This window comes from Nocardioides sp. GCM10023255 (assembly GCF_042653125.1).
Lineage (GTDB): Bacteria > Actinomycetota > Actinomycetes > Propionibacteriales > Nocardioidaceae > Nocardioides.
This window is the reverse complement of the sequence record NZ_JBHSHU010000005.1, coordinates 230,723-622,927: the sequence shown is the minus strand read 5'-3', so window position 1 is coordinate 622,927 and position 392,205 is coordinate 230,723. Positions and strand designations below refer to the sequence as shown.

The window sequence follows — 392,205 nt, the reverse complement described above, 5'->3', positions numbered from 1 at the left end:
CGGACAAACATTGAAGGTAGGGCCACCCCGCACGGGGTGGCCCTACCTGCATTTACGCATCAATTCAGGCGTCGCAGGCGTCAGCCGGACAGACCGGCCGCGTTCCTTCCACAGCGTGACGTGCCGCTGTCGTGGTGCACAGGGACCGCCGGCGAACAGCCGGAACGTCCCAGCCAGGCACTGGGATGTGCGTGGAGGTGATGTGCGATGTCCGCACCGGCAACGAAGAAGAAGCAGGAGCCCGGCGGCTCCGGGGTTGAGGCCGTCAACGAGGTACGCCTCGTAGGACGCGTCTCGGCCGCGCCCGAGGAGCGCATCCTGCCCAGTGGCGATGCGCTGTGGACGTTCCGGGTCGTGGTGCCTCGGCAGAGCGTCCGGGCAGGGTCACGTCAGACGGTCGACGTGCTCGAGTGCGTGGTCTGGGGTGGCCGCGTGCGCAGGTCGGTGGTGACCTGGCAGGAGGGGGACCAGGTCGAGATCACCGGCTCGGTGCGGCGGCGGTTCTTCCGCGCCGGCGGGTCGGCGGCGTCGCGGGTGGAGATCGAGGTCTACGGCGGCAGGGTCATGCGTCGCGCAGCGAACGGATGAGCACGCCCATGTTGGGCTTGGGCTGGAACGAGGTGGCCTTCTCGGGCAGCAGCCGGTCCGCGGCGACGATGCGGAGCACCAGGTCGAAGTCGGGGGCGGGCAGCAGGATCGCGATCCCCGAGACCTCTGCCAGGTGCGCCATTGCGTCCTCCACCGAGTGATGGCGGCCGACCGTGCCCGGGTCGTGGGCCAGGGCCGGCACCAGGTCCTCGTGGAGGATCTCTACGGCGGCCCGCGTGCGCGGCACCGTGAGCTGGAGCGTGGCCCAGCGGCTTCCGTCGGTGGCGACCAGGGTCTCGGGCCCGAGCAGGGCCACGGCCTCCGTCTCGGTGCACGTCCGGAACCCGACGCCCCGGGAAGCGGCGGCGAGCTCGAGGTCATCGAGTCCCACGCCGGGGAACACCCGATGGATGGCGCCGAGGAAGAGAGGGGTGTCGTCCTGGTCGACCAGCATGGCCAGCCCGAGGTCGTAGGCTCCCCCGGGGTGCTGCTGCTGGAGACGGATGTAGGCGGCGTACCGGTGGTGGCCGTCGGCGATGAGCGCGCGGGACTCGGCAAGGGCTTCGTCGAGAGCCTCGAGCTGGGCCGGGTCCCGGATCGCCCAGATCCGGTGCTGCTGGTCGCCGCGGTCGGTGAAGGCGTGGTCCGGCGGGGTGGCGAGCAGACCCTGGATGATGTGCCGGGCCTCGGCGTGCCCGCGGTGCACCAGCAGGATCGGAGCCGGGTTCATCTGCATCTCGACCATGCGTTCGGCCAGCTCGGCCACCTGGAGAGGGTGGATGCCCTCGTGGGGGTAGACCGCTCGGTCGGCGCGGTCGTGCGCGCGGTGCGAGATGTCCAGGGCGCCGACCAGGCCCCGGACCGTGATCCCGCGGGAGGTGTACTCGTGGAGGTAGACCGCGGGCTCGCTGTCGTGGTGCACCTGCCCCTGCTGCTCCCAGCGGCCCAGTCGCCGGGTGACGTCCCGGTAGGGTCGGGCGAAGGCCCGGGCTGCGCCGGGGTCGCCGATCCGGCGGGGCGCCAGCATCAGTCCGCGGAACGGCAGCAGGCGCAGCGGCCCGGCCAGGTACGGCGGGGTGACCACCAGGCTGTCGTCCATCGGAGCATCGTAGGGTGCCCCGAGGTCCGAACCCCTGAGGAGGTCTCCATGCTCGGCTCGTCCGACCGGCCGCTCTGCGACACCTACGACCTGGCGATGCTGGATCTCGACGGCGTGGTCTACGTCGGTGGCGACGCCGTACCCGGTGCTCCTGATCACCTCGCGGCGGCCCGCGAGGCCGGCCTCCGGCTCGCCTTCATCACCAACAACGCCGCCCGGCCGCCGCAGCGGGTGGCCGAGCACCTGCGCGAGCTCGGGATCGAGGCGGAGGACTCCGACGTCGTCACCTCCGCCCAGGCCGCCGCGCGGCTGCTCGTGGACCGGTTCGGCCAGGGCGCGCACGTCGCGCTGCTGGGCGGCGCCGGGCTCGAGGACGCACTGGTCGCCGAGGGGCTGAAGCCGGTGTCCGTGCACGACGAGGCCCAGGCGGTCGTGAGCGGCTACGGGCCGGACGTCGTGTGGCGCGACATCATGCAGGCCGCCGTCCGGATCCGGGACGGCCTGCCCTGGGTCGCCTCCAACACCGACCTGACCTTCCCCACGGAGTACGGGGTCGCGCCGGGGCACGGGGTGCTGGTCCGGACCTTGAGCTCGTTCAGCGGGGTCGAGCCCGTGGTCGCCGGCAAGCCGCAGCGCCCCCTCCTCGACGAAACGGTGCGCCGCGTGGGCGGAGACCGCCCGCTCATGGTGGGGGACCGGCTCGACACCGACATCGCCGGCGCCGTCAACGCGGGCCTGGACTCGCTGCTCGTGATGACCGGGGTGACCGGCCTCGCCGAGCTGGTCGCGGCCACCCCTGAGGAGCGTCCGACGTACGTCGCCGCGGACCTGGCCGGCCTGCTGGAGGCACACACGGCGCCCGGCTCGGACGGCGAGGACCCGGCTCTGGGCGGATGGACGGCCTCGGTCGAGGACGGCCGGCTCGTCGTCACGGGCGCCGGCGACGTCTCGGACTGGTGGCGGGTGGTCGCGGCCACGGCCTGGCGCCACCTCGACGACTCCGGGGAGTCCGTCCGCGTCGACGACGTACGTGCGCCGCTGCCGTGAGCCGGCGCGACGCGGGATAGTCTCGGCGCCATGAGTGAGGACCCGCAGGTGGCCGGCCCCGCCGAGCCGGAGCCCGACAGCGCCCGGCCGGAGCAGGTCCGGACCGGCGTGGACAGCGTCGACGCCGTCATCGCCGCTGTGGAGGAGCTCGAGGAGCGGCCGATCGAGGAGCACGTGGGCGTGTTCGAGACCGCCCACGAGCAGCTCCGCAAGGCACTGGACGCCCAGCCCGGGCCCGAGCGGCCGGCCCCGGGTCGGCCCGCACCGCCGGCCGACCGGCCCTCCTGACCGCCCGTGCCACCCCGTCGTCTCCGTCTGGACGCCGAGCTGGTCCGGCGCGGCCTGGCCCGGTCCCGGGAGCACGCCAGCGAGCTGATCGCGGCCCGGCGTGTGAAGGTCTCCGGCGCCGTCGCGTCCAAGCCCGCGACCGGTGTGACCACCGACGTCGCCATCGTGGTCGCCGACGACCCGGACCGTCCCGACTACGTCTCGCGCGGTGGGCATAAGCTGGCCGGCGCGCTGGCGGCCTTCGAGCCGGCGGGCCTGGTCGTGCAGGGGCGCCGCTGCCTGGACGCCGGCGCCTCCACGGGAGGCTTCACCGACGTGCTGCTGCGGCACGGCGCCGCCCAGGTCGTGGCGGTCGACGTCGGCTACGGCCAGCTCGCCTGGCGGCTCCGGCAGGACGAGCGCGTCGTGGTGCACGACCGGATGAACGTCCGTGAGCTCACCCTCGACAGCATCGGTGGCCCCGTCGACCTGGTGGTCGGCGACCTGTCGTTCATCTCGCTGGAGCTGGTGCTGGACGCACTCCTCGGGGTGACGGCGGAGTCGGGTGACCTGGCGTTGATGGTCAAGCCGCAGTTCGAGGTCGGGAAGGAGCGCGTCGGCAAGGGCGGCGTGGTCCGCGACCCGGCGCTGCGCGCCGAGGCGGTCGTCTCGGTGGCCGACGCGGCAGCCCGCCGCGGGTGGGGAGCCCGGATGGTGACGACCAGTCCGCTGCCCGGGCCGTCGGGGAACGTCGAGTTCTTCCTGTGGCTGCGCCGCGGCCCGGCCGAGATCGGCGCCGACCGGATCACGGAGGTCGTGCAGGCTGCCGCACCGCTGGGGGTGCCGGGTGAGAAGGTGGAGCCGTGAGCGACCACCGACCAGCCGACGAGACGGCCGACGACGGCACGGGCCGCCGGGTCCTGCTGCTGGCCCACACCGGACGTGACGAGGCCCGCGAGGTCGCGCGCGCCTTCTGCAAGGCCCTGACCGGTCACGGAATCACGGTCCGGCTGCTGGCCGCCGAGGCGCAGGACCTCGAGGTCGAGGCCGGGCAGTTCGACCCGCCGCTGGAGGTCGTGGCCGACGAGGACCGTGCCGGCGTCGACTGCGAGCTGGCCCTGGTCATCGGGGGTGACGGGACCATCCTGCGGGCCGCCGAGCTCACCCACGCCAGCGGCACCCCGGTGCTCGGCGTCAACCTCGGGCACGTGGGCTTCCTCGCCGAGGCGGAGCACGACGACGTCGAGTCCACGATCGACGCGATCGTGCACCGGCGCTACACCACCGAGGAGCGGCTCACGCTCGACGTCACCGTGCACCGCGACGGAGAGGTCGTGTTCAGCACGTTCGCTCTCAACGAGGCGAGTGTCGAGAAGGCGGCCCGCGAGCGAATGCTCGAGGTCGTCGTCGAGATCGACGGAAGGCCGCTGTCGCGGTGGGGCTGCGACGGTGTCGTCTGCGCGACCCCCACCGGCTCCACGGCGTACAACTTCAGTGCCGGTGGCCCCGTGGTGTGGCCCGGGGTCGAGGCACTGCTCATGGTGCCGATCAGCGCCCACGCGCTGTTCGCCCGACCGATGGTGGTCGCGCCGACGTCGGTGCTGGCCGTCGAGCTGCTCGCGCGCACCGAGGGCGCAGGGGTGCTCTGGTGCGACGGCCGCCGCGCGGTGGACCTGCCGCCCGGCGCCCGGATCGAGGTCCGTCGCGGGCACAGCCCGGTGCGGCTGATCCGCCTCCACGAGGCGCCGTTCACGGACCGGCTCGTCGCCAAGTTCGGCCTGCCGGTCGAGGGATGGCGCGGCTCGAGCGAACGACGTCGCCGACTGGCCGAGGGGCACGATGCTTGAGGAGATCCGGATCGGCTCGCTGGGCATCATCGAGTCCTCGACGCTCGAGCTCGGTCCCGGCCTGACCGTCATCACCGGTGAGACGGGCGCCGGCAAGACCATGATCGTCACGGCTCTCGGCCTGCTGCTGGGCGGTCGGGCGGACAGCGGCGCCGTGCGGTCGGGCGCCCGGTCGGCCAGGGTCGAAGGAGTGGTCCGGGTCGACGGCCTCGCCCCCTTCGCCGCCGCGGTCGAGGACGCCGGCGGCGAGGTCGAGGACGACCGGGTCGTGCTGGCGCGCAACGTGGCCGCCGAGGGGCGGTCTCGGGCCTTCGTCGGCGGGGCAGCGGTACCGGTGTCGGTGCTCCAGGAGGTGGCCGAGCCGCTGGTCGCCGTCCACGGGCAGTCCGACCAGCACCGCCTGCTGCGGGCCAGAGCCCAGCGGGAGGCTCTCGACCGCTTCGGTGGGCAGGCCACCGCCGACCTGCTGGCCACCTACACCGACCTCCACCAGCGCCTGGGCGCGACCGAGCGCGAGCTCGACGAGGTCGTCACGACCGCACGCGACCGGGCCCGGGAGGCCGACCTGCTCCGGTTCGGCCTCGGCGAGATCGAGGCGGTCTCGCCCGAGCCCGGCGAGGACGCCACCCTGGCGGCGGAGGAGTCCCGGCTCGGCTTCGCCGACACGCTGCGCACCGCCGCCGAGCAGGCACGTGAGGCGTTGTCGAGCGAGCAGGACCAGCCGGACGCCCTCGCGACCACCGCGGCCGCGCGCACCCAGCTCGAGGGCGTGCGGGAGCACGACCCGGAAGCCGGAGAGCTCGCCGACCGGCTCGCCGAGATCACCTACCTGCTCTCCGACGTCGCTGCCGACGTGGCGTCGTACGCCTCCAGGGTGGAGACCGACCCGGCCCGCCTGGCCGCCGTGTCCGAGCGCCGGGCCGCGCTGACCGCGCTGACCCGGAAGTACGGCGACACGGTGGACGAGGTCCTGGCCTGGGCGCAGACCTCGGCGACCCGGCTGCTCGAGCTCGACCACACCGACGAGCGGATCGAGGAGCTGCGCGCCGAGCAGGAGCGACTGCGTCTCGAGCTCGGAGCGGCCGCGGCCGCGCTCTCCGAGGCGCGGCAGGCCTCCGCGACGAGCCTCGCCGAGGAGGTGACCGCCGAGCTGACGCTGCTGGCCATGCCGCACGCCCGAATCGAGATCGCGGTGCGCCAGAACGAGGTCGACGAGACCGAGCAGGACGGTCGGTCCCCGCTGCGGGTGGGGGACCGGTGGCTGCGCTTCGGGCCGTCCGGCGTGGACGAGGTGGAGTTCCTCCTCGCCGCCAACACCGGATCGGAACCACGACCGCTGCACAAGGGCGCCTCCGGCGGTGAGCTGTCGCGGGTGATGCTGGCCCTCGAGGTCTCCCTCGCCGGCACGAGCCCGGTCCCGACGTTCGTCTTCGACGAGGTGGACGCCGGGGTGGGCGGCACCGCCGCGGTCGAGGTGGGACGTCGGCTGGCCCGGCTGGCCCGCGACGCGCAGGTGCTGGTGGTGACCCACCTGCCGCAGGTCGCGGCGTACGCCGACCGGCACGTCGTGGTCGCCAAGTCCAACGACGGGACCGTCACGAGCTCCGGACTCAGCGTCCTCGACGCGGGGGAGCGCGAGCGCGAGCTCTCCCGGATGCTCGCCGGGCTCACCGACTCCGACACGGCGCTGGCGCACGCGCGCGAGCTGCTCGAGGTCGCCCAGCCGGCGCGCGCCCTGGGCTGACCGGCGACGCCGACTCGCCCGGCTGCGGGGGTTCCCCGATCGTCCCCCGCCCGGCTGGGAGGATGAGGCGGTCATGAAGCTCCCCGCACGACAACGCCCCGCCCCTGCTCCCCCCGGCATCGTCGGCACGGCCCGCGTCGAGCGACGCACTCGCAGCCTGTTGCCCCGGCTCCGCGCGGGCGACATCGCCGTCCTCGACCAGCTCGACATGGACCGCGCGACCGCGCAGGCCCTGGTCGACACCGGCGTGGTGGCCGTGGTCAACGCCTCGCCCATGATCTCCGGGCGGTACGCCAATCTCGGGCCCGAGCTGCTCGCGGACGCTGGCGTGCTGCTCGTGGACGGGATCGGCCTCGAGGGCCTCGGCGCCGTCAAGGACGGCTCCCGGGTCCGGCTCCACGAGGGCACGGTCCTCGTCGAGGACGAGCCGGTCGCGTCCGGCCGCGAGGTCGACGGCGATGCGGTCCGCGCCGAGATGGCGCAGGCGCGGACCGGGCTGGCCACGCAGCTGGAGACGTTCACCCACAACACGACCGAGTTCCTCCGCCGCGAGGAGGACCTCCTCCTGCACGGGCGCGGCCTGCCGCGGGTCTCGACCTCGATCGAGGGACGGCCCGTGGTCGTGGTCGTGGCCGGCCCCGACCACGCTGCCCAGCTGCGTGCTGTCCGGGCGTACGTCCGTGAGCAGCAGCCGGTCCTGATCGGCGTCGAGCGCGGCGCCGAGATCCTGCGCGAGGCGGGTCACCGACCCGACATCGTCGTGCTGGACGCCCGCACCGACGAAGCGGACCGGCCCTCGGCGCGCACGCTCCGCGGAGCCCGCGACGTCGTGGTGCGGGTCGACCGTGGCGGTGACAGGTCGGCGACCGAGCAGCTGGAGCGGCTCGGCGTACGTCCCCTCCGGCTGGAGACCGGGGCGACCGCGGAGGACGCTGCGTTGGTGCTCGCGGACAGCGCGGCCCCCTCGGTCATCGTCGGTGTCGGGCTGCACGCCACGCTCGACGAGTTCCTCGACCGGCAGCGACCCGGCCTGGCCAGCACCTACCTCACCCGGCTCAAGCTCGGTCCCCGCCTCGTCGACGCCGACGCCGTCCCGCGTCTCTACAGCGGCCGCGTCCGTCCCCGCCACCTCTATCTCGTGATGCTCGCGGGCCTGCTCGCCCTCGCAGTCGCCATCTCGGTGACTCCGGTCGGTGGGGAGTGGTTCGACTCCCTGGGAGCCCAGCTCTCCGACCTCCTCAACACCCTCGTCGTCAACGCCCAAGGACCTCTCTCGTGATCTCCTACCGACACCACGTCGTCTCGCTGGTGGCCGTGTTCCTCGCCCTCGCGGTCGGGGTCGCCCTGGGCGGGGGACCGCTCAGCGAGCTGGGCCGCGACGACACCCCGGCCTCGGCGCAGACCAGGGCCCAGGCTCAGGACGCCCAGCGCGAGGCGAGCTTCGGCGACGACTTCGCGACCGCCGCCGCGGCGGCTCTCTACGGCGAGCGGCTGCAGGGGCAGACGGTGTCGGTCCTGACCATGCCCGGCGCCGACGGTGACGTGGTGAGCGGCCTGGCGGCGCAGGTCGAGGCCGCCGGCGGCAAGGTCGCAGGCACATACGCCGCCGAGCCCGCGCTGGTCGCCGCCTCGGAGAAGTCGCTCGTCGACACCTTGGGCAGCCAATTGATGACCCAGCTCGACGACGGGACCGTGCCGGCTGACGTCTCGACGTACGACCGCATCGGCCAGCTCCTCGGCGTCGCCGTGTCGGGGGACGCCGTCTCGTCGGCCGAGGCCACCTCGATCCGGCAGAGCCTGGCGGGTGCGGACCTGGTCACCTCGCCCGAGGACGCCGGCCGGGCGCCCCTGCTGCTGGTGGTGCTGGGCGACGACAGCGCGGACGACGCGATCCTGTCCGGACTGCTGTCCGGCCTCGCCGCGACCACGACCGGCGTCGTGGTGGCGGGGGACGCCGCCTCGGGCGTCGACGGCGACCTGCGCGGCCTGCGGGGCGAGCCCGTGGCCGACGAGGTCACGACCGTCGACAGCGCCGACAGCGCCGTGGGTCAGGTGACCACCGTGCTCGCACTGGCCCGCTCGCTGAAGATTCCGGGTGGTTCCTTCGGTGCGTCGGGTTCGGACGGAGCGGTTCCCCTCGGGTAGGATGGAACTCCGTGAAGCAGCCGACGCCCACCAAGCACGTATTCGTCACCGGAGGCGTCGCCTCCTCTCTGGGCAAGGGGCTGACAGCCTCCAGTCTGGGCAACCTCCTCAAGGCACGCGGCCTCCGCGTGACCATGCAGAAGCTCGACCCCTATCTCAACGTCGACCCGGGGACGATGAACCCGTTCCAGCACGGCGAGGTGTTCGTCACCAACGACGGCGCCGAGACCGACCTGGACATCGGGCACTACGAGCGGTTCCTGGACACCGACCTGGGCCAGATCGCCAACGTCACCACCGGGCAGGTCTACTCCTCGGTGATCGCCAAGGAGCGCCGCGGCGACTACCTCGGTGACACCGTGCAGGTGATCCCGCACATCACCAACGAGATCAAGGACCGGATCCGCGCCATGGGGGGCGACGACGTCGACGTCGTGATCACCGAGATCGGCGGCACCGTCGGCGACATCGAGTCGCTGCCCTTCCTCGAGGCCGCCCGCCAGGTCCGCCACGACATCGGCCGGGACAACTGCTTCTTCATCCACGTCTCGCTGGTGCCCTTCATCGGCCCCTCCGGCGAGCTGAAGACCAAGCCCACCCAGCACTCCGTGGCCGCCCTCCGCTCCATCGGCATCCAGCCTGATGCGGTGGTGTGCCGCGCCGACCGCGAGCTGCCGGAGAGCATCAAGCGGAAGATCTCGCTGATGTGCGACGTCGACGAGGAGGCCGTGGTCACCGCCGCGGACGCCCCGTCCATCTACGACATCCCGAAGGTGCTGCACCGCGAGGGGCTCGACGCCTACGTCGTACGCCGCCTGGACCTGCCGTTCCGCGACGTCGACTGGACCACGTGGGACGACCTGCTGCGCCGGGTGCACCACCCCCAGGAGGAGGTCACCGTCGCGCTGGTCGGCAAGTACATCGACCTTCCCGACGCCTACCTCTCGGTCAGCGAGGCGCTGCGCGCCGGCGGCTTCGCGCACGAGGCGAAGGTGAACCTGCGCTGGATCCCGTCCGACGAGTGCGAGACGCCCGCGGGGGCCGCCCGCCAGCTCGCCGACGTCGACGCCGTCTGCGTGCCGGGTGGGTTCGGCATCCGGGGCATCGAGGGCAAGCTCGGTGCGCTCACCTACGCGCGGACCCACAAGATCCCCACGCTGGGGCTGTGCCTCGGCCTGCAGTGCATGGTCATCGAGTACGCCCGCAACATGGCCGGGCTGGAGAAGGCCGCGTCCACCGAGTTCGACCCGGACTGCCCCGAGCCGGTCATCGCCACCATGGAGGAGCAGAAGAGCTTCGTCGAGGGTGCTGGCGACCTGGGCGGAACCATGCGGCTCGGCCTCTACCCGGCCGTCCTCGCCGAGGGCTCCGTGGTGCGCGAGGCGTACGGCGAGACCGACATCGAGGAGCGCCACCGCCACCGGTACGAGGTCAACAACCAGTACCGCGAGCAGCTGGAGTCGGCCGGCCTGGTCTTCTCCGGGACGAACCCCGAGCTGGGCCTCGTCGAGTTCGTCGAGCTGCCTCGTGAGGTGCACCCGTACTACGTGTCCACGCAGGCGCACCCGGAGCTCCGCTCGCGCCCGACCCGGCCGCACCCGCTGTTCGCGGGCCTGGTCGGGGCTGCGATCGAGCGACAGAGGGAGCTGCGGTTCCCGATCGACGAGAGCGGCCTGCGCCGCAAGGACGACGAGGACTGACGCAGAACGTCGAGTCGGCGCACGCGCGTTGCACCTGCGCCGACTCGACGTGTTCTCGTGACGAGTTTGCGCCGACTCGAGGTGTTTTCCGGCGAGCTTGCGCCGACTCGAGGTCAGCCGCGGGCGCGCAGCACCCGGGCGAGCGTGTCGCTCCCGACGAGCAGGGTGGACCGGACGGTGGGGTTCTGGCCGGGCTCGTCGGCGATCGCCCGGGCACGGTCGATGAAGGCCTGGTCGGCCGTCGTCGGCATCGTCGCCCGCATCAGTGACCCGAGGGCCAGCATCCCGCCGCCGTCGAGGGCGCTCAGCTCGTCGAGGTAGCGGTGCGCCCAGGGCACGAGCAGGTCGTGCTGCACGGGCCGCCAGAAGCACTGCGCGAGCCCGGACAGGGGGGCGCCGGCCGGGATCGAGCGCTTTTCCCAGATCTCCGCCCAGACCTCGGCCTTCGCCTCCTCCTCCGGACGGGCCGCGGTGACGCCCAGCGCGCGCACCCGGGCGTCCGGGTCGGGGTCCCGCTCGAGCAGCACCGCGACCGCGCCGGGGTCGTGCTCGCCCAGCGCCGCCCGGCGCACCTGGACCCGCCACGCGAGGTCGATGTCGTCGGCGGCCGCGTCCTCGAGCAGCGCGACGTGGTCCTCGCGGGTGGCCGCGGCCGCGAGGGTGCGCAGTGCCGGCGCCCGCAGCTCGGGGTCCTCGGCGAGCGCGGCCGCGGACTCGGCGACCCGGGCCAGCTGGGTCGGCACCGAGACCGCCGGGGTCCACTGCTCGGCGGCACGCAGGGCCAGGGTGAGGAACGGCTCGACGACACCGGGGCTGCGCTCGGTGCTCAGCACCCCCAGCACGCAGGTCAGCAGCTCGTCGGTGGACAGCTCCCCCTTGAGGAGCATGTCCCAGGCCGTCGAGACCGCGAGAGCACGCGCGAGCGGGTCCGGCAGCTGCCCGGCCGCGTCGAGCATCGTCCGCAGCGACCGCTCGTCGGCGCGCACGGCCGCGAAGGTGAGGTCCTCGTCGTTGAGGAGGTACAGGTCGGCGTCCTCGGGCAGGTCCGCCACGGGGGTGCGCGAGCCGGTCGTCTCGACGTACGCCGCGCCGACCTTGTCGAGCCGGGCACCGTCCTCGCCACGGCGGTAGGCGCCGATCTGGAGGTGGTGCGGCCGCGGCTCCTCACCGTCGGGGCCGTTGGCCACGACCTGGGTGCCGCTGAGGACCAGCGTGTCGGTGCCCGCCCGGTCGAACCACGCCTCGGTCCACACGGTCAGGTCCCGGCCCGCGGCATCGCCCACGGCGTCCATCAGGTCAGCGAGCCGGGTGTTGCCCCAGGCGTGCTCGCGGAAGTAGGCGCGCAGGCCGTCGACGAAGGCGTCCTCGCCGACGTAGGCGACCAGCTGCTTGAGGACGCTCTCGCCCTTGACGTAGGTGATCGCGTCGAAGTTGGCCATCGCCTGGGCGACGTCCGGGACGTCGCCGCGGATCGGGTGCGTCGCCGGGCTCATGTCCGTCCGGTAGCCGATGAGCTTCTCCCCGGCCAGGAAGGTCGCCCAACCGTCGGCGTACGGCGTCGCCTCGACGGCCGCCCACGTGGCGGCCCAGGACGCGAACGCCTCGTTGAGCCACAGGTCGTCCCACCACTGCATCGTCACCAGGTCGCCGAACCACATGTGCGCCATCTCGTGCAGCAGCACCGAGGCGACCAGGGCCCGCTGGCCGTAGGTCGGGGTGCTGCGGTGGAGGACCGAGTCGGTCCAGGTCACGCAGCCCCAGTTCTCCATGGCGCCGCCCATGTTGGGCACGAACACCTGGTCGTAGCGCTGCTGGGGGAACGGCTGCCCGAACCGCTCGCCGAAGAAGGCCAGGCCGGCGGCGGTGAGGTCGAGGAGCTCCGGGGCGTCGCGCTCGAGGAACTGTTTCAGGGACTGCCGGCAGAAGAGGCCCAGGCTGTGGCCGCCGCGCTCCTCGCGGATCTCGTGGAAGGGGCCGGCGTTGACCACCACGACGTACGTCGCGAGCGGCGGGGTGTCGGGGAAGGTCCAGAGCCGGCCGCCGTCGGCGTGGTCCGTCACGGAGTCGGCGGCGCCGTTGCTGGTCACCGTCCAGGAGTCGGGAGCCAGCACGGTGAACCGGTGGGGAGCCTTGAGGTCGGGCTGGTCGAAGCAGGCCCAGGCCCGTCGGGCGTCGTCGGCCTCGAACGACGTCCACACGTAGACGAGCCCGTCGGACGGGTCGACGGTACGCAGGATGCCGGCGCCGCTGCCGGTGTCGGTCTGGGCCGAGGAGACCACCAGCACGTTCTCGCTGGCCAGGTCGGTCAGCGGGATGCGCCCGCCGGACACCGTGGACAGGTCGAGCTCGCGGCCGTTCAGGGTCGCCTGCCGGACCTCTGCCACGCAGTCCACGAACGTGGTCGCGCCCGTCTCGAGGCAGCGGAACGTGACGGTGGAGGTCGCCGCGAGGACGTCGCCCTCGAGGAGCCCGCGCAGGTCCACCTCGATGTCGTAGCGGTCGACCTGGATCAGGGCGCTCCGCTGCTCCGCCTCCTCCCTGGTCAGGCTGCGGACACCGGACGTGGTGTGGCCGAGGGCCATGGACATGCCGTCTCCTCCGTGATGGTTCCGGGCGGTCCAGCCCGACGGTCTGCACGGTAGCGTCACGATCATGCCGACCCCGTCACTGACCGACGAGCCGGAGGCCTGGCCCGTCGCCTCGAGCACCGACCTGCACCGCGACGACTGGGTGATGGCCCTGCGGTCCGACCGCATCAACCGACCCGGACACCTCGAGGAGGAGCCGTTCCGGCGTCTCGTGCTCGAGCACCCGGGCGCGGTGATCATCCTCGCGGTCGACGACCGCGAGCGGGTGCTGTGCCTGCGGCAGTACCGGCACGCCGCCCAGCGCCGCTTCGTCGAGCTCCCGGCGGGCCTGTGCGACGTCGACGGGGAGGACCCGCTCGAGGTCGCCCGGCGCGAGCTGCTCGAGGAGGCCTCGCTCGAGGCGGGGGAGTGGACCCACCTGACCTCGACGTACTCCTCGCCCGGGATCTCCAACGAGCTCATGCACTTCTACCTCGCGCGCGACCTGAGCACCGCCGACCGCGGGGACTTCGAGCTCGAGCACGAGGAGGCCGACATGGAGACCTTCTGGGTGCCGTTCGAGGAGCTGTCCACCGCCGTCGTGGACGGGCGGATCAGCGATGCGCCGGTGGTCGTCGCCGTGTTGATGGCCCGGGCCCGGGGTCTGGCAGGATCGGGGATGACCGGGGGGTAGTCTCGCGCCGTCGCCACAAGGGTGTGGCGGGCATCACGCAAGGGAGTGTGAACAGGTGAAGGTCGGCGTCCCGAAGGAAGTCAAGAACCACGAGTACCGGGTGGCCATCACGCCGATCGGCGTGCACGAGCTGACGGCTCACGGTCACGAGGTCTACATCCAGCAGGGCGCCGGTGAGGGCTCCTCGATCCACGACGAGGAGTACGTCGCCGCGGGCGCGCGGATCGTCCCCGACGCCGACGCCGCCTGGGGCGAGGCCGAGATGGTGCTCAAGGTCAAGGAGCCGGTCGCCGAGGAGTACCACCGGATGCAGGAGGGGCAGACCCTCTTCACCTACCTGCACCTGGCCGCGGACAAGCCGCTGACCGAGGAGCTGATCAACCGCAAGGTCACCGGGATCGCCTACGAGACGGTGCAGCTGCCCTCGGGCGGGCTGCCGCTGCTCTACCCGATGTCGGAGGTGGCCGGCTGCCTGGCCCCGCAGGTCGGTGCCTACTCGCTGCTCAAGGCCCAGGGTGGCCGGGGCGTGCTGATGGGCGGCGTCGGTGGTGTCGCGAACGCCAAGGTCGTGATCATCGGTGCCGGGGTGTCGGGGCAGAACGCCGCGAACATCGCGTTGGGCATGGGCGCGGACGTGACGCTGCTCGACACCGACCTGGACAAGCTGCGGATGTCGTTCTGGCGCTACAACAACCGGGTGCACGGTCTGGCGTCGTCCAAGCTGGCGATCGAGCAGCAGGTGACCGAGGCCGACATGGTCATCGGTGCGGTGCTGATCCCGGGTGCCAAGGCGCCCAAGCTGGTCACCAACGACCTGGTCGCGGCGATGAAGCCGGGCTCGGTGCTCGTCGACATCGCGGTCGACCAGGGTGGTTGCTTCGAGGACACCCACGCGACCACGCACGCCGACCCGACGTACCAGGTGCACAACTCGACGTTCTACTGCGTGGCGAACATGCCCGGCGCGGTGCCGAACACCTCGACGTACGCGTTGACCAACGCGACGCTGCCCTACGCCGTGGCGCTGGCGAACAAGGGCTGGACCCAGGCCTGCCGCGACGACCGGTCGCTGGCGCTCGGCCTGAACACCCACGCCGGGCAGCTGACCAACGCCCCGGTCGGCGAGGCCGTCGGCATCGACGCGGTGTCGCTGGACAGCGTGCTGGGCTGACCTGGCCTTGACGAGTGCCCCGTCGAGCAACGGTGCGGACGCGCCCGCTCCCGCTGCCACCGGCAGCGTGGCGCGGGCCGTCCGGACCTACCTCGACCACCTCTCGGTCGAGCGGGGGCTGGCGGCCAACACGCTGACCTCCTACCGCCGTGACCTGCGGCGCTACCAGCACTACCTCGCCGAGCGCGGTGTCGACGACCTCGCGGCCGTGACGGAGACGACGGTGACCGACTTCCTCGTGCGGCTGCGCGAGGGGGACGCCGACCATCCGCCGCTGAGCTCGACCTCGGCCGCCCGGACCGTGGTCGCGGTGCGCGGCTTCCACCGGTTCGCGGTCCGCGACGGGCTCGCCGAGCTCGACCCGGCCGGCTCGGTCAAGCCGCCCACGCCCGCCAAGCGGCTGCCCAAGGCGCTGCCCCTCTCCGACGTCGAGGCGATCCTGGAGGCGGCCGGCGCGGCCGGCACGACGCTGGCCCTGCGCGACCGGGCGCTGCTGGAGCTGCTGTACGGCACCGGTGCCCGCATCTCCGAGGCGGTCGGCCTCGACGTCGACGACCTCGACCCGGTCGAGGGCACGGTCCTGCTGCGCGGCAAGGGCGGCAAGCAGCGGCTGGTGCCGGTCGGCTCCTACGCCCGGGAGGCGGTCGAGGCCTACCTGGTCCGCGGCCGGTCCGAGCTGGTCGCGGCGTCGACCCCCGGGGGAGCACTGTTCCTCAACGCCCGCGGTGGCCGGCTCTCGCGGCAGTCGGCGTGGGCCGTGCTGGTCAAGGCGGCGGACCGCGCCGGGGTGACCCGGGACGTCTCGCCGCACACCCTGCGCCACTCCTTCGCGACCCACCTGCTCGACGGCGGCGCCGACGTACGCGTCGTCCAGGAGCTCCTCGGGCACGCGTCGGTCACCACGACCCAGGTCTACACGCTGGTGACCGTCGACAACCTCCGCGAGGTCTTCGCCACCGCGCACCCGCGGGCGAGGGACTGATGAGCTGGGTGCCGAAGGTCGGGGCCAGCCCCGACGAGGTGTACGACGCCGTCGTCGGCTTCGTCGCCGACCGCGGGCTCGAGCTCTACCCCCACCAGGACGAGGCGGTCTTCGAGCTGCTGGCCGGCAACAACGTCGTGCTCGCGACCCCGACGGGCTCCGGGAAGTCGCTGGTCGCCCTGGCCGCGCACGCCGCCGCGCTGGCCGACGACCGTGTGTCCTTCTACACCGCGCCGATCAAGGCGCTGGTGAGCGAGAAGTTCTTCGCCCTGTGCGAGGACCTCGGCCCCGAGAACGTCGGCATGCTCACCGGCGACGCGTCGGTCAACGCCGACGCGCCGGTCATCTGCTGCACCGCCGAGGTGCTCGCCAACATCGCCCTGCGCGAGGGTGCCCGCGCCGACGTGGGCCTGGTCGTCATGGACGAGTTCCACTTCTACGCCGAGCCCGACCGCGGCTGGGCCTGGCAGGTGCCGCTGCTGGAGCTCCCGCAGGCGCAGTTCCTGCTGATGTCGGCCACGCTCGGCGACGTGACGACGCTGGCGGAGGACCTGAGCCGGCGCAACGGCCGGGAGACCTCAGTGGTCGCCGACGCCGAACGACCCGTGCCCCTCTCGTTCTCGTGGGCGCTCACCCCGCTGGCGGAGACGCTGGAGGAGCTGGTCGCGACCAAGCAGGCGCCGGTCTACGTCGTGCACTTCACGCAGGCTGCGGCCGTCGAGCACGCGACGTCACTGCTCTCACCCAGCGCCGGGGTCCCCAAGCCCCCCGCCGAGCAGCGGGACGCGATCGCGGAACGGCTCGCGGGCTTCCGGTTCGGTGCGGGCTTCGGCAAGACGCTGTCCCGCCTCCTGCGCCAGGGCATCGGCGTCCACCACGCGGGGATGCTGCCGCGCTACCGGCGCCTGGTCGAGCAGCTGGCGCAGGCCGGTCTGCTCACGGTCATCTGCGGCACCGACACGCTCGGAGTCGGCATCAACGTGCCCATCCGCACCGTGCTGTTCACCGGCCTCGCCAAGTTCGACGGCAGCCGGCAGCGCATCCTGCGGGCCCGGGAGTTCCTGCAGATCGCCGGCCGCGCCGGACGGGCCGGCTTCGACACCGCCGGTTACGTCGTGGTCCAGGCGCCCGAGCACGTCATCGAGAACGAGCGCGCCAAGGCCAAGGCGGAGGCGAAGAACGCCGCCATGAGCCCCGAGAAGCGCGCGAAGCGGAAGAGCAAGGCCCAGCTGCGCAAGCCGCCCGAGGGCACGGTCGTGTGGACCGAGCAGACCTTCGACAAGCTGGTCTCCGGGGTGCCCGAGCCGCTGGTGTCGCGGATGAAGGTCGACAACGCGATGGTCATCAACGTCGTGGCCCGCGAGGAGGACGCGTTCCCCGTGCTGCGCCGGCTGCTGACCGACAACCACGAGGACCGCCGCCGCCAGCTGCGGCTGGCGCGGCGCGCCGTACGTCTTGCCCGCAGCCTGGTGCGCTCCGGGGTGCTGACCCGCCTCGAGGAGCCCGACGAGCACGGGCGTCGCTACGTCCTGACCGTGGACCTGCCGGTGGACTTCGCGCTCAACCAGCCGCTCGCGCACTTCGCGCTCGCGGCGCTCGACGTGCTCGATCCGGACGCGGAGACCTACACGCTCGACATCGTGTCGGTGGTCGAAGCGGTGCTCGAGGCGCCCCGGCAGATCCTGATGGCCCAGCAGCACGCCGCCCGCGGTGAGGCGGTCGCGGAGATGAAGGCCGACGGAATCGAGTACGAGGAGCGGATGCAGCTGCTCGAGAGCATCACCTGGCCCCAGCCGCTGGCGGAGATGCTCGCCGCGACGTACGAGATCTACCGGGGCAGCCACCCGTGGCTGCCCGAGGACGCCCTGTCGCCGAAGTCGGTCGTGCGCGAGATGTTCGAGCAGGGGATGAGCTTCACCGACTTCGTACGCCGCTACGAGCTGAACCGCTCGGAGGGGCTCGTGCTGCGCTACCTCACCGACGCCTACCGCACGCTCCGGCAGACCGTGCCCGAGCAGCACCGGACCCCCGAGCTCGACGACCTGGTCGAGTGGCTGGGGGAGACGGTGCGGCAGACCGACTCGTCGCTGCTCGACGAGTGGGAGGCGCTCAACGACCCGGGTCATGTCCGGGCCGACGTCGCGCACCACGAGCCGCCTCCGCCGCCGCGGCCGATCTCCCAGCAGGAGCGCGTGTTCCGGGTGATGGTGCGCAACGCGATGTTCCGTCGGGTCGAGCTGGTGGCCCGCGACGACCTCGACGGCCTGATGGCGCTCGAGCGGGCCGCGGCCGACCGGACCGAGCCGGCGCGGGAGGTGGAGATGACCCGGTCCGCCTGGGACGCGGCCATCGAGGACTACTACGCCGAGCACGACCGCGTCGGGACCGGGGCGGACGCCCGCGGACCCGCTCTGCTGTCGGTCGAGCCGGCGTCCGGTCGGCCGGTGGGCGTCGACGAGGACGAGCGCGCCCGGCTGTGGCGGGTCCGCCAGACGATCGACGACCCCGAGGGCCACCACGACTGGGTGATCGACGCCGTGGCCGACCTCGACGCGTCGGACGCCACCGGCGAGCTGGTGCTGGCGACGGTCGCCATGCACAGGCTCTGATCCGGCGCGAGCAGCCGACCCGTAGGGTGGCGCCATGTCCGACGTGAAGACCGTCCACAACGCAGAGGCGCACCGCTACGAGGGCTGGTGCGACGACGAGCTCGCCGGCTTCGCGGAGTACCAGCTGACCGACGAGCTCATCGTCTTCACCCACACCGAGGTCGAGGACCGCTTCGAGGGACGCGGCGTCGGGTCGGCGATCGCCCGGTTCGCGCTCGAGGACGTCCGCGAGACCGGCACCCGCAAGGTGCTGCCGCTGTGCCCCTTCATCAAGGGCTGGATCCAGAAGCACCCCGAGTTCGTGCCGCTGGTCTACGGCGCGCCGAGGAGCACCGCGCGCGACTGACCTGTTCCGCGTGGCGGGGCCGTCGGCTGTCCACAGGACTGTGCACAGTCGACGTGCCGCCTGTGCATCCAGCGTTGGCCGAGTGCACACGTCATCAACAGATTTCGCCCGGATCCGGGCGGTTCGGGGGACCGCCTTGTTGGTGTTCCGGACGCAGGCCTAGAGTCGCCCGCGAGTCGCCCACATGTCGCCGTGTCGACAAAGCAGGATGTAGGGGACCAACCACCACGGTGTCCGGGCCACGAGCCCGGGCGGGCAGTCGAGGAGCGGCAGATGAGCGATGGCGTGAGGTTCTCAGGGTCCTTCGGCAGCAGCGCGTCCGAGATGCCCCCGCTGGTCCGTCAGCCAGTCCCACCCGCCACCCCTTCCCACACCTCCGGAGATGAGCACCGCGTGTCCGACCCCCTCCCGTTCGAGCGACCGGTGCAGCCCGCGCAGGTCCTGACCGCCGAGCCCGTGATGGGCCCGACCGGACGACCCATGCCGGAGATGCCCGAGCCGCGGCCGGTCTCCCAGCACGGCCACGCCCGGGTCATCTCGATGTGCAACCAGAAGGGCGGCGTCGGCAAGACCACGACGACCATCAACCTGGGCGCGTCGCTGGCGGAGTACGGCCGCAAGGTGCTGCTGGTCGACTTCGACCCCCAGGGCTCGCTCTCGGTCGGCCTGGGCCTGAACCCCCACGAGATGGACCTGACGGTCTACAACCTGCTGATGGAGCGCGACGTCTCCGTCGACGAGGTCATCGTGCCCTCGGGCGTCCCGGGCATGGACCTGCTGCCGTCGAACATCGACCTCTCGGCCGCCGAGGTGCAGCTGGTGCACGAGGTCGCCCGAGAGCAGACCCTGCAGCGGGTGCTGGCGCCGGCGATCGAGCACTACGACGTCATCCTCATCGACTGCCAGCCCTCGCTGGGCCTGCTGACCGTGAACGCGCTGACCGCCTCCGACGGCGTCATCGTGCCGCTGGAGTGCGAGTACTTCGCGCTGCGCGGCGTGGCGCTGCTCAAGACCACCATCGACAAGGTGCAGGAGCGGCTCAACCCGCGCCTGGAGATCGACGGCGTGCTCGGCACCATGTACGACGGCCGCACGCTGCACAGCCGCGAGGTCATGGAGCGTCTGGTCCAGGCGTGGGGCGACAAGGTCTTCCACACCGTCATCCGGCGCACGATCAAGTTCTCCGACTCCACCGTGGCCGGTGAGCCGATCACGACGTACGCCTCCAGCTCCACCGGTGCGGACTCCTACCGCCAGCTGGCGAGGGAGGTGCTGGCCCGTTGCCTCGACGGGTGAGCCTCCCGGCGGCTGACGACCTCTTCCGCCCGACGGTCAAGAACCCCGACCCGTCGGCGGCCCCGGCGTCCCCGCCCGCGGCCGGCCAGCCGCCCACGGAGTCGGCGGTGCGTGCCGTCCCGGACCAGCCCGAGCCGACGGAGCACGCCCCGAGCACCCGCAACCGGGGCCGGGCGCCACGCAAGCCGAGCGGCCGCGTCCGCCACGACGAGAAGATGACGGTCTACGTGACCTCCGACGAGCTGCTCGACCTCGAGCACGCCCGGCTCTCGCTGCGCCGCTCGCACGGCCTGGCCGTCGACCGGGGCCGGCTGGTCCGGGAGGCCGTCGCGCTGGTGCTGGCCGACTTCGAGGCCAACGGGGACGACAGCGTGCTGGTGCGGCGGCTGACCCAGGAATGACCCGCCGATGACGCAGCCCGCGCCGGACGTGGCCGAGGCCCCGGCCTCCGAGGCCACCCCGGGGTTCGAGGTCCGGCTCGACAACTTCGAGGGCCCGTTCGACCTCCTGCTGAGCCTGATCAGCAAGCACAAGCTCGACATCACCGAGGTGGCGCTGTCCCAGGTGACCGACGAGTTCATCGCGCACGTGCGCGCCGCCGGTCCGACCTGGGACCTCGAGCAGACGACGTCGTTCCTGCTCGTCGCCTCGACGCTGCTCGACCTCAAGGCGGCACGGCTGCTGCCGCAGGGGGACGTCGAGGACGAGGAGGACCTCGCGCTGCTGGAGGCCCGGGACCTGCTCTTCGCGCGGCTGCTGCAGTACAAGGCCTTCAAGCAGGTGGCGGCGGTCCTCGACGGGCGGCTGTCGGTCGAGTCGCGACGCCACGCCCGCGCCGTGGGTCTCGAGGAGCGGTTCGCCACGCTGCTGCCCGAGGTGCTGATCGGCATCGGGCTCGAGCAGTTCGCGGCGCTCGCGGCCAAGGCGATGGAGCCCAAGCCGGTCCTCGAGGTGTCGCTGCACCACATCCACGCCCCGCAGGTGAGCGTCCGCGAGCAGGCGGCGCTGGTGGTCGAACGGCTGCGCCGGTCCGGCACCATGACGTTCCGGTCCCTGTGCGGGGACTCCCCGGACACCCTGACCACCGTCGCGCGCTTCCTGTCCCTGCTCGAGCTGTTCCGCGAGGGGGCGGTCGCGTTCGACCAGGTGACGCCGCTCGGCGAGCTCACGGTGCGGTGGACGGGCAGCGAGGACGTCGAGTTCGAGATCGACGAGTTCGAGGGCGCGCCCCCCGAGCCGGCCCCGGCCGGCGCGGGCGAGGACGCCGCCCCCGACCAGGAGGAGACGACGTGAGCGAGACCGGCCAGGTGGCCGAACCGGCCCAGCAGGAGACCCCTGACGAGATCCCCGCGGAGGAGACGCTGGAGGTGCCGCTGGCGGCGCTCCGGCCGGCGCTCGAGGCGGTGCTGATGGTGGCCGACCAGCCGCTCGACGCGCTCGCGCTGGCGAGCGCGGTGGGCTACCCCGTGACCGAGGTCGTGGCCGCCCTGGAGGGGCTCGCCGAGGAGTACACCGCGCAGGGACGTGGCTTCGAGCTGCGCAACGTCGCGGGGGGTTGGCGGTTCTACACCCGCGAGGAGTACGCGGGCGTCGTCGAGGCGTTCGTCCTCGAGGGGCAGCAGGCGCGGTTGACCCAGGCGGCGCTGGAGACCCTGGCGGTCGTGGCCTACAAGCAGCCGGTGTCCCGGGCACGGGTCTCGGCGATCCGGGGCGTGAACGTCGACGGTGTCATGCGCACGCTGCTGACCCGCGGCCTGGTCGAGGAGGCCGGCCAGGACGGCGAGACCGGCGCGAACCTCTACCGCACCACCGGCTACTTCCTGGAGCGGATCGGCATCGGCTCGCTCGACGAGCTGCCCGAGCTGGCGCCGTACCTCCCCGACATGGACGACCTCGAGGACGACCTGGAGGCGCTCGCCGGCGGCGGGCCGGCCGACGAGCCGATCCCGCACCCCGCCCCCGAAACCGGTCCCGGCACCGAGCCCGACGGCGGGACGGAGCCGTCGTGACCCTGCAGACCGACGACGACGGGCTGATCCGCCTGCAGAAGCTGCTGGCGCAGTCGGGGGTGGCCTCGCGACGCAAGTGCGAGGAGCTGATGCTGGAGGGCCAGGTCGAGGTGGACGGCGAGATCGTCACCCGGCTCGGCACGAAGGTGGACCCGACGACCGCGGTGATCCGGGTCGCCGGCAAGCGGTTGCCGCCGGTGTCTCCCCACGTCTACCTGGTGCTGAACAAGCCGCGCGGGGTCGTCTCGACCATGTCGGACCCGGAGGGTCGCCGCACGCTCTCGGACCTCGTCGCGGACCGCCCGGAGCGGCTGTTCCACGTCGGCCGGCTCGACACGGACACCTCGGGGCTGATCCTGCTCACGAACGACGGCGACTTCGCGCACCGGATGGCGCACCCGTCGTACGAGGTCGACAAGACGTACGTCGCCGAGGTGACCGGTGAGGTCACGAAGGCGACCATCAGGACGCTGCGCGAGGGCGTGACGCTCGAGGACGGGACGGTGACGGTCTCCGCGGCGCGCATCGTCAGCGTCTCCGGCCGCGGCGACGGTGCGCGCTCGATCGTCGAGCTGGTTATCCACGAGGGGCGCAACCGCATCGTGCGCCGGCTCCTGGACCACCTCGGGCATCCCGTACGCCGGCTCACCCGCACCGCCATCGGGCCGGTGCAGCTGCAGGGGCTCGGCTCGGGGGAGATGCGCGAGCTCACCCTCGACGAGCTGGGCGTCCTGCTCGACAGCGCCCAGCTCTGACCCTCGACCCGGGTGGTCGAGTCGGCGCAAACGCGGTCCGAAAAAGGCTCGAGTCGGCGCAAAGTCGGCGAGCTTGCGCCGACTCGACGTACTTCTGCGGCGAGCTTGCGCCGACTCGACGTAGTTCTGGGGCGAGCTTGCGCCGACTCGACGTACTTCTGCGGCGAGCTTGCGCCGACTCGACGTACTTGCGGGCTCAGGGGGTGGCCGGCGCGGGGGAGGGGCGGGGCGCCTCGTTAGCCTTGGTGCCCGCAGTGGATCCGAGACTTGGAGGAGACGTGGCAGTGCGAGCGGTCCGGGGCGCGACCCAGCTCGAGGAGGACTCGCGCGACCACATGCTCGAGCGGGTCGCCGAGATGGTGACCGACGTGATGGAGTCCAACGGTCTCGAGGTCGACGACTTCATCTCGGTCATCTTCACCGCCACGTCCGACCTGGTTGCCGAGTTCCCGGCGTACGCCGCCCGCCGTCTCGGCTTCGGTGACGTGCCGCTGCTGTGCGCCCGCGAGCTCGAGATCGAGGGCTCGATGCCCCGGGTGGTGCGGATGATGGCGCACGTGGAGACCGACCTGCCGCGCGCCGACGTCACGCACGTCTACCTGCACGGGGCCGCGGCGCTGCGCCGGGACCTGACCCGCGTGCGCGCGGTGCCCGACGATGAGTGAGCCGGGAGCCGCGCTGAGCGGGCCGGTGCTCGTGGTGGGCGCAGGGCTGCTGGGCACCTCCATCGGGCTGGCACTGCGCAGGCACGGGATCGAGGTCTGGCTCGACGACGTCAGCGGTGAGCACGTCCGCACGGCGTCCGGGCTCGGCGCGGGCGTGGCCGAGCCGGAGGGCGCCGAGCCCGCGCTGGTCGTGGTCTGCGTGCCGCCCGACCTGCTCGGGGAGCAGATCGCCCGGGCCCTGGCCGAGCATCCCGGCGCGGTGGTGACCGACGTGGGCAGCGTCAAGGGCGAGCCGCTGGCCCGGCTGCAGGAAACCGGCGCGGACGGGCTCGAGAGGTACGTCGGATCGCACCCGATGGCCGGCTCCGAGCGCTCCGGCCCGCTGGCGGCATCGGCCTCGCTCTTCGACGGACGCCCGTGGGCGGTCACCCCGCACGCCGGTGCCGACCCCGCGGCCACCGCCATGGTGGTCGCCCTGGCGGAGCGCTGCGGTGCCACCGCGCTGACGATGCCCCCCGACGAGCACGACCTCGCCGTGGCCAGGACCTCGCACGTCCCCCACCTGCTGGCGGTCCTCGTCGCCGGCCGGCTCGCCGACGCCCCCGCCGACCACCTCGCGCTCTCCGGCCAGGGCGTCCGTGACGTGACCCGCATCGCGGCCGGCGACCCGGCCCTGTGGCAGCAGATCGTCACCGGCAACGCCGAGGCGGTCCTCGGGCTGCTGGGCGAGGTGCGCGGCCAGCTGGAGCTGCTTATCGACGCGGTGACGCGCCGTTCGCGGCAGGACCTCGCGGCGCTGCTGGACCGCGGGGTCGCGGGCACGCAGGCCATCCCGGGCAAGCACGGTGGTCCCACGAGGCCGATGCGCTCGGTGTTCGTGTCGGTGCCCGACCACCCCGGCGAGCTCGCGCGGCTCTTCGCGGACGCGGGCGCGAGCGAGGTCAACATCGAGGACATCCACATCGACCACGACCCCGGACGACCCGTCGGCCTCGTGGAGCTGCTGGTCGAGGAGGCGAGCGCCGAGCACCTGCTGGCCTCTCTGGAATCCCGCGGATGGGTGACCCACCGGTAGGCTGCGGGCTGCACTTTCCGCAGTCGTCGACCCGAAGGCAGGCTCTCCGTGTCCAGCAGCGCCCCCACTCCCGGGCACCCCACCGCGGGCCCGGTCGTCGCCATCGACGGACCGTCGGGGTCGGGCAAGTCGAGCACCTCGCGCGGGGTCGCCAGCCGGCTGGGCCTGCGCTACCTCGACACGGGCGCGATGTTCCGGGCGATGACCTGGTGGATGCTGCACGCCGGCGTGGACGTCCACGACCCGGCCGCCGTGGCGTCTCGCGTGGCCGAGCCGGAGATCGTGTCCGGCACCGACCCGCTGGCCCCGACCATCACCGTCGACGGCACCGACGTCGCGACCGCGATCCGGGGCGAGGACGTGACCGGGGCAGTCTCGCCGGTGAGCGCCGTGCCCGAGGTCCGCGCGCGGCTGCTCCAGCTGCAGCGTGACGTGATCGCCGCAGCACCGGGCGGCATCGTCGTCGAGGGCCGTGACATCGGCTCCGTGGTCGCCCCCGACGCGCCGGTCAAGGTCTACCTCACCGCCGACCCCGCGGCCCGGGCCGCCCGTCGCGCGGCCGAGGAGGGCGGCTCGGACGTGACGGCCACCCAGGAGTCCCTGCTGGCGCGGGACAAGATCGACTCCGGCCGGGCCACGGCCCCGCTGGTGATGGCCGACGGTGCGGTGCACATCGACACCACGCCGTACACGCTCGACGAGGTGATCGGTCTCGTGGTCGCGCTCGTGGAGGCGGTGGAGGCACCCGCGTGACGCCCGCGTCGCTCCGGACCCCCCACCTCGACCCGCCGCGCAGCGACCGGTCGCGCCACCCGGTCCGCCTGTTCCTCTACTCCCCGCTGCGGCCGCTGGCGCGCGCGGTGATCCGGCGCCGGTTCACCGTGCGGCTGCACGGCGTCGAGGAGGTGCCGCGCACGGGGCCGGTGATCTTCGCCAGCAACCACATCGGGGTGGCGGACGGACCGCTGCTCGCGATCTTCGCGCCGCGTCCGGTGCACGCCCTGACCAAGGTCGAGATGTTCCGGGGACGGCTGGGCCGCTTCCTGCACGCCTCGGGCCAGATCCCGCTGGACCGCTTCCACGCCGACCCGGCCGCGGTGCGGACCTGCCTGCGAGTGCTGCGCGACGGGAGGGCCGTCGGGATCTTCCCGGAGGGGCGCCGGGGCGGGGGTGACCTCGAGCGCTTCCACCGGGGCGCGGCGTACTTCGCGCTCACGTCGGGGGCTCCGGTCGTGCCGGTCACCATGCTCGGCACCCGCGAGCCAGGCGGGCACACCGACTCGTTGCCGGCGCGCGGGGGAGCGGTCGACATCGTCTTCGGGTCGCCGTACCACCTCGCGGCGGCCGCCTGGCCGCGCACGAAGGAACAAGTCGAGCGCACCTCGGTGTTGCTACGGGAGCACATGCTGGTCCACCTGGACCGTGCGCGCGCGTCGACCGGCCGTGAGCTGCCCGGTCCGCTGCCCGCCGAAGAAGTCGAACCCGACCCCGCCACCGGGGTCGCTGAGCAAGGAGCACCATGACCGACGGTCCCGACCTGTCCACCGCCGCTGAGGCGTCCTCCGACACGGAGACACAGCCCGAAGCGCTGGGCCCGGTCCCCGTGCTCGCTGTCGTCGGCCGCCCCAACGTGGGCAAGTCGACGCTGGTCAACCGGATCATCGGCCGCCGCGAGGCGGTCGTGGAGGACGTCCCGGGCGTCACCCGTGACCGGGTGTCGTACGACGCCAACTGGAACGGGCGAGCCTTCACGGTCGTGGACACCGGCGGCTGGGACCCCGACGCCCGCGGTCTGGCGGAGCGGATCAAGGCGCAGGCCGAGATCGCCGTCGGGCTCGCCGATGCGGTGCTGTTCGTCGTCGACGCCACGGTCGGCATCACCGACGCCGACGAGGCCGTCGTGAAGATCCTGCGCGCCTCGAAGAAGCCCGTCGTGCTGGCCGCCAACAAGGTCGACGACCAGCGCACCGAAGCCGAGGCCTGGGGCCTGTGGAACCTGGGCCTGGGCGAGCCGTACCCGGTCTCCGGCCTGCACGGCAGGGGCTCGGGCGACATGCTCGACGCTGTCCTGGCCGCGCTGCCCGAGCCGCCGCCGGAGCGGGAGGCCGAGGTCGGTGGGCCGCGCCGGATCGCGATCGTGGGCAAGCCGAACGTCGGCAAGTCCTCGCTGCTCAACAAGCTCGCGCGCGAGGACCGCGTGGTCGTCGACAACGTCGCCGGAACCACGGTCGACCCGGTCGACGAGCTGATCGAGCTCGGGGGCCGGACCTGGCGGTTCATCGACACCGCGGGCATCCGCAAGCGGGTCAAGGAGGCCTCCGGCCACGAGTACTACGCCTCGCTGCGGACCTCCACCGCGATCGACCGCGCCGAGGTGGCCGTCCTGGTCATCGACGGCGGCCAGTCGATCTCCGAGCAGGACCAGCGGATCATCCAGACCATCCGCGAGGCCGGCCGGGCGCTGGTGATCGCGTTCAACAAGTGGGACCTGGTGGACGAGGAACGCCGCTACTACCTCGAGCGCGAGATCGAGCGCGAGCTCGTGCAGGTGCAGTGGGCGCCCAGGATCAACATCACCGCCCGCACCGGCTGGCACATCGACCGGCTGGTCCCGGCGCTCGAGAAGGCGCTGGAGGGCTGGGAGACGCGCATCTCCACCGGCTCGCTGAACGCCTTCCTCGGACGCCTCGTGGCCGAGCACCCGCACCCGGTGCGCGGAGGCAAGCAGCCCAAGATCATGTTCGGCACCCAGACCTCGGTCGCGCCGCCGACGTTCGTGCTCTTCACCAGCGGCAAGCTCGACGCGTCGTACGAACGCTTCATCGAGCGCCGCCTGCGCGAGGAGTTCGGCTTCGTGGGAACGCCCATCGTGCTGAACCAGCGGCCCCGCGAGAAGCGCAAGCGCTGACCTCCCCAACGCTGGGGAGGACGGCGGGCCCCCGACGGAGGATCGTGCAGGGGCAGGGGCGACGCGCACCGTCGCGGAGCGCCTGTTCTGGTGGTCTCGACCGGGGGGACGAGGGGATGCGCGCAAGACTGACGGCGTTGCTCATCACGGCAGCAGGAGCCGTGGGGGCGGCAGCGGGGTTCCTGTGGTTCGGCAGCGATCCGCTGGCCGGGCTCAGCGTGGCGCTGTTCGGCGCCGTGGCGCTCGGGTGGGGAGCACACCGGCTGGTCTTCGACCGCTGATCGTGGCGTGCGCCGCTAGGGTGAGCCCGTGCGACTGCTCGGAGTCCTCGCCGCGGCCCTGCTCGTCCCGGCCTCGCTCACCGCGTCGGCGGCGACGACGGATGGCGTGGGCCGGCCGGTCGCAGGCACCGACTGCCGGGTGTTCCCGGCCGACAGCTACTGGCACGCCGACGTCAGCCGGTTGCCGGTCCACGCGCGGAGCAGGCAGTGGCTCTCGCACATGTCGACCGAGCGCGACCTGCACCCGGACTTCGGTCCGTCGTACGGCGACGGGCCGGGCTACGGCATCCCCGTGACGGTCGTCGGGCACGGCCACCGCCGCGTGCACGTGAGGTTCCGGTACGCCGCGGAGAGCGACCGGGTCCGCTACCCGCTGGGCCACGACACCCGGATCGAGGGGGGCCGGCGCTCGGCGGGGGACAGGCACGCGGTGGTCGTCGACAAGGGGACCTGCCAGCTCTACGAGACCTGGGACACCCACGTCCGGGACGGCCGGTGGCGGGCCGGGTCAGGCGCCGTGTGGTCGCTGACGAGCAACGACCTGCGCCCCGACGGCTGGACGTCGGCGGACGCCGCCGGCCTGCCGATCCTGCCGGGGCTGCTGCGCTGGAGCGAGGTGAAGGCGCGCGACGTCGACCATGCCATCCGGTTCACCACCGACGTCACCAGCCGGCACCACCTGTGGCCGGCCCGGCACGACGCCGGCTCGACGGACAGCCGGGCCTACCCGCCCATGGGTGCGCGCTTCCGGTTGAAGCCGGGCTTCTCCGCCCACGGCCTCTCGGCCGGGGCGCGGGCCGTGATCCGCGCGATGAAGACCTACGGACTCGTCCTGGCCGACAACGGTTCGCCGTGGTACTTCCAGGGCGAACGGAACCGGCACTGGCCGGACCGGCTCGTCGCCGACCTCAAGCGGATCCCGGCGTCGGCGTTCGTGGCCGTGGACACCTCGGGGCTGAGGGTGGAGCGCGACAGCGCGCAGGTGCGCTGAGGATGCTGGTCGGAGGCCGTCATCAGTAATGGGTACGTGGCGGTCGACCGGCCTGTCACAGGCTTCCGGCGGCGCCACCGTTGTCGGCGGACAGGGAGCTCGTCGAGCTCCGCTCCAGGCGGGCGTCCGTGGTCGCGACGTCCCGCCCCGTCGAGCAGATGTTGTGGGGGACGCATGAGTCGAAACCGGGTGCAGTGGCAAGGTCTGGACCTGGAGCGAGTGTGTCTCGTCCCGGTGCTGGTACTGCTGCTCCTGGTCAGCGTCAGCGACCTGCGGCACCAATGGCTGTCCGGGGAGCTCCGTGGGGCTTCCGGCCTGACCGCGGTCCACGAGGTGCTCGAAGTCTGCTTCTACGTGCTGCTGGTGACCCTGTTGCTCGTCCGACGGCCCTCGCAGGCAGCGTCCGGCTCCCGACGGGCATCGTGGGCCGCCTACATCGGCACGTTCACGCCGTTCCTGCTCCTGCTGACCGGCGATCCAGTGGCGACCGGCGCGCCGCTGACGGCGGTCTCCGTGGTCCTGATGACCCTGGGGCTCGCCTTCTCGGTGTACTCGTTGGCCTACCTGGGTCGGAGCTTCGGCGTCGTGCCGAAGGCTCGCAAGCTCGTGCGCAGCGGTCCCTACCGGTTCGTTCGCCATCCTCTGTACGTGGGCGAGTTCATCACGTTCGCCGGAGTGGTCATCGCTGTGCTCAACCCGTACACCGCGCTGGTCTTCGCGTTCTCCGTGCTGGTTCAGACGTATCGCGCAGCTCAGGAGGAGCGGGTGCTCAAGGAGGCGTTCCCCGAGTACGAGTCCTACATGACACAGGCCGGCAGGTTCACCCCCCGGGTGACGACGTCGGTGCGCGCGCCGAGGCCGCCGAGATCCAGGACGCCGATCGCCGCGGCTCGGGGAGCCCGACGAGGCACTGCCTGATCAACGCAGCCGGGGGAGCGGCGACGCCTCGGCGTCGTCACCGGTGAACGCTGTCCCGCCCCCGAGCGCGCTGCTGACCTGCCCATCGTCGAGCACTCGGTACGGTGCGACCGAGGACCCGGCTCGCTGCCGGAGCGCGGTGAGCGGCACGTGCGCGCGGCCGGCGACGATCAGGAGGTTGCCGAACCGACGACCCCGAAGCGTGGCCGGCTCTGCGCTCGCCATCAGCTCCGGGAACACCGTCCGGAGCCCGGCGACCACGCGCCGGGTCCAGGCGAACGGGGCGCGATCGGTGAGGTTGAGCAGGAACCAGCCGCTGTCGGTCAGAGCCCGAGACACCGACTCGAAGTACTCCAGCGTGACCAGCTCCGCCGGGACGCGGGCACCGTCGAACGCATCAAGGATCACCACGTCCGTGGAGTCAGCCCGGAGCTGGGCGGTGCCCACGCGCCCGTCGACAGGACGGACCTTGATCCCGCTGCGTCGGGGGAGCGGGAGCTCGCTGCGAACCAGCTCGGTCAGCGCGGCCGCGGGTTCGAGCACGATCTGGGGCGAACGGGGTCGAGTCGCGGCGACGTACCGAGGAAGCGTCATCGCCGCACCGCCCACGTGGAGCATCCGCAGCGGCTCACCGGCCGGCCACCACGCGTCCAGAACGTCTCCCATCCTGCGCACGTAGTCGAACTCGAGCCTGGTCGGGTCGTCGAGGTCGACGTGGGACTGGTCGGCACCGTCGACGCGCAGCACGAAGGCGTTCGGCCGTTCGGTCGGCACGATCTCCATGACGAGGAGGGTCTCACGCTCCTTGCCCCGGGCTGGAGCCACCGATGCGCCGAACGACGTGCGGCAGGCGCGAAGGTGCCGGCGTTCTCACTGGGTGTGTCCTTGTCGAGACCGAAAGGATCTGGTCTGACGATGGGCGAACCGCCCGGTCGGACTCACTCCGGGAGGTTGTCTCCCGTTCGAGCCACGTGCTCGCGGCTCAGGTGGCGAACCGGCTTGCCGAGCGACTCCGCGAAGGCAATCTCCCGTCGGGTGGACTCACCCACGTATCCCCGGGATCCACGATGAACACCTCGTCAGCCATGCGAATCTTTTGGAGGTGCACGTCCCCGAGCCGCCCCTTCAGGTCCGACCTGTCGACTGTCCAGTCGTAGTCCGGCAGATCGGGGAGGTTGAACATTCCGAGGCTGATCACCACGCAACCTTCCATCGTGAGCCGCTGGTTCACCTCCGCGAACTCGGCCTCGAACCTGGTCGAGCCACAGAGAGTGATGACCTTCGCCTCACGCGCGGCCGAGTGCAGACTGTGCTCCATGAGGTTCATCATCGGTGAACGGCAGGACGGTTCCGTCGCTGCCCCTTGACCGTCCGCTCTCGCGGCCCCTCGAGGGGGCCTGGAGTCAACGCAACAGCCAGCCGCGTTCTGCGCGATTCGCGTGTGCGTCCAGGTTGCGAGCGCGACTGGGCGCCAGCCCGGTCGAGGTCATGCTGGCGGCCCAGATCGTGGGTGGCTGCCGTGGTGACGGCGTGATCCACGAGGACCATCGTGGCTTGGGCGTCACGGGAACAGGGCGACTCCGGTGTCGAACATGCGCAGGACGACCGCGCCGAGAGCAGCCACGGCGACGACGATCACTGCCGCGATGAAGGCCGTCATCAGCGCATGCTCAACGGCTGTCGCACCCACCTCATCGGGTCGGCGATCGCGCTGGTGCCGCCGGGCGAGGAATTCGATCCCTGGCCTATCGATCATTGCTTACTCCTCAGGGCGAGGGCGGTGGTTGTCGGGCCCGGCTGCCGGGCCGTGACGAGGGCGAGCAGCTGTGGGTTCCTCGAGCGGTCAAATGCGCCCGAGGCCGGCGCCCACCTGTGTGCGACGCCGGCCCCGGACCCCCAGCATCACGGCATGGCGCCTGCGACCTGTCGGAAGACGGCGTCAATTTGCTGGCCGAGCAGTGTGACGGCCCCGATGATGAAGGCGGCGATGAGGGCCACCATCAGGCCGTACTCGACGGCGGTCGCGCCGCGGTCGTCGCGCTTGGCCTCGAGGTCGCTGATGAACATCAGGGTCATGAACTGGATCTTCTCGAGCATCGGAATTCCCCTCCGGAACATGTGTTGAGCTGCTGGTGCGGCTTGTCGAACCCCCGTCAACCCGCTTGGCTCCGATTCTGCTCCGCGGATTCGGGGTGGAGATCGGGTCATGGTCTTGGACCTTTTAGTCATTTCGAACCATGTTGCGGCTGCCAAATGGCTATGCGGGCAATGAGCTGTGCGGCGGGTGGGCGCGAATAGGAAATTGGAGATCTGGTGAGATCGACGACGTTGTCGAGGTGCCGTCTCCCGACGACGAGCCAGGCGCTCCACCGTCACCCGCAACAATCGGGGCCGGTGCCGCAGGAGTGCGGCACCGGCCCCGATTCAGAGCTGGCAGGTCACGGCATGGCGCCGGCGACCTGGCGGAAGACGGCGTCCACGCGCTGGCCGAGCAGCGTGACGGCGCCGATGATGAAGGCGGCGATGAGGGCCACCATCAGGCCGTACTCGACGGCGGTCGCGCCGCGGTCGTCGCGCTTGGCCTTGAGGTCGCTGATGAACATCAGGGTCATGAACTGGATCTTCTCGAGCATTGGAAATCCCCTCCGGAATGTCTGTCAAATGTCTGGTTACTGGCCATCCCGAGCCCCCCATAGGACCCGTCTGAAGACAATTCTGTTCTGTGTGACGACACGGTGGATCGGGTTGTCGTACCGGACGCCCTAGTCATTTCGGGCCATGCGGACATCTCACCTGGACCACGCTTCAGGACCCTGCGTCCCGGTGCCGGAGCTCATCTGTCGGCACGAAAGGGCAGCTGTCGAGAAATGCATCGGGGCCGGTGCCGCAGGAGTGCGGCACCGGCCCCGATTCAGAGCTGGCAGGTCACGGCATGGCGCCGGCGACCTGGCGGAAGACGGCGTCCACGCGCTGGCCGAGCAGCGTGACGGCGCCGATGATGAAGGCGGCGATGAGGGCCACCATCAGGCCGTACTCGACGGCGGTCGCGCCGCGCTCGTCGCGCTTGGCCTTGAGGTCGCTGATGAACATCAGGGTCATGAACTGGATCTTCTCGAGCATTGGATTTCCTCCGGAAAGTATTCGGGACGTTTCGTCCCTGGTTTCCGAGCCCCCCCATTTGTCGGAACTCGTCTGGGGACAACTCTGCTGCTTTCGACCTCGGGATGAATCCGCTCCCCGTCTCGGCATGAATAGTCCGTTCGGACCATCTGTCCGCACCTGCCCGGGTGGTGAGCCGGACTTTCGTCAGACTGCGGCTGTGGTCGCGTGACTACGGGAAGAGCATGGCGTCGTCACCCTCGGTCCGAAGTCGGGCTGGGGTGACTCAGGGCGAGGAGGACGGTCCGCACCGCTGCAGGGTGCGGTGCCCAGCGGGTCGCCGCGAGTCACGCAGGACCGCCTCCAGCTGGGTGCCGGTGTGTGAGATGTGAGTGCACAGGGCCGGCCCCAGGGCCTGCCTCGGACCGCCTCACGGCGAGACCTTGGCTGGGACCAGGACCGGGGGAGAGCCGGATCGACATGTTTCGTGGTCAGGTGTGCGCGCATTCGCGCCGATGGCCCTCGCGCCTGCTGGCCGCGGGCCCGGGCCAGGGCGCCTTCGGTGTGTGGCGGTCCCGGAAACCGGGCGGTCAACAGCACGGTGGGCGCAGGCCGTGCGCGCCTGGGTGGTGCGGAGCCTCGCTGAAAGGTCGCTCAGCCGGTGGCGGCGATACTGTCCATCAACAGGCCGCGTCGCATGGCGGTGACCAGGGCCTGCGCCCGGTTGGCAGCGCCCAGCTTCTCGTAGAGGTGCGTGATGTGTGTCTTGACCGTCGACTCGCCGAGGTAGAGGCGTCTGGCGATCTCACCTGCTCTGAGTCCGTCGGCCAGGAGCTCGAGGATCTCCTGCTCGCGCGGGGACAATCGTGCGGCCGCCGTGGTGGAGCGCCGCAGCACGGCGCCTGTGAGTCCGGTGCACAGGAAGCTGCGCGGTGCCTTGACAGCATGGGCGGCTGCGCTGACCACCTCGTCGCCACGAGACGCCTTGTTGAGGAACGCGGACGCGCCGGCCTCCATGGCCGCGAAGATCTGGGCGTCCCCTGCGTGCATGGTCAGCATCACCAGACCCACCTGCGCGCTGTCGGCCCGCAAGGCACGGACAATGTCCAGCCCGGTGCCGTCCGGCAGCTGGAGGTCGGTGACGACGACCTCAGGGCGCAGGGTCCTCCAGGCCGCCAGTGCTTCGGCGACGCTGCCGGCCTGCCCCACCACGGTCATCGAGCTGTCCCGTTCGAAGGCGCGGGCCAGGCCCTGCCGGATCAGCTCGTGGTCATCGACGAGCAAGACGCTGGTCATGCTGTGCTCCCCTCGTGGTGGTGCCTGAGGGCCGTGACCGGAGAGTCACGACCGTGCCGCCGTCACGGCGGGTGCCGACCTGGAGCTCGGCGTCGATCCGTGTCGCGCGCTCGCACATGGTGTGCAGGCCGAAGTGCCCGACCCTCGGGGTGGCCCCACCGATTCCGTCGTCCTCGACCACCAGCCGGACGCCGGTGTCGTTCACCGTGAGACTCACCCAGACGTTGATGGCCCGGGCGTGCTTCTGCACGTTCCCGAGTGCCTCCTTGGCGATCCTGAGCACCTCGGAGGCCGTGCGTGAGGACAGTTGCTCGCCGCGCTCGTCGAGAGTCAGGTGGACCCGCAACCCGCTGTGCGTGCTCAGCTCGCGCACGTACTCCGACAGAGCGGCCGACAGGCTGCTTGCATCGCCGATGTCGTGCCGCAGGTCGAAGACCGAGAACCGGAGCTCGTCGATCAGACCGGTGATCTCGGCCCGCAGGTTCTGGACGCCGGAACGGGCCAGGGGGTCGGCACTGAGAGCCGCGACGTCGTCGGCGAGGTAACCCAGGGCGACGATGCGCTGGGCCACACCGTCGTGGATCTCGCGAGCGAGACGGTTTCGTTCCTCCGTCGTGGCGACTGCACGAACGTCATCGATGAGCAGGGCGGTCTCGAGCCGGATCGCGTGCTCGTCGAGCTGTGCCTGGACTGCGTCGGACTGTGACGGGGCCAGAGGTGTCCAGCGCTCCAGCACGAGGGCGCCGAACACGTGCTGACCGACTCGGAGAGGAAAGGCGACCACTCCTGACCGGTGCACAGCATGCCCGTCGAGGTGACAGAGCCGTGCTGCCTCCTCCGTGCCCTCGGGCAGCGGTTCCGGACTGGCGACGGGTTCGAGACGACCAGTCCGGGTGCTGACCAGGATCGCCGAGCGATCGGCGCACGCGATGCTGCGCGCTGAGTCCTGCATCGAGCGGGCGTGCGCCTCGACGTCGAGGGTCATCGGCAGGTCGCCCACCAAGGTGTGCAGCTGCCCCACCAGTCGATGTGCGGCGGCGTACGGGGCCTGAGCTTCCTCGAGCCTGCGCAGCGAGCTCGTCTGGGTCGCGGCCAGGAGTCCGGCTCCGAGGCCGATCACGAGCCACGGCAGCGCGCCGGCCACCCCGGCGACGAGCTCGTCCCGCGGCTGACCCTCGGTCCAGGCCGCCGCGAGCGTCAGCACGCCGGCGAGCGAGGTGTTCACGGTGGCCAGGCGGCCGTGGTTGATACCCGCCACCACGGCCGGGATAGCCAGGTACACGAGGACGGGTTCGGCGGCATCTCCGGCCACGCCGATCAGCAGGGCTGTCATGACGCCCTCGGCGATCGACACCCAGAGGGTCCGGCCTCGGGCGCTGTTCAGCTCGGCGCCGCAACAGGCTGTGCCGACGATCGCCAGCCCGATCAGGAACACGCCGGACGCCCCCATCGTGTGGGCGTTGAGTGCCTGCCCGGTGGCGAGCGCGAGGGCGAAGACCCTCACGGCCGTCGTGACACGCCACCGCGGCGGGGCCGGCCGAGTCGGCAGGGCAGCCCTACGTCGCTCCGAAGGCGGCCTTGCCGCTGACTCTGGGTTCATCACGAGAAGATGCCCGCGATCTTGATCGCCCCCGGTCCGATGACGACGAGGAAGAGGCACGGCAGGATGAACAGCACCAGCGGCACCATGATCTTGACCGGGACCTTCTGGGCCTGTTCCTCGGCACGCTGACGACGCTTGACGCGCATCTCCTGGCTCTGGATCCGCAGCACACGGCCGATCGGGATACCGAGCTGGTCGGCCTGGACCATCGCGAGGCAGAAGGACTTGAGGTCGCTGAGGGTGCTGCGTTCGGCCATCGCGCGCATGGCCTCCATGCGACCGACGCCGATCTGCATCTCCTGCAGAAGCCGGGAGAACTCTTGGGCCAGCGGCCCGGTGGTGTTCCTGGCCACCCGCATCACGGCCGCGTCGAAGCCGAGGCCGGCCTCGACCGAGATGGTCAGCAGGTCGAGTGCGTCCGGCAGCGCGCGCTGCATGAGCGTCTCGCGCTTCTGGCCGGCGTTGTAGAGCAGGATGTTCGGCAGCACGTAGCCGAACGAGCCGACGGCGACCGGCACGACCACCATCTTGAGCAGCGATCCGCTGCCCAGAGCCCACAGGAGCGAGAGCCCGCCGAGCACCAGCAGACCCAGCACCTTGAGCCCGATGATCCGGTTCACGTCCCACGCCGGCGGGTTGCCGGCGATGTCGAGCCGGTGCTGGATGCGTTCGTGGGTGCCGGCCCGGACCATGCGCCGGCCGATCCCGACCAGCCGCTCTCCGAGCGGGGCGATGACACGCTCCGAGAACGGACGCTCCAGCTCGCTCCTGAGGGCCTCCGGCGCGGAGTCGATGGCGTGGATGGCGGCCAGTGACCGTGCCACCCCGCGTCGCTCAGCGGTGACGACGCCCACCAGGGAGAGGCTGAGCGTGACCCCGGCGACGAGCAGCAGGCCACCGCCGAACAGGACGATCGTGGGAGACATCTCAGACCTCCACCTTCACGAGTCGGGACATGAACCAGCTACCGAGGGCGAGGAGCACCGCAGCCAGGGCGAGCATGGAGATGCCGATCGGCTGGGTGTACAGCGGCTCGACGTACTCCCGGTTGGCCACGAGCATGTAGAGGAACATCAGCACGGGCAGGCACCCGAGCATCCACGCGGAGAGGCGACCCTCAGCGCTCAAGGTCCTGACCTGGCGACGGAGGTACTGACGCTCGCGCAGCGTGTCGGCCACGGTGTTGAGGATCTCGGCCAGGTTGCCACCGACCTCCCGCTGGATCCTGATCGCCATCACCACCCATCCGAAGTCCTCGCTCGCCATCCGTTCGGCGACGCCCTCGAGGGTCTCCTCGAGTCCGATGCCGAGCCGGTGCTCGACCAGCGCACGTCGGAGCTCGCCGGCCATCGGCTCGTGCCCTTCCTGGACGACCGTGTCCACGGCCTGGGCCATCGACAGGCCGGCGGAGAGGCCCCCCGACATGAGGGTCAACGTCTCCGGCAGCTGCGCTGCGAACGCCGCGATGCGACGGCTGTGCTTGAGCTTCAGGTAGACCAGAGGGAGCACCGCACCGGCGACCAGGGCGATCACCAGGAGGACGCCGCCTCCGAGCACGAACCCGAGGAGCCCGGAAGCCACGGCGATCCCGGCGGTCAGCAGGATCCACTCGGCAGCGGTGAACGTGATGCCAGCGGCGTTGAGACGCTGGGTCAGTCGCGCCTCGAAGTCGCCCTTGACGAAGTTCCCGGTGAGGGCGACGGCCGAGTCCTTCAGGCTCGCCGCCCCGGCGCCGGGCGCGGTCTCGCCAAGGTAGGCGCCGATCCGCTTCTGCGACTCGGACTGTCCTCGGGAGCCGGCCAGGACCATGGCCAGGATGACGGCGAGCCCGACCCCCAGGGCTGCGGCGCCCGCGAGGAAGGCAGCCTTCCCCACGAGGGCTCGGCCCGGCTCCACGACGGCGGGACCCCCGGCGTCGACCCGGCCCAGGGACACGAACGCCGAGTCGTCGTACGTCGTGCCGCCGGCACCCAGCGACACCGCGAGCTCGACGTCGTCGGCGGCACCCTCGGGCCTCGGGAAGCGGACCAGCAGCTGGCTGGCCAGGGCGTCGGCCTCGGCGGTGAAGACCGAGCGCAGTGCGTCAGGGTCGGCCGCGTCGATGACGTCGCCACCGCTGGCCGAGGAGAGCCTCGCCACGAGCGCCCGGTCCTGCTTGCTCTGGTCGAGAGCGACCACGTCCACGGACGTGTCGTGACCCTTGGCGGCGGCCGCGGCCTGCTGGAGCGAGCTGGCGCTCCCGGTGTCCCGGCCGTCGCTGAGCAGGAGGACGCTGCGTGCGCCCTCGTCCCCGGCCAGGTTCACGGCCTGCGCGACGGCGTCGTACATGTGCGTGCCGTGGGTGAGCCGGATGCCGTCGATCGCCGAGGCGACGGCCTTGCGGTCGGTGGTGGGGGCGATGACGTCGTGGACCTTGTCGGAGAAGGTCAGCAGACCGATCCTGACGTCGGGCGGAGCCGACTCGAGGAAGGCCTTGGCCGCGGCCCTGGCGGCAGCGATGCGCGCACCGCGCATGCTGTCGCTCGCGTCGAGGGTCAGGACGGTGGTCCGGGTGACCTGGCCGGCCTTCACGCTCTCGGCCGTGGCGTCGACCGACTTCCCGTCCACCTGGACGTCGATGCTCGCGAGGTCGGGGGTGGTGCCGGCAGGCAGGTCGACGTCGAGGAGCACCGAGACGGAACCGTCGTCGGCGGTCTCGGTGTGCCCGACCGCGATCCCCGGGTCGGCCTGGGCCGGGGCCGTGACCAGCCCCAGGGTCAGCACAGCGGCCGCGGCGGCTCCACGGAGGAGGACTCGTGCGGTCATCGCAACGCTCCTGACGGTGCGAACAGGCCCGGGTCGACCCGCACGTTGTGGTCGGCCAGCCGTTCCAGGAAGCGGGGACGCAGGCCGGTGGCCCGCAGGTGACCCAGCGCGCGCCCGTTCTCGTCGTACCCGGCCTGGTAATCGAAGAGGAAGACGTCCTGCAGGGTGACGATGTCGCCCTCCATGCCGACCACCTCGGTGATCGCGGTCAGGCGGCGGGTGCCGTCCTTGAGCCGGGTCTGCTGGATGATCAGGTCGATCGCGCTGGAGGACTGCTCCCGGATCGCACGGACCGGCAGGTCCATCCCGGCCATCATCACCATGGTCTCGACACGGGCGAGCGCGTCGCGCGGGGTGTTGGCATGCACCGTCGAGAGCGAGCCGTCGTGGCCGGTGTTCATCGCCTGCAGCATGTCGAGGGCCGCCGCGTCACGGATCTCGCCGACGACGATGCGGTCGGGCCGCATGCGCAGCGAGTTCCGCACCAGGTCACGGATGGTGACCGCGCCCTTGCCCTCGATGTTGGCCGGGCGCGACTCGAGGCGGAGCACGTGCTCCTGGTGGAGCCGGAGCTCGGCGGCGTCCTCGATGGTGACGATCCGCTCGTCGGCCGGGATGAACGACGACAGCACGTTGAGCGTCGTGGTCTTGCCGGCGCCGGTGCCGCCCGAGACCAGGATGTTGAGCCGGCCACGCACGCACGCTGCCAGCAGGTCGGCTGCCGGACGGGTGAGGGTGTCGAAGGAGATCAGGTCCTCGACGGTGTAGGGGTCCTCGGAGAACTTGCGGATGGTGAGCTTCGACCCGTCGAGGGCCAGCGGCGGGATGATCGCGTTGACGCGGCTGCCGTCGGGGAGCCGCGCGTCCACCATCGGGCTGGTCTCGTCCACCCGGCGACCGATCTTCCCGACGATCTTGTCGATCGTGCGGCGCAGGTGGGCCTCGTCCGCGAAGGCGACGTCCACACGGGAGAGTCGCCCGCCTCGCTCGACGAAGATGTCCTGGGCGCTGTTGACCATCACCTCGTTGAGGTCGGGGTCGCGCAGCAGCGGCTCCAGCGGCCCGTAGCCGAGGATGTCGTCGGAGATCTCCTGGATGACGCGGGTGCGGTCCGAGCCGGACATCGGCTGACTGGTGCCGGCGACGGCGGTCAGCAGCGCCGTCCGGACCTGCTGCTCGAGCTCCGCCTGGGCCATGTTGACGTCGTACAGCTGCGGCCCGAGGGTGCTCACCAGCTGGGCGTGGACGGCCCGCTTCAGGTCGGCGAAGGGGTCCTTGGTGACCACCCTCGCGCGTGGGGCGACACCCGACGACCGGTGCTCGGGCTCACCGCCCGTGGGCACGGCGGCGAGGGTGCGATCACGCTGCGCGGCGATCAGGCGTTCGGAGAGAGACATCTCAAGCCACCTTCCGGATGCGGAGGCCACGGCGCGGTGCGCCCCGGCGGGAGTGGGAGCCGGCATCGGCAGCCGCCGGCTCGGTGGGCGACGCCGAGAGGGCCTCGGCGAGCGACTCGGCGAACGCGGTGATGGCCTTGCTCACCTGGTGGCCACGGTTGGCCCGGACGATCGCCTCGCCCCTGTTGACCGCCGCGAGCACGTCGCGGCTGGACGGGAGCGTGAGGTCTGCCTTGAGACCGAGCGTCTCCTCGAACTCGCCGGCGGAGAGGCCGACCTTGGCATCGGCCCGGTTGATGACCAGGCGCCACCTCTCCCGAGGCAGGTTCAGCAGGTCGAGAGTGCCGGCCGCGAGCTTGAGGCTCTTCAGCGACGGGATGTCGAGCGTCCCCACCAGGACGACCACCTCGCTGAGGTCCAGGGCCGGCAACACGTAGTCGTCGAACATCCCGGACGTGTCCACGACGACGACGTCGAAGAGCTGCTTGAGGATGTCCAGGAGGCTGCCCATGGGCTCAGCGGGGACAGGGGATCCCAGCTGGACCGGTGCGGCGAGGACGGAGAGGCGCTCGGAGTGCTCGGTCAGCAGGGACTCGACCCCGCTGACGTCGATGCTGTCGCTGAGCCGCTCCAGGTCGGCCAGGGTGTGCAGCGGCGTGAGCTGGAGCATGATCGCCACGTCGCCGCAGTGGATGTCGAGGTCCACGACGCACACCCGCTGACCGGCGTCGGCCAGGGCGACGGCGACGTTGGTGGCCACCAGGCTCTTGCCGACGCCACCCTTGGTCGAGAAGACGGTGACCAACGACCCGCGTCGCTGCGGCTCCGCCGACTGGTCGAGCCCCTCGGAGACCGCCCGGCCGACCTCGGTGGCGCGGTGGACCGCGTCCCTCAGACCGGTCGCGTCCCCGGTCTCGACCACCTCGCTCATCCCGGAGCGCAGCGCGTCGGCCAGCACCGTGCTGTCGACGGCGGGGCGGACGAGGATCACACCCAGCGCCGGGCGCGCGATGCGGTGGTGGCCGGCGAACGTGGCCGCGGCCTCGTCGCTGATCGAGGGGCCCAGCACGGCGGCGTACTCCGCGGGGTGGCTGCGCAGGTGCGCCTCGAGCGCCTCCACGGACCGCAGCAGCGTGACCGAGTCGCCGAGGGTCGCCGAGAGCACCTCCGCCAGGACCGGGTCCTTCTCCACCAGCGCGGTCATCGCACGGTCCCGCGGAAGATCTCGGGCATGATCTGGTTGGCGGTGACGCCCGGCTGGTCGGCGGCCTTGGACTTGTCGGTCCGCAACGCGAAGGACAGGTCACCGTTGCGGGCGGCGTAGATGACCTTCTCCGCCTGGTCCTGGTCCACGGCGATCGTCAGGATCGTGCGCGGGATCTGCTCGGTGGTCTGCTTGCCGTCGCCGTCCGTGGTGGTGCGGGAGGACACCGACGTGTCGCCGACCCCGATGACCTGCACCTTGGGCAGCAGGATCCGGGTGTACTGCGGCAGCTTCTGGGTGGTCCCGTCGGGCTTGTAGATCTCCGGGTCCGCAGACGCGAATACCGCGACCCAGGAGCCCGGGTTCACGAAGCCGGCGACCCGGGCCGGGTCGGTGAGCTCGACGCTGACGGCCAGCTTGTCGTCGGGGATGGTGAGGGTCTCCTCGGAGCCCGGCTCGCCGAACTGCTGGCCGATGATCTGCTGGCCGGGGTAGATGGGCCCGAGGGCCACCTTGTCGTCGATGGAGGTGGTGGAGCTGAGTGCCCCCTCGACCATGTCCTCGCGGACCACCTCGGTCTTCTCCAGCTTGCCGGCGGCCTGGGCGTCGGCGACCGACTCCCCGGTGTCGATCACGTCGGTGGCGGTCAGGACCGACACCCGTGCCTGTCCCTCGGTGGCCCGGGCGTCGATGCCCTGGACGTAGAGGATGATCATCGCGGTGCCCAACGCCGCGATGGCGAAGGCAACGGTCAGGAGGATGGATCGTCGTGCCATGGGTCTGTCCTTAGCTGCTGGTGTGACGGTGGATGGTGGTCGTGCTGGGCGTCTGCGTGGCGGTCATTCGACGAGGACCAGGGCCTTGGGGCCGGAGCCGGTGTAGTCCTGCTCGCCGCCGACGGTCGGCGCGAACTCGGGCAGCGCCTTCTCGTCGAAGAGGACGACCTTGAGCTCTGTGATGCCCTGGGAGTCCGCGACGAGACCGTTGAGCGGGCTGATGGTCCCGGGGCCGTCGTGGGTGGCGCCCATGCTCTGGTCGGTGATGAACCCGGGCCGGAAGTCCTTGATCCACCACGACTTCTTGCCGGTGGACGGGTCTGTGTCGAGCACCGGGACCCAGAAGAAGCGCGGTGAGTTGTAGATGTCCGACGACAGCGCCTGGGTGGCGACCGAGTCGCCGTTGACGAGGTTCTGGATGCTGGCCCCGTTGGTGATGAAGCACGTCAGCACGTCGTCGTTGATGCGGAAGCCCTTGATGGTGGCGGTCGTGCGGCTGCTGTCGTGGGTCCGGCTGCAGCCGCTCGTCGAGTCGGCGTCGAGTCGCCCCTTGAGTCCGCCCTTGCCGGTGATCATGCCCTCGTTGGTCTCGGCGATCTTCAGGCCGGGCTCGGTGGCCAGGCAGTTGGTGCCGTTGACGGGCGAGTTCTTGGACTCGACGGCGCCGGGCTCGCCGCTGCACTGGCCGGTCTTGCCGCTGACCTTGGCCAGGGTGGGCTCGACCCCCTTGATCATGTTCCACTGCAGCGAGAACGAGTTCGTGTCCGTGCGCGGGATGTCGATGGTGCCGAAGTTGCCCTCGTTGGAGTTGTCGCAGTAGAGCTTCGGGGGGCCGACCGTGAGCCGCTGCGCGTTGGCCTGCTTGGACCACTTGGTGCCCGAGAGCGTGCGGACGTACCACGTGTCGTCCACGGCCAGCACCGCGCTGGGCACGGCGACGGTGAACGAGGCGGTCGCGTTGGTGGAGGGTGCCGTCACCGGCACGGTGTAGTGGTACGGCGGGCCGGCCGCACCGGTGAAGCCGACCTGCGTGACGTCCTTGAGCTGGGTGCCCGTGATCGTGATGGTCAGCGAGGTCGTGGCCGACGGGGTGTTGTCCGGCGAGATCGTGAACGAGGCGTTGCTGTTCTGCGCCGAGTCCGGGTTCAGCGGGGGGATCGTCAGCTGGGGCCCGCTGTCGTTGCGGATGCTCTGCTGTCCGAAGTCGCAGCCCTGGACCGCGAAGAACGGGAGGGTGGCCTGTGCGCGGGCCGCCTTGATCTGCGCTGCGGCGTGTGCGTCGACATCCACGCCCGACGGGGCCCCCGGAAGGGCTCCGGCCAGGGCGAAGTCGACCCGGCTGGCCGGTGCCCAGAGGTCGACCCGCCAGTTCTTGCACGAGATGTAGCCGTCCTGGTCGCCAGGAGCACCGCCGAGATCGATGGGGTACTGCGACGGCACCGCGTTGTCGGCCTTCGTCAGGTACTCGGTGGCCTTGGCGACGACCTCGGGGTTGCAGCCGCCGGAGCTGTCCAGCTCCGCCGCCGCGGCCATCACGGCCACGTCGACGTCGGTCTGCTCGAGCGAACGCTTGGCGTAGGCGTGGCCGATGTCGACCGCGAAGGCGCCGATGCCGAAGAGGACGGTCGCGAGCAGCGCGAACAGGAGGGCGGCAGCGCCATGCTCGTCGCGGGTGAGGCGTCGTGCGCGCATCTCAGCAGCCCCCCGCCGGCACGTTCTCCACCCGAGAGGTCGCGCTCTTGTCGATCGAGCCCGTGAAGCCCGGGAAGAAGCCGAGGTCCAGGGTGGTGAACTGCACCCGGACGGTGATCCCGTCGCCGACCTTCACCGGCGACGTCTTCGTGACCGTGACCGTGGGTGTGTTCGTGACGGGAGCTCCATCGAGGGGCTGCTTGCCCGCGGTCTGGATCTTGGCGCCGTCGCAGGGGGTCACGGCGGCGACGCGGGCGGCCTCACGGGCAGCGTGCCCACCGGCCTGCCAGGCCCAGAACCACAGCCCGAACTGGATGATCCCGAACAGCAGCGTGAACAGGATGATGGCGATCAGCCCGAACTCGACTGCCGCGGCTCCTCGTTCGCCGCGCTGGTTGCGCCGCGCCTGGATGTTCCGCATCCGACCCCTCCGTGCCTGGCTGGGCCCGAGACTGGGCGAGTCGTCGCCCCCCGCGGACGAGATTGCTGGCGGGGCGCAGGAGGTGCCGGGCAAATGCGGGACGTCTACCCAATGTGGGTGAGAGAGGCGGTCGCAGCGCAAGCCGCCACGCCTACGCGGCGGCGTCGATCTCCCCAAGTCGGAGGACGCGTCGCCGGTGGGGGAGGAGGAGAGTCGGGAGCGTCAGGCGAGCTGCACGAGCGAAACAGGAGACAGTCGATGCCCGAGTTCATGGACGTCCACACGGGGATGGTCGGGGTGACCCCCGAGGGGCTGCTCGAGGCCCACAACGCTGACCTGGCGATCCAGGCCGAGGAGAAGGTCAACTTCAAGCACGCCTGGGCCGACCCGAAGACCGGCATGGTGTTCTGCCTCTCGGACGCCCCCAGCGCCGAGGCGGTGCAGCGCATCCACGAGCGTGCGGGACACCCGGCCGACAGCGTCTACGAGGTGCCGGTCCAGGCGTGACCGGATGCGGGCTGCGGCACCGCCCGCGATGATGCGGTACGGCGCCGCCACCCGCTTCTCAGCGCGTCATGATGCTCACAGGACGTACTCGAACGTGATGAAGGTGCGCCCGTGGCTGGCCTCGCGCCCGGACACGCTCCCCTTGATGCCGGCGTAGGTGCCGGTGCCGCCCAGGATCTTGCCCGTGAACTGCGGACCGTCACCGACGAGGTGTGCCTTGACGAGCACGATGCCGCCCTTGAGGGCGAAGGCGGCCTGGATGATCACCCGGTTCTGCTTGGGATAGAAGTGCCCCGTGATGCTGTCGAAGCCGACCACGTCGCGGGTGCCTGCGGACTTGACCTTGTCGGTCCCGGCGAAGTCGTTCTTGCCGATGCGGTGGGTGTCGGTCTCCTTGAGCACGTAGTGCTTCGTGTGCGTGGTCATCCCCGCGGTAGCAGGGTCCTGGAGAACCGCAGCTCCGGCGAGCGTGGGCACCGTGATGAGCAGCAGGGCTGCCGCCGTGTTCTTCATTCCCGTCCTCGATTCTGGTCGGAGCCCACCGGTGACGGACGGTGCGTGCCACCAGCGGTCTCGCGTGGCGAAGGGGGGAGATGGCCCCTCCACCCGTCCTACGCCGGATCCCGCCCGGTGGCATGGCCGGTTGTGGGTAACCGATGGTCTAGACCTACGGAATCCGTGGTTCGGCCTGGAGACCCCGCGGGTATACGTCACGCCATGCCGACCGGACGCAACATCTTCGTCCTCTCTGGCGGCGGTTCTCGTGGCGCTGGTCAGGTGGGGATGCTTCGGACCCTGTGGGACGCGGGGATCGTCCCGGACCTGCTCATCGGTGGCTCCGTCGGAGCCGTCAACGCGTGCTTCGTGGGGTCGCACCCCGACGCCGCGGGGCTCGACGAGCTCGGCGAGCTGTGGCGGGGCATGAGCGAGGAGACCCTCTGCGGCCGCCGGCGTGGCGTCGTCGTCAACGTGGCACGGCGCCGCCCGTACCTCTTCTCGTCCGACAGGTTCCGACGAATGGTCGCCGAGTGGGTGCCGACGTACCACCTCGAGAACCTCGCGATCCCGGTCCGGGTCGCCACCGCCGACATCGCCACCGGTCGTGCCGTCCACCACGACCGTGGCTACATCCCCGACCTGCTCGCGGCCTCGGCGGCGCTGCCGGGCATCTTCCCGCCGGTGGTCCTCAACGGCCCGAGCGGGCCCACCACGCACGTGGACGCAGGCGTCGCCGAGAACGTCCCGCTCTCCGGGGCCGTGGGCGTGGCCCGGCCCGGTGACCGGGTGTGGGTCCTGGACGTGACCCGGGCGCCCTCGACGATCCGTCGGCTGCGCAGCCCGCTCGACGTCCTGATCGCGTCGCTGTCGGCGTCGGTGCGCAACCGCGAGGAGCCGGTCCTTCCTGACGGCACGCAGGTCGTGCGCTGCAAGCTCGACGAGCGCTACGACTGCGGTCCGGTCTTCGACTTCTCGCACACGACCGAGCTGTTCCGCCTCGGTGACCGCGCTGCCGCCGAGGCGCTGGGCCGTCTCGAGTCGCCCCGGACCGTCCGCCCGATCGCGGCGTAACCCGGGACCGGAACGGGGCACGGCCCCCGCTCCGGGGAGCAGGGGCCGCGCCGGGTGATGGATCTGGTGGTCAGTCCTGCTGCGAGATCCGATCGGTGGGCGTAGGGCTCACCGGGTCGTTCGCCTCGAGGTACTTGCGCAGCGAGTCGATGTCGAGGCCACCGACCAGCTTGTTCGTGCCCTCCTTGAAGACGGTGAAGTTGTCGCCACCGTCGGAGAGGAAGTTGTTCGCGACGACGCGGTAGGTCGTGGCGTCCTCCAGGGGCACCATGGCCGTCGACGGGTCTCCGTCGGCGTCGACCAGCACGTCGCCCACCAGGGCGGGAGTGTCGGCCAGTGCGGCGTCGGACTTGTCCCAGGTGTAGGACAGGCCGGAGACCTGCAGGATCTTCTGGCCGGTGCCTTCGTTGGCGCCGTTCCACTGCTGGTTGAGCAGCGCCTTGATCTGGGCGCCGGTCAGGTCCATGGAGACCACGAAGTTGTTGAACGGCTGCACCGAGAACGCCGCGCCGTACGTGACGTCACCGTTGGCGTTCTCGACCAGGTCGGCGCGGATGCCGCCGGGGTTCATCAGTGCGATCACCGGCGCCTTGCCGTCGGACACCACCGAGTCGTCGGCCTTCTGGCCGTCGGCGATCAGGTTGCCGAGCGCCGAGTCACCGCCGTTGGCGTCCGGGGTCTTCGAGACCTGGGTGCCGGGGTCGATGTGGCCGATGACCTTGTCGGCGATCGGCTGGACCAGCGTCTTGTAGGTGCTGATCAGGTCGAGGAGGTCCTGGGCCGGCGTCACCGACGCGTCGTTCTCGACGATCATGTTCCGCGCGTACGCCGCCGGACGCACGATGTCGCGGGTCTTCGGGTCGATCAGGAGGTGCAGCTTGGTCACCATCCGGCCGAACGACGCCGCGCTGGTCAGCAGGCGCGGGTTGCCCTTGGGGTCCTGGACCACGCAGTTGTAGGGCTGGTGGGTGTGGCCGGAGACGACCGCGTCGATGGCGGGCTTGAGCTTCTGGGCGATCTCCAGGGCCGGGCCGGCGACGCCGGTGCAGTCGTTGTACGCCGTCGCGTCGGCCGGGGTGACGCCCTCGTGCAGCAGCACGACGATCGACTTCACGCCCTTCGCGCGGAGCTTGGGCACCAGCGCGTTGGCGGTCTCGACCTCGTCGGTGAAGTCGAGACCCTGGATGCCGGCCTGGCTGACGATCGAGGGCGTGCCCTCGAGGGTCATGCCGATGAAGGCCACCTTGACGCCCTTGACCTTGAAGATCTTGGTCGCCGGGAAGACGGTGTCGCGGTTGTGCGTCGAGGGGTCCGCCCACTTGACGTTGGCGCCGAGGTACTGGAAGTCGGCGCCCTCGAAGTCCTGCCCGCCGGGGCAGGAGTCCTGGCCGTTGGCACCGTCACCGTCGTCGAGGCAGCCACCGCGCTGCATTCGGCGCAGCTCCTGGTAGCCCTCGTCGAACTCGTGGTTTCCGACGGAGGCCACGTCGAGGCCGATCTCGTTCATCGCCTTGATCGTGGGCTCGTCGTGGAATGCCGCCGAGAGCAGCGGGGAGGCGCCGATCAGGTCGCCGGCCGCCACGGTCAGCGGCTTGGCGCCGTTGGCGCGCGAGGTCTTGCGCTCGTGCCGGATCAGGGACGCGAGGTACGCCGCGCCGCCGGCCGGGGTGTTGTTGATGCGCCCGCTGGAGCTCGTGGACGGAACCGTCTCGAGGTTCCCGTGGAAGTCGTTGAGGGCGAGCAGGTCGAGCTTGATGTAGTCCTTCGCCTTGGCCTGCGACAGGTGGGTGTAGACGCTCTTCGCGTCCGGTCCGGACGGCCTGGCTGCCGTGGCGCTCGATCCGGCGGTGGAGCCGATCCCGAGAGCCAGCGACGTGAGCGCGACGACCGAGAGCGCGCTGGCACGGCGACCATGAAGTTGCATGTGATCTCCTAGTGGATGGGAAACCCGGGCACCGTATCCCGGCCACGCCCTCGTGGGGCGTCACCGAGGCAAAGAATCTGCAACGAAGCAGGGAACCCTTCCGGCCTGCCGGTGCGACAGTGAAGGCATGGGCCAGGAGAGCCGGGGGACCAGCACCGAGCAGCGCAGCGATGCCGCGCTGGTGCGGGACACCGCCGCCGGCGACAGCACCGCTCTCCGCGAGCTCTACGACCGGCACGCCCCCTGGTTGATGGCACGGCTGACCCGCCGGTGCAACGACCGCGAGGTCGTGCTCGACGTCCTGCAGGACACGTTCGTCGCGGTCTGGAAGGACGCCCGGAAGTGGCGCGGTGACGGCGAGGTGGCGGGCTGGCTGTGGGGCATCGCGTTCCGACGCATGGTGTCGCGGCTGCGTGGCCGCAAGGACGTGCTGCTGCTCCCCGACTGGGACCGGTCGAGCACCGGCAGCGTGCCGGCCGCCGAGGACCAGGTCCTGCTGGGCGTGGAGTACGGCCACCTGGCCGGCGCCATGCGCAGCCTGTCGCCCGAGTTCCGCGCGGTCGTTCAGGCCGTCGTCCTGGACGGGCTGACGGCCCGCGAGGCCGGCCAGCTGCTCGGCGTGCGGCAGAACACCGTCAAGACCCGCCTGCACCGGGCGAAGGCGCAGCTGCGCCGCGCCCTGGCACAGGAACCGATGGAGGGGTGGGGATGAGCACGCACACGTGGCACCTCGGTGAGGACCGGTTGGAGGCCTACGTCGCCGGAGGTCTCGACGCGGTCGAGGGCACCTCGGTCGAGCAGCACCTGGTGGCGTGCGTCGACTGTCGCGCTCGGGTCGGTGCGCTGGTCGACGCACCTGCGCTGACGATGGCCTGGGACGGCGTCCGCTCAGCGGTGGAGCGCCCGGCCCAGCCCGTGTTCATCCGGGCGGCCCGCCGGCTCGGCCTCTCCGAGCCGGCGGCGGTCCTGCTGACCGCGTCCGCCTCGTTGCGTACCGCCTGGCTGACCAGCAGCCTGGTCGCGCTGGCGTTCGCCTTCCTCGCCGCTCGGGTCGCCGGTGACCGGATCTGGCCGTTCCTGCTGGTCGCCCCCCTCGTCCCGGTGCTCGGGGTCGCGGCGTCGTACGGCCCCTCCACCGACGCCCTCGAGACGCTCATCGTGACCTCGCCGTACGGCCGGACCCGCCTGATCCTGGTCCGCGCCGCCGCGGTGCTCACGACGTGCCTGCCGTTCTCGATGCTGCTCAGCCTCTTGCTGCCCGGCCCACTGTGGGTGGCGGCCGCGTGGCTGGGGCCCGCCCTGGCGATGATCCCGGTGCTGCTCGCCATCGCCTCCTTCGTCGGTCCGCGCGCGGCTGCCAGCGTGGTGGCCATGGGCTGGTCCGCGGTCGTCCTCGCCTCGACCCGGCACCTGGCCCCCACGTGGCCGGTCGATCCCGACCGTCAGCTCGTCCTCCTGGCGCTGGCGGCGGTGTCGGTGGCCGTGCTCGTCCTGCGCTCGCGGCAGACCCGTCAGCTCGGAGCTGCGCTGTGAACGCCGTCGACCTGCGCGGGGTGACCAAGAAGTACGGCGGCACGGTGGCCGTCAAGGGCGTCGACCTCGCCTTCGACCGTGGCGTGACGGGGCTGCTGGGGCCCAACGGGGCAGGGAAGACGACGCTGCTGCGCATCGTCGCCACCTCGATCGCCCCCGATCACGGCGAGGTCCGCCTGCTCGGCCGGGACCCGCTGGCGTCGCAGTCCGAGCTCACCGAGATCCGGCGCGGGCTCGGCTACCTGCCCCAGGAGCTCGGCTTCCCCAGCGACATGACCACGTTCGGCTTCGTCGACTACGTGGCCGTCCTGAAGGAGTGGAACGACCAGGCGCGCCGGACCCGGGAGGTCCGTCGGGTGATCGAGCTGGTCGGTCTGGCCGACTGCGCGACCAAGCGGGTCGCCCGGCTCTCCGGTGGCCAGCGTCGCCGGGTCGCCCTGGCCCAGGCGCTGCTGGGGGAGCCCCGGATGCTCGTCCTGGACGAGCCGACGACCGGCCTGGACCCCAGCCAGCGGGCCCAGCTGCGGCACACGCTGTCGGTCATCGGCACCGACTCGACGGTGCTGCTGTCCACGCACCAGACCGAGGACGTCGCCGCTCTGTGCGAGCGGGTCGTGGTGCTGGCCAGCGGGGAGGTCCGGTTCGACGGGTCCGTGGTCGACCTGGTCGCCAGGGCCGACGGCCAGGTGTGGCTCTGCGACGACGCCGCCGACACCGGTGTGGCCACCTGGCGCACCGGCACCGGACGGCACCGGGTCGTGGGGGGACCACGCCCGCCGGGCTCGGAGCCGGCCGAGCCGACGCTGGAGGACGCCTACCTGCTGATGCTCGGCGACCAGGCCGCCGCCGCGCTGTCATGACACACCCCACCGAGGAGCTCAACCATGTCCGCCACCCGTGCATCCCTGCAGACCGGGAGCCCCAGCCTCTCCGCCATGGCCGGGATCGAGGCCCGGCGGGTTGCCCGCAACCCGTTCTTCCTGCTTGCCACCCTCGTGGCCTTCGCCCTGCTCCTCTGGACCGTCCTGAACGCGAGCGACGCCGAGCCCGCGGGCGACCTGCTCTCCTGGCCGGTGATCCCCGCCTTCTTCGTCGGACTGACCAGCCTGGTCGTGCTGGCTCGGCAGACCCGCTCGACCGAGGCCGCCGCCGAGGCGATGAACGCCGCCCCGGGCACCGAGGCGCGACGCACCCTCGCACTCGCGCTGGCCTGCCTGGTGCCGGGCGCCGTCGGCCTGCTGTGGGTGCTCGCCGAGGTGGCGCTCACGACCTGGCGCGAACCCGCACCGCAGGAGTGGTGGTTCGGCACCATGCCTGACGCGCAGGTGTGGGCGATGCTGCTGGCCAACGGACCCGTCGCCTGCCTCGGCGGTGGCCTGCTCGGTGTCCTCACCGGGCGGTGGTTGCGCTTCCCGGGGGCCGCCGCGGTCGCCGTGGTCGTCGTGCTGGTCATCGACATGCTCGGGCAGTTCCCGTCCGAGGAGACCAGCCACCCCGCCTGGCGGCTCTGGACCCCGTGGGCGACGTTCCAGTCGGGGACCGACGCGGACGGCACTGCCGTCCAGTACGGCGGCAACGCGGTCTTCTACCTCGTCTACGTGCTCTGCCTGTGTGTCGCAGCCGTGATCGCGGCGGTCTGGCACGACCGCGTCGCCCGCACCGGGAGGCTCAAGGGGCTCTTCGCCGGCGTCGTCGTGGTGGGCCTGGTCGCGCTGGCCCTGTCGATGACGACCGGCACCACCGAGAACCGCACGTCCGACCCCGTGCCGTCGCGGATCTCGTAGCTACGTGAGGCTCTGGTACGCCCGCCGCGGGGTCACGTGGACCCCGCTGCTGGCGTGCTGCGCGCTCGCCGTCGGTGCGGCCCTGGTGGGGCACCGCTGGCCGGCCTCTCTCGCGGTGCTGCTGCCGGCCGCCCTCGCAGGTTGCGCCGCTGGGGCCGGGTTCGTCTTCGACGAGGCCGCGACCCAGGTCGTCTCGGTCACGCCCCGGGGTGCGGGCTGGCGGCGCACCACGCGGCTCGCCGTGGTCGTCGTACCACTGGCGGTGTGGCTCGTCGTCGTGGCCACGCTGCCGCGGACCGTGGTCCCGGACCGCTCCGGCTGGGTGACGGTGGGGGTCGCCTGCCTGCTGCTGTCGGCGGGCGCCTCCGGACTGTGCGCGCGCCGGGCGGTGTCGGCTCCGGGGAGCACCGTCGCCGCCGGGGTGGCGGGGCTGGTGCTGATGCCGCTGGTCGTCGGCCCCCTCGTCGGGTGGGAACCCGTGCTGCCGCTGGGGGAGTTCTCCTCCGGGCTCACCGCGTTCTGGTCCGCTGCGATCGCGCTCGGGACGCTGCTCGCGAGCTGGGGGCCGCGGCCCGGGCTTCGTTGAGGCGCCGGCGGACGCGGCCGCTAGAGCCGGGACATCTTCTCGAACGGGCTGGTGACGCGGACGGTGCGCGTGCCGAAGTCCACCGTCACTGCGTGCGCCTCCGTCCCGATCACGCGACCCATGCCGTGCACGTCGTGCGAGACCAGGTCGTCGAGCGCGAACTCCTCGATCGGCAGGACGGGGTCGGGCTTGAAGGGGCTGCTCGCGAGGTGTCGCTTCCGGGCGCCCGGTGAAGTTGTCATCACTCTCCAGTATGCGCCCCGTGCGGCTGCTCCGACGAACCTCGGCGGCCTCCACTCGTCCCGCCCCATCAGTGGTCAGCCGTCCGCGGCCCCACGAACGCAGTCGAGGCCGCTCCCGCACTACGCGGAAACGGCCTCTGACCTGCAACTTCTTCGGTCGGGCTGACAGGATTTGAACCTGCGACCCCTTGACCCCCAGTCAAGTGCGCTACCAAGCTGCGCCACAGCCCGAAGGCCTTCGGTGGAAGGCCGCGTGAACACTATCGCAGCATGGCCGGTCTTCAGAATCCGGCTCCCGACACGGCCGGGAACGGAGCTGCGTCGGGGCCGCCGGGCGGGCCCGGGGGAGTGGCCCAGGCGACGTCCGACGATGACCAACGACCCTGTCCGACCCGTCGCGCGCGTGCCGACACTGGCGCATGACCAGCCCCGTCCTCACCTTCCTCGGAGCCGCCGGCACGGTGACCGGCAGCCGCTTCCTCCTGGAGCACGACGGCAGACGGGTGCTGGTCGACTGCGGGCTCTACCAGGGCCTGAAGGACCTGCGCCAGCGCAACTGGGAGACGCTGCCCGTGGACGCCGCGAGCATCGACGCGGTCGTGGTCACACACGCCCACCTCGACCACTGCGGCTACCTGCCCAAGCTCGTGCGGGACGGCTTCGGTGGGCGCATCGTTTGCACCGACGACACGGCCGAGCTCGCCTCCATCGTGCTGCGCGACAGCGCCCGCCTGCAGGAGGAGGACGCGGCGTACGCGAACGACGTCGGATACTCCAGGCACCACCCGGCACTGCCCCTCTACGACGCGGGCGACGTCGAGAAGACGCTGCCGCTCCTCGACCCCGTGGACTTCCTGACCCCGACCGAGGTCACGCCCGGCGTGCGGGTGACCCTGCAGCCGGCTGGGCACATCCTCGGCTCGGCCACCGCCCTGGTCGAGCTGGGCGGGACCAGCGTCCTGTTCAGCGGAGATCTCGGCCGCTCGGGGCACCCGCTGCTGCGGCCACCCACCGACCCGCCCGCCGCGGACGTCGTGGTCGTCGAGTCGACGTACGGCGACCGTCGGCATCCGCCGCGCGACCCGGACGTGCTCGCCTCGGCGGTCCGCCGCACGATCGGCCGCGGCGGCTGCGTGCTGGTCCCGGCGTTCGCGGTCGACCGCACCGAGCTGGTCATCCTCGAGCTCGCCCGGCTGGTCCGGGAGAACCGCATCCCGAAGGTCCCGGTCTTCGTGGACAGCCCCATGGCGCTCGCCGCCCTCGCCGTCTACCGGCGGGCCCTCGGCCAGGGGTCGGTGCAGCTGCGCGAGGAGGTGCGGGGCAGCCACGGCCTCCTCGAGGACACCGACCTGCACGCCATCCACGACTCGACCGCCTCGCGACGGCTGAACCGCCCGTCCGCGCCCTGCATCGTCATCTCCGCCTCGGGCATGGCGACCGGCGGCCGGGTCGTCCACCACCTCGCCGAGCAGCTTCCGGACCGGCGCAACTGTGTGGTCCTCACCGGCTACCAGGCGGTGGGGACCCGCGGTCGCCAGCTCCAGGAGGGCGCCCGGCAGGTGAAGATGCACGGCCGCTACGTCCCCGTGCGCGCCGAGATCGTCGACGTGCAGGACTTCTCGGTGCACGCGGACGCCGACGAGATGCTGCGCTGGCTCAGCCGGATGCCGACGCCGCCGCAGGACGTGTACGTCGTGCACGGCGAGCCGCACGCCGCCGCCCGGCTGGCCGAGCGGATCGGCAGCGAGCTCGGCTGGTGCGCGGTCGTGCCGACGTACGCCGAGCGGGTGCGCATCGGCCCCGTCGCCGACTGAGCGGACGGACGAACCGAACCGGTGCAGACCGGCGCGACACGCCGCGGTCGTTCGTGAGAGGTTCCCGGCCGGGGAGGCGAGCAGGACCGATGATGGGTGCCAGGGAGACCGGCATCACACGTCCTGTGGGGGGAACGGATGCGGGAGATCATGCACGTCCTGGCCGCTGCACTCGTGCTGGTGGTCGCCAGCGCCTGCGTGCTGGTGCAGCTGGCGCAGGTGGACCAGGCCTACGAGCGGGTGCACCAGCGCGCGGTGCTCACGTCCTACGTCGACCACTCGCCGTCCGTCCACCGGCACGGGGAGCGGCGCTGACCGGCGCCGCCGGTCACTCCTCGAGGACGAACGCCCGTCCGCTGATGGCGGTCGGCTGGATCTCGACGACGTTGTACTTCAGGGTGCCGATCCAGGGCTTGAGGCCAATGTCGTCGGCCCGTCGCTCCTCGTCCTCCTCCAGCTTCCGAGCCCGGCCCCGCACGATCACGCTGTGGGCCGAGCCCCCGTCGTGGTCGTCGATCTCGAAGACCACGTCCGGGTGCATCACCACGCCCAGCAGCTTGTCGCCCTCCGCGGTCCGGAAGAGCAGCCGGTCGCCGTCGACGGCGAAGTTGACCGGCACCAGGTTGATCTCGCTCCCGAGCACGTAGGCGAGCCGACCGAAGACGGCCGCGCGCAGCAACTCCCAGCACTCCTCGTGGTCGAGCACCCTCACCACGTCGTCGTCGAAGGTCATCGGCTCTCCTCGTCACAGCGGGGTGCAGGGCGCCCGGGCGGGGTGTCAGCGACTCACCCTGCCCGGTGCTGGAGCCCCGCGGAAGGGCACCTCGTCCCGGACCTCGCAGCCGTTGGACCCGGTGCTGGATCGGCGACGTAGGTTCGGCAGGAGCGACCACCGCCCACGGGAGGACCCCCATGACCGACCAGCCCACCGTCGCACTCCTCGGCACCGGCACCATGGGCGCCGCGATGGCGCGCAACATCGCCGGGGCCGGCATCCCGCTGCGGGTGTGGAACCGGACCCGGGAGCGGGCCGAAACCCTCAGCGACGTCGCCACCGTCCACGACAGCGTCGCGGCCGCCGTCGCCGGGGCCGACGTGGTGCTCACGATGCTGTTCGACGCCGACAGCGTCGCGGACACGATGGAGGAAGCCAGGGCCGCCCTCGGCGACGACGTGGTCTGGCTGCAGCAGAGCACGGTGGGCGTCGCCGGCACCGCACGCCTGGCGAAGCTGGCCGAGGAGCTGGGCGTGGTGCTCGTCGACGCGCCAGTCCTCGGCACCAGGAAGCCGGCGGAGGACGGCGCGCTCGTGGTCCTGGGCTCCGGCCCGGAGACGGCGCGCGACCGGGTGGCCCCGGTCCTCGACGCGATCGGCAGCAGGACGATGTGGGTCGGCGAGGCGGGCGCCGGCACGCGCCTCAAGCTGGCCGCCAACGCCTGGGTCTTCACGGTCGTCGAGGGCGTGGCCGAGTCCCTCGCCCTGACCCGCGAGCTCGGCCTGGACCCCCGCCTCTTCCTCGAGGCGGTCGGCGGCGGCGCGCTGGACGCGCCGTACGTCCAGCTCAAGGGTGCGGCGATGCTCGACGGCACGCTCGACCCGGCCTTCGCGCTCGAGGGAGCCCTCAAGGACGCCGGGCTCATCCTCGACGCCGCGCAGTCGGTCGGCCTGGAGCTCGGCGTGCTGCCGGGCGTGCGGGACCACTTCGCCCGGGCGGTGCGGGCAGGGCACGGCGACCGCGACATGGCGGCGACCTGGCTCGAGCACTGAAGGCCTGCTGCCGGCCGGCCTACTGCCCGGCCATCACGCCCACCCGCTCCCGCTGGAAGCCCGGGAAGACGCTGCCGGTGGACGCGCCGAAGCGGGAGGCGACGACCTCCGCGAGGACGCTGCGGTAGTCGGTCGTGACCAGGAGGTCGGAGTCGACCTCGCCCTGGAGCCCGGGCCAGGTGCCGTAGTAGCTGCCACCCCGGACCCCGGCCCCGGCCAGGAACATCACGTTGCCGTAGCCGTGGTCGAGTCCCAGGTTGGCGTTCTCCGCGACCCGCCGGCCGAACTCGCTGAGCGTGACCAGCGTGACCCTGTCCGCGAGCGGCCCGAGGTCGGTGAAGAACGCGCTCACCGCCGAGGCCAGCTCGCCGGCGTTGCGCACCATCCGCCCCTGCTCCACGGTGCCCAGGCCGGTGTGCATGTCCCAGTCGCCGTGGTCGACGGTGACGACCCGGACGCCGACGTCGCCACGCACCACCCGGGCGACCGCGGCCATCGCGCGGCCCAGGTCGCCGTCGGGGTACGCCGCGCCGTGCGCCGGCGCGGCGCTGGACTCGCGCACCGGCGCGAACGACTCGACCGACGCGAAGGCGGACCGCATCGCCCGGCCCAGGGGAGAGGGGTCGGCGTCCCAGAGGGTGCGCAGCGACCGCCGGCGCTCGCCGTGGTCCCACTGGTCCTCGCCGGCGATCCGGACGTCGTCGAGGTTGCCGCCGCCCATGACCGGCTCCGGTCCGTAGAGCGAGGCGGGTGGCGCGCCGTCTCCGACGTTGAACCCCTGGATGGGTGAGCTGTCGGTGTCGGTGCCGATCAGGCGGTTGAGCCAGCCGACCCGGGTGGTGGACCCGGGGTTGGCGTCCTCGACCTCCTCCATCGCAGCGAAGTGGGAGCGGTTGGGTGCCGGGAGCCCGGTCGCGTGCACCGCCGCCAGCCGGCCGGACTCCCACAGGGGCACCAGGGGTGCGAGCTCGGGGTGCAGGCCGAACTGCCCGTCCTTGACGAGCAGCCGGTCGGCGGGGACGGCCAGCCGCGGGCGGGCGCTGTAGTAGACGGGGTCGGCGTGCGGGACCACGAGCGAGAGGCCGTCGGCCGCGCCGCGCAACGACAGCACGACGAGCACCGACGAGGCGGGCGTCGCGGCCGCCGCCGCGGCGCGCACGACCGCGGATCCGAAGACCGTGCTGCTGCCGGCCACGGCGAGGGCTCCGGTGATGAGGCCGCGGCGCGAGAGCCTGGCGAACTCGCGGCAGCAGGGTGCGGTGGTCGTCGTCATGGTGCTCACCTGGTCAGGAACGCGGGGGAGTCGAGGAAGGTCGTGAGCAGCCGCGGCATCGACCACTTCACCAGTGCGTGGTCGCGGGTGATCACCTCGTCGGGGCCGAGCCCGGTCGCCTGGCAGCAGGCGCGCAGCAGCCGAGCGGTCGACCGCCGGTGCAGCAGCCGCTGCGAGAGGTGGTCCACCAGCACGTCGAAGCGGACCCGCTTCTCGGGCAGCCAGGACCGGGCGGGGCGGTAGTCGATGCCCTCCTTGGGCCACCAGGTGCCGCACATGGAGTAGTGGACGCTCATGGAGGCGAGCAGCCGTGCCGGGGACGACCACGAGTCGTTGTCGATCGGCTGGCCGTCGGGTCGCGGCCAGCCGAACGGCGTCGCACCCATGTCGGAGACCTGCCAGAGCAGTTGGTTGGCGGCATTCCCCTCGGCGGTGGGTCGTCGCACCGAGACACCGAGCGCGCGGTAGGTGGCGACGAGGTCCTCGCCGGGGTCGCGCACCTTGGCTCCGACGGCCTCCGCGAACGCCGCGGACCCGACCAGGGCGCGGAGCACCGGGACGATCTCGGTGTCGTGGTCGAGGTAGACGCGGGCGAGCCGGTCCACCAGGGCCTGCGGCGGGTCGTCGCTGACCAGCTTGACGGCGAGCTTGCGCGCCAGCCGGGCCGCCGTCGCGGGGTGGCGCGCCAGGTAGGACAGGTAGCGCCGGGTCAGGTCCCGCCCGTCCGGCTCCGCGTTGGCGTCGGAGAAGCCCATCACGCTCACGGTGCCGCGCGCGTGGCGCTTCGGGTCGTACGACGGCGTCCACGTGTTCCACATGTCGACCGTCCAGCCGGTGAGGATGCGGGCGCTGTCCTTGACGTCGTCCTCGTCGTACTGGCCGCGCCCGACCGTGTGGAGCTCCAGCAGCTCGCGCCCGAGGTTCTCGTTGGGGTGCTTGGCCGTCGAGACGGCGTTGTCGAGGTAGATCAGCATCGCCGGGTGCGTGATCGCCGCGTGGAGGAGGTCCTCGAAGCGGCCGAGGGCGTGGGTGCGGATCGTGTCGCCGTAGTCGACGCGGTGGACGAACTGGGCGTCACCCACGGCCGGGACGTTGAGGTGGTTCTCCCACAGCTCCGTCACCAGCTCGTGCAGCTGGCGCTTGGACCGCATCCGCCGCAGCAGCACCCATCGCGCGTAGTCGGCCATCACCTCCCAGCCACCCTCGGTGCCGTCGACCTGGCGGCGCCACAGGGCCCCTGGCGAGCGGTCGAGGCTGGGCCACCAGGAGCGCAGCTCGTCGGCGCCGGGGTCGGCGATGCTCGCGGGCGAGAGCTGGCGGTCGAACCACGCCTCGGCGCCCCCCTGCCTGCGGACCTGTCGGGCCAGGGCAGGCGTGATGCCGTAGGAGAACCGGCCGACCAGGTGCCGCCCGCGCCGGGACAGCAGCGGATCGCCACGGTGGTGGGCGGGGGTGTAGCGGGACATGGGCCGGCTCCCGGGCAGCGAGGCAGGTGCGTGTCGACGCGGGTGTGGACGTCGTGATCATCGGCGGTGCGGGGGTCGTACTTGAGGCAACCCGCCGAGGCACGGCTCGCGGGATGCGGGCGGAGCCGGGGTCGGCCGGTAGAGTTCTGGGACCGAACGACCTCTACGGCAAAGGATCACGAGCTCCTCCGATGGACGGCTCCCAAAGTCGCCCGCCCTCGCACCGTGCGGCGCCCCGCGCCCCGGGAGGGCAACGATGACCGCCTGGATCCTGCTGGCCGCAGCCCTGCTGCTGATCGCTGCCTGCGGCGTCTTCGTCGCGGCCGAGTTCTCGTTCGTCACCGTCGACCGCAGCAAGGTCGAGCAGGCGGCGAGCGAGGGCGACAGCGGCGCGCAGGGGCTCCAGCAGGCGCTCCGCTCCCTCTCGACCCAGCTGTCCGGCGCGCAGGTCGGGATCACGATCACCAACCTCGCCATCGGGTTCCTCGCCGAGCCGGCGATCGCGGCCCTGATCGAGGGACCCCTCGAGACGCTGGGGACGCCCCCGGGTGCGGTGGCCCCGGTGGCGGTCGGGATCGGGCTGACGCTCAGCACCGTCCTGACCATGATCTTCGGCGAGCTGGTCCCGAAGAACCTCGCCCTGGCCCGGCCGATGGAGGTCGCCCGCGCGACCCAGCGCTTCCAGCGCACCTTCACCGCGGTCAACCGGCTGCCGATCCGGCTGCTCAACGGGTCGGCCAACGCCTTCGTACGCAGGCTCGGGATCGAGCCCCAGGAGGAGCTGCGCTCCGCGCGCAGCTCGACCGAGCTGGCCTCGCTGATCCAGCGCTCGGCCGACCAGGGCACCCTCGACGCCGACACCGCCGAGCTCATGGAGCGCTCGGTGGAGTTCGGCTCGAGGACCGCCGGCGAGATCATGACCCCCCGGGTGCGCACCGTCAGCCTCGAGGTCAACGACCGCGCCAGCGACGTCATCGAGCTGGCCCGCCAGACCGGTCACTCACGCTTCCCCGTGCTGGACGCGGAGGAGAGCGTCGTCGGCACCGTCCACGTGAAGAACGCCGTGGCGCTGCCGGTCCACGAGCGGGCCACCACCAAGGTCAAGCACCTGATGGCCAAGCCGATCGTGGTGCCGGACTCGCTGCGTCTCGACCCGCTGCTCGCCCTGCTGCGTGAGGACGGCTTCCAGATGGCGGTGGTCCTGGACGAGTACGGCGGCCACGCGGGCATCGTCACGCTCGAGGACGTGGTCGAGGAGATCGTCGGTGACATCGCCGACGAGCACGACCGGCTCGGCGCCCGCGCCCGTCAGCGTCGGGACGGCGGCTGGACGCTGTCCGGGCTGCTGCGTCCCGACGAGGTCGAGGACCTGACCGGGATCGCCCTGCCCGAGAACGAGGACTACGACACGATCGCGGGACTCGTGCTGCGCGTGCTCGGCCGGGTGCCCGAGCCCGGTGACCTGGCCGAGGTCCCCGTCCCCGACAACTCCGACCCCGAGGAGCCGCGGGAGCAGCTGGCGATCCTGACCGTGGAGCGGATGGACGGCCTGCGGATCGACCGGGTCGGGCTGCGGGTGCTCCAGGGTGAGCCGCAGCGGCCCGAGGACGCGTCATGAGTGCCCCCGCCGCCCTCGCCGTCGCGCTCCTGCTGCTGCTCGGCAACGCCTTCTTCGTCGCCGCCGAGTTCGCCCTCGTGTCCGCCCGGCGCACCCAGATCGAGCCGCGCGCCGAGGCCGGCTCGCGACTGGCCCGCACGACGCTCAAGGCGATGGAGAACATCTCCCTGGTCATCGGGGTCAACCAGCTCGGCATCACGGTCTGCTCGCTCGTGCTCGGTGCCGTCGGCGAGCCGGCGGTCTCGCACCTGATCGAGCCCGTGCTCCACGCCGCCCACGTGCCGGCGTCGTTCCTCCACCCGATCTCGTTCGTGGTCGGCCTGGCGATCGTCGTGTACCTCCACGTGGTGATGGGGGAGATGATCCCCAAGAACCTCGCCCTGGCCGGCCCGGACCGCGCCGCCCTGGCGCTGGGCCCGCCGATCTGGTTCATCGTCAAGCTGCTGCGCCCGGTGATCGTGGTCATCAACGCCGTGGCCTCGGCGGTGCTGCGGCTGGCCGGCGTACGCCTCATGGACGAGGTGAGCTCGACCTACACCCGTGAGGAGGTCGCTGCGCTGGTGGAGGAGTCGCGGGGCGAGGGGCTGCTGGAGGCCGACGAGTACGACCGGCTCGCGGGCGCGCTCGGCTTCACCGAGAAGACCGTCGGGTCCGTGCTCATGCCCTCCGCGACCCTGACCACGGTGCAGCGGGGGTCGACGGCCGCGGACGTCGAGTCGTTGTGCGCCGCCACCGGGTTCAGCCGGTTCCCGGTCGTGGGGGCGGAGGCCGAGCTGCTCGGCTACCTGCACATCAAGGACGTCCTCGAGCCCGACGAGGCCCGGCGCGAGCGCCCGGTCGACGACAAGTGGATCCGGCCCTTCGCGACGGTGACCGTCGAGGACAGCCTGCACGACACGCTCGAGACCCTGCAGCGCCGCGGCGCCCACATGGCCCGGGTCGTCGACGCCGAGGGCACCACGCTCGGCCTCGCGACCCTCGAGGACGTGATCGAGGAGCTGGTCGGCGAGATCCGGGACGCCGCGCACCTCGACGAGCCCTCCACCACCCTGCCGGGCACGCACGGTGCGCCGCGCGTCGTCCGCCGACGGACCGATGGCTAAGGTGTCCTCGGCGGGGCGACGGGGCCCCTGCCCGAGCTCCTCCGAAATGCGGCGAAATGCAGGTCCCTGTGGCAGATGAACCGACGCGCGAGAACCGCGTGTGGACTCTGCCCAACCTGCTCAGCCTGATCCGGCTGGCGGGCGTCCCCGTCTTCCTGTGGCTGGTGCTCGGCCCCGAGGCCGACGGCTGGGCGCTGGGCCTCCTGGTGCTGTCCGGCATCACCGACTTCCTCGACGGCTGGCTGGCCCGTCGGCTCAACCAGACCTCGGTGGTGGGCCAGATCCTCGACCCCGTCGCCGACCGGCTCTACATCCTGGCCGTGGTCGTGGGCCTGGCCCTGCGCGACATCATCCCGTGGTGGATCGCGGTGCTGCTCCCGCTGCGCGACCTCCTGATGTGGGGCCTGGTCCCGCTGCTGCGCACCCGCGGCTACAGCGCGCTGCCCGTGCACTTCCTCGGGAAGGCCGCCACCTTCAACCTGCTCTACGCCTTCCCGCTGCTGCTGCTCGGTGACGGCGTCGGCGTGGTGGCGACGCTGGCCAAGGTGTTCGGCTGGGCCTTCGCAGTCTGGGGCATCGGGCTCTACTGGTGGGCGGGGCTCCTCTACGCCTGGCAGGTCCGCAAGCTGCTGGCGACGACGGAGCGGCGTACGGCGGTCCGCGATGCCTGACCACGCCGCCCGTGACGAGCCGCGTCTCCCGGCGCGGGTGACCATGCCGCTGCTGACCCTGATCACCCAGCAGTCGCTGGACGAGGACTACCTCCACGTCGCCGAGCGGCGCGCGGCCGGGGCCCCGCGCCCACCCCGGGCGCGACCGCACCGCACCGCCGCGGTGGTCATCGCGGTCTTCGGGATCCTCGTCACCACCGCCGCCGTCCAGACCTCGCGCAACGCCGGCGTCAACGACGCCAGTCGGGCGAGCCTGATCTCGCAGATCGACAGCAAGCGCGCCGCGGTCTCCGACCGGCAGGACCGGATCGTGTGGCTGCGCGAGCGCAACGTCGCGCTCGAGCAGCAGCTCAACGCCGTCACCGGCACCGAGCAGGACGCGCTCTCCCGGATGCGTCGGCTCGAGGCGGTCTCCGGGTTCGGCCCGGTCCGCGGCGAGGGCGTGCGGATCGTCGTCGACGACGCGCCCAACGGCGACCCGACCCAGCAGGTGCGCGACGAGGACCTGGCCAAGCTGGTCGACGGGCTGTGGGCGGCCGGGGCCGAGGCGATCTCCATCAACGGCTACCGGCTCACCGTGCTGAGCGCGATCCGCAACGTCGGTGTCGCCATCCACGTCAACAGCCGCGCGCTGACGCCGCCGTACACTGTGCTGGCGATCGGGGACACCCGGACCCTCCAGGCGGACCTGCTGGACAGCACGCTCGGCAGCGAGTTCTTCAGCCTGGCCCAGCAGCTCGGTTTCGACTACTCGATGCGCAACGAGGACGAGCTCACGTTGCCCGCGGCCCGGTTCCCCCGGCTGCGCGCGGTGCGCGAGGGCTCCGCCGGGGACCAGCAACGTCACAACGAGGAGACCATTCCGTGATCGCCGCCCTCGGGCTCCTGGTGGGCATCCTGCTGGGACTGTTGTTCCGCCCCGACGTACCCCTCGGCCTGGAGCCCTACCTCCCCATCGCCGTCGTCGCCTCGCTCGACGCCGTGTTCGGAGGCCTGCGCGCCTACCTCGACGGGATCTTCGACGACAAGGTCTTCGTGGTCTCGTTCTTCAGCAACGTGGTGATCGCGGCCGCGATCGTCTACCTCGGGGACAAGCTGGGGGTCGGCGGTCAGCTGTCCACCGGCGTGATCGTCGTCCTCGGGATCCGCATCTTCTCCAACGTCGCGGCGATCCGACGTCACCTCTTCCATGCCTGACACCGAGCCCCGCACCCAGGCCGAGCCGGACACCGGCCGGCAGCGGCTGCTGACCGCGCTGATGCGCCCCTCCCGCGCGCAGGCCGTGGTCGCGGTGCTGCTGGCGGTCGTGGGCTTCGCGGCGGTCACCCAGGTGCGCGCCAACGAGGTCGACGACACCTACGCGGGGCTGCGCGAGCAGGACCTGATCGACGTGCTCAACGGCCTCGCGGGCACCACGCAGCGGGCGGAGTCCGAGATCGCCCGCCTCGAGAGCACCCGCCGCGACCTGCAGAGCAGCACGCAGTCGCGGCAGGCGGCCCTCGCCCAGGCGCAGGACCGGGCCGACACCCTGGCGATCATGGCCGGGCTGGTGCCGGTGACGGGTCCGGGGATCCGGGTGACCGTCACCGAGGACACCGCGCCCGTGGACGTCGACACCATGCTCGACACCATCCAGGAGTTGCGTGCCGCCGGCGCCGAGGCGATGCAGTTCAACGGCAAGGTCCGCGTCGTCGCCCAGACCGCGGTCGAGTCGGCCGTCGGCGGCATCACCGTCGACGGGACGCTGCTCAGCCCGCCGTACGTCATCGACGTGATCGGCGAGCCGCACACCCTCACCGGGGGCATGACGTTCCCCGAGGGCCCGCGGGCCCAGTTCGAGAGCGACGGCCAGAGCGTGCAGATCGACGAGCTCCAGTCGCTCGACATCGAGAGCGTCGTCGAGCCCAGCCAGCCGCAGTACGCCGAGCCGGACGGCTCCCAGTAACCTGCGTCCGACGCCACACCGCCCGTCACCTGAGACCACCCAGCGACAGGAGCCACCGTGTACCCCGACGACCTGAAGTACACCACCGAGCACGAGTGGGTGCGCAGCCCCGGCGAGCACGAGGGCTCGGTCCGCATCGGCATCACCCACTACGCCCAGGACGCCCTCGGCGACATCGTCTACGTCTCGCTGCCCGAGGTGGGGGACAGCGTCGATGCCGGCAGCACCTGCGGCGAGCTCGAGTCGACCAAGTCCGTCAGCGACATCTACGCCCCGATCTCCGGCGAGGTCGTGGCGCGCAACGACTCCCTCGACGCCACGCCGGAGCTGGTGAACAACGACCCGTACGCCGCCGGCTGGCTCTTCGAGGTCGTCCCGGCCGACCCGTCGCAGCTCGACGAGCTCCTCGACTCCGACGCCTACCAGGCCACGCTCGAGGGCTGAGCCAGCCGCTCCACCGCCGCACCCGCTGCCACCGCGCCGCGTGCCCGCCTTGCACCCGCCGGTCGGACTGATAGGTTCGGGACAACCGTCAACCTCAACCCGGCCCTGAGGGTTGGACCGTGGCTGGGTGTCGGCGGACGACCCCGATCCGGAGGAAGACCGATGCCGTTCTGCACAGCGTGTGGCAAGCAGAACCCCGACGACGCCCGCTTCTGCTCGCAGTGCGGCAACCGTCTGGTGACCGCTGACGCCCCCGCTCCCGCGCCGGACACGGCGGGGGAGTCGACCGCGACCATCGCGATCGGCCTGGGCGGTGACAAGGTCGAGACCTCCGACCGCCAGCTCAACGCTGTCGATGCCGCCGCCGTCGACGCGCTGCCCTCGGGCCACGCGTTGCTGGTGGTGCAGCGCGGACCCGGCTCCGGCAGCAGGTTCCTGCTGGACTCCGACGTGGTCAACGCCGGTCGGCACCCCGACAGCGAGATCTTCCTCGACGACGTGACGGTCTCGCGCCGGCACGCCGAGTTCCACCGCACCGGCGACACGTTCACGGTCAGCGACGTGGGCAGCCTGAACGGCACCTACGTCAACCGTGACCGGATCGACCGGGTCCAGCTCAAGGACGGCGACGAGGTCCAGATCGGCAAGTACCGCCTGGTCTTCTTCTCCGGGCACGCGAGCGGCTGACCGCCGGATGGGTACGCCGTCGGCCGCCGCGCCGTCAGGGGCCTCCCGGGCGCGGATGAACATCGGGGAGGTCCTGGACCGGCTTCGCCCGGACTTCCCGGGGATCACGATCCCCAAGATCCGCTTCCTCGAGGACAAGGGCCTGATCAAGCCCGAGCGCACCCCGGCGGGCTACCGCAAGTTCTCCCACGAGGACGTCGACCGGCTGCGCTACGTGCTGCGGATGCAGCGCGACCACTACCTGCCGCTCAAGGTCATCGGCGAGCACCTCGACGCGATCGACCGCGGCCTCGAGCCGCCGCCGATCGAGGGCGTCGTGCCCACCGTTCCCCGGGTGGCGCTGGCGGCCGACGGGCTGCCGAGCGCCGAGTCGTTCTCGCGCCGCGACGACGTACGCCTCTCGCGCCGTGAGCTGGTGAAGATCGCGGAGATCTCCGAGGACCTGCTCGACCAGCTCGAGCAGTTCGGTCTGATCAGCGCCCGTCCCGGGACGGGCCACTACGACACCGACGCGCTGGTGATCGCCAAGACCGCGCGTGACCTCGCCGACTTCGGGTTCGAGCCGCGCCACCTGCGGGCCTTCAAGACCGCGGCCGACCGTGAGGTGGGGCTGGTGGAGCAGGTCGTGGCCCCCCACAAGCGGGGTCGGGACGCCGCCGCCAAGGCGCGCGCCGAGGAGGCGGTCAGCGAGATCGCTGCGTTGTCCGTGCGGCTGCACGCCACCTTGGTCAAGGCGGGCCTGAGGTCCTCCTGAGCCGGTCCAAGGACACCTCCTGGGCTCACCCACACCGGGAGTAGGGTGAGCGTGTGCGCGAAGTCGATGTCATGGGAGTCCGGGTCGAGATGCCCTCCAACACACCGATCGTGCTGCTGCGCGAGGTGACGGGGGAGCGCTACCTCCCCATCTGGATCGGGGCGGTCGAGGCCACCGCGATCGCGTTCGCCCAGCAGGGCGTGGTCCCGCCCAGACCGCTCACGCACGACCTGATGAAGGACGTGCTCGAGGCCACCGGCAACGAGCTCACCGAGGTCCGCATCACCGAGGTCAAGGACGGCGTCTTCTTCGCGACCCTGGTCTTCAGCTCCGGCGCCGAGGTCAGCGCCCGGCCCTCGGACTCGATCGCCCTGGCGCTGCGTACCGGCTCGAAGATCCTGTGCTCCGAGGAGGTCCTCGACGAGGCCGGGCTCGCCGTGCCCGCCGAGCAGGAGGACGAGGTCGAGAAGTTCCGGGAGTTCCTCGACCAGGTCACCCCCGAGGACTTCGACGCCCACTGACGCACCGCCCACAGGAGCCCGTGGATCGGCGCGGCAGCCCACGTGCCTGAGCTGGATGAGTCACCGGTTCACCGGCGACTCCTGACGTTCTCAGCCGTTGCAACGCCCCAGAAGTGCTGAGTCACCGGCCCACTGATGACTCCGGCACCCTCACCCTCAGGTAGAGGTTGAGGGTTGCGACACGCCGCCCCTGTCGTTGACCACCCTCATCGTCGGGCATACCTTGAACTGTCTCTGTTGTAACTCCACCGTTGTGGTCACACCGGGCTCTCCGGCAGGTCACACTTCCCCCGAGGGTTACGCACAACGGAGTAGACCCGCGGAGGACCGTGTGAACGAGAACGAGCAGAACGTGGCGAGCAGTCCCGAGGCGACCCTCGCCGCGGAGGCGGCGGAGGAGCAGGGGCTCCTGTTCTCCGACGACGTGTCCCCGCTGCCCAGCGACACCGGCTACCGCGGCCCCACCGCGTGCAACGCGGCCGGCATCACCTACCGCCAGCTCGACTACTGGGCCCGCACCGGCCTGGTCGAGCCGTCCGTGCGCGGTGCCGCCGGCTCCGGCTCGCAGCGGCTCTACTCCTTCCGCGACATCCTGATCCTCAAGGTCATCAAGCGGCTGCTCGACGCCGGCATCTCGCTCCAGCAGATCCGCACGGCCGTCCAGCACCTGCGCAAGCGCGGCACCGACGACCTGACCCGCGTCACGCTGATGAGCGACGGCGCCTCGGTCTACGAGTGCACCAGCAACGACGAGATCATCGACCTGCTCCAGGGTGGGCAGGGCGTCTTCGGCATCGCCATCGGCGGTGTCTGGCAGGAGATCGAGGGCACCCTCGCCGAGCTGCCGAGCGAGCGCACCGCCGAGGACCAGGAGCCCGGCGCGAGCGACGAGCTCGCCGCCCGGCGCGCTGCCCGCAAGATCGGCTGACCCGATCGGCTAGGCTGGGCGCGCCGACTATCCCGCACGGGAGAGTCTCCGTCCGGGGGCAGTGCCCGCGGAGCGGAGCGCCGAAGGGGCAATTCCTCCCCGGAACCTCTCAGGCGCCAGGACCGTGCGGATGAGGCAACTCTGAAGCCCGTGAGCATCGGGTGACAGAGGGGGAGGGAGCCCGATCGACCCCGATCCGAGGAGCCCTTCCGTGCCCGACGCGTCCGCCCCGAACACCCCGCACGACATCGAGCGCCACTCCGGCCTCGACGCCGTCCTGCCGTTCTCCGAGCGCCACATCGGCCCCCGGCCCGCCGAGGTCGCCGCGATGCTGGATCGGCTCGGCTTCAGCTCGCTCGACGAGCTCATGGACGCCGCCGTCCCGGGCGGCATCCGGGCGACGGCGGAGCTCGACCTGCCCGAGCCCCTGACCGAGGAGGCCACCGCCCGAGAGCTGCGGGCGCTGGCCGCGGCCAACAACCCGATGGAGCCGATGATCGGGCTGGGCTACCACGCCACGGTCACCCCGCCGGTGATCCGGCGCAACGTGCTCGAGGACCCGAGCTGGTACACCGCCTACACGCCGTACCAGCCCGAGATCTCCCAGGGCCGGCTCGAGGCCCTGCTGAACTTCCAGACCGTGGTCGGTGACCTGACCGGCCTGCCCACCGCGAACGCGTCGCTGCTCGACGAGGGCACCGCGGTCGCCGAGGCGATGACGTTGGTACGCCGCGGCAACCGCAAGGCGTCCGGCCCCTTCGTGGTCGACGCGGACGCGCTGCCGCAGACCATCGAGGTGGTCCGCACCCGCGCCGAGGCGATGGGCATCGAGGTCGTCGTCGCCGACCTGTCGACGGGTGTGCCCGAGGGGGAGCTGTGCGGCGTGCTCGTGCAGTACCCCGGTGCGTCGGGCCGGATCCTCGACCCCCGCGCGGTCATCGAGACCGCCCACGAGCGCAACGCCCTCGCGGTCGTCGCCGCCGACCTGCTGGCCCTCACCCTGCTCGAGGCCCCCGGGACGCTCGGTGCCGACGTGGTCGTCGGCTCCACCCAGCGTTTCGGCGTCCCGCTCTTCTACGGCGGTCCGCACGCCGGCTACATGGCCGTCGGTCCGGGCCTCGAGCGGCACCTGCCCGGTCGCCTGGTCGGCGTCTCGGTCGACGCCGAGGGCCGCCCGGCGTACCGCCTCGCCCTGCAGACCCGGGAGCAGCACATCCGCCGGGACAAGGCGACCTCCAACATCTGCACCGCGCAGGTGCTGCTCGCCGTGGTCGCGTCGATGTACGCCGTCTACCACGGGCCGCGGGGCCTGCGCGGCATCGCGCAGCGCACCCACACCCTGGCCGCGCGCGCGGCTGCGTCACTGGCCGCCGCCGGCTACACCGTGCCGACGAGCAGCTTCTTCGACACCTTCACGGTGCAGGCGCCCGGCCGGGCCGAGAAGATCGTCGACGCCGCCCGGGCCGAGGGTCTCCAGCTGCGGCTGGTCGACGAGGACACCGTCGGGCTGTCCTTCTCCGAGGCCAGCGGCCCGCACACGCTCCGGGCGCTGCACGCGGCGTTCGGCGTGGTGCCCGCTGCCACCGAGCCGGCGGCGGCACTGCCGGAGTCGCTGGCGCGCACCACGCCGTACCTCGAGCACGAGGTCTTCAACAGCCACCACAGCGAGACCGCGATGCTGCGCTACCTGCGCCGGCTGTCCGCCCGCGACTTCGCCCTCGACCGCGGCATGATCCCGCTCGGCTCGTGCACCATGAAGCTGAACGCGACCACCGAGATGGAGCCGGTGTCGCTGCCGGGCTTCGCCGACCTGCACCCGTTCGCGCCGGCCGAGGACGCCGCGGGCTACCGCCGGCTGGTCGCCGAGCTGGAGGGCTGGCTGGCCGAGGTGACCGGCTACGACAAGGTCTCCATCCAGCCGAACGCCGGCTCCCAGGGCGAGCTCGCCGGCCTGCTCGCCATCCGCGGCTACCACCGCGCCAACGGCGAGGGTGAGCGCAACGTCTGCCTGATCCCCTCCTCGGCGCACGGCACCAACGCCGCCTCCGCGGTGATGGCGGGCATGAAGGTGGTCGTGGTCAAGTCCGGCGAGGACGGCTCGGTCGACCTCGACGACCTGCGTCGCCAGTGCGACGCGCACGCCCAGGACCTCGCGGCCATCATGGTCACCTACCCCTCGACGCACGGCGCCTACGAGGACTCCATCACCGAGCTCTGCGAGATCGTCCACGCGCACGGCGGACAGGTCTACGTCGACGGGGCCAACCTCAACGCGCTGCTGGGCTACGCCCGCCCCGGCGAGTTCGGCGGCGACGTCTCCCACCTGAACCTGCACAAGACCTTCTGCATCCCGCACGGTGGCGGCGGCCCCGGCGTCGGGCCGGTCGCGGTGCGCGCCCACCTCGCGCCGTACCTCCCCTCGCACGCCACGCACCCCGAGGCCGAGAAGCGGCAGGGCATCGGCCCGATCAGCGCCGCGCCGTACGGCTCCGCAGGGATCCTGCCGATCTCGTGGGCCTACATCCGGCTGATGGGTGCCGCGGGCCTGACCCGCGCGACCGCGGTGGCGGTGCTGTCCGCCAACTACGTGGCGGCGCGGCTAGGCGAGCACTTCCCGGTGCTGTACCGCGGCCACGGCGGGCTCGTCGCGCACGAGTGCATCCTCGACCTGCGCGGCCTGACCAAGGAGACCGGCGTGACCGTCGATGACGTCGCCAAGAGGCTCATCGACTACGGCTTCCACGCGCCCACGATGTCGTTCCCGGTCGCCGGCACGCTGATGGTCGAGCCGACCGAGTCCGAGGACCTCGCCGAGATCGACCGCTTCTGCGAGGCGATGATCGCGATCCGCGGCGAGATCGAGCGCGTCCGGGCGGGGGAGTGGACCCCCGAGGACTCGCCGCTGCGCGGTGCCCCGCACACCTCGCGCGCGCTGGTCGGCGGGTGGGAGCGGCCCTACAGCCGCGAGCTGGCGGTCTTCCCGGGCGGCATCGCCGGACCCAACGGGGTGGCGGACAAGTACTGGCCGCCGGTGGCCCGTATCGACCAGGCGTACGGCGACCGCAACCTGGTCTGCGCCTGCCCGCCCCTGGAGGCCTTCGCCGAATGAGCACGGTCGCCCCCGTCACCGCGCGCCGGCTGCTCGCGCGGCTCGCTGCCGCCCAGTCCGGTGGCCGGCTGCCCTCGGTGGTCGCCGGAGTCCTCCGCGACGGTGAGCTCGTGTGGACGGGAGCGTACGGCGACGCCGCCGTGCCCGGCCACGACCCGTACGACGTGCAGTACCGCATCGGGTCGATCACCAAGACCATGACGGCCGTGCTCGTCCTGCAGCTGGTGCGCGACGGCCGGCTCGGCCTCGACGAGCCCGCGGCCACGTGGCTGGGGGACGTGGCCTACGCCGACCGCACCATCCGCAGCCTGCTGGCCCACAACTCCGGCATGCGCTCGGAGCCGATCGGCTCGTGGTGGGAGCGCTCGGCCGGCCTGACCTGGGAGGAGCTGGCCGACGGCCACGACGGGGCCGGCGAGATCTTCCCGGCGCTGCAGCAGTTCCACTACTCCAACCTCGGCTTCGCCCTGCTCGGTGAGGTCGTGGCCCGCGAGCACGGGGTCGGCTGGTGGGAGTGCGTGCGGTCGCGGATCCTCGACCCGCTCGGCATGTCCCGGACCTCCTACCTTCCGGAGGGTGCGGCCGCGCAGGGGCAGAGCGTGCACCCCTACGCCTCGACGCTGGTCGACGAGCCGGCCACCGACACCGGTGCGATGGCGCCGGCCGGGCAGGTCTGGGCGACCCTGGCCGACCTCGCGACGTACAACGCCTTCCTGCTCGGGGGGCACCCCGACGTGCTCGGGCTCGACGCGCTGCTCGTCGCGTCGCACCCGCAGTCGGGTGACCGTGACGACGAGCTCGGCTACGCGCACGGCCTCGGCTTCCAGCTGCAGGCCGGCGGGTCGGGGATGCTGGTGGGCCACACGGGTTCGATGCCCGGCTTCCTGGCCGGCTGCTTCGTGGACCGTCGGCGTGGCACGGGCGCGGTGGTGCTCACCAACGCCACCACCGGTCTGGTGCCCGCCGACCTGGTCGTGGGCCTGCTCGACGAGCTGGAGCGCAACGAGCCGACGATCCCGTCCCCGTGGCGCCCCACGGCCTTGGTGCCCACCGAGCTGGCGGACGTCCTCGGCGTGTGGCACTGGGGCAACACGCCGTTCGTCTTCGCGATGGACGGGGACCGCCTGGTCGCCGCCCGGGCCGGTGAGGAGAAGTACACCTTCGCGGTCGTCGACGGCCGGATCATCGGCACGTCGGGCTACCACGCGGGTGAGGAGCTGCAGGTCGTACGCCGACCCGACGGGACGGTCAGCCACCTCGACGTGGCCACGTTCGTCTACACCCGGACGCCGTACGACCCGGACGCCCCCATCCCTGGGGGACATCCGGGTCGCTGACGGGGGAGATCAGCCGGTGATGTCCTCCTTGGTCACCTGCAGGTCGTAGTGGAACGCCGTGTCGCAGGTGAGCGGCCGCGTCCGGTGCCGCCAGGTCAGGGTGAGGTCGGTGCTCAGCCTGCGGTGGAAACCGTCGACGGTGACGAGCTGGCCGGCGTCGTCGTACTCCTCGTGGACCTGCTCGCGCGAGCCGACCCGCACGGCGCGGCCCTCGATGACGGCGCGCTTGCCGTCCACCTTGAGGGCGCCGAGCACCTGCCGGTGGTCGATGAAGCCGTCCGCGTCCTCGCGCGAGTTGCCGACCTGGTCGCCGTCGTCCCCGATGACGACCTGGATGACGTTCGCGTAGGTGTTGTTCTCGTAGACGCTGGCCCACACCGAGCGGCCACGGATGGTGCCGGTGCACTCGATGACGTTGCCCACCTCGTGCGTCGTGGTGGTCTCGGCCTGAGCGGCGAAGGAGGTGGGGGCGGGGGCGGCCGTGGCCGGAGTCGCGATGCCCAGCCCGGTGAGGGCGGAGGTCGCGGCCGCGGCCAGGGCGCCGAGGGTGAGCTGGGTGCTGCGCATGGTGGTGCTCCTGTGTTGTCGTGCCTGACTGGACGGCGGGGATACGCCCCGGAGCGACTCGCGGTTGCGTGGGCGGCACTGGTCCAGACCTGTCGACGGGCGCGTACTCGGACGGGGGTACGCCGACGCCCGGGGAGCGTGCGAACGGGCGGGGTCGGGTACGTCTGAGCCATGGAGGAGCACCGGGAGGTCGAGAACACCTACGCGCCCGGTCCCGGCACCGACCTCCCCGACCTGGCCGCGCTCCCCGGGGTCGCGAGGGTCGGTGACGCCGTGGTCGAGCAGCTCGACGCGACCTACTTCGACACGGTCGACCTCACGCTGCTGTCCGCGGGCGTGACGCTGCGCCGCCGGGAGGGCGGCAGCGACGAGGGCTGGCACCTGAAGCTGCCTGTCGGCCAGGGACGTGACGAGATCAGGCTGCCGCTGAGCGCGGCGCGGAAGGCACCCCCACGTCGACTGCTCGACATCGTCCGCGGCCGCACCCGTGGGGCGCCGGTCGTGGCGGTCGCGACCGTCGTCACCCGGCGCACCGAGCGGCCGCTGCAGGACGAGAGCGGCACCGTGCTCGCCGAGCTGGCGGACGACGAGGTGGTCGGCACCGACCTCGAACGTGGCTCGGAGGTGAGCTGGCGCGAGTGGGAGGTGGAGCTCGTCGAGGGCGACGTGACCCTCCTCGACGCCGTCGATCAGCTCATGCAGGCCGCGGACGTCCCGGCGAGCGGCCGCCCCCGCAAGATCCTGCACGTCCTCGGCGACCGCCTCGAGGAGCTGGAGCCCGTCCCCGCGCCGCGACCCGGCAGCCCCGCGGGGGACGTGCTGCGCCTGCGCCTGGCCGAGCAGGTGGAGGCGCTCCTGGTCCACGACACCGAGGTGCGGCGCGGGCGGGCCGAGGGCGTCCACCAGGCCCGGATCGCCTGTCGCCGGCTGCGGGTCGCGCTGGCGACGTTCCGGCCCCTCGTGGACCGCGGTGTCACCGATCCACTGCGTGACGAGCTCCGGTGGTTCGGCCGCCAGCTCGCCGAGCCGCGGGACGTCACGGTGGTGCGGCAGCGTCTGCAGGAACTGCTCGACCAGGAACCGCGGGCGCTGGTGCGCGGCCCGGCTCGTCGTCGGCTGCGCACGACGTACGACGTCCGTGGCCGGGCTGCGCGTGACCGGGTGGAGGAGCTGCTGGTGTCCGACCGTTATCTCGCCCTCCTCGACAACCTCGAGGCGCTGGTGCGGGAGCCGCCGTTGACTGCGTCGGCCCGGCGCCCGGCCAGCAAGGAGTTGCGGGCGCGCGTCCTGCGGGACTGGGAACGGCTGGATCGTCAGGTCGAGGACATCCTCGGTGGCCACGACGACGACGTCGCCTGGCACCAGGCCCGCAAGGACGCCAAGCGGTTCCGCTACGCGGCGGAGACGCTGCGCCCGGTCTGGCCGAAGGACGCCCGGCGGTTGGTGAAGTCCGCCAAGACGCTCACCACCCATCTCGGCGAGCGCCAGGACACCGTGGTCAGCCGGGTTCACCTGGTGGAGATCGGCCGGGAGGCCGACGCCACGGGTGAGAGCTCGTTCGTCTGGGGCCGCCTCCACGCGCGCGAGCAGGCGCGCTGCGCCGAGCTCGACGGCGAGTTCGAGGCGATCTGGCGGCGCGCGGCCCGCCCCAGGCGCCGGTCGTGGTTGACGTGACCCTCGGACGTCCGGCCGCGGGGGGCCCTTGGTCCCTGCCGGGACGGACCGCGTCGGAGGCAGCATGCGGGGATGGGCGAGATGGCCGCACAACACGTCGGTGAGCACCCCCAGGGGCGTCGGGACTACCACCGGGCCTGGTGGTCGTTGCTGCTCTTCGTCGTGTCGGGCGTCGCGGCGATCGCGGTCGGAGAGGGCCTCGCGAGCGCCTACGGGTACGACTCGTTCGAGCAGGAGAAGGCACCCACCTGGCTCGCCCTGGCGGTGGGCTACCCCGCGTTGCTCGTCTTCGCGATCCCGGCCCTCGTCACGACGCACTACGCGCGGCGCGCGGTGCGCGAGGGCGTGCCCATGGGGCGGGTGCCGATGGTCCTCGCCTGGGTCGGGGTGGGCGTCTTCGCGCTCCAGAACGCGCTCGCCTGGTTCTTCAGCTGAGCCTCGACGTTGGGGCCCCGCCGGCGTTCACATCGCCTGGGAGACGCTCGACATGTTGAAGTCGGGGACCCGCAGCGCCGGGGTCGCGGTGCGGGAGAAGTAGTCGTCGCCCCACTCGCGGCTGAAGCTCGGCACGGTCGCGGACGCGTGGGTGAACCGGCGCAGCAGGTCCACCGGGCTCTCGTTGAAGCGGAAGTTGTTGACCGCTCCGGTGATCTCGCCGTTCTCGACCAGGTAGACGCCGTCGCGGGTCAGCCCGGTGAGCAGCAGGCTCTGCGGGTCGACGACCCGGATGTACCACAGGCAGGTCAGCAGCAGCCCGCGCTCGGTGCCGGCGACCAGGTCGTCGATGCTGCCCGTGGCGCCGTCGACGGTCAGCGCGAGGTTGTCGATGGCCGGGGTGACCGGCTGGCCGGTCATCGCGGCGGAGTGGCGGGTCTGGAGCAGCGCGGTGAGCTCGCCGTCGCGGATCCAGTCGGTGTGCGTGAGCGGCAGGCCGTTGTCGAAGACCGACTGCTCGTTGTCCGAGGTCGTGGCGACCGTGAACGGCGCGCACTGCAGGCCGTCGTACGCCGGGTCGGAGAAGAGGTTCACGCCTCGGTTGACGATCCGGTCGCCGATCCGCGTCCCGGCGCCGCGCTTGCTGTAGACCGACTGGCCCTCCCAGGCGACCCGGGCGCCGGCGTACCAGTAGGCGTCGATCATCAGGTCCGCCATCGCGGTGGGCGGCAGGATCGTGTCGAAGCGTCCGGCCGGCAGGTCGACGCGCCGCTTCCCCCAGGCCAGGCGCTGGGCGACGGCCGCGTCCATCGCCAGCGCGTCGACGTCGGAGAAGTCGCGCGTGGCCCCGCCCACCCAGGCGCTCTGGGAGAGGTCGGCGGTCTTGCCCGTGCAGCCGTAGTGCCCCGTCGGCTGCACGTGCCGCAGCCGCAGGCCCGTCGTCGAGCCGAGGTAGGTCGTGGTGAGCTCGTGGTTGACGAACCCGTAGAGCACCCGGCCCTCGGACGACGCCCGGCCGAACGCCTCGCCCAGCGCGGGAGCGAAGGCGTCGTAGACGTGGATGTCGGTGTGGACGGGCGCGTCGTCCCAGTCGGCCGCGGCCTCGCCCACGACCAGGTCGTTGGCATCCTCCGCCGGCGCTCCCGCACGCGCGGCCGCGTCGGCCGCCTCGACGAGGGCGGTCACCTGCGCCTGCGAGCTGGCGCTGCCGGTGACCGACCCGGTGGCCGTGCCGCCGTCCTTGCGCACGAACGAGACCACGGTGACGGTCACACCGTGCATCACGCCGTTGGTGGTGAGGGTGTTGTTGGCCCAGCGGAGGTTGGCGCTGGTGGCGTCGCGGACGATGCAGACGCAGTGGTCGGCCATCGTCGTGGCCAGCGCGTGCTCGACCAGCGACTGCGGGGTCATGACGTTCGGGGTGCTCATCAGTGGCCTGCCTCGTCGGTGGTGTTGAGGATGCGGACGCAGCGGAAGAGCGAGGTGGGGCAGCCGTGGCTGACGGCTGCGACCTGCCCGGGCTGGGCCTTGCCGCAGTTGAAGGCGCCGCCGAGGACCCACGTCTGCGGGCCGCCGACGGCCTCCATCGAGTTCCAGAAGTCGGTCGTGGTCGCCTGGTAGGCGACGTCACGCACCTGGCCGACCAGCTCGCCGTCGACGATGCGGTAGAACCGCTGACCGGTGAACTGGAAGTTGAAGCGCTGCATGTCGATCGACCAGCTCTTGTCACCGACGACGTAGAGGCCGCGCTCGACGCGCCCGATGAGCTCCTCGGTGCTGGGGCCGTCCTCGGCCGGCTGGAGCGAGACGTTGGCCATCCGCTGGATGGGGATGTGGCCGGGGGAGTCGGCGTACGCGCAGCCGTTCGACCGGCCGCCGTTGAGCTCGGGCAGCATCCGGCCCATCGGCCGGTCGAGCTGGTAGCCCACCAGGACGCCGTCGCGGACGATGTCCCACGACTGCGTCTGCACGCCCTCGTCGTCGTAGCCGACGGTCGCCAGGCCGTGCTCGACCGTGCGGTCACCCGTCACGTTCATCACCGGGGAGCCGTACTGCAGGGTGTTGAGCTTGTCGATGGTGGCGAAGGACGTGCCGGCGTAGTTGGCCTCGTAGCCCAGCGCCCGGTCGAGCTCGGTCGCGTGACCGATCGACTCGTGGATGGTCAGCCACAGGTTGGACGGGTGGATGACCAGGTCGTAGGTGCCGGCCTCGATGCTGGGCGCCTTCAGCTTCTCGGCGAGCAGCTCGGGCACCTGCTCGATCTCGCCGTCCCAGTCGTAGCTGCCGTCGGTGAGGTACTCCCAGCCGCGGCCGACGGGCGGCGCGATGCTGGCCATCGAGTCGAAGGTGTCGGCACCCGCACCCATGGCCTCGAACCCCGGCTGCATGCGTACCCGCTGCTGCGTGGTCCGGGTGCCGGCGAGGTCGGCGTAGTACTTGTTCTCCTGGACCTGCTGCAGGTCCGCGCTGGCGTGGTCGACCGCGGCCCCGGTCCGCAGCCGGTTGGTCCAGTCGATGAGCAGCGCGGCCTTGTCGGCCACCGGCACCTCGAGCGGGTTGAGCTCGTACGACGACACCCAGGTGACGTCGTCGTGGACGGGCTCGGGCGCGATCTCCACCGGCTGGCTCGTCATCTCCGCAGCGACCACCGCGACCGCCACGGCCGTCTCGGCGACGCGGACCGCCTCGTCGGTGGTCAGCACGACGCCGGAGGCGAAGCCCCAGGCCCCGCGGTGGATCACCCGGACCGCGAAGCCGAGGTCCTCGTGGTCGCTCGCACCCTGCAGCACGCCGTCACGCACCCCGAGGTGCTGGTAGCGCACCCGCTCGAAGCGGAAGTCCGCGTGGCTCACGCCGAGCTCGCGGGCCCGCGCCAGCGCGGCATCCCCCAGGCTGCGGTAGGGGAGTGCGGTGAAGGTCGGGTCGAGTCCCGGTGCGCTCATGGGAGGGAACCTATCGCGCAACGCCACCGGATCCGCACGAGCGACAGGCCGGTGTCTGTCGGAGGTCGCTGGTCTGGCCCATCGGGGCGAGCGGTCCCCCGAATCGAGGAACCCGGGCATGCGGGACCCCACGCGGACCTGGTTCCTGCCTACCGTCCGGTGAGCGGGGGGACCGCCTTCCCCCGGCACGAGATGGAGGTAGAGCATGAAACGTGTTGTTGCAGCACTGACGCTCGGGCTGGTCGCGGCCCTGTGCGGCGTCGTGAGCCCGGCGTCGGCCACGAACATCGGCAACGAGGGCTGCACGCCCGGCTACTGGAAGAACCACACCGACAGCTGGGAGGAAGCCAGGCCCGACGGCTACTTCAGCGACAAGTTCTCCGCCGGCACCTCGGGCGTGCTCAACGGCAAGACGTTGCTCGCTGCGCTCGACGGCGGCGGCGGTCCCGGTGTGGCCGGTGCCGAGCTGATCCTGGCCCGGGCGGCGACCGCGGCCTACCTCAACGCGGCGAACGAGGGTCTCGGCTACCCCTGGCGCCGTACGAGCGAGGGCCTGGACGGCCGCCCGCCGCTGGTGCCGACCGTGAAGGCCGCGCTGGCGTCGAAGGACCGGGCCACGATCCTCGCGCTCGCCACCCGGCTGGACAACGACAACAACCTCGGCTGCCCGCTGAGCTGATCCACGCGCCGCGCCGCCGTCCCGCACCCCCTCCGGTCGGGCGGCGGCGCGGTTGCGTCCGGGGTGGGACCTTCTGCCGTACCCCGGCACCCCGGGCCGGAGCAGGATGAGGCCATGGACGACCCGGTCGTGGCCCAGCTGGCGGCGTACAACGCCCACGACGTCGACGCGTTCGTGGCCTGCTACGCGACCGACGCCGAGATCGTCGACGGCGCCGGCGTGACCCTGATGGCGGGGCACGCCGAGATGCGGGAGAAGTACGCCGAGCTCTTCGCCCACCACCCCGACGTGCACGCGGACGTCGGCGAGCGACTGCGGGAGCGGGACTGGGTCGTGGACCACGAGGTGGTGCACACCGGAACGGGTGCCCGGGGATACCTGGTGGCGTACCGCGTGCACGAGGCGGTCATCGACCGTGTGGTGATCCTGGGCGGCTGAGCCAGGATCCGGGCCGGGCCTCGGCGGTCAGCGGGTCACGGACAGGGTCGAGCCCCGGCGCGCCTTGGTGACCTCGAGCTGGGTGGGGATCCGGTCCCGCATCTCGGCGACGTGGCTGACCACGCCGACGACACGTCCGCCGTCGCGCAGCGAGTCGAGCGTGTCCATGACGTCGTCGAGCGTGTCGGCGTCCAGCGAGCCGAAGCCCTCGTCGACGAAGAGCGTGTCGAGGTCGGCGCCACCCGCCTCCTGGGTGATGACGTCGGCGAGACCGAGGGCCAGGGCGAGGGACGCCACGAAGGTCTCGCCGCCCGAGAGCGTGGCCGGGTCGCGTGCCTCGCCGGACCAGTCGTCGCGCACCAGCAGGCTCAGGCCGCCGCGCGTCTCACCGGCGCCCCGCCGACCGGTGTGCTCCAGCGAGTAGCGTCGGTCGCTCATCGACGCCAGCCGCTCGTTGGCCGCGGCCACGACCTGGGAGAGCCGGTAGGCGAGGACGTACGCCGAGAGCCGCATCTGCAGCCGGTTGTCGGCAGCCTTGCCCTCCGCGAAGCTCGACACCCGGGTGACCAGGTCGAGCTCGTCGCGGATCGGGGCCCACGCGTCGAGCGCGGCGGCCAGGTCGCAGACCAGCACGTGGAGTCGCTCGTGGCCGGCGGCGGCGCGGGTGGCCCGGGCCCGCGCGTGGCCGAGCGCCTCGAGTGCCTCGGTGTGCGTCGAGACGAGGACGGGCACCTCGGGCAGCTCGGCGGCCGCCAGCTCGGCGGCGCCGGGCTCCTCGAGGACGGCGGCGAGGGCGGCCAGCCGCTGGTCGTGGTCGCGGACGAGGCGCTCGAGGTCGCGCAGCTCGTCCATGCCGAGCTGCGCCGCAGCGGCCTCCCGGGACGAGGCGAAACCGGACTCCGCGGCCGCGGTCTCCAGCTGCGACCGGGACTCGCCCAGTGCTCGTTCCGCGGTGGCCTTCTCGGCCAGGGCCGCGAGGGCGTCGCGCCCGGCAGCCGCCTGGCGCTGGGTGAGGTCGAGCAGCTCGGCCAGGTCGCGGGCACCGGTGCCGCGGAGCAGCCCCTCCACCTCGGCCCGGACCCGTTCCAGCTCGGCGGTCAGCGTGGCCGTCGAGGCGGCGAGGGTGCCCAGCTCGAGCTCGAGCGCGCGGATCGCGCCGTCCAGACGCTCGTGGTCGGCCTCAGCGCGACCCAGGTCGGCGCGCACCGTGGCCTCCCGCGCCGAGAGCGCCTGCAGCTCGGCCAGCTGCGCGCCCGCCTCCTCCAGCAGCGCGGCCTGCTCGTCGACAGGGAGGTCGCCGGCCTGGTCGCGCGCCACGGCGAGCAGGGTCGTCAGCTCGCGCACCCGCTCCTGGTGGAGCAGCTCGGTGGCCTTGCCGTCGTCGAGCTCCTTGAGGGCCTGCTTCTCGGCGGCGGAGTCGGGGGTGCCCGGCACGGGCACTGCGCGGTGCGGGTGGTCGGCGGAGCCGCAGACCGGGCAGCAGGCGCCGACGGCCAGGGCACCCGCGATCTCGGCGGCCATGCCCTCCAGCCGGGCCTCCCGCACGTCGAGCCACACCTCGCGCAGACGACTGGCCTCGTGGACCGCGACGGCGAGGGCCTCGCGGGCGGCCGCGAGGTCCGCGTCGAGCCGCGCGGCTCGACGGTGCGCATCGATGCGCCCACGGAGGTCCTGGACGCGCCCCTCCGCCAGCGGGACCGCGCCGGTGGCGCGCGTCGCCTCGACCAGGTCCGCGCGCAGCGCGGCGATGCGGGCGGGGAGCGACCGCCGCTCGGCGGCCAGCTCGTCGAGCTCGGCCTGCGCGGCGACGTGGCGCCGGCGGGCGGCTGCCAGCCCGGCCTCGACCTCGTGACAGCGTGCCTCACGGGGCAGCGCCGAGCGCACCAGGGCGACGTGGTCGGTCGCCTCGGAGACCGCGGAGGCGAGCGTCTCGGCATCCACCACGAGCACACCGAGCTGCTCGGCGGCCCGAGAGCTCGCGGCCGAGGCGCGTGCGGAGGCGCGGTCGAAGGCGATCTCGGCGGCACGAGCCAGCCGGTGCAGCGGGGCGACGGCGGCGGCGCGGCGGGCCGCGTCGAGCGCGGCGCGGGCTGTTTCCTGCTCGTCGGAGTCGTCGAGCATCTGCGCGTGCTCGGCGGCGGCGGCATCGAGGCGCCGACGCCGGGCGACCAGGGCGCGACCCTCCTCGAGTGCCACGCGCGCGGTGGTCTCGGCCGTGGCTGCCGACGCGAGCGCGTCGTCGGCCGCCGACCGCTCGGCGACAGCGCGCTGGGACAGCTCGGTGGACCACGCGGTCAGGTCGCCGGTCGCGGCCGGGACCCGGAGGTCGCGGACGTCCCAGCCGTCGGGGAGCGCGACGCCCGCGGTCTCGCTGATCCTGCTCACCAGGTCGGCCACGTCCTGGTGGGCGGCGTCGGACTGCCGGCGCAGCGCGACCCGGCGGTCGCGCAGCCAGCGCTCGACCTCCTCGAACCGACCGGTGCGGAACAGTCGCTGCAGGAGCTGGTGGCGTTCCTCCGAGCGGGCCCGGAGGAAGGCCTGGAAGCGGCCCTGCGGCAGCAGCGCCACCTGGGTGAACTGGGTGAGGTTCATGCCGACCAGCCGGGTCACCAGGTGGCCGGTCTCGTCGAGACGGGTGGAGAGGGGCTGCCACACGCCGTCGACGCGCTCGCTGATCGTGACCGATGCCTGCTGGGTGGTGACGCCCGTGCCCCGCTTCTTCGGCCGCTCCCAGGAGGGGGAACGCACGATGCGGAACCGGCGACCGGACAGGGTCGCCTCGAGCACCACGCGAGGGGCCGCGCCGGGAGCCGCCTGGTCGCAGCGGAGCCGGCGGGCCGCGCCGCGGTCACCGGGCACGTCGCCGTAGAGGGCGAAGCAGACCGCGTCGAGCACGCTGGTCTTGCCGGCGCCGGTCGCGCCGGAGAGCAGGAACAGGCCGGCGTCGGAGAGGTGGTCGAAGTCGACGCTGACGTCGCCGGCGAACGGGCCGAACGCGGAGATCTCGAGGTGGTGGAGGCGCATCAGCCGCCTGCCCCGGACACGAGGACGTCGCGGTCGGGGTCCTCGCAGCAGGAGTCGAAGGCGGTGCGCAGCAGCGCAGCCTCGTCCTCGGTCGCCGCGGACCCCCGCATCTCCGCCACGAAGTCGAGCGCGATGTCGTGGTCGCTGCGGCCCCGCAGCCGCGCTGTCGGGACCGGGCTCCGGTCGCCGGACGCGGGCTCGAAGCCCAGGACCAGCGTGTGGGGGAACCGCGACCGCAGCCGGTCCATCGCCTGCTGGGGGCGCACGTCGTCGGTGAGGGTCGCCTGCACCCACGAGGCCTCGTGGGTGGTCAGGGCGGGGTCGGCCAGGAGCTCCTCGAGCGTGCCCCGGAGCCGGGCCAGCGGCCGCGGCACCGGAGCGTCGACGAACTCGGCGCCGGTGACGCCGTCCCGACCCAGGTCGACCAGCCACGCGCCCTTGCGGTGGGTGGCCTCGGAGAACGAGTAGGCCAGCGGGGAACCGCTGTAGCGCACGGTGTCGCTGAGGGTGTGGCGACCGTGCAGGTGGCCGAGCGCCGCGTAGTCGACCCCGTCGAAGACCGACGTCGGCACGATCGACACCCCGCCGACGCTGATGTCCCGCTCGGAGTCGCTGGCCTGCACGTTGTCCGCGCCACCGGCGACGAAGGCGTGCGCGAGGACGACCGAGCGGGCGCCCGGGCGGCCTTCGAGGTCGGTCCGGACGCGCCGCATGGCCTCGGTGAGCGCTGCCTGGTGCGACCGCGCGCCCAGTCCCCAGGGCTCGCGCACGGAGTCCGGGTCGAGGTAGGGGATGCCGTGCACGGCCACCGGGCCGTGCTCGTCCTCGAGGAGCACCGGGGTCCCGACGCTGCCGGCGTCGGTGCGGATGAAGACGCCTGCGGCGTCGATCAGCCGGGAGCTGAAACCGAGCCGCTGGGCCGAGTCGTGGTTGCCGCTGGTGATGACGACCGTCGCCCGCGACGCGGCCAGCCGGGCCAGCGCCTCGTCGGCGAGCCGCACCGCGTCGACGTGGGGGAGCGCCCGGTCGTAGACGTCACCGGCCACGACCACGAGGTCGACCCGCTCGGTGGCGACGACCTCCAGCAGGTGGTCGACGTACGCCGCCTGGTGGGTGAGCATCCCCTCGCGGTGGAACGACCGGCCCAGGTGCCAGTCGGAGGTGTGCAGGATGCGCATGCGACCAACCTAGGAACCCCCACCGACAGTCCGGTGCACCCCACGCCGCCGGACGGTTGGATGTGACCTGGAGCGCGCTCGCGACGCGGCGTCGGCGGGGTCGCTCGCGCCTGCCGGGCCGGGTGCACGAGGCTGGTGCCATGACATCGCAGGACGGCGGGTCCGACGACCCGCGGACGATCGAGCTCGGCGCACGGCTGGCCACCTGGCTGGAGGAGCTCGGCCTCGACTCGCACCTGGCCGAGAGCGGCCTGCCCTCGTTCACCCGCGACCCGCAGGGTCGCCCGGTGTGGAGCGAGCCCGGCTCCGGGGAGCCGCTGGCGCTCGCCCGGCTCGAGGAGCTCGACCGGGTGCTGCACAGTGAGGGTTCCGACCCCCGGCACGCCGTCCCCGTGCCCCTGCTGCTCCTCGCCCGGCAGGCACGTCTGCGGGACGAGCTGCTCGCCAGCCCCTGGTTCACCTACGAGACCTTGGCCGAGCTGCGCGGTGCCTCCCTCGAGTCCACCCGCTTCGCGGTGCACAAGGCCGGCGGGACGCACCGGCTGCTGGTCGTGCCCGCAGACGGGCGGGTGCTCGTGCCGGCCTTCCAGCTCGACGACCGGGGCGAGCTGCGGCCCGAGCTCGGACCGGTGCTCGAGCCGCTGTTGGCTGCCGGCATGGACCCCTGGCGGGCCTGGGCCTGGCTGACCCAGCCGGCCGGGCTGCTCGGTGGCCTGGTGCCCGAGCGGGCAGCGGCCGACCCGGAGCACGCCGTCGTCGTGGCTCGTGCCGCGGAGCGGCTGGCGGAGCGGGTGGCCGCCGACCGCTGACCCCGCAGGCTGCGCCCGGACGGGTCGTCCGGGTCAGCCTCGGGCCCCGGCCAGGGCGCCCGCGCCGGTGAGCGCGAGCTCGGCGAAGCGCTCGCCCATGAGGCGATGCGTGGCCGCGTCGGGGTGGAGGTCGTCCGGGAGCGGCAGGGCTGCGGCGTCCGCCTCGCCGTACAGCGCACGACCGTCCAGGTGGTGCAGGTGAGGGTCGTCCGCCGACCGCTCGGCGACGATCCGCGCCAGCTCGTCGCGGATCACGGAGAGCGTGAGCCTCCCCGAGGCGGTGTCCTGCGGGTCGCCGAGCGCCCGGAAGCGCATCCGACCTTCCCCGAGCTCGGCCAGGTCGGGGCCGCTGGGCCCGGGCGTGTGCTCGTGGATGGGGCACAGGATCGGTGAGACGACCACCAGGGGTGTCTCCGGGTGGCCCTCCCGGATGGTGTCGAGGAAGCCGTGCACCGCCGGTGTGAAGGCCCGGAGCCGCATCAGGTCGTGGTTGACCACGTTGATGCCGAGCTTGCAGCTGATCAGGTCGGCCGGCGTGTCCCGCATGACCCGCGCGGTGAACGGATCGAGCAGGGCCCCGCCACCGAGGCCGAGGTTGACCAGGTCCACGCCCGCGATCGAGGCCGCGGTCGCGGGCCAGGTCGTGGTGGGGCTGGCGGCGTCCGAGCCGTGGCTGATCGAGCTGCCGTGGTGCAGCCAGACCCGGCGGCCGCTCGCCGGCGCGGGCGCCACCGGGGCATCGGCGCGCAGCGCGATGAGCTCGGTGGTCTCGTTGTGCGGCAACCAGATCTCGACGACCTTGTCGTGCACGGGAAGGTGCTCGAAGCGCAGGGTGGCGGTCGGGCCGGGCTCGAGCCGGCTGCTGCCGTTGGTCGGGTCTATCACGAGGGTCGCGCCGCCCCCGGCCGTGCGCTGCGCCACGAGCGTGCCGTCGACGGTCAGGTCGTAGATCCCGTCGGGGCGGGGTGGCGCCCCCACGTACGCGCGCCGGGTCGGCAGGGTGTCCAGCTCGATCGCGGACGCCGTCGTGCGCAGTGCCAGGCGTACGCCGGAGGGCTGCGCCGCCGCCAGCGAGAGCTGGGCGTCCCGTGCCTGGGCGCGTGCCCAGCCGGGCAGGCGGTGCGGGAGGAGGCCGGTGTCGGTGCGCTCGACCTCGATCGCACCGCGCAGGAGGTCGGCGGTCAGGGGCATGGTCGTGCAGGTGGAGGTCATGGGAGCTCTCAGGTCGTCGGTCTCAGGTCGTCGGCCAGTGGCGGAGCAGCGCGTCGAGGGCGTCGAGGGCGCGTCGCCACGACTCCTCGCTGCCAGGGGCGCTGTGGTCGAAGCCGCCGCCGAGCTCGAGGTCCACGTAGCCGCGGAAGACGCTGCCCAGCAGTCGAACGGCGTGGGTCTGGTCGGGCTCGTCGAGGTCGTAGCCGCGCAGGACGGCGCGCGTCATCTGCGCGAGCCGGACGCCCGCGCTGGCGGCCGCGGTCTCGTGGTCCAGCCGCAGCTGCGCGGCGGCGTACCGCCCCGGGTGCTCGCGGGCGTAGTCACGGTAGACGTTGCCGAGGGCCGCCAGGGCGTCCTTCCCGGCGCGGCCGGCCAGGGCGTCCGCGGCCCGGTCGGCGAGCTCCTCCAGCGACAGGAGCGCGATCCGTGTCCGCAGGTCCCCGGAGCTCTTCACGTGTGAGTAGAGGCTCGCGACCTTGACGTCGAAGTGGCGCGCGAGGGCCGACACGGTCACCTGGTCGAACCCCACCTCGTCGGCGAGCTCGGCGCCGGCGCGGACCACCCGCTCGCTGCTCAGCCCCGCGCGTGCCACGACCGCACCTCCCCGGGGCTCACAGCCGTCCCACGAACGTGAGCAGGTTGCGCCGAAGCCGCTCGGTGCGCTGCTCGACCGAGAGCGTCTCGTGCACGCGGGTGAGCGAGGGAGCGGGGAGGAGCCCCCGGACGTACCGCGAGCACTCGAGGTCGGCGCAGACGTCGACGCCGACGGAGTTGCCGTCCCGACCGGCCCGGCCGGCACGGGCCGCCACCATCAGGGTCACGCCGGTGCCCGGGTGGGTCGTCACGCACAGCGAGCACATCCGCGACCGGGTGGGGCCTTCACCGCTGGCGTTGCGCCGCAGCGCCACCCCGACCGGGCGCCCGTCGGGCACCGGCACGACCACGTAGGCCTGGAGCGGGGACCGCGGGTCCACCCAACCGAGGAAGTCGAGCTGCTCCCACGGCCTGGTCTCGAGGTCCGGGGGCAGTCGCATCCGGGACACCTCGCCCCGGGTGCAGTTGACGAACGACGCGCGGATGTCGCGCTCCGAGATGCTGTCCACCAGATCATCGTAAGGAGCCGATGGGGATTAGCCAAAAACCTAAGGGCTTTAGTCAACGCCCGGGTCGTCGGTGGATGCCGCGGCAGGCGACCGCCTCCGCCGTGCCTGCCGGCCCGCCCTCGTCCGGGCCGTAGGGATGCGGAGCCGCTCCGTCCCTCGACTGTGATGGGATGGCAGCCGATCGCCGGCGACAGGAGATGCAGTGGCGGACGCCCCGTTCGGCCGCTACTGGGCGGCGGCGACGATCAGCTCGTTCGGCACTGCGGTCACGACGGTGGCGATGCCGGTGCTGGTCATCCAGGAACTGGACGCCTCGTCGATGTCGGTCGGGATCGTCAACGCCGCGCAGTACTTCCCCTACGCGGTTCTCGGACTGGTCGCCGGGGTGTACGTCGATCGGTGGCGGCGCCAGCGCATCCTGGTGTGGAGCAGCCTGGGGCGAGCCGCGACGCTCGGAGCGCTGCCGGTGCTGTGGACCTTCGACGCGTTGGAGGTGTGGACGCTGGTGGTGCTGCTGTTGGCGTTCGGCGCGTTCTCGGTGTTCGCGTTCGCCGCCACGCAGTCACTGCTCCCGCGCTTGGTTCCGCGCGACCGGCTGGTCCCGGCGAACGCCAGGCTCGACCAGAGCGACGCTGCCGCGCAGACGCTCGGTCCGGCGCTCGGTGGCGGCCTGGTCGGTCTGCTCGGTGCGCCTGTCGCCATTGCGGTCGATGCGGTCAGCTATCTCCTCGACGCCGTGCTCAATGCCGGACTCCGGGTTGATGAGTCAACTGCCCGACACCCCGTGCAGCGGCACCTGGTTCGGGAGATCCGCGAGGGGTTGAGCTGGACCTACCGTCACCCCACTCTGGCTCCACTGGCGGTGTCGACCCATGTCTGGTTCGTCGCCAACGCGGCAGGGTTCACGGCACTGACGGTCGTCGTGCTGCGCGTGATGGGCCTGTCGGCGCTGGCCTTCGGGATGCTGGTCGCCGCGAGTGGCCTCGCCAGTCTCGTCGGCGCCACGATCGCGCCGGTCGTGGGACGCCGGCTCGGCACGGGATCTGCGATCTTCGCGACGCGATCGGTCCACCCGCTTGGCTGGATCCTCGTCGCCACGGCGCCGGCTGTTCCCGCTGGCGTGGTGCTGCTCGGCGGGGCGCTGGTGCTCCAGCGCCTTGCCATGGGCGTCGAGAACGCCAACGACACCGGATACTGGCAGACCGTGACCCCCGACAGGTTGCTCGGGCGGGCGAATGCCACGAGACGCTCGGTGAACCGCTCGGCCGGTGCACTCGGCGCGGTCCTCGGCGGGGCGGCTCTGACGGTGTTCGACGAGCGACTGGCCCTGCTCGGCGTCGCCGCCTTGTCCGTGGTGTCGGCGGTCATCGTCGGTCGTTCCCGTGTTCGGGCCGTGCGCATCGCCTGACCCGCAGACCGCGCGACGACCCGCCCTGTCCGTGCACCGGCCCGTCGACGCGCGGTCGTCGCGAGCAACAGGGACACACAGTCAGCCCTGTGCGGTCAGGTGTAGCGGACGCAGCGGCGGGGCGAGGTGAAGCCGTAGAGGACGAGCCCCGCCTCGCCGGCCAGCTGCGCGGCCAGGCTCGTGGGAGCGCCGACCGCCACCAGCGCGCCCACGCCTGCGGCCACCGCCTTCTGGACGAGCTCGAACCCGGCCCGGCCGCTGACGACCAGGCAGGACTCCGCCGGCGCCGCCCCGGTCAGCAGCCGCGCCCCGGTGACCTTGTCGACGGCGTTGTGGCGCCCCACGTCCTCGCGCACCACCAGGGGCGACCCCGACGCCGTGAAGAGTCCGGCGGCGTGGACGCCGCCGGTGCGGGCGAAGACGGTCTGGCGCTCACGCAGCAGCTCCGGGAGGCGGCGTACGACGTCCGGCTCGGGCAGCTCGCCGGACCACGGCTCGGCGCGGGGGACGTCGAGCGCCGAGGAGATGCTGTCCTTCCCGCACACCCCGCAGGCCGACGAGCCGGTCGACAGCGTGCTGTGCCGGTGGCCGGGGTCGGCCGCTGGGGTCGCCTGCAGGGTCACCGTGACCACGTTGAACTCCTGCTCCGGGGCGAGGTCCTCGTCGGTGCAGTACGCCACCTCGCGCAGGTCGCCGGGCCGGACCAGCCCCTCGTGCAGCAGCCAGCCCGCGGCGAGCTCGAAGTCGTGGCCGGGCGTGCGCATCGTGACCCACACCCGGCGCGCCGCCGCGCCCGGCCAGGCCAGCCGGATCTCGAGCGGCTCCTCGGTGGCGAGCCGGTCCTCGTGGCGACGCTCGCCGTCCTCGGTGAGCTCACGCACGCGCGTCCGGACCGTCGGCCCCGGCCGGCGCGGACGCTCGCTCACGGCACTCATCGCCCCGGGTAGGCCCGACGGATGGCCAGCCGGCGCTCGAGCTCGTCGGTGAGGTCCACCGCCCGGCGCTGGATCGACGGGTCGAGTCCCTCCAGGGCGATCAGGGCCCGGGCCTTCTCCACGGTCTCCTCGGTCAGCGAGGTCGTCGGGAAGAAGAACTGGGCGGCCTCGGCGAGCACCCACCCGCTGCGCACGTCGACGGTGCGGGGCAGGTCGGTGAAGTAGCGGTCGACGTACTGCTCGGTGAGGTGCTCCTGGCCGGTGCGCCACATGCCGGTGCCCGCGGCCTCGAGCTCGTAGTTCGGGACGTCGACCTCGCCGGTGAAGCGCGCCCAGGCCCAGGCCTTGGCGTCGGCGTCCGGCAGCGAGGCCGTCGCCCGGGTGTGCTCGACCCGCGAGCGCGCGGTCGGCTCGGCCTCGAGCGCGGCGTCCAGCTCGGCCCGGTCGGTCTCGCCGAGCACGGCGAGCTGGACCAGGACCCGCCACCGCAGGTCGAGGTCGAGCTCGATCCCGTCGGGAAGGGTGCGGCCGGCGAGCCAGGCCCGCAGCTGCCCGGAGTCCGTGGCGCTGCTGACGGCAGCCTGGAAGGCGGAGAGCTGCAGCGTGGATCCCGCGGGGGAGGTCGCGACCTTGGCCAGCGCCGCCGCGTTGATGCGGCGCAGCGCGTCCTGCGGGTCGGCGGCCAGGGAGACCACCTTGGTGAGGGCCCACGGCATCGTGTAGAAGACGGCGTCGTCGCTGTCCTCCACGGGCAGGCCCAGCTCGAGGAGGTCCAGCACGTCGGCCGGGTCGATCGCGGCGTTGTGGAAGGCGCTGCGCACGTTGTTCCAGATCCCAGCGCGCAGCCGGGTGTCGTCGGTGGCCGGGAGCAGCGTCTTGAGGGCGGCCACGGTCGTGGCGTCCGGCTGGACCAGCGCCCAGGTGTCCTCGTAGGGGTCGAGCACGACCGCGGCACCGGCCGGCACGTCGTACGCCGTCTCGTCGCCGGTCACGCTGAGCGAGGCGATGTCCCACGTGCTGTCGCGCCGGGCGTCGCCGGGCTGGGCGGTGGCGACGCGGAACGTGTGCGGGCGGTCGGCCGGGTGGCCGGCCGGGGGAGTGCGGCGGACGACGCCGGCCTCGCGGTCGAGGACGATCGTGTCCGGCCCTGCGGTGCGCAGCCAGCCGCTCGTGAACGCGCCCAGGTCACCGGCGCCGGCGGCCTCCCAGCTGGCGAACAGGTCGTGCATGGTGGCGTTGCCGAAACGGTGTCGGGTGAAGTGGTCGATCGCGCCGGCGAAGAACACCTCGTCGCCGAGCGTGGCGTTGAGCTGCTTGAGGATGCTCGAGCCCTTGGCGTAGGAGATGCCGTCGAAGTCCTGCAGCGCGGCACTCGCGTCGGCGGCGCCGTTGCCGGCGACGGGGTGGGTGCTCGGCCGCTGGTCGGCGACCAGGCCCCACTGGCGACGGGCGTAGGCGTTGTGGGTCCAGGCGTCGTCGTACTCCGTGACGTCGGCGGTGACCCGGTTGCCCATGTACTCCGCGAAGGACTCGTTGAGCCAGAGGTCGTCCCACCACTTCGGGGTGACGATGTTGCCGAACCACTGGTGGGCCATCTCGTGCGCGACGGTCGTGGCGCGCTGGATGCGGACACCGCGGGTCACCCGGGAGGAGAAGATCAACGGGTCCCGGAAGGTCACGCAGCCGGGGTTCTCCATGGCGCCGGCGTTGAACTCCGGCACGAACGCCTGGTGGTAGTCGCCGAACGGGTAGCGGATGCCGAAGAGCCGGTGGAACTCGTCGAAGCACTGCTTGGTCATCGTGAACAGCTCGTCGGCGTCGGCCTCGAGGTCCTTGGCGATGCTCGCCCTGACGGAGAGGCCGAGCGGGATGCCGTCGTGCTCGTCGCGGATCAGGTGGTAGGGGCCGGCGACCAGGGTGACGAAGTACGTCGACAGCGGCTGGGTCTGCTCGAGCTCCCACGTCCCGGGCTCGACCTGGTTGCCGGGGGCGTTGCCGATGACGACCCAGTCGGTCGGCGCGGTGACGTGGAAGGTGTAGGGAGCCTTCAGGTCGGGCTGGTCGAAGCAGGCGAACACGCTGGGCGCCGCGTCCATGAACGACATGCCGTAGACGTAGTGCCTGCCGTCCGCGGGGTCGACGCTGCGGTGCAGGCCCTCGCCGTCGTTGCGGAAGCGCATCACCGCGTCGACCACGAGCTCGTTCTCGCCCGCGACGGTCTCGAGGGGGAGCCGACCCCGCGTGAGGAGATCGACGTCGAGCGCCGTCCCGTTGAACCGGATCTCGTTGACGCGCAGCGGCTTGAGGTCGACGAAGGTCCGGCCGCCCTGCGAGGTGAAGCGGATCGTCGTGACCGAGCCGAACGTCTCCTCCTCGGACGCGAGGTCCAGGCGGACGTCGTACGAGTCGACGGCGAGCAGGTCGAAGCGGGCACGGGCCTCGGTGTGCTGGAGGCTCTGGAACGGGCTCTGGCTGGCAGTCACGCGGCACACCCTATGCCCGGGTGGCGAACGGCCGTCGAGACCGGCGGGGACCGTCCTGAGGAAAAGGCAACCTTGCCGGCGCCCTGCGCGTCATAGTGGTCACTGGGGGCGTCAGTCACGCCCAGTTTCGGGATATCGAGGGAGTGGCTAGATGAAGCCAGTCGTTGTCAACCGCCGGGGCCGTGCCCTGGCATCACTCACCGCCACGCTGGGCCTGGCGTTGGCCGGCACGGCGATCGGCACCGGCCCGGCCGGCTCCGCCGCGCCCGCCGGCGACTGCGCGACGCCCGCGCCGGTCTCGGGGGTCGCCCAGGGCGACCTGGTCCACGGTCTGACCGTCAGCTCGGGCACGACGCCGGAGCCCTTCTCCGGCACGGTCCTGGGTGTGCTGGACGACGGCATCGCGCCGGACGTCGACATGCTGATGGTCCGGCTCTCGTCGGACGAGATCAACCGGGTGGGTGGCATCTGGCAGGGCATGTCCGGCTCGCCGGTCTACGACGCCGACGGCGACCTCCTCGGTGCGGTGGCCTACGGGCTGTCCTGGGGCCCCTCGCCGGTCGCCGGCGTGACGCCGTTCGAGGACATGGACGACTACCTGGCAGCGGCGCCGGCCGCCAAGCGCGTCGCGGTCGACTCCGCCACCGCGCGGATGATCGCGCGCAGCACCGACGTGACCCGGGCGCAGGCCGCGGACGGCTTCAGCCAGCTCCCGATGCCCATGGGCGTCTCCGGCGTCAGCGACCGCCACCTCGCCAAGGCGGAGAAGCGCGTCACGAAGCACGAGTGGCTCCCGCGGAGCACCTACCGGATGGGCCGGGCCGCGGCGGTCGGCGCCCCGACCGCGGCCGGACCGGACACCGTGGTGGCCGGCGGCAACCTCGCCGCCTCGCTGTCCTACGGCGACGTCACCCAGGCCGGGGTCGGCACCGCCACCTCGGTCTGCGACGGCCGGGTCGTCGGCTTCGGTCACCCCATGGCGTTCCTCGGCACGACCAGCATGTCGTTGCACCCCGCCGACGCGATCTACGTGCAGGAGGACTCCCTGGGCGCGCCGTTCAAGGTCGCCAACCTCGGGGCGCCCGCGGGCACGATCTCCGACGACCACCTCACCGGCATCACGGGTGCGCTCGGGTCGCTGCCGGCGACCTCCGACGTGTCGTCCTCGGTGTCGTACCACGCCCGGTCGCGCGACGGTGCCAGCCACGTGACCGTGCCGCAGGCGATGGCCAGCACGGTGTTCTACCAGCTCGTCGCCAACCACGACCGGGTCGTGGACGGCATCATCCCGGGGTCCGAGCTGCTCTCGTGGCAGATCACCGGGCACGACCGGGACGGCTCGGCGTTCGACCTGTCGGTCACCGACCGGTTCGTGTCGAACTACGACATCACCTTCGACTCGGCGTTCGAGCTGGCCGACTTCGTCTACTCCCTCAGCACGCTCCCGGGGGTGACCATCGACGACGTGACCATGGACTCCGAGGTCGTCGACGACAACTCCACGTGGCAGGTCGCCCGGCTCGAGCAGAAGGTCGGCGGCAGCTGGGTCAAGGTCGGCAAGGGTTCGCCCGTCGTCGCCGAGGCCGGCTCCACGCCGAGGCTGCGGGCCGTGCTGAAGAGCGACTCCGACACCCGGACCGTGCCCGTGCAGGTCAAGCTGCCCGCCAAGGCCGCCGGCTCGCAGGGACGCCTCCAGGTGATCGGTGGCAACGACGTGTGGTCGCGGCACGCCTACCCGCGCTCGGTCGCCGAGGCCGAGAAGTACGCCGACACGCTGGTCCGCAACGACCAGGTCCAGGTCGAGCTCTTCATCTTCTCCGAGAAGCGTGGCACCAGCCGCTCCGCGACGACCGACCCGCTGGACAAGGTGGTCACCGGCGAGTCCCACGTCAAGGTGATCGTCAGGTGACGTCCTGACGCATCCGCAGCAGATGGCAACGGGCCGGGAGCGCACGCTCCCGGCCCGTTGCCGTTGCCGGATCCGGGACGTTGGGCCCTCGCGCCGAAGGGTGTGGGCGCAGCAGGCTGCAACCAGCCGGACACGGGGGATGCCCATGAGGAGCGCGCCACGCCTGGCGCCCCGCGAGGGACGCCATGGCACCAGGGGCACTGCGGTGGCGTGGCGTGCCTGGGCGGCGGGTTGGGGCGGTGCCCTCGCCGCGGCCTTCCTCAACGCGACGCTTCGCGCGGGCTACGGGACGCTCGTGGGAGACCTGACGGCCGACCAGATCGCGTGCGTCGTGCTGCTCGTGCTGATCCTTCCCTGGACCGTCCGGGTGGAGCGCCGGCATCCGTTGGAGAGCACGCGCGACGCCGTGACCGTCGGCGCCGCCTGGGCGGGCGCCACCGTCTGTTTCGAGTTCACCTTCGGACACTGGGTCAACCACGACAGCTGGTCCGAGCTCGTCGAGGCCTACGACGTCATGAGCGGTCGCTGGTGGACCTTGGACGTCGTGGGGATCGCCCTCGCCCCGGCGGCGGCACGTGCGTGGAACCGCCGAGCCCGACGCCAGAGCTAGAGGCGGACCAGCATCTTCCCGGTGTTGCCGCCCCGCAGCAGGTCGAGGAAGGCGTCCACGGCGTGGTCGAGGCCGTCGACGACGGTCTCGCGGGCGGTCAGGCGGCCCTCGGCGACCCAGGCACCGGCCCGCTCGTAGAACTCCCCGGCCGCCTCGGCGTGGTCGGAGACGATGAAGCCGCGCATCGTGAGCCGCTTGCTGACGAACATCATCATGTTCCGCGGACCCGGCGCGGGCTCGGTGTCGTTGTACTGCGCGATCGCGCCGCAGGCCGCGACCCGGCCGAAGTCGTTCAGCTGCGAGATGGCGGCCTCGAGGTGGTCGCCGCCGACGTTGTCGAAGTAGACGTCGAACGGGCCGTGCTCGCGCAGCTGCCGGGCGATGGGCGCGTCCTTGTAGTTGACGGCCGCGTCGAAGCCGAGCTCGCCGGTGAGCCAGTCGACCTTGTCCTGCGAGCCGGCCGAGCCGACGACCTTCGAGGCGCCCAGCAGGCGCGCCAGCTGGCCCGCGAGGGAGCCGACCGCGCCGGCCGCGCCGGAGACGAGCACGGAGTCACCCTCGCGGAGCTGGGCGATCCGGGTGAGCCCGACGTACGCCGTCAGGCCGGGCATGCCGAGCACGCCGAGGTAGGCCGACGCGGGGACCCGGTCGACGTCCACCACGCGCACGGCGCGGGCCGGCAGCAGCGCGTGCTCGCGCCAACCGGCCTGGTGCAGGACCGTCGCGCCCACCGGCACGCTCTCCTCGCCGGACGCGACGACCTCGCCGACGGCGCCACCGTCGAGGGCCGCGCCGATCTGGAAGGGCGGCACGTAGGACTTCACGTCGTTCATCCGGCCCCGCATGTAGGGATCGACCGACATGAAGGTGTTGCGGACGAGGACCTCGCCGGGCCCCGGGGCCGGCAGCTCCACGTCGACAAGCCGGAAGTTCTCGTCGGTGGGCCAGCCGGACGGGCGGGAGGCGAGCTGGATCTCACGGGTCTTCGTAGCCATGTCCTCGATGGTGCCAGCGCCCGCTGCGGGGCCGGGTCGGGGTGCTCGCAGTGGTGGGCGAGATCACCCCGTCGGGAAGTTCGAGCGACACCGCCGTCGCAGTAGGATGTAAGAGCCGAACAGGCGCACTTACTTATTACACAAACGTTGGCCCCGGACGGGCCGTGAAGGGGATGAGCGCACCATGAGCACGCCGCTGCAGCTGGCCTACGGGATCGTCACGGGACGGGCCCACACGGACCGGGATGCCGCACTCCTGCGCGACATGGAGCTCGCCCGCAAGAGCGAGCGGGGGATGCGTCGTACCGGTCGTCGACGCGGTCACTGACCGCTCGACCCGAACGACACGAGACCCCCGGAGCCCACAGGCTCCGGGGGTCTCGCGTCGCGTGGGGGAGATCAGGCCTGGATGCCCAGGGCGAACTCCACCTTGCCGGCCGGGTCGACCGCTGCGTCGAGGATCTTGTCGTCGAGCAGCGCCGCGGCGGACTGGTCGAGGTAGACGGTGGCACCGTCCTGCTCGACGGTCTGGTCGCCGGGCTCCGGGGCCTCGGCCGCGCTGACCGCGAATGTCGGCTCGGGCGCGTCCTCGGAGGTGATGCGCAGCCCCGCTGTCTCGGCGAGGCCGGGCTGGCTGGTGATGTCCTTGACGATGGTGCTGGCGTTCTCGGTGAGGGTGAGCATGACTCGCCTTCCGATTGGCGTGCAGGTCCCGTCCACCCTGACCCCGTGCCGGTGCGCGACGCAAGCCCGGGGCGCGGCCCGGGCGTGTTCGTCGGACTGTCAGACGATCCTGCCGCTCAACGGCGCGCGATGTCGTCGGGCCGGTCGGGCCGGGTGACCGACACGACGCGGGGTGGCAGCCCCCACTCGTCCCGGCCTAGCCGGGAGACGGGCCGCAGGTGCTCCATGGCCGGGTGCCCGTCGACGAGGGCCTCCTCGAGCACCGTGATGGCCACGACGTCACCCAGCACCAGGGTCGAGTCGCCGAGCTCGAGGGTCGAGTGGAGCGTGCACTCCAGCGAGGCGGGGGAGTCGGCGACCCGCGGCGGCGCCACGAGCTCGCTCGCCTCCCGGGCGATCCCCAGGGCGGCCGCCTCGTCGACGCCGGGGTCGAACCGGGCGCTGCTGTCGTTGACCAGTGCCATCAGCGGCTCGGTGGCCAGGTTGACCACGAACTCGCCGGTGGCGACCACGTTGGCCAGCGTGTCCTTGTCGCCCACGGAGGTGAAGGAGACGATCGGCGGCCGGGCGCACGCCACGTTGAAGAACGAGTGCGGGGCCAGGTTGCCGACGCCGTCGGCGTCCACCGTCGAGATCCAGGCGATCGGGCGGGGGACGACCAGGGCGGTGAGCAGCTTGTAGGGATTGACCTCGGGGTCATCACAACGGAACACGGTGCGCATGCGCCGACGGTACGACGTGCCCGCGAACCGGCTCGCCCGGGTCTGGCAGGCTGGAGACATGACCGACCAGACCCCCGATCCCACGTTGCGCCGGATCGACCTGACCAAGATCGGCGAGGGTCGCTACAAGGCGACCAACAGACGCGGGGGAGTGCTCCCGATCGGGTCCGGTGACGATCCCGACTTCACCCCCGTCGAGCTGCTGCTGGCGGCGCTGGCCGGCTGCGGGGCCATCGACCTCGACCTGGTCACCGGCAAGCGGGCTGCCGCGGAGACGTTCGACGCGACGGCCGTCGGCCACAAGGTGCGCGACGAGAACGGCACCCACCTGGTCGACCTGACCGTCAGCTTCGACGTGACCTTCCCGGAGGGGGAGGCCGGCGACCGGGCCCGCGAGGTGGTGCCCCGCACCCTCCTGCAGATCCGTGACCGGCTGTGCACCGTCGGCCGCACCGTGGCCCTCGGGGAGCCGGTCGAGTACGTCGAGGGGTAGCCCGCGCGTCGGGGCGCGGTCCCGCACCGACCCGCAACGGCTCAGCAGCAGCCGGGCTCGGGCCCCTGCCCGGCGGAGATGCGGGTGAGGGTCGCGCCGGGGGGCGCCGCGTCCGGGTGCTCGTAGTCCCACTGGCCCGACAGTCGCCAGGTCGCGACGCCGTCGAAGATCCCGTCCCACGGGGTGTCGTGGACCGCGAGGGTGTTCCCCTCGCCGCCGCCGACGGTCGTGGACGGGTAGGCCGCGTGCAGCTTCCGCCACGGGTCCCCGAGCCGGATCCCGGTGCCCGCGAGGGTCGCGTCGGGTGTCGCGGGGTCGGTCCTGGTGCCGTCGCCCCAGCGGTTGACCGTGGCCAGCTCCCAGCCGCGGAGCGCGAGGTCCTCCTCGGTGTCGCCCCCGAAGACCAGGCAGAGTGCCTGCCAGCAGCTGACGGACAGCACGGGGTGGTCCCAGGCCGGCGAGAGCGGGTCGCCGGCGTCCTCGAACCACGTGTCCTGCCCGGCCTGACGGTGGTAGCGCTGCGGGCCCACGATGACGTCCGGACTCCCGAACCGCTCGCTCACGCCGGCGACCACGTCGTCGACGTCGCTCCCGAAGTCGAACGACCCGGCCGCCGACCCCGACAGCTCGAGGCGTCGGGTGCCGGACGGGTCCGGGGTCGGGCTGCCGGACGTGGTGACGGCCGCGTTGCTGGCCGTGTTGCTGGCCGTCGTGCCGGCGTCGCCGGCGGGGCGCCCGGACGACGAGTCGCCGCAACCCGCGACGAGCAGGAGCGAGGCCAGGACGGCGGTGACTGCGATGTGCCCGTGCTTGCGCATGGCGACTCCTCTGGATGGGACGGCCGGGTGCCGTTGCCCCAGAGGACGCGGCCGGACGCGGTTTGGTTGCAGCGCCGGGCGGTCAGGCGCCGGTCACTCGGCGGTGACCGAGTCGATCGTCACCTTCTCCTTGGGAGCGCCGTCGGGTCCGCCGTCGACGGTGCCCTTGTCGGCGATGTCCTTCACGACCTGCAGCGAGGCGTCGTCGATCGTGCCGAACACGGTGTAGTCAGGGTCCAGCGGGCTGTCGCCGTACACGATGAAGAACTGCGAGCCGTTGGTGTCGGCGCCCGCGTTGGCCATGGCCAGGGTGCCTGGCCCGTAGGTCTCCTTGCCGGAGAGCTCGTCCGGGAACGAGTAGCCGGGCGTGCCCGCACCCGTCGCGGTCGGGTCACCGCACTGCAGGACGTAGATGCCCTGGGTGGTGAGCCGGTGGCAGCTGGTGTTGTCGAAGTACCCCTGGTCGGCCAGCGACACGAACGAGTTGACCGTGCACGGCGTCGTGTCCGCGTCGAGGGTCGCCTCGATGTCGCCCGCACTGGTCTTGATCGTCACGCCCTCGTCACCGCTGACCGCCGCGTGGTCGGGAGGCAGGTCGACGTCCTTGGCGGGCTGCTGGCCGTCGGACTTGTAGGTGCACGCCTTCCCGGTGGCCTCCCGCGTCGGAGCGCTGCTCTCGTCCTGCGAGGAGTCGTCCGAGCAGCCGGCGAGGGCCAGCACGGCCGTGAGGGCGGCCAGGGCGGTGAGGGGTCGCATGAGCATGGGGTCGATGGTAGGGGGACGGGTCAGGAGTTCAGGCCCCGGGCGGCGACCGGCCAGGGGCGCAGCTCACCGGACTCCTCGGCGTACACCGTGCCCACCAGGTTGACCGCGTTGCACACGTGGTTGGGCACCACGTCGACCTCGCTGCCGAGCGGGGGGAGGGACGCTCCGGCGAGGTCCACGACCGCGTGGTGCTCCGACAGCAGCACGACCCGGGCGTCGGGGTGGTCGGGCAGCCGGCCGAACCCCGAGGCGTACGCCGGCCGGTCGGCGCCGAGCACCTTGCTGCCCGCGTCGAGCACGAGCCGGCCGCCGGCGTGGCTCACCACCGTCGCGCGGCAGGTCAGCGCGATGGCCTCCGGCGGCATGGCGCCGAGCTCCCACTGCTGGGCGTCGCCGAAGACGTAGACCCCCGGCCGCAGCTCGGTGAGCGTCTCCGTGTCGGAGTACGCCAGGCTCGGCGTGGAGCCGCCGCTGACGACCTGCGGCTCGATCCCCGCGGCACGCAGCGCATCGGCGGCCTCGCGCAGGGCGGTGGCCTCGTCCGCCGCGGCGCGGGCCAGGGCCCCGGGCGCGTAGCTGTGGCCGGGGAAGGTGAAGACGCCACGCACCTGCAGCCCGGTACGAGCGGCCGCCGCAGCCACCCGCCCGGCGTCCCGGGGGAGGACTCCGCTGCGGTGGTGACCGCAGTCGACCTCCACCAGGGCCTCGACCACGGAGGCACCGAGGAGCCGACCGGCATTGGCCGCGCCCTCGACCGAGTCCACGCCGATGGCGACCCGGGCGTCACCGGTGAGGTCCGCGAGCCGGCCGGCGGAGCCCGCGTCGAGCCACAGCGGGTAGGCCACGAACACGTCGTCCACCCCGTGCCGGACGAACGTCTCGGCCTCGCCGACGGTCGCCACCGAGATCCCGACCGCTCCCGCGGTCAGCTGCAGGCGGGCGATCTCGACGCACTTGTGGGTCTTGACGTGGGGGCGGAGCGCGACTCCGGCGCCCTGCGCGAGGTCCGCGGCCGCGGCGACGTTGCGGCGCAGCCGGGCCAGGTCGACGCGGAGGTACGGCGTCGCGGGCATCACTGCTCCTCGTGGGTGTCGGGGTCACCCCCGAAGAGGCGCCCGTCGGCCCGTCCGAGTGCCGTGATCGCCGCGACCTCCGCGTCGTCGAGCTCGAAGCCGAACACGTCGAGGTTCTCCCGCTGCCGCGCGGAGGTCGCCGACTTCGGGATGGGGATCGAGCCGAGCTGGACCTGCCAGCGCAGGATCACCTGCCCCGGCGAGACACCGTGCCGCTCCGCGGCCGCCGCCACCGGGGGCTCGGTGAACGGGGCCTGGCGCTTGCCGAGCGGGCTCCACGACTCCGTGCGGATGCCGAGCCGCTCGTGGACCGCGCGCATCTGCTCCTGCGGGAAGTAGGGGTGCAGCTCCACCTGGTTGACCGAGGGGGTGACCCCGGTGTCCTCGATGATGCGGGCGAGGTGCGCCTCGGTGAAGTTCGAGACCCCGATCGAGCGGACCAGCCCCTCCTTGCGCAGGTCGACCAGCGCCCGCCAGGCCTCCGGGTAGCGACCCACGCTCGGGTTCGGCCAGTGGATGAGGCCGAGGTCGAGGTGGTCGAGCCCCAGCCGCTCCAGGGACCCGCGCACGCTGGCGACCGCGTCGTCGTACGCGTGGTCGCGCCCCGGGATCTTGCTGGCGACCAGGATCTCCTCGCGGGGCAGGCCGGAGCGGCGGATGGCCTCGCCGACCTCGCGCTCGTTCTCGTAGTTGACCGCGGTGTCGAGGAGCCGGTAGCCGTTCTCCAGCGCCGTCGTGATGGCGGCGGTGCCGTCCTCGCCCTTGAGCGGGTAGGTGCCGAAGCCGATCGCGGGGAGCGTGCTGCCGTCGTTCAGGGTGTACGTCGGGATGCCCATGGGGCCAACGTAGCGGCCGGCCCACCGGTGGGGGACCGGGCGGTCAGGCGGTGACGATGGTGCCGTTGCCCTGCCACCACCGGGCGGCCTGGCTCAGGGGGTGCTCACGGTCGCCCGCGATGACGTCCAGCAGGCGGTGGCCGGTCATCCCGGCGTAGTAGAGCGCCCGCCGGTCGACCGGCTCCGGGGTGGTGAGCAGGCCCGCGAGCGTCCGGTGGGGGACGGGGGCGTCGGCGTGCGCGAGTGCCACCAGGGCCGGAGCCACCAGGTCCGGGACGCCGGTGTCGAGCAGGCCGGTGGCGTAGCGGGTCGACTCGGCGTGCCCGAGGCCCATCAGCAGCCGCGCGCACGCCTCCCGGACCACGGCGTCCTCGTGATCGTGCGTGGTCGCGGCGAGCCGGGTGGCGAGGTCGGCGCGGACCGGGGAGGCCATCAGCAGCAGCATCGAGGTCCAGTTGCGGGTGTTGCGGTGGTCGAAGAGCCCCTCGAAGAGCAGGCGCGCCAGCAGGGGCTGGGGGCGCAGGTCCGCGGCGTCGCAGACCTCGTCCGCCAGCGCCGCGCAGAAGGCCAGCTCCTGGTCGTGCCGGTCGACGTCCCAGGGGCGTGGGGTGGGGACCGGTGCCATGCGACGAGCCAGCCGCGGGGCGATGTCGGCCCGCAGCGCTGCCGGCAGGCTGCCCCACAGCACCGAGAGCTGGAGCTGCCGGGTCGGGTCGTCGAGGTGCTCGTTGACGGCCGACACGAAGGGCTCGACCAACCGGCTCCAGGCGCGCGCAGGCACCCCACCCACGGTCGCGAACGTCTGGAGCCCGAGCGCCGCCCCGCGCGAGCGGACCGGGTCGTCGCTGGTGAGGTAGCCGGCGAGCAGCGTCAGGCAGGCGGCGTCGGCGCGCTCGGCCACCGCCGTGAGGCAGTCGGCGACGACCTGGGTGCCCGGCTCGTCGACGTACCGGCGGATCGCGTCCAGCACCATGGTGGCGTACTGGCTGCAGCGCAGCAGCGCGAGCGCTTCGTACCTCGTGACGTACGCCGTGAAGACCGACCTCCCGAGCTCGCTGACCAGCCGGTCGAGCATCGGGCGAAGCATCCTGGTGGGCAGGCCCGGGCTCACGGCCACCGCGGCCTCGGCGAAGTGGAGCCAGTCCATGCCGGTGGTCGTGCGCGCTCCGAGCACGCGCTCGGTGACCCGGTCGAGCCCGGCCAGGTCGACGTGGGTGGGCGCGGTGCGCGGGCGGTCGCGGCTGTAGGTGCGGCGGATCACGTCGACCGCACCCCGCAGCGTGCCCGGCTCCCGACCGAGGACCGCTTCGTACGCCTCGAGCACCCCGACGCCGGGGGACACCCGACCGGTCTCCCAACCCGAGACCGAGGGCGCCGACGCCGGGATGCCGTGGGCCTTGAGCCGTTGAGCCATCTCGGTCACCGAGACCCTGGTGCCGTCGATCCCTGCAGCCCGGCTGACGCGCAGCAGCCAGGCGACGCGCACGCGCACGTCGACGTCCCTGGAGTCCAGGGGCGTGGGATCGTCGAGGACGTCCGGCGTCCTGGCCATCCACGCACCTCCCCCGTGTCCCTGCGTGTCCTGCACCTTCCCCGACCAGCCGGGAGGTCACACCCTAGGGCCGGGAGCGGCGTCAGGAACCCTGTTTTGCCCCTTGGGTGCCGGAGTCGTCCGGCGTCGCGGTGTGGTGGGGCGCCCCGTGGGTGCGGCGGTCCTCCTTCATCTCGGCCTCGAACAGGTGCCTGCGCCCGCCCACCAGCTCGTCGCGGGCCGCCTTCTCCAGCGACCGGAACGTCGCGTAGTAGGTGTCGTCGTACTCCTCGACGAGCTGGAAGCTCCAGCGCCCGTGGACGATGTTGCGCCCGACGAGGTCGCGGTCGATCCGGTCGGCGAGGTCGTTGTGGCCCGCCTCGCGCAGCTGGTCCACCGCCTCGCCGAGGGTCAGGTCCGCCGTCCCGCACAGGCGGTGGAAGCCGTAGAGGTGGCCGCGCGCGTGCTCGACCACCTCCAGCGCTTCGGAGAGCTTGCCGAGCGCCTCCACGGTGGCGTCGGAGACACCGTCGGGGCGGCGGTGCTCCGGCAGGGGGCGGTCGGTGTCGGGTCGGCTGTCGGTCATCGGTCCTCCAGGGCGGCGATCAGGCCGGTCGGGTCGGCGACGGTGAAGGTGGCGCCGGGGTGGCGGATCAGGCCGGTCGGGTCGATGGCCCGGACCGGACGGTGGAAGCGCACGCAGGCGGCGCGCTCGCCGTTGGTGGCGAACGACACTCCGCGGTCGGCGAAGGAGAGGTGTGCCGGACCGGCGGTCTTGAGGAAGCGGAAGCCGCCGGTCAGGGTGGCGCCGGCGACGTTGCTGCGCGGCGTGCGCGGGCGCCAGGGTCCGAAGCGGGCGCGGAGCTCGGTGTCGTCGACCTCGACCCAGGCGGTCGCGGGCACGATGCCGAACAGCAACGCGGGCGCCCGGTAGGCCGGGTCGAACCTGAACGAGAACCGCTCCATCCGCGCAGGCTAGCCGTGGGTGGCAAGGGTGCGGGTCCTCCCCGCGGGTGAGCAGGTCCCCCCGACGGCTCTGGGGTGGCCTGCCTACGGTGGGCGGCATGAGCCACGAGAATCTCGAAGCCGTCCAGGCCGTCGTCGACCGCGTGTCGTCCTACCAGGAGAGCGCCCCCGAGGGCACCGTGGAGAAGGAGCTGAGGGAGGGCTTGGGCGAGGTGGGCGTCACGCTCGACGACGCGGACGTCACCCGGCTCGTCGAGGCGATCGAGTCCGACGGCGGCGCCGTCGACGCGGGGGCCGTGCTCAGCTGAGCCGGGACCGGGCCCGCCCCGCGGGCCGGGCCGTCGGTGCGGCAGGCTTGCGGGCGTGCAGCCCGTCCTGACCCGCGTCTGGGACGCGGTCGTGGGGACCCAGCCGAGCCCGGAGCTGCCGGTCGTGGTCGCGACCGCGCTCGTCGCGCTCTGCCTGGTGGCGCTGCCGGCGGCATGGCGGCTGGCGCGGCACGTGGTGACCATCGCCCACGAGGGCTCGCACGGCGTCGCGGCGCTGCTCAGCGGGCGCCGGCTGGCCGGGATCCGGCTGCACTCCGACACCTCGGGGCTCACCCTGTCGCGGGGGAGGCGCACCGGTCCCGGCATGGTGGCCACCGCCTTCGCCGGGTACGTCGGCCCCGGACTTCTCGGTCTGGGGGCGGCCCTCCTGCTCCGCGAGCGGCACGCCCTCGCGGTGCTGTGGCTGGCGGTGCTGCTCCTCGGGCTCCTGCTCCTGCAGATCCGCAACTTCTACGGGCTGTACGCCGTGCTCGTGGCCGGCCTCGCCGTCCTGGCCGTGTCGTGGTGGGGGAGCGAGCCGCTGCAGACCGCGGCTGCCTACACCGGCACGTGGTTCCTCCTGCTCGCGGCGCCCCGGCCGGTGCTGGAGCTGCAGCAGCAGCGACGGCGGGGCCGGGCCCGGGACTCCGACGCCGACCTGCTGGCCCGGCTCACGCCCCTGCCGGGGCTGGCCTGGGTGGGGGTGTTCCTGCTGGTCACCGGGGCCACGCTGGTCATCGGCGCAGGCTGGCTGCTGGCCCCGCTGCGGAACGGGTGACCGCTCGGCTCAGGAGAAGCCGCCCATCCCACGGGCGAAGGCGGCGAGCGAGGCGTCCGAGCTGTCGATCTGCCAGTCCGTCTCCTTGTCGAAGTCGAACCAGGTGACGCCGCGGATCTCGGGGTGGGCGGCCAGGGTCGACCACATGTCGGCGATCCAGGCGGCCTTGTCGCCGCCGACCTCGGGCGAGGCGGTCTCGGCGATGTAGACGGGCTTCGACGTGAGGGCTGCGAGCTGGGCCAGGCCCGGGCCGAACACGTCGGCGAAGGACTGCCAGGTCGACCAGGGCTGCAGCGTCGACCAGTTGTAGCCGTCCAGGCCGACCCGGGTGACGTACGCGTCCCCGGGGTAGAGCCGGGAGAGGGGGGTGGAGCCGTCGTATGGCACGTTCGGGGCCCAGCTCCAGGTGACGTTGCCGACCCGGTTGGCCTTGAACACGCCCACGACGTGGCGCCACGCGGCCACGAAGTCACCGGGGCCGTTGCCGTTGACCCCCTCGGCCCACGGGTACCAGTTGCCGTTCATCTCGTGGGCGAGACGGATGACCACGGGCTTGCCGTAGCTCCGGATCTGGCGAGCCCAGCGTGAGACGTAACCGTCGAGGGCGCCACTGGCGATCCGGTCGAGCGTGTAGGCGGGTTGGGTGGTCCCGGCCGCGGGGTCCCACGGCTCCCACGTGACCTCGGGCACCGCGCCCGTCGCCGCGATCCGTGCGGCGCCGGTCGCGTCGAAGCCCGGCGTCGTCGCCCACGCGGCGTACCACGTCACCTGCGCGGGAGCGCGGCCCAGCTTCGTGGTCAGGTCCGCGAGGGCGCCGAGGTCGGTGGGGGGCGCCCGGCACGGCCACCCCGACGATGCGGGCCGGGGGAGGGGCGGACCGGGGGCGCCCGGTGCGGGCGGCGTCGGCCGGCCCCGGGAGGCAGACCGCGGCCAGCGCCAGGCCCCCGACCAGCGCGACGACGGCGCGGGCGTGGAACGAGGGTCGTCGCACGGTGCCCTCCTGCGGGCCGGGGGTCGGTGCTCCAGCATGCAACGACATCGGGGACGGCGTGGCCGGTTCACGAGAGGCCGCTCTCGGTGATGGACTTCGGCAGGGACTGTCCCTGACTTGAGGAACGACAGTGCCCTCTGCCCGACAGGCCGCCGACGAGCCGCAGGACGTCGTCGACACCCGGACCTCGTTCGACGCCTTCGCGACCGAGTACACCGAGCACGTCCGGCACGAGCTGGACCTCTTCGCACTCGGGAGGGCACCGCTCGCGCACTTCGCCGAGCTGGTGTCCGCCGGCGGCGGGGGACCGGTGCTCGAGGTGGGCTGCGGTCCCGGGCGCATCACGGCCCACCTGCGTGGCCTCGGGCTCGACGTCTCCGGGCTCGACCTGTCGCCGGCGATGGTCGGGATCGCGCGCCGGGAGCATTCGGGGCTCCGGTTCGAGGTCGGCACGATGGCGGCGCTCAGGGCTTCGTCCTCGCCCGCCGCCCCCGGTCCTGACGGCCGGTTCAGAACGCGCCGGCGCCGTCAACCACGAGCAGCAGGCCGAAGGCCGCGAAGGCGGCGGCCGCGGCGTACTTGATCACCCGCTCCGGCAGGTGCCTGCCGAGCAGGGCGCCGACGGCGATGGCCAGCGCGTCCGCCAGCACCATGCCGAGGGTGCTGCCCAGCCAGGTCCCGAACCAGCCTTCCTGCGTGGCGAGGGTGATGGTGGCCAGCATGGTCTTGTCGCCGAGCTCGGCGAGGAAGAACGCGACGCCCACCGCGACGAGGGCGGCGCCGCTGCTGCGGCGGGCCTTGTCGGCCTCGTCGTCGGTGAGCTCGTCGCCCCGCAGGGTCCAGGCGGCGAAGGCCAGGAAGGCCACCCCGGCGGCGATCGAGATCGCGTCCTGGTGGTCGGCGAACCGGTCGCCGACGAACGCGCCGATGCCGACCGACGCCAGGTGGACGACGGCCGTGGCGACCGTGATGCCGAGCAGCACGTAGCGGGCCCGGTAGCGCGCGGCGAAGGTCATCGCCATCAGCTGGCTCTCGTCACCGAGCTCGGCGACGAAGATGACGGCGGTGCTGAGGAGGAAGGCGTACATCGGGTGTGTCTCCATCTCGGCCCGGCCGAAGGAGACCCGGTGTCCGGACGCGCCTTCGACCAGGCGCGTTCCGTTGGTGGGTCGCGTTTCTGGTCGAAAGTCTCGTCCGCCGCCTTGACCGGCGGCCTGTCGCACCGGACCCGCGAGGGATCAGTGTGTCGATGCGACCGTTGGGGACTACTCCCTTTCGCGGGCAAGGGTAACGAGCCGGCAGCCGAGCCGACGGAGCGGTGCCGCAAACCCGGGTGCGCACGCCGGCCCGGGGCCCTAGGGTCGCTCGCGATGGCGATGCACGAGAACGAGGTCGTGGCCACGGTCGAGCAGGTCGAGACGCTGGTCTCGTCGCAGTTCCCGCACTGGAAGGACCTTCCGGTCCGCCCCCTCCCGATAGGCGGCACCGACCACGCGCTGTTCCGGCTCGGTGACGAGCTGGTGGCCCGCATGCCGCGCGTCGACTGGGCGGTCGACCAGGCCGAGAACGACGGGCGCTGGCTGCCCTACCTCGCCCCGCACCTCCCGTTGCCGGTTCCGGTGCCGGTGGCTCTGGGGGAGCCGGGCGCGGGGTTCCCGCACCCGTGGTCGGTGGTTCCCTGGCTGCCGGGCGAGACCCCCACCCCGGAGAACCTGGAGCTGGAGCAGGCGGCGGTCGACCTGGCCGGGTTCGTGCGAGCCCTCCGTGCGGTGCCGCCTGGTGGCGGGCCGCCCAAGACCGGGACCTCGCGCGGGACGCCGCTCGCGGGGCTCGACGGGTACGTCCGCGAGTCCGTCGTCGCGCTCGGCGACCGGGTGGACGCGGCGGGCGTCACCCGGGTGTGGGAGGACGCTCTCGACGCGGCGGCGTACGACGGCCCGCCGACGTGGATGCACGGCGACCTGCTCGCTGGCAACCTGCTCTGCGGCAACCGGAGGCTGTCGGGCGTGATCGACTTCGGAGGCCTCGGGCTGGGCGACCCGGCGCCTGACGTGACACCCGCCTGGATCCTCTTCGAGGGGAGGTCGCGCGAGGCGTACCGCCGCGAGCTGGGTTGCGGCGACGACGAGTGGCGGCGCGGCCGCGGCTGGGCGCTCGCGCCCGCGTTGGGCGGGCTTGTCCTACTACCGGGACACCTTCCCGCTCTTCTGCGACCGGGCCCGGCTCACCATCGCCGCGGTGCTGCAGGAGTTCCGGGGCTGAGGGCTCTCATTCGTCCTCGGCGGCGAGCAGCTGCTCGCGCAGGATGTCGGCGTGCCCGCAGTGCTGGGCGAGCTCGCGCAGCATGTGGAGGTAGACCCAGCGCAGCGTGATGGGACCGCGGCGGTTGCCGTGCACCAGGTCGTCGAGGTCCAGGGCTGCCGCGGCCACACGCGACGCCTCGCACGCCTCGCGATGGGCCTGCTGGACCGAGGCGATCGTGTCCGCATCCTCGAGGACGAACGACTCGTCCGGCGTGGCCGGGATGCCGATCTCGTCGCGCGAGCGGCACGTGACCGCCTCGTCGAACCAGACCTTCTCCACGAACGTCGCGTGCTTGACCAGGCCGAGCAGCGTCGTCCGGGACGCCACCAGCGAGCGGCGGGCCTGCTCCTCGGTCAGTCCGTCGAGGCACGCGCGGATGTCGGCGCGGTGCTCGTCGAGGAAGACGTCGAGCTGCTGTCGGATCGGCTCGTTCAGGACGTCCATCGTGGAGCGCATGCGCGGAAGACTAGGGGAGTGGAGTCGGCGGTGTCAGACGGCCGCGCGGACCAGCCGGCGTTCGAGACTGCCCCCCAGGTCCTGACGTCCGTCGTGCGCTGCCACCCGGACCTCTCGGGCACCTCGATGGCGCGGGCGATCTCGGCGATCACCCAGCGATCCGATCGCCTCGTTTATGTACCATTGCAGGTACGTACCCGTTGGGGTACATTGCCTGTCATGGACGCAGTGCTCCAGGCGTTGGCCGACCCGAGTCGCCGCACGGTTCTCGAGATCCTGCGGGACCACCCGGCGACCGCGGGGGAGCTGGCCGACGCGCTGCCGATCGCACGGCCCGGCGTGTCCCGCCACCTGAGGGTGCTCCGGGAGGCCGGGCTCGTCGACGTGCGGCAGGAGGCGCAGCGGCGGATCTACAGCCTGCGTCCGGAGGCGCTCGTCGAGGTGGACGAGTGGCTGGAGAGGTATCGCGCGTTGTGGCAGAACCGGCTCGACGCACTCCACACGGAGATCACACGAGGGAAGAAGGCACGGGGATGAGGATCATCGGGACGATGCGGGCGCTCGACGAGACCCGCGGGGCGGTGCGGGTCGAGGACGTGTACGACACGGACGTCGAGGACCTGTGGCAGGCGTGCACCACTCCGGAGCGGCTCGCGCGCTGGATCGCCGAGGTGTCGGGCGACCTGCGCGAGGGTGGCACGGTCCATGTCGTGTTCACCAGCACCTGGAGCGGCCCGGTGAGGATCGACGTCTGCGAGGCCCCGCACCACCTGTTGCTCACGACGGAGGACGCCGACACGGGCGAGGAGTCGCAGATCGAGGCCTGGCTCACCGCCGAGGGGAAGCGGTCCCGGCTGGTGGTCGAGGAGCGCGGACTGCCGGTCGGCTCGCTGCCCTTCTACGGCGCCGGCTGGCAGGTGCACCTCGAGGATCTCGGCCGATCGCTCGCCAGCGACGGCCCGGCACATGACGACCGCTGGTCGGAGCAGGTCCCGGCCACCGAGTGGCGGGCGCGCTGGAACGAGCTCACGCCGCAGTACCAGGACGTGGCGGTCGACTGACGGTCGATGCGGTCACGCACCCGCATTGGTGGTCCGGGAGTCCCGGGGGACCGGGGGACCGGGGGACTGCTCACCCAGATGCGGCTCTCCCCGCGAGGCGCCCCCGACACGGGGGACAGCCTGCGTGTTGTCGGAACGCTTCGGCTTCCTCCACGAAGACGAAGCGGCCTGCTGGGTCACCGCCGGGCTCGACGTCCTCTGGGGCATTCAGGTGGATGCATGCCAGAGAACCGTGATGAGCGACCGGAATGCGCTGGCCTGGGTGTCCACTGCGTCCGGTCCCATGCTGGCGAAGTGGTGCGTCTCGGAGGAGCGCTTTCCTCGGCTCGCGGCACTGGCGCGCCTCACGTCCTGGCTCGACGACCGAGGTCTCCCGGTCCCGGCGCCAGTTGCTGCGCTGGACGGTCGAGTTCAGGTCGAAGGCGATGGTGCTTCGCTGTCCGTCCAGCGGGTGGTGACGGGGGAGCACCTCGACACGACCGACTTCGAGCACGTCCGTGAGGCTGGGGCGGTCCTCGCCCGGCTGCACATCGCGCTGGCGCAGTATCCCCACGCCGACCAGATGACAGAACTACTGTCGTCGCCCGCCCCGCTTGCGAGTCAGGTGACCTGGTGGCTCGATCATGCGCCCGACCACGTACCCGCGGCCGTGATCGAGCGGCTTCGGCGGCTGGTCGCCCATGCTCCCGCCGTCGCGAGGCCCAGCCAGCTGGTCCACGGCGACTTCCGATCCGCGAATGTGCTGTGCACCGGCTCCGACGTGGCCGCAGTGATCGACTTCGAGGAGGCGCGACGGGATCAGCCGATCGCGGAGCTGGCGCGTTCGGCGGTGTTGCTCGGCACCCGATTCCATGACTGGGGACCGGTTTCGTTCGAGGTGCACAGAGCGTTCCTCGACGGCTACCGAGAGGTGCGTGAGCTGACGTGGGCCGAGGCGAAGTGGTGGCTGGTCCTGCTGCTGTGGTACTCGGTCCTGATGATCCCGGCCGGCGAGGATCCGACCGGTTGGGAACCCGCAGCAGTGAGGTTGCTGCACGACATCGAACAGGGGGCATGACGGTCGCCGCCGCTGCGCCGGGTGGTCATCCGGCACCCTCATCAGGCGGCCGGGGGACGGGTCTGTTGCTCACACGGGTGTGATTCCGCGGCCGGACGTTCCGGACGCGTGTTGACATAATGTCAGTTATCGGCGATATACCACCAGGGGGTTCACACGCGCGGGGCGGGCACTTCCGGCGTCGGTCGTGACGCGGGTGCGCTGAGAATCGCTCTGACAGAACTCGTGGCACGCGCCAGCACGTGCTTGCGCTCCCGATGTTCGGGCGCGAGATGTTCGCGCGCCAGCGGTCCCGGGCCGAGGTGGTCCTGACTTTTGAGGATTTCTGGCTCGGTCGCCCACAAGCGCCGACATGACGGGAAGGATCGCAGGAGAACGACAAGTGTGGCGCGGCTTCCGGCGGAGTCGGCCCACGCCGGTTCGCCGATCGACGTTCGCCGCCTCCTGGCCGCACCACCCGGATCCGCCACGGAGGGCGACATGAACAAGCTAGCGACCACAGCAGCAGCCGCCACGATCATGCTGACCGGGCTCACGGGAGCCTCGACGTCGTCGGGCGCCGCTGGACCCGCGGCCCCGGCGCCGAACCGCAGCCAGCACGTGCTGCGTCTGCTCAGTGAGCAGATCGAGTCCCACCGCCTGAGCGACAACCATCCCGCTGGAGTGGACCGGCTGCGGTCCCTCGCCACCCACAGGATCGTCGGCTACGAGAGCTTCTCCGGCGTGTTCGAGCCGAAGACCGACCGGCTGCGGTTCTGGCTGGCCGCCGCGCTGAAGGGCGGGCTGATCGAGAGCTACTTCGACCTCGACACCACGACCGGCTCGAACAGGTTCAGCGGACGCATCATCCACGGCACCGGCAGGTATCGCGGCATCCAGGGCACCATCCGCGTGCGGAACAGCGAGAGCGGTCGCACCGTCTACGTCCTGCGGTACACGCTCTGACGCACGCGAGCGCCGCGAAGTGCCTCCTCGTCCCCCGCACGACGTCTCAGGCGCGTCGTGACTCCAGGACGTCGAGGTCCCGCTCGGCATAAAGGCGGTGCAGCCACTCCTCGTTGACGATCGCTCCCAGGCAACGGCGCACGGCGTACGACTCGGGCTCGGGATAGCCCGGCGCCAGGACCGGCTCGGTGCTGCCGGCCAGCTGGTGGTCGGTCAGCTCGCCGATCACGCGACGCACCGTCGCCATCCGGTCGCTGCGCAGCGCCAGCACCTCGTCCAGCGACGGACGGGCGTCGCGGTCGCGTGGCACCGGCGGGCTGTCGATCATCTCGTCGTGCGGCAGGTCCAGCGGGTGCCACGGCGTCGGGTCGCCGAGCAGCGCCCGGTTGACCCAGGCGTCCGTGGCGAAGACGAGGTGGCGCAGCGTCTCGATGAAGGACCACTCACCGTCGACGCGCTCGTGCAGCAGCTCGGGGTCGAGCCGGCGGGCCCGCGCCACGGTCTGTTCCCACAGCGGCTCCAGGACACGCCACGCCTCGCGGAAGCCGTCGGCGTCCGTCGGGCGCATCTTGACGCGGTCCGGGTGCCGGCGGTCGAGCTCGGCCTCCACGAGGGGCGCCACGTCGACGCCGTTGATGCGCAGGTTCTCGATGTCGCCGGTGATGTCGACGTCCACGAGCTCGGCGTCCCGGATCACCACGCCGTGCAGGTCGACCATCCGGAACCGGGCGTTGCTGAGGTCGACGAGCCTGAACTCGGCGCCCGCCAGCCGGACGTGCTCGAACCGGGCACCGCTGAGGTCCTCGTCGGTGAACTCGTTCACGTCCTGCAGGCTGCCATCGGCCACCGTCACCGTCCACGCGACGCGCGGGACCCGCGGGCGCCGTGACGGCTCCCCCAGCACCCCCACCCGATCAGGCTGGCCTACGCGGGCTGGGCCGGCATGGCCCGAACGGGTCATGCGCGTTCCCCCAGGTGCGGCATATCTACCGCATTCGGTCAAGTGGGCCTCTCGGTGGTCCGTACCTTCCAACGTGACGGCCGGGTGACCGGCGCCACCCCGGGCGTTGTCCCCAGGATGGGGGAAGCCCGGGTTCGCCGGCCGTCGTGGGGGGAACGACTACTGGTGAGAGGAGGTGCAGACCCATGTGGGACACCGCCGAGCACCACACCACCACCGCGCACTTGTCGCACGACATGCCGTGCACGCAGTGCGGACACGCGCTCCACACCTACCTGGCGTGCGGGGACACCTGCGACTGCGAGCCCATGCCGGCGCTGGTCGCGGCGCGACGCCACTGACCGCCGAGCCGCCCGGACCTCAGGCGTCGAGGTCCACCGTCGCCACCCGGCGCAGCACCGGCCGGTCCTGACGGTCGACGACCTCACCGGCCGTCCACCACATCCGGATGCCGGCGGGACGCAGCTCGAGGATCGCGAGGTTGTTGTCGTACCACGGGCCGTGCGTGACCTCCCAGGCCAGTGGCGGCCGCGGCACCCGGCCGGCCCGCGACAGGCCACGGCCCACGACGCCCAGCGAGCGTCGTGCCGCGCCGGCCGTCACGAAGTGCATGACCTTCGGCAGCGGGTTGCGGATGGGCGAGCAGACCGCCTGCAGGATCCGGCTCGCCACCTGACGTCCCTCGTGCGGGTCCGGTCCTGCCTCGGCGACGTAGCTGTGGTGCACGTCGCCCGACAGGTACGTGATCGTCGACGGTGCCCTCCCCCGGTTCCCGGCCGCGACGTCGAGGGTCAGCTCGGCGACCCGCCGGAAGCCCTTCTCGAACGCCGCCCAGTGCTCGAGGTCGGCAGCCTGGCGCATCACCTCGCCGAACCGGGCCACGGTCCTCCCCCAGGCGCCTTGCGCGATCGCCTCGCTGAACGCCTCCGCGTGGTGCAGCCCGGGCGCCATCAGGAACGGCAGCGAGGTGCCGATGAGCAGGTGGTCGAAGCCGCCCTGCATCTGGTCGTCGAGCCAGGACATCTCGTCCTCGTCGAGGATCGAGCGGGCGTCCGGCTGGAGCACCCGTGCGGCGCGCGAGTCGACGACGATGAGACGGGCCTGGGTGTCGAAGTCGCGCGCGAAGCTCCAGCGGTAGCTCTCGGGCTCCTGGTCGGCGTGGTCCGCCAGCTCGTCGAGCGCCTCGGTGACGTCCAGCTCACCCTCGCCGTCGTACGTCGCGATGCGCTGCCACAGCGCGTCCTCGGCGCGTGCCTGCGGACCGAGGTTGCCGAGGTGCTGGTAGACCCAGTACGACGCCAGCCCGCCGACGATCCGCTCGTGCCACCACGACGTGGCCTCCATCTTCTGCTTCCACGACCAGCTGGTGTTCCAGTCGTCGCGGATGTCGTGGTCGTCGAAGATCATCGCGCTGGGGAGGGTCGAGAGGAGCCAGCGGTTGGCCGGCTCGCCCCAGGCGAGCTTGTAGAGGTGGGCGTACTCCTCGAAGTCCTTGAGCTCCTCCCCCGGCGGCTCCTCGATGTCGCGGCGGGAGGCGATGAACTCCTGCATCGCCTCGCTGGTCTCGTCGGCGTAGACCTGGTCGCCGAGGAACAGCACCAGGTCGGGCCAGCGTTCGTCGTCGTCGGCGGTCTTCTCGGTGACGCCGGCCATGCGCAGCGCGTAGCTGCGCAGCGCGTCGATGCCGAAGGAGCTGTTGCCCTCCTCGTCGTGCGGCACGCTGACTCGGCACGAGCCGAACGCCATCCGCAGCGGCTTCCCGGGCTGCAGGGTCGCGATGACCGACGGGGGGAGCTGGGCGGCCTCGCCGTCGGTGGGCGGCCAGACCCGCTCCTCCCCCACGTCCACGGTGTACGCCGTGTGCGTCCCCGGGGTGAGCCCGGTGACCTCGACCAGGGCGTAGTGATGGCCGTGCGCCCCGAAGGTGTGCGCGGAGCCGCTGCGCTCCCCCGCCGTGACGGTGACGACGTCCGCTCGGGCGGTCTCCACCCACACGGTGGCCGAGGTGTCGTCGACGTACCGCACGAGCGGTCCCAGGGTCAGTGCACTGCTGATGACGCCCTCCTTCGGGTGGCGGCGCCGCGTGCGGTGCCGCGAGGCAACCTACTCCCTGGCGGTCCCTGCGGCGAGCGTTCGGGTCAGGCTCCCTGCTCGGCGATGATCCGCTCGACCTCGGCGATCGTCCGGGCCGTCTCGACGTGCACGACGGCGTGCCAGCCGGCCGTGCGGGCGGCCTGGACGTGACCGGGCTGGTCGTCGACGAAGACGATCTCGGCGGGCCGGACACCGAGGCGCCTCGCGGTCAGCTCGAAGACGGCCGGGTCCGGCTTCAGGAGGCCCACCTCGTGGGAGTAGACGATGTCGTCGGTGACGTCCTCGAACCCCCAGCACCGCTCGCGCTCACGGGCGTCCGGCGCCGAGTTGCTGAGGATGCCGGTGAGCAGCCGCGGCCGCAGCCCGGCGAACCAGTCGAGCATCGGACGGTCGAGCGTCCCGACGTACCAGCGCCAGAAGTCCTCGACCAGCTCGTCGACCTGCGGCCCGGAGAGCCCGAGCTCGCGCTGCCACGTCGCCCGGACCTCGGCCATCCCGATCTCGCCGAGACCGGGATGGCCGGGGAAGGATGCGGCCGCCGCCTCGACCGAGCCCGGGGCGAGGCCGTGCCGCCGCTCGAACGGCTCCGGGAAGAGCCGGTCGTCGTTGACCTCGAGCACCCCGCCGATGTCGAGGACGACCGCACGGATCACCATGGTCGAGGTGCCTCAGGGCTGGATGAGGACCTTGATGGCCTCACGCTCGTCCATCAGCCGGTAGCCCTCGGCGACCTCGGCCAGGGGCAGCGTCCGGTCGAAGACCAGGCCCGGCTCGATGCGGCCCTCGGTGACCAGCTTGAGCAGCTCGGGAAGGTACTGGCGCACGGGCGCCATGCCGCCGGCGAGCCCGATGTTCTTCTGGAACATGTGCCGGATCGGCAGCTCCACCCCGTGCGGGACACCCACGAACCCGACCGTGGACCCCGGGCGGGCCACGGCGAAGGCCTGCTTCATGGCCGCGTCGTTGCCGACGCACTCGAGCACGGCGTCGCCACCGACGCCGCCGGTGATCTCCTTGACGAGCTCGGCGCCCTCGTCGCCGCGCTCCGCCACGACGTGGGTCGCACCGAACGCGCGGGCGATGGCCTGCCGGGGCTCGTGGCGCGACATCGCGATGACCTTCTCGGCGCCCATGGTGGCGGCCGCGAGGACGCCGCACAGGCCGACCGCGCCGTCGCCGACGACCACGGCGGTGCCGCCCTCGCGGACGCCGGCGGCCACGGCGGCGTGCCAGCCGGTCGCCATCACGTCGGAGAGGGTGAGCAGCGAGGGGATCAGCGAGGCGTCGGGCATCCCGTCGGTCTTGACCATGCTGCCCTCGGCCTGGGTGACCAGGGCGTACTCGGCCTGGCCGCTGGCCGTGAAGCCGAGGTTCTCGCAGGCGGCCTGCATGCCGGCGCGGCAGTGCGCGCACGTGTTGTCGCAGTGGTCGAACGGCACGATGACGAAGTCGCCGGGCTTGAACGACGTGACCGCCGAGCCGACCTCCTCCACGACGCCAACGCACTCGTGACCGATCGTCGAGCCCGCGTCGATGTCGTTCTCTCCGCGGTAGGGCCACAGGTCCGAGCCGCAGATGCAGCCGGCCGTCACCTTGACGACGGCGTCGGTCGGGGCGGTGATCTTCGGGTCCTCCACGTCGGAGACGCGGATGTCACGAGGGGCATGGATGGTGGTTGCACGCATGGTTGCCATCCTTGCAAAGGACCCGTGAGGTGCTGCATCGTGGAGGACTCCGGGCCGGCATGGCGGTTGTTGCAATATCTCACATGTGAGTTACCGTGATGCCATGAGCGAGGGATACAAGGGCCGCATCGGCAATCTGATCCGCGACGCCCGCAAGCACCGGGGCCTCACCCAGCACCAGCTGGCCGAGCTGCTCGCCACCAGCCAGAGTGCGATCAACCGGATCGAGAAGGGTCACCAGAACCTCTCCCTGGAGATGCTGGCGCGCATCGGCGCGGCGCTGGACTCCGAGATCGTCGCCCTCGGCGCCGGTCCCACGCACCTGCGGGTGACGGGGCCGACCACGCTGTCGGGCAGCATCGACGTCAAGACCTCGAAGAACGCCGGCGTCGCGCTCCTGTGCGCCTCGCTGCTGAACCGGGGCCGCACCACGCTGCGCAAGGTGGCCCGCATCGAGGAGGTCAACCGGCTGCTCGAGGTGCTCGGCAGCCTCGGTGTGCACACCAAGTGGCTCAACGCCGACAACGACCTCGAGATCATCCCGCCCAAGGACCTCGACCTCGGCAACATCGACGAGGCGGCGGCACGGCGTACCCGCTCGGTGATCATGTTCCTCGGCCCGCTGCTGCACCGCACGGACAGCTTCGAGCTGCCGTACGCCGGCGGCTGCAACCTCGGCACCCGCACCGTCGAGCCGCACATGGCCGCGCTGCGTCCGTTCGGCCTGGAGGTCAAGGCGACCGACGGCAGCTACCACGCGAGCGTCAACCGGGTCATCGAGCCGGGCCGCCCGATCGTCCTGACCGAGCGCGGCGACACGGTCACCGAGAACGCCCTGATGGCCGCGGCGCTGCATCCCGGCACCACCGTCATCCGCAACGCCTCGTCCAACTACATGGTCCAGGACCTGTGCTTCTTCCTGCGCAAGCTCGGCGTCGACGTCGAGGGCATCGGCACCACCACGCTGACCGTCACCGGGCGCAGCGAGATCGACGTCGACGTCGACTACGCGCCCAGCGAGGACCCGATCGAGGCGATGTCGCTCCTCGCGGCCGCGATCGTGACCAAGTCCGAGATCACCATCAAGCGGGTCCCGATCGAGTTCCTCGAGATCGAGCTGGCGCTGCTGGAGGAGATGGGCTTCCAGTACCACCGCTCCGAGGAGTACGTCGCCCTCAACGGCTGCACCCGCCTGGTCGACCTGACCACCAGGCCGTCGGAGCTGCACGCCCCGCTGGACAAGATCCACCCAATGCCGTTCCCCGGTCTCAACATCGACAACCTGCCGTTCTTCGCGGTCATCGCGGCGGTGGCGCAGGGGCAGACCCTGCTGCACGACTGGGTCTACGAGAACCGGGCGATCTACCTCACCGACCTCAACAAGCTCGGCGGCCAGGTCAAGCTGCTCGACCCGCACCGGGTGATGATCGAGGGCCCGACCTCCTTCACCGGCGCCGAGATCGTCTGCCCGCCCGCCCTGCGGCCGGCCGTGGTGATCCTGCTGGCGATGCTGGCGTCGAAGGGCACCTCGGTGCTGCGGTCGACGTACGTCATCCACCGCGGCTACGAGGACCTCGCCGAGCGGCTCAACCTCCTCGGCGCGAACATCGAGACGTTCCGCGACATCTAAGCGCAGCTGCGGACGTCGTACGTCGTGGCTGCGCGAGCAACCAGGACGTACGACGTCGGGCTGGCGCGGGTCAGCTGAAGAGCGTCTCAACCCACGCGCGGGCGGGGGCGCGCGAGGCCGGCGGGGCGACCATGTCCGCGGTGATGCGCGGCATGGGCGCGGTGTGCTGGCTGGCGTTGCGGTGCCAGTCGGTCTCGGACTCGATCAGGCTTCCCAGGTCGGCGCGCGCCAGGAAGATGCCGTGCCCGTCGGGGCAGCTGCTGACTTCCGCCTCGCCGTCGGCCCCGGTCAGCGACCGGGTGACCATCTCGGTGCCACATCGGGGGCAGCTCAGGGTCTCCATGTGACGACGCTACCGCTCTCCCCCCGGTGACCGGTGGGTATTGACGCGGACTCCCCGGAGGGCCGGGCGCGGCGGCGTTCGCGATACTTCTCGGCGTGACCCGACCCCGCACCGGACGCCCCTACCTCGACGAGGTCCTGCGCCGCGGCGGCGTGCTGGCCTTCGCCCACCGAGGCGGCGCCTACCACCCCGAACTGGAGGGGCTGGAGAACACGATGGCGGCCTTCCGGCACGCCGTCGAGCTCGGCTTCGACTACCTCGAGACCGACGTGCACGTGACCCGGGACGGAGTGCTGCTGGCTTTCCACGACCAGGTCCTCGACCGGGTCAGCGACCGCACGGGGGCGATCGCCTCGCTGACGCACGCCGAGATCGGCGAGGCGCTCGTCGGCGGCCGGGAGCGGGTGCCCACGTTCGCCGAGCTGCTCGACGCGTTCCCCGAGGCCCGCTTCAACATCGACCTGAAGTCCGACGGCGCGGTGGCGGCGCTCGCGGCGGTGGTCGCCGAGCGCGGCCTGTGGGAGCGGGTCCTAGTCGGGAGCTTCTCCCCCCGCCGGCTGCGTGCATTCCGCGAGCTCACGGACGGGCGGGTGCCGACCAGTGCCCACCCCCTGGAGGTGATCGCGTTCCGCGCGCTGCCGAGTGGTCGGCTCGCCGACCTGGTCACCCGCGGCCGGGTGGCCGCGCTGCAGGTCCCGCACCGACGCCGGCGGGTCACGATCGCGACGCCGGGGCTGGTGCGCCGCGCGCACGCCGCCGGCAAGCACGTGCACGTGTGGACGATCGACGATCCCGACGAGATGCGGGTGCTGCTCGACCGAGGTGTCGACGGCCTGATGAGCGACCGCACGGACATACTCAAGGCGGTGCTCCTCGAGCGTGACCTGTGGAGGGAACGGACATGACGGCGTCATCCGGCTTCGCCGACCTGACCCCGCTCACGCGGGCGAAGGAGCAGCGCGCCTGGTACTGGTACGACTGGGCCAACAGCGCCTACGTCACCACCACCGCCGCGGTCCTGTTCGCGCCGTACCTCACCTCGGTCGCCGAGAAGGCGGCCTGCGGCTTCGCGACCACCGACGACCGGAAGTGCACCGAGAACCTGCACGTCCTCGGGGTCGGGGTCTCCCCCGGCTCACTGGTCTTCTACCTGGTGACGGCCGCGACGATCCTCTCGGCGCTGGTCCTCCCCGTGGTCGGGGCGGCGGCGGACCGGTCGGCGCGCAAGACCACGATGATGGGCGCCTACGCCTGGTCCGGCGCGGTGGCGGCGATGCTGATGTTCTTCGTCACCGGCACCAACTGGCTGCTGGGCGCGGGGCTGCTCGTCGTCGCCACCCTCTTCCTGGGCGCGAGCCTGGTGGTCTACGACTCGATCCTGTGCCAGATCGCGGAGCCCGACGAGCGGGACCGGGTCTCGTCGCGCGGCTGGGCGCTCGGCTACCTCGGTGGCGGGCTGCTGCTGGCGCTCAACTTCGGGCTCCTCAGCGTGATGTCCGACAGCACGGAGCTCGCCGTCCGGATCTCGCTGTTCAGCGCCGGCCTGTGGTGGGCGGTGTTCACGATCATCCCGGTCCGCGGCGTCCGCAACCGGCCTCCGACCGACGTGGTGCCAGAGTCCGGGGGGCTGGTGCGGCAGAGCTTCGGACAGCTGTGGGAGACGCTCAAGGACCTGCGAGCCTACCCGGTCACGCTCACCTTCCTGCTCGCCTACCTCTTCTACAACGACGGCATCCAGACGGTGATCTACGCCGCCAGCGTGTACGGCGAGAAGGAGCTGCGCTTCGAGAAGTCGACGGTGCTGCTCGCCTTCCTCGTCGTGCAGTTCGTGGGCGTGGCCGGAGCGCTGGTGTTCGGCCGCGTCGCCGGGCGCGTCGGGACCCACCGCACGATCGTCGGGGGCCTCGTGGTCTGGCTCGGCGTCGTCGTGCTCGGGTTCTTCACGCCGGCCGAGAGCCTCGCGCTGTTCCTGGTCCTCGCCGTCTGCATCGGCGTGGTGCTCGGTGGCACCCAGGCGCTCTCGCGCTCCTTCTACAGCCAGCTCATCCCCCGGGGACGGGAGGCGGAGTACTTCTCGCTCTACCAGGCGTGCGAGCGAGGCACGAGCTGGATCGGCACGCTGCTGTTCGGTCTGGTCCACCAGTGGACCGACTCCTACCGGCCGGCCCTCCTCGCGCTGATGCTGCTGTTCGTCCTGGGTCTGGTGTTCCTGGTGAGGGTCGACCTCAGGCGGGGCATCGTCGAGGCCGGCAACCAGGCGCCGACGACCGCCTGAGCCTCCGGGCCGCGGTGTGACGGCGCCCATAGCCGTCGATTGTCGGAATCTTCTCCTGCCCACTACCGTTGAACGGATTGAGACGTCAACCCTCGGGGTACGGGTCGTGCGACGTCACGACTCCAGCCCCGAGCCGTCTCGGTCATGTCAACGGGGGCAATGAGATTTGGGAGGTGGCTCATGGCAGAGCGCACACTTCGTGGGGCGCGGCTCGGGGGCCAGAGTTTCGAGGACGAGCGCGGCATCGAGTTCGCGGCCCGTCAGCAGGTCGGCTACCGCTGCCCGCAGGCTCACGAGTTCGAGATCACGATGTCGGTCGAGGCCGAGATCCCCGCGGTGTGGGAGTGCCCGCGCTGCGGTGCCGAGGCGCTGAGCGTCGCCGGGATCCAGCCCGAGGTCAAGGCCGAGAAGCCGGCCCGCACCCACTGGGACATGCTTCTGGAGCGTCGCTCCGAGAAGGAGCTCGAGGACATCCTCAAGGAGCGCCTCGAGCTGCTGCGCGGTGGCGAGATCGGCCCCGCGCACCTGCACCGGGCCAACGCCAAGAAGCGCAAGGCGTCCGCCTAGGGCCTGCACGCCCTGGGCGCTGGGCTCGAACAGGCGGGCTCAGTCGTCCACGACCTCGCCCCGGACCACGGATCCCCCGGATCCAGGTCCGGGGCGTCGTGCGTTCGAGGCCAGCAACCGTCGGGTGACCACTTGGGTCAGCAGCCGACGCGCGAGGGGCCGGGTGAACGGCAGGATCAGCACGATCCCGAAGATGTCGGTGACGAACCCGGGGCTCAGCATGAGCGTCCCGCCGATCAGGATCAACGCCCCGTCGGCGAGCTCACGCGCGGGCATCCGCCCGTTGTCCAGGGCGCTGCGCAGTGCCTGCCACGCGCGGCCGCCCTCCCGCTTGATCAACCAGCTGCCGAGGATGCTGTCGAGCACCAGCAGCAGGATCGTCCACCACGGACCGATCACCTGACCCACCTGGATCAGCACATAGATCTCGACCAGGGGCACCACCACGAAGGCCACGAACAACACCCACGTGAACGTGCTCCGGCGCCGGGTCACGGCCGTCTCCGCAGCGCGCGGCGGACCTGGCCGGCCCGCTCGGTCAGGCCCCAGGCGGTGATCCGCTTGAGCGACTCGGCCGCGACCGCTCCGCTCATCTTCGAGTCGCCGCGCACGCGCTCGACGAACTCGATCGGCACCTCGCGGACCGTCAGCCCGTGGGCCAGCGTGCGGGCCACCAGGTCGGTCTGGAAGACGTAGCCGGTCGACTGCACCGAGGCCAGGTCGATCTTCTCCAGCGTCGCGCGCCGGAACAGCCGGTAGCCCGCGGTGGCGTCGCGGACACCGATGCCGAGCAGCAGGCGCACGTAGAGGTTGCCGCCGCGCGAGAGCAGCTCGCGTCGCCGCGGCCAGTTGACCACCGACCCGCCCGGGACCCAGCGCGAGCCGATCACCAGGTCGGCGTCGCCCAGCGCGTCGAGCAGCCGGTCCAGCTGCTCGGGCTGGTGCGACCCGTCGGCGTCCATCTCCCCCACCACGTCGTAACCGGCGGCGAGGGCGTGCGCGAAGCCGTGCAGGTAGGCCGCGCCGAGCCCGCCCTTGGCGGTCCGGTGCAGCACGCTCACCTGCGGGTCGGCCGCGGCGATCTCGTCCGCGATCCGTCCGGTGCCGTCCGGGGAGTCGTCGTCGACGACCAGGACGTCGACCCCGGGCTGGGCGCGCCGGAGGCGCTCCACGATCCAGGCCAGGTTGGGCGCCTCGTTGTAGGTCGGGATCACCATCACGACCTGTCCGAGACCATCGATGCTCACTGCGCGGCCCTCAGCCCTTCCGTCGTTCCTCGGTCGTCGCCGACACCGGAACCTCCCGGCGCCGGGTGTTCTCGGTCCGCTGCCGGTCCTGCCTCCGACGATACGGGACCAGCTCCAGCAGCAGGCCCAGGATCGTCACCCCGAGGCAGAGTCGTCCGGTCCACGCCCCCAGTCGCACCGCGGGGGTGGTGCCGCTGCCGAGCCCGACCTGCTGGACGAGCACGTCCTGGGTGCGTACGGCGGCGCTGTCGACCACGCTGCCGTCGGGGGCGATGATGCCGGTGATCCCGTTGGTGGCCGCCACCACCACCCAGCGCCCGGTCTCGATGGCCCGGAGCCGGCTGATCGCGAACTGCTGCTCGATCTGGGAGGTGTGGATGAACGTCGCGTTGCTGGTCTGGACGGTGACCAGCCGGGCGCCGTGGCGCAGCTGGGCGTAGAGCCCGTCGTCGTACGCCACGTCGAAGCAGATCGCGTCGGCCACCGGCACGCCGGCGATGCTGAGCGGCTGCTGGCGGGTGCCGCTGAGCATGTCGCGCGGGATGAGCGCGAGCCGGCCGAAGTTCTGGCCGTTGAAGAAGCGGCGGAACGGGATGTACTCGCCGTAGGGCACCGGGTGCCACTTGGTGTAGCGGTCCGCGGCGCCGGTGCCGGGGTTCCACACGATGCCTTGGTTGAGGACGTGGTCGGGGCCGGCGTCGACGATCGCGCCGACCAGGATCGGCACGCCGACGGCGCTCGACGCGGCCCGGATCCCGGCCGCGGTCTGCACGTCGCTGAACGGGTCGACCGCGGTGGAGTTCTCCGGCCAGACGACGAAGTCGGGTCGCGGCACCCGTCCCGCAGCCACGTCCTCGGCGAGGTCGACGGTGGCGTCGACGTGGTTCTGGGTCACCTGGCGGAAGTCGTAGAGGATGTCGTCGCCGTTGCCCGGGACGTCACCCTGGACGGCGGCGACGGTGGCGTGGTCCTCCATGTCGGGGTGGTAGGGCAGCCGGGCGGGGATGCCCGTCGCCGTGACGGCGACACCCAGCATCACCACGGCGCGCCACCGTCGGCCCGGGGCGGCGACCAGCAGCTGCGCGAGCAGGACGCCGATCAGGGCCAGCAGGAAGCTCACGCCGGTGCTGCCGACGTACGCCAGGGCGTCCGCGACGGGGGTGTCGGCGGTGGCGAAGGCAAGCCTCCCCCAGGGCATGCCGCTGAACGGCCAGGAGCTGCGGATCATCTCCATGGAGACCCAGGCCGCGGCGAACCACAGCGGCCAGGCCCGGCGGCGGGTGAGGACCGCGGTCACCGAACCGAGAACGCCGTAGAAGAGTGCCTCGATCCCCGCGAGCGCGATCCAGGCGTCGGTGCCGACCGCGCGCATCCAGAAGATCAGCGTGAAGTAGAACCCGACGCCGAAGGCGAGGCCCGGGAGCCAGGCTCGTCCCGGGCGCAGGCCGCGCGTGGTCAGCACGAAGCCGGCGACCGCGACGGGGACCAGGAGCGCGAGCGCGACGGGTTCGAAGGCCAGGGCCAGGGCGACGCCCGCCACCAGCGCGAGGGTCGTCCGCAGCAGCACGGGGGCAAAGGTACCCGTGCGGGCCGCGGTCGTCGGTCTTGCAGAGCTCCGGAGGGGGCCCGGACCCTTCGGACCAACTCGAGATCGACCGGCTGCCGAGGTCGAGCTGTTGTCTAGGGGGCCCGGATCCCCTCCGTATCCGCCCTCGCGGAGCGGACCGTCCTCCGCGAACCGGGTGGGAGGGATGGGTGGCACCCCATCCTCCGCCACGGCCACTCGGACGACGGTCCACCGGCCACGATCTGCACGAGCGGACGGGCTACCTTGGATCGTCTCCCGGGCGGATGTCAACCACCGCCTGACCTGCGCGAACACCCGAATGTGCAGGTCAGCGGCAGGTTCGCCGGCCGAGGATTTTGCCAAGTTTCACGCGCCCGGCCCGGCGTGTCGCCCCCGACGCGCCGAGGACCGGTGACGCGGCGTCACGCGCGGGGTGGTACGACGACCGTGCCCGTGGCGCTGGTGGCCAGGATCGGCTCGGCCAGCACCTCGGCGGCGCCCGGCTGCTCGGGGGTCGCGGCGCCGCGCGCGACGACGTGCACGGCGAACTCCATGACCCGCGACCGGGTGCCGACCCTGACCAGCTCGCAGGTGATCTCGAGGACGTCGCCGGCGCGGACCGGCGCGCGGAACTGCACGTCGGAGTACGACGCGAAGAGGCCCTCGTCCCCGTCGGTGCGGATGCACATCTCGGTGGCCACGTCCCCGAACAGGCCGAGGCTGTAGGCGCCGTCCACGAGGTTCCCCGCGTAGTGGGCGTGGGAGTAGGGGACGTAGCGGCGGTGCACGACGGTGGTGCCGATGCTCGGTGAGTCCATCAGGACGCCTTCCTCTCGGGGGCGAGGGCGAGCCGGTGGACGAGGAACGAGGCGACCTCGCCGGGCGTCGTACCGCGGCTGAACACGCGGTCCACGCCGAGCTCGGCGGCCATCGTCTCGTCGAAGCGCGGCCCGCCGACGATCAGCAGCGGCCGCTTGTCGGCCGGGTAGGACTCGCGGAACGCCGCGGACATCTCGCGGGTGTTGAGCAGGTGGGCGTCGCGCTGGGTGACCACCTGGGAGACCAGGACCGCGTCCGCCTTCTCGGCGCGGGCCCGCTCGACCAGCTGGGGCACGGAGACCTGCGCGCCGAGGTTCACGACCTTGAGCTCGCGGTAGTACTCCAGCCCCTTCTCCCCCGCGAACCCCTTGATGTTGAGGATCGCGTCGATGCCGACGGTGTGGGCGTCGGTGCCGATGCAGGCGCCCACGACCGTCAGGCGGCGGCGCAGCGAGCGCTTGACCGCCGCGTTGACCTCCTTGGGGGTGAGCAGGGGGTAGTCGCGCTCGACGACCTCCACCTTGCTGGTGTCCACGAGGTGGTGGACCCGGCCGTAGACCACGAAGAACGTGAAGTCCGGACCCATCGGCTTCGCGTGCACGACCAACGCGGGGTCCATGCCCATCTTGTTGGCCAGCTGGGCCGCGGCGCCCTCGGCCACCTTCGAGTGCGGGATGGGCAGCGTGAAGCTCAGCTGCACCATCCCGTCGCCGGTGGTGTCGCCGTACGGGCGGACGATGCGCCCCTCGGTCTTCGAGCTCACTTCTTCTCCTCCAGCAGCTCGGTGGCGGGGTTGTAGTAGGCGCCGGACTTCTTCGCGACGCCGTCGAGGCCACGGCCGCCGTCGGCGGGCCGCTTCATCAGGCCGAACGTGCCGTCCGCGATCGCCGCCAGCAGCGGCGGATCGCCGGCCGCGTCGGAGTCGGTCACGATGTCGTCGAGCAGCTCGATGGTCTCGGCGAGCACCTGGCGGGCCCGGTTGGCGATGAAGCCGTCCGGGGCGGGCCGGAAGTCCTCGTGCAGGTTGCCGGCCGCGTTCATCACGTAGCGGACGTTCTGCAGGGCCAGGTCGCGGTCGGAGAGCCACGGCGTCACGACGGCCTCGGTCATCATCCCGACCAGCAGGATGCCCTGGCCGGTCAGGGCGCCGGCGAGGTTGAAGAACCCGTCGAGCAGGTGGCCGCGGAACACGTCGCCGGTCATGTGCCGGGTCGGCGGCATCCACTTCAGGGGCGCCTTCGGGAACAGCTCCCGGGCCAGCAGCGCGTGGGCCAGCTCCATCCGGAACGAGTCGGGGATGTCGGGGTCGATCTCGAACGCGTGGCCCAGGCCGAGCTGCCAGTCCTCGAGGCCGGCCTCCTTGGCGAAGTACTCGTTGAGCAGCTGGCTGGTGGTGACCGTGTGCGCGGCCTCGACCGCGTCGGCGGTGGTGAGGTAGTTGTCCTCGCCGGTGTTGATGATGATGCCGGCGCGCGCGTGGACCTGACGGCTGAAGCGCTGGTCGACGAAGGTCCGGATCGGGTTGATGTCGCGGAAGAGGATGCCGTACATCGAGTCGTTGAGCATCATGTCGAGCCGTTCCATGCCCGCCAGCGCGGCGATCTCCGGCATGCACAGGCCCGAGGCGTAGTTGGTCAGCCGCACGTAGCGGCCGAGCTCCTTGCTGGACTCGTCGAGCGCCGCGCGCATCAGGCGGAAGTTCTCCTGCGTCGCGTAGGTGCCGGCGAAGCCCTCGCGGGTCGCGCCCTCGGGCACGTAGTCGAGCAGCGACTGCCCGGTCGACCGGATCACCGCGATGATGTCGGCGCCCTCGCGCGCGGCCTGTTGGGCCTGCGGGATGTCCTCGTAGATGTCGCCAGTGGCGACGATCAGGTAGATCCAGGGCTTGCGGGGGGCGTCGCCGTACCTCTTGATCAGGCGCTCGCGCTCGGTGCGCCGGGTGTCCATCCGCTTGATGCCGGTGCCGACCTGCCGCCGCGAGGCGGTGCGGGCGCGGGTGGCGTCCTTGCCCTCGGGAAGCCGGAAGGTGACCGAGCCGGCGGATGCCTTCTGGGCCAGGGTGGCCAGGTCGTCGGCCTCGCCCCGGAGCAGCGCGTCCCAGACCGGCAGTGCCACGCCGTGCTCGAGGCCGACGTCGGCGCGGACCACGTCGAGCAGCCGGTTGACCCAGGGCGTGCCGTCGGGGTCCGCGCCCTCCAGCCCCGCGAGGCGCAGGGTCGCGCGCTCGACGGCGACGGTGGTGTGCTTCTTGGCCATCGTCACGATCGGTCGGCCGGCCTTGCGGGCCAGGGACCGGGCGTGCCTGACGGTGGTGGGGTCGAGGTCGAGTTTGCTCATGCCGCGTCCTGCTCGTCGCTGGTGTGGATGGTCCGGCCGGCCGAGACCGTGCGCAGCAGGCGCGGGAGCTCGGTGCCGGGGGTGAGGTCGGGGAGGTCGTCGCCGGTGAGCCCACCGGGGACGTCCCACACGGCCAGGTCGGCGCGGGCGCCGAGGTGGAGCGAGCCGCCGTCGTCGTCGCGCGCCGCGAACGCGCCGCCGCGGGTGTGCGCCTCGAAGGCGAGGGCGACGGGGAGCCGCTGCTCGTCGTGGTGGTGGTACGCCGCGGCACGGACGGCCGCCCACGGCCCGAGCGGCGTGACCGGGCTGTCCGAGCCGAAGGCGAGCCGGACCGCGGCCGTCTCCAGGGCCAGGAACGGGTTGGTGGCCCGCCAGCGCTCGCCGAGGCGGGCGGTGTACATCCCCTCGGGCCCGCCCCACAGCGCGTCGAACATCGGCTGCACGCTGGCCACGACCCCGAGCCGGGACATGGTGGCCACCATGGCGGTGGAGGGCATCTCGACGTGCTCGAGCCGGTGCCGGGCGCGCACGAGCCGCGCCGCGCCGAGCTTCGCCTCCGCCGCCTCGAAGCCGGCCCGGATCTCCTCGAGCGCGGCGTCGCCGATGCAGTGGAAGCCGGCCTGGATGCCGGCCTCGGTGCAGGCCACGACATGGTCGCGGACCTGGTCGGCGGTGACGTAGGCGTGGCCGCAGGTGTCGGCCCGGTCGGCGTACGGCGCGCTCAGCGCTGCCGTGCGTGAGCCGAACGCCCCGTCGGAGATCAGGTCGCCTGCCAGCCCGGCGACGCCGAGCCGGCGCGCGGTGTCGACGGCCATCAGCTCGCCCCAGTAGACGGTGGCGCGCAGCCCGACCTCGGCTGCCGCCTGCCGGACCGTCTCGATCTCGTGCTCGGGGCCGATGTGCGGGGCGGCGTTCTCGTGGAAGCCGACGATGCCGCGGGCGGCCATCGCCCGGCAGGCCGCGCGGGCGGCCTCGAGACGGTCCTCGGGAGCGATCAGGCTCTCGAGGGTGGCGCGGACGGCGTGGTGGGCGTCGCGCTCGACGCGCCCGTCGGACGTCCAGCCGTCGAGCTGCTCGAGGCCGGGGACCAGGCCGGCCAGGGCCGGGGAGACGACCGAGGAGTGGCCGTCGACGCGGGTGAGGTAGCTGCGCCGCCCGGGTGCGGCACGCTCGAGCTCCTCCCCCGTCGGCGGCCGGCCCTCGGGCCAGTCGGTCTCGTCCCACCCCTGGCCCACCAGGACGCCCGCCTCCGGAGCCCGGCGGGCGTGGGCCGCCAGCGCGTCGAGGGAGGAGGCCAGGCTGGCGCTGCCCGCGAGGTCGAGCCCGGTCAGGGCGAAGCCGGTGCGGACGGTGTGGACGTGGGAGTCGGTGAACGCCGCGGTCAGCAGCGCGCCGCCGAGGTCGACCACCTCGTCGGCGCCGTCCCAGGCGGCGGCCCGGTCCTCGTCGCCGGTGAAGACGACCCGCCCGTCCTCGACCGCCAGCGCGGTGGCGCGGCGGCCGGAGCGGCCGTCGCGGACCACTCCGTTGCGGAACAGGGTCCGGGTCACGCCGGTGCCTCGTGCGCCAGGCGCGCCTCGAACAAGCGGCGCACACCGGCGTTGTCACGGAGCAGCTCGAGGGCGTACGCCGCGTGGCCGGGCGTGTAGCCGGTGCCGACCAGCATGGTGACGTCGGCGGCCAGGCCCTCGGCCCCGAGCGCGGCGGCGGAGAACGAGGTGGCCATGGAGAAGAAGATGACGGTCCCCCGGTCGGCGGTGGCGAGGATGGCGCCACCCTCGCAGCCGGGCACGTCCACGCAGACCACGGTGACGTCGGCCGGGCCGCCCGCGGCCGTGACCGCGTCGCGCAGGCCGATGGGGTTGCGGGCGTCCGCGACGACGACCTCGTCGGCGAGGCCGGCCTCGCGCAGCTGTGCGGCCTCGCGCTCGTGGGGGACCACGCCGATGGTCCGGGCGGCTCCGGCGTGGCGGGCGGCGGCCAGGCTCAGCGAGCCGGACTTCCCTCCGCCGCCGATCACGGCCACGGTGGGGGCGGCGTACTGCTGCACGACGCGGGCCGTCAGCGCGGGCGCGCCGCAGACGTCCATCACCGACAGCGACAGGTCGGCCGGCAGGTCGTCGGGGATGACGGCGGCGATGGAGCGGCCGAAGAGCACGGCGTACCCGTCGCAGGGCACCTGCTCCCCCAGTCCGTCCCAGGCGCGGAGCCCGTCCTCGATGACCAGCGGGGTGAGGGTCAGTGAGACCAGGGTGGCCACCCGGTCGCCGACCGAGAGCCCGAGGGGCGACTCGGGCCCGACCTCCTCGACCGTGCCGACCAGCATCCCGCCCGAGCCGGTCTCGGGGTTCTGCATCTTGCCGCGCGCCGCCACGATGTCGAGGACCTCGGCGCGGATCGCTCCCCCGTCGCCGGCGTGCTTGCGCTCGAGCTGGCGGTACGACGCCGCGTCGAGGTTGAGCTTCTCCACCCGGATCCGCACCTCGTCGGGCCACAGCTCGCGGCGGGTGTCGAGGCGCTGCGCCGCCTGCGGCAGCACCACCGTCTCGTCCAGGACCCGGTGCAGGCCGGTGGGATCACTGAGTCGCGCGGTCATGACCGTGGGTCCTCCGTCGTTCGAGGTCTTTGACAGGAAGTCTTGCGGCGCGGCATTGGACGCGCCGTACATTCTCCTCGTACTCTGGCAGAGGAGGCGTGGCTCACACAAACACGCCCGCCCCTGACACGCCGCACCACGACGTACCCCCTCATCGGAGGAGCCCTCATGAGCATCGAGACCAGCATCGGTCTGGAGACCGGTCAGCCCTACCCCTACCAGCGGGTCGAGCTGGTCGAGCCCGACTGGACGCGCTTCCCCGGGTGGAAGGACGTCACCGCCGAGGAGTGGGAGTCGGTGCAGTGGCAGCGCGCCCACTGCGTGAAGAACGTCCGCCAGCTGCGCGAGCTGCTCGGCGACCTGGTCGACGAGCGGTTCTACGCCGACCTCGAGCGCGACCAGGCCGAGCGGGCCACCATGTCGATGCTGGTGCCGCCGCAAATGATGAACACGATGGTCCCGCACGAGGTGCCGGCCGGGCCGGGCTCGCTGACCGAGGCGTTCTACGCCGACCCGATCCGGCACTACATGATCCCGGTGTTCGGCGACCGTCGCACCGACTGGTCCTCGCACCCGCACGCCACCCGCGACTCGCTGCACGAGCACGACATGTGGGTGGCCGAGGGACTGACCCACCGCTACCCCACCAAGGTGCTGGCCGAGCTGCTGCCGACCTGCCCGCAGTACTGCGGCCACTGCACCCGGATGGACCTGGTCGGCAACTCCACGCCGGTCATCGACAAGCTGAAGTTCGCCGGCAAGCCCAACGACCGGCTCGGCGAGATGATGGACTACCTGCGCCGCACGCCCTCGGTGCGCGACGTGGTGGTCTCCGGTGGCGACGTGGCGAACATGCCGTGGCCCCGGCTCGAGGACTTCCTCACCAAGCTGCTCGAGATCGAGAACATCCGCGACGTCCGGCTCGCCACCAAGGCCCTGATCGGTCTCCCCCAGCACTGGCTGCAGGACGACGTCCGCAGCGGCATGGAGCGGGTCGCGACGATCGCCCGCGACCGTGGCGTCTCCATCGCGATCCACACCCACACCAACCACGCAAACTCGGTGACCCCGATGGTGGCGAAGGCGACCCGGGCGATGCTGGACACCGGCATCCGCGACGTGCGCAACCAGGGCGTGCTGCTCAACGGCGTGAACGCCGACCCGCACGCGCTGCTCGACCTGTGCTTCCGCCTCCTCGACGGCGCGCAGATCATGCCCTACTACTTCTACATGTGCGACCTGATCCCGTTCTCGGAGCACTGGCGGGTCTCGGTCGCCGACGCGCAGCGGCTGCAGCACCACATCATGGGCTACCTCCCCGGCTTCGCCACCCCGCGGATCGTGTGCGACGTGCCGTTCGTCGGGAAGCGCTGGGTCCACCAGCTCGCCGACTACGACACCGAGCGCGGCATCTCGTACTGGACGAAGAACTACCGCACCTCCATCGAGGCGGCCGACCCCGCCGCGCTGGAGCGCACCTACGAGTACTACGACCCGATCCACACGCTGCCCGAGTCCGGTCAGCAGTGGTGGGCCCAGCACGCCGACCTCGACTCCTCGGCGCTCAAGGCCGCCGAGATGGCCGAGGCCTCGCGGCGTACTGCTGCGCTGCAGGCGTTCTGAGCGAGGCGGCCTGATGCAGGACTCCCCGGCTGGCCGGGGAGTCCTGTGCTTGTCGGCCAGTGCACCGGTCGACAAGCACAGGAGATGGTCGACAAGCCTCGCCGTTTCTCCACAGATCTGCCATGGCTCGGTTATGAGGCGCTGATCCGGGCGAGAGTCCCGATCATGGATCCTCGACTCAAAGCCATCGCCGCACAGTGCGGAGCCTTCCTGCGCCGCGAGGCGCTGGCTCTCGGGTACGACGACCGCGCCATCGCCAAGCAGGTCAGCAGGGGTGCGTGGGTGCGCGTGCGGACGGGCGCGTTCGTCCCGGCCGACGTGTGGGCATCCCTTGACGACGTCGGTCGCCGTCGTGTCGTCGTCAAGGCGGCCCTCCGCACTGTTCGGACCCATGTGGTGGTCTCCCACACCAGCGCGGCCGACGCGCTCGGAGCGGCAGTCTGGGAGCTGCCCGACGACGTGCACCTCACCAGGACCGACGGCCGCGCGGGCAGGAGCGCCGCCGGCATCAAGCAGCACCGCGGGGGTGTGCGCGTCGACGACGTCACCCGCCGGGAGGGTCGGCTGATCACGAGCGGCACCCGCACTGCACTCGACATCACCACGATCGCCGACGTCGAGCACAGCCTCGTGACGGTCAACGACCTGATCCACCGGGGTGAGACCTCCCAGGACCTGCTGGTCCACGCGCTCGAGACGCGCACGTACTGGCCCCACTCCCTCACCAGCGACCTCGTCGTACGGCTGGCCGACGGGCGAGTGGAGTCCGTCGGGGAGTCCCGCGTGCTCTTCCTGTGCTGGGCGCAGGGGATCCCGATGCCGATTCCCCAGTACGAGGTGAAGGACCGGTCCGGGCACGTCATCGCGCGCGTCGACTTCGCCTGGCCGGAGCTGGGCGTGTTCCTGGAGTTCGACGGCAAGGTGAAGTACGAGCACTTCCTGCGACCGGGTGAGTCCGTCACCGATGCGGTGCTGCGGGAGAAGCAGCGCGAGCAGCTCGTGTGCGAGCTCACGGGCTGGCGGTGCATCCGCATCGTCTGGGCCGACCTCTACCAGCCGGAGCGAACCGCGGCGCGGATCCGGGCGCTCTTCCGCCCCAGCTCGATCATCGCTTGAGCCGACCTTGTCGGCCAGGTCCTGTGCTTGTCAGCCGTTGCAACGGTCGACAAGCACAGGAGTCACCGGCCAGCCGGTGAGTCCTGCAGCCCTACACCACCGAGCGGTTCTCGTACGGCGTGGAGAGCACGATCGTGGTCCGGGTGGAGACGTTCGCGGCGGAGCGGATCCGGGCGAGGAGGTTCTCGAGGTCGGCGGGGGTGGGGACTCGGATCTTGAGGATGTAGGACTCCTCCCCTGCCACCGACCAGCAGGACTCGATCTCGCGGATGTCCTGGAGCCGCTCGGGTGAGTCGTCGGGCTGCGAGGGGTCGATCGGGCGGATCGAGATGAACGCGGTCAGCGGCAGGCCGAGCTGCTCGTGGTCGATCGTGGCGCCGTACCCGTGGATCATGCCGCGCGACTCCAGCCGCTTGACCCGCTGGTGGACGGCGGAGGTCGACAGGCCCGTGGCCTTGCCGAGGTCGGTGAAGGACATCCGGCCGTCGGCCGCGAGCAGCTCGAGGATCTTGCGGTCGGTGGGTTCGACGTCGGCCGGGGTCACGCCGCTCAGACTAGCGGTCCCGGCGTGGCAGGATGCGGCTCGTGACCAGGGATGAACAGGGCCGTCTGATGCTGCTCGACACGGCGTCGATGTACTTCCGCGCCTTCTACGGCGTGCCGGAGATCAAGGGGCCGGACGGCACGCCGGTGAACGCCGTCCGCGGACTGCTGGACTTCATCGCCCGGCTGGTCACCGACTACCGCCCCACCGACCTGGTGTGCTGCTGGGACAACGACTGGCGTCCGCAGTGGCGCGTCGACCTGCTGCCGTCGTACAAGGCGCACCGCGTCGAGGAGGAGGTGGAGTCCGCCCCCGACGTCGAGGAGGTGCCCGACCCGCTCCAGGTGCAGATCCCGGTCATCCTCGAGGTGCTCGAGGCGTTCGGCATCAGCGTCGTCGGCGCCGACGGCTACGAGGCCGACGACGTCATCGGCACGCTGGCGACCAAGGCCGGCAAGCCGGTCGACATCGTCACCGGCGACCGCGACCTGTTCCAGCTCGTCGACGACGAGGCCGAGGTGCGGGTGCTCTACATCGCGCGCGGCGTCGGGCGGCACGAGCGGGTCACCAACGACTGGGTGCGCGCCAAGTACGACATCGACGCCCGCCAGTACGCCGACTTCGCGACCCTGCGCGGCGACGCCAGTGACGGGCTGCCCGGTGTCGCGGGGGTCGGGGAGAAGACGGCGGCGACCCTGCTCGGCCGGTTCGGCGACATGGAGGGCATCGTCTCCGCGGCCCACGACCCCGACTCCGACATGGGCCCCGGCCCTCGCGGCAAGATCAAGCAGGCGGCCGACTACCTCGAGGTGGCGCCGCGCGTGGTCGCCGTCGCGCGCGAGCTCGACCTCGGCGACGCGGTCACCGAGCTCCCCCGGACCCCGGCCGATCCCGAGCGGCTGCTCGACCTCGCGCAGCGCTACGGCCTGGAGAGCCCGGTCCAGCGCCTGGTCGAGGCCCTGACCCACGACTGAGACCGGTCACCGGAGCATCTCCTCCACCGCGATGCGCGCCGCCGACGGGCAGCCCTTGGTGAACCCGTAGAACGGCCCGAAGTCGCGCGTGGCCGCGAACCCGGTCACGTAGAGGCCGGGCAGGCTCGTCTCGAGGCCCTCGGAGAGGTCCGGGAAGCCGTCGGTGACCGAGACCCGGTCGAGCACGCCGGCGAGGTACGGCACCCGGGCCAGGTCGGCCCGGTAGCCGGACGCGAAGACCACGTGGTCGACGACCAGGCCGTCGCCGTCGGAGAGGGTGAGGCGTACGACGTCCGGCTCGTCGCAGTCGACCGAGACGACCTCGCTGCGCGGGTGGCGGTGCACCACGTCCGGCTGCATCCTCGGCACCAGCCAGGGCTCGAGCGTGAGCCGGCCGACCTGCCAGAACTCCTGCGCGACGGCGGACTGCTCAGCGGCCGGCAGCCGGCGCCACCACCCGCGGGTGGCCATCGTCTGCTCGACGTAGTCGTCGACGAACGACCAGCTCACCCTCGCGAAGTCGGGGGTGTCGTGGCGGTGCACGACGTCCACGCGTTCGGCCCCGTGGTCGCACAGCAACGCCGCCCACTCGTAGGCGCTCTGCCGGCCACCGATCACCGCCACCCGCGCACCGGCAAGGTCGTCGAACGACACCAGCTCGCTGGTGTGCGAGCGACGATCGGCGGGCACGGCGTCGTACCACTGCGGGAGCTGGGCGAAGTGGGCGACGCCCGGGGCCGCCAGCACCTTCTCCGCCGTGATCACGCCCCCGTCCTGCATGTCGGCACGGAGGACGCCGTCCGCCTCGGTCAGGTCCCGCACCAGGCGCTGCTCGACCGCGAGTCCCTTGCGTTCGGCGAACCAGTCGGTGTGGTCGAGGAAGACCCCGATCGGGATCGGGTCGTGGTCGGCAGCCGAGAGACCGCGGTCCTCGAAGAACGCCTCGAAGGTGTGCTCACCGTCGGCGTCGAGGTGCCAGTCCGGACCTGAGCGGAGGTACATGTCCGCCGGCATCCGGTCGCGCCAGAACGACATCGGGTGACCGACGACGCGGGTGCGGATGCCGCGGCCGCGCGCGTGGGCCGCGGCGGAGTACGCGTAGGGACCCGCCCCGATCACGAGCAGCTCGGTGTGGTCGGCCATCGGCTCTCTCCCTCGACGAGTGTGACGCCTCCTCGCACGCTAGCCCGGTTGCGCGTCGGCGGGGCCGGAGGTCTCGACCGGGTAGGTGTCCGGGGGGTCCGTACGGTGGGCCCATGAGTCGAATCGCGATCGTCGGCGGCCACGGACACGTGGCCCTCCATCTCCACCCCGAGCTCGTACGCCGTGGGCACACCCCCGTCGCCCTGGTCCGCAAGGAGGAGTACCGCTCCGAGCTCGAGGGTCTCGGCGCCGAGGTGCGCCTGCTCGACATCGAGAGCCAGGACGCCGCGGCATTCGCCGAGGCGTTCTCCGGCTGTGACGCCGTGGTGTTCGCCGCGGGCGGCGGGCCGGACGGCAACATCGAGCGCAAGCGCACCGTCGACCTCGAGGGCAGCCTGAAGTCGATCGAGGGCGCCCGGACGGCGGGGATCGGCCGCTTCGTGCAGGTCTCGGCGATCGGGGTCGACGACCCGCTGCCCGAGGACACCGACGACGTGTGGCGTGCCTACGTCGAGGCCAAGCGTGACGCCGACGCCGCACTGCGCGCCAGTGACCTCACCTGGACCATCCTGCGGCCCGGTCGGCTGACCGACGACCCGGCCACCGGGCGGGTCGCGCTCGGCCCGGACGTGGCCCGCGGCGAGGTCACCCGTGCGGACGTCGCGGCCGTCGTCGCTGCCGTCCTCGACGAGGACGCCACCGCCGGCCAGCAGTGGAACCTCGTGGGCGGCGACGTGGAGGTCGACCGTGCCGTGCAGGAGGCCGGTCGCGGCTAGCAGCGGCGACCGGTGGACGCCCACCGCAGTGGGCGCCCACCGGCCTCGCAGGTCACCGTCCGACAGGGGATCAGCGGTTCCCTGGAAGGTGTCGGTCCTGAGCTCTCGACCAGCGAGGGGCCATCGCCGACGGCTCGCGGAGCTGTGACCAAGTCCCGCGCAGAGGCCCACCCGCGGTCGGGACGCATCGGGGGAACACCCCTGCTCCCCCCGGGCGACTCGCGGGACCGCCGGCACCGCCCGGTCACAGGACTCAGGAGCGACGCCGGCTGAGCTTCTGACGCCAGCCCAGGAGCCGGTCGGCGGCGCTTCCAGGGCGTGGACCCAGTCCCGAGCCAAACTTGCGGGTCTTGCGGAACCCACCGGTTGGCGCCGGGGACGGGTCGGCTCAGTCGGTCAGCCCGGAGTACGCCACCACGCCCCGTCGCAGCCGCGCCACGACCTCGCGGGCGGTGCTGCGCAGCGGCAGGTCGCCGGCGGCCTCCGCGACCTGGCCGGCCAGGTCGAGGAGCTGTTTCATCCAGCGCACGAAGTCGCCCGCGGCGAGGTCGCTGGCGCCCAGCACGTCGTCGAGCTCGTCGCCCTCCGCCCAGCGGTAGGCGACCCAGGCGAAGCCGAGGTCGGGCTGGCGCAGGAAGTCGAGGCGGTGCTCGCGCTCGAGGGCGTCGAGCTCGCCCCACAGCCGGACCATCTCCCCGATCGCGTCGCGCACCGGTCCCCCGGGGATGCGTGGCGAGGTGGCGTCGTCGGGTCGGCGCGCCTCGAACACCAGGACCGACAGGGCCGCCGCGAGCCCGGAGGGCGACAGGTCGTCCCACAGGCCGTGCCGCAGGCACTCGGCCGCCAGCAGGTCCATGTCGGAGTAGATCCGGCGCAGGTAGCGGCCCCGGGGCGTGACGGTGTCACCCTCGAGGTAGTCCAGCGCGGTGAGCACCTCGCACACCCGGTCGAACTGGCGGGCCACGGTGTTGGTGCGCTGCTCGACGCGACGCTTGAGGGTCGCCGAGTCGCGCTCCAGCTTGAACCAGCGCTCCGCCCAGCGGGCGTGGTCCTCACGCTCGGGGCAGGCGTGGCAGGGGTGCGACTTGAGCTGGTCGCGCAGCCGGGCGACCTCGCGCTCGGTCCCGGAGTCGACCGGCGGCTTGCCGCCGCGGTCGCGGCCGTTGCCCTTGCCGGGGTACGGCGGGGCCAGGTCGTGGGTGCGCGAGCGCAGCGCGGCGGCCAGGTCGCGCCGCATCTGCGGGTTGCGCCCGTTGAAGTTCCTCGGCACCCGCAGCCGGGTCAGCGCCGCCACCGGGGTCGGGAAGTCCATCAGGGCCAGTCGCCGCGCCTGACGCTCGGCGGTGACGACGTACGGCCGCGGGCCCTCGGCCGACATGCCGGGGTCGATCACGACGGCGTACCCGGCGAACTTGCCGGCCGGGACGTCGATGACGTCACCGGGCTTGAGGCGGGCCAGCGAGGCGAGGACCTCCTCGCGCCGGTCCGCCCGGCGGGCCCGCGAGGCGTCCCTCTCGACGTCGCTGATGCGGCGGCGCAGGGCGGCGTACTCCATGAAGTCGCCGAGGTGACAGGTCGCGGCCTCGCGGTAGCCGTCGAGGGCGTCCTCGCTCTTGCGCAGCTGGCGGGCGAGCCCGACCACGGCCTTGTCGGCCTGGAACTGGGCGAAGGACTGCTCGAGCAGCTCGCGCGACCGCTCCCGGCCGAACTGGTGGACCAGGTTGACCGCCATGTTGTACGACGGGCGGAACGAGGAGCGCAGCGGGTAGGTGCGGGTCGAGGCGAGGCCGGCGAGCTCGCGCGGGTTCATCCCGGGCTGCCACAGCACCACGCCGTGTCCCTCGACGTCGAGGCCTCGGCGGCCGGCCCGGCCGGTCAGCTGGGTGTACTCCCCCGGGGTGATGTCGGCGTGCGTCTCGCCGTTCCACTTCGAGAGCTTCTCGATGACCACGGTGCGCGCCGGCATGTTGATGCCGAGGGCCAGCGTCTCGGTCGCGAACACCACCTTGCACAGGCCGCGCATGTAGAGCTCCTCCACGCACTGCTTGAACGCGGGCAGCATCCCGGCGTGGTGGGCCGCGACGCCGCGGGTCAGCCCGTCGAGGAAGTCGTGGTAGCCGAGGACGTGCAGGTCCTCCTCGGGCAGGTTGCGGCAGCTGGCCTCCACGAACGCGTAGATCTCGTCGCGCTCCTCCGGGGAGGTGAGCCGGATCCCGGCGTTCAGGCACTGGGTGACGGCCGCGTCGCAGCCCACCCGGCTGAAGATGAAGACGATCGCGGGCAGCAGGCCCTGGCGGTCGAGGCGGTCGATGACGTCGAAGCGGCTCGGGATCCACACCCGTCGGCCGTTGCCGACCGCGTGCTTGCTGGTGCCGCGGCGGTTGCGGTCGCGCGGCGAGCGCCGGTCCCTCATCCGGCTGCTGGCCCAGTCGTCGCGAGCGACCTTGAGCAGCTCGCCGTTGACCGGCGCCCCCTCCTTGACGAAGCCGGCGGCGGCGTCGACGTCGGAGTCGGCGAACAGGTCGAGCAGGCGCTTGCCCACCATCACGTGCTGGTAGAGCGGCACCGGGCGCCGCTCCTCCACGATCGTCGTGGTGTCGCCGCGCACGGTCTCGAGCCACTCGCCGAACTCCTCGGCGTTGGACACGGTCGCGGAGAGGGAGATCAGGGCCACCGACTCCGGCAGGTGGATGATCACCTCCTCCCACACCGCGCCGCGGGCCCGGTCGGCGAGGTAGTGCACCTCGTCCATGACGACGAAGCCGAGGCCGAGCAGGGTCCGGGAGCCGGCGTACAGCATGTTGCGCAGCACCTCGGTGGTCATCACCACGATCGGCGCCTCGCCGTTCACGGTGTTGTCACCGGTCAGCAGGCCCACCTGGTCGGGCCCGTAGCGGGCCACGAGGTCGTTGAACTTCTGGTTCGAGAGCGCCTTGATCGGGGTCGTGTAGAAGCACTTGCGGCCCGTGGCCAGCGCGAGGTGGATCGCGAACTCGCCGACGATGGTCTTGCCCGACCCGGTGGGCGCGGCGACGAGGACCCCACGGCCCTCCTCGATCTCCTTGCAGGCGCGGACCTGGAAGTCGTCGAGGGGGAAGTCGTAGAGGCTCTCGAAGTCCCGGAAGACCGGGTGCTCGCGCCCGCGACGGTAGTCGGCGTAACGCTCGGCCGGGGAGAGGTCGTCCGCCGTGCTCATGGCTCCACCCTAGGGTGCGTCCCTCAATCCGGGGCCGCAGGCACCCGGGGTGAGGGACGTTCGCTGGTCCCGGGTCTAGGCGAGCACCGTCAACGCCCCGGGCGCGCACTCGACCGTCAGCGGCAGCGGACCGAAGCGTTCGCCGTCGGCGTACGACACGATGCCCGGCGCGGCCACGGTGACACGACGGACCCGGTGGTGCTCGTACTGCGGGTGGGTGACGTGGGTGCCCTTGAACAGCTTGGGATAGGTGCGGACGAGGTCCGGCTTGGTCATGGTCTTGATGATGACCACGTCGAGGAGGCCGTCGTCGAGGACGGCGCCCTCGGTGATCCGCAGGCCCCCACCGAAGGACGGACCGTTGCCGATCGCGACCAGCATCGCGTCGAGACGCAGCGGGGTGCCGTCGAGGTCGAGGGTGTAGGGCAGCGGCTCGAAGGTGCGCAGCTCGGCGAGGGTGGCGATGTTGTAGCGCATCTGGCCGCGTGGCCAGGTCATCCGGTTCGCCCGCTCGTTGACGATCGCGTCGAAGCCGGCAGCCATCACGGTGACGAAGTACTTCGAGCCGCTGCGGGCCAGGTCGATGGTGCGGGTGCGCCCGGCGATGATCCGGTCCGCGGCGGCCGCGGGGTCCTTGCGCGGGATGTCGAAGTAGCGGGCGACGTCGTTGCCGGTGCCGGCGGGGACGATGCCGAGCCGGGTCGTGGTGGTCGCCACCGCCTGCGCGCCGAGGTGCACCATCCCGTCGCCGCCGCACACCACGAGGGTCTCGACGCCGTCCACGACGGCCCGGCGCGCGAGGTCGAGCGCCTCGTCGGCGTCGCGCCCCTCCAGGCTGCGGACCGTGAGGCCGGCGTCGCGCAGCCGGGGCAGGGCCACGTCGCGGGCCCGCGCACCGCGACCCTTGCCGGACGTGGGGTTGGTCAGGAACGCGATCTCACGGGAGCTGCCGGCCACGGGGTGGACCCTAGCGGCCCGGAGCGCCGCCGCGTCGCGACTCGACACCGATGCGCAGCCGTGCCGCGAAGTGGTCGGCCGAGCTCCCCACCGCCTTGGCCAGCCTGCTCAGCGCCTCGAGCACGAGGTCGGCGTTGAACGAGGTGCCGGGCACGGCCAGGGTGGGCCGGTCCTCGAGCTCCAGGAGCAGGATCTGACCGTGCCGCCACGCCTGGTGGGCCCGCTTGCGGACGTCGTCGCTGGCGACCGGCACGGGGTAGGCCTCGTCGATGGCCAGCAGGTCGCAGGGGACGTCGTGCAGGGTCCCGTCGTCGGCGTCGGCGTGCAGCTGGCCCGAGACGTGGTGGCCGCTGCGCACCCCGGTCAGCGCCGTCCAGGTCACGTCGGAGACCCCGAGCCAGTCCGGGAGGTCGAACGGGTCGAGGTCTCGGAGGAGGTCCTTCATCAGCGCGGTCACAGCGGCGACAGCTCGTCGTCGGCCCACTGGTCGGTGCTGCCGCTGTTGCGGTGCCGGGCCCGGTCGACCGCACGCGCGATCGCCTCGGCCACGAAGAACAGCACCAGCATCGGCAGGGCCAGCATGAGCATGGAGAAGGGATCGGTGGACGGGGTGGCGACCGCCGCGAACACGAACGTGCCGAGCACGATCCAGGGCCGGTAGCGCCCCAGCGCCTTGCCGGAGACGACCCCGGCGAGGTTCAGCATGATCACGAACAGCGGGATCTCGAACGCGATGCCGAAGACCAGCAGCATGCGGGTGAGGAAGCTGAAGTACTCCCCGAACTCGACGAGGTTCTGCAGCCCGGCCGGGGTGAAGCCGATCAGGACCTCGAGGCCCTTGGGCAGCACGTAGTAGCCCGTGGCGACGCCGATGATGAACAGCGGGCCGGCGATGGCTGCGAAGATCCGCGACCACTTCTTCTCGTGCTCGTGCAGGCCGGGCACGATGAACGCCCAGATCTGGTAGAGCCAGTAGGGGCTCGAGACCACGATCGCCGCCACGCCGCACAGCTTGAGCTGGAGCATCAGCGGGCCGGTGGCGCCGGCGACGTACGCCGTGGTCTGCGTCTTCTGCCCCAGCTGCACCCGGGCGTCGTTGTAGGGGTTCAGCACGAGGTCGAGGAGCTGGTCGTAGAAGACCAGGGCGACCGCGAAGACCACGACCAGGAACAGCACCGACCGGATCAGCCGGGCGCGCAGCTCCCGCAGGTGGTCACCGAGCGCCATCCGCCCGTCAGCGCCCACCGGGTGGTGGGGACGGCCACGGAGCAGGTCGACGAGTCCGGCGATGGACAACCGAGGGCCCGGTCAGGCGTTGTCGTTGCGGCGCAGGCGCTCGCGCTCGGCGTCGAGCTCGGCCTGGCGTGCGTCGAGCTCGGCCTGCTGCCGGGCCTCGATCTCGAGCTGCTCCGGGGTCTGGCCGGAGGTCTTGCCGGTCGTCGCGTCGTCGTCCATCAGGCCCTTGGTCTCGGCCTTGAAGATGCGCAGCGCACGCCCACTGCCGCGGGCGAGCTCGGGGAGCTTGGCGGCGCCGAAGAGCAGGATGACGACAGCCAGGATGAGCAGCAGCTCCGTGGTGCCGAGATTGGCGATCATTGGCGTGATCATGAGGTCCTCATCGTGGGGGGTGCAACAGAGCCGAGTCTACGCCGGGTCACGAATAGAGCCCGAGCGCGGCTCGGGCGGCCGCATGGAAAGATTCGGTGAACTCTCGGGGTGAGACGACCCTCGCGTGCGGTGCCAGCCGGAGCAGCAGGCGCTGCAGCCAGCGGTCGTCGGCGACCAGCAGGTCGACCTCGAGACCGCCGCCGTCGAGCGGCCGGACGTCCTCCACGGGGTAGTACTCGACCACCCACCGGGCCGCCGGGTCGAGGTGGAGCGTGACCGTCGTGGTGTCCGAGGACCGGGCGAACAGGCCGTCCGCGAGGTCCCGCGGGGCCTGCGGCTCGGTCTCGATGTGGGCGTCCAGCACCTCCGCCGCATGGATCCGGTCGAGACGGAACAGGCGGGGCGCCTCCGCGCTGTGGCACCAGGCATCGAGGTAGGCGAAACCGTGCGCGGACACCACGCCGCGCGGGTCGACGGTGCGATCGGACTGCTCGTCGCGGGACGGGACGTAGTAGCTCAGGCGCACCTGCCGCTGCTGCTCGGCCGCCTCCCGCAGCCGCGCCTCGAGGCGCACCAGGTCGGGGGTGGTCGGCTCCTCGCCCGGGTCGATCTGGGCGGCCGCGGAGCCCTCGGCGGCGGCCGCCTCGAGCTTGGCCAGGGCCCGGTCGACCACCTCGCGGGTGTCGTCGCCGGCTCCGTTTCGCAGCGCCCGGAGCGCCACGATGATCGCGGTCGCCTCCGTGGGCGAGAGCCGCAGCGGACGGGCGAGGTAGTCGGCGTTGGACACCCGGATCACGCCGTCGCCCTCGTCGCCCTCGAGGGCGTCGAGGTCGACGTCGATCAGGTCGTCGGGGTATCCGCCGGGCAGCCCGCACATCAGGAGGACCTTGAGGTCGCGGACCAGCTGGTCGGGCGCGACGCCGAGGGCCGTCGCGGCCTCGTCGAGGCGCACCTGGCCGCGGGCGTGCAGGAACGGCACCAGGGTGAGCAGGCGGGCGACCTGCTCCTTGGCGGCCGCCTGGACCGGAGGACGGGCGCTCATGCGGCCCCCTCCCCCGCGTCGGCCACCACGGCCGAGAGCCGCTCGACGATCCGTTCGCGCAGGTCGGTCGGCTCCTCCACGCACACGTCCGCGCCGTAGCCGAGCAGCTCGTCGGCGAGGCCGGGGCCGCTCCGGGACACCGTCAGCCGGTCCCAGGAGGTGCGGTCGTCGGGGCCGGGAACGCCCGGCTCGACCTTCTCGGCATTGCGGCGCAGCGCGAGGCCGGCGCCGGACCGGACCAGCACGACGGCCCGCTCGGTGGTCGGGGCGGGCGCCAGCCGTCGGGCGGTGGCGCGTACGTCGGTGCCGGGCGGGACGTCGTACGACCCGGGCCTGCCGACCCGCCGGGCCTCGCCCTGGACCCGCGAGAGCCGGAAGACCCGCTCCTCGCCGCGGTCGGTGTCGAGCCCCACGGCGTACCAGCGGCCGGAGTAGCGGACGACGCCCCACGGCTGCAGGTGCCGGGTCGTGGTGGTGGTCTCACCGGGGCGGCGGTAGTCGAACTCGACCGGGCAGCGCTCCTGGGTGGCCTCCCAGAACACGTCGAAGGACGGCTCGTCGGCGGTGAGCCGCGGCTCGGCGATGTCGAGCGCCGACACGTCGAGCGGGACGCCGAGGGCGGTGAGCTTGCGGACCGCCTCGGTGGTCGCCTCGGCCAGCCGGGCGTGCGACCACACCCGGGTGGCCAGGCCGATCACGGCGGCCTCGTCGGCCTCGAGGCTGATGTCCGGCAGTGCGAACCGGTCCGCGGGGATCCGGTAGCCGGGCTCGTCCTCGAAGTAGGCGTCCATGCTGCCGACCTCGATCGGCACGCCGAGCGAGCGCAGCTCCTCCTTGTCCCGCTCGAACATCTTCTCGAAGCCCTCGTGCGAGGAGCCCGGGTAGAGGATCGTGCGGATCCGGTCCTTGCTCACGTAGTGGCGCTGGACGAGCAGCATGATGAGCAGGTTGAGCAGGCGCTCGCTCTTGCGCGCCGCCGACCCGTTCATGTGCTGCTCCTCCCCCTCAGATGGCCACTGCGGTGGCTACTTGGCCTTGATGATGTCCACGACGAAGTAGAGCGTGCTGTTCGCCGGGATGTTGCCCTGCGCCTGGGCGCCGTACCCGAGGTCCGGCGGGATCTGCAGGAGCACGCGGCTCCCGACCTTGACACCCGAGAGGCCGTAGGTCCAGCCCTTGACGACGCTCTGCAGCGAGAACGGGACCGGCTTCTTCGAGTAGCTCTCGTCGAACGGCTCCTTCGCGCCGTACACCTGGCCGAGGTAGTTCGCGGTGACCGTCATCTGGTCGGTGACGGTCTCGCCCTTGCCCTCCTTGATGACGCTGCGCAGCAGGTCGCCGTCGGCCTTCGGCTTCGGCAGGCCCTTGAAGTCGAGACCGACCGGCTCGCCGTTCTTCTCGATCACGCCGGGCAGCTTGGAGGGCGCGACGTCCTTGGGCTTCGGCGCCGCCGGCGGCTCGACGAGGTCGATGATCATCAGGACGCTGTCCTTGTTGCCGATGCCCATCTGCGGGTTGCCGGCCTCGCCGAAGACCTTGTCTGCGGGCGTGGTGACCGCGATGCGCGAGCCGATCTTCTGGCCCGCGATGGCGTCGTTGAAGACCGGGCTCAGCTGGTCGCCGAGGGTCAGCTCCTGCGGCTGGCCGGCGTCGTAGGTGCTGAAGGCCTTCTTCTCGGTGACGCCGTTGCCGATCCAGATCTGGGCGCTGACCTGGTCGCCGTCGGACACCTCGTCGCCGTCGCCCTCCTCGATGGTCTCAGTGTCGACGCCCTCGGCCTTGAGCTCGGACTTCCAGTCGACCTTCGGCTCCTCGCCGGGCGAGCCGGAGATCGAGACCGCGTCCAGCGGCGAGGACGCGGAGGAGGAGTCGTCGCCACAGGCGGACAGGCCCCCCAGGAGCGCGACGGGCAGCAGGACGGACGAGAGGCGACGAAGTCGTCGAGACACGAGATTCACCTTCGGGAGAGTGTGCAGGACAGCGCGGGTCACCCTATCCGCAGCGGCTGAGAGAACCCGGCAGCCGGGTCACATTCCGTCGATGAGGCGCTGCACGCGCTCGTCGTACGCACGGAACGGGTCCTTGCACAGCACCGTGCGCTGGGCCTGGTCGTTCAGCTTCAGGTGCACCCAGTCCACGGTGAAGTCGCGACGGCGCTCCTGCGCCTTGCGGATGAACTCACCGCGCAGCCGCGCCCGCGTGGTCTGCGGCGGCACCGACTTGGCCTCGAAGATCTTCAGGTCGGTCGTCACCCGCGCGACCGCGCCCCGCTTCTCCAGGAGGTAGTAGAGCCCGCGGCCGCGGTGGATGTCGTGGTAGGCCAGGTCGAGCTGGGCGATCCGGGGGTGGCCCAGCGGCAGGCCGTGCTTGGCGCGGTAGCGGTCGATGAGCTTCCACTTGATGACCCAGTCGATCTCGCGGTCGATCAGGCTCAGGTCGTCGGACTCCACCGCCTTCAGGCTGCGCTCCCACAGGTCGAGCGCCCGCTCGATCAGCGGCGTGCTGATCTCGCGGCGGTCCACGAAGTCGCGGGCCTTGGAGAGGTACTCCGCCTGGATCTCCAGCGCGCTCGCCTCGCGGCCGTTGGCCAGCCGCACCTTGCGTCGGCCGGTGACGTCGTGGGAGATCTCGCGGATCGCGCGGATGGGGTTCTCCATCGTGAGGTCGCGCATCACCACGCCCTCCTCGATCATCCGCAGCACCAGGTCGCAGCTGGCGACCTTGAGCATCGTCGTCGTCTCGCTCATGTTCGAGTCGCCGACGATGACGTGCAGCCTTCTGTACTTCTCGGCGTCCGCGTGCGGCTCGTCGCGGGTGTTGATGATCGGCCGGCTGCGGGTCGTGGCGCTCGAGACGCCCTCCCAGATGTGCTCGGCGCGCTGGCTGACGCTGTAGCTGGCCCCGCGGGGGGTCTGGGTGATCTTGCCGGCCCCCACGATGATCTGGCGGGTCACCAGGAACGGGATGAGCACGTCGGCCAGCCGGGAGAACTCCCCCGCCCGCCCGACCAGGTAGTTCTCGTGGCAGCCGTAGGAGTTGCCGGCGGAGTCGGTGTTGTTCTTGAACAGGTAGATCTCGCCGGCGATGCCCTCGTCGTGGAGCCGCTGCTCGGCGTCGAGAAGCAGCCCCTCCAGCACCCGCTCCCCCGCCTTGTCATGGGTCACGAGCTCGACGACGTCGTCGCACTCGGGGGTGGCGTACTCCGGGTGGCTGCCGACGTCGAGGTAGAGCCGGGCACCGTTGCGCAGGAACACGTTGCTGCTGCGCCCCCAGCTGACGACCTTGCGGAACAGGTAGCGCGCCACCTCGTCCGGGCTGAGGCGGCGCTGGCCCTTGAACGTGCACGTCACGCCGTACTCGTTCTCGATACCGAAGATGCGCCGGTCCATGCTCGTCAGCCTAGGCGCACGCTGGTGGTCCGTGTGGGCGCAACCACCGATCAGACCCCGAGAATCGGTGACGGGGGGCAATTGATGCGGTTTGGTCCCCAACCGCATCCATCAGGGCCGATCTCATGCAGTTGCCGACCAATCGACGAGGGTGGTCTGCCGGCGCCAGCGGTTCATCACCCTCTCCCGGCCGATCTCCGAGTACATCGAGTTGTCCACCATCCGTCGCCACCTCGCGAGCCGCGACAAGACGTGTGGCCGCCCCAGCGCCCGGTCGATCTCGTGCATCAGGACCAACGGGTGGTTGATCAGGTCGTCGAGCACATAGCCACGGCGGACGTACGACGTGCCGGTCCACCCTCGTTCGCGGCGCAGGTCGGTGGCCTGCTGCTTCTTCGACCGGTGGTGCTCCCCGTCGTACTCGTGGAGGAAGGGGGTCCCGTCCACCAGCAGGTCTGCACGGCCGAGGTGACGGCCGTCGTCGGCGTACAGATCGACCTGCGGGGTGACGCGCACGCCCATGACCGTGTGGAAGACACGCAAGACGGTCTCGCCGCCCGACTCGGCCTTCGCGTGCGAGAGCGCCCACGCCGCCCTGAGCACGCGGACGCCCGGACGCTTGCTGGCCAGGATCTTGTCCATCCGGTCGTCGTCGATGTGCCCGAGGCGTCGGGCGGAGTCGATCATGATGGCCAGGTCCAGCGACCCGCAGTCGCGCGCCGCCCGCAGAAGGATCTCCTCCGGGGCGTCCACCGGGAGGCCCATCGCCTCGATCGGTTGCGGCTCGCGCACGAGTCGCGAGCAGATCAACCCCGGTCGTCGGGGTCTGTTGTCCTTCGTCCGCACCGCCGCGAAGACGGGCAGCTGCTCGGGGAGGTGCGGGAGCTGCCACCCCAGGAGCCTGGCGGCCGTCACGTGCGTGAAGACCGCCTCCTCCGGGAGGACGAGGAGGATGGCCCTGAGGTCCCTGACCAGCTCCTCGTCCAGGCCAAGTCCTTCCCGCTTCTTCAGGTAGAGGCCGTGCGCGACACGTCGGTGGTCGGCCAGGCGGACCTCGCCGCGGATGGGCGCGTCGTCATCAGCTTCGGTGTCGGTGTCGCTGTCAGTCATGCACCAGAGAGTGCGTGTTCGCGAGGACTCCGCGAGCCGGCCTCAGCTGGGCTGTGGACACCGGACGCGACTGCGTGCTCTGGGGATGACTCCTGGCGGCGTCAGACGTGCGGTTTGGTCACCAACCGCATCGATCCGGCGCAGATCCATGCGGTTGGGGACCAAACGGCACCATCAGGTCCCGCGAGCGCGATCAAGCGGGAGGCGCGACCGGGGGCTCACCGTCAGAGCTCGGCTCGTCCAGCCGCTCCGGCTCGGCGTGCCTTCCGGGCCCACGCTCGCCGAGCAGCTGCTCGAGCCGGGTGGGACGCAGCCGGATGAACTTCCGCGGCTGGGTCCGGGTGCGGTCGAGGACGGCGACCTCGAGGTCCTCGGTCGGGATGACCCGGTCTTCGCTGGCTCCGTTGTCGGAGGCGGTGTGCCCCAGGGCCGACACGGCGACCTTCAGCGCGTCCGCGAGGGACCCCCCCTCGGTGTAGTGCTCCTTGAGGTACTGCCCCACGGTGTCCGCCTGGCCGCCCATGACGGCGAAGCCGTGCTCGTCGGCGACCTGGCCGTCGTAGGTGAGCCGGTAGATCTGGTCGTCCGACGCCGCGTCGCCGATCTCGGCGACGAAGATCTCGACCTCGTAGGGCTTCTCGCCGCCGCTGGAGAAGATCGTGCCGAGGGTCTGGGCGTAGGCGTTGGCCAGCCCCCGCCCGGTGACGTCGCGGCGGTCGTAGGCGTAGCCGCGCATGTCGGCGAGCCGGACCCCCGCGATCCGGAGGTTCTCGAACTCGTTGTAGCGACCCACCGCGGCGAACGCGATCCGGTCGTAGATCTCGGAGACCTTGTGCAGCGCCTGGGAGGGGTTCTCGGAGACGAACAGCACGCCGTCGGCGTACTGCACCGCGACCACCGAGCGCCCCCGGCTGATGCCCTTGCGGGCGAAGTCGGCCCGGTCCTTCATCAGCTGCTCGGGCGAGACGTAGAACGGCATGCTCATCTCAGCGGTCTCCTGCCTCGAGCTGGGCGGCCGGTCCGTCGGGGCGGTTCATCCGGCCGGCGATGACACGGTCGGCGATGGCCGCGACCTCGGTGTCGGGCAGGCGCCGGCCGCCGTCGGCGGTCATGACCTGGACGACCGGGAAGATCCGGCGGGTGATGTCGGGGCCACCGGTCGCCGAGTCGTCGTCGGCGGCGTCGTACAACGCCTCGACCACGGCCTGCACCGTCTGGTCGGCGGTGAAGTCGTCGCGGTAGAGCTTCTTCAGCGAGCCGCGGGCGAACAGCGAGCCGGAGCCGACGGAGTGAAACGCCGTCTCCTCGTAGCGCCCACCGGTGACGTCGTAGCTGAAGATCCGGCCCTGGTCGTGGTTGAGGTCGAAGCCGGCGAACAGCGGCACCACCGCGAGCCCCTGCATGGCCATCCCGAGGTTGGAGCGGATCAGCGCGGCGAGACGGTTGGCCTTGCCGTCCATCGAGAGCGTGCTGCCCTCGATCTTCTCGTAGTGCTCGAGCTCGGTCTGGAACAGCCGCACCATCTCGACGGCGAGCCCGGCCGTTCCGGCGATGCCGACGGCGGAGAACTCGTCGGCCGGGAACACCTTCTCGATGTCGCGCTGGGCGATGATGTTGCCCATCGTGGCGCGGCGGTCACCGGCCATCACGACGCCGCCCGGGAACGTGGCGGCCACGATCGTGGTGCCGTGCGGGGCGAGGTCGCCCGCGTGTCCTTGGGGTACGGCGCGCCGGGACGGCAGCAGGTCCGGTGCCTGGGCGGCGAGGAAGTCGCTGAAGGAGGACGTGCCGGGCTGCAGGAACGCAGCCGGCAGGCGGGGATCCGTCACTGGCCACCCTTCTGGATGAACGACTTCACGAAGTCCTCGGCGTTGGTCTCGAGGACGTCGTCGATCTCGTCGAGGATCGCGTCCACGTCGTCGTCGAGGGCTTCCTTGCGCTCGGCGACGTCGCTCTCGGGAGCGACCTCGGTCGACTCCTCGGTCTCCGAGGACTTGCGCGGTTGCTTCTGCTCCTGTGCCATGTCTCTCCTTCGGCTCGGTCCGACCCTATCCACTCAGCGGGTGAGAGCGGCGAACAACGCCTCGGCTGTCTCACAGCGGTCGAGCAGCTCGCCCACGTGGGCCCGGCTGCCGCGCAGCGGGTCGATGGTCGGGACCCGCTGCAGCGACTCGCGGCCGGGCAGGTCGAAGATGACGGAGTCCCAGGATGCGGCAGCGACGTGGTCGGCGTACTTCTCCAGGCAGCGGCCCCGGAAGTAGGCGCGGGTGTCCACCGGCGGGTCGTGCATCGCCGCCTCGATCGAGGCGTCGTCGAGCAGCCGCTCGATCTTCCCCAGCCCGACGAGGCGGTGGTAGAGCCCCTTCTCGGGACGGATGTCGGAGTACTGGTAGTCGATGAGCTGCAGCTTCGCGTCGTCCCACGAGAGCCCGTCGCGCTGCCGGTACTGCTCGAGGAGCTTGAGCTTGGCGACCCAGTCCAGCTCCGTCGCGCACAGCATGGGGTCACGCTCGAGCCGGTCGAGGACCGACTCCCAGCGGGTCAGCACGTCGACGGTCTGCGGGTCGGCGTCGGCTCCGTAGCGGTCCTCGACGTACTTCTTGGCGAGGTCGAGGTACTCCAGCTGCAGCTGCAGCGCCGTCAGGGAGCGGCCGTCGTGCATCTTCACGGTCTGCCGAAGGGTGGGGTCGTGGGAGACCGCGCGCAGCGCCCCGACGGACCCGTCGATGCTGAGGTCGCGGGTGATGAACCGGTCCTCGATCATGGCCAGCACGAGCGCGGTGGTGCCGACCTTGAGGTACGTCGAGACCTCGGCGAGGTTGGCGTCGCCGATGATGACGTGGAGGCGGCGGTACTTCTCCGGGTCGGCGTGGGGCTCGTCGCGGGTGTTGATGATCGGCCGCTTGAGCGTGGTCTCGAGGCCCACCTCGACCTCGAAGAAGTCGGCGCGCTGACTGACCTGGAAGCCGTGCTCCCGGCCGTCCTGGCCGATGCCCACACGGCCGGCGCCGCACACGACCTGGCGGCTGACGAAGAACGGCGTGAGGTGCCGGACGATGTCGGCGAACGGGGTCGAGCGCCGCATCAGGTAGTTCTCGTGGGCGCCGTACGACGCCCCCTTGTTGTCGGTGTTGTTCTTGTAGAGCACGATCGGAGCGCCGCCCGGCAGCTGCCCGGCGCGGCGTGCGGCGTCGAGCATGACCTGCTCCCCCGCCTTGTCCCAGCGGACGATGTCCAGCGGGGAGGTCACCTCGGGCGTGGAGTACTCGGGGTGCGCGTGGTCGACGTAGAGGCGGGCCCCGTTGGTGAGGATGACGTTGGCCAGCCCCATGTCCTCGTCGGTCAGCTGCGAGGGATCGGCGATCTGGCGGGACATGTCGAAGCCACGCGCGTCGCGCAGGGGCGACTCCTCCTCGAAGTCCCACCGGGCGCGGCGGGCCTTGACGGTCGCCGACGCGTAGGCGTTCACGACCTGGGAGGACGCGACCATGGGGTTGGCCAGGGGCTGCCCCTGCACGGAGATGCCGTACTCGACCTCGGTCCCCATCACCCGTCGAACGCTCATGCGATGAGACTACGTGGTGGGACCGACGACGGGCCGGGCCGCTCGCCGGACGAGCGGCCCGGCCCGAGCCCCTCAGCGCAGCAGCCGCGAGAGCCGCGGAGCCGTGCGCGGGGTGAAGGTGGTGCCGGTCTGCGACTTCACGCCGTTGACCTTGCGCAGGCTGACGGTGAGGGGCACCGCCTGGGTGGTGCTGGCGTCGCTGTTGCAGCCGTAGACGAGCGGGCGGTTGGCCTTCAGGTGCACGACGTTCGTCTGCGAGATCTGTCCGGTGTAGGCGGCGTCCTGCTGGTACTCGTACAGGTGGGCGCCGGTGATGTCGTTGGCGAGGAGCTTCTGCTTGTCGATCAGCGTGCACACCAGGTACGGGCTGGCGTCCACGCTGGTGTACAGGCCGAACATGGACACCAGGTAGTCCCCGGTCGGGACGCTCACCTGGTACAGGTTCGGCGCGGGCATGGGCGCACCCGCGGTGCCCGTGCGCAGGCGGAGGGTCCGGGGGGCGACCTGGTCGGCCTTCAGGCCGCCGAGCCTCTCAGCGTTGAGGTGCTTGACCAGCTTCGAGCTCGACACCGTGAGCGACGGGGACCGCTTCCCGGACCGCAGCGCGAGCGCCGGCCCGCTGTCGGTGTTGGTGATGGTGGTCGCCCGGCTCGCGCTGTTGGACTTGCCGAGCAGGACGCTGTGACCGGTGGCCGCATAGCTGACCGCGTCGGCGCCGACGGTCAGCAGTGCTGCCGCGGACAGCACGGCGACCGCACTGCGCCAGGTGGATGGCGTGATGGACATGGTTCTCCCGGGGGTGGAGGCGCACCCGGTTGTGCGCCGCCGCCCAGTCCACTCCCCCAGAGGTCCCGGCCACCACGGCCTCCTCGGGTCATCCGCGGCCACCCAGCCGGGGCAGGCCGCATCACCCGGATGGGGTACCTCGTTCGTGCGATGGGGGGCACGGACGGGCCGGCTGCGGGCATGCTGGGGACATGGGGTTGTGGTCCACGCAGGTCGTGCCGCGGCTGACCGACCTGTCACTGTCCAACGACGAGATCGGTCGCTTCCGCGACGTCGCGTGCACCGGCCTGCACGGCCGGGTGCTCGAGATCGGGTTCGGGAGCGGCCTCAACCTCACCCACCTGCCGCCCGAGGTGTCCTCCCTGGACGCGGTGGAGCCCTCCGAGGTCGGCTGGGCACGCTCCGCGGCGCGTCGCAGGTCCGCGACGGTGCCGATCCGCCGGGTCGGGCTGGACGGGCAGCGGCTGGAGGCGCCCGACGCGTCGTACGACGCCGCGCTGGCCACGTTCACGCTGTGCACCATCCCCGACGTGGCGGCGGCGCTCGCAGAGGTACGCCGGGTGCTGCGACCCGGCGGCACGTTCCACTTCCTCGAGCACGGCCTGGCGCCGGACCCGCGGGTGGTCCGCTGGCAGCACCGCCTCGAGCCCACCCAGCGGCGGCTGGTCGGCGGCTGCCACCTGACCCGGGACGTACCGGCCCTCCTCGAGGCGGCGGGGCTCGAGGTCGTCGAGCTGCGTCAGGAGTACCTGCCCGGACCGGCCGTCTCCCGGCCGTGGACCTACGGGTTCCTCGGGACCGCGAGGCGCCCGGAGTAGGTTCGCCGGCGTGAGCGAGACCGACAACTCCGACCGGGCCCTCGCGGCCGCCGAGGCGCTGGGCCTGGACTTCACCGTCACGCGGCACGGGCCGGTGCGGTCGCTGGAGGAGGCCGCCGCCGCCCGTGGCGTGAGCCCGCGCCAGGTCATCAAGACCATGGTGGTGCGGGTGGCCGAGGGTGACCACCGCTTCGTCCTGGTCCCGGGCGACCGCGAGATCGCGTGGCCGAAGCTGCGGGCCCTGCTCGGGGTCAACCGCCTCTCGATGCCGAGCGCCGACGCGGCGTACGACGTCACCGGCTACGTGCGCGGCACGATCACCCCGCTGGGCAGCACCACCCCCCTGCCGGTGATCGCCGACGAGGCCGTGACCGGGACGGTGAGCCTCGGCGGTGGCGCGCACGGCGTGGCCCTGACCGTCGACGCGGCCGAGCTGGTGGCCGCGCTCGACGCGACGGTGGCGGACGTCACCGACCCCGTGTCGTGACACCGCTCGGGCGCCCCCACGACCGGGGTGCGCCCGAGCGGACCGTGCTCAGAGGTACTGACCGGTGTTGGAGACGGTGTCGATGGAGCGGCCCGGCTCGGTGCCCTGCTTGCCGGTGATGAGCGTGCGGATGAAGACGATCCGCTCGCCCTTCTTGCCGGAGATGCGGGCCCAGTCGTCCGGGTTGGTCGTGTTGGGCAGGTCCTCGTTCTCCTTGAACTCGTCCACGCAGGCCTGGAGCAGGTGCGAGACCCGCAGCCCGTGCTGGTCGTGCTCGAGGAAGTCCTTGATCGCCATCTTCTTGGCCCGGTCGACGATGTTCTGGATCATCGCGCCCGAGTTGAAGTCCTTGAAGTACAGGACCTCCTTGTCGCCGTTGGCGTAGGTGACCTCGAGGAAGCGGTTCTCCTCGGTCTCGGTGTACATCCGCTCGACCGTGGCCCGGATCATCCCGGCCACGCAGGCCTCCCGGGACCCCCCGAACTCGGCGAGGTCGTCGGCGTGCAGGGGCAGCGTGGTGGTGAGGTACTTGCTGAAGATGTCGCGGGCCGACTCGGCGTCGGGGCGCTCGATCTTGATCTTCACGTCCAGGCGGCCGGGCCGCAGGATCGCCGGGTCGATCATGTCCTCGCGGTTCGAGGCGCCGATCACCAGGACGTTCTCCAGCAGCTCGACGCCGTCGATCTCGCTGAGCAGCTGCGGGACGATGGTGTTCTCCACGTCGGAGGAGACACCGGAGCCGCGGGTGCGGAACAGGGAGTCCATCTCGTCGAAGAACACGATGACGGGGGTGCCGCCGCTGGCCTTCTCGCGGGCCCGCTGGAACACCAGCCGGATGTGACGCTCGGTCTCCCCGACGTACTTGTTCAGCAGCTCGGGGCCCTTGATGTTGAGGAAGTAGGACTTCCCCTCCTGGCCGGTCTTCGCCGCGACCTTCTTGGCCAGCGAGTTGGCGACCGCCTTCGCGATCAGCGTCTTGCCGCAGCCGGGCGGACCGTAGAGGAGCACGCCCTTCGGGGGCTTGAGCTGGTGCTCCTTGAACAGATCGGGGTGCAGGTAGGGGAGCTCGACGGCGTCGCGGATCTGCTCGATCTGGTTGCCGAGGCCACCGATCGACTCGTAGGCGATGTCCGGGACCTCCTCGAGGACGAGCTCCTCGACCTCGGACTTGGGCACCTTCTCGTAGACGTAGCCCGCGCGGGAGTCCAGCAGCAGGGAGTCGCCGGCCCGGATGGTCTCGCCGCGCAGCGGCTCGGCGAGGCGCACCACGCGCTCCTCGTCGGCGTTGGCGATCACCAGGGCCCGGTCGCCGTCGGCGAGGAGCTCCTTGAACATCACGACCTCGCCGACCTGCTCGAAGTCGAAGGCGGCCACGACGTTCAGGGCCTCGTTGAGCATGACCTCCTGGCCGCGCTGCAACGAGTCCAGGTCGACCGACGGGCTCGCGTTCACGCGGAGCTTGCGCCCGCCCGTGAACACGTCGACGGAGTCGTCCTCGTTGCGCGCGAGGAAGGTGCCGAAGCCGGCGGGCGGTTGCGCGAGCCGGTCGACCTCCTCCTTGAGCTTCATGATCTGGTCACGCGCTTCACGCAGGGTCTGGGCGAGACGCTCGTTCTGCGACGTCATGCCCGCCAGCGAGCGCTGCGCGTCGGCGAGCCGGAGCTCGAGACCGCGCGAGTGAGCCGGTGCGTCCGTCAGCCGGCGGCGGAGATCAACGACCTCGGCCTCCAGGAAGCGCACCTGGTTCGCGAGCTCGTCGGGGCTGCGGCCACCCGTGCTGGAAACGCCTTCCGTGTTCGACATCAGCGTCACCTCCTGTGGTTGCGACCCTACCCGCGAGAGCGACGGACGGAAGAGGAAGACCACGGGTGTTGGTCACGATTTCGCGACGACCGGGGCACGGGAACGCGTGCGGTTTGGTCACCAACCGCATGCCCCCGACCCGAATCGATGCGGTTGGGGACCAATCCGCATCGTCCTGGGTCGGCGGCTGCGGATCCCCGCAGGTGCCTGCGGTTTGGTCACCAACCGCATGTCCCTGGCTCGATTCGATGCGGTTGGGGACCAATCCGCATCGTCCTGGTTCGGCGGCTGCGGATCCCCGCAGGTGCCTGCGGTTTGGTCACCAACCGCATGTCCCCGACCCGAATCGATGCGGTTGGGGACCAATCCGCACCTCTCTCACTCCGCCGGGTCGGTCGGCACCCCGGCAGGACGGGGGCCGGTGTAGTCGGGCCCGTACGCACCGGGCGCGGGCCGCCGCTTCTTCAGGGGCGGCTTCTGGCCGGGGGCCATCCGGCGGGCGGTGACGAGGAACGCCGTGTGCCCGATCATCTTGTGGCCGGGGCGCACCGCGAGCCCCTCGACGTGCCAGTCGCGGACCAGCGACTCCCACGCCTGCGGCTCGGTGAAGCCGCCGTGCACGCGCACCGTCTCCACGAAGCGGGAGAGCTGGGTCGTGGTGGCGACGTACGCGCAGACGATGCCACCGGGCCGGAGGGCGTCGGCGGTGGCGTCGAGGCACTCCCACGGGGCGAGCATGTCGAGGATGACGCGGTCGACCCGCTCCCCCGACGCCGGCAGCGCCTCGGCGAGGTCGCCGAGGGTGAGCGTCCAGGCGGGGTGGGTCTGCCCCTCGGGGGCGCCGAAGAACTGGCCCACGTTGCGGCGGGCGACGTCGGCGAACTCCTCGCGACGCTCGTACGACGACACCCGGCCCCACGGCCCAACCGCGCGCAGCAGGGAGCAGGTGAGCGCACCCGAGCCGACGCCGGCCTCGACGACGTGGGCGCCGGGGAAGATGTCGGCCATCGCCACGATCTGGGCGGCGTCCTTGGGGTAGACGACGGCGGCGCCGCGCGGCATCGAGACGACGAACTCCGAGAGCAACGGCCGGAAGACGAGGTACTCCCCGCCCGCCGACGAGGTGACCGTGAAGCCTTCCTCACGGCCGATGAGCTCGTCGTGGTCGAAGTGTCCGCGGTTGGAGAAGAACCGCTTGCCGGGCTCGAGGCAGATGTTGTGGCGGCGGCCCTTCTGGTCGGTGAGGCGGACCCACTCGCCCTCGCGCAGCGGCCCCCGGTGCACCCCTGACCAGGCCTCCTGGGGCACGTCGGGGGCGTCGGAGACGGCGGGGCCGGTCTCCTCGTTCGGGCTGCTCGGCACCACGTCGGACATGGGCCGAACCCTACGAGACGCGACCGCCGCGAGCGTCAGTGGGCGGAGGCCCGGAACGCCCGGTCGACGTCGGACGTCGCGAGCACCCCGAAGATGCTGCCGTCCTCCTCGAGGAGGAGGTACTCCGCTGCGGGGGTGCGGGTCAGGGCGAGGATGAGCTCCTCGCCGCTGAGGGTGGCCGGGAGCGAGAGCCCGTCGCCCAGCGTCCGGGCCACGGTGGACACGGCGACCCAGGGTCGCCGCTCCTCGGGGGTGGCGACCAGCGCGGCCTCGTTGACGACGCCGACGGGGTGCCCGCTGCCGGTGACGGTGACGATGCTGCCGGCCTCGGCCTCCTGGGCGCGGCGCACGGCCTCGGCGAGCGGCAGGTCGTCGGGGACGGCGAGGGTACGCCGCGCCAGGTCACGGGCCACGAGGTTCGGGAGCCGGCGGCGCAGCCTCGCCGAGGCCATCGCGGCGGTGGCCCCCGACCAGAGGAACGCGGCGATGATGAAGGCGAGGAAGTAGTCGATCGGGTCGGGGCCGCGGCCCGAGGGCAGCACGACGCTCTGGAGGAACGGCCAGGCCAGCACCGCCACCGCGGTCACCCGCCCGCCCCAGCCGGCGACGATGGTGCCCCGGTGCATGTTGCCGGTGGCACCCCAGACCGCGGACTTCAGCACCCGGCCGCCGTCCAGCGGCAGGCCGGGCACGAGGTTGAGCATGCCGACGAGGAGGTTGGCCCCGGCCAGCGCCTCGACGGCCATCCTGAGCAGCCCCTCGGGCGTGACGAACCAGAGGCCGACGGAGGCGACGCCGACGAGGACGGAGGTGATGGGGCCGACGACGGCGATCCAGAACTCCTCGCGCGGGCGTCGTGCCTCCCCCTCGATGGCGGTCATGCCGCCGAGGAAGTGCAGGGTGATCGAGGTGACCGGGAACCCGAAGTGGCGCGCCACCAGGGCGTGGGACGCCTCGTGCAGCAGCACGGAGAGGTAGAGGACCACCGCGAACGCGAGCCCGGCGACGTACTTGCCGGCCCCGAGCCCCGGCGAGACCTCCTCCACCCGCGGCGCCATCACCACTGCGATCAGGCCGGCGACCAGGAACCAGGACGAGGTGACCAGCACGTCGCTACCGGCGATGGTGCCGACCTTGAAGGTGCCGGGAGCGCGCCCGGGGCGGGGCGGCCCGTCGTCGGGCGCGGGCCGGTCCGGGGCCGGGTCGGGAACTCGTTCGGGCACGACTCGAGGCTATCCGACACCCCCTTCGGCAGGCTCGCCGCCGCAGCGCCGCAGCAGCGCCGCCACTGTCGGCGGCATCGCCTAGGGTGCGTCCCATGAGCGTGCAGCAGGACTCCCCCGCCGAGCCGATGTCGACGCCCGTCGACGGCGTGGACGTGCTGGGAGCGCTCTCCCCGAGCCGGGCCGGTGACTTCCTGACCTGTCCGCTGCTCTACCGGTTCCGCACCATCGACCGGCTGCCCGAGCCCTACTCCCCCGACGCCGTGCGCGGCACCGTGGTGCACAAGGTCCTCGAGGACCTCTTCGACCTCCCGGCCCCCTCGCGCACCCCCGACACGGCGCGGGACATGCTGGTGCCGGCCTGGGAGAGCCTGCTCGAGGCGGAGCCTGGGCTCGCGGAGATGTTCGTCGGGGAGGCCGACGGCTCCGGGGCCGACGTGGCCTCGTGGCTGACCTCGTGCCGGGTCGTGCTCGACCGCTACTTCACCCTCGAGGACCCCACCCGCCTCGAGCCGGCGGAGCGGGAGCTGTACGTCGAGGCCCTCCTCGACTCGCGGCTGCTGCTGCGCGGCTTCGTGGACCGCATCGACGTCGCGCCCGACGGTGCGATCCGGGTCGTGGACTACAAGACCGGCCGTGCCCCGGGCGAGATGTTCGAGGCCAAGGCGCTGTTCCAGATGAAGTTCTACGCGCTGGTCATCTGGCGCACCCGTGGCGTGGTGCCGGCGATGCTACAGCTGGTCTATCTCGGCAGCGGCGAGATGCTGCGCTACGTGCCGGACGAGGCCGACCTGCTCGCCACCGAGCGCAAGGTCGAGGCGATCTGGCGGGCGATCCGGCTGGCCGAGGAGACCGGCGACTGGCGCCCGAGCCCCGGGAAGCTGTGCTCGTGGTGCGCCCACCAGGCGATCTGCCCGGCGTACGGCGGCACCCCGCCGGCGCTGCCGAGCAAGGACGCCCGCGACGCCGCGGCCCCCGGCCAGGACCACGAGATCCCGGTCCTCCCGGTGCCGACCGGCGACTGAGCGGCGCCGGCCGGGTCAGAGCCCGCTGCGCTCCGCCCAGACCGCCGCCTGGGTGCGGTCGGTGACGCCGATGCGGGTCCGGACCATCCTGAACGACCGGTCGGCGTCCTTGGCCCGGACCGAGCCCCTGGCGGACACGTCGTCGTGGCGGAAGCGCCAGTCCCAGACGTCCTCGTCGTCGCTCCACACGACGCCCGTCGCCTCGAAGCGGTCGTCGCCGTACGGCTCGACCCTCAGCTTGACCGTCGCTGAGTCGCTGCACGGGTCCTTGTCCTTCGCGGTCCCGCCATCACCCGCGACGGCACAGGGCGCCGTGACGAGGGCCGCTGCGCCCAGCACGAGGCTGAGCACGATGGCGGGACCGCGTCGGAACATCAGAGCTGCCTCCTGGAACGTGAGGAGGCGGCGTCGAACCCCCGAGGGGTCAAGGGTGGGGCGCACGGGGTGCATGTTGCCATTGGCCGGTGGTACTAGGACCGGTGACTAGTCCCTGATGGCCCGCCCGGCGGCGAACAGCCGGACGAGATCGGCGCCGGCCAGGGTGTCCGCGAACACCCGGCGCTCCCCCTCGAGCACCGGCACGTGGTTGGGGACCACCAGGACGGTGCACCCCGCAGCGGCCGCCGACCGGGCTCCCGTGTTCGAGTCCTCCACCGCCAGGCAGCGGGCAGGGTCGACCCCCAGCAGCGCCGCGGCCTTCAGGTAGGGCTCGGGATGGGGCTTGCCGCGGGTCACGGCGTCACCGGTGACGATGGCGGCGAACGTCGTGTCCGGCAACGCCTGCAGGATCGGTGCGACGAAGCGTCGGTAGGACATCGTCACGAGCGCGCACGGCACCTCCTGCTCACCCAGCTCGGCGAGCAACTCCACCGCGCCGGGACGCCAGGGCACCTGGTCGACCACGCGCTCCACCACGCCGTCGAGGAGCTCCTCGACGATCTGCGAGGGCTCCACGTCGATGCCCATGTGCTCGCGGATGTAGCGGCCGGACTCGATCAGGTCGTTGCCGACCAGGTTCAGGGCGTGCTGGTGGCTCCACGTGCCGCCGTACCTCGCCGCGATCTCGTACTCGACCTCGATCCAGTACGGCTCGGTGTCGACCAGGGTCCCGTCCATGTCCCACAGGACGGCGTCCGGTCGGTGGGTGTCGTGCACGTGCTCAGTCCTCGGGGTCGTAACCCAGGTTCGGGGACAGCCAGCGCTCTGCCTCCGCGAGCGTCCAGCCCTTGCGCCTCGCGTAGTCGGCGACCTGGTCGCGGCCCAGCCTACCGACCACGAAGTACTGCGCCTGCGGGTGGGAGAAGTACCAGCCGGAGACCGCGGCACCCGGCCACATCGCCATGCTCTCGGTGAGCTCGATCCCCGTGCTCGCCCGGACGTCGAGGAGCTGCCAGAGCGTCTGCTTCTCGGTGTGCTCGGGGCAGGCGGGGTAACCCGGTGCGGGACGGATGCCGTGGTACTTCTCGGCGATCAGGTCCTCGTTGTCGAGCTGCTCGTCGGGCTCGTGCCCCCAGAACTCCGTGCGCACCCGCTGGTGCAGCCGCTCGGCGAAAGCCTCGGCGAGCCGGTCCGCCAGCGCCTCGAGCATGATCGCCGAGTAGTCGTCGGACTCCTTCTTGAACGCGAGGATCCGGTCCCCCGCGCCCAGGCCGGCAGTCACCGCGAACGCACCCACGTGGTCGGGCAGTCCGGTCTCGCGGGGCGCCACGAAGTCGCCGAGCGACCGGTTCGGCACACCTTCGCGGTGCTCGCCCTGCTGGCGCAGGTTGTGCAGCGTGGTCAGCACCTCGCTGCGGGACTCGTCGGTGTAGAGCTCGATGTCGTCGCCGACCGCGCTGGCCGGGAAGAAGCCGAACACGCCGCGCGCGGTCAGCCACTTCTCCGCCACGATCCGGTCCAGCATGGCCTGCGCGTCGTCGTACAGGCTGCGCGCGGTCTCGGCGGTCGCCGGGTTGTTCAGGATGTCGGGGAACTTGCCCTTCATCTCCCAGGCGTTGAAGAACGGCTGCCAGTCGATGTACTCCCGCAGCTCGGCGAGGTCGTAGTCCTCCAGGACGTGCACGCCGGGGCTGCGCGGCGCCGGCGGCTGGTAGCCGTCCCAGCTGATCGGGGTGCGGTTGGCGCGCGCCTGCTCCAGCGTGATCATCGGCCGGTCGTGCTTGGTGGCGTGCCGGGCCCGCAGCGAGTCGTAGTCGGCCTTGATGTCGGCGAGCAGCTGCGGACGCTGCGCGTCGCTGAGCAGCGCGGCCAGGGTGGGGACGGACCGCGAGGCGTCCTTGACCCATACCACCGCGCCGTCGTACTTCTGGTCGACCTTGACGGCGGTGTGGGCACGGGAGGTCGTGGCACCGCCGATCATCAGCGGGATCTCGAAGCCCCGGCGCTGCATCTCGGAGGCGACGTTGACCATCTCGTCGAGCGACGGCGTGATCAGCCCCGACAGGCCCACGGCGTCCGCGCCGATCTCCACGGCGGTGTCGAGGATCTTCTGGGCCGGGACCATCACCCCGAGGTCGACGACCTCGTAGTTGTTGCACTGGAGCACGACGCCGACGATGTTCTTGCCGATGTCGTGGACGTCGCCCTTGACCGTGGCCATCACGATGGTGCCGTTGGTCTCCTTCGCGGTGGCGTACTCCGGGTTGTCGAGCTTCTCCTGCTCGATGAACGGGATCAGGTAGCCGACCGCCTTCTTCATCACCCGGGCCGACTTCACCACCTGCGGCAGGAACATCTTGCCGGCGCCGAACAGGTCGCCGACGACGTTCATCCCGTCCATGAGCGGGCCCTCGATGACCTCGATGGGCCGGCCCCCGCGCTCGGCGATGGCGGCGCGGAGCTCCTCGGTGTCGCTCTCGACGTGCGCGTCGAGGCCCTTCACCAGGGCGTGCGTGATCCGCTCGCCGACGGGCAGGCTGCGCCACTCCTCGGCGGCCGCCTCCTGCGCCTCGCCGGCGCGGTTGTGCTCCTCGGCGATCTCCAGCAGCCGCTCGGCCGCGTCGGGGCGCCGGTTGAGGACGACGTCCTCGATCCGGGTGCGCAGCTCCGGCTCGACCTCGTCGTAGACCGCCAGCGCGCCGGCGTTGACGATGCCCATGTCCAGCCCCGCCTCGATGGCGTGGAACAGGAACACCGCGTGGATGGCCTCGCGCACCGGGTTGTTGCCCCGGAACGAGAAGCTCACGTTGGAGATGCCGCCGCTGACCAGTGCCCCGGGGAGGTTCTCCTTGATCCAGCGGGTGGCCTCGATGAAGTCCAGGCCGTACGACGCGTGCTCCTCGATGCCCGTGGCCACCGCGAAGACGTTGGGGTCGAAGATGATGTCCTCGGCCGGGAAGCCCACCTGCTCGGTGAGGATCCGGTACGCGCGCTGGCAGATCGCCTTGCGCCGCTCGAGGTTGTCGGCCTGACCGTCCTCGTCGAAGGCCATCACGACGGCGGCGGCGCCGTACTTGCGGCACAGGGACGCCTGCTCGACGAACTTCTCCTCGCCCTCCTTGAGGGAGATCGAGTTGACGATGGGCTTGCCCTGGACGCAGCGCAGTCCGGCCTCGATGACCTCCCACTTCGAGGAGTCGACCATGACCGGGACCCGGCTGATGTCGGGCTCGCTGGCGACCAGCTTGAGGAACCGGTCCATCGCGGCGACGCCGTCGATCATCCCCTCGTCCATGTTGACGTCGATGACCTGGGCGCCGTTCTCGACCTGCTGGGCCGCCACCGTGAGGCCGGTGTCGTAGTCACCGGCCTTGATCAGGTTGCGGAACCGCGCCGAGCCGGTGATGTTGGTGCGCTCACCGACGTTGACGAAGAGGCTGTCGGAGGTGATCGTGAGCGGCTCGAGACCGGCGAGGTGCATGCCGGGACGGTGCTCGGCCGGCACCCGCGGCGCCGCGCCCCGAGCCGCCTCGGCGATCGCCTCGATGTGGGCGGGGGTGGTGCCGCAGCAGCCGCCCAGGATGTTGACCAGGCCGCTCGTGGCGAACTCGCCGACGACGGCCGCCATCTGCTCGGGGGACTCGTCGTACTCGCCGAAGGCGTTCGGGAGGCCGGCGTTGGGGTGGCTGGAGACGAAGGTGTCGGCGAGCCGGGAGAGCTCGGCGACGTAGGGACGCATCTCGGCGGCGCCGAGCGCGCAGTTGAGCCCGACGGCGAGCGGCTTCACGTGGCGCACCGAGGTCCAGAAGGCCTCGGTCACCTGGCCGGAGAGGGTGCGTCCGGACGCGTCGGTGATGGTCCCCGACATCAGGACCGGCCAGCGTCGACCGTGCTCCTCGAAGAGCGTCTCGAGCGCGAAGATCGCGGCCTTCGCGTTGAGGGTGTCGAAGATCGTCTCCACCAGGAGCAGGTCCGCTCCCCCGTCGACGAGACCGCGGGCCTGCTCGAGGTAGGCAGCGACGAGCTCCTCGTAGGAGACGTTGCGGGCGCCGGGGTCGTTGACGTCCGGCGAGATGGAGGCGGTGCGGTTGGTCGGACCCAGGGAGCCGGCGACGAAGCGGGGCCGCTCGTCGGTGGCCACCGCGTCGCAGGCCTCGCGGGCGATCCGGGCGCCGGCGAGGTTGATCTCGTAGGCGAGGTCCTGCATCCCATAGTCGGCCTGGGCGATCGACGTCGCGGTGAACGTGTTGGTCTCGACGATGTCGGCGCCGGCGAGGAGGTACTCCCGGTGGATGGACCTGATCATGTCGGGCTGGGTCAGGTTGAGCAGGTCGCTGTTGCCCTTGACGTCCGAGTCCCAGTCGGCGAACCGCTCGCCGCGGAACTCCGCCTCACCGGGCTCGTGGCCCTGGATCAGCGTCCCCATGGCGCCGTCGAGGAGGAGGATCCGCTCGCGCAGCAGCGCGGTCAGCGCCTCGGTCGCGTCCGGGCGCAGCGAGGGTGATGCCTGTGCCGATGTCGGGGGCAACCTGACTCCTCTCGTGGGCGGCGGCCAGGCGCTCCCCGGCTGCCGGTCCAGCCTAGGAAGGCCGTCCACGTCGTGGACAGCATGTTCACATGCTGGGTCCCCCACATCGTGGCACCGCCCACGGGGGACGACGAAATCCCCGATGGGAGGTACCGGCGCGCATCGACCACGTCGGACGGGCCCGGGTGACTAGGCTGGCAGGGTGATCGAGATCGACGAGGCACCCGACCTGATCGACCCCGTGGTGATCGCGGCCTTCGAGGGCTGGAACGACGCGGCCGAGGCCGCCTCGTCCGTCGTTGACCACCTGATCAAGGTCTGGGGTGCCCGCATCGTGGGGGCGATCGACCCGGAGGACTTCTACGACTTCCAGGTCAACCGGCCGGAGGTCGGGACCGACGAGCTCGGGCACCGCCGCATCACCTGGCCGAGCACCCAGATCGCGATCGCCTCTCCTCCCGACCTCGACCGCGACATCATCCTGGTCCGCGGGATCGAGCCGAACATGCGCTGGCGCCAGTTCTGCGCCGAGCTGCTCGCCGCCTGCGACGAGCTCGGCGGACAGCTCGTGGTCACCCTCGGCGCGCTGCTCGCCGACACGCCGCACACGCGCCCGATCCCGGTCACCGGCACGGCCACCGAGCCGGAGCTGGTCGACCGGCTCAAGCTCGAGCAGTCGACCTACGAGGGCCCGACCGGGATCGTGGGCGTCTTCCAGGACGCGTGCGTGAAGCTGGACATGCCGGCGATGTCGTACTGGGCCGCCGTCCCCCACTACGTCGCGCAGCCGCCGTGCCCCAAGGCGACGCTGGCGCTGATCGGCCAGCTGGAGGACCTGCTCGAGGTGAGCATCCCGCTCGGCGACCTCCCCGAGGACGCCCGCGCCTGGGAACGGGGCGTCGACGAGCTCGCCGAGGAGGACGAGGACGTCGCCGACTACGTCCGTGCCCTGGAGGAGACCCGGGACACCACCGACCTGCCGGAGGCCTCCGGCGAGGCCATCGCGCGCGAGTTCGAGCGCTACCTCAAGCGCCGGGGCGACGAGACCGAGGGCTGAGCGGCCGGCTCAGCGCCCGACCCAGAGCGAGATCCCGAGCGCGGCGTCGACCGCCGCGAGCATGGTCATCGCCGCGTCCGGGTCGCTGGTGTCGGCGAGGCCGTCGGTCCCGAGGGTCTCGGAGACCCACCGGTCCACGGCCGCGACCGCCCGGGGGGCGTCGAGGTCCGCGGCCAGCGCGGCCAGGACCTCCTCGACCACCGGCCGCGCGGGCGCGCCCGCACCGAGGGCGAGCGCCTGCCGCCAGCGGGCCAGGTCGTCGACGGCGGTCCAGAGCTGGTCGTCGGTCCACTCCCAGTCCGTGCGGTAGTGGTGGCGCAGCAGCGCCAGCCGGATCGCCATCGGGTCCACGTCGCTGTTGCGCAGCGCGGAGACGAAGACCAGGTTGCCGCGCGACTTCGACATCTTCTCGCCGTCGTAGGCGACCATCCCGGCGTGGGCGTACGCCTGCGCGAAGCGCGCCCCGGGCGCGGCCACCTGGGCGTGCCCGGCGCCCATCTCGTGGTGGGGGAACACCAGGTCGCTGCCGCCGCCCTGGACGTCGAAGTCGGCGCCGAGGTACTGCATCGCGATCGCGGTGCACTCGATGTGCCAGCCGGGGCGGCCGGGGCCGAACGGGCTGTCCCAGGCCGGCTCACCGGGGCGCTCGGCGCGCCACACGACGCAGTCCAGCGGGTCCTTCTTGCCCTCGCGGTCGGGGTCGCCGCCGCGCTCGGGGAAGATCCGCAGCATCTGCTCACGGTCCCAGCCGGACACCTCGCCGAAGGCGGGGTCGGCCGACACCGAGTAGTACAGGTCGTCCTCGACGCGGTAGAGCACGCCGAGCTCGTCGAGGCGCTGGATCAGCTCGATGATGATCGGGATGGCCTCGACAGCCCCGACGTAGTGCGCCGGGGGCACGACCCGCAGCGCGCTCATGTCCTGGCGGAACAGCTCGGTCTCGCGCTCGGCGAGCTCGACCCAGTCGACCTTGACCTTCTCGGCCCGCTCGAGCAGCGGGTCGTCGACGTCGGTGACGTTCTGGACGTAGGTCACCTCGTGGCCGGCGTTGCGCCAGGCCCGGTTGAGCAGGTCGAAGCCGACGTACGTCGCGGCGTGGCCGAGGTGCGTGGCGTCGTACGGCGTGATGCCGCAGACGTACAGGCGGGCAGGTCCCTGGGGGGTCGTCGTGACCAGGCGGCCGGTGGCCGTGTCGTGGACGGCGACGGGCGGACCCGGAACGGGAAGGGCGGGGATCTCCGGGGACTGCCACGATCGCATGCCCGGAAGCCTAGCCACCGCCGGTCAGAAGGGTGGCCACGGGATGGCCGGCCACTCACCGCGGGGGGCCGGCATCGACCCCTTCGCGAGCAGCCGGTCGCAGCGGCGGGCGAGCGCGTCGATCTCGGGCCCGGTCAGGTGGACGCCCAGCGCGTCGCCGAGCTCGCCGCCCAGCGCCTCGCGGACCCGCGCCACCCCGGCCGCCTCGTCCTCGCGCAGCCGCTCGCCCAGCCAGCCCCACAGGACCGTGCGCAGCTTGTGGTCGGTGTGGAAGGTGACGCCGTGGTCGACGCCGTACCGGTGTCCCCCCACCATCTCCAGGACGTGCCCGCCCTTGCGGTCGGCGTTGTTGACGACGATGTCGAAGACCGCCATCCGGCGCAGCGCCACGGAGTCCTCGTGGACCAGCGTGACGGGCTGGTCGTGCCCGTCGAGCCCGTCGAACACGCGCAGGTACCCCGGGGGGATCCGGCCCTCGGGGACGAGCGTGACGGCCTCCTGCGACTCGTCGGGCTCCTGCCAGCGCTGGACCATGCCCAGGCCGTGCGGTCCCTCGCGCAGCCACGTCTCGGGCACGACGTCCCAGCCGGTGGCCCGGGAGACGAGGTACGCCGCGACCTCGCGGTCGGCGAGCGAGCCGTCGGGGAAGTCCCACAGCGGCCGCTCCCCCGCCACCGGCTTGTAGACGACGCGGACGTCGCCGATCTGCCCCACGAACGTGGCGTTCGACGCGGGCATGATCCGGCCGTGGAGGACCAGCTCGTCCTCCACCAGGTCGATCACGGGTCGCGGCGGCGGAACCCGTTGGCCCGGACGCACAGGTGGCCGTCGGGATCGATCGGGTTGCCGCAGAAGGGACAGCTGGGCCGCCCGGCCTCCAGCACCTGCTCCGCGCGCTTGACGAACGCGCGCGCGGTGCCGGCGGGGATGCGGACGAGGAAGATCTCCTCCGGCTCGGGCTCCTCGACGTCCTCGTCCACCTGCTCGGGCGAGAGCACCGCGGCCTCGGTGTAGGGGAAGACCTCGATGACCACCCGCTCGTCAGAGGGGTCCCACGAGAGCGTCATGGTGCCCGCGCGGAACTCCTCCTCGATCGGCTGCTCGAGCGGGTCGGCGTCGTCGAGACCGAGCGGCGCGACGGCGGGGATCATCGCCTCGTTGAGCTCGCTGGCCATCACCTCGTCGAGCAGCTCGTCGATGCGCTCGGCGAGCGCCGCCACCTGCTGCTTCTCCAGCGCGACGCTGACCAGCCGTGCTCCGGAGCGCGCCTGGAGGAAGAAGGTGCGGGAGCCGGGCGGGCCGACGGTGCCCGCGACGAACCGCTCCGGCGGGTCGAATCCGTGGACGAGGGGTGCCATGGGAACACCCTAGGGTGTGGCTCCAGCCCGGCCTTCAGGCCCGCGGGGGAAGGGAGGCGGGACCGGCTCCGCCGCCCACCGCGGCGTCGGCCGACCGACGGCTCCTGCGGCCGGGCCTCGGGGCCAGCCAGGACAGGTCCCCCTCGTGGGTGTTGGTCGCCAGCACGTAGGGACGCGCCGGGGTGTAGCGGATGATCGAGATCGAGGCCGGGTCCACGTTGATGCGCTGGAACAGGTCGAGGTGCATGCCCAGCGCGTCGGCCAGCACCGACTTGATGATGTCCCCGTGGCTCACCGCGACCCACACCGCCGCGGCGCCGTGCGCGGACTCGAGGGCGGCGTCGTGACGGCGTACGGCGGCCACCGCGCGCGCCTGCATCGCGCCCAGCGACTCGCCACCCGGGAAGGCGGCCGCCGAGGGCTGCGACTGCACCGTGGCCCAGAGCTTCTCCTTCGCCAGGTCCTTGAGGGACCTGCCCTGCCACTCCCCGTAGTCGCACTCGGTGATGCCGCGCTCGGTCGCCACGGTGAGCGGGCCGGCCTGCGCGCCCATGATCGCCTTGGCGGTCTGCCGGCAGCGCTCGAGCGGGCTGCTCACGACCGCGGCCAGCGGCACCCCCGCCAGTCGGTCGGCCGCGCGGGCGGCCTGCCCGTGGCCGGTCTCGTCGAGCTTCACGCCCGCGGTGCGCCCGGCCAGCACGCCCGTCGCGTTCGCGGTCGTCCGGCCGTGTCGCACCAGGATCACGGTTGCCATGTCGTGGAGCGTAGTGGGGCTAGGGTCGGCCCGTGATCGTCGACAGCGCGCTGTACCGCAGCGGGAGCCGTGTCGAGGTGGACTGCGGTCGTGAGGACCTGCACGAGCTGCGCTCCCGGGTGACGGGCGAGGGGGACTTCGTCTGGGTGGGCCTGCACGAGCCGACCGAGGCCGAGCTCGAGGACGTCGCCATCGCCTTCGGCCTGCACCCGCTGGCCGTCGAGGACGCCTTCAAGGCCCACCAGCGCCCCAAGCTGGAGCGGTACGACGACACGCTGTTCCTGATCCTCAAGACGCTCTGGTACGTCGACGAGGACGACGCGGTCGAGACCGGCGAGGTCAACCTCTTCATCGGCAAGGACTTCATCGTCACCGTCCGGCACGGCTACGGGTCGGACCTGCACGGTGCCCGGAACTACCTCGAGTCCGAGGAGGCCGTGCTCACCCACGGCCCCGCCGCGGTGGTGTACGCCGTCTGCGACACCGTCGTCGACGGCTACACGGCCGTCGTCGGCGAGCTCGAGATCGACGTCGACGAGATCGAGGAGTCGGTCTTCTCCCCCGCGCGCACCAACGACTCGGTGCGGATCTACACCCTCAAGCGGGAGATCGCGGAGGTGCGCCGCGCGGTGCTGCCGCTGCGCGAGCCCATGCGCCGCTTCGCGAGCGGGTCGGTGCCGGGCATCCACGAGGAGGCGGCCCCGTTCTTCCGGGACGTCGCCGACCACCTCGTCCGGGCCGCGGAGGTGGTCGACAGCCTCGACAGCCTGCTGTCGACGGCGTTCGACGCCCACCTGGCGCGGATCTCGGTGCAACAGAACGAGGACATGCGCAAGATCTCCGCGGGGGTCGCGCTGGTCGCGGCTCCCACGCTCATCGCCGGCGTCTACGGCATGAACTTCCAGCACATGCCCGAGCTCGGCTGGCACCTCGGCTACGCGTTCTCCATCGCGCTGATGGTGCTGACCTCGGGCGGGCTGTGGGTGTGGTTCAAGAAGTCCGGCTGGCTCTAGGCCGGACCGCGCCGGGCAGCGCCGGCTCAGGTCGGCGACATGGCGCCGCTGCCGAGCAGGGCCAGCAGCAGCAGGCCGAGCGCGACGCGGTAGGGCACGAACCACGCGATCGAGTGGTGCGCGACGAACCGGAGCAGCCAGGCGATGGCGGCGTACGCCACCACGAACGACACGAGCGTGCCCACCAGCGTCTGGCCGATGCCGATGTCGCCGCCGAGGGCGTCCTTGAGCTCGAACAGGCCGGCCGCGAGCAGCGCGGGGATGGAGAGGAAGAAGCTGAGCCGGGTGGCGGTGACCCGGTCCAACCCGCGCAGCAGGCCGGCCGAGATGGTGGCACCGGAGCGCGAGACGCCCGGCACGAGCGAGAAGACCTGCACCAGGCCGACCACGATCGCGTCCTTCATGCCCAGCTCACGCTCGCCGCGCAGCTGTGTCGCCGAGCGCTCGGCGAACCACATCACCGCGCTCCACCCGACGAGACCGGCGGCGACGACCCAGAGCGACCTCAGGTCGCCGGTGATGAGGTCCTTGAGCAGCAGGCCGGCGATGCCGACGGGGATGGTGCCGACGATGACGTACCAGCCCATCCGGTGGTCCAGCTGGCCGCGGTACTCCGGCTTGACCAGGCCCAGGCACCAGGCGCGGATGATGTTCCAGATGTCCTTGGCGAAGTAGAGGATCACCGCGGCGATCGCGCCCATCTGGATCACGGCCGTGAAGCCGGTGACCGCCGGGTCGGAGACGTCGAGGCCGAGCATCTTCTCGACGATCGTGAGGTGGCCGGTGCTGGACACGGGGAGGAACTCGGTGAGCCCCTCCACGATGCCGAGGATCACGGCGTCGAGGTAGTTCATGCCTGGCTTTCGGATCGGGGCCCGGAGGGCGCGCAGGAGGACGGGGAGACGGGTCGGCCACGCGGCCGCCGACCAGAGTACGCACCGTACCGACCGGCGAGCCGCAGGCACCCCGTGCGGGCGGGGCGGCTAATTTGTCGCCATGCAGCAACGGTCCGTCGGCGCCACCGGTCTGAGGGTCTCCCGCCTCGCCCTCGGGACCATGACGTGGGGGCGTGACACCGACGAGCACGAGGCCCGTGACCAGCTGATCGCGTTCGTCGAGGCCGGCGGCACGCTCCTGGACACCGCGGCCGGGTACGGCGGCGGCGCGTCCGAGGAGCTGATCGGCAGCCTCGTGGGCGACGTGGTCCCGCGCGACGAGGTCGTCATCGCGACCAAGGCCGGCATCAGCGCCAGCCGTGGCGGTCGCCAGTACAACACCTCGCGGGGCCACCTGCTGACCAGCCTCGACGCCTCGCTGCGCCGGCTGGGTGTCGACCACGTCGACCTGTGGCAGGTGCACATCTGGTCCGACGACACCCCGCTGGAGGAGACGCTGTCGGCGCTCGACCTCGCGGTCACGTCCGGGCGCGCGTCGTACGTCGGCATCTCGAACTACACCGGGTGGCAGACCGCGCAGGCGGCCACCTGGCAACGGGCGGTGCCCGGGCGGGCCGTGCTGGCCTCAACCCAGGTGGAGTACTCCCTGCTCAACCGCGCCGTCGAGCAGGAGGTCGTCCCGGCGGCCGCCGCACTGGGCCTGGGGGTGCTGCCGTGGTCACCGCTCGGTCGGGGCGTGCTCACCGGGAAGTACCGCACCGGCACGCCGTCGGACTCCCGCGCCGCGTCCTCGCACTTCGCGAACTTCGTGAACCCCTACCTCGGCGACCGGTCCGGCCAGATCGTCGAGGCGGTCTCCCGCGCCGCCGACGGCCTCGGCTGGACCGCGCTGGAGGTCGCGCTCGCCTGGGTGCGTGACCGCCCCGGTGTCACGGCCCCGATCATCGGCGCCCGCACCGCGACCCAGCTCAAGGGCGCGCTGGGGGTCGAGGAGCTCACCCTGCCGCCGGAGATCGTCGAGGCACTCGACGACGTGTCCGGGGACTGACATGAGCGGCCACGTCCTCCGTCGCCCCCCGTCCCGCGGGGTGGAGTGGGAGTTCGACAAGGTGACGTTCTCCCGCGAGTTCCCGCGCAACGTGGTGACCAAGCTGCTGGTCGAGCGGGCCGAGCACGGCGGCTGGGAGCTGGACCGGGTCCGGATCGGGGCCGACGGCACCCGCCGGGTGGTGCTGCGGCGCAAGATCATCCGGGCGGTCCGCACCGCCTGAAGGTGCTCAGGGACGTGCGGATTGGTCCCCAACCGCATGTCCGGGGCCCGATTCGATGCGGTTGGGGACCAATCCGTGACCCGACCGAGTCGCTAGACCTGGTCGAGGAACCGGTCGAACACCCGGGCCCCGAACTCCAGCGCGTCGACCGGCACCCGCTCGTCCACGCCGTGGAAGAGCGCCGTGAAGTCGAGGTCGGCCGGCAGCCGCAGCGGCGCGAACCCGTAGGACCGCAGCCCGAGCTTGTTGAAGTGCTTGGCGTCGGTGCCGCCGCTCATCAGGTACGGCGCCACGATCGCGTCCGGGTCCTCGGCCAGCAGCGAGCGGCTCATCGCGTCGACGAGGTCGCCGTCGTACGCCGTCTCCCACGGCTGCTGGTTGGACACGTAGTCGATGCTGACGTGCTCGCCGCACAGCTCGGCGAGGGTGTCGAAGAACTCGTCCTCGAAGCCGGGCAGGAAGCGGCCGTCGACGTGGGCGGTCGCCTCGGTGGGAATCACGTTGACCTTGTAGCCGGCCCCGAGCATGGTCGGGTTGGTGGTGTTGCGCAGCACCGCGCCGAGCATGCGGGCCGCTCCCCCGAACTCCTCGACGAGCGCCTCGGCGTTCTCGGGCGTGGCCTCGGTCCCGGCGAGCTCGCCCACGGCGGCCAGCAGCGTCTTCATGGTCGGGGTCAGGCGCACCGGCCACTCGTGGGCGCCGATCCGCGCCACCGCGGAGGCGAGCTCGGTCACGGCGTTGTCGCGGTTGATCATCGAGCCGTGGCCGGCGCGACCGCGGGCCGTCAGCTTCATCCACGCCATGCCCTTCTCGGCCGCCTCGATGAGGTACATCCGGCGGCCCCGGACCGTGGCGCTGAAGCCGCCCACTTCGCCGACGGCCTCGGTGCAGGCCTCCAGCTCCTCGCGGTGATCCTCGACGAGCACCTGGGCGCCCTTGTGGCCGCCGGCCTCCTCGTCGGCGGTGAAGCACAGCACCAGTGGCCGTTCGGGGACCCGCCCGGCGCGGGCGCGGGCGCGCACCACGGAGAGCAGCATCGCGTCGAAGTCCTTCATGTCCACCGCGCCACGTCCCCACACGTAGCCGTCGCGGACCTCGCCGGAGAACGGGTCGACCTGCCAGTCCTCGGCGGCGGCCGGTACGACGTCGAGGTGACCGTGCAGCAGCAGCGCGTCCCGTCGCGGCTCAGCACCCGGGCCGAGCGAGCCACCGCCCCAGTGCGCCACGACCGAGGTCCGGCCGGGCTGGGACTCGTAGAGGCGGGACTCGATGCCCACCTCGTCGAGCAGGGTGGCGACGTACTCCGCAGCCTTGCGCTCCCCCGGCCCGTCCTCGTCCCCGTAGTTGGAGGTGTCGATGCGGATCAGGTCGCGGCACAGCTCGACGACCTCGCCCGCCGGGTCGTGGGCCCGGTCCTGCCCTGCCTGTTCGGTGTCCCCTGTGTGAGCAGCCATGGCCCCATCCTGACACCCGCGGGTGACGGCACCCGATTGAAGGATTCGGCCCGGCCTTTGCTACTGTTCCACCGCACTCGTCCGGGTGGCGGAATTGGCAGACGCGCTAGCTTGAGGTGCTAGTGCCCGTATTAGGGCGTGGGGGTTCAAGTCCCCCCTCGGACACATTGGATGGGCCCCGGTCACCGGGGCCCATCGTCATTTCCGGACACGTTCCGGGCTCGAGCACGAGCTCAACGGCTACGGCGCGTGCGACGCGACCGGCAACGCCTCGGAGTGGGCCGACTCCCGCTGGGACGCACCCGCGACCGGGGGCTCGTCCATGGACGCCCGGAGATCGGTCAAGGGGGTGTCCGGGATCTCGATGAAACCGCGCGTGGGGCGATCCAGGTCGAACGTGACGAAGAGCAGGAAGGCAACCAGACCGGCGGCGAGGAGGAGGGGCGTGAGGCCACGACCGAGCAGGCCCACATGGAGTCCCACCAGGAACATGGCGATCGCCGAGCCGATCAGCTCGAGCAGCAGCACCTCGGTCGGCACCCGGTTGCTGAGTCCGGTGACGCGCACCGTCTGCTGGTCGATCATCGTGTTCAGGCTCTCCTCGTACAGGCGGGGAGCGCTCGCCGTCGGCTCCTCCCGAACCGCCCGTACCGCCGAGGCCCAGAGCCGTCGCTGCAGTGCCGAGCCCTCGGCGATGATCGCGTCGGCGGCGTCGCCGCCCGGTTCCTCGTCGGTGAGCCGAAGCTCGACATCGGCGTACTTCACCAGCAGACGCAGGGACCGACTTCGCATGGGCTCCGACAGGGTCTGGGCGCGCAGGTACGTGGTTCCGATGGTGTTCGCGTCATCCACGACGGCGGCCCGCCGCGCTTCGTAGCGGCCGAGCGCCAGCGACAGACCGAACGCCAGGAGAAGCCCCATGAAACCCAGCAGGGCGCCCTGGAGCACGCCCGAGGACTCCCTGAGGCCGCCGTGATGCTCTTGCTCCCTCTGCCCGAGGAGCAGACCGACGACAGCCGATCCCTCCATGAGCACCAGCAGGCCCACCATGAGCAGCGCGGTGGGGACCAGGAACAGCACCACGGCAGCCTCCTCGAGGTGACCGACGACACCGGACCTCTACCCCGGTACGACCAGCGCAGGTGCTGCCGGACGTGCGCAGACTACTGCTACCAACCCCCCTGAGCGCCTCATCCCGATCGGGCGATGCCGACGCGACGACGCACCGGCGAGACTCGGAAGGTGTCGCCGGGCACGGGTGTGGCCGGCGCAGTCCGAGGCGCACGGAGGAGGCCGATGTGGACGTGGTCCCAGCCGTTCATGCCCTCGGCGCGCTCACCGTCGACCCGGTCCCGTGGGCCCGGTCGCAGATGGCCTTCACGCTCGGCTCCCACGCCTCGATCGGCACACGCGCCCGCTCGACCAGCTGGTCGACCAGTCGTCGGCCGCGACGCTCAGGGTGCCGTCGACCTGCACGGAGGCCTCCTGGCCGGCCGCTCGGACTGTGACACCGGCGGACTTGCCTGGTGAGCTCGCCCAGGTGCGGAAGCGTGCGCCGGTCAGTCCGTGGCGTACGCGAGCCAGGTGATGAACAGGAACAGGCCGATGATCGCCGCATCCAGCAGCAGCGCGAACAGGAACGCGACCATCGCGGACTCGTCGCCGTTCCCCGGTACGTGATCAGCCACCTCGTCCCTCCCTCCTGCGGGCGAGGGGACCCGCTTCCTCCTTGGTACTCCCCATCGGAGCAGGCTGCCAGCCCCAAATGGACCACGCCGCAGGCCGACGACGGTCCCGCCTCTGCGTGCATGAGGACAATCAGTGGCATGAGCACCCCATTCGTCACGCCTCGTTCGGAGTGGCTCAACGAGCCGGAGTGGCGTGTGGTGAACGATGAGCTGGAAGTCGAGGCCGTCGAGGGCAGCGATCTGTGGCGGCACACCAGCTACGGCTTCGTCCGGGACTCCGGCCACGCCCTGCTCCAGCCCGTCGGTCCCGGTCAGGCCTGTGAGGTCGACGTCCTCGCCACCATGTCCGAGCAGTTCGACCAAGCCGGCCTGCTGGTCCGGGCGGACGAGTCCAGGTGGCTCAAGGCCGGACTGGAGCTGGCAGACGGCCACCTGGGTCTCAGCACCGTCTTCACCGACGGCAGGTCGGACTGGTCGACCAGTCCGGTCGACGAGTGGGTGGGCGCGTGGGTGCGCATCCGCATCAGCGTGGGGCCGGACAGTCTCATCGTCAGAGCGCGACCTGAGGGCGGCGAGTGGCGGCTGGTGCGACTCGTCCCCTTCGCCACCGCTCGCGCGATCCGGGTCGGGCCCTACTGCTGCGCCCCCGGTCGGGCGGGCTACGTCGCCCGCTTCCGGGACCTGACGCTCGCTTCGGCGGACGACTCGCTCCACTGAAGCGCGCTCCGCTGCCAGGGAGCACCGGCTTCTGTGTGGCGGGGTGGGGCCTCCCCCTCGAACACCTTGACGAAGGGCCCCATCCGATCGCTGGGGCCCTGCGCACGTCCCGGACAGGCCGGTCCCTGCACGGCCTGCGGCGTCGACCTTCCCCGGGCTCGACCCCCGGGCTCCTCCCGGGGAAGGTTGCGGGAAGCCCCCTGTCGCAGCCTCGAGGTCATCACCCGAATGACCTGGAGACCGCGATGCACGACAACGTGTCCGAGGACGTGGTCCGGGCCCTCGACCACGAGGTCCGGCGCTCCACTTCCAGCAGGACTGCTCCCGTGTCCCGACCAGCCGGGCTGCTGGGCCGGGACGGCGCGGCGGGGGCACGGGCGATGCTCCCGCTCCTCGTGGCGTACGCGCCGTTCGCGCTGATCGTGGGCGGGGCGGTGGCGGCCAGCGACAACCCGGTCGCGGCCTGGCTCTCCACGTGGACGATCTACGGCGGCGCCGCCCACCTCGTCACGCTCAGCGTGCTGGCCCAGGGTTCGGGGTGGGTCGCGGCGGTCGTGGCCGGTCTCCTCGTCCAGACCAGGTTGTCGGCGTACTCGACGGCGATGGCGCCGGACTGGGCGGCGGCCACGCTCTCGCAGCGGCTGCTGGCCGGGGTGCTGCTCACCGATGCGCCGTGGGCGCTCACCCGGACACGCGAGACCGGCCGGCGCGGCTTCTACCTCGGAGCCGGACTCACCCTCTTCGTCGCCTGGCCCGCCATGGTCACCGTCGGCGTGCTGACCGGAGACGTCCTGGGCGGTGCCCCGGCGGCCGCGCTGGTGCCGGCGCTCGTGCTCGGCTGCACGGTCGCCACCCAGCTGCGGCACCGTCCAGCGCTGGTCGCCTCGACCGCGGCAGGACTCTCCGCGGTCGTCACGGCGCCACTGTCGACGGGTGTGGCACTCGTCGCCGCCGCCGCAGCCGGCATCGTCGGAGGCCTGCTCGCCGACCCGGCGACCCGCGGCAGGCTGTTTGGGGCGGAGGCGTCATGACGGTCGCACTGGCGGTGTTCCTCGTGGGCGGCGGCAGCCTGCTGCTGCGCGTCCTCCCGCTGCTGGGCGCCGCCCGGATCCCGGACCGGGTCAGCGTCCACGCGGGCCGCGCGGGGATGGCGGTGCTCGCCGCCACGACCGTCCGCACAGTCCTCCAGCACCGGGACGACTCCCTCGCCGGCGGCTCCGTGACCGCGCCCGTCATCGCCACCATCGCCGTCGGCCTCGGGCTGTGGATCGCCTACCGCGGCCGCTCGCTGCTGGTCGCTGTGGCCGCCGGCCTCGGGGCGTACCTCACCCTCGCGACGCTCCTCGCCGCCCGGGCCTGAAAGGAGCCGACATGGCCATCGCGTGGCACCTGCACCGCCGCAACCCGTCGTGGCCGGACGACCAGCACGTGCCCGTCCGGCTCTCCGGTGGCGGCACTGTCGGCCTTCGGCCGCTGCGCCGGGGCGAGACCGGACCGCTGGAGGACGTCTTCGACGCGATGTCGCTCGACTCGAGGGCTCAGCGCTACTTCACGCCCATGACCCGCCTTCCGTCGGCGATGGCGACCGCGCTCACGGACGTCGACGGCCACCACCACGTGGCCTGGGTGGCCGTCCTCGGCGGCCGTCCGGTCGGGATCGGCCGCTACCTGCTGGACGACGCGGGGGTCGCCGAGGTCGCGTTCGAGGTCGCCGACGCCGTCCGCGGCGTCGGGATCGGCTCGATGCTGCTGGACGCGGTGACCACCGTCGCCGCAGCCCACGGCGTACGCCGGGTCCGCGCGTCGGTGCTGCCGGGGAACCATCCGTCCCGGCGGATGGTCGCCCGGCTCGGTGTCCACCTGGCACTGGCCGACGGCCTGCTGGAGGGAGACGGGCCGCTGCGGCTGCTCGACCCGCCGCGAGTGGACCGGCGTTCCGTGGTGGCCCTGGCCTGCCGCGTCGCAGCCGTCGACGACCAGGACGGTCCGTGCGAGGCCGTGAACGCGTAGCCACACCGCGGGCCCTGTGGGCCTTGGCTGTGGCGGCCCCGGGTGATCGGATGGGAGCAGCCGTCGCGGGACCCACCCGCGCCGGCTGCCGGGTGAGGGTGATGCGGGTCCGGGTTCGGCTGCTGGGTCGGTTCGAGGTCGTCGTCGACGGCCGGCCCGTGCCTGCCCCGAGCTGGCGACGCCAGTCGGCAAGCCGGCTGGTCAAGCTGCTCGCGCTGCAACCGTCGTACCGCCTGCACCGCGACCAGGTCATCGACGCGCTGTGGCCGGACGTGCCGGCCGACACCGGGTCCACGCGCCTGCACACGGCGGCCCACTACGCGCGTGCCGCGCTCGGCGAGCCCCGCAGCATCGTGGTGGCACAGGGAGTCGTCGCCCTCTTCCCGGACGCCGACGTCGAGGTCGACGTCACGGCCTTCGAGCAGGCTGCGGGGGCCGCCCGCGGCGCCCAGGACGCGCAGCACGCCACGGCGGCGGCCGCGCTGTACGCCGGCACCCTGCTGCCCGAGGACGTCTACGAGCCCTGGACCGAAGAGCCTCGCGGGCGCCTCCGGTTGCAGCACCGGGAGGTGCTGCGCGCGGCCGGTCAGTACGACGCGCTCGTGGCCGACGACCCCCTCGACGAGGACGCCCAGATCGAGATGGTCCGCGACCTGCTTCGGCAGGGGCGGCGGCACGACGCGATCGAGTCCCTCGACCGGATGGCGCAGGTCCTGGAGCGGGAGCTCGGTGTCGAGCCGTCCGAGGCCGCACGTCAGCTGCGTGCGGAGGCCGAGGCGATGCCGGCCGGGGCTGGCACTGCGGGGGGCTCGCGGCCGGCGCGTGCGGTGCTGCCCGCTGCACGGAACCGCCTCATCGGTCGGAGCAGGGACCTGGACGACCTGGCTGGGCTGCTGTCGCGGCACCGGGTCGTCACGATCACCGGGCCGGGCGGTGTCGGCAAGTCCACGCTGGCCCTGGCCCACGCGAGAGCCGTGCAGTCCGCGGACGGCTCCGAGGCCGAGGTCGTCCTCGCGGAGCTCGCACCGGTCCGCGAGGCGGGCGAGGTCACCAGGGCCGTCGCCGAGGCGGTCGGCGTGCAGGGCGAGGGAGCGGTCCGCGCCCCGGTGCTCGCGGCGACACTGGGACGGAGGCCGGTGCTGCTCGTCCTCGACAACTGCGAGCACCTGCTGGACGAGAGCGCGGCCCTCGTCGACGCGATCCTCGACGCCGGCGACGCGGCGCGGGTCCTGGTCACCAGCCGCGAACCGCTGCGGGTCGACGGAGAGGCCGTGCACCGTCTCGGTTCGCTGGGCTCCGGCGCCGCGGAGCTCTTCGTCGACCGGGCGGCGGCCGCGGCCGGGGCGGACGTCGCGGAGGTTGACGACCCGAGGGTCGCCCTGCTCTGCGCGCGGCTGGACGGGCTGCCGCTGGCCATCGAGCTCGCGGCCGCCCAGCTGCGGCACCTGAGCCTCGACGACCTGGTCCGCCGGCTCGACGACCGGCTGACCCTGCTGGCGGGGGGTCGGCCCCGGGCCGGTGCGCGGCACTCGGCGCTCTCGGCCACGATCGACTGGAGCTACCGGCTGCTCTCCGGCCGGGACCGCGACGTCTTCGACCGGCTGGGCGTGTTTCCCTCGACGTTCGACCTCGACGCCGTGGTCGCTGTCAGTGGTGCGCCTGACACGGCCGTCGTGACGAACGTCGTGGGCGACCTGGTCGCGAAGAGCCTCGTGGTGCACGAGCGGTCGAGCGGGCGCTACCGGCTGCTCGAGACGATCCGGCTCTTCGCCGCCCAGCGGCTTGCCGAGTCCGGCCGGCACGCCGAGGTCGTCGAGCTGCTCCGACGGCACGTCGTGGACCGGGCCTCGGCGACGTCCCGGACGGGGGCCTGGCTCTCCACCTCCCTCGCAGCGCGCAGCCGCGACGACCTCGACAACGTCCGCCTGGCGTTCGAGGCGAGCCTGGACCGCGGTGACCTCAGCGGCGCCGTCGACGTCGCGCTCGGGATCAGCATGCTCTGGCGCAACGCGGTCTCCTACGCCGAGGGCCGCCGATGGGTCGGCGAGCTCCTCGCGAGCGACCTCGCCGACAGGGACCGGCTGTGGGCGCTGCTGCTGTCGGCCGACGTCGCGCTGGGGGCGGGTGATCCCCGCACCATGCGCGCGGCGGCCACCAGGGCGGCGCGGCTGGCCGAACGGGTCGATGACCCGGGCGCCTCGGTGGTCGTCCTCGTCTACGAGGCGCTGGTCCACCTCGACGACCCCGCCCGCGCGACCCGGAGGCTGGAGGCGGCGGGCCGGCTGGCCCGCGACATCGGCGAGCCCGGCCTCGCCCGGCTCGCACGCGGCTACCGCCTGGTCACCCTCCGCATGCAGGGGCCGTGCGAGGGACTGGCCGACGAGGCCCACGACGTCGTGGAGACCGTGGGCGCGCGCGACTACGACCGCTACCTCTGCCACTGGGCAGCCAGCCTGCTCGCCCTGGTGGAGCGAGACGCTCCCCTGCTGCGCCGGCTGATGGATGCGCAGCTGCGCGACCTCGCCGCGACCGGGCTGCGCGAGAACTGGCTGACGATGTACTGGAGCGCTCTCGCCCTCGTCGTGGAGGGCGAGGACTACGTCGACCAGCTGCGGCGCTCGCGCGCCCGGGCGGAGGCGGAGGGCCGGGTGGCCGACGCGGACTGCGTCCTCGCCCTCGCGTGCGCGGCCGCCCGTCGTGACGACTGGGAGGAGGCGGCCGAGCTGGTGGGGGCAGCGGCCGGCAGGCTGATGGACGACACGGCAGGCTTCTTCCACCTGATGCTCGTTCGCGACCAGATGGTGCGGCCCCGGCTGGACCCGGAGGTGTTCGCCGCCGCCACCGCCCGCGGCGCCCGGAGCGATGTCGCGGCGATCCTCGCCGCGCACGGGCTCTGACGTGGAGGGACCGACCATGCACCGTCGTCGCCGCGGCGCGTCAATCTTGATCCATTCCAGAAACCGCACCATACTTCCCGCCATGCCCACCACGTCGGACTGCGAGCACATGCTTCGCGGCGCCGCCCTGCGCGTCACCCGCCCGCGGGTGGCCGTGCTCGCGGCGGTGCACGACAACCCGCACGCGGACACAGACTCCCTGATCGGCGCCGTGCGCGCCGAGCTCGGAGACGTGTCGCACCAGGCCGTGTACGACGTGCTCCGGGCCCTCACCGCGGCCGGCCTGGTGCGCCGCATCCAGCCCTCGGGCTCGGTCGCCCGCTACGAGGCCCGGGTCGGCGACAACCACCACCACGTCGTGTGCCGGTCGTGCGGCGTCATCGCCGACGTCGACTGCGCGGTGGGCGCCGCCCCCTGCCTCGACGCGGTGGAGGACCACAGCTTCGTCATCGACGAGGCCGAGGTCACCTACTGGGGCCTGTGCCCCACCTGTTCGGCAGTTCCATCCCCTCAGTGATCGTCCGGAAGGAAGCACATGACTGACAGCCAGGACCCCAACGCTCCGCACGCGAGCGCCCAGGGCGTGGATCGCACGGAGTCCGGCGGGTGTCCCGTCGCCCACGACTCGGCGACCTCGCACGGGAGCGAGAGCGAGAACCCGGCGATCGACTCGCCGACGCCGAGGACGGGCGGCCGCCCGCGGACCAACAAGGACTGGTGGCCCAACCAGCTCGACCTGTCGGTGCTGCACGCACACTCGCCGAAGGGCAACCCGCTGGGTGCCGACTTCAGCTACGCCGCGGAGTTCGCGAAGCTCGACGTCGAGGCGCTCAAGCGGGACCTCGTCGAGGTCCTCACCACCTCGCAGGACTGGTGGCCCGCCGACTTCGGCCACTACGGCGGCCTGATGATCCGGCTGAGCTGGCACGCCGCCGGCACCTACCGGATCCACGACGGGCGCGGCGGTGCCGGTGACGGCAGCCAGCGCTTCGCCCCGCTCAACAGCTGGCCGGACAACGCCAACCTCGACAAGGCCCGCCGTCTGCTGTGGCCGGTCAAGCAGAAGTACGGCCAGAAGATCTCGTGGGCCGACCTGCTGGTCCTGGCCGGCAACGTGGCCATGGAGTCCATGGGCTTCGAGACCTTCGGGTTCGGGTTCGGTCGTGAGGACGTCTGGGAGCCCGAGGAGATCATCTGGGGCCCCGAGGACGACTGGCTGGGCGACGAGCGGTACGTCAGCGACGCCGAGATGGCGCCCGAGGTCGGCGCGACCGAGATGGGCCTCATCTACGTCAACCCCGAGGGACCCCGCGGCAGCGGCGACCCGCGCGCGGCCGCGCACTTCATCCGGGAGACCTTCGCCCGGATGGCGATGAACGACGAGGAGACCGTCGCCCTCATCGCCGGTGGTCACACCTTCGGCAAGACCCACGGCGCCGGTGTCGCCGACGACCACGTCGGCCCGGAGCCGGAGGGGGCTCCGCTGGAGGCCCAGGGGCTCGGCTGGCTGAGCACCCACGGCTCCGGCAAGGGGGCCGACACGATCACCAGCGGCCTGGAGGTCACCTGGACCGACCGCCCCACCGAGTGGAGCAACCGCTACTTCGAGATCCTGTTCGGGTACGAGTGGGAGCTGACCACCAGCCCGGGCGGCGCGAAGCAGTGGGTCGCCAAGGACGCAGAGCCGATCATCCCCGACGCCTACGACCCGGCCAAGAAGCACGTGCCGACCATGCTGACGACCGACCTCTCGCTGCGGTTCGACCCGACGTACGAGAAGATCTCGCGCCGCTTCCTCGAGAACCCCGACGAGTTCGCGCTGGCCTATGCCAAGGCCTGGTACAAGCTGCTGCACCGCGACATGGGACCGGTCAGCCGCTTCCTCGGGCCGTGGGTGCCGGAGCCCCAGCTGTGGCAGGACCCCGTGCCGGCCGTCGACCACGAGCTGGTCGGGGACGCCGATGTCGCTGCCCTCAAGGCGAAGGTGCTCGACTCCGGGCTGACCGTCGACCAGCTCGTCGCCACCGCGTGGGCCTCGGCCGCCAGCTTCCGGTCCACCGACAAGCGCGGCGGCGCCAACGGCGCGCGCATCCGGCTCGAGCCGCAGCGCAGCTGGGAGGTGAACCAGCCCGAGCAGCTCGCCACCGTCCTCGCGAAGCTGGAGGACATCCGGTCCGAGTTCAACGCGTCGGGCGGCGCGAGGATCTCGCTCGCCGACCTCATCGTCCTCGCCGGCTCCGCGGCGGTCGAGAAGGCGGCCAGGGACGCCGGCGTCGACGTGACGGTGCCGTTCCACCCCGGTCGCACCGACGCCACCCAGGAGCAGACCGACGTCGACTCGTTCGCGGTGCTCGAGCCGCGTGCGGACGGCTTCCGCAACTACCTGCGGACCGGCGAGAAGCTGCAGCCGGAGACGCTGCTGGTGGAGCGTGCCTACATGCTCGGCCTCACCGCTCCGGAGATGACCGTCCTGGTCGGCGGCATGCGGGCACTCGGCGGCAACGTGGGCGGCGCGCAGCACGGCGTCCTCACCGACCGTCCGGGCGTCCTGAGCAACGACTTCTTCGCCAACCTGCTGGCCCCCGGCACGCAGTGGAAGACGTCGGAGTCACAGGAGAACGTCTACGAGATCCGGGACCTGGCCAGCGGCGACGTGCGGTGGACCGCCACGGCCGTCGACCTGGTGTTCGGCTCGAACTCGCAGCTCCGCGCGCTCGCCGAGGTGTACGCCAGCGACGACGCCACGGAGAAGTTCGTGCACGACTTCGTGGCCGCGTGGACGAAGGTCATGGAGCTCGACCGGTTCGACCTGGCCTGATCGCGAGCTGATCCGTGAGGAGGGCCCCACCACCGGGTGGGGCCCTCCTTCGCGTCTCCAGCCCGGCACGGGCACGCGCGGCGCACCCGATCTCACTCGCCCCGGATGAGTCGCGGACGACCCGGCGCGGGGACGATCGTCGTGTGCACGCGGACGAGCGACAGGCGATGGACCAGGTGGTGGAGTCCCTCTGCCGGGCGTTCCCCGACCTTCCCGACAGCCGGGTCCGGGAGTGCGTCGACCGCGTCCACGCTGATCTCGACGGCGCCCGGGTGCGGGCCTACCTGCCGATCCTCGTGGCCCGCGAGGCGAGGGCCGAGCTGTCCGCCGTCGTCGACCGGGCGGGTCCTGACGTGCTCGACCCGGCGGACCCAGTCGGGGTGTCCCTCGCGTCGCGGTGAACCACGGCATCGGTGATGCGACCGTCGACGACGGTGACGAGCTCGTCGAGTGCGTCCCGGTGCACGAGATCGTGGGTGACGAGCAGCGTGGCAGTACCGCGCTCGTGGGTGAGGCGCGCGATGAGGCGCATGATCGCGGCGCCGCGCTCGCGGTCCAGTGCGCTGGTGGGCTCGTCGATGAGGAGCGCCTCGGGACCGTGGACGAGAGCGCGGGCGATCGCGACACGCTGCCGTTGGCCGCCGGAGAGCTGTGCGGGTCGCTTGCCGGCCTGCCCGGACAACCCGACGGCGTCGAGGAGCTCGTCGACGCGGGCACGGACGGTGCGGCGTCGTCCGCGCCTGTCGTGACCGCCGAGCTCGGCCATGACCTCGAGCTGCTCCCGCGCGGTCAGGGACGGGAGCAGGTTGGACTGCTGGAAGACGATGCCGATGCGTTCGCGACGCAGTGCGGTCGCGTCGTCGCGCGAGAGCAGGGCAGCGTCGGTGTCCCCGATCCGGACCGATCCGGAGTCAGGGCGGATGAGGGTCGCGGCGAGCGCCAGGATGCTCGACTTCCCCGAGCCCGAGGGGCCGGTGATCCCGGTGACGACCCTGGGCCGGCCGGTCAGGGAGACGCGGTCGACCGCGGTGAGGCGGGTGGCTCCGTCGGCGAAGGTGAGGGTTACGTCCTCGAGCGCGATCATCGGTTGCTCCCGAGGGCGGCGAGGGGGTCGGAGGACGTGACCGTCCGCAACGCGACGGCGGCGCCGGCGAGCCCGAGCGCGATCATCGCGATCCCGGGGGCAACGGTGGTGAGCGGGCTGAGCAGGAAGGGAAGCGCGTCGGCCGCGAGCCTGCCGAGCGCAACGACGGCGAGCAGACCGGCGCCGATACCGGCGACCAGCACGACGAGCGCCTGTCCGAGTGCGTCGCGCACGAGCGAGCCGGTGCTGGCGCCGAGAGCCTTCAGGACGGCGACGTCACCGGCGCGCTGCATGGTCCAGACGGTGAAGAACGCCCCGACGACCAAGGCCGACACGCCGAAGAGCATCGCGATCATGAGGCCGAGCGACCCGACCTCGGACTTGAAGGTCTCCAGGGCGGTCAGGCTCGCCAGCCGTGTGGACGCGGTGGTGTGTGTGGTGCCGGCGAGACGGCCCCAGTCGGGGTCCCCACTGACGGCGAGCACGGTGACCGCGCCGGTGCCGCCGAGGCTCCGGTCCGCGACTGCCCAGGCGGCGGGGCTCAGCACGACGACGGGACTGTGGCTGAACCACAGGTCGGTGCCGACGATGGTGACCTCGTAGGTGGTGGCCGCGATCGTCACTTGGTCGCCCCGGCCGACGCCGAGCCGGTCCGCGGCGCCGGAGGACAGTCCTATCTCGTCGTCGCGGGATGGAGCGAGGTCGGTGATCCCGGAGGGACCCCCCGCACCGTCGACAATGCCATGGGGGATGCCGAGCAGGGTGACGGCGGTGGGTTCACTGCTGCCCGTGGCGCGACCCTGCACGATCCCGATAGGAACGACGGCGTCGACCCCGTCGGCGCGCTCCCAGGCCTCGACGGTCTTCGAGCTGACGGCCGAGTCGGCGAAGCTCGGCGCGCCGGTCGCGGGCTGGCGGAGCACGAGCCGGTCACCGGGCAGCTGGAGCACGGCCGAGACGTTCTGTGAGGCCAGCCCGCCGGTGAGACCGGCCAGGAAGCCCACGAGGAGCGTGATGAGTGCGACGACCGACCCGATGAGCACGAAGCGCCCGCGGGCGAAGCGGAGGTCTCGCCAAGCGACGAACACGTGGATTCCTTCCTTGTCGCGGTCCATCCACGACGTCTCCACCAGACTGCTTCCCGCGCGCGGCGCTGCCATCGCCGAACGGATGGGTCCTGCGATCGAACTTTCGGTTGATCCACCAGGCCCGGACGCTCCGTACGCTGGGGATGCCATGTCGCACAACGCCCTCACGCCCGTCTTCGTCGGGCTGCGCACCGGCCTGCACGTCCTCGTCGCCGCCCTCCTCGTCCTCGTCACCGTGCAGATCGTCGTGGGCGACAGGTCGTCGGCGTGGGCGGCTCTCGTCGCGGCCGCCGCCTTCGCCGGCGTCTACCTCCTCGGATCGCGGATCGCGAAGGTCGACGAGGCAAGACGGGAGACGTTCGGCGCATCCTGGTTGCTGGCGCTCACGCTGGTGTGGGTCGCGCTGCTGGCGCTGACCCCCGAAGCCGCGTACCTCGTCTTCCCGCTGTTCTTCCTCTACCTCCACGTGCTGCCACCGAAGGTGGGTCCGGGGGCGGTCGTGGTCGCGACCCTGGTGGCGATCGTGGCGCTCGGGTTCCACACCGGCTTCACGGTCGGCGGAGTGGTGGGACCCGTCGTCGGCGCCGGCGTGGCACTCCTCATCGGTCTGGGCTACCGGGCACTCGCCCGCGAGGCCACCGAACGTGAGGCCCTGCTGGTCGAGCTCGTGGCCACGCGCGACCAGCTCGCCGCCACCGAGCGGGAGCAGGGCGTGCTCGCCGAACGCGCCCGCCTCGCGCGCGAGATCCACGACACCGTCGCCCAGGGACTCTCCAGCATCCAGCTGCTCCTCCACGCCACCGAACGCGCCGACGCCGACCGTCCCGGCGTCGAGCACCTCCGGCTCGCTCGACAGACTGCGGCTGAAGGATTGGCCGAGACGCGCCGCTTCATCCGTGAGCTGAGCCCACCAGCACTCGACCAAGGCCTCGGGACCGCTCTCGGACGACTCGCCGAGACCCACCGGTCGGTCAGCGGCCTCGTCGTCGAGTTCGAGGCGCCCGCGTCTCTCGACCTGCCGATGCCCGTCCAGACCGCGCTGCTGCGGAGCGCGCAGGGCGCGCTCGCGAACGTCGTCCAGCACGCGCAGGCGAGCCATGTCCGGATCACGCTCACCGACGACCGGCCACTCGTGCGCCTCGTGGTCGCCGATGACGGAATCGGCTTCGATCCGGCGGTGGTCCGGGCCCGTTCGTCGTCCGACTCGTTCGGTCTTCGAGCCATCGAGGAGCGTGTCGAGCAGCTCGGCGGCACTCTCGACGTCGTCACCCGCCCCGGGCACGGCACCACCCTGGTCGTCACCGTCGTGCGGGGCCCCCTGTGATCCGCATCCTCATCGCCGACGACCACCCCGTGGTCCGTGCCGGCCTCCGCGCACTCCTCGACCCGGAGCCCGACCTCGACGTGGTCGGCGAGGCCGCGACGCCCGGTGCGGCGGTCGAGCTCGCCGAGCACCTCTCGCCTGAGCTCGTCCTCATGGACCTCCAGTTCGCCGACGGGAGCACCGGGGCAGACGCGACGCGCCGCATCCGGGCGATGGAGGCAGCCCCCTACGTGCTCGTCCTGACCAACTACGACACCGACGTGGACATCCTCGGCGCGATCGAGGCCGGCGCCAGCGGCTACCTCCTCAAGGACTCCCCGCCGCACGAGCTCATCGCGGCCATCCGGGCCGCCGCCGCCGGGGAGAGCGCACTCGCGCCCACCATCGCCGGCCGACTGCTCGAGCGGATGCGAGCCCCCCAGGTCAGCCTGTCGGCCCGCGAGATGGAGGTCCTTCGGCTGGTGGACTCAGGGGCATCCAACGCCCAGATCGCCGCGCGGCTCCACATCACGGACGCCACCGTCAAGTCGCACCTGGTCCATGTGTACTCGAAGCTCGGGGTGAGCTCACGCACCGCCGCGGTCTCGACGGCCCGCTCGATGGGTGTGCTCCGCTGAACCCACCCCTGGCCGGAGCTCATCGGCGACGAGGGGCGATGCCCGCGCCCGGTGCGGTTGCCCGGATCGGCTCACGTTCGGCGGTCGAGCGGCCGATACTCGGTGCGACGACTCCCCCGGACCAGGACCGCCGATGCCCCGCTGCGCAGCCCCGCCACGCCCACTCCGCACCCCCACCCGCCGGTCGCTCGCCTGCCTGCTCGGCCTGGTCTCGCTGCTGCTGGTGCTGGACGGCCCTGCTGCCGGCGGCCACCCTCCGGGTGATCCGGCTCCGCGGACCGAGGCAGCCACCAACCCGCTGGCCGGCCACCCCTGGGGTGTCTACCTCGGGCCGCAGGAGCAGTCGTGGCAGCCCTGGGTCAACGCCACCGGACGTCGCAAGGAGCTGCTCGGCAAGATCGCGCTGCGGCCGAAGTCCAAGTGGTTCGGCACCTGGTCGGGGAGCCCGGCGCAGATCGGGTCGAAGGTCCGCACCTACATCGACAACGCCACCCGGGGCGACCCGGACGTCCTCGTGCAGATGACCGTCTTCCGGATGGTGCCGTGGGAGGCCGAGGTCGACGACCGGCTCCCCACGCGTCGCGAGCGGCGCACCTACAAGGCCTGGATCGACGCCTTCGCCGCCGCCGTCGGCGACGACACCCGGGCTGCGATCGTCCTGCAGCCGGACGGTCCCCTGGCCCTGGAGGCACCGCACGGGTCGCTGCTGCCGTCGCGCCTCATCGCGTACGCCGCCGCCCGCTTCGGGGGCCTCGCGCACACCGCGACGTACATCGACGCCGGTGCCTCGGACTGGCCGGCGGGTCGGCCGGACCTCGCCGCGACGATCCTGCAGCGGGCCGGCGTCGAGCACGTGCGCGGCTTCGCGCTCAATGCCACCCACTACACCTCGACCGCGGACAACATCGCCTACGGCAGTCGGGTGGTCGCCGAGCTGGCGCGCCGCGGCCTGCCGGGCAAGCACTTCGTCGTCGACACCGCCGAGAACGGCCGCCCGTTCGAGTTCTCGGACTACCGCGGCTCCCACCCGAACAACGCCAAGGTGTGCACGACCGCCGAGGAGCGCCGGTGCGTGACGCTCGGGATCCCGCCCACGACCCGGGTCGCCGACCGTCGCTGGGGACTCTCGGCGCAGCGGCGCGAGCAGGCCCGGGCGCACGTCGACGGCTACCTCTGGTTCGGCCGGCCCTGGCTGTACATGCAGACGGACCCCTTCTCGATGGAGCGCGCGCTGGCGATGGCTCGTACGACGCCGTACTGACGGCGCCGCACGAGCCGTTCGGCGACCCCTACAGCGGGGCCGGGACCCGGTCCAGGAACCCGAGGACCGCCTCGATCCGGCCGTCCGCGTCGGTCAGCAGCACGTCGAAACCGATGACGAGCGGCTCCGCCCCGGCCGGCCCGAGCCCCCACTGGAACCGGGCCTGGCCGTGGTGGGCGTCGACGTCGTCGTGCAGGCTGAAGACCATCCCGGCGAACTGCGCCTGGACGGCGCCGATGGTCGCGGCGATCTGCTCGGGTCCCTGCACGTCGGCGAGCGGGTCGACGTAGCGACCCGTCGGCGCGAACAGGCTGCTCACGGCCGCCGTGCGGGCGGTCTCGTCGGTCTCGTTCCACGCGTCGATGTAGTCGCGGACCAGCTGGGTGAAGTCGGTCATGACACTCCCTCGGTAGGCCCGGCGCCCGGTGCGCCGGTGATGCCGGGATCGTGGCCGGCCGACGGGCGGCTGGTCGATTACGTCGGAGGTCATCGCGGCGCGCCGCCGGGTGCGGTGGAATCGGGCCATGACGATCGCCCACCAGCAGCGGCCGCCGGTCGGTCACCTGCTCCGCAGCTGGCGCCAGCGCCGGCGCCTCACCCAGCTCGACCTCGCGCTCAGCTCCCAGGTGTCCGCGCGGCACCTCAGCTTCGTCGAGACCGGGCGTTCGCGGCCGACCCGCGAGATGATCCTGCACCTCTCGGAGACCCTCGACGTCCCCCTGCGCCAGCGCAACGAGCTCCTCCTGGCGGGCGGGTTCGCCCCGGCGTACCCCGAGCACCAGCTGGCGGACGCGCCGATGGCGGCGATCAGCGACGCGATCAACCGGATCCTCGACGCGCACGACCCCTACCCGGCGGTCGTGGTCGACCGGCACTGGGAGCTGGTGGCCGCCAACCGTGCCACCGCCCTCCTCCTGGACGGGGTGGCCGGGCACCTGCTCGAGCCTCCGGCGAACGTGCTGCGGCTGAGCCTGCACCCCGAGGGCCTCGCGCCCCGGATCTCGAACCTCGCGGAGTGGCGGGCCCACCTCCTCGGGCGGCTCGAGCGGCAGGCCCAGTCCACCGGGGACGCCGCGCTGGCGGTCCTGCTCGACGAGCTGCGCGCACTGCCGGGATCGACGGACGGGAGCGGGCACCGCGACGCTCTCGTGGTGCCGTTGCGGTGCCGCGTCGGCGACGTCGAGCTGTCGCTGTTCAGCACGACCACCGTCTTCGGGACGCCGCTCGACGTCACCGTCGCCGAGCTGGCGATCGAGACGTTCTACCCCACCGACGCGAGCACGGCGGAAGCCCTGCGGGGGCTCGCCGCGGTGCGGGCCTGAAGAGGGTCAGCCGGCGTACATCTCGTCGAGCAGCGGCCGGTACGCCGCCTCCACGACCTTGCGCTTGACCTTCATGCTCGGCGTGAGCTCGCCGGCCTCGACCGACAGATCGTGGTCGAGGATCCGGAAGTCCTTGATCGTCTCCCACCGGTTCAGGCGGCTGTTGACCTCGTCGACGCAGCCCTGCACGTACGCCCGCGCGGCGGGATGCGTCGCGAGCTGCTCGTAGTCCAGCTCCGCCAGGCCCTGCGCACGGCCCCACTGGGCCAGCGCCTCGGGATCCAGGCTGATCAGCGCGGTCGCGTACTTGCGGCCGTCGCCGTGCACGAGCACCTGGCTGACCAGCGGGCAGACGGCCTTGACCAGCATCTCGATGGACTGGGGCGCGATGTACTTGCCGCCGGAGGTCTTGAAGAGGTCCTTCTTCCGGTCCGTGATCCGCAGCCGCCCCCGCTCGTCGATCTCGCCGATGTCGCCGGTGGCGAACCAGCCGTCGGGGCTGAGCACCTCCGCCGTGGCCTCGGCCAGGTGGTGGTAGCCGCGCATGATGCCGGGTCCTCGCAGCAGGACCTCACCGTCGTCGGCGGTCCTCACCTCCGTGCCGTCGATCGGCGGGCCGACTCGGCCGAACACCGGGTCCTCGGGTCGGACGATGCACGCCCCGGCGCTGCTCTCGGTCAGCCCGTAGCCCTCGAGCACGAGGATCCCGGCCGCGTGGAACCACGCCGCCACGTCCGGGGACAGCGCCGCGCTGCCGGAGACCAGGTAGCGGATCCGGCCGCCCAGCCGGTCCCGGATCTTCGAGAGCACCAGCCGGTCCGCGACCGCGTGCTGCACGCGTACGACGGCCCCCGGTCGCCGGCCCTCGAGCCGCGCCCGGGAGACCCGGCCGCCGACCCCGAAGGCCCAGGTGAAGAGGGCGCCCTTGACGCCGCCCTCCTCCTCCATCGTCTGGAGGATCTTGCCGTGGACCTTCTCGAAGATCCGCGGGGGTCCGGCCATGAACGTGGGCCGCACCTCGGCGAGGTTGTCCACGATCGCCTCGATCCGGCCGTCCACAGCCGTGGGGAACCCGATCTGCAGCTGCACCGCCTGCAGCATCTTGCCGAACGAGTGCGACAACGGCAGCCAGAGGTACTGCAGGTCGTCGGTCGAGAGGATGTCGAGGCTCTCCGCGCCGGCACCGATGTAGGTCCAGCACCGGTGCGGGAGCTCGACGCCCTTCGGCCGGCCAGTCGTCCCGGAGGTGTAGATCAGCGTCGCCAGGTCCTCCGGTCGGACTGCCGCCACCGCGTCGTCGACCGCGGACGGGTGATCGGCCAGGTGCCGCTCCCCCAGCGCCCGCAGGTCGTCGAGGCCCATCACCCAGTCGCCGTCCGGTTTGCCGTCGAAGGTGACCACCCGGACCAGGTCGGGCAGCCGGTCACGCTGGTTGCGCAGCTTCTCGACCTGGCTGTCGTCCTCGGCGAAGACGATCCGTGATCCGCTGTCGGCCAGGATGAATCCGACGTCCTCGGCGCCCGTCGTCGGGTAGACGGTCGTGGTGGCCGCCCCCGCACAGGTGATGGCGAGGTCGGCGTACAACCACTCGACGCGGGTGCTGCTCGCGATCGCCACCCGCTCCTCACGCCCGATGCCCATCGCCAGCAGTCCGGCGGCCAGGGTCCGCACCGTCTCGCCCGTCCGGGCCCAGGTGACCGACTCCCAACCACGCGGCGTGGGGTAGCGGAACGCCTCGGCGTCGGGTGTCGCCGCGACCCGGTCGTAGAACAACCGGGCCACCGAGACCGCCCCCGCCGGTGAGTTGGTGCCGGTCTGCTGCTGGGTCTGCTGCCCCACGGCTGGTCCGTCCCTTCGCGTCCGACCCCCGCGCCTCCAGCCTCGGCGTGGACCTCGGGCCCGCCTAGGGGACTAGGTCCCGGGGGCCGTCCCGTCGTGTGTCTACCCTTCTCGGCAGCGACGCCGGCTGACGGCCGGCCCGGAGACCGTGGAGGAAGCCTTGCCCGACGTCATCGTGTGCGGCCCCGCGTCGTGGAACCACGTGGTGTGGCTCGACGCGCTGCCCCGCCCCGTCCCGCACATGGAGTTCGCCCGGGACGACCGGCTGACTCTCGGCGGCACCTCGGCAGGGAAGGCGCTGCACCTCACCGACCTGGGGCGTACGACGGTCCTGCACACCGTCGTGGGCACCGACCCGGTGGCCGAAACGATCCTCGCGTCGCTCGCCGCAGCCGGGGTCAGCGTCTCGGCCGAGGTGGCCGAGGGACCCAGCGAGCGGCACCTGAACCTGATGGGCCCGGGTGGCGAACGCGTCTCGCTCTACCTCGGCGTACCCGCCGCGGTGCCCGCTCCGGCCCCGGCGGCCCTGCGGGACGCGCTGCCGGGGGCGCGGGCCGTCGTCCTCGACCTGTCGTCGCGCTCGCGGGACCTGGTGGAGGAGGTCCGCGGCAGCGACGTCCCGCTGTGGACCGACCTGCACGACTACGACGGCGTGTCGGACTTCCACCAGCCGTTCCGGGACGCCGCGTCCTACGTGTTCATGAACGCCGACAAGCTGCCCGACCCCCTCGTCCTCCTGCGGCGCCTGGTCGAGCAGAGGGCCGACGTCGCCGTCTGCACGCTCGGCGCCGAGGGCGCGATCGCCGTCGACCGGGACCAGGTCGTCCACCGGGTCGCCGCCGTACCGGTGGTCGAGGTCGTCGACACCAACGGTGCGGGCGACGCCTTCATGGCCGGCTTCCTGCACGCCACCCTGGACGGAGCCGGCACCCGCGACGCTCTCGCGGCCGGCGCGGCCCAGGCGGCACGGGCGCTGACGACCGTGCACCTGAGCCCGCTCCTCGACGGGGCCTAGTCGGGCGAGCCGCTCGGCACCGCCGGAGACCTCGTGCCGCGGAGGTCGGCGGACTCGCCGATGAGGGTGCTGCGCAGTGCCTCCACCTCGTGGCGCACCCTGGCCAGCGAGGCCGACCCGGCGGACGAGGTGTCCGCCAGGTCCGACTCGAGGGCGTGCAGCGCCTCCTGCAGACGGCCCAACCGGTCCCGTACGTCGGCATCCCTGGCCGGGTCGACCCCGACTCGGTCCCGGAGCATCGCGGCCTGCTCCGCCTGCACGCGCCCGGCCTGCCACAGGTCCACGAACACCTGGACCTTCGCGCGCAGGATCCAGGGGTCGAACGGCTTCGAGAGGTAGTCGGCACCGCCCGCCACGTAGCCGCGGTAGGAGCTGCTGAGGTCCTTGTCGACGGCGGTCAGGAAGATGATCGGGACGTCCTTGGTGCGGGTCCGGCGCTTGATCCGGGTGGCCGTCTCGAAACCGTCCATGCCCGGCATCTGGGCGTCCAGCAGGATGAGGGCGAACTCGTCCCGGAGCAGGGCACGCAGCGCCTCGTCCCCCGAGCTCGCGCGCACCAGGTCGAGGTCCAGCGACCCGAGGATCGCCTCCAGCGCCATCAGGTTCTCGGGCCGGTCGTCGACCATGAGGATCTTCGCGCGCCCGGACGCGCTCATGACAGCCACGACCGGATGACCGACAGCAGCTGCTCCACGTCCACCGGCTTGGTGACGTAATCCGACGCACCCGCGGTCAGGCTGTTGTCGCGGTCGCCCGGCATCGCCTTGGCGGTCAGCGCGATCACCGGCAGGTCGCGGAACGTGGGCATCTTCCGGATCTCCCGCATGGCGGTGTAGCCGTCCATCCCCGGCATCATCACGTCCATCAGCACCAGGTCGATGTCGGGCTCCTGCCGGAGCATCCCGAGGCCCTCCTCGCCGTTGCCCGCGTAGAGCACGTCGATGCCGTGCTGCTCGAGGGCGCTGGTCAGGGCGAACACGTTGCGCACGTCGTCGTCGACGATGAGGATCCGGCGACCCGCGAGCGCCTGCTCGCGCTCGGCGTCGCCCTCGCCGGCCGGGTCCGGCCCGGTCAGGCTCGTCACGTCGGAGCGGTGCAGGAACAGGGCGGTGCTGCGGACCAGGTCCTCGTCCGTCTCCGGGCGCGCGAGGGTGAGCCTCTCGGCGTACTTCTCGAGGCGGGCCTCGTCGCGCGACGAGAGGTCCTGGGCACCGGTGACGACCACGGGGGTGTGCAGCAGCTGCTTGCGCGACCGCACCCGTCTCAGCACCTCGAACCCGCCGCCGCCGGGCAGCCCGAGGTCCACGACCACGCAGTCGAAGGGTGCTCCGCCGAACGCCGTCGCGGCCTCGTCGGGCGAGCCGACGATCTCGACCTCGATCCCGCCCGAGGACTCGAAGCGCTCCGCGACCGCCGCTCCGGGGCTGCCGGCGTCGCCGGTGACGACCAGGAGCCGGCGCTTGGTGCGGGCCAGGAAGCCCTCGAGGTGCTCGAGAGCGGCGTCGACCTTGGAGCGGGTGAACGGCACCTCGATCACGTCGAGCGACCCCGCCTGCCAGGCCTGGTGGGTGGTCTCCGCGGCCGCGGACATGTGGGCCGCGATCATCGGGACGTCGCGGGTGCGGTCGAGGCGCTTGAGCAGGTGGTGCAGCGAGGTCCCGTCGTGGGACGACATGTCCATGCCGATCACCATGCCGTCGGGCTGCCGCTGCTCCGCGATGGCGAGCGCGCGGTCGGCGTAGGCGGTCGCGAGGACCTTGAAGCCGTGGCTGCGCCCCACCTCGACCGCCGCGCGGCAAAGGTCGGCGTCGGACAGCGCGACCAGCAGGACGCGGTCCCCCGGCAGCACGTCACCCTCGTCGTCGTCGACGTGCTCCTGGAGCCGGTCCACGACCTCGGGCTGCGCGGCCGGCGCCGACGTGGTCCCGCCGACCGGCGCCGTCGGCCCGGCCGTGCGTCCGCCGACGTACTGGACGGGCAGGTAGAGCGTGAACTTGCTGCCCCGGTCCGGCTCGCTCTCGACGTGGATCTCACCGCCGATCAGGCGGGCGATCTCCCGGCTGATCGACAGGCCCAGACCGGTGCCGCCGAACTTGCGGCTGATGGTGCCGTCGGCCTGCTGGAAGGCCTCGAAGATCGTGCGCAGCTGCTCGGGCGGGATGCCGATGCCGGTGTCGGTGACGTCGAACGCGAGCACGCTGTCGGCGACGGTCAGGGCGGGGGTGGTGAAGTTCTTCTCCTCGCTGCGCCGGATGGCCAGCGTGACCTCTCCGTACGACGTGAACTTCACGGCGTTCGAGAGCAGGTTGCGCAGCACCTGCTGCAACCGGTGCTGGTCCGAGACGAGCGTCGGCGGCACGTCCTCGGAGACCCAGACCGAGAAGCGCAGGTCCTTTTCCGCGGTGAGCGGCCGGAACGTCGCCTCGACGTACTCCACGATCCCGGAGACCGCGACGGTGGCGGGGTGCACGTCCATCTTGCCCGCCTCCACCTTGGACAGGTCGAGGATGTCGTTGATCAGCTGCAGCAGGTCCGTGCCGGCGCTGTGGATGGTCTGGGCGAACTCGACCTGGCGGCCGTTGAGGTTCTGGTCGGGGTTGTCGGCGAGCAGCTTGGCGAGGATCAGCAGCGAGTTGAGCGGGGTGCGCAGCTCGTGGGACATGTTCGCGAGGAACTCCGACTTGTAGCGCGACGAGAGGGCGAGCTGCTCGGCCCGGTCCTCCAGCGCCCGGCGTGCGTCCTCGATCTCGAGGTTCTTGATCTCGATGGCCCGGTTCTGCTGGGCCAGCAGGCTCGCCTTCTCCTCGAGCTCGGCGTTGCTCTGCTGCAGCTCGCGCTGCTGGGTCTGCAGCTCGCCCGACTTGTTCTGCAGCTCGGCCGCGAGCCGCTGCGACTCCACCAGCAGCGCCTGGGTGCGCGAGCTGGCGATGATGGCGTTGAGCGAGACGCCGATGATCTCCATCAGCTGCTCGAGGAACTGCAGGTGGACCACGCTGAACGACCGGAACGACGCCAGCTCCATGACGCCGAGGACCTGCTCCTCGAACACCACGGGCAGGATCACGATGGTCAGGGGCGACCCCTCCCCCAGTCCCGAGGAGATCCTCAGGTAGTCCGGAGGCACGTCCGTGACGAGGATGCGCTCACGGCCGTCGGCGGCCTGGCCGACCAGCCCCTCGCCGAAGGCGAAGGCGTCGGGCACCCCGGCGACCGGTCGGTGCCCGTACGACGCGATCCGGCGCAGCATCCGGCCGCCGTCCTGGCCGTTCTCGCCGAGGAAGAACGTCCCCGCGGTCGCCCCCACGAGCGGGGTGAGCTCGCTGACGATCAGCTGGGTGACGTCGAGCAGGTCCCGCCCGCCCTGCATGTGCCCGGTGAACCTCGCCAGGTTGGTCTTGAGCCAGTCCTGCTCCTGGTTGGCCCGGGTGGTCTCGCGCAGGTTGTCGATCATCTGGTTGAGGTTGTCCTTGAGCTCCGCGACCTCGCCCTGCGCCTCGACGGTGATCTGCTGGCTCAGGTCGCCCTGGGTGACGGCCGTGGAGACCTCCGCGATCGCACGCAGCTGGGTGGTCAGCGTGCCGGCGAGCTGGTTGACGTTCTCGGTCAGCTTGCGCCACGTGCCGGAGACGTCGGCGACCTCTGCCTGGCCGCCGAGCTTCCCGTCGGTGCCGACCTCGCGGGCCACGCGGGTCACCTCGTCGGCGAACGACGAGAGCTGGTCGACCATCCGGTTGACGGTCGTCTTCAGCTCGAGGATCTCGCCGCGGGCGTCGACGTACGTCTTCTGGGTCAGGTCGCCGTGGGCCACGGCGGTGGTCACGAGGGCGATGCTGCGCACCTGGCTGGTCAGGTTGCCGGCCATCGAGTTGACGCTGTCGGTGAGGTCCTTCCAGGTGCCCGCCACGCCGCGTACCTGCGCCTGCCCGCCCAGGATGCCCTCGGTGCCGACCTCGCGCGCCACGCGGGTGACCTCGTCGGCGAAGGCACGCAGCGTATCGACCATCGCGTTGATGGTGCTGGCCAGCGCCGCCACCTCGCCGCGGGCGTCGATCGAGATCTTCTGGCTGAGGTCGCCGCGGGCGACCGCGGTGGACACAGTGGCGATGTTGCGCACCTGGTTGGTGAGGTTGGACGCCATGGAGTTCACCGAGTCGGTGAGGTCGCGCCAGGTGCCGGCCACGCCCGGCACCCGTGCCTGGCCACCGAGCATCCCCTCGGTGCCGACCTCGCGCGCCACGCGGGTGACCTCGTCGGCGAAGGAGGAGAGCTGGTCGACCATCGTGTTGACGGTGCTCTTGAGCTCGAGGATCTCCCCGCGCGCGTCGACGGTGATCTTGCTGGTCAGGTCGCCCTGCGCGACCGCGGTGGTGACCTCGGCGATGTTGCGGACCTGCGAGGTCAGGTTGGCCGCCATCATGTTGACGTTCTCGGTGAGGTCCTTCCAGGTGCCGGAGACGTCGTGCACGTCGGCCTGGCCGCCGAGCCGGCCCTCGGTGCCGACCTCGCGCGCGACGCGGGTGACCTCGTCGGCGAAGGAGGAGAGCTGGTCGACCATCGTGTTGACGGTGTCCTTGAGCTCGAGGATCTCCCCGCGGGCCTCGACCGTGATGGTGCGGGTCAGGTCGCCCCTGGCCACCGCGGTGGTGACCTCGGCGATGTTGCGCACCTGGGCGGTGAGGGTGCCCGCCATGAAGTTCACCGAGTCGGTCAGGTCGCGCCACGTGCCGGAGACACCGGGCACGGCGGCCTGCCCGCCCAGCCGGCCCTCCCCGCCCACCTCGCGCGCGACGCGGGTGACCTCGTCGGCGAACGACGAGAGCTGGTCGACCATCGTGTTGACGGTGTTCTTCAGCTCGGCCAGCTCGCCGCGGACGTCGACGGTGATCTTCTGGCTCAGGTCGCCGCGCGCGACCGCCGTGGTCACCTGCGCGATGTTGCGCACCTGGTTCGTGAGGTTGGACGCCATGGAGTTCACCGAGTCGGTGAGGTCCTTCCACGTGCCTGCGACCCCCGGCACGTCTGCCTGGCCGCCGAGGATGCCCTCGCTGCCGACCTCGCGGGCGACCCGGGTGACCTGGTCGGCGAAGGAGGAGAGCTGGTCGACCATCACGTTGACGGTGCTCTTCAGCTGGGCGAGCTCGCCCTTGACGTCCACGGTGATCTTCTGGCTGAGGTCGCCGCGGGCCACCGCCGTGGTCACCTGCGCGATGTCGCGCACCTGCGCGGTGAGGTTGTCGGCCATGTAGTTGACCGACTCGGTGAGGTCCTTCCAGCGACCGGCCACGCCGGGCACGTCGGCCTGCCCGCCGAGGATGCCCTCGGTCCCGACCTCGCGGGCCACGCGGGTCACCTCGTCGGCGAAGGTCTGCAGCGTCGCGGTCATCGAGTTCAGGGTCTCGGCGAGCTCGGCGACCTCGCCCCGGGCGCTCACGGTGATCTGCTGGCTCAGGTCGCCGCGCGCGACCGCCTGCGCCACCGAGGAGATGCCGCGGACCTGGCTGGTGAGGTTGGACGCCATCAGGTTCACCGAGTCGGTGAGGTCCTTCCAGGTGCCCGAGACGCCGCGCACGTCGGCCTGGCCGCCCAGCCGGCCCTCGGTGCCCACCTCCCGCGCCACGCGGGTGACCTCGGAGGCGAACGACGACAGCTGGTCGACCATCCGGTCCACGGTGTCCTTGAGCTGGGCCATCTCACCGGATACCTCGACGGTGACCGTGTGCGAAAGGTCGCCGTCGGCCACCGCGGTCGTCACGAGGGCGATGTCGCGCACCTGCGCGGTCAGTCGCGAGGACATCGTGTTCACGGCGTCGATCAGGTCCCGCCAGCTGCCGTCGGCGTCGCGGACGCGGGCCTGGCCGCCCAGCTTGCCCTCGGTCCCGACCTCGCGCGTCACCCGGGTGATCTCGTCGGCGATGGACGAGAGCCGGTCCACCAGCCCGTTCACGCTGCGGGCGACCCGCAGCGGCTCGCCGCGCAGGGACTGCCCGTCGAGGCGCAGGTCCATCCGCTGGGTCAGGTCACCGTCGGACATGGCGGCCACGACGCGGGCGAACTCGCCGGTGGGACGCACCAGGTCGGTGACGAGGCTGTTCGCGGCATCGACGCACCTGGTCCAGCCGCCCTCGCCCAGCCCCGGCTGGAGGCGCTCGCTGTGCCGTCCCTCCCGCCCGGCGACCCGCTGGACCCGGGTCAGCTCCGAGAGGATGTGCTGCTGCCGGTCGGCGATGTCGTTGTAGGCGATCGCCAGCTCGGTCAGGAGTCCCTCCCCCGAGACCGGGAGCCGCTTGCGGAAGTTGCCGTCACGCATGGCGTTCAGCGCGGCGAGGAGCCGTCTGAGCTGGGCGGCGTCCGTCTCGCCGTCGGTGTCGGGGCGTGGGCGGGTCTCGCGCCGATCCGTCTTCTTGGTCGTGCTCGTGGGCATCCGGATCTCCTCGGTCGCCAGTCGACCTGAGTCTGTCACCATGAGGGGACTCCGCCAACGTCCCCCGAGGCGACCATGACCTCATTCCCGGTGCGCGCGCAGCAGTCCTTCGCCGCGGACGCGTCCTGCGTCGCCGACGCGCGCCGCTTCACCAGACGGACGCTCGAGGAGTGGGGGGAGGACGAGCTCGCCGACACCGCCGCCCTCATCGTGAGCGAGCTGGTCACCAACGCGGTGGTCCATACCGGCACCACCGCCCGGCTGACCCTCGGCCTGCGGGGACGCAACCTCCGCATCGACGTGGAGGACCAGCACCCCGGCCACCAGCTCCCGGTCGTCCCCGGCCGGCCGCCGGACACGTCCGAGCACGGCCGTGGCCTCGTGATCACGACGAGCCTGTCGACCGCGTGGGGCGTGGAGTACACCCGCACCGGCAAGCGGGTCTGGGTGGTCTGCGGGCACGAGTCGGGCGCCGTCGGCGGTGACGGCGTGGTCGCCGCGCCCGGGCCGGCACAGCGCACGCACGTCGCCGTCGTCGAGCTCTCCGGCTCCGGCGTCGTGACTGCGTGGAACGACGATGCGACCGCCTTGCTCGGCTGGCGGTCGGACGACGTGGTGGGGCGTCGGTACGCCGACCTGCTGGACGGTGTCGACGGCAGCAGCCCTCCGGAGGACCTCGACGCGCCCGACGGCGATCGGGTCTGGCGCGGCAGCTATGCCGTGGCCTGCCGCGACGGCAGCAGCGCGACGGTGTTCGCGTCGCACGCCCCGGCGGCGGACCGCACGGGGACCATCGTCCTGATGGTCGCCGAGGCGCAGCGCGCGCTTCTCGAGCACCCCGCCTCGTCGCCCGCCCCGGCCGGCGCCGGCCACCCGACAGCCGCGTCGTTCGGCCTACGACCCGACGCCCTGGTCCGGCTGGGCGTCGAGGACTACCTCAGCCTGGCCGCCGAACGGGTGCGCGATCCCGTCGGGGCGGACGCGACGTACGTGCTCCTCGCGCACGACTTCGACGACGAGCTCGAGGTGGTGGCGGTGAGCGGGCTCCCCGAGCAGCTGCTGGGCACCCGGCTCCCCCGCGGTGCGGCCGGCACACCCGACACCCACAGCACGGCGCTGCCGGTCGTCGTGCCGGACCTCGCCGAGCACGACGTGGCGCTGCTGGCCGGGACCGGGCTGCGCTCCCTGGTGGTCGTCCCCCTCACGGTCGAGGGGAAGGTCGTCGGTGCCCTGGGGGCGGCGTCGGCGGTGGCGCGCGGGTTCGACGACGTCGCGTCGGCCCGGCTCCAGCAGTTCGCCGACTCCATCGCCCTCACGGCCGACCGCGGCCGGCTGCAGGCGTCCGAGCGCGAGCGGCGGGGGTGGCTCAGCTTCATCGCCGAGGCCGGTGACCTGCTTGCCGGATCGCTGGACCAGGACATGACCATGGCCATCACCGGGCAGGTCGTGGTCCCCCGGGTCGGTCGCTGGTGCGCCATCCACCTCGCCGACGAGCGCGGGAAGCTGGTCCTGCAGCAGGTCTGGCACGAGGACGAGACGCAGGCCGACGAGCTGCGCAGTGCCCTCGAGGCGACCCCTGGCGACGAGCTCGCGGGCGGGACGGCCACGGTCGTCGGCTACTCCCTCACGTCCATCCCCCTGGTCGCGCGGGGGAAGCGCATCGGTCTGCTGACGGTCGGACGCTCCCGCGGGGACCGGCTGCGCGGCGAGCTGCTGCTGGTCGCGGAGTCCGTCGCCAGGCGGGCCGCGCTGGCCATCGACAACGCCCGCGCGCACGGGGCCCTCCAGGCCGCCGGTCGGGCGCTCCAGGAGAGCCTGCTGCCACCGTCGGTGCCGACGGTCCCCGGCCTGGACGTCGGCGTCGTCTACGAGGCCGCCGGCCAGGACGCCGCTGCCGGCGGGGACTTCTACGACCTCTTCCCCGCCGGGAACGGGTCGTGGTGCTTCGTGGTCGGCGACGTCTGCGGCACGGGGGCTCAAGCCGCGGCCGTGACGGGGCTGGCGCGACACACCATCCAGGCCTTGGTGCGGGCGGGCCTGCCGCCGGCCGCGACCCTCGAACGCCTCAACACCGCGATCCTCGAGGAAGGGGCCCGGTCCAGGTTCATGACGCTGGTGTGCGGGGTCCTGCGCCCCGAGGGTGTGCAGGTGCGGCTCGAGCTCGTCAACGCCGGCCACCCCCCGCCGTACCTCGTCTCCGGGGACGGCTCCGTCGGCGAGATCGGCGCCCCGCAGACGCTGCTCGGTGTCGTCGACCACGTCGCCTACGTCGCCGAGACCCACACCCTGCACCGGGGGGACCTGCTGGTGACCGTCACCGACGGCGTGCTCGAGAGGCGGGACGGCGAACGCATGCTCGGTGAGGACGGGTTCCCCGACGAGCTGGCCGCCGCGGCACACCTGCCGGCCCAGGCCGTGGCCGACCGGGTGCGCCGGCTGGTCGCCGAGTTCAGCGACGAGCCCCAGCACGACGACCTGGCGGTCCTGGCGATCCGGGTCCGCCCGCAGGTCCCGGCGGGCGACCCGGATCGCTGACGCTCAGAGCGCCTTCAGCATCTCCTCGGCCAGCGGCGCGGAGGACGCGGGGTTCTGCCCGGTGTAGAGGTTGCGGTCGACCTCGACGTGGGGAGCCCAGGGCTCACCCTCCTGGAAGTCGGCCCCGAGCTCGACCAGGCGGTCCTGGAGCAGCCACTTCGCCTTCTCGGCGAGCCCCGCCTGGGTCTCCTCGGCGTTGGTGAAACCGGTCAGCCGGTAGCCGGCGAAGGGCGACGCGGCGGCGTCCGAGCCGGTGGCGAGCAGCGCGGCCGGCGCGTGGCACACGATCCCGAGCGGCTTGCCGGCCGCCAGCGTGGCGCTCAGCAGCGCCCCGGAGGTGGGGTCGACCGCGAGGTCCTCCATGGGGCCGTGGCCACCGGGGTAGAACACGGCCGCGTAGTCGTCGAGCTCGACGTCCTCGAGCGCCACCGGCTCCCGGAGCTGGTCGATCTTCTCCAGCTCGGTGCGGATGGCGTCGGCGTTCTCCTGGCCGCCGTTCGCGTCGGCGGCGAGGCTGCCCTGGTCGACGACCGGGACCACGCCACCCGGGGTGGCCACCACGATCTCGTGACCGGCCTGCGTGAACGCGCGGTACGGCGCGACGAGCTCCTCGGCCCAGAAGCCGGTGGGGTGCTGGGACCCGTCGGCCAGGGTCCAGTGCTGTGCTCCGGTGACGACGAACAGGATCTTGCTCACGGCGTTCTCCTCCAGGGTCGGTTTGCCTACGCCCGGGACAGCCACCGTGGGCGTCGGATCATTCCCCGGGCGTCCCTCGTGGGACGCGCGTCACCCGGTTCTCAGGAGGCGAGCCGGTTCCTGCTGTCGAGCAGCGCCTGACGCAGGTCCCGCACCGCCTTCTCGAGGCCCTCGCGCAGGGTGCCACCGATGCTCGTGGCCGTCGAGGTGGCACCCTCGAGCTGGTTGCGCACGTCCGCCCAGCGGCTGCGCACCTGCTGCATCAGGGACTCCACCTTGTCGTTGGCCTCCATCGAGGCGAGGTGCAGCTGGACCTCGAGGTCCTCCACCCTGGCCTGCCACTGGTCGAGCTGTGCCTGGGCGAGCTGGCGGTGTAGCTCGCTCTGCCTGGTCCGCAGCTCCTCGATCTGGCCCTCGAGTCGTGCGATGCGCTCTTCTTCATCGGTCATGTCCCCACCGTTCCAGCAGCGACGGACGGTCCGGAGGGGCCGTCGGTCCCCCCGACGGGGGTCGTTCGCTCACCGTGCGCCGCGGTGGGGCTCCCGCCGGCTGAGGACCCGCTCACGGAACGGGTGGCTGCTCACGTGGTGGTCGAGGAAGTGCTCGACCTCGATCCGGTCCACACGTCCTCTGGCGAGCGCGGTCGCGGCGACCCGGGCGTTCTCCCGCGCGGCATCCTGACCGGCGAGGCGCTCTGCGGCTGCGGTCGCCCAGCGGACGAGTCGGGGCTCCATCGGTTCCTCCCACACGGTGGCCACGCGTACCCGGACAGGCACGCCCGGCCCACTCAACCGGGCGGGTGACCCCGTCGACAGGGACCAAGGTCCCGAACAGCCACCCGCTCGGACGACCCGGGCGTGATCAGGTCTGGGGAGACAGCTCGTCCTCGGTCAGGGCGAGGTCGGCCGCGATCTCCGGACGCGCCGGGTGCATGGGAGTGATCTCCACGGGGCACCGCGACTCGCGGATCAGGGCCCGCGTGGTGGACCCCAGCGGGAGACCCACCGGCATCCCGTGCCCCCGGCGTCCCAGCACCAGCAGGTCGGCGCCCTCGGTGGCCCCGAGCAGCGCCGCGGCGGGGTCCTGGTGGCGCACGTCGTGGTCCACTTCGACGTCCGGGTAGGCCGCCCGCAGCTGGGAGGTCGCCTGGCGCAGCTGCTCGCCGAGCGACGTCGTCCACTCGTCGGCCTCGCGCGCGCTGACGATGGCCTCGTCGTAGGGCCGCTGGAGCTTCCAGGTGTGCAGCACGCGCAGCCGGGCCCCACGGGCGCTGGCGGCCACGAACGCGTGCGAGAGCACCTCGTGCGCGTGCCGCGGGTCCTCGACGCCGACCACCACCTGGCCCCGGTCCCCCGCCTGCCACACCATCGGGATGCACACGACCGGGCAGTGGGCCCAGGTGGCGACGCCGGTGGTGGTGGACGCGGTGAAGACCCTGCCGAGCAGGGTCCGGTCGCGGTGGCCCAGGACCACCATCCGCGCGTTCTCGCTCTCCTTGACCAGCACGTGCACGCGGCGTCCGGTGCGGGTGACCTTCTCGAGCGGGATCATCCCGTCCCAGGCGGACCGGGCGGCGGTCTCGGCCTCCCGCATGATCTTGCGGGCGACCTCGTCGTAGATCTCGAAGCCGGCGGCCGGCACGATGGGCGCGGTCGCGGCGAGCTCGGGCAGCACGTGGACGAGCCGTACGCCGCATCCCGCGCGTCTGGCCTCGCCCATGGCGAACTGGACGGCGTGGAGCCCCTGCTGCGTCCCGTCCACTCCCACGACGATCGGAGCCCTCAGTTCAACGTCCATCGAACACCTTCCGCTCTGGTCCGGGCAGCCCGGGTGATCACGACAGGTCGAGCCTCGTCGCGACCGGAATCACCGCAAAGGGTCCCCGGTCATGCCGGCCCGGGTCTTCTGTCTCACGGCTGGCGCAGCAGGCTCTCGAACACCTGCACCCACTGCACGAGGTGACGGTCGCCGAGGAAGTAGTCGCGCACCCGCTCGTGCGCGGCGGCGCCCAGGGCCTCGGCCCGCTCGGGGTCCTTGAGCAGGCCGGCGAGCGCCGCGGCGAGGGCCTCCAGGTCTGCCGGGTTGCCCAGCAGCAGGCCGCTGACGCCGTCCTCGATCTGGTCGGCGATGCCCCCCACCGCCGAGGCGACGACGGGCCGGGACTTCCACATCGGCTCGGTCACCGTGAGGCCGAAGCCCTCGGCCAGGCTCTTCTGCACCACGACGGCGGCGTGCCGCTGGAGGGCGTTGACCAGGTGGGCGTTCTCGTCGACGTCGTCCATGGGCAGGCAGGCCAGGTGGACCCGGCCGCGGACGGGGGCCGACAGCTCGTCCCGCAACGAACGGCAGGTGGCGAGGACCGCAGCGCCCTCCGGGTCGTCGGCCACGCCGCGCACCTCGGGACCGGCCAGCACGAGGTGCGCGTCGGTCGGGAGCCGGTCGAGGTGCCTGGCGAAGCCGGCGAGCACGCCCTGCATGTCCTTGAGCCGGTCCCAGCGGCTGACCTGGAGGACGATCCTGGCGTCCTTCGGCAGCGGGTCGTCGCCGAGGAGCAGGTCACGGTGCTCGCGCACGCTGCCCGCCGCGCCCTCGCGCCGACCGAAGACGAGGCTGCCCGAGTCAGCGGGCAGGTCCACGAGTCCCGCCTGGCGCAGCGCCGCCGCGACCTCGACCGGTTCCATCGCCGCGTTCTTGGTGCTGAAGGGATCGATGGACGGAGCGATGACGTGCACTCGTGCCGGATCGAGCCACGACGGGACGTACTGGGGGCGGGTGTAGACGAACGCGTCCGCGCTCTCGATCATCGGGCGCAGGAAGGCCCAGCCGCTCTCGGTCTCCCTGGTGACCAGGCCCGAGCCGATGTGGCAGCGCCACGCGACCCGGGCACCCGCCTCCCGCAACGGGGCGACGAGGCCGGCGGTCTGGGGGTCGTGGAGGAGCACGATGTCGCCCGGACGGACGAGGTCCACCGCGACGGCCGCGTTCGCCCGGCTCACCTCCAGGAAGTGCGCGAGCTGCTGGGGGCCCAGGACGCCGCCGTCACCGGGTGAGCCGTGCAGCAGGTTGTGCAGCCGCTTGGTGACCTGGAAGAAGTCGGGGTCCCCCGCCAGGACCAGCCACCGGGTGTCCACGCCGGCGCCGCGACCGTAGGCGAGCAGCACCTGGAGCATCTCGGCGACGCCACCGCCCCGGGCGGTGGAGTTGAAGTTCCACACGGTGCGCCCCGCCAGCAGGCCACGGGCGCGCTCGGCGGTCCGCTCCAGCAACCGGACGCGGTCAGGAGGCAGCAGCACCTCGAGGCGCTGCAGCGGCGCGGCGTCGATCCGGACCTCCTGCACGACCCGAGCCTCCCCCGCTCCCCGGTCCCCCGCGAGGTTCGAAGGTCACTGCGTCCCGGGACCATGGGGAGCCGGCCCGGCTCACCCGGCGCGGGTGATGACAGGCACGGGACCGGCGGGCGAGGGTCGTGGCCATGAGCGATCAGGCGGCCCGACACCTCACCGTGGACGAGCGCGTGGCGCGGGGGCGCGCGGCACGCGAGGTCCACCCACCTGCCCGACAGGCCGAGCTCACGCTCGCTCCGGACCGACCCGAGGTGTCCGCGCTGCTGCAGGAGCAGGCGCGGACCCGGGTGCCCGAGCTGGTCCCCCTGCGGCACGCGCGGATGGCCGTCACGCCGTTCACGTTCTTCCGGGGCTCGGCGCGGGCGATGGCCCTCGACCTCGCGTCGTCGCCCACCAGTGGACTGCGGGTGCAGCTGTGCGGGGACGCGCACCTGTCCAACTTCGGCCTGTTCGGCTCCCCCGAGCGCCGGCTGCTCCTCGACGTCAACGACTTCGACGAGACCCTGCCCGGACCGTGGGAGTGGGACGTCAAGCGATTGGCGGCCAGTCTCGCCGTGGCCGGCCGGGGCAACGACTACACCGCGTCGAAGCGGCGCAAGATCGTCGTGGCCGCCGTACGCCGGTACCGCGACGCCATGGAGCGGTTCGCGCACAGCCGCACCCTGGAGGTGTGGTACTCCCGCCTGGAGGTCGAGGCGCTGCGCGACCTCCTGTCCGACCAGATGAGCGCCAAGCAGCGCAAGAACCTCGACGCCGCCGTGACCAAGGCTCGCGCCAGCGACAGCCTCAAGGCCTTCTCCAAGCTCGCCGAGACCGTCGACGGCACCATGCGGATCCGTAGCGACCCGCCGGTGGTCGTCCCCGTGCGCGAGCTGCTCCCCGACCTGGACCGGGCGGACTTAGAGGCGTGGATGCGGGTGCTGCTGAGGGAGTACGCCGCCAGCCTGCCCCGGGAGCGCCGGCACCTGCTGGACCGCTTCGAGTCGGTCGACCTGGCCCGCAAGGTCGTCGGGGTCGGCAGCGTCGGCACCAGGTGCTGGATCGTGCTGCTCCGCGGCCGTGACGACCGCGACCCGCTGTTCCTGCAGGTCAAGGAGGCGCAGCCCTCCGTGCTCGCCGATCTGGTCCCCCCCGACATGGTCGAGCCGGACGCCCCGGACAACCAGGGCGAGCGCGTGGTCACCGGTCAGCGGATGATGCAGGCGTCCAGCGACATCTTCCTGGGGTGGCAGCGGGTCCACGGCATCGACGGGCAGCAGCGCGACTTCTACGTCCGGCAGCTGCGCGACATGAAGGGTTCCGCGGTCGTCGAGCAGATGCCGCCGTCGGGCATGCGGATGTACGGCGAGGTGTGCGGCTGGACCCTGGCCCGTGCCCACGCCCGGTCCGGTGACCCGGTCGCGATCTCGGCGTACCTCGGTGACGACGACACCGTCCCCGAGGCGATGGCCGAGTTCGCCGAGGCCTACGCCGACCTGACCGAGCGGGACCACGCGGCGATGGTGGAGGCGCTCCGGGCCGGGACCCTGGAGGCCATGCAACCGGCCTGAGGCGCGACGTCAGGGACGCGCCTCCAGCGAGGCGCGGGCCACGTCGTCGAGGAAGCGGGTCACGAGCCGCAGCTCGTCGTCGGTGTAGTTCGCCATCACGGCCTCGGTCGCGGCGCCGAGCCGGCCGAAGATGTCGCGGCCCGCCCGGCGAGCCGAGTCGGTGATCTCGATGACCACCGAGCGGCGGTCCTCGGGGTGCGGGAGCCTCCGCACGTGGCCGACGCGCTCGAGCCGGTCGAGCATCGCCGACGTCGCGGACGTGCTCAGGTTGATCGCCCGGCCGATCTCGCGCGGCGTGACCGACTCCCCTCGCGCCGTCCGGTCCATCACGACGGCGAGGGCGGAGAGGTCCGTGCGGTGCATCTCGTGGGCGTGCCGCATCGACTCGACGTAGGTGTCGACCGCGCCCGAGTAGGTCCGCAGGGCCCGCACGACCGCGGCGGCGACCGCCGGGTCGGGGCCGGGCTTGCTGTTCACAGCCGTATCCTACTATTCCTGTCATGGGAATACTCGAGGACAGGAACACTCCGGGCGGCGGCGGTCTCGACACCCTCCCGGCGACGGACGAGGTGCCCCGGCGCGGTCCGCTCGACCAGCTGGTCGGTGTCGCCGGACGCTGGCTGGTCATCGTCACCGCGCTGGTGGCCGCCGGCCTGCTCATCGGGATGGGACCGGAGCCGGTCAAGGCGGACGGCCCGACCGCCGGGCTGCCCGACGGCGTCGACTCCACCGAGGTGGCCCGGCTGCAGGAGCAGCTCCCCTCCAGCGACGTCGCCCCCGCGATCGTGGTCTTCGACCGCGGCGGTGAGGAGCTCGGCCGGGACGACCTGGCAGCGATCCGCCAGCTCTCGCCCCGCCTGCAGGAGCTGAGCGCCGACCCCGACCAGGAGCTCGTCGTGGCTCCCTCCCCCGACCGCACCGCCGCCATCGCCCTCGTCCCGCTGTCGACATCGCTCTCCGACGCCGACCTGCGGACCGCGGTGGAGGACCTGCGCGGCCTGGTCGACACCGGGCTCCCGGACGGCCTGCGCGCCCAGGTGACGGGCGGCCCGGCCTACCAGGTCGACCTCGCCGCCGTCTTCGACGGCGCCAACACGACGCTGCTGGCCGTGACCGCGGGCGTGGTGGCGCTGCTCCTCCTCATCACCTACCGCAGCCCTTGGCTCTGGCTGGTCCCGCTCGCGGTCATCGGCACCGCCGACCAGGTGGCGACCCGGCTCGTCGGCATCGGCACCGAGACGCTGGGCTTCACCGTCGACGAGTCGACGATCGGCATCACCTCGGTGCTCGTCTTCGGCGCGGGCACCAACTACGCGCTCCTGCTGATCGCCCGGTACCGCGAGGAGCTGCACCGCCTCGAGGACCGGACCCACGCGATGGCCCTGGCGCTGCGCCAGGCGGGCGGCGCCGTGCTGGCCAGCTCCAGCACCGTCGTGCTCGCACTGCTCAGCCTGTCCTTCGCGGACGACCCAGGTCTCCGGAGCCTCGGGTACGCCGGCGCCATCGGCATCGTCACGGCCGTGGTGTTCGCCCTGGTCGTGCTCCCCGCCGCCATGGTGGTCTTCCCGCGCGGCCTCTTCTGGCCGTTCGTGCCGCGCGTGGGTGACGACGCCGCCGACGCGTCCGCCGGCGTGTGGGGACGGATCGGCTCCTTCGTGGTGCGCCGGCCCTGGCCGGTCATGGTCGCCAGCGTCGCCGTGATCGTCGGGTGCGCGGCCGGAGCGCTCGGCATCACCACCGGCCTGTCGCTCAACGAGCAGTTCCGGGCCACCCCCGAGGCGGTCACCGGGCAGGAGGTCCTGGCTCGCGCGTTCCCGGCGGGGTCCGGTGAGCCGACCGTCGTGCTGACCAGCCCGGACCGCGCCGACGAGGTGCTCGCCGCCGTCCGCGGCACCGACGGTGTCGCGGAGGCGCGGCTCGGCCCCGAGTCCGAGGCGCTGGTCGAGATCGACGCCACCCTGGACGCCGCTCCGGAGTCGGCACGCAGCGCCGAGATCGTGCAGGGGCTGCGCGACACGCTCGGCGACTCCGCACTGGTCGGCGGCGCCGACGCCGAGGCGGTCGACGCACGAGCCACGGCTGAGCACGACCGGTCCGTGATCATCCCGATCATCCTGGCCGTCGTGGTCGTCGTCCTGCTCCTGCTGCTGCGCTCGGTCGTCGCCGCCCTGCTCCTGGTCGCCACCGTGGTGGCGACGTACGCCGCCAGCATGGGCGCGAGCTGGCTGGCAATCGACCACCTCTTCGGGTTCCCCGCGCTCGACCTCGACGTGCCGCTGCTGGCCTTCCTGTTCCTGGTGGCGCTGGGCGTCGACTACAACATCTTCCTGGCCACCCGGGCTCGCGAGGAGGCCGCGCGCGAGGACACCCGGAGCGCGATCGCGAGCGCGCTGGCCGTGACCGGTGGCGTCATCACCAGCGCCGGCGTGCTGCTCGCCGCGGTCTTCACGGTGCTCGGGGTGCTGCCGCTGATCGTCCTCACCCAGCTCGGCGTGATCGTCGGCTTCGGCGTGCTCCTCGACACCCTCCTGGTGCGCAGCCTGCTGGTGCCGGCCCTCGTCGCGGTGCTGGGAGACCGGTTCTGGTGGCCGGGCCGTCCTCGCCTACGGTGACGACGTGCAGCGTCCGGAGCTCCCCCTGACCCTCGGCACGGCCCTCGCCTGGGCCCGCGCCACCTCTCGTCGCCCCGGCGAGCTGAACCGCTTCCCGCACCCGGGGTTCGACGGTGACGAGACGTGCGGCGGTTTCGCGTTCACCGACGGCCAGGAGCTGCTGGTGGCGGCGTACGACGGCACCTTCGGCAGCTCGATGCTGTCGGCCTTCGACCCCGGCGAGGTGCTCGACGAGTGGCTCGCGCGCGCCCGGCGCCGGCACCGCGACCTGTCGTGGGACGAGCTGCGCCCGTGGCAGCAGGCGGCCGTCGAGGCGGTGCGCCGTGGCGTCCCGTCGTCGTCGCTGGGCGATCCCCGGCTGACGGGTGACCTCGACCGTGACTACGCGGACTGGTTGTGGCTCCGGCTCCGTCGGTCGTCCAGGGACCCGCTGCGCGTGCTGGCGGCCGAGGACGCGCTCATGGCGCCGCCGCGATCCCCGGGCAGGCACGGCGCCTACACCCACGCCTGCCCGCTGTGCGGCCTCCCGGCTCCCCACACGGACCGCTACCCGCGCGCCGTCTGCGACGACTGCACGGAGCGGACCACCGACTCGCGGGGCCGTCGGGTGCGTGGGCGCAACGTGTCGTTCTCCGGTGGCTTCGAGGCCTACCTGGTCGACGGCGAGGGGGCGGACACGAGCCCGTGCGAGGAGGTCACGGCGTCCGGCCGCTGCTGGGTCGACGGCCACGAGTGCTCCATCGGCGAGGCCCGGTTCGGCGGGGTCGTGGTCGAGGCGCTCGACGGCTGAGCCGCGGGCTCAGATGAACAGCAGCTGCGCGCCGGCCGTCTTCTCGATGAAGTCCGAGGCGCTGATGATGTCCTCGACCTCCTCGTAGAGGTCGTCCAGGCCGAGGTGCTGCATGTCAGCCGACATCCGGCACGCCCACAGGTGGCCGCCCGAGTCGACGATCTGCTGCAGGAACTCCGGCACGTCGGGCACGTCGAGCTCGGCGATGGCCTTCTTCATCTGGTGGGTCGCCATCGCGGTCATGCCGGGGAGACCTCCGAGGCCCTGGGGCAGGTGCGTCGCGGTGTTCCCGAGCATCGTGAACTTCAGGTGGCCCATCGTCTTGCGGTTGATCATCTCGAAACCCCAGAACGTGAAGAACAGGTGGGTCTCCACGCCCTCCCCCAGCGCCGCGTTGGCCAGGATCAGCCCCGGGTAGGCCATGTCCAGGTTGCCCTTGGAGCAGATGATGGCGAGCTTGCGCCCGGGTTCGGCCTCGCCGAACGACGGCACGATCGCTTCGGTGCCGGGGGTGTCGGTGGTGGTCATGTCGGTCTCCAGTGAAGGTCAGCGGCAGGGGCGAGGGTCAGACGCAGCCGCGGGGCTTGGGCAGCCCTGCGACGTACGCCAGCTTCTTGGCCGGCTTCTGCGGGAACAGGGCGAACATCGTCTTGGTGGGGATCCCGCCCACCACGTTGAGACGCCGCAGGGTGGCGGTCTCGCCCTGGTCGGCGAAGTCCTGGCGGACGAAGCGGATCGCCTTCCAGTGCTCGTCGGTGAGCTCGATCCCGATCCGTGCGGCCAGCGCCCGGGCCAGCTCGTCGGTCCACTCCATGGGGTCGGTCAGGAACCCTTCGGCGTCGACCTGGATGTGGTGGCCCTCGATGGTCGTGGTGGGCATCTCAGGCCTCCTGGGACGGGACGTGCTTGCCGGACATGGACATGTGCGAGGGCAGCGGGACGGGCCTCCCGGGCAGCAGCACGTTCCAGTAGACGTGCCGGAAGGCCAGCTTCCCGAGGTGGTTGGCGCGGGTCTCCTTGAGGAGGCTCAGCGGGCCGACGTAGGGCAGCGGGTAGCGCCCGGGGAGCGGCTCGGTGTCGTAGTTGAAGTCGATGAGCAGCGCCTTGTCGTCGCCGGTCTCGACGAAGCAGTTGGCGTGCCCGTCGAAGGAGCCGGTCATCGGCAGCCCCGCGACGTGCTGCAGGAAGTTCCCGACGAAGACCTCGACGGAGAAGTGCACGACCGACCCGGCCTTCGACGCCGGGATGTCGTTGGCGTCCCCGATGGCGAAGATGTTGCCGTGCTCGCGCGAGAGGAGCGTGTGCGGGTCGACGGGCACGTAGTTGAGCTCGTCCCCGAGCGCGGACCGGGCCACGAAGTCGGCCCCCATGTTCAGGGGCACCGTGACCAGCAGGTCGAACGGGACCTCGCGCTCGTCGTAGGAGACCAGGGCGCTGCGGTCCTCGTCGATCCGCTCGACGAGGAAGTCGGCCTCTACGGCGATCTTGCGCTCCTCCAGGAGGCCACCGAGGTACGCCGACGCGACCGGCCGGGTGAACGCCCCGTCGAGGGGCGTGACGTAGACCAGCTCGACGCGGTCGCGGATCCCGCGCCGGCGCAGCCACGCCTCGGCCAGGAACGCGAGCTCAAGCGGCGCCACCGGGCACTTGATGGGCATCTCGGTGACGTGGACGACGAGCCGGCCGTGGTCGAAGGCTGCGAGGGCCTCGGCCAGTGCCTCGGCACCCTCGAGCGTGTAGAAGTCGAAGATGCTGCGGCGCCAGAGCCGCCCGGCCATGCCGGGGGTCTGGTCCGGCCTCGGGGAGGTGCCGGTGGCGATGACGAGCTGGTCGTAGTCGAGCCGGCGGCCGTCGGCCAGCAGCACCGCGTCGTCCTCGGGGAGCACCAGGTCGACCTCGCCCAGCACGAGCTCGACGCCGTCCGCCAGCGTGTGGTGCCTGCTGCGCACGACGTCGGACCGGTCGTAGCCGCCGAACGGCACGAACAGGTAGCCCGGCTGGTAGTGGTGCTCGTCGTCGCGGTCGACGACGGTCACCTGCCACTCCGTCCGGGCCAGCCGTCGCCGCAGCTTGTTGGCCACCATGGTGCCGGCGGTGCCGGCACCCAGCACCACGAGTCTCCTCATGGTCCTCAGTCCAGCGGACGGGGGCGGGCCGGCGCAGTGGCCAACGGCCCGCCCTGCGGGGCCACTCGGCCCCGGCGGGTCAGGACCTGGGCAGCGGCAGGTCGAACGCCTTCGCCATCGAGGGCGCCTTCTTCGCCTTGCGCAGCGGCTTGGCGCCGATCACCTGGTCGTACAGGCGCGTCAGGGAGTAGTGCGTGAGCCGGTGGCGGACGACGTTGCCGCGCTGCGACGGGTGGACGACGACGGTGAGCACCCGGTTGCCGCTGTGCCGGTCGTCCTCGTCGGCCGTGACCACCACGGCGAGGTGGCCCGATGCCCAGTCCGGACCGTCCATCACGGTGCGGATGGTCGACCGCATCCAGTCGTCGGCGACGGCGAGGGAGCAGTCGTGCGCGTCGTGGCACAGGTCAGGCACCACGAATCCTGCGTTGGGGAGCGCACCCTTCTTCACGTCAGCGGCGAGCGCCGTGAACGGGACGTCGTGCTTGCGGCACGAGCCGCGCTCGTCGACGAAGTACGTCCACGGGTTGTGACGCACGGCGTACCTACCGGCACTGTTGTTGGTCAGGGAGCACGGCGACGGCATGCCCTCGGCGTAGGTCTTCGCGCTCTTGCCCCTGGCCACCGCCTGGCCGAAGACCGACCGCCCGGACAGCTGGTGGGCCACCGGGTTGTTGTCGTCGCGCACGCCGAACGTGCTGCCGCCGGCGATGGCGAGGTAGTTCGGCAACGAGGGGTGGGTGATGGCGTGGTAGCGCTTGGCGTAGCCGTAGCGGTGCGCCAGCCCGAAGGTCCAGGGCATCCCGGCCTTCATCTGGCGCAGGGAGTGGTTCTCGACCACCAGGACGAGCAGCTTCGTGACCGCGGCGGACCGCGGACGGGCCACCCGTGACGAGGTCGACGAGGCAGTCGTCCCGGACTGCGTCCCCGGCGATCCGGTGCCGGCCGACGGGCTCGTGCTGCCACCCGCGAGGCTCGCCGTGGGATGACCTGACGCGCTACTGCTGCTGCTGCCGCCGCCGCACCCTGACGCGAGCAGGGCCACCGTGAGCAGGCTTCCGAGTGCCGCCCTCCTCCGTGTGCTCATTGCGTCAGGCTAGCCTGCCGGGGTGTCCACGCCTCAGGTTCCGTTCAGGGTCGGCTTCGTCACCGGCGCGACCCCCGACAAGTGGGCGGGCACCTGGCGCCGCCGGCACCCCGAGGAGCCGCTGGAGCTGGTCCCTGTCGAGCAGGACGACCAGGAGCGCGGCCTGCGCGACGGCAGCCTCGACATGTGCCTGGTCCGGCTGCCCGTCGACCGCGACGGCCTGCACTGCATCCCGCTGTACGACGAGCTGCCGGTGGTCGTGGTCGCGAAGGACCACGTGGCCACGGTGGTCGAGGAGGTCGACCTCGCCGATCTCGACGACGAGCAGCTGGTGCTCCCGCACGAGTCGGGATGGACGCCCTCGGCTGCGCAGCTCGACTGGCCCCCGATGTCGGTCCGTGACGCGGTCGAGGTCGTGGCCGGTGGCACCGGCGTGCTGATCGTGCCCATGTCGGTCGCCCGTCTGCACCACCGCAAGGACACGGCCTACCGGCCGGTGCGCGACCTGCCGCCCACCAAGGTCGGCCTGGCCTGGCTCGTCGACAACGAGGACCCCCGGGTGCAGACCTTCATCGGCATCGTGAGGGGCCGGACCGAGCGCAGCTCCCGGGGCTGAACTGCCCTACTGCACCGCGTCCCGCGGTGGCTGCGGGCGCTGGTGGCCGAGCTCTCCACCGATCCGCCCTCCGTAGGGACGCCCGTGGTCGGCGTACTCCTCGCGGTAGTAGGCCAGCAGCCACGGCCCCAGCTGGACGCGGGTGCCGGTGCGCAGCACCTGACGCCGGACCCGGGCGCCGTTGACACGCGTGTCGGGGTCGTGGGCGACCAGCACGAACTCGTCGGCCTCGTCGTGCACCACCTCGGCGTGCAGCGCTGCCAGCCGCGCCAGGGTGACGTCGCACCCGTCCTCGCTGCCGATCGTGGTCACGCCGTCGGAGAGCCAGAAGACCGCCTGCCGCTCCCCCGGCCACACCTCCGCGCCCGGCACCATGACCAGCCGCGCTCCACCACCACGGGCGGGGTCGTGGGTGGTCGTGATCCTCCGGCGCGGGCGGCGCAGGAACGTCGGGGCCGGCGGCCACAGGGTGGTCGGCGGCGCGAGCGAGCGGTCCGGCAGCACCGGCGCGGTGTCGCGGCTGCGCGACCGGGCGGAGGTCCAGGCCCCGCGCAGGCTGCCGAGCCGGATGTGCCGCGAACCGGTGGCCCGGCGCTGCCACCACGGTGCCCGGACCGCCCCGAAGGTCACCAGGTGCGTGCCCCGGTGCAACACCCGCACGGCCATGCCGCGCCGGGCGAGCGCCGACGCCAGCGCGCGGATCGCCGGCGCGTCCGGTCCGCCGGCGAAGGCACCCGGGTCGTCCACCTCGAGGTCGAAGCGGTTGCCGGCGCCCCGCAGGGTCCCGTGCACGGGGTCGCTCCCCGGCACGGTGACCTCGAAGTCGAGGTCGGCCCGGACCTGCACGGTGACGGCCACCGGTCAGCCCTGGCCGGTCGCGTTGTCGCTGGTGGTGACCTGCAGGGTGCCGTTGAGCTTCCAGGTGGCCCGCGGGGCGTTGGACCCGGTGTCGCGCGGGACCTCCACGCTCATGTCGACGAACCGGTAGTTGATGGCGGCCTCGCGGCCGGTGAGGAACGACCACATCTTGCGGCCGAGGTCGGTCCAGTCGACGACCTCCGGGCTGCTGCCGTCGACGGACTGGGTGGTGACCGAGCTGTTGATGGACATCGCCATCGCCTCCGAAGTTAGACATGTACCTAAACGGATTGTTGAGGTATGTTCCTCAGCATGACCACAGCACCCACGCCAGCGCAAGGGGTCGACGGCGATTCGGCCCTCACGATCGGGGATCTGTCCCGCCGGACGGGCGTGAGCCCGGCGACGCTGCGGATGTGGGAGTCCCGTCACGGCTTCCCCGTCCCCGCACGGCTCGAGAGCGGCCATCGTCGGTACGACGAGGGGCACGTCGCGGCGGTCGACCACGTCGTACGCCGCCGTGACGCCGGCGTGCGCCTCGACGTGGCGATCGCCGAGGCGATGGCGGCGGCCGAGCCCGCGACCCCGTCGGTCTTCGCCGAGCTGCGCCGGCGACACCCGCAGCTGGCTGCGCACCGGTTGCGCAAGTCGACGCTGCTCGCCCTGTCGTGGGCGATCGAGGACGAGTTCTGCGCCCGGGCCGAGCGGGCCCACCTGTTCGGCGGCTTCCAGCGGGAGCGGTACTTCCGGCCCGCTCGCGACCGATGGGCCGAGCTGTCCCGCGTGGCCGCCTCCACCACGGTGTTCGCCGACTTCCCCGACGGCTCCGACGCGTCCGCACTCCCCCGGCTGGAGACGGTGGCACTGGGTCCGGACGAGCCGATGCGCCGCGAGTGGTTCGTGGTCTGCGAGTCCCGCGACCTGCCGGTCGCCCTGACCGCATGGGAGCTCCCGGGCCAGGGCGACGTCCCGGACCGGGAACGCATCTTCGAGTCCCTGTGGACCGTCGAGGCCGGTGCGGTGCGCGACGCGGCCCGGGTCTGTGCCCGGGTGGCCCAGGAGCACGGGGTCGCCGCGGCGTCCCCCCTGCTGTACGAGCTGGCCGACGAGCCGGCCGCGGGCTTCGCCGACCTCACCACGGTCAGCACCTTGTTCAACCGGGTCATCGCCTACGTGGACCGGTTCGGCTCCTGAGCCCCGGCGTGCGCGAGATCACGCGCCGTCCGGAAACTCCTCGCTGACCAGCGGTTTCGTCTGATCCGGGGCCGGGAAGTGTCGTTCTCAGATTGCGCTCAGGCTCGCGCCTTGGCACGGTCGAACATTCCCCGTCCCTGATCGAGCGAAGGAGGCGGCGTCTCCACCGGCGCCGACACACGTGACGACTCAGCAGGATCAATCCACCCAGCCACCCGCACCTCGGGTCGGCACCGAGGACCTGGCGCCGCCCGGCGAGACCGAGGTCCACCCGGCTCTCGACATCCACGTCGAGGAGGCCGGCCACCACCGAGCCGGCCTCGACAAGGTCGTCTTCGGCGTCTCCGCGGCCATCGCCGTGGCGTTCCTCGTCTGGGGCTTCGTCAGCACCGACTCGTTGGCGACCGTCTCGGGCAAGTCGCTGACCTGGACGATGGCCAAGACCGGCTGGCTCTTCGTGCTCACCTCGAGCGCGTTCGTCGTGTTCGTCATCTGGCTGGCGATGAGCCGCTTCGGCAACATCACCCTCGGCCGCGACGACGAGGAGCCGGAGTTCAAGACGGTCTCGTGGGTCGCGATGATGTTCAGCGCCGGCATGGGCATCGGCCTGATGTTCTACGGGGTCAGCGAGCCGATCAGCCACTTCGCCACCCCGCCCCCGGGCACCGGTGAGCCCGGCAACGCCGAGGCCACCCAGAACGCGATGGCCACCACGCTCTTCCACTGGACGCTGCACCCGTGGGCGATCTACGCCGTCGTCGGTCTCGCGATCGCCTACGGCGTCTACCGCAAGGGTCGTCTGCAGCTGATCTCGGCGGCCTTCGAGCCGCTGCTCGGCAGGCGCGCCCACGGCCCGGCCGGCAAGGTCATCGACATGATGGCGATCTTCGCCACCCTCTTCGGCTCTGCCGCCTCGCTGGGTCTCGGCGCGCTGCAGATCCGCAGCGGCCTCAAGATCGTCAGCGGCTGGGGCGGGACCGGCAACGGCATCCTGGTCGTGATCATCGCGGTGCTGACCGTCGCGTTCGTCCTGTCGGCCGTCTCCGGCGTCGCCAAGGGCATCCAGTGGCTGTCCAACATCAACATGGTGCTGGCCATCGCGCTGGCCCTCTTCGTGTTCGTGCTCGGCCCGACGGTCTTCATCCTCAACCTGGTGCCGACCTCGATCGGCAGCTACCTCCAGGACCTCGCGATGATGTCCGCCCGCACGGGGGCCGAGGGCGGCAAGACCAACACCTGGCTGCAGAGCTGGACGGTCTTCTACTGGGCCTGGTGGATCTCCTGGACCCCCTTCGTCGGCATGTTCATCGCGCGCATCTCGCGCGGCCGCACGATCCGTCAGTTCGTCACCGGTGTGCTGCTGGTGCCGAGCCTGGTGAGCCTCGTGTGGTTCTGCATCTTCGGTGGCGCGGCCATCGACCTGCAGAAGACGGGCACCGACATCGCCGGGGCGGGCGGCGTCGAGTCGCAGCTGTTCAGCACGCTCGAGGCCTACCCGCTGGCCACGGTCGCGAGCATCGTCGTGATGGTCCTGGTGGCGATCTTCTTCGTCTCCGGCGCCGATGCGGCGTCCATCGTGATGGGCACCCTGTCCGAGCGCGGCACCATCGAGCCGAGCAAGCCGACCGTGATCTTCTGGGGCGTCGCCACCGGCGCCGTGGCCGCGGTGATGCTGCTCGTCGGAGGCTCCGACGCATTGACCGGCCTGCAGACCATCACCATCGTGGCGGCGCTGCCGTTCGTGCTGGTCATGATCGGCCTGTCCGTCGCGCTGGTGAAGGACCTGCGGACCGACCCGCTGATGGTGCGCCAGAAGTACGCCGCGGAGGCCGTCGAGGCGGCCGTCGTCGCCGGTGTCACCGAGCACGGGGACGACTTCGTCCTCGCCGTGGAGCGTGACCCCGCCGCGGAGTCGGAGGAGCCCGCCCGCTGAGGCGCTCCCCCACCGAGCACGACCCGAGGGCCGCTCGTCACCAGCTGGTGGCGAGCGGCCTTCCCTCGTGGAAGCCGGCTGCGGACTGCACGCCCACGACGGACCGCTCGTGGAACTGCTCCAGCGACGTGGCCCCGGCGTAGGTGCAGGCGGAGCGGACGCCGGAGCAGATCTGGTCGATCAGGTCCTCCACGCCGGGCCGGGCGGGATCGAGGTACATCCGCGAGGACGAGATGCCCTCCTCGTAGAGCCCCTTGCGGGCCCGGTCGAACGCCGACTCGGTCGCCGTGCGGTTCGCCACGGCGCGCGCGGAGGCCATCCCGAAGGACACCTTGTAGGCCCGCCCCTGCGAGTCGTGCAGCAGGTCGCCCGGCGACTCGTGGGTGCCGGCGAACCAGGAGCCGATCATCACCGCGGACGCACCGGCCGCCAGGGCGAGCGCGACGTCGCGCGGGTGCCGCACGCCACCGTCTGCCCAGACGTGACGACCCATCTCCCGCGCGGTCCGCGCACACTCGAGCACTGCCGAGAACTGCGGCCGGCCGACCCCGGTCATCATCCGGGTCGTGCACATCGCGCCCGGACCGACGCCGACCTTGACGATGTCCGCGCCGGCCTCGATCAGGGCGCGTGTCCCCTCCGCCGAGACGACGTTGCCGGCGGCGACCGGTACCTGCGGGGAGAGCCCTCGCACCGCGGCCAGCGCCTCGAGCATCCGGTCCTGGTGGCCGTGCGCGGTGTCGACGACCAGGCAGTCCACGCCCGCCGCCAGCAGGTCGGTGGCCTTCTGGGCCACGTCGCCGTTCACGCCCACGGCGGCGGCGATCCGCAGCCCGCCCGAGGCGTCCACCGCCGGCTCGTAGACGGTGGCGCGCAAGGCGCCGGTGGGCGTGAGGACGCCGAGCAGCAGGCCGTCGTCGTCGACCGCGACCGCGATCGGCGCCTTGGCGGCGTGGATGGCGTCGAAGGCGGCGCGCGGGTCGCAGTCGGCGGTGACCGTGACCAGGTGCGGGTTCATCACGTCCTGGACCTGGGCGAACCGGTCCACGTCGACGCAGTCCCCTTCGGACACGACGCCGACCGGGCGACCGTCGCGCACGACCACCGCGGCGCGGTGCGACCGCTTCGGGATCAGCGAGAGCGCCTCCGCCACCGTCTGGTGCGGCGTCAGCTCGATCGGGGTGTCGAACAGGCGGTGCCGCGACTTCACGAAGCGCACCACCTCGGCGACGACCGGGATCGGGATGTCCTGCGGGATGACGGTGAGCCCGCCCCGACGCGCGACCGTCTCGGCCATCCGCTTGCCGGCGATGGCGGTCATGTTGGCCACGACCAGCGGCAGCGTGGCGCCGGTGCCGTCGGAGGTGGCGAGGTCGACGTCGTACCTGCTGCCGACCGCCGAGTGGCGGGGCACCATGAAGACGTCGTCGTAGGTCAGGTCGTGCTGGGGCGTGGTGTCGTGGAGGAACTGCACGACGGGAGAATCTACGCGAGACGGGTCAGCGAGCCGGACCGAACATCTCCCTGCCGAACACCTGCGCGGTCGCCCGCGCGGTCGGCGACCCGGCGTCGGGGTCGGCTCCGTGCGCGAGCAGCGTCCTCACCACCTCGTCCTCACCCTTGAACACTGCCCCGGCGAGGGGCGACTGCCCGCGGTCGTTCAGCCGGTTGACGTCGGCCCCGAGCGTGGCCAGCGCGTCGACGGTCCCGGCGTGCCCGTGGTAGGCCGCGAGCATGAGCAGCGTGTTGCCCGAGGCGTCCGTCAGGTCGACGGGCACGCCGGCTTCGACGTAGGCCACCAACCGCTGCCCGTGGCCCAGCCTGGCGAGGTCGAGCAGCTGGTGGGCGAGCTCGACGTGCTCCGGTGAGATCCCCTCGCTCTCGGTCATGCCGCAGAGCCTAGGCTGGCCGCCATGTCCTTCGTGGAGCCCGGCACCCCGGACGACCTCGCCCGCGGCGTGCGCACCGGTTTCGAGACCACCTTCGGCCGCGAGCCCGCCGTCGTCGGCCACGCCCCCGGGCGGGTCAACCTGATCGGCGAGCACACCGACTACAACGCAGGCCTGTGCCTGCCGTTGGCGCTCCCCCACGCCACCTACGCCGCGGTCGGGCCGCGCGAGGACGGCGGGGTGCGCATCGCCAGCCGTCAGAACGACGAGCCGTGGGAAGGGCGGGTCGACGCGCTCGGGCCGGGCGAGGTCACCGGGTGGGCGTCGTACGTCGCCGGCGTGCTGTGGGCGCTGCGCGAGGCCGGGCACGACGTGCCGGGTGTCGACGTGTACGTCGACGGCACCGTCCCCCTCGGCGCCGGACTGTCCAGCTCCGCAGCGCTCGAGTGCTCGGTCGCCGTCGCGCTGGCGCACCTGCTCGGCGTCGGGACCACTCCCGACGTACGCCGCGAGCTGGTCACCGCATGCATGCGGGCGGAGAGCGAGGTGGCCGGCGCCCCGACCGGCGGCATGGACCAGACCGTCGCGATGCTCGCGGAGGCCGGGGCCGCGCTGCTCATCGACTTCGACGACCACACGTCGCGCCCGGTGCCGCTGCCGCTCGGGTCCGACGGTCTCGCCGTGCTGGTGACCGACACCCGCGTCTCGCACGCCCTGGTCGACGGTGGGTACGCCGCCCGCCGAGCCGACTGCGAGGAGGCGGCACGACGGCTGGGCGTGCCGTCCCTCCGACAGGCCGACCTGACCGCGGTCGAGGCGCTCGACGACGAGCGGATTCGGCGCCGGGCCCGGCACATCGTCACCGAGATCGACCGGGTGACCGCGACGGTGACGGCGATCGAGGCCGGGGACTGGACGGAGGTCGGTCGGCAGTTCCTCGCGTCCCACGTGTCCATGCGCGACGACTTCGAGATCTCCTGCCCCGAGCTCGACACGGTCGTCCAGACGGCGGTCGAGGCCGGTGCGGTGGGAGCCCGGATGACCGGCGGCGGCTTCGGCGGTTCGGCGATCGCACTGGTGCCCGTCGAGCGGCTCGACGCGGTCATGCGGGCGGTCGACGCGGCGTTCGTCGCCGCAGGCTTCCGGGCCGCGGCCCACCTGCGGGCCGAGGCCTCGGGCGCCGCGTCGGTCCTCGGCTAGGTCGCCGACACCCCGATCCTGCCCTCCCGGAAGGCGTCCACGAACAGTGCGTGGTCCTCGCGCACCTGCGTGGCGTAGGCGGTCCCGAAGTCGGTGACCCACGCGGTGAACTCCCGCCGCCGGCCCTCGAGGCTCTGTGCGATCGCCTCCTCGACCTGGAAGTCCACCAGGTCCTGGGAGCTGTCCTCGTCCGAGGCGCAGTGGATCTTGGCGGTCGCCCGGCCCAGCAGGTCGACCACCGCCGCGATGTCGTCGGGCTCGGTGATGTCGGACCAGTCCAGGTCGACCTCGTAGGGCGAGACCTCGGACACGACGTACCCCACGCCGTCGAGCTCGGTGTAGCCGAGCAACGGATCGGTGTGCACCTGCAGGGCCCGCTGGCTGACGACGGTGCGATGCCCCTCGTGCTCGAAGTACTGCTCGACGGTGCTGGTGTCGACGAACCTGCTCACCGCCGGGATGTTCGCCTGCTTCATCGACAGCAGCACGTCGTTGTCGAGGGCCTGGCTGTACCCCTCGACCAGCACGTTGTACGCCGGCAGGCCGGCGCTGCCGATGCCGAACCCCGACTTCCCGGCCACGTCGCGCAGCTCGTAGAACAGCTCGCGGTCGAATCTCTTGTCCTCGGGGATCGTCTCGAGGTAGGCCTCGAAGGCCTTCACCACGCTCGCCCGCTCTCTCTTGCCGAGTCGCCGCACCGAGCCGTCCTCGCGGAGCATGCGGGCCCCGTCGGTGAGCACGGTGGCCTGGTCGAGCAGGTCGGCGCGCCGCTGGTGCCGGGCGACCACCAGCGCCTCCTTGATCGGCCCGTGGGTGTTCTCGAGGTGCAGGGCGAAGTCGTCGTCGTCCTCGCTCTTGCGGTAGGCGTCGACCTGGGAGAGGTAGGACCGGACGTACTTGCCGATCAGCGCGCGGACGTCGTCCTCGGGCAGCGCCTTCTGCCAGCCGACCAGGGCCAGCGACGCGGCGAACCGCTGCAGGTCCCAGGTGAACCGGCCGAGGTAGGCCTCGTCGAAGTCGTTGATGTCGAAGACCAGCCGCCCGTCGGAGTTGAGGTAGGTGCCGAAGTTCTCGACGTGCAGGTCGCCGTGGATCCAGATCCGGCCGCTGCGCTCGTCGGCGTACGGGTCCTCCTCCGGCGTCACGTCGGCGTAGAACAGGCAGGCGCTGCCGCGGTAGAAGGCGTGCGGGTCGGCGGCCATCTTGCGGAACTTGCCCCGGAAGGCGACCGGGTCGGCCTCCATCAGCGGGGCGAACGCGTCCTCGAGGACGGAGACGATCAGGTCGGAGCGGGAGGAGTCAGCCACGCCCGTCACTATGCCCGGTCTGAGCACACGTACTCAGGCAGCGCACGACGGGTCGAGTAGCCGCGCGGATCTGCCCGGCACCCGGTGACCGCGAGGCTTGCACCATGAGCACTCCGAACCAGTCCAAGAACACCAGCGCCTTCTTCCTGCAGGCCGGCGTCTCCTTCGGCATCGCCCTGCTGACCATGATCGTCGCCGTCCTCTACCTGCCGGTGGACCCGTGGATCCGCGCCTTCCTCGGCCTCGGCACCCTGTTCCTCACCACGTCGTCCTTCACCCTCGCCAAGTGCGTCCGCGACGCCCAGGAGAACCAGTACGTCGTGTCCCGGCTCGACCAGGCCCGCGTCGACAAGCTGCTCGCCGAGCACGACCCGTTCCGGGCCATCTCCTGACCCCCCAGACCGACCGACCGTCCCCGGGGCGGGTGCGCAGACCGTGCGCACCCGCCCTTCTTCATGTCCGGACGGCGTGCTTGACTCGAGCCAGAGCCGTTGGCGGCGCGAGACCGTCGAACAGACGACCAGACGAAGGGATGGCCCTGTGGCCCACAAGAACCCGCTCGGCAAGATCAAGGACACCGCCCTCGAGACGCTCCGGCACCCTCGGGGCACGGCTGAGAAGGCGGTCGGACAGGCCAAGGGCACCGTCGCCCTGGGCCGGATGGTCGCGGAGCAGGTGACCCGGTCGGCGGGCGGGGTCGTCATCTCCCGGCTCCCGGGCCGCAGGCCCGCATCCCCGACGGCGCGGGCACCGCACGCCACCCCGGTCGACGTTCCGGCCAAGGCCGCCGAGGAGCCGGTCGCGGCCCAGCCGGCAGTCACGGAGCCCGCCGCCGAGAAGCCCGCGACCAAGAAGGCCGCCGAGAAGCCCGCGACCAAGAAGCCCGCCGAGAAGCCTGCGACCAAGAAGCCCGCCGCCAAGAAGCCCGCCGCGACGAGGACGACCCCCAAGGCGCCGGAGACGAGCATCGATGCGGCGGCGGACGTGAGCGAGGTCGACGTCACCCCGGCTGACATCGCCGCGAGCGTGGCGCCGAAGCCGGCGGCGAAGAAGGCCCCCGCGACCAAGAAGACCGCAGCCGGGAAGGCCCCGACCGCGAAGACCACCCCGGGTGCGAAGCTCCCGGCCAGGAAGGCCCCCGCCGCGAAGAAGGCCCCGTCGAAGAAGACGGCCACGACCGCGCCGGCGAAGGCCGCACGCGACCAGCAGGGCTGAGGACCGACCCTCGCCCGCTCTCGAGCGCCGGAGCACGATCCGCAGCTGGGGTCGTTGCTCCGGCGCTCGTGTCGTCGGTGCCTGGTCGGGCGCTACTTCAGCTCGGCGCTGGAGAGGCCCAGCACCCGGCGGGCGACGATCAGCTGCTGGATCTGCTGGGTGCCCTCGAAGATGTCGAGGATCTTGGAGTCGCGGGCCCACTTCTCGAGCAGCTCGTTCTCGCTGTAGCCCACCGAGCCGGCGAGCTCGACGCAGCTGAGCGTGATGTCGGAGCCCACCCGACCCGCCTTCGCCTTGGCCATCGACGCCTCCAGCGAGTTGGGCTGCCGGTTGTCGGCCATCCAGGCCGCCTGCAGCATCAGGAGGTGGGCTGCTTCCCAGTCGGCCTCCATCTGCAGGAACTTCGCGGCGGCGGCGGACTGGGTGACCGCGGGGCGGTCGTAGTCGATCTCGACGCCGGCCTGCTCGAGGAGCTCGCGGGTGAGGTCCAGGGCGGCCTTGGCGCAGCCGACGGCCATCGCGGCGACCAGTGGCCGGGTGTTGTCGAAGGTCGCCATCGCGCCGGCGAAGCCCTGCTTGACGTCGACCTCCGGGGAGCCGAGGAGGTTCTCCTTCGGCACCCGGCAGTCCTCGAAGATGATCGTCGCCGTGTCGGAGGCGCGGATGCCCAGCTTGTGCTCGAGCCGGTCGACACGCATGCCGGGCGTGCCCTTCGGCACCACGAAGGACTTGATGGCCGCGCGGCCCAGGGACCGGTCCAGGGTCGCCCAGACCACCACCGCATCGCAGCGGTCGCCCGAGGTCACGTAGATCTTCTCGCCGTTGATGACGTACTCGTCGCCGTCGAGGGTCGCGGTGGTCTTGATGTTGGCCGAGTCCGAGCCGGTGCCGGGCTCGGTGATGGCCATCCCGGCCCACACGCCCTCGAACCGCTTCAGCTGCTCGTCGTTGGCGACGCTGGCGATGGCGGAGTTGCCGAGGCCCTGGCGCGGCATCGAGAGCAGCAGACCGACGTCGCCCCAGCACATCTCCTGGATCGACATGACGGAGGCCAGGTTGGCCCCGTTCTTCACGCCGTCGTCACGGGCGCCCTCGTCACGGCGTACGCCCGCCGCTCCGGCTCCCTCTGCCGCGCCGGACTCGGAGAGCCCGTCGATCATCGCGGCGAGCATGTCGAGCTCCTTGGGATACGCGTGCTCGGCACGGTCGTACTTCCGGGAGATCGGGCGCAGCATGTTCATCGCGACCTGGTGGGCCTGCGCGGCCAGCGGCCGGAACTTCTTCGGATCGTCGAGGTTGATCATCAGACGAGCACCGCACCTTCCATGATTCCGACGGCCCGGAGGTCGCGGTACCACCGCTCCACCGGGTGCTCCTTGACGAAGCCGTGGCCGCCGAGCAGCTGGACCCCGTCGAGACCGATCTGCATGCCCTTGTCGGCGCACAGCTTCCGGGCGAGGGCGACCTCGCGAGCGAAGTCTTTGCCGGCGGCGGCGCGGGCCGCGGCCTTCCAGGTCAGCAGCCGCATCGCCTGCAGCTCGATGGCGATGTTGGCGACCATGAACGCCACCGACTGGCGGTGCGCGATCGGCTCGCCGAAGGCCTCGCGCTCCTTGACGTACGGCGTCACGTAGTCGAGCACGGCCTGGCCGGTCCCGACCGCCAGCGCACACCAGGCCAGGCGCGAGAGCCGCACGCACTCGGCGTACGTCGTGCCGTCGACCGACCCCAGCACCGCGGTGCCGGGCACGCTCACGTCGGTGAGGGTGAGCCTCGACAGGCCGGCGGCCCGGACCCCCATGGCGGGGTCGCCCTCAACCTCCAGGCCGGGGGTCCCGCCCTCGACCAGGAAGAGGACGGGTTCACCGTCGAGGCTGGCACCCACGACGAAGAGCTCCGCGTCGGCACCGCGGGGGACCAGCGTCTTGACGCCGTTGAGCACGTAGCCGTCGTCCGACCTGGTGGCGGTGGTCGACGGGGCCAGGACGTCGAACAGGACGGTGGGCTCGTTCAGGGCGAGCGCGGCTGCTGGCACGTCGTCACCGGTGAACGCCGGGAGGTAGGTCTGCTGCTGCTCGTCGGTGCCCCACAGCGCGATCGCGGTGGCCACCGAGCCGGGTGCGAGCGCGGCGACCGCCAGCCCCAGGTCGCCGCGGGCCAGCGCCTCGGCTACCAGGGTCCCGGCCATCGCGGAGCGCTCCTCGGAGACGCCGCCGAGAGCCTCGGGGACCCCGAGGATCGGCAGCCCGATCTCCAGGCTCGCCCTCAGCACCGCCTCCGGCGCGGCACACGCCTCGTCGGCGTCGGCAGCGGCGGGGCGGACGACCTCGTCGGCGAACTCGGTCACCACGTCGACGAGCATCTGCTCGTCCTCGGTGGGGGTGAGGTCGAAGACCCCCCGGGGCGCGGCCGAGGGCACCCGCACGCCCGGCTGGCCCTTCTTGCCGGCCTTGGTGAAGGTCCGGCTGGCCGTCGTCATGGTCTTGAAGCCGCTGCGCGTGACCGTGAAGACCGCCTGTTGGGCCTGCTTGCGCAGCCCGATCCGGTCGATGAGGTCGCTCTGCGCCACCCGGCTCAGCGCGGCCACGGCGTACCCGATGGGGTCACGGGACTCCTGGGAGGACAGCCCGTGCTTGCCGCCGGGCCTGAGGCCCGCGCTCTTGAAGCTCCGTGTCAGGGACATGCCGCAAATGTAACTCGGAGTTACACATGCGGCTACAGGTGCCTCCGTGGCGCGGGTCACAGGGTGCGTCGCGACGGTCGAGGTGCGCACCCCGGGTCTTCTAGGATCGCCCCCATGCCTGAGCCCGAGCACGCGCCGTACGGCCCCCTCCCCGACGGCGGCAAGGTCCGACCGATGACGCGGTGGGGCACTCCCGTGATGCACCGGCCGCAGCAGCAGGTGACGTCGTACGACGAGGAGCTGCGCTCGCTGGTCGCCGACATGGTGGCGACGATGTACGCCGCGGACGGCGTCGGTCTGGCGGCGTGCCAGATCGGGGTGGACCTGGCGGTGTTCGTCTTCGACTGCCCCGACGAGTCCGGCGAACGGACCGTGGGCGTGGTGTGCAACCCGGTGCTCACGCTGCCCGAGGGGCGCGACCGCAAGCTGGACGACGGGGACGAGGGCTGTCTCTCCTTCCCCGGCGCCTTCGTGGAGTGTGCCCGACCGGACTTCGCGACCGTGCGTGGCACCGGACTGTCGGGCGAGCCGGTCGAGTTCTCCGGCGACGGACTCCTGGCGCGCTGCCTGCAGCACGAGACCGACCACACGCTCGGGACCGTCTTCGGCGACCGGCTCTCGACCAAGCAGCGCAAGAAGCTGCAGAAGCAGCACGACAAGGCGGCGGAGGAGTTCCCCGAGACCTGGCCGGCCTGACTCCGGTCCGGCACCCTGTTGGGATGCGCAAGGTCGTCCTCTTCATGTCCGTCTCGGTCGACGGGTTCATCTCCGGTCCCGACGGCGACCTGGGATGGCACCGGGTCGACGAGGAGGTGCATGAGCACTTCAACGCCGTGCTGTCGCAGATGGGCGGCTTCCTCGACGGGCGCCGCACCTGGCAGCTGATGGCGGACTACTGGCCCGGCGCGGACGACGATCCCGACGCCCCGGCCCCGGTCGCGGAGTTCGCGCGGATCTGGCGCGAGATGCCCAAGGTCGTCTTCTCGAGGACCCTGACCGACGCCGGATGGAACACGACGGTCGCACGCGAGGTCTCGACGGCGTCGATCCGGGCCCTCTGCGCCGAGCCGGGCGGCGACCTCGCGCTGGGCGGCGCCGAGCTGGCGAGGTCGTTCCTGGCGCTGGACCTGGTCGACGAGCTCCGTCTCTACGTGCACCCCGTGCTCGTAGGCCGCGGCGCCCGGCTCTTCACCGAGCCGGACCTGATCCGCGACCTGACCCTGCTGGAGAGCCGTGCCTTCGGCAACGGCGTGGTGCTGCTGGGGTACGGGCGGGACCAGCCCGCGTGACGACAGGTCGACCACGACCGGCGTTCGACGGTCCGACAGCGAGCCTCACGAGGGACGCGGAGCGGGCCTGTGGACAGCGGACGGCGACCGTCGGAATCCTCGTCTACCGTCACGCACATGGTCCAGGAAGGCGGCGTCGTCGAGGAGCTCAGGAGGTGGATGACCACCCTCGCGGAGCTGCCGGACGCTGCCTCCGACGCGGAGCTCGTCGACCGGATCAGGGCGATGCAGGAGCTGAAGAACGCCCTGTGTGCCGCGCAGGCGCGCGACACCGCCGCGCTGGACGCCGCCACCCGCGCCGCGCGCGCCGACGAGGGCGTCCGCCCGGAGAAGCAGGGCGCGGGCGTTGCGTCCCAGGTCGCCCTGGCCCGCCGGGAGTCCCCCAACCGCGGCGCGATCCACCTCGGGCTGGCCAAGGTCCTCACGGCCGAGATGCCGCACACCCTGCGTGCCATGCGCATGGGCGTGCTCTCGGAGTGGCGCGCGACGCTCCTGGCACGGGAGACCTCCTGCCTGAGCGTCGAGGACCGGCGCCACGTCGACCTCGTCGTCGCCGGCAACCTGGCCCGCCTCGAGACCATGAGCGATCGAGAGCTCGTCCGCGAGGCACAGCGTCTGGCGCACCGGCTCGACGCCGAGGCCGTGGTCCGCCGGATCGGCTACGCGCAGACCGAGCGCCGCGTCACCATCCGCCCCGCACCTGACACGATGTCGTGGGTGACCGCGCTCCTCCCGGTTGCCGAGGGGGTCGCGGTGCACGCCGCGCTCACTCGCGAGGCCGATGCCGCCCGCGCAGCGGGTGATTCCCGGTCCCGCGGCCAGGTCATGGCCGACACGCTCGTCGAACGGACCACCGGCCGCGCGGCCACCGAACCGGTCCCGACCCAGGTCACCCTCGTGATGACCGACCGCACCCTGCTGGCAGGCGACGACGAGCCCGCCGAGCTGCACGGTCACGGCATCGTGCCCGCGGAGTGGGCGCGCACCCAGGTGGCGCGCGCCGCGGACGCTCGTACCGCGTGGCTGCGCCGCGTCTACACCGCACCCTCCACCGGTGGGCTGGTCGCCATGGACTCCCGTGCCACCAAGTTCCCGCGTGCGCTCGGCCGCTGGATCGAGATCCGTGACCACGGCACCTGCCGCACGCCATGGTGTGGCGCGCCGATCAGGCACCACGACCACGCCACGCGGCGCGCCGATGGCGGGCAGACCAGCTCCATCAACGGCCAGGGCCTGTGCGAGGCCTGCAACTACGCAAAGGAGGCCCGCGGGTGGCACGCGCGGCCACGTCCCGGCCCTCGTCACAGCACCGAGATCACGACACCCACCGGGCACTGCTACACCTCCACCGCTCCCCCGCTGCCCGGTGACAGACCGCACCGGACTTGGCACTCCCGGATCGAGACGTACGTCGTCGAGGTCATACTCGCTGCGTGAGCAGCCCCCACGTACGCATCGTCCAGCTGGATGCCGCCACGCTCGCGTCGCTTGCCGACCAAGACCTCGAGCGCGCCCTGGAGACCTCCCCGGTCCCCCTGACCCCGTGGCTGGCCGGCCCCGACTGCGCCTGGACCTGGGGCTACCGCGCCCGGCAGGTGGTCGAGCGGCCGGAGGACGCAGCTTGGGTCACCGGAGTGCTCTGGGACGAGGACGCGGGAGTGCCGGTCGGCAAGGCGGGCTTCCACGGCGCGCCGGACGGCGACGGGATGGTGGAGGTCGGGTACGCCGTCGACCCGGCGTACCGTCGCCGCGGCTACGCCCGGGCCGCGCTCGAGCTCATGATCGCCCGAGCGCAGGCAGACCCGTCGGTGCGCACGCTCCGGGCGACGGTCTCTCCTGACAACGCGCCGTCGCTGGCGCTGGTCGGGCAGTACCCGTTCGTCGAGAACGGCGAGCAGTGGGACGAGGAGGACGGGCTCGAGATCATCTTCGAGCTCGCGGTCGATCAGCCAGGTCGGGTATCCGCGGCCGTCGTCGCCGCCGAGGACCCCCGAGACCCCTAGGCTCCGTCCGTGGCTGTCGACCTGGTGCACGGCCGTCGCCCCGGTGACGAGCCGACCTACCTCGCCGAGGTCCGCGAGCTGACGCGGGTTCTCCTCGTCGCGGGTCTCTCGGTCGGCATCGTCGTGATCGGGCTCGGGAGTCGGATCGCCATGTTCCTGCTCCGGCTCACCTCGCCCGAGACCGTGGACGGCGTCGTCTCCGACGACGGCTTCGAGATCGGGCAGGTGACCCTGGCCGGGACGTACAACCTGCTCACGATCGGCGCGGCGGTCGGCTTCATCGGCGCGGTCGCGTACGTCCTCGTCGCCCCGTGGCTCGTCGGGCCGACCTGGCTCGGACGCGCCACCGTCGGCATCACCGCGGGCGCGATGGGCGGAGCGATGCTGCTGCACGCGGACGGCGTCGACTTCACCAGCACCGGCCCGTTGTGGTTCGCCGTCACCCTGTTCATCGTGCTGCCCCTGCTGAGCGGTGTGGCAATCGCCGCAGCGACCGATGCCGTGGCCGCGCCCGGCTCGTGGACGTCGCGCGGACGCTGGCGGTGGGCCCTGCCGCTGGCTCTTGTGCTGCTGGTCCCGCGCACCCTGGTGGTGGTGGTGGTGCTGTGCGCGGTGGTCGCCGGTCTCCTGCTGCTGCGCCGCCTGCTGCTCCGTCGGATCCAAGCCTCCCCGGTGGCGACGTTCGGCGTTCGGGCGATGTTCCTGGCCGTGCCGGTGCTCTCGTTCGTGGCCCTGGGCCAGGACCTGGTCGAGCTGTACTGACCCCTGCGGCTCAGCGACGCGCGGTCACGTAGCAGGCCACGGCGGTGGCGGCCGCGACGTTGAGCGAGTCGATCCCCTCACGCATCGGGATGATCGCTCGACGGTCGGCAGACTGCTCCCACCGGGCCGAGAGCCCGTGCCCTTCGGAGCCGAGGACCAGCGCGACCCGGTCGAGCCCGGCCACCGCCTCCTCGATCGGGGAGGCGTCCTCGGCGAGCGTGAGCGCCACCGTCGTGAAGCCGTACGACGACAGCGTGGGCAGGGCGTCGTACCAGTCGGGCAGCCGGGTCCACGGCGTCGAGAAGACGGCGCCCATGGCGACCTTGATCGAGCGACGGTAGAGCGGGTCGGCGCAGCGCGGTGCGAGCAGCACCGCGTCGAAGCCGAGCGCGGCGCCGGACCGGAAGATCGCCCCGACGTTCGTGTGGTCGACGATGTCCTCCAGGACCAGCACTGAGCGCGCGCCGTCGAGCACAGACTCCAGTGTCGGGAGCGGTTGGCGTTCGAGCGACGCCAGCGCCCCGCGGTGCACGTGGAAGCCGGTCACCTCTTCAGCCAGCGCCTCGGGCATCACGAAGCAGGGTGCCTCCGTCGTGTCGAGGACGTCGGCCAGCCCGTCGAGCCACCGCGGCGACATCAGGAAGGAACGCGGGGTGAAGCCCGCCTCGACCGCGCGCCGGACGACCTTCTCCCCCTCGGCGAGGAAGAGCCCGTGCTCGGCCTCCATGGCCTTGCGGAGCTGGACGTCGCGCAGGTCGCGGTAGTCGGTGAGTCGGGGGTCGGCGGGGTCGGTGATCTCGAGCAGCGTGGCCATCAGGAGAAGTGTTGCGGATGTGCCACCGCGACCACCCCACCGACCACGATGATGGCCGGTGCCTTCACCTGCTCGGCCTCGATGTCGCGGGCCAGGGACGCCAGCGTGGACAGCACGGTCCGCTCCCCCGGCATCGTCCCGTCGCACACGACGGCGACCGGGGTGGCCCCGTCGCGTCCGCCGGCGACGAGCGCCGTCGCGATCGCCGGCGCGTTGTGCACCGCCATCATCAGCACGACCGTGCCGGACATGCCGGCCACGGCCTCCCAGTTCACCAGCGACTCGGGGTGACCCGGGGGCAGGTGCCCCGAGATGACGGTGAACTCGTGCGCGACCCCGCGGTGGGTCACCGGGATCCCCGCGACGGCAGGGACTGCCACCGGGCTGGTGAGGCCGGGGATCACGGTCACCGGCACGCCGGCCTCGCGACAGGCCAGCACCTCCTCGTAGCCCCGCCCGAAGACGAAGTTGTCGCCGCCCTTGAAGCGCACCACAAGCTTGCCCTCGAGGGCACGCTCGACCAGGACCCGGTTGATCTCCTCCTGCTGGGCAGATCGGCCGCGCGGCAGCTTGGCGACGTCGATCAGCTCCACGTCGCTGGGCAGCTCGCTGAGCAGCTCGCGCGGCGCGAGCCGGTCGGCCACCACGACGTCGGCCTCCATCAGCGCCTTGCGGCCTGCGACCGACATCAGGTCCGGGTCGCCGGGGCCGCCACCGACCAGGACCACACCGGCGCGCCGGTCGCGCTGGTGCCGCGCGACGATCGTGCCCTCACGCAGGCCCTCCAGGATCTCGTCGCGCACGGCGGCCGAACGGCGAGGCTCACGGTTCCCGAGCACCGCCACGGTCACGCCGGCGTGGCGCCCGACGGCAGGCGTCCACGCGCTCGCCCGGGTGGCGTCGTCGCTGCGCACGCAGAAGATGCGACGCTCCTCGGCCGCCGCGGACACCAGCTCGTTGGCGTCGCGGTCGTCGGTCGCGGCGATGGCGTACCACGCCCCGTCGAGGTCGGACTCCTCGAAGCCGCGCTCGACCCAGGTCACCTCGCCGGCCCCGACGAGCCCCTCGAGCGCCGGCGTCACCTCGGGCGAGACCACGGTGACCACGGCACCGACGGCGAGCAGCGCGGGCACGCGCCGCTGGGCCACGTGTCCACCTCCGACGACCACGACGGGTCGTCCGGCGAGCCGGAGGCCGGAGGGATACGGCGGGAAGTCGTCCACCGCCCCATCATGGCCGTGACGGCGGTCGTGCCCGTGGCCGCGGTTCACCCACCGGACTAGGTTGGCAGCGGCCCGTCGCGTCGGTTAGGCGAGGCGGTCCGACCCAGCCCGGCCAGACGACAAGGAGAACCATGAGCCTCGACCGCCCGGTGTCCCCCAACCCCTACGACCTGCTTCCCGCGGTACCGTCCTTCACCGTGTCCAGCACCGACGTGACCGACGGCCAGCCGCTCAAGGACGACCAGGTCGCGGCCAAGGGCAACACCTCTCCGCAGCTGTCCTGGTCCGGCGCCCCGGAAGGGACCAGGAGCTTCACCGTGACCTGCTTCGACCCCGACGCCCCGACGCCGAGCGGCTTCTGGCACTGGGTGCTGGTCGACCTGCCGGCCGACTGCACGTCGCTCGACACCGGCGCAGGTGCCGAGGGCGCCGACCTCCCGGGCCGGGCGTTCATGTGCCGCAACGACGGCGGCTCCAAGGCATTCATGGGGGCCGCCCCGCCGGAGGGTGACCAGGTCCACCGCTACTTCTTCGTCGTGCACGCGGTCCAGGAGGAGTCCCTCGGCGTCGACTCCGACGCCTCGCCGGCCGTCGTCTCCTTCAACCTGGCGTTCAAGACCGCCGGACGCGCGATCCTGCACGGCACCTACCAGCACTGAGCCGCGCCGCCCCGGTCGGTCAGGGCCGATCGGTCAGGGCTCGCGGCGAGCGGCGTACGCCGCGGGCGACTGGCCGACCAGGGCGGTGAACTCTCGCGTGAAGTGCGCCTGGTCGAACCACCCGAGCTCGACCGCGAGCGAGGCGAGGTCGTCGGACCCGCCCCGGTCGATCCGGTCCACGGCGTCGTGCAGCCGCGCCCGCTGCAGCACCCATTTTGGTCCCACGCCCACGTAGCGACGGAAGAGCCGTTGCAGGGTCCGCTCGGACATCCCGTGCCGCCGGGCCACGCGGTCCACCGTGGTGAGCGTCGGGTCCGTCCGGATGTCGGCCACCACCGCCAGCACGTCGTCGTACCGCGCGTCGCGGCCGGGCACCCGGTCGACCAGGAACGCGTCGGCGACCCGGGCCCTCCCCACGTCGGTCGGTTCCGCGAGCACGGCGGAGGTCAGCTCCGCGGCCCGCTCCCCGAAGGCGGCGCCGAGCGGCACGATCCGGTCGGTCCACGCCCCGACGTCCGCGCCGGTGAAGGCCCCGAACCCTCCGGGCCGGAACTTCACGCCGAACACACGCCCCGCGCCGGCGATCTCCTGGGAGAACTTCCGGGTGATCACGCCGTGGACCAGTCCGGCCGGGAGCGCGTGCCCGAACCGCGGCTCGCTCCCCGTCTCGACGGTGACGTGGACCGACGGGTGTGACACGACCTCGGCCACGAACGCCGGCGCGTCACGCAGGTCCCACTCGACGGTCCAGTAGTGCTCGACCCAGGCCGCGACCTCGGGAGCCGGCTCGAGGCGGCCGCGACGCACAGCAGCGTCCTGCACCTCCGGGCGCAGGATGCCCACCGCCGGAGGCGCGGTTGTCGCATTTGTCCAAGAGCCCACGGCGGCAGCCTAGGCAGGATCGCCGACATGACGACCGAAACCAGCACCCCGACCGGCGGCCCGTCCTTCATGCCGTCGGGCTACACGAGCCTGACCCCGTTCCTCTGCGTCGACGGCGCGGCCGGCGCGATCGAGTTCTACACCTCGGTCTTCGGCGCCACCGTCGTCACCCGCAACGACGGGCCCGACGGCACCGTGGCGCACTGCGAGCTGCAGCTCCCCGCCGGGCGGATGCAGCTGAGCGACCCCGCCCCCGACCACCACCTGCTCGCCCCGTCGGGCGGGCACGACGTCCACCACTCCACGGTGCTCTACGTGCCAGACGTCGACGCGGTGTACGCCGCGGCGCTCGCCGCGGGTGCGCACGGGTACGGCGAGCCGTCCACCTTCGTCACCGGCGACCGGTACGCCGCCCTGCTCGACCCGTGGGGCCACCGCTGGGCCGTGATGACCCGCGTGGAGGACGTCGATCCCGTCGAGGCGGAGCGTCGCGTCAACGAGTGGTTGGCGAGCCAGCCCTCCTGAGCAGCTCGTCGAACGGCACCGGGTCCTCGAGCTCGTCCGGCTCCGCCGGCACGACGTGGAGCCCACGCCGGCCGAGGACCAGGCCCGCCAGCTCGCCGGCCGCCCGCTCGACCCGGTGCGCCAGCCGGCCGTCGTCGGTGCTGCCGAAGTCCTCGGTGGCCGCGAAGACCCCGGTCGGGACCACGACGGCGTGCAGGTAGGAGAAGAGCGGCCTCAGCGCGTGCTCGAGGACGAGCGAGTGGCGCGCCGAGCCCGCCGTGGCCGCGACGAGCACCGGCTTACCGTCGAGCAGTCCGGGGTCGAGCACGTCGAAGAAGGTCTTGAACAGACCGCTGTAGGACGCCGAGAACACCGGCGAGACGGCGATCAGCCCGTCGGCCCGTCGTACGGTCTCGATCGCCTCGGCCAGCTCGCCGGACGGGAACCCGGTCAGCAGGTGGTCGGCGAGCGCGTGCGCCAGCGGCCGCAGCTCGATGACGTCGACGTGCGCACGCCCGCCGAGGGCCTCGGACGTGGCGTCCGCCAGCCGGTCGGCGAGCAGGCGGGTGGCGGAGGGCAGCCCGAGGCCGGCGCTGACCACGGCGATCCGGCTCATGCCGCCGCCTGGGCACGGTGGGTCGGGGCCTCCGGCACGTGCGCCGGCTTGAGGGCGGCGAACTCCCGGCGCAGCACCGGGACCACCTCCTCGCCGAGGAGGTCGAGCTGCTCGAGCACCGTCTTGAGCGGCAGGCCGGCGTGGTCCATGAGGAAGAGCTGGCGCTGGTAGTCGCCGACGTAGTCACGGAACCCGAGGGTGCGCTCGATGACCTGCTGGGGCGAGCCGACCGTCAGCGGGGTCTGCGCCATGAAGTCCTCGAGCGAGGGGCCGTGGCCGTAGACGGGCGCGTTGTCGAAGTAGGGCCGGAACTCCCGCACCGCGTCCTGGCTGTTGTGGCGCATGAACACCTGCCCGCCGAGCCCGACGATCGCCTGGTCGGCGCTGCCGTGCCCGTAGTGCTCGAAGCGGCGCCGGTAGAGAGCGACCATCTGCTGGGTGTGCGAGGCCGGCCAGAAGATGTGGTTGGAGAAGAACCCGTCTCCGTAGTAGGCCGCCTGCTCGGCGATCTCGGGGCTGCGGATCGAGCCGTGCCAGACGAACGGGGGTACGCCGTCGAGCGGCCGGGGCGTCGAGGTGAAGCCCTGCAGCGGGGTGCGGAAGCGGCCCTGCCAGTCGACGACGTCCTCACGCCACAGCCGGTGCAGCAGCGCGTAGTTCTCGATCGAGAGGTTGATGCCCTCGCGGATGTCCTTGCCGAACCACGGGTAGACCGGCCCGGTGTTGCCGCGACCGAGCATCAGGTCCATCCGGCCGTCGACGAGGTGCTGCAGCGTGGCGTAGTCCTCGGCGATCCGGACCGGGTCCGTGGTGGTGATGAGCGTGGTCGAGGTCGAGAGGATGATCCGCTCGGTCTGGGCCGCGATGTAGGCCATCGTGGTGGTCGGCGACGAGGCCACGAACGGCGGGTTGTGGTGCTGGCCCACGGCCACCACGTCGAGCCCGACCTCCTCGGCCTTCTTCGCGATCGTGACCGTGTTCTTGATCCGCTCGTGCTCGGTCGGCGTACGCCCCGTCGTGGGGTCCGTCGTGACGTCCCCGACGGTGAAGATGCCGAACTGCATGCCCACTCACTCTCTTGGTCCCGGGCGGACGTTGGTTGAATCCGCAACTGAGTACCAGAACTCATGCGGCCGCCGCGCTATTCCGGACAGGATGCCGTTCGTGACCCGTCGTGTCGCCCGCTGGGCGCCCCTCCTCGTCCTGATCCTCACCGTCGCCCAGCTCGCCGTGGCCGAGTGGGTGCCGGGCATCGACCGGTTCGCCGACAAGGCGTTCGGCGCCCGGCTGGTCGCCTACCCCCTGCTGATGCTCCTCGCCCCCCTCGTGTGGTGGCTCGTCGTGCGGCGCCGCGACCCGGCCGCGGCGCCGCCGTACGGCGCGTTCACGCTGGTGATGCTCCCGTTCCTCGTCGACGTGACCGGCAACAGCCTGGACCTGTACGACGCCGTCGTCTGGTGGGACGACCTCAACCACTTCGCCAACTGGCTGTTGCTCTGCGCCGGCATCGGCCTGCTCACCTGCCGCAGCGTGCGGCCGGGCTGGGCCACGGTGCTCCTCGTGACCGGGCTCGGGGCGGCGCTGGCGATCGGGTGGGAGCTCGGCGAGTGGTTCACCTTCATCCGGCACGGCACCGAGCTCGACACGGCGTACGAGGACACCCTCGGCGACGAGGCGCTGGGCACCGCGGGCGCGTTCGTGGCCGGTCTCCTGGTGGTGGGGGTCCTGGGCCGTCGGGATGGCCGGATCCGGCCAGCCTGAGCTGGCCGTTTCCGGCGAAGCGCGGGACCTCCCGTGACGGGTGGACTGGTGAGCGAAGGACACCCCATTCCACGAGGAGGACCCACCATGTCCATCGACACCACCACCCGGGCCTCGGCCCAGACGGACGAGGAGCGGGCCGAGCAGCTCGCCCAGACGCTGCTCGGCCAGTTCGGCGCCGGCGTCGAGCTGCTCACCGTCGAACTCGGCCGGAGGCTCGGGCTGTACGAGGCGCTCGCAGGCTCGGGCGCCGTCACCGCCGACGAGCTGTCCGCGCGGGCCTCGATCGCGCCGCGGTACGCCGAGGAGTGGCTCGACCAGCAGGCGGCCGCGGGCATCCTCGACGTCGTGTCGGCCGAGCCGCGCCGCTTCGCACTGCCCGACGGGCACGCCGCGGTCCTGGTCGCCGAGGAGAGCCCGGCGCATCTGGTCGGCGCCGCTCCCCTGCTGCTCGGCGTCGCGACCACGTTGCGCGACGTGGCCGACGCCTACGCCACCGGACGCGGCGTCGAGTACGCCGCCTTCGGTGACGAGCTCCGGTTCGGTATCGCGTCGATCAACCGCCCCGGGTTCACCCACGAGACCAGGGCCTGGGTCGAGACGCTGCCCGACGTCGCGGCCAGGCTGGACCGCGGCGGCATCGTCCTGGACGCCGGGTGCGGCGAGGGCTGGTCCACCATCGGGCTGGCCCGGGCGTTCCCCGCGGCCCGGGTCGTCGGCGTCGACCTCGACGCCCGCTCCGTGGAGGAGGCACGACGTCACGTCGAGGACACCGGCCTGGTCGACAGGGTCGAGATCGTCCGCGCCAACGCCGCCGACCCGGCTGCGCTGCGGGACGCCGCCCGCTCGCCGGTCACGCTGGTCACCGTCTACCAGGCGCTGCACGACATGGGCGAGCCGGTCGAGGCGCTGCGGGCCTTCCGTGGCCTGCTGGCGACCGGCGGCGCCGTTCTCGTCGCCGACGAGCACGGCGAGGACGAGCGGTACGCACCGGCCGACGAGGTCGAACGGCTCAAGCTCTCGATGAGCGTCCTGCACTGCCTGCCCGCGACCTGGGCGGAGTCGTCCTCGGTGGTCAACGGCACCGTGCTGCGACCCGGGACGCTGCGCCGCTGGGTGGCCGAGGCGGGCTTCGAGCGGTTCGAGGTGCTGCCCGTCGAGCACCCGTTCTGGCGGTTCCACCGGCTCGGCTGAGCACCACGGAACCGCGGGTGACGGGCGCATGATCGTCCCTACGATGGCCTCATGCCCACCGAGGACCAGGTCATCCGGCACGCCGAGATCGGCGGCCGGACCGTGGCCTGGTCCTCGGTCGGCTCCGGCCCGGCCCTCGTCGTCGGCGGCTGGTGGGCCGGCCACCTCGCGCTCGACTGGGAGGAGCCACGCTTCCGGCGCTTCATCGGACTGCTCGCGGCCGATCACCGTGTGGTCCGCTACGACCGGCCCGGCACGGGACTGTCCGACCGGGCCGGTCCGCCGCCGAGCGGCCGGGACGCCGAGGTCGGCGTGCTCGCCGGGCTCGTCGATCGGCTCGGCACGGACCGGGTCTCCCTCTTCGCCGGGTCGTCGGGCTGTCCGGTGGTCGCGGCGTACGCCGCCCGTAACCCGGACCGCGTCGACCGGGTGGTGCTGTACGGCGGCTACGCCCGGGGCGCCGACATCGCCACCCCGGAAGCGCGGGCCACCCTGGTGAGGGTGGTGGAGAGCCACTGGGGGCTGGGCTCACGGGTCCTCGCCGACGTCTTCATGCCGGGGGCCGACGCCGACGAGCGGGAGCGCTTCGCCAGGTTCCAGCGTCGGTCCTCGTCCCGTGAGGTCGCCGCGCAGGCGCTCCGCAGCGTCTACGACCTCGTGGCCGACGACGTGCTGCCACTGCTGCGCGCACCGGTTGCGGTGCTGCACCGTCGGGACGACCGGGCGATCCCGTTCGCGCTCGGCCAGGACCTCGCCGCCCGCATCCCCGGTGCGACGTTCGTGCCGCTGCCGGGCAACGAGCACCTGCCCTGGCGTGGTGACGCGGTGGGCGTTGCGTCCGCGGTGCGCGCATTCCTCGCCGGTCGCAATCCCCTGCCCGGGGGCGTCGAGGGATCGTCCGACCGCGGTCCGGCGCAGCTGTCGCCGCGGGAGCGCGAGGTCATCCGCCTCGTGGCGCGTGGCATGACCGACGCCGAGATCGCTCGCGAGCTCGTGCTGAGTGTGCACACCGTCCACCGCCACGTCGCCAACATCCGGACCCGCCTCGGGGTCGCCTCGCGAGCTGCCGCCGCGGCCTGGGCCGCCGAGCACGGCGAAGCCTGAGGCACCACCGCTCCTCGACGACCTCGGCAATGCTCTACCGGTGTCGCTGCTCCACCGGTGTCGCGACGACGACGACGTTGCTCAGGTAACGCTGCCCGTCCCAGTCCTCGCAGGTGATCAGGACCAGCCGGCCGGGGACCTGCTGGCTGAACAGCCGCTCGGCGTGGTCGGCCACGGACCCCTTGCTGTGGACCGCGACCCGGCGCACGGCGTACCGGACGAATCCCCGGTCCGTGCGCACCGTGACGACGTCGCCGCGCTGCAAGGTCTCGAGGTCGTCGAGCGCACCACCGCCGGTGTGCACGGTGTGGCCGGTGACCAACGCGCTCCCGCGCGCGGCACCCGGTCGTGCCCCACCTGCCCACCAGCCGAGCTGACGGGGGTTGCTCGGCGGCACCAGCGTGCCGCCCGGGGCCCGCACCGGGAGCACCGGCGCGTCGACGCGGAGGGCCGGGATCAGCACCCGGCGCGGTGCGCCCGGGAGCCGGGGAGCACGGACCGCCGCGGGAGCCTCATCGCCCCGCCGCGCAGCGCTCGTGGCGTCGCCTCCCGGCGACGCCGTCGTGACACCGGCCGTGGGTGCCTGGAGGAACCAGGCCAGCAGCCCGAGGACCGCGAGCGCGACGCCGGCCGCGACCACCCAGAGGCGGCCGCGGCCGGAGTCCTCACTCCGCGGCGTCGGCGTCGACACCGTGACGGCGGCGAGTGACGGCGGCGATGGTCAGCAGGGCACCCAGCCCGACCAGCGCGAGGGGCCACGGCGAGCGGATGAGGTCCACCAGGGCGGACCGCCCGTCCTCGCCGGCGTCGACCGCCGTCGGGACGTCACCGTTCTGCGACTGCGCGGACGCCCCGTCGTCGGCGCCCCCGGAGCCCGCCGAGGCCTGGGTGCCGAGCACCTGCGGACCGCTGGTCGAGCCCGACCCGGCCGCATCGTCGGCACCTCCGGTGCCGTCCGCGGTCTCGGTGCCCGAGTCGGTGTCGGTGTCGGTACCGGTGTCGGTGTCGGTGCCGCCCCCGACGCCCGGGGTCTCGTCGCACGGCTGGACCCAGAAGACCTTGGTCTTGGTGTCGTTGCCCTTCGAGCGCGGCGTCGCCACGGTGAGCTTCACGTGGTAGCCCTGCTTCGGGTGCGGGTCGCCGGTGAAGGACAGCGTGTAGGTCTCGCGACCGTCCAGCCCGGTGGCGGTTCCCGCGCCGCTGGCCGGGTCGCCGCCCACGAAGACCGAGGCCGGCCCGTCGACCGCGAGCCCCACGTCGGAGGTCGGGGCCTGCATCGCGAAGCTGACCGACGAGACCACGTCGGCGCCCTCGTCGAAGCCGTACCACTCGATCTCGAACGAGCAGCCGACGTGCGGCGTGTTGTTCGGGATGGAGTCCATCTCCCCCAGCGGCGCGATCTTCACGGTGCCGTTGTTGCCGGCCGGATCACCGCTCCCGTTGCCGTGGCTGCCCCCGTTGCCGTGGCTGCCCCCGTTGCCGTGGCTGCCCCCGTTGCCGTGGCTGCCGCCGTTGCCGTGGCTGCCGCCGTTGCCGTGGCTGCCGCCGTTGCCGTGGCTGCCGCCGTTGCCGTGGCCGCCCCCGTTCTTGCCCCCCTTGTCCTTGCTCTGGTCCTTGCTCTTGTCCTTCGCGTGGTCGGACGCGTGGTGGTGACCGTGCGCCTGACCCTGGCCGTGCCCGTTCCCCTGACCGTTGCCCTGCCCCGGGTCGGCGGTTGCCGGTGCCAGGAAGGCACCCCCGGCCGTGATCACCACGGCGGAGGTGAGGGCGAGTGATCGTCGGACACTGATCGGTCGAGACATGCAGACAGCTCCTGTTTTCGGCCGGGTGCGAGCACCCGGCATCGATGGTCGGTCCACACGGCGCGTCCCGAGACGCCGTGCTGGCGGGAGGTCCCCCCGGATCCGCAGGGACAAACGGCGTCATCCGCCCTCAGGCACGGCGATGTGACCCAGGCCACGTCGTTCGCAACACGAGGTCCAGACGGGCTGGTCCAGACAGGGATTGACCGCTGCCGTAACGGGTACGCAACAGCGTCGTCAGTGACGGCCACAGCTCCGCTGTCGACGGTTCTCCGACCCGGCCGACACGCCCCGACAGGTTTTCTTGACTGGATCAAGAAACGGGGGCAGGGTCGAGTAACCGCCCCACCCCAGCAATCTCGAGGAGAGCCGATGCCTGACCTGCCTCAGCCGACAGACGGCACGTCCGTCGCCACCGCCCCGTCGCAGGAGGCGCAGCTCGGATCGACCACCGACAACGGCGCCCCCGCACCCAGCGACCGCAACAGCCTGACCCTCGGCCCGGACGGTCCGATCCTGCTCCACGACGTGCACTTCCTGAACCAGATGGCGCACTTCAACCGCGAGCGGATCCCGGAGCGCAACGTGCACGCCAAGGGCTCCGGCGCCTTCGGCGAGCTCGTGACGACCGAGGACGTGTCGCGCTACACCAAGGCCGCGCTGTTCCAGCAGGGCGCCAGGACCGAGATGCTGGCACGCTTCTCCACGGTGGCCGGCGAGCAGGGGTCACCCGACACCTGGCGCGACCCGCGCGGCTTCGCGCTGAAGTTCTACACGACCGAGGGCAACTACGACCTCGTCGGCAACAACACGCCGGTCTTCTTCGTCCGCGACACCATGAAGTTCCCGCACTTCATCCGCAGCCAGAAGCGCCGCGGCGGCTCGGGCCTGCGCGACAACAACATGCAGTGGGACTTCTGGAGCCTCAACCCGGAGTCGGCCCACCAGGTGACCTACCTGATGGGTGACCGCGGCATCCCGAAGACGTTCCGGCACATGAACGGCTACGGCTCCCACACCTACCTGTGGATCAACGAGGCCGGCGAGAAGCACTGGATCAAGTACCACTTCCACAGCGACCAGGGCGTCGAGGGCCTGACCGACGCCGACGCCACCCGGATCGCCGGCGAGGACGCCGACTTCCACCGTCGCGACCTGTACGACGCCATCGCCCGGCAGGAGTTCCCCAGCTGGACGCTGTCGATCCAGGCGATGCCGTACGACGACGCCAAGACCTACCGGATCAACCCGTTCGACCTGACCAAGGTCTGGCCGCACAGCGACTACCCGCTGATCAAGGTCGGCACGATGACGCTGAACCGGAACCCGGAGAACTTCTTCGCCCAGATCGAGCAGGCGGCCTTCGAGCCGAGCGCGCTCGTCCCGGGCATCGGATTCTCCCCCGACAAGATGCTCCTCGGCCGGGCCTTCGCCTACTCCGACACCCACCGCTACCGGATCGGCCCCAACTACCTGCAGCTGCCGGTCAACCGCCCGAGGGTGGAGATCAACACCTACACCCAGGACGGACCGATGGCCTACGAGCACCGCTCGGACGACCCGGTCTACGCCCCGAACTCGTTCGGTCGCGGCTACGCCGACGGCGTCGGCGAGGTCGTGGACGGCTGGGAGGCCGACGGGGCGATGGTGCGGCAGGCCTACACGCTGCGGCAGGACGACGACGACTTCTCCCAGGCCGGCGCGCTGGTGCGCGAGGTCTGGGACGACCAGCAGCGCGAGCAGTTCGTGCAGACCGTCGCCGGGCACCTGCTCGCCGGCGTCGAGGGCGACGTGCTCGAGCGCGCGTTCCAGTACTGGCACCACGTGGACCCCGAGTGCGGCAAGAAGATCGAGGAGCTGGTCCGCAGCAAGAACGAGGGCGACATGCCCAGCGGGCAGCCCGAGGCCGCGAAGGCCGACGCGAGCGACCCGGTCGTGGAGAAGGACACCCACGCAGGCTGATCCCCAGGCTCCCACCGCGAGCAGGACCGGGTCGGTCGTCATCCGGGTGCCCGTCATCCGGGTGATTTGGTCGATCCGCGCGCCAGCGCACCGGTTGTAGCGTCGAGGGCCAGGGCTGGACGCCCGTCGGCCCTCGACGCCGAGGAGGAGCCATGCCGACCTTGATGGGTCACCACGATGTGAACGACGTCGACCACTGGCTGGCGTCGCCGAAGCGCGAGGAGTTCTTCGGTCCCCTCGGCGTCACCAACATCCGTACGTTCGTCGACCCGCAGAACTCGACCCACGTCGCGGTGCTGATGGACGTTGCCGACATGGATGCCTTCCAGGCCGCGATGCAGTCCGAGGGCGCCGCGGATGCCATGGCGTACGACGGTGTGCTGCCCGAGACCCTGGTGATCCTCGTCGAGGCCTAGCCCAAGGGCGCGCGGAGGGACGCGCGCACGGCGTACCGCTCCCCCGCGACGTCGACCTCGAAGCCGCCGGCCGCCAGCCATTCGGTGGTGACCGGCTCCTCGCGTGACACCCACGCCAGACCCACGCAGGAGCCGACGGTCTCGCCCCAGGCCACGCTCGTCACCTGACCGACGGGAAGCCCGTCGTGCAGGACGAGCTCTCCGCCCCACAGCATGGGCCGGTCGCTGGCCACCACGAACGACACCAGCCGCCGACGCGGGCCCGGCTCGCGCATGTGGTCGCGACGGGCGAGCAGCGCGTCCCGCCCCAGGAACTCGACCGGCTCGCCGGTGCGGGAGACCTTGTCCAGGCCCGTCGCGAACACGAGACCGGCCTCGACCGGGGTGACGTCCGGGGTCAGCTCGCGGCCGAAGGCACGGTATCCCTTCTCCAGCCGCAGGGACTCGATGGCGTAGTAGCCGGCGTCCGTCGCACCCTCGGAGCGCACGAGGTCGTAGACGCCGGCCGCCAGCTCCACAGGCACCATCAGCTCCCACCCGAGCTCGCCGACGTAGGTCATCCGGGTCGCGCGCAGGGTCGCGAACCCGAGCGGGATGGTGCGGCTGGTGGCGAACGGGAAGGCCTCGTCGGCGAGGTCCGCGTCGGTGAGCTGGTTGAGGAGCTCACGGGACCGCGGGCCCATCACCCCGAGCACCGCGTACGCCGAGGTGACGTCGGTGATCGCCGCGGCACACCCGTCGGGTCGGTGGCGCGCGATCCAGTCGAGGTCGCGCACCGTGGTCGCCGAGCTGCTGACGAGCAGGAACTCGTCGTGCCCGACCCGCGTGACCGTCAGGTCCGCCTCGTAGGTCCCGCGGCCGTTGAGCAGGGGCGTGTAGACGACCTGTCCCGGGTCCACGTCGACGTCGGCGGCGCACACCCACTGCAGCCACGACAGCGCGCCCGGTCCCTGCACGGCGTACTTGGAGAACGACGTCTGGTCGAAGACGGCGACGTCGCCGCGGGTGGCGCGCTGCTCGGCCGCGGACCAGGGCAGCCACGCCGGCTTGCCCCACGTGTAGTCGAGGCGGGCGCGGGCCGGAGACGGGGCGAACACGTTGGGACGCTCCCACCCCATCCGGGAGCCGAAGACGGCACCCGCCGCGGCCAGACGGTCGTGCAGCGGCGAGCAGCGGAACGGGCGCGCGGTCTCCAGCTCCCGGTTGGGCCAGGGCACCGCGTAGTGCAGGCCGAGGACCTCGGCCACCCGGGCGCGCAGCAGCCGGTTGTTGGCGTTGAAGGGCGCGAAGCGACGCACGTCCATCCCCACCAGGTCGGACGTCGGCTCGCCGGCCACGATCCACTCCGCCAGCGCGCGACCGGCGCCCCCGGCCGAGGCGATGCCCACGGAGTTGAAACCGGCGGCGACGAAGTGGCCGCGCAGCCCAGGGGTCTCCCCCAGCAGGAACTGGTTGTCGGGGGTGAAGGACTCGGGGCCGTTGTAGAACTTGCGGATCCCGGTGTCGGCGAGCGCCGGGATCCGCAGGACCGCCTCCTCCATCAGGACCGCGAAGTGCTCCCAGTCCTCCTCGAGGAGCTGGAACTCGAACGGGTGCGGGAGGCTGTTCGGTGAGCGCCAGGGACGGGCCTGCGGCTCGAAGCCGCCGACGACCAGGCCGCCCACCTCCTCCTTGAAGTAGGTGTAGCCGTCGGGGTCGCGCATGATCGGCAGGTCGGGGTGGACACCGTCGATGCGCTCAGTGACGACGTAGAAGTGCTCGGCCGAGTGCAACGGCACGGTCACCCCGGCCCGGTCACCGAGCGCCTTGGCCCACTGCCCGGCGCAGTTGACCACCACCTCCGCCTCGACCGGGCCCTGGTCGGTCTCGACGCCGGTGACCCGCCGCCCCGCCGGCCCCTGCTCGCTGCGGAACCCGGTGACCCGGACCTGCTCGAGGATCGAGGCACCCCGCATGCGGGCACCCCGCGCGAGCGCCATGGTCAGGTCGGTCGGGTTGACCTTGCCGTCGCCGGGGAGCCAGATCGCCCCGCGCAGGTCACCGACGGTCATGACCGGCCACCGGGCAAGGGCCTGCGCCGGGGTGAGCAGCTCGCAGTCCAGGCCGTACGCCGCGGCGTTGGCCGCCGTACGCCGCAGCTGGACCATCCGGTCCTCGATGCGCGCGACGATGACCCCGCCCACGTTGCGGTAACCGGTGGCCTGACCGGTCTCGGCCTCCAGGGACGCGTAGAGATCCGCGGAGTACTGCACGAGGCGGGTGCCGTTCTCCGACGCCCGCAGCGGACCCACCAGGCCGGCCGCGTGCCAGGTCGTGCCGCACGACAGCGTGCCCTGCTCCAGCAGCAGGACGTCGTCCCAGCCCAGGCGGGCGAGGTGGTAGGCAACCGACGTGCCGATGACACCACCCCCGACGATGACCACACGGGCCCGGGCGGGGAGCTGGTGCGTCGAGCCCGGCGGCGCCTCAGTCGTCACGGCACAAGTCCTCGAGCAGGCGCCCGAACACCGGGCTGCTGAACGTGGACGCGGCCTTGTCGAACCGCTGCTGCCCCCAGGCGAGGAAGTCGTGGTCGATGGGGCTCGCGGCCGCCTGGATCGCCCCCCACAGCGCCCAGCCGTACTCCGAGACCACCGACTGGAGGCGCACGCGGGCCAGCTCGTGCCTGGTCAGCCGTCCGAAGTAGGCAAGGACCAGGGCCTCCACCTGGTCGTCGTCCAGGTCGCACTCGGTGGCCGTGTTGCCGAGCTCGAAGCACGCGTCGTTGTTGCCGGAGTACTCGTAGTCGATCACCCAGATGCGGGCCCCGTCGTCGATGAAGTTCGCCGCGAGCAGGTCGTTGTTGCAGGGCACGGTGGTCGTCGGTCGCGCTGCCAGCGCGGCGGCCAGCCTGGCGAGGTGCCCGTCGAAGTCGGAGTACCTCGCGAACAACGGGTAGCCGCGCTCGTGGACCGTCGCCAGGTAGCGCGCCTGGCGCCGGACCATGTCGAAGTCGCCGGAGAAGCGCGGTCCCTCGTGCAGCCGTCGGCACGCGGTCGCGACCCGCTCGACCGTGCCGGGCTCGGCGAAGGACTCGTTGCCCAGCGTGACGCCGTCGACGTGCTCGATGACCAGCACCCCGAGGTCGGGCAGGTAGTCCACGACGGCCGGGCCCGCCCCCGCGTCCGCCGCCGCGCGGGTGTTGTGGGCCTCGGCGTCGCGGTCGATGCCGAGCAGGTCGGCGTCGCCCCGGAACAGCCGCACGACCAGGTCGCGGTCGGGTGTCCGCACGCGCAGGTTGCGGTTGGTCAGCCCGCCGTGCAGGTCGACCACCGTGCGCGGAAGGCCCTGCAGGACCGGAATGCGGTCCAGCAGGGCCGCCAGCGCGACCTCCTCCGGCACGACGCGTCAGGCGTCGAAGGCCTCGACGACGGTCTCGTCGATGGTGTGCTTCGGTCCGGTGAACCACTTGCGCGCCGAGGCGAACCACCAGATGGTGAGCAGCAGCAGCGCGCCCAGCGTGACGACCGGCGCGTAGTTCAGGAACTTCCACTCGAACTCGTCGCGGAACGGGTTCGCCGCCGGGGTCGAGGGCATCATCAGGTAGAGCGAGACGATGATGATCTCGGCCACCGCCAACGGGTTCATCCACTTGTACTTCGAGCCGTTGTTCCACGAGCCGACGTCGAAGCGGGACCCGTGCCTCCAGCGCAGGAAGATCGGGATGGCGAAGGCCAGGTAGAGGCCGATGACCGCGATCGACGTGACGGCGTAGAACGCCAGCGGCACCGGCGTACCGCCCACGTCCACCTTGATCAGCGCGGGCAGCGTGAGCAGGGCGCTCACCACCGCGACACCCACCACCGCATGCGCCGGCACCCTGTTCCTCGTCAGCCGCGACCAGTACTGCGATCCCGGGATGGCTCCGTCCCGGCTGAACGCGAACGTCATCCGCGACGCGGACGTCATGCACGACGTGGCGCAGAAGAACTGCGCCGACGCGGAGATGAACAGGACCAGGGTCGCCCAGTTCTGACCGAGCGCGCCCAGGAAGATCGGCTGCACGCCGAGGCCGGCCAGCGCGTTGTCCGGCTGGCCCTGCGCGTTGTCCGGGATCGCGAAGACCACGGCGAGCAGGAGGACGTAGCCGCCCAGGACGGAGTACAGGATCGACCGCCAGATGCCCTTCGCTGCTGCCTTGGACGCCTGCGCGGTCTCCTCGGAGAGGTGGGCGCACGCGTCGAACCCCGTGATCGTGTACTGGGTCAGCAGGAAGCCGAACGGCACGATCGCGAACCAGAACCCGAGCGAGCTCGTGCTGCCGCCGCCGTACCCCGAGTTGTTGAACCGCTCGGTGAACACGTAGCTGAAGCTCTGGTGCTGGTCGGGGACGAGCACCAGGACACCCACGATCGCCAGCGCCCCGACGACGTGCCACCACACGGAGACGTTGTTCATGATCGCCATCAGGTGGCCGCTGAAGATGTTGAGCAACGAGATCAGCGTCAGCACGATGACGAAGATGACGAACACCCGCGTGAGCGAGTAGTCACCGGCGTAGGACTCCGAGTAGGTGCTGATGGTGAGGTCGATGAACGTGGCGCAGCCGTAGGCCACGCCGGCGGTCACCGCGATCAGGCCGATCAGGTTGAGCCAGCCGGTGAAGAAGCCCGCGGCCGGGCCGCCCAGCTTCGAGGCCCACCAGTAGATGCCGCCCGACGTCGGGTACGCCGAGACCAGCTCGGACATCGTGAAGCCGATGATCAGGATCAGCAGGCCGAGGATCGGCCACGTCCACGAGATCGAGATCGGTCCACCGTTGTTGAAGCCGGCGCCGAAGTTGGTGAAGCAGCCGGCAAGGATCGAGATGATCGAGAAGGAGATGGCGAAGTTGGAGAACTCCGACCAGGTCCGGTTGAGCTCCTGCTTGTACCCGAGCCTGGCCAGGTGCTTCTCGTCCTCCGTCATGTGCGGTGGGACATCGTGTTCCGCGAGGGGTTCGTGTGCTTCAGGCATGTGGCACCTTCTCGGAGTGCGTAGCAACGATTGGTCGGAGGCTAGACCCGGGCGAACCGACCGTCCAGAGCCTTCCGGACCAGTTACGTAAAATTGGTCTGAACTCAGACCATTGGTTCATTGACACCGTCTCCGGGCGACCCGAGGATGACGGAATGACCGCCTCGCCGGAGCACGACCTCACCGAGGCAGTCCTGCGGCCGGTCCGTGGCCGGCACGCGTTCGAGGCGTGCGTCGAGCAGCTCGCCACGACGATCCGCCTGGGCGTCTACCCGCTCGGGTCAACGCTGCCCTCCGAGCGCGAGCTGGCTGCGCGCCTCAACGTCTCGAGGGCGACCCTGCGCGAGGCGATGGCGGCGCTGCGCCAGGCCGGGCTGGTCGAGACCAGGCGGGGGCGCGGTGGGGGCACCGTCGTGACCCTCAAGCCGCGCACGCCCTCGGCCCGCGCCGCCGCCCGGACCTCGCCGGAGCGACGCCGTGAGTGGCTGGACGCACTGGACTTCCGGCGCATCGTCGAGCCCGGCGCCGCGCACCTCGCGGCGCGCGTGCACCTCACCGAGGGTGCGCGCACGCAGCTCGAGGACGCGCTCGAGGCCGTCGCGGCTGCGCGCAGGCCGGCCCAGCACCGGCAGGCCGACTCCCGGTTCCACCTGACCGTGGCGGCACTGACCGGCTCCCCGCGGGTGGTGGAGGCCGTGACCTCGGTGCAGGCCACGATGCACGAGATGCTGCTGGCGATCCCGGTCCTCGAGGCCAACATCGCGCACTCCGACCGGCAGCACGCCGCCCTGGTCCGCGCGATCCTGGCCGGCCGGGCCGACCGGGCGCGCACGGTCATGGAGGAACACTGCGACGACACCGCCGCGCTGCTGCGCGGACTGGTGGGCTGAGACCCGACCCGACGTCTGGAGAGCGCCTTGAGAACACGCAACCACCGCTACCTCAGCATGGGCGACCTGATCGCCCGGATCGAGGCCGGGGACGTCGACACCGTCGTCGTCGCCTTCACCGACATGCAGGGTCGGCTCCAGGGCAAGCGCCTGCACGGCCGCTACTTCGTGGACCACGTCGTCGACCACGGGACCGAGGGGTGCAACTACCTGCTGGCGGTCGACGTCGACATGAACACGGTGGCCGGCTACTCGATCTCGTCGTGGGACAAGGGCTACGGCGACATGGAGTTCGTCCTCGACGACCAGACGATCCGGATGCTCACCCACCTGCCGGCCACGGCGCTGATCCAGTGCGACCTCGTCTGGCCGGCCGCGGACGGGGCAGGACACTCCCCCGTGCTGCAGTCCCCGCGGACCATCCTCAAGCGCCAGCTGGACCGCGCGGCGGAGCACGGCTGGGTGGCCCTGGCCGGCACGGAGCTGGAGTTCATCGCCTTCGACACCAGCTACGAGCAGGCCCACGACAACCACTACCGCGACCTGACGCCGGTCAACCAGTACAACGTCGACTACTCGATCCTCGGCACCAGCAGGGCCGAGCCGCTGCTGCGCAGCATCCGCAACCACATGTTCGACGCCGGTCTCGACGTCGAGGGCGCCAAGGGCGAGTGCAACCTCGGCCAGCACGAGATCGGCTTCCTGTACGCCGAGGCGCTGGTCACCGCCGACAACCATGCGGTCTACAAGACCGCCGCCAAAGAGATCGCGGCCCAGCAGGGCAAGGCGATCACGTTCATGGCGAAGTACGACCAGCGCGAGGGCAGCTCGTGCCACATCCACCTGTCGCTGCGCGGCCAGGACGGCGAGCTCGTGTTCTGGGACGCCGAGTCCGGACGACGCTCCCGGCTCTACGACCAGTTCGTCGCCGGGGTGCTGGCCACCGCCGCCGACTTCACCCTGCTCTACGCCCCGAACATCAACTCCTACAAGCGGTTCGCGGACGCCTCCTTCGCACCGACCGCGATCGCCTGGGGGCACGACAACCGCACCTGCGCCGTACGGCTGGTGGGCGAGGGGGCGGCGGCCCGGATGGAGAACCGGATCCCGGGCGCCGACGTCAACCCCTACCTGGCGCTGGCCGCCATGCTGGCCGGCGGGCTGCACGGCATCGAGAACGACCTGCCGCTGCCCGACGAGCTGGTCGGCAACGCGTATACGTCCGACCGGCCGCGCGTCCCCTCCACGATGGGCGCCGCCCGGGAGGCGTTCCACGCGTCCACGATCGCGCGCTCGGCCCTGGGTGACGAGGTGGTGGACCACTACGTCAACATGGCCGACGTCGAGCTCGCGGCCTACAACGCGGCCGTGACCGACTGGGAGCTCCGACGCGGATTCGAGAGGTTGTGATGAGCACCGAGGTCCACACCGTCCTCAACCCGGCGACCGGCCGCCCGGTCACCGAGGTCCCTCTCGCCTCCCTCGAGGCGACCGACGACGCGATCGTGCGCGCCCACGAGGCGTTCGGCACCTGGCGCGCGGTGGCACCCGGTGAGCGGGCCGCCCTCCTGCGTCGCTTCGCCGCGGTCGTCGACGCGCACGTCGAGGAGCTCGCCGAGATCGAGGTGCGCAACGCCGGGCACACGTGGGGAAACGCGCGCTGGGAGGCGGGCAACGTCCGCGACTGCCTCAACTACTACGCCGGCGCACCGGAGCGGCTCTTCGGTCGCCAGATCCCGGTCGCCGGCGGCACCGACGTCACCTTCCACGAGCCGCTGGGGGTCGTGGGGATCATCGTCCCCTGGAACTTCCCGATGCCCATCGCGGGCTGGGGCCTCGCCCCCGCTCTGGCGGCCGGCAACACCGTGGTGCTCAAGCCGGCCGAGCTGACGCCGCTCACTGCGATCCGTCTCGGCGAGCTCGCCCTGGAGGCCGGCCTGCCCGAGCACGTGCTCACCGTGCTGCCCGGCAAGGGCACCGTCGTCGGCGAGCGCTTCGTGACCCACCCGCTGGTTCGCAAGGTCTGCTTCACCGGCTCCACCGCCGTCGGCAAGCGGATCATGGCCGGCTGCGCCGACCAGGTGAAGCGGGTGACGCTCGAGCTGGGTGGCAAGAGCTCCAACATCGTCTTCGCCGACTCCGACCTGGTTGCCGCCGCGGCGGCCGCGCCGTACGCCGTCTTCGACAACGCCGGACAGGACTGCTGCGCACGCTCGCGCATCCTCGTCGAGCGGTCGGCGTACGACGAGTTCCTGACCCTGCTCGAGCCGGCGGTGACCGGACTGCGGGTGCTCGACCCCAGTGACGAGGCCAGCGAGATGGGGCCGCTGATCTCGGCCGGGCAGCAGCGCACGGTGCAGGGCTACCTCGACGAGGTCGAGGTGGCGTTCGCCGGGTCGACGCCCGGCGGCGACGGCTTCTGGGTGCCCCCGACCGTCGTGACGACCGAGGACCCGGCGGCCCGGATCTGGCGCGAGGAGGTGTTCGGGCCGGTGGTCGCGGTGATGCCCTTCGACGACGAGGCGCACGCCGTCGAGCTCGCGAACGACACCGAGTACGGCCTGTCCGGGTCGATCTACACCGCCGACCTCGGTCGTGGGCTGCGGGTCGCCCGCGCGGTCGAGGCCGGCAACCTCAGCGTCAACTCCCACTCCTCGGTGCGCTACTGGACCCCGTTCGGCGGATACAAGCAGTCCGGCTTGGGCCGCGAGCTCGGTCCGGACGCGCCCATGGCGTTCACCGAGGAGAAGAACGTCTTCATCGCACACTGAGCAGTCGACCCCCGAGAGGATCCACACATGGCAGGACGCATCCAGGGCAAGGTCGCCGTCGTCACCGGAGGCTGCTCCGGGATCGGGCTGGCGACCGTGCAGCGCTTCGTCGAGGAGGGCGCCAAGGTCGTCATCGGCGACATCGACGAGCAGCGCGGCCACGAGCTGGTCGGCCAGCTGGGCGGCCCCGACCTCGCGACGTTCGTGAAGGTCGACGTCACCGACAAGGAGCAGGTGGACGCCCTGTTCCGGACCGCGAAGGACACCTACGGCTCGGTCGACATCGCCTTCAACAACGCCGGCATCTCGCCGCCGGAGGACGACTCGATCCTCGACACCGACCTCGACGCGTGGCGGCGCGTGCAGGAGGTGAACCTGACCAGCGTCTACCTGTGCTGCAAGGCCGCGCTCCCCCACATGCTCGAGCAGGGATCGGGGTCCATCATCAACACCGCCTCGTTCGTCGCGGTGATGGGCGCGGCGACGTCGCAGATCTCCTACTCCGCCTCGAAGGGCGGCGTGCTGTCCATGTCGCGCGAGCTCGGCGTGCAGTTCGCCCGACAGGGGGTGCGCGTCAACGCGCTGTGCCCGGGACCGGTCAACACACCGTTGCTGCAGGAGCTCTTCGCCAAGGACCCCGAGCGTGCGGCGCGGCGCCTCGTGCACGTGCCGATGGGCCGCTTCGCCGAGCCCGCGGAGATGGCCAACGCGGTGCTGTTCCTGGCCTCCGACGAGTCCAGCTTCATCACCGCCAACGCGTTCCTCGTCGACGGTGGCATCTCGGGCGCCTACGTCACGCCGCTGTGAGGAGGCCGTCGTGGCCACACCCGTCATCGGGCTGACCACCTACCGCGAGCACGCGGCCTGGGGCGTCTGGCGCCAGCACGCCGACGTGCTGCCCGCGCAGTACGCGACCGCGGTCGAGTCGACCGGGGGCGTGCCGCTGCTGCTGCCCCCGGTCGCGCAGGTGGAGGCGGCGGTCGACGTCGTGGACCGCCTCGACGCCCTCGTGATCAGCGGCGGCGCCGACATCGACCCGACCCGGTACGGCGCCGACCCGCACCCGCGCACCGCCGGGTGGCGCGAGGACCGCGACGCGTGGGAGGTGGCGCTGCTCGACGCCGCCGAGGCCGTCCGCCTGCCGGTGCTGGGCATCTGTCGCGGCATGCAGCTGATGGCGGTGCACGCCGGCGGCTCGCTGCACCAGCACACCCCGGACCTGGTCGACCACGACGAGCACAGCCCGGGCGGCGACGTGTACGGCGCGATCGAGGTGGGGACGGTGCCCGGCAGCCGGGTCGCGAGCCTCGTCGGGGACCGCCTGACGGTCAGCTGCCACCACCACCAGTCGGTGAGCGAGCACCCCGGGTACGTCGCCTCCGCGCACGCCTCCGACGGCACCGTCGAGGCGATGGAGACCGACGGTGACCGGTTCTGCGTCGCGGTGCAGTGGCACCCCGAGACCGCTGCCGACGTGGGCCTGCTGGCGGGTCTGGTGCGTGCCGCGGCGACCCGAGCAGCCGCGCGGTGACCCCCGACGCTCCGGGGGGACGGGTGCTCGTCAGCGCGCACCGCGCCGGGTGGGGCGGTGACCCGGCGAGGGAGAACACGCGGGCCGCGCTGGACGCGGTGGCGGGGGGCGACGCCGACTACGTCGAGGTCGACGTGCGCAGGCTCGGCGACGGCAGCCTGGTGCTGCGCCACGATCCCTGGGTGGCTGTGGACGGTGTGCACCTGCCGCTCGAGGCGCTGGGCGCCGAGGAGCTCGGCTCGGCCGATCCGGACGCGCTGTCCCTCGCGGAAGCGCTGACCCTGCTGGCCGGCCGGGCGCGCGTGCACCTCGACCTCAAGATGCGCGCGGCCGGCGCGGACCACGGCACCGCGCCGCACGTGCTGGCGACGTCCCTCGCCGTGCAGGCGCTCGGCGCGGAGAACGTGCTCGTGACCACGGGCAGCGTGGCCGCGGTGCGCGCCGTCCGGGCGTGGTCGCGCGCCGCCGGCCGCGACGTGCGCACCGCCCTGTCCGTGGGCGGGTCGGTCGCCGGTCGGCCGCTGGGCCAGCAGCTGCGGATGCGCCGGGACCAGCTCTTCCCGGCGGCCCGCCTCGAACGGTCGGGGGCCGGCGCCGTCGCCGTGCAGCACTGGCTGGCCCGGCTGGGCGTGGCACGGCACGCCCGCCGCGCGGGACTGCCCCTGGTCGTCTGGACGGTGGACACCCCTCGGGGGTTGCGCTACTGGCTGCGCCCGGGCCGGGCCTGGCTGGTCACGACCAACCAGCCCGACCTCGCGCTGGCGATCCGTGCGGCTACCGAGTCGCGAGCGTGATGCGGTAGCCGCCGAGCGATCCGCAGTCGGTGTCCCCGCCCGGGGTCAGCGGCGAGCCGCTCCCCACACCGTCCACCACCGCGGTGTACGTCGCGGGCTCGCGCGGGACCCTCGCCGTCCAGGTGGCGCCCAGGCCCGAGACGACACCCGGGACCGTCGTACCGGTGGGTCGAGCAGGGCCACCGTGGTCCCGGCCCCGTCGAGGATGCGCAACCCGATGTCGAGGTCCGGGGCCGCCGAGGTCGGGCTCGCCGTCAGCCGCACGGCGCCACGCGCGGTGAAGGTGAACGCGTCGAGGTCCCCACGGGCCGCGATGACGCCCGTGAGCGGGGCGCCGGGCCGGAGCGTCGTGGCGGTGGCCGCCGTGTCCCCGTGGTCGTCGGCGCGCACCGGCGCGCCCGTGGCGATGACGGCGAGGTCGTCCTGGTGGTTCGTGGCGCCCGGGCACTCCCCCAGCGACCACTGGGTGACCAGCACCGTGGCGCCGTACGTCTGGTCGTCGGGGCCGGACCGCTCCAGGGCGTCCGGCTGCGGCGGTTTCGTCGTCACGTTGAGGTCGAACGGCGCGAAGTCCTCGGCGGTCACCTGCCAGGTCCGCTGGATCTCGGCGAGCTCGCGCGCGGAGAAGTGCGTGTCCGCGGGAGGGGTGACCGAGAACGGCGTGGCCGTGATCGTCGGCAGCGCGTGGTCCGCGTTGAGCGCGGTGACCGCCAGGGTCGCGCCGGTGAACTGCAGGTAGGCCGTGCGCGCGGCGCCGGGGCGCGACCGTGCCTGTTCGCGCGCGACAGGGTCGTACCTGCTCATACGGCACGCGGACCACGGATCTGAGGCAATGCGTCGGGGTGAGAGACTGCCGCCATGTCGCTGGAGCAGGTCACCGACGTCCTGGGCGAGCCCTACCTCGCCGAGACCATGGAGTTCCCGCCGGACGACGAGGGCGCCGTCGTCGCCACGCTGGTGTCGCGCGCGGCGGGCACGCCGACGACGCGCGCCGTCCTGCACGTGCACGGGTTCGCGGACTACTTCTTCCAGACCGGGTACGCCGAGTGGTGGAACGCGCGCGGCTACGACTTCTACGCGGTGGACCTGCGCAAGTACGGCCGATCGATCCGGCCCCACCAGACGCCGAACTACATCACCGACCTCCGGGACTACTTCCCCGACCTCGACGCCACGTGGTCGCGGATCACCAACCGTGACGGCCACGACCACGTCGTGCTCAGTGCCCACTCGACCGGCGGGCTCGTGCTGTCGCTGTGGGCGCACGAGCGTGGTGGCGACCTCGACGCGCTCGGCGGCATGGTCCTCAACTCGCCGTGGCTCGACCTGCAGGGCTCGGCGCTGCTCCGCACGGTCGGCACGACGGTGATCAAGCAGCTCGGACGCCGTCGGCCGAGACGCGAGATCCCCCGCCGGGTGGACGGCCTGTACGCCCGCAGCCTGCACCGCGACCACGACGGGGAGTGGGAGTTCGACCTCAGCTGGAAGCCGCTGAAGTCCTGGCCGGTCTTCGCGGGCTGGCTGGCCGCGATCCGGCACGGTCACGCGGAGCTGCACCGCGGGCTGGACGTGCGGTGCCCGGTGCTGGTGCTCAGCTCGGACCGGTCGACCCTGCCGAGCGCGATGGGTGACGACGTGCACAGCCACGACATCGTCCTCGACGTCGAGCACATCCGCCGCTGGTCAACGGCGATCGGGCGCCACGTCACCTACGCCGCCGTACCGGGCGCGCGCCACGACGTGGTCCTCTCGCTGCCCGGTCCTCGCGCCGCGGCGTACGACGAGATCAGCCGCTGGCACACGGCGTACGTCGGCTGACGGTGCCCAGGGACACCGAACCGGTGGCAGCGGGGCTCAGCGGTCCCTACGCTGGTGGACACGTGCCCGACTCGGGCACCCGTCGCAGGAGGTCAGCATGACCGGCCAGACACCGCCTCCCGGCCCCGGCCACCCCACCACCGGCCCCGTCGCGGGAACCCGCCCCGGTGAGCTGCTGGACCGCTTCCTGGCCCGTCTCGTCGACGGCATCCTGCTCGCCGTCGTCAACGGCATCGTGGTGAGCGCGATCGTCGTCGGCGCGATCCTGGGCGACAGCGGCGGCTTCTACTACGGGGCCGACGACTACGCCGCGGCCGCGGTCTCCGCGATCCTGAGCGCGGCCCTCTATCTCGCCTACTTCGGCGTGCTCGAGTCGAGCCGGGGCCAGACCGTGGGCAAGATGGTGATGAAGCTGCACGTGCTCGGCCCGCAGGGCGGCAACCCGACGCTGGAGCAGGCGCTGCGCCGCAACATCTGGGTGGCCTTCGGCGTGCTGGGCGTCATCCCGTTCATCGGTGGGCTCGTGGGCGGGCTGGCCTCGCTGGTCGCGGTCATCCTGATCGCGGTGGGGATCAACGGCGACACGGTCGACCGCCAGGGCTGGCACGACCGGTTCGCCGGTGGCACGCGGGTCGTCAAGGAGGGCTGAGCCCTCCGGCGGGCACGGGTCTGCGGCGCGCACGTGCACGGACGCACTTCGCCAGAAGGGCGTCAGCTCTCGGTCGAGACGACCTCGCATGCCACCAGCCGAACCTGGCCCCCGATACGGATCGCGGACGGCACCTCAGCGATCTCTTCCACATACGCAACCAGGCTCTCCAGCTCGGCTTCAGAGGCATCGCCCTCCACATGGATCCGGTACTCGATGCCCGTCGACGCGCAAGGACTCCCCGCGAAGCCGCCGTCGGCCGAGACCTTGACCTGCGACAGGGTGATTCCCCTGGCCCGAGCCTCTCTGATCAGGTCGTTGTAGACGCAGCCGGCAACCGCCAGGTGCAGGAGGTGTCCGCCGGTGAACTCCTCGAGCGAGAACTGTGCCCGCCTCCTCGAGCGCGCACTTCGGAACTCGACCACGAGAGGGCCTGCATCCTCGAGCGTTCCGTCGTCTGCCGTGGCAACCACCGCTTCGTATCTGTCCATACCGTGATGATGGCCGTGGCCACGCGTCCATGTCCTCACATCGGCCGTGAGCGGACGCTCAGGTCGCGGCAGATCCGGACGGCCGCGGCGCACGCTACGCGGCCGCAGCAGACGGCGCTCGACGCGGCTAGTTGGCCTTCTGACGACGTAGGGTCCGGCTATGCAGTCTCGCCGCACTTCGACGGTGCTCCTCTTGGGCGCTTGCCTGTTGCTCGTCGCCGGATTGTTGTTGTGGTTCGACAACCCCACGGTAAATGTCAGCGCGTCGGATCTCGGTGACAGCGGACCGGCGGGGGAAGTTGGATGCAACATTGCTCCGTGGGACGCCGGACTGAACGACAACCGTGATGGGCCTGGCGGCGAGCACTCGGGTCCCTACTCTCAGGAAGTTGCGGCCGAGTGCTACTCCGCGAACTCAACGAGGTTCAGCGCCGCCGTGGGCAGCGGCGTCCTTGCGCTTCTCATGCTGGGCATTGGCATCGTGGTGCCCATCAGGTCGACGCGGCGAACACCAGCGACATAGGTGCCCGCTCATCGGCATGAGCGCGCACAACGCGGCTACTTGTTCCATTGACCCCAGGACCGGGTCTGGCGAGGCTCGGTCCAGGTGCCCGGTCCGTCGCTCTCAATGCGGCTGCCCACGCTGTCCCCTTCCGGGCCCGTGTGGCTCTCACATGGCATGCGTCGGGCCGGGCATCGCTGAGTCGGAAGAGGCTCAAGAGGGGTCTGCCCAGCTCTAAGTAGCGTTGCCCTTCCCGACTCGAGGACCAACTGGGATCGAGCAGCGGGAGTGCGCATGCAGGAGCAAGCAGAACGGATCGTGATCGGGATGGACCCGCACAAGCGGTCGGCCACGATCGAGGTGATGACCGCCGACGAGACGATCGTCGGTGGCGGCCGGTTCGCCACCGACCGTGAGGGCTACGCCGAGATGCGGCGCTACGCCGCTCAGTGGCGCGAACGGGTCTGGGCGATCGAGGGCTGTGCCGGGATCGGCAAGCACATCGCGGTCCGGCTGCTGGCCGATGACGAAGAGATCGTCGACATGCCGCCGAACCTGTCGGCCCGAGCGCGGGTGTTCGCGACCGGGCAGGGCCGCAAGACAGACGCCACCGACGCACACTCCGTCGCGCTGGTTGGCACCCGGACGAGCGGGCTGGGGCGGTGGTCAACGACGAGCAGCTCGCGGTGCTGCGGCGCCTGGTCGACCGTCGCCGCTCACTGGGTGAGGAGCACACCCGCAAGGGCTCTCAGCTGCACCAGCTGCTCCTCGAGCTGATCCAGGGCGGTGCGAAGCGGGACCTGTCCGCCGCCCAGGCCAAGGCATCGCCGGCCAAGGTCCGCCCGCGCGACGTGGTCGGCAAGACCCGCCGCGGGGTCGCTGCGGAGTTGATCAGCGAGCTCGAACGCATCTACGCCCGCAAATGGGTCGCGAACAAGGAACTCGAGGAGTTGGTCAGTGCCACCGGCACCAGTCTGCTGGACCGGCACGGCACCGGACCCACCGGCGCCGCTCGGCTGTTGGTCGAGGTCGGCGACATCACCCGGTTCCCGAACAAGGCCCCACTTCGCGTCCGTGAACGGCACCGAACCGATCGGCGCGTCATCCGGTGACCAGGTTCGGCAAAGCGCCCATGGAAGCCATGCGCTGCGTCAAACGCCGGCTGTCCGACATCGTCGACGAGCAGATGCTCGACGACGCCGTGCGCGCCAGCCAGGCAACTTCGGGGACGGGCCCGGGAGGACAACGGGGACACGACTCCGACTCCAGCGCGACCGGCTCACATCCCCACACCGGCTCTTCGGACAAGTCACCTCCCGGACCCGCCGAGGCCCAGCCTGAGACCCCGCTGCCAGCCACTTCTCGACACACAGGGGAGTCAGATGAGTGCGCTTCGATCTCGACAGGGACACACCGAGTCAGACGAGGAAGGCCGCGAGGGCGGCGACGCCCACCACGACGATCACCGATCGCAGCACGAGGGGCGGCAGCCTGCGGCCCACGGTGGCGCCGATCTGGCCGCCGATGATGGAGCCGACGCCGATCAGGGCGACGATCGGCCAGTCGACGTCGGCGACCAGGATGAACAGCAGCCCGGCGACGCCGTTGACGACCGCGGCCAGCACGTTCTTGACGGCGTTGAGGCGCTGAAGGGCCTCGTCCAGGCCGATGCCGAGGATGGCCATCAGCAGCACGCCCTGGGCAGCGCCGAAGTAGCCGCCGTAGACACCGGCCAGCAGCACGCCCGGCCAGACCCACCATGCCCCGTGGTGCGGCATGCCGCCCGCTGCCTCGTGCCGACGGGCGACCCACGCCGAGATCCTCGGCTGGAACACCACCAGCACCAGGCCCAGCAGGATCAGCGCCGGGACGATCGCCGCGAAGGCGCCCTCGGGGAGCACCAGCAGGAGCAGGCCACCGGCCAGCCCCCCGAGCAGCGAGGCGACGGAGAGGCGCAGCACGCGGCTGCGCTGGCCGGACAGCTCGCGGCGGTAGCCGACGGCCCCGGACACCGAGCCGGGCACCAGCCCGACCGTGTTGGACACGTTCGCGGTCACCGGAGGCACGCCGAACGCCAGCAGGGTCGGGAACGTGATCAGCGTTCCCGACCCCACCACGGTGTTGATGGTGCCGGCGGCGACCCCTGCGAGCAGGATCGCCGTCATCTCGAACAGGCTCACGGGGCGGCGGGGGCCTCCGGGTCGTCGGGCAGGTCAACCGGAGGGACGTCGCCCGGGGCGACTGCCGGGTCGATGTCGAGCGGTGCTGCTCCCCTGCCGGGGTTGGCCGCACTGGCCGCCTCGGCGATCGCGGCCTCGACCGCGGCGTTGGCCTTCCGCAGCTCGGTGTCCCCGAGCTCACCGGCGCCGGTCAGCGCCGGCTCGGCGCTCCCCATGTCGACGCGCGTCCTCGGGCCCTCGACCTGCTGGGGGATGCCCTGCAGGTTGCTCATCGTGGAGCCCAGGCCCTCCAGCGCCTTGCCGATCTCGCTGGGCACGATCCACAGCTTGTTGGCGCCGCCCTCGGCGATCTTCGGCATCATCTGGAGGTACTGGTAGGCCAGCAGCGACTGGTCGGGGTTGCCGTCGTGGATGGCCTGGAAGACCGTCTGGATCGCCTGGCCCTCACCCTGGGCCCGCAGGATCGAAGACTCCCGGTCGGCCTGGGCCCGCAGGATCTGCGACTCGCGCGCACCCTCGGCGTTCAGGATCGAGGACTGCTTGGAGCCCTCGGCCGTCAGGATCGCCGCCTGGCGCTGGCCCTCGGCGGTGAGGATGACGGCGCGCTTCTCGCGGTCGGCGCGCATCTGCTTCTCCATCGAGTCCTTGATCGACGGCGGCGGGTCGATGCCCTTGAGCTCGACGCGGTTGACCCGGATGCCCCACTTGCCGGTGGCCTCGTCGAGCACCCCGCGCAGGCCGGAGTTGATCTGGTCGCGGCTGGTCAGCGTCTCCTCGAGGTCCATGCCACCGACGATGTTGCGCAGCGTCGTCATGGTCAGCTGCTCGATGGCCTGGATGTAGTTGGCGATCTCGTAGGTCGCCGCGATCGGGTCGGTGACCTGGAAGTAGATGACCGTGTCGATCGACACCACCAGGTTGTCCTCGGTGATCACCGGCTGGGGCGGGAAGCTGACGACCTGCTCGCGCAGGTCGATCAGGTAGCGCACCCGGTCGATGAACGGCACCACGATGTTCAGGCCCGCGGGCAGCGTCTGCTTGTACTTGCCGAACCGCTCCACGATGCCGGCCCGTGCCTGCGGCACGATCCGCACCGTCTTGGCGAGCAGCACGATGATGAACAGGAACAGCAACGCCAGCAGGACCAACAGGACCGTCATGGCGCTCCTCTCAGGTTGATGGGATCAGGACACGGGGGTCTGGGTGGTGCCGGCTCAGGGCTCCAGCGTCGGCACGGGGTGGACGTAGGCGGTGGCACCGCGGATCTCGAAGACCTCCACGGTCTCGCCCGGCGTGATGGTGAGGTTCTCGTCGTACGGCGCGGCCGACCAGATCTCGCCGGCGAGCCTGATCCGGCCGGGCTCCATCGCGGTGATCCGCTCCGTCACCACGCCGCGCTGGCCGACCAGCTTGCCGTGACCGAGCTGGAGGTCGGGCCCGCTGTGCAGGCGCCTGACGATGTTGGGCCGCACCAGCGCGAGCATCGCGACCGAGGCTCCCGCGGCGACGAGCACCTGGAGGACGAAGGCCCCACCGGCGAGGCCGGTGAGCATGCCGGCGAGCGCGCCGACGGCGAGCATGATCAGGATCAGGTCGAGGCTGAACATCTCCGCCACGCCGAGGGCGGCGGCCAGTGCAAGCCACCCCGCCCACTGGTTGTCCCCCAGCCAGTCCATGTCGTCGACTCTATCGGTGCCGAGGTCGTCGACGCGCCGCGAAACGGCCGTCCTCGTGACTGAGCACCAGCGGCATCCCGAAGGTCGCCGACAGGTTGGCCTCGGTGACCACGTGATCGAGCAGGCCGGACGCCACGACGCGGCCCTCGCGCAGCATCAGCGCGTGGGTGAACCCCGGGGGGATCTCCTCCACGTGGTGGGAGACCAGGACGGTCGCCGGCGAGTCGGGGTCCATCGCGAGCACGGACAGGGTCGAGACGAGGTCCTCGCGTCCGCCGAGGTCGAGCCCGGCCGCGGGCTCGTCGAGCAGCAGCAGCTCGGGGTCAGCCATCAGGGCGCGGGCGATCTGCACCCGCTTGCGCTCGCCCTCGCTGAGGGTGCCGAAGGTGCGGTCCGCCAGGTGCCGGGCACCCACCTCCACCAGGAGGCTGGTCGCGCGCTCGTGGTCGAGCCCGTCGTAGGCCTCGCGCCAGCGCCCTACGACGCCGTACGACGCGGAGACGACGACGTCGTGGACGCGCTCGTGTCGCGGGATGCGCTCGGCCAACGCCGCGCTGGTCAGGCCGATCCGCGGGCGCAGCTCGAACACGTCGACGGTGCCGAGGACCTCCTCGAGGATGCCGGCGACACCCGAGGTGGGGTGGATCTGGGCGGCGGCGACCTGCAGCAGGGTGGTCTTCCCGGCGCCGTTGGGCCCCAGGATCACCCAGCGCTCGTCCTCCTCGACGGTCCAGGAGACCTGGTCGAGCAACGTCGCCTGGCCGCGCCGGACGGTCACGTCGGCGAACTCCAGCACGGCGGTCATGGGCGTCACCCTATCCATCCCCGAGAGAGCCGCGAGCGTATCCTCCCCCGGCGTGGGCACCACACTCCCGGCCTCCTGCCGCCTCGCCTGGTGGGCGACCTCCTGGCTGCGCGGCCACGTCGTCACCGACCTCCTGGTCGACGCCGTGCTCGACGGCGACGCCACCCACGCCGTGGCGGGGCTGACCGGCGCCGGCGTGCCCGGCGACGACCTCACAGAGACGCTCGTGGTGGGGCTCGGCAGGCTGCGCGCGGCCGGGGCCCTCGGGTTCGGTGCTGCGCTGCCGGTCGACGGGGACCCCGTCGGCCTGGGCGGGCCCCGCGACTTCAACGCCGCGGCCCTGGAGACCGGCGAGGCCGTCGTCGTACCCGGAGCCGGGCCCGGTGGAGGCGGTGTCGGCCTGGTCCCGGTCCGGGTCGGGGCCGCCATCACGTGGAGCGCGCTGCCGGCCGAGCGCCGCCAGCTGCCGGACGTCGGCGAGGCCGACCGGACCCTGCGGGCGGCACTGCTGGAGACGGCCGACGCCCTGGCCCGTCTCGACGTGGCCCGGTGGCGTCCCGAGGTGGCCGACCGGCTGATGGACCTGCGGCACCGCCCGCACGTCGAGGCACCCGACGGCGTGCCGCCCCGGTGCGTGGAGCTCGCCGCCCGCGGGCTGCAGGCCGTCGAGATCGTGGACCTCGCGCTCGAGGACGACGGTGGCGCGATCACGGCGTACGAGATCGAGGCACGCCGGGCGGCGCTCCAGCCGCTCGCGCGCGCCGGGCGGCGTGCGCTGGTCGCCGCGTGCTCGCCCGAGGTGTGGCCGCCGGCGTAGCCGACCCCGCTGCGGGCGATAGCCTCGGCGGCGATGACCGACCACACCCCCGAGACCCTGCTCATCACGCTCACCGGCAAGGACCGGCCCGGCGTGACGTCGTCGATCTTCGCGACCCTGTCGCGGGCGGGGGTCGAGGTGGTCGACCTCGAGCAGATCGTGCTGCGGCGGCGGCTGATCCTCGGCGTCCTGGTCACCGCGCCGCGGGACTGGAAGAAGCTCCGCGCAGCGGTCGAGGAGACGGCCGAGGCGCTGGGCATGAGTGTCGACGTCGAGCGCGGCGTCGGCGACAACAAGAGCCGCCGCGGGGGCCGTGCGCACGTCACCGTGATCGGCACCCCCCTCAAGGCATCGTCGATGGCGGCCGTCGCCGGCCGGATCGCCGACTCGGGCGCCAACATCGACCGGATCGAGCGGATGGCGCGCTACCCGGTGACCGCGATCGACCTGCACGTGTCGGGCACCGACCCCGAGGCGCTGCGGGCCGTGCTGGCCGCCGAGGCCGCCCGCCAGGGGATCGACATCGCGGTGCAGCCCGCCAACCTGCTGCGCCGGGGCATGCGCCTGATCGTGATGGACGTCGACTCGACCCTCATCCAGGGCGAGGTGATCGAGATGCTCGCGGCGCACGCGGGCTGCGAGGAGGAGGTCGCGCGGGTCACCGAGGCGGCCATGCGCGGCGAGATCGACTTCGAGGAGTCGCTGCGCTCCCGGGTCGAGCTGCTCGCCGGGGTCGAGGAGTCCGCGCTCGACGAGGTGTACGACGCGATCGTCCTCGCCCCGGGCGCCCGCACCATGGTGCGCACCCTGCGCCGGCTGGGCTACCGCTTCGCGATCGTCTCGGGCGGCTTCAGCCAGGTCACCGACCGGCTCGCCGCGGACCTCGGCATCCACTTCGCGCGCGCCAACGAGCTGGAGATCGTCGACGGGCGGCTGACCGGCCGGATCCTGGGTGACGTGGTCGACCGGGCCGGCAAGGCCGCCGCGCTGCGGCAGTTCGCCGCGGAGGTCGGTGTCAGCGAGGCGTCGGTGATCGCGATCGGTGACGGCGCCAACGACCTCGACATGCTGAACGCCGCGGGGCTGGGCATCGCCTACAACGCCAAGCCGGTGGTGCGCGACGCCGCGGACACGTCGGTCAACGTGCCGTACCTCGACGCGATCATGTACCTCCTCGGGATCTCCCGGGAGGAGATCGAGGCGGCCGACGCCGAGGCCGGGATCGTGACCCCGGCTCCCCCGGTCTGACCTCGGGTCGACCCGGTCGGGCTCAGCGGCCGCCGGCCCGGAAGGCCGTGAGGCGGGCGGTGCCGGTGTCCAGGTCGGCCCACGCGCCGTCGTACTCGAAGAGCGTGACCGCCCCCGCCGGGTAGCCCATCGCCATCCGGTTGGCCGCGTCCTGGTCCCCCTCGCCGTCGTCGAGGAGGTTGGCGAGGTAGGCGATCGTCGGGTTGTGGCCGACGACGACCAGCGTGCCGGCCGCCTCGGGCGTGAGCCGCATCAGGTCGAGGGCGGTCTCCGGTCCCGCGTTGTAGAGGCCCTGGTCCACGCAGGCCTCGAGGACCCACCCGGCGGCGCTCGCCACGAGCTCCCACGTCTGGCGGGCGCGGGTGGCCGCGGACACGAGAGCATGCTCGGGCCGGACCCCTGCCGAGGCCAGCCAGGCACCCGCCTCGAGGGCGTCCTGGCGTCCCGGCTCGACGAGCTCGCGCTCGATGTCGCTGGCGGCCAGCTGCTCGGCCGTGGCGTGGCGGATGACGACGATCCGTCGCGTCTGCTGCTGCACGGCAGCACTCTCACATGCCGCCGGTCACCTGTCATGCCCCACCCCGGGGTGATGCCCTAGCCTCCCTGTCATGCCCAGAGGACCCCTCATGATCATCGGCGGCGCCGAGGACAAGCTCGGCAAGCGCGCGATCCTCAAGGAGTTCGTGGCCGCCAGCGGTGGCGAGCAGGCCAGGATCGCGGTGATCCCGACGGCGTCCTCGCTGGGCCCCGAGGTGGTCGAGGTGTACGACGCCCTGTTCCGCAAGCTGGGCGCCGCGGACGTGGTCGCCGTGCGCCCGGAGAGCCGCGAGGAGGCCCACGACCCCGAGCTCGCCGCCCGCATCGCGGGCGCGACCGGCATCTTCATGACCGGGGGCAACCAGCTCAAGCTGTCCGCGATCGTGTGCGGCACGCCGCTGGCGGACGCCATCACCGACGCCCACGAGCGCGGCGTCGTCGTGGGCGGCACCAGCGCGGGCGCGAGCATCCAGTCCAGCCACATGGTCGCCTTCGGTGGACCCGGATCCACCCCCAAGCAGCGGATGACCCAGGTGGCCGCCGGTCTCGGCCTGCTGGACTCGACGGTCATCGACCAGCACTTCGACCAGCGCAACCGCTACGGTCGGTTGCTGATGATCGTGGCCCAGTCACCCCAGCTGCTCGGGATCGGTGTCGACGAGGACACCGCGGCCGTCGTCGAGCACGTCGACGACCGCGAGGTCCTCAGCGTGGTCGGCCGCGGCGCGGTCACGGTGTTCGACCCGTCCCGGATCGTCACGAACGCCTACGAGGCCCGGCGCTCCTCCGCCCTGCTGGCCAGCGGCGTGGTGCTGCACATCCTCCCCGAGGGCTCGCGGTTCGACCTGACCACCCGCACGTTGGTCCAGCCGCCCGGTCACGTCGACCCGGCCGAGGCCGCCGACCTCGCGGAGGCCGGCGAGGACCTGCGTGACCTCGCCCGCGACATCGCCGCCGCCGACGCCTCGCCCAGCGCGCTGCGACGACGGCTGGCCCGCAGCAGGAAGAAGCCCGCGCCGCGCACTCACGCACCCCACACCGACGCAGGGACCGCCTCCGGGCAGCCCGGCCACGAGCAGGACGGAGCCTCCTGATGACCGAACGCCCCACCCCCGACCTGGCGATCATCGAGACCCGGGTCTACCGCGGCGCCAACGTCTGGTCCTACGACAGGGCGATCCACCTCGTGGTCGACCTGGGCTCCCTGGAGAAGTTCCCCACCAACACCATCCCGGGGTTCACCGACAACATCCTGCAGATGCTGCCGGGGCTGCGTGAGCACTCCTGCTCCCGCGGCCGCCGGGGCGGCTTCGTGGAGCGCCTGAACGAGGGCACCTGGCTCGGCCACGTCGCCGAGCACTGCGCGCTCGCCCTGCAGCAGGTGGTGGGGCACGACGTACGCCGCGGCAAGACCCGCCAGGTCAAGGGCCGCACCGGCGTCTACAACGTGGTCTTCGGGTACGTCGACGAGCAGGTCGGCCTGGCCGCGGCCAAGCTGGCCGTGCGGCTGGTCAACCACCTGGTCGAGGCCGACCCCGAGTTCGACTGGGACAAGGAGCTCGAGTCCTTCATCCTCCGCGCCGAGCGGACCGCCTTCGGCCCCTCGACGCAGGCCATCCTCGACGAGGCCGTCTCGCGGGACATCCCGTGGATCCGGCTCAACCAGTACTCCCTGGTCCAGCTCGGCCAGGGCGTCCACGCCAAGCGCATCCGCGCCACCATGACCTCGGCGACCTCCGCGATCGCGGTCGACATCGCCTCCGACAAGGACCTCACCACGCGGCTCCTCGGCGCGGCCGGGCTCCCGGTGCCCAAGCAGGAGTCGGTGCGGACCGCCGACCAGGCCGTGCGGGTCGCCGAGCGGATCGGCTACCCCGTCGTCGTCAAGCCGCTGGACGGCAACCACGGCCGCGGAGTCTGCCTGGACCTGCAGGACGAGAAGGAGGTCCGCGAGTCCTTCGACGTCGCCAGGGACCAGTCCCGCCGCGGGGTCGTGATCGTCGAGTCCTTCGTGACCGGCAAGGACTACCGGTGCCTGATCATCGACGGCAAGGTCGCCGCCATCGCCGAGCGGGTGCCGGCGTCGGTCACCGGTGACGGGATCAGCACGGTCGAGCAGCTCGTCGACACCGCCAACGCCGACCCGCGTCGCGGCGTCGGGCACGAGAAGGTGCTCACCCGGATCAAGGTCGACGCCGCCGCGGTCGAGCTGGTGCGGGAGCAGGGCTACGCGATGACCGACGTGCCCCCGGAGGGCACGGTGGTCAAGCTGGCGCTCACCGCGAACATGTCCACGGGCGGCATCTCGATCGACCGCACCTTCGAGGCGCACCCGGAGAACGTCGAGATCGCCGAGGAGGCCGCCCGGATGGTGGGCCTCGACATCGCCGGCATCGACTTCATCTGTCCCGACATCACCGAGCCGGTCCGGGAGACCGGCGGGGCGATCTGCGAGGTCAACGCCGCGCCGGGCTTCCGGATGCACACCCACCCGACCATCGGGGAGCCGCAGTTCATCGCCAAGCCGGTGGTGGACATGCTCTTCCCGCCGGGCGCCACGTCGCGGATCCCGATCGTCGCCGTGACCGGCACCAACGGCAAGACCACGACGTCGCGGATGATCTCCCACATCTTCAAGGGGATGGGCCGCAAGGTCGGCATGACCTCGACCGACGGCGTCGTCATCGACGAGCGCCTGGTGATCCGCTCCGACGCCTCCGGGCCCCGGTCGGCGCGGATGGTGCTGCAGAACCCCCGCGTCGACTTCGCCGTCTTCGAGGTGGCCCGCGGCGGCATCCTCCGCGAGGGCCTCGGCTACGAGCGCAACGACGTGGCGGTCGTGCTCAACGTGCAGCCCGACCACCTCGGCCTGCGTGGCATCGACACCGTCGAGCAGCTCGCGGACGTCAAGGCGGTCCTGGTCGAGGCGGTCCCCCGCGACGGGCATGCCGTCCTGAACGCCGACGACCCGCTGGTCCGCGAGATGCGCCGGCGCTGCTCGGGCCAGGTCGTGTGGTTCTCGATGGAGGAGCCGGGCTCGGAGGTCCGCGACATGATCGACGCCCACTGCCGGCGTGGCGGCAAGGCGCTGGTCCTCGAGCCCTCCGACCGGGGCGAGATGATCGTCGTCAAGCACGGCCGCCGCGAGATGCAGCTCGCGTGGACCCACCTGCTGCCGGCGACGTTCGGCGGCCGGGCCCGGATGAACGTCCAGAACACGCTCGCCGCGGCCGCCGCGGCGTTCGCCGCCGGAGCCCCGCTGCACGACATCCGGCAGGGCCTGCGCAGCTTCTCGACGAACTACTACCTCTCCCCCGGCCGGCTGAACGAGGTTGAGGTCAACGGGGTCAACGTCATCGTCGACTACTGCCACAACGCCCCCGGCATGAAGATGCTGGGCGACTTCGTGGACCGGGTCGGTGAGTCGCTGGAGTCCTCCCACGAGCTGGCCCGGCCGTCCAGGATCGGCATCATCGCCACCGCGGGCGACCGCCGTGACGAGGACATGCGCGAGCTCGGGCAGATCGCGGCCCAGCACTTCGACGTGGTCATCGTCCGCGAGGACGTCGCGCTGCGCGGCCGCGAGCGCGGCGCGACCGCCGGGCTGGTCGTCGAGGGCGTCAAGGCGGCCATGGCCGAGGGATCGCGCTGCAAGCAGGTCGAGCAGGTCCTCGAGGAGATCGAGGCGGTCCGGCACGCGATGAGCCGGGCCAACCGAGGCGACCTCGTCGTCGTGTGCGTGGACAAGCACGCCGCGGTGATGGCCGAGCTCGAGAGCTGGTCGCACCGGGCCCAGGCGGGCTCGACGGTCAACCCCGAGACCCCCGCAGCCGACCCCGACTACGCGCCTGCGAACCCCACCGACGGCTGAGGTTGTCGGCCAAGTCCTGTGCTTGTCAGCCGTTGCAGCGGTCGACAAGCACAGGAGTCACCGGCCAGCCGGTGAGTCCTGCGAAGCCGCCCGCACCTTCGCCACCAACGTCTCCGGACTGTCCGCGGTGCCCCCGTGCTCGGCGATCCAGGAGTACACCGCGTCCCGCTCGGCGTGGCACATCAGCGCGACCACGTCCCCCGGCCGAGCCTGCTCCACGAGGGCGGCGAGGCCGGACACCTCGGTGGGGTAGGACTCGAGGTCGGTGACCCCGACCCGCTCGGCGCCGGCGCGCATGAGGGAGTCGAGCTCCTCGACGGGGCGGCCGCGCAGGTAGCGGTCCTTGTGCGCGATCACCATCAGGTCGCTGTCCCGGGCCCCGATCTCGCCGAGCTTCTCGATCAGGTCGTCCTGGCGGTCCCCCACCGCGCCCAGCGCGAGGAGCAGGCGGGCGCCGGGCCGGCGTACGCCGTTCATGATCTCCAGCAGCGCCTCGAGACCGGCCTCGTTGTGCGCGAGGTCGATGACGACCGAGACGTCGCCGATGGAGAAGAAGTTCATCCGGCCGGGGTTGTGCTCGGGGTCGGGCCGGAAGGTACGCAGCCCCTCGACGACGACCTCGCGGGGGATCCCGATCGCCAGCGCGGCCGAGGCGGCCGCCAGCGTGTTCTCGACGTTGAAGCGGGACAGGCCCGCCAGCGTCATCGGCACGTCGACGAGCTCGACCAGCGGGTCCGGGTCCGAGGCCGGTGCGAGCACCGACACCCACCCGTCGATGACCGTGGTGGCCCGGCCGCCGGCGTTGAGCACCTCGCGGATCGCGGGACTGTCGGGGTCGCGGGAGAACACCCACGGCTGCGCCTTGATGACGCCGCGCATCGCGAACACGCGCGGGTCGTCGGCGTTGAGGACGGCCCAGCCGTCCTTCCTCGTGATCTGCGGGACGACCGACTTCACCTCGGCGAGCTGGTCGACGGTGTCGATGCCCTGCAGCCCCAGGTGGTCGGCGGACACGTTGGTCACCACCGAGACGTCGTTGCGCGTCAGGCCGATCCCCTTGAGCAGGATGCCGCCGCGCGCCGTCTCGGTGACCGCGAACTGCACCTCCGGGTGGGCCAGCACCCGACCGGCACCGCTCGGGCCGGAGTAGTCGCCGGCCTCGACCAGCTCGCCGTCGATGTAGATGCCGTCGGTGTTCGACCAGCCGACCAGCTTGCCGGACGTCCGCGCGATGTGGGCGATCATCCGGGACGTCGTCGTCTTGCCGTTGGTGCCGGTGACGGCCACGACCGGCACCCGCGGGGTGATCGTGTGCGGCGCCGCGCCCGGCTCGGCCGCCGCGACCCGCTCGGCCGCCTCGCTGACGGCGGCGTCGATGTCGGTGCCGGGCAACGCGTCGAGGACCGCGGCCACCGCGCGCCCCATCACCTGGCCGCGCTCCCGGTGCCGCCAGGGGTAGGCGACCACGAGCTGGTGAGGGTCGCTCGTCGGGCGGACCCGGACGGCCAGGCGAGCCGTCCCGGACTCCTGCGCCACGGCCCGCACCAGCCGGGCGACGGCCCGGGCGGCGAAGCGCTGGCGGAAGCCGGTGTCCGGTGCCCCCGGTCGGGCGTTGCGCAGGCCGATCCGCCGCGCGAACCGGGCGGCGGCCTCCTCCGAGGCGGTCGCCAGGACACTGATGTCCAGGGTCAGCTTGATCGCCGCCCTGGGGAAGTACAGGTTGGGCCCCTCGAGGACCCGGAGCTCGACCAGGGAAGCGGATGACATGGAGGGCACCCGCGAACGGTAGCGGTCAGGCCCCCATGGCGTGGAAGCCGCCGTCGACGTGCACGATCTCGCCGGTGGTGGCGGGGAAGAAGTCCGAGAGCAGGGCACACACCGCCTGCGCGGTGGGCGTCTGGTCGGTGTTGTCCCAGCCCAGCGGGGCCCGGGTCGTCCACATGTCCTCGAGCTCGCTGAACCCGGGGATCGCCTTGGCCGCCAGCGTCCGCAGCGGGCCGGCCGAGACGAGGTTGACCCGGATGCCGTCCGGCCCGAGGTCGCGCGCCAGGTAGCGGGAGCAGGACTCCAGACCGGCCTTCGCCACCCCCATCCAGTCGTACGCCGGCCACGCGACCGTCGCGTCGAAGGTCAGGCCGACCACCGACCCGCCCTGGCCCATCAGCGGCTTGCAGGCGGTCGCCAGCGACTTCAGGGAGTACGCCGAGACCTGCACGGCCTGCGCGACGTCCTCCCAGGGGCCGTCGAGGAACTTGCCACCCAGAAGCGTCTCCGGGTTGCCGTACGCGATCGAGTGGACGACGCCGTCGAGGCCGTCCACGTGCTCGCGGACCAGCTCGGGAAGCCGCTGGAGGTGCTCGGGGTCGGTGACGTCGAGCTCGAGCACCGGAGGCTCCTGCGAGAGCCGCTTGGCGATCCGCTTCGTGATGCCGAGCGCGCGGCCGAAGTTGGAGATCAGCACCGTGGCGCCCTGCTCCTGCGCGACCTTCGCGGTGGCGAACCCGATGGAGGAGTCCATCGTGACGCCCGCGACCAGGATCCTCTTGCCGTCCAGAATGCCCATGTCGTTCCTCTCGGTGATCCTGCTCGTGGTGGTCAGTGGCCCATGCCGAGGCCGCCGTCGACCGGGATGACCGCCCCGGTGACGTACGCCGCGCCGTCGCCGGCGAGCCAGGTGACCGTCGAGGCGACCTCGTCGGGCGAGGCGTACCGGCCCAGCGGCACCTGCGTCTTGATCGCCGACTTCTGGTCGTCGGTGAGCACCGCGGTCATGTCGGTCTCGACGAAACCGGGCGCCACCACGTTGGCGGTGATGGAGCGCGACCCGAGCTCGCGGGCGAGTGAGCGCGCCATGCCGACCAGGCCCGCCTTGGAGGCGGCGTAGTTGACCTGGCCCGCGGAGCCGAGCAGGCCCACCACGGAGGAGATGAAGATGATGCGGCCCCGGCGCAGCCGGAGCATGCCCTTGGCGGCACGCTTGGCGAGCCGGAAGGACCCCGTGAGGTTGGTGTCGATGACCGAGGACCAGTCGTCCTCCGACATCCTCAGGACCAGCGTGTCGGCGGTGATGCCGGCGTTCGCGACCAGCACCTCGACCGGGCCGTGGGCGGCCTCGATCTCGGCGAAGGCGGCCTCCACCGCCGCGGGGTCGGTGATGTCGCACCGCACGTCGAGCGCGCCCTCGGGCGCCCCGCCGTTGCGCGTGGTCACGGCGACCCGGTCGCCGTTGGCCACGAAGGCCTCGGCGATCGCGCGGCCGATGCCGCGGTTCCCGCCGGTCACCAGGACCGAGCGGCCGGCCGGTTCAGTGTTGGTTTCGCTCACGTCGACGACGCTAGCGATTACCCCGGGGTAGGCATAAACACCCGCCGTACGCCGGACGGCGGGTCAGTCGTCCTCGAGGCGGAAGCCCACCTTGAGGCCGACCTGGAAGTGCTCCACGGCGCCGTCCTTGACCTGGCCGCGCACCTGGGTCACCTCGAACCAGTCCACGTGCCGCAGGGTCCGGCTGGCGCGCTCGATCGCGTTGCGGATCGCCTGGTCGATCCCCTCGGGGGAGGTGCCGACGATCTCGCTGACGCGGTAGGTGCGGTTGGTCATGGTGGCCTCCAGGTGCGGGGGTGGAGCAGGGGTGGGTGGCTCAGGCTACCGACGTACGATGGAGGCCATGGCCCGAGACCCGATCCGGCACCGCGATGAGCCGATCCGCATCACGACGGCGGCATCAAGCCGGGCCGCGGACATCGCGGCGCGGCAGCGGCGCTACCTGCTCTCGATGAGCATCCGGTCGGCCTGCTTCATCGGGGCGGTCGTGGCCGGGATCGCGGGCATCGAATGGTTGTGGCCCTGGCTCATCGCCGGCGCGCTGATCCTGCCGTACGTCGCGGTGGTGATGGCGAACAATTCTGCGACGAAATCCGACGGCTTCGAGCTGCTGGACCACGGTTTCGACCGGCCCGCTCTCACCGATGGGTCGGATTCGACGCGCCGCACCGGTCAGGACCATATTTGACAACGTCGCTTCGCGTGACAGAATCCTCGACGCGAGCTGGGTCTCCCCCGTCTCAGTTCGCAGCGGTGCCGGACGGCTTCCCCCGTGGCTGTCCGGCACCGTCTCATTTCGTGAGGAGATCATGACCGAGATCGAGATCCCCACCTGCTCGGCGAAGGGCTGTCAGGCGCCCGCCGCTTGGGCGCTGCTGTGGAACAACCCGCGGCTGCACACGCCCGAGCGCCGCAAGACGTGGCTGGCCTGCGACGAGCACCGGCAGTCGCTCTCGGACTTCCTCGGCGCCCGGTCGTTCCTCAAGGACGTCGTGCCGTACGCCGACGTCGCCGCCGACTGAGCCTGCGCCGACCGAGCCTGCGCCGCCGCCGTCGCGCGACCCCGGCAACGGATCCGCTGCCGGCCGCTCAGCCGCCGATGGCGGACATCGGACGGTCCGGCTGCAGGAACAGCGGGTCGTCGATGCCGTGGCCCGCGCGCTTGCCCCGCATGGCCACGACCCAGCGCTCGGCGATCTCCTCGTCTGAGGCACCCGAGCGCAGCGCGCCGCGCAGGTCGGACTCCTCGCGGGCGAACAGGCAGTTGCGCACTTGGCCGTCGGCGGTGAGCCGGACCCGGTCGCAGTCGCCGCAGAACGGCCGCGTGACCGAGGCGATGACGCCCACCGTGGCGGGCCCTCCGTCGACGAGGAAGAGCTCGGCCGGGGCGCTCCCCCGGGGCTCCTCGACCGGCTCGAGCACGAACTCGCGCTCGAGGTGGCCGAAGATCTCCTCGGCGGTCACCATGCCGGTCCGGCTCCACCCGTGCTGCGCGTCCAGCGGCATCTGCTCGATGAACCGCAGCTCGTAGCCGTGCTCGATCGACCAGCGCAGCAGCTCGGGCGCCTCGTCGTCGTTGACGCCGCGGAGCAGCACGGCGTTGATCTTGATCGGCCCGAGCCCGGCGGCACGGGCGGCCTCGAGGCCGGCGACCACGTCGGCGAACCGGTCGCGCCGGGTGATCTCGTGGAAGGTCTCCGGCCGCACCGTGTCGAGGCTGACGTTGATCCGGTCCAGGCCCGCGTCGGCCAGCGCCGCCGCGGTGCGGGACAGGCCCAGTGCGTTGGTCGTCAGCGACGTCTCGACCCCCAGCTCGTGGGTGCGGCGCACGATGTCGACCAGCCCACGGCGCACCAGCGGCTCCCCGCCGGTGAAGCGGACCTCGCGGATACCGAGCTGCTCGACGCCCACCCGCACCAGCCGCACGACCTCGTCGTCGGTGAGCACGGAGTCGTCCGGCAGCCAGTCCAGCCCCTCCGCCGGCATGCAGTAGGAGCAGCGCAGGTTGCAGCGGTCGGTCAGCGAGACCCTGAGGTCGGTCGCGACCCTGCCGTAACGGTCCTCGAGCTTGCGTGCGGTCACCCTGCGGAGTCTACGTGTCGGACCTCACCGAACCCGGCCACCTGTCCGGACCCACCGCCCGGATAGCCTCGACAGGTGCGCTCGCTGAGGTTCCTGCTCTCGCGACGCTGGCTGCTCTTCACGCTCGTCGTGGTGCTCCTGGCGTACGCCACCTGGTGGCTCGGCGAGTGGCAGTTCCACCGGCTCGCCGACCGCAAGGACGCCAACGCCATCATCCGGGCCAACGAGGCCCGCGACCCCGCCCCCGTCGCCGACGTCCTCGCCCCCGACCGCCCCGTCGACGAGCAGGACGAGTGGCGGGTCGTCACCGCCACGGGCACCTACGACGAGGCGGACACCGTGGTCGTGCGCTACCGCACCCGCGACGGCGAGTCCGGCCTCGACGTGGTGGTGCCTCTCGTCACCGCGGACGGCACTGCCCTGCTCGTCGACCGGGGCTGGATGCCGTCCGACAACCGCGGCACGGACCCCTCCGACGTGCCCTCGCCCCCGTCCGGCGAGGTCACGGTCACGGGCTGGGTGCGCGCCGACGCCACCGACAGCGCCGAGGTGTCCGACCACTCCACGCGGGCGATCTCGAGCGTGGAGATCGGCAGGACGCTGGACCGCGAGGTGTACGGCGGCTTCGTCGACCTCAAGTCCGAGGACCCCGCGCCCGCCCAGCCCCTCGAGGGCGCGGAGCTGCCCGAGCTCGACAACGGGCCGCACTTCTTCTACGGCCTGCAGTGGTGGTTCTTCGGCGTGCTGGCCGTCTTCGGCTTCTTCTACCTGATGTACGACGAGTGGCGTTCGGGGAAGCGCGGCGAGACGTCCACCCGGGCCGAGGTCCTGGCCGAGCGCAAGCAGAAGCGGGCCGCGAAGCAGTCGAGGAAGCAGGCCGTCCGGGCGGCGTACGAGCGCGAGCGCCAGAAGGAGTCTCGCGACCGCCCGGCCGGACGCCGCTGAGCGGTCTCAGCCCGCCCTCCCTCCCGCGGCTCAGGCGACCGGGACGTCCTCGACGAACTGCGTGCGATAGAGGTCGGCGTACAGGCCGCCCTGGGCGAGCAGCTGCGCGTGCGTGCCGGACTGGATGATGCGGCCCGACTCGAGCACCAGGATCCGGTCGGCGTTGCGCACCGTCGACAGGCGGTGGGCGATCACCAGGGACGTGCGCCCCTCGAGGGCGGCGTCGAGCGCACGCTGCACGGCCGCCTCGGACTCGCTGTCGAGGTGGGCGGTCGCCTCGTCGAGGACGACGATGGCAGGCGCCTTGAGCAGCAGCCGCGCGATCGCGAGCCGCTGCCGCTCGCCGCCGGAGAGCCGGTAGCCACGGTCCCCGACCACGGTGTCGAGCCCGTCGGGCAGCGCCTGCACCAGCGGCGCGATCTGGGCGGCCTCGAGGGCGGCCCAGACCTCCTCGTCGGAGGCGCCCGGCCGGGCGTAGAGCAGGTTGGCGCGGATGGTGTCGTGGAACATGTGGGCGTCTTGGGTGACGTAGCCGACCGTGTCCTCCAGGGACTGCAGGGTGACGTCGCGGACGTCGTGGCCGCCGACCCGCACCGTGCCGGAGTCGACGTCGTAGAGGCGAGCGACGAGGTGGGTGACGGTGGTCTTGCCCGCGCCGGAGGGGCCGACCAGCGCGATCATCTGCCCCGGCTCGGCGACGAAGCCGATGTCGGTGAGGACGGGGCCGCTGTCCCGGGACTCCTGCCGGGCGACGACCTCCAGCGAGGCCAGCGAGATCGCGTCGGCCCGCGGGTAGCTGAACGCGACGTGGTCGAACTCCAGGCTCGAGGCCCCGCGGGGCAGCTCGAGGGCGTCGGGCTTCTCCTGGATCAGGGACGGGAGGTCGAGGACCTCGAAAACCCGCTCGAAGCTGACCAGCGCGGTCATCACGTCGATGCGGACGTTCGAGAGGCCCTGCAGGGGGCCGATCAACCGCAGCAGCAGCGTCGCCAGCGCGGTCAGGGTGCCGACCGTGAGGGCGTTGTCGACGGCGAGGTGGCCGCCGACCCCGTAGACGAGGGCGGTGGCCAGCGCGGGCACCGCCATCATCGAGGCGGCGAAGATGCGCGTGATCAGCGAGATCCGGATGCCGAGGTCACGCACCGTGGCCGCCTTCGAGGCGAACAGCGCGTCCTCCTCGGACCGGCGCCCGAACAGCTTGAGCAGCATGGCGCCGCCGACGTTGAACCGCTCGGTCATGGCGTTGCCGAGGTCTGCGTTGCCGTCCATCTGCTGGCGGGTCAGCCCGGCCAGACGGCCGCTGACGAGCCGGCTGATCAGGAACAGCAGCGGGAACAGCGCCAGGCAGAGCAGGGTGACCTGCCAGCTCAGCGCCAGCATCGCAGCCCCGACCACGAAGACCGAGATCGTGTTGGCGACCGTGCTGGACAGGGTCGAGGTGAACGCCCGCTGCGCGCCGATGACGTCGTTGTTCAGGCGGGACACCAGGGCGCCGGTCTGGGTTCGGGTGAAGAAGGCCAGCGACTGCCGCTGCACGTGCCCGAAGACACGGGTGCGGAGGTCGAAGATCAGCCCCTCACCGATCCGGGAGGAGAGCCAGCCCTCCCCCACCGTCAGCAGTGCGCTCACCAGCGCGACCACGGCCATGGCGAGGGCGAGCACGGTGACCAGGCCGGTGTCCTTGCCCAGGATGCCGTCGTCGATGATCCGCTGCACCAGCAGCGGGTTGACGACGACCAGGCCGGCGTCGATGACGGTGAGCGTCAGGAACGCCGTGATCAGGCGGCGGTGCGGACGCGCGAAACCGAACACCCGGCGGACGGTGCCGCGCTCGATGCGGTTGTTGACGACGCTGCGGTCAGACCGCAGGTGGCGCCACGCGGCGCCGGCTCCGTGCATCCCTGACACGTTCTCTCCTCACCGGCCCGCCAGCACGCGGGCCACCTCCCGGAACCGCCGCACCTGCGCCTCACGCTCCAGGCGACGCTGCTCCTCGAGGTCTCGCTGCGCTGCTCCGAGGAGCAGCGCCTTGGTCTCGGTGACCGCACCGGGCATCGGTGCGGTCAGGGCGCCCACGAGGTCCGCGACGGTGGCGTCCAGCTGGTCGGCGGGGACGGCCGCGAGGGCCAGCCCAATGTCGACGGCCTCCGCCGCCCCGACCATCCGGGCCGTCACGCAGATCTCCAGTGCCCTGGCGTAGCCAACGCTCTCGACCAGCGGCTTTGTTCCCGTCAGGTCCGGGACCAGGCCGAGCGCCGACTCCTTCATGCACAGCTGGGCGTCGTCGGCGACCACCCGGAGGTCGCAGGCCAGCGCCAGCTGGAAGCCCGCGCCCACGGCGTACCCCTGGACGGCGGCGACGGAGATGAAGCGCGGGTCGCGCAGGAAGGTGAAGCCCTGCTGGTAGTCGTCGATGGTCGCGGACATCTGCTCGTCGCTCATCGTGAGCAGGTCGGCGACCGTCTCGACGCCCACCGGCGCCCCGCCCGGCTCGAGCATGCTGCGGTCCAGCCCGGCCGAGAAGCTGTGGCCGGCACCGCGGACCACGACCACCCGGGTCTCGTCGGGGAGCTGTGCGCCCAGGCTCGCCAGCGCCCGCCACATGGCCGGGGTCTGCGCGTTGCGGACCTGGGGGCGGTCAAGGGTGATGGTGGCGACGGGGCCGGTCTGCTCGTAGCGCAGCCCGACCGCGGACAGGGCCTCAGGGGTCATGACCGGAGTCTAGGTGCGCCCGCCGACGCCCCCGGCGGTGCCGCCGCGGCGCGGGTCAGGCCAGCGAGACCAGGTCGGCGTAGTCGTCGTTCCAGAGGTCCTCGTCACCGTCGGGCAGCAGCAGCACCCGGTCCGGCTCGAGCGCGCGCACCGCGCCCTCGTCGTGGGTGACCAGGATGATCGCGCCCTCGTAGGTGCGGATCGCCGCCAGCACCTCCTCGCGAGACGCCGGGTCGAGGTTGTTGGTCGGCTCGTCGAGCAGCAGCACGTTGGCGCTCGACACGACGAGGCTGGCCAGCGCCAGCCGGGTCTTCTCGCCACCCGACAGCACGCCCGCGGGCTTGTTGGCGTCGTCGCCGGAGAACAGGAACGACCCCAGCACGCTGCGCGCCTCGGTGTCGGTCAGCTGTGGCGCCGAGCTCTGCATGTTCTCCAGCACCGTGCGGTCGGTGTCGAGGGTCTCGTGCTCCTGGGCGTAGTAGCCGAGCTTGAGCCCGTGCCCCGGGATCACCTCTCCGGTGTCTGGCTGGTCGACCCCGGCGAGGATCCGCAGCATGGTGGTCTTGCCGGCGCCGTTGAGGCCCAGGATGACGACCCGGCTGCCCTTGTCGATGGCGAGGTCGACGTCGGTGAACACCTCGAGGGAGCCGTAGGACTTCGACAGCTCGCTCGCGGTCAGCGGCGTCTTGCCGCAGGGAGCCGGGGCCGGGAACTTGATCCGGGCGACCTTGTCGGCCCGCCGCTCACCCTCGACGCCGGCCATCATCTTCTCGGCGCGCTTCAGCATCGACTGCGCCGCCGTGGCCTTGCTGGCCTTCGCGCGCATCTTGTTGGCCTGGTCGGTGAGGGTCTTGGCCTTGCTCTCGGCGTTCGCGCGCTCGCGCTTGCGGCGGCGCTCGTCGGTCTCGCGCTGCGTGAGGTAGGCCTTCCAACCCATGTTGTAGACGTCGATGACGCCCCGGTTGGCGTCGAGGTGGAGCACCTTGTTGACCGTGGTCTCGAGCAGCTCGTTGTCGTGGCTGATCACGATCAGCCCGCCCTTGTGGGACTTGAGGAACTCCCGCAGCCACACGATCGAGTCGGCGTCGAGGTGGTTGGTCGGCTCGTCGAGGAGCAGCGTGTCCGCGCCGGAGAACAGGATGCGCGCCAGCTCGACCCGGCGGCGCTGGCCACCGGAGAGGGTCTTGAGCTGCTGACCGAGGATCCGGTCCTCGATGCCGAGGCTGCTGGCGATCTGGGCGGCCTCGGACTCCGCGGCGTACCCGCCCCCGGCGTGCAGCTCCGCGTCGGCACGCGCGTAGCGCTTCATCGCCCGCTCGCTGACGTCCGGGTCGTCGCTGCCCATCTGGGCCTCGGCCTCCCGCAGGCGGCGTACGACGTCGTCGAGGCCGCGCGCGGACAGGATCCGGTCGCGCGCGAGCACCTCGGGGTCGCCGATCCGGGGGTCCTGGGGCAGGTAGCCCACCTCCCCGGTGGCCTGCACCGAGCCGGACGCGGGCAGCGCCTCACCCGCGAGGATCTTGGTGAGGGTGGTCTTGCCGGCGCCGTTGCGGCCCACCAGCCCGACCTTGTCGCCGGCGGCGACCCGGAAGCTGACGTTCTCCATGAGGAGCCGCGCGCCGGCACGGACCTCGAGCTGGTGAGCGGTGATCATGAGGCTGGCTAGTCTAGGTTCGGCCGGGGGTCCCGGTCATATCGGGACGCCTGGTTGACCACCCCCCGTGCGGGGTACGACCCCGGCTGTCAGCCCTCCCGCGGAAGGTCACCCCCCATGCGCTTCAACCCCAAGGCCCGTCTCGACACCAGCCGGATGGGCGACGCCGGTCGCGGACGGCGCGGCGGCGGGCTCGGCGGAGGCGGCGGCGCCATCCCGATCCCGGGTGGCATGAAGGCCGGGGGCGGCATCGGCGGCGTGATCATCGTCGTGCTGTTCATCGTGCTCACCCAGTGCCTGAACGACGGGGGCTCCGGCTCGCCCGCGGGCGGCGGCGACCTCGACAGCAGCCGGATGGCCGACACGGGACGGTACGACGGCTGCCGGACCGGCGCCGACGCCAACGAGAGCGAGGACTGCGCCCGGGTCGCGGTCGAGAACTCGCTCTACGCCTACTGGTCGGCCACCCTGCCCGACCAGTCGAGCACCGACTTCCGCCCCGAGAAGCAGGTGGAGACGTTCACCGACGCCGTCGGCACCGGTTGCGGCCAGGCGACCTCCGAGGTGGGGCCGTTCTACTGCCCGGTGGACCGCACGATCTACCTCGACACCACGTTCTTCGACGCCGTGCTCGAGAAGCAGCTCGACGGCCCCAGCGGCGCCTTCGTGGAGCCCTACGTGCTGGCGCACGAGTACGGCCACCACGTCCAGAACCTCCTCGGCACGATGGGCCGGGTGAAGACCCAGCAGGGACCGCAGAGCGACTCGGTACGCCTCGAGCTCCAGGCCGACTGCTACGCCGGGATGTGGGCCAAGAGCGCCACGACCACCGACGACGCCACCGGCGAGCCGCTGTTCTCGTCGCTCACCGACGCCGACATCCAGCAGGCCATCGCCGCGGCCACCGCCGTCGGTGACGACCGGATCCAGCAGGAGACCGGCGGTCGCGTGAACCCCGAGCAGTGGACGCACGGCTCGGCGGCCTCGCGGGTGAAGTGGTTCAGGACCGGCTTCTCCCAGGGCAGCCTCGACGCCTGCGACACGTTCGCCACCGACAACCTCTGAGCCACCCGGGGCCACGGTCGGTCAGCCCGCCAGCATCGCCTCGATCAGCGGGAACTGCCGCTGGAGGGACCGCAGGTGGGGGGCCACCGCGGGGTGCCGGTACTTCGCGGCCAGCGCTCCCTCTCCCCCGGCCACCCGGGCCAGCGCCCACTCGGCCCGGTTGAGGACCGTGTAGACAGCGGTCACCCGGGCGCCGAGGGCCACCTCGTCCCGGTCCGCCAGCCCCTCCGGGAGGCCGAGCAGGTAGGCGTCCAGCAGCGGCTCGAACTCCTCGCGAGCGGAGAGCACGTAGTAGCCGAGGTCGGCGCCGACCGGCCCGTGGCCGAGGGTCCCCCAGTCGACCGCCACCACCTCGTCGCCGTCGCGGCCCGGGAGGTTGGCCGGCACGGGGTCACCGTGCTGCGGCACCTGCGGGAGCAGGTCGACCGCCCCCAGCCACGCCTCGCGCCTGCGCCAGAGGTGGTCGGCCACGTCCGCCACCGTGGTCCGGGCCAGCGTCGGCCAGCCGCCCCGACGCGCGACGCGGGACATCCGGTCCCGCAGCTGGTCGCGCGCCAGCCACGTCGCCCCGCCCAGCCGGGCGCCGGCGAACCTCCCGAGGGCGTGCGCGGCGAAGAGCCCGCTGTTGGCGGTGTCCTCGACCCAGGCCTGGGTCAGGGTGATCCCGTCGACGTCCTCCTCGACGGCCGTCATCGGGGCGCGGAGCCCCGGGCCGGTGTCGACGAGGCCCGAGAGGGCGACGTCGGCCGCGCGCCGCCAGTAGGCGAAGTGCCGGGGGTCCGAGAGCTCCGCGGGGTCGTGCTCCCGCGGCGCGGCGAGGCGCTTCACGACGACGGCCTGGTCACCCAGGACGGCGCGCCAGACGCCCAGGGTCGACGGGCCGGACCCGCCGGGCAGGGGGTGCCACCCCGCTTCGGGCTGCCACATGCCGCCATCCTGACACCGCGGGCGCCGGAATCAGCGGATGTCGCGGCGTACGAACGCCACCTGTCCAGCCAGGCTCAGCCCGAGCGCCAGGGCCGCGAGCGCCAGGAACGGCACCCAGCGGAAGCTCTCCGCCGGCACCAGGGCGAGGTGCTCGAAGGGCGAGAGGTCCTGGAACCACTGCGGGAGCCGGAGCAGCTCGCCGAAGAACATCACCACGACCGCGACCACCAGCGGCAGCCAGGCCAGGGACGCGGCGCGCGGGCTCACGCCGTACAGCATCCGGGCGGTGCCGCTGAGGACCAGGATGGCCGGCAGGTAGCCGAGCACCGGGACCGAGAGCCGCACGGCCGTGCCGGCCTCGCCGGTGACCATCGCGTAGCCGAGCCCCAGCCCGACCGCGGCCCCGACCGCCACCGAGAGCGACCCGGCGACGGTGACGGCCGTGTGGCCCGGGAGCCAGCGCCGGCGGGGCAGGGCGGTGGCCAGGAGGTCCTCCACGCGACCGTCGTCCTCCTCGGTCCGCGGGCGCAGGGCGCTGGAGATCGCGTAGCCGCTGGCGAGGAGCGCGAGCATCAGGCACGCGGTCGCGTAGAAGCCGTCCACGAGGTCGGTGCCCGCCTGGGCGAACAGGTCCCGGGAGGCCTGCGAGTCGCCCATCAGGTCACCCACGTCGTTGCCGATCGCGCCGTACGCGAGCCCCACGAACAGCACCCCCATCGTCCAGCCGACGACCGCGCCGCGCTGCAGACGCCAGGCGAGCCCGAGCGCGCTGCGCAGACCGGCCCCCGCGCTTGCCGGCCCGGGCCGCGCCGCCAGCAGCCCCGACCCGACGTCGCGCCGGTCGAAGAGCGCGTACGCCGCTGCGGCGGTGGCCGCGCTCCCGGCGAGCAGCAGGAGCCCCGGCCACCAGCGCAGGCCGGAGAACGCGTGCATGGCCTGGTACCACCCGATCGGGGACAGCCAGCTCAGGACCGGGTAGCCCACGTCGCCGACGGCCCGCAGCGCGTAGGCGAGCCCGAGCACGGCCCCGCACAGCCCGTACATCGACCGGGTGCTCGCGGTCAGCTGGGCGGCCACCAGCGCGGTCCCGGTGAAGAACCAGCCACACAGCATCAGGCCGAGGCCGAGGCCGAACGAGTCGGCCGCGGCCAGGGGGTAGGACCACAGGCTCAGGGCCACGAGCAGGCCGAGCAGCGCGTTCGCGGCCAGTCCGACGACCAGCGCCGCCGTCATGGGGGCGTACCTCCCCACGGCCGCGGCGCGCAGCAGCTCGTCGCGCCCGCTCTCCTCCTCGGCGCGGGTGTGCCGGCCGACGAGGAACATGCTCATCAGGCCGGCCACGACCGCGCCGAAGGCCGTGGCCTGCCAGGTGACCTGGCCCCCGATCGTGTTCAGGGCCCTGGCGGGACCGGCCATCGCGACGAAGGCCGCGTTGTGGCCCATGGTCTCCGCGGCCCGGTCGAACTCGGCCTGGCTCGTGTAGAGGCCGTCGACGCTCACCGCCTGGCTGTAGTAGAGCAGCACGCCTCCGATCGACCAGGCCACGAGCATCCACCGGTCCCGGCGCAGGAACGTCTGCAGGAAGATCCGTGCTCCGGTCATCGGACGCCGCCACGGGGAACGTCCTCGTCATCGGCCGACAGGTCGTCGCCGTAGTGGCGCAGGAAGAGCTCCTCCAGGGTCGGCGGCTGGCTCGCCAGGGACCGGACGCCGTACCGCAGCAGGACCGCGAGCGCGTGGTCGAGCTCGGCGGTGTCGACCTCGAACCGGGCGCGGGTCCCGTCGACCGCGAGGTCGTGGATGCCGGGCAGTGCGTCCAGGCCGACAGGAACGTCCCGGAGCTCGGCGTGCACCGAGGTGCGCGTGAGGTGGCGCAGGTCCCCCAGCGTGCCCGACTCGACGGTCCGCCCCGCCCGGATGATGCTGACCCGGTCGCAGAGCTCCTCCACCTCGGCGAGGATGTGGCTGGAGAGCAGCACGGTGTGCCCGCTGTCGCGGAACGCGTCGACGTGCTCCTGGAAGACCGACTCCATGAGGGGGTCCAGCCCCGATGTCGGCTCGTCGAGCACCAGCAGCTCCACGTCGGAGGCGAGGGCGGCGACGAGGGCGACCTTCTGCCGGTTGCCCTTGGAGTAGCTGCGGCCCTTCTTCGTGGGGTCCAGCTCGAACCGCTCGACGAGCTCGTCGCGTCGCTTCGGGTCGACACCGCCGCGGAGCCGTCCGAGCAGGTCGATGACCTCGCCGCCGGTGAGGTTGGGCCACAGGTTCACGTCGCCGGGGACGTAGGCCAGCCGACGGTGCAGCTCGGCCGCGTCCCGCCAGGGATCCCCACCGAAGAGGCGGGCCTCGCCTGCGTCCTTGCGGAGCATGCCGAGCAGCACCCGGATCGTCGTGGACTTCCCCGATCCGTTCGGGCCGAGGAAGCCGTGGATCTGTCCCTGCTCGACGACCAGGTCGAGACCGTCGAGCGCCCGGGTGTTGCCGAAGGTCTTGACGAGTCCGGCGATCTCGATCGGGTGCGTCACACGGTCCACGCTAGGCGCTGGAGCCGTCCGCGTTGGTGACATCGACGCGGATCGCCGACGCGTCACCGATCGCGGCCTCGAGGACGCTGCGGCGCGGGTCGGGCACCGGGAGCCACGGCTCGACCGGGTGCAGGTTCCTGAGTCGCGGGTCCTCCAGCACCTCGTCGACCGCGGTGCGGTCCCCGCCGGCGACCAGTGGCCCGTCGAGGCCGCCCAGGATCCGGGCCGCGTGGTCGGCGGCCGCCTCGTAGGCCTGCCGGGCCTGGTTGTCCCGCCGGCGGGCGAACCGCTGCTGGCTCTGGCCCCCGGCCTTGGTCCGGCCCTGGACGTGGCGCTGCCCGACCTTGGAGTCGGCGATCTCCTCCCCCGCCAGCCGGGCCACCGCGAAGCCGCCCTTGCGGACCAGGAGCACGCCCCAGGCGGCCGGCAGTTCCCGCGCCGCCGCCGCGAACCCGGCGGCGTCCGGGAGGCCGGCGTACGCCCCCTCGAACGGGAGCCGGGCGGTGAAGGTGGAGCCGTCCGACGCCGCACCGGTCAGCGCGCCGTCCACGACGGCCAGCCCGGTCGTCCCGTGCCGTCCGTTGAAGTTGTGCACCCACCGCTCCATCCGGGCGGCGGGGACGAGGACGGCGGGCACGGGTCGACGCTAGCCGACCGGCCACGTCGTCGCGCGCCTCGACGCCCTGACGGGTCCGCAGCTCGGCAGCAGCGAGCGCCGCACACCGACTGGCAGTTCGGCGGCCCCGTGGACGGCGTCGGGCTGGTGATGGAGACGCTCCGCGAGCTCGGAGGCGGCGTCGCGGAGTACGCCGCCCTCGAGCGGGCCACGTCGCGTGCCGCCATCGACGAGGCGGTGGTGGAGGGACGCGTACGCCGGCTCAGGCGCGGCAGCTTCGCCCTCCCGGACCTCGAGGCGGACGCAGGTGCGGATCGCCGAGGGCATCACCCCCGATCTGGTCGAGTCGCTCCGGATCGGTCGCCAGCACGCGACGGAGCGCCCGGACCACGTCCGGGCGCTCCTCGATCGTGCGGTGCGGCTGCGGAACGCGCTCAGACGTTGAAGCCGAGCGCCCGCAGCTGCTCGCGGCCGTCCTCGGTGATCTTGTCCGGGCCCCACGGCGGCATCCAGACCCAGTTGATCGCGACGTCGTTGACCAGGCCCTCGAGGGCGCTGTTGGTCTGGTCCTGGATCACGTCGGTCAGCGGGCACGCGGCCGAGGTGAGCGTCATGTCGAGGACGCAGTTGGACGACTCGTCGAGGTGCACGTCGTAGACGAGGCCGAGGTCGACGACGTTGATGCCGAGCTCGGGGTCGACGACGTCCTTCATCGCCTCGGTGACGTCCTCGACCGTGACGGTGGACGTGCCGCCGCCGGACGTGGCCTCGGGCACCTCGGGCAGGTCTCCGTGGTCGACCGCGTGGTCGACGGACTGGTCGGTCATCAGTTGCTCTCCTTGGTCTCGGCGGTCACGGCGCCCTCGGCCACCGAAGCGGCGGCCGTGGCGTCCTTCCAGGCCATCCAGCCCAGCAGCGCGCACTTCACGCGCGCCGGGAACTTCGCGACACCGGCGAAGGCGATGCCGTCCTCCAGCACGTCCTCGTCCGGCTCCACGGTGCCCTTGCCCTGCATGAGCGTCAGGAACTCCTGGTGGATGGCCATCGCCTCGTCCACCTTCTTGCCGATGACGAGGTCGGTCATCACCGAGGCCGACGCCTGCGAGATCGAGCAGCCGACGGCGTCGTACGACACGTCGCCGACGACGTCCCCGTCGAGGTGGACCCGCAGGGTCACCTCGTCACCGCACGTCGGGTTGACGTGGTGGACCTCGGCCTCGAACGGGTCGCGCAGGCCCTTGTGATGAGGGTTCTTGTAGTGGTCGAGGATGATCTCCTGGTAGAGCGCATCCAGATCCTGGCTCGTCACGGTCACCCCAGCTTGAAGTAGGAACGGGTGTACTCGAGGCCCTCCACGAGGGCGTCGATCTCTCCCGGCGTGGTGTAGAGGTACGACGACATCCGCGTGGAGCTCTGCACGCCGAACCGCGCGTGCGCCGGCTTCGCGCAGTGGTGCCCGGCGCGCACCGCGATGCCGCGCGAGTCGAGCACCTGGGCGACGTCGTGCGGGTGCACGCCCTCGATCTCGAACGAGATCGCCCCGCCGCGCTGCGTGGCGTCGAGCGGTCCGAGCACCGTCAGGCCGGGGACGGTCGCGAGCCCCTCGAGGGCGTACGCCGTCACCGCCTGCTCGTGCGCGTGCACCGCCTCCATGCCCACCGCGCTGAGGTAGTCGACCGCGGCACCGAGGCCGACGGCCTCGACGATCGGCGGGGTCCCGGCCTCGAACTTGTGCGGGACGGAGGCGTACGTCGACCGCTCCATGCGGACGGTCTCGATCATCTCGCCGCCACCGAGGAACGGCGGCAGCTGGTCGAGGACCTCACGCTTGCCCCAGAGGACGCCGATGCCGGTGGGTCCGACGACCTTGTGGCCGGTGAAGGCCAGCAGGTCGGCGCCGGAGGCCACCACGTCCACGGGCAGCTGGGGCGCGGCCTGGGAGGCGTCGAGCACGACGAGAGCGCCGACCTCGTGGGCACGCCGCGCGATCTCGGCGACCGGGTTGATGGTCCCCAGCATGTTCGAGACCCACGTCAGCGAGACGACCTTGGTGCGCTCGTTGACCAGCTCGTCGATGTTCGACAGGTCGAGCCGGCCGTCGTCGGTCAGCCCGAACCAGCGCAGGGTCGCGCCCTTGCGCTCGGTGAGGAGCTGCCACGGCACGATGTTGGAGTGGTGCTCCATCTCGGTGATGACGACCTCGTCGCCCTCCCCGATCGAGAGGTCGCCGGTGGCCCAGGCGAGGGTGTTCGCCACCAGGTTGAGCGCCTCCGAGGCGTTCTTGGTGAAGATCACCTCGTCGCGGCTGGGCGCCTTGACGAACGCCGCCACCTTGTCGCGGGCGCTCTCGAACGCCTCCGATGCCTCGGCACCGAGCTGGTGCATGGCGCGCGCGACGTTCGCGTTGTGCCGCTCGAGGTGGTCGACCATGGTGTCGATCACGACCTGCGGCTTCTGCGAGGTGTTCGCGCTGTCGAGGTAGACCAGCGGGTGGCCGCCCGCGAGCACGCGCTCGAGGATCGGGAAGTCCTTGCGGATGACTTCCAGCTCCGGAAGCAGGCCTTCCATCAGATGTTCCTCCCTACGCGCGATCGGTGTGACGGGTCAGACGGTCGCCGGACGCACGTACTTGTCGTAGCCCTCGGCCTCGAGCTGCTCGGCGAGCTCGGAACCGCCGGACGCCGCGACCTTGCCGTTCACGAAGACGTGGACGTGATCGGGCTGGATGTAGCGCAGGATGCGCGTGTAGTGCGTGATCAGCAGGACACCCTTGCCCTCCTGCGCACGGAAGCGGTTCACGCCCTCGGAGACGATCTTCAGCGCGTCGATGTCGAGGCCGGAGTCGGTCTCGTCGAGGACCGCGACCTTCGGGTCGAGCAGCTCGAGCTGCGCGATCTCGTGGCGCTTCTTCTCGCCGCCCGAGAAGCCCTCGTTGACCGAGCGCTGCGAGAACGTCGAGTCGAGGTCGAGGCGCTCGAGGGCGCTGTTGACGTCCTTGACCCACGTGCGCAGCTTCGGCGCCTCGCCGTCGATCGCGGTCTTGGCGGTGCGCAGGAAGTTCGCGACGGAGACGCCGGGGACCTCGACGGGGTACTGCATGGCCAGGAACAGGCCGGCGCGGGCGCGCTCGTCGACCGACATCGCGAGGACGTCCTCGCCGTCGAGGGTCACGGTGCCGCCGGTGACGGTGTACTTCGGGTGGCCCGCGATCGAGTAGGCCAGGGTCGACTTGCCGGACCCGTTCGGACCCATGATCGCGTGCGTCTCGCCGTCCTTGATGGTCAGCGTGACGCCCTTGAGGATCTCCTTGGCGCCGTCCTCGGTGTCGACCGAGACGTGCAGGTCCTTGATCTCCAGCGTGCTCATCTGTGTCTCTTCCTTGCTCGAAGTCTGATCGAAGTCTGGGTTGGTCAGGACGGCTGGACGCCGTTGAGGGTGGTGGTGGTGTCGACGTACACGCCGTCCTCGCGGACCTCGACGGGGAACACCGACACCGGCTCCGTCGCGGGCAGCCCGGTGGGCTTGCCGGTGCGCAGGTCGAAGCGCGAGCCGTGCAGCCAGCACTCGATCTGGCAGTCGGCCACCTCGCCCTCGCTGAGCGCCACCGCCGCGTGGGAGCAGAGGTCCTGGACGGCGAAGAACTCGTCGCCGTCACGGGCGATCGCCACGTCGAGGTCGCCGACGCGGACCGCCAGGCCCTCGTCGACCCGGACCTCCTCGGGGGCGCAGACGCGCTCGAACGCCATCAGACCGCGCTTCCCGGGAATGCCTTGAGGACGTTCTTGGCCAGCTCGGCCTCGACGGTCTCGCGCAGCTGGGCCTCGATCGCCGGGACGTCGATCTTGCGGATCAGGTCGTTGAAGAAGCCGTGCACGACCAGGCGCCGGGCCTCGTCCTCCTCGACACCGCGCGAGCGCAGGTAGAACAGCTGCTCGTCGTCGAAGCGGCCGGTGGCCGACGCGTGGCCGGCGCCCTCGATCTCGCCGGTCTCGATCTCGAGGTTGGGGACCGAGTCGGCCTGGCACCCGTCGGTGAGGACCAGGTTGCGGTTCTCCTCGTAGGTCTCGATGCCCTCGGCGACCTTGCGGATCAGCACGTTGCCGATCCAGACCGTGTGGGCGCCCTCGCCCTGCAGCGCGCCCTTGTAGACCACGTTGCTGCGCGTGTTGGGCGCGGTGTGGTCGACGAAGAGGCGGTGCTCGATGTGCTGGCCGCCGTGGTCGGTGTCGCCGTCGGCGAAGTACATGCCGAGCATCTCCACCGAGCCGCCGGGGCCGGCGTACTCGGCGGTCGTGTCGTGGCGCACCACGTTGCCGCCGAAGGACACGTCGACGTGCTTGAAGGTGGCGTCCCGCCCGACCTTCACGTGCCGGTGGCCGAGGTGGACGGCGTCGTCCTCCCAGTCGTCGATGCTGACGACGGTCAGCTGCGCACCGTCACCGACGACGATCTCGGTGAGGTCGGCCAGCGTGGCCGAGCCGATGAACCGGAACACCACGGTGGCCTTGCTGTGCGGCTCGGCGGTGACGACGACGTGCGAGGACGAGGCGGTGTCGATGCCGGTGCCGCGGACGTCGATGATCACCGGGGCGTCCAGCTCGGTCTCCCGCGGCACGGTCACGGCGTACCGGCGGGCCGCCTCGTGCCACACGCGGGCGCTGACCCGGTCGACGGGCACCAGGCCGCTGGAGCCGCGCAGCGGGCTGTCTGCCTCGATCTGCTCGATGCGCACGCCGTCGGGCGCCGTCGCCTCGGCACCGACGTGGGTGCCGGACAGGTCGGCGTCCGCGTGCAGGTCGCGCAGCCGCTTCAGGGGCGTGAAGCGCCACACCTCCTCGCGCCCGGTGGGCACGGGGTGGTCGGCCACCTCGAAGGAGCCCTCGGGGTGCAGGTGCGAGTCGACCTTGTCGAGCTCGAGGGAGGAGGCCACGCTCTCGCGGGCGGTGTCAGTCACAGTCACTCGTCAGTTCTTTCCTGGGCGTCGTGGTCTCGACGGGCTCGACCACCGGGGGCGGGACGGGGGGCGGTACGGCGTCAGCCGACCGCGCCCTCCATCTGCAGCTCGATGAGGCGGTTGAGCTCGAGGGCGTACTCCATCGGCAGCTCCTTGGCGATCGGCTCGACGAAGCCGCGGACGATCATCGCCATCGCCTCGTCCTGCTCCATGCCGCGCGACATCAGGTAGAAGAGCTGGTCGTCGGAGACCTTCGAGACCGAGGCCTCGTGGCCCATCGACACGTCGTCCTCGCGGATGTCGACGTAGGGGTAGGTGTCGGAACGGCTGATCTGGTCGACGAGCAGCGCGTCGCACAGCACGTTGGACTTCGAGCCGTGGGCGCCCTCGTTGACCTGGATCAGGCCGCGGTAGGACGTCCGGCCGCCACCACGGGCCACCGACTTCGACAGGATCGAGGAGGAGGTGTACGGCGCGGCGTGCACCATCTTGGCGCCGGCGTCCTGGTGCTGGCCCTCGCCCGCGAACGCGATCGAGAGCGTCTCGCCCTTGGCGTGCTCGCCCATCAGGTAGACGGCGGGGTACTTCATCGTCACCTTGGAGCCGATGTTGCCGTCGACCCACTCCATCGTCGCGCCGGCCTCGCAGGTCGCGCGCTTGGTGACGAGGTTGTAGACGTTGTTCGACCAGTTCTGGATGGTCGTGTAGCGGCAGCGGCCGCCCTTCTTCACGATGATCTCGACGACCGCGGAGTGCAGCGAGTCGGACTTGTAGATCGGCGCCGTGCAGCCCTCGACGTAGTGCACGTAGGCGCCCTCGTCGACGATGATCAGGGTGCGCTCGAACTGGCCCATGTTCTCGGTGTTGATCCGGAAGTAGGCCTGCAGCGGGATGTCGACGTGGACACCCTTCGGCACGTAGATGAACGAGCCGCCGGACCACACCGAGGTGTTCAGCGCGGCGAACTTGTTGTCGCCCACCGGGATGACGGTGCCGAAGTACTCCCGGAAGAGGTCCTCGTGCTCGCGCAGCGCGGTGTCGGTGTCGAGGAAGATGACGCCCTGCTCCTCGAGGTCCTCGCGGATCTGGTGGTAGACGACCTCGGACTCGTACTGCGCCGCGACGCCGGCCACGAGGCGCTGCTTCTCCGCCTCGGGGATGCCGAGCTTGTCGTAGGTGTTCTTGATGTCCTCGGGAAGCTCCTCCCACGAGGTCGCCTGCTTCTCCGTGGACCGGACGAAGTACTTGATGTTGTCGAAGTCGATCGTCGACAGGTCCGAGCCCCAGGTCGGCATCGGCTTGCGGTCGAAGAGCTTCAGCCCCTTCAGGCGCAGGTCGAGCATCCACTGCGGCTCGTTCTTCTTGCCCGAGATGTCGCGCACGACGGCCTCGTTGAGACCACGCTGGGCCGAGGCACCGGCGACGTCGGGGTCGCTCCAGCCGAAGTCGTAGCGACCGATGCCCTCGAGCTCGGGGTTGCGCTCGTCGATGGTCGTCATGTGGTGACCTGCTCCTTCGTCTTGCCGGTGGATGGAGACGTGTGGGGGATGCATGTGGTGCAGACCCCGTCGCCGTGGGCGATGGTGGCCAGCCGCTGCACGTGGCTGCCGAGCACGCGGCTGATCGCCGCGGTCTCTGCCTCGCACAGCTGGGGGAACTCGTGGGCGACGTGGGAGACCGGGCAGTGCTGCTGGCACAGCTGCTCCCCCGCGCTGGGTCCGCCCGGAGAGCTGCTCAGCGGCCCGGTGCGGGGCAGCTCGCGCACGGACGCGGCGTACCCCTCGTCGGTGAAGACCCGCGCGAGCACCTCGGCCGGGGACAGCTCCGGCTGCTCGCGCTGGACGTCGTGGAACCTCTCCTCGACGAACGCCACGCGACGGTCGGCGAATTCCCGCACCGCCTTCTCCCCGCCGGTCTCGGCGAGGAAGCGCAGCGCCTGGACGGCGAGGTCGTCGTACTGCTGGTCGAAGCCGTCGCGGCCGGCCTCGGTCAACGCGAAGAGCTTGGCGGGGCGGCCGCGACCGCGCGACGCGAGGTGCCGAGGCTCGCGGGCCTCGACGGCGCCCTCCTCGAGCAGCTGGTCGAGGTGCCGGCGGACCGCGGCCGGGGTCAGGTCGAGGCGCTCGGCGAGCGCCGCAGCGGTGGAGGGGCCGTTGACGAGGATCGACCGGACGACGCGCTGGCGCGTCGGCTGGTCGTCGGCCCCACGGGCCTTGTCGTCGAATTCCACAACACCAGTGTGCCGTTAATGGTGAGAGGCGTTCAAGTAAGGGTCGCCTTACCGCCCGGCACCGGCCCCTACCCCAGAAGGGCCACTGGTCCCTACCCCATATGGGCCATCGGCAGTGATGTGCCTTGACGAGTTCTGGTTCACTCGAAAGTGGGTACGTAGAGACCCGACACCGGCTCCCCCCATCCCGGCGTCCACCGGAAGGTTTCCATGCAGCTGCGCACCCTCGTGCACAAGGTCGTCCACTCCCGGACCGTGCTGGTCCTCGGCGTCCTGGTCAGCATCCTGGTGCCCGCGATCACCCTGCCCCGGCTGCCGCACGTCAGCCCGTGGCCGGTGCTCCTCGGGCTGGCCCCCTGGATCGTGGGCAAGTACCTCCTCTGCCCGCTGCGCTGGCGCGCCCTGACCGACGCCGACCTGAGCCGGCGCTGGCACCTGCGGGCGTACGCCGAGTCCGAGCTGCTGGGGCTGCTCACCCCCGGTCACGTGGGTGCGGACGTCTGGCGGATCCACCGGCTCACCGGGACCGGTCTGGGTCGCGGGGACGCGCTGGTGAGCGTGGGCACCGACCGCCTGGTCGGCGCCCTCGGGCTGGCCGCGTTCGTGGCCTTCGCCGGGACCGCCCTTCCGGTGCGCATGCTCGTGATCTCGGGCCTGGTGACCCTCCTCGCGGTCGTGGCGGTCCTGGTGCTGCGCCGCGTGCGTCCCGACCTGCTCCCCCGCCGCCCGCTGCCGCCCCCGCGCCGGCTGGCGCACGCCCTGGTCCTGTCCGCCGGCTACCAGCTCTCCATCGCGGCCCTCCTCCTCGGGACCCTGGCCGCGACCGGCAACGACCTCTCGCCCCTGGCGGTGCTCGGCGCGTTCGGCGCCAGCCAGATCGCGGGCGCGGTGCCGGGACCCAACGGCGCCAGCCCCCGTGACGGTGCCCTGGTCGCGGCCCTGGTCGCCCTGGGGGTGCCGTGGACGGCCGCGGCGGCCGCTGTCACGGTCAAGGCGGCCGTGGCCTGGCTGCCCGCGCTCGCCCTCGGTGGCGTGAGCCTCTACCTGACCCGCCGCGCGGCGCGGCGTACCGGCCCGGCCCTCCCCGCGCTGGCCTGAGGCCGGGCGGTTGGTCCCCCGATCGGGGACCTTCGCCCTGAGCGTCGGTGTCGCTCCCACCCGAGGATGGGGAGGGCAAGCGTGCCGTCGAGGTGCCCAGGGGAGCTGCATGCACGTGTCCCGGGTGACTGCCACGAGCCGGACGAAGCTCCCCTGGGTCCTGGGCCAGGCCGGGTGGATCGTGCTCGGCCTCGTCGTCTACTTCCGGGTGCGGGGCCTGACCGACGCCTCCCGGGACGTCGCGCTGGCCCACGGCCGCGACATCGTCGCGTTCGAGAAGGACCTCGGTCTGCACGTCGAGGCGGCGTTCCAGCGCCCGGTCGAGTCCTCCGAGGCCGCCGAGGCGGTCGCCAACTGGATCTACATCTGGGGCCACTGGCCGGTCATCATCGCCACGATGGTCTGGCTGGCCTGGCGGCACCGCCCCTACTTCCTGCGGCTCCGCGACGGCATGCTCGTCTCGGGGGCGATGGGCATGGTGGTGTTCGTGACCTACCCCGTGGCCCCGCCCCGGCTGCTGGGGCTGGGCCTGGTCGACACGGTGACGGAGAGCTCGAACAGCTACCGCTACCTGCAGCCCCCGGCGTTCGTGGACCAGTACGCCGCGATGCCGAGCCTGCACTCGGGGTGGGACCTGCTCGTCGGCATCGCCATCTACGGGGCCGCGACCTCGCGGGTCCTGAAGGTGGTCGGATGCGCGATGCCGGTGCTGATGGCGGTCGCCGTCGTCGCGACCGCCAACCACTACGTCGTCGACGTGGTCGCCGGGATCGCGCTGGCCCTGGTGGGGCACGTCTGCGCCCTCGCCCTGGAGCGGCGGCGTGACCGGCGAGGACGGGAGCCGGCGTGACGCCCCTCGCCATCGCGCACCGGGCCGGCAACTCGCTGGCCGGGCTGCACGCCGCGAACACGCTCGGGGTCGACGTGATCGAGTGCGACGTGCACGAGCACCGCGGCCGCCTCGAGGTGCGGCACCTCAAGACCGCCGGCCCGCTGCCGTTCCTGTGGGACCGCTGGGAGCTCGCGTCGGCGTCCGCCCCTCGGCTCGGGCTGCGCGAGCTGCTCGAGGCCGACCGGCACGGCACGACGTTCATGCTCGACATCAAGGGTCGACGCAGCTCCACGGCGCCGGCGGTCGCGGAGCTGCTGCACGAGGTGGCCTCGCACGAGCCCGTCCTGGTCTGCGGCCGCTACTGGCCGACCGTCGACGTGGTGGCGGAGCTGCCGTACGTCCGCGCGGTGCTGTCCGCACGCAACCGGGTCGAGCTGGCCCGGCTGCGGCGCCGGGTCCGCGGCCGCCACCCGGTCCACGGGGTCTCCGTGCACCTGTCCCTGCTGGACCGTCGGCTGGTCGCCGAGCTCCTCGGCCACGTGGAGGTCGTGATGACCTGGCCCGTCAACGACGTCGTGGCCCTCGACACGGCGATCGGCGTCGGCGCCAACGGGATCATCAGCGACGAGCCCGACGTGCTCGCCGAGCTGATCCGCCGCCGCGTGTGACCTGCACCACGCCCCGCTAGTCTCGACGCGGACGCCCGGACGCAGTCCGGGGTGGCTCTCGAGGAGGAGGCGCGGATGCCGGGATCGCTGCTGGGGAACGTCGTCCCGCGAGTCGAGGACCCCGACCTGCTCCGCGGGCGCAGCACCTTCGTCGACAACCAGCGCGTCGAGGGCACCGCGCACGCCGTCTTCGTGCGCAGCCCGTTCGCGCATGCCCGCGTGACCGGCATCGACACCTCGCTCGCCGAGGCCGCTCCCGGGGTCCTCGCGGTGCACACCGGTGCCACCATCGGGGACCGACCCGTGCCGGCGTTCGCCGACGTGAACAAGGCGGTCACCCGCACCGCGCTGGCGACCGACGAGGTGCGCTACGTCGGTGACCCCGTCGCGCTGGTCGTGGCCGAGACCCGGGCCCAGGCCGTCGACGCGGCGGAGCTCGTCGACGTCGACTACGACGAGCTCCCGGTCGTCGTGGACATGGAGGCGGCACTGGCGCCGGACGCGCCCGTCCAGTTCGCCTCCCTCGGCACCAACGTCGCCGCGAGCCGCGCCGAGCAGGACCCGTCCGACCCCCTCGCCGGCGCCCAGCACGTGGTCCGGCTGCGGGTGGAGAACCAGCGCATCGCCACCGCCCCGATGGAGGGCCACGCGATCCTCGCCCAGCCGACCGACGACGGGCTGACCGTGTGGGTCGCCACCCAGCAGCCCCACCTGTCCCGCGACCTCATCGCCCGGTGGACGGGGCTCGACAAGGCGCAGGTCCGCGTCATCGCCCCCCACGTCGGCGGCGCCTTCGGCGGGAAGGCCGGCATCACCCCCGACCACGCCGCGGTGATCGGCGCCGCGCGGGCACTCGGCCGCCCCGTGAAGTGGACCGAGACCCGCAGCGAGGCGATGCTCTCGATGCACGGCCGCGGCCAGGTGCAGTACGCCGAGCTGGGGCTGGACGGCGAGGGGCGCTTCGTCGGCCTGCGGGTCCGCGTCGTGGGTGACTGCGGGGCGTACGCCGGCTTCGGCGGCGCGCTGGCGCTGGGACCGACGTACATGATGATCCAGGGGCCCTACGAGGTGCCGGAGATCCGCTACGACGCCATCGCCGCACTCACCAACACCGCCCCGGTCGGGGCGTTCCGGGGGGCCGGACGGCCCGAGGCCGCGGCGCTGCTCGAGCGGCTCGTGGACCTGGCGGCCGACGAGCTGGGGCTGGCCCCCGAGGAGATCCGGCGCCGCAACCTGATCGCGCCGGACAAGTTCCCCTACCGGACCCGGACGGGTGTCACCTACGACGTCGCCGACTTCGACCTGCCGCTGCGCGAGGCGCTGCGGATCGCCGACGTCGACGCCGCCCGGGCCGAGCAGCAGCGGCGGCGCGCGGCCGGCGAGGTGCGCCAGCTCGGCATCGGCATCGCGGTCTACGTCGAGATCACCGGGTTCGGCGGCTCGGAGTTCGGGTCGCTGCACGTCCACGAGGACGGCACCGCCACGATCATGGCCGGCACGTCCGGCCACGGGCAGGGCCACGCAACGTCGTTCGCGATGATCGCCGCGGACCGGCTCGGCATCCCGATGGAGGACTTCACCTACGTCCAGTCCGACACCGCACTGGTCCGCTCCGGTGGCGGGACCGGCGGCTCCCGCTCGCTGCAGCTGGGCGGCAACGCGGTGGGCCAGGCGGCCGACGAGGTGCGGGTCAAGGCCCTCGACGTGGCCGCCCGGATGCTCGAGGCCGACCCGGCGGACGTGGTGCTGGAGGACGGCGTGTTCGGGGTCCGCGGCGTCGCCGGCACCGGCGTGCGCTGGGCGGAGCTGGCCGCCTGGGCGCACGAGCACGACGGCGGCCTGGGGTCCGACACCGACTTCACGCAGAAGGGCGCCACGTTCCCCTTCGGGGCGCACGTCTCGATCGTCGAGGTCGACACCGAGACCGGCCTGGTCACGCCCCTGCGGCACGTCGCGGTCGACGACTGCGGCCGGGTGCTCAGCCCGCTGATCGTGGCCGGGCAGCAGCACGGCGGCGCGGTGCAGGGCATCTCCCAGGCGCTGTGGGAGCAGTTCGTCTACGACGAGCACGGCACCCCGCTGACGTCGACGTTCGCCGACTACGCGATGCCGACGACCGCCGACACCATCGCGCTGGAGGTGTCCAACACCGAGACCCCGACGCCGCTCAACCCGCTGGGCGCGAAGGGCATCGGGGAGTCCGCCACGATCGGCTCGACGCCGGCGGTCCAGAACGCGGTGGTCGACGCGCTGCGGCACCTCGGGGTCCGCCACGTCGACATGCCCTGCACCCCGGAGCGCGTGTGGCGCGCCGTCCGCGACGCCGCCGCCGAGGGTGGTCAGCGCCTGTGGCGCGAGCCGCCGGCGGCGTTCGGCGCCCTGTCCCGGGGTGGGGACGCCGACACCCCCGAGGCCGCCGAGATCTGAGCCGACGGGTTCCGGCCCCCCTGAGACCTGGGCCACAGGCCCCCCGCGCGAGCACCGCCCGCGGGCCACCGGGCGTACCCCCGCTCCCTACACTGACCGCGTGTCGAAGCCCGCTCCCGCCGACCCGGCCGTCGCCGTCGACGGGCTGGTCATGAGGTACGGCGACAAGGTCGCCGTGGACGGCCTCTCCCTGGTCGTCGAGCGCGCGACCGTCACCGCGGTCCTCGGCCCCAACGGCGCCGGGAAGACCACCACGCTCGAGACCTGCGAGGGCTACCGCACCCCGCAGCGCGGCCAGGTGCGGGTGCTCGGCCTCGACCCGGTGCGCGACCGGGCCGACCTGCTCCCCCGCATCGGCGTGATGCTCCAGGGCGGCGGCGCGTGGAGCGGCGTGCGCGCCATGGAGATGCTGCGCCACGTCGCGCGGCTGCACGCCCACCCCCTCGACACCGACCTCCTCGCCGAGCGACTCGGGCTCGGTGACTGCGGGCGCACGCCGTACCGCCGCCTCTCGGGCGGCCAGCAGCAGCGCCTCGGCCTCGCCATGGCCGTCGTCGGCCGCCCGGAGATCGCCTTCGTCGACGAGCCCACCGCGGGGATGGACCCGCAGGCGCGGCGCGCCACCTGGGAGCTGCTGGAGGAGCTGCGCGCCGACGGCGTCACGGTCGTGCTCACGACTCACTACATGGACGAGGCCGAACGGCTCGCCGACCGCATCCACATCATCGACCACGGCCGGCTGATCGCGTCCGGCACGCCGTTGGAGCTGACCCGCGGCCGGTCGGACGCGCGCGCTGCGACCATCCGCCTCGTCGTGACCCGCCCCTTCCCGCCCGGCTCCCCGGAGTCGCTGCGCAGCGCGCTCGGCGCGCAGGCCGAAGTGACCCAGCTCGACGAGGTGAGCCTCGTCCTGAGCGGCCCCGCCGACGCTTCCACGCTCGCCAAGGTCTCGGGCTGGTGCGAGGCCAACGACGTGCTGCCGGAGTCCCTGACGCTGGGCCAGCGCAACCTCGAGGACGTCTTCCTCGAGCTGACCGGACGGGAGCTGACCCCATGAGCACCCAGGGCCACGGCACGTTCAGCCCGATGCCCGGCGCGGCGCCGTTCCACCGGATGGTGCGCGCGCAGGCCGCCATGGAGGCGCGCCTGATGCTCCGCAACGGCGAGCAGCTGCTGCTGGCCGTCGTGATCCCGGTCATCGTGCTCGTCGGCGGCGTCGAGGGCGCCCACCGGCTGGGCATCACGTTCTCCCACCCGGCCGTCGACGTCTTCACCCCCGGGGTGCTCGCGCTGGCCGTGATGTCGACGGCGTTCACGTCGCTGGCCATCGCCACCGGCTTCGAGCGCCGCTACGGCGTGATCAAGCGGCTGGGTTCCTCACCGCTCCCCCGGTCCGGCCTGCTGGCCGGCAAGATCGGTGGCCTCCTGGTCGTCGAGGTCCTCCAGGTCGTGGTGATCTCGCTGGTCGCCCTCGCCCTCGGCTGGGACCCAGCCCCGGGCCTGCTGGGTGCGGTGCTCGCGATCGTGCTGGGGACCGCCGCCTTCGCCGCGCTCGGCCTCTTCGTCGCCGGGGTGCTGCGGGCGGAGGCCACCCTGGCGGCCGCCAACCTCGTCTACCTGCTGCTGATGGCCGGCGGCGCGGTCGTGCTGCCCGCCTCGGCGTACGGCGCCTTCGGCTCGTTCGTGCAGTGGCTCCCGTCCGGGGCCCTGGGCGACGCGATGCGCACCGCGCTCATCCACGGCGCCACCGACTGGACCGACCTCGGCGTGCTGCTCGGCTGGACCGTGCTCGGCACCGCCCTGACCGCGAGGACCTTCACGTGGGAGTGACCGCACGCCTGACCCGTCTCGACGAGTGGTTGAAGGGGTGGGGCTGGGCCTCGCTGGTGGCCAACTGCGTGTTGGTCGTCACCGGCGGTGTCGTCCGCCTGACCGGCTCGGGCCTCGGCTGCCCGACCTGGCCGCGCTGCACCGAGGAGTCGTTCACCCCGCACGGCGCCTACAACGTGCACTCGGTGATCGAGTTCGGCAACCGGATGCTCACCTACGTCCTGGTCGTCGTCGCGGTCGCCACCTTCGCCGCCGCGTGGCAGTCGGGGCGCCGCGACCTGCGTCGCATCGCGCTCGTCATGGCGCTGGGCATCCCGGCGCAGGCGGTGATCGGCGGCATCACGGTCCTCACCGACCTCAATCCCTGGATCGTGTCGCTGCACCTGCTCTGCTCGCTGGCGATCATCGGCGCCTCGGTGCTGTTCCTGCAGCGCGTCGACCGGCCCGCCCCCGCCCGGGGCGAGCACGGCCCGTTCACGCCCCTGGCCTGGGCGACGTTCGCCTCCGCCTGGGCGGTGCTGTACGTCGGCACGGTCGTCACCGGCTCCGGCCCGCACGCCGGGGACGCCGACTCGCCCCGCAACGGCCTGGACCCGTTGCAGCTGAGCCAGCTGCACGCCGACGCCGTGTTCCTCTTCGTCGGGCTCACCCTCGGGCTGCTCCTCGCCCTGGTCGCCACCGGGGCCGGCTCCGTGGCCCGGCGGGCGGTGGTGGTGCTGCTGGCGCTCGAGCTCGCCCAGGGGGCCATCGGCTTCGTGCAGTACTTCACCGACCTGCCGATCGTGCTGGTCGGCTTCCACATGCTCGGCGCGGCGCTGATCTCCGCGAGCGTGACCTGGGTGCTGATCCAGGTCCGCGAGCCCGCCTGACCCTCCCGGGGCGCAGCCGGGCGGCTCCGGCCCCTCAGCGAGCTGGACGGGGTCGTCAACGAGCTGGACGCCCGGGGGCCGGGGCGAGATCCGCCCCGGCCACCACGGGCGATGAATGACGACGGTCGCCTGCACCCCCGTGAACAGGATCGACCGTCGTCATACGTGTAGACGCGACGAGTCGCAGAAGGGTTGCACCCGGATCCGACTTTTTTCCGGGAATTTCCCGGGAGCCCGGTTCAGCGGGTGAGCAGCGGGTCCAGCGCGACCGCGACGAACAGCAGCGAGAGGTAGAGGTTCGAGGAGTGGAACAGCCGCATCGGCTGGATCACGCTGAGGTCCTCGGTGCCCCGCGTGCGGGCCCACATCCGGTGCGCCTCGAGCAGGAACACGGCCCCCAGGACCGCCGCGGCCACCGGGTAGACCGGGCCGGTGCCGGCGACCGGCCACAGCAGCAGCGAGGTCGCCACCATCACCCAGCTGTAGACCACGACCTGCTTGCCCACCTCCCGGGCGGGCGCGACGACGGGCAGCATCGGCACGTCGACGTTCGCGTAGTCCTCGCGGTAGCGCAGGGCGAGCGCCCAGGTGTGCGGCGGGGTCCAGAAGAACACCACCGCGAACAGCACGACCGGCACCCACGAGAGCTCGCCGGTGACGGCCGTCCAACCGATCAGAGCCGGGAAGCACCCGGCGAGACCGCCCCAGACGATGTTCTGGGTGGTGCGCCGCTTGAGCACCATCGTGTAGCCGAAGACGTAGAACGCGTTGGCCGCGACCGAGAGGACCGCGGAGAGCGGGTTCACCCACGCCCACAGGATCGCGGTCGACAGGATCCCGAGCACGAAGCCGAAGACGAGCGCCGCCCGCGGCGAGACGATGTGGCGCGGCAGCGCGCGGCGTCTGGTCCGGCGCATCTGCTCGTCGATGTCACGGTCGTAGACGCAGTTGAACACCGAGGCGGAGCCGGCCGAGAAGGTGCCGCCGACGACAGTGGCCACCACCAGGCCCAGCGGGGGGATGCCGCGCGCCGCGAAGAACATGACGGGGACGGTGGTGAGCAGCAGCAGCTCGATCACGCGGGGCTTGGTGAGCCCGACGTACGCCGCGACGACGTCACGCACCGTCGCCGGGGTCGTGTCCTGCCGCGGGGCAGCAGCGGTCGACTGGCCGACGTAGGTCACGGGGTTCCTCGGGTGGGGCGGGTCACCATGAGCAGGTGCTTGCTGGGTTCGATCCTATCGCGCCGACTGAGTAGGCTCGGCCCTGCCTGAGTACCCGCGCCTGTGACGTTGGCCCCGTTCGTGGTCAGCAGGCGCAGTCACCGAGAGGAACCCCGTGAGCAGAGCCGCTGGACTGGACTGGACCGACGTCGACCAGAAGGCGGTGGACACCGCGCGGGTCCTCGCGATGGACGCGGTGCAGAAGGTCGGCAACGGCCACCCCGGCACGGCCATGAGCCTGGCCCCGGCCGCCTACCTGCTCTTCCAGAAGGTCATGCGGCACAACCCCGCCGACCCCCACTGGCCCGGGCGCGACCGCTTCGTCCTCTCCTGCGGCCACAGCTCCATCACGCTCTACACGCAGCTGTTCCTCGGCGGCTGGGGACTCGAGATCGAGGACCTCAAGTCGCTGCGCACCTGGGGCAGCAAGACCCCGGGCCACCCCGAGTTCGGCCACACCGCCGGCGTCGAGACGACCACCGGCCCGCTGGGCCAGGGCGTCGCCAACGCGGTCGGCATGGCGATGGCCGCCCGTCGCGAGCGCGGACTGCTCGACCCGAACGCCGCCGAGGGCGAGTCGCCCTTCGACCACCACGTCTACGCCCTGTGCAGCGACGGTGACCTCGAGGAGGGCGTGAGCGCCGAGGCATCCTCGCTCGCCGGCACGCAGAAGCTCGGCAACCTCACGGTCATCTACGACGCCAACCGCATCTCGATCGAGGGCGACACCGACGTCGCGTTCACCGAGGACGTCGCCAAGCGCTACGAGGCGTACGGCTGGCACGTCCAGACCGTCGACTGGACCAACGACGGCACCCGCTACGCCGAGGACGTCCCGGCGCTGCACGACGCCATCCGCAAGGCCGAGGCCGTCACCGACCGGCCCAGCTTCATCGTGCTCCGCACGATCATCGCCTGGCCCGCACCCAACGCGCAGAACACCGGCGCCGCGCACGGCTCCGCGCTGGGCGAGGAGGAGGTCGCGGCCACCAAGAAGGTGCTCGGGTTCGACCCGGAGCTGACCTTCGAGGTCCCCGACGACGTCATCAAGCACACCCGCCTCGCCGTCGACCGCGGCAAGCAGGCCCAGGCCGAGTGGGCCGACTCGTTCGCGCACTGGAAGACCAAGCCGTCGGCCGACGTGGCGCTCTTCGAACGGCTCCAGACGCGCACCCTCCCCGAGGACTGGGCGGACGACCTGCCGACGTTCGAGGCGGACCCCAAGGGCGTCGCCACCCGCAAGGCCTCGGGCGCCGTGATCAACGCGATCGCCGGCCGCGTGCCCGAGCTCTGGGGCGGCTCGGCCGACCTGGCGGAGTCCAACAACACCACGATCAAGGACGCCAAGTCGTTCCTGCCCAAGGACCGCTCGACCGACGAGTGGTCCGGCGACCCGCTGGCCGGTCGCGTGCTGCACTTCGGCATCCGCGAGCACGCCATGGGCGCGATCATGAACGGCATCGCCCTGCACGGCGGCACCCGCGTCTTCGGCGGCACCTTCCTGACCTTCTCCGACTACATGCGTGGCGCGGTCCGCCTCGCGGCGCTGATGGGCCTGCCCGTCACCTACGTGTGGACCCACGACTCCATCGGTCTCGGCGAGGACGGGCCGACGCACCAGCCGATCGAGCACCTCGCTGCGCTGCGTGCGATCCCGGGCCTCGACATCGTCCGGCCGGCCGACGCCAACGAGACCGTGGCCGCCTGGAAGGCCGTGCTCCAGCGCACCGACCGCCCGGCCGGCATCGCCCTGACCCGTCAGAACGTCCCGGTCTTCCCGCGCGGCGAGCAGGGCTACAGCGACACCTCCAACGTCCACCGCGGTGGCTACGTCCTGCTCGACACCGACGGCGGGCTGCCCGACGTCGTGCTCGTGGCCACCGGCTCCGAGGTGCAGGTCGCGGTCGCGGCCCGCGAGCTGCTCGCCCAGGACGGCATCCGCGCCCGCGTGGTGTCGATGCCGTGCCGCGAGTGGTTCGACGAGCAGGAGCCGGCGTACCGCGAGACCGTCATCCCGCCGACCGTGAAGGCCCGCGTCTCGGTGGAGGCCGGCGTCGCCCAGGGGTGGCGCGAGATCGTCGGCGACCACGGCCGGATCGTGTCCATCGACACCTACGGCGCGTCCGCGGACTACGCGCGGATCTACCAGGAGTACGGCATCACCGGCGAGGCCGTCGCCGACGCCGCCCGCGACAGCATCCGGGTCAGCAGCTGACCCCTGCGTGGCCACCACGGCACGGGGTACTGAGACCACATCGAACTGCAGGAGGAACCATGGGTGAACGTCTGAAGGCTCTCGCCGACGCCGGAGTGTCGATCTGGCTCGACGACCTCTCGCGGGAGCGGATCGAGACCGGCAACCTCGCCGAGCTCGTCAAGGAGAAGTCCGTGGTCGGAGTGACCACGAACCCCACCATCTTCGCCGCCGCGATCGCCGACGGCGAGCGGTACGACGACCAGGTCGGTCGCCTCGTCGAGCAGGGCGAGAACGTCGACCGGGTGGTCTTCGAGCTCACCACGGAGGACGTCCGCAACGCCTGCGAGATCATGACGCCGGTCTTCGAGGAGACCCCCGCCGACGGGCGGGTGTCGATCGAGGTCGAGCCCGACCTCGCCAACGACACCGAGGGCACCATCGCCTCGGCCCGGGCGCTGTGGAGCGCGGTCGACCGGCCCAACGCCCTGATCAAGATCCCCGCCACCAAGGAGGGTCTGCCGGCCATCACCGCGGCGATCGCGGAGGGCATCAGCGTCAACGTGACGCTGATCTTCGGCATCGAGCGCTACCGCGAGGTCATGGACGCCTACCTGACCGGGCTCGAGCAGGCGCGCGACGCCGGCCTCGACCTCGGTCGGATCCACTCGGTCGCGTCGTTCTTCGTGTCCCGCGTGGACACCGAGGTAGACAAGCGGCTCGAGGCGATCGGCACCGACGAGGCGCTCGCGCTGCGCGGCAAGGCCGCCGTCGCCAACGCGCGGCTCGCGTACGCGGCGTTCGAAGAGGTCGTCGCGTCCGACCGCTGGAAGGTGCTGGCCGACGCCGGGGCCAACCCGCAGCGTCCGCTCTGGGCGTCGACGGGCGTGAAGAACGAGGACTACTCAGACACGCTCTACGTCACCGACCTCGTCGTCGCCGGCACCGTCAACACGATGCCGGAGAAGACCATGGAGGCCTTCGACGACCACGGCGAGCTGCGCGGGGACACGGTCACCGGCACCGGGGCCGAGGCCCAGGAGGTCTTCGACCGGCTGGCCGCGGTCGGCATCGACTTCGACGACGTGCTGCTGGCCCTCGAGGCCGAGGGCGTCGACAAGTTCAAGAAGTCCTGGACCGAGCTGGTCGAGACGGTGACCGGCCAGATGCAGAAGGCAGGACAGGGCCAGGCATGAGCCAGACAGCTTGGAACACCGTGAAGGGAGAGGGGACCGGAGCGGCGTTCGAGCTGTTCTTCGGCTACCCCGACGAGGCGGCCTTCGCCGGCACCGTCGACCGGCTGGTCGCCGACAAGGTGGCCAGCGGGATCGCGGCGCAGGACCCCACGCTGTGGGGTCCTGCCGCCGAGGAGGAGTCCGCGAAGCGACTCTCGTGGGTCGGGCTCTCGCAGGCCTCGCGGTCCCTCGTCTCCGACATCGCCGAGCTCGAGGTCGAGCTGCGCCAGCGTGGGCTGACCAGGGTCGTGCTGTGCGGCATGGGCGGGTCGTCGCTGGCGCCCGAGGTCATCTGCGCCGCCGACGGCGTCGACCTCGACGTCCTCGACTCCTCCGACCCTGACTTCGTCCGCAGGGCGCTCGAGGACCGGCTGGACGAGACCGTGGTGGTCGTCTCGAGCAAGTCCGGCGGCACCGTCGAGACCGACAGCCAGAAGCGCGCCTTCGAGAAGGCCTTCACCGACGCGGGGATCGAGCCCACCGCGCGCATCGTGGTCGTCACCGACCCCGGCTCGCCGCTCGAGAAGTCCGCCCGCGAGGCCGGCTACCGCGTCTTCCTGGCCGACCCGGGCGTCGGCGGGCGCTACTCCGCGCTCACGGCGTTCGGCCTGGTCCCCAGCGGGCTGGCCGGCGCCAACATCGCCACCCTCCTCGACGAGGCCGAGGCGATCCGTCCCGTCCTCGAGACCGACTCGGTCGACAACCCCGGCCTGCGCCTGGGTGCGCTGCTCGGCGCCGCCAACCTGGCCGGCTCGGACAAGCTGGTGCTGGCCAGCGCCGGGGCGGCGTTCGCCGGCCTCGGCGACTGGGCCGAGCAGCTGATCGCCGAGTCCACCGGCAAGGACGGCAAGGGGATCCTGCCGGTGGTCGTCGACGCGCTCGACTCCCCCAACTTCTCCCCCAGCACGCCCGACGAGGTGCTGGGGACCTTCGGACCCCACTTCGCGTTCGGTCCCGACCTCCGGCCCGCGTCCGGTTGGGGCGTGCACGTGGACGCCCCCCTGGGCGCCCAGCTGCTGCTGTGGGAGTACGCCACCGCGGTCGCGGGCCGCGTCATCGGCATCAGCCCCTTCGACCAGCCCGACGTGGAGAGCGCCAAGGCCGCGGCCCGGGAGATGCTCGACGGTGGCGGCACCACGCCGACGCCGCTGTTCGTCGAGGGTCCGGTGACCGTCTACGCGTCCGAGGGGTGGTTGCCCGAAGGCACCTCCACGGTCGCCGACGCGGTGAGCGCCCTGCTCGGGACGCTCGACCAGGAGCACGGCTACGTGTCGGTGCAGGCCTACCTCGATCGGCACCGCGACGCCGCGCTCGCCTCGGTCCGCGACGGCCTCGCCGTACGCACCGGGCGGCCGGTGACCTTCGGGTGGGGTCCCCGGTTCCTGCACTCCACCGGGCAGTACCACAAGGGCGGCCCGGCCACCGGCGTCTACCTCCAGGTCACCGGCCAGCCCGAGGCCGACCTGGCGGTCCCGGACCGGCCTTTCACGTTCCACGAGTTCCTCACCGCCCAGGCCGTCGGCGACGGCCAGGTGCTCGCCCAGAAGGGGCGCCCGGTGCTGCGGCTGCACGTCAGCAGCCCCGCCGACCTCGACGTCGTACGAGAGGCTCTTGCGTGACCTACACCAACCCGCTGCGCGACCCGCAGGACCGGCGGCTGCCGCGCATCGCCGGCCCCTGCGGCATGGTGCTCTTCGGCGTCACCGGCGACCTGTCGCGCAAGAAGGTCATGCCGGCGATCTACGACCTCGCCAACCGGGGCCTGCTGCCCCCGGGCTTCAGCCTCGTCGGCTTCGCCCGACGCGACTGGGCCAACCAGGACTTCGCGCAGATCGTCCACGACTCGGTGAAGGCGCACGCGCGCACCGAGTTCCGCGAGGAGGTCTGGCAGCAGCTCGCCGAGGGCTTCCGCTTCGTCCCGGGCAACTTCGACGACGACGCGGCCTTCGACCGGCTGCGCCGCACCATCGAGGAGCTCGACGAGGAGCGCGGCACCGGCGGCAACCACGCGTTCTACCTCGCCATCCCGCCGTCGTTCTTCGGCGACGTCGTGGGCCAGCTGCAGGAGCACGGGCTGGCCGAGCAGAAGGGCGACACCTGGCGACGGGTGGTCGTCGAGAAGCCGTTCGGCCACGACCTGGAGTCGGCGCGCGAGCTGAACAGCATCCTCGACGGCGTCTTCCCGCCGGGCTCGATCTTCCGGATCGACCACTACCTCGGCAAGGAGACGGTCCAGAACATCCTGGCGATGCGCTTCGCCAACGAGCTGTTCGAGCCGATCTGGAACAACAACTACGTCGACCACGTGCAGATCACCATGGCCGAGGACATCGGCATCGGAGGCCGGGCCGGCTACTACGACGGCATCGGTGCCGCCCGCGACGTCATCCAGAACCACCTGCTCCAGCTGATGTGTCTCGTCGCGATGGAGGAGCCCACGTCGTTCGACGCGGAGAGCCTGCGCATCGAGAAGCAGAAGGTCCTCTCCAGCGTGGTGCTGCCCCACCGCCTCGACCTCACCACCGCCCGCGGTCAGTACGCCGCGGGCTGGGCGGGCGGCGAGAAGGTGGCCGGCTTCCTCGACGAGGAGGGGATCAAGAAGACCTCCACCACCGAGACCTACGCCGCGGTGACCCTGGGTGTGGACACTCGCCGTTGGGCGGGCGTCCCGTTCTACCTGCGCACCGGCAAGCGGCTGGGCCGCCGGGTCACCGAGGTCGCGATCGTGTTCAAGCGGGCCCCGCACCTGCCGTTCGCGGCCTCCTCGACCGAGGAGCTCACCCAGAACGCGCTCGTGATCCGGGTCCAGCCCGACGAGGGCATGACGATCCGGTTCGGGTCGAAGGTTCCGGGCACCGCGATGGAGATCCGCGACGTCAACATGGACTTCGTCTACGGCGGCTCGTTCACCGAGGCGAGCCCGGAGGCCTACGAGCGCCTGATCCTCGACGTCCTGCTCGGCGACCCGCCGCTCTTCCCCCGCCACGAGGAGGTCGAGCTGTCCTGGAAGATCCTGGACCCGATCCTCGAGCACTGGGCGAAGAAGGGGAAGCCGGAGCCGTACGCCTCCGGTACCTGGGGTCCGCCGTCGGCGGACAAGATGCTGGCCCGTGACGGACGAGTCTGGAGGCGACCCTGACGATGATCGAGCTCACCGACACCAACTCCGCCCAGATCGCCGCGGAGCTGATCCGCGCCCGCACCCGCGCCGGCAGCCCGGCCATGGGCATGGTGATGACGCTGGTCATCGTCGCCGACGAGGACGACGCCGAGAGCGCCATGACGGCGGCCCGCGCCGCCTCCCACGAGCACCCCGCCCGCGTCCTCGGCGTGATCCTCGGCGACGGTCGCGGCAACGCGATGGTCAACGCCCAGGTCGGCACCGGCAACGGCTGGACGGGCGAGACCGCGCTGATCCGGCTCAAGGGCGAGGTCGTCAAGCACCCCGAGTCGGTGGTGCTGCCGCTGCTGCTGCCCGACTCCCCCGTCGCGGTCTGGTGGCCCTCGCACCCGCCGCAGGACCCCGCCGCCGACCCCCTCGGGGCGCTGGCGCAGCGCCGGATCACCGACGCGGCCGCCGCCCAGCGTGGCCGGGCGCAGGCGATCCACCACCAGTGCGCGGTCTACGCCAAGGGCAACACCGACCTGGCCTGGACCCGCATCACGCCCTGGCGGGCACTCCTCGCGGCGTCCCTGGACCAGCACCAGCTGAAGGTCACCTCGGCATCGGTGACCTCGGAGCGGATCAGCCCGAGCGCCGACCTGCTGGCCGCGTGGCTGCGCGACCGGTTGAAGGTCGACGTGGAGCGCTCCGTCTCCGACGGCCCGGGGATCACCGAGGTCGTCCTCGAGACCAAGGAGGGTCCGATCAGGATCTCCCGCCCGGACGGCAAGCTGGCCACCTTCACCTCCCCCGGCCGCCCGGACCGCCCGATCGCGCTCAAGCGCCGCGAGCTCCCAGAGCTGCTCGCCGAGGAGCTGCGCCGCCTCGACGAGGACGACGTGTACGCCGCGACCGCGCGCCGCCTCGCGAAGATGCGGGTGAAGTGATGAGCAGCCCCCGCATCGAGGTGCACGAGGACGCCACCGCCCTGGCGACCTCGGTCGCCGGCGAGCTGCTCTCCCGCCTCGCCGATGCCCAGGCGGCCGGGCACGTCCCGCAGGTCGCGCTGACCGGCGGCACCATCGCCGACGCCATCCACCGGGAGCTGGCGCGCCTCTCCCCCGGCTCCGAGGTCGACTGGTCCCGGGTCGTGGTCTGGTGGGGTGACGAGCGCTTCGTGGCGCCCGACGACCCCGGGCGCAACGCCGGGCAGGCCCGCTCGGCCCTCCTCGACGCCATCGGGGTCGACCCCGCCAACGTGCACGAGATGCCCTCCACGGCCGATGCCCCCGACGTGGACGCCGCCGCGGCGGCGTACTCCGACACGCTGCGCGAGCACGGCAGCGGGCAGTTCGACGTGGTGATGCTGGGCGTCGGTCCCGACGGCCACGTGGCGTCGCTGTTCCCCGGCAACGCCGCGCTCGACGTCGAGGACCGGATCGCCGTGGGCGTCACCGACTCCCCCAAGCCCCCGCCGCAACGGGTCAGCCTGACCTTTCCCGCCCTGAACCGCTCACGCTCGGTCTGGTTCCTGGTCAGCGGAGACGCCAAGGCGGCCGCCGTGGCCCAGGCGCTGGGGGGCGCGGACGTCCACGACATCCCCGCCGCCGGCGTCACCGGCTCGGACGAGACCATCTGGTTCCTCGACCGCGCCTCGGCCTCCGCGTTGTAGAAGGTCGAGTCGGCGCAAGCTCGCCCCAAAACAGGCTCGAGTCGGCGCAAGCTCGCCCCAAAACAGGCTCGAGTCGGCGCAAGCTCGCCCCAAAACAGGCTCGAGTCGGCGCAAGCTCGCCGCGCCGACGCGTTTTCCACAGGTTCGGATCTGGTGGTGTGGCACCGGGGCGGATCGGGACAGGCTCGTGGCATGGACATCCACAGATTTCTCGGGCAGCCCTTCCTCGACGACTCCTTCCCGCTTCCGCTGGACGCGCCGTTCACCACGCGCCAGGCGAGACGGGAGGGAGTCGTCCGCGACAACCTCACCAGGCTCTGCAAGGAAGGGCTCCTGCGCCGCGTCCTCCAGGGCGTGTACGTCGCGACCCAGGCCGGCGACTCCATCCCGCTCCGGGCCCAGGCGCTCGGCCTCGTCGTACCGGAGGACTCCGTGATCTGCGACCGGCACGCCGGTTGGCTGCACGGCGCGACGATGGTGCTCAGACCGAACGAACACCTCGAGCTGATGCCGATCTCGGTGTTCCGTCCCTCCGGGAACGGACGGCTGAGGAACGGCCTGGCCGCGAGCGGCGAGCGCAACCTGACGGCCGAGGACGTGGTCGAGCTCCACGGGCTGCGGGTGACGACTCCGCTGCGCACCGCGTGGGACCTCGGCCGGGTCCGCTGGCCCGAGCCGGCGATCAGCGCGCTGGACGCGATGCTGCGGCTCAATCTCTTCACCCACGAGGAGCTGCTCGCTGACGTCGAACGCTTCCGTCGCATGCGGTGGGTCACCACCCTGCGTGCGATGGCGCCACTGGCGGACGGTCGCTCGGAGTCCCCCGGGGAGTCGATCCTCCGGCTGCGCTGGCTCGGGTGCCTGCTCGCGACGCCGATACCGCAGTACGAGATCTTCCGCGGCGGGCGGCTCCTGGCGCGGCTCGACCTGGCCTGCCCCGAGCTGCACTACGGCGCGGAGTACGACGGCGAGGAGTGGCACAGCTCGCCGGAGCAACAGGCTCACGACCGGACTCGACGTGCTGAGGTGAGCGCCGAGGACTGGTTGGTGCAGCCCTTCACGAGCAGCAACCTCTTCGGCCGCGACCAGAACTGCGAGGAGCTGCTGATCACGGGCGCCCGCGAGGCGCGCCGACGCTTCGGACGACGTATCGCCTGACGAGCTTGCGCCGACTCAACATGTTTCCGCGCGGCGTTTGCGCCGAGTCGACGTGTCTCCGCGCGGCGTTTGCGCCGACTCGACGTGTTTCCGCGCGGCGTTTGCGCCGAGTCGACGTGTTTCCGCGCGGCGTTTGTGCCGAGTCGACCTGTTTCAGCCCGGCGTTTGCGCCGACTCGACTAGAAGATGAGGTCGCCGGACTTGCGGCGCGAGCGCAGCAGGGCGAGGGCCTCGTCGAGGATGTCGGCGGCCTCCTGGTCGGAGCGGCGCTCCTTCACGTAGGCCAGGTGGGTCTTGTACGGCTCGATCTTCGGAGCCGGCGGCGCGTTCTCGGCGTCACGACCGGCCGGGAGCCCGCACTTGGGGCAGTCCCAGGAGTCCGGCACCTGCGCCTCGACCGAGAAGGTCACGACCGAACGGTGCTCGTGCGAGCAGAAGTAGGTGACGGCCTGGCGCGGGGCGGACTCGCCGCGCTCCGCCTCACCCATCGGGCCGGCCCCCACCCGGCTACCGCGAATAGCGTTTCCTCCACCAGCCACGGAAGGTTCCCTTTCTCAGTTCTGGTAGGCCAGGAGCAGGCCCAGGGCAATCACGCAGGCGAACCAGATCACACCGATGCCGACCGTGAGCCGGTCGAGGTTGCGCTCGGCCACCGAGGAACCGCCGAGCGAGCTGGAGACACCGCCGCCGAACATGTCCGAGAGACCACCGCCGCGACCCTTGTGGAGCAGGACCAGGAGGATCATCAGGGCGCTCGACGCGAGGAGCACGATGGTGAAGAGGAGAGTCACAGGAGAAATCCTACGTCACGCGTCGGCGGTCAGAGGACCGGCATGTCGTAGAACCTGCAGATGCCGCCGAACTCGTCGGCCTGCAGGCTCGCACCGCCGACCAGGCACCCGTCCACGTCGTCCTTGGCCATGATCCCGGCGACGTTCGCGGCCTTGACCGAGCCGCCGTACAGGATGCGTACGCCGTCGGCTGCGGCGTCCCCGTGGACCTCACGGATCCGGCCGCGGATCGCCGCGCAGACCTCCTGGGCGTCCTCGGGCGTGGCCACCTCGCCGGTGCCGATCGCCCAGACCGGCTCGTAGGCCACGACGAGGCCGGCGACCTGCTCGGCGGTGAAGCCGGCCAGGCTGCCGTCCACCTGCGCCAGGGTGTACGGCACGTGCTCTCCGGCCTGGCGGACCTCCAGCCCCTCACCGACGCACACGATCGGCGTCATCGACGCCGCGAGCGCCTTGTGCGCCTTGGCGTTGACGAGCTCGTCGGACTCCGCGTGGTACTCGCGCCGCTCGGAGTGCCCCACGACGACGTACGAGCAGCCCAGCTTGGCGAGCATCCCCGCGGAGATCTCACCGGTGTAGGCGCCCGAGTCGTGGCTGGAGACGTCCTGGGCGGCGTACCGCACCGAGAGCCGGTCGCCGTCGACGAGCGTCTGGACCGAGCGCAGGTCGGTGAACGGCGGCACCACGACCACCTCGACCCTGCCGAAGTCGTGCTTCTTGTCGGCCAGGGTCCAGGCGAGCTTCTGGACCAGCACCACCGCTTCCTGGTGGTTGAGGTTCATCTTCCAGTTCCCCGCCATCAGGGGGGTGCGGGTAGCCACGTCAGTGGATCCTTTCGGGGTGCTTGGTCTCGACAGGCTCGACCAACGGGGTGAGGTCAGTCCTCCAGGACCTTGATGCCGGGCAGCTCCTTGCCCTCGAGGTACTCGAGGCTGGCGCCACCACCGGTGGAGATGTGGCCGAAGGCCGACTCGTCGAAGCCGAGCGTGCGGACCGCCGCCGCGGAGTCACCGCCGCCGACGACCGAGAGGCCGTCCACCGTGGTGAGCGCCTCGGCGACCGCGCGGGTTCCGTCGGCGAAGGCGCCGACCTCGAACACGCCCATCGGCCCGTTCCAGAACACCGTCCGGGCATCGGCCAGGGCAGCGGCGAACGCGGCGGCCGACTCCGGGCCGATGTCGAGCCCGAGGGCATCGGACGGGATCTCCGAGGAGGGTACGACGCGGGGCTGCGGCTCGCGGTCGCCGGAGGGGAACTCCGTGTCGACCACGATGTCGGTCGGCAGCAGGATCTCGACCCCCGACTCCCGGGCCCGGTCCAGGTAGGACCGGCAGGTGTCGAGCTGGTCGTCCTCGAGCAGGCTCTTGCCGACCTCGTGGCCCTGGGCCTTGAGGAAGGTGAAGACCATGCCGCCGCCGATCAGCAGCTTGTCGGCCTTGCCGAGCAGGTTGTCGATGACGCCGAGCTTGTCGGAGACCTTCGAACCGCCCAGCACGACCACGTAGGGCCGCTCGGGGGTCTCGGTGAGCCGGCGCAGCACGTCGATCTCGGTCGCCACCAGGTCGCCCATCGCGTGCGGGAGCCGCTGGGCGACGTCGTACACGGAGGCCTGCTTGCGGTGCACGACGCCGAACCCGTCGGAGACGAAGGCGTCCGCGAGCGAGGCCAGCCGGTCGGCGAACGCGCCGCGCTCGGCGTCGTCCTTGCTGGTCTCACCGGCGTTGAAGCGGACGTTCTCGAGCACCGCCACCTGGCCGTCCTGCAGCCCGTCGACGGTCTGCTTCGCACTGTCGCCGACGGTGTCGGACGCGAAGGCCACCTCGGCGCCCAGCAGCTCGCCGAGACGGGCCGCGACGGGGGCGAGGGAGTACTTCGGGTCCGGCTCGCCCTTCGGACGGCCCAGGTGAGCGGTCACCACCACCCGCGCGCCGGCGTCGGCCAGCGCGCGGATGGTGGGGACGCTGGCGCGGATGCGGCCGTCGTCGGTGATGGTCGTGCCGTCCAGCGGGACGTTGAGGTCGGAGCGGACCAGGACCCGCTTGCCCCTCAGGTCACCCAGGGAGTCGATGCCGCTCATGCGTCAGAGGGTCTCGCCGACGTAGGAGATCAGGTCCGCGAGGCGGTTGGAGTAGCCCCACTCGTTGTCGTACCAGCCGACGACCTTGACCTGGTTGCCGATGACCTTGGTCAGCGGCGCGTCGAAGATGCACGACGCGGGGTCGGTCACGATGTCGGAGGACACCAGCGGGTCGGTGGAGTACTTCAGGAAGCGGCCGTCGGCGGCCTTCTCCACGGCGGCGTTGACCTCCTCGACCGTGGTCTCGCGGCCGGCCTCGAAGGTGAGGTCGGTGGCGGAGCCGGTCGGCACGGGCACACGCAGGGCGTAGCCGTCGAGCTTGCCCTTGAGCTCGGGCAGCACCAGCCCGATCGCCTTGGCGGCACCGGTCGACGTCGGGACGACGTTGATCGCGGCGGCACGCGCGCGGCGCAGGTCCTTGTGGATGTTGTCCTGGAGGTTCTGGTCGGCGGTGTACGCGTGCACCGTCGTCATCAGGCCCTTGACGATGCCGAACTCGTCGTTGAGCGCCTTGGCCATCGGCGCCAGGCAGTTGGTGGTGCACGAGGCGTTGGAGATGACGGTGTGCTTGGCCGGGTCGTAGTCGGTGTGGTTGACACCCATGACCACGGTGATGTCCTCGTTGGACGCGGGCGCGGAGATGATGACCTTCTTGGCGCCGGCGTCGACGTGGGCCTTCGCCTTGGTCGCGTCGGTGAAGAAGCCGGTGGACTCGACGACGACGTCGACACCCAGGTCGCCCCACTTGAGGTTCGCGGGGTCGCGCTCCGCGAAGGTCTTGATCACCTGGTCGCCGACCCGGATCTCGTCGGCCGTGGCGGTGACCTCGGCGTCGAGGCGGCCCAGGATCGAGTCGAACTTGAGCAGCGGGGCCAGGGACTTGTTGTCGGTCAGGTCGTTGACGCCGACGATCTCGATGTCGAGGCCCGACGCGCGCACGGCGCGGAAGAAGTTGCGGCCGATCCGGCCGAAGCCGTTGATGCCTACACGAACGGTCACTGCGAATGCTCCTTGCGGTGAGCTGAGCTGGCGGTGCGGTCCCCCGGTGGTGCCGGGTGCCGCGTCGCCCCGACCCTATCGCTAGGTGCGACGGCCGCCACTTCGCGTATCGGTGTACGTGCCGGTAACAGGCACGTCTCCCCGAAAGGGGGGACTCAGGCCTCGTCGGCGAGCATCTCCGCGGTGAGCGAGGCCTCGGTGTCGGGGATGCCCAGCTCCTCGGCGCGCTTGTCGGCCATGGCCAGCAGGCGGCGGATCCGGCCGGCGATCGCGTCCTTGGTCAGGATCGGGTCGTGCAGCTGCCCCAGCTCCTCGAGCGAGGCCTGCTTGTGCTCGAGCCGGAGGTGGCCGGCGAGCCGCAGGTGGTCGGGGATCTCCTCGCCCAGGATCTCCAGGGCGCGCTCGACGCGGGCGCCCGCGGCGACCGCTGCGCGGGCGGAGCGCCGCAGGTTGGCGTCGTCGAAGTTCGCGAGCCGGTTGGCCGTGGCCCTGACCTCGCGGCGCATCCGGCGCTCCTCCCAGGCCATCAGCGACTCGTGGGCGCCCAGCCGGGTGAGCAGCTGGCCGATGGCGTCACCGTCGCGGATCACCACGCGGTCGACGCCGCGCACCTCGCGGGCCTTGGCCTGGATGCCGAGGCGACGGGCGACGCCGACCAGGGCGAGCGCGGCCTCGGGACCGGGGCAGGTGACCTCGAGGGCCGAGGAGCGCCCGGGCTCGGTCAGCGAGCCGTGGGCCAGGAACGCACCGCGCCACGCGGCGACGGCGTCACAGCCACCGCCCGAGACCACGGCCGGGGGCAGGCCCCGGACCGGCCGGCCGCGCTGGTCGAGCAGGCCGGTCTGGCGGGCCAGGGCCTCGCCGTCCTTGACGATGCGGACGATGTAGCGGCTGCCCTTGCGGATGCCGTTGCCCTGGACCATCACCACGTCGGACTGGTGGCCGTAGACCTCGGCGATGTCCTTGCGCAGCCGGCGCGCGGCGGCGCCGGTGTCGAGCTCGGCCTCGACCACGATCCGGCCGCTGACGATGTGCAGCCCACCGGCGAAGCGCAGCATCGAGGCCACCTCGGCCTTGCGACAGCAGGTCTTCGTGATCTGGGTGCTCGACAGCTCCGCCTTCACCTGTGCCGTCATCGCCATGCCGGAATCCTTACACGCTCGTCAATCACCGTCGAAACCCTCGCCCGCCCTGCCACCCGGGTCACACGGAGGACATGATCCGTTCGTACGCAGCGGCCAGCCGCCGCGGGTCGTGGCGCGGCGACCCGTCGTCCATCGCCACGTCCTCGACGACCAGTTCGGCGCCGTACGACGCCACCGCGTCGGCCAGCCCGGCGAGCTCGTCACTGCTCCGTGCATCGGCGAGCACCGTGTGGATCTTGAGGTCCGGTGCGTGCTCGAACAGCACGGCGAGGTGGTCGGCGGGGCCGAAGCCGTGGGTCTCCCCCGCCTGCTCGGCGAGGTTGAGCACGACCACGATCCGGGCGTCGGTGTCGATGAGGGCCTCCCGCAGCTCGGGGACCATCAGGTGCGGGATCACCGAGGTGAACCACGAGCCGGGACCCAGCACCACCCAGTCGGCCTCCCGCACCGCGGCGACCGCCTCGGGGCAGGCGACCGGCTCGGGCTCGAGGCGGATCGCGACGATGTCGCCGTCGGTCGTGGCGACCTCGACCTGGCCGCGCACGGTCGTGAGGGCCGCCGGGTCGTCCGCGACGAGCCCCCGCACCTCGGCGGCGATGTCGAGCGGCGTCAACGCCATCGGCAGCACCCGCCCCGCGGCACCGAGGAGCCTCCCGACCCAGTCGAGCGCCTGCACGTGGTCGCCGAGCTGCTCCCAGAGGCTGACGATCAGCAGGTTGCCGACCACGTGCCCGCGCATCTGGCCGTCGCCGGCGAAGCGGTGCTGGAGCACCTCCGCCCAGGTCGCGCCCCAGTCGTCGGTGCCGCAGAGGGCCGCGAGCGCCATCCGCAGGTCGCCCGGCGGGAGCACCCCGAACTCGCCACGCAGCCGGCCCGAGGACCCCCCGTTGTCGGCCACGGTCACGACCGCGGTGAGGTCGTCGACCACGAGCTCGTCGACGAGCAGGCGCAGCGCCTGGAGCGACGCGTGCAGGCCGTGACCACCTCCGAGCGCGACGGCCGACTGGGCGCGGGCCGTCGTCACTCGCGCCCCAGGTCGCGGTGCGTGGCGCGGACGGCGTACCCCTGCTCCTGCAACCGGCGGGCGATCTCCTCGGTCATCGCCACGCTGCGGTGCTTGCCGCCGGTGCAGCCCACGGCGATCGTCATGAACCGCTTGCCCTCGCGCAGGTAGCCCTCGGCGACGCCGGCGAGCACCGGGACGTAGCCGTCGAGGAACTCGGCGGCCCCGGGCCGGGTCATGACGTAGTCGGCGACCTCGGGGTCGCGACCGGTGCCGGCACGCAGCTCGGGCACCCAGAAGGGATTGGGCAGGAAGCGGATGTCGGCCACGAAGTCGGCGTCGACTGGGATGCCGTACTTGAAGCCGAAGCTGGTGACGGTGACGCCCAGCCGCGTCGAGTCGGGGGTGCCGAACGCCTCGGCGATCCGGTCGGTCAGCTGGTGCACGTTCAGCGACGTGGTGTCGATGACCAGGTCGGCCTCGCTGCGCAGGTCGGCCAGCACCCGGCGCTCGCGCTGGAGCCCGTCGAGCAGGCGGCCGCCGGCCTGCAGCGGGTGGGGGCGGCGGGCCGCCTCCTGGCGTCGGACCAGCACGTCGTCGGTGGCCTCGAGGAACACCAGCGTGGTGTGCCGGCCGGTGGCGCCCTGCGCGAGGTTGGCCTGGAGGGACTGGAAGAACGACCCCGAACGGACGTCGACCACGACCGCGATGGGCTGCTCGGTGCCCCGACTCTCGTCCACCAGCCGCACCACCTCGCGCAGCAGGCTCGGCGGCATGTTGTCGACGACGTAGAAGCCGAGGTCCTCCAGCTCCTTGGCGGCCGTGCTGCGACCCGCCCCGGTCATGCCGGTGACCACCACGAGCTCGCCGCGATGGGTCTCGCCTGCGGTCATCAGGACTCCTCGATCTCTCCGGTGGCGGTGTTGACGCTCAGCCGCGGGCCAGTCTGGCCGTTGGCGCGGGTCGCCGCGACCGCTTCCTTGATGGAGGTGGCGGTGCGGACCCCGATGCCGGGGACCTGGGCGATCTCCTCGACACTGGCCTCGCGCAGCTTCTTCAGCGACCCGAAGTGCTTGAGCAGCGTCTTGCGTCGCACCTCGCCCAGTCCCGGCACGTCGTCGAGCAGGCTCTCCACCATGGTCTTCGAGCGCCGGGAGCGGTGGTGGGTGATCGCGAAGCGGTGGGCCTCGTCGCGGATCCGCTGCAGGAGGTAGAGGCCCTCGGAGGAGCGGGCCAGGATGACCGGGTCCTCCTGGCTGGGCAGCCACACCTCCTCCAGGCGCTTGGCCAGCCCGCACACGGGGATGTCGTCGATGCCGAGCTCGTCGAGCGCACGCTGCGCGGCCGCGACCTGCGGCGGCCCGCCGTCGACCACGACCAGGCCCGGGGCGTAGGCGAACTTGCGGGGCCGCCCGGTCTCGGGATCGACCAGCATCGGGCCACTCTCCCCCTCGACGGTCTCGGAGCGGGCCTGCTCGTCGAGCAGCCGGCGGAACCGGCGAGTGATCACCTCGTGCATCGAGGCGACGTCGTTCTGGCCGTCGACGCCCTTGATCACGAAGCGGCGGTACTCGCTCTTGCGGGCCAGCCCGTCCTCGAACACCACCATCGACGCCACGACCTCGGTGCCCTGCAGGTTGGAGATGTCGTAGCACTCGATGCGCAGCGGCACCTCGTCGAGCTCGAGCGCGTTCTGGATCTCCTCGAGCGCCCGGTTGCGGGTCGTCAGGTCGCTGGCCCGCTTGGTCTTGTGGAGCGCCAGCGCCTGCGAGGCGTTGCGCGCCACGGTCTCCTGCAGCGTCTTCTTGTCGCCACGCTGCGGCACCCGGATCGAGACTCGGCCGCCGCGCAGGTCGCCGAGCAGCTGCTCGAACGTCTCGAGGTCCGGCGGCAGCGCCGGGACCAGGATCTCCCGCGGGATCGTGTCAGCGTCACCGGCGTACAGCTGGAGCAGGAAGTCCTCGACGAGCTCGCGCGTGCCGCCCTCGTCCACGCGGTCGGCCACCCAGCCGCGCTGGCCGCGGATCCGGCCGCCCCGCACGTAGAAGACCTGGACGGCGACCTCGAGCGGGTCCTCGGCGAGGGCGATCACGTCGGCGTCCGCACCGTCCCCGAGCACGACCGCCTGCTTCTCCAGCGCCCGCTCCATGGCGCCCAGGTCGTCGCGCAGCCGGGCGGCCTTCTCGAAGTCCATGGCGTCGGAGGCGGCGTACATCTCCTTCTCGATGCGCCGGATGAACGGCCGGGTCTGGCCGCCCATGAAGTCGCAGAAGTCGTCGACGATCGCGCGGTGCTCCTCGGGGCTGACCTTGCCGACGCAGGGCGCCGAGCACTTGTCGATGTAGCCGAGCAGGCAGGGCCGGCCGATCTGCGCCGAGCGCTTGAAGACGCCGTTGCTGCAGGAGCGCATGGGGAAGACGCGCAGCAGGATGTCCACGGTCTCGCGGATCGCCCAGGCGTGGCTGTAGGGGCCGAAGTAGCGGGTGCCCTTGCGCTTGGCCCCGCGCCCGACCATCACCCGGGGGAACTCCTCGCCCACGGTGACCGCGAGCCACGGGTAGGACTTGTCGTCGCGGTACTTGACGTTGAAGCGGGGGTCGTACTCCTTGATCCAGGAGTACTCCAGCTGCAGTGCCTCGACCTCGGTGTTGACCACGGTCCACTCGACGCTCGCCGCCGTGGTCACCATGGTGGCGGTGCGGGCGTGCAGGTTGCCGATGTCCTGGAAGTACGACGACAGCCGGGCGCGGAGGTTCTTGGCCTTCCCGACGTAGATCACCCGGCGCTTGGCGTCCCGGAACCGGTAGACACCGGGCTGGGTCGGGATCGAGCCGGGCTCCGGCCGGTAGGACAGCGGACCCCGGGCGGAACGCGTCGGTCGAGCAGGCACCCCCCAACCCTACGGTCCGGTGGGGACAGCCCGGCGGGCGCGGGGGCCGGGAGCGTCCGGGCTCGGCGACAAGGGACGTTCGGCCCGGGAGAAGTGCCCCGCGCTCACCCGAAGATGGGAAACGCCCGCAGTCGACGCGGCGAAACATTGTCTAGTGTCTTAGTTTAGTTACATGCCCTGTCGTGACCGGTACGGATATGAGCTCACCGCGAGCCGCGAGGCTGCCGCGGCGTACGACCGTGGGCTGGGCCGCCTGCTGCGGCTGCAGGAGGGCGCGGTCGACGCCTTCGCGGGGTCGATCGCCCACGACCCGACCTTCGCGCTCGGGCACGCCGCCCTCGCGCTGCTCGGTCACGAGATGTGCGCCCCCGTGGACGTGCCGGCCCGGCTGCGGCAGGCCGAGCACCTCGCCCACCGGGCCAGCGACCGCGAACGCAGCCACGTCCACGCCGTCGTCCGCCACGTCCGGGGCGACTCCGCACCCCTGGTGGACCACCTCGAGGCCTACCCGCGTGACGCGCTGCTGCTGTCGACCGCCGTCCCCACCATCGCGTTCGCCGGGGTCACCGAGGTGCCGCAGGAGGCGTGGGCGATCGTCGAGCGGGCCGTGCCGGCGTACGGCGACGACTGGTGGTTCACCGGCCTGCTCGCGTTCGTCCGGCAGGAGCAGCGGCGCTTCGACGAGGCCATGACGCTCTCGTGCCGGTCGCTGCGCCAGGAGCCGGCCGCGGGGCACTCGGCGCACGCCCGGGCGCACGCCCACTACGAGACCGGCGACCACGAGGCCGGGCTGTCGTGGATGGACTCCTGGGTGACCGGGGACGGCGCCGGGAGCGAGAGCCTGAGCCACTTCTCCTGGCACGCCGCGATGCACGAGCTGTCGCTGGGCGACCTCGACGCCGTCCGGCGCCGGTACGACGCCCAGCTGCGACCCGAGCTCGGCCTGGGGTGCCGCTCGCTCGTCGACACCGGGTCGTTGCTGTTCCGGTGGGCGCTCACCCCGGGCGCCGCGGACGTGCCGCCGATGTCCGTCGTGGCGGGCGTGGTCGGCCGGGAGGGCCTGGAGCGTCCCACCACCCCCTTCCTCGCCCTGCACGCGGCCGTGGTGCTGCTCGCGGTCGACGACGGCCCTGGGCTGGCGCGACTGGCGACCTGGGCCCGGGGGCACGCCAACCCGACCTTCCGGGAGGTCGTGGAGCCGCTGGCCCGGGCACTCTCCCGGATGCAGGCGGGTCGCTGCTCGGCCGCGGCCGACGACCTGGCCGCCCTCACCGCAGGACTCCACCGCCTCGGCGGCTCCGACGCCCAGCGCGAGATCGTGGAGGAGGCCCGGATCGCGGCCCTGCTCCGCGCGGGGCGGTACGACGAGGCCCGGGTCGTCCTCGACCTCAGGCTGGACCGTCGACGCTCGCCCCGGGACGAGGCGTGGCGGAAGAGCTGCCGGCCGGCGCCTGTCAGGCGAGCCTGATCTCGCCGCCCTTGACCGTCACCTTCACCGCGGGCAGGGGCGAGGGCGCGGGCCCGGACTCCACCGCGCCGTCCTGGATCGAGAAGTGGCTGTTGTGGCACGGGCAGTTGATGGTGCCGTCCTTGACCTCGGCCACCGTGCAGCCCTGGTGGGTGCACACCGCCGAGAACGCCTTGAACTCACCCTTCGCCGGCTGCGTCACGACGACCTTCTGGTCTGCGAAGACCGCGCCGCCCCCGACCGGGATGTCGGCGGCCGGGCCCAGGTCGGTGCCGGCGGGGGCGCTCGAGCCGGGGTCCGTGGCCGAGCCGCCACCCCCACCGCAGGCGGCCAGGAGCGGGAGCCCCAGCCCGACGGTGGCGGCGCCCGTGAGGGCGTGGCGGCGGGTCAGTCCTTCGGTCACGGTGGTGGCCCTTCGTCGCAGGAGTGGTTGAACTTCACACTACGGGCGAACCCCCCGCTGGGGGTTGGCCCGGTGGATGAGAGTTCGATGAGAAACCGCTCCTCAGCCGCGGGCCTTGCGGGCCGCAGCCGACTTCGCGGAGGTCTTCTTCGCGGTGGTCTTCTTCGCCGCGGCCTTCTTCGCCGCGGCCTTCTTCGCCGGCGCCCTCGTCGTCGCCGGAGCGGCGCCCGCCGAGAGCCGTCGGGTCGGCTGCCGGGCCTCCTTGCCGTCGAGCAGCGGCGCGAGGAACTGACCGGTGAAGCTCTCCGGGACCGCGGCCACGGACTCCGGGGTGCCCTCGGCCACGACCGTGCCGCCTCTCGAGCCGCCCTCCGGGCCCATGTCGACCAGCCAGTCGGCGGTCTTGATCACGTCGAGGTTGTGCTCGATGACCAGCACGGTGTTGCCGGCGTCGACCAGCCTGCCGAGGACCAGCAGCAGCTTGCGGATGTCCTCGAAGTGCAGGCCCGTCGTGGGCTCGTCGAGGACGTAGACCGTGCGGCCCGTCGAGCGCTTCTGCAGCTCCGCGGAGAGCTTGACCCGTTGTGCCTCGCCGCCGGACAGCGTGGTCGCCGGCTGGCCCAGCCGCACGTAGCCGAGACCCACCTCCACCAGGGTCTTGAGGTGCCGGGCGATCGCGGGGACGGCCGCGAAGAAGTCGACCGCCTCCTCGATCGGCATGTCGAGGACCTCGGCGATGGTCTTGCCCTTGTAGTGCACCTCGAGCGTCTCGCGGTTGTAGCGCGCCCCGTGGCAGACCTCGCAGGGGACGTAGACGTCCGGGAGGAAGTTCATCTCGATCTTGATGGTGCCGTCGCCCGCGCACGCCTCGCAGCGCCCACCCTTGACGTTGAACGAGAAGCGGCCCTGCAGGTAGCCCCGCATCTTCGCCTCGGGGGTCGCCGCGAACAGCTTGCGGATGTGGTCGAAGACCCCGGTGTACGTCGCGGGGTTGGACCGCGGCGTGCGTCCGATCGGCGACTGGTCGACGTGGATGACCTTGTCGACGTGCTCGAGACCGCTGATCTTCTGGTGCCGCCCCGGCACCGCGCGGGCGTTGTAGAGCTGCTTGGCCAGCGAGGTGTAGAGGATGTCGTTGACCAGCGTCGACTTGCCGGAGCCGGAGACACCGGTGACGGCGACGAACAGCCCCAGGGGGAACGTCACGTCGACGTTCTGCAGGTTGTGCTCGCGGGCGCCGTGGACGGTCAGCTCGCGCCCCTTCGTCCGCGGCCGGCGCACCTCCGGGACCGGGATCTCCCGGCGCCCGGAGAGGTACTGCCCCGTCATCGAGTCCGGATGGGTGAGCAGGTCGGCGACCTTGCCGCTGTGGACCACCTGGCCACCGTGCTCGCCCGCGCCCGGACCGATGTCGACGATCCAGTCGGCGACCCGGATGGTGTCCTCGTCGTGCTCCACCACGATCAGCGTGTTGCCGAGGTCCTTGAGCCGGACCAGGGTCTCGATCAGCCGGTGGTTGTCGCGCTGGTGCAGGCCGATCGAGGGCTCGTCGAGGACGTAGAGGACGCCGACCAGACCGGCGCCGATCTGGGTGGCCAGCCGGATGCGCTGGGCCTCGCCGCCGCTGAGCGACCCCGAGGGCCGGTCCAGCGACAGGTAGTCGAGGCCCACGTCGAGCAGGAAGTTGAGCCGCTCCTGGATCTCCTTGAGAACTCGCTCACCGATCTGCCGCTCGCGCGCGGACAGGTCGAGGTTGCGCAGGTAGTCGGCCGTCTCGTTGATCGGCAGCGCGCAGACCTCGGCGATGCTCAGCCCGCCCTGGTCGCGCGCCCCCAGCGTGACCGCCATGGAGACCGGCTTGAGCCGGCTGCCGCCACAGGTCGGGCACGGCACCTCGCGCATGAAGCCCTCGAACCGCTCCCGGCTCGTGTCGGACTCGGCCTCGCGGTGCCGGCGCTCGATGTAGCCGCGCACGCCCTCGAACTCGGCGTAGTAGGCGCGCTGGCGGCCGTAGCGGTTGCGGGTGACGACGTGGACCTTGGTCGGGTGACCGTTCAGCAGCGACTTCTGCTGCTTGGCGGTCAGCTCCTCCCACGGGGTGTTGAGGTCGAAGCCCAGCTCCTCGCCCAGCGCACCCATCAGGCGCAGGAAGTAGTCGGACACGTGCGCCTGGCTCCACGGCTGGATGGCGCCCTCGCCGAGGGTCGCCTGGGGGTTGGGGACGACCAGCTCCGGGTCGACCTCCATCCGGGTGCCGAGGCCGTGGCAGGCGGGGCAGGCGCCGAAGGGGCTGTTGAACGAGAACGACCGAGGCTCGAGCTCGTCGGTGTCGATCGCGTGGTCGTTGGGGCACGACATCTTCTCGCTGAACTTCATCTCGCGCCCGGGGTCCTTGGCGTCGAGGTCGACGAAGTCGAACAGCACCAGGCCGCCGGCGAGGTTCAGCGCGGTCTCGACCGAGTCGGTGAGCCGCCGCTTGGACGACTCCTTGACCGCGAGGCGGTCGACGACGACCTCGATCGTGTGCTTCTTCTGCTTGTCCAGCTTGGGAGGGGCGTCCAGCGTGTGGGTCTCGCCGTCGACCCGGGCCCGGGAGAACCCCTGGGTCTGGAGCTGGCGGAACAGCTCGACGTACTCGCCCTTGCGGCCACGGATCACCGGGGCCAGGACCTGGAAGCGGCGGCCCTCCTCCAGCGCGAGGATGCGGTCGACGATCTGCTGGGGCGTCTGCCGCTCGATCGGGGCGCCGCAGGTCGGGCAGTGCGCCCGGCCGGCCCGCGCGTAGAGCAGGCGGAGGTAGTCGTAGACCTCCGTGATCGTCCCGACGGTCGAGCGCGGGTTCTTCGACGTGGACTTCTGGTCGATCGAGACCGCGGGTGAGAGGCCCTCGATGAAGTCGACGTCCGGCTTGTCCATCTGGCCCAGGAACTGGCGGGCGTACGCCGAGAGCGACTCGACGTACCGCCGCTGGCCCTCGGCGAAGATCGTGTCGAACGCCAGCGAGGACTTGCCGGACCCGGACAGGCCGGTGAAGACGATGAGGGAGTCCCGTGGGAGGTCGAGGGAGACGTCCTTCAGGTTGTGCTCCCGGGCCCCCCGGATGATCAGCTGCTCCGCCACTGGCGATCCCCTGCAAAAGTTTGGACTGGCATTGTCGGCGTCGGTTCGAACGCCCCAACAATGGCACGGGCCACCGACATTCCTCCTCCCACGCACCCCTCGGGGTGAGCGCGTGGTGGCTGGAAGTGACGCACGACGCACGACAGGATGGGGTCATGCCCGCTGCGTACGCCGATGCCGACCTCCTCGCCGAGGCCTCCCAACGCCTGATCCGCACCGTCGACCAGCTCGACGACGCCGCCTGGGCCGAGCCGAGCGGACTGCCCGGCTGGACCCGGGCGCACGTCGTCGCGCACCTCGTGCTCAACGCCGAGGGGCTCTCCGGGGCACTGGGCGGTCTCGTGCAGGGAGAGGCCATCCCGATGTACGCCTCGCAGGAGGGCCGCGACCGGGACATCGAGGACCTCGCCCAGGCGGAGCCGACCGAGCTGCGGACCCGCCTCCTCGGCGCGACGACCGACCTCGCCGACGCGCTCGCGGCGATCCCCGAGGACGTCTGGTCGACCCGGATCGAGCGGGTCCCGGGCGGGCGCACCTTCGCGGCGGCGTCGGTCCCGGACATGCGGCTGCGGGAGGTGGAGATCCACCACGTCGACCTCGGTGTCGGCTACGGCCGCGCCGACTGGTCGACGGGCTTCGCGGCCTCGGTGATCGACTCGATGGGCCACCGTGACACAGGGGACTCCGCGTTCACGGTCAGGGCGACCGACCTCGACCGGTCCTGGAGCCTCGGTTCGGGGACGGGTCCTACGGTGTCAGGAACGAGCGTGGACCTCGCCTGGTGGCTCACCGGGCGCGGGACGGGTGACGGACTGACGAGCGACGACGGCGAGCTGCCGGGAATCGGGGCATGGTGACCTACACGGGAGAGGTGGAGCCGGGCGGCTCCCCCGACGTCCGCGAGCTCGAGCGGCTGACCATCACCAAGGTCGCGGTCGACGAGAAGATGTCGAACAACTGCTACCTGCTTCGCTGCCGGGCGACCGGTGACCAGGTGCTCGTCGACGCCGCCGCCGAGGCAGAGACGCTGCTGCCCCTCGTCGGGGACGCCGGGCTCACCACGGTCGTCACCACCCATCAGCACTGGGACCACCACCGGGCCCTCGAGGACGTCGTGGCCGCCACCGGTGCCGCGGTGGTCGCGGGCGCCCCCGACGCGGTGGCCATCACCGAGCAGACCGGCGTCCCGGTCACCCGGGAGGTGCGCCAGGGAGACACGGTCGCGGTCGGCGACTGCACCCTCGAGGTGATCGCGCTCGCCGGCCACACCCCCGGCTCCGTCGCACTGCTCTACGACGACCCCTCGGGCCACCCGCACCTGTTCACCGGCGACTCCCTGTTCCCGGGCGGTGTCGGCAACACCTTCGGCGACGAGGCGGCGTTCGTCCGGCTCATCGACGAGGTCGAGACCAAGGTCTTCCAGCGGCTGCCCGACGAGACCTGGTTCTACCCCGGTCACGGCAACGACTCGACGCTCGGCGCCGAGCGGCCCCACCTCGCGGAGTGGCGCGCCCGCGGCTGGTGAGCCGCCCGCCTCCCCCGTTCGCGTGATGCCCCGACGGCGTCACGCGACTAGCGTCGGGAGCGGAATGGGAGGTCCGTCATGGCCTACGGAGTCGTTCATCACTTCCCGGGTGGCACGAAGGATCAGTACGAGGCGTCGATCGCGGCGGTGCATCCCGCCGCCGACGTCCTCCCCGACGGTCAGGTCTTCCACGCGGCCGGCCCCTCGGAGGGCGGCTGGACGATCATGGCCGTCCACGAGTCGCAGGAGAGCTGGGAGCGCTTCCGCGACGACATCCTGATGCCACGCATGCAGGCGGGGATCCCGGGTGGGTTCGAGTCACCGCCCCAGGAGACGGTGGTCGACCTCTACACGGTGCTGCCGTAGCCGCGCCGTCAGGAGGCGATCGCCCCGCGGTACGCCGCGAAGATCTCCAGCGCCCGGCGGTCGGGGGCCGTGCCGGTCGCCACGCGGTGCACCATCTCGTGGCGCGACATGCCCGACTCGACGGCCAGCGCGAGCAGCTCGGCGTCGTACAGGTCGATCCAGGTCCACAGGACCAGGGTCGGCACGTCGCGCGCGCCAGCCAGCGCGCACACCGCGGCCGCCCGGCGGGCCGGCAGGGTGCGACCGAGGAGCAGCTCGATGTCGGCCATGGTGACGCCGTCGGGTTGCTCGTGCAGGTGGTCGAGCCGGTGCTGGAGATCGCGGTGCTGCCGGTACCGCGCCATGGGCGCGGCCTCGATCTTCCAGAACGCGACGCACAGGATGGCGACGACGAGGGCATTCACGGCGATCAGTCCGACGACGAACATGCAGGACTCCAGGGGTGGGGGGCTCGCAGGCGAGCGTTCCCACTTCGAGCGGATCTCATTCCCCGCAGTCCGGCGGACTAGACAGCGGCCCGGGCCCGGCCCCCGGCTAGGCGCCGCGGGCCGCCTCCCACGCGGCGACCTCGGCCTCGCTGCGCAGGACGCAGAACTCGTTTCCCTCCGGGTCGGCGAGCACGACCCAGCCGGGTCCGTCGGGCTTGCGGTGGTCGGCCACCTCGGTGGCGCCGAGCCCGAGCAGCCGGTCGACCTCGTCGTCGCGGGTCGCGTCACCGGACGGCCGTACGTCGAGGTGCAGCCGGTTCTTGACCGTCCTGTCCTCGGGGACCTCGCAGAAGATCAGGCCGACCCGGCGGTCGTCGGGGTCGACGATCACGCACTCGGGGTGACCGGGCTCGTTCGGGTCACCGGGCACGTCCGTGTAGCCGAGGAGCGGCTTCCACCACTCGGAGAGCTCGTAGGCGTTGCGGCAGTCGATGGCGACGTGGTGCACGAGGAGAGTCATGGCGGCAGTCTCGTGGGCGGGATTCCGCTCCGGCGACCGATTTTGCCCGGCTCGGCGCGCGGGTGCCCGTGGTGCGTCAGGATCGTGCCGTGACCCCCGACCCCGAGAGCGCCGGTGCGGCCGGACCTCGGTCCCCACGAGGTCCCGTCCGGGGCTGGGCTCGCGCGCGCCCGGCGGACGTCGTCGACGTGTTCGTCTACGTGGTCGTCCTCAACCTCGCCGTCGAGTACGTGCCGTCCGTCATCAGCGAGGGCTTCACCCTCTCGCTGCTGACCGCCGTGCTGCTCAAGGTCGCTCTCGAGGTGGTGATCGTCCTCAAGACCCGGGTCGTCGGGAGGCTGCGTGCCGCGACGACCCGTCGCGGCAAGGCGGTGGCGGGCATGGCGCTGTGGGTGGTCGCGGCCGGGAGCAAGCTGGTCGTGCTCGAGCTGGTCGACCTGGTGTTCGGTGACGCCGTGAGCCTCGGAGGGTTCGTCCCGGTGACGCTGCTCGTGGTGGTCCTGCTGGTGTCGCGGGGCGCGGTACGACGCCTACTCGGCGACCCCGCCGTCCGGTAGCCGGGGCAGCCCCGCACCGATCTCCGCCAGCGCCCGGGCCAGGTCCACCGAGGGCGACCAGCCCCAGGCGTGGGCGCGACCGGCCAGGATCCGTCCGGTCCAGGCCGGGGCCTCCTCCCAGACCGGCTGCACGCCGAGGGCTGCGGTGACGGTCTCGTAGTAGTCGCGCAGCGTGGCCGTGCCCGCGCAGACGTTGACCGCGGTGCAGGCGCCCGCGACCGGTCCGGTCGCGGGGGCGGACGCGTCGGCCACCCGGCCGGCCGCGATGTCGGCTGCGAACGCCGCGAGGTCGTCCACGTGCACCCAGGCGAAGCTCTGCCCCGGCACGGCACGTCGCGCCCGCTCGTCGTCACGGACGGCCGCGGGACGCAGGGAGTTCCAGACCGAGGTCTCGCCGGCACCCAGGATCGCCGGCGGGCGCAGGAGCACCCGCGTGACCCCCTCCACGTCGGCCAGCGCCGCGTCGGCGTCCCGCTTGGTCACCGCGTAGTCGCGGGCGTCGTCCGCCACCAGCGGCGATGACTCGTCGACGTCCCCCACGTCCGGCGAGCGGTCGTACACGGCCGCGGTGGAGACGTGGACCAGGCGCTCCACACCGGCCGCTGCCGCCGTACGCGCGAACATCGTCGTGCCCTCGACCCCGATCCGTCGCTGGGTCGCGAGGTCGCTCCCCATCGGATGCACGGTCGTGACGACCGCGCTCGCCCCCTCGACCACCGAGGACGCGAAGCCGGGGTCGGTGAACTCGCCGACGCGCTCCTCCACACCGGGATGCAGTGGCGCGGTGCCGGCCCGTCGTACGACGGCGCGCACGGTCGCGCCCCGCTCGGCCAGGGCTGCGCTCACCCGGGCTCCGACGAGGCCGTTGGCGCCGGTGACCACGCAGACGGGGGCGGAGGGGGAGGACTCGCTCATGGGCCCACCTTGGCATGCCGCGGAAGGGCGTCGGCCTCACCAGGATGGTGGTCCGCAACTTGCCAACGCCCCCGTGGCCCTGCCTAGGTTGGCGCGCATGACTCTGCGCCCTCGCGTCCGTCGACTCACCGTCCTGGGTGGAGCAGCTGCGCTCGCGCTCAGCCTCGTCCCGGGGGCGAGCACGCCCCCGGCGCTCGCCCACCACGCCGGGTCCTCACCGGGACCCGTCAACGCCCAGAGCACGTTCAAGTGGGGTGTTCCGCAGTGGCAGGACGAGTTCGAGTACTCGGGGACCAAGCGCTACTGGCACGTCTCCGGGCGCGGCAACGTGCGGCCCCAGCACGGCATGCTCACCCTCAACACGGGACGCCACGGCGACACCCGGGCGCTCCTCGACCGCAAGGGGCACGCCACCGGGCGGTGGGAGATCCGGCTGCGGTCCCACCGCTTCCAGACCGGCGCGAGGAACTACCGGGTGCGCACCGAGCTCGTCCCCGCGCGCAACCGGGACCAGCACTGCGGCGCCCGCAACGTGTCGCTGGAGAAGTACGCGACCGGTGGCCGGCGCGCCCACTTCTACATCCGCAACCTGCCGGGCCGCGAGTTCTCCGCACACAAGCGCCTGGACCTCAGCAACGACAGGTGGCACACCTTCGGCGTGGAGGTCACCCACCGTCGGATCTCCTGGTTCGTCGACGCGCACGTGATCAGGTCCGAGCGCCGTCCGAAGGCGCTGTCGGGCGTCCCCTTCACGGTGCGCTTCAGCATGGATGCGCCGCGAGGAGCCCGGATGAACCAGAGCCGGATGCAGATGGACTGGCTGCGCTACTTCGACCTGCACCGACCCAACCAGAAGTCGGTCAAGGCTCCGCCCACGACCAGGGGCAGGTACGCCGGCGCCTGCTGACCGGCCCCGACCGCGGCGTCGCGCCGCTCCTCGCCCGGAGGGCGCGGCGTCACCGCAGCCAGGCGAACGCGACGACCCCGACGACGAAGGTCGCCCAGACCAGGCCGGCCACGGCCATCGGTGACGACGGCACGACCCGGCGGGCCGGCGGCCGGTACACCGACCCTGCCCCGGCCCGCACCGTGGCCCGCGCCCAATCGACGAACCGGTCGACCTCCTGGGCCCGGTAGCCCTCACGCAGCCAGGTGCGGTCGAACCGGGTGGCCTCGACCTGAGCCTCGGGCATCCGCCCGTCCGCCAGCCCCCGGTGCAGGACGTCCAGGAACTCGTCGACCTGACGCATGTCGTAGGACCCGCCGAGCCGCGCCGGCTCGAACCGGGACTGCTCGACGTCGGCCGGGGTCATCGGCCTGCGGAGGTCTCGTCGACGCATGCGCACGAGGCTAGGCGGAGGCGGCACCGAGGTCGAAACGGCGCACCGACAGCCGAGACGGCGGGCCCGTTCGCCCGCGGCGAACAGGGCTGCCGCCCGGCTGCGGGTGGGCCTAGCCTCGCTCCATGGGTGAGCTGATCGCGTTCCCGAGTCCACCGGCACGGCCCGCCGTGACGCCGCCGGAGCCGCTGTGGCGGGACGTCGTGGGGCGCGAGCTCCGGGGCGAGCGGCAGCGCCAGGAACGCACGCTCCACGACGTCGCAGATGCTGCCGGGGTCTCGACTCAGTACCTCTCCGAGGTCGAGCGCGGCCGCAAGGAGCCCAGCTCCGAGGTCCTCGGCGCGGTCGCCAGGGCGCTCGGGCTGCGCCTGGTCGACCTCACCAGCCGGGTGACCCGGAGCATCGGCGCGACCAGCGGGCCGGTGTGCCTGGCGGCGTGAGCGTTCCCACGAGGCCCGCACCCGCGTAGCCTCGAGGGAAGATCTCTCCCCCGAGGAGGCCGTCATGACGTGGCTGGTCCTGATCGTGGCCGCAGTCCTGTTCCTGGCCGTCGTGTGGTGGCAGAGCGGGAAGTCGCACCGAGGCGTGGACGACGGGCTCGCGCGCAGCTCCAGGGAGAAGTCCGAGGGCAGGATCTACCCCCTCTGAGCGCCAGCGCCTCCCGGCTCACCGCCCGCCGGTCAGCTTGCGGCTGTCCAGCAGGGCGTCGGCAAGCCCGTAGGCGACCGCCTCCTCGGCGGTGAGCACGAGGTCGCGGTCGGTGTCACGGCGCAGCGTCTCGACGTCCTGGCCGGTGTGCCGGGAGAGGATCGCCTCCATCTCCGCGCGCAGCCGGACGATCTCCTTGGCCTGCAGCGCGAGGTCGGGCAGGGTGCCCTGGCCACCGCCCGACGGCTGGTGCAGCACCACCCGCGCGTGCGGGAGGACGCTCCGGCTCCCCTCCGCCCCGCTGGCGAGCAGCACCGCGGCGCCCGAGGCGGCCTGCCCCACGCAGGTGGTCGCCACCGGTGAGCGGATGAACTGCATGGTGTCGTAGATGGCCAGCATCGCGGTCACCGAGCCGCCCGGGGAGTTGAAGTAGAGGTTGATCGGGGTCTCCGGGCTCTCGGACTCCAGGTGCAGGAGCTGGGCGATGACGACGTTGGCCACCCCGTCGTCGATCTCGGTGCCGAGGTAGACGATGCGGTCGGTGAGCAGCCGGCTGTAGATGTCGACCGCGCGCTCACCGCGCAGCGTCCTCTCGACCACGCTCGGGATCGTGTAGGTGCTCACGGCCGTCACCGGAGCCCGAAGGTCGGCGCGGGCCGGGCCGGCGTCACCGCGCCGACGTCGGTGAGGATCTGGTCGACGAAGCCGTACTGCCTGGCCTGCTCGGCGGTGAACCACCGGTCGCGCAGGGCGTCGGCCTCGACGCGTTCGCGGGGCTGGCCGGTGTGCTCGGCGATCAGCCCCATCATCACGTCCTTGGTGTGCTCGAGGTTCTCCGCCTGGATCTCGATGTCGATGGCGGTGCCCCCGATGCCGGCCGACCCCTGGTGCATCAGCACCCGCGAGTGCGGCAGCGCGTACCGCTTGCCCGGGGTCCCGGCCGACAGCAGGAACTGGCCCATGCTCGCCGCCAGGCCCATGGCCAGGGTGCTGACGTCGTTGGGGATGAGCCGCATGGTGTCGTAGATCGCGAGGCCGGCGGACACCGAGCCTCCCGGCGAGTTGATGTAGAGGCTGATGTCGCGGTGCGGGTCCTCCGCGGACAGGAGCAGCAGCTCGGCGCAGAGACGGTTGGCGATCGCGTCGTCGACCTCCTGGCCGAGCACGATGATCCGCTGGTGCAGGAGGCGCGCGGTGAGCTGGTCGTCCAGGGATCCGGTCGGGCGTTCGGGTGCGGTCTGGGTCATGCCCCCAGCGTCACCGCCCCACCGGCACCGTTCCAGCGGATCCGCCACCGGCGGATCTGCCCTGGGCAGAGGACCGCCGCGGACGGGTCAGCGCGGCGCGTCCAGCTCGGCCACCTCGCCGGGTGCCAGCTCGAGCCGGGCAGCGGCGAGGGCGGAGTCCAGCTGCTCCACGCTGCTGACGCCCACGATGGGCCGCGCCTGCGGCGAGCCCGCCAGCAGCCAGGCCAGCACCACCTGGGACGGGGTCACGCCGTGCCGGTCGGCCACCCGCCCCAGCGCCGCCAGCCGCCCGGTGGTGCCCGGGTGCTCGTAGACGGCGGGCAGCGGCCGGTCCGCACGGTCGAACGCCCCCTGGATCAACGGGCTGTAGGCCCACAGCTCGATCTCGGGATGGCTCTCCAGGTAGTCGCGGGTCTCCTCCGAGACGAAGCCGAAGCGGTGATCCTTCCCGGGCACCTCGGCGCCCGGCCGCGGCTCGACGTACGACGTCGTGAGCTGCAACGCCGTCCACGGCTCCACCGCCAGCCGGGCCGCGAGCTGCCGGGCCCGCTCGACCCGCCAGGTCGCGTGGTTGGAGACGCCCAGCCGGTCGACCAGGCCGTTCTTGACCAGCGCCCCGAAGGCGGTGACCGTCTCCTCCAGGTCGGTCGCGCGGTCCTCGCCGTGGGCCCAGTAGACGTCGATGCGGTCGATGCCGAGTCGGTCGAGGCTGCGTGCGCACTCACGCTGGACGACCTCGGCGGACAGGCCCTCCACGCCCCCGTCGCCGGTGGGCTCCACCCCGACCTTCGTGGCGATCACCAGCCGCTCCCGGACCCCGGGGTTGGCGGCGAGCCACCGGCCGATGACCGCCTCGCTCTGGCCACCCCGGCCCGTCCCGGACTCCCAGAACGCGTAGCAGTTGGCGGTGTCCAGCGTGGTGCCGCCGGCCTCCACGAACCGGTCCAGCTGGGCGAACGACGCCCGCTCGTCCAGCCGGGTGCCGAAGTACATCGTGCCGAGGACGAGGTCGCTGATGGCGTGCATGGCCGCCAGCGTAGGGTTCCTACGCGTGATCGAGCTCCGCACCCCTGCCCAGATCGAGGAGATGCGTCCCGCCGGGCGCTTCGTCGCCGACGTCATCACCCGGCTCGCCGAGGTGGCCGACGTGGGTGTCAACCTGCTCGACCTCGACGCCCTGGCCCACGAGATGATCCGTGAGCGCGGTGCCGAGTCGTGCTACCTCGACTACCACCCGTCGTTCGGGGCGTCTCCCTTCGGCAAGGTGCTCTGCACCTCCGTGAACGACGCTGTCCTGCACGGCCTGCCCCACGACTACGTGCTGCGCGACGGCGACCTGCTCAGCGTCGACTTCGCCGCCAGCGTGGACGGCTGGGTGTCGGACTCGGCGTACAGCCTCGTCGTCGGCACCCCGCGCGAGGAGGACCTGCGACTGATCGAGGTGACCGACCGGGCGCTCGCGGCCGGCATCGAGGCGGCCACGGCGGGCAACCGCATCGGCGACATCTCCCACGCGATCGCCACCGTGGCGCGCGAGGCCGGGCTGCGCATCAACACGCAGTTCGGCGGGCACGGCGTGGGCCGCACCATGCACGGCGACCCGCACATCCCGAACGACGGCCGACCCGGCCGGGGCTTCCCGCTCAAGCCGGGGCTGGTGATCGCGATCGAGCCGTGGTTCCTGCACACCACCGACGAGATCTACACCGACGCGGACGGCTGGACGCTGCGCAGCGGGGACGGTTCCCGGGGCGCGCACATGGAGCACACGGTGGCCGTGACCGAGGACGGCCCGGTCGTGCTGACCGCGCGGTGACCCAGCGGGTGCGCTGAGCACCCCTCCCCCGTCCGGATGAATGTCCCGGTCCCCCCTTGCCACCCGGGCTGCCCGGGGCGAGAGTGAGCCGGCACACATCGAACGAGGGAGATGCCCGTGACCGGGAGACATCTGGGCGGCAGCCGCCGCATCCGCACCACCGCCGCGCTGGCCGCGGCAGCGATGGCGCTCGCGGGTGGCGTCGCCACCTCGACGACGTCCTGGGCGGGCAGCGCCCCCTCCGGCACGGCTCAGCCGGAGCGGGCGGCGCGCACGGCGGGTCCGTCGGAGGCGCGAGGCTTCTTCGACCTGCGTCACGGCACCACCGACCGCGCCCACGCCGCAGAGCTGCGCGCGGCCACCAAGGCCTCGTCCCGGCCGGCCGCCCGCGCCCTCCAGCGCTCGCTGAGCGACCACGCCCTGCTGGAGTACGACGGCAGCACCGGCACGGTCCGGATCCTGGAGGACCTCGACGGCTTCCTGACCGGTCGCAGCAGCAAGGCTCCTGCGAAGGTCGCGATGGGCTACGTGCGCGCCAACCACGACGCGCTCGGCCTGACCTCCGACGACCTGGACACCTTCAGGCTCCGCCGCGACTACCGCGACATCGAGGGCGTCCACCACCTGTCGTGGAGCCAGCGCGTCGGCGGCGAGCGCATCTTCGGCAACGGCCTGCAGGCCGCGGTCACGCGCGGCGGCCGGCTGCTGATGCTCGGCGGCTCCCCCGTCTCCGGCGCCTCGGCCCCGACCACGGCCGGCTCGTCCCGGCTCGGCACCCCCGCGGCCGCGATCGCCGCAGCACGTCGCGACCTCGGCGAGAGCTCCACCGCCGCCGGCCCGCGCGACACCGCCGAGCCCGTGCTCTTCGTGACCCGCACCGGCACCCACCGGGCGTGGCAGTCGATCACGATGTCCGCCGAGCACCCCGCGGTCTCGGTCCTCGACGCCGAGACCGGTGCCCTGCTCTACCGCCGACCGTTGTCCGCCGAGCGCGCCGCGGCCGAGGGCAGCAGCGGCAAGGCCGTGACCTACTTCCCCGGCCACCGGCCCGGCGGGAAGCCGCAGAAGTTCGACTACACCAAGCGGGGGTGGCTCGGACCGAAGGCCAAGCGCCTCTTCGGCAACAACTCGCACGCCTACTCCGACGTCAACGACGACAACCACCCCCAGAGGGGCGAGGAGGCCCCGCCGAGCAACGGCCACCGCTGGAACTACGTGCTCAAGCCGTTCCACCTCAAGAAGGTGTCGTTCTGCGACAACCCCTACCCCTGCTCGTGGAACCCGAACAAGCCGTACTCCTGGCGCACCAACCGCAAGCAGAACGTCGCCCAGGTGTTCTTCTTCGTCAACAACTGGCACGACCACCTGCTGCGGGCGCCGATCGGCTTCACCGAGGCGGCCGGCAACTTCCAGCGCAAGAACTTCGGCAGGCACGGTGAGGACGGCGACTTCGTCGACACCCAGACCGACGACGGCGCCAACACCGACCACGGCCTGCCGGACGGCGCGCACATCGACAACGCCAACATGGACACGCCTCCCGACGGCATGGCGCCGACCATGCAGATGTACCTCCAGCACCAGCCCGGCACGTCGTACCCCGACGGCGACCCGTTCGCCCCCACCAACGTGGGCGACGAGGCCGACACCGTCTACCACGAGTACACCCACGGCCTCTCGAACCGGCTGGTCGTCGACCCGAACGGCGTCTCCACCCTCGGCGGTGTGCAGGCCGGGGCGATGGGCGAGGCGTGGAGCGACTGGTACGCCATGGACTACCTCGTCGCCAAGGGCCTGCAGAAGGACAATCCGGACAAGGTGGACGTGGTCCTCTTCCAGTACGACGGCGCCGGCGTGGCGCTGGACCGCACCGAGCCGATCGACTGCGCCGTGGGCTCGACCGCGAAGCGCTGCAACGGCGGCGCGACCGGGCACGGCGGCGGCTACACCTATGCCGACTACGCCCAGGTGATCGGCTCGCCCGAGGTCCACTCCGACGGCGAGATCTGGGCGCAGACCCTGTGGGACCTGCGCAACCGGCTCGGCTCGCGGAGGAGCGAGGCGCTGGTGACCCGGGCGATGGAGCTGGCGCCGACCAACCCGTCGTTCCTCGACATGCGCAACGCCATCCTGGTCGCCGACACCGCGCTCTTCGGCGGCGACCACCACCGGGGCATCTGGTCGGTCTTCGCCCACCGCGGCATGGGCTTCTACGCCGGCTCCCTCGGCGGCGACGACTCCGCGCCGGCGGCCAGCACCGACCTGCCGCCGACGAGCCCCGCGACGGGCACGATCAGCGGCGTGGTCCGCGACCAGGACAGCGGCCAGCCGGTCGCCGGCGTCCCGGTCACGCTGGCCTTCCAGGGCGGCGGCGGGATCGCCAACCCCACGGCGATCACGGCCGACGACGGCAGCTACAGCCTCGGCCCCGTCCCCGTCGGTCACTACGGCAAGCTCGTGGTGAGCGGCGCGGGTTACGACACCACGCAGCACGAGGTCACCGTGACCGCCGGCGGCACGACCGAGGACTTCGGGGTGCGGCGCGACTGGGCCGCCGCCAGCGGCGGTGCCTCGGTGGCCGACTTCAACGGACCCGACTTCAGCCCCTTCGGCTGCGGACCGGACCGGGCCATCGACAACAGCCAGGCCACCGGCTGGAGCACGACCACGGGCGCTGACGAGGCTCCCACGAACGTGTTCGTGCCCAAGCACGTGACGGTGGACCTGGGCCGGCAGGTCGACATCAGCGAGTTCGGCGTCGACCCGGCCAACACCTGTGGCGACGGCGGCAGCGCCTCGACGGGCGACTACAGGATCGAGACCTCGCCGGACAACGCCACCTGGACGACGGCGAGCACCGGCACGTTCACGGTCGACGACCGGGGCCGGATCAACCTGCTGTCCCCGACCGCGGGCGCGTCCGGGGTGCGCTACGTGAAGTTCACGATCCTGGGCAACCAGACGCCGGACTTCGCGACCAGCTGCCCCGACGGGGCGTTCTCCGGCTGCACCTACACGGACCTGACGGAGCTGGAGGTCTACGGCGAGGCGGCTCCCTGACCGGAGTCCTGGCCGGCGGTCGGCGCCGCTCCTGCCCGAGCAGTCGGGGCGGGGGCGGCGCCGACGCTCGTCTGGAAGAGCAGGGCCCGCCCGAGGACCTGGTAGCCCAGCGCGTCGTTGACCGCGATCATGTGGTGGTTGCTCTCGGCGTTCCAGGTGTCGATCGACTCCAGCTGCGGCTCCTCGTCCTGCAGCCAGCGCAGCATCTCCAGCTTGAGCAGCAGCCCGAGCCGGTGCCCCCGGTGGGCGCGCACGACCGAGGTGTCGTGCTGCTCGCCGAGCTGCGGACGCTCCGCGTCGACCCCGACGATCGTCTCCCCCGCCAGCTCGCCGGTCCCGCGGTGCCGGGCGTAGAGCCGGTGGATGCGGACTCCCCGCAGCCGGTGTGCCTCCTCGTAGGCGCGGATCCGGCGCGGTGAGTAGACCTCGTCCTCCAGGTCGAGGTCGTCCACGGGCGAGTCGTTGATCGCGGCCACCATCACCGCGAACGCCTCGAGCTCCTCCTCGGGCACCGGGCCGGCCAGCCGGGCGAGCTCGTACGCCGCGGCGCGCTCCGTCGCCTCGGCGTGCAACCGGTCCAGCCGGGACCGGTCCAGCCCGGCGAGCACCTGGCGGCGTTGGATCTCCCGGCTCCTGCACTCCAGGCCGTGCCGGGACGCGAACCCGGTGGCCGCCGCGTGCTCCCAGCCGTCCGTGCCCACCGTGGTGCGCCCCTCGGCGCGGGCGCGTTCGAGCAGCGCCGCCAGGATCGCGCTGCCGTGACCGCGGCGGCGGTGGTCGGGATGGACGTCGAAGCGCACCCAGGCCAGGTGGTGGTTGTCGTAACCGCTCGTCTCGTACTCCGCGAGCCCGACGGGCCGGCCCCGCACCGTGGCCAGGAACGCGACGGTCGGGTCGAGGTCCCAGCCGTGGCGCAGCCGCCCCTCGGCCTCGTGCTCGGTGAGGGGGTGCACCCACGGCGAGTCGGCGCGGCGGGCCGCGTTGGCGACCGCGACGAAGTCACGCAGCGCGGAGCGGTCGCCGGGATCGATCTCGACGATCTCCATTCCTCGAGGATGCGCTCCACCGGGAGCCGTGCGCCAGCGGATATCCCGGCCCCCCATGTCCGGACGCAGCGAGCGGCCGCCACGCTCCCACCGACCAGGCAGGAGGGTGACGGCCGCCGAGGTGCTGCCCCGCTGCGTCAGGCAGCGTCAGGCAGCGTCAGGCCAGTGTCAGCCCAGGTTCAGCGCGGTGTCGTCCACGACGAAGCTGGTGGCCAGCGAGCTGTCCTCGCTGCCGCTGAAGCTGATCGACACGGTCTGCCCGGCGAGCGAGGAGACGTCGAACGTCTTCAGCGAGTACCCCGCCGCCGCGTTGGCGTTGGAGTAGGTCGCCAGCGTGGTCGAGCCGGCCTTGACGGTCAGCTTGTCGTACGCCGTGGAACCGCTCTCCGCGGTGTCGATGTGCAGGTAGAACGACAGCGTGGCCCGGCACCCTGCCGGGATGCTCACCGACTGGCTGAGCGTGTCGGTGTGGGTCGAGCCGTAGCCGTTCATCCACGCCTTCCAGCTGCCCGAGCGGGCGGGCTGGCTGGTGCTGTTGTCGACGACGCCGGTCGAGGCCGACCACGGCGCGGCCGAGCCGGTCTCGAAGCCCGGGTTGCCGAGCTTCTGGCCGGTGCAGCCGGTGCCGCCGCCGCCCGTGGAGCAGGTCGGGTCCCCGGCCTGGGCCGGGACGTTGACCGCGTCCCACGCGGCCTTGACGGCGTTGAACTCGGTGCAGCTGCTGGTGCCGTACAGGTTCTTGGCGGCAGTCAGCGTCCAGGTGCGGTACTTCAGGTACGACGCGCCGGTCGTCTTCATCAGCATCGCGTTGTACATGATCTTCATGGCCTTCTGGATGCCCACGCCCGTGACCGAGCTGCCGTTGCAGGTCGGGCTGGACGGCTGGCCGTTGCTCGGGCTGGACCCCTCGGCGAGCAGGTAGAACCAGTGGTTGCCCGGGCCCGCGGCCGCGTGCACCTCGTCGGTGGGGGTCGAGGAGGTGTAGCAGTTGGAGTCGCCGGCCAGGGACGGGTTGTACATGTAGCGGATCGGGCCGCTGCCGACCAGGTTGACCTGCTCGCCGACGGTGTAGTCGGGACGGTCGGTGCCGTTGTTGGCGTACCACTCGGTCGCGGCGCCGAACGTGTCGGCGACGAACTCCTGGGTGCCGTTGCCGGAGATGCCGCCCGGCGTCTTGTCGTCGACGCCGTGGCCGAACTCGTGGGCGACCACGTCGATGGAGCCGATCCACTTGCCGCCGCTCTGGGTGTGGCCGATCTGGACCTGGGTGCCGTCGTAGTAGGCGTTGACGTCGTTGAGGCCGACGCGGATCGGGACCCAGCCGCCGGAGCCGTTCATGCCGCTGCGACCGAGCCAGGTGGAGAGCATCTGGCGCTCCTGCTCGGCGGCGTAGAACGCGTCCGCGCAGCCGGTCTCGCGGCTGGTGGCGACGCCGTTGCCCCACGAGTCGTCGCTGCCGGAGAACGTCACGTTGGTGGCGGCGTCCTGGCAGACCAGGGTGGCGGCGTTGGTGTTCTTCATGGAGTACGTCGAGCCCGACAGCGTGGTCGGGATCGAGACGGTGCCCGCCCAGGCGGTGTTCCCGGTGCCCTCGAGCACGTGCTCGGTGGTCGTGAGGACCTCGCCGGTCAGCGCGTCGACGTACACCGAGAGCCGCGACGGCTCGCCGGCCCGGGTGCCGGTCACCAAGGTCTCCCAGGCCAGCCGCGAGGCGTCGCGCTGGAGCACGACGAGGCGGGTCTCCCCGACCTGCGGGCCCTTGACCTGGTGCGCCGACGTGCCCCGTGCGGTGGCCTTCGCGACCTTCGGGGACAGCGAGTCGAGCCTGGTGGCACGGGTCTGGGCGACGGTGGTGCCGAGCACGTTGCCGTCGGAGTCGGTGGTGACCACGAAGTCGCCACCGACGACCGGGAGGCCGCGGTAGGTGCGCTCGTAGGGGACGTACTGCAGGCCGGCCGACGACAGGACCGGGAGCGCCCGGAAGCCGTCGTGCTTGCCGGCGTGCAGCTTCGCCGGCGGGTCCTGCACGAGCGCGCGTGCGGACTGTGCGGCCGCAGCCCGTGCATCCTGGGGTGCGGCACGGTGGGGCACGGCCGCCTGGCTGCCGGACGGCGCCGACATCACGACCATGGCGGAGACGAGGGCTGCGGAGCTGGCGATGGCCAGCCTCCGCGGAGCCCCAGCGACGAGTCTTCTCACTCGACACTCCTTGTTCCGGGCTCGCCGAGGAGCCCACTGAAGGGTTGGGGGGTGTGGCTCCGCCCGGGTCTGCACCGGAGGTCTTCCACCCGAGAAGGGAAGCCGCGGGAACTCTTGCGCCACGACGGCATCCGGTCAACGGATTGAAAGTGCAGGACTGTGCACTGCATCAACACGCAAAAGTCGGCTGGCCACGCGGAGCCCCGGCCCGGCTCCAGCCCGGCCGCCGCTCGCCGGGACCTTCGGCTCTGACGCGCCGCCTGCGGCCTTCGCGACCGTAGGAGCGTGAAGCTGATGCGTCTGCTGGCACCGTTGGTGCTCCTGGGTGCGGGCCTGGCGACCGGGGCCGCACCGACCGCGACCGGCGCCTCCGCCGCCGCCACGCCCGCGCCGACCCTGGTCGGCATCCGGGCCTCCCACCACACGACCCCGGGCGGGGGCGGCTTCGACCGGATCGTCTTCGACTTCAGCGGCGGGCTGCCCACGAGCGTGCGTGCGCACTACGTGAAGCGGCTGATCGCGGACCCGCGAGGCACGAAGGTGCGGATCGCAGGCCGGGCGATCCTCGCCGTGCGCTTCGAGCCGGCCGACGCCCACGACGCGGCCGGGCCCACCGCCCCCCGGCGGGTCGCGTTCCCGCTGCCCAACGTGATGACCGCGGTGCGGTCCGGTGACTTCGAGGCGGTCACGACGTACGGCCTCGGCCTGGCGAAGCAGACGCCGTTCCGCGTGCGCACCCTGCACCAGCCGGACCGGGTGGTCGTCGACGTCCGCGCCGGCTTCCGGACGGTGCCGCGCAAGGTCTGGTTCCTCGACGAGGACAACTTCGTGGCCAACCAGCGGCCCTTCTTCGTGCCCCGCTCCCGCCCGGTCCTGCCCGGCACCCCGGCCCGCGGCGTCCTGGACCGGCTGTTCGCCGGCCCGTTGCCGGTCGAGCGCGCCCACGGTCTCCGGCTGCTGCGCTCCGGGGCCACCGGGCTCACCGGACCCGGGATCACCGACGGGGTGGCGCGCACCCGCATGCTCGGGGGCTGCACCAGCGGCGGCTCGACCGTCACGCTGGCCGGCGAGGTGATGCCCACGCTGCGTCAGTTCGCCTCGGTGGACTGGGTGAAGATCTACGACGACAACGGTGACACCGAGACGCCCACCGGACACTCCGACTCGATCCCGGAGTGCCTGGAGCCCTGATGCCCTCCCCGGACGCACCCCTGGGCACCGGCTTCGCCGATGCCTGTGCGCAGGCCGAGCTCGTGCACGCGGGCCGGCTGCGGCCGGTGGACCTCGTCCTCGACGCCATCACCCGGATCGAGCGGCTCGACCCGGTCGTGCACGCCCTCGTGGTGACCGACTTCGACCGGGCGGTCGACACCGCACGCACGCTCGACCCGAGCCTGCCCTTCGCCGGGGTCCCGATCCTGGTCAAGGACCTCTGCGCCGAGGTCGAGGCCCTGCCGATCCGCGAGGGCTCGGCGTACCTGCGCGGCGTGGTCTCCGGGCACGACCAGGAGTACGTCGCCCGCTTGCGCCGGGCTGGTTTCGTGGTGCTGGGCAAGACGGCCACCTCGGAGTTCGGCATGGCCCCCACCGTCGAGCCGTCGGACGGCCCGGCCACCGCCAACCCGTGGGACACGGCGTACACGACCGGCGGCTCCAGCGGAGGATCGGCGGCTGCGGTGGCCAGCGGCATGGTGCCGGTCGCCCACGGCAACGACGCGGGTGGTTCGATCCGCATCCCGGCCTCCGCCTGCGGGCTCTTCGGGCTCAAGCCGACGCGGGGCCGCAACCCGCTCGGCCCGCGGTACGGCGACATCTTCGGCGGCCTGGTGGCCGAGCACGTGCTCACCCGCACGGTCCGTGACAGCGCCGCCCTGCTCGACGTCACCGCAGGGCCGGCCCCGGGCGACCCGTACCCCGCGCCGCCGCACTCCGGCACCTGGGCCGGCGAGGTGGGGCGGCCTCCCGGCCGGCTCCGCATCGCCGTCAGCCGGCAGGCAGCCGAGGGGCGGCCGGTGCACCCGGACTGCCTGGCGGTGCTGGACGAGACGGTCGAGCTCCTCGAGGAGCTCGGCCACACCGTCGTCGAGCGCGAGCTGACCGAGCTCACCCCGGAGGTGGGGAGCGCGATCGGCCGCACCTACGGCGCGGCCCTCGACTGGGTCATCCGCTACTGGGCGGCCGAGACCGGCCGGTTGCCGGAGCCCCACGAGCTCGGGCCGCTCACCCGGCTCTACTGGCAGCGCGGCCGCGACGTCCGCGGCGGCGAGCTCCTGGTCGCGATGACGACCCTGCAGGCCTTCTCCAGAACCGTCGCCTCGGCCTACGACGGACCGGACGGGTTCGAGGCGTGGCTGTCCCCCACGCTCGCCGAACCCCCGCCGCGCCTCGGCGAGATGGCCGCCTCGGAGGCGGACCCCACTCTCGCCGAGGCGCGGTCGGCCGCCTTCGTGGCGTTCCCCCTCATCGTCGCCAACATCACCGGGCGGGCCGCGATGAGCGTCCCGCTGGGCCGCAGCAGCGACGACCTGCCGGTCGGCGTGCACCTCATGGGCGGCTTCGGCGGCGAGGCCACGCTGCTCCGGCTCGCCGCGCAGCTGGAGGCGGCGCGGCCGTGGGCGGAGCTGTGGCCACCGGTCTCGGCGCGCTGCCTCGACCACCACCACCCGTTGACGAGCCCGGCAGAATGATCCCGTGACCGAGCCGATCCGTGTCGTGAAGCAGGCGGACCTGACCCCCGCCGATCCGACGCCGGGGATGCACCGCACGCTCGCGTTCCGTGCCCCGGGGCTGTGGGCCGGTCGGGTCGAGACGGAGCCGGGCAGCAGCTCGGGCTGGCACCACCACGACACCAACGAGTCCAGCCTGTACGTCGTCTCCGGCGTGCTGCGCCTGGAGTTCGAGGGGCGGGAGGGGTACGTCGAGGCGCACCCCGGCGACTTCGTGCACGTCCCGGCCCACACGATCCACCGGGAGACCAACCCGACCGACGACGTCTCGGTCGTGGTGATCGCGCGCGCCGGCGAGGGCGTCCCGACCGTCAACGTGGACGAGCCGCCGCACCCCCACCGGGCGCCGCCCGACTGATCGGTCCCGCTCAGCCCTCCGTGGTGGTGTAGCGGCCGCGGAAGTAGAGCAACGGATCCGCGAGCTCGGTGGTGCCGAGATCGAGCACCCGGCCGACGACGATGTGGTGGTCCCCGGCCTCGTGGACGGCATGGATCGTGCAGTCGACGTACCCGAGGATCCCGTCCAGCACCGGCGAACCCGTGGCCGGGGACTCCGCCCACGGGACCCCCGCGAACTTGTCGACGCCCCTGCTGGCCATCACGTTCGACAGGTGCGACTGGTCGGCGCTCAGGAAGTTGACGCAGAAGTGGCCCGAGCGCTGGATCAGCGGCCACGCACGCGAGGTCTTGGCCGCCACGAACATCACCAGCGGTGGGTCGAGCGAGACGCTCGCGAACGACTGGCAGGTCAGGCCGACCGGCTGGCCGTCGCTGCTGCCGGTCACCACCGTCACCCCCGAGGCGAAGCGCCCGAGGACGTCGCGGAAGCGACGCGCTGCGGTGAGGCCGGCCGTGTCGCCGGCGTGAACCTCCGCGGTCTCCCCCGGCCACAGCTCGAAGTCGACCCCGGGGTCGCCCACGAGGTCGGTGATCTGGTCCCAGGTGGGCCAGCCGCGACCGGTCTCCGACGTCATGCCCCTACCGTAGTCAGCCCTCCCCGCGGTCAGCCCTCCCCGTGGTCAGCCCTCGGACGGCTGGTAGCGGGTGAGCACGCAGAACTCGTTGCCCTCGGGGTCGGCGAGCACCACCCAGCCCTTGTCGCCGTCGCGCAGGTCGTCGACCAGCGTGGCGCCGAGCCCGAGGATCCGGTCGATCTCCTCGTCCCGGGTCCGGTCGGTGGGCCGCAGGCAGATGTGCATGCGGTTCTTGACGGTCTTGGGCTCGGGGACCTTCAGGAAGAGCAGGTAGCGGTCGTCCGGACCGGCCAGGCCGCACTCCTCCTCCCCCGGCTTGTTCTCCCACTCGGTCGGCTGGACGAAGTCCTCCAGCACCTGCGCCCACCACATGGTCTGGGCGTAGGGGTCGTGGGCGTCGATGCAGAAGTTGGATGCGCGAGATGCCATGCACGCACCCTGCCAGAGACCGGCGACAGCGGCCGGGACCGCCGCGGCAGCGCTAGGTTGTGGCGGGCCGGTCGCCGCCTGAGAGGATGAGCATGTCCATCACGTTCCACGACAAGGTCGCCCTCGTCACCGGGGCCGGCTCCGGCATCGGTCGCGCGACCGCCGTGGCCCTGGCCGGGTACGGCGCCAAGGTCGCGGTCGCCGGCCGGCGCACCGACCTCCTCGCCGAGACCGTCCGGTTGGTCGAGGAGCGCGGCGGCGAGGCCCTGGCGGTCCCCACCGACGTCGCAGACGAGCAGCAGGTGCGGGCGATGGTGGCTGCCACCGTCGAGCGGTTCGGTGGCCTGGACCTGGCCTGCAACAACGCCGGCATCATCGGGCCGACGGCACCGATCGTGGACCTGTCGCCCGAGGACTTCGACCTCACGATGTCGGTCAACCTGCGCGGCGCCTTCCTCTGCCTCAAGCACGAGCTCACGGTGATGTCCGGGCGGGGCGGCGGCGCGGTCGTCAACGTCAGCTCGGTGAACGCGGTGATGGCGGAGGCGACCGCCGCCGGCTACTGCACCAGCAAGGCGGGGTTGGACATGCTCACCCGCGTGGCCGCGCTCGAGCACGCCTCGCAGGGCATCCGGGTGAACTCGCTGCGCCCCGGCTACGTGCTCACGCCGATGCACGACGAGGCGCTCGCAGCCGCGGGCGGGGACAGGGGCGAGGTCGTCGCCGAGATCGAGGGGTCGGTCCCGATGCGGCGCCGGGCCGAGCCGGAGGAGATGGCGGAGGCCGTCGCCTGGTTGTGCTCCCCGTTGGCCGCCTACGTCACCGGTCAGACCCTCACCGTGGACGGCGGGCTCGCGATCTCCGCGTCCTGACCGGTCCGGGGCGCACCCCGAGTTCTGGTGATCTCGGACGGCGGCCGTCACCTCGGCGTCGTACCCGGCCCTAGCCTGCGAGCACCATGAGTCCCGAGCTCGACATCCGCCCGGCCCGCCCGCGGACGCTGACCCGACGCCGTCTCGTCATCGGCGGTGCCGGCGCGGTCGGTGTCGCCGCGATCGGGACCGCGGCCTGGAGCGTCGCGCCGTTCCGTCTGAAGCACGAGCTGGGACTGACCCCGGAGCCCTTCGTCCCCGACGCCCCCGAGGGCCGGGTGCGGGTCGAGAGCGTCCGCTCGCAGGCAATGCGTGGGGAGATCGGCCTGTTCACCGCCGTCCCGGCCGGTCACGGCGACGGGGCGGGGCTGCCCGTCGTGGTGGTGCTGCACGGGTCCAGCGCGACCGTCGAGGGCTTCCGTGGCTTCGGCTTCGGCCGCTTCGTGACGGCGTCGGTCCAGCGCGGGGCGCCGCCGTTCGTGCTCGTCGGCACCGAGGACGGACCTGCCGGCTGGGTCTCGGACGGCAACGGCGACCCGCAGGCGATGCTGCGCGACGAGCTGCCCGGCTGGCTCGCGGAGCGCGGGTACGACGCGGAGCGGCGCGCACTGTGGGGCTGGTCGCGCGGCGGGTACGGCGCGCTGCGGTTCGGCCTGGCCGACCCGTCCTGGTCGCGCGCGACCGCGCTGTTCAGCCCGGCCGTCTCCCTCGGCGACCCGGCGCTCGCCGACCTGTCACCGCTGGCGGGGCTCCCGCTGGGCCTCTGGTGCGGCGACCGGGACCCGTTCCGCGACGCGGTTCGCGACGTCGTACGCCGGCTGCCGACCGAGCCGGAGGTGGTGACCTTCGCCGACGGCGCGCACACCCGCGTGTTCTGGAACCGGCACACGCTGGACGCGTTCGCGTGGCTCTCGGGCCACCTCACAGCCAGTCGCGACGCCTGAACGCGACGTAGAGCCCGCCGGAGAGCAGGATGATCAGCAGGGTCGAGGTGTAGAAGCCCGAGTGCCGCGCGAAGCCCGGGTAGGGCAGGTTCTGGCCGTAGAACCCGGTGATCGCCGTGGGCACGGCGATGATCGCCGCCCAGCTGGTGACCTTCTTGGTGATCACGTTGAGCCGGTTGCCCTGGATCGTCAGGTTGGTCTCGACGATGGTGGCGACCAGGTCGCGCAGGCTCTCGGTCCACTCGGCGGCGCGCAGCACGTGGTCGTAGACGTCCTGGTAGTAGGCCGTCATCTCGGCCGGGACCAGGCCGACGTCACGCCGCATCAGGGTGTTGACCACCTCCCGCATCGGCAGCACGACGCGCCGCAGGTGGACCAGGCTCTTGCGCAGCTCGAAACTGCGGCGCTGGACGTCGCGGTCGCGGGGACGGTCGTCGAACAGCAGGTCCTCGAGCGCCTCGATCTCGTCGTCGAGCGACTGCACCGCGTCGAAGTGGCTGTCCACGACGTAGTCGAGCAGCCCGTGCACGAGCGCACCCACGCCGTACTTGGTCAGGTCGGCGTTGTCGTCCCAGCGGGCCACGAGTGCGTCGACCGGGAACGTGTCGTCGGGACGGACCGTCACGAGTGCCCTCGGCGTGATGAAGGCCGCGACCTCGCCGGTCACCAGCTGCCCGCTGGCGGTGTCGAGGCGGACGGCGTACGCCGTGAGGAAGTCATGGGTGCGGTAGCGGTTGAACTTGGGGCGCTGTCGACCGCTGGCGGCGTCCTCGACGGCCAGCGAGTGCAGGTCGAGCTCGTCCGCGACGTGCTGCAGCTCGGCGAGGTCCGGCCCGCAGAGGTCCACCCAGACCACGGCCGAGTCATCGCGGAGGTGCTCGGAGACGTCGTCGAGCGAGAAGCCCTCGTCGGTGAGGACCCCGTTGCGGTAGCACCGGGTGCGGGTCACACGGTCGAGTATTGCTCAGACGACCGGCTGCACGCGGGATTCCGGCGCCGCCTGCAGGAACTCCAGGGCTCCCCCGTGCTCGCTGGTGAGCGTGTACGCCGCCCCGCGGTGCGGCCGCACCTCGACGTGCACGCGCGCGGTCTTGGAGTTCAGGCAGTAGCTCGTGGCGCGCGCAGGGTTGTCGTAACCCAGGCAGACCATGCTGTCCGGCGATGCCTCCATCCGCAGCGTCGCCTCGCCGCCCCTGCCCCGCATCCGCAGCGACCAGCGTGGGAAGTCGATCGTCGGTCGCTGCCGCCACAGGTCGACGATCCGGTCGAAGCGGTGCTCGCGCCCGCCGCGGCGCACGACCAGCATCGAGAACAGCGGTGAGGCGCGGCGGCCCAGCTCGATGCGCCCCGACGCGGCCTCCACGACCGCCTCGTCCCCCGGGAACACGCACTGGCCCCAGGCGTACTCGGGGCTGTGCGCCGCGCCCCAGTTGTGCCCCTGCATGCCCACCCAGTCCGTGAGGTCCCAGGTCTCCTCGGCCCCGTCATCGGTCCACCCGAGGCTGCCGGCGAACGTGGCCACCGGGAACGGCGTGAGCAGCTTGTTCCTCGGGAAGGGGGCGTCGACGAGCCGGGCCGGCAGCAGGCGCATCGGAGCGCCGAGGGACCCGTCGGCCCGGGCGAACGAGAGATCCCACGCGACGCGACCGCTCCCTGAGGTCAGCTCCCCCTCGGAGCGCCCGCCCTCCCGACCCAGCTCGAGCTCGAGCGGGCCGACGTGGCTGGACCCGTCCGGCCCGAAGGTCGCCTCCTCGAGCGGTACGTCGTGCCGGAACCCCGCGGTCCGGCCCCGGTCGAAGACGCTGCACCACGCCTGGGCCTTGCCGGTCCCGTCCGTGCGGGTCAGCACCGTGGCCTTGAGCCAGAGCGCCCGCGGCGCGGCCGGGTCGTTGGCGCGGACGAACCACGACTCGACGTGGTCGGTGCCGGCACGGAGACGCGGCGCGTTGTCGGACGTCATGGGGCCAGTGTGTCGGCAGGTCCCGTCGTCAGGCGAGGAGCGGGTCGAGCCGAGCCCCGGACGGAGGCAGCTCACTCGTGCCTACGAGGGGCCCCCGCGTCATCGCTGTCGCTTTCGACACGAGCTGCCTCCCCTCGTGGACGCAGGAGCCGGACGGGTCAGTCACTCCGGATCAGGAACGGTGATTCCCGGACGGACCTCGCGCCTCAGCCGGTTCGTGAGTTCCCGCCGAGCAGACGAGTGACGAGCGCTCCACTCGAGGGCCCCGCATACGTGTCGGCTCTGAGCCGGACCGTCCGGATCGCAGGGTCTCCGTCATCGCCCCGGGTGAGGCCGTCGACGGGATCGTACGAGTACCACCGAACGCGCCCGTCCTCAGACGGGAAGCGATCCGGCGGCCTCTCGGTCACATCGTCAGTGTCCTCGATGGCAGGTCCGCGGCGCTCTCAGTCCAGGCAGAACTCGTTGCCCTCGACGTCCTGCATCACGATGCACGCGTTGGTGCCGTCGTACAGCAGCTCCACGCGCGTCGCGCCGAGCGGGAGCAGGCGTGCGCACTCGGCCTCGAGCGCAGCCAAGCGCTCCTCGCCCACGAGCCCGGTGCCGGCCCGCACGTCGACGTGCACCCGGTTCTTGGCGACCTTGCCCTCGGGGACCCGCTGGAAGTACAGCCGCGGCCCCACTCCCGAGGGGTCCTCGCACGCGCACCACGAACCCTGCTCCTCGGGCGGCTGTGAGCGATCGTAGTCGGCCCACGTGGCGAACTCCTCGGGCAGCGTCGGCAGGACGTACCCCAGCACCTCGCACCAGAAGCGGGCGACGCGCTCGGGTTCGGCGCAGTCGAAGGTGACCTGGACCTGCTTGACCGATGACATGGGCCCAGACCGTAGTGACGCGTGCCGCTCGCAGCAACAGAGTTCTGCCGGTCAGGGGTCCGGGCAGTGGGGCACACTCGGAGCCATGATGAAGCGCTCGGAGCTGCGCCGCCTGATGGAGGGCCGACCAGGCTTCGACATGCGCTTCTCGAGGAGCGCGGTCGCCGCGAGCCTCTGGGCCCACGGCGAGGACGATCTCGCCGACCGCGCGCTCGCCATGGACGATGCCGACCTCCGCAGCGTCCAAGCCATCGCCGCCCACTACGTCAGCCCTGCTTATCCGCTTCCGGTCGTTGACCAACGGATCACCAACAACCACGTGATCGCGCTGGCGGCGATCACGTACTTCGAGCAGGACTGCCGCCCGCTGACGCGGACCCGGCGTCGACCCGAGCGCACGCGGCCCGCGAGGTTCACCCCCTTGCCACCCGACCCGGGCACCGGGCTCTGAGGTCGGATCGGAGACGGTCGGCTCACCGGCACCTTCGAGACACGCCCACCGCAACCACGCTGGAGATGCGCCTGCACCCGATGGAGACCAGCACGACAGTTCAGCACCCCGAGACTGGACGCCACCAGCGTTGCCGGGCGCTCCGGGTCCGGAGCTGCGGATGAGCGCACGTCGCCGGCCTCCGTCGGGTAGAACGGTGAGCGACCGCGACCGGTGGGCCAGGGGCAGGTGACTTCGTGGACAACCCAGACGTGAGTGCGGCTGCCATGGCGCGGGTCTACGTCGACATGGTGGGGGACCTGTTCCACGCGGGCCACGTGTCGCTCCTCCGGGAGGCGCGTCGCCATGGTGACTGGCTGGTCGTCGGCGTGCTGGCCGACGACACCGCGGCCTCCTACAAGCGCCGTCCCATCATGACCCTGGCCGAGCGCGTCGCCGTGATCGAGTCGTGCAGGTACGTCGACGAGGTGATCGAAGGCGCCCCGCTCCGGGTGACCGAGGAGTTCCTCGCCGAGCACGGGATCACGACGGTGGTGCACGGCGACGACTTGTCTCCCGAGGCGGCCGACTTCGTCTACGGTCCAGCTGCAGCAGCCGGGAAGCTCAAGTACGTCCGACGCACTGGAGGGATCTCGACCACCCAGGTGATCCAGCGGGTGCTCGAGGCCGCGTCCCGCTCTGGATGACCGGATCCACCGCGCGCAGGATCCTGTCCGGCCCTCGGGCCCCGCGCGGGGTTCAGCAGCATCACTGTCGGGCCTGCTCCAGGTTCGCCCGGTGCACGCCGGAGAGCCAGTCCTGCTCGAGACGCGCGTCGACCGGGTCCACACCTCGCACCAGCGCGTCGACGTACGCGCGATCGGCGGCCAGCCGGGCCGCCACCTCGGGGCCCTCGGCGACCGACCCGTGCCCGGGGACCACGACGTCGACGTGCTGGGTGGCCTCTTCCAGCAGGTCGAGCGCCGCCGCGTAGTCGGACACCTGGCCTGACCGGCGTGGGTCGAGCATCGGGATCAGCACGTCGGAGAGCATGTCGCCGGCGATCAGGACTCCACGATCGGCCAGGAGGACCGCGGCGTGGCCGATGGCGTGGGCCTCGTGCTCGACGAGCGCGCCGGGGACGGGACCACCGTCGGCAGGCAGCGGCGAGACGAGCCCGATCAGCTCGAGGGGGATCCCCGACGCGCTCCCCGCCGCCATCTCCTGCGCGCGCTCCCGGACCCCGCCGGCTGCCTGCGCACAGGCAGCGGTGGCGTAGCGCGGCACGTCGCCGAACCGGGGGTGCCACAGGAGGTGGTCCCAGTGGAGATGGGTGGAGAACCCCGCGACCACCGGGATGCCGAGCCGGTCCACGTCGTCGGCGAGCTCGGCCAGGTCGGAGCCGTCGATGCCGGGATCGACCAGCACCAACCCGCTCTGACCGCGCACCACGACCGCATTGCTCCAGACCCACTCGCTCTGGCGGACCCAGACGCCGTCGGCAACCTCGCTCAGCATGTGTGCACCCTCCCGTCGCCTCCCCTGACCTGCTGACCCGTGTCGCTCGTGCAACTCATCGGTCGACGGGCGCGTCGGTGGCGCGGCCGACGTACGCTCGATGGCGAGGCACCACTCGTCCCCCGGAGGTCGTCATGGACGTCCTGCTCATCGTTGTGCTGGCCCTGGTCGTGCTCGTCGTCGCGGGCGTCGCCACGAGCTTCCGGGTGGTGAAGCAGATCGAACGCGGGGTCGTGTTCCGGCTGGGTCGGGCCCAGCAGGAGGTGCGGCGACCGGGACCGACCCTGCTGGTCCCGTTCGTGGACCGGATGAAGCGCGTCAACATGCAGGTCGTGACCATGCCGGTCCCGGCGCAGGACGGCATCACCCGCGACAACGTGACCGTGCGCGTCGACGCGGTCGTCTACTTCCGGGTCCACGACCCGGTGCGGGCGGTCGTCGAGGTGCAGGACTACCAGTACGCCATCTCGCAGGTGGCACAGACCTCGCTGCGGTCGATCATCGGCAAGAGCGAGCTCGACGACCTGCTGTCCAACCGCGAGCGGCTCAACCAGGGACTCGAGGTCATGCTCGACAGCCCGGCCGCGCCGTGGGGCATCGAGATCGACCGCGTGGAGATCAAGGACGTCGCCCTGCCGGAGGCGATGAAGCGGTCGATGTCGCGCCAGGCCGAGGCCGAGCGGGAGCGACGGTCGCGGGTCATCACCGCCGACGGCGAGTTCCAGGCGTCGAAGAAGCTGTCCGAGGCCGCCGCGGCGATGACCGGCACCCCGGGTGCCCTGCAGCTGCGGCTGATGCAGACGATGGTCGAGGTGGCGGCCGAGCGGAACTCGACCCTGGTGCTGCCGTTCCCGGTCGAGCTGCTGCGCTACTTCGAGGCGGCCGCGCACGCCGCCGACCCGGCCGTGCCGCGGGCCGGCATCCCGGACCCGCCCCGATGAGTTCGCGGGCTGCGCCGGGTCCGTACCGACATGGCAACGGTGATCATGCACGCGGTGGTGTCGGTGGACGGCTTCATCGCCGACGAGGACGACGCGGTCGGCCCGCTGTTCGACTGGTACTTCAACGGCGACGTGCCGATCGTCGAGGACGAGGCCGAGGGACGGCACGCGCCGTTCCGCATCAGCCGACGCTCCCATGACTACGTCAGCTCGTTGTGGGGCAGCATCGGCGCCACGGTCCAGGGTCGGCACCTGTTCGACCTGACCAACGGCTGGGAGGCCGAGCCACCGGCCGGTGACCACCTGGTCGTGGTGTCCCACCGACCGAAGCCGGACGGCTGGCACCCCGAGGCCGACGTGCCGTTCCTCGACAGCGTCGCCGATGCCGTCGCGGAGGCGAAGGAGCGGGCCGGGGACCGGGTGGTCGCGGTCTGCGCCGGCGACGTCGGAGGGCAGGCGCTCGCGCTCGGGCTCGTCGACGAGGTGGGGATGGACGTCGTCCCGGTGGTGTTCGGCCGGGGCAAGAGGTACTTCGGGCCCGTCGACTCCCAGCACCTGCTCGAGGACCCGCACGTCGTGGTCCAGGGCGACCGGGTCCTCCACCTGAGCTACCGGGTACGCCGCTGACCCGGACCCCGCGGCGTCACTTCTTCTTCGTCGGGTGGATCTTGTCGGAGAGGGTCTCCTCGGAGCCCTTGCTGCGCTTCTCGGCGCGCTTCTCCTTGATGGACTTGCCGGTCTTCTTGGACATGCTCTGGCGCGGCGACTTGTCGCTCATGGGGATCTCTCTGAGAGGAAGCCTGAACGGCTTCGTGCCTCGACACTACGCCCTGCCCCACACCGGTGGCCGCGTCACGGTGCGCCTGCGCTGAAGTCACGCCCCGGGCCGTAGTGTCGTCCGGGTGAGCCGACGATGAGCAAGATGGACGACCTGCGCGCGATGCGCGAGGCCCGCTACGAGCAGATGACGACGCGTGCGGGCAAGCCCGCCGCCTCTCCGACGCCCGCCGTCCCGAGGAAGAGGCCCACGACGCCCGCGGTCCAGCCGGTCGCGGACGACGTCGAGCCGTCGGACGAGGCGCTGTGCGGCCACCGCGCCATCAGCGGCCGCACCTGCACCCGCGAGCAGGGCCACGCGGCCAAGAGCCACCGCTACTCCTGATCCCGGTTCACCGGCTCCTGAGGACGACCAGCCGCTGGGTCGCCCGGGTCATCGCGACGTAGCGGTCGACCGCGCCCTCGATGCCGCCGCCGAACGTGTCCGGGTCGACCAGCACGACGAGGTCGAACTCCAGTCCCTTCGACAGCTCAGGGGTCAGCGTCCGGACGCGGCCCGCCCCCGGGAGCGGGCCGTCGACCTCACCGACGGCCACCACGCAGGCGGTCCCGTCGGCGTGCTCCGCCAGCCAGGACTCGAGCACCGAGCGCAGCTCGGACACGGATCCGTGGACGACGGGGACGCCGCTGCTGCGGACGGACGTCGGCACGTTCGCGTCCGGCAGCGCGGCCCGGATGACCGGCTCCGCCTCGGCCATGACCTCCTCCGGCGTCCGGTAGTTGATGCTCAGCGACGCCAGGTCGACGTGCTCCAGCCCGACCCGCTCGAGCCGCTCCTGCCAGGACTCGGTGAACCCGTGCCGCGCCTGGGCCCGGTCCCCGACGATGGTCAGGCTCCTGGACGGGCACCGCTGCAGCAGCATCTGCCACTCGGCGTCGGTGAGCTCCTGCGCCTCGTCGACCACGACGTGCGCGAAGGGGCCGGCGAGCGGGTCCGACGCGGCGGTCGCGAGGGCGTCCTCGTCGACGATCACGCTCTGCGCGTCCTCGACGCGCAGCATCGACATCACCTTCATCTCGGAGTCGTCGGTGGCGATCAGGTGGTCGACCACCATGGCCATCTCCTCGCGCTGGGCGGCCACCTCGGCCGCCAGCCGTCGCCGGCGTCGGGACGCCTCGGGGTCGCCCACCCGCAGCCGGGCAGCATCCAGCAGGGGCAGGTCCGACACGGTCCAGGCCCGGGGATCCGTACGCCGCAGCGCCTGGACCTCGTGCGGCTCGAGCCACGGTGCGCACCGGCGCAGGTAGGCCGGCACGGTCCACAGGTCCTCGACGACCTCGGTCGGGTCGAGCAGCGGCCACGCCCGGGAGAAGGTGGCCGCGAGCTCGCGGTTCGCGGCCAACGCCCGGCGGAGCTGGTCGCGCGGCACTTCCGTGTGGTCGACCTTGTCGACCAGGATGGAGAGCAGCTCCTCCCACACCTGGTCCCGCGCGTCGTTGTGCGGCGTGCCGGGGTCCGGGGCGTCGAAGGCCTCGGCCCAGTCGTCCGCGCCGAGCCAGATGTCGGCGTACGGCGTCTCGACCTCCAGGCCCTCGGTGGGTGGCTCCTCGTAGAGCCGCACCGCGGGCTCGATCGCCCGGACCATCGCCGCGGACGACTTCAGCCGGGCCACCTCGGGATCGGTCTCGGGCACGGCCGTCGCGCCCTCGGGGACCAGGTCACGCAACGTGCAGGTCTGCACGCCCTCCTCGCCGAGGCTCGGGAGCACGTCGGCGACGTAGGCGAGGTAGGGCTGGTGCGGCCCGACGAACAGCACGCCGCCCCGGCGGTGGCCCAGACGGGGGTCGGCGTACAGCAGGTAGGCGGTGCGGTGCAGGGCGACGACGGTCTTGCCCGTGCCCGGCCCACCGTCGACCACGAGCGCCCCGCGGGACCCCGCCCGGATGATCGCGTCCTGGTCGGCCTGGATGGTGCCGAGCACGTCGCGCATCCGGGGCGACCGGCTGCTGCCCAGGCTGGCGATGAAGGCGGACTGGTCGTCCAGCGCGGCGGCGTGCCCCTCGAACCCCTCCGCGGTGAAGACCTCGTCCCAGTAGTCGCTGATCCGCCCGCGGGTCCACCGGTAGCGTCGTCGGCTCGCCAGCCCCATCGGGTCCGCGTGGGTGGCGCCGAAGAACGGCTCGGCCGCCGGTGACCGCCAGTCGAGCAGGAGCCGGCGGCCGGTGCTGTCGGTGAGGCCGAGACGTCCGACGTACACCGGCTCCGGGTCGTCGGCATGGACCATGTGCCCCAGGCACAAGTCCACGCCGTACCGGCGCAGGGTGCGCAGGCGGGCCGTCAGCCGGTGGACCTCCTGGTCCCGCTCCAGCGCCGCCTGGCCGGTGCCGGCCGGTGCGCGTCGTGCGGCGTCGAGGCGCTCCGACAAGTCGGCGACCGACTGCTCGAGGCTCCGCGCGAGGGCCGCGAAGTGCTGCTCGTCGCCGGCGACCAGTGCCGGGTCGGCCTTGGGTGCGAGGTGGCCGCCGAGGTCGAACACGCTGGTGGTCACTGGGTCCATCTCATCGGCTCCGATCGTGGTGCTGCGTCCCAGCGCTTCCCTGGGACACCGGCGTCGATCGGCGATTCTGAGGCCTGCCGGGGGTCTTGCCGCAAGCCCCCCGCTGGGTTATACGTTGAGAGTGGAGGGGGGTGCGACCGCGGCTCGCACCAGCTCGGCGATCCGCTTCTCCACGGCGGGGCCCCAGTCCCGGAGCGCGTAGGCGACCGGCCACAGGTCGCCCTCGTCGAGGTTGGCGGCGTCCTGGAAGCCCAGCGTGGAGTACCGGTACTTGAACTTCCCCGCGTCCTGGAAGAAGACGACGACCTTGCCGTCGGCGTTCGCGTAGGCCGGCATGCCGTACCAGGTCTTGGGGGTCAGCCCGGGGGCGGCCTCGGTCACCGTCACGTGCACCCGCTCGGCAAGCGCCCGGTCCTCCGGCGCCATCTTCGCGATCGCGTCGAGCACCGCCTGCAGGCCGTCGGCCTTCTTGGCGCCCTTCTTGCCCTCGGCGCGCAGCTCGGCGGCACGCTGCTTCATCGCGGCGCGCTCCTCGGCCGTGAACCCGTCCGTCGCGTTCGTGGTGGACATGTTGGACTTCCTCTCGTCGTGGGGGCCGCGGCATCCCGCGGGCCGTTGCGTCAAACGCTAGGCGCGCTGCCACCGCGACGCTTCTCGATTCCTGACCGGATCACCGGCCGGCTCACTGCAGCCACGGCCCCGCGCGCCGGGTGTGCGCCGCCTTCGTCGCGGGCTCCATGCCGTCGTACAGCCGGGCCACCATCCGGGAGCGCGGGTTGGCGTCGAAGACGTCGTGGTGATCGCGGACGAAGGTCCAGTAGAGCGCGTCCCAGTCGTCCCGCCACTCCCCCGGCGGCAGGTCGGACATCTTGCGCAGGTAGTTCGACCCGGAGACGTACGGCTTGGTCGTGATCGCCGAGCCGGCGGCGAACTGGCTCATCGCGTAGACGTTCGGGACCATCACCCAGTCGTAGGCGTCGACGAACATCTCCATGAACCACTCGTACGCCGCGTCCGGGTCGGTGCGCAGCAGGCACATGGCGTTGCCGAGCACCATCAGCCGCTCGATGTGGTGGGCGTAGCCGCTCTCCAGCACCCGGCGCAGCACCAGGTCGACCGGCTCGAGCCCCGTCCGGGCGCTCCACCAGCCCCGGTCGAGCTGCCGGGTGTGGCCGAGCCGGTTGCTGGTGCGCATCCGCCGGCCCCACAGGACGTACGCCGCGCGCATGTACTCCCGCCAGCCGATCACCTGACGCACGAACCCCTCGACGGAGGCCAGCGGTACCTGCCCGTCGGCCGAGACCGCGAGCGCGCGGTCCAGCACCCGCTGCGGGCTGATCAGCCCGATGTTGAGCCCCGGGGTCAGCAGCGAGTGGAACAGGTGCGGGTGCTCACGGGAGATGGCGTCCTCGTAGGGACCGAACTGCTCGAAGCGGTCGGTGAGGAACGCGTCGTACGCCGCCTCGGCCTCCGCGTGCGACGTCGGCCAGGCGAAGGCCGCCGCCTCACCGGGTGCGTCGGGGAACTCCTCGGCGACCCACGCGATCGCGTCCGCGACGTGCGGGTGACGTTCCGGGGCGGGCGCCGGAGGCACGGGGTGCCCGCGGGGCAGCTTCTTGCGGTTCTCCTCGTCGAAGGACCATCGTCCGCCGGCCGGCTCGTCGCCGTCCATGAGCACGTCGAGCCGGCGCCGCTGGGCGGCGTAGAAGTGCTGCATGCGGGCCGTGCGGCCGCCACCGTCGAGCACCTCCCGGAGCTCGCTGCGGGTCGTGAGGAAGCTCGGGGTCTCCAGCACCTGCGCGTCGGGAAGGTCGCGCGAGAGCCAGTCGTCGACCACGTCGTAGACCGAGACCGACTGCGGGGAGAGCCGGCGCAGCTCGGCGTCCGTCCCCTCCCGGGAGGTCCGCTCCGCCGAGGTCTCGACGACCACGACCTCGCGGCCCGCCTCGCGGAGACGGTCGGCGAAGCGCCGCATCGAGGCGCGGTGCAGGACCAGCTTCTGGGCGTGGAAGGAGTACTGCCTGAACATCAGGTCGTGCTCGACGAGCACGAACGTCGTCCCCTCCGGCGCGTCGAGGTGCTCGACGAAGAGCTGGTGCGGCAGGACCAGCCGGACGTGTGCGACGCCGTTCCCCATGCCGCGAAACTACCCAGTGGATAGGAAGACCCGTTCCAGAACGTGTTCTAGCATCGGCCGCATGTCCTTCCTGCGCCGACAGCTGGTGACGGCGGCGCTCACGGCGAACGCCATCCGGCCGGTGCCCGGCTTCAGGTTCGGCATCCCGGCTTTCGTCGCCGGCTGGCTGACCGGCGAGCTGGCCCCACACATGCTGGCGCTCACCGCCGCCGACGCGGCCGCGCACGCGCACCGCCCCCGGCGCAACCGCGCCGGGCTCGTGCTCGCGGGCGCCAGCGCCGCGGGCCTGACCTTCCTGATCGACCAGAGCCGCCGCGTGCGGACCACGGCCGAGGACGCGCTGACCGAGACGCTCGGCGCCGACTACGTCAGGGCGCTCGACACCCGGCCCACCCCGGCCGATCTCGCCACTCCCTGGCGGCAGCTGGTCAACCCGTTCCGGATGCGCAACGACGCGATCCGGGTCGAGCGCGACATCGCCTACGACCCCAGGCACGGCCGGCGCGGGCTGCTCGACATCTACCGGCCCGCGGGGGCCCAGCTCGCGCACGCGCCGGTCCTCCTCCAGGTGCACGGCGGCGGCTGGACCCTCGGGTCCAAGGACCAGCAGGGCATCCCGCTCATGCAGCACCTCGCGGCCAAGGGCTGGGTGTGCGTCGCGATCAACTACCGGCTCGCCCCGCGCGACGCGTTCCCGGCCCAGATCATCGACGTCAAGCGGGCGATCGCCTGGATCCGCGAGCACATCGCGGAGTACGGCGGCGACCCGGCGTACCTCGCGATCACGGGCGGCTCCGCCGGCGGGCACCTCGCCGCGCTGGCCGCCCTCACGCCCCACGACCGCACGTGGCAGCCCGGCTTCGAGGACGCCGACACCAGCGTCGCGGTGGCCGTTCCCCACTACGGCGTCTACGACCTCGCCGGCTCCACCGGGGTGCGCGACATGGAGCTGATGCGCGACACCTACCTCGCGCCCCGGATCGTGCAGCGACGCTGGAGCGAGGACGCGGAGATCTTCGAGGCCGGCTCCCCCATCCTGCGGATCACCGCGGAGGCGCCCGACTTCTTCGTCCTGCACGGCACCCTCGACACGCTCGTCCCGGTCGACCAGGCCCGGCTGTTCGTCGAGAGGCTGCGCAGCGTCTCCAAGCGCTCGGTCGTGTACGCCGAGCTGCCGGGCGCGCAGCACGCGTTCGACGTGTTCCCGTCGATCCGGTCGGCGCACATCGTCCGGGCGATCGACCGCTACCTGCACTGGCACTGGAACCTCTACCGGCGCGAGCGCGCTGCTCCCGAGGACGCCGGCTGACGCTCGGCTCACTCGCGCAGGAGGCCGAGCACCAGCGCCAGCGGCGGCCACGCGTCGCGGCCGCGGCGGTTGACGGCGTACGACCGCAACGTCACCGCGGGCTCGTCGAGCCGGAGCAGCGCGACGGCGGGGATCGTCGGCGCCGGCTCGGGCAGCAGCCCGACGCCGAGGCCCTCGACGATCATGTCCTGCACGAGCTCCAGGCTGTCCGCGCGGTGCACGACGCGGGGCTCGAAGCCCGCCAGGGAGGCGACGGTCCGGACCACCTCCTCGTCGGCGGTGTTGCGGGAGTTCACGATCCAGTCGTGGTCGCGGTACCTCCGGAAGGCCACCAGCGAGCTGCCCGTCTCCGGCTTGTCCGCGGACGGCACGCCCAGCCCCCAGGGCGTGACACCGAGCGGCTGGTGCACGAACGCAGCGTCGAAGCGGGTCGGCGCGAGGTTGTAGTCGTAGGTCATCGCGAGGTCGACCTCGTCGCCGTCCAGCAGCTCGAGCGCCTCGGCGGGCTCGTGCTCGTGGATCCGCAGGTGCACCTCGGGCGAGTCCACCGCGAGCCTGCGACGCACGGGCAGCACCACCTCGCGGATCGCGGTGGCGAAGGCCGCGACCCGCAGCGTGCCCCGCGGCGTGGCCCCGGGGTCGAGGTCGGCACGAGCGGCGTCGAGCGCGGCGAGCACGTGGACCGCGTGGTCGGCGAGGCGCCGCCCGGCCGGCGTCAGCCGGACACCCCGGCCCTCGTGCTCGAGCAGCGCGGTCCCGGCCTCCTGGGCGAGCGCGGCGATCTGCTGGGAGACGCTCGAGGTGGTCACCCCGGTGACGTCCGCGACCGCGCGCATCGAACCGAGACGGGAGAGCTGGAGGAGGAGCTCGAGCCGGCGCGGGTCCATCACCAGATCGTCAAGGATTCGTGAACGGTACGTCAAGTGAAGTCACGTGGACGTGAACGGTTGTCACACTCTGTACTGGAGCCATGACGACGGATCGACTCACCTCGGCACGCACCGGCTCCCTGATGGCGCTGGCGTCCATGTCGTGCGTGCAGCTCGGCCTGGCGGCCTCGGTGGGGCTGCTCGACCGGCTGGGCGCCGACGGCGCCGCGGCGTTGCGGCTGGCCTGCGCGGGCGCGCTGGCGCTCCTCCTGCTGCGCCCCCGGCCGAGCAGCCTGACGTCGGGGTCGCTGGCGGCCGCCGCGGGGCTGGGGGTCGTCACGGCAGGCATGACGATCCTGTTCATGGGCGCGGTCTCGCGGATCCCCCTGGGCACCGCCAGCGCGCTCGAGTTCCTCGGTCCGCTCGGCGTCGCGGTGGCCCGCAGCCGCGACGCCCGCCAGCTGGCCTGGCCGGCGCTCGCGCTCGTGGGAGTGCTGCTCCTGACCGAGCCGTGGGGCGGCGGGGCCGACCCGCGCGGCGTGGCGCTCGCGCTCGGGGCCGCCGGCTGCTGGGCGGGCTACATCCTGCTGACGCAGGCCGTCGGCGACGCCGTCGAGGGGCTCTCGGGGCTGGCCGTGTCGCTCCCGGTCGCCGGACTGGTCGCCGCCGCCGTGGCGGGGCCGGGGTTCGCGACCTCGCTCACGCCGCAGCTGGTCCTGGTCGGCCTGGGCCTTGCGCTGCTGCTCCCCGTGGTGCCGTTCAGCCTGGAGATGCTGGCGCTGCGCCGGCTCACCACGGCCGCGTTCGGCACCCTGATGAGCCTCGAGCCGGCGATCGCGGCCCTCATCGGCCTGGTGCTGCTGCACCAGGTGCCGTCGGTCCTGGCGGCCGCGGGCGTCGTGCTCGTGGTGGCCGCGGGCACCGGCGCCACCCGGTCCGGGAGCCGGGACGTCGCGGAGCCGGCACCCGGCGTACCCAGTCCTCAGTACGCCGCCACCGCTCTGGAGGCACCGCTGCGCCAGTCCCCCTAGCGTCCGACCGTGAACGGACTCCCTCAGCCGCGTGGCGTGGCCCTCGCGGCCTGCAACCTCGCCGCGGGACTGGCCCTGACCCGCCCGCGCCTGCCGTTCAGCGCCGGGGGCCTGCGGGCCGGCACCTCGATCTACCCCTGGTGGACGTGGGTGCTCGTGGGCGTGGGGCTCGCGGCCGGCGTCGTGGTCGCCGCCGCGAACGGATCTCGAACCGCACGGACCGTTGCCGCGGCCGCGGGCGCGGTGGTCGGCGCCCGGCTGACGGGCACCGGGCTGGTGGCGGCCAAGCACTGGAAGCCGGCCTTCGGGATGGGCGGGTACTACGGGGACCCCGAGCAGCTGCAGCGGCTGGCACTGGTCATCGCGACCGCCGGGGCGATCGCGATGATGCTGTCGCTGTGGCAACTGGTCGAGGACGGCGCGTTCGCGGGCGACGTACGACGCAACGTCCGGCGGGCCTGCACGGCGGTCGGGGTGCTCGTGGTGGCGGCGCTGCCGGTGGCCCTCGTCGCGGGCGACCCCGACATGACCGACCTCCAGTCCTGGGGAGCGATGGGGCTGGTCTACGCAGGACCGTGGGGCGCAGCGATCGTCCTCGCCGGACGGCTGCGCCGCCCCGCGTCGGTCGCGATGCTGGGCAGCGTGGCGGGGAGCGCCGCGCTGGCCCTGGTCGGGCCGCAGATGATCGATCTGGTCTACGGGTCCGCGACGGTCCAGTTCGCGGTCGTGGTCGTGCTGGCGGTGGGGCTCGCACTGCTGGCTCTGCGCCGACCTCAGGACAGCCGCGTGGTGCCGGAGTCGTCGAGCCGATAGGTCAGGCGCGATGGTCGCCTCCCGACTGCTCCGCCGAGGTGGTCCCGGCCCGCTCGGGGAGGTCGCGCGCGCACGTCACGGCCACCCCTGGCGCGCACCTGACGCGTCCGGGCCTCGGGAGCCGAGCGTTCCTGACTCCGTGCTGGCCATGCCGGTGACCCCTCGTCGCGGGTGTGGTGCCGGACAGATGCGCTCTCAGGCGTCGTCTCGACCCAGGTCGTCGTCCCACTTCAGACGCGCCCGCACAACCTTTCGGTCGAGGGCTCCGGGGGCGTCCATGAAGTCGCGGTTGTCGAGCCAGGACTGAACGGTGATCCGCTCGACCGAGTACCACGAACACCGCCATGGCAGGAAGAACGTGTAGGTGCGGCCCCTGTTCGAGCGTTCGACAGCGGTTCTGCATCGCTCATGGCTTCCGTCATCCCACCAAGCCGCGATCCGGGCCTTTCGGCCGGGCCGCAGATACACACTGACCTGGGGCTCTCGCGACGGCCTGGAGGGCTTCATGAAGACCGACAGGTCCCATGCCGTCCGCGGAGCGCGGGCATATCCGGGAAGCGCCCCACGCATTGTCACGGTGACGTACGCATCACGATGGTTCTCCTGCCAGACCCGGACGTGGCGGATGTCCGCCGCTGCCCGCTTCCGAGCCGAGAAGTGCCGCTTGGGCACGTTGTAGTGCAGGTCCGCCCTGCCGTCGTCGAAGGCGCGCACATAGCGCGTGCTCGTCGTGGCACGCTCCGTCCCGCTCTCAGCCGTCGCCACCCCGCCCACGGTGCCGGCCACGAGGGTCACGGCACCGGTCAGTACGGCCATCCGCCTTCGCGCCGTCTGCACTCCCCCGATCACGGTCGGATGGTATGCCACGAATCGGGCCGACCGCGGGCGGACGACGCCGGGCCGTGCCCGGGCCGTCGAGCCGGAAGGTGGGGCCGACGGTCCACCTCGGGGGTCGCCATCGTGCTGGCGGCTGGTCGAGCACCGGAGCGCCGGCGAGCGTTTCGGAGACCCCGCACCTGTGGGCAGCTCCTCGACCGGGCGGTGGGCTTGCGGGTCCCTGGTGGCAGCGGTCTCGGCAGCTAGGGGTGGGTACGCCGCGGCGCCGGCGCCGCTTCCCGGCTTGCGGTCCGCGGTGGCGGCTCCCGGCGGGTTTCCGCCCACGAAGGTTTTACCTTCGAATTTCCCCAGCACGCCCGGATCGGGCCCGATTCGGGGGGTGGGTGTCGGTGGTCGATGAGACGATGGACTCATGTTCGAAACCGACGCATCCGGGGAGCCGGTCGAGATCGAGGACCTCGATCTCGACGGCCTACTCAGCGTGCTCGAGCAGCGCCGCCAGGGCGCCCGCGCCGAGGACCGCGGCAAGCTCCGGGTCGCGGCCGAGTGGTGCGTGCGCCACCCCGCGACCGCGGACACCGGGGTGGCGACCTGGGGCGGCCCGAGTGTCCTGCTCACCGACGAGTCGCTGGGCGGTGAGGGGACGCCGGCGGTGGCGGCGTTCGCGCCCGAGCCGGTCGCCGCCACGCTCGGGATCTCCACGACCGCGGGGATGGCGCTGATCGCCGACGCGCTGGACCTGCAGTTCCGGCTGCCCCGGATCTGGCGACTCGTGCAGCAGTTGGCGGTGGAGCCGTACCGGGCCCGGCAGGTCGCCCAGGCCACCCACCAGCTCTCCCAGGCCGCGGCCGCGTACGTGGACGAGCAGCTCGCCCCGAGGTTGTCCTCGTGCGGGTGGAAGGCGGTCGAGACCACCGTGGCGCACGCGATCGCCACGTTCGACCCGACCTGATCGCCCAGAAGGAGAAGCGCGGCAGGCAGGGCTGGCACGTCACCCTGCGCCACGACCACCCCGGCCGCTTCGACGGCACCTCCTACCTCGACGTCGCCGGGGACACCCTCGACCTGACCGCCTTCCACGACCTGGTCTGCGACCAGGCCGCCCAGCTCAAGGCCATGGGCGACCAGGACGACCTCGAGATCCGCAAGGCCAAAGGCCTCGGCGTGATCGCCGCCCAACAGGCCACCCTCGACCTCCTCTCCGTCACCGGCCAGGACACCGGACAGGACCCCGGGCAGGACCCCGGGCAGGACCCCGGGCGGGCCGCCGCATCGGCGGCCGCGAAGCCGCGGCCGCCCAAGACCCGGCTCTACCTCCACCTCTCCCTCGCCGGCCTCGCCACGGCCTGCACGTCCACGTCCGACGGCGTAACCGGCGGGACGGTGACCGGCAGGGTCGAGCGGCTCGGCCCGGCGACCATCGACCTGATCAAGGACTGGGTCGGCAGGTCACGCGTCACCGTCCAGCCCATCCTCGACATGAACAGCCGCAACGCGGTCGACCAGCACGACCCACCACCCTGGATGACCGAGCTGGTCATCCTGCGCGACGGGCACTGCGTCTTCCCCTGGTGCCAGATCGACGCGAGAAGCGCAGACCTCGACCACATCGAGCCCTACGTCCCGATCGACGACGGCGGCCCACCCGGCCAGACCGCCCCCGACCGCCTCGCCCCACTCTGCCGGCGACATCACAGGTGCAAGACCAGTGGCCGCTGGCGCTACCGACGACGACCCGACGGCACCTACGAGTGGCACGGCCCCCACGGCCGCAGCTACCTCGTCACCCCCCACGGCACCATCCGGCTCGACACCAACTGACCCACAAGAGCAGCACCCGCAGGCCCGACCACCCGGCACCGACCGGGCGATCAGGCCTGCCGTGCTGCCCGTGCGATGCTCAGCAGGCGCGGCGCACGAGCGCTGCCGGGGCCCAGGAGTGAGACCGTGCCGGTGCTGTCACTTCGCGAGATCACCGAGGACAACCGCGCTGCCGTCGAGTCGCTCGCGGTCACTGAGGACCAGACCCACTACGTGGCCAGCGTGACGGAGTCCCTGGCAGAGGCCGCCGAGCTCCCCGATGCGAAGCCCTGGTACCGCGCGCTCTACGCCGACGACGAGCCCGTCGGATTCGTCATGATCAGCGACGGCATCTCGGTCGACAACCCCGAGTACCTCGGTCCGTACTACCTGTGGCGCCTCCTGGTCGACTTCCGGTTCCAGGGCCGGGGCTACGGCACCGCTGCGCTGGACCTCGTGGTCGAGCACGTTCGCTCGCGTCCCGATGCCCGAGTGCTCCTGGTCTCGCACGTGGTCGGGCCGAGGTCTCCCGGCCCCTTCTACGAGCGGTACGGCTTCCGGCCCACCGGTCACGTGCACGAGGGCGAGCCCGTCCTCGAGCTCGACCTGTACCCCTCGTGACCCTCGATCATCGGAGCCGACGCATCGACGTCGAGCACCAGCAAGAGGGCAGCGCCCGGTCACCGTCGAGATCGCGCAGCTGACACACCGAGGACTCGGGGTCTGAGCGTGCCGGACCTCGTGCGCGTCCACGCACGCCACTGCTTCGGGGACAGCTTGCAGGGCAGGTGTTCCTCGAGCCACGGAATCATCCGGTCGAGCACGCCGACCTCGCCGCCCGGGATGCAGAACGAGAGCGCCAGACGCGCGCTGTTGTCGAGGACGAGGCGCGACTCGTTCGTGTACCCGACCCGATGGAACAGGTCATCGGTCTGACCGGGCAACGGGCGACCTGTCTGCGGATCGAGCAGCCGGTACCTGGAGCCGGCGCTGAACCAGATCGGGGCCATGCCCCACTGGTTCGTCGGCTGAGGATGGATGTCGTCGAGGAGGTCGAGGGCCTCCTCGACCTCGTCCTCAGCAAGGACGAGGAGACGGCCACGCCCGAACCTGCGCTCCAGCTCGTGCAGCAGGCGGGTGGGAGGCGTCAGCCCCGGCACCTGGTGCACGGTGATCGAGTACTCCGTGGGGCCTGCCGGCTCGGTGCAGGTCTGCCGGAAGGACGTCGTCGCCTCGAGAGCGGCTCGACGCGTCATGCGCCCGAGAGAGTGAGCCCCTCCGCTGGATGCCGGAAGGCCGTCGTACGTGACGGCGGCGTACTGCTCATCGGACACGCCGGGATCCTAGCCACGTCCTCCGGGTTCGAGTGCCGAGAACGACCGGGAGCGGCTACGGCGTGCGGCGCCGCGTGGCGCGTACGACGACGTCGTGCAGGGGCCCGGCGTGGCCGGGGACCTCGCGCACGTGCTCCTCGGCGGTCTCGACCTCCCAGCGCGCGTCGTCGAGGAGCGCGGTGATGTCCGCGAGCGTGACCGAGGCCTGCTCGGGGGGCTCGTGGTCGTGCCCCGTGGCACCGGGCGTGTGCAGGTGCCCGACGACCAGCAGCGTCCCGCCCGGCGCGACCCAGGCGGAGATGCGGTCGTAGAACGCCAGCTGCGGCATCGCCGGGTGGGCGTAGCTCGTCATGACCAGGTCGAGCTGCCGCTCCGGCTCCCAGGTGCCCAGGTCCGCCTCCACCCAACGGACGGGGCCGTTGTCCGGGGTTGCGCGCCCAGCAGCCCTGGCGAGGGCCTCGGTGGAGATGTCGACGCCGGTGACCTGCCAGCCCTGGGCCGCGAGCCAGCTGGCGTCGGCACCCTCGCCGCACCCCGCGTCCAACGCGGTGCCGGGCACCAGGCCGCCGGTCTCGCGGACGACGTACGGGTTCGGGGCGCCGGAAGCCGAGGCCGGCCCGTCCTGCGCCTGCCGCCAGTGCGAGTCCCAGTACCCCTTGTCGAACTCGTGCGTCATCCGGCGGCCCGCCCGATGACGTACAACCGCTCGGTCGTCTCACCCCGGGCCGCGACCGGCCCGCGGAGGTACCACTCCACGTCCACCAGGCCGGCGGCCTCCACGACCCCGACCACCTGCGCGGGGTCGTGCAGCACCACGTCGAGGTCGACCTCGTGACCGAACCACTCGTCGAGGTGCCGGACCTCCGCCCCGGCGTGCAGTGCGAGCACCAGCCAGCCGTCGGGGGCGAGCGGCCTGGTCAGCGCAGCGACCGCGTCCGGGAGCTCAGCCGCCGCGAGGTGGATCAGGGAGTACCACCCCAGGACCGCCGCCCAGCCCGCGCTCGTGGCGGGCCGCATCAGGCGCCGCAGGTCGCCGGTCTCGAACGACACCCCCGGGAACCGGCGCCGTGCCTCCTCGACCATCGCGGACGAGACGTCGATGCCGGTCGCGTCGGCACCGCGCACGGCGAGGTGGGCGGTCACGTGCCCCGGCCCCGAGCCGACCTCGACCACCGGACGGCCGTCGGCGTGGGCGGCGACCCGGTCGAGGAGCCAGGTTTCGAACGGCAGTCCGGTCAGCTCGTCGGCGAGGTGGTCGGCGTACGCGGTGGCCACGGCGTCGTACGACGAACGCACCCGCGCGTCGCGCGCCTCCCGGCCGTCCGCGATGACGGCGTCACGGTCCACGGAGGGAGTCACCGCGGGCGCGGCCTGCTGCGGGACCGGGCCGAGCAGGTGGATCCAGCGGGGGTCCTGCTGCCCGGGACGGCGCTCGAGCTGGCGCACCAGCGGCTGCGGGCGCTCGGCCATCCGGCGCAGGCAGGCCTCGACCTCGCCGCGGTCGGCGAACGCGTGCAGCCGCTCGGTGCGGGTGCGCAGCTCACCGGGAGCCTGCTCGCCCCGGAGCAGCAGCACCGTGAGCAGCGCCCGCTCGTCGGGCTCGAGGCCGAGCCGCTCGTCGAGCGTCTGGTGGTACTTCAGCGTCCGCCGGCCGCTGTCGGACCACACGATGCGCAGCAGCCCACGCTCCTTGAGATCGCGGGCGGTCCGCTCGACGGTCTGCTCGTCGAGGTCGAGCACCGGGTCGCGGTTGCTCGACTGGTTGCAGGCCGAGCGCAGGGCATTGGCCGTGAGGGGGTACGACGCCGGCACGGTCACCTGCTTCTCCAGCAGGCTGCCCAGGATGCGCTGGTCGACCGGATCGAGGACTGGGAGGTCGTTCACCCTGACGAGACTAGAGACTCGACGCCTGCGAGGTCTGGAACGATGTCGAGCGTGGCCGAGCGCGTCTCCTTCCCCAGCACCAGCGGGCCGATGCTCGCCGGGCTCGTCGACCTCCCCGAGGGGCCGGTCCGCGGCTGGGGCGTCTTCGCCCACGGCTTCACCCTCGGCAAGGACTCCCCCGCCGCCAGCCGCATCTGCAAGCAGCTGGCCAGCGAGGGCATCGGCATGCTGCGCTTCGACAACCTCGGGCTCGGCCACTCCGAGGGCGACTGGGGCGACGGCTCCTTCTCCCACAAGGTCGAGGACACCGCCGAGGCGGTCCGCTTCATGGAGGGCACCGGCCGGCACGTCCGGCTGCTCGTCGGCCACTCCTTCGGGGGCGCCGCCGTCATCGCGGCGGCCCACCTGGTCGACGGCGTCCGGGCCGTGGCCAGCATCGGCGCGCCGTACGAGCCGGCGCACGTCGAGCACAACTACGACGCGCTGATCGACCTCATCATGACCGAGGGCGAGGCGCCGTTCCCGGTCGGCGGCAAGGCGCTCACCCTCCGGCGGGCGTTCATCGAGGACGTGCGCGCGGCGGACCTGCACGAGCGCATCCGCACCCTGCGCCGGGCGCTGCTCGTGATGCACGCACCGACGGACAACACCGTCGGGATCGAGAACGCCAGCCAGATCTTCCGCGCCGCGCGGCACCCGCGCAGCTTCGTCTCCCTCGAGGGCACCGAGCACCTGCTCACCGGCAAGAACCAGGCGCGACGGGCCGCGCGGATCATCAGCGCCTGGGCCGACCCCTACCTGGCCCCCTAGCCCCGGGGCAGGTCGGTGCCGTGCCCACCCCGTCTAGGGTGGCGCCGTGCCGGAGACCACCGCGATGCCCGACGACCTGCTCGCCCACGCCCGGGCGGCCAAGGGGTTCATGCCCGAGGACGAGGGGCTGCTGCTGCACCGGGTGGCCCGCGAGCGGCTCCCGCACGGCCCGGTGCTCGAGGTCGGCACCTACTGCGGGAAGTCAGCGATCTACCTCGGTGCCGCCGCGCGCGAGGTGGGCGGCACCGTGTTCACGGTCGACCACCACCGCGGCTCGGAGGAGAACCAGGCCGGCTGGGAGCACCACGACCCCACGCTGGTCGACGACGAGCTCGGCCTGATGGACACGCTGCCGGTCTTCCGCCGGAACCTGGCCCTGGCCGGGCTGGAGGACCAGGTCGTCGCCGTCGTCGGGAGGTCCACGACGGTCTCGGCGCACTGGCGCACCCCCTTGTCGATGGTGTTCATCGACGGAGGGCACGCCGAGGTGCACGCCCACAACGACTACACCGGCTGGGCGCCGTGGCTGGCGAGCGGCGCCCTGCTGGTCATCCACGACGTCTTCCCCGACCCCGCCGACGGCGGCCGACCGCCGTACGACGTCTTCCTGCGCGCGATCGACGGTGGCTCGTTCACCGAGGTCGAGGCGCTCGGCTCGATGCGGGTGCTACGACGGACGGCCGGCGAGGCCGGCGACCCGGTCGCCTGAGCGGTCGCCGGGCGCGCAGCCGCACTCGAGGCCGACCTCCCGGAAGTCCGCGGCCAGCGTGGTGCCGCGCATGATGCCGGCGCCCCCGGTGCCGTCCGCGAGCGCGTCGACGGCGAGGACCACCGCGGCCGCGGTGTACGTCGTGTGCTCGACCGGCCAGTTGACCTTGTCCGGGAAGACGTAGCCGGTCCAGTACCTGCCCTGCTCGGCGCGCAGGTGCTGCATGTCGACCAGCAGCTGCAGCGCCCGCTCACGGTCGCCGACGGCGTCCAGCGCCATCGCCAGCTCGCAGGTCTCCGCGCCGGTCACCCAGGGGTCGGGGAGCACGCAGCGGATGCCGAGCCCGGGCTCGACGAACTCGTCCCAGCGGCTGGCCAGCAGGGCCCGGCCCGCCTCGCCGCGCACGGCACCCCCGAGGACCGGGTAGTACCAGTCCATGGAGTACTCCGACTTGTCCAGGAACAGGTCGCGGTGCTCGCGCAGGGCGTGACCCAGCCTCCCGCCCGCCAGCTCCCAGTCCGGCTGGGGGTCGCCGAGCAGCTCGGCCAGCGCGACGCCGGCCCGCAGGGACTGGTAGATGCTCGAGGAGCCCGCCAGCAGCGCCTCCTCGTTGACCTTGGCCGGGCGCCCGTCCGTCCACTCCCGCGACCACGCGATGCCACCGAAGGGCAGCTGCATCGACACGACCCAGTCCAGGCCGCGACGGACGGCCGGCCAGTACCGGCGTACGAGCCCGACGTCGCCGCGCACCAGCCAGCTGTGCCACACCCCGACGGCCAGGTAGGCCGACATGTTGGTCTCGCCGCTGTGGTCCTCGACCGCGCCCCCGACCAGCTTCATCGGCCACGAGCCGTCCTCGCGCTGGGTGGCCAGGCACCACTCGAACGCGCGGTCCGACGCCTCGACCTGGCCTCCGACGAGCAGGGCCATCGCCGACTCGACGTGGTTCCAGACGTCGGTGTGCTCGCCGACCGTCCAGGGCACCGCGCCGTCGGGCTCCTGCATCGCCGCGATCGAGGCCGCGGTCTCCGCAACCTCGGCGGCGTTCAGCACGCCCTCGAGGCCGGGGACCCAGGCGGGGAGGTCAGCCCGCATCGGGCTTGCGGAAGTAGAGGACCATGCTCTTGCCGATCAGCGGGTCGAGGACCTTGCCGGCGAGCCGCAGCGTCCGGGGCTGCTTCATGATCTCCCAGACCAGCAGCCGGTGGTAGGCCTTGGCGAGCGGGTGGTCGTCGTTGCGGACGCCGACGGCGCACTTGATCCACCAGTACGGCGAGTGCAGGCCGTGGGCGTAGTCCTTGCCCTCGAAGTCGAGGCCGGCGTTGGTGAGCTTGCCGATCAGCTCCTTGTCGGAGTAGATCCGGATGTGCCCACCGGGGACGTTGTGGTAGTCCTCGGACAGCTTCCAGTTCACGATCTCGGGGAACCAGCGCGGCACCGAGACGGCGATCGTGCCGCCCGGCCGCAGCACCCGCACCAGCTCGTCGATCGCCTGGATGTCGGCGGGGATGTGCTCCAGCACCTCGGCCGCCACGACCCGGTCGAACTCGCCGTCGGCGAACGGGAGCGACAGCGCGTCGCCCTCCTTGACGTCGGCCTCGGCCCCCTCGGGGACCTCGCCGGCCTCCTTCATGGCGACGAACAGCTCGCGCACCCCGGAGAGCTCGTCGGCGTCCTGGTCGAACGCGATCACGTCACCGCCGCGGCGGTACATCTCGAACGCGTGCCGGCCGGCGCCGCAGCCCATGTCCAGCACCCGGTCCCCCGGGCGCAGCCCGAGGCGGTCGAAGTCGACGGTCAACACTGTCATGCACCTCCGGTGGCCGAGCCGGTCGAGGCCCGGTAGTCCGCGATCACTTCCTCGTACGCCGCAGCGGTGGCCGCGGCCACGGCACGCCAGCTGAACAGCTCCTGCACCCGCTCGCGCCCGGCGGCGCCCATCCGCTCACGCCGCTCGGGGTCGTCGAGCAGTGCGGCCAGCGCCGACTCCAGCTCGCCCACGTCGCCGGGAGTGACCAGGTCGGCGCACTCGCCGTCGGGGCCGACGACCTCGGGGATCGCCCCGGCCCGGGAGACCACCAGCGGGGTGGCGCAGGCCATCAGCTCCGCGGTCGGCAGCGAGAACCCCTCGTAGAGCGAGGGCACGCACGCGATCTCCGCCGACCCCATCAGCTCGACGAGCTCGGCGTCGCTGACGCCGTGCACGAACCGGACCGCGTCGCCGATCGAGAGGCGGTCGATGAGCTGCTCGGTGCGGCCGCCCGGCTGCGGCCTGGTGACCAGGACCAGCTCGACGTCGCGCTCGGTGCGGAGCTTGGCGAACGCCTCCAGCAGCGTGGCGATGCCCTTCATCGGCGCGTCCGCGCTGGCCATGGCCAGGATCCGGCCCGGCACCCGCGGCGCGGTGGGCGGGGCGAAGCCGTCGTCGACGCCGAGCAGGATCACCTGCAGGCGGGCCGGGTCGACCCCGAAGTCCTTGACGATGTCGCGCTTGGAGGCCTGCGAGGGGGTGAGGATCTTGCGCGCCCGGCGGGCCACCTTGCCCTGCATGCGCAGGAAGCCGTACCAGCGGCGCACGGACAGCTTCTTGCGCCAGGGGGCGGCGGCGAGGTCGATGCGCCGGTCGAAGGTGATCGGGTGGTGCAGCGTCGTGATCAGCGGCAGCCCCATCTTCTCGATCTCGAGCATGCCGTAGCCGAGCACCTGGTTGTCGTGGACGATGTCGAAGTCGTCGACGCGGTCGCGCAGCACCTTCGCGACGCGGGTGCTGAAGGTCTTCGGCTCGGGGAAGCCGGCCGTGCACATGGTGAGGAACTCCTCGACGTCCACGAGGTCGCGGAACTCCCGCGGTTTCGGGATCCGGAACGGGTCCGGCTCCCGGTAGAGGTCGAGGCTGGGGACCTTGGTGAGCGCGACCCCCGGGTCGAGCTCGGGGTACGGCTGGCCCGAGAAGACCTCGACCGAGTGACCGAGGTTCGTCAGCTCGCGGCTGAGGTGGCGGATGTAGATGCCCTGCCCTCCGCAGTGGGGCTTGCTCCGGTAGGACAGGAGTGCGATCCGCATCCGTCACGACCTTTCTGGTGAGAGCGTCCGGGCCGGACGAAATGGAACGTGTTCCTATTATGACCCGCAGATTGCTAGCGTAGATCTCCGGTCCACCGAGCGGCTCGGTGGACCGTCTCGGAGAGGGAGACACATGGGAGGGCCCGTGGGCAGCGCCAGCTCGCTGACGGTCGAGGAGCTCGGGTCGGCAGCGCAACGGGACCGACGCAAGCGGATCCTCGACGCGACGATCGCTCTCGCTTCGCAGGGTGGGTTCGACGCCGTCCAGATGCGTGCCGTCGCCGAGCAGGCGGACGTCGCGCTCGGGACGCTCTACCGTTACTTCCCCTCCAAGATCCACCTGCTGGTCTCCGCGCTCGGCCGGGAGTTCGAGCGCGCCGAGGCAGCGACCCGCGACAAGCCGATCCCGGGCGACACCCCCCACCAGCGGGTCATGCACCTGCTCGCCCGGACCAACAAGGGCCTCCAGGCCGACCCCCACCTCACCGAGGCGCTCACCCGCGCGTTCATGTTCGCCGACGAGTCGGTCAAGAACGAGATCCAGGCGGTCGGCACCCTCGTCAGCACGATGCTCACCCGGGCCATGCACCCGGGGCAGGCGGAGCTGACCGGGGACGACACCGACATCGCCCGCGTGATCGGTGACGTCTGGCTCTCCCTGCTGGTCGGCTGGGTCACCGGCCGCACCTCCGCCGACGACGTGGGGCGCCAGCTCGACGTCGCCGTCCGGCTGCTGCTCAGGGACTGACCGGGCGACCGCACCTCCGCGGCTCAGCGCATCTTGCGGTGGTCCCAGGTGGCGACGTGGTCGGGGCGGACGACGACGGCCACCCGCTTGGCGGCCTGCGCCTCGACGGTGGTCCGGCCGAGCTCGCCGAGGTCGTCGAGGCTCTTCGCGCCGACCATCCGCACGGCGACGGCCGCGCCGATCTCGAGCACCCGGTCGTGGTCGCGGACGATCTCCGCGCGACCGGTCATCGACACCCCACGCAGCTCGAAGTAGTCGGTGCCGTCCTCGACGAGGCAGCTGATCCGCGGGTCGCGCTCGAGGTTGCGGACCTTCTGGCTGCGCGCGTAGGTCCAGAACGCGATCGCACCGTCGAGCACCACGTAGAAGAGCGTGGTCAGGTGGGGCGTGCCGTCCCGGCCGATGCTGGCCACCTGGACCTTCAGGTTGTCGGCGAGGAGGTCGGCGACCTCCTCGTCGCTCATCCGCACCGCGGCGCGCCCGCCCACGGTCAGCTCCCCTCGCTCGAGTGACCCGGGAACACGTGGGCCGACGGGTCGATCGCCACCGCCGCGTTGTTGACCGCGGTCGCCGCCTCGCCGAACCCGACCGCGATCAGCCGCACCTTGCCGGCGTACTCGGTGATGTCCCCTGCGGCGAAGACCCGCTCGAGGCTGGTGCGCATCGCGGAGTCGACGACGACGTGCCGCTTCGAGACCTCGATCCCCCACTGCTGGAGCGGCCCGAGATCGGCGACGAACCCCAGCGCCGCGACCACGGCCTGGGCCGGCAGGGTCTGGGTCTCGCCGTCGGCGGTGACGTCCACCGACTCGACGACCCCGTCGCCGTTGAAGGCGGTGACCTCCGCCCTGGTGATGATCCGGACCGCCGAGGCGCGCACCTGCTCCACGGTGCGCGCGTGCGCCCGGAACGCGTCGCGACGGTGCACGAGCGTGACCGACCGCGCCACCGGCTCGAGGTGCAGCGCCCAGTCGAAGGCGCTGTCACCGCCGCCCACGATCACCACGTCCTTGCCGGCGTACGGCGCGAAGCTCGGCACGAAGAACTCCAGCCCGCGGCCCAGCCAGCCCTCCCCCGCCGGCAGTGGCCGGGGGCTGAACTTCCCGATGCCGGCGGTGATCAGCACTGCTCCGGCCCGGATCGCGGTGCCGTCGTCGAGCTCGACGGTCACGCTGTCGCCATCGTGGCGCAGCTTGGTGGCGGTCCGGTCCAGGAAGTACTCGGGGTGCGCGGTGGATGCCTGGGCGACCAGTCCCTCGACCAGGTCGCGTCCCTTGACGGTGGGGAACCCGGCGACGTCGAGGATCTGCTTCTCGGGGTACATCGCGGTGATCTGGCCACCGAGCTCGGGCAGCGAGTCGACGACCGCGACCCGCAGGCCCCGGAACCCGGCGTAGTAGGTGGCGAAAAGACCCGTGGGGCCGGCGCCGATGACGAGCAGGTCGGTGTCCACACGAATCACCTCCGGGGATCGACATGTCCTGGTCGAGGAACCGTACCGGGTCTACCTAGGATGCGGGACGTGGATCTGTGGTCGTCGTTCAGTCACGACCCGCGGGACCCGGCGTGCGCCGGCCTGCGGGCGTCCGACGCGGACCGGGGCGTCGTCCAGCAGGTGCTGGCCGAGGCGTACGCCGACGGCCGGCTCGACCGCGAGGAGCTGGACAGCCGCAGCACCGCCGCCGGCACCGCCCGGACGCTCGGCGAGCTGCCACCACTCGTGGCCGACCTGGTCGCGGCCCCCTCGGCCCGCCCCGCGGGGGAGCTGGCGCGGCTGTCCGGCGAGGAGCTGCAGCGGCGAGCGGTGGCGGAGTACGAGTCGGACCGTCGCGACGCCCTGCTCGCGTTCGTCGGCCCCAGCCTGGTCTGCGTGGTGATCTGGGCGGCCACCAACTGGGGTGAGTGGGGGTTCTTCTGGCCGGCCTTCGTGATCGCCGGCACGGCGCTCAACCTGCTGCGGACGCTGGTGCGCCGCCCCGACATGATCGATGCGAACCGCCGCCGGCTGAAGAAGAAGCAGGCCAGGGAGCTGGACCGCAAGCCGCCCGAGACCGGGGACGAGGGCTCCTAGGTGTCCGACGCCCTGGCCCGTCGCGCCCGGCTGGTGCGCACGCACCCCTCGGCGGTGCTGCTGGCAGCCCAGCTGGTGGCGGTCCTCGCCTACCCGTTCCTCGACCAGAACCGGGCGGGCCGAGCCATCATCGGCGTCGTCGGGATGCTGGTGGTGCTCATCGCGCTCTGGGCCGTGCGCCGCACGCCGGCCCTCACCTGGGTGGCCGTGCTGTTCGGAGCGCCCGCGATGGTCACCACGATCCTGGAGGCCATGGACCCGCAGGACGACACCATGGTGCTGGTCAACGCGCTGCTGCACGCGCCGTTCTACTTCTTCATCTCCTACGGGATGATCCGCTACCTGTTCACCGACCAGCGTGTCACCCGCGACGAGCTCTACGCGACCGGTGCCGCGTTCACCGTGGTGGCGTGGGCGTTCGCCTACCTGTACGCCGCGACGCAGGTGGTCTGGCCGGGATCGTTCGTGAACGCGGCGGGGGCCGGCGACCGGCCGTGGTTCGAGCTGCTCTTCCTGTCGTTCACCACGTTGACGAGCGTGGGTCTCTCCGACGTGGTCCCGGTGCTGGCGCACGCCCGCTCGCTGGTGATGGTGGAGCAGGTGGCAGGCGTGCTGTACGTCGCCCTCGTGGTCGCCCGCCTCATGGGGCTCACCGTGGCCCGCGCGAGTCGCTGACCGCCGGCGACGTCAGGGACCGGTGAGCTGGTAGCCGGTACCGGCGACGGTGCGCACCCACTCGTGCTCGCTCCCGGCACGGCGCAGCTTGCGGCGCACGTTGCCGACGTGCACGTCGATGAGGAAGTCGGACTCGATCGACTCGCCGTTCCACACCGCGTCCGCCAGCTCCGAACGCTCCATCGGCGTGCCGACCCGGGTCGCCAGGGCGACCAGCACGTCGAACTCGGCGGGCGTCAGCGGCACCCGGTCCGGTCCGAGGCTGGCCACCCGGGCCGCCAGGTCGAGCACCAGCCCGCCGCCGAGGTCCACGCTGCTCTCGCCCGCGGGCGCGGGGGCATCGGCCAGCCCCAGGCGGGGCCGGCGGAGCAGCGCCGCCACCCGGGCCCGCAGCTCCTGGGGCGAGAACGGCTTGGACAGGTACTCGTCGGCACCCACGTCGAGACCCACCAGCCGGTCGATCTCGTCGCTGCGACCGGTGATCATCACGATGTAGGCGTCGCTGAAGCCGCGGATGGTGCGGCACAGCTCGACGCCGTCGGCGTCGGGCAGCGTGAGGTCGAGCGTCACCAGGTCGGGGTCGAGCTCGCGGACCGCGGCGACCGCCTCGGCGCCCGTCTCCACGGTCGTCACCGTGCGCCCGCCCTGCTCGAGCACGAGCACGATCAGCTCGCTGATGGCCGGGTCGTCCTCGACGACGAGGATGCGGTGCTGGGTGTCCACCGAGCTCCTTACCGAGAATTGGTGATGACGTGACGATATCGTCGTGCAGGTCACGGGGGAATCGGAAGCGTCCCCCTTCGACGGCAGTGGTCCCAGGCTCGGCTGACAGGAACACGAGGATGTCGCAGGCAGCGCACCCAGGCGCGGACGCACCGACGAACGCGTCGACGGACTCACCCGGCGACGCGGAGCGCCGCCAGCGAGCAGTCGAGGCGCTCGGGCTCGTGGAGGACGGTCCGCAGGAGCGCTTCGACAGGATCACCCGGCTCGCGCACACCGTGTTCGGGGTGCCTTTCTCCGCCATCACCGTGGTCGACGGCGACCGGGCCTGGTTCCCGGGCCACTACGGCTTCGACGGTGGCGCGGTCCCGCGCGAGCAGACCCTGTGCGACCGGGCGCTCACCGAGGGTCGGGTGGTCGTCAGCGAGGACACCGCCCACGACCCCCGGTTCCAGGACATCCCGGCGGTCGCCGACGGTGTCGTCGGCTTCTACGCCGGCCACCCGCTGCGCGACCGGTCGGGGACCGTCCTGGGCACCTTCTGCATCTACGACAGCAAGCCGCGCCAGCTCTCGCCCGAGCAGCTCACGGCCTTCGCCGACCTGGCGGTCTGGGCCGAGCGCGAGCTGCTGTCGGCCGACGAGATGTCCAAGGCGGGCGCCGTACAGGCCTCGCTGCTCCCGGCCGCCACCCTGGAGGTCGACGGCTGGTCGGTCGCGGGCACCTGCCGCCCGGCGCTCGCCGTGGGCGGCGACTTCTTCGACTACGGGATCGCCCACGGGGTCATGCACGTGGGCCTCGGTGACGTCATGGGCAAGGGCACCGGCGCGGCGCTCGTCGGCGCCGGGACCCGCGCCGCCATCCGCGGCACGCACGCCGCGGTGACCGCCGGCGCCGACCTCGGGGTCACGGTCACCCACGCCGCGCGCAGCCTGCTGCCCGACCTCGAGCGCAGCGAGTCCTTCGTGACCCTCTTCGAGTCGGCGATCGACCTCGAGGACGGCCTGCTGCGGTACGTCGACGCCGGGATGGGCCTGTGCCTGCTGCGCCACGCCGACGGCACGCTCGAGCGGCTGGCCGGCCAGGACCGGCCGCTCGGCGTGCTGCCCGACGACCACTGGACCGAGCACGAGACGACGCTGGGCCCCGGCGACCGGCTGCTGCTGTTCAGCGACGGGTTGCTGGACCTGCTCGACGACCCGGACGTCTGGGTCGAGCCCGTCGGGGCGCTGCTCGCCCGGCACGACGGGGTGGAGGAGGTGCTGGCCGCCATCGCCGCGCTGACCGAGGACAGGGTCGCGCTGGACGACGTCACGGCCGTGGCCGTCTACCGGAGCGCGTCGTGAGCGCCGGGACCAGCGCCGCCCGGTTGGCGGTGATCAGGGTGGTCGTGGTGCTGACCGCGGCGCTCGGCATCAACTACGTCGCCTGGCGCTGGCTCTTCTCGGTCAACTGGGACGCGTGGTGGATCGCGGTGCCGCTCGTGCTCGCCGAGACCTACAGCCTCGTCGACTCCCTGCTCTTCGGGCTCGCGATGTGGCGCCTGAAGGACCGGGGCGAGCCCCCGCCCCCGCCGCCGGGCCGCACGGTCGACGTCCTCATCGCGACGTACAACGAGCCCGTCGAGCTGGTCATGAGGACCGCGTTGGCGGCCAAGGCCATCACCTACCCGCACCGGACCTGGATCCTCGACGACGGCAACCGGCCCGAGATGCGCGCCGCGGCCGAGGCCGAGGGCATCGGCTGGATGACCCGCACCGCGGACTGGGAGGGCATGCCACGGCACGCCAAGGCCGGCAACCTCAACAACGCGCTGATGAGCCTCGAGGGCGAGTTCCTGCTGATCCTCGACGCCGACCAGGTCCCGGAGCCCGCCATCCTCGACCGGACGCTCGGCTACTTCGAGGACGAACGGATGGCGCTCGTCCAGACGCCGCAGTACTTCGTCAACGTCCCCCGGTCGGACCCGCTCGGCAGCCAGGCCCCGCTCTTCTACGGCCCGATCCAGCAGGGCAAGGACGGCTGGAACGCCGCGTTCTTCTGCGGTTCCAACGCCGTGATCCGCCGGGACGCGCTGATGCAGCTGGGGGTCTCGCACTACGTCGGCGAGGTCGAGCTCGGGGTCAACCGGGCGCTGCGCACGGCCCGCTCGGTGCTGCGCTCGGCGCGCCGCCAGCTGGGTCGCGACGACGTCGAGCTGCGGGCGGCTCTCGACGCGGTCGGCGCAGCACTGTCGGACGCCCGGCGCCAGCTGCGCCAGGGCGCCGCGCTCTTCGACGTGACCTTCACGTTCCAGCAGCGTGTGGAGGAGATCCGCCACGAGATGGCGGCCTCCGACGCCGAGAGCATCCGCGCGGACCTCGCGGTGATCGCCGAGCTGGAGAGCCTCACCGAGAGCGAGGGCGGCAGCATCGCGACGGTCGACGACGCGATGCTGGACAGCCTCGCGCACCGGGACTGGTCGCCCCTCGGTGCCATCGAGACCGTCGAGGCGCTCGTGCGCTCGGTCGACGTGGACCTGGCCGGCGAGGCGCAGCCGATCATGCCGATGGCCACGATCTCGGTGACCGAGGACATGGCCACCTGCATGCGGATCCACGCCCTCGGCTGGCGCACCGCCTACCACGACGAGATCCTCGCGTGGGGGCTGGCGCCCGAGGACCTCGAGACCATGCTGACCCAGCGGCTGCGGTGGGCGCAGGGCACCGTGCAGGTGATGCTGCGCGAGAACCCGCTGGTCAAGAAGGGGCTCAGCATCGCGCAGCGGCTCATGTACTTCGCCACCATGTGGAGCTACCTGTCCGGGTTCGCCGCGATCGTCTACCTCGCCGCGCCGATGATCTACCTGACCTTCGGCGTGCTGCCGGTCCGGGCCCTGAGCCTGGAGTTCTTCGTGCGGCTGGTGCCGTTCCTGGTCGTCAACCAGCTGCTCTTCTTCGTGGTCGCCAACGGGCGGCCGACCTGGCGCGGCCAGCAGTACTCCCTGGCCCTGTTCCCCACCTGGATCCGCTCGGTCACCTCTGCGGTCGGGAACGTGTGGTTCGGCCGCAGCCTCGACTTCGCGGTCACCCCGAAGACCCGCAGGGAGCCGACAGGACCGGCCTGGCACCTGGTCCGACCGCAGCTGTGGGCGATGGGCCTGCTGGTTCTCGCGGCCGTGGTCGGCGTCTTCCGCGTGGCCGTCGGGCAGGCCGGCCCGCTCGGCACGGCGTTCAACCTCGTCTGGGTCGCCTTCGACCTCGCCATCTTCTCGGTGATCATCCGGGCCGCCCGCTACCGCGGCTTCGAGCCCGAGGCCACGGCGGACTCGCAGGCCCACCAGCAGGCCCACCAGCAGGCACAGCCCGCCGACGACGCCACGCCCCGTCCCCACCAGGCCGACGACCAGGTCGGCCGCCGACACAGAGGAGCACCATGATCGAGTTCGCCGTCGAAACGCGTCCCGACGGGATCGGGGTGGTCACGCCTCGGGGCCGGCTCAACATGGTGTCCGCCCGACGGTTGCGGGAGATCCTGAGCGAGCTGGTCGCGGCCGGCACCACCAGGATCGTCGTCGACATGGCGGAGACGACGTTCCTGGACTCCTCCGGGCTGGGCGCGCTGATCGCGGGGCTGAAGTCCGCACGCCAGGCCGGCGGCGACCTGCGCATCGCCCGGCCGACGCCCTCGGTGCAGACGGTCTTCTCGCTCACCAACCTCGACAAGGTCCTCCGGGCCCGCGACACCGTGGAAGGTGCCTTCGATGAGTGACGCCGACGGCGCCCCGGGGCGCCTCGAGCTCTCCGCTCCCGCCGACCCCTCGATCCTCGACCTCGTCCACGCGCTGCTCGAGCACCTCTGGTCCGACCATCCGGACGTCTCCGACGGTGACCGGATGCGCTTCGAGATGGCGGTCATCGAGGTGCTCGCCAACATCGTGGAGCACGCGTACCGCCTCGACCACGACGACGAGGCGGCCGGCGAGCGGCGCCGCTTCGACGTCACGCTCGCCGCGACCGACGACGAGCTGGTCGCGCGGTTCGCGGACAACGGCCTCCCGATGGAGCTCGACCTCAGCGACGTGGTCATGCCCGACGAGATGGCCGAGTCCGGTCGCGGGCTCGCGCTCGCGGCCTCCGCGCTCGACGACCTCGCCTACGACCGTGTCGAGGGCCGCAACCACTGGCGGCTCCAGTGCGTGCGGAGGCCCGGCTGAACCGCCGTCCGGCGACGGCACTCCTGCTTCTCGGGACCATCCTCGCCCTCCTCGTGGGGTCGTCACCAGCTGCCGTCGCCGACGGCGACCCCTCGCCGGACCCGGTCCCCTCCCCCGCCGCCGGGCACCCCTGGTTCGGTCCCGGGCTGGACCTCCCCGACGACGACCCCCGGGCCTACGCCGACCGGCTCGGCCTCCAGCCGTCGCTGTACAGCGTCCCGGTGGACTACCCGCTGGGCGACGACGACGAGGACGCCCTGCGCAGCAGCGTGACGTCGGTGGCGACGCAGGGGGCCGTGGCGGTCGTCGACCTGGAGCCGCAGGTGGCCCTCGACGACCTGGACGGGGCCGATGCAGACAGGCTCGCCGACGTCCTGGCCGACCTGCACCGCGAGCTCGACACGTTCTTCCTGGTGCGCTTCGCCCCGGAGATGAACGGCTCGTGGGTCACCTGGGGGCAGCAGCCCCGCTCCTACGTCCCGGCGTTCCGCCTCGTCGCGGATGCCGTGCACGCCGCCACCGACCAGGCGGCGATGGTGTGGGCCCCGGCGTACGGCTCCGGCTACCCGTTCGGCAAGGCGTACGGCGCCGTCGACCCCTCCGGCACCCGTGAGGAGGACGAGCTCGACACGAACGGCGACGCCCGGGTCGACGAGCGCGACGACCCCTACGGGCCCTACTACCCCGGCGACGAGGCGACCGACTGGGTCGGGCTCACGTTGTACAGGTTCGGCGGGGTCGACGCGAACACCGTCCCCGAGCCCGAGGAGTACGCGCAGCGCCTCGACGAGCGCTGGGGGTACGGCGACCGCACCCGTCGTACCTCCTTCTACGACCGGTTCGCCGAGTCGGCCGGCAAGCCGGTCCTGGTCGAGACCGGCGCCCTCTACAACGCCGCCGTGGGCGGCGCCGACGAGCTGGACGTCAAGCGGGCCTGGTGGCGCCAGGTGCTCGCCGCGAACGAGTCGCACCCGCTGATCGGCGCCCTCAGCTGGCTCGAGGTGGCGCGGGTCGAGGCCGAGACGGACGGCAAGCTCGCCGACTGGCGGGCGACCCACACCGGCCGGCTCGCCGGGGCATTCCGATCCGACGTCTCCGCCAGCGGTGTCGACACCGGCCCCGTGACCCGCCAGATCACCCAGGCCACCGCCAACGAGGCCACCGCGCAGGGGCGCCTGCCGGACGCCGAGCACCTCGGCGACTCGATGGGATGGGTGGTGCTCTGCGTCGTGCTGCTCGCCGTGCTCTTCCTCGTCAGCGGGGCCACGGGACGTCTCGCGCCCTCCTGGTCCTACGCCGACGACGGCAGCGCCAGCCGGGACCTGCGCATCGACCTCTTCCGCGGTTTCCTGATCTGCACGGTCGTGATCACCCACACCGAGCTCGCCGGGCCGTACTCCTACCTGACGCTCAACGCCTTCGGGGCGGTGAGCGGCGCGGAGGGCTTCGTGATGCTCTCCGGCGTCGTCCTCGGCATGGTCCAGGCGAGCCAGGTCAAGCGCCTCGGCGAGTGGCCGGCGGCCGTGCTGCGTCTGCGCCGCGCCCGGAAGATCTACCTGGTCGCGCTGGTGGTCACCGTGCTGGTGTTCGTCCTGGGCCAGCTGCCGGGGCTCGACGCCACCGTCGTGACCACGTTCACCGACCGGGGCACCGGCGCCGCCGGCGGGGCCGCGGCCGGCCAGGTCTACGACCTCTACGCCAACGCGCGGCACCTCTTCGACTACCCGCCCCCGTGGTTCGCCGTGCGCGAGCTGCTGACCCTGCACATGGGACCGTGGGTGCTCAACGTGCTGGGCCTCTTCGTCGTCCTCACTGCCCTGGTGCCGCTGCTCTCCTGGCTGCTGGTGCGGGGGCTGTGGTGGGTGGTGCTCGCGGTCTCGTGGGGTGCCTACGTCTACGGCACGGTGGGTGACGTGCACTGGCTGCCCTCGCAGTTCGAGGACGTCTTCCCGCTGCTCATCTGGCAGGTGGCCTTCGTCCACGGACTGGTGCTCGGCTACTACCGACGCCAGGTGGTGACGGCCCTGACCACGCGGGCCGGCAAGGTCGTCTGTGCGCTGCTGGTCACGGCCTACGCCGCGGTGCTCGGGTGGCTGTGGCTGGCTCACCGCGGGGTGCTCCCCCTCGGCCCCTTCGACCCCGGCACCTACGCCGGCCTGTACGACCGGTTCTACATCCGCGTCGACCTCCAGCCGGGCCGGCTCGTCGACCTCGCCCTGGTCGCGGTCGTGGCGTTCGCGTTCCTGACGGCCTTCTGGCGCCCGGTGCACGGTGCCGTGGGCGGCTTCCTCGTCCCCCTCGGCCAGGCCAGCCTCTACGTGTTCATCGTGCACGTGTTCCTGGTCATCGCCGTCGACAACGTGCCCGGGCTCGACCGGGACAGCACCTGGCAGGGGCTGGTGCTGCACACCTGCGAGCTCGCGGTGGTCTGGGTGCTGGTGAGGAAGAAGGTGCTCTTCTCGGTCATCCCGCGCTGAGTCAGGCGTCCCAGCCCTCGGGGCGGTGCTTGCGGGGCAGCTTCGCGACCACCAGCCGGTAGGACTCGTCGACCGCCTCGAGCAGCTCCTCGTCGGGGATGTCGCCGGAGAACGACAGGTCGTTCCACCCGGAGCGACCGATGTAGGCCATCACGGTGGCGGCACCCGGGTACCGGTCCAGCCACTCGTCGGCCGCCTCGCGGCTCGGCCCACCCTTGACGCCGACCCCGTCCGCGCCGAGGAACGCGAAGATCTTGCCGGCCCCCTCCGGGCCGACCTTGACCACGGGGTGCTCGTGCCCCCACGGGTTGTCCGCCCAGGCCCCCGGCCTGGCCAGGCAGTGAGCCTGCATGCGTCTGACGTCCACGACCCGCCCTCCGTCACTCCCCCTCGTCGCCGTCGTCGCTCTCGTCGTCGAGCAGGCCCTCCCTGCGGGCGTCGGCCACGATCCGCCGCACGTTGGTCAGGCTGCCGCAGCCGGCGTCGATCTGCGCGTTGCGCTCGGTGGCGAACGCCTCGCCCAGGTCGGCCCGGACCCGCTCACCGACCTCCTCACGCGCCGGGTTGAGGATCGAGAGCTCCTCCTCGGTGAGGTGGTGGTTGACCAGCCTGGCCAGCTCCTCGACCGCGTCGTCGAAAGCCTGGGTGTCCGTGCCCTTGAGCTCGAGGACCGCCAGCAGGGCCTCGTGGCCCTCGGCGTGCTCCTCCTTGCCGTGCTCGGCCTCGTGCTCACCGACCGCCTGCTTGCGCCGCAGCTGCGGGTAGACGTGCTTCTCCTCCGCCTCGGCGTGGGCGACGTGCAACGTGGCGAAGGCCTGCCGCACCGCGTCGCGGTCGGCACTGCTGTCCCGCAGGTCGCGCAGCAGCGCCTCGAACCGGCGGTGGTCCTCGAGGATCAGCTCCACCACGTCACCCGAGACGGGCCTGCCCAGATCGATCGTCGTCATGGACGCACCCTAGCGAGGGCGGGCTAGGACGGAGGCCCGCTGGCGCGCACCACCTCGAAGGGCTCGGCGTACCTCGCGTGGGTCAGCTGCCGCGCCCAGTACCGCGCGCTGGCCACGACCAGGTCGGGCTCGAGGTAGTGACGCGTCGCCTGCGACCGGTAGCTGGCGAGCACCTCGACCTTCTGGTGGATGGTGTCGTCGACCGGGACGAACCTGGTCGGCGCGAAGCCGTTGCGCGAGGAGGGCGACTGGTAGCAGAACAGCTGCGGCACCCGGCGCGCCGCGATGACGGTGGCGTCGTGCACGGCGCGGTGGTCCTGGTGGTTGTCGGCCTTGGAGTGCACGTAGACGGTGGTGGGCTCGACGGCGGCGATCACCCCCTCGACCAGGCCGATCATCTCGTGGGCGTCCTCCATCCGGGTGTCGGGGAGGTCGCCCATCAGGAGCTCCGCTGTCATGGCCACCGCCGCACCGACCGCCTCCTTCCGCCGGGTCTCCCGCGGCCCCCCGACCGCGCCACGGCTCAGGGTCAGCACCGAGACGGGGTGGCCCTGGGCGCGGTGCCGGAGCAGGGTCGCCGCGCACCCGATCTCGACGTCGTCGGGGTGCGCCCCCACGGCCAGCACGCGCTCGGTCGACGTGGACGGGGCAGGGCGGAGCAGCTGCTGCAGCCCGTCGAGGTCACGTGGGTCGAGCACCTCGGAGACGCCGCTGCGCAACGCGCGCAGCAGGCCCTGGGCGCCCGCGTCGGGGCCGGCGAGGACGCAGACGCGCACCTCGCGCGAGAGCGACCGCAACGTCTCCAGGACCGCGACGGCCGCATCGTCGAGCAGGTCGGACTCGACCAGCAGCATCGCCGGGGCGCCCGAGACCTCGACCAGCTCCACCGTCTCGTGGGGCGCCAGCAGGACGGGCAGGTGCCCGGTCGACGCCAGGACGCCCAGCAGCTCCTCGACGCCGTGGACCGCCCACACCACGACCAGCTGCTCCGGTGACGTGGCCTCCCGCACGATGCCGTCCGGCAGGGCCGGCAACGTTGCCGATGAGCCTGGATGCTGCACACGCGCCTCCCGAGACGAAGATCCGTGGTCCGAGCCTAGTGACTACCATCGCCTCGATGCCCACCCGCTCCCGCGCCCGGGGCTGGGCGCTCGTCCTGGCGGTGACCACGGCCACCAGTCTCGGCCTCGAGCTGCTCGGTCTCCCGTCACCGGTGCTCTTCGGGGCCCTCCTCGGAGGCATGGCCCACGCGCTGACCTCGCCGACCGTCCTCGGGGTGCCGGTGCTGGCCTTCCGGGTCGGGCAGGGTCTGGTCGGCGTCACCATCGGCGCCCTGGTCAGCGTGGACGGGCTGGCCCGGATGGGCGCCGACGTCGTCCCGATCCTCGCCGTCACGCTCGGCACCCTGGGGCTCAGCCTCGCCGCCGGGCGGGCTCTCGCGCTGCGGCGCGACGTCTCCACGGTGACCGGCGTCTTCGCCCTGATCGCGGGCGGCGCCTCCGGCGTCGTGGCCGTCGCGCACGAGCTCGGCGCCGACGACCGGGTGGTCACCGTCGTGCAGTACCTCCGCGTGCTGATGGTGCTGCTCGCGATGCCGCTGGTCACGGCGCTGGTGTTCTCGCCCGCACACGGCGTCGCCGAGCTGGACGGGGGCGGCGCGCCCTGGCCCACCGACGCGGCGTACACGCTCGTCGCGCTCACGGTGGGCCTGCTGCTGGCCCGGCTGGTGGCGGTGCCGACCGCCACCCTGCTCGGGCCGATGGCCGTGGCCGTCGCGCTCGGCGCCGGCGGCTGGGCGGGGTTCGACGCCGCCTCCGTGCCGACGCTCCTGCAGGACCTGGCCTACCTGCTGATCGGCGTCCAGGTCGGCCTCCGGTTCACCCGCGCGAGCCTGGCGGCGATCACCCGGATGCTCCCCGTGGTGGTCGCCCTCATCACGGCGGTCATCGCGCTCTGTGCGGGGCTCGGGGCCCTGCTCACCCTGACCACCGGCGTCGACGGCCTCACGGCGTACCTCGCCACGACCCCCGGCGGTCTCTTCGCGGTGCTGGCGACGGCCGCCGACAGCGGCGCGGACGTGACCTACGTGACCGCGGCGCAGGTCTTCCGGCTGCTGGTGATCCTGCTGCTCACGCCGCCGTTGGCGAGCTGGTTGCGTAGAGCTCCTCGCGACTGATGACCGACCTCGCCCGCCGGCGGTAGCGCCAGACCTGGGAGAGCCCGAGCCCCCAGAGGAGGTACTGGGCGCTCATCGCCCAGCGGAACGCGGAGGGGGTGTACGCCGTGGAGTCGCCGGGCGTGCGCCAGTCGAGGATCACGCCGATGGCGACCACGAGCACCAGGCTGGCGATGAAGCCACCCTGGTTGATGATGCCGCTCGCGCTGGCCATCCGGTGGGACGGGTTGGAGGTCCGGCCCACGTCGAAGCCGATCATCGAGGCGGGGCCGCCGACGCCCACGACCAGCGCCAGGACGACCAGCAGCCACACCGGTGCGGAGCCGGGCCAGGCGAGCACCACGGTCCAGACCGCCGCGATCGTGGACACGATCACCAGCGCCATCGACGAGCGGTGCCAGGGGTGGCTGCCGACCAGCCAACCCAGCGTGGGGCCGGCGATCATGACCGCCACGATGAGCACGGTCAGCAGGCTGCCGGCGGTGGTCGGGCTCAGGCCCTCGCCGCGGACGAAGAACGGGTAGCCCCACAGCAGGGTCAGCGCGGTGAGGCTGAACTGGGTCGAGAAGTGGATCCAGAAGCCGAGCCGGGTCCCGGGGTGCGCCCACGAGGCGGCGAGGCTGGAGCGCACCGCCGCGAACGAGAGCCGCGGCCCCCGGAGGTGACGGGACGCGGGGCTGTCGTGGAGGACCAGGAGGAGGGCGACCGCCAGCACGACCCCGACCGAGGCGGCGGCGAGGTAGGCCGTGGTCCAGCCGAGGTGGCCCAGGGCCAAGGTCATCGGGATCGCCGCGACCACGGCGCCGAGCTGGCCGAGGGTGCCGGTCATCTGGGTCATCAGCGGGATCCGCCGGGTCGGGAACCAGGTGCTCACCAGACGGAGGACGCAGATGAAGGTCATCGCGTCACCCATGCCCACGAAGATCCGCGCGACCAGCGCGAATCCGTAGCTGTCCGCCACCGCGAATCCGCATTGGGCCGCGGTGAGCAGCAGGGTGCCGCAGAGGAGCACGCTGCGCGAGCCGAACCGGTCGACCATCAGGCCGACCGGGATCTGCATCGCGGCGTAGACGAGCAGCTGCAGCATCGTGAACGTCGCCAGCTGCGCCGCGGAGATGTCGAAACGCTCGGTGGCCGCAAGTCCCGCGACCGCGAGCGAGGAGCGGTGGAAGACAGCGAGGAAGTAGACGAGCAGGCCGACCGCCCACACGGCGTAGGCGCGGCGGAGCGGTGCGGTCACGCGCCGAACCCAGTGGTCACGGGAAGTGGACGTCCGGTGCGTGCGATGGCAAGGCCGAGGAGCGAAGGCGGCCCGGGTTTGGCGGTCGAGCGACGAGAACGCAGCCAGCGTGCGTGCCGGGCGTTCACTTGGTCGCCTCCATCATCTGGCGGAGCTCCTTCTTCAGCTCGGAGATCTCGTCGCGGAGGCGGGCGGCCACCTCGAACTGCAGCTCGGCGGCGGCGTTGCGCATCTGGTCGGTCAGGTCCTGGATCAGCTGGGCGAGGTCGGCGCTGGGCATGCCGGCCAGGTCGGCGGCGTGCTTGCCGGCATCCTTGGACGACAGGGCGGGCACGGGCTGCCTCGCCTTGACGCCGCCGGCGCGGCCCTTGGCCTCCGTACCGGCCCAGGTCTCCAGCAGGGCCTGGGTGCTCTCGTCCTCGCGGGCCAGCATCTCGGTGATGTCGGCGATCTTCTTGCGCAGCGGCTGGGGGTCGATGCCGTTCGCCGTGTTGTAGGCGACCTGCTTGGCGCGGCGCCGGTTGGTCTCGTCGATCGCGGACTCCATCGACGGCGTGATCCGGTCGGCGTACATGTGCACCTGGCCGGAGACGTTGCGCGCCGCGCGACCGATGGTCTGGATCAGCGACTTGTCCGAGCGGAGGAACCCCTCCTTGTCGGCGTCGAGGATCGCGACCAGCGAGACCTCGGGCAGGTCGAGGCCCTCGCGCAGCAGGTTGATGCCGACGAGGACGTCGTACTCCCCCAGCCTCAGGTCGCGCAGCAGCTCGATCCGCTTGAGGGTGTCGACCTCGGAGTGGAGGTAGCGGGTGCGGATGCCGGCGTCGAGGAGGTAGTCGGTGAGGTCCTCGGACATCTTCTTGGTCAGCGTGGTGACCAGGACGCGCTCGCTCTTCTCGGTGCGGGTGCGGATCTCGTGGATCAGGTCGTCGATCTGGCCCTTGGTCGGCTTCACCACGACCTCGGGGTCGATCAGGCCGGTCGGGCGGATGATCTGCTCGACCGCGTCGCCGCCGACCTTGTCGAGCTCGTAGTCGCCCGGCGTCGCGGAGAGGTAGATCGTCTGGCCGATCCGCTCGAGGAACTCCTCCCAGCGCAGCGGCCGGTTGTCCATCGCGCTCGGCAGCCGGAAGCCGTGCTCGACCAGGTTGCGCTTGCGGGACATGTCGCCCTCGTACATGCCGCCGATCTGCGGCACCGCGACGTGGGACTCGTCGACGACGAGCAGGAAGTCCTCGGGGAAGTAGTCGAGGAGGCAGTTGGGCGCGGAGCCGCGGCTGCGGCCGTCGATGTGCATCGAGTAGTTCTCGATGCCCGAGCAGGACCCGACCTGACGCATCATCTCGATGTCGTAGGTCGTGCGCATCCGCAGCCGCTGCGCCTCGAGCAGCTTGCCCTCGCGCTCGAACTTCGCCAGCTGGTCCTCCAGCTCGAGCTCGATGCCGCGGATGGCCCGCTCCATGCGCTCGGGGCCGGCGACGTAGTGGGTCGCGGGGAAGACGTAGAGCTCCTGGTCCTCGGTGAGCACCTCGCCGGTGACCGCGTGCAGCGTCATCAGCCGCTCGATCTCGTCGCCGAAGAACTCGATGCGGACCGCGTGCTCCTCGTAGACCGGGAAGATCTCGAGGGTGTCGCCGCGGACCCGGAAGGTGCCGCGGGTGAAGCTCATGTCGTTGCGGGTGTACTGGATCTCGACCAGCCGACGCAGGATCGAGTCGCGGTCGTGCTCCTCCCCGACCCGCAGCCGGAGCATCCGGTCGACGTACTCCTGCGGCGTGCCCAGGCCGTAGATGCACGACACGGTGCTGACCACGATCACGTCGCGGCGGGTCAGGAGCGAGTTGGTGGCCGAGTGGCGCAGCCGCTCGACCTCCTCGTTGATCGAGGAGTCCTTCTCGATGTAGGTGTCGGTCTGGGGGACGTACGCCTCGGGCTGGTAGTAGTCGTAGTACGAGACGAAGTACTCGATCGCGTTGTCCGGGAACAGCTGGCGCAGCTCGTTGGCGAACTGCGCGGCGAGCGTCTTGTTGGGCTGCATCACCAGCATCGGCCGCTGCAGCTGCTCGGCCACCCACGCGACCGTCGCGGTCTTGCCGGTGCCGGTGGCACCGAGGAGGACGACGTCCTCGACGCCTGCGTCGATCCGCTTAGAGATCTCCGCGATGGCAGTGGGCTGGTCGCCGGAGGGCTGGTAGTCGGAGACGACCTTGAAGGGCGCCACTCGGCGCTCGAGATCTGTCACGGGTCGCATACGACGAGCCTAAACGTCGCCGCCGACAGTCCTATTCCCGTCGCACGCCGTCCCGCTCGAGCTGGCGCTTCAGGCTGGACCAGATCCGCCTCTCCTGCCGGCGGCCGAGGTAGCCGATGAGGGGTCCGAGCGCCCGGACACGGCCGGTCGTCCGGATGTCCCAGTCCCAGCACATCCGGGTGCCGCCGGCGCACGGGACGAAGTCGATGGTGCCGTCGATGATCGTGCCGTCGACGCTGGTCAGCACGCCGAGGTGGTGGGGGCGCAGGTAGTCCACCAGCTCGATCGTCATCGGGACCTCGCGCCCCGCGGTCCGGGCGACCGCCCGGAACCTGCTGCCCTCGCCCACCGGCCCGGGCGTCACCTGCTGCGAGCTGACCATGCCGGGGTTGTACGTCGGCTCCCGGGTCTGGTCCGCGACCGTGTCGAACACGTCCTCCACCGGGCGCGCGATGTCGATGTGTCCTCTCACGTGCGGCACTGCTCCCCACCCCTCCCAGAGGCAGTACACCCCCGCGCCCGCTCCACGAGCAGATGCGAAGGTCCCCTGCTTCCCGGGCAGCCGACCCGTCCCCGGACCGCTCCTGCCGGCGGCTTCGCCGACGCCGTTCCGACCGCCTGACTAGATTGACCCCGTGACCACACACGCCCCATCCGTCGTCGACCGGGTGCTGCGTGCCACGCGCCGGGCGCTGCTGGCGGTCGTGGGCGTCCAGCTCGCGCTCGCGATCGGGATGTCGCTGGTGGACTCCTACCGCCGGCGCGGCAAGAAGCCCCGGCCGTTCCCGGTGACGCCCCCACGGTCGGTGGCGATCGGGGACGGCACGGTCACGACGTACACCTTCGGCAAGGACCTCTACGCCGACATGCTCGCGGCGATCGAGGCCGCCACCCGGCAGATCGTCTTCGAGACCTACATCTGGAAGGGCGACGAGATCGGCGAGCGCTTCAAGGCCGCGCTGGCCGCCGCCGCTGAGCGCGGGGTCGAGGTCTACTGCATCTACGACGGCTTCGCCAACCTCGTCGTCTCGCCGAGGTTCAAGCGCTTCCCGCCCGGCATGAAGGTGCTGCGCTACCCCGTGTACGCCGCGGGCTGGCGGGTCTTCGACCTGCGTCGCTACGGCCGCGACCACCGCAAGATCCTCGTGGTCGACGACGAGGTCGCGTTCGTCGGCGGCTACAACATCGGCTCCGCCTACGAGACCGAGTGGCGCGACACGCACCTGCGGATCACCGGCCCCGGGGTGTGGGACCTCAAGCGCGCCTTCGCCGACTTCTGGAACCTCAACCGGCGTCGGCTGCTCGGTGCCAGCGAGCGCCCGCTGCTGCTGGAGACGGCGTCCACCTGGGAGCCCCGGATCCGGATCCACCGCAACGTGCCGCGGCTCTGGATGTTCCCGATCCGCGGGATGTACCTCGAGGCCATCAACCGGGCCAGCCGCAACGTGTGGATGACGCATGCCTACTTCATCCCCGACCAGGACTTCGTCGACGCGATGAAGGCAGCCGCCCTGCGCGGCGTCGACGTGCGCCTGGTCGTGCCGCTGAAGTCCAACCACATCGTGGCCGACTGGATCTCGCGCGGCTACTTCAGCCAGCTGCTCGACGCGGGCGTGCGGATCTTCCGCTTCAAGGACGCGATGGTGCACGCCAAGACCTCGACCATCGACGGCACCTGGACCACGGTCGGCACCGCCAACATCGACCGGCTCAGCCTCACCGGCAACTACGAGATCAACGTCGAGCTCATCGACGAGTCGCTGGCGGCGGCGATGGAGGAGATCTTCGAGGTCGACCAGTCCAACTGCCTCGAGCTGACCAGCGGTGAGTGGGAGGCGCGCGACCTGCACCGCAAGTTCACCGAGTTCGTGCTCGGTCCGCTGCGCCCGCTGCTCTGACCTCGTCGCGCTCGGGGGCGGGCGTCAGCCCGACGCGGCCGCAGCCGATGCCCCCAGGTCGACCTGGGCGGTCACGTGGTCGTCCCTGCGCGCCCCCTCCAGCCGCACGGTCCAGCCCGTCTCGTGCGGCGCCCCGCAGGGCCTGGGCATCAGCGCCGGGACCGGTCCCCCGGAGCAGGCGAGGTTGCGGACACCCGCCCCGACGACCGCGACCCGCACCGGACCGGATCGCGGGGTCCAGGCGACGTCCAGCGAGGTGATCCTCGCCAGCGCCCGCCCCGTCGCCGAGTCCGCGCTCCGGTCTACAGCACCCTCGAGCCGGTAGGTCAGGTGCAGCAGGCCGGCGGGTCGCTCGAGGACGAAGGTCCGGGGCCGGTCGCCGACCTCGGACGGCCCGCGGACCCGTTGGCCGTCCCGCCCGGTGACGCGCAGCTCCGAGGCATGCGGGGCGATCCCGGTGCCCGGCAGGGTCGGGGCGCGCACCGTCAGGGTGCGGATGGGGCCTTCGGCTCGGATCCACTGGTCCACGACGATGTCGCCGGACTCCAGGACTCGACTCTCGACGTACGCACCTTCCTTCGGCAGCGCAGCGGGAGGCTCCGCGCCGACCTCGGCCGGTCCTCCGGCGTCGGGCCGGGACCCGGCGCCGGAGGTGACCAGCCAGAGCAGGACCGCGACCACGAGCGCGGCGGCCAGCGCCGCGCTCACCTGCACCCATCTCGCCATGCGCATCGGAGCCCGTCGCCACTCCTCGGGGACGATCTCCCAGTCCTCGAGCCAGTCGTCCTCGGGCCAGTCGTCCTCGTCGTCGTCCCACGCCCCGGGGTCGTCCCGGCCGTCGCCGGTTCCGGGCCCGACCTGTGCTGCGGCGTCACGCGGCCACGGCTCCTCGTCGGCGTAGGCGTCCCCGACCGCGTCGTCGTACGCCGCGGACAGGTCCCGGCGCCGCGGCTCGCGGTACGGCCCGGTCACGACGCGGCCTTCTCACGCGCAGCGGTCGTCGGCGTGGCGGTGACGACGAGCAGGTCGAGGTAACCGCCGCGGGAGGGCACGTACGGCCCGGCGCACGTCACGAGGGTGAGCCGCCGGGGACCGCGCGGCGAGAAGACCTCGACGTGCCGCGCCAGCGCCCGCCGCGGGACCAGCCGCAGCGAGGCGACCGCGAAGTCCTGGGTCAGACCGCGACCGCTGATCCGGACGAGGGCACCCCGTCGCACCCCGAGCAGCTCGGCGAACGGCCCGACTCCCTGGTCCGTCGAGTCGACGTGGGCCGCCAGCAACGTGGCACCGAACGGGTCGCCGATGCGCGACCCGCCCCTCCACCACCCGACCCGGTCGACGTCGGCCGGCACGTCGAGAAGCCCGTGCCGGGTGGACACGGCGCGCACGGACAGGCGACGCCCGCTCGGCAACCGCACGGTCAGCGGACGGGCGGGCACGACGGACCCGGCCCGGGGCGCCGTCGGCGCGGGCGTCGGTGGGTGCGCCGTCCCGCTGTCCTGCCCGGTCGGCGACGAGCCAGACCCCGAGCGCACGGCCACGTCCCCTTCGCAGCCGACCAGCAGGACGGCCGCCACGACCAGCGCCATCCCCCCGGCCCTGCTCATCGCGGCCGGGTCGACGTGAAGGACGTGACCGGCACCCCGGCCACCAGACCGGCCGAACCGGTGTCGATCCGGACCGGGTAGGCCGTCCCGTCCGCGCCGATCCCCTCGACGTGCGAGACGACGTCCATCGAGCCGTTCGTGGGACTGCCGACCGCGTAGACCATGGTGACCGTGCGTGGCGCCAGGGACAGGCCGAGCGGACCGAGGATCGGGTGGGACGTCGCCCCGGTCGGGAGGAGCGCCACCCGGTGCGCCCCGGCCGGAACGTCGGCCCGGGCGAACTCACCGTTCGCGATGTCGGTGAAGACGACCTTGCCGTCGAAGCGCGCGTCCGCGGGCGGGACCGTCGCGGTGTGGGCCAGCACCAACCGGGCCTTGCCCGGACCGATGGGGCGTGTCGGGACGCGGTAGCTGGTGGTCACCGGGTCGCCCCGGACCGACGCAGGCCGGTGCAGGACCAGGTCGGTGCTCGACCGCGCCCCGAGCCGGATCTGGGTCGCGGAGCTCCCGCCGTCCCACGTCAGCTCGACCTGATGGCTGCCCGCCGCCAGGTGGAGGGGCCCGACGACCCGGCCGACCGCGATCGCGGCCTCCCGCTCCCGGCCGTCGACCGTGACCGTCACCGAGGCGCCGGGCAGCGCCTGCACCACGTACAGCGAAGCCGTGGGGGCCGTCGCCCCACTCGTCGGAGCCACCGTCGCCGGCGATGCCAGTGCTGCCGCGCCGACCGCGGCGGCGGCAGCGAGAAGCCTGCCGTGTCCGAACATCCGAGCCCCCGTCCGCCCCAGCACCACCACGGCGGCGGCGCTGAGCACGATCACAGCACCGCGCGGCGCCGGACACGACGGCTGGCAACGACCGAGGCCCGATTTTCCCCAGTTTTCGGGAGCCCTCCGTCGCGTCGATCGCTAGCGCGGCTGCGGGATGTCGATCACGGAGCTGAGCTGGAGCGCCTTGGCCTTGTCGCCCTTGACCTTCAGCTGGCCCTTGAGCACGCCGGTGACCGGGTTCAGGTGGCCGGTGGCCAGCCGCAGGTAGTCGTGGCCCTCGCAGGTGACGGTGGCGTCGCGCTGCTCGCCCTCGTCGCCCGCGGTCACGGTCGCCGCTCCCCCGGTCACGCGGACGACGTACCGCTCGATCTCGCCGGTGGGGTTGCCGAGCAGCCGGAAGCCCACGGTCAGGTCGGCCCTCGCGGCCTTGCGCGGGTTCAGGTAGTCGGGCAGCCGACGGAAGATCTCGCCGAGCACGATGGGCCTGAACCCCGAGGCCATCACCTTGCGCAGGTGGTCGTGGCGGACCCCGCCCAGCACCGTGGCCACGTCGACCGGGTCGAGCGCCGTGGGGTCCACCGCGACCGCACCGGTCCCGGGCACCCGGAAGATGCCGCCCACGGCGAGGGCCAGCAGGGCGTCCCCGTCGATGTCGAGCTTGCCCCCGAGGAACTCGAGGCCGGCGTTGCGCTCGCCGCTCACGATGCGCACGAAGCGCAGCAGGCTGGTGCGCAGGACCACGTCGGTGTCACCGGCCGACGGGTCCTCGAGCAGCGTCATGCTGCCCCCGTCGAAGGCGAGGCCGTGCCGCTCCAGCAGCGTCCCGCGACGCTCGAGGTCGAACCGCACCACGCCGCGCAGCTCGGCCAGCCGCTCGGTGACGGCGTACTCGTGGAGCCGTCCCAGGATGCCCAGGACCGCGGCGGTCCGGACCTCCTCGCGGGCGAGCAGGGCGAGGAGGTCGTCGTCCGGGGTGGCGCGCACGGCGGCGACGAGCGACTCGGGGTCGACCTCGGCGAAGAACGCGGTCGCCTCGGCGCGGGTGGCGGAGCTCAGCTGGTGCAGGTCGGGCGTCACCCGGCCACCGTACCGTCGGTACGTGACCTCAGCGGGAGACGCGACGGGTGACGGACGCCGGAAGATGCGTGCGCGGCGACATCCGGGCGCCCCGGCGCGGCCGGTGCAGCCCGGCGAGGGCCACC

The 392,205-nt window shown here is 72.1% G+C and carries 391 protein-coding genes, 2 tRNA genes, 1 pseudogene and 1 riboswitch (1 of these 395 running past the window's edge); of the genes and pseudogenes, 190 read left to right on the top strand and 204 right to left on the bottom strand.

Going from position 1 to position 392,205, the window contains the following annotated elements; translation table 11 throughout:
• Nucleotides 1-207 precede the first annotated feature (207 nt).
• A complete protein-coding gene (locus ACFO9I_RS12110) occupies nt 208-588 on the top strand; it encodes a single-stranded DNA-binding protein (protein ID WP_379181107.1) in 381 nt (126 codons plus the stop codon).
• Here ACFO9I_RS12110 and ACFO9I_RS12105 read toward each other — a convergent pair.
• Nucleotides 563-1,687 carry a DUF1015 family protein gene (locus ACFO9I_RS12105; RefSeq protein WP_379181105.1) on the bottom strand — a complete coding sequence of 375 codons (1,125 nt, stop codon included), beginning with the start codon at nt 1,685-1,687 and terminating at the stop codon, nt 563-565. The two genes, ACFO9I_RS12110 and ACFO9I_RS12105, sit on opposite strands and share 26 nt — an antisense overlap.
• Nucleotides 1,688-1,735: 48 nt before the next feature.
• On the opposite strand from ACFO9I_RS12105, the gene ACFO9I_RS12100 reads away from it, so the two are divergent.
• From ACFO9I_RS12100 to ACFO9I_RS12065, 8 genes are all read left to right on the top strand, one after another.
• Nucleotides 1,736-2,734 carry an HAD-IIA family hydrolase gene (locus ACFO9I_RS12100; protein WP_379181103.1) on the top strand — a complete coding sequence of 333 codons (999 nt, stop codon included), beginning with the start codon at nt 1,736-1,738 and terminating at the stop codon, nt 2,732-2,734.
• A gap of 30 nt (nt 2,735-2,764) precedes the next feature.
• Nucleotides 2,765-3,022, top strand: coding sequence for a hypothetical protein (locus ACFO9I_RS12095; protein ID WP_379181101.1), 258 nt, complete (start codon nt 2,765-2,767; stop codon nt 3,020-3,022).
• A 6-nt stretch (nt 3,023-3,028) separates the two neighbouring features.
• Nucleotides 3,029-3,868, top strand: coding sequence for a TlyA family RNA methyltransferase (locus tag ACFO9I_RS12090; protein ID WP_379181099.1), 840 nt, complete (start codon nt 3,029-3,031; stop codon nt 3,866-3,868).
• Nucleotides 3,865-4,848, top strand: a complete 984-nt coding sequence (locus tag ACFO9I_RS12085) for an NAD kinase (protein WP_379181097.1) — start codon at nt 3,865-3,867, stop codon at nt 4,846-4,848. The genes ACFO9I_RS12090 and ACFO9I_RS12085 overlap by 4 nt, the downstream gene beginning before the upstream one ends.
• A complete protein-coding gene (recN, locus tag ACFO9I_RS12080) occupies nt 4,841-6,592 on the top strand; it encodes a DNA repair protein RecN (RefSeq protein WP_379181095.1) in 1,752 nt (583 codons plus the stop codon). Before ACFO9I_RS12085 ends, recN begins: the two co-directional genes overlap by 8 nt.
• Nucleotides 6,593-6,665: 73 nt before the next feature.
• Nucleotides 6,666-7,871: a putative cytokinetic ring protein SteA gene (gene steA / locus ACFO9I_RS12075; RefSeq protein WP_379181093.1), complete on the top strand. Its 1,206-nt coding sequence runs from the start codon at nt 6,666-6,668 to the stop codon at nt 7,869-7,871.
• Nucleotides 7,868-8,737 carry a copper transporter gene (locus ACFO9I_RS12070; RefSeq protein WP_379181091.1) on the top strand — a complete coding sequence of 290 codons (870 nt, stop codon included), beginning with the start codon at nt 7,868-7,870 and terminating at the stop codon, nt 8,735-8,737. The genes steA and ACFO9I_RS12070 overlap by 4 nt, the downstream gene beginning before the upstream one ends.
• An 11-nt stretch (nt 8,738-8,748) precedes the next feature.
• Complete coding sequence (locus tag ACFO9I_RS12065) at nt 8,749-10,437, top strand: CTP synthase (protein WP_379181089.1); 1,689 nt, start codon at nt 8,749-8,751, stop codon at nt 10,435-10,437.
• A 113-nt stretch (nt 10,438-10,550) separates the two neighbouring features.
• On the opposite strand, the gene pepN (ACFO9I_RS12060) is transcribed toward ACFO9I_RS12065, so the two are convergent.
• The gene (gene pepN / locus ACFO9I_RS12060; RefSeq protein WP_379181087.1) at nt 10,551-13,025 is read right to left on the bottom strand and encodes an aminopeptidase N; all 2,475 of its coding nucleotides are present in this window, start codon (nt 13,023-13,025) and stop codon (nt 10,551-10,553) included.
• 64 nt (nt 13,026-13,089) lie between these two features.
• Between pepN (ACFO9I_RS12060) and ACFO9I_RS12055 the strand changes: the two genes are divergently transcribed.
• The 18 genes from ACFO9I_RS12055 (at nt 13,090) to ACFO9I_RS11970 (ending at nt 29,704) form a co-directional block, all read left to right on the top strand.
• Nucleotides 13,090-13,698 carry an NUDIX domain-containing protein gene (locus ACFO9I_RS12055; RefSeq protein WP_379181085.1) on the top strand — a complete coding sequence of 203 codons (609 nt, stop codon included), beginning with the start codon at nt 13,090-13,092 and terminating at the stop codon, nt 13,696-13,698.
• Nucleotides 13,699-13,753: 55 nt separating this feature from the next.
• Nucleotides 13,754-14,869, top strand: coding sequence for an alanine dehydrogenase (gene ald / locus ACFO9I_RS12050; RefSeq protein WP_379181083.1), 1,116 nt, complete (start codon nt 13,754-13,756; stop codon nt 14,867-14,869).
• Nucleotides 14,870-14,936: 67 nt separating this feature from the next.
• Nucleotides 14,937-15,851, top strand: coding sequence for a site-specific tyrosine recombinase XerD (gene xerD / locus ACFO9I_RS12045; protein WP_379181141.1), 915 nt, complete (start codon nt 14,937-14,939; stop codon nt 15,849-15,851).
• Nucleotides 15,851-18,460, top strand: a complete 2,610-nt coding sequence (locus tag ACFO9I_RS12040; RefSeq protein ID WP_379181081.1) for a DEAD/DEAH box helicase — start codon at nt 15,851-15,853, stop codon at nt 18,458-18,460. The genes xerD and ACFO9I_RS12040 overlap by 1 nt, the downstream gene beginning before the upstream one ends.
• A gap of 34 nt (nt 18,461-18,494) precedes the next feature.
• The gene (locus tag ACFO9I_RS12035) at nt 18,495-18,806 is read left to right on the top strand and encodes a GNAT family N-acetyltransferase (protein ID WP_379181079.1); all 312 of its coding nucleotides are present in this window, start codon (nt 18,495-18,497) and stop codon (nt 18,804-18,806) included.
• Nucleotides 18,807-19,199: 393 nt separating this feature from the next.
• The gene (locus ACFO9I_RS12030) at nt 19,200-20,102 is read left to right on the top strand and encodes a ParA family protein (protein ID WP_379181077.1); all 903 of its coding nucleotides are present in this window, start codon (nt 19,200-19,202) and stop codon (nt 20,100-20,102) included.
• A complete protein-coding gene (locus ACFO9I_RS12025; RefSeq protein ID WP_379181076.1) occupies nt 20,087-20,503 on the top strand; it encodes a hypothetical protein in 417 nt (138 codons plus the stop codon). Before ACFO9I_RS12030 ends, ACFO9I_RS12025 begins: the two co-directional genes overlap by 16 nt.
• A 7-nt stretch (nt 20,504-20,510) precedes the next feature.
• Nucleotides 20,511-21,395, top strand: coding sequence for a segregation and condensation protein A (locus ACFO9I_RS12020; protein WP_379181074.1), 885 nt, complete (start codon nt 20,511-20,513; stop codon nt 21,393-21,395).
• Nucleotides 21,396-21,445: 50 nt separating this feature from the next.
• A complete protein-coding gene (scpB, locus tag ACFO9I_RS12015; RefSeq protein ID WP_379181139.1) occupies nt 21,446-22,111 on the top strand; it encodes an SMC-Scp complex subunit ScpB in 666 nt (221 codons plus the stop codon).
• Nucleotides 22,108-22,866 (top strand): pseudouridine synthase, encoded by a 759-nt coding sequence (locus tag ACFO9I_RS12010; protein ID WP_379181072.1) that lies wholly within the window; start codon nt 22,108-22,110, stop codon nt 22,864-22,866. Before scpB ends, ACFO9I_RS12010 begins: the two co-directional genes overlap by 4 nt.
• Nucleotides 22,867-23,144: 278 nt before the next feature.
• On the top strand, nt 23,145-23,531 hold the full coding sequence (aroH, locus tag ACFO9I_RS12005) for a chorismate mutase (RefSeq protein ID WP_379181070.1): 387 nt from the start codon (nt 23,145-23,147) through the stop codon (nt 23,529-23,531).
• Nucleotides 23,524-24,606, top strand: a complete 1,083-nt coding sequence (locus ACFO9I_RS12000) for a prephenate dehydrogenase (RefSeq protein ID WP_379181068.1) — start codon at nt 23,524-23,526, stop codon at nt 24,604-24,606. Before aroH ends, ACFO9I_RS12000 begins: the two co-directional genes overlap by 8 nt.
• Before the next feature lie 48 nt (nt 24,607-24,654).
• The gene (cmk, locus tag ACFO9I_RS11995; protein ID WP_379181066.1) at nt 24,655-25,359 is read left to right on the top strand and encodes a (d)CMP kinase; all 705 of its coding nucleotides are present in this window, start codon (nt 24,655-24,657) and stop codon (nt 25,357-25,359) included.
• On the top strand, nt 25,356-26,129 hold the full coding sequence (locus ACFO9I_RS11990; protein ID WP_379181064.1) for a lysophospholipid acyltransferase family protein: 774 nt from the start codon (nt 25,356-25,358) through the stop codon (nt 26,127-26,129). Before cmk ends, ACFO9I_RS11990 begins: the two co-directional genes overlap by 4 nt.
• The gene (der, locus tag ACFO9I_RS11985) at nt 26,126-27,514 is read left to right on the top strand and encodes a ribosome biogenesis GTPase Der (protein ID WP_379181062.1); all 1,389 of its coding nucleotides are present in this window, start codon (nt 26,126-26,128) and stop codon (nt 27,512-27,514) included. Before ACFO9I_RS11990 ends, der begins: the two co-directional genes overlap by 4 nt.
• Before the next feature lie 116 nt (nt 27,515-27,630).
• Nucleotides 27,631-27,795, top strand: a complete 165-nt coding sequence (locus ACFO9I_RS11980; protein ID WP_379181060.1) for a hypothetical protein — start codon at nt 27,631-27,633, stop codon at nt 27,793-27,795.
• 28 nt (nt 27,796-27,823) lie between these two features.
• A complete protein-coding gene (locus ACFO9I_RS11975) occupies nt 27,824-28,786 on the top strand; it encodes a hypothetical protein (protein WP_379181058.1) in 963 nt (320 codons plus the stop codon).
• A 234-nt stretch (nt 28,787-29,020) separates the two neighbouring features.
• On the top strand, nt 29,021-29,704 hold the full coding sequence (locus tag ACFO9I_RS11970; RefSeq protein WP_379181056.1) for a methyltransferase family protein: 684 nt from the start codon (nt 29,021-29,023) through the stop codon (nt 29,702-29,704).
• On the opposite strand, the gene ACFO9I_RS11965 is transcribed toward ACFO9I_RS11970, so the two are convergent.
• The 15 genes from ACFO9I_RS11965 to ACFO9I_RS11895 form a co-directional block, all read right to left on the bottom strand.
• The gene (locus ACFO9I_RS11965) at nt 29,705-30,487 is read right to left on the bottom strand and encodes a spermidine synthase (protein WP_379181054.1); all 783 of its coding nucleotides are present in this window, start codon (nt 30,485-30,487) and stop codon (nt 29,705-29,707) included. It lies immediately after the preceding gene.
• Nucleotides 30,488-30,686: 199 nt separating this feature from the next.
• Entirely contained in the window at nt 30,687-31,022 is a 336-nt protein-coding gene (locus ACFO9I_RS11960) for a hypothetical protein (RefSeq protein ID WP_379181052.1), read from the bottom strand.
• Nucleotides 31,023-31,265: 243 nt separating this feature from the next.
• Nucleotides 31,266-31,460 (bottom strand): hypothetical protein, encoded by a 195-nt coding sequence (locus ACFO9I_RS11955; RefSeq protein ID WP_379181050.1) that lies wholly within the window; start codon nt 31,458-31,460, stop codon nt 31,266-31,268.
• 146 nt (nt 31,461-31,606) lie between these two features.
• Nucleotides 31,607-31,801: a Flp family type IVb pilin gene (locus tag ACFO9I_RS11950; protein WP_379181048.1), complete on the bottom strand. Its 195-nt coding sequence runs from the start codon at nt 31,799-31,801 to the stop codon at nt 31,607-31,609.
• Between the two features lie 341 nt (nt 31,802-32,142).
• Nucleotides 32,143-32,337, bottom strand: a complete 195-nt coding sequence (locus ACFO9I_RS11945) for a Flp family type IVb pilin (protein ID WP_379181046.1) — start codon at nt 32,335-32,337, stop codon at nt 32,143-32,145.
• Nucleotides 32,338-32,629: 292 nt separating this feature from the next.
• Nucleotides 32,630-32,824, bottom strand: coding sequence for a Flp family type IVb pilin (locus ACFO9I_RS11940; protein ID WP_379181044.1), 195 nt, complete (start codon nt 32,822-32,824; stop codon nt 32,630-32,632).
• A gap of 633 nt (nt 32,825-33,457) precedes the next feature.
• Nucleotides 33,458-34,099: a response regulator transcription factor gene (locus ACFO9I_RS11935; protein WP_379181042.1), complete on the bottom strand. Its 642-nt coding sequence runs from the start codon at nt 34,097-34,099 to the stop codon at nt 33,458-33,460.
• Nucleotides 34,074-35,603, bottom strand: coding sequence for a sensor histidine kinase (locus tag ACFO9I_RS11930; protein WP_379181040.1), 1,530 nt, complete (start codon nt 35,601-35,603; stop codon nt 34,074-34,076). The genes ACFO9I_RS11935 and ACFO9I_RS11930 overlap by 26 nt, the downstream gene beginning before the upstream one ends.
• Nucleotides 35,604-35,698: 95 nt before the next feature.
• Entirely contained in the window at nt 35,699-36,628 is a 930-nt protein-coding gene (locus ACFO9I_RS11925; protein WP_379181038.1) for a type II secretion system F family protein, read from the bottom strand.
• 1 nt (nt 36,629) lies between these two features.
• Nucleotides 36,630-38,507, bottom strand: coding sequence for a type II secretion system F family protein (locus tag ACFO9I_RS11920; RefSeq protein WP_379181036.1), 1,878 nt, complete (start codon nt 38,505-38,507; stop codon nt 36,630-36,632).
• Entirely contained in the window at nt 38,504-39,904 is a 1,401-nt protein-coding gene (locus tag ACFO9I_RS11915; protein WP_379181034.1) for a CpaF family protein, read from the bottom strand. Before ACFO9I_RS11915 ends, ACFO9I_RS11920 begins: the two co-directional genes overlap by 4 nt.
• A gap of 1 nt (nt 39,905) precedes the next feature.
• Nucleotides 39,906-41,108: an AAA family ATPase gene (locus tag ACFO9I_RS11910; protein WP_379181032.1), complete on the bottom strand. Its 1,203-nt coding sequence runs from the start codon at nt 41,106-41,108 to the stop codon at nt 39,906-39,908.
• Nucleotides 41,105-41,884 (bottom strand): Flp pilus assembly protein CpaB, encoded by a 780-nt coding sequence (gene cpaB / locus ACFO9I_RS11905; protein WP_379181030.1) that lies wholly within the window; start codon nt 41,882-41,884, stop codon nt 41,105-41,107. The genes ACFO9I_RS11910 and cpaB overlap by 4 nt, the downstream gene beginning before the upstream one ends.
• 63 nt (nt 41,885-41,947) lie before the next feature.
• Nucleotides 41,948-43,576 (bottom strand): hypothetical protein, encoded by a 1,629-nt coding sequence (locus tag ACFO9I_RS11900; protein ID WP_379181028.1) that lies wholly within the window; start codon nt 43,574-43,576, stop codon nt 41,948-41,950.
• A gap of 1 nt (nt 43,577) precedes the next feature.
• Nucleotides 43,578-43,997: a TadE/TadG family type IV pilus assembly protein gene (locus tag ACFO9I_RS11895; RefSeq protein ID WP_379181026.1), complete on the bottom strand. Its 420-nt coding sequence runs from the start codon at nt 43,995-43,997 to the stop codon at nt 43,578-43,580.
• A gap of 258 nt (nt 43,998-44,255) precedes the next feature.
• On the opposite strand from ACFO9I_RS11895, the gene ACFO9I_RS11890 reads away from it, so the two are divergent.
• The gene (locus tag ACFO9I_RS11890) at nt 44,256-44,504 is read left to right on the top strand and encodes an SCO4226 family nickel-binding protein (RefSeq protein ID WP_379181024.1); all 249 of its coding nucleotides are present in this window, start codon (nt 44,256-44,258) and stop codon (nt 44,502-44,504) included.
• A 75-nt stretch (nt 44,505-44,579) separates the two neighbouring features.
• Here the strand turns inward: ACFO9I_RS11890 and ACFO9I_RS11885 are convergent, their stop codons facing one another.
• Nucleotides 44,580-45,017, bottom strand: coding sequence for a hypothetical protein (locus tag ACFO9I_RS11885; protein ID WP_379181022.1), 438 nt, complete (start codon nt 45,015-45,017; stop codon nt 44,580-44,582).
• Between the two features lie 204 nt (nt 45,018-45,221).
• Between ACFO9I_RS11885 and ACFO9I_RS11880 the strand changes: the two genes are divergently transcribed.
• Nucleotides 45,222-46,073, top strand: coding sequence for a patatin-like phospholipase family protein (locus ACFO9I_RS11880; RefSeq protein ID WP_379181020.1), 852 nt, complete (start codon nt 45,222-45,224; stop codon nt 46,071-46,073).
• 70 nt (nt 46,074-46,143) lie between these two features.
• On the opposite strand, the gene ACFO9I_RS11875 is transcribed toward ACFO9I_RS11880, so the two are convergent.
• On the bottom strand, nt 46,144-47,997 hold the full coding sequence (locus ACFO9I_RS11875; protein ID WP_379181018.1) for a bifunctional metallophosphatase/5'-nucleotidase: 1,854 nt from the start codon (nt 47,995-47,997) through the stop codon (nt 46,144-46,146).
• Between the two features lie 127 nt (nt 47,998-48,124).
• Here ACFO9I_RS11875 and ACFO9I_RS11870 point away from each other — a divergent pair, with 127 nt between their 5' ends.
• The 5 genes from ACFO9I_RS11870 to ACFO9I_RS11850 are packed head-to-tail and all read left to right on the top strand — an operon-like array spanning nt 48,125 to nt 51,900.
• Entirely contained in the window at nt 48,125-48,709 is a 585-nt protein-coding gene (locus tag ACFO9I_RS11870; protein WP_379181016.1) for an RNA polymerase sigma factor, read from the top strand.
• Nucleotides 48,706-49,530, top strand: a complete 825-nt coding sequence (locus ACFO9I_RS11865) for a zf-HC2 domain-containing protein (protein ID WP_379181014.1) — start codon at nt 48,706-48,708, stop codon at nt 49,528-49,530. Before ACFO9I_RS11870 ends, ACFO9I_RS11865 begins: the two co-directional genes overlap by 4 nt.
• Nucleotides 49,527-50,390 (top strand): ATP-binding cassette domain-containing protein, encoded by an 864-nt coding sequence (locus ACFO9I_RS11860; protein WP_379181012.1) that lies wholly within the window; start codon nt 49,527-49,529, stop codon nt 50,388-50,390. Before ACFO9I_RS11865 ends, ACFO9I_RS11860 begins: the two co-directional genes overlap by 4 nt.
• Before the next feature lie 24 nt (nt 50,391-50,414).
• A complete protein-coding gene (locus ACFO9I_RS11855) occupies nt 50,415-51,314 on the top strand; it encodes a hypothetical protein (RefSeq protein ID WP_379181010.1) in 900 nt (299 codons plus the stop codon).
• 4 nt (nt 51,315-51,318) lie between these two features.
• Nucleotides 51,319-51,900: a hypothetical protein gene (locus tag ACFO9I_RS11850; protein WP_379181009.1), complete on the top strand. Its 582-nt coding sequence runs from the start codon at nt 51,319-51,321 to the stop codon at nt 51,898-51,900.
• Nucleotides 51,901-51,920: 20 nt separating this feature from the next.
• On the opposite strand, the gene ACFO9I_RS11845 is transcribed toward ACFO9I_RS11850, so the two are convergent.
• Entirely contained in the window at nt 51,921-52,142 is a 222-nt protein-coding gene (locus ACFO9I_RS11845) for a hypothetical protein (protein ID WP_379181007.1), read from the bottom strand.
• Between the two features lie 157 nt (nt 52,143-52,299).
• Nucleotides 52,300-52,373 (bottom strand) — tRNA-Pro (locus tag ACFO9I_RS11840).
• Nucleotides 52,374-52,561: 188 nt separating this feature from the next.
• On the opposite strand from ACFO9I_RS11840, the gene ACFO9I_RS11835 reads away from it, so the two are divergent.
• Nucleotides 52,562-53,956, top strand: a complete 1,395-nt coding sequence (locus ACFO9I_RS11835; protein ID WP_379181005.1) for an MBL fold metallo-hydrolase RNA specificity domain-containing protein — start codon at nt 52,562-52,564, stop codon at nt 53,954-53,956.
• A gap of 138 nt (nt 53,957-54,094) precedes the next feature.
• Nucleotides 54,095-54,271 carry a hypothetical protein gene (locus tag ACFO9I_RS11830; protein ID WP_379181004.1) on the top strand — a complete coding sequence of 59 codons (177 nt, stop codon included), beginning with the start codon at nt 54,095-54,097 and terminating at the stop codon, nt 54,269-54,271.
• Nucleotides 54,272-54,284: 13 nt separating this feature from the next.
• Here ACFO9I_RS11830 and ACFO9I_RS11825 read toward each other — a convergent pair whose 3' ends face one another.
• Nucleotides 54,285-54,689, bottom strand: a complete 405-nt coding sequence (locus ACFO9I_RS11825) for a pyridoxamine 5'-phosphate oxidase family protein (protein ID WP_379181002.1) — start codon at nt 54,687-54,689, stop codon at nt 54,285-54,287.
• Nucleotides 54,690-54,868: 179 nt separating this feature from the next.
• Between ACFO9I_RS11825 and ACFO9I_RS11820 the strand changes: the two genes are divergently transcribed.
• Nucleotides 54,869-55,723, top strand: a complete 855-nt coding sequence (locus ACFO9I_RS11820) for an NAD(P)-dependent oxidoreductase (protein ID WP_379181000.1) — start codon at nt 54,869-54,871, stop codon at nt 55,721-55,723.
• Nucleotides 55,724-55,742: 19 nt separating this feature from the next.
• Here ACFO9I_RS11820 and ACFO9I_RS11815 read toward each other — a convergent pair whose 3' ends face one another.
• On the bottom strand, nt 55,743-56,996 hold the full coding sequence (locus tag ACFO9I_RS11815) for a DUF1501 domain-containing protein (protein ID WP_379180998.1): 1,254 nt from the start codon (nt 56,994-56,996) through the stop codon (nt 55,743-55,745).
• A 5-nt stretch (nt 56,997-57,001) separates the two neighbouring features.
• Nucleotides 57,002-58,462 carry a DUF1800 domain-containing protein gene (locus ACFO9I_RS11810; RefSeq protein ID WP_379180996.1) on the bottom strand — a complete coding sequence of 487 codons (1,461 nt, stop codon included), beginning with the start codon at nt 58,460-58,462 and terminating at the stop codon, nt 57,002-57,004.
• 256 nt (nt 58,463-58,718) lie between these two features.
• Here ACFO9I_RS11810 and ACFO9I_RS11805 point away from each other — a divergent pair, with 256 nt between their 5' ends.
• The 13 genes from ACFO9I_RS11805 (at nt 58,719) to ACFO9I_RS11745 (ending at nt 71,579) form a co-directional block, all read left to right on the top strand.
• Nucleotides 58,719-60,080, top strand: a complete 1,362-nt coding sequence (locus ACFO9I_RS11805) for a hemolysin family protein (RefSeq protein ID WP_379180995.1) — start codon at nt 58,719-58,721, stop codon at nt 60,078-60,080.
• On the top strand, nt 60,077-61,183 hold the full coding sequence (locus tag ACFO9I_RS11800; protein ID WP_379180993.1) for a hemolysin family protein: 1,107 nt from the start codon (nt 60,077-60,079) through the stop codon (nt 61,181-61,183). Before ACFO9I_RS11805 ends, ACFO9I_RS11800 begins: the two co-directional genes overlap by 4 nt.
• Nucleotides 61,184-61,239: 56 nt before the next feature.
• Complete coding sequence (locus ACFO9I_RS11795; protein WP_379180992.1) at nt 61,240-61,854, top strand: CDP-alcohol phosphatidyltransferase family protein; 615 nt, start codon at nt 61,240-61,242, stop codon at nt 61,852-61,854.
• Nucleotides 61,847-62,722 (top strand): DUF881 domain-containing protein, encoded by an 876-nt coding sequence (locus ACFO9I_RS11790; protein WP_379180990.1) that lies wholly within the window; start codon nt 61,847-61,849, stop codon nt 62,720-62,722. Before ACFO9I_RS11795 ends, ACFO9I_RS11790 begins: the two co-directional genes overlap by 8 nt.
• Nucleotides 62,719-63,051 carry a small basic family protein gene (locus tag ACFO9I_RS11785; RefSeq protein WP_379180988.1) on the top strand — a complete coding sequence of 111 codons (333 nt, stop codon included), beginning with the start codon at nt 62,719-62,721 and terminating at the stop codon, nt 63,049-63,051. Before ACFO9I_RS11790 ends, ACFO9I_RS11785 begins: the two co-directional genes overlap by 4 nt.
• Nucleotides 63,044-63,799, top strand: coding sequence for a DUF881 domain-containing protein (locus tag ACFO9I_RS11780; RefSeq protein WP_379180987.1), 756 nt, complete (start codon nt 63,044-63,046; stop codon nt 63,797-63,799). The genes ACFO9I_RS11785 and ACFO9I_RS11780 overlap by 8 nt, the downstream gene beginning before the upstream one ends.
• A 57-nt stretch (nt 63,800-63,856) precedes the next feature.
• Nucleotides 63,857-64,243, top strand: a complete 387-nt coding sequence (gcvH, locus tag ACFO9I_RS11775; protein ID WP_379180985.1) for a glycine cleavage system protein GcvH — start codon at nt 63,857-63,859, stop codon at nt 64,241-64,243.
• 162 nt (nt 64,244-64,405) lie between these two features.
• Nucleotides 64,406-64,930 (top strand): FHA domain-containing protein, encoded by a 525-nt coding sequence (locus ACFO9I_RS11770; protein ID WP_379180983.1) that lies wholly within the window; start codon nt 64,406-64,408, stop codon nt 64,928-64,930.
• 7 nt (nt 64,931-64,937) lie between these two features.
• Nucleotides 64,938-65,684 carry a MerR family transcriptional regulator gene (locus ACFO9I_RS11765; protein WP_379180981.1) on the top strand — a complete coding sequence of 249 codons (747 nt, stop codon included), beginning with the start codon at nt 64,938-64,940 and terminating at the stop codon, nt 65,682-65,684.
• A gap of 53 nt (nt 65,685-65,737) precedes the next feature.
• Nucleotides 65,738-66,205, top strand: a complete 468-nt coding sequence (locus ACFO9I_RS11760; RefSeq protein WP_379180979.1) for a bifunctional nuclease family protein — start codon at nt 65,738-65,740, stop codon at nt 66,203-66,205.
• Nucleotides 66,206-66,557: 352 nt separating this feature from the next.
• Nucleotides 66,558-67,133 (top strand): MerR family transcriptional regulator, encoded by a 576-nt coding sequence (locus ACFO9I_RS11755; RefSeq protein WP_379180978.1) that lies wholly within the window; start codon nt 66,558-66,560, stop codon nt 67,131-67,133.
• A gap of 27 nt (nt 67,134-67,160) precedes the next feature.
• A riboswitch (glycine riboswitch) is annotated at nt 67,161-67,268 on the top strand.
• A 193-nt stretch (nt 67,269-67,461) separates the two neighbouring features.
• Entirely contained in the window at nt 67,462-70,242 is a 2,781-nt protein-coding gene (gene gcvP / locus ACFO9I_RS11750) for an aminomethyl-transferring glycine dehydrogenase (RefSeq protein ID WP_379181137.1), read from the top strand.
• Nucleotides 70,239-71,579, top strand: coding sequence for a serine hydrolase domain-containing protein (locus tag ACFO9I_RS11745; RefSeq protein ID WP_379180976.1), 1,341 nt, complete (start codon nt 70,239-70,241; stop codon nt 71,577-71,579). Before gcvP ends, ACFO9I_RS11745 begins: the two co-directional genes overlap by 4 nt.
• Nucleotides 71,580-71,588: 9 nt before the next feature.
• On the opposite strand, the gene ACFO9I_RS11740 is transcribed toward ACFO9I_RS11745, so the two are convergent.
• On the bottom strand, nt 71,589-72,146 hold the full coding sequence (locus tag ACFO9I_RS11740; protein ID WP_379180975.1) for a hypothetical protein: 558 nt from the start codon (nt 72,144-72,146) through the stop codon (nt 71,589-71,591).
• Between the two features lie 171 nt (nt 72,147-72,317).
• Here ACFO9I_RS11740 and ACFO9I_RS11735 point away from each other — a divergent pair, with 171 nt between their 5' ends.
• The gene (locus ACFO9I_RS11735; RefSeq protein ID WP_379180973.1) at nt 72,318-73,820 is read left to right on the top strand and encodes a CHAD domain-containing protein; all 1,503 of its coding nucleotides are present in this window, start codon (nt 72,318-72,320) and stop codon (nt 73,818-73,820) included.
• Nucleotides 73,821-73,901: 81 nt separating this feature from the next.
• Nucleotides 73,902-74,255 (top strand): hypothetical protein, encoded by a 354-nt coding sequence (locus tag ACFO9I_RS11730; protein WP_379180971.1) that lies wholly within the window; start codon nt 73,902-73,904, stop codon nt 74,253-74,255.
• Nucleotides 74,256-74,282: 27 nt separating this feature from the next.
• On the opposite strand, the gene ACFO9I_RS11725 is transcribed toward ACFO9I_RS11730, so the two are convergent.
• Entirely contained in the window at nt 74,283-75,683 is a 1,401-nt protein-coding gene (locus ACFO9I_RS11725) for a metallopeptidase TldD-related protein (RefSeq protein WP_379180969.1), read from the bottom strand.
• Nucleotides 75,683-77,197 carry a TldD/PmbA family protein gene (locus ACFO9I_RS11720; RefSeq protein WP_379180967.1) on the bottom strand — a complete coding sequence of 505 codons (1,515 nt, stop codon included), beginning with the start codon at nt 77,195-77,197 and terminating at the stop codon, nt 75,683-75,685. Before ACFO9I_RS11720 ends, ACFO9I_RS11725 begins: the two co-directional genes overlap by 1 nt.
• Nucleotides 77,198-77,402: 205 nt before the next feature.
• Here ACFO9I_RS11720 and ACFO9I_RS11715 point away from each other — a divergent pair, with 205 nt between their 5' ends.
• Together ACFO9I_RS11715 and ACFO9I_RS11710 are read left to right on the top strand one after the other, a co-directional pair.
• On the top strand, nt 77,403-77,876 hold the full coding sequence (locus ACFO9I_RS11715) for a hypothetical protein (RefSeq protein ID WP_379180965.1): 474 nt from the start codon (nt 77,403-77,405) through the stop codon (nt 77,874-77,876).
• Between the two features lie 114 nt (nt 77,877-77,990).
• Nucleotides 77,991-78,314 (top strand): nuclear transport factor 2 family protein, encoded by a 324-nt coding sequence (locus tag ACFO9I_RS11710; protein ID WP_379180963.1) that lies wholly within the window; start codon nt 77,991-77,993, stop codon nt 78,312-78,314.
• 27 nt (nt 78,315-78,341) lie between these two features.
• Here the strand turns inward: ACFO9I_RS11710 and ACFO9I_RS11705 are convergent, their stop codons facing one another.
• Nucleotides 78,342-81,338, bottom strand: coding sequence for an AAA family ATPase (locus tag ACFO9I_RS11705; RefSeq protein ID WP_379180961.1), 2,997 nt, complete (start codon nt 81,336-81,338; stop codon nt 78,342-78,344).
• Nucleotides 81,338-82,516, bottom strand: coding sequence for an exonuclease SbcCD subunit D (locus ACFO9I_RS11700; protein ID WP_379180959.1), 1,179 nt, complete (start codon nt 82,514-82,516; stop codon nt 81,338-81,340). The genes ACFO9I_RS11705 and ACFO9I_RS11700 overlap by 1 nt, the downstream gene beginning before the upstream one ends.
• 140 nt (nt 82,517-82,656) lie before the next feature.
• On the opposite strand from ACFO9I_RS11700, the gene ACFO9I_RS11695 reads away from it, so the two are divergent.
• The gene (locus tag ACFO9I_RS11695; RefSeq protein ID WP_379180957.1) at nt 82,657-83,325 is read left to right on the top strand and encodes a hypothetical protein; all 669 of its coding nucleotides are present in this window, start codon (nt 82,657-82,659) and stop codon (nt 83,323-83,325) included.
• A 33-nt stretch (nt 83,326-83,358) separates the two neighbouring features.
• Here the strand turns inward: ACFO9I_RS11695 and ACFO9I_RS11690 are convergent, their stop codons facing one another.
• From ACFO9I_RS11690 to ACFO9I_RS11680, 3 genes are read right to left on the bottom strand one after another with little or no spacing between them, the layout of a single operon-like run.
• Nucleotides 83,359-84,537, bottom strand: a complete 1,179-nt coding sequence (locus tag ACFO9I_RS11690) for a GDSL-type esterase/lipase family protein (RefSeq protein WP_379180955.1) — start codon at nt 84,535-84,537, stop codon at nt 83,359-83,361.
• Nucleotides 84,538-84,559: 22 nt separating this feature from the next.
• Nucleotides 84,560-85,129 carry a TetR/AcrR family transcriptional regulator gene (locus ACFO9I_RS11685; protein WP_379180953.1) on the bottom strand — a complete coding sequence of 190 codons (570 nt, stop codon included), beginning with the start codon at nt 85,127-85,129 and terminating at the stop codon, nt 84,560-84,562.
• Nucleotides 85,130-85,148: 19 nt separating this feature from the next.
• Complete coding sequence (locus ACFO9I_RS11680; RefSeq protein WP_379180951.1) at nt 85,149-85,640, bottom strand: FBP domain-containing protein; 492 nt, start codon at nt 85,638-85,640, stop codon at nt 85,149-85,151.
• A gap of 202 nt (nt 85,641-85,842) precedes the next feature.
• Here ACFO9I_RS11680 and ACFO9I_RS11675 point away from each other — a divergent pair, with 202 nt between their 5' ends.
• A complete protein-coding gene (locus tag ACFO9I_RS11675) occupies nt 85,843-87,048 on the top strand; it encodes an MFS transporter (protein WP_379180949.1) in 1,206 nt (401 codons plus the stop codon).
• A gap of 95 nt (nt 87,049-87,143) precedes the next feature.
• Here the strand turns inward: ACFO9I_RS11675 and ACFO9I_RS11670 are convergent, their stop codons facing one another.
• Together ACFO9I_RS11670 and pepN (ACFO9I_RS11665) are read right to left on the bottom strand one after the other, a co-directional pair.
• Entirely contained in the window at nt 87,144-87,929 is a 786-nt protein-coding gene (locus ACFO9I_RS11670) for a formate dehydrogenase accessory sulfurtransferase FdhD (protein WP_379180947.1), read from the bottom strand.
• Nucleotides 87,930-87,979: 50 nt separating this feature from the next.
• The gene (gene pepN / locus ACFO9I_RS11665) at nt 87,980-90,466 is read right to left on the bottom strand and encodes an aminopeptidase N (RefSeq protein ID WP_379180945.1); all 2,487 of its coding nucleotides are present in this window, start codon (nt 90,464-90,466) and stop codon (nt 87,980-87,982) included.
• Between the two features lie 151 nt (nt 90,467-90,617).
• Between pepN (ACFO9I_RS11665) and ACFO9I_RS11660 the strand changes: the two genes are divergently transcribed.
• Nucleotides 90,618-92,375, top strand: a complete 1,758-nt coding sequence (locus ACFO9I_RS11660) for a hypothetical protein (protein ID WP_379180943.1) — start codon at nt 90,618-90,620, stop codon at nt 92,373-92,375.
• 205 nt (nt 92,376-92,580) lie between these two features.
• The gene (locus ACFO9I_RS11655; protein ID WP_379180941.1) at nt 92,581-92,985 is read left to right on the top strand and encodes a hypothetical protein; all 405 of its coding nucleotides are present in this window, start codon (nt 92,581-92,583) and stop codon (nt 92,983-92,985) included.
• Here the strand turns inward: ACFO9I_RS11655 and ACFO9I_RS11650 are convergent.
• Entirely contained in the window at nt 92,982-93,980 is a 999-nt protein-coding gene (locus ACFO9I_RS11650; protein ID WP_379180939.1) for an NADP-dependent oxidoreductase, read from the bottom strand. The genes ACFO9I_RS11655 and ACFO9I_RS11650 overlap by 4 nt on opposite strands.
• Nucleotides 93,981-94,164: 184 nt before the next feature.
• On the opposite strand from ACFO9I_RS11650, the gene ACFO9I_RS11645 reads away from it, so the two are divergent.
• On the top strand, nt 94,165-94,308 hold the full coding sequence (locus tag ACFO9I_RS11645) for a hypothetical protein (RefSeq protein WP_379180937.1): 144 nt from the start codon (nt 94,165-94,167) through the stop codon (nt 94,306-94,308).
• Nucleotides 94,309-94,379: 71 nt separating this feature from the next.
• Here ACFO9I_RS11645 and ACFO9I_RS11640 read toward each other — a convergent pair whose 3' ends face one another.
• Both ACFO9I_RS11640 and ACFO9I_RS11635 read right to left on the bottom strand, forming a co-directional pair.
• Entirely contained in the window at nt 94,380-94,664 is a 285-nt protein-coding gene (locus ACFO9I_RS11640; RefSeq protein WP_379180935.1) for a Fe-S cluster assembly protein HesB, read from the bottom strand.
• Nucleotides 94,665-94,780: 116 nt separating this feature from the next.
• Nucleotides 94,781-95,386 carry a flavin reductase family protein gene (locus tag ACFO9I_RS11635; RefSeq protein ID WP_379180933.1) on the bottom strand — a complete coding sequence of 202 codons (606 nt, stop codon included), beginning with the start codon at nt 95,384-95,386 and terminating at the stop codon, nt 94,781-94,783.
• Nucleotides 95,387-95,444: 58 nt separating this feature from the next.
• Here ACFO9I_RS11635 and ACFO9I_RS11630 point away from each other — a divergent pair, with 58 nt between their 5' ends.
• Nucleotides 95,445-95,879, top strand: a complete 435-nt coding sequence (locus ACFO9I_RS11630) for an OsmC family protein (RefSeq protein WP_379180931.1) — start codon at nt 95,445-95,447, stop codon at nt 95,877-95,879.
• Between the two features lie 41 nt (nt 95,880-95,920).
• Here the strand turns inward: ACFO9I_RS11630 and ACFO9I_RS11625 are convergent, their stop codons facing one another.
• The 7 genes from ACFO9I_RS11625 to ACFO9I_RS11595 form a co-directional block, all read right to left on the bottom strand.
• Entirely contained in the window at nt 95,921-96,697 is a 777-nt protein-coding gene (locus tag ACFO9I_RS11625) for a hypothetical protein (protein WP_379180929.1), read from the bottom strand.
• A gap of 93 nt (nt 96,698-96,790) precedes the next feature.
• Nucleotides 96,791-97,459 carry a peptidylprolyl isomerase gene (locus ACFO9I_RS11620; protein ID WP_379180927.1) on the bottom strand — a complete coding sequence of 223 codons (669 nt, stop codon included), beginning with the start codon at nt 97,457-97,459 and terminating at the stop codon, nt 96,791-96,793.
• Nucleotides 97,460-97,482: 23 nt separating this feature from the next.
• Entirely contained in the window at nt 97,483-98,535 is a 1,053-nt protein-coding gene (locus ACFO9I_RS11615) for an alanine racemase (protein ID WP_379180925.1), read from the bottom strand.
• On the bottom strand, nt 98,535-99,371 hold the full coding sequence (locus ACFO9I_RS11610) for an aldo/keto reductase (protein WP_379180923.1): 837 nt from the start codon (nt 99,369-99,371) through the stop codon (nt 98,535-98,537). Before ACFO9I_RS11610 ends, ACFO9I_RS11615 begins: the two co-directional genes overlap by 1 nt.
• A 43-nt stretch (nt 99,372-99,414) precedes the next feature.
• A complete protein-coding gene (locus ACFO9I_RS11605; RefSeq protein WP_379180921.1) occupies nt 99,415-100,923 on the bottom strand; it encodes a helix-turn-helix domain-containing protein in 1,509 nt (502 codons plus the stop codon).
• Between the two features lie 82 nt (nt 100,924-101,005).
• The gene (locus ACFO9I_RS11600; protein WP_379180919.1) at nt 101,006-101,488 is read right to left on the bottom strand and encodes a hypothetical protein; all 483 of its coding nucleotides are present in this window, start codon (nt 101,486-101,488) and stop codon (nt 101,006-101,008) included.
• Entirely contained in the window at nt 101,485-101,868 is a 384-nt protein-coding gene (locus tag ACFO9I_RS11595) for a hypothetical protein (RefSeq protein ID WP_379180918.1), read from the bottom strand. The genes ACFO9I_RS11600 and ACFO9I_RS11595 overlap by 4 nt, the downstream gene beginning before the upstream one ends.
• A 98-nt stretch (nt 101,869-101,966) precedes the next feature.
• Here ACFO9I_RS11595 and ACFO9I_RS11590 point away from each other — a divergent pair, with 98 nt between their 5' ends.
• Nucleotides 101,967-102,176, top strand: coding sequence for a hypothetical protein (locus tag ACFO9I_RS11590; protein ID WP_379180916.1), 210 nt, complete (start codon nt 101,967-101,969; stop codon nt 102,174-102,176).
• Between the two features lie 55 nt (nt 102,177-102,231).
• Nucleotides 102,232-102,954 (top strand): M50 family metallopeptidase, encoded by a 723-nt coding sequence (locus ACFO9I_RS11585; protein WP_379180914.1) that lies wholly within the window; start codon nt 102,232-102,234, stop codon nt 102,952-102,954.
• A gap of 9 nt (nt 102,955-102,963) precedes the next feature.
• Here ACFO9I_RS11585 and ACFO9I_RS11580 read toward each other — a convergent pair whose 3' ends face one another.
• Nucleotides 102,964-103,722, bottom strand: coding sequence for a glycoside hydrolase family 26 protein (locus tag ACFO9I_RS11580; protein ID WP_379180912.1), 759 nt, complete (start codon nt 103,720-103,722; stop codon nt 102,964-102,966).
• Between the two features lie 353 nt (nt 103,723-104,075).
• Between ACFO9I_RS11580 and ACFO9I_RS11575 the strand changes: the two genes are divergently transcribed.
• Nucleotides 104,076-104,528, top strand: a complete 453-nt coding sequence (locus tag ACFO9I_RS11575; protein ID WP_379180910.1) for a class I SAM-dependent DNA methyltransferase — start codon at nt 104,076-104,078, stop codon at nt 104,526-104,528.
• Here the strand turns inward: ACFO9I_RS11575 and ACFO9I_RS11570 are convergent.
• Nucleotides 104,455-105,033 (bottom strand): TMEM165/GDT1 family protein, encoded by a 579-nt coding sequence (locus ACFO9I_RS11570; RefSeq protein WP_379180908.1) that lies wholly within the window; start codon nt 105,031-105,033, stop codon nt 104,455-104,457. The genes ACFO9I_RS11575 and ACFO9I_RS11570 overlap by 74 nt on opposite strands.
• A gap of 282 nt (nt 105,034-105,315) precedes the next feature.
• Here ACFO9I_RS11570 and ACFO9I_RS11565 point away from each other — a divergent pair, with 282 nt between their 5' ends.
• Complete coding sequence (locus ACFO9I_RS11565) at nt 105,316-106,317, top strand: aminoglycoside phosphotransferase family protein (RefSeq protein WP_379180906.1); 1,002 nt, start codon at nt 105,316-105,318, stop codon at nt 106,315-106,317.
• Here the strand turns inward: ACFO9I_RS11565 and ACFO9I_RS11560 are convergent.
• Entirely contained in the window at nt 106,214-106,705 is a 492-nt protein-coding gene (locus ACFO9I_RS11560; protein WP_379180904.1) for a DinB family protein, read from the bottom strand. The two genes, ACFO9I_RS11565 and ACFO9I_RS11560, sit on opposite strands and share 104 nt — an antisense overlap.
• A 219-nt stretch (nt 106,706-106,924) precedes the next feature.
• Between ACFO9I_RS11560 and ACFO9I_RS11555 the strand changes: the two genes are divergently transcribed.
• From ACFO9I_RS11555 to ACFO9I_RS11540, 4 genes are all read left to right on the top strand, one after another.
• Complete coding sequence (locus ACFO9I_RS11555; RefSeq protein ID WP_379180902.1) at nt 106,925-107,242, top strand: ArsR/SmtB family transcription factor; 318 nt, start codon at nt 106,925-106,927, stop codon at nt 107,240-107,242.
• Nucleotides 107,239-107,766: an SRPBCC family protein gene (locus ACFO9I_RS11550; RefSeq protein ID WP_379180900.1), complete on the top strand. Its 528-nt coding sequence runs from the start codon at nt 107,239-107,241 to the stop codon at nt 107,764-107,766. The genes ACFO9I_RS11555 and ACFO9I_RS11550 overlap by 4 nt, the downstream gene beginning before the upstream one ends.
• A 124-nt stretch (nt 107,767-107,890) precedes the next feature.
• A complete protein-coding gene (locus tag ACFO9I_RS11545; RefSeq protein WP_379180898.1) occupies nt 107,891-108,823 on the top strand; it encodes a phosphotransferase in 933 nt (310 codons plus the stop codon).
• 480 nt (nt 108,824-109,303) lie between these two features.
• On the top strand, nt 109,304-109,768 hold the full coding sequence (locus tag ACFO9I_RS11540) for a hypothetical protein (RefSeq protein WP_379180897.1): 465 nt from the start codon (nt 109,304-109,306) through the stop codon (nt 109,766-109,768).
• Between the two features lie 46 nt (nt 109,769-109,814).
• Here the strand turns inward: ACFO9I_RS11540 and ACFO9I_RS11535 are convergent, their stop codons facing one another.
• On the bottom strand, nt 109,815-110,591 hold the full coding sequence (locus tag ACFO9I_RS11535; protein WP_379180895.1) for a DinB family protein: 777 nt from the start codon (nt 110,589-110,591) through the stop codon (nt 109,815-109,817).
• Between the two features lie 323 nt (nt 110,592-110,914).
• Here ACFO9I_RS11535 and ACFO9I_RS11530 point away from each other — a divergent pair, with 323 nt between their 5' ends.
• On the top strand, nt 110,915-111,070 hold the full coding sequence (locus ACFO9I_RS11530; protein WP_379180893.1) for a hypothetical protein: 156 nt from the start codon (nt 110,915-110,917) through the stop codon (nt 111,068-111,070).
• Between the two features lie 19 nt (nt 111,071-111,089).
• Here the strand turns inward: ACFO9I_RS11530 and ACFO9I_RS11525 are convergent, their stop codons facing one another.
• The 3 genes from ACFO9I_RS11525 to ACFO9I_RS11515 form a co-directional block, all read right to left on the bottom strand.
• Nucleotides 111,090-112,754, bottom strand: coding sequence for an alkaline phosphatase D family protein (locus ACFO9I_RS11525; RefSeq protein ID WP_379180891.1), 1,665 nt, complete (start codon nt 112,752-112,754; stop codon nt 111,090-111,092).
• Between the two features lie 113 nt (nt 112,755-112,867).
• Nucleotides 112,868-113,479 (bottom strand): HAD-IA family hydrolase, encoded by a 612-nt coding sequence (locus ACFO9I_RS11520; protein WP_379180889.1) that lies wholly within the window; start codon nt 113,477-113,479, stop codon nt 112,868-112,870.
• Between the two features lie 12 nt (nt 113,480-113,491).
• Nucleotides 113,492-114,508, bottom strand: coding sequence for a zinc-dependent alcohol dehydrogenase family protein (locus ACFO9I_RS11515; RefSeq protein WP_379180887.1), 1,017 nt, complete (start codon nt 114,506-114,508; stop codon nt 113,492-113,494).
• 103 nt (nt 114,509-114,611) lie between these two features.
• On the opposite strand from ACFO9I_RS11515, the gene ACFO9I_RS11510 reads away from it, so the two are divergent.
• The gene (locus tag ACFO9I_RS11510) at nt 114,612-116,138 is read left to right on the top strand and encodes a helix-turn-helix domain-containing protein (RefSeq protein ID WP_379180885.1); all 1,527 of its coding nucleotides are present in this window, start codon (nt 114,612-114,614) and stop codon (nt 116,136-116,138) included.
• 70 nt (nt 116,139-116,208) lie between these two features.
• On the opposite strand, the gene ACFO9I_RS11505 is transcribed toward ACFO9I_RS11510, so the two are convergent.
• Entirely contained in the window at nt 116,209-116,481 is a 273-nt protein-coding gene (locus tag ACFO9I_RS11505; RefSeq protein WP_379180883.1) for a zf-TFIIB domain-containing protein, read from the bottom strand.
• A gap of 95 nt (nt 116,482-116,576) precedes the next feature.
• Here ACFO9I_RS11505 and ACFO9I_RS11500 point away from each other — a divergent pair, with 95 nt between their 5' ends.
• The 3 genes from ACFO9I_RS11500 to ACFO9I_RS11490 all read left to right on the top strand — a co-directional run bounded on the left by ACFO9I_RS11500 (nt 116,577) and on the right by ACFO9I_RS11490 (nt 119,323).
• Nucleotides 116,577-117,386 (top strand): glycerophosphodiester phosphodiesterase, encoded by an 810-nt coding sequence (locus tag ACFO9I_RS11500; protein ID WP_379180881.1) that lies wholly within the window; start codon nt 116,577-116,579, stop codon nt 117,384-117,386.
• Complete coding sequence (locus tag ACFO9I_RS11495; protein ID WP_379180879.1) at nt 117,383-118,756, top strand: MFS transporter; 1,374 nt, start codon at nt 117,383-117,385, stop codon at nt 118,754-118,756. The genes ACFO9I_RS11500 and ACFO9I_RS11495 overlap by 4 nt, the downstream gene beginning before the upstream one ends.
• Before the next feature lie 180 nt (nt 118,757-118,936).
• Nucleotides 118,937-119,323, top strand: a complete 387-nt coding sequence (locus tag ACFO9I_RS11490; RefSeq protein ID WP_379180877.1) for an RNA polymerase-binding protein RbpA — start codon at nt 118,937-118,939, stop codon at nt 119,321-119,323.
• Between the two features lie 39 nt (nt 119,324-119,362).
• On the opposite strand, the gene ACFO9I_RS11485 is transcribed toward ACFO9I_RS11490, so the two are convergent.
• From ACFO9I_RS11485 to ACFO9I_RS11450, 8 genes are all read right to left on the bottom strand, one after another.
• Nucleotides 119,363-119,788 (bottom strand): FxsA family protein, encoded by a 426-nt coding sequence (locus tag ACFO9I_RS11485; RefSeq protein WP_379180875.1) that lies wholly within the window; start codon nt 119,786-119,788, stop codon nt 119,363-119,365.
• 26 nt (nt 119,789-119,814) lie between these two features.
• Nucleotides 119,815-120,540, bottom strand: coding sequence for a polyprenol monophosphomannose synthase (locus ACFO9I_RS11480; protein ID WP_379181135.1), 726 nt, complete (start codon nt 120,538-120,540; stop codon nt 119,815-119,817).
• A 40-nt stretch (nt 120,541-120,580) separates the two neighbouring features.
• Nucleotides 120,581-122,137: an apolipoprotein N-acyltransferase gene (gene lnt / locus ACFO9I_RS11475; protein ID WP_379180873.1), complete on the bottom strand. Its 1,557-nt coding sequence runs from the start codon at nt 122,135-122,137 to the stop codon at nt 120,581-120,583.
• A 422-nt stretch (nt 122,138-122,559) separates the two neighbouring features.
• A complete protein-coding gene (locus tag ACFO9I_RS11470; protein ID WP_379180871.1) occupies nt 122,560-122,955 on the bottom strand; it encodes a hotdog domain-containing protein in 396 nt (131 codons plus the stop codon).
• Nucleotides 122,955-123,719: an OAM dimerization domain-containing protein gene (locus tag ACFO9I_RS11465; protein WP_379180869.1), complete on the bottom strand. Its 765-nt coding sequence runs from the start codon at nt 123,717-123,719 to the stop codon at nt 122,955-122,957. The genes ACFO9I_RS11470 and ACFO9I_RS11465 overlap by 1 nt, the downstream gene beginning before the upstream one ends.
• On the bottom strand, nt 123,716-125,293 hold the full coding sequence (locus ACFO9I_RS11460; protein ID WP_379180867.1) for a lysine 5,6-aminomutase subunit alpha: 1,578 nt from the start codon (nt 125,291-125,293) through the stop codon (nt 123,716-123,718). Before ACFO9I_RS11460 ends, ACFO9I_RS11465 begins: the two co-directional genes overlap by 4 nt.
• Complete coding sequence (locus ACFO9I_RS11455) at nt 125,290-126,843, bottom strand: amidohydrolase (protein WP_379180865.1); 1,554 nt, start codon at nt 126,841-126,843, stop codon at nt 125,290-125,292. Before ACFO9I_RS11455 ends, ACFO9I_RS11460 begins: the two co-directional genes overlap by 4 nt.
• Nucleotides 126,840-127,889 (bottom strand): L-erythro-3,5-diaminohexanoate dehydrogenase, encoded by a 1,050-nt coding sequence (locus ACFO9I_RS11450; protein WP_379180863.1) that lies wholly within the window; start codon nt 127,887-127,889, stop codon nt 126,840-126,842. The genes ACFO9I_RS11455 and ACFO9I_RS11450 overlap by 4 nt, the downstream gene beginning before the upstream one ends.
• Nucleotides 127,890-128,057: 168 nt before the next feature.
• Between ACFO9I_RS11450 and ACFO9I_RS11445 the strand changes: the two genes are divergently transcribed.
• Both ACFO9I_RS11445 and ACFO9I_RS11440 read left to right on the top strand, forming a co-directional pair.
• Nucleotides 128,058-129,512, top strand: a complete 1,455-nt coding sequence (locus tag ACFO9I_RS11445; RefSeq protein WP_379180862.1) for a KamA family radical SAM protein — start codon at nt 128,058-128,060, stop codon at nt 129,510-129,512.
• 165 nt (nt 129,513-129,677) lie between these two features.
• Complete coding sequence (locus ACFO9I_RS11440; RefSeq protein WP_379180860.1) at nt 129,678-130,628, top strand: hypothetical protein; 951 nt, start codon at nt 129,678-129,680, stop codon at nt 130,626-130,628.
• Between the two features lie 91 nt (nt 130,629-130,719).
• Here the strand turns inward: ACFO9I_RS11440 and ACFO9I_RS11435 are convergent, their stop codons facing one another.
• Nucleotides 130,720-131,172, bottom strand: coding sequence for an Lrp/AsnC family transcriptional regulator (locus ACFO9I_RS11435; protein WP_379180858.1), 453 nt, complete (start codon nt 131,170-131,172; stop codon nt 130,720-130,722).
• A 68-nt stretch (nt 131,173-131,240) separates the two neighbouring features.
• Here ACFO9I_RS11435 and ACFO9I_RS11430 point away from each other — a divergent pair, with 68 nt between their 5' ends.
• A complete protein-coding gene (locus tag ACFO9I_RS11430; RefSeq protein WP_379181133.1) occupies nt 131,241-132,146 on the top strand; it encodes a 5'-3' exonuclease in 906 nt (301 codons plus the stop codon).
• Nucleotides 132,147-132,152: 6 nt separating this feature from the next.
• Here the strand turns inward: ACFO9I_RS11430 and ACFO9I_RS11425 are convergent, their stop codons facing one another.
• Entirely contained in the window at nt 132,153-133,289 is a 1,137-nt protein-coding gene (locus ACFO9I_RS11425) for an FAD-dependent oxidoreductase (RefSeq protein WP_379180856.1), read from the bottom strand.
• Between the two features lie 113 nt (nt 133,290-133,402).
• Between ACFO9I_RS11425 and ACFO9I_RS11420 the strand changes: the two genes are divergently transcribed.
• Nucleotides 133,403-134,065, top strand: coding sequence for an SDR family oxidoreductase (locus ACFO9I_RS11420; RefSeq protein WP_379180854.1), 663 nt, complete (start codon nt 133,403-133,405; stop codon nt 134,063-134,065).
• 388 nt (nt 134,066-134,453) lie between these two features.
• Here the strand turns inward: ACFO9I_RS11420 and ACFO9I_RS11415 are convergent, their stop codons facing one another.
• The 15 genes from ACFO9I_RS11415 to ACFO9I_RS11345 form a co-directional block, all read right to left on the bottom strand.
• Nucleotides 134,454-137,261 (bottom strand): DEAD/DEAH box helicase, encoded by a 2,808-nt coding sequence (locus ACFO9I_RS11415; RefSeq protein ID WP_379180852.1) that lies wholly within the window; start codon nt 137,259-137,261, stop codon nt 134,454-134,456.
• Between the two features lie 75 nt (nt 137,262-137,336).
• Complete coding sequence (locus ACFO9I_RS11410; RefSeq protein WP_379180850.1) at nt 137,337-138,218, bottom strand: diacylglycerol kinase; 882 nt, start codon at nt 138,216-138,218, stop codon at nt 137,337-137,339.
• Nucleotides 138,219-138,228: 10 nt separating this feature from the next.
• Entirely contained in the window at nt 138,229-138,675 is a 447-nt protein-coding gene (locus ACFO9I_RS11405; protein ID WP_379180848.1) for a hypothetical protein, read from the bottom strand.
• On the bottom strand, nt 138,672-139,514 hold the full coding sequence (tatC, locus tag ACFO9I_RS11400; protein ID WP_379180846.1) for a twin-arginine translocase subunit TatC: 843 nt from the start codon (nt 139,512-139,514) through the stop codon (nt 138,672-138,674). Before tatC ends, ACFO9I_RS11405 begins: the two co-directional genes overlap by 4 nt.
• Before the next feature lie 12 nt (nt 139,515-139,526).
• Nucleotides 139,527-139,814, bottom strand: a complete 288-nt coding sequence (gene tatA, locus ACFO9I_RS11395) for a twin-arginine translocase TatA/TatE family subunit (RefSeq protein ID WP_379180844.1) — start codon at nt 139,812-139,814, stop codon at nt 139,527-139,529.
• A 58-nt stretch (nt 139,815-139,872) separates the two neighbouring features.
• The gene (locus ACFO9I_RS11390) at nt 139,873-140,868 is read right to left on the bottom strand and encodes a helix-turn-helix transcriptional regulator (protein WP_379180842.1); all 996 of its coding nucleotides are present in this window, start codon (nt 140,866-140,868) and stop codon (nt 139,873-139,875) included.
• A complete protein-coding gene (locus ACFO9I_RS11385; protein WP_379180840.1) occupies nt 140,865-141,857 on the bottom strand; it encodes a helix-turn-helix transcriptional regulator in 993 nt (330 codons plus the stop codon). Before ACFO9I_RS11385 ends, ACFO9I_RS11390 begins: the two co-directional genes overlap by 4 nt.
• 36 nt (nt 141,858-141,893) lie before the next feature.
• Nucleotides 141,894-142,817, bottom strand: coding sequence for an FKBP-type peptidyl-prolyl cis-trans isomerase (locus tag ACFO9I_RS11380; protein WP_379180838.1), 924 nt, complete (start codon nt 142,815-142,817; stop codon nt 141,894-141,896).
• Nucleotides 142,818-142,895: 78 nt separating this feature from the next.
• The gene (gene pafA / locus ACFO9I_RS11375; protein WP_379180836.1) at nt 142,896-144,257 is read right to left on the bottom strand and encodes a Pup--protein ligase; all 1,362 of its coding nucleotides are present in this window, start codon (nt 144,255-144,257) and stop codon (nt 142,896-142,898) included.
• 123 nt (nt 144,258-144,380) lie between these two features.
• Complete coding sequence (locus ACFO9I_RS11370; protein ID WP_379180834.1) at nt 144,381-145,367, bottom strand: hypothetical protein; 987 nt, start codon at nt 145,365-145,367, stop codon at nt 144,381-144,383.
• 193 nt (nt 145,368-145,560) lie between these two features.
• On the bottom strand, nt 145,561-146,352 hold the full coding sequence (prcA, locus tag ACFO9I_RS11365; protein ID WP_379180832.1) for a proteasome subunit alpha: 792 nt from the start codon (nt 146,350-146,352) through the stop codon (nt 145,561-145,563).
• 1 nt (nt 146,353) lies between these two features.
• Nucleotides 146,354-147,196 carry a proteasome subunit beta gene (gene prcB / locus ACFO9I_RS11360; protein ID WP_379180830.1) on the bottom strand — a complete coding sequence of 281 codons (843 nt, stop codon included), beginning with the start codon at nt 147,194-147,196 and terminating at the stop codon, nt 146,354-146,356.
• Complete coding sequence (locus ACFO9I_RS11355; protein ID WP_344154461.1) at nt 147,193-147,390, bottom strand: ubiquitin-like protein Pup; 198 nt, start codon at nt 147,388-147,390, stop codon at nt 147,193-147,195. The genes prcB and ACFO9I_RS11355 overlap by 4 nt, the downstream gene beginning before the upstream one ends.
• Nucleotides 147,391-147,423: 33 nt before the next feature.
• A complete protein-coding gene (gene dop / locus ACFO9I_RS11350) occupies nt 147,424-148,932 on the bottom strand; it encodes a depupylase/deamidase Dop (RefSeq protein WP_379180827.1) in 1,509 nt (502 codons plus the stop codon).
• Nucleotides 148,933-149,004: 72 nt separating this feature from the next.
• Nucleotides 149,005-149,718, bottom strand: coding sequence for a hypothetical protein (locus ACFO9I_RS11345; RefSeq protein WP_379180826.1), 714 nt, complete (start codon nt 149,716-149,718; stop codon nt 149,005-149,007).
• Nucleotides 149,719-149,909: 191 nt separating this feature from the next.
• Here ACFO9I_RS11345 and ACFO9I_RS11340 point away from each other — a divergent pair, with 191 nt between their 5' ends.
• Nucleotides 149,910-150,536, top strand: a complete 627-nt coding sequence (locus ACFO9I_RS11340) for a class I SAM-dependent methyltransferase (RefSeq protein WP_379180824.1) — start codon at nt 149,910-149,912, stop codon at nt 150,534-150,536.
• Nucleotides 150,537-150,546: 10 nt separating this feature from the next.
• The gene (locus ACFO9I_RS11335; RefSeq protein WP_379180822.1) at nt 150,547-151,023 is read left to right on the top strand and encodes an aminoacyl-tRNA deacylase; all 477 of its coding nucleotides are present in this window, start codon (nt 150,547-150,549) and stop codon (nt 151,021-151,023) included.
• Nucleotides 151,024-151,071: 48 nt separating this feature from the next.
• Here the strand turns inward: ACFO9I_RS11335 and arc are convergent, their stop codons facing one another.
• From arc to ACFO9I_RS11320, 3 genes are all read right to left on the bottom strand, one after another.
• Entirely contained in the window at nt 151,072-152,826 is a 1,755-nt protein-coding gene (arc, locus tag ACFO9I_RS11330; RefSeq protein WP_379180820.1) for a proteasome ATPase, read from the bottom strand.
• A gap of 378 nt (nt 152,827-153,204) precedes the next feature.
• A complete protein-coding gene (locus ACFO9I_RS11325) occupies nt 153,205-154,200 on the bottom strand; it encodes a tRNA (adenine-N1)-methyltransferase (protein WP_379180818.1) in 996 nt (331 codons plus the stop codon).
• A gap of 35 nt (nt 154,201-154,235) precedes the next feature.
• Nucleotides 154,236-155,423: a site-2 protease family protein gene (locus ACFO9I_RS11320; protein ID WP_379180816.1), complete on the bottom strand. Its 1,188-nt coding sequence runs from the start codon at nt 155,421-155,423 to the stop codon at nt 154,236-154,238.
• Between the two features lie 95 nt (nt 155,424-155,518).
• Here ACFO9I_RS11320 and ACFO9I_RS11315 point away from each other — a divergent pair, with 95 nt between their 5' ends.
• Complete coding sequence (locus tag ACFO9I_RS11315) at nt 155,519-156,448, top strand: RecB family exonuclease (protein WP_379180814.1); 930 nt, start codon at nt 155,519-155,521, stop codon at nt 156,446-156,448.
• Between the two features lie 15 nt (nt 156,449-156,463).
• Here ACFO9I_RS11315 and ACFO9I_RS11310 read toward each other — a convergent pair whose 3' ends face one another.
• The 3 genes from ACFO9I_RS11310 to metH form a co-directional block, all read right to left on the bottom strand.
• The gene (locus ACFO9I_RS11310) at nt 156,464-156,823 is read right to left on the bottom strand and encodes a hypothetical protein (protein WP_379180812.1); all 360 of its coding nucleotides are present in this window, start codon (nt 156,821-156,823) and stop codon (nt 156,464-156,466) included.
• A 108-nt stretch (nt 156,824-156,931) separates the two neighbouring features.
• On the bottom strand, nt 156,932-157,603 hold the full coding sequence (locus ACFO9I_RS11305; RefSeq protein WP_379180810.1) for an HAD family hydrolase: 672 nt from the start codon (nt 157,601-157,603) through the stop codon (nt 156,932-156,934).
• Between the two features lie 4 nt (nt 157,604-157,607).
• A complete protein-coding gene (metH, locus tag ACFO9I_RS11300; RefSeq protein ID WP_379180808.1) occupies nt 157,608-161,354 on the bottom strand; it encodes a methionine synthase in 3,747 nt (1,248 codons plus the stop codon).
• Between the two features lie 202 nt (nt 161,355-161,556).
• Here metH and ACFO9I_RS11295 point away from each other — a divergent pair, with 202 nt between their 5' ends.
• Complete coding sequence (locus tag ACFO9I_RS11295; protein ID WP_379180806.1) at nt 161,557-162,411, top strand: PAC2 family protein; 855 nt, start codon at nt 161,557-161,559, stop codon at nt 162,409-162,411.
• A gap of 9 nt (nt 162,412-162,420) precedes the next feature.
• On the opposite strand, the gene mshC is transcribed toward ACFO9I_RS11295, so the two are convergent.
• The 4 genes from mshC to ACFO9I_RS11275 are packed head-to-tail and all read right to left on the bottom strand — an operon-like array spanning nt 162,421 to nt 165,783.
• Nucleotides 162,421-163,671, bottom strand: a complete 1,251-nt coding sequence (gene mshC / locus ACFO9I_RS11290; protein WP_379180804.1) for a cysteine--1-D-myo-inosityl 2-amino-2-deoxy-alpha-D-glucopyranoside ligase — start codon at nt 163,669-163,671, stop codon at nt 162,421-162,423.
• 24 nt (nt 163,672-163,695) lie between these two features.
• Complete coding sequence (locus ACFO9I_RS11285) at nt 163,696-164,454, bottom strand: SCO1664 family protein (RefSeq protein WP_379180802.1); 759 nt, start codon at nt 164,452-164,454, stop codon at nt 163,696-163,698.
• Nucleotides 164,451-165,029, bottom strand: coding sequence for a DUF3090 domain-containing protein (locus ACFO9I_RS11280; RefSeq protein ID WP_379180800.1), 579 nt, complete (start codon nt 165,027-165,029; stop codon nt 164,451-164,453). Before ACFO9I_RS11280 ends, ACFO9I_RS11285 begins: the two co-directional genes overlap by 4 nt.
• Before the next feature lie 34 nt (nt 165,030-165,063).
• Complete coding sequence (locus ACFO9I_RS11275) at nt 165,064-165,783, bottom strand: histidine phosphatase family protein (protein ID WP_379180798.1); 720 nt, start codon at nt 165,781-165,783, stop codon at nt 165,064-165,066.
• A gap of 32 nt (nt 165,784-165,815) precedes the next feature.
• Between ACFO9I_RS11275 and corA the strand changes: the two genes are divergently transcribed.
• Nucleotides 165,816-166,796, top strand: a complete 981-nt coding sequence (gene corA / locus ACFO9I_RS11270) for a magnesium/cobalt transporter CorA (RefSeq protein WP_379180796.1) — start codon at nt 165,816-165,818, stop codon at nt 166,794-166,796.
• A 26-nt stretch (nt 166,797-166,822) separates the two neighbouring features.
• Here corA and ACFO9I_RS11265 read toward each other — a convergent pair whose 3' ends face one another.
• Nucleotides 166,823-167,650: an undecaprenyl-diphosphate phosphatase gene (locus ACFO9I_RS11265; protein WP_379180794.1), complete on the bottom strand. Its 828-nt coding sequence runs from the start codon at nt 167,648-167,650 to the stop codon at nt 166,823-166,825.
• A gap of 142 nt (nt 167,651-167,792) precedes the next feature.
• On the opposite strand from ACFO9I_RS11265, the gene ACFO9I_RS11260 reads away from it, so the two are divergent.
• Together ACFO9I_RS11260 and ACFO9I_RS11255 are read left to right on the top strand one after the other, a co-directional pair.
• Complete coding sequence (locus tag ACFO9I_RS11260; protein WP_379180792.1) at nt 167,793-168,740, top strand: aldo/keto reductase; 948 nt, start codon at nt 167,793-167,795, stop codon at nt 168,738-168,740.
• A 1-nt stretch (nt 168,741) separates the two neighbouring features.
• Entirely contained in the window at nt 168,742-168,963 is a 222-nt protein-coding gene (locus tag ACFO9I_RS11255; protein ID WP_379180790.1) for a DUF5703 family protein, read from the top strand.
• Between the two features lie 92 nt (nt 168,964-169,055).
• Here ACFO9I_RS11255 and ACFO9I_RS11250 read toward each other — a convergent pair whose 3' ends face one another.
• Nucleotides 169,056-170,417 (bottom strand): M20/M25/M40 family metallo-hydrolase, encoded by a 1,362-nt coding sequence (locus ACFO9I_RS11250; RefSeq protein ID WP_379180788.1) that lies wholly within the window; start codon nt 170,415-170,417, stop codon nt 169,056-169,058.
• Between the two features lie 79 nt (nt 170,418-170,496).
• Between ACFO9I_RS11250 and ACFO9I_RS11245 the strand changes: the two genes are divergently transcribed.
• Nucleotides 170,497-170,582: transfer RNA gene (locus tag ACFO9I_RS11245), tRNA-Leu, on the top strand.
• A gap of 75 nt (nt 170,583-170,657) precedes the next feature.
• On the opposite strand, the gene ACFO9I_RS11240 is transcribed toward ACFO9I_RS11245, so the two are convergent.
• On the bottom strand, nt 170,658-171,500 hold the full coding sequence (locus tag ACFO9I_RS11240; RefSeq protein ID WP_379180786.1) for a hypothetical protein: 843 nt from the start codon (nt 171,498-171,500) through the stop codon (nt 170,658-170,660).
• Between the two features lie 476 nt (nt 171,501-171,976).
• Nucleotides 171,977-172,105, bottom strand: coding sequence for a hypothetical protein (locus ACFO9I_RS11235; protein ID WP_379180784.1), 129 nt, complete (start codon nt 172,103-172,105; stop codon nt 171,977-171,979).
• A gap of 138 nt (nt 172,106-172,243) precedes the next feature.
• Between ACFO9I_RS11235 and ACFO9I_RS11230 the strand changes: the two genes are divergently transcribed.
• The 8 genes and pseudogenes from ACFO9I_RS11230 to ACFO9I_RS11195 form a co-directional block, all read left to right on the top strand.
• Nucleotides 172,244-172,822 carry a DUF1349 domain-containing protein gene (locus ACFO9I_RS11230; RefSeq protein WP_379180782.1) on the top strand — a complete coding sequence of 193 codons (579 nt, stop codon included), beginning with the start codon at nt 172,244-172,246 and terminating at the stop codon, nt 172,820-172,822.
• Nucleotides 172,823-173,067: 245 nt separating this feature from the next.
• Nucleotides 173,068-173,853, top strand: a complete 786-nt coding sequence (locus ACFO9I_RS11225; protein ID WP_379180780.1) for an AzlC family ABC transporter permease — start codon at nt 173,068-173,070, stop codon at nt 173,851-173,853.
• Entirely contained in the window at nt 173,850-174,182 is a 333-nt protein-coding gene (locus tag ACFO9I_RS11220) for an AzlD domain-containing protein (protein WP_379180778.1), read from the top strand. Before ACFO9I_RS11225 ends, ACFO9I_RS11220 begins: the two co-directional genes overlap by 4 nt.
• Nucleotides 174,183-174,193: 11 nt before the next feature.
• On the top strand, nt 174,194-174,832 hold the full coding sequence (locus ACFO9I_RS11215) for a GNAT family N-acetyltransferase (RefSeq protein WP_379180776.1): 639 nt from the start codon (nt 174,194-174,196) through the stop codon (nt 174,830-174,832).
• Between the two features lie 50 nt (nt 174,833-174,882).
• Nucleotides 174,883-177,729, top strand: coding sequence for an AfsR/SARP family transcriptional regulator (locus tag ACFO9I_RS11210; RefSeq protein WP_379180774.1), 2,847 nt, complete (start codon nt 174,883-174,885; stop codon nt 177,727-177,729).
• A gap of 82 nt (nt 177,730-177,811) precedes the next feature.
• The gene (locus ACFO9I_RS11205; protein WP_379180772.1) at nt 177,812-178,246 is read left to right on the top strand and encodes a Fur family transcriptional regulator; all 435 of its coding nucleotides are present in this window, start codon (nt 177,812-177,814) and stop codon (nt 178,244-178,246) included.
• A gap of 18 nt (nt 178,247-178,264) precedes the next feature.
• Entirely contained in the window at nt 178,265-180,547 is a 2,283-nt protein-coding gene (katG, locus tag ACFO9I_RS11200) for a catalase/peroxidase HPI (protein ID WP_379180770.1), read from the top strand.
• Between the two features lie 167 nt (nt 180,548-180,714).
• Nucleotides 180,715-180,810 (top strand): annotated as a pseudogene (locus ACFO9I_RS11195) (three-helix bundle dimerization domain-containing protein); the annotation flags it as partial.
• 17 nt (nt 180,811-180,827) lie between these two features.
• Here ACFO9I_RS11195 and ACFO9I_RS11190 read toward each other — a convergent pair.
• Nucleotides 180,828-181,631 (bottom strand): ABC transporter ATP-binding protein, encoded by an 804-nt coding sequence (locus ACFO9I_RS11190; protein WP_379180768.1) that lies wholly within the window; start codon nt 181,629-181,631, stop codon nt 180,828-180,830.
• The gene (locus ACFO9I_RS11185; protein ID WP_379180766.1) at nt 181,628-182,761 is read right to left on the bottom strand and encodes an ABC transporter permease; all 1,134 of its coding nucleotides are present in this window, start codon (nt 182,759-182,761) and stop codon (nt 181,628-181,630) included. The genes ACFO9I_RS11190 and ACFO9I_RS11185 overlap by 4 nt, the downstream gene beginning before the upstream one ends.
• 106 nt (nt 182,762-182,867) lie before the next feature.
• Here ACFO9I_RS11185 and ACFO9I_RS11180 point away from each other — a divergent pair, with 106 nt between their 5' ends.
• The 3 genes from ACFO9I_RS11180 (at nt 182,868) to ACFO9I_RS11170 (ending at nt 185,921) form a co-directional block, all read left to right on the top strand.
• Nucleotides 182,868-184,043: a sensor histidine kinase gene (locus tag ACFO9I_RS11180; RefSeq protein WP_379180764.1), complete on the top strand. Its 1,176-nt coding sequence runs from the start codon at nt 182,868-182,870 to the stop codon at nt 184,041-184,043.
• Nucleotides 184,040-184,660 (top strand): response regulator, encoded by a 621-nt coding sequence (locus ACFO9I_RS11175; protein ID WP_379180762.1) that lies wholly within the window; start codon nt 184,040-184,042, stop codon nt 184,658-184,660. The genes ACFO9I_RS11180 and ACFO9I_RS11175 overlap by 4 nt, the downstream gene beginning before the upstream one ends.
• 133 nt (nt 184,661-184,793) lie before the next feature.
• Entirely contained in the window at nt 184,794-185,921 is a 1,128-nt protein-coding gene (locus tag ACFO9I_RS11170; protein ID WP_379180760.1) for a glycoside hydrolase family 6 protein, read from the top strand.
• Between the two features lie 28 nt (nt 185,922-185,949).
• Here the strand turns inward: ACFO9I_RS11170 and ACFO9I_RS11165 are convergent, their stop codons facing one another.
• Nucleotides 185,950-186,318, bottom strand: a complete 369-nt coding sequence (locus tag ACFO9I_RS11165) for a nuclear transport factor 2 family protein (RefSeq protein WP_379180758.1) — start codon at nt 186,316-186,318, stop codon at nt 185,950-185,952.
• A 127-nt stretch (nt 186,319-186,445) separates the two neighbouring features.
• Here ACFO9I_RS11165 and ACFO9I_RS11160 point away from each other — a divergent pair, with 127 nt between their 5' ends.
• Nucleotides 186,446-187,243 carry a helix-turn-helix domain-containing protein gene (locus ACFO9I_RS11160; RefSeq protein ID WP_379180756.1) on the top strand — a complete coding sequence of 266 codons (798 nt, stop codon included), beginning with the start codon at nt 186,446-186,448 and terminating at the stop codon, nt 187,241-187,243.
• A gap of 6 nt (nt 187,244-187,249) precedes the next feature.
• Here ACFO9I_RS11160 and ACFO9I_RS11155 read toward each other — a convergent pair whose 3' ends face one another.
• On the bottom strand, nt 187,250-189,082 hold the full coding sequence (locus ACFO9I_RS11155) for an AMP-dependent synthetase/ligase (RefSeq protein WP_379180754.1): 1,833 nt from the start codon (nt 189,080-189,082) through the stop codon (nt 187,250-187,252).
• Between the two features lie 160 nt (nt 189,083-189,242).
• Here ACFO9I_RS11155 and ACFO9I_RS11150 point away from each other — a divergent pair, with 160 nt between their 5' ends.
• A complete protein-coding gene (locus ACFO9I_RS11150) occupies nt 189,243-190,097 on the top strand; it encodes a carbohydrate kinase family protein (protein WP_379180752.1) in 855 nt (284 codons plus the stop codon).
• On the opposite strand, the gene ACFO9I_RS11145 is transcribed toward ACFO9I_RS11150, so the two are convergent.
• A complete protein-coding gene (locus ACFO9I_RS11145) occupies nt 190,094-190,753 on the bottom strand; it encodes a response regulator (protein WP_379180750.1) in 660 nt (219 codons plus the stop codon). The genes ACFO9I_RS11150 and ACFO9I_RS11145 overlap by 4 nt on opposite strands.
• Nucleotides 190,750-196,518: a HAMP domain-containing protein gene (locus ACFO9I_RS11140; RefSeq protein WP_379180748.1), complete on the bottom strand. Its 5,769-nt coding sequence runs from the start codon at nt 196,516-196,518 to the stop codon at nt 190,750-190,752. The genes ACFO9I_RS11145 and ACFO9I_RS11140 overlap by 4 nt, the downstream gene beginning before the upstream one ends.
• 75 nt (nt 196,519-196,593) lie before the next feature.
• Between ACFO9I_RS11140 and ACFO9I_RS11135 the strand changes: the two genes are divergently transcribed.
• The gene (locus ACFO9I_RS11135) at nt 196,594-199,053 is read left to right on the top strand and encodes a SpoIIE family protein phosphatase (protein ID WP_379180746.1); all 2,460 of its coding nucleotides are present in this window, start codon (nt 196,594-196,596) and stop codon (nt 199,051-199,053) included.
• Between the two features lie 3 nt (nt 199,054-199,056).
• Here the strand turns inward: ACFO9I_RS11135 and ACFO9I_RS11130 are convergent, their stop codons facing one another.
• The 5 genes from ACFO9I_RS11130 to ACFO9I_RS11110 form a co-directional block, all read right to left on the bottom strand.
• On the bottom strand, nt 199,057-199,749 hold the full coding sequence (locus ACFO9I_RS11130) for a type 1 glutamine amidotransferase domain-containing protein (RefSeq protein WP_379180744.1): 693 nt from the start codon (nt 199,747-199,749) through the stop codon (nt 199,057-199,059).
• A gap of 101 nt (nt 199,750-199,850) precedes the next feature.
• Nucleotides 199,851-200,198 carry a hypothetical protein gene (locus ACFO9I_RS11125; RefSeq protein ID WP_379180743.1) on the bottom strand — a complete coding sequence of 116 codons (348 nt, stop codon included), beginning with the start codon at nt 200,196-200,198 and terminating at the stop codon, nt 199,851-199,853.
• A gap of 69 nt (nt 200,199-200,267) precedes the next feature.
• Complete coding sequence (locus tag ACFO9I_RS11120; RefSeq protein WP_379180741.1) at nt 200,268-200,483, bottom strand: hypothetical protein; 216 nt, start codon at nt 200,481-200,483, stop codon at nt 200,268-200,270.
• Nucleotides 200,484-200,610: 127 nt separating this feature from the next.
• A complete protein-coding gene (locus ACFO9I_RS11115; protein ID WP_379180739.1) occupies nt 200,611-201,546 on the bottom strand; it encodes a universal stress protein in 936 nt (311 codons plus the stop codon).
• A 113-nt stretch (nt 201,547-201,659) separates the two neighbouring features.
• On the bottom strand, nt 201,660-203,087 hold the full coding sequence (locus ACFO9I_RS11110; protein WP_379180737.1) for a glycosyltransferase: 1,428 nt from the start codon (nt 203,085-203,087) through the stop codon (nt 201,660-201,662).
• 134 nt (nt 203,088-203,221) lie between these two features.
• Here ACFO9I_RS11110 and ACFO9I_RS11105 point away from each other — a divergent pair, with 134 nt between their 5' ends.
• Nucleotides 203,222-204,643, top strand: coding sequence for a DUF2252 domain-containing protein (locus tag ACFO9I_RS11105; RefSeq protein ID WP_379180735.1), 1,422 nt, complete (start codon nt 203,222-203,224; stop codon nt 204,641-204,643).
• 9 nt (nt 204,644-204,652) lie between these two features.
• On the opposite strand, the gene ACFO9I_RS11100 is transcribed toward ACFO9I_RS11105, so the two are convergent.
• Nucleotides 204,653-205,120, bottom strand: a complete 468-nt coding sequence (locus ACFO9I_RS11100; protein ID WP_379180733.1) for a MarR family winged helix-turn-helix transcriptional regulator — start codon at nt 205,118-205,120, stop codon at nt 204,653-204,655.
• 23 nt (nt 205,121-205,143) lie between these two features.
• Between ACFO9I_RS11100 and ACFO9I_RS11095 the strand changes: the two genes are divergently transcribed.
• The gene (locus ACFO9I_RS11095) at nt 205,144-207,255 is read left to right on the top strand and encodes an MMPL family transporter (RefSeq protein WP_379180731.1); all 2,112 of its coding nucleotides are present in this window, start codon (nt 205,144-205,146) and stop codon (nt 207,253-207,255) included.
• A gap of 4 nt (nt 207,256-207,259) precedes the next feature.
• On the top strand, nt 207,260-208,045 hold the full coding sequence (locus tag ACFO9I_RS11090; protein WP_379180729.1) for a hypothetical protein: 786 nt from the start codon (nt 207,260-207,262) through the stop codon (nt 208,043-208,045).
• Nucleotides 208,046-208,054: 9 nt separating this feature from the next.
• Here the strand turns inward: ACFO9I_RS11090 and ACFO9I_RS11085 are convergent, their stop codons facing one another.
• From ACFO9I_RS11085 to ACFO9I_RS11070, 4 genes are all read right to left on the bottom strand, one after another.
• The gene (locus ACFO9I_RS11085; protein ID WP_379180727.1) at nt 208,055-208,573 is read right to left on the bottom strand and encodes a DsrE/DsrF/DrsH-like family protein; all 519 of its coding nucleotides are present in this window, start codon (nt 208,571-208,573) and stop codon (nt 208,055-208,057) included.
• Nucleotides 208,574-208,610: 37 nt separating this feature from the next.
• Nucleotides 208,611-208,925 (bottom strand): TusE/DsrC/DsvC family sulfur relay protein, encoded by a 315-nt coding sequence (locus ACFO9I_RS11080; RefSeq protein ID WP_379180725.1) that lies wholly within the window; start codon nt 208,923-208,925, stop codon nt 208,611-208,613.
• 1 nt (nt 208,926) lies between these two features.
• The gene (locus ACFO9I_RS11075; protein WP_379180723.1) at nt 208,927-210,171 is read right to left on the bottom strand and encodes an NAD(P)/FAD-dependent oxidoreductase; all 1,245 of its coding nucleotides are present in this window, start codon (nt 210,169-210,171) and stop codon (nt 208,927-208,929) included.
• A gap of 79 nt (nt 210,172-210,250) precedes the next feature.
• Complete coding sequence (locus ACFO9I_RS11070; RefSeq protein WP_379180721.1) at nt 210,251-211,057, bottom strand: alkaline phosphatase family protein; 807 nt, start codon at nt 211,055-211,057, stop codon at nt 210,251-210,253.
• Between the two features lie 223 nt (nt 211,058-211,280).
• Here ACFO9I_RS11070 and ACFO9I_RS11065 point away from each other — a divergent pair, with 223 nt between their 5' ends.
• The gene (locus tag ACFO9I_RS11065) at nt 211,281-211,874 is read left to right on the top strand and encodes a LysR family substrate-binding domain-containing protein (RefSeq protein WP_379180719.1); all 594 of its coding nucleotides are present in this window, start codon (nt 211,281-211,283) and stop codon (nt 211,872-211,874) included.
• A 6-nt stretch (nt 211,875-211,880) separates the two neighbouring features.
• On the opposite strand, the gene ACFO9I_RS11060 is transcribed toward ACFO9I_RS11065, so the two are convergent.
• Nucleotides 211,881-212,732, bottom strand: a complete 852-nt coding sequence (locus ACFO9I_RS11060; protein WP_379180717.1) for an FHA domain-containing protein — start codon at nt 212,730-212,732, stop codon at nt 211,881-211,883.
• Between the two features lie 3 nt (nt 212,733-212,735).
• Entirely contained in the window at nt 212,736-212,984 is a 249-nt protein-coding gene (locus tag ACFO9I_RS11055) for a hypothetical protein (RefSeq protein ID WP_379180715.1), read from the bottom strand.
• A gap of 60 nt (nt 212,985-213,044) precedes the next feature.
• Here ACFO9I_RS11055 and ACFO9I_RS11050 point away from each other — a divergent pair, with 60 nt between their 5' ends.
• Nucleotides 213,045-213,926: a DICT sensory domain-containing protein gene (locus tag ACFO9I_RS11050; protein WP_379180713.1), complete on the top strand. Its 882-nt coding sequence runs from the start codon at nt 213,045-213,047 to the stop codon at nt 213,924-213,926.
• A gap of 181 nt (nt 213,927-214,107) precedes the next feature.
• A complete protein-coding gene (locus ACFO9I_RS11045; protein ID WP_379180711.1) occupies nt 214,108-215,859 on the top strand; it encodes a BCCT family transporter in 1,752 nt (583 codons plus the stop codon).
• A gap of 37 nt (nt 215,860-215,896) precedes the next feature.
• Here the strand turns inward: ACFO9I_RS11045 and ACFO9I_RS11040 are convergent, their stop codons facing one another.
• Together ACFO9I_RS11040 and ACFO9I_RS11035 are read right to left on the bottom strand one after the other, a co-directional pair.
• On the bottom strand, nt 215,897-217,333 hold the full coding sequence (locus ACFO9I_RS11040; protein WP_379180709.1) for a GuaB1 family IMP dehydrogenase-related protein: 1,437 nt from the start codon (nt 217,331-217,333) through the stop codon (nt 215,897-215,899).
• Nucleotides 217,334-217,358: 25 nt separating this feature from the next.
• The gene (locus tag ACFO9I_RS11035) at nt 217,359-217,748 is read right to left on the bottom strand and encodes an ankyrin repeat domain-containing protein (protein WP_379180707.1); all 390 of its coding nucleotides are present in this window, start codon (nt 217,746-217,748) and stop codon (nt 217,359-217,361) included.
• 24 nt (nt 217,749-217,772) lie between these two features.
• On the opposite strand from ACFO9I_RS11035, the gene galK reads away from it, so the two are divergent.
• On the top strand, nt 217,773-218,948 hold the full coding sequence (galK, locus tag ACFO9I_RS11030; protein WP_379180705.1) for a galactokinase: 1,176 nt from the start codon (nt 217,773-217,775) through the stop codon (nt 218,946-218,948).
• Here galK and ACFO9I_RS11025 read toward each other — a convergent pair.
• Nucleotides 218,945-220,255: a DUF2252 domain-containing protein gene (locus tag ACFO9I_RS11025; protein WP_379180704.1), complete on the bottom strand. Its 1,311-nt coding sequence runs from the start codon at nt 220,253-220,255 to the stop codon at nt 218,945-218,947. The two genes, galK and ACFO9I_RS11025, sit on opposite strands and share 4 nt — an antisense overlap.
• Before the next feature lie 104 nt (nt 220,256-220,359).
• Between ACFO9I_RS11025 and ACFO9I_RS11020 the strand changes: the two genes are divergently transcribed.
• Entirely contained in the window at nt 220,360-220,647 is a 288-nt protein-coding gene (locus ACFO9I_RS11020) for a YiaA/YiaB family inner membrane protein (protein WP_379180702.1), read from the top strand.
• Nucleotides 220,648-220,795: 148 nt separating this feature from the next.
• Nucleotides 220,796-221,470: a hypothetical protein gene (locus ACFO9I_RS11015; RefSeq protein WP_379180700.1), complete on the top strand. Its 675-nt coding sequence runs from the start codon at nt 220,796-220,798 to the stop codon at nt 221,468-221,470.
• Between the two features lie 92 nt (nt 221,471-221,562).
• On the opposite strand, the gene ACFO9I_RS11010 is transcribed toward ACFO9I_RS11015, so the two are convergent.
• Together ACFO9I_RS11010 and ACFO9I_RS11005 are read right to left on the bottom strand one after the other, a co-directional pair.
• Nucleotides 221,563-222,774: an acyl-CoA dehydrogenase family protein gene (locus tag ACFO9I_RS11010; RefSeq protein WP_379180698.1), complete on the bottom strand. Its 1,212-nt coding sequence runs from the start codon at nt 222,772-222,774 to the stop codon at nt 221,563-221,565.
• Complete coding sequence (locus tag ACFO9I_RS11005) at nt 222,774-224,153, bottom strand: acyl-CoA dehydrogenase family protein (protein WP_379180697.1); 1,380 nt, start codon at nt 224,151-224,153, stop codon at nt 222,774-222,776. The genes ACFO9I_RS11010 and ACFO9I_RS11005 overlap by 1 nt, the downstream gene beginning before the upstream one ends.
• 114 nt (nt 224,154-224,267) lie before the next feature.
• Here ACFO9I_RS11005 and def point away from each other — a divergent pair, with 114 nt between their 5' ends.
• From def to ACFO9I_RS10980, 5 genes are all read left to right on the top strand, one after another.
• Complete coding sequence (gene def, locus ACFO9I_RS11000; RefSeq protein ID WP_379180695.1) at nt 224,268-224,849, top strand: peptide deformylase; 582 nt, start codon at nt 224,268-224,270, stop codon at nt 224,847-224,849.
• 23 nt (nt 224,850-224,872) lie between these two features.
• Nucleotides 224,873-225,442: a dihydrofolate reductase family protein gene (locus ACFO9I_RS10995; RefSeq protein WP_379180693.1), complete on the top strand. Its 570-nt coding sequence runs from the start codon at nt 224,873-224,875 to the stop codon at nt 225,440-225,442.
• 117 nt (nt 225,443-225,559) lie between these two features.
• Nucleotides 225,560-226,879, top strand: coding sequence for an HNH endonuclease (locus ACFO9I_RS10990; RefSeq protein WP_379180691.1), 1,320 nt, complete (start codon nt 225,560-225,562; stop codon nt 226,877-226,879).
• Nucleotides 226,876-227,445 carry a GNAT family N-acetyltransferase gene (locus tag ACFO9I_RS10985; RefSeq protein WP_379180689.1) on the top strand — a complete coding sequence of 190 codons (570 nt, stop codon included), beginning with the start codon at nt 226,876-226,878 and terminating at the stop codon, nt 227,443-227,445. The genes ACFO9I_RS10990 and ACFO9I_RS10985 overlap by 4 nt, the downstream gene beginning before the upstream one ends.
• 9 nt (nt 227,446-227,454) lie before the next feature.
• Nucleotides 227,455-228,207, top strand: coding sequence for a hypothetical protein (locus ACFO9I_RS10980; RefSeq protein ID WP_379180687.1), 753 nt, complete (start codon nt 227,455-227,457; stop codon nt 228,205-228,207).
• Nucleotides 228,208-228,217: 10 nt separating this feature from the next.
• Here the strand turns inward: ACFO9I_RS10980 and ACFO9I_RS10975 are convergent, their stop codons facing one another.
• Together ACFO9I_RS10975 and cobA are read right to left on the bottom strand one after the other, a co-directional pair.
• Nucleotides 228,218-229,021 carry a TrmH family RNA methyltransferase gene (locus ACFO9I_RS10975; protein ID WP_379180685.1) on the bottom strand — a complete coding sequence of 268 codons (804 nt, stop codon included), beginning with the start codon at nt 229,019-229,021 and terminating at the stop codon, nt 228,218-228,220.
• Nucleotides 229,021-230,244, bottom strand: coding sequence for a uroporphyrinogen-III C-methyltransferase (cobA, locus tag ACFO9I_RS10970; RefSeq protein ID WP_379180683.1), 1,224 nt, complete (start codon nt 230,242-230,244; stop codon nt 229,021-229,023). The genes ACFO9I_RS10975 and cobA overlap by 1 nt, the downstream gene beginning before the upstream one ends.
• 131 nt (nt 230,245-230,375) lie before the next feature.
• On the opposite strand from cobA, the gene ACFO9I_RS10965 reads away from it, so the two are divergent.
• Complete coding sequence (locus ACFO9I_RS10965) at nt 230,376-230,903, top strand: YbhB/YbcL family Raf kinase inhibitor-like protein (RefSeq protein ID WP_379180681.1); 528 nt, start codon at nt 230,376-230,378, stop codon at nt 230,901-230,903.
• A 33-nt stretch (nt 230,904-230,936) separates the two neighbouring features.
• Here the strand turns inward: ACFO9I_RS10965 and ACFO9I_RS10960 are convergent, their stop codons facing one another.
• Nucleotides 230,937-231,746, bottom strand: a complete 810-nt coding sequence (locus ACFO9I_RS10960) for a DUF6597 domain-containing transcriptional factor (RefSeq protein ID WP_379180679.1) — start codon at nt 231,744-231,746, stop codon at nt 230,937-230,939.
• Between the two features lie 66 nt (nt 231,747-231,812).
• Here ACFO9I_RS10960 and ACFO9I_RS10955 point away from each other — a divergent pair, with 66 nt between their 5' ends.
• Nucleotides 231,813-232,310 (top strand): VOC family protein, encoded by a 498-nt coding sequence (locus ACFO9I_RS10955; RefSeq protein ID WP_379180677.1) that lies wholly within the window; start codon nt 231,813-231,815, stop codon nt 232,308-232,310.
• Here ACFO9I_RS10955 and ACFO9I_RS10950 read toward each other — a convergent pair.
• Both ACFO9I_RS10950 and ACFO9I_RS10945 read right to left on the bottom strand, forming a co-directional pair.
• Entirely contained in the window at nt 232,279-232,905 is a 627-nt protein-coding gene (locus ACFO9I_RS10950; RefSeq protein ID WP_379180675.1) for an FMN reductase, read from the bottom strand. The genes ACFO9I_RS10955 and ACFO9I_RS10950 overlap by 32 nt on opposite strands.
• Nucleotides 232,902-233,969, bottom strand: coding sequence for an LLM class flavin-dependent oxidoreductase (locus ACFO9I_RS10945; protein WP_379180673.1), 1,068 nt, complete (start codon nt 233,967-233,969; stop codon nt 232,902-232,904). The genes ACFO9I_RS10950 and ACFO9I_RS10945 overlap by 4 nt, the downstream gene beginning before the upstream one ends.
• A 100-nt stretch (nt 233,970-234,069) precedes the next feature.
• On the opposite strand from ACFO9I_RS10945, the gene ACFO9I_RS10940 reads away from it, so the two are divergent.
• The 3 genes from ACFO9I_RS10940 (at nt 234,070) to ACFO9I_RS10930 (ending at nt 236,964) form a co-directional block, all read left to right on the top strand.
• Nucleotides 234,070-234,666: a hypothetical protein gene (locus ACFO9I_RS10940; RefSeq protein WP_379180671.1), complete on the top strand. Its 597-nt coding sequence runs from the start codon at nt 234,070-234,072 to the stop codon at nt 234,664-234,666.
• Between the two features lie 87 nt (nt 234,667-234,753).
• Nucleotides 234,754-235,860 carry a class I SAM-dependent methyltransferase gene (locus tag ACFO9I_RS10935; RefSeq protein ID WP_379180669.1) on the top strand — a complete coding sequence of 369 codons (1,107 nt, stop codon included), beginning with the start codon at nt 234,754-234,756 and terminating at the stop codon, nt 235,858-235,860.
• Nucleotides 235,861-235,911: 51 nt separating this feature from the next.
• Nucleotides 235,912-236,964: an alpha/beta fold hydrolase gene (locus ACFO9I_RS10930; protein WP_379180667.1), complete on the top strand. Its 1,053-nt coding sequence runs from the start codon at nt 235,912-235,914 to the stop codon at nt 236,962-236,964.
• A 34-nt stretch (nt 236,965-236,998) separates the two neighbouring features.
• Here ACFO9I_RS10930 and ACFO9I_RS10925 read toward each other — a convergent pair whose 3' ends face one another.
• Nucleotides 236,999-237,655 carry a class F sortase gene (locus ACFO9I_RS10925; protein WP_379180665.1) on the bottom strand — a complete coding sequence of 219 codons (657 nt, stop codon included), beginning with the start codon at nt 237,653-237,655 and terminating at the stop codon, nt 236,999-237,001.
• Nucleotides 237,630-238,766, bottom strand: a complete 1,137-nt coding sequence (locus tag ACFO9I_RS10920; RefSeq protein WP_379180663.1) for a hypothetical protein — start codon at nt 238,764-238,766, stop codon at nt 237,630-237,632. Before ACFO9I_RS10920 ends, ACFO9I_RS10925 begins: the two co-directional genes overlap by 26 nt.
• A 372-nt stretch (nt 238,767-239,138) precedes the next feature.
• On the opposite strand from ACFO9I_RS10920, the gene ACFO9I_RS10915 reads away from it, so the two are divergent.
• Both ACFO9I_RS10915 and ACFO9I_RS10910 read left to right on the top strand, forming a co-directional pair.
• Nucleotides 239,139-240,728, top strand: coding sequence for a catalase (locus tag ACFO9I_RS10915; protein WP_379180661.1), 1,590 nt, complete (start codon nt 239,139-239,141; stop codon nt 240,726-240,728).
• 152 nt (nt 240,729-240,880) lie between these two features.
• Nucleotides 240,881-241,144 (top strand): hypothetical protein, encoded by a 264-nt coding sequence (locus ACFO9I_RS10910; RefSeq protein ID WP_379180659.1) that lies wholly within the window; start codon nt 240,881-240,883, stop codon nt 241,142-241,144.
• Here ACFO9I_RS10910 and ACFO9I_RS10905 read toward each other — a convergent pair.
• From ACFO9I_RS10905 to ACFO9I_RS10895, 3 genes are read right to left on the bottom strand one after another with little or no spacing between them, the layout of a single operon-like run.
• Entirely contained in the window at nt 241,141-243,621 is a 2,481-nt protein-coding gene (locus ACFO9I_RS10905; RefSeq protein ID WP_379180657.1) for a GcvT family protein, read from the bottom strand. The two genes, ACFO9I_RS10910 and ACFO9I_RS10905, sit on opposite strands and share 4 nt — an antisense overlap.
• On the bottom strand, nt 243,611-244,525 hold the full coding sequence (locus ACFO9I_RS10900) for a phosphotransferase (protein WP_379180655.1): 915 nt from the start codon (nt 244,523-244,525) through the stop codon (nt 243,611-243,613). Before ACFO9I_RS10900 ends, ACFO9I_RS10905 begins: the two co-directional genes overlap by 11 nt.
• A gap of 6 nt (nt 244,526-244,531) precedes the next feature.
• A complete protein-coding gene (locus tag ACFO9I_RS10895) occupies nt 244,532-246,091 on the bottom strand; it encodes an amino acid permease (RefSeq protein ID WP_379180653.1) in 1,560 nt (519 codons plus the stop codon).
• 203 nt (nt 246,092-246,294) lie between these two features.
• Between ACFO9I_RS10895 and ACFO9I_RS10890 the strand changes: the two genes are divergently transcribed.
• From ACFO9I_RS10890 to ACFO9I_RS10865, 6 genes are read left to right on the top strand one after another with little or no spacing between them, the layout of a single operon-like run.
• Nucleotides 246,295-247,029, top strand: coding sequence for a FadR/GntR family transcriptional regulator (locus ACFO9I_RS10890; protein ID WP_379180651.1), 735 nt, complete (start codon nt 246,295-246,297; stop codon nt 247,027-247,029).
• Nucleotides 247,030-247,056: 27 nt separating this feature from the next.
• The gene (locus tag ACFO9I_RS10885) at nt 247,057-248,439 is read left to right on the top strand and encodes a glutamine synthetase family protein (RefSeq protein ID WP_379180649.1); all 1,383 of its coding nucleotides are present in this window, start codon (nt 247,057-247,059) and stop codon (nt 248,437-248,439) included.
• Nucleotides 248,439-249,800 carry an aldehyde dehydrogenase family protein gene (locus ACFO9I_RS10880; protein ID WP_379180647.1) on the top strand — a complete coding sequence of 454 codons (1,362 nt, stop codon included), beginning with the start codon at nt 248,439-248,441 and terminating at the stop codon, nt 249,798-249,800. The genes ACFO9I_RS10885 and ACFO9I_RS10880 overlap by 1 nt, the downstream gene beginning before the upstream one ends.
• A 27-nt stretch (nt 249,801-249,827) precedes the next feature.
• Nucleotides 249,828-250,607, top strand: coding sequence for a 3-oxoacyl-ACP reductase (locus ACFO9I_RS10875; RefSeq protein WP_379180646.1), 780 nt, complete (start codon nt 249,828-249,830; stop codon nt 250,605-250,607).
• Between the two features lie 10 nt (nt 250,608-250,617).
• On the top strand, nt 250,618-251,331 hold the full coding sequence (locus ACFO9I_RS10870) for a gamma-glutamyl-gamma-aminobutyrate hydrolase family protein (protein ID WP_379180645.1): 714 nt from the start codon (nt 250,618-250,620) through the stop codon (nt 251,329-251,331).
• On the top strand, nt 251,328-252,125 hold the full coding sequence (locus ACFO9I_RS10865; RefSeq protein WP_379180644.1) for a glycerophosphodiester phosphodiesterase: 798 nt from the start codon (nt 251,328-251,330) through the stop codon (nt 252,123-252,125). Before ACFO9I_RS10870 ends, ACFO9I_RS10865 begins: the two co-directional genes overlap by 4 nt.
• 45 nt (nt 252,126-252,170) lie before the next feature.
• Here ACFO9I_RS10865 and ACFO9I_RS10860 read toward each other — a convergent pair whose 3' ends face one another.
• Nucleotides 252,171-252,929, bottom strand: a complete 759-nt coding sequence (locus ACFO9I_RS10860) for a hypothetical protein (protein WP_379180643.1) — start codon at nt 252,927-252,929, stop codon at nt 252,171-252,173.
• 54 nt (nt 252,930-252,983) lie between these two features.
• Here ACFO9I_RS10860 and ACFO9I_RS10855 point away from each other — a divergent pair, with 54 nt between their 5' ends.
• Together ACFO9I_RS10855 and ACFO9I_RS10850 are read left to right on the top strand one after the other, a co-directional pair.
• A complete protein-coding gene (locus ACFO9I_RS10855) occupies nt 252,984-253,943 on the top strand; it encodes an alpha/beta hydrolase (protein WP_379180642.1) in 960 nt (319 codons plus the stop codon).
• Nucleotides 253,944-254,040: 97 nt separating this feature from the next.
• Nucleotides 254,041-254,592: an RDD family protein gene (locus ACFO9I_RS10850; protein ID WP_379180641.1), complete on the top strand. Its 552-nt coding sequence runs from the start codon at nt 254,041-254,043 to the stop codon at nt 254,590-254,592.
• Nucleotides 254,593-254,654: 62 nt separating this feature from the next.
• Here the strand turns inward: ACFO9I_RS10850 and ACFO9I_RS10845 are convergent, their stop codons facing one another.
• The gene (locus ACFO9I_RS10845; RefSeq protein ID WP_379180640.1) at nt 254,655-255,083 is read right to left on the bottom strand and encodes an OsmC family protein; all 429 of its coding nucleotides are present in this window, start codon (nt 255,081-255,083) and stop codon (nt 254,655-254,657) included.
• A gap of 796 nt (nt 255,084-255,879) precedes the next feature.
• Here ACFO9I_RS10845 and ACFO9I_RS10840 point away from each other — a divergent pair.
• Complete coding sequence (locus tag ACFO9I_RS10840) at nt 255,880-256,362, top strand: IS110 family transposase (RefSeq protein WP_379180639.1); 483 nt, start codon at nt 255,880-255,882, stop codon at nt 256,360-256,362.
• Nucleotides 256,272-256,697 carry a hypothetical protein gene (locus ACFO9I_RS10835; RefSeq protein WP_379180638.1) on the top strand — a complete coding sequence of 142 codons (426 nt, stop codon included), beginning with the start codon at nt 256,272-256,274 and terminating at the stop codon, nt 256,695-256,697. Before ACFO9I_RS10840 ends, ACFO9I_RS10835 begins: the two co-directional genes overlap by 91 nt.
• Nucleotides 256,698-257,003: 306 nt before the next feature.
• Here ACFO9I_RS10835 and ACFO9I_RS10830 read toward each other — a convergent pair whose 3' ends face one another.
• Genes ACFO9I_RS10830 through ACFO9I_RS10815 form a run of 4 tightly spaced genes read right to left on the bottom strand, consistent with a single transcriptional unit; the run spans nt 257,004 to nt 260,246 of the window.
• Nucleotides 257,004-257,765 (bottom strand): sulfite exporter TauE/SafE family protein, encoded by a 762-nt coding sequence (locus ACFO9I_RS10830; protein WP_379180637.1) that lies wholly within the window; start codon nt 257,763-257,765, stop codon nt 257,004-257,006.
• Complete coding sequence (locus ACFO9I_RS10825) at nt 257,762-258,925, bottom strand: SPFH domain-containing protein (protein WP_379180635.1); 1,164 nt, start codon at nt 258,923-258,925, stop codon at nt 257,762-257,764. The genes ACFO9I_RS10830 and ACFO9I_RS10825 overlap by 4 nt, the downstream gene beginning before the upstream one ends.
• Nucleotides 258,926-258,979: 54 nt before the next feature.
• The gene (locus tag ACFO9I_RS10820; protein WP_379180634.1) at nt 258,980-259,441 is read right to left on the bottom strand and encodes an NfeD family protein; all 462 of its coding nucleotides are present in this window, start codon (nt 259,439-259,441) and stop codon (nt 258,980-258,982) included.
• Between the two features lie 10 nt (nt 259,442-259,451).
• On the bottom strand, nt 259,452-260,246 hold the full coding sequence (locus tag ACFO9I_RS10815; RefSeq protein ID WP_379180632.1) for an ABC transporter ATP-binding protein: 795 nt from the start codon (nt 260,244-260,246) through the stop codon (nt 259,452-259,454).
• 52 nt (nt 260,247-260,298) lie between these two features.
• Here ACFO9I_RS10815 and ACFO9I_RS10810 point away from each other — a divergent pair, with 52 nt between their 5' ends.
• Both ACFO9I_RS10810 and serB read left to right on the top strand, forming a co-directional pair.
• Entirely contained in the window at nt 260,299-261,063 is a 765-nt protein-coding gene (locus ACFO9I_RS10810; protein ID WP_379180630.1) for a hypothetical protein, read from the top strand.
• A 33-nt stretch (nt 261,064-261,096) separates the two neighbouring features.
• The gene (gene serB / locus ACFO9I_RS10805) at nt 261,097-262,311 is read left to right on the top strand and encodes a phosphoserine phosphatase SerB (protein ID WP_379180628.1); all 1,215 of its coding nucleotides are present in this window, start codon (nt 261,097-261,099) and stop codon (nt 262,309-262,311) included.
• A 22-nt stretch (nt 262,312-262,333) separates the two neighbouring features.
• Here the strand turns inward: serB and ACFO9I_RS10800 are convergent, their stop codons facing one another.
• Entirely contained in the window at nt 262,334-262,849 is a 516-nt protein-coding gene (locus ACFO9I_RS10800; protein WP_379180626.1) for a SixA phosphatase family protein, read from the bottom strand.
• Nucleotides 262,850-262,919: 70 nt separating this feature from the next.
• On the opposite strand from ACFO9I_RS10800, the gene ACFO9I_RS10795 reads away from it, so the two are divergent.
• Nucleotides 262,920-263,942, top strand: a complete 1,023-nt coding sequence (locus ACFO9I_RS10795; RefSeq protein ID WP_379180624.1) for a cyanophycinase — start codon at nt 262,920-262,922, stop codon at nt 263,940-263,942.
• Nucleotides 263,942-266,719: a cyanophycin synthetase gene (cphA, locus tag ACFO9I_RS10790; protein WP_379180622.1), complete on the top strand. Its 2,778-nt coding sequence runs from the start codon at nt 263,942-263,944 to the stop codon at nt 266,717-266,719. Before ACFO9I_RS10795 ends, cphA begins: the two co-directional genes overlap by 1 nt.
• A 57-nt stretch (nt 266,720-266,776) precedes the next feature.
• Here the strand turns inward: cphA and ACFO9I_RS10785 are convergent, their stop codons facing one another.
• From ACFO9I_RS10785 to ACFO9I_RS10770, 4 genes are all read right to left on the bottom strand, one after another.
• The gene (locus ACFO9I_RS10785; protein WP_379180620.1) at nt 266,777-268,486 is read right to left on the bottom strand and encodes a Mur ligase family protein; all 1,710 of its coding nucleotides are present in this window, start codon (nt 268,484-268,486) and stop codon (nt 266,777-266,779) included.
• A 25-nt stretch (nt 268,487-268,511) separates the two neighbouring features.
• Entirely contained in the window at nt 268,512-269,282 is a 771-nt protein-coding gene (gene fabI / locus ACFO9I_RS10780; protein ID WP_379180618.1) for an enoyl-ACP reductase FabI, read from the bottom strand.
• Nucleotides 269,283-269,314: 32 nt separating this feature from the next.
• Nucleotides 269,315-270,043: a 3-oxoacyl-ACP reductase FabG gene (gene fabG / locus ACFO9I_RS10775; RefSeq protein ID WP_379180616.1), complete on the bottom strand. Its 729-nt coding sequence runs from the start codon at nt 270,041-270,043 to the stop codon at nt 269,315-269,317.
• A 63-nt stretch (nt 270,044-270,106) separates the two neighbouring features.
• Nucleotides 270,107-270,319: a dodecin gene (locus ACFO9I_RS10770; RefSeq protein WP_379180614.1), complete on the bottom strand. Its 213-nt coding sequence runs from the start codon at nt 270,317-270,319 to the stop codon at nt 270,107-270,109.
• A 67-nt stretch (nt 270,320-270,386) separates the two neighbouring features.
• On the opposite strand from ACFO9I_RS10770, the gene ACFO9I_RS10765 reads away from it, so the two are divergent.
• Nucleotides 270,387-270,731: a DUF3099 domain-containing protein gene (locus tag ACFO9I_RS10765; RefSeq protein WP_379180612.1), complete on the top strand. Its 345-nt coding sequence runs from the start codon at nt 270,387-270,389 to the stop codon at nt 270,729-270,731.
• 121 nt (nt 270,732-270,852) lie between these two features.
• Complete coding sequence (locus ACFO9I_RS10760; RefSeq protein WP_379180610.1) at nt 270,853-271,065, top strand: acetone carboxylase; 213 nt, start codon at nt 270,853-270,855, stop codon at nt 271,063-271,065.
• Between the two features lie 67 nt (nt 271,066-271,132).
• On the opposite strand, the gene moaA is transcribed toward ACFO9I_RS10760, so the two are convergent.
• Nucleotides 271,133-272,125 (bottom strand): GTP 3',8-cyclase MoaA, encoded by a 993-nt coding sequence (moaA, locus tag ACFO9I_RS10755; RefSeq protein WP_379180609.1) that lies wholly within the window; start codon nt 272,123-272,125, stop codon nt 271,133-271,135.
• Nucleotides 272,126-272,200: 75 nt separating this feature from the next.
• On the opposite strand from moaA, the gene ACFO9I_RS10750 reads away from it, so the two are divergent.
• Complete coding sequence (locus ACFO9I_RS10750; protein ID WP_379180607.1) at nt 272,201-273,070, top strand: SURF1 family protein; 870 nt, start codon at nt 272,201-272,203, stop codon at nt 273,068-273,070.
• 30 nt (nt 273,071-273,100) lie between these two features.
• On the opposite strand, the gene ACFO9I_RS10745 is transcribed toward ACFO9I_RS10750, so the two are convergent.
• Genes ACFO9I_RS10745 through ACFO9I_RS10735 form a run of 3 tightly spaced genes read right to left on the bottom strand, consistent with a single transcriptional unit; the run spans nt 273,101 to nt 277,436 of the window.
• Entirely contained in the window at nt 273,101-274,969 is a 1,869-nt protein-coding gene (locus ACFO9I_RS10745) for an ABC transporter ATP-binding protein (protein WP_379181131.1), read from the bottom strand.
• 18 nt (nt 274,970-274,987) lie between these two features.
• Nucleotides 274,988-275,782: an enoyl-CoA hydratase/isomerase family protein gene (locus ACFO9I_RS10740; protein WP_379180605.1), complete on the bottom strand. Its 795-nt coding sequence runs from the start codon at nt 275,780-275,782 to the stop codon at nt 274,988-274,990.
• A 55-nt stretch (nt 275,783-275,837) separates the two neighbouring features.
• Nucleotides 275,838-277,436 (bottom strand): ABC-F family ATP-binding cassette domain-containing protein, encoded by a 1,599-nt coding sequence (locus ACFO9I_RS10735; protein WP_379180603.1) that lies wholly within the window; start codon nt 277,434-277,436, stop codon nt 275,838-275,840.
• A 117-nt stretch (nt 277,437-277,553) separates the two neighbouring features.
• Here ACFO9I_RS10735 and ACFO9I_RS10730 point away from each other — a divergent pair, with 117 nt between their 5' ends.
• On the top strand, nt 277,554-278,501 hold the full coding sequence (locus ACFO9I_RS10730) for a neutral zinc metallopeptidase (RefSeq protein WP_379180601.1): 948 nt from the start codon (nt 277,554-277,556) through the stop codon (nt 278,499-278,501).
• A gap of 21 nt (nt 278,502-278,522) precedes the next feature.
• Here the strand turns inward: ACFO9I_RS10730 and ACFO9I_RS10725 are convergent, their stop codons facing one another.
• The 12 genes from ACFO9I_RS10725 to ACFO9I_RS10670 all read right to left on the bottom strand — a co-directional run bounded on the left by ACFO9I_RS10725 (nt 278,523) and on the right by ACFO9I_RS10670 (nt 289,753).
• Nucleotides 278,523-279,428 carry a phosphotransferase gene (locus ACFO9I_RS10725; protein WP_379180599.1) on the bottom strand — a complete coding sequence of 302 codons (906 nt, stop codon included), beginning with the start codon at nt 279,426-279,428 and terminating at the stop codon, nt 278,523-278,525.
• A 30-nt stretch (nt 279,429-279,458) separates the two neighbouring features.
• On the bottom strand, nt 279,459-281,030 hold the full coding sequence (locus ACFO9I_RS10720; RefSeq protein WP_379180597.1) for an ABC transporter permease: 1,572 nt from the start codon (nt 281,028-281,030) through the stop codon (nt 279,459-279,461).
• Entirely contained in the window at nt 281,027-281,953 is a 927-nt protein-coding gene (locus tag ACFO9I_RS10715) for an ABC transporter ATP-binding protein (RefSeq protein WP_379180595.1), read from the bottom strand. The genes ACFO9I_RS10720 and ACFO9I_RS10715 overlap by 4 nt, the downstream gene beginning before the upstream one ends.
• A gap of 10 nt (nt 281,954-281,963) precedes the next feature.
• Nucleotides 281,964-282,590 (bottom strand): acVLRF1 family peptidyl-tRNA hydrolase, encoded by a 627-nt coding sequence (locus tag ACFO9I_RS10710; protein ID WP_379180593.1) that lies wholly within the window; start codon nt 282,588-282,590, stop codon nt 281,964-281,966.
• A gap of 413 nt (nt 282,591-283,003) precedes the next feature.
• Nucleotides 283,004-283,396, bottom strand: a complete 393-nt coding sequence (locus tag ACFO9I_RS10705) for a metal-sulfur cluster assembly factor (RefSeq protein WP_379180591.1) — start codon at nt 283,394-283,396, stop codon at nt 283,004-283,006.
• A complete protein-coding gene (gene sufU / locus ACFO9I_RS10700) occupies nt 283,396-283,878 on the bottom strand; it encodes a Fe-S cluster assembly sulfur transfer protein SufU (protein ID WP_379180589.1) in 483 nt (160 codons plus the stop codon). Before sufU ends, ACFO9I_RS10705 begins: the two co-directional genes overlap by 1 nt.
• A 2-nt stretch (nt 283,879-283,880) precedes the next feature.
• Nucleotides 283,881-285,137 (bottom strand): cysteine desulfurase, encoded by a 1,257-nt coding sequence (locus ACFO9I_RS10695; protein WP_379180587.1) that lies wholly within the window; start codon nt 285,135-285,137, stop codon nt 283,881-283,883.
• A 36-nt stretch (nt 285,138-285,173) separates the two neighbouring features.
• Nucleotides 285,174-285,935: a Fe-S cluster assembly ATPase SufC gene (sufC, locus tag ACFO9I_RS10690; protein ID WP_379180585.1), complete on the bottom strand. Its 762-nt coding sequence runs from the start codon at nt 285,933-285,935 to the stop codon at nt 285,174-285,176.
• A 44-nt stretch (nt 285,936-285,979) separates the two neighbouring features.
• Nucleotides 285,980-286,315, bottom strand: coding sequence for a non-heme iron oxygenase ferredoxin subunit (locus ACFO9I_RS10685; protein WP_379180584.1), 336 nt, complete (start codon nt 286,313-286,315; stop codon nt 285,980-285,982).
• Nucleotides 286,315-287,529, bottom strand: coding sequence for a Fe-S cluster assembly protein SufD (sufD, locus tag ACFO9I_RS10680; RefSeq protein ID WP_379180582.1), 1,215 nt, complete (start codon nt 287,527-287,529; stop codon nt 286,315-286,317). Before sufD ends, ACFO9I_RS10685 begins: the two co-directional genes overlap by 1 nt.
• A gap of 74 nt (nt 287,530-287,603) precedes the next feature.
• Nucleotides 287,604-289,022, bottom strand: coding sequence for a Fe-S cluster assembly protein SufB (sufB, locus tag ACFO9I_RS10675; RefSeq protein ID WP_379180580.1), 1,419 nt, complete (start codon nt 289,020-289,022; stop codon nt 287,604-287,606).
• Nucleotides 289,019-289,753, bottom strand: coding sequence for a helix-turn-helix transcriptional regulator (locus ACFO9I_RS10670; RefSeq protein WP_379180578.1), 735 nt, complete (start codon nt 289,751-289,753; stop codon nt 289,019-289,021). The genes sufB and ACFO9I_RS10670 overlap by 4 nt, the downstream gene beginning before the upstream one ends.
• Before the next feature lie 210 nt (nt 289,754-289,963).
• Between ACFO9I_RS10670 and ACFO9I_RS10665 the strand changes: the two genes are divergently transcribed.
• The 7 genes from ACFO9I_RS10665 (at nt 289,964) to ACFO9I_RS10635 (ending at nt 297,477) form a co-directional block, all read left to right on the top strand.
• Complete coding sequence (locus ACFO9I_RS10665) at nt 289,964-290,851, top strand: lysylphosphatidylglycerol synthase domain-containing protein (protein ID WP_379180576.1); 888 nt, start codon at nt 289,964-289,966, stop codon at nt 290,849-290,851.
• Between the two features lie 124 nt (nt 290,852-290,975).
• Complete coding sequence (locus ACFO9I_RS10660) at nt 290,976-291,701, top strand: phosphatase PAP2 family protein (protein WP_379180574.1); 726 nt, start codon at nt 290,976-290,978, stop codon at nt 291,699-291,701.
• Complete coding sequence (locus ACFO9I_RS10655; RefSeq protein ID WP_379180572.1) at nt 291,698-292,351, top strand: glycerophosphodiester phosphodiesterase; 654 nt, start codon at nt 291,698-291,700, stop codon at nt 292,349-292,351. Before ACFO9I_RS10660 ends, ACFO9I_RS10655 begins: the two co-directional genes overlap by 4 nt.
• Before the next feature lie 75 nt (nt 292,352-292,426).
• Nucleotides 292,427-294,778: a xanthine dehydrogenase family protein molybdopterin-binding subunit gene (locus tag ACFO9I_RS10650; RefSeq protein ID WP_379180570.1), complete on the top strand. Its 2,352-nt coding sequence runs from the start codon at nt 292,427-292,429 to the stop codon at nt 294,776-294,778.
• 151 nt (nt 294,779-294,929) lie between these two features.
• Nucleotides 294,930-295,835 carry an ABC transporter ATP-binding protein gene (locus tag ACFO9I_RS10645; protein ID WP_379181129.1) on the top strand — a complete coding sequence of 302 codons (906 nt, stop codon included), beginning with the start codon at nt 294,930-294,932 and terminating at the stop codon, nt 295,833-295,835.
• Complete coding sequence (locus ACFO9I_RS10640; RefSeq protein WP_379180569.1) at nt 295,832-296,608, top strand: ABC transporter permease; 777 nt, start codon at nt 295,832-295,834, stop codon at nt 296,606-296,608. The genes ACFO9I_RS10645 and ACFO9I_RS10640 overlap by 4 nt, the downstream gene beginning before the upstream one ends.
• Entirely contained in the window at nt 296,599-297,477 is an 879-nt protein-coding gene (locus ACFO9I_RS10635) for a COX15/CtaA family protein (RefSeq protein WP_379180567.1), read from the top strand. The genes ACFO9I_RS10640 and ACFO9I_RS10635 overlap by 10 nt, the downstream gene beginning before the upstream one ends.
• Before the next feature lie 239 nt (nt 297,478-297,716).
• Here the strand turns inward: ACFO9I_RS10635 and ACFO9I_RS10630 are convergent, their stop codons facing one another.
• Nucleotides 297,717-298,661, bottom strand: a complete 945-nt coding sequence (locus ACFO9I_RS10630) for a heme o synthase (RefSeq protein ID WP_379180566.1) — start codon at nt 298,659-298,661, stop codon at nt 297,717-297,719.
• Between the two features lie 226 nt (nt 298,662-298,887).
• On the opposite strand from ACFO9I_RS10630, the gene tkt reads away from it, so the two are divergent.
• The 7 genes from tkt to ACFO9I_RS10595 all read left to right on the top strand — a co-directional run bounded on the left by tkt (nt 298,888) and on the right by ACFO9I_RS10595 (nt 308,062).
• Nucleotides 298,888-300,915, top strand: a complete 2,028-nt coding sequence (tkt, locus tag ACFO9I_RS10625) for a transketolase (RefSeq protein WP_379181127.1) — start codon at nt 298,888-298,890, stop codon at nt 300,913-300,915.
• A gap of 59 nt (nt 300,916-300,974) precedes the next feature.
• Entirely contained in the window at nt 300,975-302,090 is a 1,116-nt protein-coding gene (tal, locus tag ACFO9I_RS10620) for a transaldolase (protein ID WP_379180565.1), read from the top strand.
• Nucleotides 302,087-303,748, top strand: a complete 1,662-nt coding sequence (locus ACFO9I_RS10615; protein ID WP_379180563.1) for a glucose-6-phosphate isomerase — start codon at nt 302,087-302,089, stop codon at nt 303,746-303,748. The genes tal and ACFO9I_RS10615 overlap by 4 nt, the downstream gene beginning before the upstream one ends.
• Entirely contained in the window at nt 303,745-305,268 is a 1,524-nt protein-coding gene (gene zwf / locus ACFO9I_RS10610) for a glucose-6-phosphate dehydrogenase (protein ID WP_379180561.1), read from the top strand. The genes ACFO9I_RS10615 and zwf overlap by 4 nt, the downstream gene beginning before the upstream one ends.
• Before the next feature lie 2 nt (nt 305,269-305,270).
• Nucleotides 305,271-306,179, top strand: a complete 909-nt coding sequence (locus ACFO9I_RS10605) for a glucose-6-phosphate dehydrogenase assembly protein OpcA (RefSeq protein ID WP_379180560.1) — start codon at nt 305,271-305,273, stop codon at nt 306,177-306,179.
• Nucleotides 306,179-306,904 (top strand): 6-phosphogluconolactonase, encoded by a 726-nt coding sequence (gene pgl, locus ACFO9I_RS10600; protein WP_379180558.1) that lies wholly within the window; start codon nt 306,179-306,181, stop codon nt 306,902-306,904. Before ACFO9I_RS10605 ends, pgl begins: the two co-directional genes overlap by 1 nt.
• A 192-nt stretch (nt 306,905-307,096) precedes the next feature.
• Nucleotides 307,097-308,062: a type IV toxin-antitoxin system AbiEi family antitoxin domain-containing protein gene (locus ACFO9I_RS10595; RefSeq protein ID WP_379180556.1), complete on the top strand. Its 966-nt coding sequence runs from the start codon at nt 307,097-307,099 to the stop codon at nt 308,060-308,062.
• 179 nt (nt 308,063-308,241) lie between these two features.
• Here the strand turns inward: ACFO9I_RS10595 and ACFO9I_RS10590 are convergent, their stop codons facing one another.
• From ACFO9I_RS10590 to uvrC, 9 genes are all read right to left on the bottom strand, one after another.
• Nucleotides 308,242-308,601: an RNA polymerase-binding protein RbpA gene (locus tag ACFO9I_RS10590; protein ID WP_379180554.1), complete on the bottom strand. Its 360-nt coding sequence runs from the start codon at nt 308,599-308,601 to the stop codon at nt 308,242-308,244.
• 15 nt (nt 308,602-308,616) lie between these two features.
• Nucleotides 308,617-308,853, bottom strand: coding sequence for a preprotein translocase subunit SecG (gene secG / locus ACFO9I_RS10585; RefSeq protein WP_379180552.1), 237 nt, complete (start codon nt 308,851-308,853; stop codon nt 308,617-308,619).
• Between the two features lie 29 nt (nt 308,854-308,882).
• Complete coding sequence (gene tpiA / locus ACFO9I_RS10580) at nt 308,883-309,653, bottom strand: triose-phosphate isomerase (RefSeq protein WP_379181125.1); 771 nt, start codon at nt 309,651-309,653, stop codon at nt 308,883-308,885.
• Between the two features lie 77 nt (nt 309,654-309,730).
• Nucleotides 309,731-310,930: a phosphoglycerate kinase gene (locus ACFO9I_RS10575; RefSeq protein WP_379180550.1), complete on the bottom strand. Its 1,200-nt coding sequence runs from the start codon at nt 310,928-310,930 to the stop codon at nt 309,731-309,733.
• 3 nt (nt 310,931-310,933) lie between these two features.
• Entirely contained in the window at nt 310,934-311,929 is a 996-nt protein-coding gene (gene gap / locus ACFO9I_RS10570) for a type I glyceraldehyde-3-phosphate dehydrogenase (protein ID WP_379180548.1), read from the bottom strand.
• A gap of 155 nt (nt 311,930-312,084) precedes the next feature.
• Nucleotides 312,085-313,071, bottom strand: a complete 987-nt coding sequence (whiA, locus tag ACFO9I_RS10565; protein WP_379180546.1) for a DNA-binding protein WhiA — start codon at nt 313,069-313,071, stop codon at nt 312,085-312,087.
• 61 nt (nt 313,072-313,132) lie between these two features.
• The gene (locus ACFO9I_RS10560) at nt 313,133-314,098 is read right to left on the bottom strand and encodes a gluconeogenesis factor YvcK family protein (RefSeq protein WP_379180544.1); all 966 of its coding nucleotides are present in this window, start codon (nt 314,096-314,098) and stop codon (nt 313,133-313,135) included.
• Complete coding sequence (gene rapZ, locus ACFO9I_RS10555) at nt 314,095-314,973, bottom strand: RNase adapter RapZ (protein WP_379181123.1); 879 nt, start codon at nt 314,971-314,973, stop codon at nt 314,095-314,097. Before rapZ ends, ACFO9I_RS10560 begins: the two co-directional genes overlap by 4 nt.
• Nucleotides 314,970-316,967, bottom strand: coding sequence for an excinuclease ABC subunit UvrC (gene uvrC, locus ACFO9I_RS10550; RefSeq protein WP_379180543.1), 1,998 nt, complete (start codon nt 316,965-316,967; stop codon nt 314,970-314,972). Before uvrC ends, rapZ begins: the two co-directional genes overlap by 4 nt.
• 172 nt (nt 316,968-317,139) lie before the next feature.
• Here uvrC and ACFO9I_RS10545 point away from each other — a divergent pair, with 172 nt between their 5' ends.
• On the top strand, nt 317,140-318,435 hold the full coding sequence (locus tag ACFO9I_RS10545; RefSeq protein WP_379180541.1) for a pyridine nucleotide-disulfide oxidoreductase: 1,296 nt from the start codon (nt 317,140-317,142) through the stop codon (nt 318,433-318,435).
• Here the strand turns inward: ACFO9I_RS10545 and ACFO9I_RS10540 are convergent.
• Both ACFO9I_RS10540 and uvrA read right to left on the bottom strand, forming a co-directional pair.
• Nucleotides 318,422-318,838 (bottom strand): Rieske (2Fe-2S) protein, encoded by a 417-nt coding sequence (locus ACFO9I_RS10540; RefSeq protein ID WP_379180539.1) that lies wholly within the window; start codon nt 318,836-318,838, stop codon nt 318,422-318,424. The two genes, ACFO9I_RS10545 and ACFO9I_RS10540, sit on opposite strands and share 14 nt — an antisense overlap.
• A 102-nt stretch (nt 318,839-318,940) precedes the next feature.
• On the bottom strand, nt 318,941-321,958 hold the full coding sequence (gene uvrA / locus ACFO9I_RS10535) for an excinuclease ABC subunit UvrA (RefSeq protein ID WP_379180537.1): 3,018 nt from the start codon (nt 321,956-321,958) through the stop codon (nt 318,941-318,943).
• A gap of 155 nt (nt 321,959-322,113) precedes the next feature.
• Between uvrA and ACFO9I_RS10530 the strand changes: the two genes are divergently transcribed.
• From ACFO9I_RS10530 to ACFO9I_RS10520, 3 genes are all read left to right on the top strand, one after another.
• Nucleotides 322,114-322,815, top strand: coding sequence for a maleylpyruvate isomerase family mycothiol-dependent enzyme (locus ACFO9I_RS10530; protein ID WP_379180535.1), 702 nt, complete (start codon nt 322,114-322,116; stop codon nt 322,813-322,815).
• Complete coding sequence (locus ACFO9I_RS10525; protein ID WP_379180534.1) at nt 322,809-323,483, top strand: MBL fold metallo-hydrolase; 675 nt, start codon at nt 322,809-322,811, stop codon at nt 323,481-323,483. Before ACFO9I_RS10530 ends, ACFO9I_RS10525 begins: the two co-directional genes overlap by 7 nt.
• 78 nt (nt 323,484-323,561) lie before the next feature.
• Nucleotides 323,562-323,849, top strand: coding sequence for a hypothetical protein (locus ACFO9I_RS10520; protein WP_379180532.1), 288 nt, complete (start codon nt 323,562-323,564; stop codon nt 323,847-323,849).
• An 8-nt stretch (nt 323,850-323,857) separates the two neighbouring features.
• Here the strand turns inward: ACFO9I_RS10520 and ACFO9I_RS10515 are convergent, their stop codons facing one another.
• Both ACFO9I_RS10515 and ACFO9I_RS10510 read right to left on the bottom strand, forming a co-directional pair.
• A complete protein-coding gene (locus ACFO9I_RS10515) occupies nt 323,858-324,277 on the bottom strand; it encodes a hypothetical protein (protein WP_379180530.1) in 420 nt (139 codons plus the stop codon).
• Nucleotides 324,278-324,383: 106 nt separating this feature from the next.
• The gene (locus ACFO9I_RS10510) at nt 324,384-324,797 is read right to left on the bottom strand and encodes a VOC family protein (protein WP_379180529.1); all 414 of its coding nucleotides are present in this window, start codon (nt 324,795-324,797) and stop codon (nt 324,384-324,386) included.
• Nucleotides 324,798-324,886: 89 nt separating this feature from the next.
• Between ACFO9I_RS10510 and ACFO9I_RS10505 the strand changes: the two genes are divergently transcribed.
• Nucleotides 324,887-325,354: a hypothetical protein gene (locus tag ACFO9I_RS10505; RefSeq protein ID WP_379180527.1), complete on the top strand. Its 468-nt coding sequence runs from the start codon at nt 324,887-324,889 to the stop codon at nt 325,352-325,354.
• Here the strand turns inward: ACFO9I_RS10505 and ACFO9I_RS10500 are convergent.
• On the bottom strand, nt 325,328-326,269 hold the full coding sequence (locus tag ACFO9I_RS10500) for an NAD-dependent epimerase/dehydratase family protein (RefSeq protein WP_379180525.1): 942 nt from the start codon (nt 326,267-326,269) through the stop codon (nt 325,328-325,330). The two genes, ACFO9I_RS10505 and ACFO9I_RS10500, sit on opposite strands and share 27 nt — an antisense overlap.
• Before the next feature lie 97 nt (nt 326,270-326,366).
• Here ACFO9I_RS10500 and ACFO9I_RS10495 point away from each other — a divergent pair, with 97 nt between their 5' ends.
• Nucleotides 326,367-327,176 (top strand): hypothetical protein, encoded by an 810-nt coding sequence (locus ACFO9I_RS10495; RefSeq protein WP_379180523.1) that lies wholly within the window; start codon nt 326,367-326,369, stop codon nt 327,174-327,176.
• Nucleotides 327,177-327,225: 49 nt separating this feature from the next.
• Here ACFO9I_RS10495 and ACFO9I_RS10490 read toward each other — a convergent pair whose 3' ends face one another.
• Nucleotides 327,226-327,609, bottom strand: coding sequence for a DivIVA domain-containing protein (locus ACFO9I_RS10490; RefSeq protein ID WP_379180521.1), 384 nt, complete (start codon nt 327,607-327,609; stop codon nt 327,226-327,228).
• A gap of 125 nt (nt 327,610-327,734) precedes the next feature.
• Between ACFO9I_RS10490 and ACFO9I_RS10485 the strand changes: the two genes are divergently transcribed.
• Nucleotides 327,735-328,049, top strand: coding sequence for a helix-turn-helix domain-containing protein (locus ACFO9I_RS10485; RefSeq protein WP_379180519.1), 315 nt, complete (start codon nt 327,735-327,737; stop codon nt 328,047-328,049).
• A gap of 64 nt (nt 328,050-328,113) precedes the next feature.
• Nucleotides 328,114-328,257, top strand: coding sequence for a hypothetical protein (locus ACFO9I_RS10480; RefSeq protein ID WP_379180517.1), 144 nt, complete (start codon nt 328,114-328,116; stop codon nt 328,255-328,257).
• An 18-nt stretch (nt 328,258-328,275) separates the two neighbouring features.
• On the opposite strand, the gene ACFO9I_RS10475 is transcribed toward ACFO9I_RS10480, so the two are convergent.
• The 3 genes from ACFO9I_RS10475 to ACFO9I_RS10465 all read right to left on the bottom strand — a co-directional run bounded on the left by ACFO9I_RS10475 (nt 328,276) and on the right by ACFO9I_RS10465 (nt 330,530).
• Nucleotides 328,276-328,881, bottom strand: a complete 606-nt coding sequence (locus tag ACFO9I_RS10475) for a ClpP family protease (protein ID WP_379180515.1) — start codon at nt 328,879-328,881, stop codon at nt 328,276-328,278.
• A 5-nt stretch (nt 328,882-328,886) separates the two neighbouring features.
• Nucleotides 328,887-329,504, bottom strand: coding sequence for a ClpP family protease (locus ACFO9I_RS10470; RefSeq protein ID WP_379180513.1), 618 nt, complete (start codon nt 329,502-329,504; stop codon nt 328,887-328,889).
• An 87-nt stretch (nt 329,505-329,591) separates the two neighbouring features.
• Nucleotides 329,592-330,530 carry an aldo/keto reductase gene (locus ACFO9I_RS10465; protein WP_379180511.1) on the bottom strand — a complete coding sequence of 313 codons (939 nt, stop codon included), beginning with the start codon at nt 330,528-330,530 and terminating at the stop codon, nt 329,592-329,594.
• 25 nt (nt 330,531-330,555) lie between these two features.
• Between ACFO9I_RS10465 and map the strand changes: the two genes are divergently transcribed.
• On the top strand, nt 330,556-331,320 hold the full coding sequence (map, locus tag ACFO9I_RS10460; protein WP_379180509.1) for a type I methionyl aminopeptidase: 765 nt from the start codon (nt 330,556-330,558) through the stop codon (nt 331,318-331,320).
• Between the two features lie 117 nt (nt 331,321-331,437).
• The gene (locus ACFO9I_RS10455) at nt 331,438-334,380 is read left to right on the top strand and encodes a M36 family metallopeptidase (RefSeq protein WP_379180507.1); all 2,943 of its coding nucleotides are present in this window, start codon (nt 331,438-331,440) and stop codon (nt 334,378-334,380) included.
• Here ACFO9I_RS10455 and ACFO9I_RS10450 read toward each other — a convergent pair.
• Both ACFO9I_RS10450 and ACFO9I_RS10445 read right to left on the bottom strand, forming a co-directional pair.
• Nucleotides 334,359-335,426, bottom strand: a complete 1,068-nt coding sequence (locus ACFO9I_RS10450; protein WP_379180505.1) for a GNAT family N-acetyltransferase — start codon at nt 335,424-335,426, stop codon at nt 334,359-334,361. The genes ACFO9I_RS10455 and ACFO9I_RS10450 overlap by 22 nt on opposite strands.
• Nucleotides 335,427-335,594: 168 nt before the next feature.
• Nucleotides 335,595-337,625, bottom strand: a complete 2,031-nt coding sequence (locus ACFO9I_RS10445) for a M4 family metallopeptidase (RefSeq protein ID WP_379180503.1) — start codon at nt 337,623-337,625, stop codon at nt 335,595-335,597.
• A 285-nt stretch (nt 337,626-337,910) separates the two neighbouring features.
• On the opposite strand from ACFO9I_RS10445, the gene ACFO9I_RS10440 reads away from it, so the two are divergent.
• Genes ACFO9I_RS10440 through ACFO9I_RS10430 form a run of 3 tightly spaced genes read left to right on the top strand, consistent with a single transcriptional unit; the run spans nt 337,911 to nt 340,709 of the window.
• Nucleotides 337,911-338,816, top strand: coding sequence for an AMIN-like domain-containing (lipo)protein (locus ACFO9I_RS10440; RefSeq protein ID WP_379180502.1), 906 nt, complete (start codon nt 337,911-337,913; stop codon nt 338,814-338,816).
• On the top strand, nt 338,816-340,312 hold the full coding sequence (locus ACFO9I_RS10435) for an amidase (RefSeq protein ID WP_379180500.1): 1,497 nt from the start codon (nt 338,816-338,818) through the stop codon (nt 340,310-340,312). Before ACFO9I_RS10440 ends, ACFO9I_RS10435 begins: the two co-directional genes overlap by 1 nt.
• Before the next feature lie 4 nt (nt 340,313-340,316).
• Complete coding sequence (locus ACFO9I_RS10430) at nt 340,317-340,709, top strand: cupin domain-containing protein (RefSeq protein WP_379180498.1); 393 nt, start codon at nt 340,317-340,319, stop codon at nt 340,707-340,709.
• Nucleotides 340,710-340,719: 10 nt separating this feature from the next.
• Here the strand turns inward: ACFO9I_RS10430 and ACFO9I_RS10425 are convergent, their stop codons facing one another.
• On the bottom strand, nt 340,720-341,325 hold the full coding sequence (locus ACFO9I_RS10425) for a flavin reductase family protein (RefSeq protein WP_379180497.1): 606 nt from the start codon (nt 341,323-341,325) through the stop codon (nt 340,720-340,722).
• Nucleotides 341,326-341,370: 45 nt separating this feature from the next.
• Nucleotides 341,371-341,754, bottom strand: a complete 384-nt coding sequence (locus ACFO9I_RS10420) for a VOC family protein (protein ID WP_379180495.1) — start codon at nt 341,752-341,754, stop codon at nt 341,371-341,373.
• A 92-nt stretch (nt 341,755-341,846) separates the two neighbouring features.
• On the opposite strand from ACFO9I_RS10420, the gene ACFO9I_RS10415 reads away from it, so the two are divergent.
• Both ACFO9I_RS10415 and ACFO9I_RS10410 read left to right on the top strand, forming a co-directional pair.
• Nucleotides 341,847-342,626, top strand: a complete 780-nt coding sequence (locus ACFO9I_RS10415) for an SDR family NAD(P)-dependent oxidoreductase (RefSeq protein WP_379180493.1) — start codon at nt 341,847-341,849, stop codon at nt 342,624-342,626.
• 86 nt (nt 342,627-342,712) lie between these two features.
• Nucleotides 342,713-343,570: an alpha/beta hydrolase-fold protein gene (locus ACFO9I_RS10410; protein ID WP_379180491.1), complete on the top strand. Its 858-nt coding sequence runs from the start codon at nt 342,713-342,715 to the stop codon at nt 343,568-343,570.
• On the opposite strand, the gene ACFO9I_RS10405 is transcribed toward ACFO9I_RS10410, so the two are convergent.
• The 3 genes from ACFO9I_RS10405 to ACFO9I_RS10395 form a co-directional block, all read right to left on the bottom strand.
• The gene (locus ACFO9I_RS10405; RefSeq protein ID WP_379180489.1) at nt 343,548-344,519 is read right to left on the bottom strand and encodes a magnesium transporter CorA family protein; all 972 of its coding nucleotides are present in this window, start codon (nt 344,517-344,519) and stop codon (nt 343,548-343,550) included. The two genes, ACFO9I_RS10410 and ACFO9I_RS10405, sit on opposite strands and share 23 nt — an antisense overlap.
• Nucleotides 344,520-344,534: 15 nt before the next feature.
• Nucleotides 344,535-345,530, bottom strand: a complete 996-nt coding sequence (locus ACFO9I_RS10400) for a hypothetical protein (RefSeq protein WP_379180487.1) — start codon at nt 345,528-345,530, stop codon at nt 344,535-344,537.
• Between the two features lie 446 nt (nt 345,531-345,976).
• Nucleotides 345,977-346,405, bottom strand: coding sequence for a VOC family protein (locus ACFO9I_RS10395; protein ID WP_379180485.1), 429 nt, complete (start codon nt 346,403-346,405; stop codon nt 345,977-345,979).
• An 85-nt stretch (nt 346,406-346,490) separates the two neighbouring features.
• Here ACFO9I_RS10395 and ACFO9I_RS10390 point away from each other — a divergent pair, with 85 nt between their 5' ends.
• Nucleotides 346,491-346,856, top strand: a complete 366-nt coding sequence (locus tag ACFO9I_RS10390; RefSeq protein WP_379180483.1) for a hypothetical protein — start codon at nt 346,491-346,493, stop codon at nt 346,854-346,856.
• Nucleotides 346,857-347,107: 251 nt separating this feature from the next.
• On the top strand, nt 347,108-347,542 hold the full coding sequence (locus ACFO9I_RS10385; RefSeq protein ID WP_379180481.1) for an adenylyltransferase/cytidyltransferase family protein: 435 nt from the start codon (nt 347,108-347,110) through the stop codon (nt 347,540-347,542).
• 61 nt (nt 347,543-347,603) lie between these two features.
• On the opposite strand, the gene ACFO9I_RS10380 is transcribed toward ACFO9I_RS10385, so the two are convergent.
• On the bottom strand, nt 347,604-348,353 hold the full coding sequence (locus ACFO9I_RS10380; RefSeq protein WP_379180479.1) for an MBL fold metallo-hydrolase: 750 nt from the start codon (nt 348,351-348,353) through the stop codon (nt 347,604-347,606).
• A 134-nt stretch (nt 348,354-348,487) separates the two neighbouring features.
• Between ACFO9I_RS10380 and ACFO9I_RS10375 the strand changes: the two genes are divergently transcribed.
• Nucleotides 348,488-349,294 (top strand): slipin family protein, encoded by an 807-nt coding sequence (locus ACFO9I_RS10375; RefSeq protein ID WP_379180477.1) that lies wholly within the window; start codon nt 348,488-348,490, stop codon nt 349,292-349,294.
• Between the two features lie 30 nt (nt 349,295-349,324).
• On the top strand, nt 349,325-349,921 hold the full coding sequence (locus ACFO9I_RS10370; protein WP_379180475.1) for a dihydrofolate reductase family protein: 597 nt from the start codon (nt 349,325-349,327) through the stop codon (nt 349,919-349,921).
• 16 nt (nt 349,922-349,937) lie between these two features.
• Here ACFO9I_RS10370 and ACFO9I_RS10365 read toward each other — a convergent pair whose 3' ends face one another.
• The gene (locus ACFO9I_RS10365) at nt 349,938-350,072 is read right to left on the bottom strand and encodes a hypothetical protein (protein WP_379180473.1); all 135 of its coding nucleotides are present in this window, start codon (nt 350,070-350,072) and stop codon (nt 349,938-349,940) included.
• A gap of 135 nt (nt 350,073-350,207) precedes the next feature.
• On the opposite strand from ACFO9I_RS10365, the gene ACFO9I_RS10360 reads away from it, so the two are divergent.
• A complete protein-coding gene (locus ACFO9I_RS10360) occupies nt 350,208-350,456 on the top strand; it encodes a hypothetical protein (RefSeq protein WP_379180472.1) in 249 nt (82 codons plus the stop codon).
• A gap of 7 nt (nt 350,457-350,463) precedes the next feature.
• Here the strand turns inward: ACFO9I_RS10360 and helR are convergent, their stop codons facing one another.
• From helR to ACFO9I_RS10345, 3 genes are all read right to left on the bottom strand, one after another.
• The gene (gene helR / locus ACFO9I_RS10355) at nt 350,464-352,629 is read right to left on the bottom strand and encodes an RNA polymerase recycling motor ATPase HelR (RefSeq protein ID WP_379180470.1); all 2,166 of its coding nucleotides are present in this window, start codon (nt 352,627-352,629) and stop codon (nt 350,464-350,466) included.
• A gap of 108 nt (nt 352,630-352,737) precedes the next feature.
• Nucleotides 352,738-353,199, bottom strand: a complete 462-nt coding sequence (locus ACFO9I_RS10350; RefSeq protein WP_379180468.1) for an iron chaperone — start codon at nt 353,197-353,199, stop codon at nt 352,738-352,740.
• Nucleotides 353,200-353,311: 112 nt separating this feature from the next.
• Nucleotides 353,312-354,766: a cryptochrome/photolyase family protein gene (locus ACFO9I_RS10345; RefSeq protein WP_379180466.1), complete on the bottom strand. Its 1,455-nt coding sequence runs from the start codon at nt 354,764-354,766 to the stop codon at nt 353,312-353,314.
• 61 nt (nt 354,767-354,827) lie between these two features.
• On the opposite strand from ACFO9I_RS10345, the gene ACFO9I_RS10340 reads away from it, so the two are divergent.
• Entirely contained in the window at nt 354,828-356,075 is a 1,248-nt protein-coding gene (locus ACFO9I_RS10340) for an alpha/beta hydrolase fold domain-containing protein (RefSeq protein WP_379180464.1), read from the top strand.
• Nucleotides 356,076-356,083: 8 nt separating this feature from the next.
• Here the strand turns inward: ACFO9I_RS10340 and ACFO9I_RS10335 are convergent, their stop codons facing one another.
• A complete protein-coding gene (locus ACFO9I_RS10335; protein ID WP_379180462.1) occupies nt 356,084-356,962 on the bottom strand; it encodes a LysR family transcriptional regulator in 879 nt (292 codons plus the stop codon).
• A gap of 83 nt (nt 356,963-357,045) precedes the next feature.
• Between ACFO9I_RS10335 and ACFO9I_RS10330 the strand changes: the two genes are divergently transcribed.
• Both ACFO9I_RS10330 and ACFO9I_RS10325 read left to right on the top strand, forming a co-directional pair.
• Nucleotides 357,046-357,975, top strand: a complete 930-nt coding sequence (locus tag ACFO9I_RS10330) for an EamA family transporter (protein WP_379180460.1) — start codon at nt 357,046-357,048, stop codon at nt 357,973-357,975.
• Nucleotides 357,976-357,984: 9 nt separating this feature from the next.
• Nucleotides 357,985-358,788 (top strand): hypothetical protein, encoded by an 804-nt coding sequence (locus tag ACFO9I_RS10325; RefSeq protein WP_379180458.1) that lies wholly within the window; start codon nt 357,985-357,987, stop codon nt 358,786-358,788.
• Nucleotides 358,789-358,983: 195 nt separating this feature from the next.
• Here the strand turns inward: ACFO9I_RS10325 and ACFO9I_RS10320 are convergent, their stop codons facing one another.
• Nucleotides 358,984-359,637, bottom strand: a complete 654-nt coding sequence (locus ACFO9I_RS10320) for a hypothetical protein (protein WP_379180456.1) — start codon at nt 359,635-359,637, stop codon at nt 358,984-358,986.
• Nucleotides 359,638-360,037: 400 nt separating this feature from the next.
• Between ACFO9I_RS10320 and ACFO9I_RS10315 the strand changes: the two genes are divergently transcribed.
• The 3 genes from ACFO9I_RS10315 (at nt 360,038) to ACFO9I_RS10305 (ending at nt 362,046) form a co-directional block, all read left to right on the top strand.
• On the top strand, nt 360,038-360,577 hold the full coding sequence (locus ACFO9I_RS10315) for a hypothetical protein (RefSeq protein WP_379180454.1): 540 nt from the start codon (nt 360,038-360,040) through the stop codon (nt 360,575-360,577).
• Nucleotides 360,514-361,446 (top strand): HNH endonuclease signature motif containing protein, encoded by a 933-nt coding sequence (locus ACFO9I_RS10310; protein ID WP_379180453.1) that lies wholly within the window; start codon nt 360,514-360,516, stop codon nt 361,444-361,446. Before ACFO9I_RS10315 ends, ACFO9I_RS10310 begins: the two co-directional genes overlap by 64 nt.
• A 126-nt stretch (nt 361,447-361,572) precedes the next feature.
• On the top strand, nt 361,573-362,046 hold the full coding sequence (locus tag ACFO9I_RS10305; protein ID WP_379180451.1) for a GNAT family N-acetyltransferase: 474 nt from the start codon (nt 361,573-361,575) through the stop codon (nt 362,044-362,046).
• Between the two features lie 59 nt (nt 362,047-362,105).
• Here ACFO9I_RS10305 and ACFO9I_RS10300 read toward each other — a convergent pair whose 3' ends face one another.
• The 3 genes from ACFO9I_RS10300 to ACFO9I_RS10290 are packed head-to-tail and all read right to left on the bottom strand — an operon-like array spanning nt 362,106 to nt 364,643.
• Nucleotides 362,106-362,759, bottom strand: coding sequence for a hypothetical protein (locus ACFO9I_RS10300; RefSeq protein WP_379180449.1), 654 nt, complete (start codon nt 362,757-362,759; stop codon nt 362,106-362,108).
• A gap of 55 nt (nt 362,760-362,814) precedes the next feature.
• Complete coding sequence (locus ACFO9I_RS10295) at nt 362,815-363,435, bottom strand: class I SAM-dependent methyltransferase (protein ID WP_379180447.1); 621 nt, start codon at nt 363,433-363,435, stop codon at nt 362,815-362,817.
• Nucleotides 363,432-364,643, bottom strand: a complete 1,212-nt coding sequence (locus ACFO9I_RS10290; RefSeq protein WP_379180445.1) for a DUF480 domain-containing protein — start codon at nt 364,641-364,643, stop codon at nt 363,432-363,434. Before ACFO9I_RS10290 ends, ACFO9I_RS10295 begins: the two co-directional genes overlap by 4 nt.
• 51 nt (nt 364,644-364,694) lie before the next feature.
• On the opposite strand from ACFO9I_RS10290, the gene ACFO9I_RS10285 reads away from it, so the two are divergent.
• Together ACFO9I_RS10285 and ACFO9I_RS10280 are read left to right on the top strand one after the other, a co-directional pair.
• Nucleotides 364,695-365,453 carry an alpha/beta hydrolase family protein gene (locus ACFO9I_RS10285; protein ID WP_379180443.1) on the top strand — a complete coding sequence of 253 codons (759 nt, stop codon included), beginning with the start codon at nt 364,695-364,697 and terminating at the stop codon, nt 365,451-365,453.
• Nucleotides 365,454-365,499: 46 nt separating this feature from the next.
• Nucleotides 365,500-366,162 (top strand): class I SAM-dependent methyltransferase, encoded by a 663-nt coding sequence (locus ACFO9I_RS10280; RefSeq protein ID WP_379180441.1) that lies wholly within the window; start codon nt 365,500-365,502, stop codon nt 366,160-366,162.
• On the opposite strand, the gene ACFO9I_RS10275 is transcribed toward ACFO9I_RS10280, so the two are convergent.
• Genes ACFO9I_RS10275 through ACFO9I_RS10265 form a run of 3 tightly spaced genes read right to left on the bottom strand, consistent with a single transcriptional unit; the run spans nt 366,121 to nt 369,225 of the window.
• Nucleotides 366,121-367,257 (bottom strand): prenyltransferase, encoded by a 1,137-nt coding sequence (locus ACFO9I_RS10275; RefSeq protein ID WP_379180439.1) that lies wholly within the window; start codon nt 367,255-367,257, stop codon nt 366,121-366,123. The genes ACFO9I_RS10280 and ACFO9I_RS10275 overlap by 42 nt on opposite strands.
• Nucleotides 367,247-367,972, bottom strand: a complete 726-nt coding sequence (locus tag ACFO9I_RS10270; RefSeq protein WP_379180437.1) for a class I SAM-dependent methyltransferase — start codon at nt 367,970-367,972, stop codon at nt 367,247-367,249. The genes ACFO9I_RS10275 and ACFO9I_RS10270 overlap by 11 nt, the downstream gene beginning before the upstream one ends.
• Nucleotides 367,969-369,225, bottom strand: a complete 1,257-nt coding sequence (locus tag ACFO9I_RS10265) for a glycosyltransferase family 4 protein (protein ID WP_379180435.1) — start codon at nt 369,223-369,225, stop codon at nt 367,969-367,971. Before ACFO9I_RS10265 ends, ACFO9I_RS10270 begins: the two co-directional genes overlap by 4 nt.
• 133 nt (nt 369,226-369,358) lie before the next feature.
• On the opposite strand from ACFO9I_RS10265, the gene ACFO9I_RS10260 reads away from it, so the two are divergent.
• Nucleotides 369,359-369,973, top strand: a complete 615-nt coding sequence (locus ACFO9I_RS10260; RefSeq protein WP_379180433.1) for a TetR family transcriptional regulator — start codon at nt 369,359-369,361, stop codon at nt 369,971-369,973.
• A gap of 23 nt (nt 369,974-369,996) precedes the next feature.
• On the opposite strand, the gene ACFO9I_RS10255 is transcribed toward ACFO9I_RS10260, so the two are convergent.
• Nucleotides 369,997-370,461: a pyridoxamine 5'-phosphate oxidase family protein gene (locus ACFO9I_RS10255; protein WP_379180431.1), complete on the bottom strand. Its 465-nt coding sequence runs from the start codon at nt 370,459-370,461 to the stop codon at nt 369,997-369,999.
• Nucleotides 370,462-370,463: 2 nt separating this feature from the next.
• Nucleotides 370,464-371,426 (bottom strand): NAD(P)/FAD-dependent oxidoreductase, encoded by a 963-nt coding sequence (locus tag ACFO9I_RS10250; RefSeq protein ID WP_379180430.1) that lies wholly within the window; start codon nt 371,424-371,426, stop codon nt 370,464-370,466.
• A gap of 69 nt (nt 371,427-371,495) precedes the next feature.
• On the opposite strand from ACFO9I_RS10250, the gene ACFO9I_RS10245 reads away from it, so the two are divergent.
• Nucleotides 371,496-372,044 carry a DUF1707 SHOCT-like domain-containing protein gene (locus ACFO9I_RS10245; RefSeq protein WP_379180428.1) on the top strand — a complete coding sequence of 183 codons (549 nt, stop codon included), beginning with the start codon at nt 371,496-371,498 and terminating at the stop codon, nt 372,042-372,044.
• Nucleotides 372,045-372,719: an ion channel gene (locus tag ACFO9I_RS10240; RefSeq protein WP_379180426.1), complete on the top strand. Its 675-nt coding sequence runs from the start codon at nt 372,045-372,047 to the stop codon at nt 372,717-372,719.
• A 12-nt stretch (nt 372,720-372,731) separates the two neighbouring features.
• Here ACFO9I_RS10240 and ACFO9I_RS10235 read toward each other — a convergent pair whose 3' ends face one another.
• A complete protein-coding gene (locus ACFO9I_RS10235; RefSeq protein WP_379180424.1) occupies nt 372,732-373,442 on the bottom strand; it encodes a response regulator transcription factor in 711 nt (236 codons plus the stop codon).
• Nucleotides 373,443-373,561: 119 nt separating this feature from the next.
• Here ACFO9I_RS10235 and ACFO9I_RS10230 point away from each other — a divergent pair, with 119 nt between their 5' ends.
• The 5 genes from ACFO9I_RS10230 to opgC are packed head-to-tail and all read left to right on the top strand — an operon-like array spanning nt 373,562 to nt 380,114.
• Entirely contained in the window at nt 373,562-374,788 is a 1,227-nt protein-coding gene (locus ACFO9I_RS10230; protein WP_379180422.1) for a PP2C family protein-serine/threonine phosphatase, read from the top strand.
• Nucleotides 374,785-376,860, top strand: a complete 2,076-nt coding sequence (locus ACFO9I_RS10225) for a glycosyltransferase family 2 protein (RefSeq protein WP_379180420.1) — start codon at nt 374,785-374,787, stop codon at nt 376,858-376,860. The genes ACFO9I_RS10230 and ACFO9I_RS10225 overlap by 4 nt, the downstream gene beginning before the upstream one ends.
• Nucleotides 376,857-377,192, top strand: a complete 336-nt coding sequence (locus ACFO9I_RS10220) for an STAS domain-containing protein (protein WP_379180418.1) — start codon at nt 376,857-376,859, stop codon at nt 377,190-377,192. The genes ACFO9I_RS10225 and ACFO9I_RS10220 overlap by 4 nt, the downstream gene beginning before the upstream one ends.
• Complete coding sequence (locus ACFO9I_RS10215; protein WP_379180416.1) at nt 377,185-377,637, top strand: ATP-binding protein; 453 nt, start codon at nt 377,185-377,187, stop codon at nt 377,635-377,637. Before ACFO9I_RS10220 ends, ACFO9I_RS10215 begins: the two co-directional genes overlap by 8 nt.
• Nucleotides 377,638-377,690: 53 nt before the next feature.
• The gene (gene opgC, locus ACFO9I_RS10210; protein WP_379180414.1) at nt 377,691-380,114 is read left to right on the top strand and encodes an OpgC domain-containing protein; all 2,424 of its coding nucleotides are present in this window, start codon (nt 377,691-377,693) and stop codon (nt 380,112-380,114) included.
• Nucleotide 380,115: 1 nt separating this feature from the next.
• Here the strand turns inward: opgC and ACFO9I_RS10205 are convergent, their stop codons facing one another.
• From ACFO9I_RS10205 to ACFO9I_RS10195, 3 genes are read right to left on the bottom strand one after another with little or no spacing between them, the layout of a single operon-like run.
• Nucleotides 380,116-380,481 carry an MmcQ/YjbR family DNA-binding protein gene (locus tag ACFO9I_RS10205; protein WP_379180412.1) on the bottom strand — a complete coding sequence of 122 codons (366 nt, stop codon included), beginning with the start codon at nt 380,479-380,481 and terminating at the stop codon, nt 380,116-380,118.
• Between the two features lie 13 nt (nt 380,482-380,494).
• On the bottom strand, nt 380,495-381,061 hold the full coding sequence (locus ACFO9I_RS10200) for a hemerythrin domain-containing protein (protein ID WP_379180410.1): 567 nt from the start codon (nt 381,059-381,061) through the stop codon (nt 380,495-380,497).
• Nucleotides 381,062-381,084: 23 nt separating this feature from the next.
• On the bottom strand, nt 381,085-382,095 hold the full coding sequence (locus tag ACFO9I_RS10195) for a PIG-L deacetylase family protein (protein ID WP_379180408.1): 1,011 nt from the start codon (nt 382,093-382,095) through the stop codon (nt 381,085-381,087).
• Between the two features lie 83 nt (nt 382,096-382,178).
• Between ACFO9I_RS10195 and ACFO9I_RS10190 the strand changes: the two genes are divergently transcribed.
• Entirely contained in the window at nt 382,179-383,237 is a 1,059-nt protein-coding gene (locus ACFO9I_RS10190; RefSeq protein ID WP_379180406.1) for an AbrB family transcriptional regulator, read from the top strand.
• Here ACFO9I_RS10190 and ACFO9I_RS10185 read toward each other — a convergent pair.
• The 3 genes from ACFO9I_RS10185 to ACFO9I_RS10175 form a co-directional block, all read right to left on the bottom strand.
• Nucleotides 383,191-384,477 carry an MFS transporter gene (locus ACFO9I_RS10185; RefSeq protein ID WP_379180404.1) on the bottom strand — a complete coding sequence of 429 codons (1,287 nt, stop codon included), beginning with the start codon at nt 384,475-384,477 and terminating at the stop codon, nt 383,191-383,193. The two genes, ACFO9I_RS10190 and ACFO9I_RS10185, sit on opposite strands and share 47 nt — an antisense overlap.
• 124 nt (nt 384,478-384,601) lie before the next feature.
• Complete coding sequence (uvrB, locus tag ACFO9I_RS10180; RefSeq protein WP_379180402.1) at nt 384,602-386,728, bottom strand: excinuclease ABC subunit UvrB; 2,127 nt, start codon at nt 386,726-386,728, stop codon at nt 384,602-384,604.
• Between the two features lie 31 nt (nt 386,729-386,759).
• Nucleotides 386,760-387,200: an SRPBCC family protein gene (locus ACFO9I_RS10175; RefSeq protein ID WP_379180400.1), complete on the bottom strand. Its 441-nt coding sequence runs from the start codon at nt 387,198-387,200 to the stop codon at nt 386,760-386,762.
• A 163-nt stretch (nt 387,201-387,363) separates the two neighbouring features.
• Between ACFO9I_RS10175 and ACFO9I_RS10170 the strand changes: the two genes are divergently transcribed.
• Nucleotides 387,364-388,626, top strand: coding sequence for a phospholipase D-like domain-containing protein (locus ACFO9I_RS10170; protein ID WP_379180398.1), 1,263 nt, complete (start codon nt 387,364-387,366; stop codon nt 388,624-388,626).
• A 24-nt stretch (nt 388,627-388,650) separates the two neighbouring features.
• Here ACFO9I_RS10170 and ACFO9I_RS10165 read toward each other — a convergent pair whose 3' ends face one another.
• From ACFO9I_RS10165 to ACFO9I_RS10145, 5 genes are all read right to left on the bottom strand, one after another.
• Nucleotides 388,651-389,598, bottom strand: coding sequence for a hypothetical protein (locus ACFO9I_RS10165; RefSeq protein WP_379180396.1), 948 nt, complete (start codon nt 389,596-389,598; stop codon nt 388,651-388,653).
• The gene (locus ACFO9I_RS10160; protein WP_379180395.1) at nt 389,595-390,233 is read right to left on the bottom strand and encodes a class F sortase; all 639 of its coding nucleotides are present in this window, start codon (nt 390,231-390,233) and stop codon (nt 389,595-389,597) included. Before ACFO9I_RS10160 ends, ACFO9I_RS10165 begins: the two co-directional genes overlap by 4 nt.
• Complete coding sequence (locus ACFO9I_RS10155; RefSeq protein WP_379180393.1) at nt 390,230-391,000, bottom strand: DUF4397 domain-containing protein; 771 nt, start codon at nt 390,998-391,000, stop codon at nt 390,230-390,232. Before ACFO9I_RS10155 ends, ACFO9I_RS10160 begins: the two co-directional genes overlap by 4 nt.
• A gap of 141 nt (nt 391,001-391,141) precedes the next feature.
• The gene (locus ACFO9I_RS10150) at nt 391,142-392,080 is read right to left on the bottom strand and encodes an SCP2 sterol-binding domain-containing protein (RefSeq protein WP_379180391.1); all 939 of its coding nucleotides are present in this window, start codon (nt 392,078-392,080) and stop codon (nt 391,142-391,144) included.
• A gap of 28 nt (nt 392,081-392,108) precedes the next feature.
• Nucleotides 392,109-392,205 carry the end of a DNA-3-methyladenine glycosylase family protein gene (locus tag ACFO9I_RS10145; RefSeq protein ID WP_379180389.1) on the bottom strand. Its footprint extends 854 nt past the window's final position, so only the last 97 of its 951 coding nucleotides appear in the window; the start codon falls outside the window, past its right edge — the gene reads right to left on this strand; its stop codon occupies nt 392,109-392,111.

Excerpts from the sequence above, each read along its gene's own strand:
- ACFO9I_RS10665 (WP_379180576.1), top strand. The coding sequence starts at position 289,964 with ATGCAGCTGCGCACCCTCGTGCACAAGGTCGTCCACTCCCGGACCGTG.
- ACFO9I_RS10375 (WP_379180477.1), top strand. The coding sequence starts at position 348,488 with ATGGACGTCCTGCTCATCGTTGTGCTGGCCCTGGTCGTGCTCGTCGTC.
- ACFO9I_RS11660 (WP_379180943.1), top strand. The coding sequence starts at position 90,618 with ATGAAGCCAGTCGTTGTCAACCGCCGGGGCCGTGCCCTGGCATCACTC.
- ACFO9I_RS10395 (WP_379180485.1), bottom strand. The coding sequence starts at position 346,405 with ATGTCATCGGTCAAGCAGGTCCAGGTCACCTTCGACTGCGCCGAACCC.
- ACFO9I_RS11710 (WP_379180963.1), top strand. The coding sequence starts at position 77,991 with ATGGACGACCCGGTCGTGGCCCAGCTGGCGGCGTACAACGCCCACGAC.
- ACFO9I_RS11515 (WP_379180887.1), bottom strand. The coding sequence starts at position 114,508 with ATGCGTGCAACCACCATCCATGCCCCTCGTGACATCCGCGTCTCCGAC.
- ACFO9I_RS11825 (WP_379181002.1), bottom strand. The coding sequence starts at position 54,689 with ATGACCTTCGACGACGACGTGGTGAGGGTGCTCGACCACGAGGAGTGC.
- ACFO9I_RS10420 (WP_379180495.1), bottom strand. The coding sequence starts at position 341,754 with ATGGCATCTCGCGCATCCAACTTCTGCATCGACGCCCACGACCCCTAC.
- ACFO9I_RS11430 (WP_379181133.1), top strand. The coding sequence starts at position 131,241 with ATGCTGCTCGACACGGCGTCGATGTACTTCCGCGCCTTCTACGGCGTG.
- ACFO9I_RS10825 (WP_379180635.1), bottom strand. The coding sequence starts at position 258,925 with ATGACGGTCCTGTTGGTCCTGCTGGCGTTGCTGTTCCTGTTCATCATC.
- ACFO9I_RS11805 (WP_379180995.1), top strand. The coding sequence starts at position 58,719 with ATGACCGCCTGGATCCTGCTGGCCGCAGCCCTGCTGCTGATCGCTGCC.
- ACFO9I_RS11095 (WP_379180731.1), top strand. The coding sequence starts at position 205,144 with ATGGGAATACTCGAGGACAGGAACACTCCGGGCGGCGGCGGTCTCGAC.
- gcvP (WP_379181137.1), top strand. The coding sequence starts at position 67,462 with ATGCTGGATCGGCTCGGCTTCAGCTCGCTCGACGAGCTCATGGACGCC.
- ACFO9I_RS10190 (WP_379180406.1), top strand. The coding sequence starts at position 382,179 with ATGCCCACCCGCTCCCGCGCCCGGGGCTGGGCGCTCGTCCTGGCGGTG.
- ACFO9I_RS10365 (WP_379180473.1), bottom strand. The coding sequence starts at position 350,072 with ATGAGCGACAAGTCGCCGCGCCAGAGCATGTCCAAGAAGACCGGCAAG.
- ACFO9I_RS11075 (WP_379180723.1), bottom strand. The coding sequence starts at position 210,171 with ATGAGGAGACTCGTGGTGCTGGGTGCCGGCACCGCCGGCACCATGGTG.
- ACFO9I_RS11925 (WP_379181038.1), bottom strand. The coding sequence starts at position 36,628 with ATGTCTCCCACGATCGTCCTGTTCGGCGGTGGCCTGCTGCTCGTCGCC.
- ACFO9I_RS10685 (WP_379180584.1), bottom strand. The coding sequence starts at position 286,315 with ATGGCGTTCGAGCGCGTCTGCGCCCCCGAGGAGGTCCGGGTCGACGAG.
- ACFO9I_RS11720 (WP_379180967.1), bottom strand. The coding sequence starts at position 77,197 with ATGAGCGCACCGGGACTCGACCCGACCTTCACCGCACTCCCCTACCGC.
- ACFO9I_RS10880 (WP_379180647.1), top strand. The coding sequence starts at position 248,439 with ATGAGCACCGAGGTCCACACCGTCCTCAACCCGGCGACCGGCCGCCCG.
- ACFO9I_RS11955 (WP_379181050.1), bottom strand. The coding sequence starts at position 31,460 with ATGATCGATAGGCCAGGGATCGAATTCCTCGCCCGGCGGCACCAGCGC.
- ACFO9I_RS11255 (WP_379180790.1), top strand. The coding sequence starts at position 168,742 with ATGAGCGGCCACGTCCTCCGTCGCCCCCCGTCCCGCGGGGTGGAGTGG.
- sufC (WP_379180585.1), bottom strand. The coding sequence starts at position 285,935 with ATGAGCACGCTGGAGATCAAGGACCTGCACGTCTCGGTCGACACCGAG.
- ACFO9I_RS11595 (WP_379180918.1), bottom strand. The coding sequence starts at position 101,868 with ATGGAGCGGTTCTCGTTCAGGTTCGACCCGGCCTACCGGGCGCCCGCG.
- ACFO9I_RS11530 (WP_379180893.1), top strand. The coding sequence starts at position 110,915 with ATGTGGGACACCGCCGAGCACCACACCACCACCGCGCACTTGTCGCAC.
- ACFO9I_RS10230 (WP_379180422.1), top strand. The coding sequence starts at position 373,562 with ATGTCGCAGGCAGCGCACCCAGGCGCGGACGCACCGACGAACGCGTCG.
- ACFO9I_RS11590 (WP_379180916.1), top strand. The coding sequence starts at position 101,967 with ATGAGCCACGAGAATCTCGAAGCCGTCCAGGCCGTCGTCGACCGCGTG.
- ACFO9I_RS10820 (WP_379180634.1), bottom strand. The coding sequence starts at position 259,441 with ATGGACTGGCTGGGGGACAACCAGTGGGCGGGGTGGCTTGCACTGGCC.
- ACFO9I_RS11830 (WP_379181004.1), top strand. The coding sequence starts at position 54,095 with ATGCGGGAGATCATGCACGTCCTGGCCGCTGCACTCGTGCTGGTGGTC.
- ACFO9I_RS11800 (WP_379180993.1), top strand. The coding sequence starts at position 60,077 with ATGAGTGCCCCCGCCGCCCTCGCCGTCGCGCTCCTGCTGCTGCTCGGC.
- ACFO9I_RS11690 (WP_379180955.1), bottom strand. The coding sequence starts at position 84,537 with ATGACCTCCACCTGCACGACCATGCCCCTGACCGCCGACCTCCTGCGC.
- ACFO9I_RS10350 (WP_379180468.1), bottom strand. The coding sequence starts at position 353,199 with ATGTCCACCACGAACGCGACGGACGGGTTCACGGCCGAGGAGCGCGCC.
- ACFO9I_RS11625 (WP_379180929.1), bottom strand. The coding sequence starts at position 96,697 with ATGCGCAAGCACGGGCACATCGCAGTCACCGCCGTCCTGGCCTCGCTC.
- ACFO9I_RS11895 (WP_379181026.1), bottom strand. The coding sequence starts at position 43,997 with ATGCGGAACATCCAGGCGCGGCGCAACCAGCGCGGCGAACGAGGAGCC.
- ACFO9I_RS11490 (WP_379180877.1), top strand. The coding sequence starts at position 118,937 with ATGGCAGAGCGCACACTTCGTGGGGCGCGGCTCGGGGGCCAGAGTTTC.
- ACFO9I_RS11275 (WP_379180798.1), bottom strand. The coding sequence starts at position 165,783 with ATGGCAACCGTGATCCTGGTGCGACACGGCCGGACGACCGCGAACGCG.
- ACFO9I_RS10720 (WP_379180597.1), bottom strand. The coding sequence starts at position 281,030 with ATGACCGGAGCACGGATCTTCCTGCAGACGTTCCTGCGCCGGGACCGG.
- ACFO9I_RS11740 (WP_379180975.1), bottom strand. The coding sequence starts at position 72,146 with ATGCGCAGCACCCAGCTCACCCTCGGCGCCCTGGCCGCGGCCGCGACC.
- helR (WP_379180470.1), bottom strand. The coding sequence starts at position 352,629 with ATGGACCCAGTGACCACCAGCGTGTTCGACCTCGGCGGCCACCTCGCA.
- ACFO9I_RS10640 (WP_379180569.1), top strand. The coding sequence starts at position 295,832 with ATGAGCACCCAGGGCCACGGCACGTTCAGCCCGATGCCCGGCGCGGCG.
- ACFO9I_RS11820 (WP_379181000.1), top strand. The coding sequence starts at position 54,869 with ATGACCGACCAGCCCACCGTCGCACTCCTCGGCACCGGCACCATGGGC.
- ACFO9I_RS11190 (WP_379180768.1), bottom strand. The coding sequence starts at position 181,631 with ATGATCGCGCTCGAGGACGTAACCCTCACCTTCGCCGACGGAGCCACC.
- der (WP_379181062.1), top strand. The coding sequence starts at position 26,126 with ATGACCGACGGTCCCGACCTGTCCACCGCCGCTGAGGCGTCCTCCGAC.
- ACFO9I_RS10155 (WP_379180393.1), bottom strand. The coding sequence starts at position 391,000 with ATGTTCGGACACGGCAGGCTTCTCGCTGCCGCCGCCGCGGTCGGCGCG.
- ACFO9I_RS10160 (WP_379180395.1), bottom strand. The coding sequence starts at position 390,233 with ATGAGCAGGGCCGGGGGGATGGCGCTGGTCGTGGCGGCCGTCCTGCTG.
- ACFO9I_RS10215 (WP_379180416.1), top strand. The coding sequence starts at position 377,185 with ATGAGTGACGCCGACGGCGCCCCGGGGCGCCTCGAGCTCTCCGCTCCC.
- dop (WP_379180827.1), bottom strand. The coding sequence starts at position 148,932 with ATGAGCGTTCGACGGGTGATGGGGACCGAGGTCGAGTACGGCATCTCC.
- ACFO9I_RS10845 (WP_379180640.1), bottom strand. The coding sequence starts at position 255,083 with ATGGACAGATACGAAGCGGTGGTTGCCACGGCAGACGACGGAACGCTC.
- ACFO9I_RS11340 (WP_379180824.1), top strand. The coding sequence starts at position 149,910 with ATGGGGTTGTGGTCCACGCAGGTCGTGCCGCGGCTGACCGACCTGTCA.
- ACFO9I_RS10705 (WP_379180591.1), bottom strand. The coding sequence starts at position 283,396 with ATGACCGACCAGTCCGTCGACCACGCGGTCGACCACGGAGACCTGCCC.
- ACFO9I_RS11715 (WP_379180965.1), top strand. The coding sequence starts at position 77,403 with ATGAAACGTGTTGTTGCAGCACTGACGCTCGGGCTGGTCGCGGCCCTG.
- ACFO9I_RS11780 (WP_379180987.1), top strand. The coding sequence starts at position 63,044 with ATGCCTGACACCGAGCCCCGCACCCAGGCCGAGCCGGACACCGGCCGG.
- ACFO9I_RS11280 (WP_379180800.1), bottom strand. The coding sequence starts at position 165,029 with ATGGCACCCCTCGTCCACGGATTCGACCCGCCGGAGCGGTTCGTCGCG.
- ACFO9I_RS10380 (WP_379180479.1), bottom strand. The coding sequence starts at position 348,353 with ATGCTGAGCGAGGTTGCCGACGGCGTCTGGGTCCGCCAGAGCGAGTGG.
- ACFO9I_RS11855 (WP_379181010.1), top strand. The coding sequence starts at position 50,415 with ATGTCCGCCACCCGTGCATCCCTGCAGACCGGGAGCCCCAGCCTCTCC.
- ACFO9I_RS12055 (WP_379181085.1), top strand. The coding sequence starts at position 13,090 with ATGCCGACCCCGTCACTGACCGACGAGCCGGAGGCCTGGCCCGTCGCC.
- sufB (WP_379180580.1), bottom strand. The coding sequence starts at position 289,022 with ATGACGACCATCGACGAGCGCAACCCCGAGCTCGAGGGCATCGGTCGC.
- uvrB (WP_379180402.1), bottom strand. The coding sequence starts at position 386,728 with ATGCGACCCGTGACAGATCTCGAGCGCCGAGTGGCGCCCTTCAAGGTC.
- ACFO9I_RS10730 (WP_379180601.1), top strand. The coding sequence starts at position 277,554 with ATGCGCTTCAACCCCAAGGCCCGTCTCGACACCAGCCGGATGGGCGAC.
- ACFO9I_RS11165 (WP_379180758.1), bottom strand. The coding sequence starts at position 186,318 with ATGACCGACTTCACCCAGCTGGTCCGCGACTACATCGACGCGTGGAAC.
- ACFO9I_RS10265 (WP_379180435.1), bottom strand. The coding sequence starts at position 369,225 with ATGCGGATCGCACTCCTGTCCTACCGGAGCAAGCCCCACTGCGGAGGG.
- ACFO9I_RS11890 (WP_379181024.1), top strand. The coding sequence starts at position 44,256 with ATGCCCGAGTTCATGGACGTCCACACGGGGATGGTCGGGGTGACCCCC.
- ACFO9I_RS10760 (WP_379180610.1), top strand. The coding sequence starts at position 270,853 with ATGACCGAGATCGAGATCCCCACCTGCTCGGCGAAGGGCTGTCAGGCG.
- ACFO9I_RS11495 (WP_379180879.1), top strand. The coding sequence starts at position 117,383 with ATGACGGCGTCATCCGGCTTCGCCGACCTGACCCCGCTCACGCGGGCG.
- ACFO9I_RS11540 (WP_379180897.1), top strand. The coding sequence starts at position 109,304 with ATGAACAAGCTAGCGACCACAGCAGCAGCCGCCACGATCATGCTGACC.
- ACFO9I_RS11085 (WP_379180727.1), bottom strand. The coding sequence starts at position 208,573 with ATGACCACCACCGACACCCCCGGCACCGAAGCGATCGTGCCGTCGTTC.
- ACFO9I_RS11560 (WP_379180904.1), bottom strand. The coding sequence starts at position 106,705 with ATGCGCTCCACGATGGACGTCCTGAACGAGCCGATCCGACAGCAGCTC.
- ACFO9I_RS10695 (WP_379180587.1), bottom strand. The coding sequence starts at position 285,137 with ATGGAAGGCCTGCTTCCGGAGCTGGAAGTCATCCGCAAGGACTTCCCG.
- ACFO9I_RS11035 (WP_379180707.1), bottom strand. The coding sequence starts at position 217,748 with ATGACCGAGAGCGAGGGGATCTCACCGGAGCACGTCGAGCTCGCCCAC.
- ACFO9I_RS11210 (WP_379180774.1), top strand. The coding sequence starts at position 174,883 with ATGGGAGCAGCCGTCGCGGGACCCACCCGCGCCGGCTGCCGGGTGAGG.
- ACFO9I_RS10765 (WP_379180612.1), top strand. The coding sequence starts at position 270,387 with ATGGCCCGAGACCCGATCCGGCACCGCGATGAGCCGATCCGCATCACG.
- ACFO9I_RS11915 (WP_379181034.1), bottom strand. The coding sequence starts at position 39,904 with ATGTCTCTCTCCGAACGCCTGATCGCCGCGCAGCGTGATCGCACCCTC.
- ACFO9I_RS10605 (WP_379180560.1), top strand. The coding sequence starts at position 305,271 with ATGATCGAGCTCACCGACACCAACTCCGCCCAGATCGCCGCGGAGCTG.
- ACFO9I_RS11945 (WP_379181046.1), bottom strand. The coding sequence starts at position 32,337 with ATGCTCGAGAAGATCCAGTTCATGACCCTGATGTTCATCAGCGACCTC.
- ACFO9I_RS10840 (WP_379180639.1), top strand. The coding sequence starts at position 255,880 with ATGCAGGAGCAAGCAGAACGGATCGTGATCGGGATGGACCCGCACAAG.
- ACFO9I_RS10510 (WP_379180529.1), bottom strand. The coding sequence starts at position 324,797 with ATGACTCTCCTCGTGCACCACGTCGCCATCGACTGCCGCAACGCCTAC.
- ACFO9I_RS10855 (WP_379180642.1), top strand. The coding sequence starts at position 252,984 with ATGTCGCTGGAGCAGGTCACCGACGTCCTGGGCGAGCCCTACCTCGCC.
- ACFO9I_RS11345 (WP_379180826.1), bottom strand. The coding sequence starts at position 149,718 with ATGTCCATCACGCCATCCACCTGGCGCAGTGCGGTCGCCGTGCTGTCC.
- ACFO9I_RS11735 (WP_379180973.1), top strand. The coding sequence starts at position 72,318 with ATGGAGGAGCACCGGGAGGTCGAGAACACCTACGCGCCCGGTCCCGGC.
- ACFO9I_RS11630 (WP_379180931.1), top strand. The coding sequence starts at position 95,445 with ATGACCGACCAGACCCCCGATCCCACGTTGCGCCGGATCGACCTGACC.
- ACFO9I_RS11325 (WP_379180818.1), bottom strand. The coding sequence starts at position 154,200 with ATGTCCGACGTGGTGCCGAGCAGCCCGAACGAGGAGACCGGCCCCGCC.
- ACFO9I_RS10345 (WP_379180466.1), bottom strand. The coding sequence starts at position 354,766 with ATGGGGAACGGCGTCGCACACGTCCGGCTGGTCCTGCCGCACCAGCTC.
- ACFO9I_RS11700 (WP_379180959.1), bottom strand. The coding sequence starts at position 82,516 with ATGCGCATCCTGCACACCTCCGACTGGCACCTGGGCCGGTCGTTCCAC.
- ACFO9I_RS10470 (WP_379180513.1), bottom strand. The coding sequence starts at position 329,504 with ATGACCCAGACCGCACCCGAACGCCCGACCGGATCCCTGGACGACCAG.
- ACFO9I_RS10745 (WP_379181131.1), bottom strand. The coding sequence starts at position 274,969 with ATGCACGGAGCCGGCGCCGCGTGGCGCCACCTGCGGTCTGACCGCAGC.
- ACFO9I_RS11650 (WP_379180939.1), bottom strand. The coding sequence starts at position 93,980 with ATGGCTACGAAGACCCGTGAGATCCAGCTCGCCTCCCGCCCGTCCGGC.
- ACFO9I_RS10390 (WP_379180483.1), top strand. The coding sequence starts at position 346,491 with ATGATGAAGCGCTCGGAGCTGCGCCGCCTGATGGAGGGCCGACCAGGC.
- ACFO9I_RS11250 (WP_379180788.1), bottom strand. The coding sequence starts at position 170,417 with ATGGCTGCTCACACAGGGGACACCGAACAGGCAGGGCAGGACCGGGCC.
- ACFO9I_RS11730 (WP_379180971.1), top strand. The coding sequence starts at position 73,902 with ATGGCCGCACAACACGTCGGTGAGCACCCCCAGGGGCGTCGGGACTAC.
- ACFO9I_RS10975 (WP_379180685.1), bottom strand. The coding sequence starts at position 229,021 with ATGGCCACGCTGCTCGAGATCACCGACCCCGCCGACCCCCGACTCACC.
- ACFO9I_RS11310 (WP_379180812.1), bottom strand. The coding sequence starts at position 156,823 with ATGTTCCGACGCGGTCCCGCCATCGTGCTCAGCCTCGTGCTGGGCGCA.
- ACFO9I_RS10955 (WP_379180677.1), top strand. The coding sequence starts at position 231,813 with ATGACGACCGAAACCAGCACCCCGACCGGCGGCCCGTCCTTCATGCCG.
- ACFO9I_RS11910 (WP_379181032.1), bottom strand. The coding sequence starts at position 41,108 with ATGACCGCGCTGGTGGAGAAGGACCCGGTCCTGGCGGAGGTGCTCTCG.
- ACFO9I_RS10275 (WP_379180439.1), bottom strand. The coding sequence starts at position 367,257 with ATGCGGGCTGACCTCCCCGCCTGGGTCCCCGGCCTCGAGGGCGTGCTG.
- ACFO9I_RS10735 (WP_379180603.1), bottom strand. The coding sequence starts at position 277,436 with ATGATCACCGCTCACCAGCTCGAGGTCCGTGCCGGCGCGCGGCTCCTC.
- ACFO9I_RS11885 (WP_379181022.1), bottom strand. The coding sequence starts at position 45,017 with ATGAAGAACACGGCGGCAGCCCTGCTGCTCATCACGGTGCCCACGCTC.
- ACFO9I_RS11815 (WP_379180998.1), bottom strand. The coding sequence starts at position 56,996 with ATGACGACGACCACCGCACCCTGCTGCCGCGAGTTCGCCAGGCTCTCG.
- ACFO9I_RS11600 (WP_379180919.1), bottom strand. The coding sequence starts at position 101,488 with ATGACCGACAGCCGACCCGACACCGACCGCCCCCTGCCGGAGCACCGC.
- ACFO9I_RS11385 (WP_379180840.1), bottom strand. The coding sequence starts at position 141,857 with ATGAACGGGTCGGCGGCGCGCAAGAGCGAGCGCCTGCTCAACCTGCTC.
- ACFO9I_RS11050 (WP_379180713.1), top strand. The coding sequence starts at position 213,045 with ATGACCACAGCACCCACGCCAGCGCAAGGGGTCGACGGCGATTCGGCC.
- tatA (WP_379180844.1), bottom strand. The coding sequence starts at position 139,814 with ATGATCGCCAATCTCGGCACCACGGAGCTGCTGCTCATCCTGGCTGTC.
- ACFO9I_RS10495 (WP_379180523.1), top strand. The coding sequence starts at position 326,367 with ATGACTCTGCGCCCTCGCGTCCGTCGACTCACCGTCCTGGGTGGAGCA.
- ACFO9I_RS10815 (WP_379180632.1), bottom strand. The coding sequence starts at position 260,246 with ATGACCGCCGTGCTGGAGTTCGCCGACGTGACCGTCCGGCGCGGCCAG.
- ACFO9I_RS10545 (WP_379180541.1), top strand. The coding sequence starts at position 317,140 with ATGCCCTGTCGTGACCGGTACGGATATGAGCTCACCGCGAGCCGCGAG.
- ACFO9I_RS11160 (WP_379180756.1), top strand. The coding sequence starts at position 186,446 with ATGACGATCGCCCACCAGCAGCGGCCGCCGGTCGGTCACCTGCTCCGC.
- ACFO9I_RS11230 (WP_379180782.1), top strand. The coding sequence starts at position 172,244 with ATGAGCACCCCATTCGTCACGCCTCGTTCGGAGTGGCTCAACGAGCCG.
- cpaB (WP_379181030.1), bottom strand. The coding sequence starts at position 41,884 with ATGGCACGACGATCCATCCTCCTGACCGTTGCCTTCGCCATCGCGGCG.
- ACFO9I_RS10740 (WP_379180605.1), bottom strand. The coding sequence starts at position 275,782 with ATGACCCCTGAGGCCCTGTCCGCGGTCGGGCTGCGCTACGAGCAGACC.
- ACFO9I_RS11055 (WP_379180715.1), bottom strand. The coding sequence starts at position 212,984 with ATGTCCATCAACAGCTCGGTCACCACCCAGTCCGTCGACGGCAGCAGC.
- ACFO9I_RS11510 (WP_379180885.1), top strand. The coding sequence starts at position 114,612 with ATGAGCGAGGGATACAAGGGCCGCATCGGCAATCTGATCCGCGACGCC.
- ACFO9I_RS10890 (WP_379180651.1), top strand. The coding sequence starts at position 246,295 with ATGACCGCCTCGCCGGAGCACGACCTCACCGAGGCAGTCCTGCGGCCG.
- ACFO9I_RS10370 (WP_379180475.1), top strand. The coding sequence starts at position 349,325 with ATGGCAACGGTGATCATGCACGCGGTGGTGTCGGTGGACGGCTTCATC.
- ACFO9I_RS11550 (WP_379180900.1), top strand. The coding sequence starts at position 107,239 with ATGAGGATCATCGGGACGATGCGGGCGCTCGACGAGACCCGCGGGGCG.
- ACFO9I_RS11940 (WP_379181044.1), bottom strand. The coding sequence starts at position 32,824 with ATGCTCGAGAAGATCCAGTTCATGACCCTGATGTTCATCAGCGACCTC.
- ACFO9I_RS11965 (WP_379181054.1), bottom strand. The coding sequence starts at position 30,487 with ATGGAGATCGTGCCGACCGAACGGCCGAACGCCTTCGTGCTGCGCGTC.
- ACFO9I_RS10425 (WP_379180497.1), bottom strand. The coding sequence starts at position 341,325 with ATGACGTCGGAGACCGGTCGCGGCTGGCCCACCTGGGACCAGATCACC.
- ACFO9I_RS10335 (WP_379180462.1), bottom strand. The coding sequence starts at position 356,962 with ATGGACCCGCGCCGGCTCGAGCTCCTCCTCCAGCTCTCCCGTCTCGGT.
- ACFO9I_RS11115 (WP_379180739.1), bottom strand. The coding sequence starts at position 201,546 with ATGGACGTTGAACTGAGGGCTCCGATCGTCGTGGGAGTGGACGGGACG.
- ACFO9I_RS11770 (WP_379180983.1), top strand. The coding sequence starts at position 64,406 with ATGCCGTTCTGCACAGCGTGTGGCAAGCAGAACCCCGACGACGCCCGC.
- ACFO9I_RS10330 (WP_379180460.1), top strand. The coding sequence starts at position 357,046 with ATGACGACGGATCGACTCACCTCGGCACGCACCGGCTCCCTGATGGCG.
- ACFO9I_RS11920 (WP_379181036.1), bottom strand. The coding sequence starts at position 38,507 with ATGACCGCACGAGTCCTCCTCCGTGGAGCCGCCGCGGCCGCTGTGCTG.
- ACFO9I_RS11900 (WP_379181028.1), bottom strand. The coding sequence starts at position 43,576 with ATGCGCGCACGACGCCTCACCCGCGACGAGCATGGCGCTGCCGCCCTC.
- whiA (WP_379180546.1), bottom strand. The coding sequence starts at position 313,071 with ATGGCGATGACGGCACAGGTGAAGGCGGAGCTGTCGAGCACCCAGATC.
- ACFO9I_RS11570 (WP_379180908.1), bottom strand. The coding sequence starts at position 105,033 with ATGTACGCCTTCCTCCTCAGCACCGCCGTCATCTTCGTCGCCGAGCTC.
- ACFO9I_RS10910 (WP_379180659.1), top strand. The coding sequence starts at position 240,881 with ATGCCGACCTTGATGGGTCACCACGATGTGAACGACGTCGACCACTGG.
- ACFO9I_RS11620 (WP_379180927.1), bottom strand. The coding sequence starts at position 97,459 with ATGCTCATGCGACCCCTCACCGCCCTGGCCGCCCTCACGGCCGTGCTG.
- ACFO9I_RS10575 (WP_379180550.1), bottom strand. The coding sequence starts at position 310,930 with ATGAGCGGCATCGACTCCCTGGGTGACCTGAGGGGCAAGCGGGTCCTG.
- ACFO9I_RS11420 (WP_379180854.1), top strand. The coding sequence starts at position 133,403 with ATGAGTCGAATCGCGATCGTCGGCGGCCACGGACACGTGGCCCTCCAT.
- ACFO9I_RS11980 (WP_379181060.1), top strand. The coding sequence starts at position 27,631 with ATGCGCGCAAGACTGACGGCGTTGCTCATCACGGCAGCAGGAGCCGTG.
- ACFO9I_RS11205 (WP_379180772.1), top strand. The coding sequence starts at position 177,812 with ATGCCCACCACGTCGGACTGCGAGCACATGCTTCGCGGCGCCGCCCTG.
- ACFO9I_RS11810 (WP_379180996.1), bottom strand. The coding sequence starts at position 58,462 with ATGTCCCGCTACACCCCCGCCCACCACCGTGGCGATCCGCTGCTGTCC.
- ACFO9I_RS10485 (WP_379180519.1), top strand. The coding sequence starts at position 327,735 with ATGGGTGAGCTGATCGCGTTCCCGAGTCCACCGGCACGGCCCGCCGTG.
- ACFO9I_RS11005 (WP_379180697.1), bottom strand. The coding sequence starts at position 224,153 with ATGTCCCTGACACGGAGCTTCAAGAGCGCGGGCCTCAGGCCCGGCGGC.
- ACFO9I_RS12000 (WP_379181068.1), top strand. The coding sequence starts at position 23,524 with ATGAGTGAGCCGGGAGCCGCGCTGAGCGGGCCGGTGCTCGTGGTGGGC.
- ACFO9I_RS10525 (WP_379180534.1), top strand. The coding sequence starts at position 322,809 with ATGGTGACCTACACGGGAGAGGTGGAGCCGGGCGGCTCCCCCGACGTC.
- ACFO9I_RS11725 (WP_379180969.1), bottom strand. The coding sequence starts at position 75,683 with ATGAGCACCCCGAACGTCATGACCCCGCAGTCGCTGGTCGAGCACGCG.
- ACFO9I_RS11610 (WP_379180923.1), bottom strand. The coding sequence starts at position 99,371 with ATGGGCATCCCGACGTACACCCTGAACGACGGCAGCACGCTCCCCGCG.
- ACFO9I_RS10480 (WP_379180517.1), top strand. The coding sequence starts at position 328,114 with ATGACGTGGCTGGTCCTGATCGTGGCCGCAGTCCTGTTCCTGGCCGTC.
- ACFO9I_RS11450 (WP_379180863.1), bottom strand. The coding sequence starts at position 127,889 with ATGACCGCGCGACTCAGTGATCCCACCGGCCTGCACCGGGTCCTGGAC.
- ACFO9I_RS11415 (WP_379180852.1), bottom strand. The coding sequence starts at position 137,261 with ATGAGCACGGCGGACGACCTCTCCCCGGCCGAGCGTTACGCCGACTAC.
- ACFO9I_RS12100 (WP_379181103.1), top strand. The coding sequence starts at position 1,736 with ATGCTCGGCTCGTCCGACCGGCCGCTCTGCGACACCTACGACCTGGCG.
- ACFO9I_RS11355 (WP_344154461.1), bottom strand. The coding sequence starts at position 147,390 with ATGGCACAGGAGCAGAAGCAACCGCGCAAGTCCTCGGAGACCGAGGAG.
- ACFO9I_RS10935 (WP_379180669.1), top strand. The coding sequence starts at position 234,754 with ATGTCCATCGACACCACCACCCGGGCCTCGGCCCAGACGGACGAGGAG.
- tal (WP_379180565.1), top strand. The coding sequence starts at position 300,975 with ATGGGTGAACGTCTGAAGGCTCTCGCCGACGCCGGAGTGTCGATCTGG.
- recN (WP_379181095.1), top strand. The coding sequence starts at position 4,841 with ATGCTTGAGGAGATCCGGATCGGCTCGCTGGGCATCATCGAGTCCTCG.
- ACFO9I_RS11520 (WP_379180889.1), bottom strand. The coding sequence starts at position 113,479 with ATGGTGATCCGTGCGGTCGTCCTCGACATCGGCGGGGTGCTCGAGGTC.
- ACFO9I_RS10500 (WP_379180525.1), bottom strand. The coding sequence starts at position 326,269 with ATGAGCGAGTCCTCCCCCTCCGCCCCCGTCTGCGTGGTCACCGGCGCC.
- katG (WP_379180770.1), top strand. The coding sequence starts at position 178,265 with ATGACTGACAGCCAGGACCCCAACGCTCCGCACGCGAGCGCCCAGGGC.
- ACFO9I_RS10315 (WP_379180454.1), top strand. The coding sequence starts at position 360,038 with ATGTTCGAAACCGACGCATCCGGGGAGCCGGTCGAGATCGAGGACCTC.
- fabI (WP_379180618.1), bottom strand. The coding sequence starts at position 269,282 with ATGGGCATTCTGGACGGCAAGAGGATCCTGGTCGCGGGCGTCACGATG.
- ACFO9I_RS11605 (WP_379180921.1), bottom strand. The coding sequence starts at position 100,923 with ATGGCCAGGACGCCGGACGTCCTCGACGATCCCACGCCCCTGGACTCC.
- ACFO9I_RS10400 (WP_379180487.1), bottom strand. The coding sequence starts at position 345,530 with ATGACGTCCGACAACGCGCCGCGTCTCCGTGCCGGCACCGACCACGTC.
- ACFO9I_RS11960 (WP_379181052.1), bottom strand. The coding sequence starts at position 31,022 with ATGGAGCACAGTCTGCACTCGGCCGCGCGTGAGGCGAAGGTCATCACT.
- ACFO9I_RS10435 (WP_379180500.1), top strand. The coding sequence starts at position 338,816 with ATGCCCTCCCCGGACGCACCCCTGGGCACCGGCTTCGCCGATGCCTGT.
- ACFO9I_RS10490 (WP_379180521.1), bottom strand. The coding sequence starts at position 327,609 with ATGCGTCGACGAGACCTCCGCAGGCCGATGACCCCGGCCGACGTCGAG.
- ACFO9I_RS11705 (WP_379180961.1), bottom strand. The coding sequence starts at position 81,338 with ATGCGCCTCCACCACCTCGAGATCTCCGCGTTCGGCCCGTTCGCCGGC.
- serB (WP_379180628.1), top strand. The coding sequence starts at position 261,097 with ATGACCGACCACACCCCCGAGACCCTGCTCATCACGCTCACCGGCAAG.
- pgl (WP_379180558.1), top strand. The coding sequence starts at position 306,179 with ATGAGCAGCCCCCGCATCGAGGTGCACGAGGACGCCACCGCCCTGGCG.
- arc (WP_379180820.1), bottom strand. The coding sequence starts at position 152,826 with ATGTCGAACACGGAAGGCGTTTCCAGCACGGGTGGCCGCAGCCCCGAC.
- ACFO9I_RS10595 (WP_379180556.1), top strand. The coding sequence starts at position 307,097 with ATGGACATCCACAGATTTCTCGGGCAGCCCTTCCTCGACGACTCCTTC.
- ACFO9I_RS11140 (WP_379180748.1), bottom strand. The coding sequence starts at position 196,518 with ATGCCCACGAGCACGACCAAGAAGACGGATCGGCGCGAGACCCGCCCA.
- ACFO9I_RS10295 (WP_379180447.1), bottom strand. The coding sequence starts at position 363,435 with ATGACGCACGAGTTCGACAAGGGGTACTGGGACTCGCACTGGCGGCAG.
- ACFO9I_RS11845 (WP_379181007.1), bottom strand. The coding sequence starts at position 52,142 with ATGACAACTTCACCGGGCGCCCGGAAGCGACACCTCGCGAGCAGCCCC.
- ACFO9I_RS10875 (WP_379180646.1), top strand. The coding sequence starts at position 249,828 with ATGGCAGGACGCATCCAGGGCAAGGTCGCCGTCGTCACCGGAGGCTGC.
- ACFO9I_RS12105 (WP_379181105.1), bottom strand. The coding sequence starts at position 1,687 with ATGGACGACAGCCTGGTGGTCACCCCGCCGTACCTGGCCGGGCCGCTG.
- ACFO9I_RS11870 (WP_379181016.1), top strand. The coding sequence starts at position 48,125 with ATGGGCCAGGAGAGCCGGGGGACCAGCACCGAGCAGCGCAGCGATGCC.
- ACFO9I_RS11555 (WP_379180902.1), top strand. The coding sequence starts at position 106,925 with ATGGACGCAGTGCTCCAGGCGTTGGCCGACCCGAGTCGCCGCACGGTT.
- ACFO9I_RS10990 (WP_379180691.1), top strand. The coding sequence starts at position 225,560 with ATGGTCCAGGAAGGCGGCGTCGTCGAGGAGCTCAGGAGGTGGATGACC.
- ACFO9I_RS11790 (WP_379180990.1), top strand. The coding sequence starts at position 61,847 with ATGCCTGACCACGCCGCCCGTGACGAGCCGCGTCTCCCGGCGCGGGTG.
- ACFO9I_RS10515 (WP_379180530.1), bottom strand. The coding sequence starts at position 324,277 with ATGTTCGTCGTCGGACTGATCGCCGTGAATGCCCTCGTCGTCGCCATC.
- ACFO9I_RS10410 (WP_379180491.1), top strand. The coding sequence starts at position 342,713 with ATGAGTCCCGAGCTCGACATCCGCCCGGCCCGCCCGCGGACGCTGACC.
- ACFO9I_RS10850 (WP_379180641.1), top strand. The coding sequence starts at position 254,041 with ATGACCGGCCAGACACCGCCTCCCGGCCCCGGCCACCCCACCACCGGC.
- ACFO9I_RS12035 (WP_379181079.1), top strand. The coding sequence starts at position 18,495 with ATGTCCGACGTGAAGACCGTCCACAACGCAGAGGCGCACCGCTACGAG.
- ACFO9I_RS11260 (WP_379180792.1), top strand. The coding sequence starts at position 167,793 with ATGCAGCAACGGTCCGTCGGCGCCACCGGTCTGAGGGTCTCCCGCCTC.
- ACFO9I_RS10795 (WP_379180624.1), top strand. The coding sequence starts at position 262,920 with ATGCCCAGAGGACCCCTCATGATCATCGGCGGCGCCGAGGACAAGCTC.
- ACFO9I_RS10860 (WP_379180643.1), bottom strand. The coding sequence starts at position 252,929 with ATGAGCAGGTACGACCCTGTCGCGCGCGAACAGGCACGGTCGCGCCCC.
- ACFO9I_RS11215 (WP_379180776.1), top strand. The coding sequence starts at position 174,194 with ATGGCCATCGCGTGGCACCTGCACCGCCGCAACCCGTCGTGGCCGGAC.
- ACFO9I_RS12110 (WP_379181107.1), top strand. The coding sequence starts at position 208 with ATGTCCGCACCGGCAACGAAGAAGAAGCAGGAGCCCGGCGGCTCCGGG.
- ACFO9I_RS10930 (WP_379180667.1), top strand. The coding sequence starts at position 235,912 with ATGCCCACCGAGGACCAGGTCATCCGGCACGCCGAGATCGGCGGCCGG.
- ACFO9I_RS10785 (WP_379180620.1), bottom strand. The coding sequence starts at position 268,486 with ATGTCATCCGCTTCCCTGGTCGAGCTCCGGGTCCTCGAGGGGCCCAAC.
- ACFO9I_RS11635 (WP_379180933.1), bottom strand. The coding sequence starts at position 95,386 with ATGCGCACCGTGTTCCGTTGTGATGACCCCGAGGTCAATCCCTACAAG.
- ACFO9I_RS10645 (WP_379181129.1), top strand. The coding sequence starts at position 294,930 with ATGAGGTACGGCGACAAGGTCGCCGTGGACGGCCTCTCCCTGGTCGTC.
- ACFO9I_RS11080 (WP_379180725.1), bottom strand. The coding sequence starts at position 208,925 with ATGCCCACCACGACCATCGAGGGCCACCACATCCAGGTCGACGCCGAA.
- ACFO9I_RS11950 (WP_379181048.1), bottom strand. The coding sequence starts at position 31,801 with ATGCTCGAGAAGATCCAGTTCATGACCCTGATGTTCATCAGCGACCTC.
- ACFO9I_RS11480 (WP_379181135.1), bottom strand. The coding sequence starts at position 120,540 with ATGGTGATCCCGACCTACAACGAGGCGCCCAACCTGGCCTGGATCGTG.
- ACFO9I_RS10220 (WP_379180418.1), top strand. The coding sequence starts at position 376,857 with ATGATCGAGTTCGCCGTCGAAACGCGTCCCGACGGGATCGGGGTGGTC.
- ACFO9I_RS10895 (WP_379180653.1), bottom strand. The coding sequence starts at position 246,091 with ATGACGGAGGACGAGAAGCACCTGGCCAGGCTCGGGTACAAGCAGGAG.
- ACFO9I_RS10995 (WP_379180693.1), top strand. The coding sequence starts at position 224,873 with ATGCGCAAGGTCGTCCTCTTCATGTCCGTCTCGGTCGACGGGTTCATC.
- ACFO9I_RS12095 (WP_379181101.1), top strand. The coding sequence starts at position 2,765 with ATGAGTGAGGACCCGCAGGTGGCCGGCCCCGCCGAGCCGGAGCCCGAC.
- ACFO9I_RS11020 (WP_379180702.1), top strand. The coding sequence starts at position 220,360 with ATGAGCACTCCGAACCAGTCCAAGAACACCAGCGCCTTCTTCCTGCAG.
- tpiA (WP_379181125.1), bottom strand. The coding sequence starts at position 309,653 with ATGGCGGGGAACTGGAAGATGAACCTCAACCACCAGGAAGCGGTGGTG.
- ACFO9I_RS11460 (WP_379180867.1), bottom strand. The coding sequence starts at position 125,293 with ATGAGCAAACTCGACCTCGACCCCACCACCGTCAGGCACGCCCGGTCC.
- mshC (WP_379180804.1), bottom strand. The coding sequence starts at position 163,671 with ATGCGATCGTGGCAGTCCCCGGAGATCCCCGCCCTTCCCGTTCCGGGT.
- galK (WP_379180705.1), top strand. The coding sequence starts at position 217,773 with ATGTCCTTCGTGGAGCCCGGCACCCCGGACGACCTCGCCCGCGGCGTG.
- ACFO9I_RS11125 (WP_379180743.1), bottom strand. The coding sequence starts at position 200,198 with ATGACCGATGAAGAAGAGCGCATCGCACGACTCGAGGGCCAGATCGAG.
- tkt (WP_379181127.1), top strand. The coding sequence starts at position 298,888 with ATGGACGCGGTGCAGAAGGTCGGCAACGGCCACCCCGGCACGGCCATG.
- cphA (WP_379180622.1), top strand. The coding sequence starts at position 263,942 with ATGACCGAACGCCCCACCCCCGACCTGGCGATCATCGAGACCCGGGTC.
- def (WP_379180695.1), top strand. The coding sequence starts at position 224,268 with ATGCCTGAGCCCGAGCACGCGCCGTACGGCCCCCTCCCCGACGGCGGC.
- ACFO9I_RS11865 (WP_379181014.1), top strand. The coding sequence starts at position 48,706 with ATGAGCACGCACACGTGGCACCTCGGTGAGGACCGGTTGGAGGCCTAC.
- ACFO9I_RS10770 (WP_379180614.1), bottom strand. The coding sequence starts at position 270,319 with ATGACCAACCGCACCTACCGCGTCAGCGAGATCGTCGGCACCTCCCCC.
- steA (WP_379181093.1), top strand. The coding sequence starts at position 6,666 with ATGAAGCTCCCCGCACGACAACGCCCCGCCCCTGCTCCCCCCGGCATC.
- ACFO9I_RS10415 (WP_379180493.1), top strand. The coding sequence starts at position 341,847 with ATGTCCATCACGTTCCACGACAAGGTCGCCCTCGTCACCGGGGCCGGC.
- ACFO9I_RS11765 (WP_379180981.1), top strand. The coding sequence starts at position 64,938 with ATGGGTACGCCGTCGGCCGCCGCGCCGTCAGGGGCCTCCCGGGCGCGG.
- ACFO9I_RS10615 (WP_379180563.1), top strand. The coding sequence starts at position 302,087 with ATGAGCCAGACAGCTTGGAACACCGTGAAGGGAGAGGGGACCGGAGCG.
- pepN (WP_379181087.1), bottom strand. The coding sequence starts at position 13,025 with ATGTCCATGGCCCTCGGCCACACCACGTCCGGTGTCCGCAGCCTGACC.
- ACFO9I_RS11695 (WP_379180957.1), top strand. The coding sequence starts at position 82,657 with ATGACATCGCAGGACGGCGGGTCCGACGACCCGCGGACGATCGAGCTC.
- ACFO9I_RS11370 (WP_379180834.1), bottom strand. The coding sequence starts at position 145,367 with ATGACTGACAGCGACACCGACACCGAAGCTGATGACGACGCGCCCATC.
- ACFO9I_RS11565 (WP_379180906.1), top strand. The coding sequence starts at position 105,316 with ATGGCGATGCACGAGAACGAGGTCGTGGCCACGGTCGAGCAGGTCGAG.
- ACFO9I_RS11105 (WP_379180735.1), top strand. The coding sequence starts at position 203,222 with ATGAGCGATCAGGCGGCCCGACACCTCACCGTGGACGAGCGCGTGGCG.
- ACFO9I_RS11875 (WP_379181018.1), bottom strand. The coding sequence starts at position 47,997 with ATGCAACTTCATGGTCGCCGTGCCAGCGCGCTCTCGGTCGTCGCGCTC.
- prcA (WP_379180832.1), bottom strand. The coding sequence starts at position 146,352 with ATGAGCATGCCGTTCTACGTCTCGCCCGAGCAGCTGATGAAGGACCGG.
- ACFO9I_RS11745 (WP_379180976.1), top strand. The coding sequence starts at position 70,239 with ATGAGCACGGTCGCCCCCGTCACCGCGCGCCGGCTGCTCGCGCGGCTC.
- ACFO9I_RS11265 (WP_379180794.1), bottom strand. The coding sequence starts at position 167,650 with ATGAACTACCTCGACGCCGTGATCCTCGGCATCGTGGAGGGGCTCACC.
- ACFO9I_RS11390 (WP_379180842.1), bottom strand. The coding sequence starts at position 140,868 with ATGAGCGCCCGTCCTCCGGTCCAGGCGGCCGCCAAGGAGCAGGTCGCC.
- ACFO9I_RS10965 (WP_379180681.1), top strand. The coding sequence starts at position 230,376 with ATGAGCCTCGACCGCCCGGTGTCCCCCAACCCCTACGACCTGCTTCCC.
- ACFO9I_RS10915 (WP_379180661.1), top strand. The coding sequence starts at position 239,139 with ATGCCTGACCTGCCTCAGCCGACAGACGGCACGTCCGTCGCCACCGCC.
- ACFO9I_RS11425 (WP_379180856.1), bottom strand. The coding sequence starts at position 133,289 with ATGGCCGACCACACCGAGCTGCTCGTGATCGGGGCGGGTCCCTACGCG.
- ACFO9I_RS11120 (WP_379180741.1), bottom strand. The coding sequence starts at position 200,483 with ATGGAGCCCCGACTCGTCCGCTGGGCGACCGCAGCCGCAGAGCGCCTC.
- ACFO9I_RS11935 (WP_379181042.1), bottom strand. The coding sequence starts at position 34,099 with ATGACCAGCGTCTTGCTCGTCGATGACCACGAGCTGATCCGGCAGGGC.
- ACFO9I_RS11505 (WP_379180883.1), bottom strand. The coding sequence starts at position 116,481 with ATGGAGACCCTGAGCTGCCCCCGATGTGGCACCGAGATGGTCACCCGG.
- ACFO9I_RS11835 (WP_379181005.1), top strand. The coding sequence starts at position 52,562 with ATGACCAGCCCCGTCCTCACCTTCCTCGGAGCCGCCGGCACGGTGACC.
- pafA (WP_379180836.1), bottom strand. The coding sequence starts at position 144,257 with ATGGACCGGCGCATCTTCGGTATCGAGAACGAGTACGGCGTGACGTGC.
- ACFO9I_RS11445 (WP_379180862.1), top strand. The coding sequence starts at position 128,058 with ATGAGCATCGAGACCAGCATCGGTCTGGAGACCGGTCAGCCCTACCCC.
- ACFO9I_RS10200 (WP_379180410.1), bottom strand. The coding sequence starts at position 381,061 with ATGACGACGATCGATCTGGGCAGGCCCGTCTCGGGTGACGTGGTGGAG.
- ACFO9I_RS10725 (WP_379180599.1), bottom strand. The coding sequence starts at position 279,428 with ATGTGGCAGCCCGAAGCGGGGTGGCACCCCCTGCCCGGCGGGTCCGGC.
- ACFO9I_RS11220 (WP_379180778.1), top strand. The coding sequence starts at position 173,850 with ATGACGGTCGCACTGGCGGTGTTCCTCGTGGGCGGCGGCAGCCTGCTG.
- ACFO9I_RS10260 (WP_379180433.1), top strand. The coding sequence starts at position 369,359 with ATGGGAGGGCCCGTGGGCAGCGCCAGCTCGCTGACGGTCGAGGAGCTC.
- ACFO9I_RS11170 (WP_379180760.1), top strand. The coding sequence starts at position 184,794 with ATGCCCCGCTGCGCAGCCCCGCCACGCCCACTCCGCACCCCCACCCGC.
- ACFO9I_RS12040 (WP_379181081.1), top strand. The coding sequence starts at position 15,851 with ATGAGCTGGGTGCCGAAGGTCGGGGCCAGCCCCGACGAGGTGTACGAC.
- ACFO9I_RS11135 (WP_379180746.1), top strand. The coding sequence starts at position 196,594 with ATGACCTCATTCCCGGTGCGCGCGCAGCAGTCCTTCGCCGCGGACGCG.
- ACFO9I_RS10950 (WP_379180675.1), bottom strand. The coding sequence starts at position 232,905 with ATGAGCCGGATCGCCGTGGTCAGCGCCGGCCTCGGGCTGCCCTCCGCC.
- ACFO9I_RS11795 (WP_379180992.1), top strand. The coding sequence starts at position 61,240 with ATGCAGGTCCCTGTGGCAGATGAACCGACGCGCGAGAACCGCGTGTGG.
- ACFO9I_RS11640 (WP_379180935.1), bottom strand. The coding sequence starts at position 94,664 with ATGCTCACCCTCACCGAGAACGCCAGCACCATCGTCAAGGACATCACC.
- ACFO9I_RS10530 (WP_379180535.1), top strand. The coding sequence starts at position 322,114 with ATGCCCGCTGCGTACGCCGATGCCGACCTCCTCGCCGAGGCCTCCCAA.
- ACFO9I_RS12020 (WP_379181074.1), top strand. The coding sequence starts at position 20,511 with ATGACGCAGCCCGCGCCGGACGTGGCCGAGGCCCCGGCCTCCGAGGCC.
- ACFO9I_RS10340 (WP_379180464.1), top strand. The coding sequence starts at position 354,828 with ATGTCCTTCCTGCGCCGACAGCTGGTGACGGCGGCGCTCACGGCGAAC.
- ACFO9I_RS10650 (WP_379180570.1), top strand. The coding sequence starts at position 292,427 with ATGCCGGGATCGCTGCTGGGGAACGTCGTCCCGCGAGTCGAGGACCCC.
- ACFO9I_RS10270 (WP_379180437.1), bottom strand. The coding sequence starts at position 367,972 with ATGACAGTGTTGACCGTCGACTTCGACCGCCTCGGGCTGCGCCCGGGG.
- ACFO9I_RS11470 (WP_379180871.1), bottom strand. The coding sequence starts at position 122,955 with ATGGACTCACCGAGCATCGGCACCACCGTCGTGCACCGCCGCTACGTC.
- ACFO9I_RS11010 (WP_379180698.1), bottom strand. The coding sequence starts at position 222,774 with ATGATCAACCTCGACGATCCGAAGAAGTTCCGGCCGCTGGCCGCGCAG.
- ACFO9I_RS10450 (WP_379180505.1), bottom strand. The coding sequence starts at position 335,426 with ATGGAGATCGTCGAGATCGATCCCGGCGACCGCTCCGCGCTGCGTGAC.
- ACFO9I_RS11315 (WP_379180814.1), top strand. The coding sequence starts at position 155,519 with ATGAGCGTGCAGCAGGACTCCCCCGCCGAGCCGATGTCGACGCCCGTC.
- ACFO9I_RS11440 (WP_379180860.1), top strand. The coding sequence starts at position 129,678 with ATGGATCCTCGACTCAAAGCCATCGCCGCACAGTGCGGAGCCTTCCTG.
- ACFO9I_RS10465 (WP_379180511.1), bottom strand. The coding sequence starts at position 330,530 with ATGCACGCCATCAGCGACCTCGTCCTCGGCACGATGTACTTCGGCACC.
- ACFO9I_RS11880 (WP_379181020.1), top strand. The coding sequence starts at position 45,222 with ATGCCGACCGGACGCAACATCTTCGTCCTCTCTGGCGGCGGTTCTCGT.
- ACFO9I_RS11145 (WP_379180750.1), bottom strand. The coding sequence starts at position 190,753 with ATGAGCGCGTCCGGGCGCGCGAAGATCCTCATGGTCGACGACCGGCCC.
- ACFO9I_RS11180 (WP_379180764.1), top strand. The coding sequence starts at position 182,868 with ATGTCGCACAACGCCCTCACGCCCGTCTTCGTCGGGCTGCGCACCGGC.
- ACFO9I_RS10520 (WP_379180532.1), top strand. The coding sequence starts at position 323,562 with ATGGCCTACGGAGTCGTTCATCACTTCCCGGGTGGCACGAAGGATCAG.
- ACFO9I_RS10945 (WP_379180673.1), bottom strand. The coding sequence starts at position 233,969 with ATGCAGTTCGGCATCTTCACCGTCGGGGACGTCACGACGGACCCCACG.
- ACFO9I_RS11645 (WP_379180937.1), top strand. The coding sequence starts at position 94,165 with ATGAGCACGCCGCTGCAGCTGGCCTACGGGATCGTCACGGGACGGGCC.
- ACFO9I_RS11615 (WP_379180925.1), bottom strand. The coding sequence starts at position 98,535 with ATGCCCGCGACGCCGTACCTCCGCGTCGACCTGGCCCGGCTGCGCCGC.
- ACFO9I_RS10920 (WP_379180663.1), bottom strand. The coding sequence starts at position 238,766 with ATGTCTCGACCGATCAGTGTCCGACGATCACTCGCCCTCACCTCCGCC.
- ACFO9I_RS10360 (WP_379180472.1), top strand. The coding sequence starts at position 350,208 with ATGAGCAAGATGGACGACCTGCGCGCGATGCGCGAGGCCCGCTACGAG.
- ACFO9I_RS11225 (WP_379180780.1), top strand. The coding sequence starts at position 173,068 with ATGCACGACAACGTGTCCGAGGACGTGGTCCGGGCCCTCGACCACGAG.